427 protein-coding genes, 1 other RNA gene and 4 pseudogenes (2 of these 432 cut by a window edge) are annotated in these 455,761 nt (G+C 60.7%); 199 read left to right on the top strand and 233 right to left on the bottom strand.

From position 1 onward, the window contains the following. Positions 1–76, top strand: partial view of a Cd(II)/Pb(II)-responsive transcriptional regulator gene (cadR, locus tag AB4O08_RS14125; protein ID WP_010207294.1) — the final stretch only. It extends 365 nt beyond the left edge of the window; 76 of the gene's 441 nt are visible here — the last part of the coding sequence; its start codon lies beyond the left edge, outside the window; it ends in the stop codon at positions 74–76. 144 nt (positions 77–220) lie between these two features. Here the strand turns inward: cadR and AB4O08_RS14120 are convergent, their stop codons facing one another. The 3 genes from AB4O08_RS14120 to AB4O08_RS14110 form a co-directional block, all read right to left on the bottom strand. Further along, positions 221–1,054, bottom strand: a complete 834-nt coding sequence (locus AB4O08_RS14120) for a thymidylate synthase (RefSeq protein WP_010207295.1) — start codon at positions 1,052–1,054, stop codon at positions 221–223. 51 nt (positions 1,055–1,105) lie between these two features. Continuing rightward, complete coding sequence (gene lgt / locus AB4O08_RS14115) at positions 1,106–1,918, bottom strand: prolipoprotein diacylglyceryl transferase (RefSeq protein WP_010207296.1); 813 nt, start codon at positions 1,916–1,918, stop codon at positions 1,106–1,108. A 78-nt stretch (positions 1,919–1,996) separates the two neighbouring features. Then, the gene (locus tag AB4O08_RS14110) at positions 1,997–2,779 is read right to left on the bottom strand and encodes a sulfite exporter TauE/SafE family protein (protein WP_010207297.1); all 783 of its coding nucleotides are present in this window, start codon (positions 2,777–2,779) and stop codon (positions 1,997–1,999) included. 120 nt (positions 2,780–2,899) lie between these two features. Between AB4O08_RS14110 and AB4O08_RS14105 the strand changes: the two genes are divergently transcribed. After that, positions 2,900–3,646, top strand: coding sequence for an NRDE family protein (locus AB4O08_RS14105; RefSeq protein WP_010207298.1), 747 nt, complete (start codon positions 2,900–2,902; stop codon positions 3,644–3,646). 104 nt (positions 3,647–3,750) lie between these two features. On the opposite strand, the gene ptsP is transcribed toward AB4O08_RS14105, so the two are convergent. Together ptsP and AB4O08_RS14095 are read right to left on the bottom strand one after the other, a co-directional pair. Continuing rightward, positions 3,751–6,030: a phosphoenolpyruvate--protein phosphotransferase gene (gene ptsP, locus AB4O08_RS14100; protein ID WP_010207299.1), complete on the bottom strand. Its 2,280-nt coding sequence runs from the start codon at positions 6,028–6,030 to the stop codon at positions 3,751–3,753. A 22-nt stretch (positions 6,031–6,052) separates the two neighbouring features. Beyond that, a complete protein-coding gene (locus tag AB4O08_RS14095) occupies positions 6,053–6,532 on the bottom strand; it encodes an RNA pyrophosphohydrolase (RefSeq protein ID WP_003176750.1) in 480 nt (159 codons plus the stop codon). A 143-nt stretch (positions 6,533–6,675) separates the two neighbouring features. Between AB4O08_RS14095 and AB4O08_RS14090 the strand changes: the two genes are divergently transcribed. Then, on the top strand, positions 6,676–7,332 hold the full coding sequence (locus tag AB4O08_RS14090; RefSeq protein ID WP_460114187.1) for a histidinol-phosphatase: 657 nt from the start codon (positions 6,676–6,678) through the stop codon (positions 7,330–7,332). A 112-nt stretch (positions 7,333–7,444) separates the two neighbouring features. On the opposite strand, the gene AB4O08_RS14085 is transcribed toward AB4O08_RS14090, so the two are convergent. Genes AB4O08_RS14085 through ilvA form a run of 3 tightly spaced genes read right to left on the bottom strand, consistent with a single transcriptional unit; the run spans position 7,445 to position 9,882 of the window. Beyond that, the gene (locus AB4O08_RS14085) at positions 7,445–7,912 is read right to left on the bottom strand and encodes a DUF2269 family protein (RefSeq protein WP_010207302.1); all 468 of its coding nucleotides are present in this window, start codon (positions 7,910–7,912) and stop codon (positions 7,445–7,447) included. After that, positions 7,913–8,326: a DUF2269 family protein gene (locus AB4O08_RS14080; RefSeq protein ID WP_021492649.1), complete on the bottom strand. Its 414-nt coding sequence runs from the start codon at positions 8,324–8,326 to the stop codon at positions 7,913–7,915. A 41-nt stretch (positions 8,327–8,367) separates the two neighbouring features. Then, positions 8,368–9,882, bottom strand: coding sequence for a threonine ammonia-lyase, biosynthetic (ilvA, locus tag AB4O08_RS14075; RefSeq protein ID WP_010207306.1), 1,515 nt, complete (start codon positions 9,880–9,882; stop codon positions 8,368–8,370). Positions 9,883–10,019: 137 nt separating this feature from the next. Here ilvA and rpiA point away from each other — a divergent pair, with 137 nt between their 5' ends. After that, complete coding sequence (gene rpiA / locus AB4O08_RS14070; RefSeq protein ID WP_010207308.1) at positions 10,020–10,691, top strand: ribose-5-phosphate isomerase RpiA; 672 nt, start codon at positions 10,020–10,022, stop codon at positions 10,689–10,691. A gap of 33 nt (positions 10,692–10,724) precedes the next feature. On the opposite strand, the gene AB4O08_RS14065 is transcribed toward rpiA, so the two are convergent. The 4 genes from AB4O08_RS14065 to AB4O08_RS14050 form a co-directional block, all read right to left on the bottom strand. Further along, complete coding sequence (locus AB4O08_RS14065) at positions 10,725–11,639, bottom strand: SdiA-regulated domain-containing protein (protein ID WP_010207309.1); 915 nt, start codon at positions 11,637–11,639, stop codon at positions 10,725–10,727. A gap of 120 nt (positions 11,640–11,759) precedes the next feature. Beyond that, complete coding sequence (locus AB4O08_RS14060; RefSeq protein ID WP_010207310.1) at positions 11,760–12,686, bottom strand: SdiA-regulated domain-containing protein; 927 nt, start codon at positions 12,684–12,686, stop codon at positions 11,760–11,762. A 243-nt stretch (positions 12,687–12,929) separates the two neighbouring features. Next, a complete protein-coding gene (locus AB4O08_RS14055; RefSeq protein ID WP_010207311.1) occupies positions 12,930–13,595 on the bottom strand; it encodes a fumarylacetoacetate hydrolase family protein in 666 nt (221 codons plus the stop codon). Positions 13,596–13,616: 21 nt separating this feature from the next. Beyond that, positions 13,617–15,011, bottom strand: a complete 1,395-nt coding sequence (locus tag AB4O08_RS14050) for an FAD-binding oxidoreductase (protein WP_042571405.1) — start codon at positions 15,009–15,011, stop codon at positions 13,617–13,619. Between the two features lie 205 nt (positions 15,012–15,216). Here AB4O08_RS14050 and serA point away from each other — a divergent pair, with 205 nt between their 5' ends. Further along, positions 15,217–16,446, top strand: a complete 1,230-nt coding sequence (gene serA, locus AB4O08_RS14045) for a phosphoglycerate dehydrogenase (RefSeq protein ID WP_003195214.1) — start codon at positions 15,217–15,219, stop codon at positions 16,444–16,446. Between the two features lie 63 nt (positions 16,447–16,509). On the opposite strand, the gene AB4O08_RS14040 is transcribed toward serA, so the two are convergent. Beyond that, the gene (locus AB4O08_RS14040) at positions 16,510–16,950 is read right to left on the bottom strand and encodes a DUF4399 domain-containing protein (protein ID WP_010207318.1); all 441 of its coding nucleotides are present in this window, start codon (positions 16,948–16,950) and stop codon (positions 16,510–16,512) included. Between the two features lie 134 nt (positions 16,951–17,084). Here AB4O08_RS14040 and AB4O08_RS14035 point away from each other — a divergent pair, with 134 nt between their 5' ends. Further along, positions 17,085–17,579 (top strand): transporter substrate-binding domain-containing protein, encoded by a 495-nt coding sequence (locus tag AB4O08_RS14035; protein WP_010207320.1) that lies wholly within the window; start codon positions 17,085–17,087, stop codon positions 17,577–17,579. Positions 17,580–17,616: 37 nt separating this feature from the next. Here the strand turns inward: AB4O08_RS14035 and AB4O08_RS14030 are convergent, their stop codons facing one another. After that, positions 17,617–18,111 carry a 2-thiouracil desulfurase family protein gene (locus AB4O08_RS14030; RefSeq protein ID WP_021492646.1) on the bottom strand — a complete coding sequence of 165 codons (495 nt, stop codon included), beginning with the start codon at positions 18,109–18,111 and terminating at the stop codon, positions 17,617–17,619. Positions 18,112–18,113: 2 nt separating this feature from the next. Continuing rightward, on the bottom strand, positions 18,114–18,746 hold the full coding sequence (locus tag AB4O08_RS14025; RefSeq protein ID WP_044288034.1) for a 2OG-Fe(II) oxygenase: 633 nt from the start codon (positions 18,744–18,746) through the stop codon (positions 18,114–18,116). A gap of 131 nt (positions 18,747–18,877) precedes the next feature. Here AB4O08_RS14025 and AB4O08_RS14020 point away from each other — a divergent pair, with 131 nt between their 5' ends. Continuing rightward, positions 18,878–19,630, top strand: coding sequence for a DUF2059 domain-containing protein (locus AB4O08_RS14020; RefSeq protein ID WP_021492644.1), 753 nt, complete (start codon positions 18,878–18,880; stop codon positions 19,628–19,630). Between the two features lie 20 nt (positions 19,631–19,650). On the opposite strand, the gene bipL is transcribed toward AB4O08_RS14020, so the two are convergent. Next, entirely contained in the window at positions 19,651–20,577 is a 927-nt protein-coding gene (gene bipL, locus AB4O08_RS14015; RefSeq protein ID WP_010207326.1) for a phospholipase BipL, read from the bottom strand. Between the two features lie 99 nt (positions 20,578–20,676). Between bipL and AB4O08_RS14010 the strand changes: the two genes are divergently transcribed. Both AB4O08_RS14010 and AB4O08_RS14005 read left to right on the top strand, forming a co-directional pair. Next, positions 20,677–21,252, top strand: coding sequence for a DUF6436 domain-containing protein (locus tag AB4O08_RS14010; protein WP_198831510.1), 576 nt, complete (start codon positions 20,677–20,679; stop codon positions 21,250–21,252). Between the two features lie 30 nt (positions 21,253–21,282). Then, a complete protein-coding gene (locus tag AB4O08_RS14005; protein ID WP_460114186.1) occupies positions 21,283–23,637 on the top strand; it encodes a penicillin acylase family protein in 2,355 nt (784 codons plus the stop codon). Here the strand turns inward: AB4O08_RS14005 and AB4O08_RS14000 are convergent. Then, the gene (locus tag AB4O08_RS14000) at positions 23,623–24,531 is read right to left on the bottom strand and encodes an AraC family transcriptional regulator (protein WP_010207329.1); all 909 of its coding nucleotides are present in this window, start codon (positions 24,529–24,531) and stop codon (positions 23,623–23,625) included. The genes AB4O08_RS14005 and AB4O08_RS14000 overlap by 15 nt on opposite strands. Before the next feature lie 100 nt (positions 24,532–24,631). Between AB4O08_RS14000 and AB4O08_RS13995 the strand changes: the two genes are divergently transcribed. Beyond that, positions 24,632–24,985, top strand: a complete 354-nt coding sequence (locus AB4O08_RS13995; RefSeq protein WP_003176771.1) for a carboxymuconolactone decarboxylase family protein — start codon at positions 24,632–24,634, stop codon at positions 24,983–24,985. On the opposite strand, the gene AB4O08_RS13990 is transcribed toward AB4O08_RS13995, so the two are convergent. Further along, positions 24,963–25,928 (bottom strand): GlxA family transcriptional regulator, encoded by a 966-nt coding sequence (locus tag AB4O08_RS13990; protein WP_460114185.1) that lies wholly within the window; start codon positions 25,926–25,928, stop codon positions 24,963–24,965. The genes AB4O08_RS13995 and AB4O08_RS13990 overlap by 23 nt on opposite strands. A 256-nt stretch (positions 25,929–26,184) precedes the next feature. Here AB4O08_RS13990 and AB4O08_RS13985 point away from each other — a divergent pair, with 256 nt between their 5' ends. After that, positions 26,185–26,826 carry an HD domain-containing protein gene (locus AB4O08_RS13985; RefSeq protein ID WP_010207332.1) on the top strand — a complete coding sequence of 214 codons (642 nt, stop codon included), beginning with the start codon at positions 26,185–26,187 and terminating at the stop codon, positions 26,824–26,826. A 123-nt stretch (positions 26,827–26,949) separates the two neighbouring features. On the opposite strand, the gene AB4O08_RS13980 is transcribed toward AB4O08_RS13985, so the two are convergent. The 7 genes from AB4O08_RS13980 to AB4O08_RS13950 all read right to left on the bottom strand — a co-directional run bounded on the left by AB4O08_RS13980 (position 26,950) and on the right by AB4O08_RS13950 (position 35,280). Further along, positions 26,950–27,834 (bottom strand): ABC transporter permease subunit, encoded by an 885-nt coding sequence (locus AB4O08_RS13980; protein ID WP_010207334.1) that lies wholly within the window; start codon positions 27,832–27,834, stop codon positions 26,950–26,952. Continuing rightward, positions 27,831–28,751, bottom strand: coding sequence for an ABC transporter permease subunit (locus AB4O08_RS13975; protein WP_010207335.1), 921 nt, complete (start codon positions 28,749–28,751; stop codon positions 27,831–27,833). The genes AB4O08_RS13980 and AB4O08_RS13975 overlap by 4 nt, the downstream gene beginning before the upstream one ends. After that, positions 28,748–29,890 (bottom strand): ABC transporter ATP-binding protein, encoded by a 1,143-nt coding sequence (locus tag AB4O08_RS13970; protein ID WP_010207336.1) that lies wholly within the window; start codon positions 29,888–29,890, stop codon positions 28,748–28,750. The genes AB4O08_RS13975 and AB4O08_RS13970 overlap by 4 nt, the downstream gene beginning before the upstream one ends. 67 nt (positions 29,891–29,957) lie before the next feature. Beyond that, entirely contained in the window at positions 29,958–31,052 is a 1,095-nt protein-coding gene (locus AB4O08_RS13965; RefSeq protein ID WP_010207338.1) for a polyamine ABC transporter substrate-binding protein, read from the bottom strand. Between the two features lie 153 nt (positions 31,053–31,205). After that, positions 31,206–32,300: a polyamine ABC transporter substrate-binding protein gene (locus AB4O08_RS13960; RefSeq protein ID WP_010207339.1), complete on the bottom strand. Its 1,095-nt coding sequence runs from the start codon at positions 32,298–32,300 to the stop codon at positions 31,206–31,208. A 198-nt stretch (positions 32,301–32,498) separates the two neighbouring features. After that, positions 32,499–33,863 (bottom strand): aspartate aminotransferase family protein, encoded by a 1,365-nt coding sequence (locus AB4O08_RS13955; protein WP_010207340.1) that lies wholly within the window; start codon positions 33,861–33,863, stop codon positions 32,499–32,501. Between the two features lie 58 nt (positions 33,864–33,921). Beyond that, the gene (locus AB4O08_RS13950) at positions 33,922–35,280 is read right to left on the bottom strand and encodes a glutamine synthetase family protein (protein ID WP_003176780.1); all 1,359 of its coding nucleotides are present in this window, start codon (positions 35,278–35,280) and stop codon (positions 33,922–33,924) included. A gap of 597 nt (positions 35,281–35,877) precedes the next feature. On the opposite strand from AB4O08_RS13950, the gene AB4O08_RS13945 reads away from it, so the two are divergent. Then, a complete protein-coding gene (locus tag AB4O08_RS13945) occupies positions 35,878–37,254 on the top strand; it encodes a glutamine synthetase family protein (protein ID WP_010207341.1) in 1,377 nt (458 codons plus the stop codon). Positions 37,255–37,472: 218 nt separating this feature from the next. Beyond that, a complete protein-coding gene (locus AB4O08_RS13940) occupies positions 37,473–38,114 on the top strand; it encodes a TetR/AcrR family transcriptional regulator (RefSeq protein WP_010207342.1) in 642 nt (213 codons plus the stop codon). A gap of 109 nt (positions 38,115–38,223) precedes the next feature. On the opposite strand, the gene AB4O08_RS13935 is transcribed toward AB4O08_RS13940, so the two are convergent. The 6 genes from AB4O08_RS13935 to ssuE form a co-directional block, all read right to left on the bottom strand. After that, positions 38,224–38,439: a TOBE domain-containing protein gene (locus tag AB4O08_RS13935; RefSeq protein WP_003213899.1), complete on the bottom strand. Its 216-nt coding sequence runs from the start codon at positions 38,437–38,439 to the stop codon at positions 38,224–38,226. 28 nt (positions 38,440–38,467) lie between these two features. Further along, positions 38,468–39,274 carry an aliphatic sulfonates ABC transporter ATP-binding protein gene (ssuB, locus tag AB4O08_RS13930; protein WP_010207344.1) on the bottom strand — a complete coding sequence of 269 codons (807 nt, stop codon included), beginning with the start codon at positions 39,272–39,274 and terminating at the stop codon, positions 38,468–38,470. Continuing rightward, positions 39,271–40,059 (bottom strand): aliphatic sulfonate ABC transporter permease SsuC, encoded by a 789-nt coding sequence (gene ssuC, locus AB4O08_RS13925; RefSeq protein WP_010207345.1) that lies wholly within the window; start codon positions 40,057–40,059, stop codon positions 39,271–39,273. Before ssuC ends, ssuB begins: the two co-directional genes overlap by 4 nt. Positions 40,060–40,068: 9 nt before the next feature. Next, on the bottom strand, positions 40,069–41,217 hold the full coding sequence (ssuD, locus tag AB4O08_RS13920) for an FMNH2-dependent alkanesulfonate monooxygenase (protein WP_010207346.1): 1,149 nt from the start codon (positions 41,215–41,217) through the stop codon (positions 40,069–40,071). A gap of 25 nt (positions 41,218–41,242) precedes the next feature. Beyond that, positions 41,243–42,211 (bottom strand): sulfonate ABC transporter substrate-binding protein, encoded by a 969-nt coding sequence (locus AB4O08_RS13915; RefSeq protein WP_010207347.1) that lies wholly within the window; start codon positions 42,209–42,211, stop codon positions 41,243–41,245. Positions 42,212–42,318: 107 nt separating this feature from the next. Next, a complete protein-coding gene (gene ssuE, locus AB4O08_RS13910) occupies positions 42,319–42,912 on the bottom strand; it encodes an NADPH-dependent FMN reductase (protein ID WP_010207349.1) in 594 nt (197 codons plus the stop codon). On the opposite strand from ssuE, the gene AB4O08_RS13905 reads away from it, so the two are divergent. Continuing rightward, the gene (locus tag AB4O08_RS13905; RefSeq protein ID WP_137205802.1) at positions 42,911–43,108 is read left to right on the top strand and encodes a hypothetical protein; all 198 of its coding nucleotides are present in this window, start codon (positions 42,911–42,913) and stop codon (positions 43,106–43,108) included. The two genes, ssuE and AB4O08_RS13905, sit on opposite strands and share 2 nt — an antisense overlap. A 120-nt stretch (positions 43,109–43,228) precedes the next feature. Here the strand turns inward: AB4O08_RS13905 and AB4O08_RS13900 are convergent, their stop codons facing one another. Both AB4O08_RS13900 and AB4O08_RS13895 read right to left on the bottom strand, forming a co-directional pair. Then, positions 43,229–43,867 carry a peroxiredoxin gene (locus AB4O08_RS13900; RefSeq protein WP_010207351.1) on the bottom strand — a complete coding sequence of 213 codons (639 nt, stop codon included), beginning with the start codon at positions 43,865–43,867 and terminating at the stop codon, positions 43,229–43,231. Positions 43,868–44,140: 273 nt separating this feature from the next. Continuing rightward, on the bottom strand, positions 44,141–45,505 hold the full coding sequence (locus AB4O08_RS13895; RefSeq protein WP_010207352.1) for an OprD family porin: 1,365 nt from the start codon (positions 45,503–45,505) through the stop codon (positions 44,141–44,143). Positions 45,506–45,875: 370 nt separating this feature from the next. On the opposite strand from AB4O08_RS13895, the gene tauA reads away from it, so the two are divergent. Then, a complete protein-coding gene (gene tauA / locus AB4O08_RS13890; protein ID WP_176331950.1) occupies positions 45,876–46,862 on the top strand; it encodes a taurine ABC transporter substrate-binding protein in 987 nt (328 codons plus the stop codon). A 110-nt stretch (positions 46,863–46,972) separates the two neighbouring features. Here tauA and argA read toward each other — a convergent pair whose 3' ends face one another. Next, positions 46,973–48,274, bottom strand: a complete 1,302-nt coding sequence (gene argA, locus AB4O08_RS13885) for an amino-acid N-acetyltransferase (protein WP_010207355.1) — start codon at positions 48,272–48,274, stop codon at positions 46,973–46,975. A gap of 135 nt (positions 48,275–48,409) precedes the next feature. Next, positions 48,410–49,558 (bottom strand): acetylornithine deacetylase, encoded by a 1,149-nt coding sequence (gene argE / locus AB4O08_RS13880; protein ID WP_176331949.1) that lies wholly within the window; start codon positions 49,556–49,558, stop codon positions 48,410–48,412. Positions 49,559–49,716: 158 nt separating this feature from the next. Here argE and AB4O08_RS13875 point away from each other — a divergent pair, with 158 nt between their 5' ends. Beyond that, positions 49,717–51,084 carry a CYTH domain-containing protein gene (locus AB4O08_RS13875; protein WP_010207357.1) on the top strand — a complete coding sequence of 456 codons (1,368 nt, stop codon included), beginning with the start codon at positions 49,717–49,719 and terminating at the stop codon, positions 51,082–51,084. 104 nt (positions 51,085–51,188) lie between these two features. Here AB4O08_RS13875 and AB4O08_RS13870 read toward each other — a convergent pair whose 3' ends face one another. Continuing rightward, on the bottom strand, positions 51,189–51,659 hold the full coding sequence (locus AB4O08_RS13870; RefSeq protein ID WP_047542487.1) for an Lrp/AsnC family transcriptional regulator: 471 nt from the start codon (positions 51,657–51,659) through the stop codon (positions 51,189–51,191). A gap of 127 nt (positions 51,660–51,786) precedes the next feature. On the opposite strand from AB4O08_RS13870, the gene AB4O08_RS13865 reads away from it, so the two are divergent. From AB4O08_RS13865 to AB4O08_RS13835, 7 genes and pseudogenes are all read left to right on the top strand, one after another. Continuing rightward, positions 51,787–52,125, top strand: coding sequence for a hypothetical protein (locus tag AB4O08_RS13865; protein WP_047542485.1), 339 nt, complete (start codon positions 51,787–51,789; stop codon positions 52,123–52,125). 84 nt (positions 52,126–52,209) lie between these two features. Continuing rightward, complete coding sequence (locus AB4O08_RS13860; protein ID WP_010207361.1) at positions 52,210–53,889, top strand: GspE/PulE family protein; 1,680 nt, start codon at positions 52,210–52,212, stop codon at positions 53,887–53,889. A 77-nt stretch (positions 53,890–53,966) separates the two neighbouring features. Continuing rightward, positions 53,967–54,887 carry an SPFH domain-containing protein gene (locus AB4O08_RS13855; protein WP_010207363.1) on the top strand — a complete coding sequence of 307 codons (921 nt, stop codon included), beginning with the start codon at positions 53,967–53,969 and terminating at the stop codon, positions 54,885–54,887. 10 nt (positions 54,888–54,897) lie between these two features. Beyond that, the gene (locus tag AB4O08_RS13850; protein ID WP_010207365.1) at positions 54,898–55,344 is read left to right on the top strand and encodes an NfeD family protein; all 447 of its coding nucleotides are present in this window, start codon (positions 54,898–54,900) and stop codon (positions 55,342–55,344) included. Positions 55,345–55,413: 69 nt separating this feature from the next. Then, on the top strand, positions 55,414–55,728 hold the full coding sequence (locus AB4O08_RS13845; protein ID WP_003176799.1) for a DUF2388 domain-containing protein: 315 nt from the start codon (positions 55,414–55,416) through the stop codon (positions 55,726–55,728). Between the two features lie 188 nt (positions 55,729–55,916). Then, positions 55,917–56,582: pseudogene (locus AB4O08_RS13840) on the top strand (outer membrane protein). Between the two features lie 159 nt (positions 56,583–56,741). After that, the gene (locus tag AB4O08_RS13835; protein WP_042570918.1) at positions 56,742–57,884 is read left to right on the top strand and encodes a DegT/DnrJ/EryC1/StrS family aminotransferase; all 1,143 of its coding nucleotides are present in this window, start codon (positions 56,742–56,744) and stop codon (positions 57,882–57,884) included. Between the two features lie 127 nt (positions 57,885–58,011). On the opposite strand, the gene gcvH is transcribed toward AB4O08_RS13835, so the two are convergent. From gcvH to AB4O08_RS13790, 9 genes are all read right to left on the bottom strand, one after another. Beyond that, on the bottom strand, positions 58,012–58,395 hold the full coding sequence (gene gcvH, locus AB4O08_RS13830; RefSeq protein WP_460114184.1) for a glycine cleavage system protein GcvH: 384 nt from the start codon (positions 58,393–58,395) through the stop codon (positions 58,012–58,014). 53 nt (positions 58,396–58,448) lie between these two features. Beyond that, positions 58,449–59,531, bottom strand: coding sequence for a glycine cleavage system aminomethyltransferase GcvT (gene gcvT / locus AB4O08_RS13825; RefSeq protein WP_198831515.1), 1,083 nt, complete (start codon positions 59,529–59,531; stop codon positions 58,449–58,451). A 155-nt stretch (positions 59,532–59,686) separates the two neighbouring features. Then, positions 59,687–61,303, bottom strand: a complete 1,617-nt coding sequence (locus AB4O08_RS13820) for an ABC transporter permease (protein WP_154847765.1) — start codon at positions 61,301–61,303, stop codon at positions 59,687–59,689. A gap of 163 nt (positions 61,304–61,466) precedes the next feature. Then, the gene (locus AB4O08_RS13815) at positions 61,467–62,471 is read right to left on the bottom strand and encodes an extracellular solute-binding protein (RefSeq protein ID WP_010207376.1); all 1,005 of its coding nucleotides are present in this window, start codon (positions 62,469–62,471) and stop codon (positions 61,467–61,469) included. Between the two features lie 161 nt (positions 62,472–62,632). Beyond that, the gene (locus AB4O08_RS13810) at positions 62,633–63,850 is read right to left on the bottom strand and encodes a 2-octaprenyl-3-methyl-6-methoxy-1,4-benzoquinol hydroxylase (protein WP_460114866.1); all 1,218 of its coding nucleotides are present in this window, start codon (positions 63,848–63,850) and stop codon (positions 62,633–62,635) included. A gap of 9 nt (positions 63,851–63,859) precedes the next feature. After that, on the bottom strand, positions 63,860–64,345 hold the full coding sequence (locus tag AB4O08_RS13805; protein WP_010207379.1) for a DUF4442 domain-containing protein: 486 nt from the start codon (positions 64,343–64,345) through the stop codon (positions 63,860–63,862). After that, complete coding sequence (gene ubiH, locus AB4O08_RS13800) at positions 64,338–65,525, bottom strand: 2-octaprenyl-6-methoxyphenyl hydroxylase (protein ID WP_010207380.1); 1,188 nt, start codon at positions 65,523–65,525, stop codon at positions 64,338–64,340. Before ubiH ends, AB4O08_RS13805 begins: the two co-directional genes overlap by 8 nt. Then, the gene (gene pepP, locus AB4O08_RS13795) at positions 65,522–66,844 is read right to left on the bottom strand and encodes a Xaa-Pro aminopeptidase (protein WP_021492631.1); all 1,323 of its coding nucleotides are present in this window, start codon (positions 66,842–66,844) and stop codon (positions 65,522–65,524) included. Before pepP ends, ubiH begins: the two co-directional genes overlap by 4 nt. A 19-nt stretch (positions 66,845–66,863) precedes the next feature. Then, on the bottom strand, positions 66,864–67,421 hold the full coding sequence (locus AB4O08_RS13790; protein ID WP_021492630.1) for a YecA/YgfB family protein: 558 nt from the start codon (positions 67,419–67,421) through the stop codon (positions 66,864–66,866). A gap of 138 nt (positions 67,422–67,559) precedes the next feature. Between AB4O08_RS13790 and AB4O08_RS13785 the strand changes: the two genes are divergently transcribed. The 4 genes from AB4O08_RS13785 (at position 67,560) to AB4O08_RS13770 (ending at position 68,978) form a co-directional block, all read left to right on the top strand. Next, positions 67,560–67,769: a TIGR02449 family protein gene (locus AB4O08_RS13785; RefSeq protein WP_007982902.1), complete on the top strand. Its 210-nt coding sequence runs from the start codon at positions 67,560–67,562 to the stop codon at positions 67,767–67,769. After that, complete coding sequence (locus tag AB4O08_RS13780) at positions 67,766–68,083, top strand: cell division protein ZapA (RefSeq protein ID WP_010207385.1); 318 nt, start codon at positions 67,766–67,768, stop codon at positions 68,081–68,083. The genes AB4O08_RS13785 and AB4O08_RS13780 overlap by 4 nt, the downstream gene beginning before the upstream one ends. Before the next feature lie 30 nt (positions 68,084–68,113). Beyond that, positions 68,114–68,292: non-coding RNA, 6S RNA (gene ssrS / locus AB4O08_RS13775), on the top strand. A 56-nt stretch (positions 68,293–68,348) separates the two neighbouring features. Beyond that, positions 68,349–68,978 carry a 5-formyltetrahydrofolate cyclo-ligase gene (locus tag AB4O08_RS13770; RefSeq protein ID WP_010207386.1) on the top strand — a complete coding sequence of 210 codons (630 nt, stop codon included), beginning with the start codon at positions 68,349–68,351 and terminating at the stop codon, positions 68,976–68,978. An 8-nt stretch (positions 68,979–68,986) separates the two neighbouring features. On the opposite strand, the gene AB4O08_RS13765 is transcribed toward AB4O08_RS13770, so the two are convergent. After that, positions 68,987–69,136: a hypothetical protein gene (locus AB4O08_RS13765; RefSeq protein WP_010207387.1), complete on the bottom strand. Its 150-nt coding sequence runs from the start codon at positions 69,134–69,136 to the stop codon at positions 68,987–68,989. A gap of 195 nt (positions 69,137–69,331) precedes the next feature. Here AB4O08_RS13765 and AB4O08_RS13760 point away from each other — a divergent pair, with 195 nt between their 5' ends. From AB4O08_RS13760 to AB4O08_RS13745, 4 genes are all read left to right on the top strand, one after another. Continuing rightward, the gene (locus AB4O08_RS13760) at positions 69,332–69,781 is read left to right on the top strand and encodes an EVE domain-containing protein (RefSeq protein ID WP_021492628.1); all 450 of its coding nucleotides are present in this window, start codon (positions 69,332–69,334) and stop codon (positions 69,779–69,781) included. A 69-nt stretch (positions 69,782–69,850) separates the two neighbouring features. After that, on the top strand, positions 69,851–70,816 hold the full coding sequence (locus AB4O08_RS13755; protein WP_021492627.1) for an HlyD family secretion protein: 966 nt from the start codon (positions 69,851–69,853) through the stop codon (positions 70,814–70,816). Then, the gene (gene rbbA, locus AB4O08_RS13750) at positions 70,813–73,530 is read left to right on the top strand and encodes a ribosome-associated ATPase/putative transporter RbbA (RefSeq protein ID WP_236266738.1); all 2,718 of its coding nucleotides are present in this window, start codon (positions 70,813–70,815) and stop codon (positions 73,528–73,530) included. Before AB4O08_RS13755 ends, rbbA begins: the two co-directional genes overlap by 4 nt. Then, the gene (locus tag AB4O08_RS13745; protein WP_460114183.1) at positions 73,530–74,645 is read left to right on the top strand and encodes an ABC transporter permease; all 1,116 of its coding nucleotides are present in this window, start codon (positions 73,530–73,532) and stop codon (positions 74,643–74,645) included. Before rbbA ends, AB4O08_RS13745 begins: the two co-directional genes overlap by 1 nt. Positions 74,646–74,697: 52 nt before the next feature. Here the strand turns inward: AB4O08_RS13745 and AB4O08_RS13740 are convergent, their stop codons facing one another. Continuing rightward, a complete protein-coding gene (locus AB4O08_RS13740; RefSeq protein ID WP_010207395.1) occupies positions 74,698–75,105 on the bottom strand; it encodes a flagellar basal body-associated protein FliL in 408 nt (135 codons plus the stop codon). A gap of 150 nt (positions 75,106–75,255) precedes the next feature. On the opposite strand from AB4O08_RS13740, the gene AB4O08_RS13735 reads away from it, so the two are divergent. Together AB4O08_RS13735 and glpT are read left to right on the top strand one after the other, a co-directional pair. Next, complete coding sequence (locus AB4O08_RS13735) at positions 75,256–76,242, top strand: NADPH:quinone oxidoreductase family protein (RefSeq protein ID WP_042570922.1); 987 nt, start codon at positions 75,256–75,258, stop codon at positions 76,240–76,242. A 283-nt stretch (positions 76,243–76,525) separates the two neighbouring features. Beyond that, positions 76,526–77,863, top strand: coding sequence for a glycerol-3-phosphate transporter (gene glpT, locus AB4O08_RS13730; protein WP_010207397.1), 1,338 nt, complete (start codon positions 76,526–76,528; stop codon positions 77,861–77,863). On the opposite strand, the gene AB4O08_RS13725 is transcribed toward glpT, so the two are convergent. Beyond that, entirely contained in the window at positions 77,860–78,513 is a 654-nt protein-coding gene (locus AB4O08_RS13725; RefSeq protein ID WP_021492624.1) for a gamma-glutamylcyclotransferase, read from the bottom strand. The two genes, glpT and AB4O08_RS13725, sit on opposite strands and share 4 nt — an antisense overlap. 297 nt (positions 78,514–78,810) lie before the next feature. Here AB4O08_RS13725 and AB4O08_RS13720 point away from each other — a divergent pair, with 297 nt between their 5' ends. Further along, positions 78,811–79,293, top strand: coding sequence for a hypothetical protein (locus tag AB4O08_RS13720; RefSeq protein ID WP_010207399.1), 483 nt, complete (start codon positions 78,811–78,813; stop codon positions 79,291–79,293). Between the two features lie 147 nt (positions 79,294–79,440). Here AB4O08_RS13720 and AB4O08_RS13715 read toward each other — a convergent pair whose 3' ends face one another. The 5 genes from AB4O08_RS13715 to AB4O08_RS13695 all read right to left on the bottom strand — a co-directional run bounded on the left by AB4O08_RS13715 (position 79,441) and on the right by AB4O08_RS13695 (position 84,673). Beyond that, positions 79,441–80,409 (bottom strand): CDP-6-deoxy-delta-3,4-glucoseen reductase, encoded by a 969-nt coding sequence (locus AB4O08_RS13715; protein ID WP_010207400.1) that lies wholly within the window; start codon positions 80,407–80,409, stop codon positions 79,441–79,443. Next, complete coding sequence (gene ubiD, locus AB4O08_RS13710) at positions 80,409–81,875, bottom strand: 4-hydroxy-3-polyprenylbenzoate decarboxylase (protein WP_003176824.1); 1,467 nt, start codon at positions 81,873–81,875, stop codon at positions 80,409–80,411. Before ubiD ends, AB4O08_RS13715 begins: the two co-directional genes overlap by 1 nt. Before the next feature lie 156 nt (positions 81,876–82,031). After that, positions 82,032–83,291, bottom strand: a complete 1,260-nt coding sequence (gene rho / locus AB4O08_RS13705) for a transcription termination factor Rho (protein ID WP_003176825.1) — start codon at positions 83,289–83,291, stop codon at positions 82,032–82,034. 235 nt (positions 83,292–83,526) lie between these two features. Further along, on the bottom strand, positions 83,527–83,856 hold the full coding sequence (gene trxA, locus AB4O08_RS13700) for a thioredoxin TrxA (RefSeq protein ID WP_010207403.1): 330 nt from the start codon (positions 83,854–83,856) through the stop codon (positions 83,527–83,529). A 121-nt stretch (positions 83,857–83,977) separates the two neighbouring features. Then, positions 83,978–84,673 (bottom strand): FadR/GntR family transcriptional regulator, encoded by a 696-nt coding sequence (locus AB4O08_RS13695; protein ID WP_010207405.1) that lies wholly within the window; start codon positions 84,671–84,673, stop codon positions 83,978–83,980. A gap of 255 nt (positions 84,674–84,928) precedes the next feature. Between AB4O08_RS13695 and AB4O08_RS13690 the strand changes: the two genes are divergently transcribed. The 4 genes from AB4O08_RS13690 to AB4O08_RS13675 are packed head-to-tail and all read left to right on the top strand — an operon-like array spanning position 84,929 to position 87,771. Continuing rightward, the gene (locus AB4O08_RS13690; RefSeq protein WP_010207406.1) at positions 84,929–85,714 is read left to right on the top strand and encodes a transporter substrate-binding domain-containing protein; all 786 of its coding nucleotides are present in this window, start codon (positions 84,929–84,931) and stop codon (positions 85,712–85,714) included. 17 nt (positions 85,715–85,731) lie between these two features. After that, on the top strand, positions 85,732–86,400 hold the full coding sequence (locus AB4O08_RS13685) for an amino acid ABC transporter permease (protein ID WP_010207407.1): 669 nt from the start codon (positions 85,732–85,734) through the stop codon (positions 86,398–86,400). Continuing rightward, positions 86,397–87,047 carry an amino acid ABC transporter permease gene (locus AB4O08_RS13680; RefSeq protein ID WP_010207408.1) on the top strand — a complete coding sequence of 217 codons (651 nt, stop codon included), beginning with the start codon at positions 86,397–86,399 and terminating at the stop codon, positions 87,045–87,047. The genes AB4O08_RS13685 and AB4O08_RS13680 overlap by 4 nt, the downstream gene beginning before the upstream one ends. Next, positions 87,034–87,771, top strand: a complete 738-nt coding sequence (locus tag AB4O08_RS13675; RefSeq protein ID WP_010207409.1) for an amino acid ABC transporter ATP-binding protein — start codon at positions 87,034–87,036, stop codon at positions 87,769–87,771. Before AB4O08_RS13680 ends, AB4O08_RS13675 begins: the two co-directional genes overlap by 14 nt. Here AB4O08_RS13675 and AB4O08_RS13670 read toward each other — a convergent pair. The 4 genes from AB4O08_RS13670 to AB4O08_RS13655 all read right to left on the bottom strand — a co-directional run bounded on the left by AB4O08_RS13670 (position 87,743) and on the right by AB4O08_RS13655 (position 92,278). Continuing rightward, positions 87,743–88,282, bottom strand: coding sequence for a DUF1120 domain-containing protein (locus AB4O08_RS13670; RefSeq protein ID WP_187516864.1), 540 nt, complete (start codon positions 88,280–88,282; stop codon positions 87,743–87,745). The two genes, AB4O08_RS13675 and AB4O08_RS13670, sit on opposite strands and share 29 nt — an antisense overlap. Then, on the bottom strand, positions 88,272–90,788 hold the full coding sequence (locus tag AB4O08_RS13665; protein WP_305375399.1) for a fimbria/pilus outer membrane usher protein: 2,517 nt from the start codon (positions 90,786–90,788) through the stop codon (positions 88,272–88,274). The genes AB4O08_RS13670 and AB4O08_RS13665 overlap by 11 nt, the downstream gene beginning before the upstream one ends. A 7-nt stretch (positions 90,789–90,795) precedes the next feature. Then, complete coding sequence (locus tag AB4O08_RS13660; RefSeq protein WP_231501120.1) at positions 90,796–91,443, bottom strand: fimbria/pilus chaperone family protein; 648 nt, start codon at positions 91,441–91,443, stop codon at positions 90,796–90,798. 184 nt (positions 91,444–91,627) lie between these two features. Beyond that, on the bottom strand, positions 91,628–92,278 hold the full coding sequence (locus AB4O08_RS13655; RefSeq protein WP_029529026.1) for a DUF1120 domain-containing protein: 651 nt from the start codon (positions 92,276–92,278) through the stop codon (positions 91,628–91,630). Positions 92,279–92,722: 444 nt separating this feature from the next. On the opposite strand from AB4O08_RS13655, the gene ppx reads away from it, so the two are divergent. Together ppx and AB4O08_RS13645 are read left to right on the top strand one after the other, a co-directional pair. Further along, positions 92,723–94,225 carry an exopolyphosphatase gene (gene ppx, locus AB4O08_RS13650; protein WP_010207414.1) on the top strand — a complete coding sequence of 501 codons (1,503 nt, stop codon included), beginning with the start codon at positions 92,723–92,725 and terminating at the stop codon, positions 94,223–94,225. A gap of 289 nt (positions 94,226–94,514) precedes the next feature. Continuing rightward, positions 94,515–95,750, top strand: a complete 1,236-nt coding sequence (locus tag AB4O08_RS13645) for a hypothetical protein (protein WP_305436700.1) — start codon at positions 94,515–94,517, stop codon at positions 95,748–95,750. Positions 95,751–96,262: 512 nt separating this feature from the next. Here the strand turns inward: AB4O08_RS13645 and ppk1 are convergent. Together ppk1 and hemB are read right to left on the bottom strand one after the other, a co-directional pair. After that, entirely contained in the window at positions 96,263–98,485 is a 2,223-nt protein-coding gene (gene ppk1 / locus AB4O08_RS13640; RefSeq protein WP_010207416.1) for a polyphosphate kinase 1, read from the bottom strand. A gap of 18 nt (positions 98,486–98,503) precedes the next feature. Further along, positions 98,504–99,517, bottom strand: coding sequence for a porphobilinogen synthase (gene hemB / locus AB4O08_RS13635; RefSeq protein WP_069672952.1), 1,014 nt, complete (start codon positions 99,515–99,517; stop codon positions 98,504–98,506). 208 nt (positions 99,518–99,725) lie between these two features. On the opposite strand from hemB, the gene AB4O08_RS13630 reads away from it, so the two are divergent. After that, complete coding sequence (locus AB4O08_RS13630; protein WP_010207418.1) at positions 99,726–100,355, top strand: DedA family protein; 630 nt, start codon at positions 99,726–99,728, stop codon at positions 100,353–100,355. On the opposite strand, the gene AB4O08_RS13625 is transcribed toward AB4O08_RS13630, so the two are convergent. Beyond that, on the bottom strand, positions 100,336–101,571 hold the full coding sequence (locus AB4O08_RS13625; RefSeq protein ID WP_021492617.1) for a sterol desaturase family protein: 1,236 nt from the start codon (positions 101,569–101,571) through the stop codon (positions 100,336–100,338). The two genes, AB4O08_RS13630 and AB4O08_RS13625, sit on opposite strands and share 20 nt — an antisense overlap. Positions 101,572–101,687: 116 nt before the next feature. Between AB4O08_RS13625 and elbB the strand changes: the two genes are divergently transcribed. Beyond that, complete coding sequence (gene elbB / locus AB4O08_RS13620) at positions 101,688–102,353, top strand: isoprenoid biosynthesis glyoxalase ElbB (protein ID WP_460114182.1); 666 nt, start codon at positions 101,688–101,690, stop codon at positions 102,351–102,353. 47 nt (positions 102,354–102,400) lie between these two features. Here elbB and AB4O08_RS13615 read toward each other — a convergent pair whose 3' ends face one another. The 5 genes from AB4O08_RS13615 to AB4O08_RS13595 all read right to left on the bottom strand — a co-directional run bounded on the left by AB4O08_RS13615 (position 102,401) and on the right by AB4O08_RS13595 (position 108,227). Beyond that, the gene (locus AB4O08_RS13615) at positions 102,401–102,856 is read right to left on the bottom strand and encodes a YaiI/YqxD family protein (RefSeq protein WP_021492616.1); all 456 of its coding nucleotides are present in this window, start codon (positions 102,854–102,856) and stop codon (positions 102,401–102,403) included. Position 102,857: 1 nt separating this feature from the next. Beyond that, on the bottom strand, positions 102,858–104,753 hold the full coding sequence (locus AB4O08_RS13610) for an FTR1 family protein (RefSeq protein WP_010207422.1): 1,896 nt from the start codon (positions 104,751–104,753) through the stop codon (positions 102,858–102,860). A gap of 270 nt (positions 104,754–105,023) precedes the next feature. Further along, the gene (locus tag AB4O08_RS13605; protein WP_010207423.1) at positions 105,024–105,656 is read right to left on the bottom strand and encodes a LysE family transporter; all 633 of its coding nucleotides are present in this window, start codon (positions 105,654–105,656) and stop codon (positions 105,024–105,026) included. Positions 105,657–105,744: 88 nt separating this feature from the next. Then, positions 105,745–106,317 (bottom strand): mechanosensitive ion channel family protein, encoded by a 573-nt coding sequence (locus tag AB4O08_RS13600; protein WP_010207425.1) that lies wholly within the window; start codon positions 106,315–106,317, stop codon positions 105,745–105,747. Further along, a complete protein-coding gene (locus AB4O08_RS13595) occupies positions 106,317–108,227 on the bottom strand; it encodes an ATP-binding cassette domain-containing protein (RefSeq protein ID WP_010207427.1) in 1,911 nt (636 codons plus the stop codon). The genes AB4O08_RS13600 and AB4O08_RS13595 overlap by 1 nt, the downstream gene beginning before the upstream one ends. Before the next feature lie 50 nt (positions 108,228–108,277). Here AB4O08_RS13595 and AB4O08_RS13590 point away from each other — a divergent pair, with 50 nt between their 5' ends. Beyond that, the gene (locus AB4O08_RS13590) at positions 108,278–108,745 is read left to right on the top strand and encodes a TIGR02444 family protein (protein WP_021492614.1); all 468 of its coding nucleotides are present in this window, start codon (positions 108,278–108,280) and stop codon (positions 108,743–108,745) included. On the opposite strand, the gene AB4O08_RS13585 is transcribed toward AB4O08_RS13590, so the two are convergent. Then, positions 108,742–109,929 (bottom strand): AlgP family protein, encoded by a 1,188-nt coding sequence (locus AB4O08_RS13585; protein ID WP_137205812.1) that lies wholly within the window; start codon positions 109,927–109,929, stop codon positions 108,742–108,744. The two genes, AB4O08_RS13590 and AB4O08_RS13585, sit on opposite strands and share 4 nt — an antisense overlap. A 192-nt stretch (positions 109,930–110,121) precedes the next feature. On the opposite strand from AB4O08_RS13585, the gene AB4O08_RS13580 reads away from it, so the two are divergent. Then, on the top strand, positions 110,122–110,799 hold the full coding sequence (locus AB4O08_RS13580; protein ID WP_010207431.1) for an FKBP-type peptidyl-prolyl cis-trans isomerase: 678 nt from the start codon (positions 110,122–110,124) through the stop codon (positions 110,797–110,799). Positions 110,800–110,852: 53 nt separating this feature from the next. On the opposite strand, the gene AB4O08_RS13575 is transcribed toward AB4O08_RS13580, so the two are convergent. The 7 genes from AB4O08_RS13575 to AB4O08_RS13545 form a co-directional block, all read right to left on the bottom strand. Then, complete coding sequence (locus tag AB4O08_RS13575) at positions 110,853–111,311, bottom strand: Rsd/AlgQ family anti-sigma factor (RefSeq protein WP_010207432.1); 459 nt, start codon at positions 111,309–111,311, stop codon at positions 110,853–110,855. Positions 111,312–111,520: 209 nt separating this feature from the next. Further along, on the bottom strand, positions 111,521–112,042 hold the full coding sequence (locus tag AB4O08_RS13570) for a disulfide bond formation protein B (protein ID WP_010207433.1): 522 nt from the start codon (positions 112,040–112,042) through the stop codon (positions 111,521–111,523). Positions 112,043–112,278: 236 nt separating this feature from the next. Next, a complete protein-coding gene (locus AB4O08_RS13565) occupies positions 112,279–113,520 on the bottom strand; it encodes a heme biosynthesis protein HemY (protein WP_010207434.1) in 1,242 nt (413 codons plus the stop codon). Positions 113,521–113,525: 5 nt separating this feature from the next. Then, positions 113,526–114,638: a uroporphyrinogen-III C-methyltransferase gene (locus AB4O08_RS13560; RefSeq protein ID WP_010207435.1), complete on the bottom strand. Its 1,113-nt coding sequence runs from the start codon at positions 114,636–114,638 to the stop codon at positions 113,526–113,528. Positions 114,639–114,656: 18 nt separating this feature from the next. Next, a complete protein-coding gene (locus tag AB4O08_RS13555) occupies positions 114,657–115,415 on the bottom strand; it encodes a uroporphyrinogen-III synthase (protein ID WP_010207436.1) in 759 nt (252 codons plus the stop codon). Further along, the gene (hemC, locus tag AB4O08_RS13550; protein WP_010207437.1) at positions 115,412–116,353 is read right to left on the bottom strand and encodes a hydroxymethylbilane synthase; all 942 of its coding nucleotides are present in this window, start codon (positions 116,351–116,353) and stop codon (positions 115,412–115,414) included. The genes AB4O08_RS13555 and hemC overlap by 4 nt, the downstream gene beginning before the upstream one ends. 138 nt (positions 116,354–116,491) lie before the next feature. Continuing rightward, the gene (locus AB4O08_RS13545) at positions 116,492–117,238 is read right to left on the bottom strand and encodes a LytR/AlgR family response regulator transcription factor (protein ID WP_010207438.1); all 747 of its coding nucleotides are present in this window, start codon (positions 117,236–117,238) and stop codon (positions 116,492–116,494) included. A gap of 505 nt (positions 117,239–117,743) precedes the next feature. Between AB4O08_RS13545 and argH the strand changes: the two genes are divergently transcribed. Beyond that, on the top strand, positions 117,744–119,138 hold the full coding sequence (gene argH, locus AB4O08_RS13540) for an argininosuccinate lyase (protein ID WP_010207439.1): 1,395 nt from the start codon (positions 117,744–117,746) through the stop codon (positions 119,136–119,138). A 142-nt stretch (positions 119,139–119,280) separates the two neighbouring features. Here argH and AB4O08_RS13535 read toward each other — a convergent pair whose 3' ends face one another. Next, positions 119,281–119,940, bottom strand: a complete 660-nt coding sequence (locus AB4O08_RS13535) for a glutathione S-transferase family protein (RefSeq protein ID WP_010207440.1) — start codon at positions 119,938–119,940, stop codon at positions 119,281–119,283. 125 nt (positions 119,941–120,065) lie between these two features. On the opposite strand from AB4O08_RS13535, the gene AB4O08_RS13530 reads away from it, so the two are divergent. The 3 genes from AB4O08_RS13530 (at position 120,066) to AB4O08_RS13520 (ending at position 123,710) form a co-directional block, all read left to right on the top strand. Next, positions 120,066–120,350 carry a hypothetical protein gene (locus AB4O08_RS13530; protein ID WP_010207441.1) on the top strand — a complete coding sequence of 95 codons (285 nt, stop codon included), beginning with the start codon at positions 120,066–120,068 and terminating at the stop codon, positions 120,348–120,350. Positions 120,351–120,446: 96 nt separating this feature from the next. Further along, positions 120,447–120,701 carry a TIGR02647 family protein gene (locus AB4O08_RS13525; RefSeq protein ID WP_010207442.1) on the top strand — a complete coding sequence of 85 codons (255 nt, stop codon included), beginning with the start codon at positions 120,447–120,449 and terminating at the stop codon, positions 120,699–120,701. 168 nt (positions 120,702–120,869) lie between these two features. After that, a complete protein-coding gene (locus AB4O08_RS13520; RefSeq protein WP_460114181.1) occupies positions 120,870–123,710 on the top strand; it encodes a class I adenylate cyclase in 2,841 nt (946 codons plus the stop codon). Here AB4O08_RS13520 and rnk read toward each other — a convergent pair. The 3 genes from rnk to cyaY form a co-directional block, all read right to left on the bottom strand. Beyond that, positions 123,707–124,120, bottom strand: a complete 414-nt coding sequence (gene rnk, locus AB4O08_RS13515; RefSeq protein WP_010207444.1) for a nucleoside diphosphate kinase regulator — start codon at positions 124,118–124,120, stop codon at positions 123,707–123,709. The genes AB4O08_RS13520 and rnk overlap by 4 nt on opposite strands. A gap of 131 nt (positions 124,121–124,251) precedes the next feature. Next, positions 124,252–124,470: a DUF1289 domain-containing protein gene (locus AB4O08_RS13510; protein WP_010207446.1), complete on the bottom strand. Its 219-nt coding sequence runs from the start codon at positions 124,468–124,470 to the stop codon at positions 124,252–124,254. Positions 124,471–124,472: 2 nt separating this feature from the next. Next, a complete protein-coding gene (gene cyaY / locus AB4O08_RS13505) occupies positions 124,473–124,805 on the bottom strand; it encodes an iron donor protein CyaY (protein WP_010207448.1) in 333 nt (110 codons plus the stop codon). Positions 124,806–125,043: 238 nt separating this feature from the next. Between cyaY and lptM the strand changes: the two genes are divergently transcribed. The 6 genes from lptM to AB4O08_RS13475 are packed head-to-tail and all read left to right on the top strand — an operon-like array spanning position 125,044 to position 129,629. Next, the gene (gene lptM / locus AB4O08_RS13500; protein ID WP_010207449.1) at positions 125,044–125,214 is read left to right on the top strand and encodes an LPS translocon maturation chaperone LptM; all 171 of its coding nucleotides are present in this window, start codon (positions 125,044–125,046) and stop codon (positions 125,212–125,214) included. Positions 125,215–125,223: 9 nt separating this feature from the next. Then, a complete protein-coding gene (gene lysA / locus AB4O08_RS13495) occupies positions 125,224–126,471 on the top strand; it encodes a diaminopimelate decarboxylase (RefSeq protein ID WP_010207450.1) in 1,248 nt (415 codons plus the stop codon). A gap of 3 nt (positions 126,472–126,474) precedes the next feature. Beyond that, entirely contained in the window at positions 126,475–127,305 is an 831-nt protein-coding gene (gene dapF, locus AB4O08_RS13490; protein ID WP_010207451.1) for a diaminopimelate epimerase, read from the top strand. 13 nt (positions 127,306–127,318) lie between these two features. Then, the gene (locus AB4O08_RS13485; protein ID WP_010207452.1) at positions 127,319–128,035 is read left to right on the top strand and encodes a DUF484 family protein; all 717 of its coding nucleotides are present in this window, start codon (positions 127,319–127,321) and stop codon (positions 128,033–128,035) included. Positions 128,036–128,037: 2 nt separating this feature from the next. After that, the gene (xerC, locus tag AB4O08_RS13480) at positions 128,038–128,937 is read left to right on the top strand and encodes a tyrosine recombinase XerC (protein ID WP_010207453.1); all 900 of its coding nucleotides are present in this window, start codon (positions 128,038–128,040) and stop codon (positions 128,935–128,937) included. Beyond that, complete coding sequence (locus AB4O08_RS13475) at positions 128,934–129,629, top strand: HAD family hydrolase (RefSeq protein ID WP_010207455.1); 696 nt, start codon at positions 128,934–128,936, stop codon at positions 129,627–129,629. The genes xerC and AB4O08_RS13475 overlap by 4 nt, the downstream gene beginning before the upstream one ends. A gap of 58 nt (positions 129,630–129,687) precedes the next feature. On the opposite strand, the gene sutA is transcribed toward AB4O08_RS13475, so the two are convergent. The 4 genes from sutA to glnK all read right to left on the bottom strand — a co-directional run bounded on the left by sutA (position 129,688) and on the right by glnK (position 132,465). Then, positions 129,688–130,014 carry a transcriptional regulator SutA gene (sutA, locus tag AB4O08_RS13470; protein ID WP_010207457.1) on the bottom strand — a complete coding sequence of 109 codons (327 nt, stop codon included), beginning with the start codon at positions 130,012–130,014 and terminating at the stop codon, positions 129,688–129,690. 103 nt (positions 130,015–130,117) lie between these two features. Then, positions 130,118–130,543, bottom strand: a complete 426-nt coding sequence (locus AB4O08_RS13465) for a secondary thiamine-phosphate synthase enzyme YjbQ (RefSeq protein ID WP_010207458.1) — start codon at positions 130,541–130,543, stop codon at positions 130,118–130,120. Between the two features lie 211 nt (positions 130,544–130,754). Beyond that, entirely contained in the window at positions 130,755–132,092 is a 1,338-nt protein-coding gene (locus tag AB4O08_RS13460) for an ammonium transporter (protein WP_010207459.1), read from the bottom strand. 34 nt (positions 132,093–132,126) lie between these two features. Then, positions 132,127–132,465: a P-II family nitrogen regulator gene (gene glnK / locus AB4O08_RS13455; RefSeq protein WP_002555808.1), complete on the bottom strand. Its 339-nt coding sequence runs from the start codon at positions 132,463–132,465 to the stop codon at positions 132,127–132,129. A gap of 422 nt (positions 132,466–132,887) precedes the next feature. Between glnK and AB4O08_RS13450 the strand changes: the two genes are divergently transcribed. From AB4O08_RS13450 to AB4O08_RS13440, 3 genes are all read left to right on the top strand, one after another. Beyond that, positions 132,888–133,148 carry an accessory factor UbiK family protein gene (locus AB4O08_RS13450; RefSeq protein ID WP_010207460.1) on the top strand — a complete coding sequence of 87 codons (261 nt, stop codon included), beginning with the start codon at positions 132,888–132,890 and terminating at the stop codon, positions 133,146–133,148. Positions 133,149–133,174: 26 nt separating this feature from the next. Next, positions 133,175–134,446 (top strand): MFS transporter, encoded by a 1,272-nt coding sequence (locus AB4O08_RS13445; protein WP_460114180.1) that lies wholly within the window; start codon positions 133,175–133,177, stop codon positions 134,444–134,446. 94 nt (positions 134,447–134,540) lie between these two features. Then, complete coding sequence (locus AB4O08_RS13440) at positions 134,541–136,037, top strand: YifB family Mg chelatase-like AAA ATPase (RefSeq protein WP_042570933.1); 1,497 nt, start codon at positions 134,541–134,543, stop codon at positions 136,035–136,037. Here the strand turns inward: AB4O08_RS13440 and AB4O08_RS13435 are convergent. After that, positions 136,034–136,617 (bottom strand): annotated as a pseudogene (locus tag AB4O08_RS13435) (TetR/AcrR family transcriptional regulator). The gene AB4O08_RS13440 and the pseudogene AB4O08_RS13435 overlap by 4 nt on opposite strands. Before the next feature lie 111 nt (positions 136,618–136,728). Here AB4O08_RS13435 and AB4O08_RS13430 point away from each other — a divergent pair. Next, entirely contained in the window at positions 136,729–137,643 is a 915-nt protein-coding gene (locus tag AB4O08_RS13430; protein WP_176331943.1) for an ABC transporter six-transmembrane domain-containing protein, read from the top strand. 3 nt (positions 137,644–137,646) lie between these two features. Here the strand turns inward: AB4O08_RS13430 and AB4O08_RS13425 are convergent, their stop codons facing one another. Then, positions 137,647–139,623 (bottom strand): methyl-accepting chemotaxis protein, encoded by a 1,977-nt coding sequence (locus AB4O08_RS13425; protein WP_010207466.1) that lies wholly within the window; start codon positions 139,621–139,623, stop codon positions 137,647–137,649. A gap of 177 nt (positions 139,624–139,800) precedes the next feature. Further along, positions 139,801–140,721 carry a LysR substrate-binding domain-containing protein gene (locus AB4O08_RS13420; protein ID WP_010207468.1) on the bottom strand — a complete coding sequence of 307 codons (921 nt, stop codon included), beginning with the start codon at positions 140,719–140,721 and terminating at the stop codon, positions 139,801–139,803. Positions 140,722–140,870: 149 nt separating this feature from the next. Here AB4O08_RS13420 and AB4O08_RS13415 point away from each other — a divergent pair, with 149 nt between their 5' ends. Beyond that, positions 140,871–142,274, top strand: coding sequence for a NorM family multidrug efflux MATE transporter (locus AB4O08_RS13415; protein WP_010207471.1), 1,404 nt, complete (start codon positions 140,871–140,873; stop codon positions 142,272–142,274). A 66-nt stretch (positions 142,275–142,340) separates the two neighbouring features. Here the strand turns inward: AB4O08_RS13415 and AB4O08_RS13410 are convergent, their stop codons facing one another. Continuing rightward, positions 142,341–144,005, bottom strand: coding sequence for a putative bifunctional diguanylate cyclase/phosphodiesterase (locus AB4O08_RS13410; RefSeq protein ID WP_010207472.1), 1,665 nt, complete (start codon positions 144,003–144,005; stop codon positions 142,341–142,343). Between the two features lie 255 nt (positions 144,006–144,260). Here AB4O08_RS13410 and rep point away from each other — a divergent pair, with 255 nt between their 5' ends. Further along, positions 144,261–146,270 carry a DNA helicase Rep gene (rep, locus tag AB4O08_RS13405; protein ID WP_010207473.1) on the top strand — a complete coding sequence of 670 codons (2,010 nt, stop codon included), beginning with the start codon at positions 144,261–144,263 and terminating at the stop codon, positions 146,268–146,270. Positions 146,271–146,328: 58 nt separating this feature from the next. Continuing rightward, positions 146,329–146,901, top strand: coding sequence for a xanthine phosphoribosyltransferase (locus tag AB4O08_RS13400; RefSeq protein ID WP_010207474.1), 573 nt, complete (start codon positions 146,329–146,331; stop codon positions 146,899–146,901). Positions 146,902–147,035: 134 nt separating this feature from the next. Here the strand turns inward: AB4O08_RS13400 and AB4O08_RS13395 are convergent, their stop codons facing one another. The 6 genes from AB4O08_RS13395 to dadA form a co-directional block, all read right to left on the bottom strand. Continuing rightward, on the bottom strand, positions 147,036–148,958 hold the full coding sequence (locus tag AB4O08_RS13395) for an acetyl-CoA hydrolase/transferase C-terminal domain-containing protein (protein ID WP_460114179.1): 1,923 nt from the start codon (positions 148,956–148,958) through the stop codon (positions 147,036–147,038). Between the two features lie 133 nt (positions 148,959–149,091). Then, the gene (locus AB4O08_RS13390; RefSeq protein WP_010207476.1) at positions 149,092–149,505 is read right to left on the bottom strand and encodes a c-type cytochrome; all 414 of its coding nucleotides are present in this window, start codon (positions 149,503–149,505) and stop codon (positions 149,092–149,094) included. A 181-nt stretch (positions 149,506–149,686) separates the two neighbouring features. Beyond that, positions 149,687–150,235, bottom strand: a complete 549-nt coding sequence (locus AB4O08_RS13385) for a cupin domain-containing protein (protein ID WP_003176893.1) — start codon at positions 150,233–150,235, stop codon at positions 149,687–149,689. Between the two features lie 116 nt (positions 150,236–150,351). Further along, a complete protein-coding gene (gene alr, locus AB4O08_RS13380; protein WP_010207477.1) occupies positions 150,352–151,425 on the bottom strand; it encodes an alanine racemase in 1,074 nt (357 codons plus the stop codon). A gap of 79 nt (positions 151,426–151,504) precedes the next feature. Further along, positions 151,505–151,858: a RidA family protein gene (locus AB4O08_RS13375; RefSeq protein WP_460114178.1), complete on the bottom strand. Its 354-nt coding sequence runs from the start codon at positions 151,856–151,858 to the stop codon at positions 151,505–151,507. After that, entirely contained in the window at positions 151,830–153,131 is a 1,302-nt protein-coding gene (gene dadA, locus AB4O08_RS13370) for a D-amino acid dehydrogenase (RefSeq protein WP_010207481.1), read from the bottom strand. Before dadA ends, AB4O08_RS13375 begins: the two co-directional genes overlap by 29 nt. A gap of 156 nt (positions 153,132–153,287) precedes the next feature. On the opposite strand from dadA, the gene AB4O08_RS13365 reads away from it, so the two are divergent. Beyond that, positions 153,288–153,776 carry an Lrp/AsnC ligand binding domain-containing protein gene (locus AB4O08_RS13365; RefSeq protein ID WP_003176896.1) on the top strand — a complete coding sequence of 163 codons (489 nt, stop codon included), beginning with the start codon at positions 153,288–153,290 and terminating at the stop codon, positions 153,774–153,776. Positions 153,777–153,794: 18 nt separating this feature from the next. Here AB4O08_RS13365 and AB4O08_RS13360 read toward each other — a convergent pair whose 3' ends face one another. Next, on the bottom strand, positions 153,795–154,148 hold the full coding sequence (locus tag AB4O08_RS13360; RefSeq protein ID WP_010207483.1) for a YkgJ family cysteine cluster protein: 354 nt from the start codon (positions 154,146–154,148) through the stop codon (positions 153,795–153,797). Between the two features lie 115 nt (positions 154,149–154,263). On the opposite strand from AB4O08_RS13360, the gene AB4O08_RS13355 reads away from it, so the two are divergent. Continuing rightward, positions 154,264–155,556 carry an NAD(P)/FAD-dependent oxidoreductase gene (locus AB4O08_RS13355; protein WP_460114177.1) on the top strand — a complete coding sequence of 431 codons (1,293 nt, stop codon included), beginning with the start codon at positions 154,264–154,266 and terminating at the stop codon, positions 155,554–155,556. A 1-nt stretch (position 155,557) separates the two neighbouring features. Here AB4O08_RS13355 and AB4O08_RS13350 read toward each other — a convergent pair whose 3' ends face one another. Beyond that, complete coding sequence (locus AB4O08_RS13350) at positions 155,558–155,782, bottom strand: DUF1127 domain-containing protein (RefSeq protein WP_010207487.1); 225 nt, start codon at positions 155,780–155,782, stop codon at positions 155,558–155,560. A gap of 167 nt (positions 155,783–155,949) precedes the next feature. On the opposite strand from AB4O08_RS13350, the gene AB4O08_RS13345 reads away from it, so the two are divergent. Together AB4O08_RS13345 and AB4O08_RS13340 are read left to right on the top strand one after the other, a co-directional pair. Further along, positions 155,950–157,374 (top strand): aminotransferase-like domain-containing protein, encoded by a 1,425-nt coding sequence (locus AB4O08_RS13345; RefSeq protein ID WP_010207488.1) that lies wholly within the window; start codon positions 155,950–155,952, stop codon positions 157,372–157,374. Between the two features lie 62 nt (positions 157,375–157,436). Further along, a complete protein-coding gene (locus AB4O08_RS13340) occupies positions 157,437–159,005 on the top strand; it encodes a phospholipase D family protein (protein WP_031291069.1) in 1,569 nt (522 codons plus the stop codon). 90 nt (positions 159,006–159,095) lie between these two features. Here AB4O08_RS13340 and AB4O08_RS13335 read toward each other — a convergent pair whose 3' ends face one another. Both AB4O08_RS13335 and AB4O08_RS13330 read right to left on the bottom strand, forming a co-directional pair. Next, complete coding sequence (locus AB4O08_RS13335; protein WP_460114176.1) at positions 159,096–160,238, bottom strand: MFS transporter; 1,143 nt, start codon at positions 160,236–160,238, stop codon at positions 159,096–159,098. A 150-nt stretch (positions 160,239–160,388) separates the two neighbouring features. Beyond that, complete coding sequence (locus AB4O08_RS13330; protein ID WP_021492598.1) at positions 160,389–161,882, bottom strand: aldehyde dehydrogenase; 1,494 nt, start codon at positions 161,880–161,882, stop codon at positions 160,389–160,391. Positions 161,883–162,112: 230 nt separating this feature from the next. Between AB4O08_RS13330 and AB4O08_RS13325 the strand changes: the two genes are divergently transcribed. Further along, positions 162,113–162,475 carry a cupin domain-containing protein gene (locus AB4O08_RS13325; protein ID WP_010207492.1) on the top strand — a complete coding sequence of 121 codons (363 nt, stop codon included), beginning with the start codon at positions 162,113–162,115 and terminating at the stop codon, positions 162,473–162,475. Between the two features lie 71 nt (positions 162,476–162,546). Here the strand turns inward: AB4O08_RS13325 and rpmG are convergent, their stop codons facing one another. Then, positions 162,547–162,702 carry a 50S ribosomal protein L33 gene (rpmG, locus tag AB4O08_RS13320; protein WP_003176906.1) on the bottom strand — a complete coding sequence of 52 codons (156 nt, stop codon included), beginning with the start codon at positions 162,700–162,702 and terminating at the stop codon, positions 162,547–162,549. An 11-nt stretch (positions 162,703–162,713) separates the two neighbouring features. Beyond that, positions 162,714–162,947, bottom strand: coding sequence for a 50S ribosomal protein L28 (rpmB, locus tag AB4O08_RS13315; RefSeq protein WP_010207494.1), 234 nt, complete (start codon positions 162,945–162,947; stop codon positions 162,714–162,716). A gap of 458 nt (positions 162,948–163,405) precedes the next feature. Between rpmB and AB4O08_RS13310 the strand changes: the two genes are divergently transcribed. Next, positions 163,406–164,998 (top strand): ABC transporter substrate-binding protein, encoded by a 1,593-nt coding sequence (locus AB4O08_RS13310; protein ID WP_042570938.1) that lies wholly within the window; start codon positions 163,406–163,408, stop codon positions 164,996–164,998. Between the two features lie 27 nt (positions 164,999–165,025). Here the strand turns inward: AB4O08_RS13310 and radC are convergent, their stop codons facing one another. Next, positions 165,026–165,700, bottom strand: a complete 675-nt coding sequence (gene radC / locus AB4O08_RS13305) for a RadC family protein (protein WP_010207497.1) — start codon at positions 165,698–165,700, stop codon at positions 165,026–165,028. A 141-nt stretch (positions 165,701–165,841) separates the two neighbouring features. Between radC and coaBC the strand changes: the two genes are divergently transcribed. The 4 genes and pseudogenes from coaBC (at position 165,842) to argB (ending at position 170,098) form a co-directional block, all read left to right on the top strand. Beyond that, complete coding sequence (coaBC, locus tag AB4O08_RS13300; RefSeq protein WP_106119382.1) at positions 165,842–167,050, top strand: bifunctional phosphopantothenoylcysteine decarboxylase/phosphopantothenate--cysteine ligase CoaBC; 1,209 nt, start codon at positions 165,842–165,844, stop codon at positions 167,048–167,050. Positions 167,051–167,055: 5 nt separating this feature from the next. Then, positions 167,056–167,511 carry a dUTP diphosphatase gene (dut, locus tag AB4O08_RS13295; RefSeq protein WP_010207501.1) on the top strand — a complete coding sequence of 152 codons (456 nt, stop codon included), beginning with the start codon at positions 167,056–167,058 and terminating at the stop codon, positions 167,509–167,511. 240 nt (positions 167,512–167,751) lie between these two features. Beyond that, a pseudogene (locus tag AB4O08_RS13290) lies at positions 167,752–169,173 on the top strand (phosphomannomutase/phosphoglucomutase); the annotation flags it as partial. Between the two features lie 19 nt (positions 169,174–169,192). Further along, entirely contained in the window at positions 169,193–170,098 is a 906-nt protein-coding gene (gene argB, locus AB4O08_RS13285) for an acetylglutamate kinase (RefSeq protein ID WP_010207505.1), read from the top strand. Between the two features lie 201 nt (positions 170,099–170,299). On the opposite strand, the gene pyrE is transcribed toward argB, so the two are convergent. Next, positions 170,300–170,944, bottom strand: a complete 645-nt coding sequence (gene pyrE / locus AB4O08_RS13280; protein ID WP_021492595.1) for an orotate phosphoribosyltransferase — start codon at positions 170,942–170,944, stop codon at positions 170,300–170,302. A gap of 82 nt (positions 170,945–171,026) precedes the next feature. Between pyrE and AB4O08_RS13275 the strand changes: the two genes are divergently transcribed. Further along, entirely contained in the window at positions 171,027–171,806 is a 780-nt protein-coding gene (locus AB4O08_RS13275; protein WP_003195493.1) for an exodeoxyribonuclease III, read from the top strand. Positions 171,807–171,864: 58 nt separating this feature from the next. Here the strand turns inward: AB4O08_RS13275 and AB4O08_RS13270 are convergent, their stop codons facing one another. Next, positions 171,865–172,236 (bottom strand): DUF4870 domain-containing protein, encoded by a 372-nt coding sequence (locus AB4O08_RS13270; protein ID WP_044288063.1) that lies wholly within the window; start codon positions 172,234–172,236, stop codon positions 171,865–171,867. A gap of 22 nt (positions 172,237–172,258) precedes the next feature. After that, positions 172,259–172,981 (bottom strand): ribonuclease PH, encoded by a 723-nt coding sequence (gene rph, locus AB4O08_RS13265; protein ID WP_010207511.1) that lies wholly within the window; start codon positions 172,979–172,981, stop codon positions 172,259–172,261. Between the two features lie 185 nt (positions 172,982–173,166). On the opposite strand from rph, the gene AB4O08_RS13260 reads away from it, so the two are divergent. From AB4O08_RS13260 to AB4O08_RS13235, 6 genes are all read left to right on the top strand, one after another. Further along, entirely contained in the window at positions 173,167–174,030 is an 864-nt protein-coding gene (locus AB4O08_RS13260; protein ID WP_010207512.1) for a YicC/YloC family endoribonuclease, read from the top strand. 10 nt (positions 174,031–174,040) lie between these two features. Then, complete coding sequence (gene gmk, locus AB4O08_RS13255; protein ID WP_010207513.1) at positions 174,041–174,661, top strand: guanylate kinase; 621 nt, start codon at positions 174,041–174,043, stop codon at positions 174,659–174,661. Positions 174,662–174,828: 167 nt separating this feature from the next. Beyond that, complete coding sequence (gene rpoZ, locus AB4O08_RS13250) at positions 174,829–175,092, top strand: DNA-directed RNA polymerase subunit omega (protein ID WP_003176920.1); 264 nt, start codon at positions 174,829–174,831, stop codon at positions 175,090–175,092. Between the two features lie 60 nt (positions 175,093–175,152). Continuing rightward, positions 175,153–177,258, top strand: coding sequence for a bifunctional GTP diphosphokinase/guanosine-3',5'-bis pyrophosphate 3'-pyrophosphohydrolase (gene spoT, locus AB4O08_RS13245; protein WP_016975931.1), 2,106 nt, complete (start codon positions 175,153–175,155; stop codon positions 177,256–177,258). Positions 177,259–177,282: 24 nt separating this feature from the next. Beyond that, positions 177,283–177,663 (top strand): RidA family protein, encoded by a 381-nt coding sequence (locus AB4O08_RS13240; RefSeq protein ID WP_003176922.1) that lies wholly within the window; start codon positions 177,283–177,285, stop codon positions 177,661–177,663. A gap of 56 nt (positions 177,664–177,719) precedes the next feature. After that, on the top strand, positions 177,720–178,463 hold the full coding sequence (locus AB4O08_RS13235; protein WP_010207518.1) for a hypothetical protein: 744 nt from the start codon (positions 177,720–177,722) through the stop codon (positions 178,461–178,463). 124 nt (positions 178,464–178,587) lie between these two features. Here AB4O08_RS13235 and AB4O08_RS13230 read toward each other — a convergent pair whose 3' ends face one another. Continuing rightward, the gene (locus AB4O08_RS13230) at positions 178,588–179,439 is read right to left on the bottom strand and encodes an SDR family oxidoreductase (protein ID WP_021492593.1); all 852 of its coding nucleotides are present in this window, start codon (positions 179,437–179,439) and stop codon (positions 178,588–178,590) included. 189 nt (positions 179,440–179,628) lie between these two features. Between AB4O08_RS13230 and exbB the strand changes: the two genes are divergently transcribed. From exbB to AB4O08_RS13200, 6 genes are all read left to right on the top strand, one after another. Then, positions 179,629–180,609 carry a tonB-system energizer ExbB gene (gene exbB, locus AB4O08_RS13225; RefSeq protein WP_010207521.1) on the top strand — a complete coding sequence of 327 codons (981 nt, stop codon included), beginning with the start codon at positions 179,629–179,631 and terminating at the stop codon, positions 180,607–180,609. 6 nt (positions 180,610–180,615) lie between these two features. Next, entirely contained in the window at positions 180,616–181,041 is a 426-nt protein-coding gene (gene exbD, locus AB4O08_RS13220; RefSeq protein ID WP_003195519.1) for a TonB system transport protein ExbD, read from the top strand. Further along, positions 181,038–181,787 carry a TonB family protein gene (locus AB4O08_RS13215; RefSeq protein WP_010207522.1) on the top strand — a complete coding sequence of 250 codons (750 nt, stop codon included), beginning with the start codon at positions 181,038–181,040 and terminating at the stop codon, positions 181,785–181,787. Before exbD ends, AB4O08_RS13215 begins: the two co-directional genes overlap by 4 nt. Before the next feature lie 221 nt (positions 181,788–182,008). Next, a complete protein-coding gene (locus AB4O08_RS13210) occupies positions 182,009–182,929 on the top strand; it encodes a hydrogen peroxide-inducible genes activator (RefSeq protein WP_010207523.1) in 921 nt (306 codons plus the stop codon). An 8-nt stretch (positions 182,930–182,937) separates the two neighbouring features. Continuing rightward, complete coding sequence (gene recG, locus AB4O08_RS13205; RefSeq protein ID WP_042570952.1) at positions 182,938–185,013, top strand: ATP-dependent DNA helicase RecG; 2,076 nt, start codon at positions 182,938–182,940, stop codon at positions 185,011–185,013. A gap of 127 nt (positions 185,014–185,140) precedes the next feature. Next, positions 185,141–186,541: an aminoacyl-tRNA deacylase and HDOD domain-containing protein gene (locus AB4O08_RS13200; RefSeq protein WP_010207526.1), complete on the top strand. Its 1,401-nt coding sequence runs from the start codon at positions 185,141–185,143 to the stop codon at positions 186,539–186,541. Positions 186,542–186,658: 117 nt separating this feature from the next. Here the strand turns inward: AB4O08_RS13200 and AB4O08_RS13195 are convergent, their stop codons facing one another. The 13 genes from AB4O08_RS13195 to tagH form a co-directional block, all read right to left on the bottom strand. Continuing rightward, positions 186,659–187,033 carry a hypothetical protein gene (locus tag AB4O08_RS13195; RefSeq protein ID WP_010207528.1) on the bottom strand — a complete coding sequence of 125 codons (375 nt, stop codon included), beginning with the start codon at positions 187,031–187,033 and terminating at the stop codon, positions 186,659–186,661. 124 nt (positions 187,034–187,157) lie between these two features. Beyond that, positions 187,158–188,078 (bottom strand): type VI secretion system-associated lipoprotein TagQ, encoded by a 921-nt coding sequence (gene tagQ / locus AB4O08_RS13190; protein WP_010207530.1) that lies wholly within the window; start codon positions 188,076–188,078, stop codon positions 187,158–187,160. A gap of 84 nt (positions 188,079–188,162) precedes the next feature. Further along, positions 188,163–189,872 (bottom strand): formylglycine-generating enzyme family protein, encoded by a 1,710-nt coding sequence (locus AB4O08_RS13185; protein WP_460114175.1) that lies wholly within the window; start codon positions 189,870–189,872, stop codon positions 188,163–188,165. Then, positions 189,865–191,049 carry an ABC transporter permease family protein gene (locus AB4O08_RS13180; protein ID WP_010207532.1) on the bottom strand — a complete coding sequence of 395 codons (1,185 nt, stop codon included), beginning with the start codon at positions 191,047–191,049 and terminating at the stop codon, positions 189,865–189,867. Before AB4O08_RS13180 ends, AB4O08_RS13185 begins: the two co-directional genes overlap by 8 nt. After that, positions 191,049–191,753, bottom strand: a complete 705-nt coding sequence (locus tag AB4O08_RS13175) for an ABC transporter ATP-binding protein (RefSeq protein WP_187516847.1) — start codon at positions 191,751–191,753, stop codon at positions 191,049–191,051. Before AB4O08_RS13175 ends, AB4O08_RS13180 begins: the two co-directional genes overlap by 1 nt. Then, positions 191,753–194,707 carry a serine/threonine-protein kinase gene (locus tag AB4O08_RS13170; RefSeq protein ID WP_460114174.1) on the bottom strand — a complete coding sequence of 985 codons (2,955 nt, stop codon included), beginning with the start codon at positions 194,705–194,707 and terminating at the stop codon, positions 191,753–191,755. The genes AB4O08_RS13175 and AB4O08_RS13170 overlap by 1 nt, the downstream gene beginning before the upstream one ends. Then, complete coding sequence (locus AB4O08_RS13165) at positions 194,704–195,423, bottom strand: PP2C family protein-serine/threonine phosphatase (protein WP_010207536.1); 720 nt, start codon at positions 195,421–195,423, stop codon at positions 194,704–194,706. Before AB4O08_RS13165 ends, AB4O08_RS13170 begins: the two co-directional genes overlap by 4 nt. Next, a complete protein-coding gene (gene tagF, locus AB4O08_RS13160; protein WP_010207537.1) occupies positions 195,424–196,077 on the bottom strand; it encodes a type VI secretion system-associated protein TagF in 654 nt (217 codons plus the stop codon). It abuts the gene before it with no gap. Next, positions 196,074–199,574 carry a type VI secretion system membrane subunit TssM gene (gene tssM / locus AB4O08_RS13155; protein ID WP_010207538.1) on the bottom strand — a complete coding sequence of 1,167 codons (3,501 nt, stop codon included), beginning with the start codon at positions 199,572–199,574 and terminating at the stop codon, positions 196,074–196,076. The genes tagF and tssM overlap by 4 nt, the downstream gene beginning before the upstream one ends. Next, positions 199,571–200,860 (bottom strand): DotU family type VI secretion system protein, encoded by a 1,290-nt coding sequence (locus tag AB4O08_RS13150; protein ID WP_460114173.1) that lies wholly within the window; start codon positions 200,858–200,860, stop codon positions 199,571–199,573. The genes tssM and AB4O08_RS13150 overlap by 4 nt, the downstream gene beginning before the upstream one ends. A gap of 6 nt (positions 200,861–200,866) precedes the next feature. Continuing rightward, positions 200,867–202,201, bottom strand: coding sequence for a type VI secretion system baseplate subunit TssK (gene tssK, locus AB4O08_RS13145; protein ID WP_021492588.1), 1,335 nt, complete (start codon positions 202,199–202,201; stop codon positions 200,867–200,869). Between the two features lie 18 nt (positions 202,202–202,219). Further along, positions 202,220–202,729: a type VI secretion system lipoprotein TssJ gene (gene tssJ, locus AB4O08_RS13140; protein ID WP_021492587.1), complete on the bottom strand. Its 510-nt coding sequence runs from the start codon at positions 202,727–202,729 to the stop codon at positions 202,220–202,222. A 57-nt stretch (positions 202,730–202,786) separates the two neighbouring features. Continuing rightward, positions 202,787–204,121, bottom strand: coding sequence for a type VI secretion system-associated FHA domain protein TagH (gene tagH / locus AB4O08_RS13135; RefSeq protein WP_460114172.1), 1,335 nt, complete (start codon positions 204,119–204,121; stop codon positions 202,787–202,789). Positions 204,122–204,515: 394 nt separating this feature from the next. Here tagH and tssA point away from each other — a divergent pair, with 394 nt between their 5' ends. The 12 genes from tssA (at position 204,516) to AB4O08_RS13075 (ending at position 221,804) form a co-directional block, all read left to right on the top strand. After that, positions 204,516–205,535, top strand: coding sequence for a type VI secretion system protein TssA (gene tssA / locus AB4O08_RS13130; RefSeq protein WP_021492585.1), 1,020 nt, complete (start codon positions 204,516–204,518; stop codon positions 205,533–205,535). 54 nt (positions 205,536–205,589) lie between these two features. Continuing rightward, positions 205,590–206,096, top strand: coding sequence for a type VI secretion system contractile sheath small subunit (gene tssB, locus AB4O08_RS13125; RefSeq protein ID WP_010207547.1), 507 nt, complete (start codon positions 205,590–205,592; stop codon positions 206,094–206,096). Positions 206,097–206,098: 2 nt separating this feature from the next. Further along, positions 206,099–207,595 carry a type VI secretion system contractile sheath large subunit gene (tssC, locus tag AB4O08_RS13120; protein WP_010207548.1) on the top strand — a complete coding sequence of 499 codons (1,497 nt, stop codon included), beginning with the start codon at positions 206,099–206,101 and terminating at the stop codon, positions 207,593–207,595. A 172-nt stretch (positions 207,596–207,767) separates the two neighbouring features. Continuing rightward, complete coding sequence (locus AB4O08_RS13115) at positions 207,768–208,256, top strand: Hcp family type VI secretion system effector (RefSeq protein WP_005792512.1); 489 nt, start codon at positions 207,768–207,770, stop codon at positions 208,254–208,256. A gap of 90 nt (positions 208,257–208,346) precedes the next feature. Beyond that, on the top strand, positions 208,347–208,862 hold the full coding sequence (gene tssE, locus AB4O08_RS13110; protein WP_005792513.1) for a type VI secretion system baseplate subunit TssE: 516 nt from the start codon (positions 208,347–208,349) through the stop codon (positions 208,860–208,862). Next, positions 208,859–210,718, top strand: a complete 1,860-nt coding sequence (gene tssF / locus AB4O08_RS13105) for a type VI secretion system baseplate subunit TssF (protein WP_021492583.1) — start codon at positions 208,859–208,861, stop codon at positions 210,716–210,718. The genes tssE and tssF overlap by 4 nt, the downstream gene beginning before the upstream one ends. Continuing rightward, a complete protein-coding gene (gene tssG, locus AB4O08_RS13100; protein WP_010207554.1) occupies positions 210,682–211,725 on the top strand; it encodes a type VI secretion system baseplate subunit TssG in 1,044 nt (347 codons plus the stop codon). The genes tssF and tssG overlap by 37 nt, the downstream gene beginning before the upstream one ends. After that, entirely contained in the window at positions 211,718–214,396 is a 2,679-nt protein-coding gene (tssH, locus tag AB4O08_RS13095; protein ID WP_010207555.1) for a type VI secretion system ATPase TssH, read from the top strand. The genes tssG and tssH overlap by 8 nt, the downstream gene beginning before the upstream one ends. Before the next feature lie 156 nt (positions 214,397–214,552). Continuing rightward, the gene (locus tag AB4O08_RS13090; RefSeq protein WP_010207556.1) at positions 214,553–216,493 is read left to right on the top strand and encodes a type VI secretion system Vgr family protein; all 1,941 of its coding nucleotides are present in this window, start codon (positions 214,553–214,555) and stop codon (positions 216,491–216,493) included. 14 nt (positions 216,494–216,507) lie between these two features. Continuing rightward, a complete protein-coding gene (locus AB4O08_RS13085; protein WP_010207557.1) occupies positions 216,508–216,942 on the top strand; it encodes a DcrB-related protein in 435 nt (144 codons plus the stop codon). A gap of 12 nt (positions 216,943–216,954) precedes the next feature. Continuing rightward, on the top strand, positions 216,955–221,349 hold the full coding sequence (locus AB4O08_RS13080; RefSeq protein WP_460114171.1) for an RHS repeat-associated core domain-containing protein: 4,395 nt from the start codon (positions 216,955–216,957) through the stop codon (positions 221,347–221,349). 5 nt (positions 221,350–221,354) lie between these two features. Then, positions 221,355–221,804, top strand: coding sequence for a hypothetical protein (locus AB4O08_RS13075; RefSeq protein ID WP_042571079.1), 450 nt, complete (start codon positions 221,355–221,357; stop codon positions 221,802–221,804). Positions 221,805–221,942: 138 nt separating this feature from the next. On the opposite strand, the gene AB4O08_RS13070 is transcribed toward AB4O08_RS13075, so the two are convergent. The 3 genes from AB4O08_RS13070 to AB4O08_RS13060 all read right to left on the bottom strand — a co-directional run bounded on the left by AB4O08_RS13070 (position 221,943) and on the right by AB4O08_RS13060 (position 223,762). Further along, a complete protein-coding gene (locus AB4O08_RS13070; RefSeq protein WP_003176958.1) occupies positions 221,943–222,218 on the bottom strand; it encodes an HU family DNA-binding protein in 276 nt (91 codons plus the stop codon). 191 nt (positions 222,219–222,409) lie between these two features. After that, positions 222,410–223,558, bottom strand: coding sequence for an NAD(P)/FAD-dependent oxidoreductase (locus AB4O08_RS13065; RefSeq protein WP_183702461.1), 1,149 nt, complete (start codon positions 223,556–223,558; stop codon positions 222,410–222,412). 36 nt (positions 223,559–223,594) lie between these two features. After that, on the bottom strand, positions 223,595–223,762 hold the full coding sequence (locus AB4O08_RS13060) for a rubredoxin (RefSeq protein WP_003213373.1): 168 nt from the start codon (positions 223,760–223,762) through the stop codon (positions 223,595–223,597). Between the two features lie 196 nt (positions 223,763–223,958). Here AB4O08_RS13060 and AB4O08_RS13055 point away from each other — a divergent pair, with 196 nt between their 5' ends. Then, positions 223,959–224,522: a chorismate--pyruvate lyase family protein gene (locus AB4O08_RS13055; RefSeq protein ID WP_029529030.1), complete on the top strand. Its 564-nt coding sequence runs from the start codon at positions 223,959–223,961 to the stop codon at positions 224,520–224,522. Further along, entirely contained in the window at positions 224,522–225,412 is an 891-nt protein-coding gene (gene ubiA, locus AB4O08_RS13050; protein ID WP_010207568.1) for a 4-hydroxybenzoate octaprenyltransferase, read from the top strand. Before AB4O08_RS13055 ends, ubiA begins: the two co-directional genes overlap by 1 nt. Positions 225,413–225,523: 111 nt before the next feature. Here ubiA and AB4O08_RS13045 read toward each other — a convergent pair whose 3' ends face one another. After that, positions 225,524–225,901 (bottom strand): COG4315 family predicted lipoprotein, encoded by a 378-nt coding sequence (locus AB4O08_RS13045; RefSeq protein ID WP_010207569.1) that lies wholly within the window; start codon positions 225,899–225,901, stop codon positions 225,524–225,526. A gap of 155 nt (positions 225,902–226,056) precedes the next feature. Here AB4O08_RS13045 and phoB point away from each other — a divergent pair, with 155 nt between their 5' ends. From phoB to AB4O08_RS13030, 3 genes are all read left to right on the top strand, one after another. Then, entirely contained in the window at positions 226,057–226,746 is a 690-nt protein-coding gene (gene phoB / locus AB4O08_RS13040; protein ID WP_010207570.1) for a phosphate regulon transcriptional regulator PhoB, read from the top strand. Positions 226,747–226,827: 81 nt separating this feature from the next. Continuing rightward, on the top strand, positions 226,828–228,114 hold the full coding sequence (gene phoR, locus AB4O08_RS13035) for a phosphate regulon sensor histidine kinase PhoR (RefSeq protein ID WP_197999134.1): 1,287 nt from the start codon (positions 226,828–226,830) through the stop codon (positions 228,112–228,114). 270 nt (positions 228,115–228,384) lie between these two features. Next, entirely contained in the window at positions 228,385–229,725 is a 1,341-nt protein-coding gene (locus tag AB4O08_RS13030; protein WP_010207573.1) for a hemolysin family protein, read from the top strand. Positions 229,726–229,728: 3 nt separating this feature from the next. Here AB4O08_RS13030 and AB4O08_RS13025 read toward each other — a convergent pair whose 3' ends face one another. The 8 genes from AB4O08_RS13025 to AB4O08_RS12990 all read right to left on the bottom strand — a co-directional run bounded on the left by AB4O08_RS13025 (position 229,729) and on the right by AB4O08_RS12990 (position 240,044). Further along, complete coding sequence (locus AB4O08_RS13025; protein WP_010207576.1) at positions 229,729–230,391, bottom strand: M23 family metallopeptidase; 663 nt, start codon at positions 230,389–230,391, stop codon at positions 229,729–229,731. Between the two features lie 145 nt (positions 230,392–230,536). Next, a complete protein-coding gene (locus AB4O08_RS13020; RefSeq protein ID WP_042571081.1) occupies positions 230,537–231,445 on the bottom strand; it encodes a response regulator in 909 nt (302 codons plus the stop codon). Positions 231,446–231,613: 168 nt separating this feature from the next. Further along, positions 231,614–232,375, bottom strand: coding sequence for a phosphate signaling complex protein PhoU (gene phoU / locus AB4O08_RS13015; protein ID WP_010207581.1), 762 nt, complete (start codon positions 232,373–232,375; stop codon positions 231,614–231,616). Positions 232,376–232,445: 70 nt separating this feature from the next. Continuing rightward, positions 232,446–233,279: a phosphate ABC transporter ATP-binding protein PstB gene (gene pstB / locus AB4O08_RS13010; RefSeq protein ID WP_460114170.1), complete on the bottom strand. Its 834-nt coding sequence runs from the start codon at positions 233,277–233,279 to the stop codon at positions 232,446–232,448. Between the two features lie 205 nt (positions 233,280–233,484). Next, positions 233,485–235,155 carry a phosphate ABC transporter permease PstA gene (pstA, locus tag AB4O08_RS13005; RefSeq protein WP_021492577.1) on the bottom strand — a complete coding sequence of 557 codons (1,671 nt, stop codon included), beginning with the start codon at positions 235,153–235,155 and terminating at the stop codon, positions 233,485–233,487. Between the two features lie 15 nt (positions 235,156–235,170). Beyond that, complete coding sequence (locus AB4O08_RS13000) at positions 235,171–237,204, bottom strand: ABC transporter permease subunit (RefSeq protein ID WP_175439659.1); 2,034 nt, start codon at positions 237,202–237,204, stop codon at positions 235,171–235,173. Positions 237,205–237,588: 384 nt separating this feature from the next. Continuing rightward, on the bottom strand, positions 237,589–238,575 hold the full coding sequence (locus AB4O08_RS12995) for a phosphate ABC transporter substrate-binding protein PstS (RefSeq protein ID WP_010207586.1): 987 nt from the start codon (positions 238,573–238,575) through the stop codon (positions 237,589–237,591). Positions 238,576–238,754: 179 nt separating this feature from the next. Then, positions 238,755–240,044, bottom strand: a complete 1,290-nt coding sequence (locus AB4O08_RS12990) for an MFS transporter (protein WP_010207587.1) — start codon at positions 240,042–240,044, stop codon at positions 238,755–238,757. A gap of 454 nt (positions 240,045–240,498) precedes the next feature. On the opposite strand from AB4O08_RS12990, the gene AB4O08_RS12985 reads away from it, so the two are divergent. After that, positions 240,499–240,903, top strand: coding sequence for an acyl-CoA thioesterase (locus AB4O08_RS12985; RefSeq protein ID WP_003176975.1), 405 nt, complete (start codon positions 240,499–240,501; stop codon positions 240,901–240,903). A 58-nt stretch (positions 240,904–240,961) separates the two neighbouring features. Further along, the gene (locus AB4O08_RS12980; protein WP_010207589.1) at positions 240,962–241,861 is read left to right on the top strand and encodes a D-hexose-6-phosphate mutarotase; all 900 of its coding nucleotides are present in this window, start codon (positions 240,962–240,964) and stop codon (positions 241,859–241,861) included. Positions 241,862–241,927: 66 nt separating this feature from the next. Here the strand turns inward: AB4O08_RS12980 and AB4O08_RS12975 are convergent, their stop codons facing one another. From AB4O08_RS12975 to AB4O08_RS12955, 5 genes are all read right to left on the bottom strand, one after another. Next, positions 241,928–242,464, bottom strand: coding sequence for a DUF3299 domain-containing protein (locus AB4O08_RS12975; RefSeq protein ID WP_010207590.1), 537 nt, complete (start codon positions 242,462–242,464; stop codon positions 241,928–241,930). Between the two features lie 77 nt (positions 242,465–242,541). Next, positions 242,542–242,787, bottom strand: a complete 246-nt coding sequence (locus AB4O08_RS12970) for a GlsB/YeaQ/YmgE family stress response membrane protein (RefSeq protein ID WP_005792540.1) — start codon at positions 242,785–242,787, stop codon at positions 242,542–242,544. 104 nt (positions 242,788–242,891) lie between these two features. Then, positions 242,892–243,977 (bottom strand): 5-(carboxyamino)imidazole ribonucleotide synthase, encoded by a 1,086-nt coding sequence (locus tag AB4O08_RS12965; protein ID WP_010207591.1) that lies wholly within the window; start codon positions 243,975–243,977, stop codon positions 242,892–242,894. Positions 243,978–243,988: 11 nt separating this feature from the next. Then, positions 243,989–244,480: a 5-(carboxyamino)imidazole ribonucleotide mutase gene (gene purE, locus AB4O08_RS12960; protein ID WP_003195648.1), complete on the bottom strand. Its 492-nt coding sequence runs from the start codon at positions 244,478–244,480 to the stop codon at positions 243,989–243,991. 333 nt (positions 244,481–244,813) lie between these two features. Further along, a complete protein-coding gene (locus tag AB4O08_RS12955) occupies positions 244,814–245,722 on the bottom strand; it encodes a LysR substrate-binding domain-containing protein (RefSeq protein WP_010207593.1) in 909 nt (302 codons plus the stop codon). 182 nt (positions 245,723–245,904) lie between these two features. Between AB4O08_RS12955 and aspA the strand changes: the two genes are divergently transcribed. From aspA to AB4O08_RS12920, 7 genes are all read left to right on the top strand, one after another. Beyond that, positions 245,905–247,329, top strand: a complete 1,425-nt coding sequence (aspA, locus tag AB4O08_RS12950; protein WP_010207594.1) for an aspartate ammonia-lyase — start codon at positions 245,905–245,907, stop codon at positions 247,327–247,329. 392 nt (positions 247,330–247,721) lie between these two features. Further along, a complete protein-coding gene (locus tag AB4O08_RS12945; RefSeq protein WP_010207595.1) occupies positions 247,722–249,167 on the top strand; it encodes an alanine/glycine:cation symporter family protein in 1,446 nt (481 codons plus the stop codon). 77 nt (positions 249,168–249,244) lie between these two features. Then, positions 249,245–250,222, top strand: coding sequence for an asparaginase (locus tag AB4O08_RS12940; RefSeq protein WP_021492576.1), 978 nt, complete (start codon positions 249,245–249,247; stop codon positions 250,220–250,222). Positions 250,223–250,272: 50 nt separating this feature from the next. Next, a complete protein-coding gene (locus AB4O08_RS12935) occupies positions 250,273–251,265 on the top strand; it encodes an AraC family transcriptional regulator (RefSeq protein WP_010207597.1) in 993 nt (330 codons plus the stop codon). A 153-nt stretch (positions 251,266–251,418) separates the two neighbouring features. After that, positions 251,419–252,453, top strand: coding sequence for a histone deacetylase family protein (locus AB4O08_RS12930; RefSeq protein WP_460114169.1), 1,035 nt, complete (start codon positions 251,419–251,421; stop codon positions 252,451–252,453). Beyond that, positions 252,450–253,541 carry a polyamine ABC transporter substrate-binding protein gene (locus AB4O08_RS12925; RefSeq protein ID WP_010207600.1) on the top strand — a complete coding sequence of 364 codons (1,092 nt, stop codon included), beginning with the start codon at positions 252,450–252,452 and terminating at the stop codon, positions 253,539–253,541. Before AB4O08_RS12930 ends, AB4O08_RS12925 begins: the two co-directional genes overlap by 4 nt. Positions 253,542–253,633: 92 nt before the next feature. Continuing rightward, the gene (locus tag AB4O08_RS12920; RefSeq protein ID WP_460114168.1) at positions 253,634–258,205 is read left to right on the top strand and encodes a dermonecrotic toxin domain-containing protein; all 4,572 of its coding nucleotides are present in this window, start codon (positions 253,634–253,636) and stop codon (positions 258,203–258,205) included. Here the strand turns inward: AB4O08_RS12920 and pdxR are convergent. Then, a complete protein-coding gene (gene pdxR / locus AB4O08_RS12915) occupies positions 258,202–259,740 on the bottom strand; it encodes a MocR-like pyridoxine biosynthesis transcription factor PdxR (RefSeq protein ID WP_047542430.1) in 1,539 nt (512 codons plus the stop codon). The genes AB4O08_RS12920 and pdxR overlap by 4 nt on opposite strands. A gap of 87 nt (positions 259,741–259,827) precedes the next feature. Between pdxR and AB4O08_RS12910 the strand changes: the two genes are divergently transcribed. From AB4O08_RS12910 to AB4O08_RS12900, 3 genes are read left to right on the top strand one after another with little or no spacing between them, the layout of a single operon-like run. After that, on the top strand, positions 259,828–260,466 hold the full coding sequence (locus AB4O08_RS12910) for an FMN-binding negative transcriptional regulator (RefSeq protein ID WP_044288076.1): 639 nt from the start codon (positions 259,828–259,830) through the stop codon (positions 260,464–260,466). After that, positions 260,463–260,909 carry a GNAT family N-acetyltransferase gene (locus AB4O08_RS12905; RefSeq protein WP_069672968.1) on the top strand — a complete coding sequence of 149 codons (447 nt, stop codon included), beginning with the start codon at positions 260,463–260,465 and terminating at the stop codon, positions 260,907–260,909. Before AB4O08_RS12910 ends, AB4O08_RS12905 begins: the two co-directional genes overlap by 4 nt. A 10-nt stretch (positions 260,910–260,919) precedes the next feature. Then, positions 260,920–261,591 (top strand): GNAT family N-acetyltransferase, encoded by a 672-nt coding sequence (locus AB4O08_RS12900; RefSeq protein WP_021492574.1) that lies wholly within the window; start codon positions 260,920–260,922, stop codon positions 261,589–261,591. A 135-nt stretch (positions 261,592–261,726) separates the two neighbouring features. Here the strand turns inward: AB4O08_RS12900 and AB4O08_RS12895 are convergent, their stop codons facing one another. Next, complete coding sequence (locus tag AB4O08_RS12895; protein ID WP_021492573.1) at positions 261,727–262,623, bottom strand: homocysteine S-methyltransferase family protein; 897 nt, start codon at positions 262,621–262,623, stop codon at positions 261,727–261,729. 112 nt (positions 262,624–262,735) lie between these two features. On the opposite strand from AB4O08_RS12895, the gene AB4O08_RS12890 reads away from it, so the two are divergent. Together AB4O08_RS12890 and AB4O08_RS12885 are read left to right on the top strand one after the other, a co-directional pair. Next, complete coding sequence (locus tag AB4O08_RS12890) at positions 262,736–263,557, top strand: ABC transporter substrate-binding protein (protein ID WP_021492572.1); 822 nt, start codon at positions 262,736–262,738, stop codon at positions 263,555–263,557. After that, entirely contained in the window at positions 263,554–264,384 is an 831-nt protein-coding gene (locus AB4O08_RS12885) for an amino acid ABC transporter permease (RefSeq protein ID WP_010207614.1), read from the top strand. Before AB4O08_RS12890 ends, AB4O08_RS12885 begins: the two co-directional genes overlap by 4 nt. A gap of 3 nt (positions 264,385–264,387) precedes the next feature. Here the strand turns inward: AB4O08_RS12885 and AB4O08_RS12880 are convergent, their stop codons facing one another. Next, the gene (locus AB4O08_RS12880) at positions 264,388–264,633 is read right to left on the bottom strand and encodes a hypothetical protein (RefSeq protein WP_137205824.1); all 246 of its coding nucleotides are present in this window, start codon (positions 264,631–264,633) and stop codon (positions 264,388–264,390) included. Between AB4O08_RS12880 and AB4O08_RS12875 the strand changes: the two genes are divergently transcribed. Continuing rightward, on the top strand, positions 264,632–265,924 hold the full coding sequence (locus tag AB4O08_RS12875; RefSeq protein ID WP_042571084.1) for an autotransporter outer membrane beta-barrel domain-containing protein: 1,293 nt from the start codon (positions 264,632–264,634) through the stop codon (positions 265,922–265,924). The two genes, AB4O08_RS12880 and AB4O08_RS12875, sit on opposite strands and share 2 nt — an antisense overlap. Before the next feature lie 76 nt (positions 265,925–266,000). Here the strand turns inward: AB4O08_RS12875 and oadA are convergent, their stop codons facing one another. Then, positions 266,001–267,809, bottom strand: a complete 1,809-nt coding sequence (oadA, locus tag AB4O08_RS12870) for a sodium-extruding oxaloacetate decarboxylase subunit alpha (protein ID WP_010207617.1) — start codon at positions 267,807–267,809, stop codon at positions 266,001–266,003. 11 nt (positions 267,810–267,820) lie between these two features. Then, positions 267,821–269,236 carry an acetyl-CoA carboxylase biotin carboxylase subunit gene (locus AB4O08_RS12865; RefSeq protein ID WP_003195732.1) on the bottom strand — a complete coding sequence of 472 codons (1,416 nt, stop codon included), beginning with the start codon at positions 269,234–269,236 and terminating at the stop codon, positions 267,821–267,823. Positions 269,237–269,432: 196 nt separating this feature from the next. Between AB4O08_RS12865 and AB4O08_RS12860 the strand changes: the two genes are divergently transcribed. Further along, positions 269,433–270,407, top strand: coding sequence for a LysR family transcriptional regulator (locus tag AB4O08_RS12860; RefSeq protein ID WP_236266749.1), 975 nt, complete (start codon positions 269,433–269,435; stop codon positions 270,405–270,407). Here the strand turns inward: AB4O08_RS12860 and AB4O08_RS12855 are convergent. The 3 genes from AB4O08_RS12855 to AB4O08_RS12845 form a co-directional block, all read right to left on the bottom strand. Further along, positions 270,337–270,534 carry a PA3496 family putative envelope integrity protein gene (locus AB4O08_RS12855; RefSeq protein ID WP_021492569.1) on the bottom strand — a complete coding sequence of 66 codons (198 nt, stop codon included), beginning with the start codon at positions 270,532–270,534 and terminating at the stop codon, positions 270,337–270,339. The genes AB4O08_RS12860 and AB4O08_RS12855 overlap by 71 nt on opposite strands. Positions 270,535–270,695: 161 nt before the next feature. Beyond that, positions 270,696–271,562: a transcriptional regulator HexR gene (hexR, locus tag AB4O08_RS12850; protein WP_003177007.1), complete on the bottom strand. Its 867-nt coding sequence runs from the start codon at positions 271,560–271,562 to the stop codon at positions 270,696–270,698. A gap of 161 nt (positions 271,563–271,723) precedes the next feature. Then, positions 271,724–274,597 (bottom strand): EAL domain-containing protein, encoded by a 2,874-nt coding sequence (locus AB4O08_RS12845; protein ID WP_010207621.1) that lies wholly within the window; start codon positions 274,595–274,597, stop codon positions 271,724–271,726. A 247-nt stretch (positions 274,598–274,844) separates the two neighbouring features. Here AB4O08_RS12845 and uvrD point away from each other — a divergent pair, with 247 nt between their 5' ends. The 3 genes from uvrD to AB4O08_RS12830 all read left to right on the top strand — a co-directional run bounded on the left by uvrD (position 274,845) and on the right by AB4O08_RS12830 (position 278,657). Further along, a complete protein-coding gene (uvrD, locus tag AB4O08_RS12840) occupies positions 274,845–277,028 on the top strand; it encodes a DNA helicase II (protein WP_010207622.1) in 2,184 nt (727 codons plus the stop codon). 213 nt (positions 277,029–277,241) lie between these two features. Further along, complete coding sequence (locus AB4O08_RS12835) at positions 277,242–278,114, top strand: Tim44 domain-containing protein (RefSeq protein WP_460114167.1); 873 nt, start codon at positions 277,242–277,244, stop codon at positions 278,112–278,114. A 135-nt stretch (positions 278,115–278,249) separates the two neighbouring features. Next, positions 278,250–278,657 (top strand): SMI1/KNR4 family protein, encoded by a 408-nt coding sequence (locus AB4O08_RS12830; RefSeq protein WP_010207624.1) that lies wholly within the window; start codon positions 278,250–278,252, stop codon positions 278,655–278,657. 16 nt (positions 278,658–278,673) lie between these two features. Here AB4O08_RS12830 and AB4O08_RS12825 read toward each other — a convergent pair whose 3' ends face one another. Further along, positions 278,674–280,437 carry a cation:proton antiporter gene (locus tag AB4O08_RS12825; RefSeq protein ID WP_010207625.1) on the bottom strand — a complete coding sequence of 588 codons (1,764 nt, stop codon included), beginning with the start codon at positions 280,435–280,437 and terminating at the stop codon, positions 278,674–278,676. A gap of 294 nt (positions 280,438–280,731) precedes the next feature. Between AB4O08_RS12825 and AB4O08_RS12820 the strand changes: the two genes are divergently transcribed. Beyond that, positions 280,732–281,208, top strand: coding sequence for an acyl-CoA thioesterase (locus AB4O08_RS12820; RefSeq protein ID WP_010207626.1), 477 nt, complete (start codon positions 280,732–280,734; stop codon positions 281,206–281,208). Positions 281,209–281,333: 125 nt separating this feature from the next. Here AB4O08_RS12820 and pdxY read toward each other — a convergent pair whose 3' ends face one another. After that, positions 281,334–282,206, bottom strand: a complete 873-nt coding sequence (pdxY, locus tag AB4O08_RS12815) for a pyridoxal kinase PdxY (RefSeq protein WP_460114166.1) — start codon at positions 282,204–282,206, stop codon at positions 281,334–281,336. Between the two features lie 117 nt (positions 282,207–282,323). On the opposite strand from pdxY, the gene AB4O08_RS12810 reads away from it, so the two are divergent. Continuing rightward, positions 282,324–282,719 (top strand): DUF3301 domain-containing protein, encoded by a 396-nt coding sequence (locus AB4O08_RS12810; RefSeq protein WP_198831536.1) that lies wholly within the window; start codon positions 282,324–282,326, stop codon positions 282,717–282,719. Here AB4O08_RS12810 and AB4O08_RS12805 read toward each other — a convergent pair. From AB4O08_RS12805 to dksA, 4 genes are read right to left on the bottom strand one after another with little or no spacing between them, the layout of a single operon-like run. Next, the gene (locus tag AB4O08_RS12805) at positions 282,713–283,675 is read right to left on the bottom strand and encodes a CobW family GTP-binding protein (protein ID WP_010207630.1); all 963 of its coding nucleotides are present in this window, start codon (positions 283,673–283,675) and stop codon (positions 282,713–282,715) included. The genes AB4O08_RS12810 and AB4O08_RS12805 overlap by 7 nt on opposite strands. 44 nt (positions 283,676–283,719) lie before the next feature. Beyond that, the gene (locus AB4O08_RS12800) at positions 283,720–284,364 is read right to left on the bottom strand and encodes a DUF1826 domain-containing protein (RefSeq protein WP_137205827.1); all 645 of its coding nucleotides are present in this window, start codon (positions 284,362–284,364) and stop codon (positions 283,720–283,722) included. Next, entirely contained in the window at positions 284,364–285,572 is a 1,209-nt protein-coding gene (zigA, locus tag AB4O08_RS12795) for a zinc metallochaperone GTPase ZigA (RefSeq protein ID WP_010207635.1), read from the bottom strand. Before zigA ends, AB4O08_RS12800 begins: the two co-directional genes overlap by 1 nt. Before the next feature lie 27 nt (positions 285,573–285,599). Next, the gene (gene dksA, locus AB4O08_RS12790; RefSeq protein ID WP_010207636.1) at positions 285,600–286,004 is read right to left on the bottom strand and encodes an RNA polymerase-binding protein DksA; all 405 of its coding nucleotides are present in this window, start codon (positions 286,002–286,004) and stop codon (positions 285,600–285,602) included. A gap of 126 nt (positions 286,005–286,130) precedes the next feature. Between dksA and AB4O08_RS12785 the strand changes: the two genes are divergently transcribed. Beyond that, on the top strand, positions 286,131–286,499 hold the full coding sequence (locus AB4O08_RS12785) for a hypothetical protein (RefSeq protein WP_010207637.1): 369 nt from the start codon (positions 286,131–286,133) through the stop codon (positions 286,497–286,499). Here the strand turns inward: AB4O08_RS12785 and AB4O08_RS12780 are convergent. Next, the gene (locus AB4O08_RS12780; RefSeq protein WP_042571090.1) at positions 286,496–287,698 is read right to left on the bottom strand and encodes an N-acetylmuramoyl-L-alanine amidase; all 1,203 of its coding nucleotides are present in this window, start codon (positions 287,696–287,698) and stop codon (positions 286,496–286,498) included. The genes AB4O08_RS12785 and AB4O08_RS12780 overlap by 4 nt on opposite strands. A gap of 128 nt (positions 287,699–287,826) precedes the next feature. Here AB4O08_RS12780 and folE2 point away from each other — a divergent pair, with 128 nt between their 5' ends. Genes folE2 through AB4O08_RS12745 form a run of 7 tightly spaced genes read left to right on the top strand, consistent with a single transcriptional unit; the run spans position 287,827 to position 293,455 of the window. Beyond that, on the top strand, positions 287,827–288,723 hold the full coding sequence (folE2, locus tag AB4O08_RS12775; protein ID WP_042571091.1) for a GTP cyclohydrolase FolE2: 897 nt from the start codon (positions 287,827–287,829) through the stop codon (positions 288,721–288,723). Further along, on the top strand, positions 288,720–289,391 hold the full coding sequence (locus tag AB4O08_RS12770) for a metal ABC transporter ATP-binding protein (RefSeq protein WP_010207640.1): 672 nt from the start codon (positions 288,720–288,722) through the stop codon (positions 289,389–289,391). Before folE2 ends, AB4O08_RS12770 begins: the two co-directional genes overlap by 4 nt. Next, positions 289,391–290,257 (top strand): metal ABC transporter permease, encoded by an 867-nt coding sequence (locus AB4O08_RS12765; RefSeq protein WP_010207641.1) that lies wholly within the window; start codon positions 289,391–289,393, stop codon positions 290,255–290,257. The genes AB4O08_RS12770 and AB4O08_RS12765 overlap by 1 nt, the downstream gene beginning before the upstream one ends. 11 nt (positions 290,258–290,268) lie before the next feature. Further along, positions 290,269–291,147, top strand: a complete 879-nt coding sequence (locus AB4O08_RS12760) for a metal ABC transporter substrate-binding protein (protein WP_021491456.1) — start codon at positions 290,269–290,271, stop codon at positions 291,145–291,147. Continuing rightward, on the top strand, positions 291,144–291,557 hold the full coding sequence (hisI, locus tag AB4O08_RS12755; protein WP_044288079.1) for a phosphoribosyl-AMP cyclohydrolase: 414 nt from the start codon (positions 291,144–291,146) through the stop codon (positions 291,555–291,557). Before AB4O08_RS12760 ends, hisI begins: the two co-directional genes overlap by 4 nt. After that, positions 291,554–292,114, top strand: a complete 561-nt coding sequence (locus tag AB4O08_RS12750; protein ID WP_010207647.1) for a gamma carbonic anhydrase family protein — start codon at positions 291,554–291,556, stop codon at positions 292,112–292,114. The genes hisI and AB4O08_RS12750 overlap by 4 nt, the downstream gene beginning before the upstream one ends. Before the next feature lie 3 nt (positions 292,115–292,117). After that, positions 292,118–293,455 carry a dihydroorotase gene (locus tag AB4O08_RS12745; protein ID WP_069672974.1) on the top strand — a complete coding sequence of 446 codons (1,338 nt, stop codon included), beginning with the start codon at positions 292,118–292,120 and terminating at the stop codon, positions 293,453–293,455. Positions 293,456–293,502: 47 nt separating this feature from the next. On the opposite strand, the gene AB4O08_RS12740 is transcribed toward AB4O08_RS12745, so the two are convergent. Further along, positions 293,503–294,024: a DUF3617 domain-containing protein gene (locus tag AB4O08_RS12740; RefSeq protein ID WP_010207650.1), complete on the bottom strand. Its 522-nt coding sequence runs from the start codon at positions 294,022–294,024 to the stop codon at positions 293,503–293,505. 131 nt (positions 294,025–294,155) lie between these two features. On the opposite strand from AB4O08_RS12740, the gene cls reads away from it, so the two are divergent. Further along, positions 294,156–295,595 carry a cardiolipin synthase gene (gene cls, locus AB4O08_RS12735; protein ID WP_044288081.1) on the top strand — a complete coding sequence of 480 codons (1,440 nt, stop codon included), beginning with the start codon at positions 294,156–294,158 and terminating at the stop codon, positions 295,593–295,595. A gap of 5 nt (positions 295,596–295,600) precedes the next feature. On the opposite strand, the gene cfaB is transcribed toward cls, so the two are convergent. From cfaB to hflK (AB4O08_RS12695), 8 genes are all read right to left on the bottom strand, one after another. Beyond that, entirely contained in the window at positions 295,601–296,785 is a 1,185-nt protein-coding gene (gene cfaB, locus AB4O08_RS12730; protein ID WP_021491451.1) for a C17 cyclopropane fatty acid synthase CfaB, read from the bottom strand. Positions 296,786–296,872: 87 nt separating this feature from the next. Further along, entirely contained in the window at positions 296,873–297,661 is a 789-nt protein-coding gene (locus tag AB4O08_RS12725; protein WP_460114165.1) for an HvfC/BufC family peptide modification chaperone, read from the bottom strand. Then, positions 297,652–298,497, bottom strand: a complete 846-nt coding sequence (gene bufB / locus AB4O08_RS12720) for an MNIO family bufferin maturase (RefSeq protein WP_010207655.1) — start codon at positions 298,495–298,497, stop codon at positions 297,652–297,654. The genes AB4O08_RS12725 and bufB overlap by 10 nt, the downstream gene beginning before the upstream one ends. Positions 298,498–298,562: 65 nt before the next feature. Further along, positions 298,563–298,817 carry a BufA2 family periplasmic bufferin-type metallophore gene (bufA2, locus tag AB4O08_RS12715; RefSeq protein WP_010207657.1) on the bottom strand — a complete coding sequence of 85 codons (255 nt, stop codon included), beginning with the start codon at positions 298,815–298,817 and terminating at the stop codon, positions 298,563–298,565. Between the two features lie 115 nt (positions 298,818–298,932). Next, positions 298,933–300,819 carry a cation-translocating P-type ATPase gene (locus AB4O08_RS12710; protein WP_021491450.1) on the bottom strand — a complete coding sequence of 629 codons (1,887 nt, stop codon included), beginning with the start codon at positions 300,817–300,819 and terminating at the stop codon, positions 298,933–298,935. Next, positions 300,816–301,850, bottom strand: a complete 1,035-nt coding sequence (hflK, locus tag AB4O08_RS12705; RefSeq protein ID WP_021491449.1) for a protease modulator HflK — start codon at positions 301,848–301,850, stop codon at positions 300,816–300,818. Before hflK (AB4O08_RS12705) ends, AB4O08_RS12710 begins: the two co-directional genes overlap by 4 nt. After that, positions 301,847–302,836, bottom strand: coding sequence for a protease modulator HflC (hflC, locus tag AB4O08_RS12700; protein ID WP_031290624.1), 990 nt, complete (start codon positions 302,834–302,836; stop codon positions 301,847–301,849). The genes hflK (AB4O08_RS12705) and hflC overlap by 4 nt, the downstream gene beginning before the upstream one ends. A 12-nt stretch (positions 302,837–302,848) precedes the next feature. Then, a complete protein-coding gene (gene hflK, locus AB4O08_RS12695; protein WP_021491447.1) occupies positions 302,849–304,753 on the bottom strand; it encodes a protease modulator HflK in 1,905 nt (634 codons plus the stop codon). Positions 304,754–304,938: 185 nt separating this feature from the next. On the opposite strand from hflK (AB4O08_RS12695), the gene AB4O08_RS12690 reads away from it, so the two are divergent. Genes AB4O08_RS12690 through AB4O08_RS12665 form a run of 6 tightly spaced genes read left to right on the top strand, consistent with a single transcriptional unit; the run spans position 304,939 to position 310,619 of the window. Continuing rightward, positions 304,939–305,562, top strand: coding sequence for a CDP-alcohol phosphatidyltransferase family protein (locus AB4O08_RS12690; protein ID WP_045791479.1), 624 nt, complete (start codon positions 304,939–304,941; stop codon positions 305,560–305,562). Between the two features lie 10 nt (positions 305,563–305,572). After that, complete coding sequence (locus tag AB4O08_RS12685) at positions 305,573–307,321, top strand: bifunctional alpha/beta hydrolase/class I SAM-dependent methyltransferase (RefSeq protein ID WP_252959566.1); 1,749 nt, start codon at positions 305,573–305,575, stop codon at positions 307,319–307,321. 2 nt (positions 307,322–307,323) lie between these two features. Further along, positions 307,324–308,622 (top strand): phosphatase PAP2/dual specificity phosphatase family protein, encoded by a 1,299-nt coding sequence (locus AB4O08_RS12680; protein ID WP_045791477.1) that lies wholly within the window; start codon positions 307,324–307,326, stop codon positions 308,620–308,622. Next, positions 308,612–309,055: a hypothetical protein gene (locus AB4O08_RS12675; RefSeq protein ID WP_021491444.1), complete on the top strand. Its 444-nt coding sequence runs from the start codon at positions 308,612–308,614 to the stop codon at positions 309,053–309,055. The genes AB4O08_RS12680 and AB4O08_RS12675 overlap by 11 nt, the downstream gene beginning before the upstream one ends. 9 nt (positions 309,056–309,064) lie before the next feature. Beyond that, positions 309,065–309,685, top strand: coding sequence for a lysophospholipid acyltransferase family protein (locus AB4O08_RS12670; RefSeq protein WP_021491443.1), 621 nt, complete (start codon positions 309,065–309,067; stop codon positions 309,683–309,685). A 1-nt stretch (position 309,686) separates the two neighbouring features. After that, positions 309,687–310,619 (top strand): phosphatidate cytidylyltransferase, encoded by a 933-nt coding sequence (locus AB4O08_RS12665; protein ID WP_010207670.1) that lies wholly within the window; start codon positions 309,687–309,689, stop codon positions 310,617–310,619. Positions 310,620–310,641: 22 nt separating this feature from the next. On the opposite strand, the gene AB4O08_RS12660 is transcribed toward AB4O08_RS12665, so the two are convergent. After that, positions 310,642–311,115 (bottom strand): Lrp/AsnC family transcriptional regulator, encoded by a 474-nt coding sequence (locus AB4O08_RS12660; protein WP_029529034.1) that lies wholly within the window; start codon positions 311,113–311,115, stop codon positions 310,642–310,644. Between the two features lie 150 nt (positions 311,116–311,265). On the opposite strand from AB4O08_RS12660, the gene AB4O08_RS12655 reads away from it, so the two are divergent. From AB4O08_RS12655 to pbpC, 3 genes are all read left to right on the top strand, one after another. After that, positions 311,266–311,895: a LysE family translocator gene (locus tag AB4O08_RS12655; protein ID WP_044288172.1), complete on the top strand. Its 630-nt coding sequence runs from the start codon at positions 311,266–311,268 to the stop codon at positions 311,893–311,895. A 77-nt stretch (positions 311,896–311,972) separates the two neighbouring features. Beyond that, a complete protein-coding gene (locus AB4O08_RS12650; protein WP_460114164.1) occupies positions 311,973–317,777 on the top strand; it encodes an MG2 domain-containing protein in 5,805 nt (1,934 codons plus the stop codon). After that, positions 317,758–320,055, top strand: coding sequence for a penicillin-binding protein 1C (gene pbpC / locus AB4O08_RS12645; RefSeq protein WP_460114163.1), 2,298 nt, complete (start codon positions 317,758–317,760; stop codon positions 320,053–320,055). The genes AB4O08_RS12650 and pbpC overlap by 20 nt, the downstream gene beginning before the upstream one ends. A 36-nt stretch (positions 320,056–320,091) precedes the next feature. On the opposite strand, the gene AB4O08_RS12640 is transcribed toward pbpC, so the two are convergent. The 17 genes from AB4O08_RS12640 to mnmG form a co-directional block, all read right to left on the bottom strand. Beyond that, on the bottom strand, positions 320,092–320,457 hold the full coding sequence (locus AB4O08_RS12640; protein ID WP_021491439.1) for a hypothetical protein: 366 nt from the start codon (positions 320,455–320,457) through the stop codon (positions 320,092–320,094). Positions 320,458–320,517: 60 nt separating this feature from the next. Continuing rightward, the gene (glmS, locus tag AB4O08_RS12635) at positions 320,518–322,350 is read right to left on the bottom strand and encodes a glutamine--fructose-6-phosphate transaminase (isomerizing) (RefSeq protein WP_010207680.1); all 1,833 of its coding nucleotides are present in this window, start codon (positions 322,348–322,350) and stop codon (positions 320,518–320,520) included. Positions 322,351–322,360: 10 nt separating this feature from the next. Then, positions 322,361–323,128, bottom strand: a complete 768-nt coding sequence (locus AB4O08_RS12630; RefSeq protein WP_010207681.1) for a DeoR/GlpR family DNA-binding transcription regulator — start codon at positions 323,126–323,128, stop codon at positions 322,361–322,363. Positions 323,129–323,356: 228 nt separating this feature from the next. Then, positions 323,357–324,724 carry a bifunctional UDP-N-acetylglucosamine diphosphorylase/glucosamine-1-phosphate N-acetyltransferase GlmU gene (glmU, locus tag AB4O08_RS12625; protein ID WP_042571103.1) on the bottom strand — a complete coding sequence of 456 codons (1,368 nt, stop codon included), beginning with the start codon at positions 324,722–324,724 and terminating at the stop codon, positions 323,357–323,359. A gap of 123 nt (positions 324,725–324,847) precedes the next feature. Continuing rightward, on the bottom strand, positions 324,848–325,264 hold the full coding sequence (locus tag AB4O08_RS12620) for a F0F1 ATP synthase subunit epsilon (protein ID WP_003177061.1): 417 nt from the start codon (positions 325,262–325,264) through the stop codon (positions 324,848–324,850). A 44-nt stretch (positions 325,265–325,308) separates the two neighbouring features. Beyond that, positions 325,309–326,685: a F0F1 ATP synthase subunit beta gene (gene atpD / locus AB4O08_RS12615; RefSeq protein WP_010207684.1), complete on the bottom strand. Its 1,377-nt coding sequence runs from the start codon at positions 326,683–326,685 to the stop codon at positions 325,309–325,311. A gap of 27 nt (positions 326,686–326,712) precedes the next feature. Then, positions 326,713–327,573 carry a F0F1 ATP synthase subunit gamma gene (gene atpG / locus AB4O08_RS12610; RefSeq protein WP_010207685.1) on the bottom strand — a complete coding sequence of 287 codons (861 nt, stop codon included), beginning with the start codon at positions 327,571–327,573 and terminating at the stop codon, positions 326,713–326,715. 50 nt (positions 327,574–327,623) lie between these two features. Then, the gene (gene atpA, locus AB4O08_RS12605; protein WP_010207686.1) at positions 327,624–329,168 is read right to left on the bottom strand and encodes a F0F1 ATP synthase subunit alpha; all 1,545 of its coding nucleotides are present in this window, start codon (positions 329,166–329,168) and stop codon (positions 327,624–327,626) included. A 21-nt stretch (positions 329,169–329,189) separates the two neighbouring features. Then, complete coding sequence (locus AB4O08_RS12600; protein ID WP_010207689.1) at positions 329,190–329,726, bottom strand: F0F1 ATP synthase subunit delta; 537 nt, start codon at positions 329,724–329,726, stop codon at positions 329,190–329,192. 12 nt (positions 329,727–329,738) lie between these two features. Then, positions 329,739–330,209 carry a F0F1 ATP synthase subunit B gene (locus tag AB4O08_RS12595; protein ID WP_008439543.1) on the bottom strand — a complete coding sequence of 157 codons (471 nt, stop codon included), beginning with the start codon at positions 330,207–330,209 and terminating at the stop codon, positions 329,739–329,741. Between the two features lie 56 nt (positions 330,210–330,265). Next, the gene (atpE, locus tag AB4O08_RS12590; RefSeq protein WP_002555987.1) at positions 330,266–330,523 is read right to left on the bottom strand and encodes a F0F1 ATP synthase subunit C; all 258 of its coding nucleotides are present in this window, start codon (positions 330,521–330,523) and stop codon (positions 330,266–330,268) included. A 133-nt stretch (positions 330,524–330,656) separates the two neighbouring features. Next, positions 330,657–331,526, bottom strand: coding sequence for a F0F1 ATP synthase subunit A (gene atpB / locus AB4O08_RS12585; RefSeq protein WP_010207690.1), 870 nt, complete (start codon positions 331,524–331,526; stop codon positions 330,657–330,659). A 16-nt stretch (positions 331,527–331,542) separates the two neighbouring features. Next, a complete protein-coding gene (locus tag AB4O08_RS12580; protein WP_460114162.1) occupies positions 331,543–331,950 on the bottom strand; it encodes a F0F1 ATP synthase subunit I in 408 nt (135 codons plus the stop codon). 160 nt (positions 331,951–332,110) lie between these two features. Further along, positions 332,111–332,983 (bottom strand): ParB/RepB/Spo0J family partition protein, encoded by an 873-nt coding sequence (locus tag AB4O08_RS12575; RefSeq protein WP_010207694.1) that lies wholly within the window; start codon positions 332,981–332,983, stop codon positions 332,111–332,113. Positions 332,984–332,992: 9 nt separating this feature from the next. Further along, a complete protein-coding gene (locus AB4O08_RS12570; RefSeq protein ID WP_010207696.1) occupies positions 332,993–333,790 on the bottom strand; it encodes a ParA family protein in 798 nt (265 codons plus the stop codon). A gap of 18 nt (positions 333,791–333,808) precedes the next feature. Continuing rightward, positions 333,809–334,453 carry a 16S rRNA (guanine(527)-N(7))-methyltransferase RsmG gene (rsmG, locus tag AB4O08_RS12565; protein WP_038454092.1) on the bottom strand — a complete coding sequence of 215 codons (645 nt, stop codon included), beginning with the start codon at positions 334,451–334,453 and terminating at the stop codon, positions 333,809–333,811. After that, positions 334,450–336,342 carry a tRNA uridine-5-carboxymethylaminomethyl(34) synthesis enzyme MnmG gene (gene mnmG / locus AB4O08_RS12560; protein ID WP_010207706.1) on the bottom strand — a complete coding sequence of 631 codons (1,893 nt, stop codon included), beginning with the start codon at positions 336,340–336,342 and terminating at the stop codon, positions 334,450–334,452. Before mnmG ends, rsmG begins: the two co-directional genes overlap by 4 nt. A 566-nt stretch (positions 336,343–336,908) precedes the next feature. On the opposite strand from mnmG, the gene AB4O08_RS12555 reads away from it, so the two are divergent. The 3 genes from AB4O08_RS12555 (at position 336,909) to AB4O08_RS12545 (ending at position 340,889) form a co-directional block, all read left to right on the top strand. Next, positions 336,909–337,415 carry a sigma-70 family RNA polymerase sigma factor gene (locus AB4O08_RS12555; RefSeq protein ID WP_034110486.1) on the top strand — a complete coding sequence of 169 codons (507 nt, stop codon included), beginning with the start codon at positions 336,909–336,911 and terminating at the stop codon, positions 337,413–337,415. Next, positions 337,415–338,359 (top strand): FecR domain-containing protein, encoded by a 945-nt coding sequence (locus AB4O08_RS12550; RefSeq protein WP_431480272.1) that lies wholly within the window; start codon positions 337,415–337,417, stop codon positions 338,357–338,359. The genes AB4O08_RS12555 and AB4O08_RS12550 overlap by 1 nt, the downstream gene beginning before the upstream one ends. A 91-nt stretch (positions 338,360–338,450) precedes the next feature. Beyond that, positions 338,451–340,889, top strand: coding sequence for a TonB-dependent siderophore receptor (locus AB4O08_RS12545; RefSeq protein ID WP_236266759.1), 2,439 nt, complete (start codon positions 338,451–338,453; stop codon positions 340,887–340,889). Between the two features lie 70 nt (positions 340,890–340,959). Here AB4O08_RS12545 and mnmE read toward each other — a convergent pair whose 3' ends face one another. The 5 genes from mnmE to rpmH form a co-directional block, all read right to left on the bottom strand. Continuing rightward, a complete protein-coding gene (mnmE, locus tag AB4O08_RS12540) occupies positions 340,960–342,330 on the bottom strand; it encodes a tRNA uridine-5-carboxymethylaminomethyl(34) synthesis GTPase MnmE (RefSeq protein ID WP_042571104.1) in 1,371 nt (456 codons plus the stop codon). A 79-nt stretch (positions 342,331–342,409) separates the two neighbouring features. Continuing rightward, on the bottom strand, positions 342,410–344,092 hold the full coding sequence (yidC, locus tag AB4O08_RS12535) for a membrane protein insertase YidC (protein WP_021491434.1): 1,683 nt from the start codon (positions 344,090–344,092) through the stop codon (positions 342,410–342,412). Between the two features lie 2 nt (positions 344,093–344,094). Next, positions 344,095–344,340: a membrane protein insertion efficiency factor YidD gene (gene yidD / locus AB4O08_RS12530; RefSeq protein WP_010207715.1), complete on the bottom strand. Its 246-nt coding sequence runs from the start codon at positions 344,338–344,340 to the stop codon at positions 344,095–344,097. After that, the gene (gene rnpA, locus AB4O08_RS12525; RefSeq protein ID WP_029529038.1) at positions 344,333–344,737 is read right to left on the bottom strand and encodes a ribonuclease P protein component; all 405 of its coding nucleotides are present in this window, start codon (positions 344,735–344,737) and stop codon (positions 344,333–344,335) included. Before rnpA ends, yidD begins: the two co-directional genes overlap by 8 nt. A 16-nt stretch (positions 344,738–344,753) precedes the next feature. Continuing rightward, positions 344,754–344,888, bottom strand: a complete 135-nt coding sequence (gene rpmH / locus AB4O08_RS12520) for a 50S ribosomal protein L34 (RefSeq protein WP_003213577.1) — start codon at positions 344,886–344,888, stop codon at positions 344,754–344,756. Between the two features lie 585 nt (positions 344,889–345,473). Between rpmH and dnaA the strand changes: the two genes are divergently transcribed. The 4 genes from dnaA to gyrB are packed head-to-tail and all read left to right on the top strand — an operon-like array spanning position 345,474 to position 351,679. Beyond that, the gene (gene dnaA, locus AB4O08_RS12515; protein ID WP_010207718.1) at positions 345,474–346,991 is read left to right on the top strand and encodes a chromosomal replication initiator protein DnaA; all 1,518 of its coding nucleotides are present in this window, start codon (positions 345,474–345,476) and stop codon (positions 346,989–346,991) included. 38 nt (positions 346,992–347,029) lie between these two features. Then, positions 347,030–348,133 carry a DNA polymerase III subunit beta gene (gene dnaN, locus AB4O08_RS12510; RefSeq protein ID WP_010207719.1) on the top strand — a complete coding sequence of 368 codons (1,104 nt, stop codon included), beginning with the start codon at positions 347,030–347,032 and terminating at the stop codon, positions 348,131–348,133. Positions 348,134–348,153: 20 nt separating this feature from the next. Next, on the top strand, positions 348,154–349,257 hold the full coding sequence (gene recF, locus AB4O08_RS12505) for a DNA replication/repair protein RecF (protein ID WP_021491432.1): 1,104 nt from the start codon (positions 348,154–348,156) through the stop codon (positions 349,255–349,257). 4 nt (positions 349,258–349,261) lie between these two features. Next, complete coding sequence (gyrB, locus tag AB4O08_RS12500; protein WP_010207722.1) at positions 349,262–351,679, top strand: DNA topoisomerase (ATP-hydrolyzing) subunit B; 2,418 nt, start codon at positions 349,262–349,264, stop codon at positions 351,677–351,679. Between the two features lie 106 nt (positions 351,680–351,785). On the opposite strand, the gene AB4O08_RS12495 is transcribed toward gyrB, so the two are convergent. Continuing rightward, positions 351,786–352,508: a response regulator transcription factor gene (locus tag AB4O08_RS12495; protein WP_010207724.1), complete on the bottom strand. Its 723-nt coding sequence runs from the start codon at positions 352,506–352,508 to the stop codon at positions 351,786–351,788. 315 nt (positions 352,509–352,823) lie between these two features. On the opposite strand from AB4O08_RS12495, the gene AB4O08_RS12490 reads away from it, so the two are divergent. Beyond that, on the top strand, positions 352,824–353,681 hold the full coding sequence (locus AB4O08_RS12490) for a FecR family protein (protein WP_226994566.1): 858 nt from the start codon (positions 352,824–352,826) through the stop codon (positions 353,679–353,681). A gap of 3 nt (positions 353,682–353,684) precedes the next feature. Beyond that, a complete protein-coding gene (locus AB4O08_RS12485) occupies positions 353,685–355,964 on the top strand; it encodes a CHASE2 domain-containing protein (protein WP_460114161.1) in 2,280 nt (759 codons plus the stop codon). Positions 355,965–356,145: 181 nt separating this feature from the next. Here AB4O08_RS12485 and AB4O08_RS12480 read toward each other — a convergent pair whose 3' ends face one another. From AB4O08_RS12480 to glyQ, 4 genes are all read right to left on the bottom strand, one after another. After that, entirely contained in the window at positions 356,146–356,916 is a 771-nt protein-coding gene (locus AB4O08_RS12480) for a lysophospholipid acyltransferase family protein (RefSeq protein WP_021491429.1), read from the bottom strand. 82 nt (positions 356,917–356,998) lie between these two features. Then, complete coding sequence (gene gmhB, locus AB4O08_RS12475; protein ID WP_021491428.1) at positions 356,999–357,535, bottom strand: D-glycero-beta-D-manno-heptose 1,7-bisphosphate 7-phosphatase; 537 nt, start codon at positions 357,533–357,535, stop codon at positions 356,999–357,001. Positions 357,536–357,537: 2 nt separating this feature from the next. Then, the gene (gene glyS / locus AB4O08_RS12470) at positions 357,538–359,592 is read right to left on the bottom strand and encodes a glycine--tRNA ligase subunit beta (protein WP_460114160.1); all 2,055 of its coding nucleotides are present in this window, start codon (positions 359,590–359,592) and stop codon (positions 357,538–357,540) included. Continuing rightward, positions 359,589–360,542 carry a glycine--tRNA ligase subunit alpha gene (gene glyQ / locus AB4O08_RS12465; protein WP_003187265.1) on the bottom strand — a complete coding sequence of 318 codons (954 nt, stop codon included), beginning with the start codon at positions 360,540–360,542 and terminating at the stop codon, positions 359,589–359,591. Before glyQ ends, glyS begins: the two co-directional genes overlap by 4 nt. A gap of 81 nt (positions 360,543–360,623) precedes the next feature. Here glyQ and AB4O08_RS12460 point away from each other — a divergent pair, with 81 nt between their 5' ends. Together AB4O08_RS12460 and AB4O08_RS12455 are read left to right on the top strand one after the other, a co-directional pair. After that, positions 360,624–361,181: a DNA-3-methyladenine glycosylase I gene (locus AB4O08_RS12460; RefSeq protein ID WP_010207732.1), complete on the top strand. Its 558-nt coding sequence runs from the start codon at positions 360,624–360,626 to the stop codon at positions 361,179–361,181. A 40-nt stretch (positions 361,182–361,221) separates the two neighbouring features. Further along, the gene (locus tag AB4O08_RS12455) at positions 361,222–362,109 is read left to right on the top strand and encodes a lysophospholipid acyltransferase (RefSeq protein WP_010207733.1); all 888 of its coding nucleotides are present in this window, start codon (positions 361,222–361,224) and stop codon (positions 362,107–362,109) included. A 136-nt stretch (positions 362,110–362,245) separates the two neighbouring features. On the opposite strand, the gene AB4O08_RS12450 is transcribed toward AB4O08_RS12455, so the two are convergent. The 5 genes from AB4O08_RS12450 to def all read right to left on the bottom strand — a co-directional run bounded on the left by AB4O08_RS12450 (position 362,246) and on the right by def (position 366,806). Beyond that, positions 362,246–362,557, bottom strand: a complete 312-nt coding sequence (locus tag AB4O08_RS12450) for a hypothetical protein (RefSeq protein WP_010207734.1) — start codon at positions 362,555–362,557, stop codon at positions 362,246–362,248. A gap of 17 nt (positions 362,558–362,574) precedes the next feature. Further along, positions 362,575–363,948 carry a Trk system potassium transporter TrkA gene (gene trkA, locus AB4O08_RS12445; RefSeq protein ID WP_010207735.1) on the bottom strand — a complete coding sequence of 458 codons (1,374 nt, stop codon included), beginning with the start codon at positions 363,946–363,948 and terminating at the stop codon, positions 362,575–362,577. Positions 363,949–363,969: 21 nt separating this feature from the next. After that, positions 363,970–365,280, bottom strand: coding sequence for a 16S rRNA (cytosine(967)-C(5))-methyltransferase RsmB (gene rsmB, locus AB4O08_RS12440; RefSeq protein ID WP_460114159.1), 1,311 nt, complete (start codon positions 365,278–365,280; stop codon positions 363,970–363,972). Next, positions 365,277–366,230, bottom strand: a complete 954-nt coding sequence (gene fmt / locus AB4O08_RS12435; protein ID WP_010207737.1) for a methionyl-tRNA formyltransferase — start codon at positions 366,228–366,230, stop codon at positions 365,277–365,279. Before fmt ends, rsmB begins: the two co-directional genes overlap by 4 nt. A gap of 69 nt (positions 366,231–366,299) precedes the next feature. Further along, complete coding sequence (gene def / locus AB4O08_RS12430) at positions 366,300–366,806, bottom strand: peptide deformylase (protein WP_010207739.1); 507 nt, start codon at positions 366,804–366,806, stop codon at positions 366,300–366,302. 135 nt (positions 366,807–366,941) lie between these two features. On the opposite strand from def, the gene AB4O08_RS12425 reads away from it, so the two are divergent. The 3 genes from AB4O08_RS12425 (at position 366,942) to AB4O08_RS12415 (ending at position 369,488) form a co-directional block, all read left to right on the top strand. Next, positions 366,942–367,718 carry a peptidoglycan-binding protein gene (locus tag AB4O08_RS12425; protein ID WP_460114158.1) on the top strand — a complete coding sequence of 259 codons (777 nt, stop codon included), beginning with the start codon at positions 366,942–366,944 and terminating at the stop codon, positions 367,716–367,718. Positions 367,719–367,781: 63 nt separating this feature from the next. Beyond that, positions 367,782–368,876, top strand: a complete 1,095-nt coding sequence (gene dprA / locus AB4O08_RS12420; RefSeq protein WP_021491424.1) for a DNA-processing protein DprA — start codon at positions 367,782–367,784, stop codon at positions 368,874–368,876. 54 nt (positions 368,877–368,930) lie between these two features. Continuing rightward, a complete protein-coding gene (locus AB4O08_RS12415) occupies positions 368,931–369,488 on the top strand; it encodes an L-threonylcarbamoyladenylate synthase type 1 TsaC (protein WP_010207742.1) in 558 nt (185 codons plus the stop codon). 130 nt (positions 369,489–369,618) lie between these two features. On the opposite strand, the gene AB4O08_RS12410 is transcribed toward AB4O08_RS12415, so the two are convergent. Then, positions 369,619–370,596 (bottom strand): quinone oxidoreductase family protein, encoded by a 978-nt coding sequence (locus tag AB4O08_RS12410; RefSeq protein WP_021491423.1) that lies wholly within the window; start codon positions 370,594–370,596, stop codon positions 369,619–369,621. 159 nt (positions 370,597–370,755) lie between these two features. On the opposite strand from AB4O08_RS12410, the gene hemF reads away from it, so the two are divergent. Both hemF and aroE read left to right on the top strand, forming a co-directional pair. Then, positions 370,756–371,688, top strand: a complete 933-nt coding sequence (gene hemF, locus AB4O08_RS12405; RefSeq protein ID WP_010207746.1) for an oxygen-dependent coproporphyrinogen oxidase — start codon at positions 370,756–370,758, stop codon at positions 371,686–371,688. Then, on the top strand, positions 371,688–372,506 hold the full coding sequence (gene aroE / locus AB4O08_RS12400; RefSeq protein WP_010207747.1) for a shikimate dehydrogenase: 819 nt from the start codon (positions 371,688–371,690) through the stop codon (positions 372,504–372,506). Before hemF ends, aroE begins: the two co-directional genes overlap by 1 nt. 36 nt (positions 372,507–372,542) lie before the next feature. Here aroE and AB4O08_RS12395 read toward each other — a convergent pair whose 3' ends face one another. The 3 genes from AB4O08_RS12395 to betC form a co-directional block, all read right to left on the bottom strand. Continuing rightward, entirely contained in the window at positions 372,543–374,135 is a 1,593-nt protein-coding gene (locus tag AB4O08_RS12395) for a SulP family inorganic anion transporter (protein WP_021491421.1), read from the bottom strand. A 133-nt stretch (positions 374,136–374,268) separates the two neighbouring features. Further along, positions 374,269–375,183, bottom strand: coding sequence for a choline ABC transporter substrate-binding protein (gene choX / locus AB4O08_RS12390; protein WP_010207749.1), 915 nt, complete (start codon positions 375,181–375,183; stop codon positions 374,269–374,271). Between the two features lie 15 nt (positions 375,184–375,198). Next, positions 375,199–376,713 (bottom strand): choline-sulfatase, encoded by a 1,515-nt coding sequence (betC, locus tag AB4O08_RS12385; protein ID WP_045791470.1) that lies wholly within the window; start codon positions 376,711–376,713, stop codon positions 375,199–375,201. Between the two features lie 103 nt (positions 376,714–376,816). Between betC and AB4O08_RS12380 the strand changes: the two genes are divergently transcribed. The 6 genes from AB4O08_RS12380 (at position 376,817) to AB4O08_RS12355 (ending at position 382,494) form a co-directional block, all read left to right on the top strand. Then, positions 376,817–377,767, top strand: a complete 951-nt coding sequence (locus tag AB4O08_RS12380) for a choline sulfate utilization transcriptional regulator (protein WP_010207751.1) — start codon at positions 376,817–376,819, stop codon at positions 377,765–377,767. A 31-nt stretch (positions 377,768–377,798) separates the two neighbouring features. Further along, a complete protein-coding gene (locus AB4O08_RS12375; RefSeq protein ID WP_010207752.1) occupies positions 377,799–378,128 on the top strand; it encodes a DOPA 4,5-dioxygenase family protein in 330 nt (109 codons plus the stop codon). A gap of 96 nt (positions 378,129–378,224) precedes the next feature. Further along, the gene (locus tag AB4O08_RS12370; RefSeq protein WP_010207753.1) at positions 378,225–379,184 is read left to right on the top strand and encodes a 2-dehydro-3-deoxygalactonokinase; all 960 of its coding nucleotides are present in this window, start codon (positions 378,225–378,227) and stop codon (positions 379,182–379,184) included. Position 379,185: 1 nt separating this feature from the next. Continuing rightward, positions 379,186–379,806, top strand: coding sequence for a 2-dehydro-3-deoxy-6-phosphogalactonate aldolase (locus AB4O08_RS12365; protein WP_010207755.1), 621 nt, complete (start codon positions 379,186–379,188; stop codon positions 379,804–379,806). Between the two features lie 48 nt (positions 379,807–379,854). Further along, positions 379,855–381,003 carry a galactonate dehydratase gene (dgoD, locus tag AB4O08_RS12360; RefSeq protein WP_003170741.1) on the top strand — a complete coding sequence of 383 codons (1,149 nt, stop codon included), beginning with the start codon at positions 379,855–379,857 and terminating at the stop codon, positions 381,001–381,003. A gap of 183 nt (positions 381,004–381,186) precedes the next feature. Further along, complete coding sequence (locus tag AB4O08_RS12355; RefSeq protein WP_460114157.1) at positions 381,187–382,494, top strand: MFS transporter; 1,308 nt, start codon at positions 381,187–381,189, stop codon at positions 382,492–382,494. Positions 382,495–382,559: 65 nt separating this feature from the next. Here AB4O08_RS12355 and AB4O08_RS12350 read toward each other — a convergent pair whose 3' ends face one another. The 3 genes from AB4O08_RS12350 to trpB form a co-directional block, all read right to left on the bottom strand. Beyond that, complete coding sequence (locus AB4O08_RS12350; RefSeq protein ID WP_183702503.1) at positions 382,560–383,000, bottom strand: RcnB family protein; 441 nt, start codon at positions 382,998–383,000, stop codon at positions 382,560–382,562. Positions 383,001–383,136: 136 nt separating this feature from the next. Then, positions 383,137–383,946 (bottom strand): tryptophan synthase subunit alpha, encoded by an 810-nt coding sequence (trpA, locus tag AB4O08_RS12345; RefSeq protein ID WP_010207762.1) that lies wholly within the window; start codon positions 383,944–383,946, stop codon positions 383,137–383,139. Continuing rightward, on the bottom strand, positions 383,946–385,187 hold the full coding sequence (trpB, locus tag AB4O08_RS12340; protein ID WP_042571112.1) for a tryptophan synthase subunit beta: 1,242 nt from the start codon (positions 385,185–385,187) through the stop codon (positions 383,946–383,948). The genes trpA and trpB overlap by 1 nt, the downstream gene beginning before the upstream one ends. A 110-nt stretch (positions 385,188–385,297) precedes the next feature. Here trpB and AB4O08_RS12335 point away from each other — a divergent pair, with 110 nt between their 5' ends. Continuing rightward, positions 385,298–386,194, top strand: coding sequence for a LysR family transcriptional regulator (locus AB4O08_RS12335; protein WP_021491417.1), 897 nt, complete (start codon positions 385,298–385,300; stop codon positions 386,192–386,194). Here AB4O08_RS12335 and AB4O08_RS12330 read toward each other — a convergent pair. Further along, positions 386,191–386,517, bottom strand: a complete 327-nt coding sequence (locus AB4O08_RS12330; RefSeq protein WP_003170746.1) for an ElaB/YgaM/YqjD family protein — start codon at positions 386,515–386,517, stop codon at positions 386,191–386,193. The two genes, AB4O08_RS12335 and AB4O08_RS12330, sit on opposite strands and share 4 nt — an antisense overlap. A gap of 156 nt (positions 386,518–386,673) precedes the next feature. Between AB4O08_RS12330 and AB4O08_RS12325 the strand changes: the two genes are divergently transcribed. Together AB4O08_RS12325 and AB4O08_RS12320 are read left to right on the top strand one after the other, a co-directional pair. Continuing rightward, positions 386,674–386,889: a dodecin gene (locus tag AB4O08_RS12325; RefSeq protein WP_007953919.1), complete on the top strand. Its 216-nt coding sequence runs from the start codon at positions 386,674–386,676 to the stop codon at positions 386,887–386,889. 115 nt (positions 386,890–387,004) lie between these two features. Then, positions 387,005–387,232 (top strand): DUF1161 domain-containing protein, encoded by a 228-nt coding sequence (locus AB4O08_RS12320; RefSeq protein ID WP_010207766.1) that lies wholly within the window; start codon positions 387,005–387,007, stop codon positions 387,230–387,232. 59 nt (positions 387,233–387,291) lie between these two features. Here AB4O08_RS12320 and AB4O08_RS12315 read toward each other — a convergent pair whose 3' ends face one another. Further along, complete coding sequence (locus AB4O08_RS12315) at positions 387,292–388,293, bottom strand: LLM class flavin-dependent oxidoreductase (RefSeq protein ID WP_460114156.1); 1,002 nt, start codon at positions 388,291–388,293, stop codon at positions 387,292–387,294. Between the two features lie 217 nt (positions 388,294–388,510). On the opposite strand from AB4O08_RS12315, the gene AB4O08_RS12310 reads away from it, so the two are divergent. Continuing rightward, positions 388,511–388,942 carry an OsmC family protein gene (locus AB4O08_RS12310; RefSeq protein ID WP_010207768.1) on the top strand — a complete coding sequence of 144 codons (432 nt, stop codon included), beginning with the start codon at positions 388,511–388,513 and terminating at the stop codon, positions 388,940–388,942. A 235-nt stretch (positions 388,943–389,177) separates the two neighbouring features. Next, a complete protein-coding gene (locus AB4O08_RS12305; RefSeq protein WP_010207769.1) occupies positions 389,178–389,417 on the top strand; it encodes a DUF1161 domain-containing protein in 240 nt (79 codons plus the stop codon). On the opposite strand, the gene AB4O08_RS12300 is transcribed toward AB4O08_RS12305, so the two are convergent. After that, positions 389,418–389,840, bottom strand: coding sequence for a PA0061/PA0062 family lipoprotein (locus tag AB4O08_RS12300; protein WP_010207770.1), 423 nt, complete (start codon positions 389,838–389,840; stop codon positions 389,418–389,420). Between the two features lie 142 nt (positions 389,841–389,982). On the opposite strand from AB4O08_RS12300, the gene AB4O08_RS12295 reads away from it, so the two are divergent. Continuing rightward, positions 389,983–391,026 carry an aminopeptidase gene (locus tag AB4O08_RS12295; protein WP_460114154.1) on the top strand — a complete coding sequence of 348 codons (1,044 nt, stop codon included), beginning with the start codon at positions 389,983–389,985 and terminating at the stop codon, positions 391,024–391,026. A gap of 86 nt (positions 391,027–391,112) precedes the next feature. Here AB4O08_RS12295 and AB4O08_RS12290 read toward each other — a convergent pair whose 3' ends face one another. Together AB4O08_RS12290 and AB4O08_RS12285 are read right to left on the bottom strand one after the other, a co-directional pair. Continuing rightward, positions 391,113–391,772 carry an HAD family hydrolase gene (locus AB4O08_RS12290; RefSeq protein ID WP_460114153.1) on the bottom strand — a complete coding sequence of 220 codons (660 nt, stop codon included), beginning with the start codon at positions 391,770–391,772 and terminating at the stop codon, positions 391,113–391,115. Next, complete coding sequence (locus AB4O08_RS12285; RefSeq protein WP_010207773.1) at positions 391,769–392,311, bottom strand: gamma carbonic anhydrase family protein; 543 nt, start codon at positions 392,309–392,311, stop codon at positions 391,769–391,771. Before AB4O08_RS12285 ends, AB4O08_RS12290 begins: the two co-directional genes overlap by 4 nt. Before the next feature lie 102 nt (positions 392,312–392,413). Here AB4O08_RS12285 and prlC point away from each other — a divergent pair, with 102 nt between their 5' ends. Continuing rightward, entirely contained in the window at positions 392,414–394,465 is a 2,052-nt protein-coding gene (gene prlC / locus AB4O08_RS12280) for an oligopeptidase A (protein ID WP_010207774.1), read from the top strand. Beyond that, positions 394,462–394,737: a YheV family putative zinc ribbon protein gene (locus tag AB4O08_RS12275; protein ID WP_010207776.1), complete on the top strand. Its 276-nt coding sequence runs from the start codon at positions 394,462–394,464 to the stop codon at positions 394,735–394,737. Before prlC ends, AB4O08_RS12275 begins: the two co-directional genes overlap by 4 nt. 35 nt (positions 394,738–394,772) lie before the next feature. On the opposite strand, the pseudogene AB4O08_RS12270 reads toward AB4O08_RS12275, so the two are convergent. Then, positions 394,773–394,949: pseudogene (locus AB4O08_RS12270) on the bottom strand (protein tyrosine phosphatase); the annotation flags it as partial. A 221-nt stretch (positions 394,950–395,170) separates the two neighbouring features. Between AB4O08_RS12270 and AB4O08_RS12265 the strand changes: the two are divergent. Genes AB4O08_RS12265 through AB4O08_RS12255 form a run of 3 tightly spaced genes read left to right on the top strand, consistent with a single transcriptional unit; the run spans position 395,171 to position 398,985 of the window. Continuing rightward, the gene (locus AB4O08_RS12265) at positions 395,171–395,923 is read left to right on the top strand and encodes a gluconate 2-dehydrogenase subunit 3 family protein (protein ID WP_010207780.1); all 753 of its coding nucleotides are present in this window, start codon (positions 395,171–395,173) and stop codon (positions 395,921–395,923) included. A 2-nt stretch (positions 395,924–395,925) separates the two neighbouring features. Continuing rightward, positions 395,926–397,710 carry a GMC family oxidoreductase gene (locus AB4O08_RS12260; RefSeq protein ID WP_010207781.1) on the top strand — a complete coding sequence of 595 codons (1,785 nt, stop codon included), beginning with the start codon at positions 395,926–395,928 and terminating at the stop codon, positions 397,708–397,710. Positions 397,711–397,722: 12 nt separating this feature from the next. After that, positions 397,723–398,985: a cytochrome c gene (locus tag AB4O08_RS12255; protein WP_044286402.1), complete on the top strand. Its 1,263-nt coding sequence runs from the start codon at positions 397,723–397,725 to the stop codon at positions 398,983–398,985. 77 nt (positions 398,986–399,062) lie between these two features. Here AB4O08_RS12255 and AB4O08_RS12250 read toward each other — a convergent pair whose 3' ends face one another. Then, on the bottom strand, positions 399,063–399,320 hold the full coding sequence (locus tag AB4O08_RS12250; RefSeq protein ID WP_021491408.1) for a hypothetical protein: 258 nt from the start codon (positions 399,318–399,320) through the stop codon (positions 399,063–399,065). Between the two features lie 223 nt (positions 399,321–399,543). Between AB4O08_RS12250 and AB4O08_RS12245 the strand changes: the two genes are divergently transcribed. The 3 genes from AB4O08_RS12245 to AB4O08_RS12235 all read left to right on the top strand — a co-directional run bounded on the left by AB4O08_RS12245 (position 399,544) and on the right by AB4O08_RS12235 (position 403,194). Continuing rightward, positions 399,544–400,602: a PA0069 family radical SAM protein gene (locus AB4O08_RS12245; RefSeq protein ID WP_198729810.1), complete on the top strand. Its 1,059-nt coding sequence runs from the start codon at positions 399,544–399,546 to the stop codon at positions 400,600–400,602. Between the two features lie 227 nt (positions 400,603–400,829). After that, entirely contained in the window at positions 400,830–401,561 is a 732-nt protein-coding gene (locus AB4O08_RS12240; protein WP_010207792.1) for a carbonic anhydrase, read from the top strand. 85 nt (positions 401,562–401,646) lie between these two features. Continuing rightward, positions 401,647–403,194: a SulP family inorganic anion transporter gene (locus tag AB4O08_RS12235; protein ID WP_305375425.1), complete on the top strand. Its 1,548-nt coding sequence runs from the start codon at positions 401,647–401,649 to the stop codon at positions 403,192–403,194. 131 nt (positions 403,195–403,325) lie between these two features. On the opposite strand, the gene AB4O08_RS12230 is transcribed toward AB4O08_RS12235, so the two are convergent. After that, positions 403,326–403,973 (bottom strand): hypothetical protein, encoded by a 648-nt coding sequence (locus AB4O08_RS12230; protein WP_021491407.1) that lies wholly within the window; start codon positions 403,971–403,973, stop codon positions 403,326–403,328. Between the two features lie 367 nt (positions 403,974–404,340). On the opposite strand from AB4O08_RS12230, the gene coxB reads away from it, so the two are divergent. Genes coxB through AB4O08_RS12210 form a run of 4 tightly spaced genes read left to right on the top strand, consistent with a single transcriptional unit; the run spans position 404,341 to position 408,609 of the window. Further along, the gene (gene coxB, locus AB4O08_RS12225; protein WP_010207796.1) at positions 404,341–405,468 is read left to right on the top strand and encodes a cytochrome c oxidase subunit II; all 1,128 of its coding nucleotides are present in this window, start codon (positions 404,341–404,343) and stop codon (positions 405,466–405,468) included. A gap of 58 nt (positions 405,469–405,526) precedes the next feature. Continuing rightward, entirely contained in the window at positions 405,527–407,113 is a 1,587-nt protein-coding gene (ctaD, locus tag AB4O08_RS12220; RefSeq protein WP_010207801.1) for a cytochrome c oxidase subunit I, read from the top strand. A gap of 21 nt (positions 407,114–407,134) precedes the next feature. After that, a complete protein-coding gene (locus tag AB4O08_RS12215) occupies positions 407,135–407,686 on the top strand; it encodes a cytochrome c oxidase assembly protein (RefSeq protein WP_010207802.1) in 552 nt (183 codons plus the stop codon). 35 nt (positions 407,687–407,721) lie between these two features. Continuing rightward, positions 407,722–408,609, top strand: coding sequence for a cytochrome c oxidase subunit 3 (locus AB4O08_RS12210; RefSeq protein WP_010207803.1), 888 nt, complete (start codon positions 407,722–407,724; stop codon positions 408,607–408,609). A 6-nt stretch (positions 408,610–408,615) separates the two neighbouring features. Here AB4O08_RS12210 and AB4O08_RS12205 read toward each other — a convergent pair whose 3' ends face one another. Further along, a complete protein-coding gene (locus tag AB4O08_RS12205) occupies positions 408,616–408,819 on the bottom strand; it encodes a twin transmembrane helix small protein (RefSeq protein ID WP_016978774.1) in 204 nt (67 codons plus the stop codon). A gap of 28 nt (positions 408,820–408,847) precedes the next feature. Between AB4O08_RS12205 and AB4O08_RS12200 the strand changes: the two genes are divergently transcribed. Genes AB4O08_RS12200 through AB4O08_RS12180 form a run of 5 tightly spaced genes read left to right on the top strand, consistent with a single transcriptional unit; the run spans position 408,848 to position 412,771 of the window. Continuing rightward, the gene (locus tag AB4O08_RS12200; protein ID WP_305375426.1) at positions 408,848–409,612 is read left to right on the top strand and encodes an SURF1 family protein; all 765 of its coding nucleotides are present in this window, start codon (positions 408,848–408,850) and stop codon (positions 409,610–409,612) included. Next, positions 409,578–410,162: a hypothetical protein gene (locus AB4O08_RS12195; protein ID WP_047542368.1), complete on the top strand. Its 585-nt coding sequence runs from the start codon at positions 409,578–409,580 to the stop codon at positions 410,160–410,162. The genes AB4O08_RS12200 and AB4O08_RS12195 overlap by 35 nt, the downstream gene beginning before the upstream one ends. A 10-nt stretch (positions 410,163–410,172) precedes the next feature. After that, positions 410,173–411,252 carry a COX15/CtaA family protein gene (locus AB4O08_RS12190; RefSeq protein ID WP_010207809.1) on the top strand — a complete coding sequence of 360 codons (1,080 nt, stop codon included), beginning with the start codon at positions 410,173–410,175 and terminating at the stop codon, positions 411,250–411,252. After that, the gene (gene cyoE / locus AB4O08_RS12185; RefSeq protein ID WP_460114152.1) at positions 411,240–412,139 is read left to right on the top strand and encodes a heme o synthase; all 900 of its coding nucleotides are present in this window, start codon (positions 411,240–411,242) and stop codon (positions 412,137–412,139) included. The genes AB4O08_RS12190 and cyoE overlap by 13 nt, the downstream gene beginning before the upstream one ends. After that, positions 412,136–412,771, top strand: a complete 636-nt coding sequence (locus AB4O08_RS12180; RefSeq protein WP_010207811.1) for an SCO family protein — start codon at positions 412,136–412,138, stop codon at positions 412,769–412,771. The genes cyoE and AB4O08_RS12180 overlap by 4 nt, the downstream gene beginning before the upstream one ends. A 161-nt stretch (positions 412,772–412,932) precedes the next feature. On the opposite strand, the gene AB4O08_RS12175 is transcribed toward AB4O08_RS12180, so the two are convergent. From AB4O08_RS12175 to AB4O08_RS12165, 3 genes are read right to left on the bottom strand one after another with little or no spacing between them, the layout of a single operon-like run. Beyond that, complete coding sequence (locus AB4O08_RS12175) at positions 412,933–413,703, bottom strand: MetQ/NlpA family ABC transporter substrate-binding protein (RefSeq protein WP_010207813.1); 771 nt, start codon at positions 413,701–413,703, stop codon at positions 412,933–412,935. A gap of 51 nt (positions 413,704–413,754) precedes the next feature. Next, complete coding sequence (locus AB4O08_RS12170) at positions 413,755–414,429, bottom strand: methionine ABC transporter permease (protein WP_010207814.1); 675 nt, start codon at positions 414,427–414,429, stop codon at positions 413,755–413,757. Continuing rightward, entirely contained in the window at positions 414,429–415,436 is a 1,008-nt protein-coding gene (locus tag AB4O08_RS12165) for a methionine ABC transporter ATP-binding protein (RefSeq protein WP_010207815.1), read from the bottom strand. Before AB4O08_RS12165 ends, AB4O08_RS12170 begins: the two co-directional genes overlap by 1 nt. A 265-nt stretch (positions 415,437–415,701) precedes the next feature. Between AB4O08_RS12165 and katE the strand changes: the two genes are divergently transcribed. After that, positions 415,702–417,843: a catalase HPII gene (gene katE, locus AB4O08_RS12160; protein ID WP_010207817.1), complete on the top strand. Its 2,142-nt coding sequence runs from the start codon at positions 415,702–415,704 to the stop codon at positions 417,841–417,843. Between the two features lie 98 nt (positions 417,844–417,941). Here katE and AB4O08_RS12155 read toward each other — a convergent pair whose 3' ends face one another. Genes AB4O08_RS12155 through AB4O08_RS12140 form a run of 4 tightly spaced genes read right to left on the bottom strand, consistent with a single transcriptional unit; the run spans position 417,942 to position 420,747 of the window. Beyond that, complete coding sequence (locus AB4O08_RS12155) at positions 417,942–418,661, bottom strand: PA5502 family lipoprotein (protein WP_038452470.1); 720 nt, start codon at positions 418,659–418,661, stop codon at positions 417,942–417,944. A gap of 37 nt (positions 418,662–418,698) precedes the next feature. Then, positions 418,699–419,487, bottom strand: a complete 789-nt coding sequence (gene znuB, locus AB4O08_RS12150) for a zinc ABC transporter permease subunit ZnuB (protein WP_010207821.1) — start codon at positions 419,485–419,487, stop codon at positions 418,699–418,701. Continuing rightward, on the bottom strand, positions 419,480–420,265 hold the full coding sequence (znuC, locus tag AB4O08_RS12145) for a zinc ABC transporter ATP-binding protein ZnuC (protein ID WP_010207823.1): 786 nt from the start codon (positions 420,263–420,265) through the stop codon (positions 419,480–419,482). Before znuC ends, znuB begins: the two co-directional genes overlap by 8 nt. Then, positions 420,265–420,747, bottom strand: coding sequence for a Fur family transcriptional regulator (locus tag AB4O08_RS12140; protein ID WP_010207825.1), 483 nt, complete (start codon positions 420,745–420,747; stop codon positions 420,265–420,267). Before AB4O08_RS12140 ends, znuC begins: the two co-directional genes overlap by 1 nt. A 58-nt stretch (positions 420,748–420,805) precedes the next feature. Here AB4O08_RS12140 and AB4O08_RS12135 point away from each other — a divergent pair, with 58 nt between their 5' ends. Further along, the gene (locus AB4O08_RS12135) at positions 420,806–421,735 is read left to right on the top strand and encodes a zinc ABC transporter substrate-binding protein ZnuA (protein WP_021491401.1); all 930 of its coding nucleotides are present in this window, start codon (positions 420,806–420,808) and stop codon (positions 421,733–421,735) included. Between the two features lie 102 nt (positions 421,736–421,837). Here AB4O08_RS12135 and AB4O08_RS12130 read toward each other — a convergent pair whose 3' ends face one another. Together AB4O08_RS12130 and AB4O08_RS12125 are read right to left on the bottom strand one after the other, a co-directional pair. After that, a complete protein-coding gene (locus AB4O08_RS12130) occupies positions 421,838–422,791 on the bottom strand; it encodes a homoserine kinase (protein WP_010207829.1) in 954 nt (317 codons plus the stop codon). A 56-nt stretch (positions 422,792–422,847) separates the two neighbouring features. Beyond that, positions 422,848–423,138 carry a DUF2782 domain-containing protein gene (locus AB4O08_RS12125; RefSeq protein ID WP_010207830.1) on the bottom strand — a complete coding sequence of 97 codons (291 nt, stop codon included), beginning with the start codon at positions 423,136–423,138 and terminating at the stop codon, positions 422,848–422,850. A gap of 74 nt (positions 423,139–423,212) precedes the next feature. Between AB4O08_RS12125 and polA the strand changes: the two genes are divergently transcribed. Then, positions 423,213–425,990 carry a DNA polymerase I gene (gene polA, locus AB4O08_RS12120; protein ID WP_021491399.1) on the top strand — a complete coding sequence of 926 codons (2,778 nt, stop codon included), beginning with the start codon at positions 423,213–423,215 and terminating at the stop codon, positions 425,988–425,990. Positions 425,991–426,259: 269 nt separating this feature from the next. Here polA and yihA read toward each other — a convergent pair whose 3' ends face one another. Next, positions 426,260–426,901, bottom strand: a complete 642-nt coding sequence (gene yihA, locus AB4O08_RS12115) for a ribosome biogenesis GTP-binding protein YihA/YsxC (protein ID WP_010207832.1) — start codon at positions 426,899–426,901, stop codon at positions 426,260–426,262. A gap of 192 nt (positions 426,902–427,093) precedes the next feature. Here yihA and AB4O08_RS12110 point away from each other — a divergent pair, with 192 nt between their 5' ends. From AB4O08_RS12110 to AB4O08_RS12085, 6 genes are all read left to right on the top strand, one after another. Then, complete coding sequence (locus AB4O08_RS12110; protein WP_021491398.1) at positions 427,094–427,396, top strand: c-type cytochrome; 303 nt, start codon at positions 427,094–427,096, stop codon at positions 427,394–427,396. A gap of 34 nt (positions 427,397–427,430) precedes the next feature. Next, complete coding sequence (locus AB4O08_RS12105) at positions 427,431–428,057, top strand: c-type cytochrome (protein WP_010207834.1); 627 nt, start codon at positions 427,431–427,433, stop codon at positions 428,055–428,057. Positions 428,058–428,225: 168 nt separating this feature from the next. Beyond that, positions 428,226–428,861: a thiol:disulfide interchange protein DsbA gene (gene dsbA / locus AB4O08_RS12100; RefSeq protein ID WP_010207835.1), complete on the top strand. Its 636-nt coding sequence runs from the start codon at positions 428,226–428,228 to the stop codon at positions 428,859–428,861. 10 nt (positions 428,862–428,871) lie between these two features. Then, positions 428,872–429,750, top strand: a complete 879-nt coding sequence (locus tag AB4O08_RS12095; protein WP_010207836.1) for an endonuclease/exonuclease/phosphatase family protein — start codon at positions 428,872–428,874, stop codon at positions 429,748–429,750. Beyond that, positions 429,747–431,801 carry a GGDEF domain-containing protein gene (locus AB4O08_RS12090; RefSeq protein ID WP_042571121.1) on the top strand — a complete coding sequence of 685 codons (2,055 nt, stop codon included), beginning with the start codon at positions 429,747–429,749 and terminating at the stop codon, positions 431,799–431,801. The genes AB4O08_RS12095 and AB4O08_RS12090 overlap by 4 nt, the downstream gene beginning before the upstream one ends. Positions 431,802–431,889: 88 nt before the next feature. Further along, entirely contained in the window at positions 431,890–432,666 is a 777-nt protein-coding gene (locus AB4O08_RS12085) for an N-acetylmuramoyl-L-alanine amidase (RefSeq protein ID WP_010207840.1), read from the top strand. Here AB4O08_RS12085 and AB4O08_RS12080 read toward each other — a convergent pair. Together AB4O08_RS12080 and algB are read right to left on the bottom strand one after the other, a co-directional pair. Next, positions 432,663–434,450 carry an ATP-binding protein gene (locus AB4O08_RS12080; protein WP_010207841.1) on the bottom strand — a complete coding sequence of 596 codons (1,788 nt, stop codon included), beginning with the start codon at positions 434,448–434,450 and terminating at the stop codon, positions 432,663–432,665. The genes AB4O08_RS12085 and AB4O08_RS12080 overlap by 4 nt on opposite strands. Positions 434,451–434,460: 10 nt before the next feature. Next, positions 434,461–435,807: a sigma-54-dependent response regulator transcription factor AlgB gene (algB, locus tag AB4O08_RS12075; RefSeq protein ID WP_047542363.1), complete on the bottom strand. Its 1,347-nt coding sequence runs from the start codon at positions 435,805–435,807 to the stop codon at positions 434,461–434,463. 376 nt (positions 435,808–436,183) lie between these two features. On the opposite strand from algB, the gene AB4O08_RS12070 reads away from it, so the two are divergent. From AB4O08_RS12070 to AB4O08_RS12050, 5 genes are all read left to right on the top strand, one after another. Further along, the gene (locus AB4O08_RS12070; RefSeq protein WP_029529043.1) at positions 436,184–436,468 is read left to right on the top strand and encodes a hypothetical protein; all 285 of its coding nucleotides are present in this window, start codon (positions 436,184–436,186) and stop codon (positions 436,466–436,468) included. A gap of 79 nt (positions 436,469–436,547) precedes the next feature. Continuing rightward, positions 436,548–436,712, top strand: a complete 165-nt coding sequence (locus AB4O08_RS12065; RefSeq protein WP_003170804.1) for a DUF1328 domain-containing protein — start codon at positions 436,548–436,550, stop codon at positions 436,710–436,712. Between the two features lie 2 nt (positions 436,713–436,714). Further along, entirely contained in the window at positions 436,715–437,182 is a 468-nt protein-coding gene (locus tag AB4O08_RS12060) for an inhibitor of vertebrate lysozyme family protein (protein WP_010207846.1), read from the top strand. 728 nt (positions 437,183–437,910) lie between these two features. Then, positions 437,911–439,242 carry a glutamate/aspartate:proton symporter GltP gene (gltP, locus tag AB4O08_RS12055; RefSeq protein ID WP_010207848.1) on the top strand — a complete coding sequence of 444 codons (1,332 nt, stop codon included), beginning with the start codon at positions 437,911–437,913 and terminating at the stop codon, positions 439,240–439,242. A gap of 98 nt (positions 439,243–439,340) precedes the next feature. Beyond that, positions 439,341–440,570 (top strand): nucleoside recognition domain-containing protein, encoded by a 1,230-nt coding sequence (locus AB4O08_RS12050; protein ID WP_010207849.1) that lies wholly within the window; start codon positions 439,341–439,343, stop codon positions 440,568–440,570. A 103-nt stretch (positions 440,571–440,673) separates the two neighbouring features. Here the strand turns inward: AB4O08_RS12050 and AB4O08_RS12045 are convergent, their stop codons facing one another. From AB4O08_RS12045 to AB4O08_RS11970, 16 genes are all read right to left on the bottom strand, one after another. After that, complete coding sequence (locus AB4O08_RS12045) at positions 440,674–441,285, bottom strand: ABC-type transport auxiliary lipoprotein family protein (protein WP_460114151.1); 612 nt, start codon at positions 441,283–441,285, stop codon at positions 440,674–440,676. Beyond that, complete coding sequence (locus AB4O08_RS12040) at positions 441,282–442,220, bottom strand: MlaD family protein (protein ID WP_010207852.1); 939 nt, start codon at positions 442,218–442,220, stop codon at positions 441,282–441,284. Before AB4O08_RS12040 ends, AB4O08_RS12045 begins: the two co-directional genes overlap by 4 nt. A gap of 1 nt (position 442,221) precedes the next feature. Next, a complete protein-coding gene (locus AB4O08_RS12035) occupies positions 442,222–443,025 on the bottom strand; it encodes an ABC transporter ATP-binding protein (RefSeq protein WP_460114150.1) in 804 nt (267 codons plus the stop codon). After that, a complete protein-coding gene (locus tag AB4O08_RS12030; RefSeq protein WP_010207856.1) occupies positions 443,022–444,170 on the bottom strand; it encodes an ABC transporter permease in 1,149 nt (382 codons plus the stop codon). Before AB4O08_RS12030 ends, AB4O08_RS12035 begins: the two co-directional genes overlap by 4 nt. A gap of 54 nt (positions 444,171–444,224) precedes the next feature. Further along, a complete protein-coding gene (locus AB4O08_RS12025) occupies positions 444,225–445,256 on the bottom strand; it encodes a DUF5924 family protein (protein ID WP_010207857.1) in 1,032 nt (343 codons plus the stop codon). Positions 445,257–445,328: 72 nt separating this feature from the next. Then, a complete protein-coding gene (locus tag AB4O08_RS12020; protein WP_010207858.1) occupies positions 445,329–446,711 on the bottom strand; it encodes a M16 family metallopeptidase in 1,383 nt (460 codons plus the stop codon). 57 nt (positions 446,712–446,768) lie between these two features. Continuing rightward, a complete protein-coding gene (locus tag AB4O08_RS12015) occupies positions 446,769–448,427 on the bottom strand; it encodes a Na/Pi cotransporter family protein (RefSeq protein WP_021491392.1) in 1,659 nt (552 codons plus the stop codon). Between the two features lie 211 nt (positions 448,428–448,638). After that, complete coding sequence (locus AB4O08_RS12010) at positions 448,639–449,406, bottom strand: TerC family protein (RefSeq protein WP_010207863.1); 768 nt, start codon at positions 449,404–449,406, stop codon at positions 448,639–448,641. A gap of 68 nt (positions 449,407–449,474) precedes the next feature. Continuing rightward, positions 449,475–450,782, bottom strand: a complete 1,308-nt coding sequence (locus AB4O08_RS12005) for a CitMHS family transporter (protein ID WP_010207864.1) — start codon at positions 450,780–450,782, stop codon at positions 449,475–449,477. A 376-nt stretch (positions 450,783–451,158) separates the two neighbouring features. Continuing rightward, positions 451,159–453,120 (bottom strand): DUF7844 domain-containing protein, encoded by a 1,962-nt coding sequence (locus tag AB4O08_RS12000; RefSeq protein ID WP_460114149.1) that lies wholly within the window; start codon positions 453,118–453,120, stop codon positions 451,159–451,161. Continuing rightward, on the bottom strand, positions 453,117–453,437 hold the full coding sequence (locus AB4O08_RS11995) for a DUF2388 domain-containing protein (RefSeq protein WP_047542360.1): 321 nt from the start codon (positions 453,435–453,437) through the stop codon (positions 453,117–453,119). Before AB4O08_RS11995 ends, AB4O08_RS12000 begins: the two co-directional genes overlap by 4 nt. Before the next feature lie 26 nt (positions 453,438–453,463). Then, positions 453,464–453,772: a DUF2388 domain-containing protein gene (locus AB4O08_RS11990; protein ID WP_106119450.1), complete on the bottom strand. Its 309-nt coding sequence runs from the start codon at positions 453,770–453,772 to the stop codon at positions 453,464–453,466. 80 nt (positions 453,773–453,852) lie between these two features. Then, entirely contained in the window at positions 453,853–454,173 is a 321-nt protein-coding gene (locus AB4O08_RS11985) for a DUF2388 domain-containing protein (protein WP_042571129.1), read from the bottom strand. 136 nt (positions 454,174–454,309) lie between these two features. After that, positions 454,310–454,495: a DUF1127 domain-containing protein gene (locus AB4O08_RS11980; RefSeq protein WP_010207870.1), complete on the bottom strand. Its 186-nt coding sequence runs from the start codon at positions 454,493–454,495 to the stop codon at positions 454,310–454,312. A 263-nt stretch (positions 454,496–454,758) separates the two neighbouring features. Continuing rightward, positions 454,759–454,974 (bottom strand): DUF1127 domain-containing protein, encoded by a 216-nt coding sequence (locus AB4O08_RS11975; protein ID WP_010168694.1) that lies wholly within the window; start codon positions 454,972–454,974, stop codon positions 454,759–454,761. Positions 454,975–455,292: 318 nt separating this feature from the next. Continuing rightward, positions 455,293–455,761, bottom strand: the 3' portion of a protein-coding gene (locus AB4O08_RS11970; RefSeq protein ID WP_305436785.1) for an acetyl-CoA hydrolase/transferase family protein. 1,025 nt of this gene lie beyond the right edge of the window; the window shows 469 of its 1,494 coding nt (coding positions 1,026–1,494); its start codon lies beyond the right edge, outside the window; it ends in the stop codon at positions 455,293–455,295.

Here is a 455,761-nt window from a genome sequence, read left to right as displayed (position 1 = left end):
GCGGCTGGAGGTCAGTGGGAGCGTGCAGGCCAGCGAGGCGGAGCCTTCACATGTGGGCAGGAGCCACGGCCACTAACTCAAGTGAGCACCGACCAACTGTGGGAGCTGGCTTGTCGGATCGCCGCATCGCTGCGATAGCGGAGTGTCAGCACCTGATTAGGTGACTGAAGTACCGCTATCGCAGGCAAGCCAGCTCCCACAGTTTAGACCGAGGCAGTTTTTAGATCGCGACGTCAGCCTTGATGCTTGGGTCGGCGTCGTAGCCCACGATCTCGAAGTCTTCGAACTTGTAGTCGTAGATCGATGCAGGTTTGCGCTTGATCACCAGTTCCGGCAGTTTCTTCGGCGTGCGCGCCAGCTGGGTGCGGATCTGTTCCATGTGATTGCTGTAGGCGTGGGTATCGCCGGTGGTGACGATGATCTCGTGGGGGATCAAGTCGCACTGCTGGGCCAGCATATGAGTGAGCAATGCCAGCGCGGCGGTGTTGTACGGCAGGCCGAGGAAGACATCGGAGCTGCGGATGTACAACTGCATCGACAGGTGGCCGTCGTGCACGAACGCTTGGTACAGCAGGTGGCACGGCGGCAACGCTTGCTTGCCGTTGCGCGCGTTTTCCTGGGGGCTCTTGGTCTCGTCGGGCAGGTACTCGACGTTCCAGCCGTGGAACAGGATACGGCGGCTGTTGGGGTTGGTCTTGAGCGTGTGGACCATGTAGTCGATCTGGTTGATCGTGCCGCCGTCCTTGGTCGGCCAGGCGGTCCACTGTTCGCCGTACACCGGGCCCAGGTCGCCGTCTTCGGTGGCCCATTCGTCCCAGATGCGCACGCCGTTCTCATTCAGCCACTTGATGTTGGTGTTGCCACTCAACATCCAGATCAGCTCGTTGGCGATACTTTTGAAGTGAAGCTTCTTGGTGGTCAGCAGCGGGAAGCCGTCGGCCAAGTTATGCCGATACTGACGGGCAAACACGGCCTTGGTGCCGGTGCCGGTGCGATCGCCCTTGGTCAATCCATTGGTCACGACGTCGTTCAGTAGTTCGAGATATTGCTTCATTTGGGTACCCGTATCGTTGAAGCCCGGACCCTACGGCCCGGGCATTCGAATTTAAAGCGCGGTGTTCTTCAAAGGTTGCGGGCGATTGTACGCCCACCACAGCAAGCCCAGGCCGCCAAGGATCATCGGCAGGCTGAGGATCTGGCCCATGGTCACCCAACCGAACGCCAGGTAGCCCAGCTGCGCATCCGGCACGCGCACGAACTCGACGATAAAGCGGAAGATCCCGTAGAACAACGCGAACATGCCCGACACCGCCATGGTGGGGCGCGGTTTGCGCGAGAAGATGTACAGGATAAGGAACAGCGCCACGCCTTCCAACGCGAACTGATACAGCTGCGACGGGTGGCGTGGCAGTTGCGCGGGGTCGCTGAACGGCGGGAACACCATGGCCCACGGCACGTCGGTCGGCTTACCCCACAGCTCGGCGTTGATGAAGTTACCGATACGCCCGGCGCCCAGGCCGATCGGCACCATTGGCGCAACGAAGTCCATCAGTTGGAAGAACGACTTGCCATTACGACGGCCGAACCACCAGGCGGCAATCATCACGCCGATAAAACCGCCGTGGAATGCCATGCCGCCTTTCCACACTTCAAAGATCAGCGTCGGATTGGCGATGTACGCCGAGAGATCGTAGAACAGCACATAGCCCAGGCGCCCGCCGACAATGACCCCCATCGACAGCCAGAAAATCAGGTCGGAGAGCTTCTCCTTGGTCCAGGTCGGATCGAAACGGTTCAGGCGTCGAGAGGCCAGAAACCAGGCACCGCCGATGCCGATCAGGTACATCAACCCGTACCAGTGGATTTTCAGCGGACCAATGGCCAGGGCCACCGGGTCGATCTGCGGGTAAGGCAGCATTGCGACTCCTCGTTAAATCATTCGTTATGGCGTCCGGACCATGCCCGGGCGCGATTAAGACTGCATTACTCAAGTTTTTCAAAACAAAAAATTTATGCCGACACAGAACAACAGCCCGGCGAACAACCGCTTGAGCAGACGCGGCGACAATCGATGCGCCAAGCGTGCGCCGAAGCGGGCAAACACCATGCTGGTCAGGGCAATGCCCAGCAGTGCCGGCAAATACACGAACCCTAGACTATGCGCGGGCAACAGCGGGTCATGCCAGCCCAGAATCATGAAACTTAACGCACTGGCCAGCGCAATCGGCAGGCCACAGGCGGATGAAGTGGCCACCGCCTGCTGCATCGGCACACTGCGCCAGGTCAGGAACGGCACGGTCAGCGAGCCGCCGCCAATGCCGAAAATCGCCGAGGCCCAGCCGATAAACGTACCGGCGACGGTCAGGCCGAGTTTGCCCGGCACCGTGCGGCTGGCCTTGGGCTTAACGTCCAGTGCAAGTTGAACGGCCACCAGCAAGGCGAACACGCCGATGATCTTTTGCAGGTGAGGGCCGGAAATCGCCTCGGCCGTCAGTGCGCCAAAACCGGCGCCGATCAGGATACCCACGGTCATCCACACAAAGATCGGCCAACGCACCGCACCCCGCCGGTGATGCTCGCGTACGGCATTCACCGAGGTAAAGATGATGGTCGCAAGGGACGTGCCCACAGCCAAGTGGGTCAGCACCTGCGGGTCGAAGCCCTGCAAGGTGAAGCTGAACACCAGCACCGGCACGATGATGATCCCGCCGCCCACGCCAAACAGCCCGGCGAGTACACCCGCACAGGCGCCAAGCAGCAAATACAGCAGAAATTCCATGGGAGCCCCCGAACCAAGTCCGGCATGTTAACGGATGGAAGGCATGCGACCCAACTGGATACGATGGAACGCCTGTGCTTGAGTGGGTAGAGTGGCAAAAAACACAAAAGGGATCGCCTGATGTGCCTGATTGTTTTCGCTTGGCGACCGGGCCACGCCCAGCCGCTGATCGTCGCGGCCAACCGCGATGAGTTCTACGCCCGCCCCAGCCTGCCGTTGGCCCAGTGGGAGGATGCACCCACTGTCTATGCCGGCCGCGATCAGGAAGCAGGCGGCACCTGGCTGGGGGTGAACGCCGAGGGGCGCTTTGCCGCGCTGACCAATATCCGCGATCCGCACCAACCGCCGGCCCGCAAGTCCCGTGGCGAGCTGGTCGCGCGCTTTCTCAACGGTTCACTGCCGGTTGAGCAGTATTTGGCCGACGTTAACGGCCGTTCGATTGAATACGCCGGGTTCAACCTGCTGGTGGGCACACCGGGTGAGCTGTGGCATTACAACGCTAATCACACAGAGCCGACGCAGTTGAAAGCGGGCGTGTATGGGTTATCCAATGCAGGGCTGGATACACCTTGGCCGAAACTGCTTAAGGCCAAAGCCGCGCTGAGTGAGTTGCTGAACGATCCCCAGCCCGAAGCGCTACTGGAGATTCTGAGCGATCCGCAGATTGCACCTTTTGCCGAGCTGCCGGATACCGGCGTGGGGTTGGCGACGGAGAGTTTGCTGTCGAGTGTGTTTATCGCCAGCCCGAGTTATGGGACACGGGCGAGCACGGCGTTGATTGTGAACGCCGATGGCACGCGGCGGATGGTGGAGCGAAGCTTTGGACCCCATGGTGGGCGGTTGGGCGAGGTAGACATCAACCTGTAGGAGCGAGGGGGACGCCTAGTTCTTGCTCGCGAAAAACCTGAGAACGCCGCGGGTAATCAGGCACCCCGCGTTATCGTTGACGTTCTTCGCGAGCAAGCTCGCGCCTACAAGGTTTTGGCGGAAGCCGGATTGATCATCCTTGTCAGCCCCAGGTTCTTCAGCGCCAACTGCAGCGAGCTGTGGATAACTTGCGGGTTGTCGATGGTCATCAACTCCGCCAGCAGGTCCTTGGCCATGCTCAACTCAACCTGGCGCAGCATCCACTTCACCTTCGGCAAGTTGGTGGCGTTCATCGACAAGCTATCGAAGCCCATCGCCATCAACAGCACCGCCGCCGCCGGATCGCCGGCCATTTCACCGCAGATGCTCACCGGCTTGCCTTCGGCATGAGCGTCGCGCACCACGTGTTGCAGGGCTTGCAGCACCGCCGGGTGCAGGTAGTCGTAGAGGTCGGCCACCCGCGGGTTGTTACGGTCCACGGCCAACAGGTATTGGGTCAGGTCGTTGGAGCCCACCGACAGGAAGTCCACCTGCCGCGCCAGCTCCTTGGCCTGGTACACCGCTGCCGGGATTTCAATCATCACGCCAATCGGCGGCATCGGTACGTCGGCGCCTTCGTCGCGCACTTCGCCCCACGCACGGTGGATCAGGTGCAGCGCCTCTTCCAGCTCGTGGGTGCCGGAGATCATCGGCAGCAGGATACGCAGGTTGTTCAGGCCCTCGCTGGCCTTGAGCATGGCGCGGGTCTGTACGAGGAAAATTTCAGGGTGGTCGAGGGTCACGCGGATGCCGCGCCAGCCAAGGAAGGGGTTGTCTTCCTTGATCGGGAAATAGGACAGTGACTTGTCGCCGCCGATATCCAGGCTGCGCATAGTCACCGGCAACGGGTGGAAGGCCTGCAGTTGCTCGCGATAAATCGCCAGCTGCTCCTTCTCGCTCGGGAAACGCTGGTTGATCATGAACGGCACTTCAGTGCGGTACAGCCCCACGCCTTCAGCGCCGCGCTGTTGCGCCCGGGCCACGTCGGCCAGCAGGCCGGTGTTAACCAGCAACGGCACACGGTGACCATCGGTGGTCACGCACGGCAGTTCGCGCAAGGAATCGAGGCCCAGCGCCAGTTGTTTCTCTTCTTCAACCACTTCGGCGTATTGCTTGCGCAGTACTTCGCTGGGGTTGGTGAACACTTCACCGCGATGGCCATCGACGATCATGCCAATGCCGTCGACCTTGGCATACGGCAGGTCTACCAGGCCCATCACCGTCGGGATGCCCATGGCACGCGCCAGGATCGCGACGTGGGAGTTGCCCGAACCGAGTACCGAAACCAGCCCCACCAACTTGCCCTCAGGCACTTCGCCGAGCATGGTGGCGGTCAGTTCCTCACTGACCAGGATGGTGTTGTCGGGGTAAACCAGGTTGGTGGTGCGGTCTTCCTGCAGCTTGGCCAGCAGACGGCGACCCAGGTCGCGCACATCCGAGGCCCGCTCACGCAGGTAGTCGTCATCCATCATTTCGAAACGGTTGACGTGATCGGTGACCACCTGGCGCAGTGCGCCCTGGGCCCACTGGCCGGTCTTGATCACGGTCTTGACTTCGTTACCCAGGGACGCGTCATCGAGCATCATCTGGTAAACGTCGAACAATGCGCGCTCTTCGGGGCGCAACTGGGTGGCCAGCTTGTTCGACAGGTTGCGCATGTCGGCGCGCACGCCTTCCAAGGCAGTCTTGAACAGTTTGATTTCAGCGTCGATGTCGCTGACGGTCTTGTCCGGCACCACATCCAGATCCGCCGGCGGCAACATGACCACCGCCGTACCGACCGCAGCGCCCGGTGAACCCGGCACGCCCACGAATTTGGCTTCCTGGATGCCCTTGCCCTCACGGCCCAGGCCGCGAATCGAACCGGTGGCTTCGGCGTGAGCGATAACCCCGGCGAGCTGCGCGCTCATGGTCACGAGGAAGGCTTCTTCACCTTCGTCGAACTGGCGGCGTTCTTTTTGCTGGATGACCAACACGCCGACAACGCGGCGGTGGTGAATAATCGGGGCGCCGAGGAACGAGGCGTAACGCTCTTCGCCGGTTTCGGCAAAGTAGCGATAACGCGGGTGATCGGCCGCGTTTTCAAGGTTCAGGGGTTCTTCACGCGTCCCCACCAGGCCCACCAGACCTTCATTGGGCGCCATGCTGACCTTGCCGATCGAGCGCTTGTTCAAGCCCTCGGTGGCCATCAGCACAAAACGGTTGGTCTCGGGGTCCAGCAGGTAAACCGAGCAGACCTGGCTGCCCATGGCTTCCTTGACGCGCAACACAATAATCCCCAACGCCGCCTTGAGATCCTTGGCGGAGTTAACTTCCTGGACGATCTTGCGCAGCGTATTGAGCATGGCTCGGGGTCGAACTCCGTCGTCAGTCGCGCGCTAAAAGGCGCGGGGCAAGCTCTTTGAGAGCGCGACGATAAACTTCGCGCTTGAATGTCACCACCTGGCCCAACGGATACCAATAGCTGACCCAGCGCCAACCATCGAACTCCGGTTTACCGGTCAAATCCATCCGCACCCGCTGCTCATTGGAGATCAGGCGCAGGAGAAACCACTTCTGCTTCTGGCCGATGCACAGCGGTTGGCTGTGGGTACGCACCAGGCGTTGCGGCAAACGATAGCGCAACCAGCCACGGGTACAGGCCAGAATTTGTACATCTTCGCGCTCAAGGCCGACTTCTTCGTTCAACTCACGGTACAAGGCGTCCTCAGGGGTTTCGTCGGGGTTGATTCCACCTTGAGGAAACTGCCAGGCATCTTGGTTGATTCGGCGAGCCCATAGCACCTGTCCGGCATCATTCGTAAGAATGATCCCGACATTAGGACGGAAACCATCGGGGTCGATCACGGCAACAACCTCGCAAACGCATGTCGCCGCATTGTTCCACAAAGGTTGATGAAGCGGCAACGAGGCTTCTTACCTTATGTGCACTCTTGTGAAAAGACCGTATTCTGGACGCCTTTTTACAGACTTTTCAGCGAGTAACTGCAATGCGCCTGGCTTTATTCGACTTGGACAACACCCTCCTCGGCGGTGACAGCGACCACGCCTGGGGCGATTACCTCTGTGAACGCGGGATTCTCGACCCGGTTGCCTACAAGGCCCGCAACGACGAGTTCTACCAGGATTACCTGGCCGGCAAGCTGGACAACGCTGCCTACCTGAACTTTTGCCTGGAAATCCTCGGCCGCACCGAGATGGCCCAGTTGGAAGAGTGGCACAACGACTATATGCGTGACTGCATCGAGCCGATCCTGCTGCCGCTGGCCACTGAACTGCTGGCCAAACACCGCGCCGCCGGTGACAAGCTGGTGATCATCACCGCCACCAACCGTTTCGTCACCGCGCCGATTGCCGCACGCTTGGGCGTGGAAACCCTGATCGCCACCGAATGCGAGATGGAAAACGGCCGCTACACTGGCCGCAGCACTGACGTGCCGTGCTTTCGCGAGGGCAAGGTGACGCGCTTGAATCGTTGGCTGGAAGAAACCGGGTACAGCCTGGAAGGCAGCTACTTCTACAGTGACTCGATGAATGATTTACCGCTGCTGGAGCAAGTGACTCATCCAGTGGCAGTGGATCCGGATCCGAATTTGCGGGCTGAGGCCGAGAAGCGTGGCTGGCCGGTGATTACCCTGCGCAGCTGATGACGCCTTCGCGAGCAAGCCCGCGCCCACATTTTGACCGCATTCTCATGCTGGAACTCGGTCAAGTGTGGGAGCTGGCTTGCCTGCGATGAAGTCGACACGGTCCCAAGCCCTACATAGGCTTGGCGACCATCAAGTAGAAAATCGCCACAAACGCGAGAAACGCCGGCCACCCCAGGCCAAACCACCAGCGCATGTACGTCGCGGCCTTGATCGGCATTGCCGTACCCTCCCGCAACGCCTGCTCCGCCATCTTGTGTACGCGAATCTGCAACCACACCACCGGCAGCCAGCAGATCCCCGCCAACCCATACAAGCCGAACGTCCATTGCAGCCAGCTCTGCTGCAGCGACCAGCCCGCCAGGTACATCAAGCCGATGCCACTCAACGGCTGGAACACCGCCGTGGTCGCGGTAAACGCCCAGTCGGCGAATACCAGGTGCTTGAAGGTCACGGCGATCACTTCCACGTTGCCAGTGCGCCAAGCGCGCAACGCGTAGTAAGCCGAGCCCGCGCCCAGCCCGAACAGGATCGTCGACGATAGGATATGCAGGGTTTTCAGCAGCAGGTAAGCGCTCATCTAAACGGGTTTGGCGCCCATCAACCCGGCAATCGCCACGAACCCCACCAGGCTGACCACCGCCAGCACCAGCGTGAAGTTCAAGCTACCACCCTCGCCTTTGCGCAGGCGATTGAGCCGCGCCACCAGCCAGAACCAGGCCAGCGCCGCCACGCTGTAGAGGATGCTGGAGCCCAGAATCCAGGTCTGCCCCAGCGGCCAACCGATCAGGTGCACCAGCCACCAGCCGGTAAACGGCATGCTCACCACACACACGCCCATCAACAACCAGACGAACGCCCAGGGGCGCTGCACGGTCACTGCCGGGCCGGCGCTGCGTTTGCGCCAGGCGAGCAATGCCAGGCCCAGGCCGCTGAGCAGCAGCAATACCGTGGCCGCGATGTGGATAACTTTCAGGGTGGTCAGCGTTTCCATGTCTCGTCTTCCTTAAAGGCCGCCCCAATCAGCGTAGTCGCTCAACCGAGGAACAGTGTGTAGGCCGGGTTATCGCTCTCATCCCAGTACGGATAGCCGATGGCTTCCAGGGCCGCCGGCACCAGGTGACGCTCGTCCGCCGGCACTTGCAGCCCAGCGACCACACGACCGTCGGCCGCGCCGTGGTTGCGATAGTGGAACATCGAGATGTTCCAGCGCCCGCCCAATTTGTTAAGAAAGTTGAACAAGGCCCCCGGACGCTCCGGGAATTCGAAGCGAAACACCACTTCATTGCTGACGTGGGCTGCATGGCCACCGACCATATGGCGGATGTGCAACTTGGCCAGCTCGTTCTCGGTCAGGTCCAGCACGGGGAAACCCTGGCGGGTGAGACTGGCGATCAGCGCGCTGCGCGGGTCGTTTTCCGGGTGGGTCTGCACGCCGACAAAGATGTGTGCTTCGCTGCCGGAGTGAAAGCGGTAGTTGAATTCGGTGATCTGGCGCTTGCCCACGGCCTCGCAGAACGCCTTGAAGCTACCGGGCCTCTCGGGAATGGTCACGGCGATGATGGCTTCGCGGCCCTCACCCAGCTCCGCGCGCTCGGCCACATGGCGCAAGCGGTCGAAGTTGACGTTGGCGCCGGAATCGATCGCCACCAGGGTCTGCCCGGTGACGCCACGGGTCTCGACGTACTTCTTGATCCCGGCCACGCCCAATGCCCCTGCCGGCTCGGTGATCGAACGGGTGTCATCGTAGATGTCCTTGATCGCCGCACAGATTTCATCGGTGCTCACGGTGATCACTTCATCCACATAGTCCTTGCAGATGTCGAAGGTGTGCTGGCCGATCTGCGCCACCGCCACGCCATCGGCAAAGATGCCGACGGTCGGCAACACCACGCGCTCGCCCGCCGCCAGGGCGGCTTGCAGGCAATTGGAATCGTCTGGCTCCACGCCGATGATCTTGATATCCGGGCGCAGGTACTTCACATACGCCGCAATACCGGCGATCAGCCCACCACCGCCCACCGGGACGAAAATCGCGTCCAAAGGCCCTGGATGCTGGCGCAGGATTTCCATCGCCACGGTGCCCTGCCCGGCAATGGTGTGTGGATCGTCGTAGGGGTGGATGTAGACGTAGCCTTTTTCGTCGACCAGTTTCAGCGAGTAGGCCAGGGCTTCCGGGAAGGAATCACCATGCAGCACCACTTTGCCGCCACGCGAACGCACGCCTTCGACCTTGATCTCAGGCGTGGTCTTGGGCATCACGATGGTGGCCTTGACCCCCAGCACCTTGGCGGCCAGGGCCAGGCCCTGGGCATGGTTGCCGGCCGACGCCGTGACCACGCCGCGCGCACGCTCTTCAGCGGTCAATTGGGTCAGCTTGTTATAGGCGCCGCGAATCTTGAACGAGAACACCGGCTGCAAGTCTTCACGCTTGAGCCAGACCTGGTTGCCCAGCCGCTCGGAGAGCTGACGGGCGGTCTGCAACGGGGTTTCTACGGCAACGTCGTAAACGCGCGAGGTGAGGATCTTTTTGACGTACTGTTCAAGCATCGGCGGATATCACTGGGCGGGTTGGGCAGGGCCAAGGAGTCTAACCCAGCGTTTGGGCGGGCGACCACACGAATCCAGAGGTTTTGTTGGGTTATACTCGCGCCCCTCGATAACTCCCCGCCCGTTCCGGAGCCCGCATGACCCAGGATCAACTCAAACAGGCAGTGGCCCAGGCCGCTGTCGATTTAATCCTTCCTAAACTCGACGACAAGAGCATCGTCGGTGTCGGCACCGGCTCCACCGCCAACTGCTTTATCGATGCGCTGGCCCAGCACAAGGGCGCATTCGACGGCGCCGTGGCCAGCTCCGAAGCCACCGCCGCACGCCTGAAGGGCCATGGCATTCCGGTGTACGAGCTCAACACCGTGAGCGACCTGGAGTTCTACATCGACGGCGCCGATGAAAGCGACGAACACCTGAACCTGATCAAGGGCGGCGGCGCGGCCCTGACCCGCGAGAAGATCGTCGCAGCCGTGGCCAAGACCTTTATCTGCATCGCCGATGCCAGCAAGCTGGTGCCGGTGCTCGGCGCGTTCCCGCTGCCGGTGGAAGTGATTCCGATGGCCCGCAGCCACGTGGCCCGCGAGCTGGTGAAACTGGGCGGCGACCCGGTGTACCGCGAAGGTGTCTTGACCGACAACGGCAACATCATCCTCGACGTGTTCAACATGCAGATCACCAACCCGGTCGAGCTGGAAACTCAGATCAACGCGATCGTCGGCGTGGTCACCAACGGCTTGTTCGCGGCGCGCCCGGCCGATGTATTGCTGCTGGGCACCCCCGAAGGCGTGAAAACCCTCAAGGCCTAAGCAAACCGGCTCCACATTGGTTCAGCCGTGTGTTCAGGAACTCGGTTTTTTGAACACATAGAACAGGTTCGGCTCGCTGACGAGGTACAACGCGCCCTCGTCATCCATGGCGATCCCTTCGGCCTGCGGAACCCGCTTCTTCAGGCCATGGCGCCCGTTCAGCAGTGACAGACTGCTCAACGGGCGACCGTCGATATCCAGTTCCAGCACCAGAAACGACTCATCCGACAGCGCCAGCAAATGGCCGCTGCGCTCGTCATATTGCAGGCTCGACAGGTCGCGCACAAACAGTCCGGCGTCACGCTTGGGGTTGTTGATCACGTGTACCGAGTAGGTTTTTTCCGGTTTGAAGTGGGGAAAGCCGTGAACCTCGTAGATCAACATTGGGTCGCGCTCCTTGGCCACGAACAGGCGCTTGCCCACCGAATCGTAGGCCAGGCCTTCAAAGCCCTTGTTGCCACCGACGTGCACGCCCAGGGTCATTTGCTCGGCATCGGCGGCGTCGAGGAACTGAGTGTCGTCGTTCACATGCACCTTGATCAGCCGCTGCTGGCGTTCATCACTGATGACATAAATGTTGTCGCTGATGAACTCCACGGCTTCGGCATCGCCAAACCCCACCAAGGGAATACGCCGCAGAATCTTGCCCTCCAAGGACAGCTCGATCAGCTCGGCGTTTTTGTTAGTGACGGTGAACAGGCTTTTGCGTACCGGATCGTAGGTCAGGGCCGACACATCGTCATCAAGGCCCTCGATTACCTGAGCCTCCAGCGCCACCCGGTAATCCGCCAGGCCGATGGAACGCTCATTGGTCGGCTGGCGCCACGCCTGCCAGTTGAACCAGGCGCGCTCGAACAGGCGAAAATGCTGTGCAACGACCCCGGCGCTGACCAGGGCGATCAATGCAAGCGTAAAGAACAGGGGTTTGGGGCGGGCTAGTCGTCGCATCGGGCGGGCTCAAAGTCAAAAGTGGCGAATGAATATCACGCCCGTCTGAATTTAAACTTAAACACGCCCTGATGTCTGGCGAATGCCGTTCACAGAGAAACATCCGACGTAATTGATCCGCTATTTCTGCTTTTCGAAGCGATAGAACAGATTGGGCTCACTGACCATGTACAGCGTGCCGTCCTCGTCCATGGTCACCCCTTCGGCACGCGGAATCGTGTCTTTCAGGCCATTGAAGCCACCAAGCAACGTCATGAAACTGACTTGCTCGCCCTTCTCGTCCAGCTCCAGCAACAGATGGGAGTCGGCCGACAACGCCAGCAGATGCCCGGTGCGCGGGTCGACAGCGAGTGCGGAGAGGTTACGCATGTCCAGCTCGCTGGTGACCTGTTTCACCTTGTTGCCCGTCAGGGTCTGGCTGCCGTCGCTTTTCCAGGTAAACAATGCCGGTGGACGCTCTTCACCCAGCACCAACTGCTGGTTGCGCTTGTCCCAAGTGATGGCTTCAAAGGCTTTGTTCTGGTCCTTGGACGGGCCCAGGTCATAGCTCTGGAAGTCGGCCTTGTTCAGTGCCGTGGTAGCGGCGTCGACCTTGACGATGGTCAGGCTGTGCTGGCGCTCATCGACCACGGCCATCAGGCCGTTTTCCAGCACCGTCAGCCCTTCGGGGTTGTTCCAGCCATTGAGCGGCATCTTGCGCAGCACATCGCCTTGCAGGGTCAGCTCGACCAGGAACGGATTTTTGCCCATGACGGAGAACAGGGTCTTGGTCTGGGGGTTGTAGGCCAGGTCCGAGGCTTCGTCCTTCTCCATGCCCGGCAGCAACTTGGCGTCGATGACCGCGTGATAGTCCGGCAGCCATACGCTTTCCTGGCGTTCGGCCGGCGTTTCAAAACGCTCCAGCATCCACAGCACGCCGCGATCATCCCAGTGCATGGCCCAGGCGATGCCATACACAATGGCCCCGGCGAGAAACAGCCATGAATACCAGCGCAGGGCAAAACGGGAACGCAACTTGGGGGTGACGGTAGGCAGGGGCACGGCCATTGGGCACTTTATCCGGGAAATCAGCGTTAGGTGATAGCACAGGTTCAGCGGAACCGCGCGCTCAAGCCTGAAGGATTATCCGGATGGCGTGTGAAAAAAATGCAAAAGCACGCAATGGGCGGCTGCACATAAACCCTGTGGGCGTCGAGCTTGCCCGCGATGCAGACGACGCCGCGTGTCAGTGACACCCCGCCGATACTATCGCAGGCAAGCCAGCTCCCACAGTTGAGCGGTGTGCTGCGTTTAACGCACGCTGCTTTCGAAGCGGTTCACACCTGACAACTCCAACACCAGCTCATCGCCCACATTCAGCGGGCCCACACCGGCCGGGGTGCCCGTGAGGATCACATCGCCTGCCTGCAGAGAGAAGCAGCCGGCCATGTGCTGGATCATCGGGACGATCGGGTTGAGCATCTGCGCGCTGTTGCCATCCTGGCGCACTTCGCCATTGATGCTCAGGCGGATGCCGATGTCGGTCACGTCCGGGAAGGTGCTGCCCACCACGAACGGTGCGATAACGGCCGCACCGTCAAAGGACTTGGCGATTTCCCACGGTAGGCCCTTGGCTTTCAGCTCGGCCTGCTTGTCGCGCAGGGTCAGGTCCAAGGCTGGAGCGAAGCCGGAGATGGCGTCGAGCACTTCCTCGCGGCTGGGCTTGGTCGACAGTGGCTTGCCGATCAATACCGCGATTTCCGCTTCGTAATGCACCGAACCGCGTTCGGTCGGGATGCTGAAACCGCCTTCCAGCGGCACCACGCAGCTGCCTGGCTTGATGAACAGCAGCGGCTCGGTCGGGACCGGGTTGTCCAGTTCCTTGGCATGTTCGGCGTAGTTACGCCCGATACACACCACTTTGCCGACTGGAAAGTGGATGTTGGTGCCGTCGACATACTTGTGCTGGTAGTTCATGGAACGACTCCTTCAAGGCGATTAAACAGCGAAGATCTTGCCAGGGTTCATGATTCCGTTCGGGTCGAACACGGCTTTCACTGCCTTCATGTATTCGATTTCAACCGGCGAGCGGCTGTAAGTCAGGTAGTCACGTTTGGTCATGCCCACACCATGTTCGGCGGAGATCGAACCGTTGTACTTTTCGACGGTTTCAAAAACCCACTTGTTCACGGTGGCGCATTTGGCGAAGAACTCATCCTTGCTCAGGTTTTCCGGCTTGAGGATGTTCAAGTGCAGGTTGCCGTCGCCGATGTGGCCAAACCAGACGATTTCGAAGTCGGGGTAGTGTTCACCGACGATCGCGTCAATTTCCTTCAAAAACGCCGGCACTTTGGAGACAGTCACCGAGATATCGTTCTTGTACGGGGTCCAGTGGGAAATGGTCTCGGAGATGTACTCGCGCAGTTTCCACAGGTTGTGCAGTTGGGTTTCGCTCTGGCTCATCACGCCGTCCAGCACCCAGCCCTGCTCCACGCAATGTTCGAAGGTTTCCAGCGCGTGGTTGGCGACTTCTTCGGTGGTGGCTTCGAATTCCAGCAGCGCGTAGAACGGGCACTCGGTTTCGAACGGCGCCGGCACGTCGCCACGGCCCATGACCTTGGCCAAGGCCTTGTCGGAGAAGAATTCGAAGGCGGTCAGGTCCAGCTTGCTCTGAAAGGCGTGCAACACCGGCATGATCGAGTCGAAGTCGGTCGTGCCCAGCACCATCGCGGTGAGGTTTTTCGGCGCGCGGTCCAGGCGCATAGTGGCTTCGACCACAAAGCCCAGGGTGCCTTCCGCGCCGATGAACAGCTGGCGCATGTCGTAGCCGGTGGCGTTCTTGATCAGGTCGCGGTTCAACTCCAGCACGTCGCCCTTGCCGGTGACGACTTTCATGCCGGCTACCCAGTTGCGGGTCATGCCGTAGCGAATCACCTTGATCCCGCCGGCATTGGTGCCGATATTGCCGCCAATCTGGCTGGAACCGGACGACGCGAAGTCCACCGGGTAGTACAGGCCGTTTTCTTCAGCGACGTTCTGCAATTGCTTGGTAACCACCCCCGGCTGGCACACGGCGGTGCGGTCGGTAAGGTTCACGTCGAGGATCTGGTTCATATAGTCGAACGACACGACCACCTCGCCATTGGCCGCCACAGCAGCGGCCGACAAGCCGGTACGCCCGCCCGATGGCACCAGCGCCACCTTGTGGGCATTGGCCCAACGCACGATGGCCTGGACCTGCTCAGTGGTCTTGGGAAACACGATGGCGGTCGGCGCGGGTGCGAAGTGCTTGGTCCAATCCTTGCCGTAAGCCTCCAGGGAGTCAGCATCGGTCAGCACTTTGCCGGGCTCAACCAGGGTCTTTAGCTCATCAATCAGGGCAGGATGGGTCATCGACAGAACTCTCGAACAATTCATGGTCATCCTGAGAACGCTTCACGTCGCAGGAATAGGTGTTTAGCGGGGCGCGTATGCTAGCATACCGCCCCCGCAGGACAGAGCCCAAGGGCGTTTCTGCGGTGACGGCTTTCCTGCCGTCCGGGTCAGCTTGTGCTGCTCGATTCCCTGCCATTTTTCTCCGGGATACAGGTTTACGCAGATGAGCAAGACTTCTCTCGATAAGAGCAAGATCAAGTTCCTTCTTCTGGAAGGCGTCCACCCATCGGCTGTCGACGTTCTGAAAGCCGCCGGGTACACCAGCATTGAGTACATCACCAGTTCTCTGCCGGAAGCCCAACTCAAGGAAAAGATCGCCGACGCGCACTTTATCGGCATTCGCTCCCGCACTCAGCTGACCGAAGAGATCTTCGATCACGCCAAGAAACTCGTGGCGGTCGGCTGTTTCTGCATCGGCACCAACCAGGTCGACCTCAACGCAGCGCGCGAGCGCGGCATCGCGGTGTTCAACGCACCGTACTCCAACACCCGTTCCGTTGCGGAGCTGGTATTGGCCGAGGCCATCCTGCTGTTGCGCGGCATTCCTGAGAAGAACGCTTCCTGCCACCGTGGCGGCTGGATCAAAAGCGCAGCCAACTCCTTCGAAATCCGCGGCAAGAAGCTGGGTATCGTCGGTTACGGCTCGATCGGTACTCAGCTGTCGGTCCTGGCTGAAGGCCTCGGCATGCAGGTGTTCTTCTACGACACCCTGACCAAGCTGCCATTGGGCAACGCCACTCAAGTGGCCAGCCTGACCGAGCTGCTGGGCATGTCCGACATCGTGACCCTGCACGTTCCGGAAACCGCTGAGACCCAGTGGATGATCGGCGAGAAGGAAATCCGCGCCATCAAGAAAGGCGGCATCCTGATCAACGCTGCCCGTGGCACCGTGGTCGAGCTGGACGCCCTGGCCGACGCGATCAAGGACAAGCACCTGATCGGCGCCGCTATCGACGTGTTCCCGGTGGAGCCTCGCTCCAACGACGACATCTTCGAAAGCCCGCTGCGTGGCCTGGACAACGTGATCCTGACCCCGCACATCGGCGGCTCCACCGCTGAAGCCCAGGCCAACATCGGCCTGGAAGTGTCGGAGAAGCTGGTCAAGTACAGCGACAACGGTACCTCGGTGTCGTCCGTGAACTTCCCGGAAGTGGCCCTGCCGGCTCACCCTGGTAAGCACCGTCTGCTGCACATCCACCAGAACATCCCTGGCGTGATGATGGAGATCAACAAGGTCTTCGCGGAAAACGGCATCAACATCTCCGGTCAGTTCCTGCAGACCAACGAGAAGGTCGGCTACGTGGTGATCGACGTCGATGCCGAGTACTCGGACTTGGCGCAAGAGAAACTGCAGCACATCAACGGCACCATCCGTAGCCGCGTGTTGTTCTAACGCTTCAACCGCACCACGAAAAAGGGAGCCCCTCGGGCTCCCTTTTTTGCATCTGAACAAATCTTACTTAACGTTAACCGTGATCACTTTCGAGGCTACAGTCGGGTTGAACTGCATGTGCAGTTTGTCGCCGGCGACCAGCTGCAAGGTGTGTTTGCCTGGGGTGAGGGTCAGTTCGGTTTCAGTCTGGGCCTTGCCGTAGTGGATCACGGTGTCGGTGGCCGGGATCGGCACGCTGGCGTCAGGCAGGGCTTTCTGGTCGACCAGCAGGTGGTGATGACCGGTGCCGGGTTCCTGGTCAGTGGCCGGGGCCAGTTTCAGGCCTTCCATGCCGAATTTGACAGTGAAGGTCTTGTCGACGGTGGCGCCGTCTTTTGGCGACACGATAAATACTTTGGCGCCTTCAGGTGGCGCGCTGCGCGGGATACCGTCGGCGGCTGTGGCCAGCATGGAAGCACCCAACAGCAGGGAGGTCAGGGTTGCACGGGACAAAAGGGCTTTCATTCGCTTCTCCAGTTTTTCTGTGAAATCTGTAGGGTTATGACAACTTCGCGACAAATTGCTGTCCAAGGCACTCAACACCATAGCAAAGCGATGCTGAACGGCGCCTCGCACATTAAAAATCTCTAGGAGTGACCATGCGCTTTTCGCCTGGCCTGTTACTGCTGCTGCCCCTTCTGAGCCCCTTGGCTCATGCCGAACTGATCGATGATGTATTCGACCGTGGCGAACTGCGCATTGCCCTTGAAGCCAACACCCCGCCGTTCAACTTCAAGGAAGGCGACAAACTCACCGGCTTCGAAGTGGAGTTGGGTGAACAACTGGCTAAAGAGATGGACGTGCGCCCGTCATTTATTACCACCGATGACGCTGACCTGCTGCCGGGCGTGGAAACCGGCAAGTACGACGTGGCCATCAACCATATCGCTATGACTGCCGAGTTGCAGGATCGGTTCGATTTCAGTGAGCCTTACAGCGAGAAGCCTGAGCTGGCGATTCCGTTCCAGAAGGGCAATCCGGCGTTCAAGGCGAGTTTGGATAAGGCGCTGGGGCGTGTGAAGGCCGATGGCCGATTGAAGGCGTTGGCGCAGAAGTGGTTTGAAGACGAGAAGCCCGTCGCCAAGGCGCAGTGATTTTTCGGATTTGACTCGGTCAGCTCCCACATTTGATCTATACAGGTTTCGTTAGCTGCGTCAGAGCCGCTGCCGCCTCGGGCAACTCCAACTCACTGAACACCTGCACACCATGCTGCTTGAGCAACGCCGCCGTCACGCCCTCGCCTGTCACCTTCACGCCGCTGAACGTGCCGTCGTAGGTGTGCAGGTTGCCGCACGACGGGCTATTGGCCTTGAGCACGGCGATGCGGATGTTGTGGCACTGCACCAGCGCCAGGGCCTGGCGAGCACCGTCAAGGAACGCGGCGCTGAAATCTTCGCCCTCGGCGGTCAGCACCTGGGCGCGGCCCTCCCAGACATCCACACCTTGCCCGCCGGGTATTTCGGCAGCGGGTCGGGGCGTCGGCAAACCACCTGATACTTCCGGGCAGATCGCAACCACACGCCCCTCGGCCTGCCACGCGGCCAACGGATCGAACGGCCCGCTGGCCCCGCCGTCGTAGCGAACCTTGTGCCCCAGCAGGCAACGGCTGACCAGAATCTTTTCCATGTTTAAAACGGCTCGTTGCCCCGCCGACGAAACCACCCTGTCAGGGACAGGCGTTCGCGCGTGGCGGGCATGACTTCATGGGGCACCTCGCCCGACAGGAACACCACCAGGCAACCGCCGGTGGGCACCACATCGTATTCGACGCCGTCCTTGAGGTACATGCGCAATTGGCCGCCATGTTCGGGCAGCCAGGCGTCGTTCAAGTAAATCACCGCCGAGACCATGCGTCGGTCATCGTCGCGGAAGCGGTCCAGGTGCTTGAGGTAAAACGCCCCTGGCGGGTACATCGCGAAGTGGCTTTCGAAATCTTCCAGGCCCAGGAAAAGGCTGCGGTTCATCGCCAGGCGCAGGCTGTCCATCAGCGCCATATAGGTGTCGCAGACCGCCGCGTCACCGTCCTCCAGCCACTGGATATGATCACCGCGAATACCTTCGCGAATCTCCTGGGCCGGGCCACGCCCCACCGCCGCCGGGGCCAGCTCACCCTCTGCCGCACGTTTACGGCACTCAGCCGCCAGTTCCAGTGTCAGAGCCTGGGGCAGGAAGCCGTTCTGCCGGGACCAGCCCTTCTCGGCCAGGTCGTCGACAATACGTTGCAGCAAGGGGTGATCGAGGGGTATTTGCATGGCGCGCATAGTATCCATACGCCTGTGAATCCGACAGAGCCGCCGGGCGTCTGAATACACTTTAGTCAGGTGACTGATAGGACTTCTCGACAAATCCTACGCCCGACACGGACAATAGTGGCCGACTGACAGGAGTCCATATGCGTCGTTTGTTTTTTTCCTTGCTGATGTTCTGCGTTTTGCCCGCCTGGGCAGACGGCCATGACCAGTTGTACAAGGTCGCCGGCTGGGCCGAACAACGTGCGCATTTTAATGACGCTCTCAATGCTGCCCAGCAACGCTACCGCAACAGCCTGCCGCCAGCGGTGTACCAGGCGCTGGTGGACAACAGCAATAAACGCTTCGCCGCCCAGGCCGTGGACCAGCGCGCTGAAGCGCAATTGCGCAAGAACCTCGCAGACCCCAAGCCTGCCCTGGCGTTTTTTCAATCGCCCCTGGGCCGCAAGATTGTCGCCGCCGAGCTGCTCGCCACCCGTCGCGACCAACTGGCGAAGAACGCCCAGGGCCTGCCGAAAATCGAAGCCGACGCTACTCGCAGCCTGATCATCGGTCATCTGGCCCAGGCCCTGCCGGCCCGTGAAGCAGGCGCGGAAGTCAGTCTGGCGATTGCCGGTGTGGCGGCCGATAGCCTGAGCCAGATGATTCCCGGCCTGTTGGGGGGTGGACAAGCCCAAGGCATGCTGAACGGCCAGCGCGAGCGGTTGATGCAGCAGATCGACAAGGATCTGAACAACACGCTGCTGTATGTCTACCGGGATTTGTCCGACCCAGAGCTGGAAGAGTTCGCGACGTTTGCCGAGTCCCCGGAGGGCAAAGCGTATTACCAAGCCGCCCTTGCAGCCATTCGCGCCGGCTTGGCGGTCGGCCAGAGCACCTCAAGCCTGACGCCGTAGCCCGTTCCCGCATTTACACCTTATGACGTCAGGTGATCCGTCAGGTACTTAAAGTACTCATCGCGAATCTGCGGGATCTCATTCGCCAAATGATGCCTGCCACGCGGCAGCATCAACACCTCGGGCTGGTCGAACTTGCCGCGCAACACTTGCAGGTTGTGCTGCCAGTCTACCGTCATGTCTTCCTCACCCTGAACGATCACCGGCCGCCGGGCACTGCGCGGTGCGGCTTCGATGCGTTTGATCCAGCGCGCCAGGGCGCCCACCCAGGCGGTAGGCAATTGGCGCGGCTGCAGCGGGTCGGCTTCCAGGAACGGCTTGAACGCCGGGTCGTTAGTGTTTTCGCTGAATCGCCGTGCGATGCCTTTGACGAACGGACGCAGCAGGTAGTAGCTGACCTGCGACCATCCCCAGGCACGTGGCCGCACCAGGGGTGACAGCAGGAAGGTCTTGCCCTGGGCGGGGCTGTCGGCGCCATGGTTGAGCAGATGATCCACCACCACCGCACCGCCGGTACTTTGCCCGAACAGGTGCCAGGGTTGCGGCAGTTGCAGGGCTTGCGCCTGGGCAAACAGCGCCTGCAACACCTGTTGATACACCGCAAAATCATCGATGCTGGCACGCACGCCACTGGACAGACCGTGCCCCGGCAAATCGCAGGCGATCACCACGAAGCCTTGGTCAAGCGCCCACTTCAGCACATGGCGATACAGCCCCATGTGGTCGTAGAAACCGTGGAACATGAACATCGTCGCCACCGGCGTGGGCGGCCACCACACTTGCGCCACCACCTCAAATCCATCCACCTCGAAGCGCCCCAGGCGGCTCACGGCCTGGTCGAGCCCGTAGAAACGCTGATAGACCCGCGCCTCGGCTGAAAGCGGTTGCGCATCCACCAGGGGTCGCAAGCTTTCGCGCAGATGATCAGGGTCAAAGGTAACGGGCATAAAGGCTTCCAGACTTGCGGCAAAGATGAATATCGAGCTGCGATATTCATCTGTCAGGACAAGCATGGCAAGCTACGCGACCTTCGAGGATACATCTGAATGCGACAGCCCTACCGCACCGCCTTATTTGCCAGCCTGATCCTGATTATCTGCGCCGGCATGCTGTGGGCGGCGTATGACTGGTTCCAGGGCCGCTACCTGCGTGCCTTCAGCGAGCACACGGCGGTGTTTTCCGGCGACCGATTGAAGTTGCCTGCCAACCTCGCCGGCCCCGGCCCGATCCGCCTGGTGCACTTCTGGGACCCGGCCTGCCCGTGCAACGTCGGTAACCAGCAGCACCTGGGCGAATTGATCGAGCAATACGCGCCCCAGGGGGTCGAGTTCTACGCCCTGCAAAAACCCGGCAGCCACGGCCAATTGCCCGACAACCTGCGCACGATGAAAACCCTCACCGCCCTGCCCGGCGCCGAGCAGGTGCCGGCCAGCCCGGCCGTAGGCATCTGGGATCGCAGCGGCAAGCTCGCGTATTTCGGGCCCTACAGCGAAGGCCTCACGTGTAATTCCAGCAACAGTTTTATTGAGCCGATCTTGAAGGCCCTTGAAACAGGACGTGAGGTAAATGCCACGCACACCCTGGCGGTGGGCTGCTATTGTTCGTGGCCAAAAGGCTCTTAAATCGCCCCCCACTCTTGGTAAGGAATGTTCATGAAGCGCGTCTTGCGGGTTCTCGCGGTTCTTGTCGTGCTGGTCGCCCTCGGTGCCGGTTGGTACGTGTACAGCAAGCAGCCCACCCGCCAGGGCACGGTCACACTGGCCAACCTGCAAGGCTCGGTCACGGTGCGTTACGACGACCGTGGCGTGCCGCACATTCAAGCCGAGAACGAGACCGACCTGTACCGCGCCCTGGGCTATGTGCACGCCCAGGACCGGCTGTTCCAGATGGAGATCATGCGGCGCCTGGCCCGTGGCGAGCTGGCCGAGGTGCTGGGGCCCAAGGTGCTGGACACCGACAAGCTGTTCCGCAGCCTGCGCATTCGCGACCGCGCGGCCACTTATGTAGCGCAACTTGACCATGAGTCGGCGCACTGGAAGGCCCTGCAAGCCTATCTGGACGGGATCAACCAATATCAGGACAGCCACGCCCGCCCCATGGAGTTCGACGTGCTAGGCATCCCCAAGCGGCCGTTTACCGCTGAGGACACCATCAGCGTCGCCGGGTATATGGCCTACAGCTTTGCCGCAGCGTTTCGTACCGAGCCGGTGCTGACTTACATCCGCGACCAACTGGGCAGCGATTACCTGAAAGTCTTCGACCTGGACTGGCAGCCCAAGGGCGCCCTCAACCTCGCCGCCAGCGATTGGCAGACCCTCGGCGCCATTGCCTCCCTGAGCGAACAGGCCCTGGCCGACAACGGCCTGCCGCAGTTCGAAGGCAGCAACGCCTGGGCCATCAGCGGCAACCGCACCAAAAGCGGCAAACCGTTGCTGGCGGGTGACCCGCACATCCGTTTCTCGGTGCCGTCGGTGTGGTACGAGGCGCAGCTGTCGGCGCCGGGTTTCGAGCTGTATGGCTATCACAACGCACTGGTGCCGGTGGCGTTCCTGGGGCACAACCTGGATTTCGGCTGGAGCCTGACCATGTTCCAGAACGATGACCTCGACCTGATCGCCGAGAAGGTCAACCCCGATGACCCCAACCAAGTCTGGTACCACGACCAGTGGGTCGACATGACCCGCACCGAACAACAGATCGCCGTGAAGGGCCAGGCGCCGGTGACGCTGATCCTGCGCCAGTCACCCCACGGCCCGATCATCAATGACGTGCTGGGCGAGAACGCCGGCAAGACACCGATTGCCATATGGTGGGCATTCCTCGATACCCAGAACCCGATCCTTGAAGGTTTCTACCAGCTCAACCGCGCCGACACCCTGGTGAAGGCCCGTGCGGCGGCAGCCAAGGTGTCTGCGCCGGGGCTGAACATCGTGTGGGCCAATACCAAGGGCGATATCGGCTGGTGGGCGGCGGGGCAGTTGCCGATTCGTCCAGCCGGGGTCAACGCCGGTTTTATACTCGACGGCAGCACCGCCCAGGCCGACAAGCTGGGCTTCTACCCCTTCAGCGCCAACCCCCAGGAAGAAAACCCGGTACGCGGTTACGTGGTGTCGGCCAACGCCCAGCCCGTCTCGCCGACTGGCCTGGAGATCCCCGGTTACTACAACCTCGCCGACCGTGGTCAGCAGTTGAACGCGCAATTGAGCGACAAGAGCGTGAAGTGGGATGTAAACAACAGCCAGGCCTTGCAGCTCGGCACCACCACCGCCTTCGGCCCGCGCCTGCTGGCGCCGCTGTTGCCGGTGCTGCGCGAGGCGGTCAAGGACCCGGCGCAACTTAAACTGGTGGAGCAGCTTGCAAGCTGGAAGGGTGACTATCCGCTGGACTCCACCAGCGCCACCCTGTTCAACCAGTTCCTGTTCAACCTGGCCGACGCTGCCTTCCACCCGAAGCTCGGCGACAATCTGTTCAAGACCCTGCTAGGCACCCGCGTGATCGACGCCGCCCTCCCACGCCTGGCCGCCGCGCCGGATTCACCATGGTGGGACGGCAAGCGCGCCGAAACCATCAAGCTTGCCTGGGACAACAGCCTCGCGCACCTAAAGGCCACCTTCGGCGATGACCCGAGCCAATGGCAGTGGGGCAAGGCCCATACCCTGACCCACGGCCACCCACTGGGCTCGCAGAAACCGTTGGACCTGATCGTCAATGTTGGCCCGTTCCCGGCGCCAGGCACCCACGAAGTGCCGAACAACCAATCGGCCAATATCGGTCCGGCACCGTGGCCCGTTACCTACGGGCCTTCGACTCGCCGCCTGATCGATTTCGCCGATGTAGCACACGCATTGACCATCAACCCGGTCGGCCAAAGCGGCGTGCCATTTGACCGACACTATGGCGACCAGGCGGAAACCTACATCGAGGGCGGCTACGAACAGGCGCACTTCACCGATGAGGAAGTGACCGCCAACACCCGTGGCATCCTCAAGCTGCTACCCGCCCGATGAACGCAGGCGCCCCGGCGCCTCGCCATAGGTCTCCTTGAATTTCTTGCTGAACGCTGCCTGGGACTGGTAGCCCACCTGGGTGGCGATATCCAGCAGGCTCAGGTGCGACTGGCGCAACAGGTTGAAGGCCAGCTCCATGCGCAACTGCGTCAACAGCCCCCACGGCGACACGCCCGCCACCTTCACGAACGCCCGCATGAAGGTGGCGCGTGACATCGTCGCGGCAGCCGCCAGGCTGTCGATGGTCCACTCATGCCCCGGATCGGCCAGCATGGCTTGCCAGGCCTTGCTCAGGCGCTTGTCGACGAGCAACGCGAAGGTGCCGGCAACAGGTGTCTGGCGGGCCAGCCAGGTGCGCAGGATCAGGGTGAACAGCGCCGATGACAACGCATCGATAAAGGAGCGCGCGCCCAGTTGCTGGCCGTCCGCCTCGCTGCGCAATAACGCGATCAACGCCGCCAGTTGGCCGTCACCCTGCCACTCTCGGCTGGACACCACCAGGTACTCCGGCAACGCGCCGAGCAGCAGTGACTGGCGGTTGTAGTGGAAGCTGCCACACAGCATGTCCAAGTCCGGTCGGTCACCGCCCAGGCGGTGCACTTTGAGTACGCCGCCTTCAATCACCTTGGGTTGTACCGGCCGAATCCGCGCGCCCTGACTGCGCAACAAGTGAGTGGCACCGCCAGGCATCAGCAGGATGTCACCCTCCTCCAGCGTCACGTGCTGCCCGCCGGACAACTCGGCACGACAGGTGCCGCTGAGCACGATGTGGTAAGGCGCCACGCCGAGGCTCTCCGGCGGGTGGTCCAGCGCCCATTCCCCTTGAAACTGACACCGTAAATCCAGACTGCCGCGCAGGTTGGCCAGCGCGATGAGCGTGTCGATCGAATTCATTTGCGAGCATCGGTCAAAAAGATGAGCGGATTGAACAATAACGCCGCCCCCGAACGGAAGAGACTGGTTCCACACCAACCCTCGTTCAGGAGTTACCGCAATGTTCAATAACTGGTCCGACTTGCTGCCTACCGTGAAGAAAGCCTTTGGCGCGCTGGGCAAGAGCAACCCGAAGATGGTCAAAGCCTACATGGCGCTGGGCGAGGCTGCCGAGGAAAACAACGTGCTCGACGCCAAGACCCGTGAACTGATTTCCATCGCCGTGGCCATCACCACTCGCTGCGATGGCTGCATCGGTGTGCATGCGGATGCTGCGATCAAGGCCGGTGCCACCCGTGAAGAAGTCGCCGCAACACTGGCCACCGCCATCTCGCTGAATGCGGGTGCGGCATATATCTACTCGTTGCGCGCGCTGGAAGCCTACGACACGCTCAAACCAGCGCCGCAAAATTAAGCCGGAACTGTTGCGGCGTGACGCCCAGCCTGCGGTTGAACACACTGCGCATGTGCTGGGCGTCGCGAAAGCCGCATTGATAGGCGACGGTCTTGAGCGGCGCGCGGCTGCTTTCGAGCATGACCCGCGCCGCGTCAACCCGCGCCCGTTCGACAAATTCCGCCGGTGTGATCCGCGCCTCACGGGCAAACACCCGAGAGAAATTGCGCGCGCTCATATTGGCCGCCTTGGCCAGGTCGGCAATGGTCAAATCCCCGGTGAGGTTCGCCAACACGTACAGCTGCACCAGCGCCACTGCCGAGGTGGTTTCGGCGTGGGGCGTGAGAAACGGGCTGAACTGCGACTGCCCGCCCGACCGCTGGGTAAACACCACCAGGCGCTTGGCCACGCTCAGTGCGACTTCCGGGCCGTGGTCCTGAGCCAGCAGATACAGCGACAGATCGATGCCCGCCGTGACCCCGGCCGATGTGTAGAGGTTGCCGTCCTGCACGTAGAGGCGGTCGGCGTCGACCTGGGCCGTGGGGCACAGGCGCGCCAGATCGGCCGCGTCATTCCAATGGGTGGTGACGGTTTTGCCATCCAACAGCCCGGCGCGCGCCAGCATGAAGGCGCCGTTGCAGATCGAGCCGAAGCGTTGCGCGCGAGCAGTGGCGCTGCGCAGCCAGTCATCAAATTCGGCACCGAAGTCTTCGAACGGCAACTGCGGGCCGCCGGCGACCAGCAATAGGTCATAGGCTTGCAAGGCCTCGCTGTAATGCCGATGGGCCTGCAATGACAGGCCGTTGGAGGCCGCCATGCTGCCGTGGCCCAGACCGATGACGTCCAGTTGGTAATGATCCTGCGGCGACAGAAAACGATTGGCCTCGCAGAACACATCCAGGGGGCCGGTCACGTCCAGCGACTGGACGCCAGGAAAGATCAGAATGGCGACGGTTTTATGCATGGGTAAACCTTTATATCCGGGCGGACGCAAACCCTGTGGGAGCCGGGCTTGCCCGCGATGCTGGCGACTCGGTCCATCAGGTATACCGAGGTGACGCTATCGCAGCAATGCGGCGATCCGACAAGCCAGCTCCCACATGTGAGCGTGCCTGGCGCTGGCACGATGTGACGGCACATTGGCCGACATCGCTCCCTCGCCGCGATAGCCCCCTGACTGGCGCGCGACCAGACTGGGGACTTTACAGAGGAGAACACCCATGAGCACCACCATCGCCGGCATCCAGATCCCGGACAGCGCCCTGGCCAAAGCCACCACCGAATACATCCGCGACGTCGAATCGGACCTGCTCTACCACCACTCCCGCCGGGTCTTTCTGTTCGGCGCCTTGAGCGGCGAACGCAAGCAACTCGCCTACAACCCGGAGTTGCTCTACGTCGGCGCGATGTTCCACGACCTGGGCCTGGTCGAAGGTCATCGCAGTGACAACGAGCGCTTCGAAGTCGACGGTGCCAACGCCGCCGCTGCCTTCCTCAAGCCTTACGGGCTGAGCGATGACGATATCGAACAGGTGTGGCTATCCATCGCCCTGCACACCACGCCGGGCGTGCCGCAGCATCTGCGCCCGACCGTGGCGCTGGTGACGGCCGGTGTGGAAATGGACGTGCTGGGCATGGACTACGCCGCGTTTTCAACCGTGCAGCGCGAAGCCGTGGTGCATGCGCACCCACGCGGTGAAGGGTTCAAGGAGTGCATTATCTGCGCCTTTGCCGACGGCTTGCGCCATCGCCCGCAGACCACGTTTGGCAACGTGAAGACGGATGTCTTGGTGGATCAGGAGCCGGGGTTCAAGCCGATGAATTTTGTCGAGGTCATCCGCACATCCCCCTGGACGGCTTAATCAGCCTGAAACGCAATCAAATGTGGGAGCGGGCTTGCTCGCGAATGCGTTGGATCAGTCGATACATCTGGTGACTGATACACCGTATTCGCGAGCAAGCCCGCTCCCACAGTTTGATCCGGATCAGACCGGTGCAGGCGCCCGGCGCTTGTCCGGCTGTTTCCAGCCATCTGCCGCCGCTTCTTCAATCGCTTGCTGGATGGCTTTCTTGCGGTGTTCTTCGGCACGACGGCTGAAGAACCACACCAGGAAGGTCACCAGCGACACTGCCAACAGAATCAGGCTGGCCACGGCGTTGATCTCAGGCTTAACCCCAAGGCGCACCGCCGAGAACACTTCCATCGGCAGGGTGGTCGACCCCGGACCCGACACGAAACTCGCCAGCACTAGGTCATCCAGGGACAGTGCGAACGACATCATGCCGCCCGCCGCCAACGATGGCGCGATCATCGGGATGGTGATCAGGAAGAACACCTTCCACGGCCGCGCCCCCAGGTCCATCGCCGCCTCTTCGATCGACAGGTCCAGCTCACGCAGGCGCGCCGACACCACCACCGCCACATACGCCGCACAGAACGTGGTGTGGGCGATCCAGATGGTGACGATGCCACGCTCCTGGGGCCAACCGATCATCTGTGCCATGGCCACGAACAGCAGCAACAGCGACAGACCGGTGATCACTTCCGGCATTACCAACGGCGCGGTCACCAGGCCGCCGAACAGCGTGCGGCCCTTGAACTGGCTGATGCGCGTCAGCACGAAGGCCGCCAACGTACCCAACGCCACTGCGGCCACCGCCGTGTAGCAGGCAATTTCCAGGGAGCGCGCCACCGAGCCCATCAACTGGGTATTGTCCAGCAGGCCTACGTACCACTTGATCGACCAACCGCCCCACACCGTCACCAGCTTGGATTCGTTGAACGAGTAGATCACCAGGATCAGCATCGGCAGGTAGATAAACAACAACCCCGCCACCAGCATGAAACTCGAGAAACTGAAGCGCTTCATATCTTGCCCTCCATCTCTTTGGCTTGGCTGCGGTTGAACAGGATGATCGGCACGATCAGGATCGCCAGCATCACCACCGCCAGGGCAGAGGCCACCGGCCAGTCACGGTTGTTGAAGAATTCTTGCCACAACACTTTACCGATCATCAGGGTTTCCGGGCCGCCCAGCAGTTCCGGGATCACGAACTCGCCCACCACCGGGATGAACACCAGCATGCAGCCGGCGATGATGCCATTCTTGGACAGCGGCACGGTGATCTTCCAGAAGCTGTTGAAGGTGCTCGAACCCAGGTCGGATGCGGCTTCCAACAGGCTCTGATCGTGCTTCACCAGGTTGGCGTACAGCGGCAGGATCATGAACGGCAGGTACGAATAGACCACGCCGATGTACACCGCGATGTTGGTGTTGAGGATCTGCAGCGGTTCGTTGATCAACCCCATGGACATCAGGAAGCCATTGAGCAGGCCGTTATTGCTGAGAATGCCCATCCACGCATACACGCGGATCAGGATCGCGGTCCAGGTCGGCATCATGATCAGCAGCACCAGCACGGTCTGCATCTCTTTGCGCGCACTGGCAATGGCGTAGGCCATCGGGTAACCGATCAGCAGGCACAGCAGCGTGCTGAAGAACGCCATTTTCAGCGAGCCCAGGTACGCGGCGATGTACAACTCGTCGTCGCCGAGCATCGCGTAGTTGCCCAGGTTGAGCACCAACTGCAGTTTCTGCTCAACGAACGTGTAGATCTCGGTGTACGGCGGAATCGCGACGTCGGCTTCGGCAAAACTGATCTTCAGGACGATGAAGAACGGCAGCATGAAGAACAGGAACAGCCACAGGAAGGGAATGCCAATGACCGCATGACGGCCACTGGGCGTTATTCGTTGCAGGCGGCGCTTGAGCTTCTTCATGTTCATGAGCGAAGTACCACGCCGCTGTCGTCTTCCCACCACACGTAAACCTGGTCACCCCAGGTCGGCCGCTGCCCACGACGCTCGGCGTTGGCAACGAAGGACTGCACCAGTTTGCCGCTCGGCAGCTCCACGTAGAACACCGAGTGGCCGCCCAGGTAGGCGATGTCGTGCACCTTGCCGCTGGACCAGTTGTGCTCGCAGGTCGGCATTTCGGTGGTGACCAGCAGTTTTTCCGGGCGAATCGCGTAGGTCACCGACTTGTCTTCCACCGAAGTGGCGATGCCGTAGCCCACGTAGATGTCGCGGTCCAGGTCCGGGCACTTGAGCACCGCGTGGCCTTCGGCGTCATCGACCACTTGGGTGTCGAAGATGTTGACGTTGCCGATGAACTCGCACACCAGACGGCTGGTTGGCGTTTCGTAGATGTCGATCGGGCTGCCGATCTGGGCGATCCAGCCCAGGTGCATGATCGCAATGCGCTCGGCCATGGTCATGGCCTCTTCCTGGTCGTGGGTCACCATCACGCAGGTCACGCCGACGCGCTCGATGATTTCCACCAGTTCCAGCTGCATCTGCGAACGCAGCTTCTTGTCGAGAGCGCCCATGGGCTCATCGAGCAGCAACAGTTTCGGGCGCTTGGCCAGGGAACGGGCCAGGGCCACACGCTGACGCTGACCGCCGGACAACTGGTGCGGCTTGCGCTTGGCGTACTGGCTCATCTGCACCAGCTTGAGCATCTCGGCCACGCGGGCGTCGATCTCGGCCTTGGGGATCTTGTCCTGTTGCAGGCCGAAGGCGATGTTCTGAGCCACGGTCATATGTGGGAACAAGGCGTAGGACTGGAACATCATGTTGATCGGCCGCTCGTAGGGCGGCATGTCTGTGATGTCTTCGCCGTCGAGGTAGATACGGCCCTCAGTCGGGCGCTCGAAACCGGCGAGCATGCGCAGCAAGGTGGACTTGCCCGAACCCGAACCGCCGAGCAGGGCGAAGATCTCGCCTTTCTTGATTTCCAGGGACACATCGTCCACGGCAATCGTCTCGTCGAACTTCTTCGTGACCCGGTCGATTTTGACCAGCACCTTCTTCGGTGTCTGGTCCCCTTCGAGGGCTTTCTTATAGGCGCCGGAGGCAACTGCCATTTACGAAACTCCCAGAAAAAAAGAGTGCAGAACGTCCAATACGGACGAACCTTGGATAGGTTGAGCCTTACTTGCCCGTCTTGACCTTGGTCCAGCTACGGGTCATCAAACGTTGCACTTTCGGGGGTAGCTCGAAGTTGACGAATGTCCTGTCGAGTACCGCCTGCGGTGGGTAAACCGCCTCGTCCGTGCGTATCGATTGCTCCATCAGCTTGTCCGCCCCTGGGTTAGGGTTGGCGTAACCGACGTAATCACTGACCTGGGCGATCACCTCAGGTTGCAGCAAATAGTTGATGAAGGCGTGGGCCTCTTTGACGTTGGTGGCATCCTTGGGGATGGCCAGCACGTCGAACCACAGGTTGCCGCCTTCTTTCGGAATCGTGTAGGCGATGTTCACGCCCTTGCCGGCCTCCGCCGCGCGGGCCTTGGCCTGGAACACATCGCCGGAGAAACCTGCCGCCACGCAGATGTTGCCGTTGGCCAGGTCCGAAATGTATTTGGAAGAATGGAAGTAGGTCACGTACGGCCGCACTTTCAGCAGCTTCTCTTCGGCCTTCTTGTAATCGTCCGGGTTCGTACTGTTAGGGTTCAGGCCCATGTAATTGAGCACCGCCGGCAGCATTTCATCCGCCGAGTCCATGAACGACACGCCGCAGGTCGCCAGCTTCTTCATGTTCTCCGGCTCGAACAGCACGGCCCAGGAATCGATATGGTCGACGCCCAGCACTTCCTTCACTTTATCGACGTTGTAGCCGATGCCATTGGTGCCCCACAGGTACGGCACGGCGTACTGGTTGCCGGGGTCATTCTTTTCCAGGCGTTTGAGCAGCGCCGGGTCGAGGTTGGCGTAATTCGTCAGCAATGACTTGTCGAGTTTCTGGAACGCCCCGGCCTTGATCTGCTTGCCCAGGAAGTGGTTGGACGGCACCACCACGTCGTAACCGGTACGCCCGGCCAGCAGCTTGCCTTCCAGGGTTTCGTTGGAATCAAACACGTCATACACAGGCTTGATGCCGCTGGCCTTTTCGAAGTTGGCCAGGGTGTCGGTGCCGATGTAATCCGACCAGTTATAAATATGCACAGTCGGTGCGGCCTGCACGCTCAACGTCAGCGTGATACCTGCACCCACCAGCATGGCTTTGCGAAATAAAGAAATTGGCAAGTGGAGGTCCTCTTAAATAGTTGGGCCCAAAGTTGTTGCCCGGCAACAAAACCGGCGCGCAACTTACCCTCGATAAACCGATCCGGCAAAACTTTCTGTCATTTAATTGTTTCGATAACCACCGCGCCAGGCGCGGTGGTTAGCAAAGACCGGTTATTTACCGGACTTGATCTTGGTCCAGCTGCGTGTCATTTCACGCTGGGTCGCAGCCGGCAGGTCAGCAATGGCGTAGAGCTTGGCCTGTACGTCCGCTGGCGGGTAGATGCCCGGGTCGCTGGTGATTTCCTTGTCGACCAGTGCGGTGGCTTTCTCGTTACCGTTCGGGAAATGCACGCTGTTGGTGATTTCAGCCATGACTTGCGGCTTGAGCAGGTAGTTCATGAACTTGTAGGCGGCGTCGACGTTCTCGGCATCTTTGGGGATGGCGACCATGTCGAAGAAGCTGCCAGCACCTTCTTTCGGAATGTCGTAGGCCACTTTGACCTTGCCACCGGCTTCAGCCGCACGGGACTTGGCCTGTTCGATGTCACCCGAGTAACCCACGGCCACGCAGATATTGCCGTTGGCCAGGTCGGAGATGTACTTGGACGAGTGGAAGTAGCCGATCGAAGGACGGATTTTCAGGAACAGGTCTTCGGCCTGTTTCAGATCAGCTTTCTTCTGCGTGTCGGTTGGCAGGCCCAGGTAATGCAGTGCCACCGGCAGCATTTCGGTCGGCGAATCGAGGAAGCTCACGCCGCAGCTTTTCAGCTTGGCGATGTTCTCTGGCTTGAGCAGCACGTCCCACGAATCGATCTTGTCCACGCCCAGCGCGGCCTTGACCTTCTCCGGGTTGTAGCCGATGCCGATCGAGCCCCACATGTACGGGAAGGCGTGCTTGTTGTCCGGGTCGCTGACCGACACGGCTTTAAGCAGGGACTTGTTCAGGTTGTCGTAGTTGGACAGCTTGGACTTGTCCAGCTCCTGGTAGACACCGGCCTTGATCTGCTTGGCGAGGAAGTTGTTCGACGGTACGACGATGTCGTAACCGGACTTGCCTGCCAGCAACTTGGCCTCCAGGGTTTCGTTGCTGTCGAACACGTCGTACACCACTTTGATGCCGGACTCTTTTTCAAAGTTGGCGATGGTGTCCGGTGCAATGTAGTCGGACCAGTTGTAGACGTGCAGCACTTTGTCGTCTGCCTGGGCCGCGCCCGCCATTGCGCCCATCAGGGACAACGCGAGGAGGGTCTTGCCAGCGTTCTTCAAACCTAATGCCTTCATTTGGTGATGCTCCAATTTTTTCTTTTTTGGGCCACAAGCTTCATATGTTTCGAGGCCCAGCCAAAGGGCAACAAAACAGGGCGACAGTCTGGCAAGTTCAAGGGCCGGCTTTCAACCAAGGCCCTCATATTTCTGACTGCTCAGACGCAGCGCCCGAAAGCCGCTGCGTCCTGAGCCTAGCACTTAGCCCTGCAGTGCCGCCAAAGTCAGGTCCAGGCACTGACGAGCCTTGGTCACCAACTCGTCGATTTCTGCCTTGCTGATCACCAGCGGTGGCGAAATGATCATGGTGTCGCCCACGGCGCGCATGATCAGGCCATTTTCAAAGCAGAACGTACGGCAAATCATGCCAACGCCCTTGCCTTCGTAACGCTTGCGCGTGGCTTTGTCCTGTACCAGTTCAATGGCACCGAGCATACCCACACCACGCACTTCGCCCACCAGCGGATGATCCGCCAATTCCCTCAGACGTTTCTGCAAATACGGTGCCGTTTCGTCGTGCACACGATTAACGATTTTTTCATCACGCATGATGCGGATGTTTTCCAGCGCCACTGCCGCCGCAACCGGGTGACCGGAGTAAGTGAAGCCGTGGTTGAAATCACCGCCCTCGTTGAGGACTTCCACCACTTCATCGCGAACGATCAGGCCGCCCATCGGGATGTAACCCGACGTCAGGCCCTTGGCGATGGTCATCATGTGCGGCTTGAGGTCGTAGAAATCGCTACCGAACCACTCACCGGTGCGGCCGAAACCGCAGATCACTTCGTCGGCAATGAACAGGATGTCGTACTTGGCGAGGATTTCCTTGATGCGCGGCCAGTAGGTCGCAGGCGGCACGATCACGCCACCGGCGCCCTGGATCGGCTCGGCAATAAAGGCACCGACGTTGTCCACGCCCAATTCCAGAATCTTTTCTTCCAACTGGTTGGCGGCCCATACACCGAACTCTTCGGGGCTCATGTCGCCGCCTTCGCCAAACCAGTACGGCTGTGCGATGTGGGTGATGCCCGGGATCGGCAAGTCGCCCTGCTCATGCATATAGGTCATGCCGCCGAGGCTGGCGCCGGCCACCGTGGAGCCGTGGTAGCCATTCTTGCGGCTGATGATGGTTTTCTTGTTTGGCTGGCCCTTGATCGCCCAGTAGTGGCGGACCATACGCAACATGGTGTCGTTGCCTTCGGAGCCGGAACCGGTGAAAAACACGTGGTTCATGCCGGCCGGCGCGATGTCGGAAATGGCTTTTGCCAGCTCCAGCACCGGCGGGTGAGCGGTCTGGAAGAACAGGTTGTAGTACGGCAGTTCTTTCATCTGCTTGGCGGCGGCGTCTGCCAGTTCATCGCGACCGTAACCGATCGCCACGCACCACAGGCCGGCCATGCCGTCGAGGATCTTGTTGCCTTCGCTGTCCCACAGGTAGACGCCGTGGGCTTTGGTGATGATGCGCGGGCCTTTCTCTTTCAACTGCTTGAAGTCGCTGAACGGCGCCAGGTGGTGATCACTGCTCAAGGCTTGCCATTCACGGGTTTGCGGGTTGTTGCTGGACATACCAATCTCCTAGACTTTTCAGGTGAGGGCGCGCCGTGTGAAGGACGCGCCCGGCGCATCAGACGGCGAAGAGCAGGAATTCCCGCTCCCACGAACTGATCACGCGCTTGAAGTTTTCATGCTCGGCCCGCTTGACCGCGACGTAGCCCGTGATGAATTTTTGACCCAGGTATTTTTCGATGGTCTTGCTGTTTTCCATGCGCTCCAAGGCGTCTTCGATGGTCAACGGCAGGCGCAGGTTGCGCCGTTCGTAACCACGACCCACCACCGGCGCGCTCGGGTTATGGCCTTCGACCATGCCGATGTAGCCGCACAACAGGCTGGCGGCGATCGCCAGGTACGGGTTGGCGTCAGCGCCCGGCAGGCGGTTTTCCACGCGACGGTTCTGTGGGCCGGCATCCGGAACACGCAGGCCGACGGTGCGGTTTTCTTCGCCCCACTCCACGTTCACCGGCGCCGAGGTGTCCGGCAGGAAGCGGCGGAACGAGTTCACGTTGGGGGCGAACAGCGGCAGCAATTCAGGGATGAATTTCTGCAGGCCGCCAATGTGGTTGAGGAACAGCTGGCTCATGGTCCCGTCTTCATTGGAGAAGACGTTCTTGCCAGTAGCGATGTCGATGATGCTCTGGTGCAGGTGCATCGCGCTGCCCGGCTCGCCAGTCATCGGCTTGGCCATGAAAGTGGCGGCCACGTCGTGCTTGAGCGCGGCTTCTCGCATGGTGCGCTTGAACACCAGGATCTGGTCGGCCAGGGACAGGGCATCGCCGTGACGGAAATTGATTTCCATCTGCGCGGTGCCGTCTTCGTGGATCAGGGTGTCGAGGTCCAGCTCCTGCAGCTCGCACCAGTCGTAGACGTCTTCGAACAATGGGTCGAATTCGTTGGCGGCTTCTATAGAGAAAGACTGCCGGCCGGTTTCCGGACGGCCGGAACGACCAATCGGCGGTTGCAGCGGGAAGTCCGGGTCTTCACAGCGCTTGGTCAGGTAGAACTCCATCTCCGGCGCCACAATGGGCTGCCAGCCTTTGTCGGCGTAGAGCTTGAGGACTTTCTTGAGCACGTTGCGCGGCGACAGCTCGATCGGGTTGCCTTGCTTGTCGTAGGTGTCGTGGATCACCTGGGCGGTGGGCTCGATGGCCCAGGGCACCAGGAACACCGCGTTCTGGTCGGGGCGGCAGATCATGTCGATGTCGGCCGGGTCGAGCAATTCGTAATAGATGTCGTCTTCGACATAGTCGCCGGTCACGGTCTGCAACAGCACGCTCTCGGGCAGGCGCATGCCTTTTTCGGCGATGAACTTGTTGGTCGGCGAGATCTTGCCCCGGGTGATACCGGTGAGGTCGCCAATCATGCATTCGACTTCTGTGATCTTGTGGTCTTTCAACCAATCGGTGAGCTGGTCGAGGTTGTTACTCATAAATGCCTCTGGGCTGGGTTTCCTGGCATCCATTAAAGGCCAGGCGTTGGTTGACGCAGCATCCGCGTCGTTTTTTCATTCAGGGTAGGAGCTTACCTGCCATTTGCTGCTGCGTTGCATTCCTCACGCCAAAGTTGTGCGCAATCTTGAGCAGCAGGCGAGGCGCATGCCGTTCTGTGGCAAATGAGGAGGCAAGAAAGAGGTCGGGCCGGGCGTCAAGAATATTGGCCGGTGCGCGGGCGTTCACGCGGGAGGATTGGACGGGTGACACAGCCTGACTGAAGCAGGCCAAGACGCCGTTGGGCGGCAGGTGACACATGAAGCACCCCGGTATTATTGCTGTTATGGGTTTGAATCGAGCTTAGCCTTGTTCATTTTTTTACACAACACCCCCGTAAAAAATACAACACGGCCCGCTCAAGCCTGCGAGTCCCAAGCCCTTCAAACCCAAAAAACCGCCCCAAAAAGCCCCAAAAAAGCCTTCGTGGCGCTTTTTTAGGGCAAAAAAGGCCTCGCTTGACTTCGGCATGCCGTTCGGGTTGACTGAAACCAGAAAAGATCAATGATTGATATTTTTAACAACAAAGGTGTTGCATCATGTCGGTACCCCCGCGTGCCGTTCAGCTTAACGAAGCGAACGCGTTCCTTAAGGATCATCCTGAGGTTCTGTACGTAGACCTTCTAATTGCGGATATGAATGGTGTGGTGCGCGGCAAGCGCATCGAACGCACCAGCCTCCACAAGGTTTACGAGAAGGGCATTAACCTGCCTGCCTCTTTATTTGCCCTGGATATCAACGGCTCTACGGTGGAAAGCACCGGCCTGGGCCTGGACATCGGTGATGCTGACCGAATCTGTTATCCAATCCCCGACACCCTGTGCAATGAACCTTGGCAAAAGCGCCCTACCGCGCAATTGTTGATGACCATGCACGAACTTGAAGGTGAACCTTTCTTCGCCGATCCGCGCGAAGTGCTCCGCCAAGTTGTAAGCAAATTTGACGACCTCGGTCTGACCATCTGCGCCGCCTTCGAGCTTGAGTTCTACCTGATCGACCAGGAGAACGTGAACGGCCGCCCACAACCGCCCCGCTCGCCTATCTCCGGCAAACGCCCGCACTCGACACAGGTCTACCTGATCGACGACCTCGACGAATACGTCGACTGCCTCCAGGACATTCTGGAAGGTGCAAAAGAGCAAGGCATCCCGGCCGACGCCATCGTCAAGGAAAGTGCCCCGGCGCAGTTCGAAGTGAACCTGCACCACGTGGCCGACCCGATCAAGGCTTGCGACTACGCGGTGCTGCTCAAGCGCCTGATCAAGAACATCGCCTACGACCATGAGATGGACACTACCTTCATGGCCAAGCCTTACCCAGGCCAGGCAGGCAACGGTTTGCACGTGCACATTTCGATCCTGGACAAAGACGGCAAGAACATCTTTGCCAGCGAGGATCCCGAGCAGAACGCCGCATTGCGTCACGCGATCGGCGGTGTGCTGGAGACCCTACCCGCCCAAATGGCGTTCCTGTGCCCCAACGTCAACTCCTACCGTCGTTTCGGCGCACAATTCTACGTGCCGAACTCGCCGTGCTGGGGCCTGGACAACCGTACCGTGGCGATCCGCGTACCGACCGGCTCGTCCGACGCGGTGCGTATCGAACACCGCGTGGCCGGCGCCGACGCCAACCCTTACCTGCTGATGGCTTCGGTCCTGGCAGGCGTGCACCACGGCCTGACCAACAAGATCGAGCCGAACGCACCGGTGGAAGGCAACAGCTACGAGCAGAACGAACAGAGCCTGCCGAACAACCTGCGCGATGCCCTGCGTGAGTTGGACGACAGCGAGGTGATGGCCAAGTACATCGATCCTAAGTACATCGATATCTTCGTCGCCTGTAAGGAAAGTGAGCTGGAGGAGTTCGAACACTCCATCTCCGACCTTGAGTACAACTGGTACCTGCATACCGTTTAAACGGTTGCTGAAAAAAAACGCCGCAGACCTTAGGGGTTTGCGGCTTTTTTTGTGTTTTTTTCAGTTAGATCGAGTTGGCTTCATCGCAGGCAAGCCAGCTCCCACATTCGAATGTATTCACAGATCAAAATGTGGGAGCTGGCTTGCCTGCGATGGCGGCCTGGCAGACAACACACCTTCCTGCTCATACAATGCCCGCTGCCTTGTAGGAGACTTCCATGACCACCCGCCCCGCCGCCCCTCGCAAACCCCGCGCTCGCAGCCAGGCCCGGATCGACGCGATCCTCGACGCTGCCCGCACTTTGCTGGCTGCCGAAGGCGTGGCGGGTTTGTCGATCTACAGCGTGGCCGAGCGGGCGCAGATCCCACCGTCGTCGGTGTATCACTTCTTCGCCAGCGTGCCCGCATTGCTGGAGGCGTTGACCGCTGACGTGCACGCCGCTTTCCGGGCAGCCATCCAGGCGCCCATCGAGCATGACTCACTCAAACACTGGCGCGACCTGTCCTACATCGTCGAGCAGCGCATGCTCACTATCTATGATCATGACGCCGCCGCGCGCCAGTTGATCCTGGCGCAGCACGGGCTTACCGAAGTGACCCAGGCCGACCGTCAGCATGACCTGGAACTGGGTGACTTGATGCTCACCGTGTTCAACCGTCACTTTGAAGTGCCGACATTGCCCAGCGATGTGGACGTGTTTGCCTTGGCGCTGGAGTTGAGCGACCGCGTGTATGCGCGCTCGGTGCATCAGCATGGGCTGATTACGCCACGCATGGCGGATGAAGGGATGCGGGTGTTTGATGCGTATGTGGGGCTTTATTTACCGGCGTATTTGCCTAAGCGGCCGGCTGCGCACTAAGTCTTGTACCGATTGGGGCGGCCTCTTCGCGAGCAAGCCCGTTCACACATCAAAATGTGGGAGCGGGCTTGCTCGCGAAGGCGATCTCGAAAGCGACAACGATCCTCGATCACAACTTGGCGATCGACACCTCGGTGGACTTCACAAAGGCAATCACTTCGCTGCCAATCACCAGCTCCAGCTCTTTGACCGAACGGGTGGTGATCACGGAAGTGACGATGCCGGAAGCGGTCTGCACGTCGATCTCCGACAGCACGTCGCCTTCGACGATTTCTTTGATGGTGCCTTTGAACTGGTTACGCACGTTGATAGCTTTAATAGTCATGTCGTTCTCTCTTCATGGGACAAGCGAGTTATTGAGCCCAGCGCAATTGCGTAGGCAGCGGTGAAACAGGTTCGGGTTCCGGCGGTGAGCCCGGCAGGGACAACACACGGTTGAGCACTTCGGCTTCCAGCGCGGCCAGGCGATGTGAGCCCCGGGCACGTGGGCGTGGCAGGTCGACGATAAGGTCCAAACCGATTTCACCGTCTTCGATCAGGATCACCCGGTCGGCAATCGCCACGGCTTCACTGACATCGTGGGTGACCAGCAACACGGTGAAACCGTGCTTCTGCCACAGGTTTTCGATCAGTTGCTGCATCTCGATACGGGTCAAGGCATCCAGCGCGCCCAACGGCTCATCCAACAGCAACAAACGCGGTTGATGGATGAGCGCGCGGGCCAGGGCCACGCGTTGCTTCTGCCCGCCGGACAGCGCCGCCGGCCATTCATTGGCACGTTCAGCCAGGCCGACCGCTTCCAAGGCTTCCAGCGCTTTGGGGCGCCAGTCGCCTTTAAGCCCCAGCCCCACGTTGTCGATGATCTTCTTCCACGGCAGCAGCCGTGCTTCCTGGAACATTAGCCGCGTGTCTTCAATCGCTTCGCTCAATGGCGCGGAACCGGCCAGCAGCTCGCCGCCGCTGGCCTTATCCAGACCGGCCAGCAGGCGCAGCAAGGTACTTTTGCCGCAACCGCTGCGCCCGACCACCGCCACGAATTGGCCGGCCGGAATATGCAGGTCGATGTCCTTGAGCACTTCGCGCGCGCCAAAGGCCTTGCGCAACTTGCGTACCGCCAGGGGAATGCCCTTCAGCAGGCGCGGGGGTTGTTGAGCTGTCATGCCACACCGCCTTTGTTCACTTGATACGCCGGGTGCCAACGCAGCCACACACGCTCCAGGCCACGAGCCGCCAGGTCCGCGAGTTTGCCGAGGATGGCGTACATGACGATGGCCAGTACCACCACATCGGTTTGCAGGAATTCACGGGCGTTCATCGCCAGATAACCGATACCGGCACTGGCCGAGATGGTTTCCGCCACGATCAGCGTCAGCCACATGAAGCCCAGGGCAAAGCGCACGCCCACCAGGATCGACGGCAGCGCGCCCGGCAGGATCACCTGGCGGAACAGGCTGAACCCGGACAAGCCATAGCTGCGCGACATTTCCACCAGTGCCGGATCAACGTTGCGGATGCCGTGATAGGTGTTGAGGTAGATCGGGAACAGCGTGCCGAGGGCGACCAGGAAAATCTTCGCCGTCTCGTCAATGCCGAACCACAGGATCACCAGCGGGATCAGTGCCAGGTGCGGCACGTTACGGATCATCTGCACCGAGCTGTCCAGCAGGCGTTCGCCCCACTTCGACAGGCCGGTGATGAAGCCCAGGGCCAGGCCGATGCTGCCACCGATCAGGAAACCCAGGCCGGCACGCCAGCCACTGATGGCCAGGTGGGTCCAGATTTCGCCGCTGGCGACCAGGTTGATACCGGCTTCAATCACTGCGCTGGGGGCCGGCAGGATACGGGTCGACAACCAGCCCGCCGATACCGACAACTGCCACACCACCAGCAATAGAACCGGCAGTACCCAGGGCGCCACACGGTGGCTCAATTTTTCATAGTTCATGGCGCTGCCTTAGCTCTGTGACGCAGCTTTGGGAAGGATGTCGTTGGCGACCATCTCGCCAAACGGGCTCACGTAGCCGGCGCTTTTCGGCAGCTCGGGACGCTCGATATCCAGGTGGGGAAACAGCAGCTCCGCGACGCGATACGACTCTTCCAGGTGTGGATAACCGGAGAAGATAAAGGTGTCGATGCCCAGCGCTGCGTACTCCTTCACGCGTGCCGCCACCGTTGGGCCATCGCCCACCAGCGCGGTGCCCGCACCGCCACGGACCAGGCCGACGCCGGCCCACAGGTTGGGGCTGACTTCGAGGTTGTCGCGGTTACCACCATGCAAGGCGGCCATGCGCTGCTGGCCGACGGAATCGAAACGCGCCAGGGAGGCCTGGGCACGGGCGATGGTGTCGTCGTCCAGATGGGAGATCAGTTTGTCGGCGGCTTTCCACGCTTCATCGTTGGTTTCACGCACGATCACATGCAGGCGAATACCGAAGCGCACGGTGCGTCCGAGTTTTGCGGCCTTGGCCCGCACCTGTTCGATTTTTTCCGCGACGGCCGCCGGCGGCTCGCCCCAGGTCAGCACCATTTCCACCTGCTCGGCTGCCAGGTCCTGGGCCGCTTCGGAAGAACCACCGAAGTACAGCGGCGGGCGCGGTTGCTGGATCGGCGGGTAAAGCAGCTTGGCGCCTTTGACGCGGATGTGCTCGCCGTCGTAATCCACGGTTTCGCCTTCCAGCACACGGCGCCAGATACGGGTGAATTCCACCGAGGCCTGGTAGCGCTCTTCGTGGCTGAGGAACAAGCCGTCACCGGCCAGTTCTTCCGGATCACCGCCGGTGACCAGATTAAACAACGCACGGCCACCGGACAGACGATCCAGGGTTGCTGCCTGACGCGCCGCTACCGTCGGGGAAATGATCCCGGGGCGCAGTGCGACAAGGAATTTCAGACGCTGGGTCACCGGGATCAGCGAGGCGGCCACCAGCCACGAGTCTTCGCAGGAGCGCCCGGTAGGGATCAGCACCCCGCCGAAACCCAGGCGATCAGCGGCCTGGGCCACTTGCTGCAGGTAACCGTGGTCAACGGCGCGAGCGCCTTCGGCAGTGCCAAGGTAATGGCCGTCGCCGTGGGTAGGCAGGAACCAGAAAATAGTGAGGCTCATGGAGTTGTCTCCTGAAGAAGTCGCATTACGGCGCTGTGGCCACGGCGGCGGGTGGCGTCCAGATCACGTCCTTGATGTTCAAGGGCTTGGGGATCAGTTTGAGTTGGTAGAAGCTGTCGGCGATCTTCTGCTGGGCCGCCACCACTTCAGGGGTCAGGAACAGTGCACCGTAGCCTTGGCGTTTCACCGAGGTCAGGGTGATGTCAGCCGGCAGGCCAAGCAGCGGCGCCACTTGTTCAGTCACTTCCTGTGGGTTGGCCTTGGACCATTCGCCCACGGCGCGTACCTCCTCCACCAGCGCCTTGATCACTTCGGGGTGCTGTTGGGCGTATGGCTTTGTCGCCAGGTAGAACTGGTGATTGTCGGCGATGCCGGTGCCATCACGCAGGGTGCGGGCTTGCAGTTGTTTTTCGGCGGCGGCCTGGTACGGGTCCCAGATGACCCAGGCGTCCACGCTGCCACGCTCGAAGGCGGCACGGGCATCGGCGGGCGGCAGGAACACGGCCTGCACGTCGGTGTATTTCAAGCCGGCATCTTCCAAGGCACGTACCAACAGGTAATGCACGTTGGAGCCTTTGTTGAGCACGACTTTCTTGCCCTTGAGCTCAGCCACGGATTTGATCGGTGAATCTTTCGGCACCAGGATCGCTTCGCTGGTCGGTGCAGGCGGCTCGTAGGCCACGTAGAGCAAGTCGGCACCGGCTGCCTGGGCGAAGACCGGTGGGGTTTCGCCGGTCACGCCGAAGTCGATGGAGCCGACGTTCAAGCCTTCCAGCAATTGCGGGCCGCCAGGGAACTCAGTCCACTGCACGTTCACGCCTTGGGCAGCCAAACGTTTTTCCAACGTGCCCTTGGCCTTGAGCAGCACCAGCGTGCCGTACTTCTGATAACCGATCCGCAAGGTCTCGGCGGCTTGAGCTTGAACAATGGCGCCGAAGGACACAGCCGCAGCAAACAGTGCGACCAGACCACGACGCAAGATGACAGTGCGCATGGCGCTCTCTCCAAATAATGCGTTTAGGGGGTTGGCTGCACCTGCTTGGCCGTTGGCGGCTGAGTAAGGTGAGTTTTTTACATTTCGGTTTTACATTTCGGTGTGGCTTAAATGCTCCAGCGAGCACTCAACAAACGTTCATTCAACACGTGAGGGTCCAGCGGTTTCGGGCGACGGGCCATGGCGTCGTACAGCGTCTCCAGTGCCTCGTGCAAACGGTGTTCGAGTACCGGCACCAGTTGTGCCTGGGCACTGCCTTCGCCGTAAGCGATCTGACTGTCCTCGGCAAAGATACCGTGGAGCAACTCCTGTGCCTTCAGCGCCGACAGCACCGGCTTCAAGGCATAGTCCACGGCCAGCATGTGGGCGATGCTGCCACCCGTGGCCATCGGCAACACGACCTTGTGGGCCAGGGCGCGCTCGGGCAGCAGGTCCAACACGGTTTTCAGCGCGCCGGAGAACGAAGCCTTGTACACCGGCGTGGCGATCACCAGGCCATCTGCATTAGCCACTTGTTGCAGCAGGTCGATGACCTTGGGACTGTCGAAGCGCGCATGCAGCAGGTCTTCAGCCGGGAAATCCCGTATCTGGTAACTCACCACTTCGACGCCTTTTTCTTGCAACCACTGACGGGTTTTATCCAGCAGCACCCCTGAGCGGGAGCGCTGGCTGGGACTGCCTCCAAGTGTTACGACCAACATGCAGGAATTCCTTGCGCAGGTGTCAGCGGTTCGCTGTGTGGCGATAGCGCCAAGATGGAACAGACCTTATCAGCTGATTTATATATCTATAAATCTTATTTTTTCATTTGTTTATTCCTTAAAGAAATATGCAGATGATGAATCACCGGACGAAAAAAAAGGCCGTAAAAACGGCCTGAAAACCCCTGCTGTGTGAGCCTTGAAATGCGATTTACATGTGGGAGCGGGCTTGCTCGCGAAAGTGGTGTGTCATTAAAGGATGCATCGACTGACAGCCTGCCTTCGCGAGCAAGCTCGCGCCCACATTGGGCCTGCGTTAACGATTCGGCTGAGGGGTAAGCCGCAGATACGGCTTCACCGCCCGGTAACCCTTCGGAAAGCGCTGCTTGATCTCGTCCTCATCCTTGAGTGACGGCACGATCACCACCTCATCACCGTCCTGCCAGTTGGCGGGCGTGGCGACCTTGTGGTTGTCGGTCAGTTGCAGCGAGTCGATGACGCGCAGGATTTCGTGGAAGTTGCGGCCGGTGCTGGCCGGGTAGGTGATGGTCAGGCGGATCTTCTTGTTCGGGTCGATCACGAACAAGGAACGCACGGTGAGGGTGTCACTGGCGTTGGGGTGGATCAGGTCGTACAGGTCGGACACTTTACGGTCGGCGTCGGCCAGGATCGGAAAGTTGACGACCGTGTTCTGGGTTTCGTTGATGTCTTCGATCCACTTGTGGTGCGAGTCCACCGGGTCAACCGACAGGGCGATAGCCTTGACGCCGCGCTTGGCGAATTCGTCCTTGAGCTTGGCGGTGAAACCCAGCTCGGTGGTGCACACCGGGGTAAAGTCCGCCGGGTGGGAAAACAACACACCCCAGCTATCGCCCAGCCACTCGTGGAAACGAATTTTGCCGGCGCTGGAATCCTGTTCGAAGTCGGGGGCGATATCGCCCAGTCTTAGGCTCATGGTGTGGCTCCTGATGAGTGCTTATGGAACCCACTGTGCATGGTTTGCGGATTATTTAAAAAGAATAAATATCGATTTATCTAGACGATAAAGGAATATTAAAAATCTGTTCATTGGACGTAGGCAAAGGCGAAGAGCAACATCGTTTCCAAGGTTCGAGAAGGCCTTGAGACGCTGTACAAAGAGGGGTTCAGGAAGGGCTTGCGGGGGTTTAGCCCGACTTGAACGGCAAGACACCCTGCCCGGCGTTGCGCCGGGCAAGGTTTTACAGGCTTACAACAGCGGGATCGAGTAGCTGACGATCAGACGGTTTTCGTCTTGATCACGCGCGCCAGCGATGTCGGTGCGCCACATAGCGTTCTTCCACGCCACGCCGAGGTTTTTCAGCGGACCTTCTGGAATCACGTAGGCAACGGTGATGTCACGTTCCCATTCGGACTGACCGTTGAACTGTGTACGAGAAGCGGTGTTAGCTACGGTGTCGATGTCGCTGCCTTTGAGGTAGACAACACCGGCGGTCAGACCAGGAACGCCAACCTTGGCGAAGTCATAAGCGTAGCGAGCTTGCCAGGTACGTTCGCCGGCACGGGCAAACTTCTGGATCTGCATGTCAGTGGTCAGGTAAGCCGACGAACCGTCGCCCTGGTTCAACCAAGGGAAGTCGCTGCTGCCGTTGCTGACTTGATAACCACCACCGAAGGTGTGACCGGCAACGGTGTACAGGAACAGGCCGCTGTACAGATTGTTGTCGACCTTGCCCTTACCGGCGCGGAAGCCTTGGTAGTTGCCAGTGGTGAAGTAAGCGGATTCGTTACCGTTGGCGCCATCATCGGAGCTGTTGAAGTAACGCAGATCAGACTTCAAAACACCCGGGCCGATAGCCCAGTTGTGGGTCAGACCCAGGAAGTGCTGCTTGTAGAAGTCTTCCAGATTGCCGTAGTAATACTGGGCAGTCAGGTCTTTGGTGATCTTGTAGTCACCACCGGCGTAGATGAATTTGTTGCTGTCACGCCAGGTAGCGCCACGGCTGTTAGCACCCGACAACGACAGGTTTTCGTTGCTGCTGGAGTTACGGCCCTTGGCTTTTTCGATCTGACCGCCGACCAGCGTCAGGTCCTTGATATCGTTGGTAGTGATCTGGCCACCCTGGAACGTCTGTGGCAACAGACGACCATCGTTGGTGATGATCACAGGCAACTTAGGCTGCAAGGTACCCAGCTTCAGTTCGGTCTGAGAGATCTTGGCTTTGGCCGTCAAACCCAGGCTGGAGTAGTCATTAACGGCCTTGCCGTTATGCTCGCTAGGGAAGATGGTGCCGCCGTAGGAGCCTGGGTTGGCGCCGCTTGGCTTGGTGGCGCCGTTGGTGCCGCCGCCCGAATCCAGGCGAACACCCAGCAGGCCAATAGCGTCAACACCGAAGCCAACAGTGCCTTGGGTATAACCGGAGATGAAACGCAGATCGAAGCCTTGACCCCATTCTTCGTTCTTGTTCGCGCCGGTACCGTTACGGTTGTCGGTATTGATGTAAAAGTTACGCAGACCCAGTGTTGCTTTACTGTCTTCAACGAAACCGGCAGCGCCTGCTTGCTGAGCGATTGCGCCCAGGGCTACAGCCAGTGCCAAGGTGGACTTCTTCATGTACCGCTCCTCTCATTTCTAATTTTTGTATTTCTTTGGTCTCGGGTCTGACGCCCTCGATCCACAGATGCGCGATTAGCGCCAGATAGTGACTACCAAGTCAATCGTAACCTTGTATGTCTACTACCTTCGTCTAATCGCAGTTGATTTGGTCCCTGCAGGGTAATGAGTTTTTCATACACCCAAAAAGAATTATTTCATTCTTTTTCATACGATTTGGGAATAAGCCTTTCCATGATGCTGGCCTGTCAGGTTAGACGAACCGCTCCATAAGCTAATTCCTAAAGGGTATTTGTTAGCACTTTTTTAGATCGATTAGTGTGGCCGTACAGTTGCATACGTCACCCACGATCAAAAAGGCGACGCCATCATGGCCAAACGCACATCCTCCCGTCAATTTGTTACAGTTTTTGTGTCACTAATACTTTCTTTTGGTGTCAAAGCGGCCGATTTAACCATCGGCTACCAAACCGGCATCGATCCCAGCAAAGTCCCACAGGCCGACGGCCTCTATGAGAAGGCCATCGGCGAGAAAATCGCCTGGCGCCGTTTCAACAGTGGGCCGGAAGTCGTAACCGCTATTGCCTCAGGCGATGTGCAGATTGGCAATCTCGGTTCCAGCCCCCTCGCGGCAGCGGCTTCTCGCAATCTACCCATCGTCGCGTTCATCGTATCGGCCCAGATCAATACTTCTGAAGCATTGGTAGTGCGTAACGGCAGCCACATTGACGCACCCAAGGATCTGATCGGCAAAACCATCGCTACGCCATTTGTTTCAACCTCGCATTACAGCCTGCTCGGCGCACTGAAGCACTGGGGCCTGGACACCAGGCAAGTCAAGGTGGTGAACCTGCAACCGGCCGAAATTGCCGCCGCGTGGAAACGCGGCGATATCGACGGTGCATTCGTGTGGTCGCCGGCCCTGGGCGAAATCCGCAAGACCGGCAAGACCCTGACAGACGCGGCCCAGGTGGGTCAGTGGGGCGCGCCGACGTTTGAAGTGTGGGTGGCGCGCAAGGATTTTGCGGAAAAACATCCTGACATAGTGGCCAAGTTCGCCAAGGTTACGCTGGATTCATTTGCCGAGTATGCGGCCCATAAGGACGGCTGGACCGTGGATTCCGAGCCGGTCCAGAAAATCGCGAAACTGACAGGCTCAAATGCTGTGGACATTCCTGAACTGCTCGCCGGGACGACGTTCCCAGACGCGCAAGCACAGCAAACCGATGCGCTGCTTAAAGGCGGGACAGCAAAGGCGATTGGGGAGACGGCGAAGTTCTTGAAGGAACAAGGGAAGGTTGAAACGGTATTGCCGGATTACTCGGCCTTCGTGACCGACACATTTATCTCGAAATAAATGCGCTCCCTGTGGGAGCTGGCTTGCCTGCGATGCAAGCGCCTCGGTTGAACCGAGGTGATGCTATCGCTGGCAAGCCAGCTCCCACACAAGCCAGCCCCAGCTTTTGGTTACAGCGCCTTTTCGAAAATCTTCGAATTGCGCTGATAGTTGTACAGCGAAGCCCGCGCCGACGGCAGACGGTCCACGCTGCTCGGCTCAAACCCCCGCTCACGGAACCAGTGGGCGGTGCGGGTGGTGAGGACAAACAAGGTCTTCAACCCCTGGGCTCGGGCACGGGATTCGATACGCTCCAGCAATACATCTCCGCGCGCGCCGTGGCGATATTCCGGGTTCACCGCCAGGCACGCCAGCTCCCCCGCATTCGAATCCGCGATCTGATACAGCGCCGCGCAGGCGATGATCATGCCTTCGCGCTCCACCACGCTGAATTGCTCGATCTCGCGCTCCAGCACTTCCCGCGAACGGCGCACCAGGATGCCCTGCTCTTCCAACGGGCTGATCAGGTCGAGCAAGCCACCGACATCTTCAATCGCCGCTTCGCGCACCAGTTCGAATTGCTCCTGGGCCACCAGCGTACCGCCGCCGTCGCGGGTGAACAGTTCGGTGAGCAACGCGCCGTCTTCGGCGTAGCTGACAATATGACTGCGCCCTACTCCGCCACGGCAGGCCTCCGCGGCCGCATCCAACAGCTCGGCCTGGTAGTTGCTGCTGCCCAGGCGCTGCAGGTGTGCGGGCACTTGTTGCGGACGCAGTTCGCGCACCAAACGACCGTTTTCATCGATCAGGCCCATGTCTGCGCCAAACAGCAGCAGCTTGTCGGCACCCAGGTCGATGGCGGCGCGGGTAGCGACGTCCTCGCAGGCCAGGTTGAAGATCTCACCGGTAGGCGAGTACCCCAATGGCGACAGCAGCACGATGGAACGCTCGTCCAACAGGCGATTGATACCCTTGCGATCGACGCGGCGCACTTCGCCGGTGTGGTGGTAGTCCACACCTTCCAATACTCCGATAGGACGCGCGGTGACCAGGTTGCCGCTGGCTACCCGCAGGCGCGAACCCTGCATTGGCGACGACGCCATGTCCATGGACAGGCGCGCTTCAATGGCGATACGCAGTTGGCCAACCGCGTCGATCACACACTCCAGCGTTGCCGCATCAGTGATGCGCAAGCCTTCGTGGTAAGCCGGGGTCAGGCCACGGGCTTCAAGGCGCGCTTCGATCTGTGGGCGCGAGCCGTGGACCAATACCAGGCGCACGCCGAGGCTGTGGAGCAACACCAGGTCGTGGACGATGTTGCCGAAGTTGGGATGTTCCACACCGTCGCCGGGCAGCATGACCACAAAGGTGCAGTCGCGGTGCGCGTTGATGTAAGGGGAAGCGTGACGAAGCCAATTTACGTAGTCGGGCATGGAACCTGGGCCTGTAATAAAAAGCAGCCGAAAAAGGATGAGTCGTGAAAACGCACAGCGGGCTGATGGTTATCGTCGGAACAGGCTTGGCGACACGCTCACTCTCCTTCTATGTACGAACAATCAGGGGTTAATTTATGCAGGCTTCAGGCAGTAATGTTCGATCAGTTCCCGCAATAGACGCACTGTAGGCGTCAAGCGTGACATTTCGAGGTACTCGCCCGGCTGGTGGGCGCACGCGATGTCGCCGGGGCCGAGCACCAGGGTTTCACAACCAAGGCGCTGAAGATAAGGCGCTTCGGTGCCGAACGCTACTGCTTCGGCACGATGGCCGGTCAATCGTTCCGCCACCCGCACCAGTTCGGTGTCTTCCGGTTGCTCGAAGGGAGGGACCGCGGGGAACAGTGGCGCGTAGTCGATCTTGACCTGATGGCGCTCGGCGAGCGGTTCAAGCTTCTGCCGGATCGCGGCGCGTAGCACCTCGGGATCCATGCCCGGCAAAGGTCGCAGATCAAACTCCAGGGAACACTGGCCGCAGATGCGGTTGGGGTTATCGCCGCCGTGGATGCAGCCGAAGTTCATGGTCGGCTGCGGCACGCTGAACTGTGGGTTGCGATACTCGCGCTGCCAGCCCAGGCGTAGGCCACGCAGTTCGCCGATGGCGTCGTGCATGGCTTCGAGGGCGCTGTGGCCCAGGCTGGGATCCGACGAATGGCCGCTTTGACCGAGAATGTCGATGCGTTCCATCATCACGCCTTTGTGCAAGCGGATCGGCTTGAGCCCGGTCGGCTCGCCAATCACCGCTGCACGGCCCAGCGGACGCCCTGCCTCGGCCAATGCACGGGCACCGGACATGGAGCTTTCTTCATCGCAGGTGGCGAGGATCAGCAGCGGCTGCTTGAACGGCTGGTCCAGCAGGGGCAGCACTGCTTCGATGGCCAGGGCGAAAAAGCCTTTCATGTCGCAACTGCCCAGTCCCACCCAGCGGCCGTCGACTTCCGTCAGCTTGAGCGGATCGGTCTTCCACAGTGCGGCGTCATAGGGGACCGTGTCGCTATGCCCCGCCAGCACCAGGCCACCGGGACCACTGCCCAAGCTGGCCAGCAGGTTGAACTTGCCAGGGCTGACTTGCTGGATGTCGATGGCGAACCCCAGGTCCCCCAGCCAACTGGCAAGCAAATCGATCACCGGGCGGTTGGTCTGGTCGAGAGATGCCTGGGTGCAACTCACAGAAGGCGCTGCAATCAATGCGGCGAACTGCTCTTTCATGGACGGTAACGGCATGCGCGGTCTCTCAGCTTCCCGGATGAACCTCACTATAGAGCCATCTGCACGACACAATAAACCGTTGCGGCACGTTGCCGGGCTCACTCCTGTACACTGCACGACCTTGGCAGCCACTCTTTTCCCCGGCTGCGCTCCCGATCCTGGATGTACCGGCCATGCAAAAAGAAACTGAAATCAAACTCCGCGTCAGCCGCGAGACCCTCGCGGCGCTGCGTGAGCACCCGCTCCTGAAAAAACGCAACAAAAGTGGCTGGGAACGCCGTGAGTTGATGAACCAGTATTTCGACACCCCCGAGCGCGATCTGGCCCAGGCCAAAGTCGCCCTGCGCCTGCGCAAGGACGGTGACGACATCATCCAGACCCTCAAGACCCGCGGCCAAAGCGTCGCCGGCTTGTCGGAACGCAACGAATACAACTGGGACCTGCCCAAAGCCAAGCTCGACGTGAAAAAACTCGACGGCGAATGCTGGCCCGAGCAATTGGCCGAGTTGGACAAAAAGACCCTCAAGCCGATCTTCACCACCGACTTCGTGCGCGAACGCGCCGAAATCGCCTGGGGCCGCGGCAAGGCCAAGGTAGTCATCGAAGCCGCCCTGGACCTGGGCCACGTGGTCGTCGGCAAGCAGAAAGAAGAGATCTGTGAGCTGGAACTGGAACTGCGCGAAGGCGAACCGGCTGCATTGCTGGAGCTGGCCGCCGAACTGGCCGCCACCCTGGCACTGATGCCATGCGATATCAGCAAGGCCGAGCGCGGCTACCGCCTGTACGACGCCAGCAGCTATTCCCTGAGCCTGCCGGCGCCACAGCTGCACGCCGAAATGCCATTGGACGACGCCTTCGCCGCGATCATGTGGCACCTGCTGGGCAGCAGCCAGCGCCTGGCCGAGCAGTACCGCTTCAATGGCCACTGGCGCCTGCTGCAAGACTGGGTCGACAACCTCGGCGAACTGCGCGCCCTGGTCGGCAGCCTCGGCCAGGCCGCACCGCGTCAATCCACCAGCGAACTGCGCAGCGCACTGGATGCCCTGCTGGAAGACTGGCGCCCACTGGTTCAAGCCGGTGACGACGACGAAGACATCCGCAAAGCCGCGCCGGAACAGTTCACCGAAGAACTGGAAGACGTGCGCTGGGGCCTGTTTTCCCTGAACGCCTCGCGCTGGCTGCTCGCCCGTACCTGGACCGCAGACCGCAACGTGCGTGGCAACCGCCAGGGTGCTGCGCAACTCACCAACTGGCTGCCGCGCCTGCTCGCCGAGGACGCCGTCGCCCTGCAACTGCCGCGCTACCAGCAACAGCCGGAAGACCTGGCCGAGCAACTGCCGCGTATCGAACGCATCCAGGCCTGGCTGCACCATGCGCGTCAGGTGGTGGACATTCCGGAGCTGGACCGTTTGTACGGTGAGCTGAACAAGTTGGCCCAACTGGCCAACCAGCCGATCACCGATGAGTCGCTGGATGCGCGGATGCATCAGGCGATTGCGGTGTATCAGAACCGGGCCTGGAAGACTTTGTTGCGTCTGTAACGATGTCATCGCGGGCAAGCCCGGCTCCCACGCTGATTGTGTTCACAGACAAGTAGCTGTGAACTCAATCCACTGTGGACTTGCCCGCGATGAGGCCGGCCCTGTCAGCGCAACACTGGCAGGCTGGTGGTGGACTTGATCTCCGACAACGCCACAATCGAATTGACCTCCTGAATCCCCGGCACCATCGACAACTTCTCGAAGAAAAACCGCTCATAGGCCTCAATGTCCGAGGTAACGATGCGCAGCAGAAAATCCACCGCCCCCATCAGCACATAACACTCCAGCACTTCCGGAAACCCGCGAATCGCGTCGGTGAACTCGGTGAAGTTGGAGCGCCCGTGGGCGTTGAGTTTGACCTCGGCGAAGATCTGCGTATTGAGGCCGATCTTCTTGCGATCCAGCAAAGTCACCTGGCCGCGAATCACGCCCTCTTCCTTGAGACGTTGAATACGCCGCCAGCAAGGTGACTGAGAAAGGCCCACCTGTTCGGCGATCTGTGCGCTGGACAGCGAGGCGTCCTCTTGCAGCAGGGCCAGGATACGGCGGTCGTAGGCGTCCAAATCGCTGTGCATATAATTACCTTCAATAGTGCCTATCTTGAATTGATCAATTCGATTATTCCTAAAACAGGCTCATCTTAGATAAGAAATCTCCGCTGGCGAATGTAAAAATTTCTCCAGTCGAATCTGGAGCTTTCCCATGCACGCCGTCGAAACCAACCACCCCGCTACCCGCGTCGACGCGTGGGCCGTCAACAGCGTTCATTGCCAAGCGCATTACCGAATCGTCGCCGAGGCGGAGCCCGACCTGTTGTGCCGGGTCCTCAACTATTTCGCCCTGCAATTCCTCACGCCGCGACAGGTCATGGTGAACCGCGAAGAGGACCTGCTGAACATCGACATCGTGATGGACGGCCTGAGCTGGCACCGGGCCCAGGTGATCGGTGAAAAGATTCGAAACCTGATCAGCGTGTGCACTCTGGATATGTGGTCGGCTGATTCCGTAGGGCCTCAAGCGGTGGTGGCGGTCGCCCAGTAAAAGCCTGCAATACACACTGGGAGGAAGATGTTCAGCGGCTGTCTAGCCTGGGACTTACGCCCTCAGCCACCCAGGAAAACCTTCATGCCGGTTGATCAACGATTGGAACTGCATCAACTGTTGCCGGCTTTGGTCGAAGGGCGGCTGATCACGCCAGAAATCGCCCAACGCTTGTCGGCGCTGCCGGCCAGCAACACCCTGCACCCATTGGAGAGCATCGCAGCCCAAGGCCTGTGCCTGGAAACCCTGACCGAATGGCTCGCCCAACGGGCCGGGCAACCTTATCTGCGCATCGACCCATTGAAAATCGACGTGGCGACGGTAGTGCCACTGATGTCCCACGCGTTCGCCCAACGCCACGCCATCCTCGCGGTGGCGGTGGATGCCCAAACCGTCACCGTCGCCAGCGCCCAGCCCCATGTCACCAGTTGGGAAGCCGGGCTTTCGCAGGTGCTCAAGCGTTCGATCAAACGCGTGGTCGCCAATCCCCAGGACATTACGCGCTGTATCGGTGAGTTCTACCGGCTGGCGAAGTCCGTCAGCGGAGCCGATCAAAAGGTGGTGGCAGCTGGCAACGTCGATCTGCTCAACCTCGGCGCCCGCGAACAGGAACCGGATGCCAATGACGCACACATCGTCAATATCGTCGACTGGCTGCTGCAGTACGCTTTCGCCCAGCGCGCCAGTGATATCCACATTGAACCGTGCCGTGAACAGGGACGTGTGCGCTTTCGTATCGACGGGCTGCTGCATGATGTCTACCAGTTTCCGCCCCAGGTAACGATGGCGGTAGTCAGCCGCCTGAAAAGCCTAGGCCGCATGAACGTGGCAGAAAAACGCAGGCCCCAGGACGGCCGGGTCAAAACCAAAAGCCCGACGGGCGCTGAGGTTGAGCTACGCCTTTCCACCTTGCCCACGGCATTTGGCGAGAAGTTGGTGCTGCGGATTTTCGACCCGCAGGTGTTGCTCAAGGGCTTTGACCAGCTTGGCCTGTCGGCGGATGACCAGCGACGCTGGCAATCCATGACGCGCCAGACTCACGGCATCATCCTGGTGACCGGCCCGACCGGGTCGGGCAAGACCAGCACGCTCTACACCACACTCAGGCAACTGGCGACCCGGGAGGTCAACCTGTGCACCGTGGAAGACCCGATCGAGATGGTCGAGCCCACGTTCAACCAAATGCAGGTGCAGCACAACATCGACCTGACCTTCGCCAGCGGCATCCGCGCCCTGCTGCGCCAGGACCCGGACATCATCATGATTGGCGAGATCCGCGACCAAGAGACCGCCGAAATGGCGATCCAGGCCGCGTTGACTGGGCACCTGGTGCTGTCGACCCTGCACACCAACGACGCCCCCAGCGCCATCAGCCGTTTGCAGGAACTGGGCATTGCTCATTATTTGATCAAGGCCACCTTGCTGGGGGTGATGGCGCAGCGGCTGGTGCGGGTGTTGTGCCCTCATTGCAAGCGGACGCTGGGTGACGCCCATGAAGCGGTCGGATGCGGGGAGTGTCGACAGAGCGGTTATCGGGGGCGAGCCGGTGTTTACGAAATCATGGTGCTGAATGAAGCACTCAAAACCCTGATCACACCCGGCGCCGATCTACACGCCCTGCGCCAGAAAGCGATTGCCCAAGGTATGTGCAGCCTGCGCATGGCCGGCGTGAAAAAGGTCGAGGCGGGGCTGACCACGATGGCAGAAGTATTACGAGTAACGCCTGGGGATTCGGTAACAAATCCTTTGTTTGATAAGCAGTGAAACCGTTCTTATCGGTGACAACACCGTTACAATCGGCTCAACGTCGTTTCACTGAAACATTCAGATAGGGAATCGCTATGCAGATCGGAACCGTACTGCTTCTTTTCGTAGGATTGGCCATTGCCATCCTATTCATGGGTTTCAAGGTGGTCCCACAGGGGTACCAGTGGACGGTCGAGCGTTTCGGCCGCTACACCAACACCCTCAAACCTGGCCTGAACATCATCATCCCGGTCATGGACCGCATTGGTCGCAAGATCAACGTGATGGAAAGCGTGCTGGATATCCCACCCCAGGAAGTCATCACCGCCGACAACGCCACTGTGCAGATCGACGCCGTGTGTTTCTTCCAGGTGGTCAACACCGCCCAGGCCGCGTACGAGGTCAACAACCTCGAACACGCCATCCGCAACCTGCTGCAAACCAACATCCGTACCGTACTCGGGTCCATGGAGCTGGATGCCATGCTCAGCCAGCGTGATGGCATCAACGAAAAACTGCTGAAGACCGTAGACGAAGCCACCGCGCCGTGGGGCATCAAGATCACCCGTATCGAGATCAAGGACATCAGCCCGCCCGCCGACCTGATGGCCGCCATGTCGGGCCAGATGAAAGCCGAGCGAATCAAGCGTGCACAGATCCTTGAAGCGGAAGGGCTGCGAGCATCGGCAATCCTGACCGCCGAAGGCAAGAAACAGGCGCAGATTCTTGAGGCCGAAGGTAGCCGGCAGGCGGCGTTCCTGGAGTCTGAAGCCCGCGAACGTCAGGCCGAAGCAGAAGCCCGCGCGACGCAAGTCGTGTCGGAAGCAATCGCGTCGGGCAATGTGCAAGCGGTGAACTACTTTGTCGCACAAAAATACATTGATGCACTGGGCAAGCTGGCATCGGCCAACAACAGCAAGGTCATCCTGATGCCGCTGGAAGCCAGCCAGGTGATCGGTGCAGTCGGTGGTATCGGCGAGATCGTCAAGGCAACGTTCGACAACAAGAAAGGCTGAGGCCAGCGCCATGTGGGATTTCCTGCAGCATCTGTCGTTTTGGGATTGGCTGGCACTGGGTACGGTGCTGTTGATCCTTGAGGTATTCGGTGCCGGTGGTTACCTGCTGTGGATGGGCATCGCGGCGGCGGCCGTGGGTGTGATCAAGTTCCTGGTGCCACCTTTGGGGCTGGAGTGGCAACTCCTACTGTTTGCCGTGTTGTCGATCCTGACCGCGGTGTATTGGTGGAGGCGCCAGCGCAGCAGTGCCAAGGCCAGCGACCAGCCGGGACTGAACGAGCGTGGCTCGGAGCTGATCGGCCGCACCTTCGTGGTGCATCAGGCAATTGTGGATGGGCGAGGCAAGATAAAGGTCGGTGACGGCGTATGGATGGTCACCGGCCCGGACAGCGCTGCAGGTGCTCAAGTCCGGGTGATTGGCCAAGAAGGCGTGGTGTTAAGGGTTGAAACTGTTTAGTCAGTGAGGGAACTCGGTCGGGATAACTACAATCATAATGTACAGATAACCCACCCGGAGTCACCCATCATGCGTCTCAAATATGCTGTCGCAACCCTCGCTGTGCTTTCCCTCCCTGTCGGTTCAGCCATGGCCGACAGTTTCTGGCGCAATGTCATCTCGTCGGGCGCCACCACTGGCTCGACGTACCTGACCTTCAAGGACCACAAGCTGGTGGTCGCCGCCCAGGATGACGCAGGCAGCTTTGTTGCCAGCGACGGCGGCATCCGCGGCCCGTACCTGGAAGCAGCCATGCAGAAAGTCCGCGCCGACAACCCTGGCCTGCAAGCCACGGATATGGAACTGGCCAACGCCATTCTCGCGAAAAACGCAGTTACCGAATAACTCGGGTTCGATAAAAAATGCCGCTTTAAACAGCGGCATTTTTTTGTCTTCAGCTCCTACAGTCATCGCACCTGAGCGCTACATAAACGTTCCTGCTTTCACAGCTGAATACAGACAAGTCCTGTGGAGCCTCTTCCTGCCGGGCAACAAGCTAAGGGTTCCTTTTTGAATAAAGCGAATCACTGCCCATGCACAAGATTGCCTACGCTCTGCTGCTCTCTGCATTTGCTACCGCCTACGCCTAGGCAGAAAGCTGGTACGGATCAGCCAAATTCAACAATGCCCGCCAGAACCTCTCCAGTTCGTTGCTCACCAGCCCTCGCGTGACTGAACGGGTGGACGCCCCGGATAGCAGCAAGTCATTCGTGGCCTCTTTCGCCGCTGGCTATAGCTTTGACAATGGCTGGCGACTGGAAGGGGAATACACGCTGCCGAACAACTCGACATTCAAATCCTACTGGGCCCCCTTTAATGCCAACGTCAACAGTTTGCAGGTCCAGAGCCAACGCTTGATGCTCAACGGCTATAAAGATATCCCTATCAACCAGTGGTTGTCGTTTTACGGTATGGCAGGTGTCGGCGTCGCACGCATTGAAGCCGAAGGCTATCAAACCAATGAAAGCCGCCGTTTCGCCAACAACCGCCAACACAACCTCGCCTATAGCGTAGGCATGGGTCTGGAAGCGAAGGTTAGCCAGCAACTGAGTCTGGGAGCGGGCTATCGTTACATCGCCATGGGTGACGTGGAAACCGGCTACAACACCTTCGCAAACCGTGTGAACGCTCGTGATGAACAACTCAAAGGCAAGCTCAAAGAGCAGAACGTGTTCCTGGAAGCGCGGTACACCTTCTGAGCCCCATTAGAGAATGCCGCTTTTGAAGCGGCATTTTTTTGCCCAACCGACGACGATTCATTCACAGGCGACAGGCTATATTCAGTCAAGCCGTGCAACCATGCCGGTACTGCTACCTCGCCCACTCAACGCCACTCTGAAACGGATGCCTTCGTCGTCATGAGCCAACAGCCCTTCCTGCCGTTCTCCAAACCCACCATCGATGAAGCCACCATCTCGGCGGTCGGCGATGTACTGCGCTCAGGCTGGATCACCAGTGGGCCGAAAGTGCAGGCGTTCGAGGCTCAGTTGTCGGAATACTTTGGCGGCCGGCCGGTGCGCACCTTCAACTCCGGGACGTGCACCATGGAGATTGCCTTGCGCATTGCCGGGATTGGGCCGGGCGATGAAGTGATTACCACGCCGATCTCCTGGGTTGCCACGGCCAACGTGATCCTGGAAGTGGGCGCCACGCCGGTGTTTGCCGATATCGACCCGGTCACCCGCAACATCGACCTGGCCCAAGTGGAGGCCGCGATTACCCCGCGCACCAAGGCGATCATCCCGGTTTACCTGGCCGGCCTGCCCCTGGACATGCCGATGCTGTATGCGCTGGCAAACAAGTACAACCTGCGCATCGTCGAGGATGCTGCTCAGGCGCTGGGTTCCAGCTGGGATGGCGAGCGTATCGGCGCCACCGGTGATTTCGTGTCTTTCAGCTTCCAGGCCAACAAGAACATCACGTCTTCCGAGGGCGGTTGCCTGGTCTTGAACAACGCCGAGGAAGCGCGGCTGGCGGAAAAATATCGGCTGCAGGGCGTTACCCGCACCGGCTTCGATGGTTTGGATGTGGATGTGCTGGGCGGCAAATTCAATATGACCGACATCGCCGCCGCCATTGGCCTGGGGCAGTTTGCCCATATCGAGCAGATCACCACGCATCGTCAGAACCTGGCGCGGCACTATTTCAAATGCTTTGGCAGTGATTTTGAAGAGCAATACGGCGCACAACTGCCACCGGCCGACTTCGAAAACAGCAACTGGCACCTGTTCCAACTGGTGTTGCCGGAACGCCAGGACGACCTGCCGGCCCGCGCCACCTTCATGGAGCAGATGCAGGCCCACGGCGTCGGCATTGGCTATCACTACCCACCGATCCACCTGCTGAGTCTTTATCGCGCGCAGGGGTTCAAGGAAGGTATGTTCCCGGTGGCAGAAAAGGTAGGTCGTTTGATCGTGTCGTTGCCGATGTTCACAGCAATGACAGAAGCGGATGTGGAACGGTCGGTGGCAGCAGTGAAGGCGGTCCTGAAAGCCGGCTAGCCATAATCAGCTGTGGGAGCTGGCTAGCCTGCGAGTGCATCACCTGGGTATCACTGATACACCGAGGTGCCCGCATCGCAGGTTAGCCAGCTCCCACATTGTTTTGAGCCGGTCCAGCTATTGGCGTTTACTCGCCGATGGCGGCTTTGTAGCCAGCAGCATCCAGCAGTTTTTCCAGATCAGCCGGGTCGTTTGGCTTGAGCTTGAAGATCCACGCGCCGTACGGGTCGGAGTTCAACAGCTCTGGCTCGTCGCTCAAGGCCTCGTTCACCGCGATCACTTCGCCAGCTACCGGCGAGTAGATATCCGAAGCGGCCTTCACCGACTCCACCACACCCGCCTGGGCCGCCGCATCAAACACGCTGCCGACTTCGGTCAGCTCAACGAACACCACGTCACCCAACGCTGCCTGTGCATGGTCGGAAATACCGACGGTCACGGTGCCGTCGGCTTCCAGGCGTGCCCATTCGTGGCTTTCGGCAAAACGCAGGTCGGCAGGGATATCGCTCATAATCTGTGTCCTCAAGAGGTAATGTCAGCGGCCATTGGCCTGCCGAAAATAGGTTAGATCAAGGTTTTGCCATGGCGCACGAAGGTCGGTTTGACCACTCGAACCGGGTACCACTTGCCGCGGATTTCCACTTCGGCCCGATCGGCAGTGGCCGTCGGTACACGCGCCAGGGCAATGGATTTGCTCAGCGTAGGAGAGAAACTACCACTGGTGATCTCCCCTTCGCCAATATTGGCGATACGAACCACCTGATGAGCACGTAAAACCCCGCGCTCTTCCAGTACCAGGCCGACCAGTTTGAACTGGACACCCGTCGCTTTTTCCGCTTCCAGCGCAGCACGACCAATGAAGTTACGCTCGGCGGGCTCCCAGGCAATGCTCCAGGCCATGTTCGACGCCAGGGGCGAAATATCCTGGTGAATGTCCTGACCGTAGAGGTTCATGCCTGCTTCCAGGCGCAGGGTATCGCGGGCGCCAAGGCCGATGGGTGAAATACCGGCACCTACCAGGTCGTTGAAAAAGCCCGGTGCCTGATCGGCCGGCAGGACAATCTCCAGGCCGTCTTCACCGGTGTAACCCGTGCGCGCGATAAACCAATCGCCATCGGCCTGGCCTTCGAAGGGCTTGAGCTGGTGAATCAGCGTGCTGCGAGACTGGGTAACCAGCTCGGCAATCTTCTGCCGGGCGTGAGGGCCTTGGATAGCGAGCAAGGCCAGCTCAGGGCGTTCATGCAGCTGCACCTGGTAATTGCCCAGCTGCGCGTGCATCCACGCCATGTCCTGGTCGCGCGTGGAGGCATTGACCACCAGGCGATAAGCGGACTCGGTGCGGTAGACAATCATGTCATCCACCACGCCGCCCTTTTCGTTAAGCATGGCGCTGTACAACGCACGACCGCAGTCGTGCAGACGTTCGACATCATTGGCCAGCAGGTACTGGAGCCATTCCTTGGCCTGGGGGCCGGTGACATCGATCACGGTCATATGAGATACATCGAACACCCCGCAGTCGCGTCGCACCTGATGGTGTTCTTCAACTTGCGAGCCGTAGTGCAGAGGCATATCCCAACCGCCAAAATCGACCATTTTCGCGCCGAGGGCGAGATGCAGGTCATACAGAGGCGTACGCTGTCCCATGGGTTTCTCCTTCCGGGCGTGGCGAAGGTGCGCGGAGCTACTGTTCGTGCCGAACACCTTGAATTACAAGGTCTGCAGCACGTTCAGCGACCCGCTCCGAAAGACGAAGCGCACCGAATGCCGCGCATTGTAGCCGCAAGCTGTAGGACTGGCACCTAACCGATTTGGCGGGCAGAGCGCCGAATCAGCCCGATCACCGGCAACAGGCCTACCAGCACCAGTGTCAACGCGGGCAAAGAAGCCCGCGCCCATTCGCCTTCACTGGTCATTTCAAAGATCCGCACGGCCAGGGTGTCCCAGCCGAACGGGCGCATCAGCAGGGTCGCGGGCATTTCCTTGAGCACATCGACAAAGACCAGCAGCGCTGCGCTCAAGGTCCCCGGCAGCAGCAACGGCAGATACACTTTGCAAAACAGTCGTGGACCGCATACGCCAAGACTGCGCGCGGCTTCCGGCAAGGAGGGCCGGATGCGCGCCAGGCTGTTTTCCAAGGGTCCATAGGCCACCGCCAGGAATCGCACCAGATACGCCAGCACCAGTGCCGACAGGCTGCCCAACAGCAATGGCTTGCCCGCGCCGCCGAACCAGCCGGACAACGGCACCACCAGTTCACGGTCCAGATAGCTGAACGCCAACATGATCGATACCGCCAGCACCGAACCCGGCAAGGCATAACCGACATTGGCCAGGCTGATGCCGGAGCGGATCGCCCGCGTTGGCGCCAGCCGGTTGGCAAAGGCCAGCACCAGCGCCACGCTGACCGTGATCAAGGCGGCGATCCCGCCCAGGTAAAGGGTGTGGATGATCAGGCCCGAATAACGCTCATCCAGATCGAAGCGACCACGCTGCCAGAACCAGACGACCAGTTGCAGCATCGGGATGACAAACGCACAGGCGAACACCAGCCCGCACCAGCCACTGGCCGCCGCCGCCTTGACCCCCCGCAGACGGTACAGCGCCTTGCCCCGTGGTCGCTCGTTGCTCGGTCGGCTGGCACCCCGAGCGCGACGCTCGCCATACAGCACCAGCATCACCACCAACAGCAACAGGCTGGCCAACTGGGCAGCGCTGGAAAGGCTGAAAAAGCCGTACCACGTCTTGTAGATGGCGGTGGTGAACGTGTCGAAGTTGAACACCGAAACCGCACCGAAATCCGCCAGGGTCTCCATCAACGCCAGCGCGACCCCGGCGCCAATCGCCGGCCGCGCCATAGGCAAGGCCACGTGCCAGAACGCTCGCCATGGCGATTGCCCCAGCACCCGTGCAGCCTCCATCAAGCCTTTGCCCTGGGCCAGGAATGCAGTGCGCGCCAGCAGGTAGACGTAGGGGTAGAACACCAGCACCAGGACGATGATCACACCGCCGGTGGAGCGCACCCGTGGCAGGCGCAGCCCGGTGCCGAACCATTCGCGCAGCAGGGTTTGCACAGGCCCGGAGAAGTCCAGCAGCCCCACAAACACGAACGCCAGAACATACGCAGGGATGGCGAAGGGCAGCATCAACGCCCAGTCAAGCCAGCGCCGGCCGGGGAATTCGCAGAGGCTGGTCAGCCACGCCAGGCTGACACCCAGCACGGTTACGCCGACACCGACTCCCGACACCAGGGTCAGTGTGTTGCCCAGCAGGCGCGGCATCTGGGTTTCCCAGAGGTGCGACCAGATTTGTGCGTCGATACTTTGCCAGGACAGCAGCAGTACGCTCAGCGGCAGCAGCACCAGGGCGGCAACGGTGAAGACCGGCAGGTACCAGCGGCGTTGGGCGGGGTGGGCCAAGGAAAAGCTCTCAGGCAAATGAAGATTTTGAAGTCACCGCTAACCCATGTGGGAGCTGGCTTGCCTGCGATGCAGGCACCTCGGTGTATCAGTGATACCCAGGTGATGCTATCGCAGGCAAGCCAGCTCCCACATTTGATCGGCGGTGCAGTTGAGGCCGAGCTTAGTTCCAGCCAGCTCGATCCATCAACCGGATCGCCTCGGCCTGGCGCTTGCCCGCCACTTCCACCGGCAAGGTGTCCGCCACGAACTTGCCCCAGCTCGCCACTTCCGCCGACGGCGCCACGGCCGGGTTGGCCGGGAACTCCTGGTTCACGTCGGCAAAGATCTTCTGCGCCTCAGGCGTGGTCATCCACTCCACCAGCGCCTTGGCGGCTTCCGGGTGCGGCGCGTGCTGGGTCAGACCGATGCCCGACAGGTTCACATGCACGCCACGGTCGCCCTGGTTCGGCCAGAACAGTTTTACCGCCAGGTCCGGCTTCTGCTTGTGCAGGCGGCCGTAGTAGTAGGTGTTGACGATGCCTACGTCGCACTGCCCGGCGTTGATCGCTTCCAGCACGGCGATGTCATCGGAGAACACGTCGGTGGACAGGTTGTTCACCCAGCCCTTGACGATTTCTTCGGTCTTGGCCGCACCGTGGGTTTCGATCAAGGTGGCGGTCAGCGACTGGTTGTAGACCTTTTTCGCCGTGCGCAGGCACAGGCGGCCCTCCCACTGCTTGTCGGCCAAGGCTTCGTAGGTGGTGAGGTCGCCCGGTTTTACCCGGTCGGTGGAATAGGCGATGGTCCGCGCGCGCAGGCTCAAGCCGGTCCAGGTATGTTTTGAAGAGCGATATTGCAGGGGGATGTTCTTGTCGATCACCGGGGAGGTGAACGGTTGCAGAATGCCCATCTGCTCGGCCTGCCAGAGGTTGCCGGCGTCGACGGTAAGCAGCAGGTCGGCGGTGGCGTTTTCGCCCTCGGCCTTGATACGCTGCATCAGCGGGGCTTCCTTGTCGGTGATGAACTTCACCTGCACGCCGGTTTTCTGGGTGTAGGCATCGAACACCGGCTTGATCAGTTCATCGATGCGCGAGGAGTAGACCACCACTTCGTCGGCGGCCTGCACGGTGGTGCTGCCGATCAAGGTGAGTGCCAGAGCAGTCAGGAGGCGCTTGGGTGCCAACATGGGGGCAGTCTCTCATTTGCAAAAAGAGGGCAAATGATAAGGACTCACATTTGGTAGCGCTTGGTGGAGGCGTTACCAGATGTTGCATAGCCAGCATTTTGCGGTGGAACTGATGGCCTCTTCGCGGGCAAGCCCGCTCCCACAGGGACCGGGCTTCAATGTCAGGGTTTGGCCAGGTCAGGGAGATCGCCGGTCAGGCCCAGCGCCTGGCGTACAAACACGGCCTTGGCTTCGGGCATCTGGTCGACCAGCTTCAAACCGGCATTACGCAACCAGCGCAGCGGTAGTTGGTCAGCCTGGAACAGCCGCTCGAAACCTTCCATCGCCGCCATCAGCGCCAGATTGTGCGGCATGCGTCGGCGTTCGTAGCGGCTCAGCACCTTCACATCTGCCAGGCGCTCGCCGCGCTCGGTCGCCGACAGCAGCACTTCGGCCAGTGTCGCGGCGTCAAGAAAGCCCAGGTTCACGCCCTGCCCTGCCAATGGGTGGATGACGTGGGCCGCGTCGCCGATCAATGCCAGGCCTTCGGCCACGTAGCGTTTGGCGTGACACTGGCGCAACGGCACGCAGACGCGCGGGTCGGCGCTCAGCACCGTACCGAGACGACCTTCAAAAGCCCGCTCCAGTTCGCGGCAGAAGCTTTCATCATCCAGCGCCATCAAGCGCTCGGACTCGGCCGGCGTCGTCGACCAGACGATCGAACACCAATCCTCCTGCCCGTCCCGCACAAGCGGCAGGAACGCCAGCGGGCCGGTGTCGGTAAAGCGTTGCCACGCCGTGCGCTGGTGCGGCTCGCTGCTGCGCACGCTGGTGACGATGGCGTTATGCAGGTAGTCCCATTCGCGGGTCGCGGTGCCGGTCAGGCGGCGCACGGCGGAGTTGGCACCATCGGCAGCCACCACCAGCGGCGCGCGCAACGTGCGGCCGTCGGCCAGGGTCAGCAACCAGTCATCGCCGGAGCGGCGCATCTGTTCCAGGCGTGCATTGGCCAGCAGGCCCAGGTCGCAGTCATGCAGGCGGTCGAGCAAGGCATCCTGCACAACGCGGTTCTCGACGATGTGCCCGAGCACCTCGGCATGCACGCTGGCCGCCGAGAAGTGGATCTGCCCGGTGCCGCTGCCGTCCCACACCTGCATCTCGCCGTAAGGACTGGCGCGCCGAGACACGATGCCATCCCACACGCCCAGGCGCTCGAGGATGCGCTGGCTGGCGGCCGACAAGGCGCTCACCCGTGGCTCGAAGGCCGCGTCACGGTCGAACGGCTTGACGCTCAGCGGGCTGCCGTCAAGCAGCAGCACCTGCAGGCCACTGCCCTGCAACGCCAGCGCCAGGGCGCTTCCGACCATTCCGGCCCCGACAATCAGCACATCTGCGCGCATGTCCATGCTTTAAGCCTGTCTCACTGGCGGCTTGCGCCGCACGTAAAGGGTTTTGTCGACCCGCGCCACCAGGGTGCCGGAGCCGTCATGAATCTGCACCTTGAGGTGGGGCAGGTACTTCTCGCCACCTTCGGTGTGTCGACGAATCTCGTCCAGCAAGGCTTCGTCGATGGAAAATTCGGCATACACCGGGCCTTTGCCCGGCGAGACAAAGTCGATGCTCGCGGCCTTGTCCCACACGATGTAGTCGCGGCCCAGGTTCTCCATCAGCATCAGCATGTAGAACGGATCAACCATCGAATACAGGCTGCCGCCGAATTGCGTGCCGACATAGTTGCGGTTGTACCAGCCCAGGCCCATGCGCACTTTAACCTGACGAAAATCGGCGCTCATATGCCGCACGCTGACCCCCGCGCCCAGGTACGGTGGATACAGGGTCATGATCCAACGCAACAACCGCGCCTTGCCGAGGCGTTCGATCAACCACTTACGCATCGGGGCGCGTGCCCAGGCCCATGGCCTGACGGGCGAACCAGCGCTTGGCCGGCGGCAACAGATCCAGGCCCAGCAGGCCCATGTTGCGACCCAGCGCGACCAACGGCTGGGCGCTGCCGAACAGGCGCGTGACCTGGTCGGAGAAGCCCACGGTGAGTTTCTGGTCGAGGCGCTGTCGGTCCCGATAGCCCTGCAAGGTGGCCAGGTCACCCGGCACTTGCGGCCCGGCCAGCAAAGCATCGGCCAACGCATTCGCATCACGCAGGGACAGGTTGAAGCCCTGTCCGGCAATCGGGTGCAGGCTGTGGGCGGCATTGCCAAGGACCGCCAGGTGCGAGCGCACTTGTTCCTCGGCTTCAACCAACGTCAGCGGGTACAGATGACGAGCGCCCACTTGCTTCAGCGTGCCCAGGCGGTAGCCGAACACGCCCTGCAATTCACTCAGGAAGCTGCGTTCGTCGAGATTGGCCAGGCGTTGCGCGTCCATGCCGATGCGGGTCCACACCAGCGCGCAGCGGTTGTCCGGCAGTGGTAGCAAGGCCATCGGGCCTTCATCGGTGAAACGCTCGAACGCTTCGCCGTTATGGGATTCGCTGGGGGTGATGTTGGCGATCAGCGCGCTCTGGTTGTACGGGCGGGTTTTCACGCCAATACCCAATTGCTCGCGCAGGCCGGAGCGGCCACCGTCAGCCAGTACGGCGAGGTCGCATTCCAGGACGGTTTCATCGTTGAGCGTCAGGCGGTAGCCATCGGGCAGCGGCTCCATGCGCGTGACTTCCGCCGGACAACGCCAGCTGACCACGTCTTTATCCAGGCCTTGCCACAGGCATTGGCCCAGCCAAGCGTTTTCCACCACATAACCGAGCGCCGGCACGCCCTCTTCCATGGCAGACAGCCGCGCGGTAGAGAAGCGTCCACGGTCGGACACGTGGATCTGTTTGATCGGCTCGGCGCGACGGGCGATGTCCTGCCACAGGCCCAGGCGCTGATAGATCTGCCGCGCGCCGTAGGACAAGGCGGAAGAGCGCGCATCGTAGCTTGGCTGGTAGTGGTCGCCCGGCGCGAAGGGTTCGATCAGCACGATCTTCCAGCCCCGCGCCTTGGCCCCGGCCTGCAACGCCAACGCCAGGCTGGCGCCTACCAGGCCGCCGCCGATGATTGCCAGATTGACCCGGCTCATCGGGCAGCCGCCATCAGCGCTTCGATGTCGGCCACGGTTTTGGGCACACCGCCGGTCAGGATTTCACAGCCTTGCTTGGTCACTACCACGTCGTCCTCGATGCGTACGCCAATGCCACGCCATTTCTTTGCCACAGTCTGGTTGTCCGGCGAAATATAGATGCCCGGCTCCACGGTCAACGCCATGCCGACTTCCAGCACCCGCCATTCACCGCCCACTTTGTACTCGCCCACGTCATGCACATCCATGCCCAGCCAGTGGCCGGCGCGGTGCATGTAGAAGGCTTTATACGCTTCGTTGGCGATCAGCTCGTCAACGTCACCTTGCAACAATCCCAGCTTCACCAGCCCGGCGGTGATGACCTGCACCGTCGCCTCGTGGGCCTGGTTCCAATGCTTGTCCGGAGCGATCTCGGCAAACGCGGCTTCCTGGGAAGCCAGTACTATTTCGTAGATCGCCTTCTGTTCCGGCGAAAACTTGCCATTGACCGGCCAGGTGCGGGTGATGTCACTGGCGTAGCAGTCGATCTCACAACCGGCGTCGATCAGCACCAGGTCGCCGTCCTTGAGCACCGCGTCATTCTGCTGGTAATGCAGGATGCAGCTGTTGCGCCCGGCGGCGACGATGGAGCCATAGGCTGGCATCTTCGCGCCGCCTTTGCGAAATTCATAATCCAGCTCGGCTTCCAGGCTGAACTCATGCAAGCCGGCCCGGCTGGCCTGCATCGCCTTCACGTGGGCCGCGCAGGAGATTCGCGCGGCCTCGCGCATCACCTTCACTTCTGCCGCCGATTTATACAGGCGCATGTCGTGGAGCAGATGATCCAGGGCAACGAATTCGTTCGGCGGTTGGGCGCCCAGATGGGCTTTGGAGCGGATCACATTGATCCAGTCCATCAGGTGCCGATCGAACTCGGCGTTGCTGCCCATGGCCGAATACACCCGGTCGCGGCCTTCGATAAGGCCGGGCAGGATGTCGTCGATATCGGTGATGGGGAACGCGTCGTCCGCGCCAAAGTCACGGATCGCGCCTTCGGTGCCGGCGCGCAGGCCGTCCCACAGTTCGCGTTCGGCATTGCGCTCACGGCAGAACAGCACGTACTCGCCGTGCTGGCGACCCGGCATCAGCACGATCACCGCTTCCGGCTCGGGGAAGCCACTCAGGTACTGGAAGTCACTGTCCTGGCGGTACACGTGCTCGACATCACGGTTGCGGATCGCCACGGCAGCGGCCGGCAGGATCGCGATGCTGTTGGGTTCCATCTGCGCCATGAGCGCCTTGCGGCGCCGGGTGTATTCCGCTCGGGGGATATGGATCATGGGCAGATGGGCTTCCTTTTTAGTGCAGCGACGGCTTGGGTGCAGCAGGCTCAGCGGACTTCTTGGTCTCGGTGAACAGCAGCAACGGCGCGACGCGCAGGTATTCCATGACTTCCATGTAGTCGCCTTCACCGTCTTCGGATTCTTCCAGGGCATCTTGCACCTGGGAGATGGCGGCCAGGTCCTGCAACACTTCCTTGGCGTCGGTGCTCAGTTCCAGGCCGCCGGCGTTGACGCCGAAACCGTGGAGGAAGCCTTGGCACCATTGGCCCAGGGCGGCGGCGCGCTCGGCGAGCGGCGCGTCGTCGGTCGGCAGCAGCAGGACCACGGTGACGTCATCACCGGTCAGCTCGCCCTTGACCATCTCTTGCAGGCCGATCAGCGCGTTGCGCACGTTGTCGGTCGGTTCGGTTTCCAGCAGCTCGGCCACGTCTGCCAGCCAGTTGTCGGCATCAAAGCCAACGCCGGTGCAACTGCGGCCCAGCAACACGCCGTGCAGTTCGGCAGGCGAGCATGGGTGGCCGCTGGTGCTCAGCAGTTTGGAAAAAGCGTCGTACGGGGAGTTCTGAATAGGCATGGTGAGCTAGGCGCCAGACGGCGCAATGTCTAGAATGGAGCGCTGTATCCTAGCACCGGCAGACGTACCAAGACTATCAAGGGCGTCAGATCGTTTATCCTGCAGTTGCCATTCATCAGACAAATCCAGTGGAACCCAATGGAAGACACCGACCTGCAAGCGCTGATGGCCAGACTCGAATTGCTAATTACTCGGGTCGAGCAACTTAAGAGTCAAAACGGACTCCTATTAGCTCAGGAAAAGACCTGGCGCGAGGAACGCGCTCACCTCATTGAAAAAAACGAAATCGCCCGGCGTAAGGTCGAATCGATGATTTCGCGCCTGAAGGCCCTGGAGCAAGACTCATGAGTTCAAGCAATAGCGTCACCGTGCAGATCCTCGACAAAGAGTATTCGATCATTTGCCCCCAGGAGGAGCGCAGCAACCTGGTGAGCGCCGCCCGCTACCTGGATGGCAAGATGCGTGAGATCCGCAGCAGCGGCAAAGTCATCGGCGCCGACCGCATCGCCGTGATGGCCGCCCTGAATATCACCCACGATTTACTGCATAAGCAGGAACGCCCTGACGTGCAGGCCAGCGGCTCGACGCGTGAGCAGGTGCGTGACCTGCTGGAGCGTGTCGATCTGGTGCTTTCCAGCGATTCAGACGCACCCAAGGGCTGATTGCGGCGACTGTTTAAGGTATACTCGCCCCACTCCCTGGCGTGTTTGCCAGTCGGCGATGTCCCTGAGCCGATTCGCACTACCCTGGAAGTTGCACGTTGGGCTGGTGTGCATGTCCGCTAGACGGAAAGCCTTAAAGCCTACTGCATCTTCCACCTTGAACTTTCGGGTTCAAGGGCTAAGTCGACAGCGGCTCTGTCGGGGAGCCTGAATTCCCAAACTCAATGCCAGTCCTCGGACTGGCATTGTTTTATGAGCCGAAACCATGACCGAACCTGCGCCGCTTTCCCGTCCGCAACTTCGACGCATGTTGCGCAAAGCCCGCCGCGCCCTCACGCCGAGCGAGCAGCGCAAGGCCGCCCACGGCCTGTATCGGCAACTCGCACAGCACCCGCTGTTTCGTCGGGCCAAACATATTTCCTTGTATCTACCGACGGACGGTGAAATTGATCCGCGCCTGCTGTTGCGTGCAGCCCAGCGCCGGGGCAAGGCCACCTACCTGCCGGTGCTCAGCGCCTGGCCACGGACCAAGATGGTGTTCCAGCGCGTAAGGCCCGGGGAAAAGCTGCTGCCCAATCGCTTTCGTATCCTGGAACCACGGGTGAATATCAGCCGCCAACGCAAGGTCTGGGCGCTGGACCTGGTGCTGCTGCCGTTGGTGGGTTTCGATGATGCAGGAGGACGCCTGGGCATGGGCGGCGGGTTCTACGATCGCAGCCTGGCCTACCTGGCGCGCCGTCAGAGCTGGCGCAAGCCGACGCTGCTGGGCCTGGCCCACGAATGTCAGAAGGTCGATCGATTGGCACAGGCAAGCTGGGATGTGCCGCTGGCGGGCACCGTAACCGATAAGCGTTGGTATATTGCGAAGACGCCACTGGAGTCAGCGGCGCCTTAGAAGAGGGGTCAGCGTTTGAACGGTTGCGGCTGCTGCTGAGCCAGTTCAACGGGTGCATCGGTCTTGTTCGACCATAAGCTTTGGGCATACCCGGTGGTCACGACGCCCAGACCAAACAAAATCACCAAAATCCATAGTAAATCCGGTTTACGTTGCATCGATTGCCCCCCTGCAGGCACCTCGTACACGATGACAACAACGTTCCAAAGTAGTCCGTTGCAGCTGCGTCAAGCTTTAAAAGCCGGCATTCTGCGGTAACGTGAACCAACACGCAAACCTTGACGCCAACCGACTGTCGGTTTGTCATCAAATTGCCTGACAACTTGCCCACTGCTTTTTTCAGGAGCCCAAAAATGGCCTATTGGCTGATGAAATCCGAGCCCGACGAACTCTCTATCAAAGGCCTGGAAAAGCTCGGCGAAGCCCGCTGGGACGGGGTGCGCAACTACCAGGCGCGCAACTTCCTGCGTGCCATGGCGGTGGGTGACCTGTTTTTCTTCTACCACTCCAGCTGCCCGGAGCCCGGCATTGCCGGCATCGGTAAAATCGTTGAAGCGGCCTACCCGGACCCGACCGCGCTGGAGCCCGAAAGCCACTACTTCGACGCCAAAGCCACCCCGGAAAAAAATCCGTGGAGCGCGATCACCGTCGCCCATGTCCAGACTTTTCCCAAAGTGCTGGGCCTTGGTTACCTGAAGCAGCAAACCGCCCTGGCCGAACTGCCCCTGGTACAAAAAGGCAGCCGGTTGTCGGTGATGGCCGTCACGCCCGAGCAATGGGCTGCCGTGATCAATTTGCTTTAACTGATCGGTATCAAGGCCCCGCCGGGGCAAACCGTTCAAACTAGGACGCTAATGCCGCAGGAAGCAGCCATGTCGACGAATCACCACACCTCCCGTCTTTTCGCCATCGCCCTCATCGCCCTGTTGTTGGGTGCCGGTGGCTTCGGCTACTGGCGCTCCACTCAGGACCGCCTGCCCGAGGGCCTGAGCATGGGCAATGGCCGCCTGGAATCCACCGAAGTGCAGATTGCCGCCAAGATCCCCGGGCGCCTCGCCGAAGTGCGGGTGGACGAAGGCGACAAGGTGCTCAAGGGCCAGCTACTTGCACGCATGGACACCCGCACGCTGGAAGCCCAACGCGCACAGGCCGAAGCCGAAGTACTGCGCGCCAAGGAAAACTTCGCCGCTGCCGAAGCCAATGTGCAACTGCGACAAAGCGAACAACTGCTGGCGAACCAGGAACTCAGGCGCACCCAAGAGTTGTACAAGCGCGGCTTCGCCAGCAGCCAACTGATCGACCAGCAGCAAGCGCGTCAGAACACCGGCAATGCGGCGGTGGTTGCCGCACAAGCCCAGGTAGCCTCGGTGAAAGCCGCCATCGGCGCAGCCCAAGCCCAGGTGGCCCAACTCACCAGCGAGATCGATGACAGCAGCCTGCGCGCGCCCATCGACGGGATTATCCAATTGCGTCTGGCCGAGCCTGGCGAAGTGCTGGGCGCGGGAGGACGCGTACTGTTGCTGATCGATCCCAACGACCAATACATGAACCTCTACCTGCCCGCCTCCGTCACCGGCCGCCTCACCGTTGGCAGCGACGCACGCATCCTGCTCGATGCCCTGCCCGACCAACCACTGCCGGCCAAGATCAGCTTTGTAGCCGCCAAATCCCAGTTCACGCCCAAAGAAGTGGAAACCCGCGACGAACGCCAGAAACTGGTGTTTCGCGTCAAACTGCGCCTGACCCAACCCAGCGCCGTGCCGCAAGCCAAACCCGGCATGCCCGGCGCAGGCTACGTGCGCACGGCTGACATCGACTGGCCGGCCAACCTGCGATGAGCGCCCTGGCGCTGCAGGCGACGGGGATCAACCACCGCTACGGCCAGCAACAGGCCCTGGTCGACATCACTTTCAACCTGCCGGCCGGTACGCGCTGCGGGTTGATCGGCCCGGATGGCGCGGGCAAGTCGAGCCTGCTGGGCTTGATCGCCGGGGTTAAAAAGCTTCAGGACGGTCAGTTGAACGTGCTTGGCGGTGCGATTGAAGATCGCCGCCACCGCAATAGCCTGTACCCGCGCATCGCCTTCATGCCTCAAGGGCTGGGCGGCAACTTGTATCCCGAGTTGTCCATCAGCGAAAACATCCGTTTCTTTGCCACACTGTTTGGCCTGTCGAAAGCCGACTGCGAACAGCGCATGCACAACCTGCTGCTGTCCACCGACCTTGCGCGCTTCGCCGACCGCCCGGCCGGCAAACTCTCCGGAGGAATGAAACAAAAGCTCGGCCTGTGTTGCGCGCTGATCCACGACCCGGACTTGTTGATCCTCGACGAGCCCACCACCGGCGTCGACCCGCTTTCACGCAGACGCTTCTGGGAGCTAGTCGAAAGCGTACGCGGCGAACGCCCGCAACTGACACTGCTGGTGGCCACGGCCTACATGGAGGAAGCCGAGCAATTCGAACATTGCCTGATGCTCGATCGCGGCAAGCTGATTGCGGACGGGCTGAGCAGTGAATTGGCTGACGCAACACCCAGCGGCAAACTGGACGAGGCCTTCACCCACTTCCAGGGCAACAGCGCCCACAGCAACCAGCCGCTGCTGATCCCACCGCGAGAAAGCGACACCACCGACATCGCCATCGAAGCCCACGACCTGACCCTGCGTTTCGGCGATTTCACGGCGGTAAACAAGGTCAGCTTCGCCATCGGCCGAGGCGAGATCTTCGGCTTCCTCGGCTCCAACGGCTGCGGCAAGACCACCACCATGAAGGTGCTCACCGGGCTGATGCCCGCCACCGAAGGCAGCGCGACCCTGCTGGGCAACCCGGTCAACGCCAAGGACCTGGCGACCCGCAAGCGCGTGGGTTTCATGTCGCAAAGCTTCTCACTGTATGGCGAGCTCAGCGTGCGCCAGAACCTGGTGCTGCATGCGCAACTGTTCGACTTACCCAAGGCCGAGAGTGGCCCGCGCATTGATGAGCTGATCCAGCGCTTCGATCTCGGTGACGTCGCCGAACAACCGTCCGGTGAACTGCCCCTCGGCCTGCGCCAGCGCTTGTCATTGGCGGTGGCGGTGCTGCATCGCCCGGAAGTGCTGATCCTCGACGAACCCACGTCGGGCGTCGACCCGGCCGCACGGGATGACTTCTGGCGGTTGCTGATCGAGCTGTCCCGCGAACAAGGTGTGACCATCTTCCTGTCCACCCACTTTATGAACGAAGCCCAGCGCTGCGACCGCATCTCCCTGATGCACGCGGGCGAGGTGCTGGCCTGCGATACGCCGGATGCGCTGCAACGGCAATTCCACGGCGATACGCTGGAAGCAGCGTTCGTCACCTGCCTGGAACAGGCTCAAGGCGAAGCCAAATCCGATGCCCCCACCGCAACCGTCAGCGAAACCGGCGCGCCGCCCGTGAGCAAACGCGGTTTCAGCCTGGCTCGCCTGTTAGCCGTGGCCAGCCGCGAAGGCAAGGAACTGCTGCGCGACAAAGTACGCATGGCCTTCGCGCTGCTGGGCGCGATGTTCATGATGGTGATCTTCGGCTACGGCATTTCCCTGGATGTGGAAAACCTCGCCTTCGCCGTCTACGACCAGGACCAGACGCCGCAAAGCCGTGCCTACCTGGAGGGGTTTCGCAGTTCACGCTATTTCGCCGAGCAGACGCCCATCCGGGACTCGAATGAACTGCACCGGCGCCTGCAACGCTCGGAAATCAAACTGGCCCTGGAGATCCCTCCCGGTTTTGGTCGCGACCTCTACGCCGGTCGCCAGCCCAGCGTAGCCGCATGGCTCGATGGCGGCATGCCGTTTCGCGCGGAAACCAGCCGTAACTATGTAGAGGCCGTGCACCAGGAGAACCTGCAGCAACTGGCCGAACTGAGCAGCCTGCCCCGCAACCACCCAGCGGCCGCCAAGCTGGAAACGCGCTTTCGCTATAACCAGGACGTGGTCAGCGTCAACGCCATCGGCCCCGGTGTGATGGCGCTGATCCTGGCGTTCATCCCGGCGATGCTCACCGCCCTCGGCATCGTGCGCGAGAAGGAGTTGGGCTCTATCACCAACTTCTACGCCACGCCGCTGACCCGTCTGGAATTCCTGCTCGGCAAACAAACGCCGTACCTGGCCGTGAGCCTGGTCAACCTGGCGGTATTGGTGGCAATGAACCGCTGGCTGTTCGGCGTGCCGTTCAAGGGCAGCGGCCTGACGCTGGCGTTTGGCGGCCTGCTCTACGTGCTGGCGACCACCAGCATGGGCCTGCTGATTTCTGCGTTCACCCGTACGCAGATCGCGGCGATCCTCGGCACCATGATCATCACCAGTCTGCCGACCATCCAGTTCTCCGGGCTGATCGTGCCGCGCTCGTCCCTGGAAGGTGCGGCGGCATTGATGGGCATGCTGTTCCCGGCAGGGCATTTCCTGGATATCGCCGTGGGCACGTTCACCAAGGCCCTGGACCTGCGCCAGTTGTGGCCACAGTGCTTGGCGCTGTTCGGGTTTTTCGTCGGGTTCACCGGACTGAGCCTGATCATGCTCAAGAAGCAGGAGGCCTGATGCATAAGTTCGCGCACATCCTGCGTCTGGGCATAAAGGAACTGACCAGCCTGCGCCACGACGGCGTGTTGCTGCTGTTTCTGTTCTACGCCTTCACCGTCGCCATCTATATGCCCGCCGCCGGTTCAGTGATCGGCGTGCACAATGCCAGCGTGGCATTTGTCGATGAAGACCACAGCTCGCTCTCCCGCCAGATGGCCGAGGCGCTGCAGCCGCCCGAGTTTCAAGCGCCCATTCCTTTGGCCTATGACCAGTTGGACAAGGTCATGGACAGCGGCGAATACACCTTCGTGATCAATGTGCCGGCGAACTTCCAGGCAGACCTGCTGGCAGGGCGCCAACCGGGCGTGCAGGTGAATGTCGACGCCACGGCGATGAGCCAAGCGTTCATGGGCGCGGGCTATATCGGGCGGATTTTCCAGCGGGAACTGCTGACCTATAGCGGGCAAGCCGCCGCCAACCAGGCGCCCGCCCTGATCACTACCCGCGCGCTGTTCAACACCAACCTGGAAGGCGGCTGGTTCCTGGCGGTGATCCAGATCGTCAACAACATCACTATTCTCGCCATTATCCTGACCGGCACCGCGCTGCTGCGCGAACGCGAGCACGGTACCCTCGACCATTTGCTGGTGCTGCCGCTGACGGCGCTGGAGATCATGTTGGCAAAAATCTGGAGCAATATGCTGGTGGTGGTGCTGTGCACCTGGCTGTCGCTGGAAGTGGTGGTCAAAGGACTGCTTGGCGTGCCGCTGGCCGGGTCGCTGGGGCTGTTCCTGTTCGTGACGGCGCTGTACCTGTTTGCCAGTACGGCGCTGGGGATTTTCCTCGCGACGCTTGCCCGCTCGACACCGCAGTTCGGCCTGCTGGCGATTCCAGTCATTATTCCAATGCTACTGCTCTCAGGCGGCAGCACGCCGCTGGACAGCATGCCCGAGTGGTTGCAGTGGGTGATGCAGGGCTCGCCATCGACGCACTTTGTGAGTTTAAGCGCGGCGATTCTGTTTCGCGATGCAGGCGTGAGCGTGGTGTGGCCGGACGTGCTGGCGCTGGCGGGGATTGGGTTGCTGTTTTTTGCAGTGGCGTTGGCGAGGTTCCGCAAGAGCCTCGCGTCGTAGCCTGCCGGAGCCTGCTCACAATAGAAGCCAGGCCCCGTGGGGCTTAGGTGGATTACTGGATGATCAGGTTGTTGAACAACAGGTCTTCCACCACCGGCTTGCCCGTCTCGTCGCTCATCACTTGTTGGGTTTGCTTGAGCGCTTCCTGGCGCAGCTTTTCCTTGCCTTCGACGGTGCTCATGGCCTCGTTGGTCTGCTGGGTGAACAGCGCTACCAGCTGGTTGCGGATCAATGGATCATTGGCTTTCACCAGTGCCGCCGCTTCGGCGCCCGTCACGCGCAAAGCGATGTCGGCCTTGAATACCTTGAGTTTCGCCGTGCCATCCAGGCCATAGTTACCCACGAACGGCGGGCTCAGGCTGATATAGCTGACCTTCGGCGCCTCGCCTTCTTTGGCTTCTTCGGCCTGGGCTGCCATCGGCAAGGTCAGGGCCAGCATCAACAGGATCCACGCTTTCACAGTTCATTCCTCAAATTCGGTTGCCGGGTAGCATAACGCTAGCAAGGCTGAGCACAAGCTTATGGCGGCTTATCAGGCCGGGGCATGCTTGTTGACCCACGCGCCTGCCCTCCTACACTTATCGGCCACGACGCCAAAAGGAATAGTCCGATGAAAGCTGTGCTGTGCAAAGCCTTCGGCCCTGCCGAAACCCTGGTGCTGGAAGATGTCGCAAGCCCAACGATCAAGAAGAACGAGATCCTGTTGGACGTGCATGCCGCCGGGGTCAATTTCCCGGACACGCTGATCATCGAGGGCAAGTACCAGTTCAAACCGCCCTTCCCGTTTTCGCCGGGTGGCGAAGCGGCGGGCGTGGTCAGTGAAGTGGGAGAAAAGGTCAGCCACTTGAACGTCGGTGACCGCGTCATGGCGCTGACGGGCTGGGGCAGCTTTGCCGAGCAAGTCGCAGTGCCCAGCTACAACGTGCTGCCGATCCCACCGAGCATGGACTTCAACACTGCAGCGGCTTTCAGCATGACCTACGGCACGTCCATGCACGCGCTGAAACAACGGGCCAACCTGCAACCCGGCGAAACCCTGTTGGTACTCGGCGCCTCCGGTGGCGTGGGCCTGGCCGCCGTGGAAATCGGCAAAGCCATGGGCGCACGGGTGATCGCTGCTGCCAGTAGCGCCGATAAACTCGAAGTGGCCAAGGCCGCCGGCGCCGATGAGCTGATCAACTACAGCGAAGCCAGCCTGAAAGACGAAATCAAGCGCCTCACCGACGGCAACGGCGCCGATGTGATCTACGACCCGGTGGGTGGCGACCTATTTGATCAGGCGATCCGCGCCATTGCCTGGAACGGCCGTTTGCTGGTGGTGGGGTTTGCCAGCGGGCGCATTCCGGAGCTGCCGGTGAACCTGGCGCTGCTCAAGGGCGCGGCGGTGGTTGGGGTGTTCTGGGGCTCGTTTGCCCAGCGCCAGCCGCAGGACAATGCGGCGAATTTCCAACAGCTGTTCACGTGGTATGCCGAGGGCAAGTTGAAGCCGTTGGTGTCCCAGGTGTATCCGCTGGAACAGGCCGCCCAGGCAATTAATGATTTGGGACAGCGCAAGGCGGTGGGCAAGGTAGTCGTGCAAACTCGCTCAACGATGTGAAATGCGGTCAATGTGGGAGCGGGCTTGCTCGCGAATGCGGTGGTTCAGTGACACATGCACTGGCTGACCCACCGCTTTCGCGAGCAAGCCCGCTCCTACCTTTGGATCTCCAGCGTCTCACAAACTCAATCACGACCAGCACTTATCTAATCGCGACATGTTCATAAGAGAACATGCAATTGCTCTCATTTCCTGTGTTTGCAGATAAGAGGCGATGCTATTTTCGGTAACGAAACTGTAACATTCGCATCCGCAGTCAAAACAAGAAATTTGGAGCTCTTGAATGTTTGCTTTCTTTCGTCCTGCCGCACATCAGGCGCCCCTGCCTGAAGAAAAAATAGACAGTACCTACCGACGCCTGCGCTGGCAGATCTTCGCCGGCATTTTCTTCGGGTACGCCGGGTACTACCTGCTGCGCAAGAACTTCTCCCTGGCTATGCCCTACCTGATCGACGAGGGTTATACCCGAGGCGAACTCGGCCTGGCGATGTCGGCTATTGCGATTGCCTACGGCCTGTCCAAGTTCCTCATGGGCCTGGTGTCCGACCGCTCCAACCCACGCTACTTCCTGCCCTTCGGCCTGCTGGTTTCCGCCGGGGTGATGTTCATTTTCGGTTTCGCACCTTGGGCGACGTCCAGCGTGACCATGATGTTCATTTTGCTGTTCATCAACGGTTGGGCCCAAGGCATGGGCTGGCCGCCAAGTGGGCGCACCATGGTGCACTGGTGGTCGCAGAAAGAACGTGGCGGCGTGGTTTCCGTATGGAACGTGGCGCATAACGTCGGCGGCGGCCTGATCGGTCCGCTGTTCCTGCTGGGCATGGCTTGGTTCAACGACTGGCATGCGGCGTTCTACGTGCCGGCCACCGTGGCATTGCTGGTGGCGGCGTTTGCCTTCATTACCATGCGCGACACCCCGCAATCGGTAGGCCTGCCGCCTATCGAGAAATACAAGAACGACTACCCGGAAGGTTACGACGCCAGCCACGAAGACGAATTCAGCGCCAAGGAAATCTTCGTCAAATACGTGCTGCGTAACAAAATGCTGTGGTACATCGCCTTCGCCAACGTATTCGTCTACCTGCTGCGCTACGGCGTGCTGGACTGGGCGCCGACCTACTTGAAAGAAGCCAAGCACTTCACGGTCGACAAGTCGTCGTGGGCGTACTTCTTCTACGAGTGGGCCGGTATTCCGGGCACCCTGCTGTGCGGCTGGATGTCGGACAAGATCTTCCGTGGCAACCGTGGCCTCACCGGCATTGTGTTCATGGCACTGGTGACCGTGGCGACCCTGGTGTACTGGCTCAACCCGCCGGGCAACCCGATGGTCGACATGATCGCGCTGTTCTCCATTGGCTTCCTGATCTATGGCCCGGTGATGCTGATCGGCCTACAGGCGCTGGAACTGGCACCGAAGAAAGCCGCCGGCACCGCCGCGGGTTTCACCGGTCTGTTCGGTTATCTGGGGGGTTCGGTGGCGGCCAGTGCGGCCATGGGCTACACCGTGGACCATTTCGGCTGGGACGGTGGTTTCGTGCTGCTGATCGGCGCGTGTCTATTGGCCATCGCCTTCTTGATCCCAACGCTGTGGCACACCAACAGCGTCAGCTCGGCGCGCTAACCGCCTGAGCAACTCTTTGCACAACGCTTGAGCCGCGCCTCCAGGTTCTTATCTGGCATGGCGTGGCTACGCAGGGCGTTGACGGTCTGCTCGACATAATCGCGAGTCGTGCCGTAACGCCCGCAAGCGCTCTGCAACACATGGTTCAGCACAACGTCGGGCAAGTTGCCGGCATAGCTGGGCAAGTGCCGCTCCAAGACAAATCCCAACGCCTGCACCGTACTGCCATCTTCGAGACGGCAACTGAGCCAATGCGGTCGGTAGGAGGGATAAGGCATCTCGCGCTGCCACAAAGCGTAAAGCGAGGCCTCCAGCTGATCTTCCGGCAAGCGGTAGGCAAACCCGCTGCAGGAGCCGCCGCGATCCAGCCCAAAGACCAACCCCGGAATTTCCGGTGTTCCCCGATGCTCATGGGACCACAGGTACAGGCCCCGGTGATAACCATGAACCCGTGCCCGCATCCGCTCGGTCGACGAGCATTCAGGGCGCCAGATCAGCGAACCATAAGCGAAAAGCCAGACCGGCCCACCCTTATGCAGGGCCATGGTGGCCTGCATCGAGCTCATTAACTGTTCGTGAGTGAGTTGCGGCCCAAGATCGAGCCGCGGAGGGTAAGCCAATTGCAAAAGATCAGTTTCAATGGCGGTCATGACGAAGAGCGTTACGCCTCCTATGTATTACCAGTTGTAAGCAACTTTACCGTAATAAAACCTGCAGCAATAAGCCGCCTGTCTCAGATATAGCTTAAGGACATTTGTATAAGACACTAAATACCGTAAGTGAATAAGTACGGATATATGCCCGACAGCCATTCGTCAGCATTACGCGTGCCAATTCCGTCACTTTCAGCCCCGGTTCAGCCTGGGAGCGCACCAAACCGTCAAAATAGTGCACACCCATCACGACCCACCTAGCCGTCCATCACACCGACTATCGAGGTCGTACCCATGAAAAGATTCCGACTGCCTGGCCTGCTGTTCCTGGCCCAGGCCACCACCGCACTGGCGGGCGAAATACCCGCAACCGATGACGACAAAGGCTTCTGGTACGCACAGACGAGCGTCTACACCCGGCATTTTGCGCCCGACCCCGAGCACAACAACAACCAGGACCTGATCGGCCTGGAACGCAATGAAGCGTCAGGCTTTGTGTATGGCGGGGCGACGTTTCGCAACTCGTTCCGGCAGCGCTCGTACTATGCGTACGCAGGCAAGCGCTACGATATGGCCGACTACCCGGTGTATGTGAAGCTGACGGGCGGGGCGATCCAGGGCTATCGCGGCAAGTACCGCGACAAGATCCCGTTGAACCGTTTTGGCGTAGCGCCGGTGATCATTCCGTCGGTGGGCACCCATTACGGGCCAGTGGCGGCGGAATTAGTGTTGCTGGGGTTCAATGCCGCGATGGTGACCACAGGCGTGCGCTTCTGACACAAACACGACGCAGTCCACTGTGGGAGCGGGCTTGCTCGCGAATGCGGTGGTTCAGTGACACATGCACTGACTGACCCACCGCTTTCGCGAGCAAGCCCGCTCCCACAGTTTGATCAGCGTACATCCGTGATGCAGGTGATCGCTTCAGGGCCGAGGGGCGTAAGCAAACACGTCCGCACGCATCTGGTGCGCGTCCATACCGGCATCCACCAGCGCATCCAGGGTGCCGTATATCATCGCCGGTGAACCGCTGGCGTAGACGTGCACCGACTTGAGGTCGGCAATGTCTTCGCACACCGCTTCATGCAACAGCCCGCAGCGCCCTTCCCAACCGCACAGGTCGCTGACGACTTTGTGCAGGAACAGGTTGGGCAGTTGCAGCCACTGGTCCCAGTGTTCGATCTGATAGAAATCTTCCGGACGGCGCACGCCCCAGTACAGGTGGACAGGGTGCTTGAAGCCGGAGGCGCGGCAATGCTCGATCAGGCTGTGCATCTGCGCCATGCCGGTGCCAGCGGCGATCAACACCAGCGGCCCGTCCGGCAGCTCGGCCAGGTGAGTATCCCCAAAAGGCAGCTCTACGCGAGCCATTTGGTTGCGTTGCAGTTGCGCAAGCAAGGTGCGCGCGCTGTCCTCGCGGGCCAGCACATGCAGCTCCAGCTCGCGCCCGGCATGGGGTGCCGAGGCCAGGGAGAACGCGGACTGCTCACCGTTCTCGCGCTCGATCATCAGGTATTGCCCGGCGTGGTAACGCACCGCCTTGCCGGCCGGCGCACGCAGGCGCACGCGCCACACATCGCCACCCACCTCGACGCATTCACTCAATTGGCACGACAACTTGCGCAACGGCAACTCTCCCGGCGCCAGCACGCCATCCCACAACACAATGCAATCTTCCAGCGGCTCGGCGATACAGGTGTAGAACTCGCCGTGATCACGCACTTCACCGGCCTGCTGCACCCGGCCTTCCACCAAGAGCGCGGCGCACACATGGCACACGCCGTTGCGGCAGGCCTGGGGGCATTCGTAGCCCAGGCGGCGCGCGCCTTCGAGGATTCGCTCGCCAGGGACCAGCTCCAGCACGGCGCCGGAAGGTTGCAGGGTTACTCGCATCAATCTATTCCCAATTCTTTCCAGATCGCATCGACACGGGCGGTGACGGCTTCATCCTTGACGATCACCCGGCCCCACTCGCGGGTGGTTTCACCCGGCCACTTGTGGGTGGCGTCCAGGCCCATCTTCGAACCCAGGCCCGACACCGGCGAGGCGAAGTCGAGGTAGTCGATCGGCGTGTTGTCGATCATCACCGTGTCGCGCTTGGGGTCCATACGCGTGGTGATGGCCCAGATCACGTCGTTCCAGTCGCGGGCATTGATGTCGTCATCGGTGACAATAACGAACTTGGTGTACATGAACTGTCGCAAAAACGACCACACACCGAGCATTACCCGCTTGGCGTGGCCTGGGTACGACTTCTTCATGGTCACGATGGCCATGCGGTACGAGCAGCCTTCCGGCGGCAGGTAGAAGTCGGTGATCTCCGGGAATTGCTTCTGCAGGATCGGCACGAACACTTCGTTGAGCGCCACGCCCAGGATAGCCGGCTCATCCGGCGGACGGCCGGTGTAGGTGCTGTGGTAGATCGGCTTGATCCGGTGGGTGATGCGCTCGACGGTGAACACCGGGAAGCTGTCGACTTCGTTGTAGTAGCCGGTGTGGTCGCCGTACGGGCCTTCATCGGCCATTTCACCCGGATGAATCACGCCTTCCAGGATGATTTCGGCAGTGGCCGGTACTTGCAGGTCGTTGCCGCGGCACTTCACCAGTTCGGTGCGGTTACCGCGCAACAGGCCGGCGAAGGCATATTCGGACAGACTGTCGGGCACCGGGGTCACGGCGCCGAGGATGGTGGCCGGGTCGGCACCCAGTGCCACGGAGACCGGGAACGGCTTGCCGGGGTGTTTTTCGCACCATTCGCGGAAGTCCAACGCGCCGCCACGGTGGCTCAACCAACGCATGATCACCTTATTGCGGCCGATCACTTGCTGGCGGTAGATACCGAGGTTCTGGCGATCCTTGTTCGGACCTTTGGTGACGGTCAGGCCCCAGGTGATCAGCGGGCCGACGTCGCCAGGCCAGCAGGTTTGCACCGGGAGCATGGCCAGGTCGACATCATCGCCTTCGATGACTACTTCCTGGCACACCGCGTCCTTGACCACTTTGGGGGCCATGGCAATGATCTTGCGGAAGATCGGCAGCTTCGACCAGGCATCCTTGAGCCCCTTGGGCGGCTCGGGCTCCTTGAGGAAGGCCAGCAACTTGCCAATCTCGCGCAATTCGCTGACTGACTCGGCGCCCATGCCAAAGGCCACGCGTTCGGGCGTACCGAACAGGTTGCCGAGCACCGGGATATCAAAGCCGGTCGGGTTCTCGAACAGCAGCGCCGGGCCCTTGTTACGCAAGGTACGGTCGCAAATCTCAGTCATTTCCAGCACCGGGGAAATCGGCATCTGGATACGTTTCAACTCTCCGCGCTGCTCAAGTTGCTGCACGAAATCCCGAAGATCCTTGAATTTCATTAACCATGCCACCCGTAAAATAGGCGTACATCCTACCTGCTATGGCGGCGGCTGGCAGCTTATCGCGATGTATTTGGTTACGGAGAATGCTTAAAAAACGGCACAAAAAAAATGGCACCCCTGAGGGCGCCATTCTTTCGGACCTGAAACGTCGTATTACTTACGCTTCATCGACAGGAAGAACTCGTCGTTGGTCTTGGTGGTTTTCAGCTTGTCGATCAGGAACTCGATGGCAGCCACTTCATCCATCGGGTGCAGCAGCTTGCGCAGAATCCACATGCGCTGCAGTTCGTCGTCGGCGGTCAGCAACTCTTCGCGGCGGGTGCCGGAGCGGTTGATGTTGATCGCCGGGAACACGCGTTTTTCCGCGATGCGACGGTCCAGGGGCAGTTCCATGTTACCGGTACCCTTGAACTCTTCGTAGATCACTTCGTCCATCTTCGAACCGGTTTCAACCAATGCGGTGGCGATAATGGTCAGCGAGCCGCCTTCTTCGATGTTCCGCGCGGCGCCGAAGAAACGCTTCGGTTTCTCCAGGGCGTGGGCATCGACACCACCGGTCAATACCTTGCCGGAGCTCGGGATCACGGTGTTGTAGGCACGGGCCAGACGGGTGATGGAGTCGAGCAGGATCACCACGTCCTTCTTGTGTTCGACCAGGCGCTTGGCCTTCTCGATCACCATTTCGGCAACCTGTACGTGACGGGTTGGCGGTTCATCGAACGTGGAGGCAACCACTTCGCCGCGCACGGTGCGCTGCATTTCGGTCACTTCTTCCGGACGCTCATCGATCAACAGCACGATCAGGTGAACTTCAGGATTGTTACGCGCGATGTTCGCTGCAATGTTCTGCAGCATGATGGTCTTACCGGCTTTCGGCGGTGCAACGATCAGACCACGCTGGCCTTTGCCGATCGGGGCGCACAGGTCGATCACACGACCGGTCAAGTCTTCGGTGGAACCGTTACCGGCTTCCATCTTCATGCGCACGGTCGGGAACAGCGGGGTCAGGTTCTCGAAGAGAATCTTGTTCTTCGCGTTCTCGGGACGATCGAAGTTGATCGTGTCGACCTTGAGCAGGGCGAAGTAACGCTCGCCTTCCTTCGGAGGGCGGATCTTGCCAACGATGGTGTCACCGGTGCGCAAGTTGAAGCGACGGATCTGGCTCGGCGAGACGTAGATATCGTCTGGGCCGGCAAGATAGGAGGCGTCAGCAGAGCGGAGGAAGCCGAAGCCGTCCTGGAGAATCTCCAGCACGCCATCACCGGAGATTTCCTCGCCGCTTTTCGCGTGCTTTTTCAGCAGGGAGAAAATCACGTCCTGCTTGCGCGAACGGGCCATATTTTCTATGCCCATTTCTTCGGCCAGCTGGAGCAGGTCGGTAATCGGCTTTTGCTTGAGTTCAGTCAGATTCATATAGGAATGACGTAATCATTTATGGAGGGGGGAAATTAAGCTTTTGGCTTAATGAGGCCGCGCCGCAGAGAAGGCGACAGGATCGCGTACTAATCGAAAAGGAGTGCGTCGGCGACGGCATGCAGGGGGCAGTGGAGAAACCAGTGCGGGGCCGAATGTACCACCTGAGTTTCGGAGCGTCTAGCCCTGTTTCACGAAAAAGCCCCGCTATTTTGCGGGGCCTTTTTGACGACTCTTAGATGTTCGCGTCAAGGAACGCTTGCAACTGAGACTTCGACAGCGCGCCTACTTTGGTCGCTTCGACGTTACCGTCCTTGAACAGCATCAGGGTCGGGATACCACGCACGCCGTGCTTGGCCGGGGTTTCCTGGTTGTCGTCGATGTTCAGCTTGGCAATGGTCAGCTTGCCTTCGTAGGTGGTCGCAATGTCGTCCAGGACTGGAGCGATCATTTTGCAAGGGCCGCACCATTCAGCCCAGTAGTCAACCAGCACCGGGCCTTGAGCCTTGAGTACTTCGGCCTCAAAGGTCGCGTCGGTGACGTGCTTGATAAGATCGTTGCTCATGGATGTCTCCGGATTGTAAGCAAAAAAAACGTGGCCCATCATAGCCGCCCTTCCACCGTTCAGGAAGCCGCCTCTGATTGAGTCTTGCTATGGCGGTGCATGAGTTTGGGTATAGCCCAACTCACGGCGTGACGGGAGTCACGAAGGCAATGCCCGTGCGCAACGCCGCATTGCGCACGTGTTCCTGCATGCTTTTCTGCGCCGCCGCACTGGCGCGCCGGGCCAGGGCGCGCAGGATCCTGCGATGTTCCTGCCAGGTTTCCATGGCCCGCTCCGGCCGGATGAACGGTAGCTTCTGGCTCTCCAGGAACACCTCGGCGCTGGCACTCAGGATGCTCACCATCGCCTGATTACCGCTGGCCAGCAGGACGCGCTGGTGGAATTCGAAGTCCAGCCGGGCAGCGGCTTCAAAGTCGCCGGCCTTGAGCACCTTGCGCATGGCCTCAACGTTATCTTCCAGGCTGTCCAGCTCATCGACAGTCAGCGTCACCGCCGCCAACCCCGCCGCAAACCCTTCCAGCGCATAGCGCAACTGGAAGATATCCAGCGGCGTGGCCTGAGCCGCAAAGGGCCAGGTAAACCCCGGCGACTCCTCGGCCGCCTGCACGAACACACCCTTGCCAGGCTGAACACTGACCACACCCAGGGCACTCAAGGACGACAACGCCTCGCGCAACGACGCTCGGCTCACCCCCAATTGCACTGCCAGATCCCGTTGCGACGGCAAGGCATCGCCCGGCCCGAAGCCCTGGTCCTTGATCAGTTTGCGAATGGCCTGCAGGGCCGCTTCCGGTACGGCTTGGGCGATGGAATTCATAGAAAACTCAAGGTTCCAGTCAACTGAGCGGCTAGTTGTAAAGCTATTCGCCGTCGGCGGCAAGCCACGCCCCAAAGGGGCTCGCGAGGTTTTGCCGACGCTCGAAAAGGGTGCGAAAAACCCGCGAACTGTTCAGACCAGTCCGACCATCGCAACGCAATAAATCCCTGGCTTGCAGGCTTTATTGAGAGTGATGGCATGGGCTGTGCACTGAGCAAATCCAGAAAATTCCTTCGCCCTTCTCGGAGAGTTGCCATGACCAAGCGCTACAGCGCCCTGCTTACTGCCCTGTTTGCCAGCCTGATGCTGAGCCAGGCACCCGCCCAGGCCAACGGTCTGGACGACATCGTCGCCCGTGGCACCCTCAAGGTCGCCGTGCCCCAGGACTTCCCGCCCTTCGGCTCGGTCGGCCCTGACATGAAGCCCCGCGGCCTGGACATCGACACCGCCAAGCTGCTGGCTGACCAACTCAAGGTCAAGCTGGAACTCACCCCGGTCAACAGCACCAACCGTATTCCCTTCCTCACCACGGGCAAGGTCGACCTGGTGATCTCCAGCCTGGGCAAGAACGCCGAGCGGGAAAAGGTCATTGACTTCTCCAAGGCTTACGCACCGTTCTACCTGGCCGTGTTCGGCCCGCCTGAAGCGGCCATCAGCAGCACCGACGACCTCAAGGGCAAGACCATCAGCGTGACCCGTGGCGCCATTGAAGACATCGAGCTGACCGCCGTGGCACCCAAGGAGGCCACCATCAAGCGCTTCGAAGACAACAACTCCACCATCGCCGCCTACCTCGCCGGCCAAGTCGACCTGATCGCCAGCGGCAACGTAGTGATGGTGGCTATCAGCGAGCGCAGCCCGAAACGCGTGCCCGCGCTGAAAGTGAAACTCAAGGACTCGCCGGTGTACGTGGGCGTGAACAAGAACGAGCCGGCGCTGCTGGAGAAGGTAAACCAGATCCTGGTCGCGGCCAAAGCCGACGGCAGCCTGGAAAAGAACGCTATGCAATGGCTGAAAGAGCCACTGCCCGCCGATCTCTAAAGCGACGGAGCTGACTCATGGCGTATCAATTTGACTTCGTGCCAGTGCTGGCCAATACCGATCTGCTGTTGCGTGGCGCGCTGTTTACCCTTGAGCTGACGGCCATCGGCGCCATCCTCGGTGTAGCCCTGGGCACCGTCGGCGCCGTGGTGCGGGCGTGGAAGATCCAGCCGTTTGCGTGGTGCTTCGGCGTGTATGTCGAGTTGATCCGCAACACGCCGTTCCTGGTGCAGTTGTTCTTCATCTTCTTCGGCCTGCCGTCCCTGGGGCTGAAGATCACCGAGTGGCAAGCCGCCGTGCTGGCAATGGTGATCAACCTGGGCGCCTATTCCACGGAAATCATCCGCGCCGGTATTCAGGCTATTCCGCGCGGACAACTTGAAGCCGCCGCCGCACTGGCCATGACACGCTTCGAAGCTTTCCGCCACGTCGTGCTGCTGCCGGCGCTGGGCAAAGTGTGGCCGGCCCTGAGCAGCCAAATCATCATCGTGATGCTCGGCTCGGCGGTGTGCTCCCAGATCGCTACTGAAGAACTGAGTTTTGCCGCCAACTTTATCCAGTCGCGCAACTTCCGCGCCTTTGAAACCTATGCCCTGACCACGCTGGTGTATCTGTGTATGGCGTTGATGATTCGCCAGTTGCTCAACTGGATCGGCCGCCGCTTCGTGATGAGGAACAGCCGATGAGTGATTTTTCCTTCTGGGACATCGTGCGCAACCTGGCCACGGGCCTGCAATGGACCTTGCTGCTGTCATTGGTGGCCTTTGTCGGCGGCGGTGTGATCGGTTTGCTGGTGATGACGATGCGCATCAGCCGCAAAGCCTTCCCGCGCAACCTTGCACGCACCTATATCGAACTGTTCCAGGGCACGCCGCTGTTGATGCAACTGTTCCTGGTGTTTTTCGGTATCGCCCTGCTCGGTGTGGATATCTCGCCCTGGCTGGCGGCGGCGATTGCCCTGACATTGTTCACCAGCGCCTATCTCGCCGAAATCTGGCGTGGCTGCGTCGACTCCATCGCCCACGGGCAATGGGAAGCCTCGGCCAGCCTGGCGCTTAACCCGCTGGAGCAACTGCGCTACGTAATCCTGCCCCAGGCGCTGCGGATTGCCGTCGCGCCTACCGTGGGGTTTTCGGTGCAGGTGGTCAAAGGCACCGCCGTCACCTCGATCATCGGCTTCACGGAACTGACCAAGACCGGCGGCATGCTCGCCAACGCTACCTTCGAACCCTTCATGGTCTACGGCCTGGTGGCCCTTGGTTACTTTTTGCTCTGTTACCCCTTGTCCCTCAGTGCGCGCTACCTGGAAAGGAGACTGCATGCCTCTGCTTAGAATTTCCGCCCTGCATAAGTATTACGGCGATCACCATGTACTCAAGGGCATCGACCTGACCGTCGAAGAAGGCCAGGTGGTGGCGATCATCGGCCGCAGCGGTTCGGGCAAATCCACCTTGCTGCGCACCCTCAATGGCTTGGAGTCGATCAACGACGGGGTGATCGAAGTCGATGGCGAATACCTCGACGCCGCCCGCGCCGACCTGCGCAGCCTGCGGCAGAAAGTCGGCATGGTGTTCCAGCAATTCAACCTGTTCCCGCACCTGACCGTCGGCGAAAACGTGATGCTTGCGCCGCAAGTGGTGCAGAAAGTGCCGAAGGCCAAGGCGGCCCAATTAGCCAAGCAAATGCTGGAGCGCGTCGGACTGGGCGAAAAGTTCGACGCCTTCCCCGATCGCCTGTCCGGCGGCCAGCAACAACGCGTGGCGATTGCGCGCGCCCTGGCCATGTCGCCCAAGGTGCTGCTGTGCGACGAAATCACCTCGGCCCTCGACCCGGAACTGGTCAACGAAGTGCTCAGCGTGGTGCGCCAACTGGCCAAGGACGGCATGACCCTGATCATGGTGACCCACGAAATGCGCTTCGCCCGTGAAGTCGGCGACAAGCTGGTGTTCATGCACCAGGGCAAGGTGCATGAAGTAGGCGACCCCAAAGTGTTGTTCGCCAGCCCGCAAACCGCCGAGCTGGCCAACTTCATTGGTTCGACGGAACAGTCGCACTGACCCGTTCGAACTGGCCATGCCCCTCCAGCAGCACCTCTCGACGGACCGAGAGGGCATTGGCCGGCAATTGAACCGCTATTTCCACCTGCGCCGTCAACCGACGGCCCGTCACCGGCGCACCGCCTGCGCTCGCATACAACGCACGACCCGGTAACAGCTGCCCGTTGCCGGCTTCATCGGGCTGCCACGATACCGGCCTGCCGTCGACCTGAGCCTGCCTCAGGCTCAAGGTAAAACGCCCTTGCCGCCCGAACTGAAAGCCTTGGGCATCGGCGGCGACACCGCTGAAACGCAGCGCCATCGTCGAAGCATTCGTGCAAAGCACGCTCAGGTGCAGCGTACGTGGCGTGTCCAGCGTCACTGTCGCCCGGCCGGAGGTCGCTTGCGAAGGACGAATCACCCCATAATCGACCCGGGGCTCGCTCAAGGTCATCCGGCAGTTGTCGGCTTGCGCCTGGCTCGCCACAAGGACCACCCACACCAGCCACAGGCTCCTGCGCTTAGCGAACATGGCAGACCACCGGTGCGGTTTCGTAGAGTGTGTCATCGTCAGGCTCTTGCTCAGGATTGACTTGCAGCCGGCAGGATTTGGCGTCCGGCAGTGAAACCGTCAGGGTTTGCGGCCCATCGATATTGCTCAGGAACACCATGCCCTCGCCCACTACGCTGGTCACAAAGTTGTTGTCTTCACCGAACACCGCGGCACCTTGAGGCAGTGGTCGGCCCTCTTCGTCCTGGGCTTCAAGCAATAGACGACGGACTTTCACCACGTCAAAGTTGAGAATATTGACTGAGCCCCGACCGGCAGCGAGCACCTTGGTCCCGTTCTTCAAGTCGACGCGCTTGGGCAGCGACTGGGTCTGCACCTGCAGATGGTTGTTGCTGTAGGCCTGCAGCCCGGGGATCACTGCCTGGCCGCTGAAATCGGTCCATACCGGCCCTTGGGGTGTCGAAACCTTGGCCGCTCCGATATCGCCCACCGAGACAATGCCAAACGTGTCCTGCACCGCATACGGCGAGAAGGTCACGCCGTGCTCATGGGCCACGATGCCGCCTTGCAGCTGGCCGGAATAATGGGTGTTCGACGGATCACGGTCGACGCCCAAGCTCACGCGGGTATACAGCGGCAAGACGTCCACACGGCCGCGCACGCTTTGCTCTCGCTCTTTCATGTCCCGATCGACACCGACCTCGTAGTTCACATAGTCGTTGACCCGCTCGCTGAGGGCGGTGCCGGCATCCAGCCGGTCACCTCGACGACTGACGTAAGTGCTCATACTCCGATCAGTCCCGAGGGGCACCGTGACCTGCAGCCTGACAGACATGCCCTCGTCCAGCCGATCGTTGCGGCGGCCGCCCCGAATCGGCTCCAGGCTCCGAGGCGCGGTCGCGTCTACCTGAGCGTCGGCGATCAGTGCGACACCCACGCCGTTGAACGTGTTGTTCCACGAGGCAAAGAGGTGATCGTTGGATTGCCCGTCAAATTGCGAGCTACGGGTGAAACCGAGGGAGAAACCACCCAGGGACGGGTCCGCCCAGCTCAAACCGGCCGTGTACTGGCGCTTAAAACGCGCATCGAGGTCGTACCCCCTCGACGCCTGGCCGGCGTCCAGTACCTCCCGGTAACCACGGCTCTGTGCCGAGGCACTCAGGTTGATATCAAGGTTGGCAAATAACGGAATCCCCAAAGACAGCGTGCTCCGCGCACCTCCCACCTCATCTTGAGCATCACGGGACAGGTTATGGCGCACGCCCACGGTCACCTGATGGAAAAACACACTGCTCAGGGATCCGCCTGCCGACTGATATTCGTCGGTACTCAGCAAACCGAAACCCAACGACGAGCGCTGGCCCAACCCCCAGGTGCCGCTGCCCATGGCAACCACAGGGGATTGCTGGTTGTCGAGGGTCGTCTCACGCACCTTACCGAGGGAAAAATAGTACCCCGGCTCCACCGGAGCCCCACCAAGAAAGGACGCAGCGGGCACCACGAAGCTGCGCTTTGCCCCACGCACGTCAATCACGCTCACGTCGAGGTCGCTGGTGCTGTTCAGCAACGGTAAACCGGTCAGCCTGAACGGACCTTCCGGCACCAGGGTGGAGTGGATCAATGCGCCCGACTGACGGACTTCGACGCGTGACTGGCTTTGAGCCAGCCCTTCAACGACGACATTGCTGTCGCCCGCACCGGAGCGCTGCTGGCCATCCGGGAAGAACTGCAAGCCCGTCAGTTGTACGCCGCCGAATATAGGGTTGTTGGTGGAAATCTGCCCCACCTGGAAGGTCGACTGCAACGCCGCGATATCGCGCTGGGCATAGGCATTCACCTGTTCGGTGCGCGTCTTGCCATTGTCGGACACATAAAACTGGCGGCTGCGTACAATCCAATTACCCAGGTTGAATCCCGCCTCGGTATAGGCCGACACGAAACGACTTGACCCACTGCGCGCGTGGGTATCGAAACCCAATACGTCGTAGTTGAAGAGCGCGGCCGCGCCACCCTCGGAAAAACTCCCGCCCTCCCACTCCGGCGCACGCAGGGACTGGGTCGGCACCACCAGTGTGACCTCGTCGCTGCTGGGGCGCAGTCGCACCATGGTCGCCGGATATTCCCCAACGAAATCATGGCAGGCCTGATCAGGGGTGATGCCCTCGCGCAGAACCTTGGACGGGGTAACCAGACCGGCTTTTGCCAGCAATGCAGGGGTGAAGCACAACTGCCCCTGGTAATCGAAACGGGCGTCAACCAACCCCAGCGGCGTGCCATTGACTCGCAGTCCGACCACATGAACACCTTCGCGAAAGCGCGCTGCGCTACGGAAGTATTCAGACACCTGCGGATCAATCCCAAGGGAGGTCAGCGCGGCCAGATCAAAACCTTCCCCCAACCCAACCGCTGCGCTGCTACCTGGCAGACTCCACAGCGTCGCAAGCCCCAGCAGAATTCTGGAGCGAGCCTGGGAAATAGTGCTCGGCACGCTATTGGCAGAGCGACGGGTATGCCTGATTTTTTTCATAGGCCCGTCAATCCGCCTCAGCCGTAACGGGCGCGCGGTAACTGTCCACCGTAAACCCGTAGACCGTGGCCGGTTGAATCCCCACGGCCACCACGCCCGCCACCGAGTCTTCCGACGCGAGCGTCAGCACTTCGCCCGGCAGGATGTACGTTCGCGGCAACGTTGCAACGCTTGCCTGCGGATGCAGTTGTACTTCCATCCCCAGGCGCACGACGTAAGGGCTGTTGTTGTGGACCCGCAACTGATCCCCTTCACGCTTCCATGTCAGCAACTGCCAGGGCGCGTCATGCCTGGCCAAGCCTTTGGGGTGCAGGATCAATGGCAGGCTCTGGCGCAGGGTGATACCAATGGTCGCACCGCCAGGCGCACGTGCCTCGGGGATGCCTTCAAAGGAAACTCGTTTCAGGCGTTGGGTCTTGAGCGGTTTCTTCGTGGTACTGATGAAGCGAACCAGTTGAGTGTCGCCCGCCTCCACCCGCGTAATCGGAGGCGTCACGATCAACAAGGGTTCGAGGTCTTCCGGTATGTTTTGTATGACTGAATGAAGTAACGCAGGGCGGGGGTCCGTGTTTTTAACATTAAGTGTCGCCTCACCTTCTTCTTCATTCAGTATGACAACGGTTGTCTCGGGCTGCATTCCGTCCGCGACTGCCATACCGCACAAAAAAAGGCAAAAGCTTATATAGCGCAGCAACGACGTCACGATTATTGATAGAACATTCACCGATTTTCCCCACAGCCATAAAGTTGAACACCCACAAACGCACACGCTAAAACAGCCGACACTTAACAAAGGCAAGTAAGTGCCTTTGCGTTTATGTCGGCTATCAATGACGTACTTAGATGTAATCCACTGACAGACTGGTGCGACCATCCAGCGTTACATCACGGGTCAGGTCCAAATCCTGCGTGCGATTGATAACGGCTTTCACTTCAAGCGTGCCTGTAAGACTGTTAACGAATGCCGGCACCACAGTGGTGCCGCTACGCCATGAATACTGGGAAGGCGATTGGGCGACTTTACCGTCACTGTTCTGCCAGGCCGCCCCCTGACTGCTGCGCATGATAGGGGTCAGGGTCCCGCTGGAAGATTGCAGGTTTTTGAGAGTCACGGAGTACCCACCGGTACGCTTGCTATTGGCAAGGCCCAGGCCATAGTTCTGAGCCTCGGTGAACCCGGCACCGAGGATGCCTGTCACCTTGCTGGCGGATTGCAGGTCGCTCAGCATCACTCGAAACTGCGCCGGTGCTTGGCCGCAACTGATGTTCAAGCCCACGGTTTTTGCTGCAAGAGGCGTGAACTGTGTCGGCGACAAGCTTGAGGCGGGAATTGTCTGGTAATCGACGATGCCGCCACCGGCGAGGCTAAGGTTGCACGCCACCGGTTTGATAGTCCCTCGTACAATCAGTTCAGCAACATTCGTTGCATGAGCCCCGATACTGGCGGCCAAGCAAAGAGCACCCACTGTCACACCAAGCATTTTTTTCATATTCAACCTGTCATCTGTAATGAGTAGGCGCATTTACGACGGCCGAAAATTCCGAGCCTAAATAAATAACACCACGGCGTAATTGCCGGATGACAGTCTGTCGTTTTTGTACCTGACTAAAGAATCAGATTAGGCATCAGTCATTGTGGGAACTGTAAAAACAAATAGTGAGCCAAGCCGAACGACTAAGTAGGCGCAAATACAAAACCAATAAGCTATTAATCGCTTCCTTGTAGGCAAAATCACAAACAGTATAAAAACAACAAAATGTTAATAACTCCTACAAAGATAAATCCCCGTTCTCTTTAAACTTAGAAAACCGCCCTACATTTCCCACAAGAATTCCTCACAGACACCTGCAGGAAAATTACCGAAGCGGTACGCGTTGGCACCAAAGGTCGATCGTGGCACGATGGCTGGGTTATCGACCGAGACCCCCTTACCATGCCGCAATCCCAAGCCAAGAATCTGTCCCTGATCGCCGCCATCGACCTGGGCTCCAACAGCTTTCACATGGTCGTGGCCAAGGCCCAGAACGGCGAAATCCGCATCCTTGAGCGGCTCGGCGAGAAAGTGCAACTGGCTGCCGGCATCGACGACGAGCGTCAGCTCAACGAAGAATCCATGCAGCGCGGGCTCGACTGCCTCAAGCGATTTGCCCAGTTGATCAACGGCATGCCCTTGGGTGCCGTGCGAATCGTCGGCACCAACGCGTTGCGTGAAGCCCGCAACCGTGGCGATTTCATCCGCCGCGCCGAGGAGATCCTTGGGCATCCGGTCGAAGTCATCTCCGGCCGAGAAGAGGCGCGTCTCATCTATCTAGGCGTGTCCCATACCTTGGCCGACACCCCCGGCAAACGCCTGGTCGCCGACATCGGCGGCGGCAGTACCGAATTCATCATTGGCCAACGCTTCGAACCGTTGCTGCGCGAAAGCCTGCAAATGGGGTGCGTCAGCTACACCCAGCGCTATTTCAAGGACGGCAAGATTACCCCGGCGCGCTATGCCCAGGCCTATACGGCGGCGCGGCTGGAGATCATGAGCATCGAGCACGCCTTGCACCGCCTGACCTGGGATGAAGCCATCGGCTCGTCCGGCACCATCCGCGCGATCGGCCTGGCCCTGAAAGCCGGCGGCCACGGCACTGGCGAAGTGAATGCCGAAGGCCTGGCGTGGCTCAAGCGCAAGCTGTTCAAGCTGGGGGATGCCGAGAAAATCGACTTTGACGGCATCAAGCCCGATCGTCGCACCATCTTCCCGGCCGGCCTGGCGATTCTCGAAGCGATCTTCGACGCCCTTGAGCTGCAACGCATGGACCACTGTGACGGCGCCCTGCGCGAAGGTGTGCTCTATGATCTGCTAGGCCGCCACCACCATGAAGACGTGCGTGAGCGCACGCTCACTTCGTTGATGGAGCGTTATCACGTCGACCTGCAACAGGCCGCCCGTGTGGAGCGCAAAGCCCTGCACGCCTTCGACCAGGTGGCCGAAGACTGGGACCTGGAAGACGGCGTATGGCGCGAGCTGCTGGGCTGGGCCGCCAAGGTGCATGAAGTGGGCCTGGATATCGCCCACTACCATTACCACAAGCACGGCGCTTACCTGATCGAGCACTCGGACCTGGCCGGCTTCTCCCGCGAAGACCAGCAAATGCTCGCCCTGCTGGTGCGCGGCCATCGCCGTAACATCCCCAAGGACAAATTCGCTGAATTCGGTGACGAAGGCATCAAGCTGATCCGCCTGTGCGTGCTGCTGCGCTTTGCGATCCTGTTCCACCATATTCGTGGTACCCAGGAAATGCCCCAAGTGACCCTGCGTGCCAACGGCGACAGCCTGGACGTGGTGTTCCCGAAAGGCTGGCTGGATGAAAACCAACTGACCCAGGCGGATTTTGGTCAGGAAGCCGAGTGGCTGACGCGGGTGGGGTTCAACCTGAACCTGCGCTGACCCGATCCAGACAACACCATACAACCAATGTGGAAGGGGGCTTGCTCCCGATTACGGTGGTTCAGTCAACGTATCCAGTGACTGACATACCGCAATCGGGAGCAGGCCCCTTCACACATTGGCCCGCGCAAAAACACCTTGCCCCTCCCGTTAGCCACTCATGCAGACCTGTCAGATATGACAGTTGTGCATATCTGCTGATCAATCTTTACTCCCGCTCACCCCTCTCGCGTAACAGGCAGTAACGCAGAGCACCCGTAGACCGCATCACCCCAAGGAAGGACTCACTATGAAATTATCGGCTATCACCCTTCTGGGCTTAGGCCTCTATGCGACAGGCCTGAGTGTCGCCCATGCAGCCACATGGACGCCTTTCGCCGTAACCGCAGGTGCGCAATGCGCGCCGATCGACATCAATGATAGCGGCATCACCGTGGGCAACTGCACGCCGGCCAGCACTACCGCCAACGATATTCCGTGGGTGGCCGTCGGTAGCGGCTCCCAGATCGCGCTCCCGCCCCTGGCGACCGGCCAACCGTGCCGCGTTTGGGCAGTGTCCAACACCGGGAAAGTAGTGGGCGATTGCAGGGACGCCAGCAACTCGCATTTCGGGACGACCTGGGAAGCCACGTCCCCCAGTACCGCGCCCACCAAACTGAATCCGCTGCCTTCCACGTGGTTAATTCCGCTGCTACGCCCCCAAGATGTCGCCACCGAAGGCGTTGCGATCAATGACCAAGGCGACGTGGCGGGGTCAAGCTATAACGCCGATAGCCGGGGTACCGTGGTGTTTTATGCGACCGGTAGCAGCACCCCGGAACGCGTGTCCGACTGGGGCGATAATTGCACCGTCGCGGACCTCAACCTGCCCACCACCGGCACCCCGAAAATCGCGCTCAATTGCCCGAACAATGCCGGCAACACCACTGCGCGAGTCGCGGAAAAAACCGGATCGTTCTATACCCTGACCGACCTGCCCCTGCCCCCTGGCGCCACTAACTGCATAGTCAACAGTGCCACTAAGGCCTCAAGCTTCGTCGGCACATGCCTCTATCCAAACTCGGCGGTGAATGTGGCGAAAAGTGCATTCTGGAGCAGCAAAACTGCCACCCCCTTGGTGCTGACCTTATCCTCGGGGTCTAAGAACATGGTTATCAATATCAACGAGATAGGCCAGGTATTGGTCTCCCAGAACACCGCCGATGGACGAAACCAGTACATGACCTGGCTACCCTCAACACTTCCCATCCCGATCATCACATTCATTCTTTTTCCGAGTGGAAGCGTATGGGGCGAAGCCGGTGCAATCGTCGGCGGTAATGTCGTTGGGCTGAATATCCTCACCAACGACCAATACTCACTGGGTTGCACCTGGACGCAGACGACGGGAAGCGTGTGTCTGCCGTCGATTGGCGGAGGCAAAAACAACCGGGTGACGGCTATCTCCAAAAACGGCGCGCATATGGCCGGTGTGGTCATGGATGCCACGCAAACCGCTATTGCTGTAACGGCGACGCTTCCGTGAAAAGCGGGGGATGCATGGCGTGTAAAGACTGAACAGGGTTAGCGCTATGACGCCAGCACTGCTGCGTATTGGCGGCAGTCCGTGAAAACTGGCCTGGGTAATGGTTATGCCGCTGCTTGTACTAAGGAAGGAGTTGCACTCATGAAATTCAAAATGGTTGTCAGTGGGTTCCTGTGTATGTGGGCCGTTAGCCAAGTAATGATGCCAAAACCCGCTGAGGCTGGAACTTGGGTAAACGGAACTTATTACCTAGGAGGTTCATATCCAAATAATTGGAGACTTTTGGAAGAGTTATTCGAACGCAAAGAAAAACCCACCGAGCGAACAGGAGCCGGGTCCCCTGCAGAGAAAAATGCCCCTAATCCTGCCGTTTGCAAAGGTGGCTACCGATGGGGGCGCGTGAGTCCTGGCGATGTAATAACAAAGATTTATTGCTAATGCCTTAACCGAAACACATCGAAAACCAATGTGGGAGCAAACCCCCTCCCACATTTTTTTGACCGCGTTGGGTTTTAATTCACGGTGAGAATCGGGCTACCCAACTTCTCCAACAACGTCGCCTGCGCACTGCGCGGGTTCTGGTTGCCGGTCGGCGTGTTGCGCACATAGCGGCCGTCCGACTGCAGGCTCCAGCTGTGGGTGTTGTCGGTGAGGTAGCTTTCCAGCTCTTTCTTGACCCGCATGATCAGCTTCTTGCCTTCCACCGGGAAGCACGTCTCGACACGCTTATCGAGGTTGCGCTCCATCCAGTCGGCACTGGAGAGGAACATCTGCTCTTCACCGCCGTTGAGGAAGTAGAACACCCGCGTGTGCTCCAGGAAGCGACCGATGATCGAGCGCACATGAATGTTGTGCGACACCCCGACAATGCCAGGGCGCAGGCAACACATGCCACGCACCACCAGGTCGATGCGCACACCGGACTGGCTGGCCTTGTACAGCGCGCGGATGATCTTCGGATCCGTCAGCGAGTTGAACTTGGCGATAATGTGCGCCGGCTTGCCGTCGAGGGCGAACTGGGTCTCGCGGGCAATCATGTCGAGCATGCCCTTCTTGAGGGTGAACGGCGCGTGCAGCAGCTTCTTCATGCGCAAGGTCTTGCCCATGCCGATCAACTGGCTGAACAGTTTGCCGACGTCTTCGCACAAGGCATCGTCGGAGGTCAGCAGGCTGTAGTCGGTGTAGAGCTTGGCGTTGCCGGCGTGGTAGTTACCGGTGCCCAAGTGGGCGTAGCGCACGATCTCACCGGCCTCACGGCGCAGGATCAGCATCATCTTGGCGTGGGTCTTGAAGCCCACCACGCCGTAGATCACCACCGCACCCGCCGCTTGCAGACGACTGGCCAGCTGCAGGTTGGATTCCTCATCGAAGCGCGCACGCAGCTCAATCACCGCCGTGACTTCCTTGCCGTTACGCGCGGCGTCGACCAGGGCATCGACGATTTCCGAGTTGGCGCCGGAGCGGTACAGGGTCTGGCGTACGGCCAGGACGTGCGGGTCCTTGGCGGCCTGCCGCAGCAGGTCGACCACCGGCGTAAAGGACTCGAACGGGTGCAGCAACAGGATGTCCTGCTTGCTCACCACACTGAAAATGTTCTCGCTGTTCTGCAGCAGTTTCGGGATCTGCGGGGTGAACGGCGTGTATTGCAGCTCCGGGTGGCTGTCCAGGCCGGTGATGCTGAACAGGCGCGTCAGGTTGACCGGACCATTGACCTGGTACAGCTCGGATTCGGCCAGGTTGAACTGTTTGAGCAGGTAGTCCGACAGGTGTTTCGGGCAGGTATCCGCTACTTCAAGCCGCACCGCATCACCGTAGCGCCGCGAGAACAACTCGCCGCGCAGGGCACGGGCCAAGTCTTCGACATCTTCGGAGTCCAGTGCCAGGTCGGCGTTACGGGTCAGGCGGAACTGGTAGCAGCCCTTGACCTTCATGCCCTGGAACAGGTCATCGGCGTGGGCATGGATCATCGACGAGAGGAATACATAGTTATCGCCAGCCCCCCCCACCTCTTCCGGTACCTTGATGATGCGTGGCAACAGGCGTGGGGCCGGGATGATGGCAAGGCCAGAATCGCGACCGAAGGCGTCGATACCTTCCAGCTCGACGATGAAGTTGAGGCTCTTGTTCACCAGCAATGGGAACGGGTGCGTCGGGTCGAGGCCGATCGGGGTGATGATCGGCGAGATCTCGTCACGGAAGTAACGGCGCACCCAGGTCTTGATCTTGGTGGTCCAGTGACGACGACGGATGAAGCGGACCTGATGTTTTTCCAGTTCCGGCAATAGGATATCGTTGAGGATCGCATATTGGCGGTCCACATGACCGTGCACCAACTCGCTGATACGTGCCAGGGCCTGATGCGGCTGCAGGCCGTCGGCGCCGGCTTGCTCGCGGGCGAAGGTGATCTGCTTCTTGAGGCCGGCGACACGGATTTCGAAGAATTCATCCAGGTTGCTGGAGAAGATCAGCAGGAATTTGAGCCGCTCCAGCAGCGGATAGGACTCGTCCAGCGCCTGCTCCAGCACGCGGATGTTGAATTGCAGTTGTGACAGCTCACGGTGGATGTACAGGCTGCTGTCATCCAGGTTGGTCACGGCGACCACCGGGGCCGGCACGGGCGGTTCGGCCACCACGGCAGGCGCGGCGGGCTCATGCTCCGGCGGGGTCTCGGTGACTTGTTCAACCACCGGGTGAGCGTCTTTTACGGCAACTTCTGAGAGTCCTTCGGTATTCATCGAATGTTCCTGTGAGGGCTATTGTTGCTCTCTAAGCAATTGGGCGGCGCGGGCGGCGAAGTAGGTCAGAATGCCATCAGCCCCGGCGCGTTTAAAGGCTGTCAGGGATTCAAGGATCACCCCTTCACTCAGCCATCCATTCTGTATTGCAGCCATGTGCATCGCGTACTCGCCGCTGACCTGATAGACAAACGTCGGCACCTTGAATTCTTCTTTGACCCGATAAAGGATGTCCAGGTACGGCATCCCCGGCTTGACCATCACCATGTCAGCGCCTTCGGCCAGGTCGACCGCTACTTCGTGCAGGGCTTCATGGCTGTTGGCCGGGTCCATCTGGTACGAAGCCTTGTTGGCCTTGCCCAGGTTCAGCGCCGAACCCACCGCGTCGCGGAACGGGCCGTAATAGGCGCTGGCGTACTTGGCCGAGTAGGCCATGATCCGCACATTGACGTGACCCGCCAGCTCCAGGGCTTCGCGAATCGCCTGGATGCGACCGTCCATCATGTCCGACGGCGCAACCACCTGGGCACCTGCCGCTGCGTGGGACAAGGCCTGCTTGACCAGTGCATCGACGGTGATGTCGTTCTGAACATAGCCGTCTTCGTCAAGAATGCCATCCTGACCGTGGGTGGTGAACGGGTCCAGCGCCACGTCAGTGATCACCCCAAGCTCCGGGAAACGCTCGCGCAAGGCGCGGGTGGCACGCTGGGCGATCCCTTCCGGGTTCCAGGCTTCGGCAGCATCCAGGGACTTGAGTTCAGAAGGCGTGACCGGGAACAGCGCCAATGCAGGAATTCCCAGCTCAACCCAACCGGCGGCCTCTTCAAGCAGCAGATCAATGGTCAAACGCTCCACACCGGGCATCGATGCCACCGCTTCCCGACGATTTTCTCCGTCCAGTACAAAGACCGGCAGGATCAGATCGTTGCTCGTCAGTACGTTTTCCCGCACCAGGCGGCGAGAGAAATCATCACGACGATTGCGACGCAGACGGGTGGCGGGGAACAGGCGATTGGCAGGGGTAAAGCTCACGACAGACTCCTGAGCCCGGGTTTACGGGCGAGCGTTGCAGTTATAAGCGGCCATTATGACGAAGGTATGACAGTTGTGCTTAAGGATGCGACCTGAAGTCGCATTCGTCACTTCTGTAGGAATTGTTCACTTCGTGACACATCTCGATACTTTCATGAATCTTCGTGAAGGCGTAGGCTGCGCGTTCATTTCGCCAGCACCCCAGACCATGCTTCAACAATTTCTGCATGACTTCGGCTACTTTGCGCTCTTCCTGGGCACCTTCTTTGAAGGCGAGACCATTCTGGTTCTCGCGGGCTTCCTGGCGTTCCGTGGCTACATGGATATCAACCTGGTGGTGGTCGTTGCCTTTTTCGGCAGCTATGCCGGCGATCAGCTTTGGTATTACATGGGCCGCAAGCACGGCCGTAAGCTGTTGGCGCGCAAGCCGCGCTGGCAATTAATGGGTGACAAGGCTCTGGAGCACATCCGCCGGCACCCGGATATCTGGGTGTTGAGCTTCCGCTTCGTCTACGGATTGCGCACGGTCATGCCGGTGGCGATCGGCCTTTCTGGCTATCCGCCATTGCGCTACCTGATCCTCAACGGTATTGGCGCCGCGATCTGGGCTTTGGCCTTAGGCGCTGCGGCCTATCACTTCGGGGCAGTGCTGGAAGGCATGCTGGGCAGCATCAAGAAATACGAGCTGTGGGTATTGGGCGCGTTGCTGCTACTGGGCTTCGGCCTGTGGCTGCGCCGCCGTATCAAGAATGCGCGCATTGCCCGCGAGGCCTGTGCCAAGGCCCGGCTCGCCGCCGAGCCGGTCCCGGTCGAAACGCCTAAGACACCAGTCGAGTAAACCGGCTTCTGCAGCAGTAGAGGCCAATCACGCTGAGCAGGCTGTAGCTCAGCAGGCCCAGCCAGCCCAGGTGGCTGGCTGGCCATAGCCCGACCAGCGGCGCCAGCCAAACCAGCGGCACATTCAGCACCAGCCGTAAAAGCTCGGCCTTCAGCGCCCATGGGCGATTCTCCAGGGCCACACCCAAGGTAAACAACCCCAGCGCCATGGCACTCCAGCCCAGGACCAGCGCCGCCGTGGGCAGCCCTTCGCCGACGTTCATCAAATAGCTGCCAAAGCCCACATACGCCGCAAATTGCAGGGCGATATAGATCTGCTGACGTACATCCAGCGGCACCTCGAATTTACGGAACTGCGTCAGGTCATGCTTGGCCAACGGGTACTTGGCCTTCACGTCCGCCGGGCGCCAGCCAGTGCGCATGAACCAGATACGCAACTTGTCCCACCCACGCTCGGTACGCCGCGCATCACTCCACAACTGCGCATAAAACTGCAGGTTGGCCCACAGTGGATTCCAGCTGGCCAAGGGCGTGGTCACGCCGAAGATCACCGGTTCGTTGTCGTCTTCTTCCTGGAAGGTGCCGAACAGCCGGTCCCAAAAAATGAACACCCCGCCGTAGTTGCGATCCATGTAGAGAGCGTTCTGTGCATGGTGGGCCCGATGATTGGACGGCGTGACGAAAAACCACTCATACCAGCCGAGCTTCGGCACATGCCGGGTGTGTACCCAGAATTGATAGAGCAAATTGAGCGATGCCACGCTGATAAACACCACCAATGGCACGCCGAGTACGGCCAGGGGCAGGTAGAAGACCCAGCTCAGCAGGAAACCGGTGCTGGTCTGGCGCAGGGCGGTGCTGAGGTTGTAGTCCTCGCTCTGGTGATGCACCGAGTGCGCGGCCCACAGGATGTTGCGTTCGTGGCCCATGCGATGCAGCCAGTAGTAGCAGAAGTCGTAGAACACGAAGGCGAACACCCAGGTCCAGACACTCTGGGCCGGCAGATCGATCACGGCGAGGTGCTTGAGGGCGAACGCGTAGGTCAACAGCCCCACGCCCTTGGTCAGCAGCCCCGTGGTGGTCGAGAGCACGCCGGTGCTGAGGCTATTGATGGCATCCGCCACCCGGTAGTTGCGCTCGCCGCGCCAGCGGTCGGCAAGCAGCTCTACCACGATCAAGGCGATGAAAAACGGTACCGCGTAAGGCACGAAGTCCATGGTCTGGTCCGGTCTATTTTTGTTACATCAAGATTAGGTGCAGCGACGCGAGATCCCATTGGCAACAGATGACAAATTAGTAGACATTTAACGCCAAGACCCCAGGAGAAATGCCCATGAGCAAAAAGATTGCAGTGATCCTTTCCGGCTGCGGCGTGTATGACGGCGCAGAGATCCAAGAAAGCGTGATCACCTTGCTGCGCCTGGACCAGCGCGGCGCTCAAGTCCAATGTTTTGCCCCGAACATCGCGCAACTGCACGTGATCAACCACCTCACCGGCGAAGAAATGCCCGAGTCACGCAACGTACTGGTGGAGTCGGCCCGAATTGCCCGCGGTGATGTGAAAGACATCCGCGAAGCCAATGCCGAAGACTTCGACGCGCTGATCGTGCCCGGCGGGTTTGGCGCGGCGAAGAACCTGTCGAACTTTGCCGTGGAAGGCGCCGGCTGCAGCGTCAACCCGCAGGTGTTGGAGCTGGCCGAGGCCTTTGCCGAAGGCGGCAAGCCTGTGGGGCTGATCTGTATCTCACCGGCCCTGGCGGCGAAGATCTATGGCCCGGGCGTGACCTGCACCATCGGCAACTGTGCCGACACGGCTGCCGCACTGGACAAAATGGGCGCCACCCACCAGGAGTGCACGGTGGAAGATATCGTCGAGGACAAGGCGCGCAAGCTGGTGAGCACGCCGGCTTATATGCTCGGCAAAAACATCAGTGAGGTCGCTTCGGGGATCAACAAGCTGGTGGACCGGGTGTTGGAACTCACCCACGAAAACGACTGACGAGCAGCCAATCATTCAACCGTGGTGCGCGGGCTCCCCTACCGAGGTCAACCGGGACGCATCAACTTAGTGAGAATGCGGTCCAGAGCATTGGCAAAGGCCTGCTTTTCCTTCTCGCCATGGGGCGGTGGACCACCGCCCATTTGGCCCTGTTCACGCAGGTCAGTGAACAGGTTACGCACCGCCAGGCGTTCGCTCATGTTCGCCGGGCTGAACTCCTTGCCCCGTGGATCGAGGGCGGTGACGCCCTTTTTCACCAGGCGGTCGGCCAGCGGCACGTCGCTGCAGATCACCAACTCGCCAGGCACCGCGTGCTCTACGAGGTAGTCATCCGCTGCATCCGGGCCGCTGGGCACCACGATCAGCTTCACACACGAAAAGCTCGGCTTGATCTGGCTCTGACCGGCCACCAGCACGACCTCGAACTGGCGCTTGAGGGCGAACTTCACCACCTGGTCCTTGGCTGCACGAGGGCAGGCATCGGCATCGATCCACACCCGCATGTCAGGCCGCCACTCGGCGCTTCTCGGCCACTCGGCTGCGGCCATACAACACCACGATCGCCAGGATCGCCACAGCCTGCGCACTCAGCGAGTATGCATCGGCGTGGATGCCCAGCCAGTCGAAGTCAAAGAACGCCACCGGGCGAGTACCGAAGATGCCGGCTTCCTGCAACGCCTTCACGCCATGCCCCGCAAATACTACCGACAGCGCGCACAGCAACGCCGCGTTGATGCCGAAGAACAGCGCCAGCGGCAACTTCGCCGAACCACGCAGGATCACCCACGCCAGGCCCACCAACAGCACCAGCGCCGTCGCACCACCCGCCAGCACGGCGTTGTGTCCAGCCGGGCCGGCTTGCAGCCACAGGGTTTCGTAGAACAGGATCACTTCGAACAGCTCGCGGTACACCGAGAAGAACGCCAGCATCGCGAAGCCGAAACGCCCGCCGCCGCCTACCAGGCTGCTCTTGATGTAGTCCTGCCAGGCGGCGGCGTGGCGGCGGTCGTGCATCCACACGCCGAGCCACAACACCATCACACTGGCAAACAGCGCCGTGCAGCCTTCAAGCAACTCGCGCTGGGCGCCACTCACGTCAATCACATATGCGGCCAATGCCCAGGTCGCCAGACCCGCCAACAGCGCCAGCCCCCAACCCACGTTGACGCTGCGCACCGCCGACTGCTGGCCGGTGTTACGCAGGAACGCGAGGATCGCCGCCAGCACCAGAATGGCTTCCAGGCCTTCGCGCAGCAGGATCAGCAAGCCGGAGATGTAGCTCAGCGACCAACTCAGGCCATCACTGCCCAGCAAGCCGGCGGACTCGGTGAGTTTGCCCTTGGCCACATCCAGGCGTTGCTGCACCTGCTCCACCGGCAAACCGTCCTGCAACGACTGCCGGTAGGCCATCAGCGCCTTCTCGGTGTCCTTGCGCACGTTGGCGTCGACGTTATCCAGCGAGCTTTCCACCAGCTCAAAGCCTTCCAGGTACGCGGCTACCGACAGGTCGTAGGCTTGTTCGTGGTCGCCGTTGCGGAATGCGGCCAGGCTCTTGTCCAGGGTGGTGGCGGTGTAATCGAGCAACTGCGCCGGGCCACGCTTGACCTGCGGCGGTTGCGCACGCTGGGCGCGGAACGTCGCGGCAGCAGCAGGGCCACTGGCGGCCAGTACTTCATTGGGGGTCTGGCGTGCCAGGTCCGCAAGGTTGAACGGTTGCTCGCTTTTCGCGGCGGCCGGGTCTGCGGTGAAGCCGGCGATATACGTGGCCAGGTCCCAGCGCTGGCGGTCGTCCAGTTGGTCGGAGAAGGACGGCATGTCGGTGCCTTCAACGCCCAGACCGAGGGTGTTGTAGACCGCATAGAGGCTCAGGCGGTCCAGGCGCACAGGGTCACGCAGATTGGCTGGTGGCGGCGTCATACCGACGCTGGCCGGGCCATCACCGGCCCCCGTCGTGCCGTGGCACACCGAGCAATGCTGGGCGTAGAGCGGCTCGCCGCGCGTTGGATCAGGGGTGATCGCCGGGGCTTGGCTGACCTCATAAGCCACGGCCAGTTGAGCGCCCAATTGACGGGCTTGCCGGGCGACTGTCGCACCGTCCTGACGGGCAGTGACAGCCGCTAACAGTTCATCGACGCCTTTGACCAACGCAGCGCGCTCCGGCCGCTGAGGGAGTTCTGCCACCAGGCCTTGCAGCACCCCGAGAAACTCAAGCTGTTCGCGGTATTCGGATTCATCGATCACCTTGCCCGCCTCCACCGTCGGTGGATAGTCAGCGCCAATGTAGTCCAGCAAATGCAGGGCTTGTGGGGCGCCCTCGGCAGTCGCGGCCAACAGGTTGAAGCTGCACGACATCAACGCCGGCAACAGTAGCCAGACGAGAAAACGGAAGGGGGCAGTCATGAACGAATCTCAAATGGAAATACGAAGTAACACATTGTTAGGCTTTAACGGGTTTGACTCAAGGCGTAAGTGATTTGGCGTTTTTAGAGATGGGCACTATCACATCGAGTGGCAGGCGACAGGAGATGATCTCGGCGTTTACCGCACGCAACACAAATCAAATGTGGGCGCTGGCTCGCCTGCGATGCAGACACCCCCGTGTTTCAGAAACACCGAGGTGATGCTATCGCCGGCAAGCCAGCGCCCACATGTTTGATCCGGTTTCGTCAGTTATGCCGTTGCGCGGTGCAGGCTGGCGAGAAAGCCCGCCGCCCCCACAAACAACCCCGCAAACGTACGGTTCAGACGTTTCTGTTGCTTAGGCGTACGCAGCAGGCGCAACACCTTCGACGCCAACCCCGTATAACCCGCCATCACCACCATATCGACGCAGATCATCGTCGCCCCCAGGATCAGGTACTGGATCAGCAGCGGCGCCTGCGGGTTCACGAACTGCGGCAGTACCGCCAGCATGAACACCAGGGCCTTGGGGTTGCTGGCATTCACCAGAAAGCCGCGGAACATCATCGCCATCGGCTTGCCGATCGGGCGCACGGCCGCTTCATCGGTCATGTCCATGGGCAAAGCGCGCCATTGCTTGATGGCCAAGTACACCAGGTACGCCACGCCAAACCATTTGATCGCATAGAAGGCGGTGGAAGACGTCGCCAGAATGGCACCCAGGCCGCAAGCAACGACGGCAATCTGCATCGCCAGGCCCAGTTGCAGGCCGATGGCGTTCCAGTAACCACGCAGGAAACCGTATTGCAGGCCGCTGGACATCGAGGCGATGGCGCCAGCGCCAGGAGAAAGGGAGATGATCCAACTGGCCAGGAAAAAGGCCAGCCACGTATCGAGTGCCATTGCACACCTCGGAAGGGAGTTCGCTGTTGTGCCTTAAGCTAACTCCGCCGACCAAAGGCTGGCTATAGATTTTTACAAGATGTGAATGCTAGCGGTCGCCCGGAAACACGTGGGTACCTGGCCACCGCCGAACAGAACGCTGGAAAAACAGACTGTTGGGCACTTGCACCATCGCGCTGTCAGTACCCGCCTCTGCCACTTCGATCAACGTGGTGTAGAGCAGATTGATCGCCACGACACGACCCTTCACCCCCGGTTTGTCGACGGTATCCACCAATTCGACGATATCGCCCAGGCGAAACGGCCCGACAGTGAAGATCAGAATGGCGCACAGCAGGTTGGACAGTACCGACCACATGGCGAAGAACGCCACCGCGGCGACCGCGACAAACCCCGACAGCGCCGTCCACAACACCGTGGCAGACACACCCAGGCGGCCCAGCACAAAAATCAACGCACTGCCCATGATCAGCCAGCGCAGGCCCCCGCGCAGCGGCATCAGCAGTTGCGGCGGAAACGGGTAGCGCTCACCCAAGCGAGTGAGGCCCTTGGCGACAAAGCGCTGGGCGAGGTAGCCGGCCAGCAGGATCAGCAGGATTTGCACGCCGACCCAGACGGGTTCGACCCACTGCGTCGGTATTGGCAGTTGCAACGCTTCCATCAGGACAGCGCCTCCAGCTCCGCTTGCAGGGTTTCGAGCAGTTCGAGGGCTTCCATCCAGGTTTCCTCCAATTGCCCTTCGCGTACCTTGAGCTTGGCCTGTTCAGCCAGCAGGTCGCGCAACTCGTCCTTGCGGGCAGCCTCGTAGACGGCGCTGTCGCCCAGGCTGGTCTCGATCTTGGCCAGGCGCTCGTGCACCTTGCCCAACTCGGCTTCCAGCTTGTCGGCTTCACGCTTGTGCGGCGCCAATTGTTGGCGTAACGCAGCGGCAGCCTGACGTTGGGCTTTCTTGTCGGTCTTGTCGGGGTTGACCGGGGTATTGCTGACCGGCGCGTTGCGCAGGCGGTAATCCGTCAGCCAGCGCGCGTAGTCGTCCAGGTCACCGTCGAACTCTTCGACTTTACCGTCCGCCACCAGCAGGAAGTTGTCCGTGGTGCTCTTGAGCAAGTGGCGATCGTGAGACACCACCAATACCGCACCGCTGAATTCCTGGAGGGCCATGGTCAGCGCCAGGCGCATTTCCAGGTCCAGGTGGTTGGTCGGTTCGTCGAGCAGCAACAGGTTCGGACGGTCCCAGGCGATCAATGCCAGGGCCAGGCGGGCTTTTTCACCGCCGGAGAAGTTCAGCACTGGCTCGTCGATGCGCGCACCACGGAAGTCGAACCCCCCGAGGAAATCGCGCAGGGTCTGCTCGCGCTCGGTCGGCGCCAGACGCTGCAGGTGCAGCAACGGGCTAGCCTTGGAATCGAGAGAATCCAGCTGATGCTGGGCGAAGTAGCCCACCACCGTATTCTCGCCACGGGTCAGGCGGCCGGCCAGAGGCGAAAGCTCGCCCGACAGGTTCTTGATCAGTGTCGATTTACCCGCACCGTTGGGGCCGAGCAAACCGATGCGCGCACCCGGCGTGAGCTGCAGCTTCACTTTTTCCAGGATGGTTTTGTCGCCATAACCCAGGCGTGCATCGGAAAGATCCAGCAGCGGGCTGGAGATCTTCACCGACTCGCGGAACACGAAGTCGAACGGCGAATCGACGTGCGCCGCCGACAGTTCCTCCATGCGCTCCAGGGCCTTGATCCGGCTCTGGGCCTGGCGGGCCTTGGTGGCCTGGGCCTTGAAGCGGGCGATGTAGCTTTCCATGTGCGCGCGCTGCGCCTGCTGCTTCTCGTAGGCCTGTTGTTGCTGGGCCAAGCGTTCGGCGCGAGCACGTTCGAACGCGGTGTAGCCGCCACGGTAGAGCGTGATTTTCTTCTGTTCGACGTGGGCAATGTTGTCGACCACGGCGTCGAGAAAATCCCGGTCGTGGGAGATCAGCAGCAAGGTGCCCTGATAATTCTTGAGGAAGTCTTCCAGCCACAGGATCGCATCGAGGTCCAAGTGGTTGGTCGGTTCGTCGAGCAGCAACAGGTCCGAAGGGCACATCAGCGCCTGTGCAAGGTTCAAGCGCATGCGCCAGCCGCCAGAGAAGTCGGCGACCGGGCGGTCCATCTGTTCGTTGGTAAAACCAAGGCCGGCGAGCATCTTGCGGGCGCGGGCGTCGGCGGTGTAGCCGTCGGCGCTGTCCAACTCGGAATGCAGGCGAGCCTGGGCGGCGCCGTCCTGGGCTTTCTCGGCCTCGGCCAGGTCGTGTTGCACCTGGCGCAGGCGCAGGTCGCCATCGAGCACGTAGTCGATCGCGATGCGGTCCAGGGTGTCGATCTCCTGGCGCATATGGGCGATGCGCCAGTCGGCGGGCAGCAAGCAGTCCCCGGAATCCGGGGTCAGCTCACCCAGCAGCAGGGCGAACAACGTGGATTTGCCGGCGCCGTTGGCACCGATCAGGCCGGCTTTGTGACCGGCGTGCAGGGTCAGCTCGGCGTCTTCGAGAAGACGTTGCGGGCCACGCTGTAATGTTAGGCTTTGAAGTCGGATCATAATGGCGGCGGAGTCTACCAGCTTCGTTGGCCGCTGGCTTGGGTGTGAATATGAACGCTGACCTGTGGAGCTTTGCCCTCACGACCTACGCCCGTCCGGGTGTCGAAGCCGCATGCCTGCGTTTGCAGGAGCAAGGCGCAGATGTGTGCCTGTTGCTGTGTGGTGCGTGGTTGGAGCAGCGCGCTGTGGCAGTAACCACCGAGCGTCTGCAAGCGCTGAGACAGATTGCCAGGCCGTGGCGGACACAAGTGATCGAACCGTTACGTCGAGTACGCACACAATGGCGTGGCATGGCGCAGCAGGATGAAGATCTGGCGGGGTTACGCGAGCGGGTAAAGGCCCTGGAGCTGGACGCCGAACGGCAGTTGCTGGCGCGACTGGAAGCACTGGCACAATCGTGGCCGGCAGGCGATGCGATGGACCCGCAACTGTGGCTGGAAGGACTGGCGGCTGAGGATGCCGCCAACCTTGACCACGGCGCGCTGCATCAGCTGCGCCCCGTGGCCACCAGCACTTAGGAAGCGCTGGTTGGGTTGGTGCTTGGCGCTACCGGAGCAGGGGTGCTGCTGGCCGGTGCAGTTGGGGCGGTGGATGCTACCGGGGCAGCAGCAGGTGTTGCTGGCTTGGCCGCTGCTGGTTTTGCGGCAGCTGGCTTGGCAACGGCTGGCTTTGCAGCGGGTTTTGCCGCAGCAGGTTTAGCGGCTGGCTTGGCGGCTGGTTTGGCAGCAGCAGGTTTGGCAGCTGGCTTGGCGGCCGGTTTGGCAGCAGCGGGTTTGGCAGCTGGCTTGGCGGCCGGTTTTGCAGCAGCGGTTTTAGCAGCTGGCTTGGCGGCTGGTTTTGCAGCAGCAGGTTTGGCAGCTGGCTTGGCGGCTGGTTTCGCAGCAGCAGGTTTAGCAGCTGGCTTGGCGGCTGGTTTTGCAGCAGCGGTTTTGGCAGCTGGCTTGGCGGCTGGTTTCGCAGCAGCGGTTTTAGCAACTGGCTTGGCGGCTGGTTTTGCAGCAGCAGTTTTGGCAGCTGGCTTGGCGGCTGGTTTCGCAGCAGCAGTTTTTGCAACTGGCTTGGCGGCTGGTTTCGCAGCAGCGGTTTTGGCAGCTGGCTTGGCGGCTGGTTTTGCAGCAGCGGTTTTGGCAACTGGCTTGGCGGCTGGTTTTGCAGCAGCAGTTTTGGCAGCTGGCTTGGCGGCTGGTTTTGCAGCAGCGGTTTTGGCAGCAGGTTTTGCGGTGGCTTTAACCGGTGCCTTGGCAGCAACAGCTTTGCTCGCCGGCTTTTTCGCCGAGCTCGCAGCAACAACTTTTGCAGGGGTACGAGCGCCCAGCACTTTAGCCACAGCTTCTTTCACACGACCAACGCCCTGGGCCAGTTTCAGGCTTTCCTGAGCATCTTTTTTGAGTTGGGAAATGTAGGCGCGGGTTTCAGCTTGGCGATCCTTGAGGGCGTCCAGCAGATCCTCAAGTTCTTTGACAGCGTCTTTGGCTTTGGCTTGAGCCTTGGCCTTGCCGGCAGTCGCGGCGTCTTGCAGTTTGGTGCGGGATTTGTGCAGCTTTTCTTGCGCTTTACCGCGTTGTTTTTCCAGCTTGGCGAGCAGTTTTTCTGCATCGGCCAACGCTTGGGAACAGGCGCTTTCCAGATGTTCGAGCAAGCTGCCCGAAAGTTGTTGGAGTAAATGCAACGGGGTATTAACAGGCTTCTGTTTGGCCGACATGGTTTACCTCCTGGCTGACGTGGGTGCGGCTCATACTAGCCCTCTGCTCTTACCGCCGCTAGGGCATGTTGACAGTATCGTTTGACTTGCGTTGCACCGTGCGGAAATTCTTATCGATATAACGAAAATACACGGCTCTTTTTACCCGTTCACACTGGCATAATCCGTCGCACTTTCGGCGGGAGAATCCCCATGTCGCGTTATCTTTTCCTTGTGCTTGGCTTGGCGATATCAGGGGCCAATGCGAGCGAGCAATCGCCCGCAAAAACCACTGAACCAAACCAGCACGACCTCGCCTACAGCCTTGGCGCAAGCCTCGGCGAACGCTTGCGCCAGGAGGTTCCCGACCTGCAGCTGCAGGCGTTGATCGACGGTCTAAAGCAAGCGTATCAAGGCAAGCCGTTGGCACTGGACAACGCACGCATCGAGCAGATTCTTGCCCAGCACGAAGCACAGACCGAAACCGACTCGCAGGCATCGCAAAGCGAAAAAGCACTCGCGGCCGAACACCAATTCCTGAACAAGGAAAAAGCCGTAAAAGGCGTGCGCGAATTAGCGGATGGAATCTTGCTCACCGAGCTCACCCCCGGCACTGGCGACAAGCCAACGGCCAGCGATCAAGTTCAAGTGAAGTACGTGGGGCGGTTACCCGATGGGACGGTGTTCGACCAAAGCACGCAACCCCAGTGGTTTCGCCTGGACAGCGTGATCAACGGCTGGAGCAGTGCATTGCAACAGATGCCGGTGGGTGCGAAATGGCGCCTGGTGATCCCATCAGCCCAGGCCTATGGCGCTGACGGTGCCGGCGAATTGATTCCGCCCTATTCCCCCCTGGTGTTCGAGATCGAGTTACTCGGCACCCGACACTGAGGCCATAAAAAACGGTGCGTCATGCGCACCGTTTTTTGTAGGGCTGTCGAGGGTCAAGCCTGGGTAGCAGGCTCTTCCTTATGAGCGTTGTGCAGCACTTCGATCAAGCAATCTTCCAGCTCGAATCGCTCATGCAACAGTGCGCCCAATTCTTTGAATTTTGCAGCAACACAGTTTCCGGCATCACACAGGTCGGTGAAGGCCAATAGCTTTTCGGTGATGACATCGATGCGTGGGTAAATGGTCTCAGCCAATTCCAAGCCACGCTGATCGTCGAAGGCTTCCGCCTCCTTGGTCAGCTGTTCGTAGACGCCGAAATGGCCGGCTGACACGTAGTCCACCAACACACCGCAGAAATCCTGCAACGGTTCACGGTTCTCCGCCAGTGCCTCGGGCTTGGCGCCGAGTGCATCAAAGGCCCGAACCAGTTCGTGACGTGCCTTCAGCCAGCTGTCGATCAGCTTGTGCACCCCACCCCAGCGTTCCTGAGCATTCTGACAACTTTCCAGCATGGTGATCTCTCTTCCCTATAGGGGCGCTGCCGCCTGGTGCCCGCGCAACACTTCAAGGATAAAGCAACAGCGGGACAAGGCCGCATCTGACAAACGGTTTCAATGACACGTGCGGGCCAGATTATGCCCGCATGACTGTGGCTTCAAGGTACGCAGGAGAGAAAGTTCATACAAGTGTTTAATCCCGTCTTACGAACTGTGAGTGGCCTTCAGCGTCTCGCCGGGCGCAAACGATGGCTTGAAAGCAGCGGTGAAAACTGTATGGCACCCAGGATCAACATCCCGACGAAGAACAACAAGCTCCACTCCGGCAGGCTCAAGTCAAACAGCGTCCAACTGATATCCATGCAGTCGACGGTGCCTTTGACCGTCAATTGCAGGGCCTGCCAAACCGACAGGTTTTCGATCATGTAGTGCAGGCTGGGCCAGCAATCAGCCGCCTGGTCCGGTGCGGCGTTTTGTAGCAACACCTGGCGCACGGCGGTAATGGCGCCGAGCAACGCGAAGACCATGCCTGCCAGCCCATACAGGCAACTCACCAGACGCCTGGGGTTATGGATCGCGGCGACCAGATTGATCAATGTGAAAGCCGCCAGGAACCCCCTTTGCATCTGACACAGGAAGCAAGGGCGCAGGGAGACGCCGAACTCGAGGTAAAAGGACGCGCCCAATGTCAGCGCACCTGCCAGGAACGCAAGGAAAAACAAGGAGCGTGAAGGGGCCAAAGACATGCTTTATCCGCACAGCGAAAGATAGGTCGCTACGGTAGAGGAAAGGCCTGACCCCTTTCAATACGTGCCAGAGCAGACGATTCCGCGAGAGGGTAAGGACTTACCGCCAGAAGATGGAGGACGTTGGATTGTTCAGCGTCGGACGCTGCCCACAAACGCTCTACAAACAGTTTTTCAAGGTCGAAAGGGGTTGGCCGCCAGACATGTCCGAGCCAACCCTCATCTACCTTCCTACATCAGGCCCGAACTGGGACAGGCAGCGGGGACGCCAGCAAACGGTTATCCAGGAGCCCCAGCCCTTCTTGGAACAACTGGTTGCTGCGGTCGGTGTCACCCAGTTGCGCCAACAAACGCGCCAATTCGGCACAGGCCTCGGGATTGCGCTGCACCTGAAGGCTGCTTTCCAGATAATCCCGCGCTTTGCCCCACAGGCTGTTTTGCAGGCACAGGCGGCCCAGCGTCAGCAGCAGGCTGGCATCCCCTGGATGGTCCTTGAGCCAACCTTCGGCAAACTTCAATTGCTTGGCCGGGTCACCGCCGCGCAGCAAGCCGTAGAGTCGAATCAAATGACTGTCGTAGCCACGCTTGATTGCGCCGCGCAGTGCTTCTTCGGCCTTGGCATCGGCGCCCAATTGGCGCAGTTGCTCGGCATAAGCCAGGACCAGTTGCGGCTCCTGGCGCTGGGCGGACGTGAGTTGCTGCCAGGCCCGCTCAAGGGACTGCAAACCGGCCTCGCCCTGCTCTTCACGCTGGGCCGCGAGGCTCAGGTTCTCGCCCCACGCCCGTCGCTCAAGCTCGGCCAGTTCACTGGCGGGCAGCACTTTATCCTTGCGCAGCTCAGGCAAAAGACGGATCACCGAAGACCAATCGCCCCGCTGCTGATGCAAGCGCTGCAGTTGACGCAGGACTTGGGCGTTATGAGGATGACGTTCATGCATGGTCTGCAAAGTGGTCAGTGCGCCGTCAGTATCACCGCGGTCAAGCTGCAGTTGCGCATGGCTCAAGGCAACCGCCAGCTCGGCCTGGGGCTGACGCTCCAGGGCGCGTTCCAGCAAGCCGTCGGACTCTTCGTAACGTCCCTGCTCATTCGCGGCACGGGCTGCGCCGAGGTAATACAGCAGCGGCTGACGCTCGGCTTCGGCGGCACGGTGCAAGTGGCGCTCAGCGCTGGCCCAGCGGCCCTCGGCGAGGTCCATCTGACCTTGCTCGATTGCAATCTGTACGCGACGGCTGCGGTTACGCCGCGACCAGGGGTTGACCACGCCACCGGAAGTGGTGACCAGGCTCAACAACACACGGATCAGGTAGATCGCCAGGCCGATGGCAAATACCGCAACCAAGGTTGCCCAGAGGCTCGACTCGTAATGCAGCACATGAGGATAAGTAATCAGCACGTAGCCGGTGTGTTTCGAAATGCCCACTGCCAGTGCCAGCGCGATTGCAATCGCCAGAACCAGGATCACATAGAAACGTTTCATCGGCTCTACTCCTGCTTCGCCGGCGTGGCCGCCGCCTTGGCTTCGTCGGCAGACAAGTGACGACGCTCAAGGTATGCCTGCACGGCAGCGAGGCTCGCGGCCAGGTCCGGCGTCACCACCGACACCGCCTTGGGCTCAAGCTCGGCGATGCGCGCCAGCATCGCCTGGCTTTGCGGGTTGTCCTGGTTGAAATTATCTTGCAACACGCTGCGCGCCTCGCCCAGGGAGCGGCTGTAGACCGCCGACTCACCGTTGAGCGCTGCCCATTGCGCCTGCTCCAGCGCCAGGCTCAGGGCCAGGCGCACCTGATTCAAGCCTTGCCCAGCCAGCAGCGGACGGATGTTGTCATCCGGGTTGAAGTCAATGCGGAAGTAACGGGAAATCTGCTCCCACCACTGGCTCCAGCGGCTTTCCGTATCGGTAGTCGGGCGTCCATCGGAAGCAGGTTCGGTGAGCTGATACTCAGGGGCAATGGCGGCCAGTTGCACGACCTGGTCGCGCAAGGCCGCCAATTGCAGGTATAGCCCGGTGCGGTCCGGCTGCTCGGTGCTGCGCAGCGCGGCAAGGCTCTTGGCCAATTGCTCGCGAGCAGCGTAGGCGCCAGGATCGCTTTGCTCGCGAAGAATCTCGTCGGCCCCCTGGACCAACGCCTGGGCGCTGTTGATGTCTTGCAGGGCAGAAAGGCGCAGGCTCGCCAGGCGAATCAGGTGTTCCGCCTCAGCCAGGCGCCAGTCTTTACGACTGGACCCCAGCACGGTTTCCAGGCGCTGACTCAAACGCTGTTGGTCACCCTGCAACTGGGCCACCAGGCGACGGCGCTCCTCCAGCTCATCAGCACCCGGCAACTGCGCCAGCCGCGCAGCCAGTTGTTGCTGGCTTTGCTTGAGGGACTGGGATTGGTCATCGAGGGTCTGCACCTGGCCCAGCTGCTGCTGGCTGCTGGCTTGCAGCGCGCGGACCTGCCAGACGCCCCAACCGCCGGCGGCAACACCCGCTACGCCGAGCAGCAGGGCGACGATTGCCAGGCCATTGCCGCGACGCGGCGCGGTAACCGGTGACTCAACCGGCGCATCAAGTGCGGGTTGGGTTTCATCTTTAGGCAAGGCTGTTTCGCTCACGTATCCGTCCTTTGCGTTTCAGAGAGTGGGAACGGGATAACTCCGTATCGCCACTAACAAAGCCGCGGCACTCGCACCGCGACAATCCACAACTTTTTCTGCGCCAGCGACCCGCGCCATCTCTTGGACACGGGGGCTTGGCACGAACAACGGCAGCTGGGCCACCTGGGGCCAATCGGCTCCGGCCAGGGCTTGCAGGTGTAAAAAACCCTGCCCACTGCTGACCACCAGGCCGTTCAAGCGTTCCAACTGGATGCGTTGTATCAATGCCCCGGCCTTGTAGGCCGGTAGGAAACGGCGATACAACTCCAGATAGTCGACACTAGCACCTTGTTCGCGCAAGCGCTCCGCCAGCAGCTCCCGACCGCCCTCGCCGCGCAGGATCAACACCCGGGCATCCGGGCGGGCGATAGCCTCGCGCAACGCAGGCAATTGAAGCAAGGCCTCACTGTCGTCGCCAGTAGGCGGATACTTAACATTCAGCCCCTGTGCGGCCAATACCTGCGCGGTGGCAGCGCCGACACTGAACCATGGCAACTGCGGCCATGTTCGATCCAGCTGCGCAACTGCAAGGCGCGCTGCAGGCTTGCTGACCACGATCACCGCACAGTAGCGACCCAGGTCATGGAAGACGGCTTGCTGTTCAGGCGTAACGGGGAGCGGCTCGATATCCAGTAAAGGCAGGCTGCTGCTGAAAATACCGGCGTCGGCCAACGAGGCCGCCAGCGCCCTCGACTCCTCGGCAGGCCGCGTCAGCAGCACGCGCCATTCGGTCACTGCGCGCCAGCCTCGCCGTAGACCTTTTGCAGGATGGCACCCGCACCCTTGTCCAACAGCTCCTCGGCCACCTGGATACCCAAGGCCGTGGCGTCACGCTGTGGTCCACGCGCCTCGGCGGTCAGCAGTGTGCCGCCTTCCGGGTCGCCCACCAGGCCACGCAACCACAAGTGTTCACCTTCGAGTACGGCGTAGCAGGCGATCGGCACCTGGCAGCCACCGTTGAGGTGCTTGTTCAAGGCTCGTTCAGCCGTCACGCGTATTTCGGTGTCGGGGTGATCCAGGGGTTTGAGCAGGGCGTGGATTTCACTGTCGGCGGTGCGGCATTCAATGCCAACGGCGCCCTGCCCTCCGGCTGGCAGGCTGTCCTCGACGCTGATGGCCGAAGTGATGCGGTCTTCGAAACCCAGGCGAATCAGGCCGGCCGCTGCGAGGATGATCGCGTCATATTCACCGGCATCCAGCTTGGCCAGGCGAGTGTTGACGTTGCCGCGTAGAAAGCGGATCTGCAAGTCCGGCCGGCGAGTCAGCAGCTGAGCCTGGCGACGCAGGCTCGACGTACCGACGATACTGCCCAAAGGCAACGCGTCCAAGGAGGCGTAGGTGTTGGAAACAAAGGCATCACGCGGGTCTTCGCGCTCGCAGATGCAAAACAGGCCCAGGCCTTCAGGGAAGTCCATGGGCACGTCTTTCATCGAATGCACAGCGATGTCGGCTTCGTTTTCCAACAGCGCGGTTTCCAGCTCCTTGACGAACAAACCCTTGCCGCCGATCTTCGACAGTGGCGAGTCGAGCAGCTTGTCGCCGCGACTGACCATAGGCACCAGGGACACCTTGAGACCAGGGTGAGCCTGTTCCAGGCGAGCTTTGACGTATTCGGCCTGCCACAAGGCCAAGGCGCTTTTACGGGTGGCGATGCGGATTTCGCGAGAGGACATGGATCAATCCGTACTGAATAGATACGGCAGATAATAACAGCTCAGGCAAATACGCTTTGATTTGAATCAGCAAGTGCGGGGCCTCCCTGGCCGCGTCGCACCGGGATATGGGTTACAGGCCTGGCCACAGCCCTCGGGCTAAAGCTGCTGCATCATCTTGCGCACACCGGCCACATGCCGTCGGCTGACGATCAGCGCGTCGCCATTAAGGCCTTTGAGGAACAGCTGAAAGTGCCCAAGCGGCGTGCGTTGGAGGCGTTCGATCCGCTCGCGAGCCACCAGCGCATTGCGGTGGATACGCACGAAGCGGTCGCCAAATTCATCCTCAAGCGCCTTGAGCGGTTCATCGAGCAGCACTTCGCCGCCCTGGTGGCGCAGGGTCACATACTTGTGATCGGCGATAAAATAGACCACCTCGCCCAAGGGGATCAGCTCGATACCTTTGCGGGTACGGGCGCTGATATGGCTGCGCGGCCCATTACCACTCTGGGCAGCAGGCTGAGTCAGGGCAGCGAGTTGGACGCGGGTTGGGCGCTCAGCCTTTTTCAACGCCTTGAGCAACGCTTCGCCAGCCACCGGTTTGGTGAGGAAGCTGACTCCGCTGGCTTCCAGCGTCTCCGCAGAAAACTCATCGCCTGCTGCGCAAAATACCAAGGCGGGTGGCGACTCTCGCTCGCTCAGCCGGGCGGCCACTTGCAGGCCATCGAGGCCCGGCATACGGATATCGAGCAACACCACATCCGGCTTGAGGCTGTCGATCAGCGTCAACGCCTCTTCGCCCGTGGTGGCGCTCGGCTCTAGTACTGCATAACCCTCGAGATCACTGACCAAACGGCTCAGTCGCTCGCGGGCTTGGGGTTCGTCATCAACGATCAGGACATTCATATTGCGCTGGATTCCTGCGTGAGTCTCGCACAAGGATAGCGTAGACAGGTGCGGTGACTTGCGTCACAGCGATCCACGCTAAGACTAGCGCGAGCGGCAAAAAGTGCCCTGAGAGTGGCACCCATATTTACCCGGACCTGTTCAATAGCGCCCAAGACCTGCTGCCTTCGGGCATCGTCGTAGGGTTTGCTGATACACAATCCGAATACCCCCCTTTTTAAATGGATAGTCTGGGCTCTGACCGCATCACCCGACTTTGGTGCATTCACACACTATCAGTCCAACTGTAGACGCTCACTGAGACGACATTGCTCAATCGTCAAATATCGTTTCAACAAGTACCTGTACCCAGTCTCGTCCTGGACGCGTTCGGCGGCAAGGCACTTAGCCATCCTTTGCACAAATAAAAATGCCGACAACCCGCAGCACCGCGTCCACGGGCAACCCTGTTATTATCGCTGGCACACTTCCATGCCTCTTTACTAAGCAGATCACGAGCGAATCCATGAGCACCGACAAGACCAACCAGTCCTGGGGCGGCCGCTTCAGTGAACCCGTCGACGCCTTCGTCGCCCGCTTCACCGCCTCCGTCACCTTCGACCAGCGCCTGTACCGCCACGACATCATGGGCTCCATCGCCCACGCGACGATGCTGGCCAAGGTCGGCGTGCTGACCGACGCCGAGCGCGACAGCATCATCGACGGCCTGACCACCATTCGTGGCGAGATCGAAGCCGGCACGTTCGACTGGCGCGTCGACCTGGAAGATGTGCACATGAACATTGAGGCCCGCCTCACCGACCGCATCGGTGTGACCGGCAAGAAGTTGCACACCGGCCGTAGCCGTAACGACCAGGTGGCCACGGATATCCGCCTGTGGCTGCGTGATGAAATCGACCTGATACTGGGCGAAATTACCCGCCTGCAAAAAGGCCTACTGGAACAGGCCGAGCGTGAATCCGACACCATCATGCCGGGCTTCACTCACCTGCAGACCGCGCAGCCTGTGACCTTCGGCCACCACCTGCTGGCCTGGTTCGAAATGCTCAGCCGCGATTACGAGCGCCTGGTCGATTGCCGCAAGCGCGCCAACCGCATGCCATTGGGCAGCGCCGCGCTGGCCGGCACCACTTACCCGATCGACCGCGAATACACCGCGCAGTTGCTGGGCTTCGACGCCGTGGGCGGCAACTCCCTGGATGGCGTGTCGGACCGTGACTTCGCTATCGAGTTCTGCGCCGCTGCCAGCATCGCGATGATGCACCTGTCGCGCTTCTCCGAAGAGCTGGTGCTGTGGACCAGCGCACAATTCCAGTTCATCGACCTGCCAGACCGTTTCTGCACCGGCAGCTCGATCATGCCGCAAAAGAAAAACCCCGACGTACCCGAGCTGGTGCGTGGCAAGAGCGGCCGCGTGTTCGGCGCCTTGATGGGCCTGCTGACCCTGATGAAAGGCCAACCCCTGGCCTACAACAAGGACAATCAGGAAGACAAGGAACCGCTGTTCGACGCCGCTGACACCCTGCGCGACTCACTGCGCGCCTTTGCCGACATGATTCCGGCGATCAAGCCCAAGCACGCGATCATGCGTGAAGCGGCGCTGCGCGGGTTCTCTACTGCGACTGACCTGGCGGACTACCTGGTACGCCGTGGCCTGCCGTTCCGCGACTGCCACGAAATCGTCGGCCACGCAGTTAAGTACGGCGTGGACACTGGCAAGGACCTGGCGGAAATGAGCCTGGAAGAACTGCGCCAGTTCAGCGACCAGATCGAACAGGACGTGTTTGCCGTGCTGACCCTGGAAGGCTCGGTGAATGCCCGTAACCACGTGGGCGGTACTGCGCCGGCGCAGGTGAAGGCAGCCGTCGCGCGCGGCCAGGCCCTGCTCGCCAGCCGCTAGACCGCGGTTTCTGCTGCAACGCGGTCAACCCTGCGGGAGCGGGCTTGCTCGCGAAGGCGGTGGACTAGTCATCAATGTGTTGACTGATCCACCGCCTTCGCGAGCAAGCCCGCTCCCACATTTTGAGCGGCGCTCGTCGTGATTATTTTTTTGCCGCTAGCATCGCCATAAAGGCCGGCATCGCCGCCTCCCTGTCCGCCGCCACTTTCTGAGCGTTGGGCATGGCGTGCAACCTTTCCAGCAACGCCTTGGCCGCCGGCATTTCAGCCAGTAGATCCAGGCCAAACAGCTTCTCGCCCACTGCGCAGGCGAGATTCACGCTGTACATGAAATACAGATCGGCAATGGTGAAACTCTCACCCGCCACATAGGGTGCGAACTTGCCGTGCCTGCCCAACGACCCGAAACCCAACAGCAACTCGGCCTTGGACTTCTCTTTGATCGCATCCGGCACCGGCATGCCAAAAAATGCCTCGGCGAAACAGGCGCGAGCAGGCAGTTCGATGTACAGCTCGATTTCCCGGCACAACGCCAATACCTGAGCACGCTGGAACGGCTCGGCCGGCAGCAGTGCGGGCCCTTCCTGGGTATGCTCGATGTACTCGAGGATCACGCTGGTTTCGTTGATAAAACCCTGCTTGACGCCCAGCACCGGCACCTTGCCTCGCGGGCTCACGGCCAGGGCTTCAGGGGTTTGGCCGGCGTAAAAAGGCACCTCTTCGAAAGGCAGCCCTTTTTCCAACAGCGCCAGCTTGACCATGTTGTAGTAGTTACTGACCGAGAATCCGTAGAGCTTGAGCATGTCTGTGCCTCCAGGCCGGGAAAGGGGTTGGCTGCAACTGTTATAGATCCCGGCGCCCGCCCTGACCAGCAGCATCACCTGCCTGAATGGGGGTAGACTGACGCCCTTTCCTTGAGGAGCCTGCCATGAGCGAGCCGACCGATATCGACAACGACGAAGAAGAATTCGCCGAAACCACCCTGATCGAAGCGATCGAGAACCAGATCGAAAGCGAAAACCCACCGGCTGCCAAGGCCACCTTCAACAAGCTGACCCTGGTCGGTTACGAGCGTGAAGAGATCCTCCAGCTGATGGCCCACGTGCTGGCTGTCGAGATCGATGCGCTGCTGGAAGAAGACCGCGCCTTCAATACCGAATGGTATGAAACTGCACTGCGCGCCCTGCCGGAGTTGCCACCCGAAAAGCAATAAATCCAACACGCGGCAACACACTGGACAGTTCGGCAAAGTGCGTTCACCTTATGGCCTGCTAGCCTCTAATAAATTCTTAGAAAGTCTGGAGTCCTTATGTCGTATACCCCTGAGTTGGTTGCCGAACTGGAAATCCTTGTACTCTTCCCATTGGACAGCACCAAAGAAGGTCTGAAAGTCCACCAGACCGCCGCGCCTACCGCCATCGCCGCTGCCAAGCGCCTCCACGCGAAAGGGCTGATCGACCAGCCGGACGGAGGCTACCTGACCAGCCTTGGCCGGGACGCCGCAGAGCAGGCCCAGACCCTGCTGACGATCTTGACCACTGCCACGACCAAAGAAGCCGCCTGATACCGGATACCGCCCATGGAGTCCGCTATGTGCGGATTCCGAGGGCGTTGCTGTGCAAGTGCGAAAATTCTGACGTCAAAATCCATTTCCCTCTAAACCTCCTACGCTACTGGCTGTAAACTCCTACACGGCCGCCCACGTCGGGCCCTGCGAGCCACCGAGTTCGACATGACCCGCACCCATGAAATCCGCCCCGACCTGGACGAAGGCATCGACCGCAAGGTGCTGGCCCAGCTGCGCGCGCGGTTCATGGCCCTCAATGAAGGCCGCATGGCCCGGGCCATCGAGGGGCTGACGCCGCGCCAGCAAAGCGTGCTGAACCTGTTGCCGCTGTTTTTCCACGTTAACCATCCGCTGCTGCCTGGCTATGTGTCGGGCAGTACGCCGGCAGGCCTGTCGAATTACGAACCGGACGCCCAAGCCCTCACCGAAGCCCAGCGCCTGACCCGCTCGTTCTCCTACAAGCCACGCCATGGCAACCCGCCGCGACCGATCCTCGGCCTGTTCCTGATGGGCAGCCTGGGTACCCTGGCCCAGGCCGACCAGAGCGACATGGACGTGTGGGTGTGTCACGCCGCGGACCTGAGCGAGACTGAACTGGCCGAACTGCGCAAGAAATGCCAGTTGCTGGAAGCCTGGGCCCTGACCATGGGCGCCGAGGCACACTTCTTTCTGATCGAGCCGACGCGCTTTGTCCTCGGTGAGCGCGACACGCAGCTGAGCTCCGACGACTGCGGCACCACCCAGCATTACCTGTTGCTGGATGAGTTCTACCGCACCGCCATCTGGCTGGCCGGGCGCACGCCGATCTGGTGGCTGGTACCGGTGTATGAAGAGACCCGGTATGCCGAGTTCACCCACACGCTGATTTCCAAACGTTTCATCCGCGCCGATGAAACCCTCGACCTCGGCCACCTGGCGCGCATCCCCCCAGGCGAATTCATCGGCGCCGGGCTGTGGCAGCTGTTCAAGGGCATCGAGTCGCCTTACAAATCCGTGCTCAAGCTGCTGCTGACCGAGGTCTACGCCAGCGAACACCCGAACGTGCATTGCTTGAGCCTGCGCTTCAAGCGTGCAGTGTTCGCCAACCAAATGGACCTGGATGAGCTGGACCCGTACATCGTGGTGTACCGCCGCATCGAGGAATACCTCAAGGCCCGCAACGAACCCGAGCGCCTGGAGCTGGTGCGGCGCGCGCTGTACCTGAAGGTCAACCGCAAGCTCAGCGCCAGCCAGCGCACCACCAGCTGGCAACGGCTGCTGCTGGAGCGCCTGGCCCACGAATGGGGCTGGGACCAGCGCCAATTGGCGCTGCTGGACAGTCGCAGCCAATGGAAGGTACGCCAGGTCGCTTCCGAGCGGCGGGCGCTGGTCAGCGAGCTCAATTACAGTTATCGCTTCCTGACCCAGTTCGCCCGCACCGAACAGACCGTTAGCCTGATCAACAAGCGCGACCTCAACGTACTGGGGCGGCGCTTGTACGCCGCGTTCGAGCGCAAGGCCGGCAAAGTCGAGTTCATCAACCCCGGCATCGCCCCGGACCTGGCCGAAGACACCCTGACCCTGGTGCAATCGCCCAACCGCAAGGAGCCGGGCCAGCATCATTGGGGCCTGTACAACGGTAACCTGACGGCCCTGGAATGGGAGCACTTCGCGCCGATCAAGCGCAGTCGCGACCTGCTGGAGATGCTCACCTGGTGCCATCGCAACGGCGTGATCGACAGCAGCACGCGCCTGGCCTTGCACCCTGGCACCAGTGACATGACTGAATTCGAGCTGTTCAACCTGCTGGGCAGCCTACAACAGACCATCGACCTGCCCTTGACCAGCGTGGATGAACAACGCCTGCTGCGCTCGGCAGTGCCCGAAGAAGTGTTGTTGCTGATCAACGTCGGCGTCGACCCGCTCAAGCACCATCGCGACCTGAATATCCTGATGACCACCGAGCGCACCGACTCCCTGAGTTATGCCGGCGTGCGCGACAACCTGGTGCTGACCCTGGACCAGGTCACGCTCAACAGCTGGAACGAGGTGATGGTCAGCCGCTACGACGGCCCTCACGCGTTGCTCGACTGCTTGCGCGACTACCTCAACCAGTTGCCTCCCGACCATCTGCCACGCCTGCGAGTGCGCTGCTTATGTCACAACCGCGCGCAATTCATTGCCCGGCGCGTGGAAGAGATCTTCGACACCGCGCAGAACCTGCTGCTCAGCCAGGGTAATCACCGCTATGTGCTCCAGGTGCAGCAGCACTATCACGTCATGGAGCTGATGCCGGGCCAAGCCAACCATGTATCACTGGCGACCCAGGATGCGCTGGTCGCCTACCTCAGCGAAGAACTGGCCAGCTACAGCCCTTTGCACCTGGACGCCATGGCCTTGGAAGACCACGATCTGGCAGTGTTGCTGCCGATGGGCATGGCCGATTGCGTGCAGGTGTTCTACCGCGTCAACGAGGGTTTTGCCGAGCTGTATGTGCTGGATGAATTCAACGCGCTTTGGCAGCAGCGCTTGCCGTTTCACGATGAACAGAGTCTGTTGGCGCCGTTGCAGCGTTTCTTGCAGTCGATCATTTATCGCCGGGACGCATTGTCCCCGCTGGATCCGCAAGAGCCGCTGGGCGCGGTACAGGTCTTGTATTACCAGCTATTGCCGTCGGTCAGTGGTCGCGCACGCGGCATCGAACCTCGGCCAGCGCCGTTGAACCCGACGAACAAACCGTTTTATGACGTGCAGGCAATTATCGGCAAGGCAGCGCAGGGCCAGGTAGGTATCACGCTGTACTGCAATCAGCGGGAGTTTTCCGAACTGGAATTTGGCGACCAGCTGTTTGCAGTGGTCGCCCAGGAAATCGTCGGGCAACGCCGGGAGACCGAGCGTTACCGCTGCTACATAACGGACCTGGATCTGTCCGGCCTGCTCGGCGATGTGCAAAGCCCAAGCAACCTGTACCTGCGTTACAAGGCCGAACTTGAGCTGTCGCTCAACGAGGCACTGAGCCAGATTTAGAGAGGGAAGGCGCCGCCGTCTTTAGGCTGCCCTTCAACACTGAGCAATTCCAGCTTGAGGGTCTTGCCACCCGGTGCCGGCCAGTCGATGTGCTGGCCAACTTGCAGGCCGAGCAACGCGCTGCCCACGGGTGCCAGGATCGAAATCTTGCCTTCGTCGGCGTTCGCGTCTTTCGGGTAGACCAGGGTCAGGTGGTAGTCCTTGCCGCTGCCTTGCTCACGGCAATGCACGCTGGAGTTCATGGTCACGACACCCGCAGGCACTTCATCGTGACCAACCACGTCTTCGGCGCGGTCGAGTTCGGCTTGCAACGCTTCGACGCCGGGAGATTCGTCGCCCAGGCGGTCGATCAGTTGCTCCAGACGCTGCACGTCAAGACGGGTGAGGATGATGGACGGTGCGGTGGTCATGATTCAGGCAGACTCCTTTTTTCTGCACAAAAAAGCAAAACCCCGCCAGGAAAAGGCGGGGTTCTCACGGGCCTCGATGAGTTGAGGCGTACCCGGACACTACCACAGCGTCACAAATAAACAAGACGGCCTCAGGCGCGCGCCCTGCGCTGCTCGGCTTCCGCGCAGATCAGTCGGCGCCGCGCGTCGTCGGCAGAGCGCCATTCGCGGATATCTTCCACGTGCCGGAAGCACCCGAGGCAGACTTTCTGCTCGTCCAGACGACACAAACTGATACAAGGTGACGGCACCGCCGGGCTGACATTACTGAACAACGGTTTCGGCGGGCGGACAGGTGCAGGCTGGGTCACGGTCAGATCTCGTCAAAATCCAGCTCGGCGCCGGCTTGTTCCAGAACCAGCCGCGCGAGCATTTCACTGAGCAGCTCATCGCTGGTATCGCACTGCCAATTGTTGTCTTCTTCGTTGTAATCGAAGTGAAAACCACCGGAACGTGCAGCCAGCCACAGCTGACGCAAAGGCTCCTGGCGACTGAAGATCAGTTGAGTGCCATTCTCGAACTTGACGGTCAGCACGCCGGCCGAGTTTTCCAGGTCCACGTCCAGGCCGCTGTCGTCGAAAATATCCTCCAACGCCTGCTGGGTCGAATCCACCAGGTCGTGAAAACGGGCTTCGGTCAAACTCATTGTGGCAACCTCAAAAGTGTCTGGTTTTGCTCAAGCGCCGCACGATACGGGCGAGCCCCGCCGATTGCAAAGGATACCGATTTCAACACGATTGACGGTGTGAAAAATCCTCAAGCAGCGTAGTCCGCTTCCTGACTCTCTCGGCAAACCCCCGCCGGACGGGTATTCCAGCGCATAGGCAAGCTGGCGGGTGGTCGGTATACTCGGGCGCAATTAATGCATATTCAAGGATTTCGCCATGAAGCGCCTGATCTCTTCCCTTGCTGCGCTCGTCGCGGTCGCTTGCCTCGTTAGTGCCTGTGGTCAAAAAGGCCCGCTGTACCTGCCCGATGACAGCAAAGACCCGAATGAACAGGCGCAATCGTCGCAAAAACCATCCAAAGCGCATAAGCACGACACCTACGAATAAGGGTACTCCATGGACGCTTTTAACTACCGGGACGGCGAGCTGTTCGCGGAAGGCGTGGCGTTGTCCGCGATAGCCCAGCGCTTTGGCACCCCGACCTATGTGTATTCGCGTGCGCATATCGAAGCCCAGTACCGCTCGTTCACCGACGCCCTCGACGGCGTGTCGCACCTGGTGTGCTACGCGGTCAAGGCCAACTCCAACCTCGGCGTACTGAATGTCCTGGCGCGATTGGGCGCTGGTTTCGACATCGTCTCCCGTGGCGAGCTGGAACGTGTGCTGGCCGCTGGCGGCAAGGCTGAAAAGATCGTGTTCTCCGGCGTCGGCAAGACCCGCGAAGACATGCGTCGCGCCCTGGAAGTCGGCGTGCACTGCTTCAATATCGAATCCACCGACGAGCTGGAGCGCCTGCAGGTCGTGGCCGCCGAGATGGGCGTGCGTGCGCCGATCTCCCTGCGCGTCAATCCGGACGTCGATGCCGGGACCCACCCATACATCTCCACCGGTCTCAAAGAGAACAAGTTCGGCATCGCTATTGCCGACGCCGAGGATGTGTACATCCGCGCCGCCCAACTGCCGAACCTGGAAGTACTGGGCGTCGACTGCCATATCGGCTCGCAACTGACCACGCTGCCGCCATTCCTGGATGCGCTCGATCGCCTGCTGGCGCTGATCGACCGTCTCGGCGAATGCGGCATCTACCTGCACCACATCGACCTCGGTGGCGGCGTGGGCGTGCGTTATCGCGATGAAGAGCCGCCGCTGATTGCCGACTACATCAAGGCTGTGCGCGAGCGTATCGAAGGCCGCGACCTGACGCTGATGTTCGAGCCTGGCCGCTACATCGTCGCCAACGCTGGCGTGCTGCTGACCCAGGTCGAGTACCTCAAGCACACCGAGCACAAGGATTTCGCCATCGTCGATGCGGCGATGAACGACCTGATCCGCCCGGCGCTGTACCAGGCCTGGATGAATGTCACCGCCGTGACGCCTCGTGCAAGCGAAGCCCGCGCCTATGACATCGTCGGCCCGATCTGCGAGACCGGTGACTTCCTGGCCAAGGATCGTCAGCTCGCGCTGGAGGAAGGCGATCTGCTGGCCATTCATTCGGCCGGTGCCTACGGGTTTGTCATGAGTTCCAACTACAACACCCGCGGGCGTACCGCCGAGGTGCTGGTGGACGGTGATCAAGCGTTTGAAGTGCGTCGCCGCGAGACGGTAGCCGAGTTGTATGCTGGCGAAAGCCTGCTGCCGGAGTAAGCCATGCTGCTGCGTTTTACCAAGATGCACGGGCTGGGCAATGATTTCATGGTCCTCGACCTGGTCAGCCAGCACGCGCACATCCTGCCCAAGCACGCCAAACAGTGGGGCGACCGTCACACCGGCATTGGTTTCGACCAGTTACTGATCGTCGAGGCTCCCAGCAACCCGGAGGTGGATTTCCGTTACCGGATCTTCAACGCCGACGGTTCCGAAGTGGAACAGTGCGGTAACGGTGCGCGCTGCTTCGCGCGCTTTGTGCTGGACAAGCGCCTGACCGCCAAGCGGCAGATCCGTGTCGAGACCAAGAGCGGCGTGATCGAACTGGATATCCGCAGTGACGGCCAGATCAGCGTCAACATGGGTGCGCCACGCCTGGTGCCGGCGGACATTCCGTTCCAGGCCCCCGAGCAAGCTGCCAGCTATGCACTGGATGTTGACGGCAAGACCGTCGAGATCGCCGCCGTGTCCATGGGCAACCCCCATGCCGTGCTGCGGGTCAACGACATCAACAACGCGCCCGTGCATGAATTGGGGCCGAAGATCGAACACCACCCGCGCTTTCCGGCACGGGTCAACGTGGGCTTCCTGCAGGTGATCGACCGTACCCGCGCGCAATTGCGTGTGTGGGAACGCGGCGCCGGCGAAACCCAGGCCTGCGGCACCGGTGCTTGCGCCGCTGCCGTGGCCGCGATCAGCCAGGGGTGGATGGATTCGCCGCTGCTGATCGACCTGCCCGGTGGACGCTTGTCCATTGAGTGGGCAGGCCCTGGCCACCCGGTGATGATGACCGGGCCGGCCTCGCGCGTATACGAAGGACAGGTCCGTCTATGAGTGAGCCAATCTAATGACCGATAAGCCTCAAGTACCCGCACACGCTACCCCGAGCGACAGTCTGGAGGCCGCTGCCGTCGCGGCGTACCTTGAGGCTAATCCGGACTTCTTCGTCGAGCACGAAGAACTGCTGCCGGCGCTGCGCATCCCCCACCAACGCGGCGATACTGTGTCGCTGGTGGAGCGGCAGATGAAGATCCTGCGCGAGCGCAATATCGAAATGCGCCACAAGCTCTCGCACTTGATGGACGTCGCACGCGACAACGACCGCCTGTTCGAAAAAACCCGTCGCCTGATCCTGACCCTGATGGATGCGACCAGCCTGGAAGAAACGGTGATCGCCGTCGAAGACAGCCTTCGCCAGGACTTCCAGGTGCCCTTTGTCAGCTTGATCCTATTCAGCGACAACCCGATGCCGGTGGGTCGCTGGGTCAGCGGCAGCGACGCACAAACAGCCATCGGCGGCCTGTTGTCCGAAGGCAAGACCATCAGCGGCACCTTGCGCGAGCATGAGCTGGACTTCCTGTTTGGTGCCGAGCAGCGCAAGCAGATCGGTTCCACTGCGGTGGTCGCTCTCAGCCATCAAGGCCTGCACGGTGTACTGGCCATCGCCAGCCGCGATCCCCAGCACTACAAGAGCTCAGTGGGCACGCTGTTCCTGACCTACATTGCCGAAGTACTGGGCCGCGTCCTGCCGCGCTTCACCACCGCCCTGCGCGCGGTGCGCTAACCATGGAACGGCAACTGGACGCTTACTGCGCTCACCTGCGCAACGAGCGCCAGGTGTCGCCCCATACGCTGGAAGCCTACCGGCGGGACTTGAACAAGGTCTTGGCCTACTGTGAGAAACAACAGATCAGCAGCTGGAAGGCTCTGGATATCCAGAGCCTGCGCAGCCTGATCGCGCGCCTGCACCAGGCGGGTCAATCCTCGCGCAGCCTGTCGCGCCTGCTCTCGGCGGTACGCGGGCTCTATCACTATTTGAACCGCGAAGGCCTGTGCGATCACGACCCGGCCAACGGCCTGTCGCCGCCCAAGGGCGAACGACGTCTGCCCAAAACCCTGGACACCGACCGCGCCCTGCAATTGCTGGATGGCGCCGTCGAGGATGACTTCCTGGCCCATCGCGACCAGGCCATCCTGGAGCTGTTCTATTCATCTGGCCTGCGTCTGTCGGAGCTGACTGGCCTGAATCTCGACCAATTGGACCTGGCGGACGGCCTGGTGCAAGTACTCGGCAAGGGCAGCAAGACCCGCGTGCTACCGGTGGGCCGCAAAGCCCGGGAAGCCTTGCAACTGTGGCTACCGCTGCGCCTGCTGACCAATCCCGCGGATGACGCGGTGTTTGTCAGCCAGCAAGGCCGGCGCCTGGGGCCACGGGCGATTCAAGTGCGGGTCAAGGCCGCCGGTGAGCGCGAGCTGGGTCAGAACCTGCACCCACACATGCTGCGACACTCCTTTGCCAGCCATATGCTGGAATCGTCCCAGGACCTGCGCGCGGTTCAAGAGCTGCTCGGCCACTCCGACATCAAGACCACGCAGATCTACACCCATCTGGATTTCCAACACCTGGCAACGGTGTACGACAGCGCCCATCCACGGGCCAAACGCATCAAGGGCGGCGACTCATGAGTATCAAGCTGATCACTTTCGACCTGGACGACACGCTCTGGGACAACGTACCCGTCATCATCAGCGCCGAAGCGTCGATGCGCGAATGGCTGACGGTCAACGCTGCGAAGGTCGGCGATTTGCCGCTGGAGCACTTCGCCAGTCTTCGCCAACAGGTGCTGGAGCGCCATCCCGAGCTGAAACACCGGATCAGCCTTTTGCGTCACAGGGTGTTGATGCATGCGTTTGAAGAGGCTGGTTATCCACAGCCTGAGGCCACGGAAATGGCGGATGTATGCTTCGAGGCGTTCATACACGCGCGCCACCAACTCGCCCCCTTCCCCGAAGCGGAGCCCATGCTCAAAGCCTTGCGCCAGCACTTCTTGCTGGGGGTGATCACCAACGGCAATGCCGACGTGCAGCGCGTGGGCCTGGCGGACTACTTTCACTTTGCCCTGCGCGCTGAAGACATCGGCATCGCCAAGCCGGATGCGCGACTGTTTCAAGAAGCGTTGCAACGCGGTGGCGTGGATGCCAGCGCAGCGGTGCATATTGGCGATCATCCAGGGGATGACATTGCCGGGGCGCAGCAGGCGGGGCTTCGGGCGGTGTGGTTCAACCCGACGGGTAAGGTTTGGGAAGCCGATAAGCGCCCGGATGCAGAGGTTCGCAGCTTGGCCGAATTAGCGCCTTTGCTGGCTGGCTGGAAATAACGCCCATGAAAAAGCCCGCAGCGACGGCGGGCTTTTCCCTACAAGCTGGTGACTGACCTCAGATAGGTCGGCTGCCGTACTTGTTATCAGGCTTCTTCGGTGGATCTGCCACCACGTTGGCCTCGACTTCCTGCACTTTGCCGCCTTTAGCGAGGAATTCTTCCATCGCACGGGCAAGGGCATCACGCTCTTTGTTCTTGGCTTCAACGCTCGGCAATTCATCTACCGACACAGCAGCCTTGGCTTTGCCCTTGGCAGCCGGGGCAGGTGCGTCATCGCCACCGTCGTCGTCAGCCACGTCTTCCGCCGCCGCTTCCAGACCTTCTTCGGTGTCGTCGTCGTCACCTACTTCCAGGTCGTCGTTTTCCAGATCATCGTCGCTCATGTTCTACCTCATGACTTGCGAAAAGCAGATTAGTTATAGCCCAGCTTCACCTTCTGTCGACGGCTGCCGGAAAAAAATCAACATCCACGGGATAACCAGTGGCTTATGCCCCATCACCCTGCAAGGTGGCGAGGACTTTACGAGCACCGCCATGATCACGGTGCTCGCCCAGATAAACACCTTGCCAGGTCCCCATCGCCAAGCGGCCGGCCTTCACCGGCAAACTCAGCTGGCAGCCCAGGAGACTGGCCTTGAAGTGCGCCGGCAGGTCATCCGGACCTTCGTCGTTGTGTTCAAACCCGGCAAGGCCTTGCGGCACCAGCGCGTTGAAATAACGTTCGAAGTCACGGAGAACCGCCGGGTCGGCATTCTCGTTCACGGTCAACGAGGCCGAAGTGTGTTGCAACCACAGATGCAACAAGCCCACGCGACAGGCCTTCAACTCAGGCAAGCCGGCCAGCAACTCATCGGTCACCAGGTGAAAGCCCCGGGGCTTGGCCCGCAGGGTAATCAAGGTCTGTTGCCACATACAGTTCTCCGCCCATCGGCGCGCATTCTAGCGCGCTCTGGGAAAAAACAAAGTGCCGAATACGCCTACATGCCTGTAAGACATTGGCACGCGGAAAAGTGCCGGGTGAACCTCATCACAAACTCGACGAAAAAACCGACACAGCGTGTTATGACTGACAAACGCCAGGCAAAAAAATGCCCGGCAAGCCGGGCATCTTTTTTACGCGTACTTACAAGTTGTAGCCGCGCTCGTTGTGTTGCGCCAGGTCGAGGCCGACGGCCTCCTCTTCTTCGGTCACCCGCAGGCCCATGACCATGTCCAGCACCTTGAGGATGACGTAGGTCACGATCGCCGTGTAGATCACAGTGAAGCCAACGCCTTTGCACTGGATCCAAACCTGCGCGGCAACGTCAGTCACGGTGCCGAAGCCGCCCAGCGCAGGGGCTGCGAACACACCGGTGAGAATCGCACCGACGATACCGCCGATACCGTGCACGCCGAACGCGTCCAGGGAGTCGTCGTAGCCCAGCTTGCGCTTGAGGCTGGTGGCGCAGAAGAAGCAGATCACACCGGCAACCAGGCCGATCACCAGGGCGCCCATCGGGCCCACGGTGCCAGCGGCTGGGGTGATGGCTACCAGGCCCGCCACCACACCCGAGGCGATGCCGAGTGCGCTTGGCTTACCGTGGGTGATCCACTCGGCGAACATCCAGCCCAGCGCTGCAGCAGCGGTAGCGATCTGGGTAACCAGCATCGCCATGCCGGCAGTGCCGTTGGCCGCAGCCGCGGAACCAGCGTTGAAGCCGAACCAGCCGATCCACAGCATGGCTGCGCCGATCAGGGTGTAACCCAGGTTGTGCGGAGCCATTGGAGTAGTCGGGAAGCCTTTACGCTTGCCGAGCACGATGCACGCCACCAGGCCAGCCACACCCGCGTTGATATGCACCACGGTGCCGCCGGCGAAGTCCAGCACGCCCCAGTCCCACATCAGGCCACCGTTGCCGCTCCAGACCATGTGCGCGATCGGCGCATAGACCAGGGTGAACCAGATAGCCATGAAGATCAGCATCGCGGAGAACTTCATACGCTCAGCGAAGGCACCGACGATCAGCGCCGGGGTGATGATCGCGAAGGTCATCTGGAAGGTGATGAACACCGCTTCCGGGAACAGCGCTGCAGGGCCGGTGATGCTGGCCGGGGTCACGCCCGCCAGGAACGCCTTGCCCATGCCGCCGAAGAAGGAGTTGAAGTTGACCACACCCTGTTCCATACCGGTGGTATCGAACGCGATGCTGTAGCCGTATACGACCCAGAGGATGCTGATGAGGCCGGTGATCGCGAAACACTGCATCATCACCGACAGAATATTCTTGGAGCGGACCATGCCGCCGTAGAACAGCGCCAGGCCAGGGATGGTCATGAACAGCACCAAAGCGGTGGCGGTCAACATCCAGGCGGTGTCGCCGGAATTGAGGACTGGAGCAGCCACTTCGTCTGCCGCCATGGCCAGGCTTGGCATTACGATGGACAACAGGGCTCCGAGCCCTGCGAATTTACGCAGAGTCATATTGTTTTCTCCTGGGGCGTTGGGGTTTGGCGGCTTAGATTGCGTCGGTATCGGTTTCGCCGGTACGGATGCGAATAGCCTGTTCCAGATTGACCACGAAGATCTTGCCGTCACCGATCTTGCCGGTGTTGGCGGCCTTGGTTATCGCCTCGATAACCCGGTCAAGATCCTTGTCGTCAATGGCGACATCAATCTTCACCTTCGGCAGGAAATCGACCACGTATTCCGCGCCGCGATACAGCTCGGTATGACCCTTCTGCCGACCGAAGCCTTTGACCTCAGTAACGGTAATGCCCTGCACGCCGATCTCGGACAACGACTCGCGTACATCGTCCAACTTGAACGGCTTGATGATGGCAGTGACTAGCTTCATGAAAACTCTCTCCCGAATTGGTGGACTTGCCCCAGGAAAACAAACCCGTCTCAAGTCTAAGCGCAGTGCCTGGCTTTGTAACGCGTCGTCGCCTCGGCATTTGCCTTTGCGACGCCAGCGAACCACTGGTGACGAAACCTGTACCCCTGATCCGTCGGCGCACTGCATTCGTCACAGCGACTGCATCAGTGCATGGGTCATGTTCGTCTAAGCAGAAACCTTGCCAGCTCCGTAAAAATCACTGAAATCAGTCCTTTGCCCACTTATCCCCACCTGCGAAGCTTTTGGGCGACGGCAATGCGCACAAAAACAGTGCGTAGCCGCCCGACCCTCTGCGCGAAAAGCGTGCGCCCGCCGTCGTGAAAAAGACTATAGACGCTGCGTGATACACTGCCGGCCAACAGTTTTCCGGAATATTTCCCATGCTCGCGCCCAAAGACCTCCTCGACGCCCTGAGCGGCCACGCCTCTCGCCTGTTCAGCGGTGACACCCCATTGCCCCGCAATGAAATCGAAAGCCAATTCAAGGCCTTGCTGCAAAGTGGTTTCAGCAAGCTCGACTTGGTGAGCCGCGAAGAATTTGATAGCCAGATGGTGGTACTTGCCCGCACGCGTGCGCGGCTGGAGAGCCTGGAGGCAAAAGTCGCCGAACTGGAAGCGCGATTGACGCCAGCGGGCGAATAACCGGCATCAACCGGTCCCTGTGGGGCTTGCCGGCCCTCGACCGGCGCCTGCTGAAAATACAATTCAGCTTTTTACTGGTGGTGCTCGGTGGCCGCTGCAACCAACTCGCCGTGGCGTGGTGGGCCTTGCAGGAAACCGGTTCCGCCGTCGTCTTCGCCAACATGATCGCCTGCTCCATCGCGGCGCAGGTGCTGGCCCGCCCTCTGCTGGGATGGCTGGGCGACAAGTACAACAAGATCCTGATCCTCAGGCTGGTTTCCCTGACCAGCGTGTTGACCGCGCTGTTGATGTTTCTTCTATCTGCGACGCAGCTGTTCAACCCCTGGAGCGTCGGCGCCCTGATGCTCGTCAGCAGTGCCGTCGCCGGTGTGCGCGAGCCGCTGCAGTCGTCGATCATTCCATTGTTTGCGCGTGACGATCAGGTCTCACTGGCCGTGCGCACCAAAAGCATGCTGTCGTCCATTTCCAACCTGCTCGGGCCAGCCATGGCCAGCGCGTTGATTTTCAGCTTCGGTACCCCGCTGGCGTTTGCCGTCGACTTCATTGCGATGCTTGGCGCGGCAGTGTTGATCGCATCCATTCCACTCCACCTCGGCGCCAGCGCCCCAGATGAACCTGAACCGACCTCCAGCGGCTGGCGCATGATTTACTCGGGTTTCAAGGCGGTCTATGGGGTGAAGGTCGAGTTCTACCTGGCTCTTGTGGCGATGCTCGTCAACTTTGCCCTGTTTCCATTTTTTACCATCCTGCTGCCGCTGTACGTGAAGACAGTTATCCACTACCCGATCACCTACCTCGGCCTGCTGGATGCGTGCTTCGGCCTGGGCATCCTGGCGGGCAGCTACACGATCACCGGCTGGTTGACCCAACGGGTACCCCGCGACCTGTGTGTCGCGGCAGGCTTTGCACTGTTGGGGGGCAATATGTGGCTGGCCGGCGCGCTCTCATCGATAGTCGTCGTGCCCCTGGCGTTCTTCTGTGGCGGGGTGGGCCTGATGCTGATCAACATTCCGACCTCTGCCGTGAGATTACTGGCGACCCCCAAGCAGCACCGCAACCGGATCTTCGCCACCGTGTCCTTTCTGTCCGCGGCAGCCAGCCCGCTGGGCAGTTTCGCCATGAATGGCCTGATCGCCAACCTCGGTGTCACCCTGACCATCACGTCGCTGGGGGCGATGGTGCTGGGGTTGTCACTGCTGGTGTTCCTGATCCCCGATTTCCGCACCTTCATGCGTGCCCCGGACCCCCAACTCAACGGCGCCTATCTGGATAAGTATCCCAACGCCTTTGCACGTTGATACGTCCTGTAAAAGTCTGATTCGTTGCCCATGCGTTCCCTCGACTACCTTTGAGAAACCGCAGGAAGCGGCCTCAATTCTTCAAGGAACGAGCATGTCCCTCGCCATCGTCCACAGCCGTGCCCAAATTGGCGTCGAAGCTCCCGCCGTCACCGTCGAGGTGCACATGGCCAATGGTCTGCCGTCCCTGACACTGGTGGGTTTGCCGGAAACGGCGGTCAAGGAAAGCAAGGACCGGGTGCGCAGCGCCATTCTCAATTCTGCCCTGCAATACCCGGCCCGCCGCATCACCCTGAACCTGGCGCCCGCCGACCTGCCCAAGGACGGCGGGCGTTTTGACCTGGCGATTGCCTTGGGAATCCTCGCGGCCAGCGTGCAGGTGCCGGCGTCGATGCTCGACGAGGTGGAATGCCTGGGAGAATTGGCCCTGTCCGGCGAAGTGCGGGCAGTGAAAGGCGTGTTGCCGGCAGCATTGGCGGCGCGCAAGGCGGGGCGCACCGTAATCGTGCCGCGGGCGAATGCGGAAGAAGCCTGCCTGGCGTCGGGGTTGAAAGTGCTCGCCGTGGATCATTTGCTGCAGGTGGTAGCGCACCTGAATGGGCATCAGCCCATCGAGCCCTACAAATCCGACGGATTGCTGTATCTGAACAAACCTTACCCGGACCTGAGCGAAGTACAGGGCCAGCTCGCCGCCAAGCGCGCACTGCTGATCGCGGCGGCGGGGGCGCATAACCTGCTGTTAAGCGGCCCGCCCGGCACCGGCAAGACATTGCTCGCCAGTCGCCTGCCGGGGTTGTTGCCACCGCTGAGTGAGCAGGAAGCCCTGGAAGTGGCGGCGATTCAATCGGTCGTCAGCGTGGCGCCACTCAGTCATTGGCCCCACCGACCGTTTCGCCAGCCGCATCATTCGGCGTCGGGCCCGGCGCTGGTGGGAGGCGGGTCAAAGCCGCAACCGGGAGAAATCACCCTGGCCCATCACGGCGTGCTGTTTCTGGATGAGCTGCCGGAGTTCGACCGCAAAGTATTGGAGGTGCTGCGCGAGCCACTGGAATCAGGGCACATCGTGATTTCCCGTGCCCGCGACCGCGTGAGCTTCCCGGCCCGTTTCCAACTGGTCGCCGCCATGAACCCCTGCCCTTGCGGGTACCTCGGCGAACCCAGCGGACGTTGTCGCTGTACGCCGGAGCAGATCCAGCGCTATCGCAACAAGCTCTCCGGGCCGCTGCTGGACCGCATCGACTTGCACCTCACTGTGGCGCGAGAAACCACTGCGTTGAATCCTACCCAGCAGGCAGGCGATAACACAGCCGAGGCGTCGGCACGGGTCGCCCAGGCCCGCGATCGCCAACAGCAACGCCAAGGCTGTGCGAATGCTTTCCTTGATCTGCCGGAGCTACGCAAGCACTGCAAGCTGGCGAAGGTCGACGAATGCTGGCTGGAAAACGCCTGTGAACGGCTGACGCTTTCCCTGCGCGCAGCCCATCGACTGCTCAAAGTGGCACGCACCCTAGCCGACCTTGAGCACACCGATAGCATCAACCGGGCGCATCTGGCGGAAGCGTTGCAGTATCGGCCCGCGGCTGTTGGCTAGGGTGACTGTGGAAAGTCCAGCAGCAACCGCGCCACTTCCATCACTTCATCCAAGGCCGCTTCGGCCGACTCCGTGGAGGGCTGGAGCATCAGGTCGTCGGCGTAGCCCATCGCCACTGCAAAGATTTGGCGGGCAGCGCGTTGTGGCGAGTCACAACGCAGGACATTGGCAGCGACACCTCGCTCGATCACTTCGGCGAGCATGCCTTGCCATTGAGCATTGATCACCAGGTAAGCCTGGGCCATTTGCGGGTCTTGCATCGCTTCGTCCCAGGCATCCAGCCACAGCGCCCAGCCTGCATCGGCGGTGCTCGGAAGGCAGTCACGCAAAAAACCCACAAAGGCATCCAGCGGGGGGCTTCTGCCAGAGGCGCCCGTACTTCGTCCAACTGCTCATTGGCAAACCGCACGAAGGCTTCGCGGCGCAGCTCCTTCCAATCACTGAAGTAGTGATAAACGTGGCTACGGGACAGCCCGGCATGTTCGGCCAGGTCGCGGGTGGACACATCGGCAAACCCCTTGCTGCGAAACAACTCCAGGGCGGCGGCGATGATCTGGTCTTTACGGTCGATACGCGACATGGCAATTCCTTTCGGCACCGGCAGATAAGCGGCGCTTGCTTTTTGAGCGATCGCTCAAGGATACTTGAGCAGTCGCTCAATAATAGCGTCTATCATCCCTTTGGTGCATCCATGACATCCGTCACGCCTCAAATCCTGATCGAAGAAAGCAAGAAAATCGGCCAGCAATCCGCCGGCCAGACCCTCAAAGCGATCGCCAAAGCCTATCCCGGCAAGCTGTTCGGCACGCTGTCATTGGTTGCATTGGAAAATGCCCTGCTGCTGGCATACCCGTTGTTTGCCGGGTTTGCGGTGGATGCAATCATTCGGGGCGATGCCAGCAACGCTCTGTTCTACGCCGCCGTGGTCCTGGCGTTCTGGGTCGTCGGCGCGGCACGCCGGGCGCTGGACACCCGAACCTTCACCCGGATCTACGCCGACCTGGCGGTGCCGGTGATTCTGAACCAGCGCCTGCAGAATCACAGCACCTCCAAGTCAGCGGCACGGGTGGTGCTCGCACGAGAGTTCGTCGACTTCTTTGAGAAACACGTGCCGATCATCGCCACGGCGCTGGTATCGATTATTGGTGCGGCGGTGATGCTGATCGTGATCGAGCCCTGGGTCGGTCTCGCGTGCCTGGGCGCACTGGTGCTGTGTATCACGCTGTTGCCGCGCTTTGCCCAACGTAACCAAGCGCTGCATGAGCGCCTGAATAATCGCTTGGAAAAGGAAATCGGCCTGGTGGAAAAAGTCGGTGCGCCGACCCTGCGACGCCACTACCAGGTGCTGTCTCGCCTGCGGATCTGGCTGTCAGACCGCGAGGCCGCTGCGTACCTGTTTCTCGGCACACTGGCTGCCTTGCTCTTCGTGGTCGCCATCAGCCAGTTGGCCTTGTCCCCCGCAGTCAAGGCCGGTCATGTGTATGCGGTCATGACCTACCTGTGGACCTTCGTCACCAGCATGGACGAAGCCCCTGGCATGGTCGACCAACTGGCGCGCCTCAAAGACATCGGCAAGCGCGTGGACCCAGGGCTGGGCGACCGCTAGGTCTCAACGAAACCGATCCACTTCATGCCGCAGGCCCGCCGCCAGGGTCTCCAGTTCCTTGGCCGTGATCGCCAGGTTCGACACCACCTCGCGCTGCTCGCTGTTGGCCAGCGCAATGCTCTGCAGGTTGCTGCTGAGCAAAGTCGCGGTGCTGCTCTGTTCCTGGGTGGCGGTGGTGATCGCAGCGAACTGCTGACCGGCCGAGCGGCTTTGCTCGTCGATACGCGCCAGGGCCGACGCCACATCGGCGTTGCGCGACAGGCCTTCCTGCATCAATACGTTGCCGCGCTCCATGGTGCTGATGGCGTTGCCGGTTTCCTGCTGGATGCTCTGGATCATCCCGGAAATTTCGTCGGTGGCCTCACGGGTACGCGACGCCAGGTTACGCACCTCATCAGCGACCACGGCAAACCCACGACCCTGCTCACCCGCCCGTGCGGCTTCGATGGCGGCGTTGAGTGCCAGCAGGTTGGTTTGTTCGGCGATCGAGGTGATCACGCCGACGATCCCGCCAATTTCCTGGGAACGCTGGCCCAGGGTGTTGATCACCGTAGCCGTGCTGTTGAGCGCGGCGGCGATGTGTTCCAGGGACGACGACGCTTCTTGCATCGAGTTGCGCCCGATACGGGTTTGCTGGGCGTTTTCCTGGGCGAGGCGTTCGGTGCTGCCCATGTTATCGGCGATGTTCAGCGACGTGGCGCTGAACTCTTCCACTGCACCAGCCATGCTAGTGATCTCACCGGACTGCTGCTCCATGCCCTCATAAGCACCACCGGATAACCCAGACAACGCCTGGGCACGGCTGTTGACCTCTTCGGCTGCCTTGCGGATATGCGAGACCATGGTCGACAGCGCTTCACCCATCTGGTTGAAGCTGCGCGCCAACTGGCCGATTTCGTCATGGCTGGACACATTCAGGCGTACGCTCAAGTCCCCCGCACCCAGGGCTTCGGCCTGGCGCACCAGGTCGCCCAACGGCGCCAACTTGCTACGCAGCAACCAGACCGTTGCGCCGACCGCCAGCAGCATGGCAAGCACGCTGCCGATCACCAGGCGGATGCCGACGTCCCAGGTCACCGAGCGAATCTCGGCCTTGGGCATGCTCGCGACAACTGCCCACGGCCCGCCGTCGAAGGGTACAGAGACGCTGTAGAATTCTTCGTTCTTGTCCGCCCAGAAGCGACCTTTGCCTGGTGTTTTGGCCAGGTCCAACATCACTGGAACCGCCTGGTCCAGCGCCTGCACGCCAGCCGGGGGCACCAGCCAGCGCTTCTGCTCGTCCAGCAGGGCCAGGGAGCCGGTCTGGCCGATACGGAAGCGCTTGAGATTCTCGAACTGGGCATTCTGCGCATCGGTGTAGTCAAAACCGATGAACAGCACGGCGATGACCTGGCCGCTGCTATCACGCACGGGGCTGTATTGGGTCATGTAGGAGCGGTCGAACAATACCGCCCGGCCGATGTAGGTCTGCCCGCTGAGCACACGCTGATAAGCCGGGCCTTGGCGATCCAGGACCGTACCGATGGCGCGGTTACCATCCTGTTTGGTCAACGACGTGCTGATGCGGATGAAGTCTTCGCCGCTGCGTACAAACACCGTGGCCACGCCGCCGGACATCTGCTTGAACTCATCCACATCCTCGAAGTTGTTGTTCAACACCTCGCTGCCCAGATACAGGCTCGGGGTCTGCACACCGGCCACGGTCACTGGTTGGTCTGCACGCACACTCAAACCGGCACCAAAACGCTTTTCGAACAGCCCGCTCAATCGCTGGGTACTCTCGCGCAAGGTGCCGTGGAAGGTGTTGAGTTGATCGGCAAGCAAGCGCGCCTCGCTGGCCAGGTGTTCCTCGCGGGTGGCGAGGTTGGCGGAGTCGAGGGAACGCAGAGCAAACACAGTACTGCCGCTGATGACGACAGCCAGAATCACGGCGAGTGCGAGGCCTAGCTGTGAGGCTATCCGAGCGCGAGGTTGAGTCATGAAGGCTCCTGGCCGAGGCCAGGATCATCCTGATCTCATAGCGTTGCTCGGCAAATTATCTGGTGGGAAACGTTGGTGCACGATTGTTCCAACACACCTTCTTCGGCTGGGCGAAGCAATACTTGAGCGAATCACAGGGGTATCACGCAAACGATTGCACGAACGCTCTGCAACCACTCAATCGAGACGTTCGACTGAAGGCAACGCCATCGCCTTGACCTCCGCCTGGAGAAACTCCGCCAAGCGCCGCAGCCGCTCACCGCCGGGGCGGGTCTTCGGCCACACCAGGTAATAACTTTCACCACTGGCTACGGCTGTTGGCCAGGGCAGGCTCAATCGGCCCTGGGCCACGTCTTCGGCCACCATCAGCAGGTCACCCATGGATACGCCGTAACCCCGCGCAGCGGCGATCATGCCCAGTTCGAGGGTATCGAACACCTGCCCGCCCTTGAGCGACACCTGGGATGACAAGCCCATGCGCTCCAGCCAGTTGCGCCAATCACGACGGTCAGGCGTGGGGTGCAGCAACTCGGCGGTGGCCAGGCGCTCGACATCCCAGGGTCCATCCTCCAGCAGGTTGGGGGCGCCCACCGGAATCAGCAATTCCGGGAATAGATAACTGGCCTCCCAATCCGCCGGAAAATGGCCGTAGCTCAGCAGCACGGCGCAGTCGAAGGGTTCCTGGTTGAAGTCCACCTCGTCCACACTCATCCAGGCGCTGGTCAGTTGCACCTCATTGCCGGGCTGCAACGCACGGAACCGGCTGAGCCGCGCCAACAGCCAGCGCATGGTCAGGGTGGACGGTGCCTTCATGCGCAGGATGTCGTCTTCGGCATTCAAGGTATGGCAGGCCCGCTCCAGCGCGGCGAAACCTTCGCGCACACCAGGCAACAACAGACGCGCCGCCTCGGTGAGCTGCAAGGTGCGGCCGCTGCGCTGGAACAAGCGGCAGGCGAAGTGCTCTTCCAATGTGCGGATGTGTCGGCTCACCGCACTTTGCGTAATAGACAGTTCCTCCGCCGCACGGGTGAAGGAATTGTGCCGCGATGCCGCCTCAAACGCGCGAAGGGCATAAAGGGGAGGAAGGCGACGTGACATTTGGCAAGCTCCTACAAGCAATTCCGTAACGTACCAGATTCATCAGGCATGAGTTTTAGTCATGTGAACGATCGCATTTATCCCTTTGTGCAATGCGCTGAGAGCGCCGAGAATCAACCCTCCCTCAACCCTTCGACTATTCGAGCGTGATGATCATGCAGCATCCGGCACGTACCGAACTCTGGGCCATTCTGCGGCTGTCAGGGCCGTTGATTGCCTCACAGTTGGCGCACATGCTGATGGTGCTGACCGACACCCTGATGATGGCGCGCCTGAGCCCCGAAGCCCTGGCCGGTGGCGGCCTGGGCGCGGCAAGCTATTCGTTCGTGTCGATTTTCTGCATCGGCGTGATTGCCGCCGTGGGCACCTTGGTGGCAATCCGTCACGGCGCGGGGGATATCGAAGGCGCCACCCGCCTGACCCAGGCCGGACTGTGGCTCGCCTGGCTGATGGCCTTGGCGGCCGGCTTGCTGTTGTGGAACCTCAAGCCGCTGCTGCTGCTGTTCGGCCAGACCGAGACCAACGTGCACTCGGCGGGGCAATTCCTGACGATCCTGCCGTTCGCCCTCCCGGGTTTCCTGAGCTTCATGGCCTTGCGCGGCTTCACCAGCGCGATTGGCAAGGCCCAGCCGGTGATGGTGATCAGCCTCGGTGGCGCGGTGGCCAACTACCTGCTCAACCATGCGTTGATCGAAGGCATGTTCGGCCTGCCGAAACTGGGCCTGATGGGCATCGGACTGGTCACGGCCGTCGTCGCCAATGGCATGGCGTTGGCGCTGATGTGGTACATCCACCGCAACCGTACCTATGCGGCGTACCCGTTGAGCACCGGCCTGCTGCGCCTCAATACCCAGTACCTGCGCGAGCTGTGGCGCCTGGGCCTGCCGATTGGCGGCACTTATGCGGTGGAAGTCGGGTTGTTCGCGTTTGCGGCGCTGTGCATGGGCACCATGGGCAGCACGCAGTTGGCGGCGCACCAGATCGCGCTGCAAATTGTCTCGGTGGCGTTCATGGTGCCGGCGGGGATGTCTTACGCGGTGACCATGCGTATCGGCCAACATTACGGCGCTGGGCAGTTGTTGCAGGCACGCCTGGCCGGGCGCGTCGGCATCGGATTTGGCGCAGCGGTGATGTTGGGATTTGCCGCCGTGCTGTGGCTTTATTCCGATCCTTTGATCGGATTGCTTATCGACCATAACGACCCGGCCTTCCATGACGTGATCGTCCTGGCCGTCAGCCTGCTCGCTGTCGCCGCCTGGTTCGAGCTGTTCGACGGTGTGCAAACCATCGCCATGGGCTGCATTCGCGGGCTCAAGGACGCCAAGACCACCTTCCTGATCGGCGCGGGTTGCTATTGGTTGATCGGGGCACCGTCGGCCTGGCTGATGGCCTTCACCCTGGGCTGGGGACCGACCGGCGTATGGTGGGGCTTGGCGCTGGGCCTGGCGTGCGCGGCAGTCAGCCTGACTTGGGCATTTGAAGCGAAGATGAAGCGCATGATTCGGCGAGAGCCTGAAACCTACAGCACGTTGCAAGCAGCTCAGCCGGATTGAAGGCTGTAATCGGTCAGTGTGGGAGCTGGCTTGCCTGCTCCCACAGTTGATTGGGTGGGCACCCAATCAACCCAGCAAGGCCTGCTGGCTTTTCCCGAAGGTCAGGTACTCCACAAGCTCCGCCAACGGCAGCGGCTTGCTGATCAGGTAACCCTGGGCCTGGTCGCAGCCAAACAAGCGCAACAGTGCAAGTTGCTCCGGCGTTTCCACGCCTTCGGCGACCACTTCAAGGTTGAGATTGTGGGCCAGGTTGATCATGGCGTGCACCAGTTTGCGGTTCTCTTCGCGCTCTTCCATACCGCCGACAAAACTCTTGTCGATCTTCAACAAGGCGATCGGCAGGCTGTTGAGGTGCACGAACGATGAAAAGCCCGTGCCGAAATCGTCCAGGGAGAACCGAACACCGAGGCGGCCGAGGGCGTCCATGGTCTGCTTGACCAGGTCACTGCGGCGCATCACGGCGGTTTCGGTGAGTTCGAACTCCAGCCACTGTGCCTCAACGCCCCGCTCGGCAATCAGCCGGCTGAGGGTGGAGAGCAACTGGCTGTCCTGGAACTGACGGAATGACAGGTTGACCGCCATGTGCAGCGGCGGCAGGCCGCGTTCGCGCAGGTCCTGCATGTCGCGCAGCGCGCGGGAGATCACCCAGTAACCCAACGGCACGATCAGGCCGCTTTGTTCGGCCAGGGGCACGAACTCACTCGGCGGCAACAGGCCACGCTCGTCGTGGCGCCAGCGCACCAAGGCTTCAAGGCCGACGATATGCCCGTCGTCGAGGTCCAGGCGCGGTTGGTAGTGCAGCTCCAGTTCGTCACGACGCAAGGCGCGGCGCAGCTCACTTTCCAGGTCGGCCAGGCTGCGCGCGTTGCGGTTGATGCGTTCGTTGAAGATATGAAAGGTGCAGCCTTGGGTGCTTTTGGCCTGCTGCATGGCGATATGGGCGTGCCACATCAGCGGGTCGGCGCCGGCGCGGGCACGGGCATGGGCCACCCCCAGGCTGCAGCCGATCAGCAGGCTTTCGCCATCCACCCAGTACGGTTCGGCCATGACTTCGGTGATGCGCTCGGCCATCCACTCGGCACGCTGGGGCGCGCGGCGGGTGTCGATCAAGAGGGCAAACTCGTCACTGCCCAGGCGCGCCAGTTGGTCCCCGACCTCAAGTTGGCTCTTGAGCCGCGAGACCACTTGCAGGATCAGCCGGTCGCCGGCCTGGTGGCCGAGGGCGTCGTTGGCGTGGCGGAAATTGTCGAGGTCCAGGTGGCCGAGGGCCAGGCCACGGCCTTCATTCTCGACCAGTCGTGCGGCGAGCAAGGTCTGGAAGCCCTGGCGGTTGGCAATACCGGTGAGCGGGTCCTGTTCGGCCAGGCGCTGCAGGGTGTTTTCCAGTACGCCACGCTCGCGGACGTGGCGCAGGCAGCGGCGCACTGTATCGGCATCCAATACATCGCGCACCAGCCAATCGCTGACGCCCAGCGGCGAAACCAGCGGTTCCTGCTCCAGCAGCAATACGCACGGCAGGCTGCAGCGGCCAGGGCCGGGCTGCAAGCTGGGCGTGGTCAACAGCACGGCGCTGTGGTCGTCATCGAACAGACGGCTCACGGACTCCCAGTTTGGTGCGCTGATCAGCACAGCCCCATCGCCCATCGGCGCCAGGCACTCGCGCAACAACGCTGCCCACGCGGGCTCGTCGGCCAGCAGCAGCAAACGCAAGGGTTCGACAGGCGTAGACAAGCTAGCTCCCTAGACTCTGCAAAATTTCGTGACAGCGGGCATTATGACGTGCGGCCAGATGATCACCAATGATAGGGGTTACCAAACACGCGAACTGTAAAGATTAGTCGCAAATAACCCCGACATCCTGCGGCAAAGTATCAAAACCGGCAAATTTAGATCGAGTGGTACGTCACACTGTCGTTCTGACAGAGCAGAATCCTGCGAGCCTGTTAAAATGCCCGCCCTTTTGAACAACGACTCCCTGAATTCTGTATGTCCCGACTCAATCCCCGGCAGCAAGAAGCCGTGAACTACGTCGGCGGCCCTCTATTGGTGCTCGCCGGTGCAGGCTCCGGCAAGACCAGCGTGATCACCCGCAAGATCGCGCACCTGATCCAGCAGTGCGGCATCCGCGCCCAGTACATCGTCGCCATGACCTTTACCAACAAGGCGGCGCGGGAAATGAAAGAGCGTGTCGGCACCCTGCTCAAGGGTGGCGAGGGCCGTGGCCTCACCGTGTGCACCTTCCACAACCTGGGCTTGAACATCATCCGCAAGGAGCATGCGCGGCTGGGCTACAAGCCGGGCTTCTCGATCTTCGACGAGACCGACGTGAAGTCGCTGATGACCGACATCATGCAAAAGGAGTACGCAGGCGACGACGGCGTGGACGAGATCAAGAACATGATCGGCGCCTGGAAAAACGACCTGATCCTGCCCGCCCAGGCCCTGGAAAACGCACGCAACCCCAAGGAACAGACCGCCGCCATCGTCTACACCCACTACCAGCGCACGCTCAAGGCGTTCAACGCAGTGGACTTCGATGACCTGATCCTGCTGCCGGTGAAGCTGTTCGAGGAACACGCCGACATCCTCGAAAAATGGCAGAACAAGGTGCGCTACCTGCTGGTAGATGAATACCAAGACACCAACGCCAGCCAATACCTGCTGGTGAAAATGCTGATCGGCAAGCGCAACCAGTTCACCGTGGTAGGCGACGACGACCAGTCCATCTACGCCTGGCGCGGCGCGCGCCCGGAAAACCTGATGTTGCTCAAGGACGACTACCCGTCCCTGAAAGTGGTGATGCTGGAGCAGAACTATCGCTCCACCAGCCGCATCCTGCGTTGCGCCAACGTGCTGATCTCGAACAACCCCCACGAGTTTGAAAAACAACTGTGGAGTGAGATGGGCCACGGCGACGAAATACGCGTGATCCGCTGCCGTAACGAAGACGCCGAAGCCGAGCGCGTGGCCGTGGAAATCCTCAGCCTGCACTTGCGCACCGACCGGCCCTACAGCGATTTCGCAATCCTGTACCGCGGCAACTACCAGGCCAAGCTGATCGAGCTGAAATTGCAGCATCACCAGGTGCCGTATCGCCTGTCGGGCGGCAACAGCTTTTTCGGACGCCAGGAAGTCAAAGACCTGATGGCCTACTTCCGGCTGATCGTGAACCCGGACGACGACAACGCCTTCCTGCGCGTGATCAATGTGCCGCGCCGCGAGATCGGCTCCACCACCCTGGAAAAACTCGGCAACTACGCCACTGAACGCAAGATCTCGATGTACGCCGCCACCGACGAAATCGGCCTGGGCGAGCACCTGGACTCGCGCTTCACCGATCGACTGGCGCGCTTCAAGCGCTTCATGGACAAGGTCCGCGAGCAGTGCGCCGGCGAAGACCCGATCAGCGCCCTGCGCAGCATGGTCATGGACATCGACTACGAGAACTGGCTGCGCACCAACAGCTCCAGCGACAAGGCCGCGGATTACCGCATGAGCAATGTCTGGTTCCTGATCGAAGCGCTGAAGAACACCCTGGAAAAAGACGAAGACGGCGAGATGACCGTCGAAGACGCCATCGGCAAGCTGGTACTGCGCGACATGCTTGAGCGCCAACAGGAAGAGGAAGACGGCGCCGAGGGTGTGCAGATGATGACCTTGCATGCGTCCAAGGGCCTGGAATTCCCCTACGTGTTCATCATGGGCATGGAAGAGGAAATCCTCCCGCACCGCTCCAGCATCGAAGCCGACACCATCGAAGAAGAACGGCGCCTGGCCTACGTGGGTATTACCCGCGCGCGTCAGACTTTGGCCTTCACCTTTGCCGCCAAGCGCAAGCAATACGGCGAAATCATCGATTGTGCCCCCAGCCGGTTCCTGGACGAACTGCCGCCGGACGACCTGGCCTGGGAAGGCAATGACGACACCCCGACCGAGGTAAAGGCCGTTCGCGGCAACACCGCCTTGGCGGACATACGCGCGATGTTAAAGCGCTAGAATCGACTACTTTTTAATCTACTTTCGGCGCGCACCGCGCCATTAGAGGAAGCTTTCCGTGGAAGCACTGCACAAGAAAATTCGCGAAGAAGGCATCGTGCTTTCCGATCAGGTACTCAAGGTCGACGCCTTTCTGAACCACCAGATCGACCCGGCACTGATGAAGCTGATCGGCGACGAATTCGCCGCATTGTTCAAGGATTCGGGCATCACCAAGATCGTCACCATCGAAGCCTCGGGCATCGCCCCGGCGATCATGACCGGCCTGAACCTCGGCGTACCGGTGATCTTCGCCCGCAAGCAACAGTCCCTGACCCTGACGGAAAACCTGCTGTCGGCGACGGTGTATTCCTTCACCAAGAAAGTCGAAAGCACTGTGGCGATCTCCCCGCGCCACCTGACCAGCAGCGACCGCGTGCTGGTGATCGATGACTTTTTGGCCAACGGCAAGGCGTCCCAGGCGCTGATCTCGATCATCAAGCAGGCCGGCGCGACCGTCGCCGGTTTGGGGATCGTGATCGAGAAGTCGTTCCAGGGTGGTCGTGCCGAGCTGGATGCGCAGGGTTATCGGGTTGAGTCGCTGGCACGGGTGAAGTCGCTGGCGGGTGGCGTGGTCACTTTCATCGAGTAATCGCTGCCTGAATGCCGTTAACCCTGTGGGAGCGGGCTTGCTCGCGAATGCGCTGTGACAGTCAATGTAGACGTCGACTGATACACCACTTTCGCGAGCAAGCCCGCTCCCACATTCGGTTTTGCGTTGGGCTGTCAGTGCACGGTGGCCTGCAGGCCGGCGAGCAATAAACGTTGATACAAATCCTCTTTCAGCCCCTCCGGGTTATCCAACCGCATCCGTTTCAAATGCTCGGGATACGCCTCCGGCTCCGGCGCATCCAACGCCGCCTTACCCAGCTCCAGAATCTCCGTCAGCTTGAATTTGCTCTTGAGCCAGTTCAACGCCCGCAACAGATCCCGCTCTTCATCCGTAAAATCGCTGCCCAGCGGATACTCCGGGAACAACCGGCGATGCCGCGCCTGAATACCTTGGAGCCGCTCCGGCGTGTTATCGGCAAAGCGCGGATCCAACTGGAAATCCTTCGGCAACTTGCCGGCCTTCTGCGCCTTTTCGATCAAGTCATTCTGAAAGCGCGAGTCGGTTACGTTGAGCAGCGCTTCGATCACCTTGGCATCCGTCTGGCCGCGCAAATCGGCGATTCCATACTCAGTGATGACGATATCCCTCAGGTGCCGGGGAATCGTGCAGTGGCCATAGTCCCAGACGATATTGGAACTGACCTCCCCCGCCGATTCGCGCCAGCTGCGCAGGATCAAAATCGAGCGCGCGCCCTCCAGCGCATGACCCTGGGCAACGAAGTTGTACTGCCCGCCCACGCCGCTGAGCACGCGCCCGTCTTCCAACTGGTCCGCTACCCCCGCGCCCAACAAGGTCACCATGATCGCACTGTTGATAAAGCGAGCATCCCGCCGTTGCAGTCGTTTGAGTTCTTCCTGGCCGTACAGCTCATTGATGTAACTGATGCGGGTCATGTTGAATTCGAGGCGCTTGGCGTGGGTCATTTCCTGCAGGCGCTGGTAAAAACTTCGCGGGCCGAGGAAGAATCCGCCGTGGATCGAGATCCCGTCGGGCTGCGCGGCGTCGTCGAGCGTGCCAGCGTTAGCCTGCTCCTGCGTCGCCACATCCGGGTAGACCTTGCGGCGGATAATCCCCGCGTCCGCCAGCACCAGCAGCCCGTTGACGAACATTTCGCTACACCCGTAGAGGCCATGCGCGAACGGATCGACACCGCCTTCGTGGCTGATCAACGGCGCCCACTGATAGACGTCCAGGTCAGTCAGCAGCAATCGGTAGGCCTCATTGTCCGCCTGGCGCGCCAGCAGCGCGGCAGTCAGCGCATCCCCCATGGAGCCGATGCCGATCTGCAGAGTGCCACCATCGCGCACCAAGGTGCTGGCATGCAGGCCGATAAAGTGGTCCTGGAAGCCCACCGGCATGTTCGGTGTGGAGAACAACGTGGTGCTGTCTTTTTCATCGATCAGGTAATCGAAGGCGTCCATGCCCAGCTCCGCATCACCCGGCATGTAGGGTAAATCGCTGTGGACCTGGCCGACGATCAGCACGGTTTCACCGGCATCACGGCGCTTGGCGATCATTGGTAACAGGTCGAGGGTGATATCCGGGTTGCAGCTCAGGCTCAGACGATCAGGGTGTTCGCTGCTGCTGGCAACCAGTTGAGCGACCAGGTTCAGGCCGGCGGCGTTGATGTCGCGGGCGGCGTGGCTGTAATTGCTGCTGACGTAATCCTGCTGGGCCGACTCGCTGTGGAGCAAGCTGCCGGGCTGCATGAAGAACTGCTGCACGTGGATATTTTTCGGGAGGTTGTCCTTGTGCAGGGCGGCGAGGAAATCCAGTTCGGGATAATCGCCAAACACTCGCTCGATAAAGGGTTCGAGAAAGCGTTTCTGCAAACCATCGCCCAGTGTTGGCCGGCCCAGGCTCAAGGCGGTATAGATCGTCAGCGACCGCTCCGGCAATTTGGCAATGCGCCGGTACAGCGCGTTGGCAAACAGGTTCGGCTTGCCCAGGCCAAGCGGCATGCCCATGTGGATATGCGCCGGCAACCGCTCCAGCACATCGTCAACTGCTTGCTCGATTGAACACAACTGCACCATCCGACCCTCCTGAACATTCCATGATTAGGGGTTGGACCGAGCTTGCCGGGTCTTTGCTGCAAAGAACAGCGCTGAAACACAAATCACGGATACAAAAAAGCCGCTTGTAAGCGGCTTTTTGGCGAAGATCGGTTTATTTCAAACCGGACATCTTCTCGATCGCACCTTTGAGGTCATCATCCGAGCAATCGGCGCAGGTGCCCTTTGGCGGCATGGCATTGATACCGGTAATGGCCTTGGCGAGGATGCCATCCAGGCCGCCCTGGTGGTCAGCGCGTTCTTTCCAGGCAGCGGTGTCACCGATTTTCGGCGCGCCCAACAGGCCAGTGCCGTGGCAAGCGTTGCAATGCTTGGCAATGATTTCATCCGGCGTCTTCGCAGCGCCGCCGCCTGCGGCGACCGCCACTTCCATGCCTTTGCATTCCTGGCCCTGGACGCAAACCTGGCCGACAGGCTCCAGGCGCTTGGCAATGTCATCATTGGTCGCAGCTTGAGCGCTGACAGCCCATAGGGCCAGTACGGTTGCTGGTGCAGCCAGCATTTTCATAATTAGGTTCACGCGTTCACCCTCAATGGTGGCTATTCACGCCTGCGGCCACGGTTTCGCAGGCGGCGAAAGTATAACGGTTAGCCCGCCCTGCCGAAACAACCCTATTAAATAAAGGGAGATTCAGCTTCACGGATACAGCTACGGGAGTCTCTGCCACGCAGGCAGGACGCCTCTTTTCTTAAAAGTTCGCGGGTGTGGCTGCGCTGATTAGTCGCGCCGGCACGTCGAACGGATTGCGAAAACGATGAGGCTTGGTGCTTTCAAAGTAGTAGCTATCGCCCGCTTCGAGCACAAAAGTTTCAAGACCGACCACCAACTCCAGACGACCTTCCACCAGAATCCCGGTTTCTTCGCCTTCGTGGGTGAGCATTTCTTCGCCCGTGTCGGCGCCCGGCGGGTAGATTTCGTTGAGAAACGCAATCGCCCGGCTGGGGTGAGCCCGGCCTACCAGTTTCATGGTGACGGCGCCGTCAGAGATATCAATGAGCTCATTGGCTTTATAGACGATCTGCGTCGGTATTTCCTGGAGGATCTCCTCGGAAAAGAACTCGACCATGGACATAGGGATGCCGCCCAGCACCTTGCGCAAGGAGCTGATCGAGGGGCTGACGCTGTTTTTTTCGATCATCGAAATGGTGCTGTTGGTGACACCCGCGCGCTTGGCGAGCTCGCGCTGGGAAAGACCCTTCAGTTTACGGATGGATTGCAGTCGTTCGCCGACGTCCAATGCAGGAGCCTCCTAGGATTCAGGCTTTGTTGTAATTGAGCGTTATCATGGCGACAGCGTTCAGTATTTACAACACTTGGGCCTAAATCCCGGGCGCTTGTGTTCGTGACTGGCGGTCAAGCCTCGGAATAGAGCCTTGGCACGCGGCGCAGGTTGCAGAACAGTTGGTAAGGAATGGTCTCGGCGGCGACCGCCACATCACTGGCCAGGATGTTTTTGCCCCACAACTCCACCGTGGAACCGAGCCCGGCCTGAGGCAGGTCAGTCAGGTCGATGCACAGCATGTCCATGGACACACGGCCCAGCAACTGGCTGCGCTGCCCGGCCACCAGTACCGGCGTACCGGTCGGCGCGTGGCGCGGATAGCCATCGGCATATCCCATGGCAACCACGCCGATACGCATGGGTTTCGGCGTAATGAACTTGGCGCCGTAGCCCACCGGCTCCCCGGCCGGCAGCTCACGTACGCAGATAACCTTGGACTCCAGGGTCATTACTGGCTGCAAGCGCGAGGCTATGGCCTGGTCTTCGCCAAAAGGCGTCGCACCGTAGAGCATGATGCCGGGACGGACCCAATCGCTGGACACATTCGGCCAGCCTATCACCGATGGCGAGTTGCGCAGGCTCACCTCGGCCGACAAGCCCTGGCGCGCCGCGTCAAACACCGCCACCTGTTCATCACTGCGTACGCAGTCGAGTTCATCGGCGCGGGCAAAGTGGCTCATCAGTACGATCTTGGCCACCTTGCCGCTGGCCAGCAAGCGCTGATAAGCCTCGTGATAATCCTTGGGGTGCAAGCCAACACGGTGCATGCCGGAATCGAGCTTGAGCCAGATAGTCAGCGGTTTGCTCAGCTTGGCCTGTTCGATGGCCTCCAACTGCCACAGCGAATGCACCACGCACCAGAAATCATGCTCGATGATCAGGGGCAGCTCATCAGCCTCGAAGAAACCTTCCAGCAGCAGCACCGGCGCACGAATCCCGGCCGCGCGCAGCTCCAACGCCTCTTCGATACAGGCGACGGCGAACCCATCGGCCTCGGCTTGCAACGCCTGGGCCACACGCACGGCGCCATGTCCGTAGGCATCGGCCTTGATCACGGCAAGGGCCTTGGCCCCCGTGACTTCACGGGCCAATTGGTAGTTGTGGCGCAGGGCTTGGAGGTCAATCAGGGCACGGGCAGGACGCATGGCGGCAGACTTCTAGGCGGCAGAGTGAAGAAAAACCGGCACCGACAGGCAACCTCGGCACCGGGAGAGGGATCGTTGTTTAAGGCAGGGCAGCCACGACGGACAGCTCTACCAGGATTTCCGGTTCGCACAGCTTGGCTTCAACCGTGGCACGGGCCGGCGCAACACCTTTGGGCAGCCACTTGTCCCATACCGCGTTCATGCCGGCGAAATCCGCGTCGATGTCTTTCAGGTAGATCGTCACCGACAGCAACTTGGTCTTGTCAGTGCCGGCCAGGTCCAGCAAACGCTCGATGTTGACCAGGGTTTCACGGGTCTGCTGTTCAATTCCGGCATTCATGTCGTCGCCGACTTGCCCGGCCAGGTACACGGTACCGTTGTGGACAACGATCTGGCTCATGCGCTCATTGGTGAGCTGGCGCTGGATTGACATGTTGTGCGGACTCCTGGTGGTTGCCGTAACGGGAAATATCGAGGCCTTCCGCACTGATCTGCGGCGTTTTCTTGGCCATCAGGTCGGCCAGCAAGCGACCGGAGCCACAAGCCATGGTCCAACCGAGGGTGCCGTGGCCGGTATTCAGGAACAGGTTCTTGAACGGGGTAGCACCGACAATCGGCGTGCCGTCGGGGGTGGTCGGGCGCAGGCCGGTCCAGAACGTGGCTTCGGTCAAATCGCCGCCCTGAGGATAAAGGTCGTTGACGATCATCTCCAGGGTTTCGCGCCGACGCGGGTTAAGCGACAGGTCAAAACCGGCTATTTCAGCCATGCCGCCGACGCGGATGCGGTTGTCGAAACGGGTGATCGCGACCTTGTAGGTCTCGTCGAGAATGGTCGAAGTCGGCGCCATCGCCGGGTTGGTGATCGGCACGGTCAGCGAGTAGCCCTTGAGCGGGTACACCGGCGCCTTGATCCCCAGCGGCTTGAGCAATTTCGGCGAGTAGCTGCCGAGGGCCAGCACGTAGCGGTCGGCGGTTTCCAGCTTGCCGTCGACCCACACGCCGTTGATACGGTCACCGGCGTAATCGAGGCGCTGGATGTCTTGCTCGAAGCGGAATTCCACGCCGAGCTGCTTGCACATGTCGACCAGGCGGGTGGTGAACATCTGGCAGTCACCGGTCTGGTCGTTAGGCAGGCGCAAGGCGCCGGCGAGGATATCGGTGACGCTCGCCAGGGCCGGCTCGACGCGGGCAATGCCGGCGCGGTCGAGCACTTCGAACGGCACGCCGGACTCTTTCAACACGGCGATGTCCTTGGCTGCGCCATCCAGCTGCGCCTGGGTGCGGAACAGTTGGGTAGTCCCCAGGCTACGGCCTTCGTAGGCAATGCCGGTTTCCGCGCGCAGTTCGTCGAGGCAGTCGCGGCTGTACTCGGACAGGCGCACCATGCGCTCCTTGTTCACCGCATAACGGCTCGCGGTGCAGTTGCGCAGCATCTGCGCCATCCACAGGTATTGGTCGATATCGGCGGTGGCCTTGATCGCCAGCGGCGCGTGGCGTTGCAGCAGCCACTTGATGGCCTTGAGTGGCACACCCGGTGCGGCCCAGGGCGATGCATAGCCTGGCGACACCTGGCCGGCGTTGGCGAAACTGGTTTCCATGGCAGCAGCAGGCTGACGGTCGACGACAACCACTTCAAAGCCGGCCCGCGCCAAATAGTAGGCACTGGTCACACCAATGACGCCGCTACCCAAGACCAGAACGCGCATTTTTATATCCTCATCGCGGGCATGGCCGCTGACGTGTGTTATTCGAGCAATGATGAGCGCAGTGTAAAAAACAATTGCCAGTGCATTTCACTATATAACTGCCTATATTTGGCGACAATTCTCGGCAAAAACCCTTTTCACAGAGGCGTATCCCCTATGCGTACCAACACCCAGACCAAGCGGGAGCTGGACAAGATCGACCGCAACATCCTGCGCATCCTGCAAACCGACGGGCGTATTTCGTTTACGGAGCTGGGGGAAAAGGTCGGGCTGTCGACCACGCCCTGTACCGAGCGCGTGCGCCGGCTAGAGCGTGAAGGGATCATCATGGGCTACAACGCGCGGCTCAACCCGCAGCATTTGAAAGGCAGTTTGCTGGTATTTGTCGAGATCAGCCTCGATTACAAGTCCGGCGACACCTTTGAGGAGTTCCGCCGCGCCGTGTTGAAACTGCCCCATGTGCTGGAGTGCCACTTGGTGTCGGGCGACTTCGACTACCTGGTGAAGGCGCGAATTTCCGAGATGGCGTCGTACCGCAAACTGCTGGGCGATATCCTGCTCAAGTTGCCCCATGTGCGGGAGTCAAAGAGCTATATCGTGATGGAAGAAGTGAAGGAGAGCCTGAACCTTCCGATCCCGGACTGACACAACACAGTAACCGAGTTAAACCAGTACCTGCCGGGTACTCGCCATGTATTCGTGGATCTGTTTTTCCACCCGCGGGTGAATCAGCTCCACCGGCCTGCGCCCGTTGGGGCACGGCAACGTCTTGGTCGTGCCGAACAGCCGGCAGATCAACGGTCGCTCGTCGTACACCGTGCAGCCGTGGGGGCCCAGGTGCACGCAGTTCAGTTCATCCATGGCCGCGTCCTGCTCGGCGGCGGTCTTGCGCGGCAGGCGCGACATTTCCTCCGGCGAGGTGGTCACCGGCCCACAGCAGTCGTGGCAACCGGGAACGCACTCGAACGAAGGAATCTGCCGACGCAGCGCGCTGATTTTCTGACTGTTGCAACTCATCGAAACACATACCGAACGGCGAATAGACGTGGATTCTGACGCAAAACGCCCTGCGCAGACAGTTTTGTCCGACCGCTGTATCCTGCGTCAAATTTTCCAAACAGGGATGCTCCCCATGACTGCCAGCGCCCGGCACACTCCGTCCTATTATGCAGCCAGCAGTGTGGCGCAACCCGATTACCCGGTGTTGACGGGCGACATGACGGCCGATGTATGCGTGGTCGGCGGGGGCTTTTCCGGGCTGAACACGGCGCTGGAGCTGGCCGAGCGGGGTTTCAGCGTGGTGTTGCTGGAGGCACGCAAGATCGCCTGGGGCGCCAGCGGACGCAACGGCGGCCAATTGATTCGTGGCGTCGGGCATGGCTTGGACCAGTTCGCCAACGTGATCGGCACCGAAGGCGTGCGCCAGATGAAGCTGATGGGCCTGGAAGCGGTGGAGATCGTGCGTGAGCGCGTCGAACGCTTCCAGATCCCCTGCGACTTGACGTGGGGCTACTGCGACCTGGCCAACGAGTCCCGCGACCTGCAAGGCCTGGCCGAAGACGCCGAAGAGCTCCGCGGCCTCGGCTATCGCCATGAAGTGCGCCTGCTGCACGCTGACCAAATGAGCAGCGTGATCGGCTCGGACCGTTATGTAGGCGGCATGATTGACATGGGGTCCGGCCACTTGCACCCGCTGAACCTGGCCCTTGGTGAGGCCGCCGCCGCGCAGCAGCTGGGCGTGAAGCTGTTCGAGCAGTCCGAAGTCACGCGCATCGACTACGGCCCCGAAGTCAACGTACACACCGCCCAGGGCAACGTACGCGCCAAAACCCTGGTGCTGGCCTGCAATGCCTACCTCAATGGCCTCAACCCACGCCTGAGCGGCAAAGTGTTGCCCGCCGGCAGCTACATTATCGCCACCGAACCGTTGAGCGAAGCCCAAGCTGTCGATTTGCTGCCGCAGAACATGGCGGTGTGCGACCAGCGTGTCACGGTGGATTACTTCCGGCTGTCCGCCGACCGTCGCCTGCTGTTCGGCGGCGCCTGCCATTACTCCGGTCGCGATCCCAAGGACATCGGCGCCTACATGCGCCCGAAAATGCTGCAGGTGTTCCCGCAATTGGCCGACGTGAAAATCGATTATCAATGGGGTGGCATGATCGGTATCGGTGCCAACCGCTTGCCGCAGATTGGCCGCCTGACCGACCAACCCAACGTGTATTACGCCCAGGCCTACGCCGGCCATGGCCTCAACGCCACCCACCTGGCGGGCAAGTTGCTGGCCGAAGCCATCAGTGGCCAGCAACAGGGGCGCTTTGACCTGTTCGCCCAGGTGCCGCACATCACCTTCCCCGGCGGCAAGCACCTGCGCTCGCCGCTGCTGGCATTGGGGATGCTCTGGCACCGCCTCAAAGAGCGGATGTGATTCAATCGCGCCAGAAGGATTTCAGACCTTCCTGGCGCGCTTGTTCGGCGGTCAATCCGACATCGCGCAGCTGTTCGCTCGTCAGATGCAGCAGAGCCTTGCGCGTGTGACGACGGTGCCAGAACAGACTCCAGCGGCCGATGTCGCGCGGCGCCGTAGCCCGCTCCTGCTCTGCCTCCAGTTCCTGACTGTGTAACGCCAGCCGCACATCGCTCATGCCGTTCATTTTGCTGCCCCTCATTTGCATTGTTGCCTTGAGTGACAAGCATGGGCGTACGGCAGAAACCATTACAGATTCAACCCACCTTTATTAAATACATACAGATACTGCCTATGGTTGGCTGAATCCTGTATTTTCTGCCTATCTGTAATGGTTTATCGGGAGCAAACGCCATGACCCTGTACATGAACCTCGCCGAGTTGCTGGGCACCCGCATCGAACAGGGCTTCTATCGCCCTGGTGATCGTTTGCCTTCTGTACGGGCCTTGAGCGTGGAACATGGGGTCAGCCTGAGCACCGTGCAGCAGGCCTATCGATTGCTGGAAGACAACGGCCTGGCGATGCCCAAGCCAAAATCCGGCTATTTCGTGCCGGTCAGTCGCGAGCTGCCGGCCCTGCCCGAGGTTGGCCGTCCGGCACAGCGGCCCGTGGAAATCTCCCAGTGGGATCAGGTACTGGAGTTGATTCGCGCAGTTCCGCGCAAGGATGTCATACAGATGGGCCGAGGCATGCCGGATGTATTGTCGCCGACCATCAAGCCCCTGCTGCGCAGCCTGGCCCGCGTGAGTCGCCGCCAGGATCTACCGGGCCTGTATTACGACAACATCCTCGGCTGTGTGGAATTGCGCGAGCAAATCGCCCGTCTCTCCTTGGATTCCGGCTGCCAGCTGACGGCCGAGGACATCGTGATCACCACCGGTTGCCATGAGGCACTGTCCGCCAGCATCCATGCGATCTGCGAGCCAGGCGACATTGTCGCGGTGGATTCGCCGAGCTTTCACGGCGCCATGCAGACCCTCAAGGGCCTGGGCATGAAAGCCCTGGAAATCCCCACCGACCCGATCACCGGCATCAGCCTTGAAGCCCTGGAATTGGCGCTGGAACAGTGGCCGATCAAGGTCATCCAGCTGACCCCCAACTGCAACAACCCCTTGGGCTACATCATGCCCGAGGCGCGCAAAAAGGCGCTGCTGACCCTGGCGCAGCGCTTTGACGTGGCGATCATCGAAGACGATGTGTATGGCGAGCTGGCCTACAGCTACCCGCGTCCGCGCACCATCAAGTCCTTCGACGAAGACGGCCGTGTATTGCTGTGCAGTTCATTCTCGAAAACCCTGGCGCCGGGTTTGCGCATCGGTTGGGTCGCACCGGGCCGATACCTGGAACGGGTGCTGCACATGAAATACATCAGCACCGGCTGCACCGCAACGCAACCGCAGATCGCGATTGCCGAATTCCTGAAAGGTGGTCACTTCGAACCGCATTTGCGGCGGATGCGTACCCAATACCAGCGTAATCGTGACTTGATGATCGACTGGGTCAGCCGCTACTTCCCTACCGGCACCCGCGCCAGCAGGCCCCAGGGTAGTTTCATGCTCTGGATCGAGCTGCCGGAAGGCTTTGATACGCTCAAGCTCAACCGTGTGTTGGTAGAGCAAGGCGTGCAGGTGGCCGTCGGCAGCATCTTTTCGGCGTCGGGCAAATACCGGAACTGCCTGCGCATGAACTACGCTGCCAAGCCAACGCCGCAGATTGAAGAAGCCGTACGCAAGGTGGGTGCTGCCGCAATCAAGATGCTGGCCGAGGCGGCTGACTGACCTTTTGCAGGAATTTGCCGTCACATGCCGACAACCGCCCTGATCTGGAAGCAACTCCCTTGATGATTCAACGGCTATTACCGTTTTTCCTGCTGGGAGCCCTGGCCCTGGGCGGCTGCGCAACGGTGAGCACACCGCGCATCCCCAGCGACGCCCTGCCCGCCGCACAATCATCGTTCGGCCGCTCGATCCAAGCGCAGGCGGCGCCGTATCAAGGCCGCTCCGGCTTTCGCCTGCTGCCCAATAGCAGCGAGGCTTTCATGGCCCGCGCCGAACTGATCCGCAACGCCCAGATCAGCCTCGATCTGCAGTACTACATTGTGCATGACGGCATCAGTACGCGCATGTTGGTGGACGAACTGCTCAAGGCTGCTGACCGTGGCGTGCGCGTGCGCATCCTGCTGGACGACACCACCAGCGACGGCCTCGACCAGATCATCGCCACCCTCGCCGCCCATCCCAAGATCGAGATCCGCCTGTTCAACCCCTTGCACCTGGGCCGCAGCACGGGTGCCACACGGGCCATGGGACGGCTGTTCAACCTGTCGCTGCAGCATCGGCGCATGCACAACAAGCTGTGGCTGGCGGACAACAGCGTGGCGATCGTCGGCGGACGCAATCTGGGGGATGAGTATTTCGACGCTGAGCCCAACCTGAACTTCACCGATATCGACATGCTCAGCGTGGGGCCCGTCGCCGAGCAGCTTGGTCATAGTTTCGACCAATACTGGAACAGCGCCCTGAGCAAGCCGATCGATGACTTTGTCGCCAATATGCCCTCCAAAAGCGACCTGGCCGCCGCGCGTGTGCGCCTGGAAGCGTCCCTGGCCGAATCGCGCCAGCAGAACCACGCGTTGTACAACCGCTTGCGCACCTACCAGACCCAACCGCGCATGGACACCTGGCGCCGCGAGCTGATCTGGGCCTGGAACCAGGCATTGTGGGACGCGCCGAGCAAGGTGCTGGCCAAGGCCGACCCGGATCCTCGGTTGTTGCTCACCACCCAACTGGCACCGGAGCTGGAAGGGGTCAATCATGAGCTGATAATGATCTCGGCGTATTTCGTGCCAGGGCAACCCGGCCTGGTGTACCTGACCGGGCGCGCCGATGCCGGTGTGTCGGTGAGCCTGCTGACCAACTCCCTGGAAGCCACCGACGTGCCTGCCGTGCACGGCGGTTATGCGCCCTATCGCAAGGCGCTGCTGGAGCACGGCGTGAAACTCTACGAGCTGCGCCGCCAACCGGGCGACCCCAGTGGCGGCAGCGGCCCACACCTGTTTCGCCGAGGCACCTTCAGGGGCTCCGATTCGAGCCTGCACAGCAAGGCGATGATCTTTGATCGCGAGAAGTCGTTTATTGGTTCATTCAACTTCGACCCGCGCTCGGTGCTGTGGAATACCGAAGTGGGTGTGCTGGTCGACAGCCCTGAGCTGGCAGAACATGTGCGCAACCTGGCGCTGCAAGGCATGGCGCCGCCCTTGAGCTACGAGGCGAAGCTGCAGGACGGCCAAGTCGTGTGGGTGACCGAAGATAACGGCCAACTGCACACCTTGACCCGCGAGCCTGGCAGTTGGTGGCGACGGTTCAATGCCTGGTTTGCCACCTCAGTAGGCCTGGAACGCTTGCTGTAGGAGCGAGCTTGCTCGCGAAAAACGTTAACGATAACGCGTGCCGCCTGGTTTAACGCGGCGTCCTTGAGTTCTTCGCGAGCAAACTCGCTCCTACACCGGTTGTGCCGCTCCGAATGCGCCTTGGCGCAGCAACAACAGCACCAGGCCCAGCGCACCGGCCGCCATCAGCAACGGCAACGCATGCCCGCTGATCCACTGGCTGCCAGCGCCGGCCACCAGCGGACCGATCAGGCAACCGATCCCCCACAACTGCGCCACATGGGCATTGGCGCGTACCAGTGCATCGTCACGGTAGCGCTCGCCGATCAGGATCAACGACAGGGTGAACAACCCTCCGGCACTCGCGCCGAACACCACCCAGACCGGCCAGATCAGCGGCGTGTGCATCAGCAGTGGAATCGCCAGGCTCGACACCAGTAACAGCACCGCACAACTCAGGAACAGCGTACGTCGCGGCAGGTAGTCGGCCAATGCGCCAATAGGCAATTGCAGCAGCGCATCGCCGACCACTACGGTGCTGACCATGGCCAGGGCCATCTCGGCGGTGAAGCCCTGCTGCAGGCAATACACCGGCAACAGCGTCAGAATCATCGCCTCGAACGCGGCGAACAACGCCACCGCCCAGGCAATCGCGGGCAGGCTCAGGCAGAAGCGCCAGAGGTCGGCGAAGGTCACGCTGAAGGACTCGGCGGTGGGCGCGCCGGAGCGGCCCAGCAACAGGAATGGCGCCACTACCAACAAGCCCACGCCGACCCAGAAGCCGTAGTCATGGCCTGTGCCGATCAGGCCCAGCAGCAACGGACCCGACAGCTGGCTCAAGGCATAGCTGCAGCCATACAGCGCCACCAGCCGTCCGCGCCACTGCTCCACCACCAACTGGTTGATCCAGCTTTCGCCCAAGATGAATACGATGGTCAGGATCACGCCGATCATCAGGCGCAATACCAACCACACCGGGTAGCTGGGCAGGATCGCCAGCAAGCCGATGGACAGCGCGCCCGCCCACAGGCACAGGCGCATGAGGTTGGCGGTGCCGAACCATGAGGCCATGCGACTGGAGACCTTCGCGCCCAGCAGTACGCCAAAGGCCGGCATCGCTGCCATCACGCCGATTGCGAAACTGCCGTAGCCCCAGCTTTCGAGGCGCAGGGACACCAGCGGCATGCTGACGCCCAGGGCCAGGCCGACACTGAGCACCGAAGCCAGGACTGCGAAATAAGTCGCCCAACGCATTTCCACGCTCCTGTGGATAATTCTTGAGGTCATGCAAAACAGTGTGGGAGCGGGCTTGCTCGCGAAAACGGTTGCACATTCAACATTGATGTCGACTGTCATACCGCTTTCGCGAGCAAGCCCGCTCCCACATTTGGACTGCGGTGTTGCTTAGAGCTTGATCCAGGTCGCCTTCAGCTCGGTGTACTTGTCGAACGCATGCAACGACTTGTCGCGACCGTTGCCCGATTGCTTGAAGCCACCGAACGGCGCGGTCATGTCGCCGCCGTCATACTGGTTGACCCACACACTACCGGCGCGCAGGGCCTTGGCGGTGAGGTGCGCCTTGGAGATATCGGCTGTCCACACGGCTGCGGCCAGGCCGTAGATGGTGTCGTTGGCGATGGCGACAGCTTCTTCGGCGCTGTCGAAGGTGATCACCGACAGGACGGGGCCAAAAATCTCTTCCTTGGCAATCTTCATGGCGTTGGTCACACCATCGAAAATCGTCGGTTCGACATAAGTGCCACCGGTTTCTTCCAGGGTGCGCTTGCCACCGGCGACCAACTTGGCGCCATCGGCATGGCCGGCTTCGATGTACGAGAGCACGGTGTTCATTTGCTGGGTGTCCACCAGCGCGCCCACATTGGTTGCCGGGTCCAGTGGGTTGCCGGGCTTCCAGCCCTTGAGGGCCTCGATCACCAATGGCAGGAATTTATCCTTGATGGAGCGTTCCACCAGCAGGCGGGAACCTGCGGTGCAGACCTCGCCCTGGTTGAAGGCAATGGCACCGGCGGCGGATTCGGCGGCGGCTTGCAGGTCAGGCGCGTCGGCAAACACGATGTTCGGGCTCTTGCCGCCAGCTTCCAGCCACACACGCTTCATGTTCGATTCACCGGAGCGGATCAACAGTTGCTTGGCGATCTTGGTGGAACCGGTGAACACCAGGGTGTCGACGTCCATGTGCAGCGCCAGCGCGTTGCCGACGGTGTGACCGTAGCCCGGCAGCACGTTGAACACGCCTTTTGGAATACCGGCTTCAACGGCCAGGGCCGCGATACGGATGGCCGTCAGCGGGGATTTTTCGGACGGCTTGAGGATCACCGAGTTACCAGTGGACAGCGACGGGCCGAGTTTCCAGCAGGCCATCATCAACGGGAAGTTCCACGGCACGATGGCGCCAACCACGCCAACGGGTTCGCGGGTCACGAGGCCCAATTGGTCGTGTGGGGTCGCGGCGACTTCGTCGTAGATCTTGTCGATGGCCTCTCCGCTCCAGCTCAGGGCATTGGCCGCTCCGGGTACGTCGATGTTCAGGGAGTCGCTGATCGGCTTGCCCATGTCCAGGGTTTCGAGCAGCGCCAGCTCTTCGGCATTGGCCTTGAGCAACGCGGCGAAACGGAGCATGGCGGACTTGCGTTTGGCCGGCGCCAGGCGCGACCACACACCGGAATTGAAAGTGGCGCGGGCGTTTTCCACGGCGCGCTGGGCGTCGGCCGCGTCACAGCTGGCAACAGTGGCCAGCAGGCGGCCATCGACCGGGCTGATACATTCGAAGGTGTCACCGGATACGGCGGCGGTGTACTCGCCATTGATATAGGCACGGCCCTCGATCTTCAGATCCTTGGCGCGTTGTTCCCAGTCGGCACGGGTCAGGGTGGTCATGCGAGTGTCCTCCTCTTATTGAATACAAGGGCCGGGCGGTGTCCCCCGGCAGCCTCAAAGAATTCTTGCCCGGCCAGCCTGCTGTTCGGCTCAAGGCAGCTGCCACCCTAAACCAGCGGCTGGGGATGTTTCAATATATTTGACATAACCCCGGCAAACGCCCTTGCGATGTTCATTTTAATAAACATAGACTTTGGGTTCTCCAACCGCAGGCCAGACGGGACACGCACATGAGCATCCAGGACATCGTCGACTTCAGCCAAGCCAGCACCGCCCCAGAACGCTACCGCCCCGCTGCCGAAAAAATCCTCAAGGGCGATCCCGAGCAAACGATCTATAACCACTACAACAGCCCGTGCGGACAGATGAGTGCCGGCGTGTGGGAAGGTGAAGTCGGGCAGTGGAAGGTCAACTACACCGAACACGAATACTGCGAGATTGTGCAGGGCGTGTCCGTGCTACGTGATGCCGACGGCAATGCCAAGACCTTGCGCGCCGGCGACCGTTTCGTGATCCCCGCCGGCTTCAGCGGTACCTGGGAAGTGCTGGAGCCTTGCCGCAAGATCTACGTGGTGTTCGAACAGAAAGCCTGACCGGCAAATCGCAGGCAAAAAAAAGCCCGAATCGTGAGATACGGGCTTTTTTTCACAAGGAGGAAAATCAATTACTTGATTTTGCCTTCTTTGTAGATCACGTGCTTGCGAACGCGCGGGTCGAACATTTTCTTTTCGAGCTTGTCCGGGGTAGTACGCTTGTTCTTGTCGGTAGTGTAGAAGTGACCAGTACCGGCGCTAGAGATCATTCGAATCAATTCACGCATGATATAGCTCCTTAGATTGTGCCAGCGCGGCGCAATTCAGCCAGCACGACAGTGATGCCACGCTTGTCGATGATGCGCATGCCTTTAGCAGATACGCGCAGACGGACGAAACGTTTCTCTTCTTCAACCCAGAAGCGGTGATGCTGCAGGTTCGGCAGGAAACGACGACGGGTTTTGTTATTTGCGTGGGAAATGTTATTCCCAGTCACCGGACCCTTACCGGTAACTTGACAGACTCTCGACATGCCTCAGCCCTCTAAAACCACATGCCCAACCCGGCATGGGTTGGCCGCTTAATCTCTCAGTCATTTGGCGCCAGGCGCCGCGTTTCTTTAGGGTCTTACCGGCTACACCTACAAGCGAAGGAACCGGGCCCCTAGAAAAGAGCGCTGCTTTATACCAGAAAGACCCCAGTGCAACAACAGCCCGAGTGTTTTTACTGGCGTAAATCTTGGCGGCAGACGCCTGAACCGTTGCCAGGAGGGGCCGCTGTCACAGCCGACCGCTCGTCGCACAGAATGATTTACAGCGCTCGCGGGCACGGTGAAGTGCACGACAAAACGCGCTGAGGTGCCATCAAAACAGTATTTGGGGCAAAAGCACAGGCAAAAATGGGCTAGTCATTTACCAATCAGACCACTACGGTAGGACTTTTCCAGACTGCACTCGCAGATGGGCCTTCGATCTGCAAAGGAAACCGAACATGCGCCTCGCTGCCCTACCGCTATTGCTCGCCCCTCTCTTTATCGCGCCGCTGGCCTCTGCCGCCAGCAACTTGAGCGTCTGCACCGAGGCCAGCCCCGAAGGGTTCGATGTGGTGCAATACAACTCGCTGACCACCACCAACGCCTCGGCCGACGTGCTGATGAACCGCCTGGTGGACTACGATGCGGCGAGCGGCAAACTGGTGCCCAGCCTGGCGGACAGCTGGGAAGTTTCGCCGGATGGCCTGACCTATACCTTCAAGCTGCACCCGGATGTGAAATTCCATCGCACCGAGTACTTCACACCAAGCCGCACCCTGACCGCCGAAGATGTGCGCTTCAGCTTCGAGCGCATGCTCGACCCCGCGAACCCATGGCACAAGATCGCCCAGAGCGGCTTCCCCCACGCGCAGTCGCTGCAACTGCCGACGCTGGTCAAGAAAATCGACGCCCTCGACCCGCTGACCGTGCGCTTCACTTTGGATCACGCCGACTCCACCTTCCTCGCCGCCCTGAGCATGGGCTTTGCCTCGATCTACCCGGCGGAATACGCCGACAAACTGCTCAAGGCCGGCACGCCGGAGAAGCTCAACAGCCAGCCGATCGGCACCGGGCCGTTCATCTTCAGCCGCTTCCAGAAAGATGCCGTGGTGCGCTACAAGGCCAACCCGAACTACTTCGCCGGCAAACCGCCTGTGGATAACTTGATCTTCGCCATCACCCCGGACGCCAATGTGCGCCTGCAGAAACTGCATCGCGACGAATGCCAGATCGCCCTGTCACCCAAGCCGCTGGATGTGGGCGAAGCCGAAAAAGACCCGGCGCTCAAGGTGGAGAAAACGGCGGCCTTCATGACCGCCTTCTTGGCCATCAACAGCCAGCACCCGCCTCTCGACAAGCCAGAAGTGCGCCAGGCGATCAACCTGGCGTTCGACAAGGGCAGCTACCTCAAGGCCGTATTTGAAGGCACCGCCGAAGCCGCCAACGGCCCCTACCCGCCCAACACCTGGAGCTACGCCAAGGATCTGCCCGGTTATCCACAGGACCTCGCCAAAGCCAAGGCACTGCTGGACCGCGCCGGGCTCAAGGACGGTTTCAAGACCACCATCTGGACCCGCCCTACCGGTAGCCTGCTGAACCCCAACCCAAACCTTGGCGCACAGCTGCTGCAGGCTGACCTGGCCAAGGTCGGCATCCAGGCCGAGATCCGCGTGATCGAATGGGGCGAGCTGATTCGTCGCGCCAAGGCCGGCGAACACGACCTGCTGTTCATGGGCTGGGCCGGCGACAACGGCGACCCGGATAACTTCCTGACCCCGCAGTTTTCCTGCGCAGCGGTAAAATCCGGCACTAACTTCGCGCGCTACTGCGACCCTGCGCTGGACAAACTGATCAGCGCCGGCAAGACCACCAGCGAGCAAGGCGTACGCAGTAAGCTGTACCAGCAGGCCCAGGCGCAGATCCAGCAACAGGCGCTGTGGTTGCCGCTCGCGCACCCGACGGCGTTTGCCCTGGCTCGCAAGAATGTTGAGGGCTACCAGGTGAGTCCGTTCGGTCGCCAGGATTTCTCGAACGTCAGCGTCAAGCCCTGAGCACCAGGCCCGTCCCGATGGGGCGGGCTAAATCCACCCATATTCCGCCATCGACAACGGATCGCCATCCCCCACGATGATGTGATCCAGCACCCGCACATCCACCACTTCCAGGGCTTTCTGCAGCAACCTGGTCAATTTTCGATCAGCTGCGCTCGGCTCAAGGCTGCCGGAAGGATGGTTATGGCACAGGATCAACGCCGCCGCGTTGTAGGCCAAAGCGCGCTTGACCACCTGCCGGGGATACACCATCGCCGCGTCGATGGTGCCTTGGGACAACGCCTCGAAGCCCAGCACCCTGTGCCTTGAATCAAGGAACAGGCAGCCGAAGATCTCATGAGGCTCATGGCGCAGCATGGCCTTCAGGTAGTCCCGCACGGCCACGGGGCTTTCCAGCACCGATTCGCTTCGCAGGCGCTCGGCCATGTGCCGCTTGGCCATTTCAAGCACCGCCTGCAACTGGGCAAACTTCGCCGGCCCCAGGCCCAGTTGCTGGTTGAACAACGTCTGGCTGGCCTCCAGCAGTGGGCGCAAGCCACCGAATTGCGCCAACAGATGGCGCGCCAGATCCACCGCGCTCCTGCCGGAAACCCCGGTACGCAGGAAGATCGCCAACAGTTCGGCATCCGACAGACTCGCCGCGCCCCACTCCAAAAGCTTTTCCCGGGGCCGTTCTGCCACCGGCCAATCACGAATACTCATCCCACCTCCCTGCGCGTACGCCGCTGTTGCCTCGCGGACGCTGTGTTATCGTAGGCCCTCTTTTTTGCATGTGATTTCCCCTGGGGAGGGGGCATCGCAGGCGTCACTGAACTGGCATCACTGAACTGGAAAGGCAAACCAATGCAGCGTCTGTATCGGAAACGCATCGTTCTCGGCGTTGGCGGCGGCATTGCCGCCTACAAGAGCGCAGAACTGGTTCGCAGGCTCCTGGACCAAGGCGCCGAAGTGCGCGTGGTCATGACCCGCGGTGGCAGTGAGTTCATTACCCCACTGACCATGCAAGCGCTGTCCGGCCACCCGGTTCACCTGGACCTGCTCGACCCGGCAGCTGAAGCCGCCATGGGCCATATCGAGCTGGCCAAATGGGCCGACCTAGTGCTGATCGCGCCGGCCACCGCCGACCTGATCGCACGCCTGGCCCAGGGCATCGCCGATGACCTGCTGACCACCCTGGTACTGGCCACCGACGCCACCGTCGCCATCGCCCCGGCCATGAACCAGGCCATGTGGCGCGACCCGGCCACCCTGGCCAACACTCAACTCCTGCAAAGCCGTGGCCTCAAAGTGTTCGGCCCGGCCTCCGGCAGCCAGGCCTGTGGCGACGTCGGCATGGGCCGCATGCTTGAAGCAACCGACCTGGCGCTGTGCGCCGCCGAGTGTTTCCAGCACCTGGCCCTGACCGGCAAGCACGTACTGATCACGGCAGGGCCGACCCAGGAAAACATCGACCCGGTGCGCTACATCACCAACCATAGCTCAGGAAAAATGGGCTTTGCCTTGGCTGAAGCGGCGGTCGAGGCAGGCGCACGCGTCACTTTGATCACCGGCCCGGTGCATTTGCCAACCCCTGACCGGGTCACGCGAATCGACGTAGTCAGCGCCCGCGACATGCTGGCGGCCTGTGAGGCAGCCATTCCGTGCGACCTGTTCATCGCCTCGGCGGCGGTGGCGGACTACCGCCCGGAAGTCGTCGCCCCGCAAAAACTGAAGAAAGACCCTACAAGCGGTGACGGCCTGCTCCTGCAAATGGTGCGCAACCCGGACATCCTGGCGACCATCGCCACCCGTGCGGACCGTCCGTTCAGTGTCGGCTTTGCCGCCGAGACCGAACACCTGCTGGACTACGCAGCACGCAAATTGAAAGACAAAAACCTCGATCTGATCGTTGCCAACGATGTCGCCAACCCGAGCATCGGCTTCAACAGCGAGGAAAATGCCATCAGCGTGATCGACCGCGAGTTGCACGCCACCGTTTTCGCCCAGACCAGCAAGGGCAAGATTGCCCGCCAACTGATCTCTTTTATCGCCCAACGGCTGAACCAGGTTTAATGTCCATGCACGCTTTGCAAGCCAAGATCCTCGACCCACGCATCGGTAACGAATTCCCACTGCCGGCCTACGCCACTCCAGGCTCCGCCGGCCTCGACCTGCGCGCCATGCTCAAGGAGGACACCGTCCTTGAGCCGGGCCAGACCCTCCTGATTCCCACCGGCCTGTCGATCTACGTCGGCGACCCTGGCCTGGCGGCGCTGATCCTGCCCCGCTCCGGCCTGGGCCACAAACACGGCATCGTACTGGGCAACCTGGTGGGCCTGATCGACTCGGACTACCAGGGCGAGCTGATGGTGTCGTGCTGGAACCGTGGCCAGACCGCGTTCAACATCGCCGTCGGCGAGCGCATTGCCCAGTTGGTACTGGTGCCGGTGGTGCAGGCGCACTTCGAGCTGGTCGAGGAGTTCGATGAAACCCAACGCGGCGCAGGCGGTTTTGGGCATTCCGGAAGTCACTGACTAAGCTGAATCTGGCCGGGCGCCATTGCCCGGCCAGACGCCACCGCAAGGCTTTTCAGGACGAAGAATGCGCGGACCTTATCAGCGAGATTTCTCCATAGAAATCAACGAATTACGCGACAATCCAGACGAAACCAGCGCTCCGATGGCATTTTTGCACCACGAACTCTCTGCCGAAAACACCGTCATACCCTTCAGTTTGAGCCTGCCGGTCAGCCACATTAAGGCCAGCCTTGCCCCCTTCAGATGGAGTTCCCCCCCGCGATGAGTACCGCAGCCCGAGTAGTCCCGACATTCCCCGACAGCATCTTTCGCGCCTATGACATTCGTGGCGTGGTGCCCAAGACCCTGACAGCCGAAACCGCCTACTGGATTGGCCGCGCCATCGGCTCCCAGAGCCTGGCCCAGGATGAGCCTAATGTTTCGGTCGGCCGTGACGGTCGCCTGTCCGGCCCGGAACTGGTGGAGCAACTGATCCAGGGCCTGGCCGACAGCGGTTGCCATGTGAGTGACGTTGGCCTGGTGCCAACACCTGCGCTGTACTACGCAGCCAACGTACTGGCCGGCAAATCCGGAGTGATGCTCACCGGCAGCCATAACCCGTCGGACTACAACGGCTTCAAGATCGTCATCGCTGGCGACACCCTGGCCAACGAACAGATCCAGGCGCTGCACGACCGCCTGAAAAACAACGACCTGACCAGCGGCAGGGGCACCGTCACCAAAGTTGACATCCTGCAACGCTACTCTGATGAAATCACCCGTGACGTCAAACTCGCGCGCCGCCTCAAAGTGGTGGTGGATTGCGGTAATGGCGCGGCCGGCGTGATCGCCCCGCAGCTGCTCGAAGCGCTGAACTGCGAAGTGATCCCGTTGTTCTGCGAGGTCGACGGCAACTTCCCCAACCACCACCCGGACCCAGGCAAGCCTGAAAACCTGGTGGACCTGATCGCCAAGGTCAAGGAAACCGGGGCTGACGTCGGCCTGGCCTTTGACGGTGACGGCGACCGTGTGGGCGTGGTGACTGAAACCGGCGAAATCGTATTCCCGGATCGCCTGCTGATGCTGTTTGCCCGCGATGTGGTAGCGCGCAACGCCAACGCCGAGATCATCTTTGACGTGAAGTGCACCCGCCGCCTCACTCCGCTGATCAAGGAATATGGCGGCCGCCCGCTAATGTGGAAGACCGGTCACTCGTTGATCAAAAAGAAAATGAAGGAAACCGGCGCGCTGTTGGCCGGCGAAATGAGCGGCCACGTGTTCTTCAAGGAGCGCTGGTTCGGCTTTGATGACGGTATTTACAGCGCCGCACGCCTGCTGGAGATCCTCAGCAAGGAAAAATCCACCGCCGAAGAGCTGTTCCAGACCTTCCCGAACGATATTTCTACGCCAGAGATCAATATCCATGTGACCGAGGAGAGCAAATTCAGCATCATTGACGCACTGCACGATGCGCAATGGGGCGAAGGCGCCAACCTGACCACCATTGATGGTGTGCGAGTCGATTACGCCAAAGGCTGGGGCCTGGTTCGCGCGTCCAACACCACACCGGTGCTGGTCCTGCGTTTCGAGGCGGATACCGAGGCTGAGTTGCAGCGCATCAAGGACGTGTTCCACGCCCAGTTGAAACGTGTTGCCCCTGATCTCCAATTACCGTTCTGATTTTTTACCGGAGCCCTGAATGACCCTCGAACGCGAAGCCGCTGCCAACACTGCCAAGGTCCTGTCCGAAGCGTTGCCGTACATCCGACGCTACGTCGGCAAGACGCTGGTGATCAAGTACGGCGGCAATGCCATGGAAAGCGACGAGCTGAAAACCGGCTTTGCCCGCGACATCGTGTTGATGAAAGCCGTGGGGATCAACCCGGTGGTGGTCCACGGTGGCGGCCCGCAAATCGGCGACCTGCTCAAGCGCTTGTCGATCGAGAGTCACTTCATTGATGGCATGCGCGTCACTGACGCGCAGACCATGGACGTGGTGGAGATGGTCCTCGGTGGCCAGGTCAACAAGGACATCGTCAACCTGATCAACCGTCACGGCGGCAGTGCCATCGGCCTGACCGGCAAGGACGCGGAGCTGATCCGGGCGAAAAAACTGACCGTGACCCGTCAGACGCCGGAAATGACCCAGCCGGAAATCATCGACATCGGCCAAGTGGGCGAAGTGATCGGCATCAACACCGACCTGCTGAACCTGCTGGTCAAGGGCGACTTCATTCCGGTGATCGCGCCGATCGGTGTGGGTGCCAATGGCGAGTCCTACAACATCAACGCCGACCTGGTGGCCGGCAAGGTGGCCGAAGCACTGAAAGCTGAAAAGCTGATGCTGCTGACCAACATCGCCGGCCTGATGGACAAGCAAGGCAAAGTGCTGACCGGCCTGACCACCCAACAGGTGGACGACCTGATCGCCGACGGCACCATCTACGGCGGCATGCTGCCGAAGATCCGTTGCGCGCTGGAAGCGGTGCAAGGCGGCGTCGGCAGCTCGCTGATCATCGATGGCCGGGTACCGAATGCGGTACTGCTGGAGATCTTCACGGATACCGGCATGGGCACGCTGATCAGTAACCGCAAGCGTCCTTAAACGCCAAAAACTAAAAAGCCCCGCTCAATCCGATTGAGCGGGGCTTTTTTATGGACGCTGATTTTGCAGCAGTGCGGAGATCCCCTGTGGGAGCGGGCTTGCTCGCGAAAGCGGTGGATCAGTCAGCACCTGTATCACTGAAAGACCGCCTTCGCGAGCAAGCCCGCTCCCACGCAAGCCCACTCCACAGGTTTTACTGTGTCAGACGCCGAATTGCTCGCGGTACGCACGCACCGCCGGCAGGTGCTGCTTGAGCTGCGGATCATCCTCCAGGAACTGCAACACCTGGTTCAACGACACGATGCTCACCACGGGAATGCCAAAATCACGCTCCACTTCCTGGATCGCCGACAACTCACCGTTGCCACGCTCCTGGCGGTTCAGCGCGATCAGCACACCGGCGGCCTTGGCGCCGTCCTGGGACGCGATGATCTGCATCACTTCACGGATAGCCGTACCGGCCGTGATCACGTCATCGATGATCAATACATCGCCGGTCAGCGGCGCACCCACCAGGCTGCCGCCTTCGCCATGAGCCTTGGCTTCCTTGCGGTTGAAGCACCACGGCAGATCGCGCCCATGATGTTCCGCCAGGGCCACGGCCGTTGCAGCTGCCAGGGGGATACCCTTGTAGGCCGGGCCAAACAGCACGTCGAAGGAAATACCGCTTTCAACAATGGCTGCCGCGTAGAAACGCCCCAACTGAGCCAGGGCCGAACCCGAGTTGAACAAGCCCGCATTGAAGAAGTACGGGCTGGTGCGCCCGGACTTGAGGGTGAACTCACCGAAGCGCAAAACCCCGCGATCGATGGCAAAACGAATGAAATCGCGTTGATACGCCTGCATGAAAAAAGCCTCAGATACCACGGATTTAGCTAATTAGGTAGACGGCGTGTATCATACACGCACGCGATTTTTGGGGCCATTTATGCGGATCATCAGTGTGAACGTTAATGGTATTCAGGCTGCAGTCGAGCGTGGTTTGCTCAGTTGGCTGCAAGCCCAGAATGCCGACGTCATCTGCCTGCAGGATACCCGCGCCTCCGCCTTTGAACTGGACGACCCAGCCTTCCAACTGGATGGCTACTTCCTTTATGCCTGCGATGCCGAAGTGCCCACCCAAGGTGGCGTGGCTTTGTATTCGCGGTTGCAACCCAAGGCGGTCATCAGCGGCCTCGGCTTCGAGACAGCCGACCGCTACGGGCGCTACCTGCAAGCCGATTTCGACAAGGTCAGCATCGCGACCTTGCTGCTCCCTTCGGGGCAGAACGGCGATGAAGACTTGAACCAGAAGTTCAAGCTAATGGACGATTTCGCCCGTTACCTGGATAAACAGCGACGCAAGCGTCGCGAGTACATTTATTGTGGCTCGCTGTACGTGGCGCAACAGAAGCTGGATATCAAGAACTGGCGCGACAGCCAGCAATCCCCGGGCTTCCTGGCGCCGGAACGTGCCTGGATGGACGAGATTGTCGGCAACATGGGCTATGTGGATGCCCTGCGCGAAGTCAGCCGCGAAGGCGACCAGTACAGCTGGTGGCCGGATAACGAACAGGCTGAGATGCTCAACCTGGGCTGGCGTTTCGACTACCAGTTGCTGACCCCAGGTCTGCGCCGGTTCGTCCGCAGTGCACGCCTGCCACGCCAGCCACGCTTCTCGCAGCATGCGCCGCTGATCGTGGACTACGACTGGACACTGACCATCTGAGGTCTTTTTCCAGCCACAAAAAAACCGACATCGCTGTCGGTTTTTTTGTGGGCGCTCATTATTTGATCACACGCCAGGTCAACGGGTAGCGATAGGGAATCCCTTTGTTGGCCTTGATGCTGCCGATGATGGTCAGCACGATCGTGGCGACCGCCAGGGCAAACATCAGGAAAAACCCAACCACCGCGAAGGCCAGCACGATGCAAGCCATCCAGGCGATGGCCACGGTGATCTGGAAGTTCAAGGCTTCCTTGCCTTGATCATCAATGAACGCATCCTTTTCCTTCTTCATCTGCCAAAGGATCAATGGCCCCACGACACTGCCGAAGGGGAACACAAACCCCAGAAACGCCGCGAGATGGCACAACATTGCCCCCTGGCGCACTTCGTAGGAAGGCGTCGGCACCGGCACTTGGCTGTTGTCATTCATGGCGTTTCTCCTTGAGGCGGGCTCAGTCAGCCAGGGCGGCGTTCTGCAACTCGAAGATTTCGGTCATGCCTTTCTGGGCCAGGGCCAGCATGGCATTCAGGTCGGCCGGCTGGAATGGCGCGCCTTCGGCGGTGCCCTGCACTTCGATGAAACCACCGGTGCTGGTCATGACCACGTTCAGGTCGGTTTCGGCGGCCGAGTCTTCCAGGTAGTCCAGGTCCAGCACGGGCTCGCCCTGATACATGCCTACCGACACAGCGGCGATCATTTGCTTGAGCGGGTCGCCCGCCTTCAGGCCGCCGCGCTTCTTGATCACTTTCAGTGCGTCAACCAGGGCCACCATGGCGCCGGTGATGGACGCGGTACGGGTGCCGCCGTCGGCCTGGATCACGTCGCAGTCGACGTACAGGGTCACGTCGCCCAGCTTGGACATGTCCAGGGCTGCGCGCAGGGAGCGGCCGATCAGGCGCTGGATTTCCAGGGTACGACCGCCCTGCTTGCCACGGCTGGCCTCACGCTGGTTACGCTCGCCGGTGGCGCGCGGCAGCATGCCGTACTCGGCGGTCAGCCAACCCTGGCCCTGGCCTTTAAGGAAGCGCGGCACGCCGTTTTCAACGCTGACGGTGCAGATGACCTTGGTATCGCCAAACTCGACCAGTACAGACCCCTCGGCGTGTTTGGTGTAGTTGCGGGTGATGCGGATCGAGCGGAGCTGATCGGCAGCGCGACCACTTGGACGTTTCATAGGGAGACACCTGTACTGAGGACGAAAAACTGCCGAGCATTATAGAGCCGCGAGCCGATTCGGGGCACTGCTAAAAAATTCGGTTACGAATGCTCGGGTTTGGGCGTGTCCGCCCCACTGCGCTACAATCCTGCGCCTTCTTAATCATCAGCCCGTGTTTTCGGGCTGCAACGCGAGGTACCTCCATGGTGCACAGCATGACCGCCTTCGCGCGCGTCGAGAAAGCCGGCGTCCAAGGCACCCTGAGCTGGGAGCTGCGCTCGGTCAACAGCCGTTACCTGGAGCCGCACCTGCGCCTGCCGGAATCGTTCCGCGACCTCGAAGGCGCCGTGCGTGAAGCGCTGCGCCAGGGTATTTCCCGTGGCAAGCTGGAATGCACCCTGCGTTTCACCGAAGAAACCACCGGCAAAGCCTTGCAGATTGACCGCGACCGTGCCGCGCAACTGGTCGCCGCCGCCGAAACCATCGCCGGACTGATCAAGCAGCCCGCCGCGCTCAACCCGCTGGAAGTGCTGGCCTGGCCCGGCGTGCTGGTGGCCGACGCCACCGACCCGCAAGCCCTCAACGCTGAAGCCCTCGCCCTGTTTAACCAGGGTTTGAAGGAGCTGAAAGCCGGCCGCGAGCGCGAAGGTGCCGAACTGGCCCGCTTGATCAACGAGCGCCTGACCTCCATCGAAGAAGATGTTGTCACCTTGCGCGAACTGGTGCCGCAAATGCTCGCCACCCAGCGCCAGAAGGTGCTCGACCGCTTCACCGACATGAAGGCCGACCTCGACCCGACGCGACTGGAACAGGAAATGGTCCTGCTTGCGCAAAAGAGCGATGTCGCCGAAGAGCTGGATCGCCTGAGCACCCACATCCTCGAAGTGCGCCGAGTGCTCAAGTCCGGCGGTGCCGCCGGTCGGCGCCTGGACTTCCTGATGCAGGAACTCAACCGCGAAGCCAATACACTGGGCTCCAAGGCATTCGATCCGCGCAGCACCACCGCGGCGGTCAACCTCAAAGTGTTGATCGAGCAGATGCGCGAACAAGTACAGAATATTGAGTAAGGCAACCTCCATGACCCACAGCACCGGCACCCTTTACATCATTTCCGCCCCGTCGGGCGCGGGCAAAAGCAGCCTGGTCAAGGCCTTGACCGACGCTGACGAGCAGATCCGCATCTCGGTCTCCCACACCACCCGCGCCATGCGCCCAGGTGAGGTGAACGGCGTGCACTATCACTTCGTCGAGCGCACCGAGTTCGTCAAGATGATCGAACACGGCGACTTCCTGGAACGCGCCGAAGTGTTCGGCAATCTCTACGGCACCTCGCAGAGCCACTTGCAGCAGACCCTGGACGAAGGCCACGACCTGATCCTGGAAATCGACTGGCAAGGCGCCGAACAAGTGCGCCGGCTGATGCCCCAGGCGCGCTCGATCTTCATCTTGCCGCCGTCGCTGGAAGCCTTGCACCAGCGCCTGACCAATCGTGGCCAGGACAGTGACGAGATCATCGAAGGCCGCATGCGCGAAGCCGTCAGTGAAATGAGCCACTACGTCGACTACGACTACCTGATCATCAACGACGATTTTGCCCACGCACTGGATGATTTGAAGGCGATTTTCCGCACCAATCAACTCCAGCAAAAGCGTCAGCAACAGCGTTTCGGCAAATTACTGGCCGAACTGCTCGGTTGATTGGCTCTTCCCAAAACCGCTGCAAGGGCTTTACATTGGCACTTGTAGCGGTTTTGCGAGGGCCTGCGAGAAATCAGCGCTTCCCTAAACGCTGGTGATTTTTTAAACTGTTCAGTCCGCTCGCCCAACCGGGCAGCGCGCATCTTGCATTCGCTCCGAGGAATACCATGGCCCGCGTAACCGTTGAAGACTGCCTAGAACACGTGGATAACCGCTTTGAGCTGGTCATGCTCTCTACCAAGCGTGCCCGTCAACTGGCCACTGGCGGCAAAGAGCCCCTGGTCCAGTGGGAAAACGACAAGCCTACTGTTGTAGCCCTGCGTGAAATCGCTGAAGGCCTGATGAGCTACGAGTTCATCGCCAACGCTGAAATCGTTGAAGACGAACCGCTGTTTGCAGCGTTCGAGGACGAGTCCAACGAGGCCGTCTAAGCCTATGCCTGGTCGACGTAGCACGGCGCGGGGTCACAGCCAACGGCAGGAGTTCACACTTTGCCGAGCATAGACGCCCTCGCCGATCGCTTATCGGCCTACCTCGGCCCAGACCAGGTCAACCTGGTCCGCCGAGCGTATTTCTACGCCGAACAAGCCCACGACGGTCAGCGCCGCCGCAGTGGCGAGGCGTATGTCACCCATCCTCTTGCGGTGGCAAATATTCTTGCCGATATGCACATGGACCATCAGAGCCTGATGGCTGCGATGCTGCATGACGTGATCGAAGACACCGGTATTGCCAAGGAAGCGCTCAGCGCGCAATTTGGCGAAACCGTGGCCGAACTGGTCGACGGGGTCAGCAAACTGACCCAGATGAACTTCGAAACCAAAGCCGAAGCCCAGGCGGAAAACTTCCAGAAGATGGCCATGGCCATGGCCCGCGATATCCGGGTGATCCTGGTCAAGTTGGCCGACCGGCTGCACAACATGCGCACGCTGGAAGTGCTGTCCGGCGAAAAACGCCGGCGCATCGCTAAAGAAACCCTGGAAATCTACGCCCCCATCGCCAACCGGCTGGGCATGCACGCCATTCGTATCGAATTCGAAGACCTCGGTTTCAAGGCCATGCACCCGATGCGTTCGGCGCGCATCTACCAGGCGGTCAAGCGCGCGCGTGGCAACCGCAAGGAAATCGTCAACAAGATCGAAGAGTCGCTGAGCCACTGCCTGGCGATCGACGAGATCGAGGGCGAGGTCAGCGGGCGGCAGAAGCATATCTACGGCATCTATAAAAAGATGCGCGGCAAGCGCCGGGCCTTCAACGAGATCATGGACGTGTATGCGTTCCGGATCATCGTTGACAAGGTGGACACCTGTTATCGCGTGCTGGGCGCTGTACATAATTTGTACAAACCTTTGCCAGGCCGCTTCAAGGATTACATCGCGATCCCCAAGGCCAACGGCTATCAGTCGCTGCACACCACGTTGTTCGGCATGCACGGGGTGCCGATCGAGATCCAGATCCGCACCCGCGAAATGGAAGAGATGGCCAACAACGGCATTGCTGCCCATTGGCTCTACAAATCCAGCGGCGACGAGCAGCCCAAAGGCACCCATGCCCGCGCCCGCCAGTGGGTCAAGGGCGTGCTGGAAATGCAGCAACGGGCCGGCAACTCCCTGGAATTTATCGAAAGCGTGAAGATCGACCTGTTCCCGGACGAGGTCTACGTATTCACACCCAAAGGCCGGATCATGGAGCTGCCCAAAGGCTCCACGGCGGTCGACTTTGCCTACGCCGTGCACACCGATGTGGGTAACAGCTGCATCGCCTGTCGGATCAATCGTCGTCTCGCGCCGCTGTCCGAACCGCTGCAGAGTGGCTCCACGGTCGAGATCGTCAGCGCCCCGGGCGCACGCCCGAACCCGGCCTGGCTGAACTTCGTGGTCACCGGCAAGGCCCGCACGCACATCCGTCACGCGCTCAAATTGCAACGCCGCTCCGAGTCCATCAGCCTGGGCGAACGCCTGCTGAACAAAGTCCTCAACGGTTTCGACAGCGCCTTGGACAAGATTCCTACAGAGCGCGTGCAAGCGATGCTCCACGAGTACCGCCAGGAAACCATCGAAGACCTGCTGGAAGATATTGGCCTGGGCAACCGCATGGCCTATGTAGTCGCCCGCCGCCTGCTCGGCGAAGGCGAACAGCTGCCCAGCCCCGAAGGTCCGCTGGCGATTCGTGGTACCGAGGGCCTGGTGCTCAGCTACGCCAAATGCTGCACACCGATCCCCGGCGACCCGATTGTCGGCCACTTGTCGGCCGGTAAAGGCATGGTGGTGCACCTGGACAACTGCCGCAACATCACCGAAATCCGCCACAACCCGGAAAAATGCATCCAGCTCTCATGGGCCAAGGATGTCACCGGCGAATTCAACGTCGAGCTGCGGGTGGAGCTGGAACACCAGCGCGGCCTGATCGCCCTGCTCGCCAGCAGCGTCAACGCGGCCGACGGCAACATCGAGAAGATCAGCATGGACGAACGCGATGGCCGCATCAGCGTGGTTCAACTGGTGGTCAGCGTGCACGACCGCGTGCACCTGGCCCGTGTGATCAAGAAACTGCGCGCCTTGACCGGGGTCATCCGCATCACCCGTATGCGTGCATAACCGCTCTACTACAAGGAGTCATTCATGACCAAGACTGTTATCACCAGTGACAAGGCCCCAGCCGCGATCGGCACCTACTCCCAGGCGATCAAGGCGGGCAACACCGTCTACATGTCCGGCCAGATCCCGCTGGACCCAAAGACCATGGAACTGGTGGAAGGCTTCGAAGCACAGACCGTACAGGTCTTCGAAAACCTCAAGTCGGTCGCCGAGGCTGCCGGCGGCTCGTTCAAAGACATCGTCAAGCTGAACATCTTCCTCACCGACCTGAGCCACTTCGCCAAGGTCAACGAGATCATGGGCAAGTACTTCGAACAGCCGTACCCAGCCCGCGCCGCCATCGGCGTTGCCGCCCTGCCAAAGGGTGCGCAGGTTGAGATGGACGCGATTCTGGTCATCGAGTAAAACACCCGGCGCAGCCCCCATAGGCTGCGCCGATTTCGTTTCAGAAGGATTTCATGATGCGCAAAGCGCTTGTAGCCTCATCACTGCTCGCCCTGTTGCTTGGCGGCTGCGCCAGCAACCCTGCCGACCGGGATGCGGGCGGCACCTGGATCAACCAGGTCGCCATCGATGCGGCAGCCAAAGGCGGCCCTTTGCGTGAAGCCCTGCAAAGCTTCGGCCCGAACCTCGAATGGGAGGTCAATACCAAGGCCTCGCAGGCACGCTACTACAACGGTTTTGAAGTAGCGGAAGGCAAGTTGCTGAGTGAAAAATCCGGCGCCTGGAGCGTGGACTTCTACGGCAGCTCCGCCACCGAACTCAAGCGCAAAGGCAAGCAACTGCTGCAAGTGGCTAATGATAACGAGCCTGAACAGTTGTTCGCCCGCCCCAAAGAGCCTGCGCCGGACGGTGCGCCCATCGGCGCCAACTTTGAGCGTGCGTTGTATGCAGCCTACATGGGCGGCGACTGGAAGATCAGCGACGGCTTCGGCAGCGGCGCCATCGTACAGTTCCAGGCTAACGGCAAGGTCGCCGGCCTGCCGAATGTCGATCAGTACTCGCTGTGCCTGGCGGGCGATTGCGCGTCCATGAGCGGCGGCTACGACAGCATCTGGCTGCAACTGAATGGCCAGGGCAATCCGTGGATCTTTATCCGCAAGGGTAAACAACTGGAGATCTTCCAGGCGGTCAACACCGCGCAGGCGGATGAAGTGCCTTCGTTTACGCCAGGCCCACGCCAGTGGTTGCTTGAAAAGCAATAAGTAGCCGAACGCAGACCCAAATGTGGGAGCGGGCTTGCTCGCGAAAGCGGTGTATCAGCAACACATTCAGTGCCTGACACTGCGCCTTCGCGAACAAGCCGGCGCCCACATTTTTCACCGCATTTCAGCCTTTGAGGATCGCCGCGTAGCCTTCCCGGTAAGTTGGGTACGTCGGCACCCAACCCAGCGCCTTGATACGCGCATTGCTGCATTGCTTGCTGCCGGCGCGCCGCACACTGGCGTCATCGGCCCATTCGGTCACACCCAGGTACTCGCGCAACCAGTCCACCACTTCGGCCAGTGGCGCGGGCGCATCGTCGACGCCGATGTAGACCTTGTCCAGCGAACCGCCCTTTTCTACATGCCGCAACAAAAAGGCCAGCAAACCCGCAGCGTCTTCCGCGTGAATGCGGTTGCCATATAAAGGTGGGTCGATTGCGACGCGGTAGCCTTGGCGAACCTGAGTCAGCAGCCATTCGCGACCGGGGCCATAAATGCCCGTCAGGCGCACGATACTGGCCGGGATGCCGCTGTTGAGCGCCACCTGCTCAGCCTCCAACATGACTTGCCCGGAATATCCCTTCGCCTGGGTTTCCGACGTTTCGTCGACCCACTCACCCTTCTGCTGTCCGTAGACACTGCTGCTGGATACAAACAGCAGGTGCTTCGGCTCCTGGCCGTAGTCGCCCAGCCACTCCAGCACATGTTTCAGCCCTTGTACGTAAGCGGCGCGATAGCCAGCCTCGTCGTGATCCGTCGCAGCGGCGCAGTACACCAGGTAATCCACCCCGCCGATCGGCCAGGTGTCAGGGCACTCCTTCTTGAACAAGTCCCCGGCAATACCGATCACGCCATCAGGCAGCCGCGAAATATCGCGGCGCAGGCCATGGACCTCCCATTCCGAGGCCAGCAACTGGCTGGCCAGCCGACTACCTACATCGCCACAACCGGCTATCACAACAGAAGGCGCTGCCATCACAAAAAACTCCGTACTGAAAGGTCTAGGTTAGCCTTCGCAGATGACCGTCGGCCAGAAAAAGGACAAATAAAGTAACTGTATTACTTTTGTTAACAAGAATTACTTGCAATAATAACCGCCCATTTGTCCTCGACCCCATGGGTCTGGAAGGACGATCACTCATTTTTTTACTCAGGTCCGGCCAGCATGACACGTAATACAACCCCCGCTTCGCCAACCAAGCTTCACAGCCCATCCCGCGCCTGGCGTGCGATTGCTGCGCTGCTGTTCAGCGTACTGCTGGCACCGACCGCTGCCTTCGCTGACGCCACCGCGCCAGCCACCCCGGCTGCAGCCGAGCAAAACGCCGCGGCACCGGCCGCTCCCGCCGCAGCGCCCGCTGCTACCGACCCGGCCCAGGCTGCTGACCCAGCCTCCGCCGACGAGACCGGGGTGGTTCTGGAAGGAGACAACACCCTGGGCATGGCCCACGACCTGTCGCCATGGGGCATGTATCAGAACGCTGACGTGGTAGTGAAAGCCGTCATGATCGGCCTGGCCATCGCCTCGATCATCACCTGGACCATCTGGATTGCCAAAGGCTTCGAGTTGCTGGGCGCCAAACGTCGCCTGCGCAACGAAATCGTCCACCTGAAAAAGGCCACCACCCTCAAGGAAGCCAGCGAAAGCGCGACCAAGAAAGGCACCCTGGCCAACACCCTGGTGCACGACGCGCTGGAAGAAATGCGCCTGTCGGCCAACACCCGCGAAAAAGAAGGCATCAAGGAACGTGTGGCCTTCCGCCTGGAGCGCCTGGTGGCGGCCTGCGGTCGTAACATGAGCAGCGGCACCGGCGTGCTGGCGACCATTGGTTCGACCGCGCCCTTCGTCGGTCTGTTCGGTACCGTGTGGGGCATCATGAACAGCTTCATCGGCATCGCCAAAACCCAGACCACCAACCTTGCCGTCGTTGCCCCAGGCATCGCCGAAGCCCTGCTGGCTACCGCCCTGGGCCTGGTTGCCGCGATTCCTGCGGTGGTGATCTACAACGTCTTCGCCCGTTCGATTGCCGGCTACAAGGCTCAGGTATCGGACGCGTCGGCAGAAGTCCTGCTGCTGGTCAGCCGCGATCTCGATCACCTGCCTACCGAGCGCAGCTCGCAACCGCACATGGTGAAAGTGGGGTAATCGGCCATGGGCCTGCATTTGAATCAAGGCGACGACGAACTCGTCGAGAACCACGAAATCAACGTCACGCCGTTTATCGACGTGATGCTGGTGCTGCTGATCATCTTCATGGTGGCGGCACCGTTGGCGACCGTGGACATCAAGGTTGACCTGCCCGCGTCCAGCGCCAAGCCGGCGCCGCGGCCGGAGAAGCCGATCTTCCTCAGCGTCAAGGCGGACCAACGCCTGTTCCTGGGTGAAGAAGAAGTCAAGGCTGAAACCCTGGGGCCGGTGCTCGACGCCAAGACCCAAGGCAAGAAAGACACGACGATCTTCTTCCAGGCTGACAAGGGCGTGGACTACGGCGACCTGATGAGCGTGATGGATGCCCTGCGGGCAGCCGGCTACCTCAAGGTAGGCTTGGTCGGACTTGAGACGGCAGCCAAGAAATGATCACGACGCGCCACAAACTGACGCGTTATGGCACCAGCCTCGCCGTCGTACTGGGCGTGCATGCCGTCGCGATCGCTATCGCGCTTCATTGGTCAGCGCCGCGTACGGTGCAGTTGCCGCCGGCGGCCATGGTCATCGACCTGGCACCGATGCCCGCACCGCCACCGCCAGCGCCGCCCAAGGTGGTGACGCCGCCGCAGCCGCCTGCACCGGTGGAAGAGCTGCCCCTGCCGAAACTGGCCGAGGCACCCAAGCCAACGATCCAGGTGCCCAAGCCGGTCAAACCCAAGCCCAAACCACAGCCGCCGAAGCCAGTGGAGAAGAAGATCGAGCCGCCCAAGGAGAAACCCTCCGAGGATCCGCCGAGCGACGCTCCACCAACCCAGGCACCGGCTGAGAAATCGGCCCAGCCTGTACCAGGCCCCTCTCCGCAGCAAATCGCAGCGAAGGCATCCTGGGAAGGCACCCTGCTGGCTCACCTGCAGAAGTACAAGAAGTACCCCCCAGGCGCCCAGGCCCGTGGCAAGGAAGGCCTGAACCGCCTGAAGTTCGTGGTCGATGCCGACGGCAACGTGCTGTCCTACGAGTTGGTGGGCCGCTCCGGCAACGCCGACCTGGACCGCGCCACCCTGGATATGATCCGCCGTGCCCAGCCGTTGCCCAAGCCACCGGCAGACATGCTCAGAGGCGGCAGTATCGAGATCGTTGCACCGTTCGTGTACAACATCGAGAAACGCCGCCGCTAAGGGTTGCAGGCATCAGCTTGTGTAGGAGCTGGCTTGCCTGCGATAGCATCACCTCGGTGCAATTGATAGACCGAGGTGCCTGCATCGCGGGCAGCCCAGATGGGTTTATCGCATCAGCAAAATCACCGATATTCCCCGCTCAATCCCCAGCAAAGTTCTGATAACGTGCGTCTATCGATTGCAGCCGGTATGCTTGGCCCGCAACCTCATGGACGCCCGCTATGACTCTTACAGAATTACGCTACATCGTTACCCTCGCCCAAGAGCAGCACTTCGGCCACGCGGCCGAGCGTTGCCATGTCAGCCAGCCGACGCTGTCGGTGGGCGTGAAAAAGCTTGAAGACGAACTCGGTGTGCTGATTTTCGAGCGCAGCAAGAGCGCCGTGCGCCTTACGCCGGTGGGTGAAGGCATTGTTGCCCAGGCCCAGAAGGTGCTGGAGCAAGCGCAGAGCATTCGCGAACTGGCCCAGGCCGGCAAGAACCAGCTGACCGCACCGCTGAAAGTCGGCGCCATCTACACGGTCGGCCCGTACCTGTTCCCGCACCTGATCCCGCAACTGCACCGCGTCGCACCGCAGATGCCGTTGTATATCGAAGAAAACTTCACCCACGTGCTGCGCGACAAACTGCGCAACGGCGAGCTGGACGCGATCATCATCGCCCTGCCGTTCAACGAAGCCGACGTGCTGACCCTGCCGCTCTACGACGAGCCGTTCCAGGTGCTGATGCCGGCCGACCATCCGTGGACCAAAAAAGACACCATCGACGCCGCCTTGCTCAACGACAAGAGCCTGCTGCTGCTCGGCGAAGGCCACTGCTTCCGCGACCAGGTCCTGGAAGCCTGCCCGACCCTGACCAAGGGCAACGACGGCGCCAAGCACACCACCGTGGAATCCAGCTCCCTGGAAACCATCCGCCACATGGTCGCGTCCGGTCTGGGTATTTCGATCCTGCCGCTGTCAGCAGTGGACAGCCATCACTACGCCCCCGGCGTGATCGAAGTGCGCCCACTCACGCCGCCGGTGCCGTTCCGTACCGTGGCGATCGCTTGGCGCGCCAGCTTCCCACGGCCGAAAGCGATTGAGATCCTCGCCGATTCGATCCGCCTGTGCTCGGTGGCCAAGCCGACAGCTGCGAGCTAAGCAACGGTATGACTGAGCTGTCGCAGGTTTCGGTGACGGCACTCAAGGGTGTCGGTGAAGCCATGGCCGAGAAGTTGGCCAAGGTCGGCCTGGAAAACCTCCAGGACGTCTTGTTCCATTTGCCCCTGCGCTATCAGGACCGGACCCGCGTCGTGCCCATCGGCCAGTTGCGCCCTGGGCAGGATGCCGTGATCGAAGGCACCGTCAGCGGCGCCGACGTGGTGATGGGCAAGCGTCGCAGCCTGGTCGTGCGCCTGCAGGACGGCACCGGTGGCCTGAGCCTGCGCTTCTACCATTTCAGCAACGCGCAGAAGGAAGGGCTCAAGCGCGGCACCCGCGTGCGCTGTTACGGCGAAGCACGGCCCGGGGCATCGGGCCTGGAGATCTATCACCCGGAATACCGCGCGATCACCGGCGACGAGCCGCCGCCGGTCGACACCACACTCACCCCCATCTACCCGCTCACCGAAGGCCTGACCCAGCAACGCCTCCGCCAACTGTGCATGCAGACGCTGACGATGCTCGGCCCGAAAAGCCTGCCCGACTGGTTGCCGTTGGAGCTGGCCCGCGATTATCAATTGGCGTCGCTGGACGATGCGATCCGCTACCTGCATCACCCGCCCGCCGATGCCGATGTCGACGAACTGGCACTGGGTCATCACTGGGCCCAGCACCGCCTGGCCTTCGAAGAGCTGCTGACCCACCAACTGTCCCAGCAACGCCTGCGCGAAAGCATGCGTTCGCTACGTGCGCCGGCGATGCCCAAAGCCACCCGCTTGCCCGCGCAGTACCTGGCCAACCTCGGCTTCGCACCGACCGGTGCCCAACAGCGCGTCGGGAATGAAATCGCTTACGACCTCAGCCAGCAGGAGCCCATGCTGCGCCTGATCCAGGGCGATGTGGGCGCGGGCAAGACCGTGGTCGCCGCCCTCGCTGCCCTGCAAGCGCTGGAAGCCGGTTATCAAGTGGCGTTGATGGCACCGACCGAGATCCTCGCCGAGCAACACTTCATCACCTTCAAGCGCTGGCTCGAACCCCTGGGCCTGGAAGTCGCGTGGCTGGCCGGCAAGCTCAAGGGCAAGAACCGCGCGGCAGCCCTGGAACAGATTGCCGGCGGCGCACAGATGGTGGTGGGCACCCACGCGCTGTTCCAGGACGAAGTGCAGTTCAAGAACCTCGCGCTGGTGATCATCGACGAACAGCACCGCTTTGGCGTGCAACAACGCCTGGCCCTGCGTCAGAAGGGCGTGGGCGGACGTATGAACCCACACCAACTGATCATGACCGCCACGCCGATCCCGCGCACCCTGGCCATGAGCGCCTACGCCGACCTCGACACCTCGATCCTCGATGAACTGCCGCCCGGCCGGACTCCGGTCAACACCGTATTGGTCACTGACACCCGGCGTGTCGAAGTGATCGAGCGCGTGCGCGGCGCCTGTGCCGAAGGGCGCCAGGCGTACTGGGTGTGCACGCTGATTGAAGAGTCCGAGGAGCTGACCTGCCAGGCTGCCGAGACCACTTATGAAGACCTCACCAGCGCTCTGGGTGAACTCAAAGTCGGCCTGATCCACGGGCGCATGAAGCCCGCTGAAAAAGCCGCGGTGATGGCCGAATTCAAGGCCGGCAACCTGCAACTGCTGGTGGCCACCACGGTGATTGAAGTGGGTGTGGACGTACCCAATGCCAGCCTGATGATCATTGAAAACCCCGAACGCCTGGGCCTGGCGCAGCTGCACCAGTTACGCGGCCGGGTCGGCCGGGGCAGCGCCGCCAGCCATTGCGTGTTGCTCTACCACCCGCCGCTGTCGCAGATCGGTCGTCAGCGCCTGGGCATCATGCGCGAAACCAACGACGGTTTTGTCATTGCCGAAAAAGACCTGGAGCTGCGCGGCCCTGGGGAAATGCTCGGCACTCGCCAGACCGGCCTGCTGCAATTCAAGGTCGCCGACCTGATGCGCGACGCCGACCTACTGCCGGCCGTGCGCGATGCGGCGCAAGCGTTGCTCGAACGCTGGCCGGATCATGTCAGCCCGTTGCTGGATCGCTGGCTGCGCCATGGGCAGCAATACGGCCAAGTGTGACCTGAGGCTTTGTAGGCGCGGGCCAGCCCGCGCCTACAAATGAACCGCGTCACAAACCTCAGTTAGTCGACCAACAGTTGTATCAAGCTGGTTATACTTCGTTGACTGTAAGAAATTGGATCAGGCCATGTCAGAAGTTGCCCTCGCCACAGCCCCACTGACCGCCCCGCCGGTCATTCGGGCTCTGCTCGCAAAACTCGCCATCCCCTACACGGAAGTCGCCGATCTACCGGGCCTGAATCCTGCGCAAAAAATCCAGGCAGTATTGCTGGAAGACGCGGTGGGCGCACTGATGGTGCTGTTCCCGCAGAACCAGTTGCTTGACCTCAACCGCCTCGCCGAACTCACCGGTCGCCGCCTCACGGCCGTGTCGCCGGATCGCGTCGAGCGCATGCTGGGCAAACACGAACTGACCCTGCTGCCGGGCCTGCCACCGCTCACCAGTTCACCTTGCCTGTACGAAGGCAGCCTGCTCGACGAACCCAGCCTGCTGGTGCATTCGGGTGAAGCAGGCCTGTTGCTGGAGATCTCCAGAGACGCCTTCAAGACGATGCTCACCAAGGCCAGCGCCGGCCACTTCGGCGAGCCGTTGAGCAATATCCGCCCCAACCTCGACCGCCCCAATGATGACCGTGAGGAAATCACCCAGGCGATGCAGGCGTTCACCGCCCGCCGTATCCAGCAACGCCTGGAAGCGACTATCGAGATTCCACCGCTGGCCGATACCGCGCAGAAGATCATCAAGCTGCGCGTCGACCCGAACGCCACCATTGATGACATCACCGGCGTGGTCGAGACCGACCCGGCGCTGGCCGCACAAGTGGTGAGCTGGGCCGCGTCGCCGTACTACGCCTCGCCGGGCAAGATCCGCTCCGTGGAAGACGCCATCGTGCGCGTGCTGGGCTTTGACCTGGTGATCAACCTGGCGCTGGGCCTGGCACTGGGCAAGACGTTGAGCCTGCCCAAAGACCATCCGCACCAGTCCACGCCGTACTGGCACCAGTCAATCTACACCGCCGCCGTGATCGAAGGCCTGACCCGCGCCATGCCGCGCGCCCAGCGCCCGGAAGCCGGCCTGACCTACTTGGCCGGCCTGCTGCACAACTTCGGTTACCTGCTGCTGGCCCACGTGTTCCCGCCCCACTTCTCGCTGATCTGCCGTCACTTGGAGGTCAACCCGCACCTGTGCCACAGCTATGTCGAGCAACACCTGCTGGGCATCAGCCGCGAGCAGATCGGTGCCTGGTTGATGCGCTACTGGGACATGCCGGATGAGTTATCCACCGCCCTGCGCTTCCAGCATGATCCGACCTACGATGGTCAATACGCCGAATATCCGAACCTGGTGTGCCTGGCCGTGCGCCTGCTGCGCAGCCGCGGCATCGGGTCCGGGCCGGATGAAACCATCCCCGACGAGTTGCTTGAGCGCCTGGGGCTGAGCCGGGACAAGGCGGATGAAGTGGTGAGTAAGGTGCTGGATGCCGAAGTGTTGTTGCGCGAGCTGGCTTCGCAGTTCAGCCAGGGCTGAGCGACCCACACCCTGTAGGAGCGAGCTTGCTCGCGAAAAACCTGAGAACACCGCGGGGCTCCAGACACCCCGCGTCATCGTTCACGACCTTCGCGAGCAAGCTCGCTCCTACGGTAGTTACTTCTTTTTCTTCGGCTTCAAATACTTGGTCAACCCCTGGAACCAGATCACCAGCGCCGGGTTGCCCTTGATCTGGATCGACTTGTCCTGAATCCCCGTCATGAATGCCAATTGCTTGTTCTTCGCCTGCATCGTAGCGAAGCCGTAGGCGGCATCTTTAAAGGCGATGGCGAACGCCGGCGACGGGTGAACACCCGAGCGACTGGTGATGCGCTGGTCTTTGACGATGAAATGACGAGCAACCTTGCCGTCGAGGGTCTGCAGCTGGAAGGCCAGGTCTTTGTCACCCAGTTGCTGCTGGAAGGCGGGATTGGTGCGGCTGGCTTTGCCCATCATCAGGCCCAGCACCCACAGGAGAAGACGAAATTTCATGCACACGGCCTCGGTGTAATTATTGAGTGGCCGCAGCAGTTTAACGATTTGCTAAAGGAACGCCACCGATCTTGCGCATTAGCGGAAGATCGGCTGGCGTTTGACGCTTATAGCAGCATGTTGTTTAAACGTTAGGGCAAGGTACCGGTGCCCAGTCGGCCAGGTTCGGATCGCGGCAGCTGCCTTCGAGTTGTGCCTTGCCGGCGCTGGCAACCTGCTTGCTTTCAGCTTGCTTGGCCTGCACGGTCTGGATGCTCTTCTCGGTGGTGACTGCTTCTTTTGGCACAACCGGCAGCTTCTTCGCGACTTTCGGTGGCGTCTTGCCTTTCTTGGCGGGTACCGGTGGCGGCGTCACGTCGGCTTGGGCCACGGTGACTACGTCGTTACGCTGCACACCCACTTGCTGCAGGTCTTTTTCGTAGGCCTGGGTGTAGTTGTTCAGGTCTTCGCTGGCCTTGCCGTTGACGGCAACGATCAGGTCATTGGACTCCTTCAAACCCGCAACGATTTCCGCCAGGCGCTTGCGGCCTTCGGTGTCGTTGACGGTCTTGGCTTTGCGGTCGGCCACCAGCTTGGTGAACGCGCTCTGGTAGCACTGCTGCGAGGCTTTGGCGTAGGCGGTGCTGCGGTCGATATCCGATGCGCTTTTATTGAAGTCTGTGGAGTAAGAGGCAATGCGCTGGTTGTCATCGCTGATCTGCTTCTGACGCTCGGTGTAGTAACCCGCCGCGCCGCCGGCCAGGGCGCCGCCAGCGGCACCGATGGCAGCGTTACGGCCGCGCTTGTCGGAGTCGCCGGTCAGGGCGCCCAGCAGTGCACCACCGGCAGCGCCGATGGCTGCACCGGTCACAACCGACTTGGTCATGTCCGAATCGGTCGCGCGCAGGTGTTGCACCGGCTCGTAGCAGTTGGGGTAGTACTCGACCTTGGTGCTGGACGCGACCTTGGAGGCCGGCGACGTGGCGCAACCGGTCAGCACAGTACTGAAACCGGCCGCGATCAGCAGCAAGTGACGCTTGGAAACCGCCTTACGGGAAAAAAGCATAGGTGTGTTCTCGTTTAAGTTTGACTTGCCCAGCACGGCCCACCGCCGCCTGAGTCCCTTCCAAGCTCGCCATACAGCCAGCGCTCATCGCTGACCGCTCGCTGCGAGCAGTTCCTTCAAGATCGTTGCCGGGTCGGCCCGCTGTTGCTTGCGGTAGTTGCCAACATGGCGAACGAACAGTGTTGCGCGCGTCACCAGGCTCTTGCCGAGCACCGGCTTGCGATCCAACTCCTCCTTGATCCGTTGAAACTGCGCCTGGATCACCGCATCGGTGTAACGCGTGCCGGTGGCCAGGTTGTCGATATAAATCGCCACCGCGCCATCGAGCGCGCTGCGGCCATTGGTGATGGCCATGTCAAACAGCTGCGCGCTGGCCTCGTCCTTGTTGTCCTGGGCCTGCTGGCGACTCTTCTGCAGGTTGGCCAGGCGGATGTTGTAGTTGGCGATGGTTTCGGCCACCAACGCGGCCGACTGGATCAGGTTGCCCGCCGCCTCTTCGCGTTGCTGGGCGATCAGCGAGACGTTGCGCTTGAGCTCTTCATTGACCAACCCCAGCTCGGCTTGCAGCTTGGGGTCGACGCTGGCGGCGATGATGCTGTCCAGGCGCTTGGTCGGGTCCTGGGCGTCGTCGATGGCGTCGGTCAGCGAGGCGAGGCGACCTTCTTTCTGCCACTGGGCGAACAGTTCCTTGTAGCGCGAACGCGGTGCCGACAGTGCGCCGATCGCCACGCGAAAACCGGTGGTCTCGTTGCTTTGCTCGGTGCCGTCGGCGGCGAACAGTGGGTACTCACGGCGCATGCCGGTAAACAGCGTGCCCTCGCCTTCGAGGTAGTTGCCGCCCTTGACCACAAAGCCGCCATAAGCGCCCTGGCGACGTCCGGCGTGCACCAGCTGGAAGGACTCCTGGACCATTTCGGCCGCATTGCCGATCACATCAAACAGGCCAATCGGGTTGGGCAATTTGGTGCCGATAGGCATCAGGCGCGCGGCTTGGCCGGTGCCGCCGGCCACCTGGTTGAACACAGCGTAATCGCCGAGCGGGCCGTCGCTGTCACTGCCGTCGACACGACGGGGGAACAGGCGCCCTTCCAAGTTCTGGCGGCTGACCGCATGGCCGCCGCGTGCGGCGAATTCCCACTCCACTTCGGTGGGCAGGCGCACAAAACCGAGGCCACCGTCATCCGCCGAAGAGCCGCGACCACTCACCGGCAGTAGCTCACGGTGGTATTTCATCAGCCAGGCGCTGTACACCGCCGAGAAACGCTCGGCCTCAAAGCGCGACAGCTTCACCTTGGGCAAGCGCGCGGCCATGCCAGTGGGCGCATCGCACGCAGGCGCGGGTTCACCGCTGGCCAGCGACTGGGCCTGGGACATCACCTGGGCGTACTGGCGTGCGGTCACTTCGTACTTGCCGATGAAGTACAACATGGGCTTGAGCGGGGTCTTGGCGTCGGTCTTCGGCATCAACGGCGCGATGACTTTGTTCCAGTCTTTCGGGAGATCCTTGAGGGTGAACTGGCCATTGATGAAGTCGCGGCGGTAGCCGGAAATAAACGACTGCTGATAGCCCGCCTCGCCTTCGGCAAAGGGGTAGCCGAGGTTGATTTCGCGGTCGTCCAGGGAGCCCTGGGCCAGCACATAGGCATAGCGGAACACCATGTTGCCTTCGCACGGCAGCGGCAGGCTGACGTCGCCTTCCAACGGCTTGGGGTTGTCGAGCTTGTCGCTTGCCTCGTCGGCCCAGGCCATTGAGGCCAGGCTCAGCGCCACACAGGCGCCCAGTAACTTAAACATCTCTGATTCCTTCAGAAGCCTGGATCCGCGCCACTCGCCAACCACCACAGGCCGCCGCCACGGCGCTGACGCCCATGACTGCAATCAGGGCCAGGCCGTAATGACGCGCCAACAGGTGGCTGGCGTATTCGCCCGGCACCTGCACAAAAAGCTTATTCAACGCCGCCTCGGCCACGCCATACAGCCCAGCACCGAGCACGGCAGCAAACCCTGCGCTGTACAGCGCCTGCACCACCACGAACAACAGCAGCCCGCCCGTGGAAAACCCCAGCAGGCGCAGCACCGACAATTCCCGCCGCTTGCGCGCGACGGCGGCCAGGGCCCCGGCAAAGATCGCCGCAAACGCCCCCGCCAACGCCAAGCCGCAGATCACCCAGAACACGATCGACAGGTTGCGGCTCAACGACTGCACCTGCGCGATGGTCTGTGCCTGGGTCGACACTAATAAATTCTGCCCCGCGAAGTACACCCGCAGCGGCTCCACATCAGTGAGGTTACGGGCATACAAGCGAAACGCCGGGTAAACCCGCTGCTCATTGGTCCCCACCGCCTCACCGCTCCAACCCAACGCGGGCACTGCACGACCGTCGCGGTAGTCTTCCGCCCCTTCCAGCAGTTTCAGATCGGCAAACAAGCCGTCACGGGCAAAGGCTTCCAACGGCAATACCGCCAGCACCTGCAGGCGCGTGCGTTGGGCTTCCACGCGTCCCGCCACTTGCCGTGCAAAGCTGGTTTCCAGCCAATCCCCTGGCCGCGCCGCAAGCTTCTCGGCGGCGGTGTGGCTCAGCACGATCTGACCCAGGCCCTGCGGCACCGGCAGGCCGGCCAGCAACGGGTCACCCGAGGCGGTCGGTAGCATCTCCAGGACCAGCGTGCCCACCTGCGCGGTCGCCGCAATCTGCCGCGTACGCGGCAGCGCGAATGCCACATCGTTGCGCTGACCGAGCTGCTCGATAAAGGCGCTGCTGAATCGACCACCGCCCAGCGGAATAATTTCACGGGTGGCGGGGTCGGTCTGCAAACGTTCGGTCAAACTGCTAACCAGTCCAAATTTCAGGCCGAATAACACCAACAACGGTGCGATGACGGCGACCAGCGCCAGCACCGAACAGGCGGACAGCCAGGCATCGTTGCGATAGTCCTGCCAGGCCAGCGACGCCACCAGACCGATGCGCATCAGCACACCTCCCCGAGGGTCGCCGTAACGCCGCCATCGGCGTCGCGACGGCAACTGATGCGCCGCACCTGCAAGCCACTGGCGCGGGCCAGGGGTTCGTCATGGGTAGCGATCACACACGCCGCATGGTGTTCGCGAGCCTGGGCCAGCAACGCCTGCATCACGCGCTCGGCATTCAAGGGGTCGAGGGACGCCGTCGGTTCATCCGCCAGCACCAGTTGTGGCGCATGGGCCAGGGCGCGGGCACAGCTGACGCGTTGGCGTTGGCCCACCGAAAGCGCCGTCGGCTTCTTGGTCAACTGGTCGCTGATCTCCAACTGCTCGGCCAGGCGCGCCACGCTGCCATCGTCCTTCAAACCCAACAGTTGCCGGGACAACGCGATATTGCCGCGCACATCGAGAAACCCCAGCAGACCGCCGGTTTGCAGCACATACCCCAGATGCTGGCTACGCAGCGCGGCCAGGGTGGATTGCTGATCGCCGTGCCACAGCCCGGCTATGTCCTGCTGATGGAATTCGAACTGCCCGACCTGATCCGGCGCCAATACCAGCGCCAGCAAATCCAGCAAGGTGCTCTTGCCGCAACCACTGGGCCCGACAATCGCCAGTTGCTCACCCGCACGCAGCGCCAGCGCCGGGATCACCAGGCTATAGCGCTGGCTACCGACGCCTCGGCTCTTGTGCACCGCGCTCAGGTTCAGCATTACGGCAACGTCGACAACGGCACGCGGTACAACGCATCGCCCGGCTCGGCATCGCCGAAACGGACCCAGTTGGCCAGGTCATTGTGGAAGGTTTCGTAGAGGCGGATCTTCGAGTCCAGCTCATCGATGAAGTCTTCCTGCTCGGCCACGCTCAACGACAACCACAGGTCCTGGGTCATGTTCAGCGACTTGCTGCGGTACGGCAGGCCTTCCAGGTATTCGCCGAGAATGCCGCCGTCGGCCAGGTTGCCGCCCTTGCGCAAGGCCTGCGGGTCGCGACTCATGTAGGCCGAAGCGCTGGCGATTTCCTGAAAGAAGTCCTTGGGCGAGGTCTGCGTCTTGCGCGCCGCGTCGACGATCAACTTCAGCGACTGCTGCAGATCGTTGAGCTGCAGCTTGGTCAGCATCACGCACACCTGGAACGCCGGCAGTGCCGGGTTGGTCAGGTCGCGGTCGGCGGTCCAGGCGCTGACCAGTTGCGGCGCCTGGCTTGCGGTTTTGCGACCGAGGAAATCCATGTGCATGGCATAACCGACGGCGGCGGATTTGTCCGCCAGGCTCGGTGCGCTGTTCAGCAACGGCACCGGCTGCGGCGTGTTGCTGCGCACCTGGTGCACCAGGTTGGCGAACACCGTACCGATCTCATCCACGCGCTCACCGAGTTTGCGCACGTCGCCCCCAGGCACCGCGGTGTAGAGGTCGCCGATCTGCGGGTTGGCGTCGGCGGTGAGGATGCGGTACTGGCTCTCGGCGCCAGCATGGGTTTTCTTGCCGGCGTCGGTGCGCAAGTGCAGGGCGTAGATCTTGATCTGCTTGCCCAACGCGGCCTGGCGCACTTCGGCTTCGTTCATCTGGGTGGCGGCAAAGGGATCGTTCTTGCGCAGCGCACCCGCATCGGTGACCAGCAGAATGATGCGCCCGCCATAGCCGGACCAATCCATACCATCCACCGCCTGCATCACCCCGGCGAACGCGTCTTCGTTGAACGAGTGGCTGGACACAGTGGACGCCTTGACCTGGCGCGCCATGTCGAGGAAACGCTGCGGGTCGCGGCCCTGGTCGAGGGTGATCAGGGTCTTGGCGACGTATTCCAGGCCAGGGGTTTTCTTGATGCTGCTGCGAAAGCCCACCATGCCGAAGCTCACGCTGTCCAACTCGCCCCGCTCGCCGATACGGGTTTGCAGCTCATGCACGACGTCGCGGATCTGGTCGATGTAGGGCTGCATGGAAACGGTGGTATCGACCACGAGAACCACCGCCGTGCGAAAGGCGTCGGCATTGGCGCTGATCACCGGTGTAGCCGGTTTGGCGGCGCTGGTGCCTGGGTCGATGGAGGCCACATTGAGCAACTGCACCGGCTGGCCGTTTTCGTCGAAGCTCTCTTTGGCGTCGAAGATCGGCAGCAGGTAGAACTGGTTTTGCGGCACGGCGCTGGCGGCCGGCTCCAGCGCCAGGATCTGGCTGTTGTCTTCGCTGTTTTTCTGCGCCTTGGCCAGTACGCCTTTGGCGGCGGCCGGGTCAGCCAGCAGCTTTTCCACTTCAGCGGATTGGCGCAGGAACATCACCGGCGCCCGCCCCGAACGCTCGGTGAATTTGAGCACCAGGCTCTGCTTCCAGTCGCTGACCTGGGACGCAGGCAACCAACCGTCACTGCGACCATCGGTGGCGGCGCCGACACGTACCCACGGGCTGCCGTCAACGTCCTTGCGTTGGTAGACGTAGAGCACGGAGAACGCCGGCAGGGCTTTGCCCGGCGCGCTGCCGGCGTCAGCGGACAGCTTGGCGCCCGGCTTGCTGAGCACGCGCTGGAACAGCGTCTTCTTGCCTGCCATGAGCAACGGACGTTGACCGCCATCCGCTTCGGCCACAGGCGAAGCCACCGTAGGCACTGCCGCAGCGGGCGGTTTGGCCACAGGCTCATCGCCGCCACTCAACCACCAATAGCTCGCGCCACCAATGGCCAACGCAACCGCCACCGCAACAGCGGCCAGTGCCAACACCGGACCACGGCGCTGCTCGCTGTGCTGGATCGGCGGCACCACCGGTTGGCGCACCGGCTGGGGTTTTTCGGTAGGGATTTCGATGGATTCCGGGGTGATGCCGGCTAAATCAAAACTCATCGGGATCGGCAGCGGCCGCACTAACGTGGCTTCCGGCGACTCCGACGGCAGGTTATCCAATGCTTGTAACAACGCTGCCGCATCCGGAAAGCGCTCCGCCGGATCCTTGGCCAACAGCTTGCGTAGCACGTCCTGATAACGGCCGTGGTGCACCGGTAATTCGGGCAGCGGTTCGGTCAGGTGCGCCAGCGCCGTCGACAGTGCATCCGTGCCGGTGTACGGCAGCTTGCCGACGAGAATCTCGTACAGCACCACGCCCAGCGCGTACAGGTCCGCCCGACCATCAATCTCTTGGCCCCGCGCCTGCTCCGGGCTCATATAGCTCGGCGTGCCCACGGCAAAACCGGCCTGGGTGAACTGGGTGCGATCATCCAGCGACTTGGCGATACCAAAGTCGGACAACACTGCCGTGCCATCCGCGCGGAACAGAATGTTCGCCGGTTTCACATCGCGGTGTACCAGGCCCTGAGCATGGGCATAGCCCAGTGCCGAGGCGATCTGGCGGATCAGCGTCACCCCCTGCTCCGGCGTCATGCCGGCGGCGATGCGCTCTTTGAGCGTGCCGTTGGGCAGGTATTCCATGGCCATGTAGTACAGCTCACCGACATTGCCGATGTCATGGATGGTCACCGTGTGCGGATGCGACAAGCGCGCCAGGGTCTTGCCCTCGCGCAGGAAGCGCTCGCAGAAGCTGGGGTCGGCCGCCAATGCCGCCGCCATCACCTTCAAGGCCACTTTGCGCTCCAGGGAACGCTGGGTCGCCAGGTACACGCTGGCCATGGCGCCTTCGCCAATTTCGCCTTCGATGTCATAACCCGGGATGACGATGTTCATGGTGATACCTTCACGACGATGGCAGTGATGTTGTCCGGCGCACCCCGGCTGAGCCCCAGATGCACCAGGCTGCGCACGATTTCATCCGGCGTGTCGTGGCCCAGGACTTCGCGGATTTCATGGTCTTCAACGGTCTTGTTCAGGCCGTCGCTGCACAACAGGTAGCTGTCACCGGGGGCGATCAGCAGGTCGACCACCGCCAATTCCAGGTACGCCTCTACGCCAATCGCTCGGGTGACGATGTTGGCGCGTGGATGCGTACGCGCATCAGCTTCGCTGAGCAGACCGCTGTCTTGCAGGTCTTGCACGTAACTGTGGTCGCGGGAGATCCCTTCGAGCACGCCATCGCGCAGGCGGTACAAGCGACTGTCACCAGCCCACAAGCACACGCCGCGCAAGCCACGCGCGGCCAACAGCACCACGGTGCTGCCCATCATGGTTACGCCACGGTGGGCGGTTTCTTCGCGCACGGCGGCATTGATGCGCAGCAGGTCATTGCGCAGCGCTGCGGTGTATTCATCCAGGGAACGCCCTACCGGCACGCTGCGCAGGCTGTCGACGATCAGGCTGCTCACATAGTCCCCCGCCGCATGCCCGCCCATGCCGTCGGCCACCACCCACAGGCGGTTTTCCGGCAGGTCCAGGCAGGCGTCTTCGTTGACCTGGCGGACCATGCCCACATGGCTTTTGCTCGCGGATTTGTACGTCGACCCCATCTACACCACACCTTCTTGTCCGAGCAAAAACTGCGCAAAATCGCCAGCGGCAGGCAGGCCCTGACACCGCAACAAACCAGGGGAAATACGTTGTGACCCACGGCCCCACCACAGGCTCGCGCCGTCGCAGGCCTGTTCGGCGAGGGCGGTCATACGCTGGTGCGGTTCGGTGGCGGCCACCCGTTGCAGGCCGGCGAAACGGCTGTCTACCGCGCGCGACTCAGTCGACGGGAGGCCCAGGGCATCGAGGCCTTCATTGAAGCTTTCGAAGGTAGCCCCGGCATCCAAGGTGCTGAGCAACAGCGCTTCGGTCTGCTCGAACCAGCTGTCCGGGCCACCTACCAGGGAGGCAGGATTGGTGTCGTGATCGAGCAACGCCACCACCGCCAGCGGGAAGTAGCGACCGACCCGATCGATGCTCGGCATCACCACGCCTGCTGCCGCGTCCGGCCCGCACACCCCGGGCGCCAGCACAAAACGCCACAACGGGCTGACCAGGTACGTGTTGAGCCAGTCACCGCCGAGGCTGTTTTGACTGGCAAGCAAACCTGCTGCCAGCCAACTGTCCCATGGACCGATGAAACTCTGGGGCAAGGCGCGGCTGACAAAGTCACCGCGGCTGGCCAACTTGCCGTAGAAACCCACAGTCGTCATAACCGCTCCGGCAGGCTGAAGCCACTGAGCACGCGGCTCTTGAACGGGTTGAAGGCGCTGTTGGCGCGCAATTCGTAGGCGATGCTTGCGCCATCGACGCGCAGGCGCAGGTTGAAACGGTCCGGCGAGTTACCGGCGGTGAGGTCTGACTGCTCCAGCAAGCGGAACCAGGCCCAGGGCCCGTCCAGGGTCACGCCGGAACGGCCACTGGCCGACGGCGGCATGATGGAGATACGCACCACGCCAATGCTGCCGGGGTTTGGCCATTGCATCGCTACCGGGCGGCTCGGGCCGTGATCGTAGCTCAGTTGTTGGCCGTCGAGGTCCAACAGGAACTGAGTGATGGTCGGGTCCATCGACACCGGCTTGAGTTCGAAACGCACAATCGGCTGGGTGCCACCGGCGCGGAAGAACGCATCGCGAATGGTCGCGGCACGCTGGAAGGTTTGCAGCACACCCGGCGCAATCCCAAGCTTCTGCGCCGCGCCCGGCTGCCAGCGCCAGGTCTGCGCGGACGTGTCGACGTAAGGCTGCAGGTACTTGCGGAAGTAGTTGTCCATCACCCCGCCCACGCCAAAGAACTGCCCGAAGTCATCCAGGGTCGCGTCACGCGCGCTGCCCGGCGACATCGGGTAACGCCCGGCCAGCGACTGGCGATACACGTTGACCACTTCGCTGACCCAGGCCGCGTTCAGTTGATTGCGCACTCCGCCCATCATGCTATTGGTGGTGGAATTGACCACCGACTTGACCATGCCCTGCACCAGCGGTGGCTGGCGCTCGGCATTCAGGCTGACGCGCGTGGCCGCAGCCGCCGCTTGGTTTTTCGCCTCACCGAGCAACGCGTCGCCGCTGGCGCCGACCATGGCGCTGACCTGCACATACAGCGCATTCATGTCCGTGAGCAGGCCATCGATGGCCGCCGGCTCGCCTTCGTTCTTGCTGACGATGCTGTTGAGTTCGGCAAAGTGCGCGGTCACAGGATCATCCGCCGCCGCTGGCGCATTCGCAGCCGGCTGCTCTTGGCCGAGCAGGCTGCCCAGGCGCTCCTTGAGCTTGTCGACACCCCCTTCCACCGGCACGCCTTTGGCGGCCAACTGGCGTTCTTCGGCTTGCAGATCGGTTTCCTTGGCCACGGCCACCAGCAGCTTTTTCAGCGGCGAGGTCGGGCCGGAAATCACCCGCAGCACGTCGGCCGCCTGGGCCACGCTGGTGATCGGCACGAAGTCGATGTCCGCCAGCAACGCATCCCACTGGCGCTGGTAATCCTGGAAATACAGGCGCCGCACATCGGCAGCCAGGCTCACCACGTTCTGCTGGTCGGCCTGTTCGTGCCCCAACACCCATTGTTCTTCAGCGAGGGTGCCGGTCTGGTTCAGGCTGCTCAGCAGAAACGCCTGGCGATAGCCCTTGGCGGTGAAGAACCCACTCAACGGCTCGCCCAATGGCTTGCCACTTTTGCGGCTGAACACCAGCGCAGCGTCACGCCCGGCAGCTTCGTTGAGGCGAAAGTCCGGGATGCCTTCAGGCAGTTTCTGGCGCTTGACCCGGTCATACACACGTTGGGCCACCGGCAGTTGTTGCAACTGGCGACGCAGGTCGTCGATCAGCCGGGGATCCAGGCGCGCAGTGGGCGGATGGCGTTCGAACAGCGACTGCAAGTGCCCGGCCAGCGCCTGGCGCTGATCCGCCGGCAGGTCGCGTGGCAGGTTGCGGTCCCAGTCGAGGGCGATCCAGGCCTTGATGAAGTCCGGGTCGTAATGCTCGGAATCGGCGAGCATCAGGTAGGCCTTGAGGCCTTCGTAAAGGAAGTCGGAATTGCCGCCGCCGTGCAGTTGTTCTTCGATACGCGTCACCAGGCGTGGTGCGAACACCGCGATCAACAACTTGCGGTAGACGCTGGCAGACTCGGCTTCAAGCATGTCGCCCTGGTACAGCCCCAACCCTTCGGACCAGCTTGGAGAGTCGCCCGCCAGGTTCTTCACAGCGTTGAGCAATGGCAGCACAGCGAGGATGTCACGCTGCGCCGGGCTCAGGTTCTGCACAGTCTGGCCCAGCGGCGCGACCTTCTGGTCGACCTGGGCGATATACGCCTGGTTGGCGCGGTAACTCACCCACCACAAACTGCTGACCACCACGACCAACGCAACGGTGGCGGCGAGCACACCGCGCGCAATCCACTTGCGTCGACGCTCGACCTTGGGGTTCACACCCACTAGACCACGCTCGGCAAACGCCACGGCGGTGAAGAGTTTTTCGATGAAGTAACTGCGCCCTGTGCCGCTCTGACGCGCCAGGTGCTGGCGGTCCAGGTTCATGCTCTGCGCCATCGCACCGATCAAGCGATCAATCGGACTGCCTTCTTGGGTGCCGCTGGTGAAATACACACCGCGCAGCAGCACACGCTCTTCAAAGGCATTGGGCTTGAACACACCTTCGAGGAAGCTTTGCAGGCAATCCTTCAACGCACCGAACTGCTGCGGGAAGCCGTAGATCAGGTCGCGCCGCGCCGGGTCACGCTCCTGTTGCAGGCGTTCGACCAGGCGTTCGTTGAGGCGCTGTTCCAGGCCGGCGAACTCGCTTTGCAGGTGCGCCAGCGGGCTGTCAGTGTTTTTGCCGTCGTCCAGGGCAAAGGTCATGCCCCACACCTGGGCGCGCTCTTCCTTGCTCAGGTTGTCGAAGAACTCCATGAACCCTGGCACCAGGTCGAGTTTGGTGAGCATCAGGTAGATCGGGAAACGCACACCCAGCTGGGTGTACAGCTCCTGGATACGCAGGCGGATAGCGGCGGCATGGGCGGCGCGCTCGGCGTCGGTGCCGAGCAACAGGTCCGACAGGCTGATGGCAATGAAGGCACCATCGATGGGGCGGCGCGAGCGCTGCTTTTTCAGCAGGTCGAGAAAGCCCAGCCACGCGGCTTTGTCCACCGTGGAGTTGCTGTCCTGGGTGGTGTAGCGGCCGGCGGTGTCGAGCAACACCGCTTGATCGGTAAACCACCAGTCGCAGTTGCGCGTACCGCCGACGCCGCGCACGGCACCGGCGCCCAACTGGGCAGCCAACGGGAAGTGCAAGCCGGAGTTGACCAACGCAGTGGTCTTGCCCGAACCCGGAGGGCCGATGATCACGTACCACGGCAGCTCGTAGAGGTTGCGGCGTTCGTCGCCGCCCAACTTGGCCTTTTTCAGCAGCGCCAGGGCCTCGTCCATGCGCTGACGCAGGGTGGTGAGCTCTTCGGCAGTAGCAACGCTGTTGGGGTCGGCCGGGGTTTCGGCCGCCAGGCTGCGCATCACTTCGGCCGCTTGGCGCCGCGCCTGGATGATGCGAAACACGCGGTAGGCGATCCACACCGCGAACACCAGGATAATCAGCGCCCAGCGCCGGCCTTCCGGCACCAGCACGTCGAGCAACGGCCCCACAAACCAGATGATCAGGCTCAGCGCGATCAGGCCCAGCACGGGGATCACCCAGCGAATCATGAAACTGAAAAACGCCTTCACTCGACGCCCTCCGCCAATACGGTGATTTCAACCCGACGATTGCGGGCACGGCCTTCGGCGGTGGCGTTGGTCGCCACCGGCTCGGTGTCGCTGCGACCCTCGGCGCTGAAGCGATCCGCCTGGCCCGTCTTGGCCGCCAGGATCTCCAGCACCGACTTGGCCCGCGCTTCGGACAGCGCCCAGTTGGACGGGAAGCGCAGCGTGGCAATCGGGCGATTGTCGCTGTGTCCGGTGACGCGCACCTGGCCCTTGACCTTGCGGATGGCGTCGGCGATGCGCAGCATCAGTGGCTGGTAGTCATCGACGATGCTCGAGCTGGCGGACGCAAACAGTTCATCGCCACGGATGGTCACCACGGAACGGTCGACTGCATCTTCAACGGCAACGCGCCCGGCCTTGATATCTTCCACCAGGAAGCCAGCCAGGCGCGGGCGTTCGATGACTTTGGGCTGCGCCACCGGGCGGTCGATGGCCTGCACCGGTATCTCGCCCAGGGCATGGATATTCTTGAACACCGGCTCGGCATCCGACGCCAGCTTGAGGCGCAAGCCGAACAGCAGCGCCAGCAGCAGCGCGACACCGATGGCCACGGCGATCCACGGTGGCATGAATTGCGCCAGGCGATCACGGGCCACGGTCACGCCACGCCAGTGCGGCGACAGTTCACGCTCGTGTTCGCCACGCGCACTGCGAATGGCCGCAGCGGTACGTTCACGCAGGGTTTCCAACTGGCTGCGACCGTCGTTCATCACGCGGTAGCGGCCTTCAAAACCCAGGCACATGCACAGGTACAACAGCTCCAGCAGATACAGGCGTTCCCGTGGGCTTTGCAGGCAGTGATCGAGCAACTGGAAGACCTTTTCGCCACCCCAGGCTTCGTTATGCACGGTGATCAACAGGCTCTGTTTACCCCAGTCACTGGTGCTGCCCCAGGGTGTGCTCAACACCGCTTCATCCAGCGCGGTGCACAGCGCATAACGGGCCAGCAGCACTTCGTTGCGGGCGATACCGGCCGCTTCGGCGCGCTCTTCGAACTGGCGCAGGTAGGCCAGCAACCGCGCGCGCAGGCTGGCCGGCGCTGGATGGGCGATGGTGTTGCGCAGGCGCGTCAGCAATGCCAACAGCGGGCCAGCGGCGCTTTCCAGCGGGTTGAGGCCCTGGCTCTTGCCGGTAAGCATCGGCGCGGCCGGCATGGCCAAAGGCGCAGGTTCGGCACGCGCAGGTTCCGGCGCCCGGCCACCCGGACGCGGCATGAACTGGGTGCGGTCATCATCATTGGGATGCATCGCGGATTATCCTCGGATCGCCCAGAAGGCCAGGTTCAAGCCCGGGAACTGCCCGGCGATGTGGAAGGCGAAGCCGCCGGAGTTGCCCAGCTGTTGCCAGGCTTCGCTGCCGCGATCCAGCTCGTAATAGGTGGAACCTGCGTGGTACGGCAATTGGCGCGGCGCCACGGGCAGAGGCAACAGGGTGATGCCCGGCAGTTGCAGGTTGACCAGGTCGCGGATGTGCTCTACCGAGCCGACCTTGCTCTGCTGGCCGAAGCGCGCACGCAGGGTCTCGCCGGGGACATCGGCACGCACCACCAGAATGAAGCTGGCGCTATCGAGCAGGGTCTTGTCGGCCAGCATCGCCACGTGGACACCGTAGGCTTTCTCGACAATCGGGATCGGCGTGGCCTTGCTGTCGATCAGCATCGACAGCGCTTCACGCAGGGCGGCCATCACTGGGGCAAAGCTCAGGGCCAGGTCGTCGTGCTGATACTGCGGGTATTCCTGGGGGCGTCGGCCCGAGGTCGAGAATGTCGAGAACTCACCCGCCAGGCTCACCAGTTCGCTGAAGAAACGCTCCGGGTGCAGCGGGCTCAGTTGGTTCAAATGCTGGATCAGCGGTTGGGCACGGTTGACCAGTTGCAGCAGCATGAAGTCGGCAATCTCCGATGCGCCACCGGCGCCCGAGGCGACCACGCGTCCCGCCAGGGCTTCGCCGCGTTGGTGCAGCAGGCCAAGCAGTTCGCTGCGAAATGCCGTCAGCGGCTTGCTCGCGGCCACGTCCAACACCGGCGGGATGTAGGTGTCGTCGAGTACCAGTGCGCGGTCGGCGCGCTTTTCCTTGATGCGCACCAGGCCGATGGCGGCGTAATCGCTGATGCCATCCTGGGCGGTCAGCAGGCGCAGGGCCCGGGCGCCCACGGCCACCGGAGCGCGGTTTTCGAACGGTGCGTTGTCGTCGCGCACTTCGCGCACCTGGCTCACGTAACGCGCGGCTTCCAGGGCTTCGCCTTCATCCACCGTATCGCGAGCACCGGCACGCTTGAGCGGCAGCGCCAGGTACACCAGACCATCGCGCAGGTTGTCATCGATGTTCAACGGGCTCGGCGACAGGTCGTCCTGGGGAATGTTGAACGGCGTGCCGTCGGGCAACAGACCGCGCGCCGAAACAATCGCCAGCTTGCCCTGGGCCAGCAGGCCCTGGTCGATCAGCAATTCGGAAAAACCCCAACTGCCTGCGGACAGCGGGCGGCTACGGGCGTCGATCAGGTTTTCCAGGTAACGGTCATGCTGCTGGAAGTGCTGCGTTCCGATGAACATGCCTTCCGACCAGACCACGCGATTGTTCCAGGACATGGGGGCTCCGATTGCTTCTTATTGGGCAGGGCTGGATGGGGTGACCACGACGTCGGCGCGCACGGCACGCACATCGAGGCTGATCTGGTATTCGGTGTATTGGCGCGCAGGCACATTGATCACCGTGCGCCACTGCGCGCGGTCCAACTCGCGATAGCCCACGAGCAAACCGATCTGGCGCGTGGACGGGTCGAGATCGCGCTGGATGGTCAGTTGCTCGCCGGGTTGCACCATCACTTCATCCTGGTCCAGCAGGTCCAGGCCAAGGGTGGATTGGGCGCGGTCGGCCAATGCGAAGTAATCGGAGCGGGCGAAGGTGGCGGCGTTTTTCAGTTCGAAGATGCGCACCCGCACCGGGGCGGCCTGGCCGTTGGCGCCGGGGTTGAGCCCGCTGATCGCGTGAAAGTGCAGCTCGACGGCAGCCGTATCCGCTTCGGCCTCGGCGGTGGTTTCGGGTTTGGCGGCGTCTTTGGCACACGCCGTCAGCAGCAGCAAGGTGGCGGCTGCGAGTAAAAACCTGGGAATCATCCTGCGTCCTCAATGACGTACTTAGCTATCCGTTAATCCATGTGTTGCGGCGCGGTTTTACCGACGCTGTCGTGCGCTGTGCTCTTCGTAGGCCCGGCTGAATTCACGGCCGAACAGGTCCTGGAAGTCTTCCTGGGCCTCGCGGGAAATATTGCTGTAGAGCTCGGTGAACTGTTGCCAGTACTGCGCCTGGCGCGAGCCATTGAAAAGGCTCGACAGCCCGCCAGGCTTGCCCATGCGTTCTTCCAATTGCGCCGGTTCGAATCGGCTGAGCAAGTGCTTGATGGCCGCTTCCACGCCGGCCATCACCGCCAACTGGTGGGCACGCAAGTCGTTGAAACTGTCGCGCACGGCGAGGTCCGGTGCCATAAACGCTTGGTTACCGTGACGCAGCAAAAGCAGCAACGCTTCATCAGCATTGGGGGCAAATTTCAACGGATTGTTTTCCGCAGGCTGAATCATCGTCTGCTGCATGCGGAACTCGCCCTTGAGGCTTGCGCGGGCACGCAACACGTCGATCAGGCCTTCGACCATCAGGCGGTAGCTGCGGCCGATGCTTTCCATCTGGGCCTCGGCCTGGGCTTTGTCCAGGCGCAATTGGTCCAGGCCAGCGCCGCGCAGGAAGGCTTGCAGGAGGTCGGGTTGTTGGCTGTCTGCCACGGGGAGCATGGGCTCGACCACGTGTGGCGGCGGGGTGACTGGCTGTGGCGTCGGCAGTGGTGGAGCACTGACGACAGGCGCAGGCGCATCGCCAAACAGGTCCCAGTCTTCGGGGATCACCGCGCCCGATACCACAGGCGGCTCGGCCACAGGCATCGCGACCGGCGTCGGCGGGCGGAAGTCGTGTTGCTCGGAAGGCACGTGGTCCGGCACCGTCGGTGGCGGCACGGCAGTGGGGCTGAGGAAATCAAACAGGTCCGGCAGCGTGTCCATCGAGGACGCTCCCTGGAACTGCGGCGCAATCACCGGCGTGGCGACGGGCGCGGGCGTGTTCACCACAGCGCCCATCAGCGCTTCAAAACTGTTCGGTGCATCGCCGGTAAACGGCTGACTGTCGATGGATTGCACGTTGAAGTCGATGCGCGCCTGGATCTCGTAATCGCCGATGCGGATCAGTTCACCATCTTGCAACAGTTCACTATTACCCCGGCGCATACGAATACCGGCTTTAACCAACTCCACACCATTTGTGCTGTTATCGGTTAAATAATAGCGGCCATCTTTGTATTGAATAACGCAATGTTGCGAGGACACCAGGCGCTCTGGATCAGGCAATACCCAGTCATTATCCGAGCTGCGGCCGATAGCCATCGCGCCCTGATTCATGGACTTTTCGGAGCACTGCCCAGGGGTAATCTTGTGATAACTAGTGATAGTCAAGCACAGCGACATCTTGCCTCCTTGCTGATACTTCGCGCGCGGTCGATTCCCGGAACAGCGCTTCCCGGGGTATCCCCATCAGGTCGAGCAATCGACCGTACAAAACCTGCCAATACCAGCATGATCGCTGATCTTAACTGGGCTCTATGACAAAAATCCTGTCCCGGTGCGTCGTTCGACCCACCAGTCGCGCAGGTTGTTAAGCACCGCACATCTGTCACAGAGGGCGAATAGCTTACCTTGACAAGCCCTAAGTACTACACCAAAAATGCACAACTTCTTGAATACCAGTGATGGCACATTAGTGGCATCTTGCTTATATGACCAAGAAAACATGCAAAGTTCCTCGCGCAACTAATGCATGAATTGCCCGCCATCTAACGGGCTGATAGGGAGATCAAATTCAGTGGATGTGCCGTTGCTGCTCACCGCCGTTTCCGCGACTTCGCCTTGTGGCGAAGACATGGAATATGACGCGCAATTTCTGCAATTGGAGCGTGATGCCAAGGGCCAACCCGAGCGCAGCATGGGCGACGCCATCCTGCCCGCTGAACCGCCGGAATGGCGCAGCATCCAGCAGCAAAGCCTCGACTTGCTCGCGCGCAGCAAAGACCTGCGCATCACTCATTTCCTGTTGCAAAGCGCCCTCGCCCTCCAGGGCGTGGCCGGCCTGGCCGAAGCCCTGACGCTGATCGACGCCCTGCTGCGCGACTACTGGGCCGACCTGCACCCGCGCCTGGACGCCGACGACGATAACGACCCCACCGTGCGCATCAACGCCCTCACCGGCCTGACCTGCGACACCAACATCCGCCTGCTGCGCGAAAGCATCCTCACGCGCTCGCGCACCTTCGGCCCCGTGACCCTTCGCGCGGCGCTCAACGCCAGCGGCCTGTTGAACTTCCCCGATGAACAACTCGGCGCCCAGCAACTCAACGCCGCGTTCCTCGACAGCGACCCCGAGCAACTGCAGGCCACCCGCGACGCCCTGATTGCAGCGCGTGCGGCGTGCGAAGCCATCGAACAACAGGTCAACGATCAGGTCGGTTCCGCCCAAGGCGTGGACCTCAGTGCCTTGAAGCAACCGCTCAAGCAGGCGTTGCAGATACTCAACCAAGCGGTGCCCGGCACCGCTGGCAGCAGCGAACCCGAGGCCGTCAGTGACGACAATGCCCCCTCGGTCGACTTCGCCGCCGCCCCCGCAGCACCTCGCCCCGCTGGCGATATCGCCAGCCGCGACGATGTGCTGCGCAGCCTCGACAAGATCCTTGCGTACTACACCCGGCACGAGCCTTCGAGCCCGCTGCCGGTGCTGTTGAACCGGGCCAAGAATCTGGTGCATGCCGACTTTGCGGCCATCGTGCGCAATCTGATTCCCGACGGCATGTCCCAATTTGAAAACCTGCGTGGCCCGGACGGCGAGTAAGCCGCCCGACTGTGCAGTAACAACACCGTCGCTCAAGCGACCAGGAGCAGCAACGTGGCGAAGCAAAGTTCTCAGAAATTCATCGCGCGCAACCGCGCGCCTCGAGTGCAGATCGAGTACGACGTCGAGCTTTACGGCGCCGAAAAAAAGGTCCAGCTGCCCTTCGTGATGGGTGTGATGGCCGACCTCGCCGGCAAGCCCGCCGAGCCTCTGGCGCCAGTGGCCGACCGCAAGTTTCTTGAGGTGGACGTCGACAACTTCGACTCACGCCTCAAGGCCATGCAGCCGCGCGTGGCGTTCCACGTACCGAACGAACTGACCGGCGAAGGCAACCTGAGCCTGGACATCACCTTCGAAAGCATGGACGACTTCAGCCCGGCCGCCGTGGCCCGCAAGGTCGACTCGCTGAACCAACTGCTCGAAGCCCGCACCCAGCTGGCCAACCTGCTGACCTACATGGACGGCAAGACTGGCGCTGAAGAAATCATCATGAAGGCGATCAAGGACCCGGCACTGCTTCAGGCACTTGCCAGCGCGCCCAAGCCTGCAGGGGATCAGTAATCATGACCGACAATACCGCCCGCGAAGGCAGCCAGATCCTGGGTGCCACCGAAGAAGCCAGCGAGTTCGCCAACCTGCTGCTGCAAGAGTTCAAGCCCAAGACCGAGCGTGCCCGCGAAGCCGTGGAAACCGCCGTGCGCACCTTGGCCGAACAGGCTTTGGCACAAACCGACCTGGTGTCCAATGACGCGATCAAGTCGATCGAATCGATCATTGCCGCCATCGACGCCAAGCTGACCGCCCAGGTCAACCAGATCATCCACCACCAGGATTTCCAGCAGTTGGAAAGCGCCTGGCGCGGCCTGCACTATCTGGTCAACAACACCGAGAGCGATGAGCAGCTGAAGATTCGCGTGCTCAACATCTCCAAGCCGGACCTGCACAAGACCCTGAAGAAATTCAAGGGCACCGCATGGGACCAGAGCCCGATCTTCAAGAAGATGTACGAAGAAGAATACGGTCAGTTCGGCGGCGAGCCATACGGCTGCCTGGTGGGCGACTACTACTTCGACCAGTCGCCACCGGATGTGGAACTGCTGGGCGAACTGTCGAAAGTCTGCGCCGCCATGCACTCCCCGTTTATCGCTGCCGCTTCGCCGACCGTGATGGGCATGGGCTCGTGGCAGGAACTGTCAAACCCGCGCGACCTGACCAAGATCTTCACCACCCCGGAATACGCTGGTTGGCGCTCGCTGCGTGAATCGGAAGACTCGCGCTACATCGGCCTGACCATGCCGCGTTTCCTGGCACGCCTGCCGTACGGCGCCAAGACCGACCCGGTGGAAGCCTTCGCCTTCGAAGAAAACACCGACGGTGCCGACAGCTCCAAGTACACCTGGGCCAACGCCGCGTACGCGATGGCAGTGAACATCAACCGTTCGTTCAAGCACTACGGCTGGTGCTCGCGCATCCGTGGCATCGAGTCTGGCGGTGAAGTGGAAAACCTGCCGGCGCACACGTTCCCTACCGATGACGGTGGCGTGGACATGAAGTGCCCGACCGAAATCGCCATCAGCGACCGCCGTGAAGCGGAGCTGGCGAAGAACGGTTTCATGCCGCTGCTGCACAAGAAAAACACTGACTTCGCCGCGTTCATTGGCGCCCAGTCGTTGCAGAAGCCGGCCGAATACGATGACCCGGACGCCACCGCCAACGCCAACCTGGCCGCGCGCCTGCCGTACCTGTTCGCCACCTGCCGCTTCGCCCACTACTTGAAGTGCATCGTGCGCGACAAGATCGGCTCCTTCAAAGAGAAGGACGAGATGCAGCGCTGGTTGCAGGACTGGATCCTCAACTACGTTGACGGTGACCCTGCGCACTCCACCGAAACCACCAAGGCCCAGCACCCATTGGCGGCCGCCGAAGTGATCGTGGAAGAAGTGGAAGGCAACCCGGGGTACTACAACTCCAAGTTCTACCTGCGCCCGCACTACCAGCTCGAAGGGCTGACCGTGTCGCTGCGCCTGGTATCGAAGCTGCCTTCTGCCAAGAGCGCATAAGTAACGGTTGAACCGGTTCTTCTGTGGGAGCCGGGCTTGCCCGCGATGCAGGCGACGCGGTCTGCCAGCCAGACCGCGGTGATGCTATCGCAGGCAAGCCAGCTCCCACAGAAAAGCACTGCCCCATTGGCGGTAACCCAATATCGTGGCTGAGACCACACAGGGAGAAAACATGGCTGTTGATATTTTCATCAAGATCGGCGACATCAAGGGCGAGTCCATGGACAAGGCCCACAAGGACGAAATCGACGTGCTGAACTGGAGCTGGGGCATGGCCCAGTCCGGCAACATGCATGTCGGCGGTGGCGGCGGCGCGGGCAAGGTGAATATCCAGGACCTGTCGCTGACCAAGTACGTCGACAAGGCTTCGCCGAACCTGATGATGCACTGCGCCAGCGGCAAGCACATCGACAAGGTCAAGCTGACCGTGCGCAAGGCCGGTGGCGAAAGCCAGGTCGAGTACATGGTGATCAACCTGGAAGAAGTGCTGGTGACTTCCCTGAGCACGGGCGGTTCGGGCACCGATGACCGCCTGACCGAAAACGTCACCCTGAACTTTGCCCAAGTGATGGTCGACTACCAGCCGCAGAAAGCCGACGGCACCAAAGACGGCGGTGCGATCAAGTTTGGCTGGAACATCCGCTCCAACACCAAGCGCTGATAGCTCTGGTGGCCGTGGCTGCGCGCCACGGCCCCAGGCCTCCCCGCTCACCCACCGTCCCCCTCACAACCCGTCCGTGGAGCTGCTTTGGTGGTAACTGAAATCGCTTCCCGCGACCGTCTGCAACCGTCCCTGCTGGACCGGCTGACCGACGACGACCCGACCAATCCCAAGGAAAGCGCCGACAAACGCGTGCTGTCCCTGACCCAATTAAAAGCCTCGGTGCTGCGTGACCTGGCGTGGCTGCTCAACACCACGTCGTTGCTCGATGCCGATGCCACGCTGCACACCCCGGCCGGCACATCGGTGGTTAATTACGGCCTGCCGGCGCTGGCGGGCAACAGTGTTTCCAGTGTCGACATCAAGGCCCTGGAAGCCCTGATCTACCAGGCCATCGCAACCTTTGAACCGCGCATCCTGCGCCACACCCTGCGGGTCAAAGCCCGCGTCGGCCATGGCGAGATGAACCATAACGCCCTGAGTTTCGAGATTGAAGGCGACCTGTGGGCCCAGCCGGTGCCATTGCGCCTGCTGCTGCAAACTGACCTCGACCTGGAATCAGGCCACGTGCGCGTGGTGAATGCCGACCAGCGGAGACGCCCATGAATCCGCGCCTGCTAGAGCTGTACAACCAGGAACTGCACCACGTGCGCGAAAGCGCCGCCGAGTTCGCCAAGGAATACCCGAAGATCGCCAGTCGGCTGACCCTGTCCGGCATGGACTGCGCCGACCCGTACGTCGAACGCCTGCTCGAAGGTTTTGCCTACCTCACCGCCCGCGTGCAGCTCAAGCTTGATGCCGAGTACCCGACCTTCACCCACAACCTGCTGGAAATCGCCTACCCGCACTACTTGGCGCCCACGCCGTCGATGACCGTGGTGCAATTGCAGACCGACCCGGACGAGGGCTCCCTGGCCAGTGGTTTCCCACTGCCCCGCGACACTGTCCTGCGCGCCGCATTAGGTCGTGAAACCCAGACCTGTTGCGAGTACCGCACTGCTCATCCAGTGACGTTATGGCCGTTGCAAGTGAGCAACGCCGAGTACTTCGGCAACCCCGCCGCCGTGTTGGGCCGTTTGGCCGCCAGCGAGCCGAAAGCCAAGGCCGGCCTGCGCCTGACCCTGCGCACCGGCGCCGAATTTCCCTTCAACAGCCTCGACCTGGATAACCTGCCGCTGTACCTCAGCGGTGCTGACGAACAACCGTTCCGCCTTTACGAGCAACTGCTGGGCAACGCCTGCGCGGTGTTTGCACGCAAGCCGGGGGGCGATTGGGTCGAGCGCCTGCCACAAGACGCACTGCGCTCGCGGGGTTTCGATGACGCCGACGCCGCCATGCCGGTTGTTGCGCGTGCGTTCCAGGGCTATCGCCTGTTGCAGGAATACTTTGCCCTGCCCCACCGCTTCCTGTTCGTCGAGTTCGCTGAGCTGAGCCGCGCGGTCAAACGCTGCGACGGCCAGGAACTGGAACTGATCGTGCTGTTCGACCGCCATGAGCCGAGTTTGGAAGGCAGCGTCGGCGCGGCGCAGTTCCTGCCGTTCTGCACCCCGGCGATCAACTTGTTCCCCAAGCGCGTGGACCGCATCCACTTGTCTGACCGGGTCAACGAACACCATGTGATCGCCGACCGTACGCGCCCGATGGATTTCGAGATTCATTCGTTGAGTGGCATCACAGGACACGGCACTGGGCCGGAGCAGCCATTTTTGCCGTTCTATGCAGTGCGTGATCCCTCCCGCTACGGCCGGGACCAGGCGTACTACACGGTGCGCCGCGAGCCGCGCGTGTTGTCCAGCGACCAACGCCGCAACGGTCCGCGCTCCACTTATGTCGGCAGCGAAACCTTCGTCAGCCTGGTGGACAGCCGGCAGTCACCGTACCGCCACGACCTGCGCCAACTCGGCGTGACCGCGCTGTGCACCAACCGCGATCTGCCACTGTTCATGAGCATCGGCAACGGCAAGACCGACTTCACCCTGGCCGACAGCGCCCCGGTGCTGTCCGTACGTTGCGTGGCAGGCCCCAGTCGTCCGCGCGCCAGCCATGCCCATGACGCCAAGGCCTGGCGCCTGATAAGCCAGTTGTCGCTCAACTATCTGTCGTTGAGCGAACAGGGCCAGGGCGCCGCGGCCTTGCGCGAACTGTTGCGCCTGTATGGCGACAGCAACGACGCCGCCCTGCAATTGCAGATCGAAGGCCTGCGCGACGTCAGCAGCAAAGCGGTGACCCGCCGCCTGCCGATGCCCGGCCCGATCGTATTTGGGCGCGGGCTGGAGATCACCCTGGAATTCGATGAAAACGCGTTTCGCGGCACCGGCGTGTTCCTGCTCGGTGCGGTGCTGGAACGCTTCCTGGCACGCTACGTGTCGATCAACAGTTTTACCGAGACGGTGATCCGTACCACCGAACGCGGCGAGATCATGCGATGGAAAGCCAAGCCCGGACGTCGTCCGACCCTGTGAGTACCCTGGATGCGATGCATCAGGAGCCCTGGGAATACGATTTCTTCCAGGCGCTGCGGCGTATCGAGTGCGAATCGCCGGACCTGCCGCGCCTGGGCCATTCCCTGCGCCTGGCGGATGATCCGCTGCGCCTGGGGCAACAGGCCGACTGCACCTTCGCGCCGGCCACACTGGCCTCGGTCGATCCCGGTGGCGACGGCAAGCCGGCGCGACTCGAGCAGTTCTTCTTCGGCCTTGGCGGGCCCAATGGCCCGCTGCCGCTGCATATCACCGAATATGTGCGCGAGCGCCAGCGCAACAACGCCGACAGCACCAGCAAGCAGTTTTTGGATGTGTTCCACCATCGCCTGCTCAGCCTGTTTTACCGGGCCTGGGCAGAGGCCCGGCCGACGGTCAGCCACGACCGCCCGGACGATGATTACTGGTCCGCGCGCCTCGCTGCGTTGAGTGGACGGGGCATGCCGAGCCTGCTGAATCAGGGACTCATCCCGGACACCGCGAAGCTGCATTACAGCGGCCATCTGTCCGCGCAAACCCGCTATCCCGACGGCCTGAAAGCCATTCTCGGCGAGTACTTCGGGCTGCCTGTGGAGATTGAAGAGTACGTCGGCCAATGGTTGGAGTTGCCCGAACGCAGCCGCGTCAGCGTGAGCGCCAACCGCCTGGGCGTGGACTTTTGCCTGGGCAGCTTCGTATGGGACCGCCAGCACAAATTCCGTATCCGCCTGGGCCCGCTCACGCTGGAGGACTACATGGGCATGCTGCCCGGCCAACAGCCGTTCAACGAGCTGGTGGCGTGGGTGGCCGAGTACCTGGGCCACGAACTGGACTGGGACCTCAACCTGGTTTTGCAACAACCCGAAGTGCCGGCACTGCAACTCAACGGCCAGTTCCGCCTGGGCTTCAACACCTGGCTCGGTAGCCCTGCGCACGACGCCAACGACCTAATCCTGGCCCGGCATTACGCCGATCAGGCCACCACCTCAAGGAATCCAGAGCATGGGTGAAATCAGTCGCGCCGCACTGTTCGGCAAACTCAACAGCGTGGCCTACAAGGCCATCGAAGCCGCCACCGTGTTCTGCAAGCTGCGGGGCAACCCGTATGTGGAACTGGCTCACTGGTTTCACCAGTTGCTGCAACTGCAGGACTCGGACCTGCACCGCATCATCCGTCAGTTCAACGTGGAGCCGGCGCGCCTGGCCCGTGACCTCACCGAAGCGCTGGATCGTTTGCCGCGTGGCTCGACCTCGATCACCGACCTGTCCTCGCATGTGGAAGAAGCGGTTGAGCGCGGCTGGGTCTACGGCAGCCTGATGTTCGGTGAAAGCCAAGTGCGCACCGGTTACTTGGTGCTCGGTATCTTGAAGACACCCAGCCTGCGTCATGCGTTGCTGGGCTTGTCGTCGGAATTCGACAAGATCAAGGCCGAAGCCCTGAGCGAGCGCTTTGACGAATACGTCGGCGATTCGCCGGAAAATGCCCTGAGCGCAAGCGACGGTTTCAACGCCGGCGCCGTTCCGGGCGAAGCCAGCGGTGCGATGGCGCCGAGTGCGATGGGCAAGCAGGAAGCCCTCAAGCGTTTCACGGTCGACCTGACCGAACAGGCGCGCAGCGGCAAACTCGACCCGATTGTTGGCCGTGATGAAGAAATCCGCCAACTCGTCGACATCCTCATGCGCCGCCGCCAGAACAACCCGATCCTCACCGGTGAAGCCGGGGTGGGCAAGACCGCGGTGGTCGAAGGTTTCGCCCTGCGTATCGTCGCCGGTGACGTGCCGCCAGCATTGAAAGACGTGGAACTGCGCAGCCTTGATGTGGGCCTGCTGCAAGCCGGCGCCAGCATGAAAGGCGAATTCGAACAGCGCCTGCGCCAGGTTATAGAAGACGTGCAGGCCTCGCCCAAGCCGATCATTCTGTTTATCGACGAAGCCCACACACTGGTGGGTGCCGGTGGTGCCGCCGGCACCGGTGATGCAGCCAACCTGCTCAAGCCGGCGTTGGCACGTGGCACCTTGCGCACCGTGGCTGCGACCACCTGGGCCGAGTACAAGAAGCACATCGAGAAGGACCCGGCGCTGACCCGGCGTTTCCAGGTGGTGCAAGTCGCCGAGCCGTCGGAGGACAAGGCGCTGCTGATGATGCGCGGCGTGGCGTCGACCATGGAAAAACACCACCAGGTGCAGATCCTCGATGAGGCGCTGGAAGCCTCGGTGAAGCTATCTCATCGCTACATTCCAGCGCGCCAGTTGCCGGACAAGTCCGTGAGCCTGCTGGACACCGCCTGCGCTCGCGTCGCCATCAGCCTGCACGCGGTTCCGGCCGAAGTGGACGACAGCCGCCGTCGCATCGAAGCCCTGGAAACCGAGTTGCAGATCATCGCCCGCGAACACGCCATCGGCATTGCAATTGGTGCGCGCCAGACCAACACCGAGACGCTGTTGAGCGCTGAGCGTGAGCGTCTTGAAACCTTGGAAAGCCGTTGGGCTGAAGAGAAAGCGCTGGTAGATGAGCTGCTCGCCACCCGGGCAACGTTGCGCGAAAAAGTCGGTGTCGTGGACAGCCCTGCCGGGAACAACGAGAGCGATGAATTGCGCGCCCAGCTGGTCGACCTGCAACAACGCCTGACCGCGCTGCAAGGCGAAACCCCACTGATCCTGCCCACCGTGGATTACCAGGCCGTGGCCTCGGTGGTCGCCGACTGGACCGGCATCCCGGTCGGCCGCATGGCGCGCAACGAGCTGGAAACGGTGCTCAACCTCGACCAGCACCTGAAGAAACGCATCATCGGCCAGGACCACGCCCTGCAGATGATCGCCAAGCGCATCCAGACATCCCGCGCCGGCCTCGACAACCCGAGCAAGCCGATTGGCGTGTTCATGCTGGCCGGCACCTCCGGCGTGGGCAAGACCGAAACCGCCCTGGCCCTGGCCGAAGCCATGTACGGCGGCGAGCAGAACGTCATCACCATTAACATGAGCGAATTCCAGGAAGCCCATACGGTGTCGACCCTCAAGGGCGCACCTCCGGGCTATATCGGCTACGGCGAAGGCGGCGTGCTGACCGAAGCGGTACGGCGCAAACCCTACAGCGTGGTGCTGCTGGATGAGGTGGAAAAAGCCCACCCGGACGTGCATGAAATCTTCTTCCAGGTGTTCGACAAGGGCGTGATGGAGGACGGCGAAGGCCGGGTGATCGACTTCAAGAACACCCTGATCCTGCTGACGACCAACGCCGGCACCGAGCTGATTTCCCAGGTGTGCAAAGACCCGGCGAACGTGCCGGAGCCGGAGGAAATCGCCAAGGCCCTGCGCCAGCCGCTGCTGGAGATTTTCCCGCCTGCGCTGCTCGGCCGCCTGGTAACCATCCCTTACTACCCGCTGAGCGACGAGATGCTCAAGGCAATCACCCGCCTGCAACTCAACCGCATCAAGAAGCGTGTGGAGACGACGCACAAAGTGGCCTTCGATTACGACGACGCGGTGGTCGACCTGATCGTCTCGCGTTGCACCGAGACCGAAAGCGGCGGGCGCATGATCGACACCATTCTCACCAACAGCCTGCTGCCGGACATGAGCCGTGAGTTCCTCACGCGCATGCTCGAAGGCAAGGCGTTGGCGGGGGTACGGATCAGCAGCCGGGATAATGAATTGCACTACGACTTCAGCGACGCAGATTGACCTGACGGAACACGGTCAAAATGTGGGAGCTGGCTTGCCTGCGATAGCGGTGTATCAGTCAACATCAATGTTGAATGTTCAATTGCTATCGCAGGCAAGCCAGCTCCCACATTGGATTCGGTTCCTTCAGTAATCAAGACCTTTACAGGACGCCCAATGCTATTCAACCAAGCCTCACGCCTGGCCAAGATCACCAGCCCCCTCGGGCCGGATGTGCTGCTGCTCAATGAAATGGGCGGCGGTGAAGAGCTGGGCAGGCTGTTCAACTATGAGCTGCAACTGACGTCCCTGGACGCCAACATCGACCTCAACCAGTTGCTCGGCAAGCCCATGAGCGTGGGCCTGCAACTGGCGGACGGAGGTGAGCGGCACTTTCACGGCATCGTCGCGCGGTGCAGCCAGAACATCGACCAGGGCCAGTTCGCCAGTTACCAGGTGACGCTGCGTCCTTGGTTGTGGCTGCTCAGCCGCACGTCCGACTGCCGGATTTTCCAGAACCTGAGCATTCCGCAGATCATCAAGCAGGTGTTCCGCGACCTGGGGTTTTCCGACTTCGAGGACGCTCTGAGCCGGCCGTACCGCGAGTGGGAATACTGCGTGCAGTACCGCGAGACCAGCTTTGATTTCGTCAGCCGTTTGATGGAACAGGAAGGTATCTACTACTTCTTCCGCCACGAGCAGGACCGCCATGTGCTGGTGCTGGCCGACGCCTACGGCGCCCACACCACCGTGCCCGGCTACGCGTCGATCCCGTACTACCCCAAGGACGAGCAGCAGCGCGAACGCGACCACATGCACAACTGGCACCTGGCGCACGAGGTGCAGCCGGGCTCGATGGAGCTCAACGACTACGACTTCCAACGCCCCAGCGCCAGCATCGACGTGCGCTCGGCCATGCCGCGCCCGCACACCGCCGGCGACTATCCGCTGTACGACTACCCCGGCACCTACGTGCAAAGCGAAGACGGCGAGCACTATGCGCGCACCCGCATCGAAGCCCTGCAAACCCTGCATGAACAGATCGAGTTCAACGGCAACGCCCGTGGCCTGGGTTCGGGGCATTTGTTCAGCCTGACCGGCTTCAGTCGCCAGGACCAGAACCGCGAATACCTGATCGTCGGCTGCCGCTACTACATCGTCCAGGAAAGCCTGGAAAGCGGCGGCGGCTCAGGTTCGGCGCAGTTCGAAAGCAGCCTCACCTGCATCGACGCCCAGCAGAGTTTCCGCCCGCTGGCCAACACCCATCGGCCCATCGTCAAAGGCCCGCAGACCGCGCTGGTGGTCGGCCCCAAGGGCGAGGAAATCTGGACTGACCAGTACGGCCGCGTAAAAGTGCACTTCTACTGGGACCGTCACGACCAATCCAACGAGAACAGCTCATGCTGGATTCGTGTATCGCAATCCTGGGCCGGCAAGAACTGGGGTTCGATGCAGATCCCACGGATCGGCCAGGAAGTGATTGTGAGCTTTCTGGAAGGCGACCCCGACCGGCCGATCATCACCGGCCGCGTGTACAACGCCGAGCAGACAGTGCCCTACGACCTGCCGGAGAACGCTACCCAGAGCGGCATGAAAAGCCGCTCCAGCAAGGGCGGCAGCCCAGCCAACTTCAATGAAATCCGCATGGAGGACAAGAAGGGGTTGGAGCAGTTGTATATCCACGCCGAGCGCAATCAGGACATCGTGGTGGAGGTGGATGAGAGCCATTCGGTGGGGCATGACCGTAACAAAAGCATCGGGCATAACGAGACGGTGACCATCGGCAACAACCGCCTGCGCATCGTCAAGCAGGAAGACATCCTCTCAGTAGGCCAGAAGAAGACCGACAGCATCAGCCAGAGCTACGTCATCGAAGTGGGCGAAAACCTGCGCCTGGTCTGCGGCGAAAGCATTTTGGAGTTGAACGCCAGTGGGCAGATCAACCTCACCGGCGTGCAGATCAGCTTCTATGCCAGCGGCGACGCAGAGTTCAACACCGGCGGCGTCCTGCACCTGAACAACGGCGGCGGCCCCGGCGCCACGCCGGATGGCCAGGGCCAGAAAGGCGCCATCGACGCCAATATCAAAGCCGCGTTCCCCGCGCCTAAAAGTTCCTGACGAGACCTGTTTTCATGACGTATCGAATCAACGAATTCCAGTTTCAACTGCCCGCCAGTGAGTTGCAGGACGCGACAATCAATATCCTCAAGTTCCCTGAATTGGGAACATCCCTGATTGTCAGCCGCAGCCTGCTCGCCGAGGGTGAAACCCTGCACAGCAACTTCAACGACCAGCTCCAGCGCCTGGAAAAACAGGTGCAGGATTTGCGCTACCAACCCGGTGTGGACGTGCGTTTGGGCGCAGCCCAAGAAGTGGAAGGCATCGAACTGCGCAGCCAGTTCAACAAGGGCAATGACAAAGTTTTCCAGTACCAGTTGGCGCTGGTGCTACCGGGAACGCGCAAGATGCTCGCCTTGAGTTACGTGAAGGCCGACAAGCTCGGGGATGCCGAGGCGGCGCATTGGGCGTTGATTAAAAATTCGCTGTCGTTCGACGCCATTTCTTGATGAGCTGCTTGTATGTCTGACGCTCTATGGGCTGCCCGGATGGGCGATGCGCTGACCCACACCTCCATGATGGCCGACATCCTCGGCGGTGTGCTGGAGGTGGCGGCCAACGTGGCGATTACTGCGCTGGCGACTGCTGCTGTCGCGGCGGCCGTGGGGGTGACGATTGCTACCGCCGGTATCGGCGGCTGCATCCTCGGCGCGGTGGTGGGCATTGTCGTCGGCATGGCCATGAGCAAGACGGGGGCCGACAAGGGCCTCAGCAAGATGTGCGAGAGCTTCGCCAACGCGCTGTTCCCGCCCGTGGTGGAAGCCACGATTGCGGTGGGTTCGACCGACACTTTCGTCAACAGCATTCCGGCTGCACGGGCCGCAGGCTCCATTCCTTCGCACGTGGCACCCGCTGGCACAGAGCTTGAGCAAGTGCCGCCGGAGCCCGATCCCGAGCCACGACCCGAGCCCGGCTTTCTGGACATGGCCGAGGGTTTCTTCTCCCAACTATGGCGCCCCACTGTCGCCACGCCTGCACCGGGCGTGGTACCGGCCCTCACCGACATGGTCCTGTGTGCCCGCCATCCGCCGATGCCACCACAGCTTCTGGCCGAAGGGTCTGACAAAGTCACCATCAACGGCCAGCCCGCCGTGCGCAGTGGCGACCGCAGCATGTGCGATGCGACGGTGGTGTCGTCGGGGCTGATCTCGCCAAACGTCACCATTGGTGGTGGGACGGTGGTGGTGCAGGAGATTCGCAGCGGGAAAACCCCTGGGGTGGGGTTGGCAATTGAAGCGCTGATGATGCTGAAAGGTGCCAAAGGCAAGACGCTGAGTAATTTGCCGTGCATGTTGCTCGCGGGGGTAACTTCTTATGCCGTCAGCCAAGCGATGGGCGCTGCAGCCAATGCGACGATGGGGTCACCTAACCCGGTGCATGCGGCAACTGGGGCCAAGGTATTGGGTGGCGAGACTGAGCTGGATTTTGTATTGCCCGGCATCCTGCCAATCGATTGGCAACGTTTTTATAACTCGCGAGATGAGCGCCGCACCGGGATGTTTGGTGCAGGCTGGAGTGTCCCGTACGAGATCAGCGTAGAGATACTGCTACACCCTGACGGCGGTGAAGAATTGCTCTACACCGACGAGCAAGGCAGGCGAATCAACCTTGGCGGTATATCACTTGGCAGCGCGATGTTCAGTCCGGGAGAGGGTTTGAGCATTCGGCGACATCGCAATGGTCAGCTGCTGATCGAAAGCGCCGACGGTATATATCGCTTGTTCGAATCCACTCCGGCAAACGTATCACTGCTACGCCTTACTCAGCTTGGTGACCGCAACGACCATCGCATCCACCTCAACTACGACGCCGCCGGGCGTTTGGTGCAGTTGCACGACAACCTTGATCTGGTGCAGGTTGAATTAATCCGCGACCAGGGTCACGTGTCCAAGATTGAGCGTGTTTACCCTGATCAGCGTCGTGAAGTGCTCGTGAGTTACAGTTACAACGCAACTGGCGATCTGACAGAGGTGCGCGATGCCACCGGTCAGATACAACGACGCTTCAGTTACGACGCAGGCAGGCGGATGGTAGAGCACCAACTGCCTGCCGGACTGCGCTGTTTTTATGAGTGGGCCTTGGTTGAGGACGTGGAATGGCGCGTATCACACCATTGGACCGATGAAGGCGATGCTTACCATTTCGAGTACGACCTGAGTGCCGGTATCACGCGCATCACCGACGGCATGCAGCGCATCAGCATTCGTCATTGGAACAACCAGCACCAAATCACCAAGTACAGCGACAATCTTGGCCAGACCTGGCTGTTCGACTGGAACGATGAGCGCCAATTGCTCGGTGCTACCGATCCTCAGGGCGGGCGCTTTGAATATAGCTACGACGAAACCGGTAACCTCATCAGTGAAATCGACCCGCTGGGCCGTCGCGATTCGACGATGTGGCTCGAACACTGGGCATTACCTCTGGTTGAGACCAACCCCGCTAACCACAGCTGGCGCTATCAATACGATCAGCGCGGTAACTGCATCGCCGCCACCGACCCGATGGGCCACATTACCCGTTATCGCTACGACAGCCACGGCCACCCCGTGGAAATCATCGACGCTACCGGCAAAAGCAAAAAGCTGCGCTGGAGTCCGTTTGGGCAATTGGTCGAACACATCGATTGCTCGGGTTATTCGACGCGATTTGGTTACGACGAGCGGGGATTTTTACAGTTCATCACTGATGCGCTCGGAGAACGTACTCAGTTCAGCCATGACGCCCGTGGGCGGCTGATCAGCAGCCAATTGCCTGACGGGCGAACCGAACAGTACACACGTGATACCAGTGGCCTATTGCTGGGTTACACCGACCCGGCAGGGCACACCACGTTGTATCAACACAATAGGCGTGGCCAGGTGTGTCAGCGAACGGATGCCTATGGCCGACGGGTGAAGTTCGCTTATGACAGCTATGGACGGCTGAAAGCCCTGATCAACGAGAATGAAGAAAGCTACCAGTTTGTCTGGGACGCCGGGGATCGCTTGACCGAACAGCGAGACCTCGATGGCAGCGCCAAGCGCTACACCTATGATCTGCTGAACCACATGACTGCAATGACGGCCGTTCCCGCGCCTTTCGACAATACTCTGGTCAACGCTGCCGAGACGCCGTCACCTATCGTTCACCGGATGGAACGCGACGCTGTTGGCCGACTGATTGCAAAAATGACCGATGATGGCCGCACCGAATACGTTTACGATTCGCTGGACCAGCTCTGCGCCGTCACCTTTACCGATCTGTCGGGCGATACCCAAGTCCTGAGTTTCGCATACGCTCCTCTCGGCCGGTTATTGACCGAACAAAGCCCTATGGGCACCTTGCAACATCACTATGACGAACTCGGCAATCTAACCCAGACCCAACTGCCTGACGGCCGCTGGCTTAATCGGCTGTATTACGGCAGCGGCCACTTGCATCAGATCAATCTGGACGGAGAAGTTATCAGCGACTTCGAGCGCGACCGCCTTCATCGTGAAGTGCTACGTACTCAAGGCCAGCTCAGCACACGTAGCGAATACGACCGGAGCGGTCGCCTGCGTTCACGCCATTGCCGTCATAGCCACCAGCCCATGCTGACGCCGGCGGCAATGCAACAGCACTTCGAATACGACCCCGCTGACAATTTGACCGGCAAACTCGATCAGCAACCAACGACCCAGCAGCGCCAGCTGTTGCACTACGACGCTACCGGCCGCATCACTGCCAGCCAGGATAACCTGCTGGGCCAGCGCGAAACCTTTACTTACGACGCCGCCGCCAACCTGCTGGACAGTCCGCACCCCGGAGCGGGCCTAGTAGTACATAACAAGCTGATGACCTATCAGGACAAGCGCTACCGTTATGACGGCTTCGGACGCATGATCGAAAAACGCAGCACCTCCCGAGGCGTACAACGATTTGCCTACGATGCAGAAAGCCGACTGATTGAAGTCCGCAATGAAAACGGCAACGTGGTGAAAATGCACTATGACCCACTGGGCCGACGCATCAAAAAAACGGAACACGGTATTGATGGTTACCCACTGAGTGAAACTCGTTTTTCCTGGGACGGCTTGCGTCTCTTGCAGGAACACAAATACAGCCAGACCAGCCTATACGTGTACGAAAATGAGGGCTATGAACCCCTGGCCCGCGTAGATGGCATTGGACAACTGCAGAAATTGCGTTATTACCATAACGATCTCAACGGCCTTCCGGCACAACTCAGCGAAGCTGACGGCCACATCGTCTGGCAGGCAACGTACCGGGTGTGGGGCAACACGCTGGAGGAAGTGCGAGAACCTCATTACATTGAAGAACAGAACCTGCGATTCCAGGGGCAGTATCTGGATCGAGAAACAGGGCTGCACTACAACACTTTCAGATTCTACGATCCGGATATAGGGCGCTTTACATCCCCTGACCCGATCAGCTTGATGGGAGGACTGAATCTCTACTTATACGGCTTCAACCCTTTCAGCTGGGTTGACCCGCTTGGCCTGGAAGGCATTGAGCTGGGCCCAGGTGAGCAATTAGGAAACCCGAAGGACATCAACTTTGCCCAGCGAACCATCAATAGCGCGTTCGATACTCCCGAAGGAAAAAAACCTATCCAATCTGTCGTCAACCAAGTTAAAAAGGGCAAACTGAAAGTTACCGATTTCCCACCAATTGAAGTGGTGAATGTCAAAGGCCAGCTTGTCGCACGGGATGGCAACAGCCGCCTGGCGATTGCTGTGCTGGGCAAGGCAAAACAAATTAAGTACAAGGTCATTACCGACCCTACCCTGCTACGCGACTTTAATACCCGACTCAGGAATAATGGCTTGCCAAATAGCGGTACGTCCAAAGTACCAACATGCAAAGGATAACGGCTATGACAGTACCTACAAGTAAAGATCGGGCATTCGCTATTGAGTTGCCAGTATGGCAGGCGCCGAATGACAACGTTCGCATCACCCTTGAGCGAGATGATGTAAGAGCCGAGTTTCCTACTTGGACCAAAAACGCAAACTACTCCAAATATATCGGCATTCTGGATTTCTCTAATGTATGGGCCCTCAGGCTGGAGCGTAATAAACACCTGCACTATTACGAAAACCGCGAGGACGATGAGTTCAAGTCCTCCTATTGGGTAATCCCTGAGTCCTCTTGGCTTGAAGGTCTGACAAAAGAAAGGGATATCACTTCACCCAACTGGAGAGCCTATGACAAGAACAAATACACACACTATATTATCCAAAGCCATGATTATTACATTGAAATTATTGCGGGTGACGTGCGCTTTTCAAAAAGAATTGGCAGGTCCAATGATGACTCTAAATAAGAGGACGGCGCGTCTACACCCGTGAGCTTGCTGGTTGGCCTGCAGACTCTGTAACACCAAGGACAAAAAATGGGCACCCGACCCAGTCGGCGTGCCCATTTTTCCTACCACCCCGCCCCGTTCGAGACGGTAACGCCATTACGCGTTAACAGTGTCTTTCAGCGATTTACCCGGTTTGAACGCAACGGTGTTGCTCGCCTTGATTTTCACCGGCTCACCGGTTTGTGGGTTTTTGCCGGTGCGGGCGCCGCGATGGCGTTGCAGGAAGGTGCCGAAGCCAACCAGGGTGACGCTGTCCTTGCGGTGCAGGGCGCCGGTGATTTCTTCGAGAACAGCGTTAAGGACGCGGTTAGCCTGTTCTTTGGTGAGATCCGCTTTTTCAGCGATGGCGGCTGCGAGTTCTGGTTTACGCATAAGTGAAGCCTCTTTGACGGTTTTTTGTTGTTATGTCCGTGCTGCTCTCTTCTGGAGCAGCGCCCAAAGCGCCGCAGGCTCTACTCTGCGGCAGACGGGAGTGAGGATGGCATGCCCTCGCACGCTCCGCCAGTCTCGCGGCGACCTTTCTAGGGTGAAAAACGCGGTTATTCCGACAGAACGACCGCTATTTACGCCAGCAACGGTGGAAGTTCTTTATTGAGCGCGAGTTTTTCCATCACGGCGCTGCCGGTCAGTGCGTAGCCCAGCAGGCGGCCGCTGGCGTCGCGGCACAAGGCCTTGATGTCGGCGCCCTCGCCTTCAACGCTCCAGACGCCTTCGGTGCCGCGAGGCGGTGGCGAGACCACCAGCGGGCAGACCGGCGTCTTGACGGTCACCGGCATCGGGCCGTAGCTGACTGCGGTGGCGTTGCCCGCCAGGGTCTGGGCCAGGGCGCGGGCGCAGCTCATCAGCGGCATCACGTACAGCAGGTTCAGGCCGTCGACCTCGGCGCAGTCGCCCAGGGCGTAGATATTGGCGTGGGAGCTCTTGAGGTGGCGATCCACCATGATCCCGCGGTTGGTCTGCAGGCCGGCGGCGGCGGCCAGGTCCACGCGTGGACGCAGACCGATGGCCGAGACCACCAGGTCGCAGGCGATCACTTCACCGTCCGACAGATGGGCTTCCAAGCCGTCAGCGGTGCGCTGTAGGCGATTGAGGACAGGACCCAGGTGGAAGCGCGCGCCAAGGCTTTCCAGGCCGGCCTGTACCGCTGCGGCGGCGGCCGGGTGCAGCAGGGTCGGCATGACTTGCTCGCACGGTGCCACCAGGTCGATTTCATAACCGCCAAGGATCAGGTCATTGGCAAATTCACAGCCAATCAGGCCGGCGCCGAGCAGCAGCACACGGCGTTTGCCGGCAGCGGCGGCACGAAAGCGTGCGTAATCTTCGAGATCGTTGATAGGGAAAATCAGTTCAGCCGCATCGCCTTCCACCGGCACACGCACGGTTTCTGCGCCCCAGGCCAGGATCAGGTCGCGGTACGCCACCGCTTCCTCGCCGATCCACAGGCGCTTGTGGCCGGGGTCGATGCCGCTGACGCGGGTGTGAGTGCGCACTTCGGCCTTGAGTTGCTCGGCCATGGCGCCGGGTTCAGCCATGCTCAGGCCATCGGCTTCCTTGTTCTTGCCAAAGCCGGTGGAGAGCATGGGCTTGGAGTAGGAGCGCCCGTCATCCGCGGTGATCAGCAGCAATGGGGTCTCGCTGTCGAGCTTGCGAAACTCCCGGGCCACGTTGTAACCGGCCAATCCTGTGCCGATGATCACGACAGGTGCGTTCATTCCTTTCTCCTTGTAGTACTTATCTGAAAGCTGAAATTAGCCGATTTCGATCATTTCGAAATCCATTTTGCCCACGCCGCAGTCAGGGCACAGCCAGTCTTCCGGTACATCTTGCCACAGGGTTCCCGGAGCGATTCCGTCATCCGGCCAGCCGTCTTTTTCGTCATAGATCAGGCCGCAGACTACACATTGCCACTTCTTCATTACTTACTTCCTCAGGGTCCAGGCAGTTTGGCCGACGGTCGATGGATCCAGCGTTGCCGTGCGGCTCAGGGCGTTTTGTACTGATCGGGGCGGGCAGATGCAAGCACGATCGACGCAAACAGCCAGTTCGGTCCGGCAAAAACCAGGGACGCCATGGTAAGCTCGCCGCCTCTTTTGCTGCCAATACTGACTCACCGTGCCGCACTCAATCGACTCTTCCGATGCTTGCCAATGGCTGACCCAGAGCCTTCTGCACCCTGCGCCTGCGCCTTTGACCCTCAATTGGCTGTTCAACGAAGACTCACTGACACGGCGGCTGACGTGGCTGTCCAGCGACGGTTTCAGCGTGACGCCACTGTTCGAAGGGTGGCAGCCACTGCGCGATGATGAATGCGCTGCCCTGGCACTGGCCCCGGCCACTATCGGCTGGGTGCGTGAAGTGTATTTGCGTGGGCAGGGCCAGCCTTGGGTGTTCGCGCGCAGTGTGGCGGCGCGCAGTGCCTTGCAGGGCGACGGCTTGCATATGGATGAGTTGGGCAGCCGTTCACTGGGTGAATTGCTGTTTTGCGACCAGGCATTCACCCGCCAGGCCATTGAGGTGTGCCATTACCCGCGACAATGGCTGCCCACGACGGTCCAGACCGACGGGCTGTGGGCGCGCCGCTCACGCTTCGATCGCGGTTCGCTGAGCGTGCTGGTGGCGGAGATCTTTTTGCCGAGCTTCTGGCACGCGCTGCATGCCCATCCGGAGAACTGCTGATGTATCAACGCCTGCTCAAATCCCTGAACCGCCTGAACCCGAGGGCCTGGGATTTCATTCAGTTGACCCGGATGGACAAACCCATCGGCATTTACTTGCTGCTGTGGCCGACGCTGTGGGCACTGTGGATTGCAGGCAAAGGTTCGCCGTCCCTGATCAATATTGTGATTTTCGTGCTGGGCGTGGTGCTGACCCGGGCGGGCGGCTGCGTGATCAATGATTGGGCCGACCGCAAGGTCGACGGCCATGTGAAGCGCACCGAGCAGCGCCCACTGGTGAGCGGCAAGATCAGCTCCAAGGAAGCGCTGGTGTTTTTTGCGGTGCTGATGGGCATCAGTTTCCTGCTGGTGCTGTTGACCAACGCCACCACTGTCCTGTTGTCCCTCGGTGGTTTGGCTTTGGCGGCGAGCTACCCGTTCATGAAGCGTTACACCTATTACCCTCAAGTGGTGCTGGGCGCGGCGTTTTCCTGGGGTATGCCGATGGCGTTTACCGCCGAGACCGGCAGCCTGCCCGCCGCCGCGTGGCTGCTGTATATCGCCAACCTGCTGTGGACGGTGGGCTACGACACTTATTACGCGATGACCGATCGCGATGACGATTTGAAAATCGGCGTGAAATCCACCGCCATTTTGTTTGGTGAAGCTGATCGCGTGATCATCCTGACCCTGCAAGGCCTTTCGCTGGCGTGCCTGCTGCTGGCGGGCGCACGGTTCGAGCTGGGCGGCTGGTTCCACCTGGGCTTGCTGGCGGCGGCGGGCTGTTTTGCCTGGGAGTTCTGGTACACCCGCGACAAGGACCGGATGAAGTGCTTCAAGGCGTTTCTGCACAACCACTGGGCCGGGCTGGCGATATTTGTCGGGATTGTGGCGGACTACGCATTTCGCTGAATGCTGTAGGAGCGAGCTTGCTCGCGAAAAACCTGAGAGCGCTGTTGTGTGTCAGGCACCCAGCGTTATCGTTAACGCCCTTCGCGAGCAAGCTGGCTCCTACAGGGGTGATCAGGGCTTGATCACATGCCACGCCCCACCCTTGCCATCACCCGTCTTGTCACCCGCCTTGTGGTCATCCTTGTAGGTGTAGACAGGCTTACCGTCATAGGCCCACTGGCTGGTCTGGTCGTCGCGAGTGATCACCGTCCATTTGCCCGTCGACGTATCGGTGGACTCAGCCTTGAGCGGCGGCCAGTTGGTCGCGCACTGGTCCTTGCACACTGACTTGCCGTCGGCATCCTTGTCGAAGGTGTAGAGCGTCATGCCCTTGTGGTCCACCAGCATCCCGTCTTTCGTCATCGCGGGTTCCGCCGCGAACGCCAGGGTCGGTAGCGTCAACGCTGCCGTTACCAGCAGGGCTTTCCAGGAAATCGTGCTGTAAGTCATCGGAACCTTCCTTTTTTGGTTGTCAGGATTCGGACCCAAAGCGTAGTCCAGAGAGGCGGGAATTGCCCGAGCGACTAAATTACTGTCACACGACTGCAATAATTCCGTTATCTAATGCGGCGCAAGACAGTTAAATGACAAGAGGATTTTTGAGCATGGTTGGCAGGAGCATTCTGATTGTTGACGACGAAGCGCCCATCCGCGAGATGATCGCCGTTGCGTTGGAAATGGCCGGCTACGACTGCCTGGAGGCGGAGAACTCCCAGCAGGCCCATGCCATTATCGTCGACCGCAAGCCGGACCTGATCCTGCTGGACTGGATGCTGCCCGGCACCTCCGGCATCGAACTCGCCCGCCGTCTCAAGCGTGACGAGCTGACCGGGGACATCCCGATCATCATGCTCACCGCCAAGGGCGAAGAGGACAACAAGATCCAGGGCCTGGAAGTCGGTGCCGATGACTACATCACCAAGCCGTTTTCCCCACGCGAACTGGTCGCACGCCTGAAAGCCGTGCTGCGCCGCGCCGGCCCGACCGATGGCGAAGCACCGATTGAAGTCGGTGGCCTGTTGCTGGACCCGATCAGTCACCGCGTGACCATCGACGGCACGCCGGCCGAGATGGGCCCTACCGAATATCGCCTGCTGCAGTTCTTCATGACCCACCAGGAACGCGCCTACACCCGTGGCCAACTGCTCGACCAAGTGTGGGGCGGCAACGTCTATGTGGAGGAGCGCACCGTGGATGTGCATATCCGCCGCCTGCGCAAAGCCTTGGGCGAGGCCTACGAGAATCTGGTACAAACCGTGCGCGGCACTGGCTACCGCTTCTCCACCAAAGGCTGAGCCCGTCCCTTTTTTCCTTAACAGCTGACAAGGACGCATGTTTAAGTGAACCAAAACTGGCATGGCACCCTGATCCGCCACATGCTTTTGCTGATCACCGGCTGCCTGTTGGTGGGCCTGGTCAGTGGCTACTACGGCTGGAGCCTGGCAGTCGGCATTGCCTTGTACCTGGGTTGGACCCTCAAGCAACTGCTGCGCCTGCACGAATGGCTGCGCCAGCACAAACCCGACGAAGCACCGCCCGATGGCTACGGCCTGTGGGGCGAAGTGTTCGACAGCATTTACCACCTGCAACGACGCGACCAACGGGTGCGCGGGCGCCTGCAAGCGGTGATTGACCGGGTGCAGGAGTCCACCGCCGCGCTCAAGGATGCGGTGATCATGCTCGACAGCGACGGCAACCTGGAATGGTGGAACCGCGCCGCCGAAACCCTGCTGGGCCTCAAAACGCCCCAGGACAGCGGCCAGCCGGTGACCAACCTGGTGCGCCATCCGCGCTTCAAGGAGTACTTCGAGCAGGAAAACTACGAAGAAGCCCTGGAAATTCCCTCACCCACCAATGACCGCGTACGCATCCAGCTGTACCTGACGCGCTACGGCAACAATGAACACCTGATGCTGGTGCGCGACGTCACCCGCATCCACCAGCTGGAACAGATGCGCAAAGACTTCGTCGCCAACGTCTCACATGAGCTGCGTACGCCTCTGACCGTGATCTGTGGGTACCTGGAGACGCTGCTGGACAACGTCGACGAGATCAATCCGCGCTGGAGCCGAGCCCTGCAGCAGATGCAGCAGCAAGGTTCACGCATGCAGACGCTGCTCAACGACCTGCTGTTGCTGGCCAAGCTTGAGGCGACCGATTATCCCTCGGATAACCACCCCGTCGCCGTACAAAGCCTGCTGCAAACCATCAAGAACGACGCCCTGGCCCTCTCCGGCCAACGTGGGCAACAGATCACCCTGGAAGCCGACCCGAACGTGCTGCTCAAAGGCAGCGAAGGTGAGTTGCGCAGTGCGTTTTCCAACCTGGTGTTCAACGCCGTGAAGTACACCCCGGACAAAGGCAATATCCGCATCCGCTGGTGGACCGACGAACAGGGCGCGCACCTGAGCGTGCAAGACTCCGGCATCGGCATCGACGCCAAGCACCTGCCGCGTCTGACCGAGCGTTTCTACCGCGTCGACTCCAGCCGCAACTCCAATACCGGCGGTACCGGGCTCGGCCTGGCGATTGTCAAGCATGTGCTCTTGCGCCACCGTGCGCGCCTGGAAATCAGCAGCGTGCTGGGGCATGGCAGTACGTTTACCTGCCATTTTCCGCCGACGCAGATGACCCGTTCGCGGGGGGGCACTGCCGATGAATAACCTGAGAACGACCCAAACCTGAAAGGTGAAGGCGGGCGTGCTCACGAATGCGGTGGGTCAGCCATGAAGGTGTTGACTGACCCACCGCATTCGCGAGCAAGCCCGCTCCCACATTAGATTTCCAGCGTGTCGAAGTGCGTATTCCACGCCCCGCCCGGCAGTGGGCACTAGGCAAGCGCCCCGTCAGCCGCTACATTGGCCGACTTGCGCCTGCCCTTCAGGCCCACCTGCCACCCCTTATTGAAAACACGGAACCTGCAAAACCCCATCATGGACCCTTCCCCTGGTATCACCCTCGCTACACTCTTCGCCGACTTCGGCATGATTCTTTTTGCACTGATCCTGGTACTGCTCAACGGTTTCTTCGTTGCGGCGGAATTTGCCATGGTCAAACTGCGCGCCACCCGGGTCGAGGCGATCGCCCACAAAAACGGCTGGCGCGGGCAAATCCTGCGTACCGTGCACAGCCAGCTTGATGCCTACCTGTCGGCCTGCCAGCTGGGCATTACCCTCGCCTCCCTGGGCCTGGGTTGGGTCGGTGAGCCCGCCTTCGCGCACATCCTCGAACCGCTGCTGGGCGCCGTGGGCGTCGAGTCGCCGGAAGTGATCAAGGGCGTGTCGTTCTTTGCCGCCTTCTTCGTGATTTCCTACCTGCACATTGTGGTCGGTGAGCTGGCGCCCAAGTCCTGGGCGATTCGCAAGCCCGAGCTGCTGTCGCTGTGGACGGCGGTGCCGCTGTACCTGTTCTACTGGGCCATGTACCCGGCGATCTACCTGCTCAATGCCAGCGCCAACGCCATCCTGCGCATTGCCGGCCAAGGCGAGCCTGGCCCGCACCATGAACACCATTACAGCCGCGAAGAACTCAAGCTGATCCTGCACTCCAGCCGTGGCCAGGACCCAAGCGACCAAGGCATGCGTGTACTGGCTTCCGCCGTGGAAATGGGCGAGCTGGAAGTGGTGGACTGGGCCAATTCCCGGGAAGACCTGGTCACCTTGGACTTTAATGCGCCGCTCAAGGAAATCCTCGCGCTGTTCCGTCGCCACAAATTCAGCCGCTACCCGGTGTATGACGCGGTGCGCAACGAGTTTGTCGGCCTCTTGCACATCAAGGACCTGCTGCTGGAACTGGCAGCCCTGGACCACATTCCCGAGTCGTTCAACCTGGCTGAGCTGACCCGCCCGCTGGAGCGTGTGTCGCGACACATGCCGTTGTCGCAGCTGCTGGAGCAGTTCCGCAAAGGCGGCGCGCATTTCGCCCTGGTGGAAGAGGCCGACGGCAAGATCATCGGCTACCTGACCATGGAGGACGTGCTGGAAGTGCTGGTGGGCGATATCCAGGACGAACACCGCAAGGCCGAACGCGGCATCCTGGCTTATCAGCCGGGCAAGCTGCTGGTGCGCGGTGACACCCCGCTGTTCAAGGTCGAACGCCTGCTGGGTGTCGACCTGGACCACATCGAGGCCGAAACCCTGGCCGGCCTGATCTACGACACCCTCAAGCGCGTGCCGGAAGAGGAAGAAGTGCTGGAGGTGGAAGGTTTGCGGATCATCATCAAGAAGATGAAAGGGCCGAAGATCGTGTTGGCCAAGGTACTTCTGCTGGATTGACCCTCAATTGCCCAACGCAAAGTTGGGCAATGCACCCACCGGCTGGTTGAACTCATACGGGATCGACACCAGCCCCGCCTCGGTGGCGCGCTGCACCACAAAGTGCAGGTGCGGCCCGCTGCTGTTGCCGGTATTACCCGACAACGCCAGCGGGCTCCCCACCGCCACACGCTGCCCAGCCCGGACACTGACCGAACCTTGCTTGAGGTGCAGGTAAACGCCCTCGGTGCCATCATCGTGGCGCACCCTCACGAAATTCCCCGACGCATCACTGCCCCGCCCGGCCTGCTCGTTTTCGGTCTTCACCACCACACCGCTGCGTGCCGCAATGATCGGCGTACCTTCGGGCATGGCGATGTCCATGGCGTACCGGCTTTTGGCGTCTGTATGGCTGAACGTGCCGTTGGGGCCTTGGGTCATACGAAACGGCCCGCCACGCCAGGGCAAGGGATAGCGGTGCGCCTGAGGTGGGTAACGGGAAGGCGGCCTGTCAAGTATCGGCCGTTCGAGCTTGCGCTCCTGCATCACGAATGCCTGGGCACCCGGCGTATAGCGATCGCTGAAAAACACCACGCCATTGGCATCGATGGATTTGTAGAGGGTCATGGCCTGGGTCGACACGGTGACCGTGGCCAGCCCGCAGCACAGCAAAAAGCGCATGAGCATGGCGTGAACCTGCCGGGATAACGGAACGGCAGGCTAACAAGGGATCATGACAACTTTAGACTGGCAGCCCGCTGAAACAAATATCCACGTTCATTTAGGCAGACGCCGACAGTCAGATAATCGGTCAATTTCCGGTATCAAGAGGTCAGGCACCCGGCACAAAGTGCTTCTGCGCCGTACCCCGTGCGATCAGGCGAGAGATGTAGTCGAGCTTCTGCGCGTCCTGGTCGATAAACCGGAAGGTCAGCTGCAACCAATCGCTGTCAGGCTTGGGTTCGAAGGCGACGATGGCGTGCAGGTAGCCGTTGAGACGGGCCACTTCGGCATTCTCACCCTGCTCCAGGTCGAGCACGGCGCTTTCCAGTACCTGAGGCAACACTTCGCCACGGCGCACCACCAGCAGCGCTTCCTTGATGCTCAGCGCCTTGATCACGCATTGCTGGCTGCCGCTGGACAGGCGCAGTTGGCCCTGGCCACGACCGCCGGCCGGCGCCGCTGAAGGTGCCTGTACCGGTGGGTTGTTGAGCAGGCCTTTGTTGGGCACAGGCGCCGCAGCAGCAACCGGCGCTGCGCGTGCGGCTTCCGGTTTGCCACCGGTCAGCGCGCTGAGTGAATCGTTGCCGAAAGCCGAGTTCATTTTGGTCGGTGCACTGGCGACCAGCGCGTCGAGGCGACCGATCTTGTGCAGGGCTTGCTTGACCTTGTTCAGCAACTGCTCGTTGGTGAACGGCTTGCTGACATAGCCCGAAACGCCGGCCTGGATGGCCTGGACCACGTTTTCCTTGTCGCCACGGCTGGTCACCATCACGAACGGCATGGCCTTGAGGTGAGGCTGCTCGCGGCACCAGGTCAGCAGTTCAAGGCCAGACATCTCCGGCATTTCCCAGTCGCACAGCACCAGGTCGAAGCTCTCGCGCATCAGGATGGCCTGGGCCTTTTTGCCGTTCACCGCGTCTTCAAGCTTGATCCCGGGGAAGTAGTTGCGCAGGCACTTCTTCACCAGGTCGCGGATAAACGAGGCGTCATCCACCACCAACACACTGACTTTACTCATCGACCCTTCATCCTATTAACACTTCGGCACGCAACACGCCTGACTGGTGGCATTTTGCCAAAACTCTGTAGTCACGTTGGGAATTTATCTCACTCAACGTGCAAAAAATTCAGTGGCCGCAAACAAAAACGCCCGACCAAAGGCCGGGCGTTAATTTCTCGGGCAACCTTACTTATCGTCAGATTCGCCCGGAACATTAGGGATAAGATCCGCCGAACCTTCAACTTCGGCCTTCATGCGCTTGAGGCCCATGTGCCGAACGTCGGTCCCGCGCACCAGGTAAATCACCAGTTCCGAGATATTGCGTGCGTGGTCGCCGATGCGCTCCAGAGAACGCAGTACCCAGATAATGCTCAAGACCCGCGAGATAGAGCGTGGGTCTTCCATCATGTAAGTCGCGAGTTCACGCAGCGCGGTCTTGTATTCGCGGTCGATGATCTTGTCGTACTGCGCCACCGAGAGTGCCAGCTCAGCATCGAAGCGGGCAAAGGCGTCAAGGGCATCGCGCACCATGTTGCGCACCTGATCGCCGATGTGGCGCACTTCCACGTAACCGCGTGGCGCTTCGCCTTCTTCGCAGAGCTGGATGGCGCGGCGGGCGATCTTGGTGGCCTCATCGCCGATGCGCTCCAGGTCGATCACCGACTTGGAGATGCTGATGATCAAACGCAGGTCGGACGCCGCCGGCTGGCGACGGGCCAGAATGCGCAGGCATTCTTCGTCGATGTTGCGTTCCATCTGGTTGATCTGGTCATCGATCTCACGCACTTGCTGGGCCAGGCCCGAGTCGGCCTCGATCAGCGCAGTCACGGCGTCGTTGACTTGCTTCTCCACCAGCCCGCCCATCGCCAGGAGGTGACTGCGCACTTCCTCAAGCTCGGCGTTGAACTGCGCGGAGATGTGGTGGGTAAGGCCTTCTTTGCTAATCATGTTGGCGTCCTTGGAGCGTCCGGTAAGGTGCGGAGAACCGCAGCGTCAGTGCGATGAGAACCACAGCTCTCTAGCCGTATCGACCGGTGATGTAGTCTTCGGTCTGCTTCTTCGCCGGATTAGTGAACAGGGTATCGGTATCGCCGAATTCCACCAGTTTGCCCATGTACATGAACGCGGTGTAGTCGGAAACCCGCGCCGCCTGTTGCATGTTGTGGGTCACGATGACGATAGTGAACTTGGACTTGAGCTCGTAGATCAGCTCTTCGACTTTCAGCGTCGAGATCGGGTCGAGTGCCGAGCACGGTTCGTCGAGCAGCAGCACTTCCGGCTCAACGGCGATGGTCCGCGCGATCACCAGACGCTGCTGTTGGCCGCCGGACAGGCCGAGGGCTGACTCGTGCAGACGGTCTTTGACTTCGTCCCACAGCGCCGCGCCTTTCAAGGCCCATTCGACTGCTTCGTCGAGGATGCGTTTCTTGTTGATGCCCTGGATGCGCAGGCCGTAGACCACGTTTTCGTAGATGGTCTTGGGGAACGGGTTGGGCTTCTGAAACACCATGCCCACGCGGCGACGCAGCTCGGCCACGTCTTCGCCCTTGCGGTAGATGTTGATGCCGTAGAGGTTGATCGCACCGTCTACGCGGCAGCCGTCCACCAGGTCATTCATGCGGTTGAAGGTCCGCAGCAGTGTGGACTTGCCGCAGCCCGACGGGCCGATGAAGGCGGTCACGCGCTGCTTGGGGATGTTCATGCTGACGTCGAACAGTGCCTGTTTTTCACCGTAGTACAGGCTCAGGCCCGGCACTTCGATGGCCACGGTTTCCTGGGCCAGGCTCAGGCTCTGCTTGTCGCGCCCCAGGGCAGACATGTTGATGCCGTGGGTGTGGGTGTCTTGTTGCATGGGATGCTCCCTGTGCTACCAATTCGTTTCATTGAACCGCAGGCTTCTGGATCGGGCTGGCGGCTTACTAAAAAGCTGTGTCTGGCGCAGTTCGGTGTGGGAGCGGGCTTGCTCGCGAAAGCGGTGTGTCAGTCAGCACATGTGTTTCCGATACACCGCTTTCGCGAGCAAGCCCGCTCCCCCATTCAGTCCGCGCTCACTTCAATTAGCTGTCCAACGCTTTATATTTTTCGCGCAGGTGGTTACGGATCCACACCGCCGACAAGTTGAGCGTGGCAATCACCAGCACCAGCAGCAACGCGGTGGCGTACACCAGCGGTCGTGCGGCTTCAACGTTGGGGCTCTGGAAGCCGACGTCATAGATATGGAAGCCCAGGTGCATGATCTTCTGGTCCAGGTGCAGGTACGGGTAGTTGCCGTCCAGCGGCAGCGACGGCGCCAGTTTCACCACACCGACCAGCATCAGCGGCGCCACTTCACCGGCGGCGCGGGCCACGGCGAGGATCATGCCGGTCATCATCGCCGGGCTGGCCATCGGCAGCACGATCTTCCACAGCGTCTCCGCCTTGGTCGCGCCCAGGGCCAGGGAGCCTTCACGTACGGTGCGAGGAATCCGCGCCAGGCCTTCTTCAGTGGCTACGATCACCACCGGCACCGCCAGCAGTGCCAGGGTCAGCGAGGCCCACAACAGACCCGGCGTACCGAAGGTCGGCGCCGGCAGGGCTTCGGCGAAGAACAGGCGGTCGACCGAGCCGCCCAAGACATACACGAAGAAGCCCAGGCCGAACACGCCGTAGACGATGGCCGGCACACCAGCCAGGTTGTTCACGGCGATACGGATGACGCGGGTCAGGGTGTTCTGCTTGGCGTATTCACGCAGGTACACCGCCGCCAGCACGCCGAACGGGGTGACGATCATCGCCATGATCAGGGTCATCATCACGGTGCCGAAGATGGCCGGGAAAATCCCGCCTTCGGTGTTGGCTTCCCGTGGGTCGTCGCTGAGGAATTCCCAGACCTTGCTGAAGTAGAAACCGACCTTGGTGATCGTGCCCATCGCGTTCGGCTGGTAGGCGTGCACCACTTTGCCGATGCCGATTTCGACTTCCTTGCCGTTGCCGTCACGGGCGGTCAGGGCGTCGCGGTTGAACTGGGCATGCAGGTCGGCAAGACGCGCTTCGATGTCCTGGTAGCGGGCATTCAGCTCGGCGCGGTCGGCGTCCATGTCGGCCTGGGCGGCAGCGTCGAGCTTGCCTTCCAGTTCCAGTTTGCGGCCGTGCAGACGGATGCGTTCAAGCCCGGCGTTGATCGCGCCAATGTCGGACTTCTCCAGGGTCTTGAGTTGGGCGGCCAGCTTGTTGACGCGCTCGACACGGGCTTGCAGTTCCGGCCACGCGGCTTCGCCTTCGGCGACGACCTTGCCATCCTGCTTGACGTTGACCAGCGTGCCGTAGAAGTTGCCCCACTCACGGCGCTCGATGGTCATCAGGTTCGCAGGCGTGGTCTGGTCCTTGAGCCACTCGCCGACGATCCAGGTGAAGTCGTTGCCGTTCAGGTCGCGGTTGCCGACCTTGATCAGCTCGCGGGTCATGAATTCCGGACCTTGCTCCGGCACAGGCAGGCCAGCGCTTTTCAGGCGCTCACGCGGTACTTCTTCTTTCTGCACCACTTCGCCGATGACGATATGGTTGGCCTGGCCCGGTACGGTGTAGTTGGCCTGGATCAGGTCGGCTGGCCAGAAGTGGCCCAAACCACGTACCGCAATCACGGCCAACAAACCAATGGTCATGATGACCGCGATGGACACCGCGCCACCGCTGATCCAGACGCCGGGGGCGCCGCTCTTGAACCATCCATTCAGGGAGTTCTGTTTCACAGACTTCTACCTTTCTTAAAGCGACGAGTATTTCTTGCGCAGACGCTGACGGATCAGCTCGGCGAGGGTGTTCATGATGAAGGTGAACAGCAGCAGCACCAGCGCCGAGAGGAACAGCACGCGGTAGTGACTGCCGCCCACTTCCGACTCGGGCATTTCCACCGCGACGTTGGCCGCCAAGGTGCGCAGGCCTTCGAACAGGTTCATCTCCATCACCGGGGTGTTACCGGTGGCCATCAACACGATCATGGTCTCGCCGACAGCACGCCCCATGCCGATCATCAGCGCCGAGAAGATGCCCGGGCTGGCGGTCAGGATCACCACGCGCGTCATGGTCTGCCACGGCGTGGCGCCCAGGGCCAGCGAGCCCAGGGTCAGCCCGCGAGGCACACTGAATACGGCGTCTTCGGCGATGGAATAGATGTTCGGGATCACCGCGAAACCCATGGCCAGGCCGACGACCAGGGCGTTGCGCTGGTCGTAGGTAATGCCCAGGTCATGGGAGATCCACATGCGCATGTCGCCGCCAAAGAACCAGGTTTCCAGGTACGGGCTCATGTACAGCGAGAGCCAGCCCATGAACAGGATCACCGGGATCAGGATCGCGCTTTCCCAACCATCGGGCACCCGCAGGCGGATCGACTCAGGCAGGCGGCTGAACACGAAACCGGCGACCAGGATGCCAATCGGCAACAGCATCAACAGACTGAAGATGCCCGGTAGATGCCCTTCCACATACGGCGCCAGGAACAGGCCGGCGAAGAAGCCGAGGATCACCGTCGGCATTGCTTCCATCAGTTCGATCACCGGCTTGACCTTGCGGCGCAAACTCGGGGCCATGAAGTAGGCGGTGTAGATCGCCGCGGCAACGGCCAGTGGCGCCGCCAGCAGCATGGCGTAGAACGCGGCCTTCAGGGTGCCGAAAGTCAGCGGGGCCAGGCTCATCTTGGGTTCGAAGTCGGTGTTGGCGGCGGTCGATTGCCAGACGTATTTAGGCTCGTCGTAGTTCTCGTACCAGACCTTGCTCCACAACGCGCTCCACGACACTTCCGGGTGCGGGTTATCGAGCATCAACGGTTGCAGCTTGCCGCCGGCTTCGACGATCACCCGGTTGGCCCGTGGCGACATGCCGTACACGCCTTGGCCATCGACTACAGGGTCGACCAACAGGGTGCGGTGCGCGGTGCTGTGAAACACGCCGAACTGGCCGGAAGCGTCGAGGGCGGTGAAGCCTTTGCGGCGCTCTTCGGCGGAAATTTCTACGATAGGCGTGGTGCCCATCTGGAAGGTGCGGATCTGTTTGAAGCGCTGCTCGCCATCCGGATCGCGGGCCATGAACCATTGGGCCAGGCCGCCCTTGGAGTTACCGATGATCAGCGAGATACCGCCCACCAGCTGCGTGCTGGCGGTCACCTCGGCATTGCCGTCTTCGAGCAATTTGTAACGACCATTGAGGCTCTTGTCGCGCAAGCTGAACACGTCGGCCAGGGCGCGACCGTTGATCACGTACAACCATTGCTGGCGTGGGTCGATGAAGATCGCCTTCACTGGCTCGGTCATCTGCGGCAGTTCGATGCGCTTTTGCTCGCTGGTGACTTCGCCGGTCATCATGTTTTCTTCGCGGCTCAGGGACAGCACGTTCAAATGCGAACCGGCGGAACCTGCAACCACCAAGGTGGAATCAGTGGCATTAAGGGCGACGTGCTCCAGCGGGCGACCGGCGTCATCCAGCACGATCGGCGTTTCACCGTAGGGGTATTCGATCGCAGGCGTGATGGTTTTCTTGCCGTCCGGGTAGGACACCTTATACGTGTGGCGGAACACCATGGACTGGCCATTGGACAGACCCAGGATCACCAACGGGCTACCGGGCTGGTCTTCACCGATAGAGGCAACGCTGGTGCCAGCGGGCAGTGGCAGGTCGACGCGCTTGAGTTCAGCGCCGGTTTCCACATTAAAGAACAACGCCTGGCCCTTGTCGGAAACCCGCATGGCGACTTGGTTCTGTTCTTCGAGGGAGATCATCAGCGGCTTGCCCGCGTCCTGGATCCAGGCCGGGGTCAATGCATCTTCCTTGGTCAAGGAGGCGCCTTGGAACAGCGGCGCGACGACATAGGCCAGGAAGAAGAAAATCAGGGTAATGGCGCCGAGGACGGCGAGGCCGCCGACCAGCACATACCAACGGGTCAGGCGATCCTTGAGCGCGCGAATGCGGCGCTTGCGTTGCAACTCAGGCGTATTGAAGTCAATGCGCTTGGGGGGAGAAGTCGTCGTCATGGTGGAATTGGCCAGATCATTCATGCGCACACCCTAGCGATCCTGTATGACAGAAAGATGACAGTGCAGTGACGCAACAAAGCCGCCGCGAAGCAAGGCTGGCAGCGGACTAGAAAATTCGGATGCGGGGCCGGTACTCCGGCCCCGCAGAGGCAATCAGTTGCCTTCTTTCAGACCCAGTTCAGCCAGGGCCTTGGCGGCGACTTTGGCTGGCAGTGGGATGTAGCCGTCTTTCACCACAACTTCCTGGCCCTGTTTGGACAGAACCAGCTTCACGAACTCAGCTTCCAGCGGGGCCAGAGGCTTGTTCGGGGCTTTGTTGACGTAAACGTAGAGGAAGCGCGACAGCGGGTATTTGCCGTTCAGGGCGTTTTCTTCACTGTCTTCGATGAAATCCGTGCTGCCTTTCTTGGCCAGGGCCACGGTTTTCACGCTGGCGGTCTTGTAGCCAATGCCCGAGTAACCGATGCCGTTCAGCGAGGAGCTGATCGACTGCACGACCGAAGCCGAGCCAGGTTGTTCGTTCACGTTTGGCTTGTAGTCGCCTTTGCACAGGGCTTCTTCTTTGAAGTAGCCGTAGGTGCCGGAAACCGAGTTACGACCGAACAGTTGTACTGGCTTGTTGGCCAGGTCGCCGGTCACACCCAGGTCACCCCAGGTTTTCACGTCGGCTTTGCCACCGCACAGACGCGTCGAGGAGAAGATCGCGTCGACTTGTTCCATGGTCAGGTGCTGGATCGGGTTGTCCTTGTGCACGAACACAGCCAGGGCATCCACGGCAACCGGGATAGCGGTTGGCTTGTAGCCGTACTTCTGCTCAAAGGCCGCCAGTTCGGTGTCCTTCATCTTGCGGCTCATCGGGCCCAGGTTGGAGGTGCCTTCAGTCAGCGCAGGTGGCGCGGTAGCGGAGCCGGCAGCTTGAATCTGGATGTTGACGTTCGGGTATTCCTTTTTGTAACCCTCGGCCCACAGGGTCATCAGGTTAGCCAGGGTATCGGAACCAACGCTGGACAAGTTGCCCGACACACCAGTGGTCTTAACATAAGCCGGAATTGCCGGATCAACACCAGCGGCCACCGCGTTGGCGGTCGCAACGCCAGCAGCGACAAAAGTCATTGCCGCCATCAAACGTTTCAGTTTCATGCCTTGCTCCTAGCAGATAGGGATAGTTGGATCGGGGCCAAGTATCGGGAGGCCGTGTGAACACTCTATGTCTGGAATGTGACAGTTAGATGAAAGGCCACTATTGGCAAGGAGAAGGGGCATAGCGAGGCGTTGCCATCGCTCCCACGCAGGGCGCGGGAGCGGTCATTGTCAAAGCGTCAGCGCGAACGCTTCCACAGATACCCACCCACCACCATCCCCATCAAGCACAGGGCGGCAACGTAATAGGCCGGGCCCATCGGGCTTTCCTTCATCAGCAGCGACACTGCCAGCGGCGTCAGCCCGCCGAACACGGCATAGGCCACGTTGTAGGAAAACGACAAGCCGCTGAAACGCACCACGGGCGGGAAGGCTTTGACCATCACGTACGGCACCACGCCGATGGTGCCTACGAACAGGCCGGTCAGGGCGTACAGCGGGAACAACCAATCCGGGTGGGCCATGAGGCTGTGATACAGCGTCCAGGACGTTGCCAACAACAGCGCACAACCGGTAACCAGCACGCGGCCGGCACCGAAGCGGTCAGCCAATGCGCCCGAGGCTATGCAGCCCAGGCTCAGGGTGACGATGGCCAGGCTATTGGCCTGCAGCGCCACGGTCGGGCTGAAGTGGTAGACGGTCTGCAGCACGGTCGGGGTCATCAGGATGACCACCACCACGCCAGCTGACAGCAGCCAGGTCAGCAGCATCGACAACACGATAGCGCCGCGGTGATCACGCAGTACCGCGCGCAATGGCAGCTCGGCGGCCAGGGTCTTGCGCTGCTGCATCTCGGCGAAGATCGGCGTTTCATGCAGCCAGCGACGCAGGTACACCGACAACAGGCCGAACACGCCGCCGAGCAGGAACGGGATCCGCCAGGCGAAATCCGAGACCTGCTCCGGGCTATAGAGCGTGTTGATCGCAGTGGCCACCAGCGAACCCAGCAAAATACCGGCAGTGAGGCCGCTGGTCAGGGTGCCACAGGCGTAGCCGATGTGACGCGGCGGTACGTGTTCGGAGACGAACACCCAGGCGCCAGGCACTTCACCACCAATCGCGGCGCCCTGGATGATGCGCATCAGCAGCAACAGCACCGGTGCCCACAGACCGATCTGCGCGTAGGTTGGCAGCAGGCCCATGATCAGGGTCGGCACGGCCATCATGAAGATGCTCAGGGTGAACATCTTCTTGCGACCCAACAGGTCACCGAAGTGCGCCATGATGATGCCGCCCAGGGGGCGTGCCAGGTAGCCGGCGGCGAAGATGCCGAAGGTCTGCATCATGCGCAGCCATTCAGGCATGTCCACGGGGAAGAAGAGTTTTCCGACCACGGTGGCGAAAAACACGAAAATGATGAAATCATAAAACTCCAGCGCCCCGCCCAAGGCAGACAGCGACAGGGTTTTGTAGTCGTTGCGGGTCAGCGGGCGCGACGGTTGCGCACTGCTTGCGGGCACGGAGGACATAGCAAGGCTTCTCTTATAGTAATCAGGATGGCAAGCGGGACTTGCGGCAGGTTTGGCAAGATAGCAAATCGCTAGAAAAAGCACAGCGTTGAGCGAATAACCATTTATAGGGGCGCAATATTCCCCTTTCCTGCTGTTTATTTGCGCCGATAAGCACAGTTGCCGGAAAAAGCCGCGATACAGCCGCTAAATGCCGACCAAATGAACGCCCAGAGGTCGTCGTGGCGCCAGGGTCTCGATATACTCGGCCCTTGCAAGCGCAAGAACCGCAGTCTTGAGGGGCTGCTGTGCCAAAACGTCGTTGGGCGCCATCCAGCCGATTTGGCAGAGTTTCCCTTTAGTACGCCTTACGAGAAACGCATCACGCGGTGTATGTTGGTGCTGAAACGTTTTTTTCGAAGACGGCTATCCACTTGAAATACCCATGAAGCGTTACGGGTCAGAGGCCCTCGGCATGATCGAACTCGAACAAGAAGATCCTATCCCGCAAGGCGACCTCGCCCTGCAAATCACCGCGCTCCCGCGTGAAACCAACGGTTTTGGCGACATCTTCGGCGGCTGGCTGGTCGCGCAGATGGACTTGGCCGGCACCGCCATGGCCAGCAAGGTGGCAGGCGGGCGTGTCGCCACTGTGGCCATTGATCGCATGGCGTTCCTGGTGCCGGTCGCGGTGGGCGCACAGCTCTCCTTTTATACCCAGGCCCTGGAAATCGGCCGCAGCTCGATCCAGATGATGGTCGAAGTGTGGAGCGACGACCCGCTGTCCAGCGAATGGCGCAAGGTGACCGAGGCGGTATTTGTATTCGTCGCCATCGACGGCAGCGGCCGCACGCGCTCGGTTCCATCGCGCGCACGTTAAACCTCGCCGGGTTTTGACGGTCAATTGCCCCATTGCCTGCCATGAAGAGTGCTTTGTTATGCCGACGCCCCACGTTGAAACCGTGAAAATCGACGAGCTGGATTGCTGGCGCATCCGCCACAACGGTGCCGAACTGATAGTGGCCCAACAGGGCGCGCATCTCTTCAGTTATGGGCGCGACGGCGAACAGCCACTGATCTGGCCGAATCCTGAAGCGGTGTTCAAAAAGGGCAAGGGCATTCGCACCGGCGTACCGGTGTGCTGGCCGTGGTTTGGCGTATTTGACCGCAACCCGCAGAGCGTGAAAGCGATGCGTCAGAGCGAGCAGCCCGCTGGCGCCCACGGTTTCGTGCGCACAGCGTTGTGGGAATTGGCCGCGACCGAGCTTGAAGGTGAAGCGCTACGCGTGGATCTGGTACTGCCGGTGCCGGCAGGCGGCTTTCCTGGTTGGCCCCATCAGGTCGACCTGACACTGAGCCTGCTGCTGGATGAGCAACTGCATATCCGCCTGACCAGCCACAACCGTGGTACCGACACCGTGACCCTCAGCCAGGCGCTGCACACCTACTTCGCCGTAAGCGATGTACGCAATGCGCAGGTCGAAGGGCTGGACGGGCGCGCCTATATCGATACCGCCGACGGCTGGACCGAAAAGACACAATCCGGCCTGCTGCACTTCACCGCCGAGACCGATCGCATCTACCTCGATACGCCGTCACAGTTGACTATCGTCGACAAAGACTGGCAACGCCGTATCCAGCTCACCAGCGAAGGCTCAAAGTCGACCGTGATCTGGAACCCGTGGACCGAACGCGCCAAGGCATTTGACGACATGGCCGATGATGGCTGGACAGGCATGCTGTGCATCGAGACGGCGAATGTGCTGGATGACGTGGTGAGCCTGGCACCGGGTGAAAGCCATACGCTGGGCGTGAGCATCGCCGCTATAGCCCTGTAAGCCCAATCGAAATGTGGGAGCGGCGGTGAGACTTGCTCGCTCCCACATTGGGTCATGTGCCGCGCCTTATAAATCCGACTCCTTCACCACCCGTACTTTCCCCGCATCCAGCGCATACGCCGCATCGGCCAGGTCATTGTTGACCTTCTCCACCTTCAGCGTGCCCGTGACCCACAGCGGCGTGTAGATATCATCCAGCTTCAGCCCCTTGGGATAGCGCACCAGCACCAGCTGATTGGGCGGCGGCGGCGGCACGTGGATACAGGCGCCCGGATACGGTACAAGGAAGAACAAAGTACTTCGGCCCTTGGCGTCGGTTTCCAACGGCACCGGGTAGCCGCCGATGCGGATGTTCTTGCCGTTCATGGCGGCCACGGTCTTGGTGGAATACATCACCGCCGGCAAGCCTTTGCTTTGCTTGAGGCCACCTTTGTCGGTGAAGGTGCCCTGGGCTTCGGGGGAGTTGTGATCGATCTCGGGCATGGCTTCGAGGGCTTTCTGGTCGGAAAGCGGCATCAGGTCGAGCCAGTCGGTTTCCGGCAGTTCACCGGCGTGCGCCAGGCCAGGGCCCAGCAAAAGGAGAGTCAACAGAAGACGGCGCATGGAGAAGCTCGGCAAGTACAAGTGCCGAGCATTCTAGCCCCCTGCGCCTGCGCAGCGCAGAGGACTTTGTCGGCTGATTACTTCTTTTTGATCAGGCCGTAGATCACCAGCAACACAATGGCACCCACCAGCGCGCCGATGAAACCTGCACCTTGACCGGCCTGGTAGATACCCAGTGCCTGACCACCGTAGGTCGCGGCCAGAGAGCCAGCGATACCCAACAGGATGGTCATGATCCACCCCATGCTGTCGTCGCCTGGTTTCAGGAAACGCGCCAGCAGGCCGACGATCAAGCCGATAAAAATGGTTCCGATGATACCCATGGCATTTCCCTCTGATTGAAGTGAGCTATGCCAAAGCCTAGTCAGGCTTTGGCATCCTGCAATCAGAGAGACGACGGTCACCAATGGTTCCCGTCGGGCTCACCTTATTGCTCGGCGATCAGCGCTTCAACCTTGAGGATCTGCGCTTCCAGCGTTGCGCGGTCCTTGCAGCGCAGGTTGGCGTGGCCGACCTTGCGCCCGGCCTTGAAGGCCTTGCCGTAGTGGTGCAGGTGGCAGTCGTCGATGGCGATGACTTTTTCCACCGCAGGCACGGTGCCGATGAAGTTGAGCATGGCGCTCTCGCCGACTTTGGCCGTGGAGCCCAATGGCAAGCCCGCAACCGCCCGCAGGTGGTTTTCGAACTGGCTGCACTCGGCGCCTTCGGTGGTCCAGTGCCCGGAATTGTGCACGCGTGGGGCGATTTCGTTGGCCTTGAGGCCACCGTCGACTTCAAAGAACTCGAACGCCATCACGCCTACATAATCCAGTTGCTTGAGCACACGGCTGGAATAATCTTCCGCCAAAGCCTGCAACGGGTGGTCGGTGCTGGCCACTGACAGCTTGAGGATGCCGCTGTCGTGGGTGTTGTGCACCAGCGGGTAGAAACGGGTTTCGCCATCACGGGCACGCACGGCGATCAGCGAGACTTCGCCGGTGAACGGTACGAAGCCTTCCAGCAGGCAGGCGACGCTGCCCAGTTCGGCGAAGGTGCCGACCACATCAGCTTCAGTGCGCAGGACTTTCTGGCCCTTGCCGTCATAACCCAGGGTGCGGGTTTTCAGCACGGCCGGCAGGCCGATGCTGGCGACTGCAGCGTCCAGGTCTGCCTGGGACTGGATATCGGCGAAGGCCGGGGTCGGAATGCCCAGGTCCTTGAACATGCTCTTCTCGAACCAGCGGTCACGGGCAATGCGCAAGGCTTCGGCGCTGGGGTACACCGGGACGAACTGCGACAGGAACGCAACGGTTTCGGCCGGGACGCTTTCGAACTCGAAGGTCACCAAGTCGACTTCGTCGGCCAGTTGGCGCAAGTGGTCCGGGTCGCTGTAGTCAGCGCGCAGGTGTTCACCCAAGGCGGCCGCGCAGGCGTCCGGCGCCGGGTCCAGGAAAGCGAAGTTCATCCCCAGCGGGGTTCCCGCCAGAGCCAGCATGCGACCCAGTTGGCCGCCACCGATTACACCGATTTTCATCGTCAACAACCTCAGGCGATGCGTGGGTCTGGATTGTCCAGCACGCTGTCTGTCTGCTCAGCACGGAATTTCTTCAGCACCGCGTGGAACTGCGGGTGCTTGGCGCCCAGGATGCTGGCGGACAGCAACGCGGCGTTGATCGCACCGGCCTTGCCGATCGCCAGGGTCGCCACCGGGATACCGGCCGGCATCTGCACGATGGACAACAGCGAATCCACACCCGAGAGCATCGACGACTGCACCGGCACACCGAGCACCGGCAGGTGGGTCTTGGCCGCACACATGCCTGGCAGGTGCGCCGCACCGCCGGCACCGGCGATGATCACCTCAATGCCACGGGATTCTGCTTCATCGGCATACTGGAACAGCAAATCCGGGGTGCGGTGGGCAGAGACCACCTTCACTTCATACGGAATGCCGAGTTTTTCCAGCATATCGGCGGTGTGGCTAAGGGTGGACCAATCGGACTTGGAGCCCATGATCACGCCAACCAATGCACTCATCGTCGTGCCTCTTCTCTCTGGGCGCCCGCAGGCGCGTCAAAAAACAACAAGCCACGCGGGAAATCCGGCGTGGCTTGTTGTACGAATTAAGGCCGGTTGGACCGGCCGAAGGCCGCGCAGTATACCGTAATAATCAAGATAAACAGCCCCTGGAATGACCATCTGTCCAGTGGCGCAAACCGGCGGTTTTATTGACTCAAGAGTCAGCCAGGGACGCTGTAAAACCCTGTGGGAGTAGGCTTGCTGGCGAATGCGCTGGGGCAGTCAAAATAGCGGTGTCTGATACACCGTCTTCGCGAGCAAGCCCGCTCCCACAGTTGATCTGCATCGCGCTCAGGCGCTTTGGGCCGCGCCACCTTCCAACTTGCGCCACAACAACCGCACGTTCGCCTTGCGCACCAACGCACAGCGATACAGGCGGATCTCCAGCGGCACATGCCATTGCGGGCCGCCGCACACCACCAGTTCGCCACGGGCCAACTCCGCGCGTACGCTAAGTTGCGGTACCCAGGCGATGCCCAGGCCTTCCAGGGCCATGCTCTTGAGGCTGTCCGCCATGGCGGTTTCGTACACGGTGGTAAAACGCAGCGCACGCTGGCGCAGCAGCAAATGCACCGAACGCCCGAGGAACGCGCCGGCGCTGTAGGCAAGCAGCGGCACACTGCCCTCGCCTTCCAGATCGAACAACGGCTTGCCGTCGGCATCAGCGGCGCACACCGGGAGCATTTCGGTGTTGCCCAGGTGCAGCGACGGGAAGATCTCGGCGTCCATCTGCATGGCGGCGTCCGGATCGTAGAACGCCAGCATCAGGTCACAGCCGCCTTCGCGCAGCGCGTGTACCGCGTCACCGACGTTGGTGGCGACCAGGCGCGTGGCGATGTTCAAGCCTTCGTTACGCAATTGTGCGATCCAGCGCGGGAAGAACCCCAGGGCCAGGGAGTGGGCGGCTGCCACTTGCATGACTTCGCCCTGCCCGCCTTCCAGGTGATGCAAATGGCGCAGAACCTCGCCGAGCTGTTCAACCACCGTGCGCGCAGTCACCAGGAACAACTGCCCCGCTGCCGTCAATTCCACCGGTGTGCGCGAGCGGTTGACCAGGGTCAGGCCCAACGCTGCCTCCAGGCTACGGATACGTCGGCTGAACGCCGGCTGGGTCACAAAGCGTCGCTCTGCCGCCTGGGAAAAGCTGCGGGTGGCCGCCAAGGCGCTGAAGTCTTCCAGCCATTTGCTCTCAAGGTTCATCACTTCCTCCCACGGGTATGCACCATTTTGGCACACACGCCCGTCATGATAACCGGGTCACACCTGCATTATGCCGTTTGTGCATAGGCCAGTGTTTAACAGCATTGGCCCAAAAAGTTCTACAAGCCTAGCATTCGCAGCGTTCCGGCCAGTTCCGGGTCCATATCGAGATGATTTCCGTCATGTCCTCCGCTGCATCTTTCCGTACCGAAAAAGACCTGCTTGGCGTACTCGAAGTACCTGCTCAAGCGTATTACGGCATCCAGACCCTGCGAGCGGTGAACAACTTCCGCCTCTCGGGCGTTCCGATTTCGCATTACCCGAAATTGGTGGTCGGTCTGGCAATGGTCAAGCAAGCGGCGGCTGACGCCAACCGCGAACTGGGCCAGCTCAGCGAAGCCAAGCACGCTGCCATCAGCGAAGCCTGTGCCCGCCTGATCCGCGGCGATTTCCACGAAGAGTTCGTGGTGGACATGATTCAAGGCGGCGCTGGCACTTCAACTAACATGAATGCCAACGAAGTCATCGCCAACATCGCGTTGGAGGCCATGGGCCACAACAAGGGCGAATACCAGTACCTGCACCCCAACAACGACGTGAACATGGCGCAGTCGACCAACGACGCCTACCCGACCGCGATCCGCCTGGGTCTGCTGCTGGGCCATGACGCGCTGCTCGCCAGCCTCGACAGCCTGATCCAGGCCTTCGCCGCCAAGGGCGAAGAGTTCAGCCACGTGCTGAAAATGGGTCGCACCCAGTTGCAAGACGCCGTGCCGATGACCCTCGGTCAGGAATTCCGCGCCTTCGCCACCACCTTGGGCGAAGACCTGGCGCGCCTGAAGACCCTCGCGCCCGAGCTGCTGACCGAAGTCAACCTGGGCGGCACCGCCATCGGTACCGGCATCAACGCCGACCCGCGTTACCAGGCCCTGGCTGTACAACGCCTGGCCGTTATCAGCGGCCAACCGGTTGTTCCAGCCGCCGACCTGATCGAAGCCACCTCCGACATGGGCGCCTTTGTACTGTTCTCCGGCATGCTCAAGCGCACGGCGGTGAAGCTGTCGAAGATCTGCAACGACCTGCGCCTGCTGTCCAGCGGCCCACGCACCGGCATCAACGAGATCAACCTGCCAGCGCGTCAGCCAGGCAGCTCGATCATGCCCGGCAAGGTCAACCCGGTGATTCCGGAAGCCGTGAACCAGGTAGCGTTCCAGGTCATCGGTAACGACCTGGCCCTGACCATGGCGGCCGAAGGTGGCCAACTGCAACTGAACGTGATGGAGCCGCTGATCGCTTTCAAGATCTTCGACTCGATCCGCCTGCTGCAACGCGCCATGGACATGCTGCGCGAACACTGCATCGTCGGCATCACCGCCAACGAAGCGCGCTGCCGCGAACTGGTGGAGCACTCCATCGGCCTGGTCACCGCGCTGAACCCGTACATCGGCTATGAAAACGCCACCCGCATCGCGCGTATCGCCCTCGAAAGCGGCCGCGGCGTGCTGGAACTGGTGCGCGAAGAAGGCTTGCTCGACGACGCCATGCTCGACGACATCCTGCGCCCCGAAAACATGATTGCTCCACGCTTGGTTCCCCTGAAGGCCTAAGCGTTTGTTGCACCGCTCACCAGGTTGAGGGACTAGACACCTCTCACCTTTTGAGGGCCTGAAGGCTCGTTCTTCAGGCCCTTTTTTTTGCCTCAAGGTTGTGAAATGACGCCCATAAAAAATCCAATATCGCCCTGCAAACCCTTCTTGCCCGACTCGAGCATGCTGAAACCTTTAATCGGCCTGTGCAGACGGATCACGCTCGCCTAGGTATAGTGCCGCCCCTCTTCGCGTCAGAGATCGTCGTTATCGAGGTCCTGGACAGCGCGAAACCGCATGAATAACAACACCCGCAAAAGGATTGGGGTCCAAGCGTCGTGCACTGCCTGGTGCCGAGCGATGCATTGAACCGTCCTGCGTTTGCCATTAGAAAAATCAGCGAGGAACACTCCATGCTCGAAGTCATCAACGACTTCCTCTCAGGGAAAGTACTGATCGTGCTCATTGTCGGGCTCGGCGGTTATTTCACGATTCGCTCGCGTTTCGTTCAGTTGCGCCACTTTTTCCACATGTTCTCGGTGTTTAAAGACAGCCTCAAAAGCAGCGCCGGCCAGCTCAGCTCCTTCCAGGCGCTGATGCTCAGCCTGGCCGGCCGCGTGGGTGCCGGTAACATCGCGGGTGTCGGCATTGCCGTGACCCTGGGTGGTCCCGGTGCCGTGTTCTGGATGTGGGTCACCGCGTTGGTCGGCATGTCGTCGAGCTTCATCGAGTGCTCCCTCGGCCAGTTGTACAAGCGCACCGACGCCGAAGGCACCTACCGTGGCGGTCCGGCCTACTACATCCAGCACGGCCTGCAGAAGCGCTGGCTGGGTATGGTCATGGCATTCCTGCTGCTGGTGACCTTCGGTTTTGCGTTCAACGGCCTGCAAGCCCATGCCGTGACTCACTCGCTGAACAACGCCTTTGGCCTGGACACCACCTACACCGGCCTGGCCCTGGCCGTATTGCTGGGCCTGGTGTTCATCGGTGGGATCAAGCGCATCGCCTCGATTGCCGACCTGCTGGTACCGGTCAAGACCCTGGTCTACATCGCGGTAACCCTGTACGTGATCGTGCTGCAATTCGACCACGTACCCGCCATGCTCGCGACCATCGTCAAGAGCGCTTTCGGCCTCGACCAAGCCTTCGGCGGCCTGGTGGGCAGCGCGATCATCATGGGTGTGAAGCGCGGCGTGTTCGCCAACGAAGCCGGTTTGGGCAGTGCGCCTAACGTGGCAGCCGTGGCGTCGGTAGAGCATCCGATCGCCCAAGGCGTGGTGCAGGCGTTCAGCGTGTTCCTCGACACCTTCGTGATCTGCACCTGTACCGCGTTGCTGATCCTGCTTTCCGGCTTCTACACCCCAGGCTTCGAAGGCGACGGCATTGCCCTGACCCAGAACTCCCTGGCGGCCGTGGTCGGCGACTGGGGTCGCATGTTTATCTCGGTGGCCCTGGCGTTGTTCGTGTTCACCTCGATCATGTACAACTACTACCTCGGCGAGAGCAACCTGCGCTTCCTGGTCGGCAACAACCGCAAGGTGTTGATGGGCTACCGCGCGCTGGTGCTGGTGCTGATTTTCTGGGGTTCCATCGAGAACCTGAGCACCGTGTTTGCCTTCGCCGACATCACCATGACGATGCTGGCGTTCGTCAACCTGTTCGCCCTGGCGTTCCTGTTCAAGATCGCCATGCGCATCCTGAACGACTACGACAACCAGCGCGCGGCGGGTATCAAGACGCCGGTGTTCGACTCCAGTCAGTTTCCTGATCTGGACCTGGACCGTAAGGCGTGGCCGGCGAACCCGGTAAAACCTGAAGCAGCAACGTCGGCTGAGCTGAACGCTCAAGTGCAACGCTAAGCGTAGATAGATGACACGCCGCACGACCTTGGGCATGCTCAAGGCCGTGCGGCGTTTTTCGTTCAGGAGAATTATCGATGTCCTCATCCAGTAACGTCATGGTGCTCTACACCGGCGGCACCATCGGCATGCAGGCCAGCACCCATGGCCTGGCTCCCGCATCCGGCTTCGAAGCACGCATGCGCGAACAGCTGGCACACCTGCCAGCGCCTGCCTGGCGCTTCCAGGAAATGGCCCCATTGATCGACAGCGCCAACATGACCCCCGCTTACTGGCAGCGCCTGCGCACCGCCGTGGTTGAGGCCGTGGACGACGGCTGCGATGCCGTGCTGATCCTGCACGGCACCGACACCCTGGCCTACAGCGCGGCGGCCATGAGCTTTCAACTGCTCGGCCTGCCTGCACCGGTGGTGTTTACCGGCTCGATGCTGCCAGCCGGCGTGCCCGACAGCGATGCCTGGGAAAACGTCAGCGGCGCCCTGGCGGCGCTGGGCAAAGGCATCGCGCCGGGTGTTCACCTGTACTTCCACGGCGCGCTGATGGCACCGACCCGTTGCGCGAAAATTCGCAGCTTCGGTCGCAATCCATTCGCGGCGCTGAATCGCCAGGGCGGTGCTGCGCGTGCAGAGTCCATTCCCCAGGCCTTGGACTATCGCCAGCCCAAAGCCTTGGCCAGCGTCGGCGTGCTGCCTCTGGTGCCGGGCATCGGTGCGGCGCAGTTGGACGCGGTGATTGGCAGCGGCATTCAAGCGCTGATCCTGGAATGTTTCGGCAGCGGCACCGGGCCCAGCGATAACCCCGAGTTCCTCGCCAGCCTTCAGCGTGCCCAGGATCAAGGTGTAGTCGTGGTCGCGATCACCCAATGCCATGAAGGCGGCGTGGAACTGGACGTCTACGAAGCCGGCAGTCGTTTGCGTGGCGTGGGCGTGTTGTCCGGTGGCGGCATGACCCGTGAAGCCGCGTTCGGCAAGCTCAACGCGCTGATCGGCGCCGGGCTCGATACCCAGGAGGTCCGCCGTCTGGTAGAGCTGGACCTGTGCGGCGAGCTGCGCTGAGCGGCATATAATTTGCTCCACTTCCAGCCATCCCCTGGCTGGAAGCCCCTATGTTGCACTCCCACCTCACGACCCTCAACGCCGTCTCGCTGGTCATTAACGCGTTCAAGGCCGAAGGCTTGCCGGCTGAAACGTTGCTCGCGGGCAGCGGTATCTGCGCCGCCGACTTGAGCCGCGCCGACGCCTGCATCACCACCAACCAGGAGATGCGTGTGTGTACCAACGCAGTCGCGCTGCGGCGGGATATTGGCCTCGAATTGGGCCGCAAGATGCATGTGTCGTCCTACGGCATGCTCGGTTATGCCCTGCTCACCTGTGCCACCTTCGGTGACGCGTTGCGCCTGGCGCTACGCTACCCGGCGCTGTTGGGAACACTTTTCGAGCTGAGCCTGGAAAACGACGGCGAACGTATCTGGCTGACCGCCGCCGATTACCGGGAAACGCCCGCGCTGGAAATGTTCAACGTCGAATTCTGCCTGGTTTCGCTGAAAATCATCTGCGACGACCTGCTGGGCCAGCCGCTGCCGTTACTCGGTGCACGTTTCGAATACAGCGCGCCGGACTATCACGCGCGCTACCACGAGTGCTTCGCGTGCTCGCTGCATTTTGAAGCCAGCGCCAACGCCTTCGCGTTTGACAAGCGCTGGCTCGACCAGCCGCTGCCACTGGCCGACGCCGTCACCCATCAAGCCATGACCGATCGCTGTCGCAAGCAGAACTTGGAGTTTACCGGGCGCCAGGCCTGGCTGGGTCGGATCCGCCATTTGCTCGCCGCCCAGCTCCACGCCGCGCCCGGCATTGAAGGCTTGGCTGCGCAGATGAACTGTTCCGCGCGAACCTTACGTCGGCATTTGCATGACTTGGGCAGCAGCTACCAGGAACTGCTCGATGAGCTGCGCTTCGAGCGCGCCAAGCAGTTGCTGGGGCAGGACGAACTGCCGATCTACCGAATCGCGGAACAGCTCGGTTTCAGTGAAACCGCCAGCTTTCGCCACGCATTTGTACGCTGGAGCGGCGTGGCACCCAGTCAATTTCGCCCCTGACGCCTCGCAATGACGGGTCGATGCGCGCTAGCGGGGCGAATTGCGGTCACACAATTTGGCCGTATTTATCCCCTTTTGGCCGCTCTTGCCGTTTTCTTAAAACCGTCCCGCCGCAAGACTGCATCCACTGATACAGCCTGCGGAGAACAAAAAATGCTGACGATCTACTCAGACGATCATCACCTGCATCACGGTCGGTGCGAATTGATGGACGGGCAACTGATGCCCTGTTTCGAAATGCCCTCGCGCGCGGACCACGTGCTGCAACGGGTCAAGGACCGCGAACTGGGCCCGGTGCAAGCGCCGCAGGATTTTGGCGTGGCGCCGCTGCAACGCATCCACAGCCGCGACTACCTGGAATTTTTCAAAGGCGCCTGGGCGCGCTGGACTGAATTCGCCACGGATGGCGACCTGCTGCCCTATACCTGGCCCGCCCGTACCTTGCGCAGGGTATTGCCCACCAGCCTGCACGGCCAGCTGGGTTACTACAGCTTCGACGGTGGCGCGCCGATTACCGCCGGCACTTGGCAAGCGGCGTACAGCGCAGCGCAAGTCGCGCTCACCGCGCAACAGGCGATCCAGCAAGGCGCCCACAGTGCCTTCGCCCTGTGCCGACCACCGGGACATCACGCCGCCAGCGACTTGATGGGCGGTTATTGCTACCTCAACAACGCCGCCATTGCCGCCCAAGCCTTTCTTGATCAGGGCCACAAAAAGGTCGCGATCCTGGATGTGGACTACCACCACGGCAACGGCACCCAATCGATTTTTTACGCGCGCCGCGACGTGCTGTTCACGTCGATCCACGGCCACCCCGAGGCGGAGTTTCCGTTTTTCCTGGGCTATGCCGACGAATTGGGTGAAGGCCCAGGCGAAGGCTTCAATTTCAACTACCCGCTGCCTGCAGGATCCGGCTGGCAGCGCTGGAGTGCAGCGCTTGAGGAAGCCTGTAAAGAGATCGAGCGCTATGGCGCCGACATCATCATCGTGTCCCTGGGTGTGGACACGTTCAAGGACGACCCCATCTCACAGTTCAAACTCGACAGCCCGGACTACCTGGCAATGGGCGCACGCATCGCCGACCTGGGCAAACCCACGCTGTTCGTGATGGAAGGCGGCTATGCCGTGGAAGAAATCGGCATCAATGCCGTCAACGTTCTTGAAGGATTTGAAGGGGCAGCCCAATGAACATGCTCAAGTCACTCGTCCTCTGCGCTGCCGTTATCAGCGGTATGGCCCACGCCGAAGAGAAAACCCTGCGGGTCTACAACTGGTTCGACTACATCACGCCCAAGGCACTGGAAGACTTCAAGGCGCAGAACCCCACGATCAAACTGGTGTATGACATCTTCGACACCAACGAAGCCCTGGAAGCCAAGCTGCTCACCGGCAACGCCGGGTATGACGTGGTGGTGCCATCCAATGTGTTCCTGGCCAAGCAGATCGAGGCCGGAGTTTTCCAACCTCTGGACCGCAGCCAGTTACAGAACTGGAAGCACCTCGACCCCAAGCTGATGAAGCTGATCGAAGCCAATGACCCAGGCAATAAATTTGCCGTGCCGTACATGTACGGCACCATTCTCATCGGTTTCAACCCCGACAAGGTCAAGGCCGCGCTGGGCGTCAATGCGCCGGTGGACAGTTGGGACCTGATCTTCAAAGAAGAAAACATCAGTAAGCTCAAGCAATGCGGTGTGGCCCTGCTCGATTCCCCGTCGGAAATCCTGCCCCTGGCCCTGCAACACCTGGGTCTGGACCCCAACAGCAGCAACCCCAAGGACTATGCAAAGGCCGAAGCGCTGCTGTTGAAGATCCGCCCCTACGTCACTTACTTTCACTCCTCCAAGTACATGGCCGATATCGCCAATGGCGACATCTGCGTGGCCGTCGGTTACTCCGGCAGCTTCTCCCAGGCCGCCAACCGCGCCAGGGACGCCAAAAATGGCGTGACCGTAGATATGCGCCTGCCCAAGGAAGGCGCGCCGATCTGGTTCGACATGCTTGCCATCCCAAAAGGCGCGAAAAACCCGCAGGACGCCTACACCTTCATCAACTACCTGTTGCAACCGCAGGTGATCGCGCCGATCAGCGATTTCGTCGGCTACCCCAACCCGAACAAAGACGCCACCGAACAGGTTGACCCCTCGATTCGCAACAACCCCAACCTGTACCCCACCGAGGCGGCGATGGCCACGCTGTATACCCTTAAACCTTTGGGCCGTGACGCGGAGCGCGCCAGGACCCGAGCCTGGAGCAAGATCAAGTCGGGTATCTGAATACCACCTCCTGACAGACCTGCGCTTTAGCGTGATTGAGGTCTTGAGCTGCATTCGGCAGCCCTCATCACCTTGCCTGTCAGGAGCCCCTCTTGCCCACATTCCCCTCCAGCGCCAAAGATTTACTGACCCAACTGACCACCGGCCCTTCATTACGCGAAGTAGCCGCGGCCACCCTGCGTTCGAGCTTACGCGAGTTGTATCCCGACCTCGACATTGACCCCGACCTGGCGCTTCTGATCACACCCGGCTGGCAAATCACTGCAGAGGTGATCCTGCCCGGTACGCCGCACGCCCAATCGCTTACCGGGGCGCTGTCCCGGTGCGTGATGTCCAACACCACAGTGACCTGGATCGACGGCGAGCATTACCTGATCTATCAAACCACCCTCGGGCCGAACGTGCATCTGCCGGTCAAGGTGGACACTGTCGGCAGCCTGATCAATGAGCTGGCACCGCTGCTGCCCGTCGCGTACCAAGAGCAGCAACTTCTGTTCTGGAACCAGAGCCCGCAAGAGAACGGCCCGCGCTGGCAGAGCTTTGCCAATGCCTTGCGCAGAATCTGGAATATCGAAAGCGTCGAGGGCTGGGATGAAGATGAGTGCAACGTCGCCAGGAACGTTTTTCTCTATCCCGACTACGCCGACCGCCAGCTCCACGACAAGTACAACACCAAGGCCTACCTGATTGATATCGACGTGCAGCAAGCCACGCAGGTCAGCCACTCCAACCTGGCAGCGTTGGCGGTGCTGATCGGGCGCCTCGGGGAGCGTGAAATTATCCTCAGCTATTCGATTGGCACTGGCTACGCCGCCTTCAACAGCCAGAAGGAGTTTGGCGAATCCTTGAGCACTCACGGTGCCATTGCACGGTCTTCCTCGATGCACTGGCGCCTGTTCGAGCCGGCCGGCAATTTTTTCGAGCAACAGGCCTGCACGTTTATAGCCTTGCAAATTCAAGCGATCGGCGCGGTCACCTTCGAAAACGGCGAAGTGGTAGCCACCGTGGCCCAAGCCGCCCCCAGCAACACGGTTGACTTGCTGTCACTGATAGCCCCATCCAGGCTCGACGCGGTTCATCATGCACTGCCCACCTGGTTGCTCGACGCGTCTCCCACCGATCAATCAGCCTATGGGCGATACTCGATGGATGTGGCGGCCCAGCACTTTCAGGACGCGGGTAAAGCCTTTGATGATGGCATCAAGTCCATCGATGAATTCGCCCTGGATGCCATTCATACGCTCATGCTCACTGAGCACCCAGAGGTTGCCCGCGCAACACTCAACAATGTACGGATCACCATTACCAGCGTGCAGGCCTGGGGCACCTTGATTGTGCCGGGCAATACCCAGATCCAAACCCTGACGCTGGCGCAACTGGCCCTGGAAAACCTGATAGCCCTGCCTTTGGGCAACAAAACCGTCAGCTATAAAAACGGCAGCGATGTGCCTGCCTGGATGACGGCTGCCTACCTGGAAGCGTTGATTACCCAGGCGAATGTCGGTGAGCGCTATCCGGCCTTGGTCAAGCGCACACTCCTAGACGACCCTGTCGAATCCCTGCGTCGGCAACAGCTCTACATCGCTCACCTACGCCTGCAATTACCGTTGCTGGCGCTGCAGTGCAAAGTTCAGCGCGTCTTCGGGGTGAGTGAACAAGGCTATCGCTACGTTTGTGCCGCCTTGAGTCCTGACAGCGCGGCCCGTGAAGTCGACGGCGCGGCCATCGTCATTCGCCCGCTGTCCCTGCGCCCCAAGTTGCGCCTGACCGCCTCAGTCGACGTGGTCAGCAACATGTTCATCATTGGTCCTCAAGACCCGAAGAAGGGGCCTTGCCTGCTCTATCGTCCGCTGTCCGATGTACAGTTGATGGAGTTCCCATCGCCCTCCAACCTGCTGTACGCGATCAAGCAAGACACCCCATTGCGCCAATCGGTGCTGGCTTGGCTGCCTGACAATGTGCGCACGGCTTACGCACAGTTTGTCTTTCCCGGCAGCCTGCCCTCGCCCTGGGTGCTCACCAGCCTGGTGAACGACCCGCTGAACGCATTAGTGATGACCGGGCCCATCGACTTGGGGCAGGAGGTACTGCGCGGTGATTACTTCGCAACACTGTTCAAGGCCAACGCCGCTGCAATGGTTACGCTGGCCGATCGCCAATCGCTGTCCAACGCCGAGGCGCGCTGGCAAAGCCTCAAGAACGCCGGGTGGCTGATCTTTAACACCGTGCTGCCGTTTATGGGCCGCTCAGTGGGCGCCGCGACCTGGATCTGGCAACTGATGGATGACTTGCAACAGATGGTCGACGCCAAAGAAATCGACGACCGTACAACCGGCATTTCGGCCCTGGTGGATATCTTCCTGACGCTGGGCATGGTGCTGGCAACGCACGTAGCCACACGGCATGGGCCTGGGCCGGCCATCGAGAAGCCTGGCGTACTGCCAAAGTTGCCACCCCCTGCGGCCAAGCCAGAACTCATACAAAAACCTACGGTGGACGGCGTAGGGCCCCCCATCGGCCACGAGCACACCTTGCATATCAGTGGAGCCATAACCCGCAACTCGCCAAGCCTGGGGACTTTCCTGGACAGTTTCACGTTACCCAAGCCCGATAAATTAGGCGAACAACATACGGTCGCCGGGCCCTACCTGAATCTCTATGCCAAAGACCAACACTGGTACGCCCCGGTGGGTGAGCGATGGTTTGAAGTGATCGTCGATGAAAACGACGCAGTATTGATCGTCGATCCGCAACAACCGGGCCGGCACGGTCCGCTGCTAATCGGTAACCAACTGGGCCAATGGTTTGTCGATACACGCTTGCGTCTTCGTGGCGCAGGCCTGCGCAGTCGGCGCAAAAAAGGTGAAGCCCTCAGGCCACCGAAAATCGCTGACTTACGTCAAAAACTGGAGCTATTTGAAAACACGCGAGCCGAGCGCACTGCCAGTCTTGAAAAACTGCGCAGCGCCATCGACAGTGCTGCGGATGACGCAAAGGAGTTGGCCAGGGCCACCTTTCTCGAACAGATCGATACGCGCCTCAAAGAGATAGACGTGCCGATTTCACAGCTTAAATCCTTGAAGATCATCGACACGGTTCCCAACTACCAGGACGGCATGGCGAGTTACCTGAAACACCAGCTATTGCTGGCGCGTTCAGCCATCTATGAACAAGGAATTCCATTTCGCAAACAGTTGCAAGCCTCACAGGGCCACTTCGATATCGAGAATATTCAAGAAGATACCTGGCCTACGGCTCACTATCGCGACTTGTATACCGCGACACAGGCCATGATCGATCGATTGGCATATGTACAAGAGCGCCGCGAACAGGCCCTCGACCTGGGTCCGTCGGGAGCAGAGCTGGTCCAAAGCGATGATAGGTTCGCGTCAGGGCATGATATTGATGACCTCAAGGCGCTCAAGGTCAGCTTGAGCCACTTCTTATGCGTAACAGAAGGCGAGTCGCCATCGCGCGTCGATGCCAGGGAGGCCTTACGCCGCATCGTCGACGCGGCGGAGCTGACGGTGCAAAGCTTCAGGGAGGCCGTGCAACCCGTCAATGTGGCCCCCCTGGAGCAATTGATCGAAACACTGGATAGCCTGACGGACCAGTTCTCCAGGGTTGATCAGAACCTCGTGGACCTGCCGGCGGAGTTTCCCACCGACCTCAACAGGCCCGAGCTCGAAAACCTGCGCACGCAAGTGGATGAGTTTGCCCAACGCGCAAAGAAACAACTGACGGCCCTGCTTCGCGAGCGCAAAACACTTGAACCCACCCCAGGCCCGTCCAACGCCACCTCCAGAGTGAAGCGTAAGTACATCAAGACGCGCTCCAAGGGGATAGTGGTCGGCGAACAGCGAGAAACTCCCGCTGAAGACGGCAAAGCGCTGGTCGATGTGAAGGAGCCGATGACGGGCAAGGTTATTGCCACCTTCCACGAGAAAGAGCCCGGGGTCTGGGTGGAACAGGAACATGTGCTCAAGCCCGTTCCACGCACCCGGGTCCGCGATCTGCAAATTGCCATCAATTCGGGCCTGGATCTGATCGATGGCGTCGACGCATTTATCACCCGTAAGGAAGCCTGGGCTAAAAAAACCGCACAGCTGCCAGTGGAAATCGAAGAAAGCTTTCATCGGCACGCCAAAAAATTGGAACAGGCCAGCCTGGACATCGAAGACGCATTGACCGCCAGCAACCTGACAGGAATCGACTCGCCGTCAGCCGCGCTGGCCAGCCGCAACCTGGATGAGGCAGGCAAAAAACTGTACCGAGAAGGCAAACGCGTCAAGATCGACGTGCTCAAGCGCCGCCCACCGGAGGCCGCACATATCGAAATACTGTTGCATGAGGGCGCCGTGACGGTCGATCCACCGGTTGGCGAGCGCATTAAACTCAGGGGGCGCGACAAGGGCTATCTACGGGAATACACGGTGGTGGACGCCACAACCAAACTCCCGCTGTGGTATGCACACTTTCACTACCCCACCCCAACCGGTCCGAACGAGGCCTACACCGCGGCCCACCTGAAAACCCACAAGCAGCGAAAGATGGGTGGCCAACGCGAATCGTTGAGCGACATCGCCGTGTACCGTAGAGAAATCGGTCCACAGTTGGCGCGCTCGCTGTTCCTCAAGGCTAAACCACCTCAGCCTGTCGCCTAACCTGTCCAGGCCTTGCGCAACCGGCCCAGCGCCTGCCTGATCGCCGCCTCGGGCACCGCGGCAAACCCCAGCACCAGCCCGGCGCGTTGATCGGGGGGTGTGCTGGAGTCGGGCAACCAGTAGTTGCTCAGGGCACTGATCTCCACCTCAACCGAGCGCGCTTGCGCCAGCAGTTGCTGTTCGCGAGCGAGGCTGTCCACCCGTACTGTAAGGTGCAGGCCCGCAGCGGCATTGGGCAGACTGCCGACGCCCGCCAGCTCGCCCGACCAGGCGTTCAGCAGCGCGTTACGCCGACTGAGTGCAGCACGGCGCATGCGTCGGATATGCCGTTGAAAATGCCCCGTGGCCATGAACTCCGCCATCACCGCCTGGGTGCTGACCTCCGAATGCCGTACATCCACCGCGCGGCGCTGGGCGAACGCCTCCACCAGCGTCGGCGGCAACACCAGGTAACCCAGGCGCAATGCGGGGAATGCGACTTTGCCGAAGGTGCCCACATAAAGCACGCGCCCGCTGCGATCCAAGGCCGCCAGCGGGGCCAACGGGGCGCCGCTGTAGCGATATTCGCCGTCGTAGTCGTCCTCGATGATCCACCCCCCGCTACGCTCGGCCCAGGCCAACAACTCCAGACGCCGGGCCAGGCTCATGACTACGCCCAACGGGTACTGATGAGACGGGGTGACATAGGCCAGGCGGCAATCGCTCAAGGTGTTCAACACGTTGCAATCAATGCCCTCTGCATCCACCGCCACGCCGCGCAGCTGTGCGCCAGCCAACGCGAAGGCATGGCCGGCCGCACGGTAGCCAGGGTTTTCAATCGCCACACCATCGCCAGGCGCCACCAGCAACTGTGCACAAAGGCTAATTGCCTGTTGCGCTCCACTGGTGATCACAATTTGCTCAGCCGAGCACTGCATGCCCCGCGAGCTGCGTAGATACGCGGCGATCAGCCCGCGCAATCGCGGGTCGCCTGCGGGGTTGCCGTAACACAGTTGTTCCAAGTCCGGTTTGCGCCAAAAAGCCGCATTCAGCTTGGCCCAAACGTCAAAGGGGAACAGATCAAACGCCGGCACACCCACGCGAAAAGCGCGCGGTGGCCCCGTGGGCGGCAGGGGCAAATGGTTGTTTTCCAAGCGCCCCAGCGCTGCGCTGTGGATAACTTTTACCGGCGCAGCTTGAGGGTTTTGAGAGGGATTTGTGGATAACCCTGGGGATAAGCCTGTTGATAACCCTGTGGACAGGTTTGTGGACAGCTTTTTTGCAGTGGGCAGTTTCGCCACATAAGTTCCGTCACCCACGCGGCTCTCCGTGAAACCCTCGGCATACAGCTGATCGTAGGCACGCACCACGCTGTTGCGGGAGATCGACAGCGCGGCCGCCAAGTCACGGGTAGCAGGCAAGCGCGTGCCACTGACCAGCCGCCCGTCCAGTACTCGTTGGCGCAAGGCGTCATACAGTTGGCGAGTCAGGCCCTGACGGCGATCCAACTCAATACCGGCGGGGTTGAATGACAGGGGTGGCGAGACAGGCGACATATTGGACCTATGAAATTGGTTCCAGATGGCTCTTACAACGAGCCATTAGCCTGCCTACGATGCACGCATTCGCCAAGGAAAATTTGCATGTACACACCACGCTCATTCGCCCTCGATGATTTGCCCGAACTGCATCAGCTGATCCAACACACTCGCCTGGCGCAAGTGGTGACGTTTGGTGAGCACGGCCTGCTGGCCAGTCACTTGCCACTGCTGCTCAACCCGGATGAGGGCCCGAACGGCACGCTCTACGGGCACCTGGCCAAGGCCAATCCACAATGGCAAGACCTGCACAACGGCAGCGAAACCCTGGTGATCTTTGCCGGTGCCGAGGCCTACATCAGCCCGGCGTTTTACCCGGCCAAGGCCGAGCACGGCAAAGTGGTACCCACCTGGAATTACATCGCCGTGCACGCTTACGGCAAGGCCGAGGTGTTCACCGACGCCCAGCGCCTGCTCGCCGTGGTCACGGCATTGACCGATCGCCACGAAGGCAGTCGCGCGCAGCCGTGGAAAGTCAGCGACGCCCCGGCCGACTACATTGACGGCATGCTCAAAGCCATCGTCGGCTTCGCCCTGCCGATCGAGCGCCTGATCGGTAAACGCAAACTCAGCCAGAACCGCAGCTCGGCGGATATTGCCGGTGTACGCGAAGGCCTTGCCGCCAGCATCGATGTGCGTGACCAGACCCTCGCACGCTTCATTCCCCAAGGAGCCACAGAATGAGCCAGATCGACATCCGCCCAGTCACCGCCGCCGACCACGCCGCTTGGCTGCCGCTGTGGCAAGCGTATCTGACGTTCTACAACACCGAACTGCCCGACGCCGTCACCCAAAGCACCTGGCAGCGCCTGATCGACGCCAGCGAGCCTACCCACTCGGCCCTGGCCTGGCAGGACGGCAAGGCGGTGGGCATGGTCAACTTCATCTACCACCGCTCCAACTGGAGCATCGAGAACTCCTGCTACCTGCAGGACCTGCTGGTGGTCCCGACCGAACGCGGCACCGGCGTGGGCCGCAAGCTGATCGAATTCGTCTACGCCACCGCCAAAGCTGACGGTTGCTGCAAGGTCCACTGGCTGACCCACGAGACCAACGCCACCGCGATCCAACTCTACGAACGCATCGCCGAACGCCCTGGCTTCATCCAATTTCGCAAAGGCCTTTAAGGAGCGCAGCATAATGACCTCTCTCGCCAACTGGAAAGGCGTCCCGGCGCCCACAGCTCAACTGCTGGAAGGACGCTTCATCCGCCTGGAAAAACTCGATCCGGCCCGCCATGGCGACGACTTGTTCCACGCCCTCCATGGCCCAGGCGCGGATCCAAAACTGTGGGACTACTTGCCCTATGGGCCGTTTCCCGAGCGCAGCACATTCGATGCCTGGCTGAACAATCACGCCGCCAACAGTGATCCGTACTTTTTCAGCGTGATCGACCGCGCGACCGGTCAGGTACAGGGCATCCTCAGCTTGATGTCCATCGTGCCGGCGCAAGGTCGTATTGAAATTGGTCACGTCACCTTCGGTGCGCCGATGCAGCGCTCGCCCAAAAGCACCGAGGCGGTGTACTTGCTGGGCAAGTATGCATTTGAGCAGGGCTATCGCCGACTGGAATGGAAATGCAACAACGGCAATGCCCGTTCCAAATATGCGGCCGAGCGCTTGGGATTCAGTTTTGAAGGGGTATTCCGCCAGCACATGGTGGTGAAGGGGCAGAACCGAGATACCGCGTGGTACTCGATCCTCGATTCGGAATGGCCGGCGATTGAGGCGGGGTTTGAGCGCTGGTTGTCGGAGGCGAATCAAACATCCTCAGGCCAGCTCAACACACTGGCAGAGTGCCGAGCCTAGCTCCCACGGTCACCACAACATGAATGTGGGAGCGGGCTCGCTCACGAAGGTGGTGTTTCAGCCAACGACGATGTCGCCTGACCCACCGCTTTCGCGAGCAAGCCCGCTCCCACATTTGGGCCTGTGTGGGTTCAATTAACCCAGCTTCTGCGCCAACACGGCGATATGCTCCGGCCCAATCCCGCAGCACCCGCCCAAATGGCTGGCGCCACGTGCCTGCCAATCCGCAGCCCAGTGCAGATAGCCCGGCGGGTCAAGGTCGTCACGCAGTGGGTCCAGACCATCGTTGGCCGTGGCTTCCTTGGGTTGCGGCGGGAAGGCGTTGGCGTAGGCCCCTATTTCAATGTGCACGCCGAGCCGCTCGAAGGTTTGGCGCGCGGCATCAATCGCATCGCCGATCACTTCCGGCTGGCTGCAGTTGAACAACAACACCTGCACACCCAACTGCGCCGCCGCTTCGGCCGCGTCCGCCACTGGCTCGCCGGAGCGCAGACACGGCACGTCGTCGGTGTCTTCGTCCTTGAGGGTAAACGACAGCCAGAACGGCTTGCCGTCCTGCGGCAGCCCGGCCTGGATCGCACGCGCTTCAGCGATGGAGCTCTGGGTTTCCGCCAGCCACAGGTCAACGTAGGGCGCCAGGCCCTGCACCAGTGGCGTCAGCAACTCGGCCACGCGCTGCGGCTCGAACAGATCGGGGCGATATGAGCCAAACAACGGCGGCAACGAACCCGCTACTCGCACGGCCTGACCGGAAGCTTCCACAGCACGTCGTGCCAGCGTACCGGCCAGGGCCGCCAGGGCCTGGCCCTCGGCGGCAAACCGCTCCTCGCCAATGTGAAACGGCACCACCGCGTAGCTGTTGCTGGTGATGACATTGGCACCGCTCTGGATATAAGCCGCATGCACCGCTTCAACCGCCTGCGGTGCTTCGCTCAACGCCAGTGCTGACCACTCCGGCTGCCGAAACGGCGCGCCGCGGCGCTGCAGTTCACGGCCCATGCCGCCATCGAGAATTACTGTTGCTGTGGCCATATGCTTTTTACTCATAAGCTTATGAAAATAACTCACTATGAGAGTCGTTCTTATAACTATTTAATACGCTCCATTCGGTACATAACAACTCTTTTTTCTAACGGTGTCCTTCATGAAACTTCAACCGTTGCTGGCCCTGGGCCTGACCCTGCTGGCTGCCTCGACTCAAGCCTTCGGCGGTGCGACGCTGGATCGCGTCGAGAAGAACAAAGAACTGGTGGGCGTGCTGATGGAAAGCTATCCACCGTTCTCGTTCTTGAACGAGCAAAACCAGCTGGATGGCTTCGACGTTGACGTGGCCAAGGCCGTGGCGCAGAAACTCGGTGTGAAGTTGCGTCTTGAGACCCCGTCCTGGGACGTGATCGCCGCCGGGCGCTGGAGCGGGCGCTACGACATCTGCATCTGCTCCATGACTCCGAGCAAGGCTCGCGCCGAAGTGTTCGACTTCCCCGTGGAGTATTACGCGTCGCCGGCGGTGATCGTGGTCAACGCCAAGGATGATCGCATCCACAGCGCCAAGGACCTGAGCGGCAAGAAAGTCGGCCTCACCAGCGCCTCCAGCTACGAGAGCTACCTGAATAAAAACCTGGTGATTGAAGGCGCCGAGGACACCCAACTGCAATATCCATTCGAGGATGTGCAGATCGCCCCGTATGACACCGACAACGTGGCCTTCCAGGACCTGGGCCTGGGCGCCGGCGTGCGTCTGGATGCGATCCTCACCAACCTGGTCACCGCCCAACCGCGCCTGACCCAGGACAAGCGTTTCAAGCTGGCCGGCGAGCCGCTGTATTCCGAGCCCAATTCGGTGGCCATCGAAAAAGGCGACCCGCAGTGGGACAGCAAAGTGCGTGAAGTCTTCGCGCAGCTGAAACAGGACGGCACCTTGAGCAAGCTGTCGCAAAAATGGATCGGCGCTGACATCAGCCAATGACAGCATTTCCAACGCCTCCCAAGCCGCCGGTCAATGCATCGCGGCTTCAGCGCCTGCTGGGTTTCCGCACGCGGCTGTACCTGACCTGGGCCGCGCTGTTTTGCCTGTTTGCGAGTTTTTTCCTGAGCTTTGACCTGAAGTTCTCGATCATTCTCGACAAACTGCCCAACCTGGTGGGCCTGCACCTGGCGCCTAACGGTTTTCTGCAAGGCGCGGCGCTGACAGTGTTCCTGTGCCTGTGCGCAATCGTGGCCTCGTCGATACTGGGCTTTGTCACCGCGCTGGGACGCCTGTCCAAAAGCGCCGTGGCCTTTGGCATTGCCAGCTTTTACGCGTCGTTCTTTCGCGGTACGCCGCTGCTGATCCAGATCCTCCTGATCTACCTTGGCCTGCCCCAACTGGGCCTGGTGCCAGGCGCCATCGTCGCAGGGATCATCGCGTTGTCGCTGAACTACGGCGCCTACCTGAGCGAAATTTTTCGCGCCGGCATCCTCGGCGTGCCTCACGGCCAACGCGAAGCGGCCCTGGCGTTGGGCATGCGTGACAGTGTGATCTTCTGGCACGTGACCCTGCCCCAGGCCATGCGCACCATCATCCCGCCCGCCACCAACCAGTTCATCTCGATGCTCAAGGACTCGTCCCTGATCTCAGTGATGGGCGTGTGGGAAGTGATGTTCCTGGCGCAGTCCTATGGACGCTCAAGCTATCGCTACATCGAGATGCTCACCACCGCAGCAATCATCTACTGGGTGATGTCCCTCGGCCTGGAACTGATCCAGGCACGGATGGAGCGGCATTACGGCAAGGGCTACGTACGGCGCGGGTGAGGGTCAGTCGCTCCATTTACGACGGACCTTGACCACGCCCATCTGCAAGCCGAAGGGGCGGAACACCGCGTTCAGCGATTTCAGGGTCTGATTGCCTTCGCCGTGTTCGATACGCGGCCACAGCAGATGCGTTTTTAATCGCGCCGGACTAGAGACAACTCCCGCAAACCAGGGGTAGTTGGCCTGACAGTTATCACCCCGCGATCTCGCTAAATTCCCGGCCTCATTCATCAGAGGTTGGGATTTCATGTCCTTTACACAACACCGACTCGCACTTGTCATTGCCCTTGCCCTCAGCGCCGCCAGCCTTCAAACCGCGCAGGCGCGAGGCGATATCGAATACCTGCCGTATCCGTTTCAACCCGACGATGCGCTGCCCGACGCGTGGCCTTACGAGCCCGAAGCCAACGCGGAGCCCCTCGACGGTTATCTCACTCAGAAAGCGACCTCCCACAATGGCTTGCAGGTGGCCAAGGTGCTGGAGCCCGCGTTGATTCGGTTACTGGAGTCCGGAGAACTGAACTCCGAGCAAATCAAAGCCCTGGAAAAATTCGGCGATGCACTGGGCAAACAACCCGGAGGGATCGGCGCAAGCCTTGAGCAGTTGGCCGGCAGCCAGAACGCCAACCTTGCCACGGCAACGCACAACACCACGCAGCACCTGAGCAACCAATTGCTCTCGACCCTGCGCTCGTTGCCCACCGACGACGAAGGCCACGTCTGGGTGCAAGGCTTGGGCAACGGCGGCAGCCTCGACAAACAAGGCGGCAGCGCCGGGATGAAATACGAAAGCCAAGGCCTGTTGCTGGGTGCCGACTGGGCACTGGATGACGCGTGGAGAGTCGGTGTCATCGCCGCGAAATCCACCAGCAACCTCGATGCCCAACGTTTCTCCGCCAACTTGGACAGCTGGCACCTGGGGGGTTATGCCGTGCGCCAGGACGGACCGCTGGCCCTGCGCCTGGGTGCGATCTACAGCGACCATGCTGGCCAGAACAAGCGCAACGTCAACCTGCTTGATTACAAGGAGCAGCTAAAGGGCAAATACAACGCTCAAAGCCAAACCCTGTTCTCTGAAATGGGCTATCAATTGGGCGTCGCGGATCTGAGCATCGAACCCTTCGCAGGCCTCGGCTTCCAGCGCTACCACCGCGACAGTTTCAAGGAAACGGGAGGTCTGACCGCGCTGAACGTCGGCGCACAAACCCAGCAAAACCTGAGCAGCACTTTTGGCCTGCGCTTGGCAACGCTGTATCGATTCGATAACCAGATCAGCCTCACACCTCACCTCAGCACAAGCTGGAAACACCTCTACGGCGACGTCGACAGCCAGGTCCGCCAGTCCTATCGAGCCCTGCCGGCCATGGCAGACGGTTTCACCATCAATGGCACCTCGCTGGACCGCAATAGCCTGGACCTGCACGCTGGCCTGGACCTCGCGTTGTCGACACAGCACACCGTAGGCCTGACCTACAGCGTCCAAGCCGGTACAAACAGCCGTAACCAAGGCTTGATGGGCCAATGGAAGATGAGCTTCTAAACCTGCCAGATTTCGGGCAAAAAAAAGGGGGGGCACCTGCCCCCCCGAGGATTAAACGGTAGTTTCGAAGGCTGGATCAGCCTTCGATTTCAATCAGGATTTCGCCAGGGTTGACCCGGTCGCCCTTGGCCACATGAACCGCGGTCACCTTGCCGGCAATAGCGGCCTGCACTTCGGTTTCCATCTTCATGGCTTCGGTAATCAGCACGGCCTGGCCGGCCTTGACCACGTCGCCTTCCTTGACCAGCACGTCGACGATATTGCCCGGCATTGCGGTGCTGACATGACCCGGCGCCGTAGCGTGCTTGCGGTTGCTGCTGCCACCGCTGACAAACTCGTTGAGCGGTTCGAACACCACTTCTTCCGGCATGCCATCGATGGAAAGGTAGAAATGGCGCTTGCCTTCAGCCTTCACGCCCACACCGGTGATGTCCACGCGGTAACTTTCACCGTGCACGTCGATCACAAATTCAGTCGGTACGCCCTCGCCACCGACGCGCGCCACGCCGCCGGCTTCAGGGATCGGCAACAGCACTTCAGGCGCCAGGGTGCCGGCGTCGCGTTCTTCGAGGAACTTGCGCCCGATGTCCGGGAACATGGCATAGGTCAGCACGTCTTCTTCAGACTTGGCCAACGCGCCGATCTCGCCGCGCAGCTTGGTCATTTCCGGCTTGAGCAGGTCGGCCGGGCGTACGTCGATCACCTCTTCGCTGCCGATGGCCTGGCGACGCAGTTTCTCGTTCACAATGCCTGGCGCCTTGCCGTAGCCGCCTTGCAGGTAGAGCTTCACTTCGTTGGTGATGGTTTTGTAGCGCTCGCCAGCCAACACGTTGAAGAACGCCTGGGTGCCGACGATCTGCGAGGTCGGAGTGACCAGCGGCGGGAAGCCGAGGTCTTCACGCACACGCGGGATTTCCGCCAGCACTTCGTTCATGCGGTTGAGCGCACCCTGCTCTTTCAACTGGTTGGCCAGGTTGGAAATCATCCCACCGGGCACCTGGTTGACTTGAACGCGGGTATCGACCGCGGTGAATTCGCTTTCGAACTGGTGGTATTTCTTACGCACGGCGTAGAAATACAGGCCGATTTCCTGCAGCAGTTCCAGGCTCAGGCCAGTGTCGAATTCGCTGCCTTTAAGGGCGGCGACCATCGACTCGGTGCCTGGGTGGCTGGTGCCCCAGGCGAAGCTGGAGATGGCGGTATCGATGTGGTCGGCACCGTTTTCGATGGCCTTGAGCTGGCACATCGCAGCCAGGCCGGCGGTGTCGTGGGAGTGGATGAAGATCGGCAGGCTTTGCTCGGCCTTCAACGCCTTGACCAGTTCGCCGGTGGCGTACGGCGTCAGCAGGCCGGCCATGTCCTTGATCGCAATCGAGTCGCAACCCATGGATTCCAGCTGCTTGGCCTGGGCCACAAAAGCTTCGACGGTGTGCACCGGGCTGGTGGTGTAGGCGATGGTGCCTTGGGCGTGTTTGCCGGCGGCTTTCACCGCTTCGATCGCCACGCGCAGGTTACGCACGTCGTTCATGGCGTCGAAAATGCGGAATACGTCGATGCCATTTACGGCAGCCTTGGCGACGAAGGCTTTGACCACGTCGTCGCTGTAGTGGCGGTAGCCCAGCAGGTTCTGGCCGCGCAGCAGCATCTGCAGGCGAGTGTTGGGCAACGCGGCGCGCAGTTTGCGCAGGCGCTCCCACGGGTCTTCCTTGAGGAAGCGCACACAGGCGTCGAAGGTCGCGCCGCCCCAGACTTCCAGGGACCAGTAGCCGACTTTGTCGAGCTTGTCGCAGATCGGCAGCATGTCGTCGGTACGCATGCGGGTCGCCAGCAACGATTGGTGGGCGTCGCGCAGGATGGTGTCGGTTACGAAGATTTTCTTGCTCATTCTTATATTCCTCACAGGCCTGCGTGGGCGGCGATGGCGGCGGCGATGGCCAGGGCCAGCTCTTCGGGTTTGCGCTTGATCGAGTAGTTGGTCAGCTCAGGGTGGCTTTCCACAAAGCTTGTATTAAATTGGCCGCTGCGGAATTCCGGATTGCGCAGGATTTCCTGGTAGTAGGCGGCGGTGGTCTTCACACCTTGCAGGCGCATGTCGTCCAGGGCTCGCAGGCCGCGGTCCATGGCTTCTTCCCAGGTCAACGCCCACACCACCAGTTTCAGGCACATGGAGTCGTAGAACGGCGGGATGGTGTAACCGGTGTAGATCGCCGTGTCGGTACGCACGCCAGGGCCGCCGGGGGCGTAGTAACGGGTGATCTTGCCAAAGCTGGGCAGGAAGTTGTTCTTCGGGTCTTCAGCGTTGATGCGGAACTGCAACGCGAAACCACGGTGCTGGATGTCTTCCTGTTTCACCGACAGCGGCAGGCCGGAGGCGATGCGAATCTGTTCGCGGACGATATCAATACCGGTGATTTCTTCGGTGATGGTGTGTTCCACCTGCACCCGGGTGTTCATCTCCATGAAGTACACCTCGCCCTCGGCGAGCAGGAACTCCACGGTGCCGGCGTTTTCGTAACCCACGGCCTTGGCCGCACGCACCGACAGGTCGCCGATGTAGGCGCGCTGTTCTGGGGTCAGCTGGGGGCTGGGGGCAATCTCGATAAGCTTCTGGTTGCGGCGCTGGATCGAGCAATCGCGCTCGAACAGGTGCACCACGTTGCCAAAACTGTCACCGAGGATCTGCGCTTCGATGTGCTTGGGATTGACGATGCACTTTTCCAGGAACACTTCCGCCGAACCGAAGGCCTTGGTGGCTTCGGAGATCACGCGAGGGAAGGCTTGTTCAAGTTCTTCACGGCTGTTGCAGCGACGGATACCACGGCCACCGCCACCGGAAGTGGCCTTGAGCATCACCGGATAACCGATGCGGTCGCCTTCGGTCAGGGCTTCGTGGATATCCGCAACGTTGCCTTCGGTGCCCGGCGTGACCGGTACACCGGCCTTGATCATGCTGCGGCGCGCTTCGGTCTTGTCGCCCATGCGGCGAATCACTTCTGCCGACGGGCCAATGAATTTGATGCCGCGTTCGGCGCAAATGTCTGCCAGTTCGGCGTTTTCCGACAGGAAGCCGTAACCAGGGTGCAGCGCATCACAACCGGTTTCCACCGCCAGGTTCACCAGCTTGCGCGGGTTCAGATAGCCGGCCAGGGGCTCGGCACCAATGCTGTGGGCTTCGTCGGCACGCTTGACGTGCAACGCGTGGCGGTCGGCGTCGGAATAGACCGCGACCGAGCGAATGCCCATCTCGGCGCAGGCACGCACGATTCGTACGGCGATTTCACCACGGTTGGCGATCAGGATCTTTTTTATCACTTGGAAATTCCCTTGAGCCGATTGCTGCGTTCTTCGACCCGCTAGACCCGGGTCGGCGCGTGACCAAATGTTTCATGACAGTCGCGAGACACACACTAAGCCTGCAGAGGGATTAACAAAAATCAATAATTATTGGGTCGTGCATAAGTAAAGACTTATAGTTGGCCGGACGGCCTGGGGCGAAAGGATTGAAATAATGCGTAAATCATTGATGCGTATGACATTGCGTCAATTGCAGATCTTCAATGAAGTCTGCGATTTGCGCTCCTACAGCCGCGCAGCCGAGGAAATGTCCCTCACTCAACCGGCCGTGAGTCTGCAAATCCGCCAGCTGGAAGAGCTGATCGGCCAGCCGTTGTTCGATTATGTCGGCAAAAAGCTCTACATGACCGAGGCCGCCGAAGCCTTGCAACGCGCCAGTCGCGACATTTTCGGGCGCCTGGAAAACCTCGATATGCAGCTGTCGGATATGCAGGGTTCGCTGCAAGGCCAGCTCAAGCTGGCGATTGAGTCCAGCGCCAAGTACTTCGTGCCGCACCTGTTTGCCGCCTTCAAGCGCCAGCATCCGGAAGTGCAGTTGCACCTCACGGTAGTCAACCGCGCCCAGGTGATCCGAAGGCTCTCGGACAACCGCGATGACTTGGTGATCATGTCCATGGTGCCCCAGGACATGGGCCTGGAATTCCTGCCGTTCCTCAACAATCCGATCGTCGCCGTGGCGCCACACGATCACCCGCTAAGCCTGCAAGGGCCGCTGCGCCTGCAGGATCTGGAACCCTACACACTGTTGCTGCGCGAGCCAGGCTCCGGCACGCGACTGGCCTGCGAGGAGTATTTCAAGGAAAAACGCGTGCACTTCACCCAGGCGGTGGAAGTGGCCTCGGCCGAGGCGCAGCGTGAATGTGTATGCGCGGGGTTGGGCGTGGCCCTGCTGACGCGTCACGCAGTCAACATGGAACTGGCCACCGGCGGGCTCAAGGAGCTGCCGGTGGAAGAACTGCCGCTGTACCGCAGTTGGTGCCTGGTGCAAGCCAAAGCCAAGCGCCTGTCACCGGTGGCCCATGCGTTCCTGGGCTTTATCCGCAGCGAGCGGGTGCAGATCAGCGCACTGGCTGAGCGTTTCGCTGGGCACCCGCGGGCGCCTGCCAATGGAGTTCCGGGTAGTCACTGATGCTCTGGAGCAGTTGGCGCTCCTCGCAACGGTCTTCGATTGCGCGACGGAACGCCATGCGGCGCTGGTCTTCCTGCTGACGACGGGTTTTGACGGAGCTGTTGCTGTCTTCGTAGGGCCGGGCCATTTGGAGTCTCCCAATGCGAGTACGGGGAGTTCAGGATGGCCCTGGGCGATGACGGTTTGGCGGCGCGGGGGTTACAGGACGATGAATCTTCTAAAGCTGACGCAGATCCACTGTGGGAGCTGGCTTGCCTGCTCCCACATTTGACCGTGTGTGACTTTGAATCAATCGTCGAGGGCTTTGACCGACTTGGGCGACAGGCGAAGACTGCGCAAGCTGCGCTTCACGCTCTTGAGGTGGTTGACCAGGCTCGGCCCGCGCGCCATGGCCACGCCCATCGCCAACACGTCGATTACCACCAGATGGGCAATACGCGAGGTCAGCGGCGTATAGATTTCAGTGTCTTCATGCACATCAATCGCCAGGTTGACCGTGGACAGTTCCGCCAACGGCGTCTGGCTCGGGCACAGGGTGATCAGCGATGCACCGCTTTCACGCACCAGGTTGGCGGTGATCAGCAGGTCTTTGGAACGGCCCGACTGGGAAATGCAGATGGCTACGTCCGTAGGCTTCAAGGTCACCGCCGACATCGCCTGCATGTGCGGGTCGCTGTAGGCCGCTGCGGTGAGCAGCAAGCGGAAGAATTTGTGCTGGGCATCGGCAGCCACCGCGCCAGAAGCACCAAAGCCATAGAACTCGACACGCTGGGCCTGGGACATGGCGGTCACGGCCTTTTGCAACTCCACCGGGTCCAGCTTCTCCCGCACTTCCATCAAGGTGTGCAGGGTGGTGTCGAAGATTTTCAGGCTGTAGTCGGCGACGGAGTCGTCTTCATGGATCGCGAATTGGCCAAAGCTGGCACCCGCGGCCAGGCTTTGCGCTAGCTTGAGCTTCAAGTCCTGGAACCCGGAGCAACCGATGGCGCGGCAGAAACGCACGATGGTCGGCTCGCTGATGCCCACGCTGTGCGCCAGGTCGGCCATGGAACTGTGCATCACAGCCGCAGGGTCAAGCAGCACGTGATCGGCAACCTTGAGTTCCGATTTGCGTAACAGGTGGCGCGACTGGGCGATATGTTGCAACAGGTTCAAAGGGCAGGACTCTTGTTATGGGCAGGGCCAGGGATGTAGCAAGCTTGTAGTTATACTACAAGAATTGTCGTTTTGCCCGTCCGGCGCATCACTAAATCGCCCTGCCCCCCTTTGAATCTAAGGGCGGCCAAGTTGTAGCAACAGGGCGGCCCCAAGCATCACTAGGGAAAATCCGCATTTTTCCGTAACAAATCTGCCAGCCCTTTGGCCTCCATCGGCCGACTGATCAAATAGCCCTGCACCTCGTCACAACGTTCACCGCGCAGGAAATCCAGCTGCTGTTGATCTTCCACGCCTTCGGCCACCACTTTGAGCGCCAGCCCGTGGGCCATGGCGATGATGGCGCGGGTGATGGCCGCGTCTTCACGCCCCTGGCCCAGCCCACGGATGAAGGTCTGGTCGATCTTCACATAGTCCACGGGAATGCGTTTGAGATAGCTCAGGGACGAATAACCCGTGCCGAAATCGTCGATCGCCAGTTTCACGCCCAGGTCCCGCAGTTGCTGGAAGGTGGCGATGATGTGTTCGACGCTGTCGAGCAATTGGCTTTCGGTCAGCTCCAGCTCCAGGTATTGCGGGTCCAGGCCGGTTTCTTCGAGCACCTGGCGCACCAGGCTGACCAGCTTGCCTTGGCGCAGTTGATGCACCGACAGGTTCACCGACACCCGGATCGGCGCCAGCCCCTGGCGCTGCCATTCACAAGCCTGCCAGCAGGCTTCGCGCAGCACGAACTCGCCCAATGGCACGATCAGACCCGTCTCTTCGGCCAGGCCGATAAAGTCCCCCGGCGGCACCATGCCCCACTGCGGATGCTCCCAGCGGATCAACGCCTCGGCAGCATTCAGCTTGCCGGTGGCCAGGCAGAGTTTCGGCTGATAGAACACCGTGAGCTGGCCCTCCTCAATGGCTTTGCGCAAGTGGTTTTCCAGCTGCAAGCGCTCCAGGGTGCTGGCTTGCAGGCTGTCGGTGTAGAACTGGAAGTTATTACCGCCCAGGTGTTTGGCATGTTGCATGGCCATGTTGGATTGGCTGACCAGTGCGGAAATTTCCCGCGCATTGTCCGGCAACAGGCTGACACCCATCGAGGCACTCACTACCAGCTCATGCCCCTCCACCGTCACGGGCACCCGCAGTTTGGCCAGTAACCGCGTGGCCACTCGCGCAAGACTGGAGAGGTTGCCGTAGGCGTCGAACAGCACAGCGAATTCGTCCCCGGACAGACGCGCGATGGTGTCAGCCTCAGGTAAAGCGTTGATCAGGCGGCGCGCCATTTTCTGCAGCAGTTGGTCGGCAACTTCATGGCCGAGGCTGTCATTGAGCAATTTGAAGCGGTCGAGGTTGATGTGCAGCAACGCCAGGTTGCGCCCGCCCTGGCGTACGCGCTGGTGAGCCTCGCGCAGCCGTTCGCGGAACAGCGAGCGGTTGGCCAGGCCGGTCAATTCGTCGTAATGGGTCAGGTAGCGCATGCGCTCTTCGGACTCGCGCCGCGCCGAGAGATCGGCGAAGAAGCCCACAATGTGGCTGACTTTTCCTCGGACATCGCGCACCACATTCAATTGCAGCCACTGCGGATACAGCTCGCCGTTCTTGCGCGTCTCCACCAGTTCACCCTGCCAGGTACCGTGGCTGAGCAACGCCTGGCGGATCACTGGGAAGTGGCGGCGGGCATCGCGGCTGCTGGGCAGTTCGACCACATTGCGACCGATCATGTCGTCGGTTTCAAAACCCGTGACACGGCTGAACGCCTGGTTCACGGCGATCAGCTTGTAGTCCGGGTCAAGGATAACGATGCCTTCGCTGGCGGCCTCGAATACTGTCGACGCCAAACGCTGCTGTTCTTCCAGGGCCTTGCCCGCAGTGATATCGCGACGCGTACCCAGCATGCGCGTCACCCGCCCACTGGGCGCACGCTCCACGGCGCGGCCACGGTCTTCGATCCACACCCAGTGCCCATCGCCGTGGCGCACGCGGTATTCCACCTGGTAGTCCTCGCTGCGGCCCTTGAGGTGTTCCACCAAGGCACGCTTGAGCAGCGGCAGGTCATCAGGGTGCAAGCGCGGCTTGAGGTGGCTGAGCATGGCCGTGACGTATTCCGGCTCCAGGCCGAACAACTCCTTGAGTTGGGTGTGATGGACTTCGTCGGTTTGCAGGTTCCAGTCCCACAGGCCCAACTCACTGGCTTGCAGCGCCATGGCCAGGCGCGCTTCGCTTTTATTCAGGGCCAGATGGGTGGCGTCCAGCTCCTGACTGCGTTGCGCCACGCGGTCCTGCAGGCCGACCTGGGCTTCGCGCAGTTCGTGCTCGACCTGACGACGTTGTTCAACTTCGCGCACCAGCTCCTGATTGAGTTGCTCGCTGCGCTGTTGTGCCTGTTGCAGATGTTCGATCAGTGCCTGATTCTGAAACCGCCGCAGCAGCCCACGCTGGATCAGGCGATTGACCTGCCACGCCACCAGGCTCAAGGATGCCAGCAGGATCAGGCCCAGCACACCCCAACCGCGTTGCTGCGGGTCGCCGGTCCAGAACAGGTACAGGATCGCCGGCACCAGACACGGCAAGGCGAACGACAAGAACGCCGGCAGGCTCACGGCATAGGCCACACTGGCGGACAGCGTCGCCGCGCCGATCAGGCCGAACACCCAGGCCTGTTGCATGAAGCTATCGACCGGCACCAGCGCGATGGCGGCCGTGGCCAAGGTCAGACCGCTGACGGCCGAACCCAGCATGAACATACGCCGCCACACCGGCTGAGCCTGGCGGCTGGGCATGGCCGAGTCGAACGCCGCCACTTGGATCACACGCATCGCCACCAGGGCCAGCAGCCAGACCAGCCAGATACTGTCCAGCAGGTATTGCTTGGGGTTCCACAACAGCCAGGCGCAGACCAGGCCATTCACCAGCATCAACAGGGTCGGCAACAGCGAACCCTGATACAGCAGGCGCGTGCGCTCGACCGCCATCTCCGTGGCGTAGTGTTTGCGAAGAACCTGCGCGGGCGCCGCTGAGGGGCCGAGCAGATCAGTGCTGAAGGTCATAGGCAGTGTTCTTATAATGGTGAGCCCGAAACGTCGACGGAGCATACACAAGCAAGCGCCTGGGCCAAACTGCTCTACGTCATAAAATCTGCACGGTCTTGCGGCGCAAACTTCGGTGCCAGAGGGCTCGAGCGAGACGCCCCGCGGGCTGCGGCCATTGACCGACCGGTCATCACCCGGGCGGTTTTCCGTCGACCACCCGGCATTGGTATTTGCCCCACTTCCCCGGGGGCCATAGAATGCGCCGATGCGCGATGATCTCTCCCTTTTGCTGAACTCCCTCAACGATGCCCAACGCCAGGCCGTAGCGGCCCCTGTTGGCCGTCAGTTGGTCCTGGCCGGTGCTGGCTCCGGTAAAACCCGAGTGCTGGTGCACCGTATCGCCTGGTTGATCCAGGTCGAAAACGCGTCCCCGCATTCCATCCTGTCGGTGACCTTCACCAACAAGGCCGCTGCCGAGATGCGTCATCGCATCGAGCAGTTGATGGGCATCAGCCCGGCCGGTATGTGGGTGGGCACCTTCCACGGCCTGGCACACCGCCTGTTGCGGGCACACTGGCAGGAGGCGGGCCTGGCCCAGACCTTCCAGATCCTCGACAGCGATGACCAGCAACGCCTGGTCAAGCGGGTCATCCGCGAGCTGGGCCTCGACGAGCAGCGTTGGCCGGCGCGTCAGGCGCAATGGTTCATCAACGGCCAGAAAGACGAAGGCCTGCGCCCACAACATATCCAGGCCAGCGGTGATTTGTTCCTGGCCACCATGCGCAGCATTTATGAAGCCTACGAGGCCGCCTGCGTACGCGCCGGGGTTATCGATTTCTCCGAGCTGCTGTTGCGCGCCCTCGACCTGTGGCGTGACAACCCAGGCCTGCTGGCCCATTACCAGAAGCGCTTCCGTCACATTCTGGTGGACGAGTTCCAGGACACCAACGCCGTGCAGTACGCCTGGTTGCGCCTGCTGGCCAAGGGTGGCGACAGCCTGATGGTGGTGGGCGACGACGACCAGTCGATCTACGGCTGGCGTGGCGCGAAAATCGAGAACATCTACCAGTATTCCGAAGACTTCCCAGACGCGGTGACCATCCGCCTGGAGCAGAACTACCGCTCCACCGCCGGCATCCTCAAGGCCGCCAACGCCTTGATCGCCAACAACACCGGGCGCCTGGGCAAAGAGCTGTGGACCGACGGCGGCGAAGGCGAGGCCATCAACCTGTACGCCGCGTTCAACGAGCACGATGAAGCGCGCTACGTGGTGGAAACCATCGAAAGCGCGCTGAAGACCGGCCTGGCGCGCAGCGACATCGCGATCCTTTACCGTTCCAACGCCCAATCGCGGGTCTTGGAAGAAGCCTTGCTGCGCGAACGCATCCCGTACCGCATCTATGGCGGCCAGCGCTTCTTTGAGCGCGCCGAAATCAAGAACGCGATGGCCTACCTGCGCTTGCTGGAAGGTCGCGGCAACGATGCGGCGCTGGAGCGGGTGATCAATATCCCGGCGCGCGGCATCGGCGAAAAAACCGTCGAGGCCATCCGCGATCACGCACGCCATGCCGATGTGTCGATGTGGGAAGCCATGCGCTTGCTCATCGTCAATAAAGGCCTGACTGGCCGCGCAGCCGGTGCGTTGGGGGTGTTTGTCGAGCTGATCGAGAACCTGGCGGCCAAGTGCGCGCAAATGCCCCTGCATTTGATGACCCAGACGGTAATCGAACAGTCCGGGCTGATCGCCTATCACGAAGCGGAAAAAGGCGAGAAAGGCCAGGCCCGGGTAGAAAACCTTGAGGAACTGGTAAGCGCCGCCCGTGCCTTCGAAAACACCGAGGAAGACGAAGAGCTGACGCCGCTGGCTGCGTTCCTCGGCCACGCGTCGCTGGAAGCCGGTGATACCCAGGCCGATGAGCATGAAGACAGCATCCAGCTGATGACCTTGCACAGCGCCAAGGGCCTGGAATTTCCGTATGTGTTCCTGGTGGGCATGGAAGAAGGCCTGTTCCCGCACAAGATGAGCCTGGAAGAACCCGGCCGCCTTGAGGAAGAACGCCGCCTGGCATACGTGGGCATCACCCGCGCCATGCAGAACCTGGTGATGACCTACGCCGAGACCCGACGCCTGTATGGCAGCGAGACCTACAACAAGGTGTCACGCTTCGTACGTGAAGTGCCGAAGGGTCTGATCCAGGAAGTGCGCCTGTCCAACAGCGTCAGCCGCCCATTCGGCGGAGGCCAGCAGCAGAACTCCAGCAGCCTGTTTGCCGGCTCCGAAATCCCGGAAACCCAGTTCAGCCTTGGCCAGCAGGTCAGGCATTCAGTGTTCGGTGAAGGCGTGATCCTCAACTTCGAAGGCGCGGGTGCCCAGGCACGGGTGCAGGTGAACTTCGCCGAAGGCAGCAAGTGGCTGATGATGGGTTACGCGAAACTCGAAGCCCTCTGAGGTCTTCCCCGCTGTCAGAGCTGAAACATTTGCCTACATGAAGGTTATTGGCCCGCCCTTGTATTTAACGAGCGCGGGCCAATATCTGTAATAAGTCCTACAGACCATTCTGAATCGGTCCTACGCAAAAGCCCGAAACATTATGTCGCTAGCCAGTGTCACTACACCTGTGCAACATGGCGCGCGTGCAATCCACAAATGGGAATTCCCTTTATGAAACGTTTTCTTAGCATCGCCATGGCGTTGTGCATCGGCCTGACGATGAGCCTCGACGCCAACGCCAAACGCTTCGGTGGCGGCAAAAGTTCCGGTGCGGCACCGACTCACCAGACCAGCCAAATGGCTCCATCCGCCGGCGCCACGGGCGGTGCAGCCGCGACCGCAGGCGCAGCCGGTGCTGCCGGCGCCGCGGCCAAGGCCGGCGGTGCTTCGCGCTGGTTGGGCCCTCTGGCCGGTATCGCCGCCGGTGGCCTGCTCGCGTCCATGTTCATGGGCGGCGGCTTCCAGGGCATGCAGATCTTCGACATCCTGATCCTGGCGGTCATCGCCTTTGTGATCTTCCGCTTTATCGCCGCCCGTCGCCGCAAGCAGCAGGAGCACCTGGCTCCAGCCGGCGCGCCGATGCAGCGTGAAGTGTTCGAGCAAAAACCAGCCATGGGCTCGATCTTCGGTGGTTCTGCAGCCTCTGCTGCAGCCCGTCCGGTGATCAACGCGCCGGCTTGGTTCAACGAAGAGCGTTTCGTCGAAGCGGCCCGTAGCCACTTCCAGTCCCTGCAGCAACACTGGGACGCCAACGAAATGGACAAGATCTCCGAGTTCGTGACCCCACAGCTGCTGGAGTTCCTCAAGCGCGAACGCGCCGACCTGGGCGACGGCTTCCAGTCGACCTACATCGACGACCTGCGCGTCCAGCTGGAAGGTGTGGATGATCGCGCCGACAAGACCATCGCCACCCTGACCTTCAGCGGTGTGTCGAAGACCTCGCGTTTCGATCAGGGCGAAGTGTTCAGCGAAAGCTGGAACATGGAACGTGCCCAGGGCGACAACCAGCCTTGGCTGGTGGCCGGTATTCGCCAGAACGGCTGATCCCTGCACGCTTAGCACGCAGATACAAAAAACCCCGGACCTGTCCGGGGTTTTCTATTTCACGGTTGCACTTATAGCGAGCTACTGTATAAAACGCCCCTATAAACCGCGCCATCTAGCAAGAGGATCCCGGCCGTGGAAGAAATCATCGAACAATTGCGTGAAGCCAACGAACCGGTCCCGGTTCCTTTGGAGCTGCCTGACGAAGACCTGCTGGTGGAAATCGAGGAACAACTGTTCATCGACATCCCGTTTGTCTTCCGAGAGTTTCTGCTGACCGTCAGCGACGTGGTGTACGGCAGCCTGGAGCCGGTGACCGTCACCGACCCGCAATCCCACACCTACCTGCCAGACGTTGCCGCCAACGCCTGGGACGCCGGTGTTGATCGTAGCCTGATCCCGATCTGCCAGGACGGCGACGACTACTACTGCGTCGAAGAAGACGGCACTGTAGTGCTGTGGTCCGGCGAAGAAGAAATCGTCACCGAGGAAACCTGGGAATCGGTGTGGCACTGGGCGCGGGACGTCTGGCTGGAAAGCTGACCCCACCCCCAGGCGCTTAGTGCTCCGGCGTATCCTTGTGATTATCCAGCGTCTCCAACAAGGCGACCTGCATCCGCGTATGCACGCGGATGAACCACCGCCAGAGCACGGCCGCCACTGCCGCCGTGACCACGGCGATCAGCACCAGCAACTTGTTGGTCGGCAGAATACTGGCCGACAAGGCTGCCAATAGCAGGAAGATCACCAGCAGCGAGAGGATCGGGATCAGCTCCGCGATCACCCTCCGCACGCGCTGGGTATGCCGCCCGGCCATTTCCGGCTTCACACTCATCTCCGCCAGCAGCATCGACAGCGCCTTGAGCTTACGGTACGCCGCAATCAGGAAGGGCAGCGACAGCAACAACGCCCCACCCCAGATCAGCGCCTTCTGCCAGCTGGGATCACTGATCCAGCCTTCCAGATACCCTCCGATTCGCACAGCAAAAAAGCTGCCGGCAAAGAAGATCGCCACCACCAGCGCCAGGTTCACCCCTACTTGCAGGATGATTTTGCGGATCATCGACGCCAGCATCGCGCCCTCGCCCTGAGGCTGAATGCTGCGCAGCCATTCGCCATACATGCCGAACACCCGGCTCAAACGCTTGGGCATTACCGACGCGATCTTCAATGACAGCGGGTCGGCGCCACGGATCAGGTACGGCGTGAGCAGTGTGGTAATCGCCGAAACCGCCACCGCTACGGGATAGAGGAAATCACTGGTCACCTGCAACGTCATCCCCAACGCCGCGATGATGAAGGAAAACTCACCAATTTGTGACAGCCCCATGCCCACGCGCAGTGAGGTACGGCCATCATTGCCGGCGATAAACGCACCCAGGCCGCAGGACAACATCTTGCCCAGCACCACCGCCACGGTAATCACTGCAATCGGCCAGGCATATTGCAGCAGGATCTGTGGGTCGATCATCAAGCCAATTGCCACAAAGAAGATGGCGCTGAACATGTCGCGAACCGGTTCGATCAGACGTTCGATCTTAATCAACTGGCGGGATTCGGCCATGATCGCGCCGATCAGGAACGCGCCCAGCACCATGCTGTATTCCAGCTTTACCACCAGCAGGCAGAAGCCGAAACACAGGCCCAGCACGGTGATCAGCAGCATCTCGTTGCTTTCGAACTTGGCCACGTAGGCCAGCAAACGCGGCACCAGCAAAATGCCGATAACCAGCGCGACAATCATGAACAGCGAGAGCTTGCCGACCGTTGAGAACACCTCGCCGGAGCTGACCGTGCCGCTGACGGCAATGCTCGACAGCAAGGCGATGATGCCGATGCCGAGGATGTCTTCCACGATCAACACGCCAAAGATCAGCTGGGCGAAGCGCTGGTTCTTCATCTTCAGGTCATTGAGCGCCTTGACGATGATGGTGGTCGAGGAGATCGCCAGGATCGCGCCGAGGAACAGCGAGTCCATCGTGCTCCAGTCAAACCAGCGGCCGATCTCGTAGCCAATCCAGATCATCAGGATGATTTCCAGGAAGGCCGCGATAAACGCCGTGGCACCGACCTTGAACAGTTTGCGCAGACTGAACTCCAGGCCCAGGCAGAACATCAGGAAGATCACACCCAGCTCGGCCAGGGTTTTGATGGTGTCTTCGTCGTGGATCAGGCCGAACGGAGGGGTATGGGGGCCGATGATGAACCCGGCGACGATGTAGCCCAGCACCACCGGCTGCTTGAGGCGGTGAAACAGGATGGTGACAACCCCTGCCACCAACATGATCACGGCCAAGTCCTGGATAAAGCTGATGGCGTGCATGGCGAGGGGCTCCTTGAGGGTACAGACACTTTTCCCACTTCCGTCCACGCCGTTGAACTGTCGCAAAGTGCGGAAGGAAAAGTTTGCCTTGATCGTAAGAAATGCCCTGAGACGGGCTTTTGAAGGTTAACACCGCGACTTCCGGCAGAAAGCCGGTGCAATATATGGAAACAGATCGGTGCATGCGTGACGGCAAGCCGCCCACTGGCGTCCCGTTATGGATGGCGCTGCAAAGATTCCAGCACCCGCAGAGGTGCCCCCCCCAAACCAATGCCTACAACCCGTGAGTGTGCTATGGAACCCGGAAACGCCCAGCTGTCGATGACGGTATTGATGACCCCTGATATGGCCAACTTCTCAGGTAATGTCCACGGCGGCACCCTGCTCAAGTACCTCGACGAAGTGGCCTATGCCTGCGCAAGCCGCTATGCCGGGCGCTATGTCGTGACGCTGTCGGTGGACCAGGTGATTTTCCGCGAGCCGATTCATGTCGGCGAGCTGGTGACGTTCCTCGCGTCGGTTAACTACACCGGTAACACCTCGATGGAGGTGGGCATCAAGGTGGTGACCGAGAACATCCGCGAACGCTCGGTGCGCCATACCAACAGCTGCTTCTTCACCATGGTGGCCGTAGACGACCAGCGTAAACCAGCCCCCGTGCCGCCGCTGCAACCGCACAACAGCGAAGACAAGCGCCGGTTCGTCCAGGCCCAGCAGCGCCGTCAGATCCGTCAGGAGCTGGAAAAGCGCTACCAGGAAATCAAAGGCTGACAGCGGCGAACACGATTCAAATGTGGGAGCGGGCTTGCTCGCGAATGCGGTGTGTCAGTAAATGCATCTTTGACTGATCCACCGCATTCGCGAGCAAGCCCGCTCCCACACTGGGTTCTGGGTATTTATAGACCGATCGACGTGGCTTCAAAGCGCACACGCGGATGGGCGATGCGATCCTGGGCACGTACCAGTTCCAGTTCCCAACTGGCACAGGCTTGGGTTTCCAGCAGCACTTCGTGCACCGCAGCGGCGGTGAATTCAAAGGCGGCCAGCAGGCTGTCGCCCAACAGTACCCGCGCCAGGAACAACCCCGAGGTCAGGTCGCCCACGCCCACTGGCTGACGCGGAAACGCCAGCAGCGGCCGGCGCAGGTGCCAACTGCCTTCGGCGGTCACCAGCAGCATCTCGAAACCGTCCGGCAGCTTGCCGGGGTAATCCAAGTGCTTAACCAACACGGCCTTTGGCCCGCGCGCCAGCAACGCCTTGGCCATGGCCAGGCAATCGAATAGCGACTGCGGCTTGCGCCCGGCAAAGCTGTCCAGCTCCAACTGGTTAGGGCACAGGAAGTCGGCCATGGCTGCGGCTTCGTCCAGTAGGAAATCGCTGACTTCCTGGGGCACGATGCAGCCTTTTTCCGGGTGGCCCATCACCGGATCGCAGAGGTACAGCGCCTTGGGATTGATGGCCTTGATACGCGCCACACCGCTGAGAATCGACCGGCCCTGGTCCGCACTGCCCAGGTAGCCGGACAGCACAGCGTCGCAGTTGCCCAGTTCGCCAATCGCGGCGATACCTTCCACCAGCGCCGGAATCTGCTGCGGCGCCAACACTTCGCCCGCCCATTGGCCATACTGGGTATGGTTGGAGAACTGCACCGTGTTCAACGGCCAGACGTTCACCCCGACTCGCTGCATGGGGAATACGGCGGCGCTGTTTCCGGCGTGGCCAAAGACCACATGAGACTGGATCGCAAGCAGATGAGGTGTGCGTTTCATGCGCGGGATTTCCGTAAAGCCATTGAAATTCTGGCCGCGCAGTATGCGACTAAACGCAGCCTGTACGACAGACCGGCGACACAGTTAAGCTGCTCTCACTTTGTTGGAGTCTTTCGCATGCTGACCCTGGGAAACATCTTCGTGTTGATGCTGCTGGCGACCGGTGCCGCCTGGGTGTGGCACAACCACGGCCTGCGCGAGCGGGCGCTGGAGCGGGTCAAGCAGCATTGCGCCAAGCTCGACATCGAACTGCTGGACGGCGCCGTAGCGCTCAAGCGCATAGGGTTTGTGAGGGATGCCAACGGGCGGCGGCGCCTGGCGCGCATCTACAACTTTGAATTCACCGTGACCGGCGAAACCCGCCATCCGGGAACCATCACCCAATTTGGCGCCCACAGTGCGCAGATCGAACTGGCGCCCTACCCGTTCGAGATCAAGACGCCGTTGCCCAGCGCCGAAGTGATCGAGCTAAGCCAGTGGCGTCAGGACCACGGCACCAAGAACCGTCAGTGACGGCAGGCGTTTAACGCGACCTGCAAGGCGGCCACGTCCTGTGGCTCGCTGAAAATCAACTCGATACGTGAATCGCGGCGCCACTCGCTGGCCTGCCAAGTGAGCTCGCTGTTATCCACCGCGTTGGTCGAAACCCAGCCTTCGGCGCTGTGGATAACCAATTTGGCGCGGCGCCATTCAAGGCTTGTCAGCCACTGGTGAAGACGGCGGGTGTCGAATTGCTGGCTTGGGTGCCAGCGCCAGCCGACACTCCAACCGCCTTCCTGGGCCTGGCTCAGGCAGATCGGTTGCGTGGGATCGCCCCAGATAGCCGGCATTTGGGCAAGGCCTTCGGGCACTTCAACCTTATCCACAGCGGCTGAGGCCTGCGCGTTCAGGCCTGGTAACTGGTCCAAGGGTAATTGCGCTTGGCGGGTCCAGTAGAGCGGGCATTCGGGCAACTGCCGTTCGATCGCACGGCGCTGTCCCGCGTCCAACCCTTCATCCTTGTTCAATACCAGCAACCCAGCACTCGCCAGCGCCGCCTGCTGTGAGGGTGGCAACGGTTTACCCGCTGCCAGCGCCTGGGCATCCAACACCACCACACAGGGCTGGACTGACAACACGTCCTGCCATGGCGCCTGTCGCAGCTGCTTGAGCAACTGCGCCGGATGGCCCAGACCTGACGGTTCGATCAGCAGCCGGTCGGGCTTGGCCTTACGCAACAGACGACCCAGTCCTACCTGAAAAGGCGCACCATTCACGCAACACAGGCAGCCTCCGGCAACTTCGCCCAGGGCAATGCCGTCGTCATCCTGGGTGAGCAAGGCGGCGTCCAGGCCGATCTGCCCGAACTCGTTGATCAACACAGCCCAGCGCTCGTTGGCCGGACGCTGGGCGAGCAGATGCTTGATGAGGCTGGTCTTGCCGGCGCCCAAGGGCCCGGCAATCACGTGGGTGGGAATGTTCTGTAGCATGAGGGGCATCGTTCGGACCGTGTAGAGCGTTTGATCCTACGCGGTTATGCGAGCCAATCCAGTGTCAGGATCAAGCGACGTTCGTCAGCCTTGAGTGCGGGCGAACGGTGAATCAGTCCATAACCTTCATTGCCATGCCATTTGGTGCCCTTCAACAGAGCGACTTCGCCGCAATGGATCTGCTCGATACACCCGGTGGGCTCGGCATCCGGCTGGCTCAGCTGGCGGCGATCCATCACGCCTTCGCGCAACCACTGGCTGCCGACTCCGGCATAGGTGGTGATCAGCCGCACCGGCACATGATCGACGTGAAAACGTGGGCACATCGCCTTATCCAGCAACCTCAATCGCACGCCGATACGTTTGGCACCCAGCAGGCAGGCAAACGCGCTGACCAGCCACGACACATCGGCGATAAAGCCTTCGTAGCCCTCAAGGTCACGGCAACTGGACGCCAAACCCTGCAGGTTGGGCACGGCGTCTTCATTGTTGAGCTCGATCACCAGGGAATCGGCCAACGGCTCATTGAGCGCCACCAGCAAGGCGCCGAACTCGGCGATGTGCAACGGCAACTGCCGCTCCCACACGGCCAGGTTGACGCCATCTTCCAGAATGTCGGACAGCGCCAGCGGGGTGTCACCGCGTGTCTGGCGAATCACGGGGCGCAAGGAAATAGCCGGGGCCAGCATCAGGCGACGGCCTCCTCATACCAAGGGCCAAAGGGATCGACCAGCAGGCGCCAACCTTCGACGCCCAGGGCCATTTCTTCATCGGTGAGCAGGCATGCGTCCAGCTCGGCACGCAGTTGGGTGAAGTCGAGGTTTTGCCCGATAAACACCAGTTCCTGGCGGCAATCACCTGTGCTCAGTTGCCAGTTGCCCATGATCGCCGCGATGCTTTCTTCGTCCTGAGGCCACTGACTTTTAGGCACAAAGCGCCACCAGCGTCCGGCAAAACCATGGCGCATCAAACCGCCGGCCTGGGACCAGCTGCCCGCCTCCTTATGCTTGCTGGCCAACCAGAAAAAACCTTTGGAGCGCAGCAGTTTGCCGTTGACCCACGGACGGTCGATGAAGTCGAAGAAACGCTGGGGATGGAACGGCCGGCGCGCACGGTAGGCTGTGGAAGCGATGCCGTATTCCTCGGTTTCCGGCACATGTTCACCGCGCAGTTCCTGCAACCAGCCCGGGGCCTGAGCGGCGCGTTCAAAGTCGAAACGGCCGGTGTTGAGGATTTTGTTCAGCGGCACTTCGCCCATGACCATCGGAATGATTTCCGCTTGGGCGTTGAGGCGCTCAAGGATCGCCATCAACTCTTCGCGTTCGCGGCTGCTGATCAGGTCGATCTTGCTGATGAGGATCACGTCGGCGAATTCGATCTGCTCAATCAGCAGGTCAGTGATGGAGCGCTCGTCATCTTCACCGAGGGTTTCACCGCGCGAGGCCAGGCTCTCGGCAGCCTGATAGTCGAGTAGGAAATTCATGCCGTCGACCACGGTGACCATGGTATCCAGGCGCGCGATATCGGCCAGACTTTGCTCATTTTCGTCGCGAAAGGTGAAAGTTTCGGCCACGGGCAAGGGTTCTGAAATACCGGTGGACTCGATCAGCAAGTAATCGAAGCGACCTTCCTTGGCGAGTTTTCCGACTTCTTCCAGCAAGTCTTCCCGCAAGGTGCAGCAGATGCAGCCGTTGCTCATCTCCACCAGTTTTTCTTCGGCGCGGTTGAGCGTGACGTCGCGTTGGACTTCACTGCCGTCGATGTTGATTTCGCTCATGTCATTGACGATCACCGCCACTCGCAGGTTTTCGCGGTTGCGCAGGACGTAATTGAGCAGCGTGCTTTTACCGGCACCGAGAAAACCGGACAACACGGTAACGGGGAGACGATTGGGCATCAGGTATTCCTCATCAAGGTTGGCCGGTCAACTCGCCCGTCTATGGCGTTCGCGCAGCTCTTCACGTTCTTTGGCTTCGATACACAGGGTGGCGGTAGGACGCAGCAACAAGCGCTGTAGGCCGATGGGCTCGCCGGTTTCGCGGCACCAGCCGTATTCGCCGCGGGCCAGCAATTCCAGGGCGTCGTCGATCTTGTCCAGCAGCTTCTTTTCCCGTTCCAGCAGGCGCAGTTGCCATTGCCGCTGTTCTTCGGCGCTGCCAACATCGGCTGGATCACTGTTGGTTTCCTGCTCGCGCAGTACCAGGAACTCAGCGTCGATGCGTGCTTGCAATTCAGTGCGTTGGCTCAGCAGCAACTCACGGAAGAAACCTTGCTGGGCTTCATTCATGTAGTCGGCGCAAGACTGGGCCAGGAGGTCTTGTTCGGTCATGGGAGCGGTTCACGGGTCAGGCTGTTTTTCAATGTTATAGTATAACAATGCAAATAAGCCAATCCCCTCTTGCTCGCCACGACGAAGGGCGCAATGCTTCAACACTCTCCAGCCTTGAGAAACCCGATGAGATACTTGGTGTGCGCCCTGTTATTGATTGCCGCAGGACCTGCCTGCGCCCAGGCGCCAAGCCTGTTGGCCCACTGCACGCGCAGCGCCAACCTGCTCGCGTGTGTCGACCCCTTGGGCAATGCCTACAGTGTGGCGACGGTCGGCAGCACCACGTACTTGCGCGGCTACGAGGTGATCGGCAAACGCTATTGGGCACAGACCAACAGCCGCTACGGGCAACTGACGTTCTTTACCGGGTTGGCATCGGATGGGGAAGCGTGGGTCGGCTACACACGGCGTGTGGGCTGGACCACCCTCAACCGGTTTTCCAGTTCGGGTGGCGCCAGCGCCAAATTCACCTGCAGCCGTATGACCGGCTGTTAGACCTGACCGTTCTTCTGTTCCTGTACCCACGCCATGTAGCTGTTCATGGGTGGGTTCTTCTGGAAGTATTTTTTCAGACCTTCGAACAGGCCATCGGCAACCGCCTGTTGATGACGCGCGGTGACCAGCCGCGCACTGTCCCGCGCGTTGGAAATAAACCCGGTTTCCACCAGGATCGACGGCACGTCAGGTGACTTGAGCACCGCGAAACCCGCCTGCTCCACACGCCTCTGATGCAGGCTGGTGATGCCTTCCAGGCTGCCCAGGATCGAGTTGCCCAGTTGCAGGCTGGAAGCGATAGTGGCGTTCATCGACATATCCAGGATCACCCCGGCGAGCATCGGGTCCTTGTCCTTCAGATTAAGCAGGCGGGTGGCACCGAGCAGATCGGCGCCGTTTTCCCGTTGTGCCATGAACCGCGCCGTGGCTGATGTCGCGCCCCCTTCCGACAAGGCATACACCGAAGCGCCCGACGCAGTGACCCGCGGCGCCGCATCCGCATGCACCGAGATAAACATATCGGCATTGTGCTTGTGGGCGATTTCCACGCGTTTGCGCAGCGGTACGAAGAAGTCGTCGTTGCGCACCAATTTCACGTCGAAGCCTTTCTCGCGTTTCAACCGTTTAGCCAGCAACTGAGCGATGGACAGCACTACATCTTTCTCGCGCTGCCCCTTGGAGCCGACCGCGCCCGGGTCCTTGCCGCCGTGGCCGGGGTCAACCACCACAATGATGTCGCGCTTGGGGTGGGCCTTGTCCACCAGTGGCTTGGGCTCGGCCGCCATTTGGCGCGGCGCCTGGGTGGCGCTGGTCAGGTCCAGTACCAGGCGATGCCCCTGGCCATCCTGGGGCGGCAACAGAAAGCTGTTGAGCTGCATCGGCGCTGCGAGGTCCAGCACGATGCGCGTGTCGCCTTTGCCGAAATGCCCGGAGCGAATCGAGGTGATCCCGCTGTTCTTCAGTGCCAACTGAGAGAAGTCACCACTGAGCCCGGCGCCGCTGAGGTCGATGATCAAGCGTTCCGGCGCGCTCAGGGTGAAGGTCTTGTATTGCACCGGTCCGCTGAGATCGAACACCAGCCGCAACTTTTCGTCCGAACGCCACAGGCGTGCATTGCTGATCTGCGTGGCGTGGGCGGCGAACGGTAACGTGAACAGAGGGCTGGCCAGAAGCAGGTTTAGGAGCTGACGTCTGTGCATGAAAAATACCGCAAATAAAGGAGCGTCCGTACTCGACATGACTGAAAAAAGGCTGGAGCAGAAAAACCATCGTCGACACAATCGTTATACTATAACATGTCTTTTTATTTCCAATGATGGACCTGCTCATGAATGCGCTGACTCTGCCGGATATCGCCGCGCAGGCTTCACGCCAAGCCTTGCCACTCGACTGGGTAGGCATGTGTGGCATCGCCCTGCCCATTCTCATCGACGGACAACGCCTGACTGCCACCGCGGATGCCGGCGTGAGTCTGGACGATGGCGCCGCCCGTGGCATTCATATGTCACGCCTGTACCTGGCATTGGAGATGCTCGACCAACAGCCTCTTACGCCTGCACTTCTGCGTAATGTACTGCAGCGTTTTCTCGACAGTCATGAAGGTTTATCTAACAACGCCTACCTGCGTATCCACACCGATTTGCTGCTGAAACGCCCAGCGCTGGTGAGCCCCCTGGCCGGCTGGAAAGGCTACCCGGTGAGCATCGAGGCGCGTCTGGAAAACCAGATGTTCCACGTGGAACTAAAAATTGACGTTACTTATTCCTCAACCTGTCCTTGCTCCGCTGCCCTCGCCAGGCAGTTGATTCAGCAGCAATTTCTTGAAGACTTCGCCAACACGCCTTTACAGCATGAAGACGTATTGAGCTGGCTTGGCTCCGCCAACGGCATCGTCGCCACACCCCACAGCCAGCGCAGCAGCGCGCAACTACTGATTGCATTGGATAGCGAACACCCCAGCCTGCCCATCACCGAGCTGATCGATAACGTCGAAGCTGCCCTCGGCACCGCCGTACAAACCGCCGTAAAACGGGCGGACGAACAAGCCTTCGCACTGGCCAATGGGCAGAACCTGATGTTCTGCGAAGACGCCGCCCGCCGCCTGAACCTCGCCTTGAAACGCTCGGATGCCGTCAAAGCCTTCCACCTGAAAGTGATCCACGCCGAAAGCCTGCACGCGCACGATGCCGTGGCTGAAAGCCGCTGGACGAGACACCCTGCATGATCACCTGTACCGCTTTACGCTGGGGCGCACCCGGCCAACCGCTGACGCCCGCCATCGACCTCACGCTGGAAAAAGGCAGCCTCACCGGCATCATCGGCGCCAACGGCACCGGCAAGAGCAGCCTGCTCAAAGTTATCGCCGGCCTGCAAAAACCGCTGGCGGGCAAAGTGACGGTGGACGTTCCACGCCGTGGCGGCCTGTCGTTCCTGCCCCAGCAGCAACACTTGGACCGACAGTTCCCCATTAGCCTGCAAGAGCTGGTCGCCGCCGGTTTCTGGGGCACGCAACAACGGTCACCGCAACAACGCAGCCAGCGCCTGGAAGCGGTACTCGAAGAGTGGTGCCTGAGCGGCCTGGAAAACCGTCCGTTGATGGCCTTGTCCGGAGGTGAATTGCAGCGCGCTCTGCTCGCCCGCATGAGCTTGGCGGAGGCTCCGGTTCTGCTGCTCGATGAGCCCCACGCCGCCCTCGATGAAGAAGGCCAGTCGCTGTGCTGGAAACACATCCACGCCTGGCACGACGCCGGTCGCACGCTGATCGTGGTCTGTCATGATCTCGCCGCAGTACGCCACCACACCCCGCACGTGGTGCAGATCAAAAGCACCGGCTGCGTATTCGGCCCAAGCAAAGAGCTGATCCGTCCGCAGCCACAGATGCAGGTGGCCTGATGCACTTCGCCGCCCACCTGTGGATGCCCTTCGTCGACTTCGTCTTCATGCGCCGCGCCCTCATCGGTGGACTGGTGCTCGCCTGCAGCACCGCGCCACTGGGGGTATTCCTGATCCTGCGGCGCATGAGCCTGATCGGTGACGCCGTCGCCCACGGCATTCTGCCCGGCGCCGCCCTCGGCTTCTGGTTCGCCGGCCTCAGCCTGCCCGCCCTGACCATCGGCGGCCTCGGCGCGGGCCTAAGCATGGCCGGCTTGTCCGCCTGGATCACCCGCCGCACCGGCCTGCGCGAAGACGCCAGCCTCGCCGCTATCTACCCCATCTCCCTTGCCGCCGGCGTGCTGATCCTCGGCCTCGCCGGCAAACGCCTGGACCTGCTGCACCTGCTGTTTGGCTCCGCCCTGGCCGTGGACGGAACCACCCTCACCGGCATGCTTTGGGTTTCCAGCTTCAGCCTGATCGCCATGGCCGTGATCTACAAACCCCTGCTGCTGGACACCCTGGACCCGCTGTTCCTGCAGACCGTCAGCCGCCTTGGCCCGTTGGCCCATGGCTTGTTCCTGACCTTGGTGGTGCTGAACCTGGTGATTGGCTTCCAGGCCATCGGCGCCTTGATGGTGGTGGGCTTGATGATGTTACCGGCCATCGCTTCACGCTTCTGGAGCCGGCGCCTGCCGGTGTTGATCGCGGTATCGGCAGTGCTGGGATGCCTGTCGGTGTGGTTGGGTTTGCTGCTGTCGTTCTACTACTCGTTGCCCAGCGGCCCGGCCATCGTGCTGGTGGCTGGCGCCGGGTACCTGCTGTCCGTGGTCTTCGGTCCGGTGCACGGTTTGCTGCGCCGCCCACCCTTGCTGTCATCCCAATGAGGTGTTTCCCGATGCGCGCCCTACTCGTGCTGTTCAGTCTCGTCCTGTCGTTGTCGACGGCCCAGGCCGCAGACAAGCTTCAGGTGGTTACCAGCTTCAGTATCCTTGATGACATCACCCACCAGATCGGTGGCGATCACATCCAGATCAGCAACATGGTCGGCCCTGACGCCGACGCTCATACCTACGAACCCACCCCCGACGATGCCAAGGCGTTGCTCAAGGCCAAGGTGATCATCAAGAATGGCTTGGGCTTCGAACCCTGGCTGGACCGCCTGGTGACCAGCACCGAAACCAAAGCCACGGTGGTAACCGCCAGCAAGGGCGTGATCTCCCACACCATGGAAGAGGACGGCGAGACCATCCCTGACCCGCACGCCTGGCACAACCTGGCCAACGCCGAAATCTACGTGAACAACATCACCAAGGCGCTGATCGCTGCTGACCCGGCCAACAAAGCCGACTACCAACAGAACAGCCAAACCTACCTGAAAGAAATCTATCGCCTGCTGGCCGAAGCCAAGACCAAGTTCGGCGCACTGCCCGCCGGCAACCGACGCATCGTCACCTCCCACGACGCCTTCGGTTACCTGGGCCAAGCCTACGGCATCGAGTTCCTGGCGCCCCAGGGCCTGTCCACCGAGCGCGAGCCGTCCGCTGCCGAAGTGGCTGCGCTGATCACCCAGATCCGTAAAGACAAAGTCAAAGCCGTGTTCATGGAAAACATCAAGGATTCGCGCTTGCTCAAGCAGATCGCTGACGAAAGCGGCGCGCAGATCGGCGGCACGCTGTACTCCGATGCCCTCGCCGCAGAAGGCCCGGCCAGCACCTTTACCGGTCTGTTCGAATACAACCTCAACACTCTGTGCACGGCCCTGAGCAAACCATGACTTTGAGCATGCTCGACCTGGAAGGGGCTGCCGTCGGTAGCCGCTTTCCACTCGAACCCGTGCTCGATGCCTTGCCGTGGAACAGCGATGGCCTGATCGCCGCCATCGCCCAGCAACACGGCAGTGGCGAGGTATTGATGCTGGCCTGGATGAACCGCCAGGCCCTCAAGGAAACCTTGGACACCGGGCAAGTCTGCTACTGGTCGCGCTCACGCCAGCAGTTGTGGCGCAAGGGCGAAAGCTCCGGGCACTGGCAACAGTTGGTGGAAGCACGCCTGGATTGCGACGGCGACGCGGTGCTGCTGATCGTCGACCAGCAAGGCCCGGCGTGCCACACCGGACGGCCCACCTGCTTCTACAACGCCATCGACGGCGACTACGTTCACATCATTACGGAGCCCCTCGCATGATCCGCAAAAATCCGTCCGGCGATCTGCCCGTGATTGCCGAATCGGCCTACGTCGACAAGACCGCCATCATCTGCGGAAAAGTCATCATTGGCGAAAACGTTTTCGTCGGGCCCTACGCTGTGATCCGTGCCGACGAAGTCGACGCCAGCGGTGGTATGGACCCGATCGTCATCGGCGCCAACTCCAATATCCAGGACGGCGTGGTCATCCACTCCAAGTCCGGCGCGGCGGTGACGATCGGCGAGTTCACGTCCATTGCGCACCGTTCCATCGTCCACGGCCCCTGCACCGTCGGCGACCGTGTGTTTATCGGTTTCAACAGCGTGTTGTTCAACTGCGCCGTGGGCGACGGCTGCGTGGTGCGCCACAACTCGGTGGTCGACGGCCGCGACTTGCCCGCCGCGTTCTATGTGCCCTCCACGACCCGCATCGGGCCCCACACCGACCTCTCGCAGTTCCCCCCCGTGAGCGTCAGCGCCTCGGAATTTTCCGAAGACGTGGCACGCACCAACGTTGATCTGGTGCGCGGGTACAAAGCCCTGCAAAACGAGTTCTGAACCATGAGCCGCCTGCTGATCCGCAACGCCCGCCTGGTGAACGAAGGCCAGGAATTCGACGCCGATGTGCTGGTCGCCAATGGCCGTATCGAGAAAATTGCCAGCAGCCTGCAAGGCTACAACGAGCCCGTGGAAATCGACGCTCAAGGCCAATGGCTGCTACCCGGAATGATCGATGACCAAGTGCACTTTCGCGAACCTGGCGCGCCGGAAAAAGGCAGTTTCTACAGCGAATCCAGGGCAGCGGTAGCCGGTGGTATCACCAGCTTCATGGACATGCCCAACACCCATCCCGCCACCCTTGACCTGGATGCCCTGACCGACAAGAAACGCCGCGCCGCCCTGCACTCGGTAGCCAACTATGGTTTTCACTTCGGCGTAAGCAACGACAACCTCGACACCGTCGCCGCCCTCGACCCGCGCGAGGTGGCCGGGGTCAAAGTGTTCATGGGCGCTTCGACCGGCAATATGTTGGTCGACGATCCGCGGATCCTGGAACGCCTGTTTGCCGAGGTTCCCACGATTCTGCTGGCCCATTGCGAACACACACCAAGCATCCAGGCCAATGAAGCGCGGCTGCGTGAGCGTTTCGGCGAGCATATCCCCGCCGTCGCGCACCCGCTGATCCGCGATGCCGAGGCATGCTTCCGCTCTTCATCCTTTGCGGTGGAATTGGCCAAGCGCCACGGCACCCGCCTGCATGTGCTGCACCTGACCAGCGCACGCGAGCTGGCGCTGTTCGAAGACAAACCCTTGAGCAAAAAACGCATCACCGCCGAAGTCTGCCTGCACCACTTGATGTTCGATGATCGCGATTACCACCGCCTCGGCCATCAGATCAAATGCAACCCGGCGATCAAGACCCGCGCCGACCGCGACGCCTTGCGCCAAGCCTTGTTGAGTGATCGTCTGGACGTGATTGGCAGTGATCATGCGCCGCATACGTGGGCACAAAAACAGTTGCGTTATCGCGAGGCGCCGTCGGGATTACCCCTGGTGCAGCACGCGCTGCCGGCGTTGTTGGAGTTGGTGGCCGACGAGCTGCTGCCGCTGACCACCCTGGTGGCGAAAACCAGTCACCGTGTGGCCGACTTGTTCGCCATCCCGGATCGCGGCTACCTACGTGAGGGTTATTGGGCCGACCTGGTGTTAATCAAACCGGAGCCCGAAGGCAAACCCGTCAGCAGCCAGCCGATCCTGGCCCGCTGCGGTTGGACGCCCTTCGCCGAACGCAGCTTTCGCCACAGCGTCAGCACCACCCTGGTTTCCGGCCACTTGGCCTGGCACAACGGTCAGGTCGTCGACAGTTGCCAGGGTCTGCCTCTGCACTTTGAGCGCTGACCCCACGCACACCTGTAGGCGCAAGCTCGCGCCTACAGAGGGGGAAGTCAGGCGCGAGGCTTGACCGTTCCGCAATCGTTGCCCAGCCACTGGGCATGGCTGTCCAGGCTGCCCTTCTGCTGAATGCCAGTGGCATTGAAGGTGCCGTTGACGGTGGTGCTGAATTCTTTCTGGCTTTGGAAGGTAGCGACGCCAGTGCCCTGGGCTTTCGGGCAACTGAAGCGGAATTTCCACTGATTGCCGGTCTTGTCGGTCACTTCCTGTTTGCAGCCCGATTGTGGGTCGGTCAGCGGGATCGAATCGGAGGCGACTTGAGCTGGGGTCAGGCACACCTGCACGCCTTTACCGGCCATGGTGATGCCTTGTTTTTCCAGCATGGCGCGCTGTTCCGGGGTCATCTGTTGCTTAAGCTGACCGAGGATCAGCGACAGGTCCGGCAGGTCCTGGTTATCGACTTTCATATTGCTGGTGGTCAGTTCCCACAAGCCCGGCGCCAGCATCTGCGCCTGCGCCGCCACCGGCAGCGACAAACCAATCATCATGGCCAAAGACAGCAGACGAGCATTCATCGGGTAACTCCTGGGTAATGTTGGGCGTTAGACGCCGCAAAGGTGCCAGGGTTGCACGGCAAATAAAATAGCGACATTCCTGACCAGACATGGTCTGTTAGGCACTTGGATTGCCTGGAGTAACGTCGTCCATGGATTTTTTTGGCCCGCACCTGCTCGCCTACTTCATCGCCACGCTGCATTTTCTCGGGACCCTCGCCGCGATTCACGCGGTGCTGACCGTCAGGACCGCCCAAGGCTCGATCGCCTGGGCATTGTCGCTGATGTTCATGCCCTACCTCACGCTGATCCCGTACCTGATCTTCGGCCGGAGCACGTTCGACGCCTACATCCAGGCCCGTCGCCAGGCCAACCAGGAAATGCACACCGCCATTGCCGAGCTGAACTGGCGCCCATGGGTCGAAGAAGCCCTGGCCGCCCGTAACTCCAGCGCCTATGCCTCGCTGCGCGCCATGCCCAAGCTGGGCCGCATGCCGTGCCTGGCCAACAACGAAGTGCGTTTGCTGATCAATGGCGACGCCACCTTCGGCGCGATCTTCGAGGCGATTCGCAACGCCAGGACGGCGGTGTTGTTCCAGTTTTTCATCATTCATGACGACGACCTTGGCCGACAGTTGCACGTCCTATTGAAGGAAAAGGCCGCAGAGGGTGTCGCCATTTACGTGCTGTATGACCGTATCGGCAGCCACGCCCTGCCCCATCGTTATGTGCAATCCCTGCGCGACGCCGGAGTCAACGTGAAAGCCTTCGCCACCCGCAGCGGCTGGCTCAATCGCTTTCAGGTCAACTTCCGCAACCACCGCAAGATCGTGGTGGTGGATGGCATCACCGGGTTTGTCGGCGGGCATAACGTCGGCGATGAATACCTGGGCAAGCAACCACCGCTGGCACCGTGGCGCGATACCCATGTGCAGGTGATCGGCCCGGTGGTGGCGTGCTTGCAGGAATCGTTTGCCGAAGACTGGTTCTGGGCTGCGCGAGAACTGCCGCCACTGATATTGCCGGACGCCTACCCCGAAGACGGCGTGCTCTGCCAATTGCTCGCCAGCGGTCCAGCCGACCCCTATGAAACCTGCTCACTGTTTTTCGTCGAAGCCATCCATGCAGCGACTGAGCGCGTATGGATCACCAGCCCCTACTTCATCCCCGACGAAGCGGTGTTTTCCGCCCTGCGCCTGGCAGTGCTGCGGGGTGTCGATGTGCGCCTTCTGCTGCCCTCACGGCCTGATCACCGCATCGTCTACGCCGCGTCCAGCCTTTACGCGATCGAAGCTGTGCGAGCTGGCGTGCGGGTGTTCCGCTATACCCCAGGCTTCCTGCATCAGAAGGTGGTGTTGGTTGACAACGAAATCAGCGCCATCGGCAGTGCGAACATGGACAACCGTTCGTTCAGGCTGAATTTCGAAGTGATGTTGCTGACGGTCGACGAGGCCTTCGCCAAGGAAGTCGAACACATGCTGCTGGACGACTTCTCCCTGGCCCATGAAGTCAGCCAGGCAGAAAGCCGCGAAACCCGCCGCCTTCAACAACTGGGCATGCGGGTTGCGCGGCTGATTTCACCGATTTTGTAACCCACTCAACGGTAGATATCTTCCCGTGTCCAAGGCAGGTCATGGCTGCCATCGGCATGGGGTTTCACCGCCAGAATCTGGTGCAGGTTGATCCAGCCCCGCGCAAACGCATACGCACAACCCGCCAGGTACAGCCGCCAGATGCGCAACGCTTGCTCCGGCACCATTTTCGCCGCCGCTTCAAGGTTGTCTTCCAGGCGCTCGCTCCAATGGTCCAAGGTTCGCGCGTAGTGCAGGCGCAGGCTTTCGACGTCGACCACTTCCAGCCCGACTTCGCTGATCTCGGCCGTCATCATCGCCAAATGCGGCAGTTCGCCGTTGGGGAACACGTAACGCTCGATGAACTCCCCGGCGCCGCGCCCTACAGGACGACCGTCGGTGTGCTTGGCGGTAATGCCGTGGTTCATCACCAGGCCGCCTTCGCGCACCGCGCCGAACAGGATCTTGCAGTACTCCGCCAGGTTGGCGTGGCCGACGTGTTCGAACATACCCACGCTGACCACTTTGTCGAAACGGCCGTCTTGCGGCAGGTCACGGTAGTCGAGCAATTGCAGGTCCACCTGGCCTTCCAGGCCTTCGGCTTTGACCCGTTCCCGCGCCAGCGCCAACTGCTCCCGGCTCAGGGTGATGCCAAACACCTTGACCCCGAATTCCCGCGCAGCAAACCGCGCCAGCCCGCCCCAGCCACAGCCGACATCGAGCAGGTACTCACCTGGCTGCAACCGCAACTTGCGGCACAGGTGGCGGAATTTGTCTTGTTGGGCCTGATCGATGGATTCGCTGCCGGTTTCGAAATAACCGCAGGAGTACGCCATGTCCTGGTCCAGCCACAGCTGGTAGAACTCATTGGACAGGTCGTAATGGTAGGAAATAGCCGCTGCGTCAGTGGCCTTGTCGTGGATCGAGCGCACCGGACGACTCCCCTCGTCGTCTGCGATCAGGGCGTGACTCAATTCATCACAAACCCGGATGACCTCGGAGATGGAGCCTTCCAGCTCCAACTTTCCCTCGACGAAGGCTTCGCCCAGCGAATCGAGCGTTGGATGGGACAGCTGGGTCACGACCGTGGGGTCCTTCACCACGATGGTCACACTGGGCTCGGGGCCCAAGTTGAATTCATGGCCGTCCCAGAGTCGAAGACGCAGCGGTAGCTGAAGATTCTGTAAGGCCGGTGGAAGTTGCGCGAGCATGGATGATCCCCCCTTGTTTCAGACGTCTGCTGAGAGGTTAGACCATCCGAAGACAAAGTAGGAGGCTATCGATTTGATAGCGCTCTACTATGGGGCTCGGCGCTCGAGCAACCCGTCCTGGACCCATTGCTTCAGCCATGTGACGGCCTGCAGTGGCGCACCCTCTGCATGAGTGACTGCCAACTCGGCGCACAGTTCGGCAAAGCTCCAACCGGTGGTCGCCATTCCTGTCAAGGCAGAGGCTTCGGCGGGCTCCAGGCTACGGTAATGGCAGACATTCTGATGGCGCCACACCAGGCACATCTGCGCCGGGGCTAGCGTATGGCTGTCGGGGAAGTCGGATTCGTCCTTGCTGGCACGCCAGATGGCTACGCTGTTGAACCGGCACAGCAGCGGTTGCACCGAGGGCGCCAGGGAGACCTGCAACACCGGCCACGCGTCGGGCGACAACGACGCCATGTCGTTCAGCGTCAGCGGTTCACCCTGCGGCGCATCAAATGCCAGGGTAAACGCCCATTCCAAGCGCGCCAGCTCCGCCAATGGCGCACTCTGCTCCACCCTCCAATGCTCAAGGATAAACGCCGGGAAACGCTCGCCCAGCCAGCGCAGGCTGTAATGAGCCGAGGGGTAGCGACGCAGGTAAGCCTCGGTCAACGCGGCAAACTCGTCATCGCCCAACCAATAAAGGAGGGCGCTGAAGTCATGCCGCAAGACTTCCTGCAACCGTGAGAGGTAGGCGTTGTGGTAAATCGCCAGGCCCGTGTCCACATCCAGCGTCGGCCCGCCGAGCAACGTGGCGGCGAAGTCACTGCGGGCAGTCGAGGTTTCCGTCAGCAGGTGCTGTTCGAAGGCCAACTGCCAATCGGTCAGGCGCATAACGGCCTCCTGGCCAGTGCCGTCGCGCCCAGTTCACGGGCCTTGTTCAGTTCGGTGAGCAGCTCTTCAAAGGGTGGGAAATGGTCGTCCCGCTCCAGCAGCGTCGACACGGGTCCCAGATGTTCAAGCGTCTGTTGGTAAAGCGCCCACACCGGGTCACACACCGGATGGTCATGGGTGTCGACCACGTAGTCGCCATAATCCATATGCCCCGCCAGATGCAGTTGGCGGATACTCTCCGGTGGCAGGTTGCGGATAAACGTCCAGGCGTCGAAGCCATGATTGCGCGAGCTGACGTACACATTGTTGACGTCCAGCAACAGCTGGCAGCCCGACAGGTGGGCCAAGGCATTGAGGAATTCCCATTCGGTGAATTCGTCCGCTTTCGAACGCACATAACTGGAGACGTTTTCCAGCACCAACGGGCGTTGCAGCACGTCCTGCACCTGGAGCACACGGGCGGCCACGTGGTAGAGGCTTTCTTCGGTGTAGGGCAGCGGCAGCAGGTCATGCAACTGGTGGGCGCTGCCGCGGCTCCAGCACAGGTGATCGGACACCCACGCCGGCTGGATACGCTCAGCGAGCTGTTTGATCTGCTGCAGGTAATCGGTATCGAGGGGATGGGGCCCGCCGATGGACAGGGACACACCGTGCATCACCAGGGGATAGCGCTCGGCTATCGCATCCAGGTAATACAAGGCTTTACCGCCCTGGACCAGGTAATTCTCGGAGATCACTTCGAACCAATCCACAGGTGGCGATTGTTCAAGGATCTGCTGGTAGTACTCGCTGCGTAAACCCAGGCCGTAACCGAGGCTCGGAAGAGAGGTAGGCATAAGACACTCCTGGGAAAGTGTCCGCAGCGGTGGGGGCGACCGCTGCGGGTGCACTGAGCTGTCGGTTATTCGCCGACTTTGCCGCCAGCCTTGGTGCAGGCATCGGCACTGGCCATCGCCTTGAAGCCCTGGCCTTTGCAAGAACCCTGGCCTTTACAGGCGTGGTCCTTGGTTTTGCAATCGTTCTGGCCTTTGCACGCGTTGATGCCGTAGCAGTGAACGGCGGTGTCGGCGGCTTGAGCCTGAGTGACAACACCGGCGAACAGGGTAGCGGCGGCCATTGCGAGAGCGGCACCGGCAGCAGCGGATTTGATGTTCATTGTTGTATTCCTCATGATCGTAGGGGTGTCGGTCCGAACGGGTTGTTCAGTCTCGACACACCACTAGAGTGAGGCCCCTCATCGGCGTTACAGCGGTGTGCAAATATTTCTGAAATTACTCTTCAAGCTTCAAAAGCGGTTCCTGAAAGCGCAGTAACCGCCCCGCGTTTCCCAGTACCAGCAAAGTGCTGAGGTTATGCAACACCGCTGCAATCATGGCGCCCGCCGCACCCAACCAGCCGAAAGCGGCGAACACGACAATGGCCAAGGTCCAGCCCAGGCCGATGATCACGTTGACCTGCAAAGTCTGCCGACACTGGCGACTCAAGCGCACACACGTGCCCAGGCGTCGCAAGTCGCTGCCGATCAGCACCACGTCCGCAGACGCCAGGGCAATATCCGCCCCACCCGCGCCCATGGCCACGCCAACCACACCGGCCTTGAGCGCCAGGGAGTCGTTGATGCCGTCGCCCACCACCATCGGGCGGAAGCCGTTGCTGATCTCACCCAACACGCGGTTGAGCTTGTCTTCGGGCAAGGCCTGGGCTTCGACATCGCTGATGCCTACCTCCAGCGCCAGGCTGTTGGCCACGCTTTGGCGATCGCCGGTGAGCAGCAGTTGGCGACCGAGGCCAAGGTCACGCAACTCTTGCAGAGCCTGGCGTGCCTCCGGCTTGACGCTGTCGGCCAGCAGCAACCAGGCGAGAAACTGCCCGTTCAGCGCCAGCCCGGCGATGGGGCCATCGTGATTCGGCACGGCGGTGGTGGTGATACCCAGTTGCTCAAACAATTCCGGCCGACCCAAGGCCGCTTCACCCCGATCAGTCTGCGCCACTACCCCCAAGCCCTGACGCTCACGAATATCCGTCAACACCAACAGCTGTTCCTGTGTTGCCAAACCCGCCAACGCCCGACTGACCGGATGGCTGCTGGCGGAGCCGAGACTGGCCGCCAGGTTGAGCAGCACCTGCCGATCCGGCGCAGTGGTTTCGATGGAGTGCAGGCGCAAGGTGCCGAAGGTCAGCGTCCCGGTCTTATCGACCACCAATGAGGTCAGGTCCGCCAGTTCCTCCAGGAACGCGGAGCTGCGAATCAGGATTCCATGCCGCGCCGCGACGGCTATCCCGGCGATCGCGGTGGCTGGTGCCGACAGCACCAACGCGCACGGGCACGCCGCCACCAACACGGCGAGCATCGCCTGGGCGTCGTTGGTCACGAACCAGGTCACCGCCGCCAGTAGCAACACCAGCACCATATAGCTGCCGGCATAGCGTTCCAGCAGCCGCGTAATCGGTGGCTTGGACCGCTCGGCGTTCTGCATCAACGCGATGACTTTGCCCAACGTGGACTCATTACCCGTGCGGGTCACTTGCAGGCGCAGCAGGCCGTCGAGATTGATCGCCCCACCAAACACCTGCACGCCCACACTGGCTTCCAACGGCACCGACTCACCGGTAATCGGCGCCGTATCCAGGCTCGCCTGGCCCGACAGCACCACGCCATCTGCCGGCACCCGATCACCGGCCCGCACTTCGACGACATCGCCGGTGTTCAGCGTGCCGTTATCCACTTCGACAATGCTGCCATCCGCCTGTACCAACCGCGCATGGCTGCGAGTCAGCTTGCCCAACGCGTGGATCGCTTCCTGGGAGCCGATCACGCTGCGCTCCTCCAGTACGTGACCGAAGATCATGATGATCGGCAACAACGCGGCAGTCAGCAGATCGCCCGTCGCCCAGGCGCCGAGCATGGCCAGGGCGATCAGTTGGTCGGTGATGCCATGCAGGCTGGGAAACCGCAGGCTGTACCAGGCCGAACGCATCACCGGCACGGCCACCAGCAACGACGCGACGCCCAGCAGGAGTTGGCTCACGCCGGATTGGTCCGGCGCCAGCCAGCGCCATGCCAGGCCCAGTACCAGCAAACCCAGGGCCAGCATCGCCAGGGTCAATTGCCGGGCAGCGCTGCGCTGCTCGGCGGAGGTCAGCATGGGTGCGCTCATTGTTCGGCTCCCTGAATGATCAAGCGGGAGTCGTCTTTCGGATCCACCGTGGTCACGGCACCGGCCTGGCCGAGAATCTTCGGCAAGCGCTCGCGGTACAGGCGCAGCAACAGGCCCGGGTCTTTCACTTGGGCCAGGCTAACAACGGTCGCGGTTTGCGCCTGGGCATTGGCCAGACGTTCGCTGGCCTGGGCGTGGGCGACTTGCACCAGGCGGTCGGCCTGCTGGGTCGCTGTCTGGGTGAGTTTTTCCGCGTCGGTGCGCGCATTGGCCACGGCCTTGTCGGCTTGCTGGCTGGCAGTCAGCACGGCGTTGAACGCATTCACCGCCGGGCCCGGCAGGCTCGATTGCACGTCGACACGGGTCACTTCGATGCCCAGCCCCAAACCAGTGGACGCCAACTCCGTAAGGCGTTTATTGATGCCTTGCACCAAGTCGCCGCGCAACCGCTCACGGCGTTCAGCGGCGCCGTTGTCGGTGCCGATCAACTCGGGGCGCGCGACCAAAATAGTATCCAAGTCCCGCGCCGCTGTGAGGGCTACCGCGCTGCGCGTCACCACCCGATCCAGGGCCGGCAGCACATGATCGCCCTGCAACACAAACGCATAGGGCTCGGTGACCTTGTAGAACACCCGCACATCCAGTTGCACCACACCGGCATCGCCCGTCAGCAGGTAACCGGAACCGGCCAACGCATCACTCAATGGCGTCGCGAAACTGGCCACACGGTCGGCCTGGATCGCTGCGTCGGAGCGCAGCAGGTTCTCCACGCGGCGTTCGATCACGCGGTCAGCAGCCGGCAGCAGTACCACTTGCTCGAACGGCTGCGGCCACGCCACCAACAACCCGGCATTCTGGATACGGTCGAGCGCGCCGAAATGCAGGACTACCGCGCGGTTCTGCGGGTCAATCTGACGCACATTGGAAAACGCCCAGGCCAGCGCCGCCAATACAGTCACCGCGTACAACGCCAGGAAGGCCAGGCGCCCGGCCTGGATCCATGGGCTGTCCGGGGTGTCACGCTCGGTCATGGCTGGACATCCTTTGGCCCGTCCACCAAGGCGCGAAACGGTGCGGCGTCGGTGCGCAGGATGATCTTGGTGCCCGGTGTGACAACCGTGCCCAAGGTGTCCAGGGACCGCAGCAGGTTGTAAAGCTGCGGATTACCGGCGTAAGCGCGAGCATAAATCTGCGCCGCTTCGACCCGCGACTGGGCCTCGATATCGGCGGCCTTCACCGTGGCATCGGCCTGCACAATCCGCGCATCACGCTCGGCGGCGGAGCGGATCTGCGCAGCTTCACGCTTGCCCACGGCGGTGCGTTCGGTGGCAATGGTTTCACGCTCGGCACGCATGCGGTCGACGGTGGCGGTGAGGGTCACCGACGGCAGGGTCAGGCGTTCAATGCCGACCTGGGCCACGCGCACACCGTAGGTAGTGAGCAATTGTTGATCAATCTGCTGGCGCAACTGTGCTTCGAAATCAGCGATACGCACCTGGCTGGCGTCGGTGTTGATCAAGCTGGACAGGTCGAAGCTCGCCGCCGTGGTTTCCAGCGCCGAACCCACGAAGGTACGAATCTGCCGCGCCGCTTCATCCGGCTGGTTCTGCACCGCACGCATGAAGCGCTGCACGTTGTCCGCGTCGCCCTGTACCTGCCACGCCACGTACGCCTGCACGATGATGCGCAGGCCGTCGCGGGTGCCCACATCCTGCAAGCCGCTGGAAGTGGTGCGCAGGCGCAAATCGACCGGGATCGCCGCTTCGAACGGCGCCGGCCAGCGCCAGCCCAGGCCAGGTTCCAGCAGCACCCGCGATGGGTTGCCGAAACGCGTGATCACCGTAGCTTCGCCGGATCGCACTTGCACCAGGCTGGCGGCGGCGACTGCAAACAGCACCAGCAACAGCGCCCAGGTCATACGCCGCCAGGGGAACGGGCCGGCAGCCTGTTCATCACCGTGATGATGGTGGTGGTGATGGCCGTGATGATGACCGTGATCGTGAGAATGAGCGCTCAACAGACCGACTCCTTATTGAACGGCTTTACGCGGCACCGAAGGATCGGCCGGCAAGGTAAAAGAACGTAGATCGATCGTCGGCGCGCCGTCGGCACCCAGGCGATGATCCAGAATAAGCAGCTTGGCGTGGGCCAGGCCCTGGCTGAGTTGGCCCAGGTACTGTTCCAGCACGAACGCCTGCCCCGCCGTGGCGTAGGCCTTTTGTTCGGCGGCGAAGCGCAGGTTGGCCGCTTGCGCGCCCGCGTTCACTTCGCGGGCTGTGGCCGTGGCCTGGTCGCGGGCGGTGCTGGCTTGCAGCAACGCCTGGTTGGTTTGTTCGCTGGCCGCGCCGCGTTCGCGGGAGATCAGGGCCTGGGCGCCGATCTGTGCAGCCTGCACACCGTGGTAAGCGTTGGCGGCACCGGCCGGAGGGTGGATCGCCTCCACCACCGTGGCGAGGATTTCCACGCCGCTGTCGAGTTTTTGCAGATCGGCCTGTACGGCGCGGCCGATTTCGTCAGCCAGGCGGGTGCGTTGTTCACCGAGCAATTCGTCGAGGGTGCGCGAGGCAAAGTCATGCACGAGGATGCGGCTGGCGGTGCTGCGGAGCAGGGTTGTTACGTCCGCGCTGTTATAGGTGGCGGCGAGCGCGGCCTGATCGGTAAGGCCGATGCGGTAGACGAAACGCACATCCATATTGACGATCTGGAAGCTCTGTTTGTCGCCGCTGCTGCTGGCGATCACCTGAGACTTGTCATTCACATGGCTGGCGTCCCACAAACGGTTGGCAATCAACGGCGCCGGGCCTTCGGCAGGGGCCAGTTCCGGCGTGGCCGCTTCACTGACACTGGTGGCCAGTTCATGCACTACGCCGTTTTCCACGTTGATGACGCGGCCCAATGGCCACGGCAATCCCGCATGCAGGCCTGGGCCGAAGACCTGTACCGGCTTGCCAAAACGTTCATAGATCCCACGGCCTTGCAGGGGCACTTCGTGCACGCCGGTCAGCGTCCAGCCTACCGCCAACACCACCAGCAACACCGGCAGGAACGCCCGACGCATGTAAGTAAACGCCCAGATCTGGCGCAGGTCGATGCCAAAGCGGTTGTGCAATTCATGCTGCAGCGCGAGCAAGGGTTGCGGCGGCCAGCGCAGCAGCCCGGCGATAAAGCTTTGCGCCATCAGCCGGGGCTCGAGGCGTGGCTCGCGCGGGCTGAACAGGGACAGCACCGCTCTTAATAGAAACTCCAGCGAGACCAGTGCTGGCAGCAAGCCGATCCCTACGGCCAACCTTAGGGGCCAGACGGCGTTCGCACCGGCAAAGAGCAGGCACACCGCACTGACCACCAGGCAAATAATCGCTACCCGGCTCAATTGCGCCAGTTGCGACGCTTCCGGCCATTGCGCGGCGGTCTCCTGGGCCAGGCGGCGTTCAAACACCAGCAAACCAAACGCCAATCCCAACGCGAGCGCGGCTCCAACGCTTGCCGATTGACCGACCGGTGCGGCGGGCAAGGCCAGGTTCCAGAACTCGACAATGCTGACCAGCGCCAGCAACGACCACCCCCCCAGCCACAACACTGGCGTGCCAATCTGTTGGCCAAAGCGCTCCACAAGACGCGCGTAACGGCTCGCGTCTTCAACCGGTAGCTGAACCAACGGTTCTTCCAACGCCTGGGCGCGCCAATCCGCCACCCACCACGCCGATTGCAATCCGGCCACCAGCAGCAGCAACGCCGACGCGCAGTTAATCAATACCACCGGCCAGATCGACAGCGGCGCAAACAACGCGACAAACAACGCCAGCACCCAGCCGGCAATGGCCAGCACCGTCAGGCTGATACCGGCCTGGCGCACTCGGCGCGCATGGAACAGCCCCTGTTGAAAACGCGGAAGGCCTTGCGCTGAAGCGCCGTCAGCTTCCAGATCCACTCGCATCCACTTACGTCCGCTTGTACACAATTAGTTACGATATAACACACGGCGTGAAATTTTTGTTTGCTTAAGAGCAGACCGTGACTAAACCCCCAGAAACACGCGCCATCACTGGTGCAGGCCACGATTAATCGGCACACTCCAGAACAGTTTTTCGCGGGTCCACGGACAAGGAAGCGTCACCTCCCATGATTTCGATCTATCAGCTCAAGCCGCGTTTTCAAAACCTGCTGCGCCCTCTTGTGCAGCGCCTCTATGACAATGGCACCACCGCCAACCAGATCACCGTGCTGGCCGGCGTGATTTCCTTGCTGGTCGGCCTGCTGATCGCCGGCTTCGCCCAACACCTGTGGCTGTTTGCCCTGATCCCGCTGTGGATGATCCTGCGCATGGCTCTCAACGCCATCGACGGCATGCTCGCCCGGGAATTCGGCCAGCAGTCGCGCCTGGGTGCCTACCTGAATGAACTGTGTGATGTGATCGCCGACAGTGCGCTGATCCTGCCGTTCGCGCTGATCCCCGGCGTGAGCCTGGCGCCGGTGCTGCTGGTGGCGTTGTTGGCGGTGTTCAGCGAATACGCCGGCGTGCTGGGGCCGATGGTGGGCGCATCACGGCGCTATGACGGGCCGATGGGCAAAAGCGATCGCGCGTTCGTACTCGGCGTACTGGCCACCGGCGTGGCGCTGGGCTGGCTGGGCGCGGGCTGGGTCGACACGGTGATGTGGCTGGTGGCCGCCCTGCTCGCTTACACCATGGTCAATCGGGTGCGTCAGGGCCTCAGAGAACAACCAGAAACCTCCCCTTCTGCATAAGGACTTTGCAATGCGCGAACAGCAACAGCACACCTTCAGCACCCATGACGGCGTCGAGCTTTTCTACCGGCACTGGCCGGCCACGCAGAGCGACGGGCCGCGCCAGGCTATCGTGCTGTTCCATCGCGGCCATGAGCATTCGGGGCGTATCGCCCACCTGGTGGATGAACTGAACCTGCCGCACTTCGACTTTTTCGCGTGGGACGCCCGTGGCCACGGCCAGTCCCCCGGCGAACGCGGTGACAGCCCCAGCTTCGCCACCAGCGCCCGTGATGTGCAGACCTTCTGTGACCACATCGGCGCCACCTATGGCATCGAGGAAGAGAACTTCGCGGTCATCGCGCAAAGCGTTGGCGCGGTGATTGCCGCGACTTGGGTGCACGATTACGCGCCGAAAATCCGCGCGCTGGTGCTCGCTTCCCCCGCTTTCAAGGTCAAGCTCTACGTGCCTTTTGCGCGGCCAGGCCTGGCGTTGATGCGCAAGTTCCGTGGCAACTTTTTCGTCAATAGTTACGTCAAGGCCAAGTTCCTCAGCCATGACCCGGAGCGGGTCGCGTCCTATGACAGCGACCCGCTGATCACCAAGGCGATATCGGTCAATGTGCTGCTCGGCCTCTACGAAGCGGCCGACCGGGTTGTCGCCGATGCCCAGGCGATCCAGGTGCCGACGCAGCTGCTGATCTCGGGTTCGGACTTTGTGGTGCACCGCAAACCCCAGCAGCAATTTTTCGACCGCCTTGGGAGCCTGAAAAAAGAGCTGCACATCCTCCCCGGTTTCTTCCACGACACCCTGGGCGAACGCGACCGCGCCACCGCCGTGAACAGCGCCCGGCGTTTCATCCTGCAAAATTTCGAACACCCGCTGGACCGTGCATCACTGTTGGATGCCGACAAGCTGGGCGCCACCTGTGCCGAGTCCGAAGCCCTCGCCGCCCCCCTGCCGCGCAACTCCTTGCGCGACCTGTACTGGCGCATGACCCGCGCCAGCATGGGCCTGGGCAAGAGCCTGTCGGACGGCGTAAAGCTGGGCTTCGACACCGGCTTCGACTCCGGCAGCACCCTGGACTACGTGTACCGCAATACACCTACCGGCAAGGGCGGGCTGGGGCGGATGATCGACACCAACTACCTCAACTCCATCGGCTGGCGTGGCATTCGCCAACGCAAGTTGAACGTCGAAGAGCTCCTGCGCCTGGCAATGGCGAAGTTGCGTGGGGAGGGTCGCGAAATCCGTATCGTGGATATCGCCGCCGGTCATGGCCGCTACATTCTGGAAGCCTTGCAGGGCGTGTCGCCGCTGCCGGAATCGATCCTGCTGCGCGACTACAGCGACATCAACGTGCGCGACGGTGGCGCGCTGATTCGCGAGAAAGGCCTGGGGGACATTGCGCAGTTCGTCAAAGGCGATGCATTCGACCGTTTGGATCTGGCGGCGCTGGAACCCAAGCCGACGCTGGCGGTGGTGTCCGGACTGTATGAGTTGTTTGCCGATAACGGCATGGTTGGCAATTCACTGGCGGGCCTCGCTGAAGCCGTGGAACCTGGTGGCTATCTGGTCTACACCGGCCAGCCATGGCACCCGCAACTGGAGCTGATCGCCCGTGCGCTGACCAGCCACCGCCAGGGGCAGGCCTGGGTCATGCGCCGCCGTAGCCAAGCGGAAATGGATCAGTTGGTGGAAGCTGCCGGTTTCCGCAAGATCGCCCAGCGTGTGGATGAATGGGGCATTTTCACCGTGTCCCTGGCACAGAAGATCTGAGCATGCGCGAACCCGGTTTGTTGAAACCCGCGGTCCTGTGGCTGCTGCTGTTGGCGCCACTGTTCTTCAGCACTTACGGCTTTGCCACGTGGGTGACCAGCCAACGCAGCGACGTCGGCACGCTGGTGTTCGGCTGGGAAACCCATATGCCGTTCTGGGCCTGGACCATCGTGCCCTATTGGTCCATCGACCTGCTCTACGGGTTTTCCCTGCTGCTGCCCAACACCCGGCATGAGTTGAAACAGCATGCGCTGCGCTTGCTGAGTGCCCAGGTGATCGCCGTGAGTTGCTTCCTGATCTGGCCGCTGCGCTTCACCTTCGAGCGGCCGGAACTGGATGGCGTGTTCGGCTGGCTGTTTGCCGTGCTGGCGGGGTTCGACAAACCGTTCAACCAGGCGCCTTCGTTGCATATCGCGCTGCTGGTGATCCTGTGGGTCATGTATCAGCGCCACACCCAAGGGTTATGGCGCTGGCTGGTGCATGGCTGGTTCGCCTTGATCGGCATTTCGGTGCTGACCACTTATCAACATCACTTTATCGACTTACCCACAGGCGCTCTCGCCGGTTGGCTGTGTGTGTGGTTGTGGCCGGTGGAACATCCAAGCCCATTGCTGAATGCACGGCTTACCCGGGATTCGAAGCGCTGGCGCTTGGGTCTGCGCTACGGCCTGGGGGCGTTGGCACTGGCAGTACTCGCATTTTCCCTGGGCGGCGGCTGGTTATGGCTGCTCTGGCCGGCGGTGTCCCTGGGCCTGATCAAGGTGAATTACCTAGTGCTCGGCGCGTCGGGCTTTCAGAAACGCACCGATGGCCGGCTCACACCCGCGGCGCGTTGGCTGTATGCACCTTACCTGGCCGGGGCGTGGATAAATTCGCGCCTGTGGACACGCAAACACCCACAGCCGGACCTGATTGTGGATAACGTGTGGCTTGGACGGATTCCCAGTGCGAAAGAGCAGGATTCATTCAACGCCATCGTCGACCTCTGTGCCGAGTTGCCAATTAATCCACAGGGTCGCGCGTATCAAAGCATCCCCGTGCTTGACCTGATCGCTCCGACACCCACCGAATGCCAGCAAGCCGCCGAGGCCATCGAGCGTCTGCGTTCAAGCGGCCCGGTGCTGGTGTGCTGCGCCCTTGGCTACTCACGCAGCGCCACCGCGGTCGCCGCCTGGCTGCTGCACAGCGGGCGCGCCGCCACGGTGGACCAGGCGCTGGCTATTATTCGTACAGCGCGGGCCCATGTGGTCCTGCATCCTGCTCATCGTCAAGCGTTGGAGGGTTTGCCCCATGCCCGCTGATATGGAACTCCAGGTGGTCGCCAGCCTGCTGCGCCGTGGCCGTTCACTGGATCAGTTATCCACAGGCCTGACCGTGGCCGGTGTGTTATTTGGCCTCGCCCAGTTGCTGATGGCGAGTATTTCAACCATCTGCCTGCTGCTCAGCCTGTGGATGATTATTCTGGGGCTGCTGCAAAAATACTGGGCGTTGCGCGTGGCCTTCGACGCCGACCTGTTCGCCCTGCTGGCCCGCGACATCGACCGCACCCCGGACCTTGACCAGGCCCTGCAAACCCTTGGCCTGCAATCGGCCAAGCGCATTGGCCGGCCCTGGACCGAACGCCGTCGCGGCGCCCTTAAACTGTTGCGCAAACAAGCCTGGCTGCTGGGCGCGCAAGCGCTGCTGACCCTGGGCGTGATCCTCGCCAGCCCTTGGCTGCCTTTCGCCGGATAAGGAATTCCCATGTTCGAACCCGTGGTCGCCACGCTGATTACCTCCATGGCCCGCACTGTCACCGGTGCCCGCAGCCTGTGGCTGGGGTGCGCGCCGGTGCCGGTGCAACGCATCTACTTCGCCAACCACAGCAGCCACGGTGATTTCGTGTTGCTGTGGGCCTCGTTGCCGCAGAACCTGCGCAAATTCACGCGCCCGGTGGCCGGCAGCGATTACTGGAATAAAAGCGCCTTGCGTCGCTACATCATCAACCGGGTGTTCAACGGCGTGCTGATCGACCGCGAACGCAAGGACCCTGTGGATAACCCACTGCAGCCCATGCTGTCCGCGCTCGAAGGCGGCGACTCCTTGATCATCTTCCCGGAAGGCACGCGCAACCTCGAAGACGGTTTGCTGCCGTTCAAAAGTGGCTTGTATCACTTGGCGAAAAGTTACCCACAGGCCGAATTGATCCCCGTGTGGATCGCCAACCTAAATCGGGTCATGCCCAAGGGCCGCGTACTGCCGCTGCCCCTGCTGTGCACCACCAGCTTCGGCGCGCCGCTGCAATTGGAAGAAGGCGAAGAAAAAACGCTGTTCCTCGCCCGCACCCGCGACGCCCTGCTCGCCCTTGCCCCGGAGCATGTCTGACATGGATAGCCAAACCCTGATGTTGTTCGGCGGCATCGGCGCGATCCTGGTGCTCGCCTCGCTGATCGGCCTGATCCTCAAGCTACGCACCCGTGGCAGCCCAAACGCCGTCATCGACAACCTCAACGCCCGCATCAACGCCTGGTGGGTCATGGTGGTAGTCATCGGCATCGCCTTCTGGCTCGGCACCGGCGCGGTGATCCTGCTGTTCTACGCGGTGTCCTTCTACGCCCTGCGTGAATTCCTCACCCTTACGCCCACCCGCCGCAGCGACTACCCGGCGCTGGTCGCCGCGTTCTACCTGGCGCTGCCGCTGCAATACCTGCTGATCTATTCAGACTGGTACGGGCTGTTCTCGATCTTCATCCCGGTGTACGTGTTCCTGCTGCTGCCGATCCTCGCTTCGCTGGGTGGCGACAGCACGCACTTCCTGGAACGCGCGTCGAAGGTGCAATGGGGCCTGATGATCGCGGTGTTCTGCGTGTCTTTCGTACCCGCCCTGCTCACCCTCGACATTCCCGGCTACGAAGGCCGCAACCTGCTGCTGATTGCCTACCTGGTGATCGTGGTGCAACTGTCGGACGTATTGCAGTACGTGTGTGGGAAGTTGTTCGGCAAACACAAGATCGCGCCCAACCTGTCGCCGTCGAAAACCGTGGAAGGCTTTGTCGGCGGGATCCTGTTGTCGTCCCTGATCGGCGCGGCACTGTGGTGGACTACGCCATTCAACCCGTGGCAGTCGTTCTTGATTGCGCTGCTGATCAACCTGCTCGGCTTTGCCGGCGGCATCGTGATGTCAGCGATCAAACGCGACCGGGGCGTGAAAGACTGGGGCCATATGATCGAAGGGCACGGCGGGATGTTGGATCGGTTGGATTCGGTGTGCTTCGCCGCCCCCATCTTCTTCCACCTCGTGCGCTACTGGTGGACCTGACGCTCCTACAGGGGCTCAGACATCAACCTGGCAAATGCCCCAGCGGCAAAGCGCCTGGGGTTTTCACGGTCTGGATCGCGAAGTTGCTGCGGATGTCCCTCACCCCCGGCAGTTTCAACAGGCTGCCCGTGACAAATCGTTCGTAGCCGCGCAGATCCGGCACCACCACCTGCAACAGAAAGTCCGATTCCCCCGACACCAGGAACGCCGAGATCACCTCGGGCAAGGCCATCACCGCTTCGCGAAAGGCGTTGGCCTCGGTGTCGTTGTGCCGCTCCACCTTCACGCCAACGAACACCATCATACCCAGGCCCACTTCGTCACGGTCCAGCGTGGCCTGGTAACCCCGAATCACACCGGCTTCTTCCAGCAGACGCACGCGCCGCAGGCAGGGTGAGGCAGACAGGCCGATCTCATCCGCCAGTTGCACATTGCTCAGGCGGCCGTCGCGTTGCAGGGCTTCGAGAATCTTGCGGTCAAACGCATCGAGTTTCAGGTTTGGCATAAGTGAATGGCCGATCAGGTTATCAGTGGCAGAGAATGCCAAGACTAGACGCTTTTGTGGCTGACTACGCAAGCACCTGCCCCACCCTTCAGCCCTAGAATTGGCCAACACACTAGGGGGTGAGACATGGCGGAACTTTACATGGCGGAACTTTGGTTGTTTTTGGTGGCGCTGTCGGTGGCGTACCTGTTGCCCGGGCCGGACATGATCCTGCTGCTGCAGACCGGAGCCCGCCAGGGCAAAGCCCTGGCGCTGACCACGGCGATTGGCTTGGGACTGGCCCGCGCCTGCCATGTGGCCTTGGCGGGCATGGGGCTGGCGACCTTGTTCAAGGTGGCGCCGTGGACCTTTGATGTCGTGCGCCTGGGTGGCGCGGCCTATCTGTTGTGGCTTGGTATTCAATGCCTGCGCGCGTCTATGCTGCCGCCTCTGGAAATGGCAAACACCCCGCTGGCAGCCCATGCTTGGCGTGCAGCGTTTCAACGCGGCTTGCTGACCAACCTGCTCAACCCCAAGGCGCTGCTGTTCTGCTCGGTACTGCTGCCGCAATTCATCAACCCCCAAGCCGGCCCGGTGGCGGCGCAGTTTGCGTTACTGGGCGTGATCCTGGTGGCCGTCGGTTTCGTGTTCGACTGTTGCTACGCACTGACCGGCGCGCGCATCGGCCAGTGGCTGGCGCGCAATCGCTCGGCGCAGCGTATGCAGCAGTGGTTATTCGGCAGTCTTTTGATCGGTTTTGCGGTGCGTCTCACTTTTGTACAACACGCCTAGCGGCGCAGCGTATCGGCGTCATCTTTTGTGTCAAAGAGGCGTGTAAGATACGCCGCACTTAGCCAGGGATGCTCACCATGTTCGATTCGTTCAAAGCGATCAGCCGCCGTGTTGTCGGTGCGTTATTGACTGTGGTGGGGGCCGTCTTTGGTCAATGGCATCCGCCGTTCTGGTTGCGTGCCATCGGCCGTGGGCTGGCGAACCTGGGCAACAAGGCGCGCGCTTATCCGCGCCAAACCGGTGCCGGCTTATTGGGTCTGGTGTTGCTGGCGGCCGCCGGCTTCTACGGCTGGCACTGGTATTCCAACCTGCCGCAGCCGCATACCGCGAGCTATTCGCTGCACAAACCGAACCTCACCGACTACACCCAGCAAACCCCGCTTGTGGATAACTTGCAGGTGCGCTTCAGCGAATCCGTGGCGCCGCTGTCGGCCATCGGCAAGCCGGTTACCGAGGGCATCACCCTCAAACCAGCGGTTGCGGGCACCTGGCGCTGGGCAGATGACCGCAGCCTGTTGTTCGTACCGGAAAAAGACTGGCCCATCGACGCCCATTACACCTTGGACATGGCGAAGAAAGACCTGTTGGCCGATGGCGTGTTACTGGACCAATACAGCACGCAGTTTTCCACCCAACCGTTTCGCGCCACCCTGGCACAAAACGAGTTGTACCAGGACCCGTCCAACCCGACGCTGAAACAGCTGGTGGCGACCTTCCATTTTTCCCACCCGGTGGATGAAGACAACCTACGCAAGCGCGTCACGGTAACCCTCGGCAAAGGCCTGGCCTACCGCGACGCCCAATTGCCCAACCGCCCGGAAATCACCTTCGACGAGAAAAAACTCAACGCCTACGTACGCTCCGCCGCCCTGGCCACGCCACTTGAAAGCACGCCGGTCAGCGCCAAGCTCGACGAAGGTATCAAGGCCCGCGACGGTGGCAACGCCAGCACCGCGCCGCTGGTGGCGGAAGTCACCGTGCCCGGTCGCTATCGCCTGACCTTTACCGGCGCCGACGTGAGTTTTGTCGACAACGCGCGTGGTGAACCAGAGCCGGTGTTGATGTTCAGCAGCTCCAACGCTGTAGCCGACGACACCATCGCCGGTAAGGTCCAGGCCTGGCTGTTGCCGGAAAAAGCCCAGGACGACACGCGCCCCTACAGCAGCAACGACATCGACGACGCCCTGCTCGCCCGCAGCAGCAAGGTCAACCTGACCCACGTGCCGAGCGTCGAACCGCTGAATACCCTGCACGCCTTCAAATTCAAGGCCCCGGCCGGTCGCGCCGTGTATGTACGCGTACCCGCCAACCTGGAAGCCATCGGCGGCTACCTGGCGAAGAATCCTACGGCGTCGCTGATCAGCATGCCCGCGTACCCGCGCACCCTGCAGTTCCTGTCTGAAGGCGCCTTGCTCAGCCTCAACGGTGAAAAACGCCTGGGCTTTATGGCCCGTGGTGTGCCTGGCGCCCATGTGGAAATCGCCCGCCTGCTGCCCAACCAGTTGCAACACTTGGTGGACCAGAGCAGCGGCAGCTTTGCCCGGCCGAACTTCGGCAACGAATACTTCGACCGCATGGTTGAGCGTCAATCGCTGGACATCCCGCTGTCGTCCAATGACCCCGCGAAAACCGTCTACGACAATGTGGACCTCAGCCACTACCTCACGGCCAATGGCGGGCGCCGCGGCATTTTCGTGCTCAAGCTGAGCCCCCAGGATGATCCGGCCCAGCGCACCTTCGAATACGACCGCAGCAGCACCAGCGACCTGCGTTTTATCGTGGTGACGGACCTGGGCATCATCGCCAAGCGCTCCAGCGATGGCAGCCACGATGTGTATGTGCAGTCCATCGGCAATGGTTCGCCCGTCGCCGACGCGCAAGTCGACATCATCGGCCGCAACGGTTTGCCGGTGAGCAGCGGCCACACTGACGGCGAAGGCCACGCGCATTTCGCCAAGCTGGATGAACTGCGCCGTGAGAAAACGCCGCTGATGTATGTAGTCACTCGCGGCAATGACCAGTCGTTCCTGCCGATCGCCCGTCAGTCCCAGCAACTGGATCTGTCGCGATTCGATGTAGGCGGTTTGGAAGAAGACGGTGCGATCGATCGCCTCAGCGCCTACCTGTTTACCGACCGCGGCCTTTACCGGCCTGGGGAAACCGCGCATCTGGGCATGATCGTGCGCAGCGGCAATTGGAAAGGCGCCCTGCAAGGCTTGCCGGTGGAACTGCAAATCACCGACCCGCGCGGACTGGAAGTGATTCGCCAGCCGTTGAAGCTGTCCGCCAGCGGTTTTGAAACCTTTGATTTCCCCAGCAGCGAAGTCGCCCCCGCCGGGGAATACACCGCGACCTTGCAGTTGATCGGCCAAAAGCAGACCCGCACCGACCTGGGCAGCGTGAGCTTCAAGGTCCGCGACTTCGAGCCGGACCGCATGAAGGTCAGCCTGAGCCTGCATGACACACCTGTTCAGGGTTGGATTCCACCGGACCAGGTGGTGGCCAAGGTCACCGCCATGCACCTGTTCGGCGCTCCGGCATCAGGGCGTCGTGTCACCGCGAAGATGTCCCTGAGCCCGACGCTCGCGGCGTTTGACCGTTACCCGGATTACCGTTTCCGCCTCAACGACTCCCTGGAAGACGCCACCACTGAAGACCTGGCGGAAACCACCGTCGACGACAACGGCCAGGCCGTGCTCGACCTCAACCTGCAACGCTTCGCCAACAGCACCTACCGCCTGCAGGTAATGAGCCAGGTGTTCGAAGCCGAAGGCGGCCGTAATGTGGCGGCGCAAAGTGCCTTGCTGGTGTCGTCCGCACCTTATCTGGTCGGTGTGAAAAGTCAGGACTCGCTGTCGTACGTCGCCAAGGATGCGCCGCGCCAGGTTCAATGGCTGGCCGTCGCGCCGGACCTTTCGCCACTGGCGGTGGACGGCCTGACCAGCGAAGTGGTCGAGCACCGTTATGTGTCGGTGCTGGTGAAACAGTCCAACGGCGCCTACAAGTACGAGTCGCGCATCAAGAACATCAGCCAACCCGCCTCACCGCTGGTGATGACGAAAGAAGGCGCCAAGCAAACGTTAAACACGTCAACGCCGGGCGATTTCACCCTGCAGTTAAAGGACGCCAACGGCAACCTGCTCAACCAGGTCGACTACAGCGTGGCCGGGCACGGCAACACATCGCGCTCCCTGGAACGCAACGCCGAGCTGCAACTGCGTCTGGATAAACCCAGCTACGCCACCGGTGATGAGATCGCCATCAGCATTCGTGCCCCGTATACCGGTGCCGGCTTGATCACCATCGAACGCGACAAGGTCTACACCCAGCAGTGGTTCAAGGCCGACAGCACCAACAGCGTGCAACACATCCGCGTACCGGCAGGGCTTGAGGGCAATGCCTACGTCAACGTGCAGTTTGTGCGCGACATGGGCTCGGCCGAGGTGTACATGAGCCCGCTGTCCTACGGCGTGGTGCCGTTCAGCATCAACCTGGATGCGCGGCGCATGGCACTGAAGGTTGAAGGCCCGGCGAAGATCGAGCCGGGGCAGACGCTGGATATCAAGGTTAACGCTGACCGTCCGGGCCGCGCAGTGGTTTACGCGGTAGACGAAGGCATTCTGCAAGTGGCGCGTTACCAGACGCCGGACCCGTTGGGCTTCTTCTTCCAGAAGCGTGCGCTGGAGGTAGGCACCAGTCAGATCCTTGACCTGATCCTGCCGGAATTCAGCCGTCTGCTCAGTGGGGCAGCGCCCGGTGGCGATACGGAAGGCGCCCTGGCCAATCACCTCAACCCGTTCAAACGCAAACATCAGCCGCCGGTGGCTTGGTGGTCTGGACTGGTCGATCTACCCGCCGGAGAAACCGTGCTGCATTACCAGGTGCCGGACAGCTTCAACGGTAAGTTGCACCTGTTTGCGGTGGCGGTGGACACCGACAGTGTGGGTGTCAGCGAAACCAATACCGAAGTACGCGGCCCGATCGTGATCACGCCAAACGTGCCTGCCTTTGTGGCACCGGGGGATGTGTTCAACGTCAGCGCCGGGGTGTTCAGCAACCTCGACACCACGGCGGATGTGAAGTTTGAACTGCAGGCCAGCGATGGCCTGAAGGTACAGGGTGACAAGGGCAGCACCCTGTCCCTGCAACCGCGCAAGGAAGGCACCGCCGAGTTCAAGATCAAGGTCGGCGAAACCCTGGGTTCGGCGGACTTGCGTTTTGTCGCAGTGTTGCCGGACGGCAAACGTATCCAGGTGGCCGAAACCACCTCGATTCGCCCACTGAGCGAGCATCGCGTCGCCCTGAGCCTGGGCCGCTTCGACAGCGCCAGCAAAGAGCTCAAGCCCACCCGCGAGCTGTTCAGCCAACTGCGTGACGTACAACTGGGCGTGGCGGCGTCGCCGCTGGTGTGGGCCAACGGCCTTAAGCATTACCTGGACGACTACGGCTACGCCTGCACCGAGCAGCTGGTGTCCAAGGCCATGCCGGCGTTGATCTGGGGCGGTAACGCGCCGGAAGCCGAACAAGCCTTCGGCAGTGCGGTACGCATGCTGCGCCAGCGCCAGAACCAGGCCGGTGGCTTCGGCTTATGGGCGGCAAACCCGGACGTGGCGCCGTACGCCAGCCTGTACGCCACCGACTTCCTGATCGAAGCCAGGGAGCGCGGTTTGCCGGTGCCGGAAGATCTGCTGGTGCGCTCCAATGCCTATCTGACGGACCTGGCCAATGGCCCGAGCGAAGGCCTGTCGGAATTGCGCAACCGCGCCTACGCCAGTTACCTGCTGAGCCGTCAGGGGATTCTGGTAAGCGGCGCATTGAGCGATATCCGCGAGCGCTACGAAAACTACTTCAAGGACAGTTGGCAGAACGACTTGGGCGCCGCCTACCTGGCGGCCAGCTATAAACTGCTCAAACAGGATCGCCAGGCTGACACGCTGTTCCGCAAAATCCCTTGGCGCTCACTTGTGGATAAGTGGGACAGCGATGGCCTCTACTACGACCCACTGGTGCACGATGCCGAACACTTGCACCTGCTGGCGCGGCATTTCCCAGAGCTGATGGACTATGTACCTACAGCGCTGCTGGATAAACTCGGTAAGCGCCTCAACGAGCAGCGTTACAACTCGCTGTCGGCGGCCCTGCTGCTGCGCGCCCTGGACAATTACGGCCAACGTGCGCAAAGCGACATGACCCTCAAGGCCACGGCCTGGCTGGGGGACAAACAGCAGCAATTGCTGGAGATGGCCGGGCAACCGCCGCGCGCCGCTGTGCCGGGCGCTACGCAGAAGCTGGTGATGGAAAAATCCGACGGCCCGGCAGCGTTCTACATGCTCAGCGAAGCCGGTTTCGACAAGGGCGCCAAGCTCAAGCCGATCAACAATGGCCTGGAAATCATCCACGAATACCTCGACCTCAAGGGCGAGCCGGTGAGCACAGTCGCGGTAGGCGATGAGTTCCTGGTGCGCCTGCGTCTGCGCGCGACCGACCGTGACCAGGTGCAACAAGTGGCCGTGGTCGACTTGCTCCCCGGTGGCGTCGAGCCTGTGTATAACTTGCCGCCGGAGCCAGAAGCCGCCAGCAGCGAGGACGGTGAAGGCGAAGCGTCCGAGTACGTGGAAGAGGACAGCCAGGAAGAAGAAAGCTGGCAAGCACCTATCGGCGAAACCGAGCTGAGCAACTGGCAGCCGGAGTACGTGGACGTACGTGATGATCGAGTGGTGTTGTACGGCACCGCACTGCGCGATGTAGGCACCTTCGTCTACCGCGTGCGTGCCACCAACGCCGGCACCTTCAACACGCCACCGGCCTACGCCGAAGGCATGTACGAAACCACCCTGCAAGGGCGCGGTAAAGTAGGCCAGCTTGAAATCACCCAGCCTTAAGCGCCTGACGCCGCTGCTCGCAGCGGCGGTGATGCTGGCGGGGTTGCGGCTGTGGCCCCATGTCCCGCTGGAGCAAGCAGTCACGTCATCACGCGTGGTGTTGGCCGATGACGGCTCGCTGCTGCGCATGACGTTGGCCGATGACGGGCAATACCGACTTTGGCTACCGCTGGAGCGGATATCGCCTTCACTGGTCGAAGCCTTGCTGCTCAAGGAAGACCGCAACTTCTACTGGCACCCGGGGATCAACCCCCCGGCATTGGTGCGCGCGGCTATGGCCACCTACAGCGGTGGCCAGCGCCAGGGCGGCTCGACCTTGAGCATGCAACTGGCACGGCGCCTGTGGGACTTGAACACCCGACAGGTGCCGGGCAAGTTGCAGCAGATGGCCTTGGCGCTGTGGCTGGAGGCGCGCTACAGCAAGCACGACATCCTTGAGGCCTACCTGAACCTCGCGCCCATGGGCGGCAATATCGAAGGCGCCGAGGCGGCCAGCCGGATCTACTTCGGCAAGTCGGCGGCGCAGCTGTCGCTGTCCGAAGCACTGGCGCTGGCGGTGATTCCGCAGCAGCCGGGGCGACGCGCGCGCTTCGGGCCGTCGCTGCAACATGCGCGGCAGCGCTTGATGGCCGACTGGCGCGAGACGTATCCACAAGACCCACGTAACGACAGTTTGCTGGACTTGCCTCTGGAGGCGCGCAACCGCCAGCAGATTCCGTTCCTGGCGCCGCATTTGAGTGAACAACTGCTGGCGTCCCAGCCTGGCAATGAGCTGAACAGCACCCTCAATCTACCGCTGCAACACTTGCTTGAACGCCTGATCAGCGGCTTCATCGCCGAGCGTCGCAGCACGGGTGTGGAAAACGCCACGGCGATCCTGATCGACAGCCGCGACCAGAGCGTCAAGGCGCTGGTGGGATCCGCGGATTACTTATCCACACGCCTTCACGGCCAGGTCAATGGCGTGCTGTCGCGGCGCTCGCCGGGCTCGACACTCAAGCCGTTCCTGTATGGGCTGGCGCTGGACCAAGGGGTGATTCACCCCATGAGTATCCTCAAGGACCTGCCGAGTAACTTCGGCTACTTCCAGCCGGAAAATTTCGACGGCAGTTTTGTCGGGCCGCTGACCGCACGGGATGCCCTGATCCGTAGTCGCAACATCCCGGCGGTGTGGCTTGCCAGCCAAGTCAAGTCGCCTTCCTTGTATGGATTGCTGCAACGCGCCGGGATAAAAGGCCTGCGTGACGAAAGCCATTACGGCCTGGCCCTGGCCCTCGGTGGGGGTGAAATGACCCCGGAGGAACTGGCGCGACTGTATGTGATGCTGGCCGGTGACGGGCACCTGCGGCCATTGCGCTATCTGCAGGAACAACCGCAATCCACCGGCGCGCAACTGCTCACGCCCCAGGCGGCGTTCATGGTGCGCGACATGCTGCGCCGAAACCCACGCCCGGATGGCCTGCCCGGCCGCCATTGGCGCACCGCCTGGAAAACCGGCACGTCCTGGGGGTTTCACGATGCGTGGAGTACGGGATTGGTGGGTCCCTACGTGCTGGTGGTGTGGGTGGGCAACTTCGATGGCCGGCCGAACCCTGCATTCATCGGCGCCAAGACCGCCGCGCCGTTGTTCTTCCGCATCGCCGACGCCCTGCCCCTGGCGTTGCCCAACGTGGTGATCAAAGCCGACAAACCGCCTGCCGGCTTAGTGCGCATCGACATCTGCGCCGCGTCCGGGGAGTTGCCCAACCGCTGGTGCCCGCAAACCCGCAAGACCTGGTACATCCCCGGCGTGTCGCCGATTCGCGTGTCCAACCTGCACCGCCCCGTGCTGATCGACACCCGCACCGGCAAGGCCGCCTGCCCACCGTTCGACGCACACTACACGCGCGAAGAAGTCTTCGAGTTCTGGCCCAGTGACGTGCAACGCTTGTACCGCGCCGCCGGCCTGCCGCGACGTACCCCGCCAAACGTAATGAAAAACTGCCAGCCCAACCGCCTCAGTGACCAGAGCGAAGCCCCGCAGATTCGTTCACCGCTGACCCAGGTGAGCTATCAATTGCGCCTGTCCCAGCCCCAGGAAAGCATCCCGCTGAATGCCAACGCCGCCAGCGACGCTGCCACACTGTACTGGTTTGCCGATCAAACTTTGATCGGCCAGGGTCCGCCGCACACCACGCTGAACTGGCGCCCGGGAAAGTCGGGGGAGTATCGGTTGCGAGTCAGTGATGATCAGGGGCGCAGCGCGAGTCGCGGGTTGAAGGTGGAGTTTGTGCCCTGATCAGGCTGCTTATTGCGCAGCACCGACAAGCGCTGGTTAACGGGAAACACACTCCACGTAACCAGACTCTCCACCGCCCATGGCCCCCGACAACCAGCCCCATTCAAAAGCCAGCGTCGTCAGACCCGCGTGATCAATGCCTACCGTGCCACGCGACCAACCGGACAGCAGCTCACCCTCCAGGGTCAGGCACTGAAACAGCAATTCGATAGTGTCCGGGCCTGTCACTCGTCCCACTTGCGTGCCCAGGCGAATCCGCCCGCCCTGGTAAGTGCCAGAGATGGCATCACCCTCGACAAGGTAATGAAATACCGTGCCCGAACCGGACAGCCCCTGGGCATTGTTGGCGACGGTGAACCGGCGGTTGTTCAAACGCTGGTGGATCTGGGAGGGGGGTTGCATCGAGGGCGCGTCCTTTCGCGGGAGCCTGGAGACCCGGGCGGGCCTCCAGGAGGGGGCGTGTTACTCCACCGTCACCGACTTAGCCAGGTTGCGCGGCTGGTCGACGTCAGTGCCTTTCAACACAGCGACGTAGTACGACAGCAACTGCAGCGGAATGGTGTAGAGGATCGGCGACAGGGTGTCGTTGATATGCGGCATGTTGATGACGTGAGTGCCTTCACCATTGGTCATGCCGGCTTTTTCATCGGCGAACACCACCAGTTGGCCGCCACGGGCGCGGACTTCCTGCAAGTTGGACTTGAGCTTTTCCAGCAGTTCGTTGTTCGGCGCCACGGTGACCACCGGCATGTCGTCATCCACCAGGGCCAGTGGGCCGTGCTTGAGTTCGCCGGCCGGGTAGGCTTCGGCGTGGATGTACGAGATTTCCTTGAGCTTGAGCGAACCTTCCATGGCCACCGGGTATTGCGCGCCACGACCGAGGAACAGGGTGTGGTTCTTGTCGGCGAACAGCTCGGCGACTTTTTCCACGGTGCTGTCCATGGCCAAGGCTTCACCGAGACGGGCTGGCAGGCGGCGCAGTTCTTCGACCAGCGTGGCTTCGACGCCTTCGGCCAGGGTGCCACGCACTTGACCCAGAGACAGGGTCAGCAGCAACAGGCCAACCAACTGGGTGGTGAAGGCTTTGGTGGACGCCACGCCGATTTCGCGACCGGCCTGGGTCAGCAGGGTCAGGTCGGATTCACGCACCAGGGAGCTGATGCTGACGTTACAGATCGCCAGGCTGGCCAGGAACCCCAACTCCTTGGCATTGCGCAGGGCGGCCAGGGTGTCGGCGGTTTCGCCGGACTGCGAGATGGTCACGAACAGGGTGTCGGGCTGCACCACCACCTTGCGGTAGCGGAACTCGCTGGCGACTTCCACCTGGCAAGGGATGCCGGCGAGTTCTTCCAGCCAATAACGGGCAACCATGCCGGCGTGGTAACTGGTGCCACAGGCAACGATCTGCACGTTGCGCACTTTGGCGAACAGCTCGGCGGCTTGTGGACCAAAGGCGTTGACCAGCACTTGGTTCTGGCTCAGGCGACCTTCCAGGGTGCGTTGCACCACGGACGGTTGCTCGTGGATTTCCTTGAGCATGAAGTGGCGGAACTCGCCCTTATCGGCAGCTTCGGCGCCGTCGCGGTATTGCACGGCTTCGCGCTCGACGGACTGGCCGTTTACATCCCAGATCTGCACGCTTTCACGGCGGATGTCGGCGATATCGCCTTCTTCCAGGTACATGAAGCGGTCGGTGACCTGGCGCAGGGCCAGTTGGTCGGAGGCGAGGAAGTTTTCGCCCAGCCCCAGGCCGATCACCAGCGGGCTGCCACTGCGAGCAGCAACCACGCGGTCCGGTTGGCTGGCGCTGACCACGGCCAGGCCGTAGGCGCCGTGTAGCTCTTTAACGGTGGCCTTGAGGGCGACGGTCAGGTCGCCCAGGTCCTTGAGCTTGTGGTTGAGCAGGTGGGCGATGACTTCGGTGTCGGTGTCCGAGGTGAACACGTAGCCCTGGCCCTTGAGTTGTTCACGCAACACTTCGTGGTTTTCAATGATGCCGTTGTGGACCACCGCCAGGTCGCCCGAGAAATGCGGGTGGGCGTTGCGTTCGCAGGGTGCACCGTGGGTCGCCCAACGGGTGTGGGCGATGCCCAGACGGCCGACCAGCGGCTCACCGTTCAAGGCTTGCTCCAACTCGCTGACCTTGCCCGGACGGCGCATGCGCTCCAGCTTGCCGGCGTTGGTGAAGACCGCCACACCGGCGCTGTCATAGCCGCGGTATTCCAGGCGCTTGAGGCCTTCGATCAAAATCGGGGTAATGTTGCGTTCAGCGACTGCGCCTACGATGCCACACATGGTGTTTCTCCTAGATGATTGCCGCGCATATCAGCGTAATGCCGCGGGCTTGGATCTGGTCGCGGGCCTCAAGCGGCAGGCGATCATCGGTGATAAGGGTATGGACGCTGCTCCACGGCAGTTCCAGGTTGGGAATCTTGCGGCCGATCTTGTCGGATTCGACCATCACCACCACTTCACGAGCGACCTCGGCCATGACGCGGCTCAGGCCCAGCAATTCGTTGAAGGTGGTGGTACCCCGTTGCAGATCGATGCCGTCGGCGCCGATAAACAGCTGGTCAAAGTCATAGGAACGCAGCACTTGCTCGGCGACCTGGCCCTGGAACGAGTCCGAATGCGGGTCCCAGGTGCCACCGGTCATCAACAGCACTGGCTCATGCTCCAGTTCGCTTAACGCGCGGGCGACGTGGAGGGAGTTGGTCATCACCACCAGGCCGGGCTGGTGGCCCAACTCGGGGATCATAGCGGCGGTGGTGCTGCCGCTGTCGATGATGATGCGCGCGTGTTCGCGCAGGCGCATGACGGCAGCACGGGCAATGGCGCGCTTGTACACCGAGATGGGCTGGGTGGCGTCGCCCACCAGTTCCTGGGGCATGGTGATCGCGCCACCGTAGCGGCGCAGCAACAGGCCATTGCTTTCGAGGGCGGCCAGGTCCTTGCGGATCGTGACTTCCGAAGTTTCGAAACGCTTGGCCAACTCGTCCACGCTGACTTCGCCCTGTTCATTGAGCAAGGTCAGGATGTTGTGGCGTCGCTGGGGGGTATTTCGTTTCGACATGGTGACGGTAAGTTTCGTTTCGAAAGATAACGAAGGCAATCAAAACCTATTGTCGAAAGGTCGTCAAGGGGGCGAGGACATTTTTTATTTACCCGCACACGAATGTGGGAGCGGGCTTGCTTGCGAATGCGCGGGTCCAGTCGCCACTTCCGGTGACTGGCACTTCGCATTCGCAAGCAAGCCCGCTCCCACAGGGGGTTACTTGTCGCTGTCGAGAATGTGGATAAGTCAGGTCTTCTTGATTTTGACCGGGCGTTTCCAGCCGTCGATGTTGCGTTGACGGGCGCGGGCTACTGCCAGTTGGGACTTATCCACATCCTGGTTGATGGTTGAGCCTGCGGCGGTGCTGGCGCCATCGTCGAGGGTAACCGGGGCGACCAGCGAATTATTGGAACCGATAAACACGTCCGCACCAATGGTGGTCTGGTGTTTATTGGCGCCATCGTAGTTGCACGTGATGGTGCCGGCGCCGATGTTGGTTCGCGCGCCGACGGTAGCATCACCCAGGTAGGTCAGGTGACCGACTTTGGCTTCGGCATCCAACTTGGCGTTTTTCAGTTCAACAAAGTTACCCACATGGGCCTTGGCTCCCAGCACGCTACCTGGACGCAGCCGCGCAAAAGGGCCGGCGTCGCTGCCCTCGCCCATCACCGCACCGTCTATGTGGCTGTTGGCCTTGATCACCACGCCCTTACGCAGGGTACTGTCCTTGATCACGCAGTTAGGACCAATCACCACGTCGTCTTCGATGACCACACGGCCTTCGAGGATCACGTTGATATCGATCAGCACGTCGCGGCCGACGGTCACTTCCCCGCGCACATCGAAACGCGCCGGGTCACGCAGGGTCACACCCTGGGCCATCAGGCGGCGGCCTTCGCGCAGTTGATAGTGACGCTCCAGCTCGGCCAGTTGCTTGCGGTCGTTGGCGCCCTGCACTTCCATCGGGTCGTGGGGCTGTTCGGTCGCAACCAGCAGGCCATCGCTTACGGCCATTTCGATGACGTCGGTGAGGTAGTACTCGCCCTGGGCGTTGTTGTTGGACAGGCGGCTCATCCAGTCGCCGAGCTTATCGGCTGGGACAGCCAGGATCCCGGTGTTGCCCTCGGTGATCGCACGCTGGGCTTCGCTAGCGTCTTTGTGCTCAACGATGGCGGCTACCTTGCCATCGGCGTTGCGCACGATACGTCCGTAGCCGGTGGGATCATCCAGTTCAACGGTCAGCAGGCCCATCTGGCCAGGCACTACGTGCTTGAGCAGGCGTTGCAGGGTTTCCACTTCAATCAGCGGCACGTCGCCGTAGAGGATCAGCACGGTGTCGGCGGTGATGAACGGCACGGCTTGGGCGGTGGCGTGGCCGGTGCCCAGCTGCTTGTCCTGCAATACGAAATTCAGATCGTCCGCGGCGAGGCGTTCACGCACCGCATCGGCACCGTGCCCGATTACGACGTGAATGCGCTGTGGGTCGAGCTGCCGGGCACTGTGGATAACATGGCCCAGCATGGAATTACCGGCAACCGGGTGCAGCACCTTTGGCAAGGCCGAACGCATACGGGTGCCCTGGCCTGCGGCGAGAATGACGATTTCAAGAGACATGAGTGGCTACCAATCCTAGGCGGTCCGGCTTCAGACCAAAGAAGTGTTTTGCAAAAAAAGAAAAAGGGTAGCCGAGGCTACCCTTTTTAATCAATCGCGCTTGAAGCATGACGGCATGGCCGCTTACTTCTTGCGGATCTGCTGGAGCGTGCGCAGCTGAGCTGCAGCCTCGGCCAGACGTACAGCAGCAGCGCTGTAGTCGAAGTCCGCACCCTTTTCGTTCAGGGCCTTCTCAGCAGCCTTGACGGCTTCCTGAGCGGAGGCTTCATCCAGGTCGCCAGCACGTTGCACGGTGTCGGCAAGTACCTTGACCATGTTCGGCTGAACCTCGAGGAAACCACCGGAGATGTAAAACACCTCCTTTTCCCCGCCTTGCTTGGTCAGAGTGATCGGACCTGGCTTCAAGCTGGTGATCAACGGCGCGTGACCCATGGCAATACCAAGGTCACCGAGTTCGCCGTGTGCAATCACCATCTCTACCAGACCGGAGAAGATTTCCCCTTCCGCGCTGACGATATCGCAATGGACTGTCATAGCCATCTGATTGCCTCAACCTGATGAGCGCCCGTTTCCGGGCGCCTGGATTACAGTTTCTTGGCTTTCTCGATCGCTTCTTCGATGCCGCCGACCATGTAGAACGCTTGTTCTGGCAGGTGGTCGTAGTCACCGTTGAGGATGCCTTTGAAGCCAGCAATGGTGTCTTTCAGGGAAACGTATTTACCCGAGGCACCGGTGAAGACTTCAGCCACGAAGAACGGCTGCGACAAGAAACGCTGGATCTTACGAGCACGGTTTACCAACTGCTTGTCGGCTTCCGACAGCTCGTCCATACCCAGGATCGCAATGATGTCCTTCAGTTCTTTGTAACGCTGCAGCACGTACTGAACGCCGCGAGCGGTGTCGTAGTGCTCCTGGCCGATCACGTTCGGGTCCAGCTGGCGCGAAGTCGAGTCGAGTGGATCGACCGCTGGGTAGATACCCAGGGAAGCGATGTCACGGGACAGAACGACGGTGGCGTCCAAGTGGGCGAAGGTGGTCGCTGGCGACGGGTCGGTCAAGTCATCCGCAGGTACGTATACCGCTTGGATCGAAGTGATCGAACCTTCCTTGGTCGAAGTGATACGTTCTTGCAGAACGCCCATCTCTTCAGCCAGGGTCGGCTGGTAACCTACTGCGGAAGGCATACGGCCCAGCAGTGCGGATACTTCAGTACCGGCCAGGGTGTAACGATAGATGTTGTCGACGAACAGCAGAACGTCGTTACCTTCGTCACGGAACTTCTCGGCCATGGTCAGGCCAGTCAGTGCTACGCGCAGACGGTTACCCGGCGGCTCGTTCATCTGACCGTAAACCAGTGCCACTTTGTCCAGAACGTTGGAGTCCTTCATCTCGTGGTAGAAGTCGTTACCCTCACGGGTACGCTCACCCACACCGGCGAACACGGAATAACCGCTGTGCTCGATGGCGATGTTACGGATCAGTTCCATCATGTTTACGGTCTTGCCTACACCGGCACCACCGAACAGACCGACTTTACCGCCTTTGGCGAACGGGCAAACCAGGTCGATAACCTTGATGCCGGTTTCCAGCAGGTCGTTGCCGCCAGCTTGTTCCGCGAACGAAGGTGCTGGACGGTGAATGCCCCAACGCTCTTCGGTGTCGATCGGACCAGCTTCGTCAATCGGGTTGCCCAGTACGTCCATGATCCGGCCCAGGGTCGCTTTACCGACCGGTACGGAGATGGCTGCGCCAGAGTCGACAACGTCCAGACCGCGCTTCAAGCCTTCGGTGGAACCCATCGCAATGGTACGAACTACGCCGTCGCCCAGCTGCTGCTGAACTTCCAGAGTAGTGTCCGCGCCTTGTACTTTCAGCGCGTTGTAGATGCTCGGTACGCTGTCGCGTGGAAATTCCACGTCGATAACGGCGCCGATGATTTGAACGATACGTCCGCTACTCATAGCTGGATCCTCTGAATATTTGAACCGTTAAACCGCGGCAGCGCCGCCGACGATTTCCGAGATCTCTTGGGTGATCGCAGCCTGACGCGCCTTGTTGTAGATCAGCTGCAAATCGCTGATCAGATCACCGGCGTTATCGGTAGCGTTTTTCATCGCGATCATCCGCGCCGCTTGTTCAGCTGCGTTGTTCTCGACCACCGCCTGGTACACCTGCGACTCCACGTAGCGCACCATCAAGCCGTCAAGCAGCTCTTTGGCGTCTGGTTCGTAGAGGTAGTCCCAGTGGTGCTTGAGTTCCTGATCCGGAGTCGCCACCAGTGGAATCAATTGCTCCACGGTTGGCTGCTGGGTCATGGTGTTGATGAACTTGTTGGATACCACGGAGAGGCGATCAATCCGGCCTTCCAGGTACGCATCCAGCATCACCTTCACGCTGCCGATCAAATCATTGATCGACGGCTCTTCACCCAGGTGGCTGATAGCTGCTACGACGTTACCGCCGAAGTTGCGGAAAAAGGCCGCACCCTTGCTACCAACAACACACAGATCGATCTCGACGCCTTTTTCGCGGTTTACCGCCATGTCCTTGACCAGGGCCTTGAACAGGTTGGTATTCAAACCACCGCACAAACCACGGTCACTGCTCACAACCACATAACCCACACGCTTAACTTCGCGGTCGATCATGAATGGGTGGCGGTATTCCGGGTTGGCGTTGGCCAGATGCCCAATTACCTGGCGGATACGCTCCGCATAAGGACGGCTAGCAGCCATGCGCATTTGTGCCTTGCGCATTTTGCTGACCGCCACTTTTTCCATGGCGCTGGTAATTTTTTGCGTGCTTTTGATGCTCGCAATCTTACTGCGAATCTCTTTTGCGCCTGCCATGTAACACCTATCAGGTTAGCAAGCGGGAGCCTTGCGGCTCCCGCTGCGGCTTACCAGGTTTGGGTGGCCTTGAACTTCTCGATACCGGCTTTCAGGCCAGCGTCGATTTCGTCATTGAAGTCACCCTTCACGTTGATCTTGGCCAACAAGTCGGCGTGATCGCGGTTGAAGTAAGCAATCAGCGCTTGTTCAAAGCTGCCGACCTTGGCGATTTCGACGTCAGTCAGGAACCCACGCTCAGCGGCATACAGCGACAACGCCATGTCAGCGATCGACATTGGGGCGTATTGCTTCTGCTTCATCAGCTCGGTAACGCGCTGACCATGCTCAAGTTGCTTACGGGTCGCTTCGTCCAGGTCAGAAGCGAACTGGGCGAATGCCGCCAGTTCACGGTACTGAGCCAGAGCGGTACGGATACCACCGGAGAGCTTCTTGATGATCTTGGTCTGAGCGGCACCACCCACACGGGATACCGAAACACCGGCGTTCACTGCAGGGCGGATGCCCGAGTTGAACATGGCCGATTCCAGGAAGATCTGACCGTCGGTGATGGAAATCACGTTGGTCGGAACGAACGCGGAAACGTCGCCAGCCTGGGTTTCGATGATCGGCAGTGCGGTCAGGGAACCGGTTTTGCCGGTCACTGCGCCGTTGGTGAACTTCTCTACGTACTCTTCCGAAACGCGGGATGCGCGCTCCAGCAGACGGGAGTGGAGATAGAACACGTCGCCTGGGTAAGCTTCACGGCCTGGTGGACGGCGCAGCAGCAGGGAAATCTGGCGGTAAGCCACTGCTTGCTTGGACAGATCGTCATAAACGATCAGCGCGTCTTCACCGCGGTCGCGGAAGAATTCACCCATGGTGCAACCGGCATACGGTGCCAGGTATTGCAGTGCAGGCGATTCCGAAGCACTGGCAGCCACGATGATCGTGTTTTTCAGTGCGCCGTTCTCTTCCAGCTTGCGAACCACGTTGGCGATGGTCGATTGCTTCTGACCGATGGCTACGTAGACGCAGAAAATGCCGCTGTCTTTCTGGTTGATGATCGCGTCGATCGCCAGAGCGGTTTTACCGATCTGACGGTCACCGATGATCAGCTCACGCTGGCCACGGCCGACAGGGATCATGGCATCGACAGCCTTGTAGCCAGTCTGTACAGGCTGGTCTACCGACTTACGCCAGATCACGCCTGGAGCAACTTTCTCGACCGCGTCGGTCTCGGTGTTGCCCAGTGGACCTTTGCCGTCAACAGGGTTACCCAGTGCGTCGACTACGCGACCCAGCAGTTCCTTACCAACCGGAACCTCCAGGATGCGGCCGGTGCACTTGGCGCTCATGCCTTCAGCCAGAGACTGGTAAGCGCCCAGGATAACGGCACCTACGGAGTCTTGCTCCAGGTTGAGGGCCATACCGAAGACGCCGCCCGGAAACTCGATCATCTCGCCGGACATTACGTCGGCCAGACCGTGAATCCGCACAATACCGTCAGATACGCTGACGACAGTGCCTTCGTTACGGGCTTGGGAGGTCACATCGAGCTTGTCGATGCGGCCCTTGATAATTTCACTTATTTCGGAAGGATTGAGTTGCTGCATTGCTCTGCTGCCCCTTCAAACTCAAGATTTCAATGCTTCGGCAAGATTCGCGAGTTTGCCGCGAATCGAGCCATCGATAACCAGGTCGCCGGCGCGAATGACAATGCCCCCAATGAGGGACTTGTCTTCCGCAACTTGCAGGCGCACTTCCCGGTCGAGTCGTGCACTGAGAACCTTGGCGAGTTTGTCTTGCTGTTCTTGGTTCAATGCAAAAGCACTGGTCACTTCAACGTCTACCGACTTCTCTTGCTCGGCCTTGTACAGGTCGAACAGAGCGGCAATCTCCGGCAGAAGCAGGAGACGGTCGTTTTCGGCAACGACGTGGATGAAGTTCTGCACTTTCACATCAAACTTGTCGCCGCACACTTCAATAAAAGTGGCGGCCTTGTCTGCGCTCGTCAGTCGCGGGGCCTTGAGCACGCGCTGCATTGTGTCGTCTTGCGACACTGCTGCAGCCAGGCCGAGCATGGCTGACCAAGAGGCCAGCTGCTGGTGGGCCTGGGCGTGCTCGAAGGCTGCCTTAGCGTAAGGTCGGGCCAACGTGGTCAATTCTGCCATGATCGCCCTCGCTTAAATTTCAGCAGCCAGTTTGTTTACCAGCTCCGCGTGCGCGTTTTGATCGATTGTGGCACCCAGGATCTTCTCAGCACCGCCGACGGCCAGAGCACCCAGTTGGGCACGCAGCGCATCTTTGACACCGTTCAGTTCCTGCTCGATCTCGGCCTGAGCCTGAACCTTCACACGGTCAGCGTCGATACGGGCTTTTTCAACAGCCTCTTCAACAATCTGGTTACCGCGTTTCTTGGCTTGCTCAATGATTTCGGCTGCTTGAGCTTTCGCTTCGCGCAGTTGTTGACCCGCTTTATCTTGGGCCAACTCCAGGTCGCGAGCTGCTCGTGCTGCAGCGTCCAGCCCATCCGCGATCTTCTTCTGACGTTCGTGCAGAGCTGCGATGACCGGAGGCCATACGAACTTCATGCAGAAAACGACAAAAATCAAGAACGCTAAGGACTGACCAATAATGGTTGCATTAATGTTCACGCCAATACCTCGCTCATTCGTTGCACAACACACCAATCACTCGAAAAAACGAGTGATTAACCGGCGAGTTGACCAACGAAAGGGTTCGCGAAGGTGAAGAACAGAGCGATACCAACACCGATCATGGTCACGGCGTCGAGCAGGCCGGCGACGATGAACATTTTAACTTGCAGCATTGGAACCATTTCTGGCTGACGCGCTGCGCCTTCCAGGAACTTGCCGCCCAGCAGGCCGAAACCAATGGCAGTACCCAGGGCGCCCAGGCCGATCAACAGTGCAACAGCGATAGCGGTTAGACCAACTACAGTTTCCATCTTTCCTCCCGACTTTTACGTCGTATGGTTTAGGTTTTTTAGATTTTAAAGCGGTAAAACAAATCGTTTCATAGCCCTGGTGGGCCACCTTCCCGTTTGACCGGGAAGGACATCAGACTAGTCGAGACTGGTCTTAATGGTTCTCTTCGTGCGCCATCGACAGGTAGACGATGGTCAGCATCATGAAGATGAAGGCCTGCAGGGTGATGATCAGGATGTGGAACACAGCCCACGCCCACTGCAGAACAATGCCCAGGCCGCTAAGCCAGAGCAGGCCGCTGCCGAACATCACAGCGATCAGAATGAACACCAACTCGCCGGCATACATGTTGCCGAACAGTCGCAGGGCCAGGGAAATCGGCTTGGCGACCAGGGTCACGAATTCCAGCAGGAAGTTCACCGGGATCAGCAGGGCTTGAACGAAAATGTTCTTGCTGCCGAACGGGTGCAGGGTCAGTTCGCCAATAAAACCGCCGATGCCCTTGATCTTGATGCTGTAGAAAATGATCAACGCGAATACCGACAGGGCCATGCCCAGGGTAGCGTTAGGGTCAGTGGTCGATACGGCACGGAATGGAATGTGTGGGTCGCCGCTGATCGCCATGGCCAACTGAGGAATCCAGTCAACCGGGATCAGGTCGACGGCGTTCATCAGGAACACCCAGACGAAGATGGTCAGTGCCAGCGGTGCGATCACCGGGCTACGGCCATGGAAGCTGTCTTTCACGCTGCCATCGACGAATTCGACCAGTACTTCAACGAAGTTCTGCAAAGCACCTGGCTGACCGGAAGTCGCCTTCTTTGCCGCCATGCGGAAAATGAAGACGAAAATCAGACCCAATGCGACCGACCAGCCCAGAGTATCCAGGTGGAAAGCCCAGAAGCCCATTTCTTTGGCCTCTGCTGCGGAGTGGGCAAAGCCCCAGCCGCCATTAGGAAGCTGACCGAAGGTCAGGTTCTGCAAGTGGTGCTGGATATAGCCCGAAGCGGTTGTTTCTGCCATGGTTGCCTCAAACGCCCTAAGGTTTCGAAAGTCTTGTTTTCATTAGCAGGGGAGCGAACCAGCTGACCAGTTGGGTCAACACGAAGACGCCGAATACAGCCAGCGGCGCCAATGGCTTCACACCTGCAAAGGTCAGTGCAAACAGCACTGCCGTCAAAATCAGTTTCCCCGCCTCGCCGGCATAAAATGACCGGACGATAGCCTGGGCTGCTCGGGCGCCGGAAAACCGAAAGGCCCTGTGAGCAAAATACATATTGGGCAGCAAGGCTATCAGGCCCCCGCAGAGTCCTGAATATCCGGCAACGACTCCATGCCCGTACCAAAGCGCCAATGCGGCGATCAGCAAAATGACAAATTGAGCCAATAAAACCGGAAAAACGGCCAAGCGACGGAACGGCAACGTGTTTGGCGTGCGGTTTTCCATCACTCTTGCTCCTCAATGGTCGGCTGCCGGATATCAATAACTTGGCATAATTTGTGCCGACAAAATGCGCGCAGAGTATAGGGGCGGTTCTGCCCCTATTCAACTGTCGGGTAGTGATTTCCGATCACGCGCTACATGAGCAAATGTTTCAGTGAATGTTTCAACGGATGTGGGCAAGGACGCCTTGAAGCTCGTCGAGGGAGTTATATCCGATGACCAATTGCCCTTTGCCTTTCTTACCGTGGCGAATTTGCACCGCAGAGCCCAGGCGCTCGGCCAGGCGCTGCTCGAGACGAGCGATATCCGGATCAGGTTTAACCGTTTCGACCGGTGCAGGTTTACCGCTGAGCCACTGGCGAACCAGCGCCTCGGTCTGGCGAACGGTGAGCCCTCGTGCGACAACGTGTCGCGCCCCTTCAACCTGTTGATTTTCCGGTAAACCGAGCAAAGCACGGGCGTGACCCATCTCCAGGTCGCCGTGGGACAACATGGTCTTGATGACTTCCGGCAACGCGATCAGGCGCAACAAGTTGGACACGGTCACGCGGGATTTACCCACCGCCTCGGCCACTTGTTGCTGGGTCAGCTGGAACTCTTGCTGCAAACGCTGCAGAGCGATCGCTTCTTCGATCGGGTTGAGGTCTTCGCGCTGGATGTTCTCGATCAGCGCCATGGCGATGGCGGTTTCATCCGGCACATCGCGCACCATCGCCGGAATGGTTTCCTTGCCAGCCTGCTGGCTCGCACGCCAGCGGCGCTCGCCGGCGATGATTTCAAAGCGGCCGCCACCAATCGGGCGCACCACGATCGGCTGCATCACACCCTGGGCCTTGATCGAATTGGCCAGTTCTTCCAGTGCCTGGGGGTCCATGTCGCGGCGCGGCTGATATTTGCCGCGCTGGATCAGGTCCAACGGCAGGTGTTGCAGCTCGCGCTCGTCGGCCTGCACCGCTTGTTCTTCAAGCGATGTGACGGTCGGACCACTCAACAGTGCATCCAGTCCACGTCCGAGACCTCGTTTCTTGACGGCCATGGGGATTCCTTAAGTTGGCTGGGCTGCAGCGGTGCGTGAGTTGCGGCGTTGGCGACGAACCATCTCGCCGGCCAGCGCCAGGTAGGCAATGGCGCCACGGGATTGCTTGTCGTAGGCCAGGGCCGGCATGCCGTAGCTCGGGGCTTCGGCCAAACGGATGTTGCGCGGGATCACCGTGTCGTACAACTGATCACCGAAGTGTTCCTTGAGTTGCGCCGACACATCGTTCATCAGGCTCAGGCGTGGGTCGAACATGGTCCGCAACAGGCCTTCGATCTGCAAGTTCGGGTTGAGCAACTCGGCGATGCGCTTGATGTTATCCACAAGGTCGCTCAGACCTTCCAGCGCGTAGTACTCGCACTGCATGGGGATAATCACACCATCGGCGGCCACCAACGCGTTCAAGGTCAGCATCGACAGTGACGGCGGGCAGTCGATCAAAATGTAGTCGTAATTCTCACGGATTGGCGCCAAGGCGCTGCGCAGACGGCTTTCTTTCATCTGCATTTCCAGCAGCACCACTTCCGCCGCGGTCAAATCGCGGTTGGCCGGCAGCAGTTGATAACCACCGTGTTCGGAATAGTGCATGGCCTGGGCCAGGTCGCACTCGCCAATCAGCAAGTCGTAGACCGAGTTTTCCAGGCCGTGTTTATCCACACCGCTACCCATGGTGGCGTTGCCCTGTGGATCGAGATCGATCAACAGCACCCGGCGCTTGGTCGCGACCAGGGATGCTGCGAGGTTGATGCAGGTGGTGGTTTTGCCCACGCCACCTTTCTGGTTCGCTATCGCGAATACCTTAGCCATTCTTGCTTGTGTTCCCAATCATGCCGTGCGGCGCAGTATCAGCAGATGGCGTTGGCCTTGGCAACCGGGTACAGCCAAGGCGTGTTCGCTATCGAGGTGGAAGTCTGCCGGCAATGCTAACAGCTCATCGCTTGGATGGACGCCCTTCATTGCCAGCCAGCGGGTGTCGCGGTCGCCAAGATGGCGAGTCCAGTTGCTGAAGTTCTCCATGCTGCTGAATGCCCTGGAAACAATTCCGGTGAAAGGCTGTTCAGGCGTGAAGGCTTCGACACGACTGTGGATAACCTGCAGGTTATCCAGCTTGAGTTCGAGTTTGACCTGAGTCAGGAAGCGGGTTTTCTTGCCGTTGCTGTCCAGGCAGGTCACTTGGGAGCCGGGAAACAGGATGGCCAACGGAATGCCAGGCATGCCGCCGCCACTGCCAACGTCCAACCAACGGCCGTTTTCGATGAATGGCATCACGCTCAAGCTGTCGAGCAAGTGACGGGACACCATTTCGTCGGGATCACGCACCGCTGTCAGGTTGTAAGCCTTGTTCCATTTGATCAACAGGGCCAGATAGCCCAGTAGCAATTCATGCTGGGCCGGGGTCAGGTCGACGCCCAACTGGCGTGCACCTGTGGATAACTCTTCGGCGTGTTGCGAGGTGACCAACGAACTCAAGCGCTTTGCTCCAACTGACGGCCCGCGCCGCGTTTTTTCAAATGAATCATCAGCAGCGATATCGCCGCCGGGGTGACGCCTGGGATACGTGAAGCCTGCCCCAGGGTTTCCGGCCGAGTTATCCCCAGCTTGCTTTGGATTTCTTTCGACAGCCCGGAAATCCCGGTGTAATCGATGTCCGCAGGCAGCTTGGTGTCTTCACTGGCGCGCAGGCGAGCGATCTCGTCCTGTTGGCGGTCAATGTAACCGGCGTATTTGGTCTTGATTTCGACCTGCTCGGCGACCTGTGGATCTTCTGCGCCCTGGCCGGTCACTTCGACCAGACCAGCGTAGTCGATTTCCGGACGTGACAGCAGGTTGAGCAAGTTGTACTCGTGGGTCAGCGGCGTGCCGAATTTTTCAGCGATCGCATCGCCTTGTTCAGTCCCCGGGCGAACCCAGGTGCTTTTCAGGCGCTGCTCTTCCAATGCAATGCTTTCACGTTTTTTGCAGAAGGCTTCCCAACGCACATCATCGACCAGCCCAAGTTCACGACCTTTTTCGGTCAGGCGCAGGTCGGCGTTGTCTTCGCGCAGGATCAAACGGTATTCCGCCCGGGAAGTGAACATCCGGTACGGTTCCTGGGTGCCCAGGGTAATCAGGTCATCGACCAATACACCGATGTACGCTTCGTCGCGACGCGGGCACCAGCTGTCTTTGCCTTGCGCACGCAGCGCAGCGTTGGTTCCGGCCAGCAAACCTTGGGCGCCGGCTTCTTCGTAACCGGTGGTGCCGTTGATTTGCCCGGCGAAGAACAGACCGCCAATGACTTTGGTTTCCAGGCTGTACTTCAGGTCGCGGGGGTCGAAGTAGTCGTATTCGATGGCGTAGCCCGGACGCACGATGTGCGCGTTTTCCATGCCGCGGATCGACTGCACGATCTGGATCTGCACGTCGAACGGCAAGGACGTGGATATTCCGTTCGGGTACAGCTCGTGAGTGGTCAAGCCTTCGGGCTCGATGAAGACCTGGTGGCTTTCCTTGTCGGCAAAGCGGTGGATCTTGTCTTCGATCGACGGGCAATAACGCGGGCCGATGCCTTCGATTACCCCGGAATACATCGGCGAACGGTCGAGGTTCGCGGCAATGATCTCGTGGGTGCGGGCATTGGTGTGGGTAATCCAGCAACTCACCTGTTTCGGGTGCTGCGCTTTGGACCCCATGAACGACATGACCGGGATCGGCGTATCGCCGGCCTGTTCGGTCATCACCGAGAAATCCACGGAACGCCCATCGATTCGCGGCGGGGTCCCGGTTTTCAGGCGGCCGACACGCAGTGGCAATTCACGCAGGCGTTTTGCCAGGGCAATCGACGGCGGGTCACCGGCGCGACCGCCGGAATAGTTCTGCATACCAATGTGGATAAGTCCGCCGAGGAACGTACCGGTGGTCAACACCACGGATTCTGCGAAGAACCGCAGGCCCATTTGGGTGACAACACCGCGTACCTGGTCTTGTTCGACGATCAGGTCATCCGCTGCTTGTTGAAATATCCACAGGTTCGGCTGGTTTTCCAGGGTTTCGCGCACGGCAGCCTTGTACAGGATGCGGTCTGCTTGAGCACGGGTAGCACGTACGGCCGGGCCTTTGCGACTGTTGAGCACACGAAATTGAATACCACCCTTATCGGTAGCCATGGCCATCACGCCGCCAAGGGCATCGATTTCCTTGACCAGGTGACTTTTGCCGATCCCACCGATGGCAGGGTTGCAACTCATTGCTCCGAGGGTTTCCACGTTGTGCGTCAACAACAGGGTTTTTACGCCCATGCGTGCTGACGCCAGTGCTGCCTCGGTACCGGCATGACCGCCGCCGATGACGATCACTTCAAAACGGGAAGGGAAATCCACCACGCACCTCGTGCCTGCTTATGTAGGTAATCAGGAATTGTCTGTTGAAAGAGTTTTAGAGCTTTGGCGGCAAGTATAGGGACTTAGCCCTTCCTAAAGAACCCTTTGCACAAAATTTAACCAGCTGTGGATGAATCACAGACAATAGAAATTAAAAGAGAGAAATTTATTAAATCTTTGTTTTTATGTTTATTTATACTGAGCAACCTTTCTGTGGATAGATCTCTACAGGCCCCTATTTCCTTCGTGTACAGAGACTCAAAAGTCTGTGGTCATGTGCCAATGAGGCCCTTGGATAAGTGCTTTAAGCCTGTGGATTAAAGCGATGGTTATCCACAGAGGGGTTTTTACTCAGGTTTCAGGGCCTGTTATCAACTGGGCACAGAGGCGGTTATTCACAGGGCTTAATCCACATAAATCGCCACACCCCTGGGTATTTCGTCCACGACGAAGCCATCCGAAATCTCCCACCCGGTAGTAAGCACAGCCAAAAAAGAGATCTATTGTGAGAAAACAGCGGGGCAGTTAATAATAGCGATTATCATTAACCCACTTTGTCATGCCCTATGTCCCCTTCTTCACACACGGCTGCGGTCCAGAACATCTACGAGCAGCACCATTCCTGGTTGCATGGGTGGCTCAAAGGCAAGTTGCATAACGCCTGCGATGCGGCCGACGTGGCGCACGATACGTTCGTGCGTATCTTGGGTGGGCGACATGCGGCGCAGATCCTTGAACCACGTGACTACCTGGCGACCATCGCCAGGGGCCTGGTGATTGATCGTTACCGTCGGCATGCCATCGAGCAGGCCTACAAGCAAACCTTGGCCGAACGGCCTGACGCCACGGCCATCAGTGAAGAAGACAAAGCCATCATCATCGAGACACTGGTGGCCGTGGATAAAGCCTTGGCCGGGCTCGGCGAGCGAGCTCGGCGGATCTTCATGCTGTCGCAGATCGAGGGCCTGACTTATCAACAGATCGCGGATGAACTGCAGGTGTCATTGACCACGGTGAAGAAGCACATGATCCGTGCATTGACTGAATGCTCACTGATCATGGCCAGCCTGTAATGGCGAACCCCGATCGCAAGACCTTTGAGGCCGCTGCCACTTGGTATGTACAGTTTCAATCCCAAGTGCCTACCGCTGCCGAACGCTTGGCCTGGCAACAATGGCTCAACGGCGATCCGTCCCATCAGGCCGCGTGGAACCAGATGGAACAACTGCAGCGCAGCCTTGGCGCACTGCCGCAGGACTTCACCCGCCGCGCATTGTCGACCTCCCAGCAACGTCGCCAGGTACTGAAGTGGATGCTGGTGCTCGGCGGTACTGGGTACCTCGGCTGGAATCTCCAGCAGCACACGCCCCTGGGCAATGTGTGGGCTGACTACCGTACGTCTGTGGGGGAACGCCGGCGCATCGAACTGGCCGATGGCACGCGGATTGATCTTAATACCCGCACAGCGATTGACGTGGTGTTCGACGGGCGCCAGCGATTGGTGCGCCTGCGCGAAGGTGAAGTACTTATCCACACTGGGAAATTGGGTGGGCAGACACCGTTTTATGTCGAGACCCGCCAAGGCCGAGTCCAAGCGTTGGGCACCACGTTCACTGTGCGCCAGTTGCCAGACGCCACGCGCGTCGGCGTCCTGGAGGATCGGGTGAGCGTGTCGCCAGGGGACCAACCTAACCACGCACGACTGCTTGGGGCCGGGGAAAGCGCTGACTTTGATCGCCAAAACGTGGGACTGGACCGTGTGTATAGCGGGTCACAGGCGGCCTGGGTTGATGGCCAACTGATCGTCTTGGACGCTCGCCTCGGAGATGTGATCGAAGACCTCGCCCGCTACCGTACGGGTGTCCTGCAATGCGACTTGGCTTCGGCACGTCTACGTGTTTCCGGGACCTTCCGCCTGGATTCTACCGACGCAGTACTGGCCAACCTGCAGGCAACCCTGCCGATCCAGGTGAAGTACTTCACTCGTTATTGGGTTTCGGTGAAACGAATCGGTTGATCGCAAAAAAAATCGCACAAGGGGTTATCTTTTTTTTACCTGGAACGGCCCTACAGGTAATCACGACGCCACCTTCAGGGCTTATCCACCTATGCGCCTTCCTCCCAAGCTCCGCCAGCGACTTTCCTACCACGGTATGACCTGCAGCCTCCTGCTCGGCACGGCAGCCACCGCTGGGGTTGTGCTCTCTACTGATGCCATGGCCGCCAGCGCGGTGCAGCATTACATCATTGCCGCGGGTCCCCTGGACAATGCCTTGAGCCAGTTTGCCGCCAGGGCGAATGTGATCTTGTCGTTCTCGCCCCAGCAAACTGCGCGTTTGAACACGACTGGGCTGGAAGGTGACTATTCGGTGGAGCAAGGCTTTGCCCTGTTGTTGCAGAACACGGGGTTGCAAGCCGTCACCCAGGCGCCTGGCAGTTATGTCCTGCAGGCTATTCCCGCAGGGCAACTCACGCTCGCGCCTACCACCGTCAGCACTTATCAACAGGCGGGTTTCAATCAAGAGATTGCCGGGGATGTGGGCTACAAGGCGCAAAATAGCCGTATTGGTACCAAGACCAGCACACCTCTGTCGGAAACACCGCGTTCGGTATCGGTCGTGACCGGCCAGCGCATCAAGGACCAGAAGTCGCAGACCCTGACCGAAGTATTGGGTTACGTGCCAGGTATCTTCGCGCCACCTTTTGCTGCCGGCGATGGTCTGGCGGGTGATTTATTCTTCATTCGCGGTTTCAATGCCACGGATTACGGCTACGGTCTGCTGCGAGATGGCCTGCGCGTACAAGGCAATCGGTACGACACCACCAGTGAGCCCTATGGCCTGGAACGGGTCGAAATCTTCCGTGGCCCCTCTTCCCTGCTCTACGGCGAAAACGCGCCCGGTGGTTTGGTGAATCTGGTGAGCAAACACCCTACTGCGACGCCGCAAGGTGAAGTGCAGCTGGGTTATGGCTCGAATAATCGCCGTCAATTGGGTGTGGATATCTCGGGGCCGCTCAACGACAGCGACAACATTCTTGGTCGCGTTGTAATGCTCGGGCGTAAGTCCGACACGCAGACTGACCATGTGCCCGATGATCGCCTGTATATCGCCCCCTCACTGACCCTGAATTTCGACGATTACAACACCCTCACGCTGTTGGCCAATTACCAGAAGGACCACACCAACCTCGAACTTGGCCTACCGGCCGCTGGCACCTTGCTTACAAATCCCAATGGCAAGCTGTCCAAGCACACCATGCTCGGCGATCCGGATTGGAATACGTTCGAACGTGAAGCCTGGAGCACCGGCTACGAATTCAGCCATAGCTTCAACGATGATTGGCAGTTCCGTCAGAACTCGCGCTATATGCAGTCGCGCATCAACCGCCATGAGACCTGGCCCAGCACGCTGAACAACCGCGGTTTCGGTACTCAACTGAACATGACCGCCTACGACCGCTATAACAAGTCGATGGTCTATTCCCTGGATAACCAGTTGGAAGGCAAATTCCAGGTCGGTGCCCTGGAAAATACAGTGCTGTTCGGTGCCAGTTACGACCGCACCTCTTTCAACCAGGATTGGGACGCAGGCTTCGCCGGCACCATCAATGTGTATAACCCCGTGTACCTGCGCGATCCGCTTACCCCAGTGGCCGTGCAAAACACCTTGCTCGAACAGCAAATGAAGGGCGTTTATGCACAGGTCCAAAGCAAGTATGACCATTGGTTGTTCCTGCTGGGTGGCCGTCAGGATTGGGTCGACAGCGATTTCCGCGACAAGGTCAACAAAGCCAGCAACACCCGCTCGGAAGACCGCAAGTTCACTTACCAAGGCGGGGTGATGTACCAGTTCGACAATGGCCTCACGCCGTATGTCAGCTACTCCACCGCATTCGTGCCTGTGCAGCAGATCTCCAACGCGGGTTCACCGTTAAAGCCGATTACCAGCAGCCAGTACGAAGTGGGTGTGAAATACGAACCGATCGGCTGGGATACGGCGATGACCCTGTCGGTGTATGACTTGCGCAAGGAAGACGACACCTACCTGGACGCCACCACCAACAGCTACCGCCAGGTGGGCGAGAGCCGCGCCAAAGGTGCGGAAGTCGAGGTGAACAGCAACATCACACCCAACCTGAATGTGACAGCGGCCTACACCTACACTGACGCTCGGATTACCAAGGACTCGGCGACATCGCTGGTCGAGGGCCGCCAAATGACGGGGGTTCCACGCAACCAGGCCTCAGTGTGGGGCAAATACCGTTTCCTCGATGGTCAGCTCAAAGGCTTGTCCCTGGGCGGCGGCGTGCGGTATTTCGACAGCACGTTCTCCTACACGGCACCAACGCTTTACGGGAAGCTGGACGCAGGAAGCGTCACCCTGGTGGACGCAGCCGTTGGTTATCAGATCGACAAACACTGGTCTGTGGACGTGAACGCCAAGAACCTGTTCGACAAGGAATATGTATCTGGTTGCAACGATGCGGGCCGCTGCTATTGGGGCGACAGCCGTACGCTGCTTGGGACGGTTTCGTACAACTGGTGATGGATAACGGCCTGAAGAATCCAGATGTTCTTCAGGCCGCCAGTGCCCACAGAGACTGTGGATAACTTGGCTATTTGCCGATGCAAAAGCTGGAAAAGATCCGCCCTAACAAATCATCGGAGCTGAATGCACCGGTGATTTCACCCAACAGCTGCTGTGCCTGACGCAGATCCTCAGCCAGCAGCTCCCCTGCCCCCGCCAGCGTCAGCTGGGCCCGGCCGTGCTCCAACGCCGCGCTCGCATGGCGCAACGCCTCCAGGTGCCTGCGGCGCGCGCTGAAGCTGCTTTCCGAGGTTTGCTCGTAGCCCATGCAGGCCTTGAGGTGCTCGCGCAGCAATTCCAGGCCTTCTCCCGCCGCCTTGGCGCTGAGGCTGATGGTGACATGGCCATCCGCGCTGGTTTCCATCGCAATGGCTTCGCCCGTCAGGTCGGCTTTGTTGCGAATCAAGGTGACTTTCGCCGGGTCCGGACGTTGCTCGAGGAATTCCGGCCACAATGCAAAAGGATCCATCGCTTCGGGCGCCGTGGCATCGACCACCAGCAGCACCCTGTCCGCTTCGCCGATGGCTTTGAGCGCGCGTTCCACCCCGATCTTTTCCACCTGGTCTTCGGTATCGCGCAAGCCGGCGGTATCGACCACGTGCAGTGGCATGCCGTCGATGTGGATATGTTCACGCAGGATATCCCGAGTGGTGCCGGCAATCTCGGTAACGATAGCGGCTTCACGCCCCGCCAGCGCATTGAGCAAGCTGGATTTGCCGGCGTTAGGTCGCCCAGCGATCACCACCGTCATGCCGTCACGTAGCAGTGCGCCCTGCCCAGCTTCGCGCAGCACTGTGGATAACTCTTCGCGCACTTTATCCAGCATGGCCAACACGTGGCCATCGGCGAGAAAGTCAATTTCCTCCTCCGGGAAATCAATCGCTGCCTCGACGTAGATGCGCAGGCTGATCAACTGCTCGGTCAAGTTATGCACACGCAGGGAAAAAGCGCCCTGCAGCGAGCGCAGTGCATTGCGTGCCGCCTGTGCCGAACTGGCTTCGATCAAATCAGCGATGGCTTCGGCCTGGGCCAGGTCGAGTTTGTCGTTCAGGAAGGCGCGCTCACTGAATTCCCCTGGACGCGCCAAGCGGCAGCCCAATTGCAGGCAGCGCTGCAACAACATATCCAGTACAACCGGGCCGCCGTGCCCCTGTAATTCCAGGACATCTTCGCCTGTGAATGAGTTCGGCCCCGGGAAATAGATAGCCAGGCCTTCATCCAGCACACTGTCGTCAGCATCCAGGAACTGGCCGTAATGGGCGTAGCGCGGCTTCAGCTCACGGCCACTGATGGCCTTGGCTGCCACACTCGCAAGCGGTCCAGAGATACGAACGATACCGACACCGCCGCGACCCTGAGCGGTAGCGACAGCAGCGATGGTTTCACGGGGAGCGCTCATCAGCAGGTTCCAGAATTAAAGTGACGGAAAGCAAAACGCCCCACTAGGGGGCGTCTTGAGTGGTTATCCACAGAGTAAATTACGCAGAGGCTTTCGCGGTAGCCGCTTCGATTTTACGTGTGATGTACCACTGTTGAGAGATCGACAACACGTTGTTGACCACCCAGTACAGCACCAGACCAGCAGGGAACCACAGGAAGAAGAAGGTGAAGATGATTGGCATCATTTTCATTACCTTGGCCTGCATCGGATCCGGCGGAGTCGGGTTCAGACGCTGCTGGATAAACATGGTCGCGCCCATGATGATCGGCAGGATAAAGAACGGGTCTTTGATCGACAGGTCAGTTATCCACAGCATGAACGGTGCCTGACGCATTTCCACGCTTTCCAGCAGTACCCAGTACAGCGACAGGAATACCGGCATCTGCACCAGAATCGGCAAGCATCCACCCAGCGGGTTGATCTTCTCTTTCTTGTACAGCTCCATCATGGCCTGCGACATTTTCTGCCGGTCGTCGCCATGTTGTTCTTTCAGCGCCGCCAGTTTCGGAGCCACGGCACGCATGCGCGCCATCGACTTGTAGCTGGCTGCCGACAGAGGGAAGAAGATCCCCTTGATCAGCATGGTGAGGAAGATGATCGAGAAGCCCCAGTTACCCACAATGCTGTGGATATGTTGCAGCAACCAGAAAATCGGCTGAGCAATGAACCACAGGAAGCCGTAATCCACAGTCAGTTCCAGACCTGGGGACAACTCTTTCAGTACGGCCTGGCTTTTCGGACCGGCGTACAGAGTGGCACTGGTTTCAGCCTTGGCACCTGGCGCGACGGTCAACGCCGGGCCAGTAAAACCAATGATGTAGTTACCTTGGCTGTCCTTGCGGGTTTGAACCAGGTTGGCTTCACCTTTGCTCGGGATCCAGGCAGTCACGAAGTAGTGTTGCAGCCAAGCTACCCAACCACCTTGGACAGTTTCTTTCAGCGAGCCCTTGTCGATATCTTTCATCGACACTTTTTTGTACGGCTCGCTACTTGTCCACAGGGCGGCGCCCAGGTAAGTCGCGGTGCCGGTGGCAGTGCTGGAAGAAGGATCGGAGCTGGCATCACGCTTGAGCTGGGCAAACAGGTTGCCGCTCCATGGCTTGTCGCTTTCGTTGTCGATCAGGTAAGTGACCTTCAAGTCGTACAGACCACGGGTAAAGCTGAAGCGCTTGATGTAGTTGACGCCGTCGAGGCTGAATTTCAGGTCGACGTTCAACTGGTTCTGGCCATCAGCCAGTTGATAAGTCTTCTGTTCGGTCGAATAAACCGGACGACCGGTAGCACGAGCATCCGGACCGTTGGTGCCGGTCAGGCCGCTTTGCGCCAGATAAGTACGTTCACCACCGTTATCGAACAGTTGGAACGGAACATCCGGATGGTCTTGGCGACGTGGATACAGCGGCAGTTTCAACTGCGCGATATCACCACCTTGTGGGTCGATAGCCAGGTCGAGCACATCCGTTTTGACGTGGATGAGGTCTTTATTGGTGACCACTGGCGTCTCTAAAGGGGCGCTTGTCTCGCCATTCGCGCTGGGAACATCGGCACTCGCGGACGCATTGTTACCCAGCGGGGTGTCCGGAATAGCCGGCGCAGCCTGATTGGTAGCAACATTCTGAGTCGGCAGGGCAGCTTGGCCGTAGTCCTGGTTCCACTTAAGAACCATGACGTAGGACACGATTGCCAGGGCGACGATCAGGATCGTGCGTTTAATATCCATGATTACTCGGCCATCGAAGAAGAACGGGAGGTAGGGATAGGCGGAACCGGGTCATAACCACCGGGATTCCACGGATGACAGCGACCTAAACGACGAAAGGTCAGCCAGCCACCGCGCAGAAGACCATGATTTTCTATGGCCTCTAACGCGTAGCAGGAACAACTGGGGTAGAAACGACAGTGGCTGGCCATCAGAGGACTAATGGCATAGCGATAAAACTGGATCGGAACGAGGGCCAGTTTACGCATCAGTGCTGTCTACCCCTACAGTTTCGGCGTTGGCCGCTGGAGCTGGTTTGTTGGTACGCGCCAGACGTTTCCAGAGCTTGCCGAAATGCTGAATCAATTCGGGGTTTTCTACATCACCCAAGCCTTTGCGCGCGACGATAACAATATCCCAACCAACCAGAGTGTCCTGGTGGAGGCGAAACGATTCGCGCATCAGACGCTTGAGGCGATTGCGCTCAACGGAGAGCTTTACGCTCTTCTTGCCGATCACCAACCCGAGACGGGGGTGATCAAGATCGTTGTTACGCGCAAGGAGCAGGAGATTTTTCCCCGGAACCTTGCCGGTGGGGGAGTCAAAGACTGCCTTGAAATGCCGGGGGGTTAGCAGACGCTTTTCCCGACTGAAGTCCTGACTCACCACCAGTACCGGATTATCAAACTGCCAGACGCGCACGACCTTTGGCGCGGCGACGCGACAGGACAGCACGGCCGTTCTTGGTGGCCATGCGAGCACGGAAGCCGTGGGTACGGGCGCGTTTGATGGTGCTTGGTTGGAAAGTACGTTTCATGGCGTTGTTACCTGGTTCGTCCACAACGGGCCGGAATGGCCCCCGTTTTAAGAGACCGGCGATTCTAGAGAAAGCAAGCCTCTAGGTCAATTTCCAACCAGCTTTTCCTTTAATTAGATATCTACCGGTCATTTACCTTTTTCTGTCCGCTTGGCTTTCTTGGCTCGTGGCATAGATATAAAAATAAAGAAGGAAGTTATTTAAAGCTTTTCTGTAAAGCTTATAAAAGCTAGGCAGGCAATCATCTGTGGATAACTGCATTGAGGCCTTGTTCCACCTGATGTACAGAGAATGACAACACGGGGGAGAAACGGTGCTCTGCCTGTGCTGCGCTGTCGGATAAGCTGTGTGTGGAATGGCGAGTTATCCACAGGCCAGTTACCCACAGACTTTTGACCCCACTTGTACAACGACCTCAAGGGCGCTTATCCACAGAGCTTATGCACAGACCATTGGTCGCCTTTATTGCTGTTAAGACGTTGATTTTGGCTGGCCTGTGATCAACCTACATGTGGATAAGTGGGCGGCTCGCCGCTACAATGGCGGCTGTTTTTGCCTCACCGGCTTTCAACTTAGGGGATATCCGTGTCAGTGGAACTTTGGCAGCAGTGCGTGGAGCTTTTGCGCGAAGAGCTGCCTGCCCAGCAATTCAACACCTGGATCCGTCCGCTACAGGTCGAAGCCGAAGGCGACGAGTTGCGTGTCTACGCGCCCAATCGGTTTGTTCTTGACTGGGTCAACGAGAAGTACCTGAGCCGCGTTCTCGAATTGCTCGATGAACATGGCAACGGCCTCGCGCCCGTGCTCTCCTTATTAATAGGCAGCAAACGTAGCTCGGCGCCTCGTGCTGCGCCGAATGCGCCTCTGGCGGCGGCTGCGTCGCAAGCCCAGGCGGCAGCGGCACCGGCTGTCAGTGCGCCGTCTCCTGCTCCTGCGCCCTCCAAGTCGTCTGCGCAAAAAAATGCACCAGAGAATGAAGAGCCGTCCCGCGACAGCTTTGATCCGATGGCAGGCGCGGCCTCCCAGCAAGCTCCGGTACGCGCCGAACAGCGCACCGTGCAGGTCGAAGGCGCGCTCAAGCACACCAGCTACCTGAACCGCACCTTTACCTTTGAGAACTTCGTCGAAGGTAAATCCAACCAGCTGGCCCGTGCTGCCGCCTGGCAGGTAGCCGATAACCCCAAGCATGGTTACAACCCACTCTTCCTTTATGGTGGCGTTGGCTTGGGTAAGACCCACTTGATGCACGCTGTGGGTAACCACCTATTAAAGAAGAATCCGAATGCCAAGGTCGTGTACCTGCATTCGGAGCGCTTCGTGGCTGACATGGTCAAGGCGTTGCAGCTCAACGCAATCAACGAGTTCAAGCGGTTCTACCGCTCGGTTGATGCGTTGCTGATCGACGACATTCAATTTTTTGCCCGCAAAGAGCGCTCCCAGGAAGAGTTCTTCCACACCTTCAACGCCCTGCTCGAAGGTGGCCAGCAGGTCATCTTGACCAGTGACCGTTATCCAAAAGAAATCGAAGGCCTGGAAGAACGCTTGAAATCGCGCTTCGGCTGGGGCTTGACCGTTGCGGTAGAGCCGCCGGAGCTGGAAACCCGCGTCGCGATCCTGATGAAAAAAGCCGACCAGGCCAAGGTCGACCTGCCCCACGATGCGGCGTTCTTCATCGCTCAACGCATTCGCTCCAACGTGCGTGAGCTGGAAGGTGCACTCAAGCGGGTCATCGCTCACTCTCACTTCATGGGCCGCGATATCACCATCGAGCTGATTCGCGAATCCCTGAAGGACTTGCTGGCACTGCAGGACAAACTGGTGAGTGTGGATAACATCCAGCGCACCGTGGCCGAGTACTACAAGATCAAGATTTCCGACCTGCTGTCCAAGCGCCGCTCGCGCTCGGTGGCACGCCCCCGTCAGGTGGCCATGGCCCTCTCCAAGGAGTTGACCAACCACAGCCTGCCGGAAATCGGTGATGTGTTTGGCGGACGCGACCACACCACGGTCTTGCACGCGTGCCGCAAGATCAATGAACTTAAGGAATCCGACGCGGATATTCGCGAGGACTACAAGAACCTGCTGCGTACACTGACAACGTGATGACACCAGCGCAGCTTATTAAGGCAAGGGACTAGACCATGCATTTCACCATTCAACGCGAAGCCCTGTTGAAACCCCTGCAACTGGTCGCAGGCGTCGTCGAGCGCCGACAGACCTTGCCGGTGCTTTCCAACGTATTGCTGGTAGTCGAAGGCCAGCAATTGTCCTTGACCGGTACTGACCTGGAAGTCGAGCTGGTGGGTCGTGTGCAGCTGGAAGAGCCCGCCGAACCGGGCGAGATCACCGTACCCGCGCGCAAGCTGATGGACATCTGCAAAAGCCTGCCTAACGACGCGCTGATCGACATCAAGGTTGATGAGGCGAAGTTGGTGGTCAAGGCGGGTCGCAGCCGCTTCACCCTGTCCACCCTGCCGGCCAATGATTTCCCGACAGTGGAAGAAGGCCCAGGCTCGCTGACCTGCAGCCTGGAGCAGAGCAAGCTGCGTCGTTTGATCGAGCGCACAAGCTTCGCCATGGCTCAGCAAGACGTGCGTTACTACCTCAACGGCATGCTGCTGGAAGTCTCGGAAGGCATCATTCGCGCCGTGGCAACCGACGGTCACCGTCTGGCTATGTGCTCTATGCGCGCCGATATCGGTCAGCCGGACCGTCACCAGGTGATCGTGCCGCGCAAAGGTATTCTTGAGCTGGCGCGCCTGCTTACCGAGCCGGAAGGCAACGTCAGCATTGTGTTGGGTCAACACCACATTCGCGCGACCACCGGCGAGTTCACCTTCACCTCCAAGCTGGTTGATGGCAAGTTCCCGGATTACGAGCGTGTGCTGCCCAAAGGTGGCGACAAGTTGGTGCTGGGGGATCGTCAAGCGCTGCGTGAAGCGTTCAGCCGTACCGCGATTCTGTCCAACGAGAAGTACCGGGGTATCCGTCTGCAACTGGCCAACGGTCAGCTGAAAATCCAGGCGAACAACCCGGAGCAGGAAGAAGCGGAAGAAGAAGTGGGCGTCGACTACAACGGCGGTTCCCTGGAAATCGGCTTCAACGTGAGCTACCTGCTGGACGTACTGGGTGTGATGACCACCGAACAGGTTCGCCTGATTCTGTCGGACTCCAACAGCAGCGCGCTGGTACAGGAATCCGACAATGACGACTCGGCGTATGTTGTCATGCCGATGCGCCTGTAATCATGCTCAGCAGAAGCTAGATGTCCCTCAGTCGCGTCTCGGTCACCGCGGTGCGCAATCTGCACCCGGTGACCTTCTCCCCCTCTCCCCGCATCAATATCCTCCACGGCGCCAACGGCAGTGGCAAAACCAGCGTGCTGGAAGCCATTCACCTGCTGGGGCTCGCTCGTTCCTTCCGCAGCGCTCGCTTGTTACCGGTTATCCAGTACGAGCAGTTGGCGTGCACAGTGTTTGGCCAAGTCGAACTCGCTGAAGGTGGGCACAGCAGCCTGGGGATATCCCGTGATCGCGGCGGAGAGTTCCAGATTCGCATTGACGGGCAAAACGCGCGCAGTGCTGCGCAGCTGGCAGAGATCCTGCCGCTGCAATTGATCAACCCCGACAGTTTCCGCCTATTGGAAGGCGCGCCAAAAATCCGCAGGCAGTTCCTCGATTGGGGAGTGTTCCACGTGGAACCGCGATTCATGGCCACTTGGCAGCGCCTGCAGAAGGCCCTGCGGCAGCGGAACTCATGGCTGCGGCATGGTACACTTGACGCCGCTTCGCAAGCGGCCTGGGACCGGGAACTGTGCCTGGCCAGCGACGAAATAGATGAATACCGCCGTGCTTATATCAAAGCCTTGAAACCAGTCTTTGAGCAGACCTTGAGTGAGTTGCTGGAACTCGAAGGGCTGACGCTGAGTTACTACCGTGGCTGGGACAAAGAACGTGAGCTGAGTGCAGTGCTCGCGACGTCCTTGCAGCGGGATCAGCAAATTGGCCATACCCAGGCCGGACCCCAACGGGCTGATTTGCGTCTTAGACTAGGCGCTCACAATGCCGCGGATATTTTGTCCCGTGGTCAGCAGAAGTTGGTGGTGTGTGCATTGCGCATCGCCCAGGGCCATCTGGTTAGCCAGGCCCGGCGCGGTCAGTGTATTTATCTGGTGGATGACTTGCCGTCGGAGCTCGATGAACAACACCGCCGCGCGTTATGTCGCTTGTTGGAAGAATTACGCTGCCAGGTGTTTATCACCTGTGTAGACCACGAATTATTGAGGGAAGGCTGGCAGACGGAAACGCCAGTCGCTTTGTTCCACGTGGAACAAGGCCGTATCACCCAGACCCACGACCATCGGGAGTGAAGGCATGAGCGAAGAAAACACGTACGACTCGACCAGCATTAAAGTGCTGAAAGGTTTGGATGCCGTACGCAAACGTCCCGGTATGTACATTGGCGACACTGATGACGGTAGCGGTCTGCACCACATGGTGTTCGAGGTGGTCGACAACTCCATCGACGAAGCTCTGGCCGGTCACTGCGACGACATCAGCATCATCATCCACCCGGATGAGTCTATTACCGTGCGCGACAATGGTCGCGGCATTCCGGTAGACGTACACAAAGAAGAAGGCGTTTCGGCAGCAGAGGTCATCATGACCGTGCTCCACGCCGGCGGTAAGTTCGACGACAACTCCTATAAAGTTTCCGGCGGTCTGCACGGTGTGGGCGTTTCGGTAGTGAACGCTCTTTCTGAAGAGTTGATCCTGACTGTTCGCCGCAGTGGCAAGATCTGGGAACAGACCTACGTTCACGGTGTTCCAAAAGAACCGATGAAAATCGTCGGTGACAGTGAAACCACCGGTACGCAGATCCACTTCAAGCCATCGGCTGAGACCTTCAAGAATATCCACTTTAGCTGGGACATCCTGGCCAAGCGTATTCGTGAACTGTCCTTCCTGAACTCCGGTGTGGGTATTGTCCTCAAGGATGAGCGCAGCGGTAAGGAAGAGCTGTTCAAGTATGAAGGTGGCCTGCGCGCATTCGTTGAATACCTGAACACCAACAAGACCGCGGTCAACCAGGTGTTCCACTTCAACATTCAGCGTGAAGACGGCATCGGCGTGGAAATCGCTCTGCAGTGGAACGACAGCTTCAACGAGAACCTGTTGTGCTTCACCAACAACATTCCTCAGCGCGACGGTGGTACTCACCTGGTGGGATTCCGTTCCGCACTGACGCGTAACCTGAACACCTACATTGAAGCCGAAGGCCTGGCCAAAAAGCACAAAGTCGCCACCACCGGTGACGATGCCCGTGAAGGCCTGACCGCGATTATCTCGGTAAAAGTACCTGATCCGAAGTTCAGCTCTCAGACCAAAGACAAGCTGGTGTCTTCCGAAGTGAAGACTGCGGTGGAACAGGAGATGGGCAAGTACTTCTCCGACTTCCTGCTGGAGAACCCGAACGAAGCCAAGCTGGTTGTCGGCAAGATGATCGACGCCGCGCGTGCTCGTGAAGCGGCGCGTAAAGCCCGTGAGATGACTCGTCGCAAAGGCGCGCTGGATATCGCAGGCTTGCCAGGCAAACTGGCTGACTGCCAAGAGAAGGACCCTGCCCTCTCCGAACTGTACCTGGTGGAAGGTGACTCTGCTGGCGGTTCCGCCAAGCAGGGTCGTAACCGTCGCACCCAAGCCATCCTGCCGTTGAAAGGCAAGATCCTCAACGTCGAGAAGGCTCGCTTCGACAAGATGATTTCCTCCCAGGAAGTCGGCACCTTGATCACGGCGTTGGGCTGCGGTATCGGCCGCGACGAGTACAACATCGACAAGTTGCGCTATCACAACATCATCATCATGACCGATGCTGACGTCGACGGTTCGCACATTCGTACGCTGCTGCTGACGTTCTTCTTCCGTCAGTTGCCGGAGTTGATCGAGCGTGGCTACATCTACATCGCTCAGCCGCCGTTGTACAAAGTGAAAAAAGGCAAGCAAGAGCAATACATCAAAGACGACGACGCCATGGAAGAGTACATGACGCAGTCGGCTCTGGAAGATGCCAGCCTGCACTTGAACGACGAAGCGCCGGGCATTTCCGGTGAGTCGCTGGAACGTCTGGTAAACGACTTCCGCATGGTGATGAAGACCCTCAAGCGCCTGTCGCGTCTGTACCCTCAGGAATTGACCGAGCACTTCATCTACCTGCCGGCTGTCAGCCTTGAGCAATTGGGCGATCACGCAGCGATGCAAGATTGGCTGGCTCAGTACGAGGTGCGCCTGCGTACCGTCGAGAAGTCTGGTCTGGTGTACAAGGCCAGCCTGCGAGAAGACCGTGAACGTAACGTGTGGCTGCCTGAGGTCGAACTGATCTCCCACGGTCTGTCGAACTACGTCACGTTCAACCGTGACTTCTTCGGCAGCAATGACTATAAGACCGTGGTAACGCTGGGCGCTCAACTGAGCACCCTGTTGGACGACGGCGCTTATATTCAGCGTGGCGAACGCAAGAAGCAGGTCAAGGAATTCAAGGAAGCCCTCGACTGGCTGATGGCGGAAAGCACCAAACGTCACACCATCCAGCGATACAAAGGTCTGGGTGAAATGAACCCGGATCAGCTGTGGGAAACCACCATGGACCCTGCTCAGCGTCGCATGTTGCGTGTGACCATCGAAGACGCCATTGGCGCAGACCAGATCTTCAACACCCTCATGGGTGATGCGGTCGAGCCTCGTCGTGACTTCATCGAGAGCAATGCCCTGGCGGTTTCCAACCTGGACTTCTGATCCCGGTAAGCCCGTCAAACTAAAAAGGCCAACGCTTAAACGTTGGCCTTTTTTATTGGGTAAAACACGTTGATTTTTAAAATGCTCCACGTGGAACATCAGCACACTAACTTTGAGAAGCGGCCGCCACACTCTCCAATCGATAACCATACCCATAGATGGTCAGTAACTGCCAACCTCGGTCCGCCGTCAGCCCGAGTTTGTTTCTTAACCGGTAGATATGTGTATCCAGCGGCCGTGAAGACACCATTTCTTCATGGGTCCAGAATCGCTCGTAGAGGTACTCGCGAGACAGCGGTCGCGCCAGGTTGGCAAACAGACAGCTAGCCAAGCGATACTCCCGTTCTGTGAGGTTGATGGGTTTTCCCGCTCGGGTCACCGTCAATTCGGCATCGTCAAAGGTCAAGTCGTTGAAGCTTTGCACTTCATGGCTAGCAGACTTCTGCAGGCCATGCCGACGCAGCACCGCCGTAACCCGTGCTTTCAGTTCATTGGGGCGAAACGGTTTGCTGACGTAATCATCCGCGCCACTGTTGAGCGCGGTGACGATGTCGCTCTCGGCATCACGGCTGGTGAGCATGATGACAGCAGGCGGGGATTCCATGTGTTCGCGGGTCCAGCGGAGCAATGCGATGCCGGTGATATCCGGCAGTTGCCAGTCGAGTATCAACAGGTCGAAGGTTTCCCGGCGCAATTGACGAAGCAGGTCTTCACCACGTTCGAAGCAATGCAGCGTCCAGGGCTGTTCGGCGGTGCTGGGGATTTGTCGCAGTGTCTGTTCCACCCGGCGCAGTTCCGCGGGTTCGTCATCCAGTATTGCGACACGCATGGGTGGGTCCTTTCATTTGAAGAGTGCGGCAGCCGTCCGGCCGGTCTTTGAATCTGAAGAATTGTGCGCAGATTCATCGAGCCCTCGGATCTCTCTATACGCTGGGAACAATGGGCGGTTAACCCATTGAAAGTCCTCGATACCAATGTGGGAAAGATACCGGCTCCTGACCATAAGGAAAAGGATCAGCCGACGCATGCGCTGCCGTAAACTCCTGTGTCTGATGTCAGATGCCTTCTGGAACCCCCGACCTTGATGAGCGCCATGTTTGTTCTTCTCAATTACTTGCGCCGCGCCCTTCCCTCTCTGTTGATCATGGTGGTGGGTTCGGCGGGCGCTGCCACAAAGGTTCGAGCGCCTTACATCGACGATGAGTTTCTGTGCCGGGTCCAGCCTCTGCCTGCGGTGGTCCAGCATCTCACTGGAGAGGCCTGGAAACTCGATACCAAGGGCAAGGCGACGCCTTTGCTGGAAGGCATGACTGTTGATGAACAGGAAGGTGTGAAGACTTCGGCCTCGGCGTTTGTCAGTCTGTTGCTCGGTGATGGATCCCGCGTGGTGTTGCCTTCTGACTCCCAGGTGCGGTTGCGCTTGGAGAAGAAACTGTCGATTCCCCAGGTGGTGCTCGAACAAGGCCAGGCCGAGGCGTACGTGATCAAGCGCGCCAGCGATCATGATCGCTTCCAGATCGTGACGCCGGTCGGTGTGCTGGGCGTGCGGGGCACGCATTTTCGGGTGCGCAATGACGCTGAGCGATCGCTTGTGGAAGTGTTGGACGGCCAGGTCGCCGTCAATCGCGATCGCACAAGCGAGATCAAAGTGGCCGCTCGCCAAGGTCTGCTCTTCAGGAAACTGGGCGACCTCAATCCTGTGGAGCTGCTTGCGGCGCCGAAGCTTATCGGCCAAGACGGCCAGAAAGGTGACGCGCCAGTCTGGAGTTTGTACCTTCGCCCGTTGCCCGGCGCCCAGCGATACCGTGCCCAGGTCGCCACCGACAAAGCCTTTATGAATATCAAGCAGGAAAACTTCTCCAGCATGCCGAAAATGAGCTTCACTGGGCTCAAAGCCTCGTTCTATCACGTGCGCTTGTCGGCTTACGACGAACACGGCCTTGAGGGAGAAACCGGGGTCTATGACATCTTCTATTACCCACCCACTGTTCAGGTGCGTTGACCGATGATGCTCTGGAGCAAGGCCGAAAAACGTCAACCTACCCATGCTCAGCGGCTGTTCCACGGCCTGGTGCGTGAGTGGTTGTGGATTGGTTTATTGCTGTTGCCTATCACCGCCTACCTGTCGTTGAGCCCCGGCTTGGCCTTGAACAATCCGTTATACGACAGTTTGCGTCGCCTCAGCCCGCTGCCGGTCGACCCACGCATCCTGCTGGTGACGATCGATGACGCCAGTTTGAAAAAACTTGGCCGATGGCCTTGGCCACGCGGCTTGCACGCCGACCTGATCGATCGCTTGAGCGCCGCGCAACCGGCGGGCATTTTGTTCGATGTGATCTTCAGTGAGCCCGGTGACCCGGCCAATGACAAACGCCTGGCCGAGTCGGTCTGCAACGCTGGCAATGTCTTGCTGCCTCTGGTGCGTGAAGGTGCTGCGAACTACAGCCAACCGGACGCACAGATGATGCCGCTGCTCAAATGTGCCAAAGGCGTGGGCCACATCAATGTTGAAGCAGACAGCGATGGCGTGGTCCGCAGCCTCTATCTGCGTGAAGGCCCGCCTGATGCCAAGGCGCCGCAATTGGCCTGGTTGGCCTATGAGATGAGTGGCGAGCTGTCTGAGATGCCGGGCGAGCCTCAGCAATCGGTCACCCAGCAATGGCATCGCGAACATGCCATCCGTATCCCCTTCATCGCACCTCATACGCGCTTTCCCAGTGTGTCCTACGTCAGCGTCCTACACGGTGAAGTCGCGCCTGAGCGACTACGTAACCGCCTGATCCTCGTCGGCTCGACGGCTTCCGGCATGGGCGATCGTTTCGTCACGCCTCTTTCCTCCACGGTGGGCACCACAGCGGGTTTGGAGATACAGGCCAACGTGCTCAATGGTTTGCTCCAAGGCCGCAGCATCGTTGATCTACCGGGCTGGCTCGCCGCATTGATCGCTACCGCATGGGTGGCGTTACTGCTGGGGTTGCTGCTCTACCGGCCGCGCTATGCGCTGTGGATGACCCTGGGCTGCATGGCTGTCGCTTTGCTCGTGTCCTTGGCCTTGTTGCGCCTGGGCCACTGGTGGTCGCCTGCGGCCTGCCTGATTGGTTTGCTGCTCAGTTATCTGATCTGGAACTGGCGCCGCCTCAGCGTGATCCTCGCCTATTTCGGTTGGGAGCTGGCACGCCTGGACAATGAACCCAAAGTCCTGCCCGAACGGCGCCGTGCACCCGCCAGCAAAGGCGATGTACTGCAGGCGCGTATCTTCGCCCTGGAGCAAGCCGTCAGCCGTACGCGTGACACACGACGCTTTATGGCCGATGGCCTGGAATGCCTGCCGGTGGCGACGCTGATTACCGATCCCATGGGCAATATCCTGCTGGCCAACCGCATTGCCCGCGAGGTGTTCGGTAATGAGCTGGTCACGCAGAACCTGCTGGAGCAGTTGGCCGACTTGGGCTACCCGCCGCTGCACAATGGCGTGCGCCCTGCCCTATCAGCGCTGGAGCTTGTAGAGTTCCGGGACATCCACCAACGCAGCCTGCGCATGGAGCTTGCGCCCTTGCTGCCGGCTGAAGGCGATGTCGCCCTCGGTTGGCTGCTGAGCCTGACGGATTTGAGTAAGGAGCGCGACGCCCAGCAACACCGCGAGACCATGTTGCGGTTCCTCTCTCACGACCTGCGTGCGCCCCATTCAGCGATCCTCGCGTTGCTGGATGTGCATAACGGTGAATCCCCGGTCTTTGCCCAGATCGAACAGCAGGTTCGCCGCGCCTTGGGCCTCACCGAATCCTTCGTGCAACTGGCGAAGGCCGAGGCTGACGGTTATCAGTTCCAACCGACGTTGTTCGCTATGTTGGTCATGGATGCCTTTGATCAAGTAGCGCTGATCGCCCAACTTAAAGGTATTCACCTGGTCCACGATTTGGATGAGGCCGATGAAGGCATGGTCTCTGCCGACCAGTCACTGCTCACACGGGCGTTGTTCAACGTGCTGGAGAATGCCATCAAGTATTCGCCTTCCGGGACGACCGTGAGGTTGAGGCACAGTAGCGAGCAGGGTTGGTTGGAGTGCCGTATCAGCGACCAGGGCCCGGGGATTGCTGCAGAGGACCTGCCGGAGTTGTTCAACCAATACCGTCGTTTCGATTCGTCCCAAGGCAGTGAAGGACTGGGCTTGGGGCTGACGATGGTCAAGGCCGTGGTAGAGCGCCACGGTGGACGCATCAGCTGCGAAAGTGAGGTGGGGAAAGGCACCACATTCAGCCTTCGACTGCCGCTGCTGGACGACTGAAAAACGTACTTTTCAGTTGTGCATAAAAAACCGGTCGCAAGGACCGGTTTTTTTATGCGGAAAAAACTTATGCACCTTTTTCGTGATTTTATTATTTTGGGAAATATGTAATAAAATCAGATTCTTACAAGACGAAAAAGGCGATTCGCCAACAAACCGTGCACAGGTTATCCACAGATACTTAGATAACGGGCGTGTCGACTACAACCGGCTCCGGCGGCAGCGAACCCATGGCCCTCTGCTGTGCTTCATTCCAGGCCTGGGCACGGTCATTCAGCGCTGCAATGGCGCGGGGTCCTTCACCTTCGGCGTACATCGGTTTACCGATGACCACCGTGATGGTGCCTTCGCGCTTGGCCCAGCCCATCTTCGGCCAGAACTTACCGGCGTTATGCGCAATCGGTAGCACTGGCAGATGCGCATTGACCGCCAATGCCGTACCACCGCGTGAGAACTTGCCTACCGTGCCGAAGGGCACACGCGTGCCTTCCGGGAATATCAGCACCCAAACACCATCCTTGAGCAACTCGTCGCCCTTCTTGGCCACATGCTTGAGCGCAGCCTTGGGGTTGTCACGGTCGATGGCGATCGGACGCAACATGGCCATGGCCCAGCCGAAGAACGGCACATACAGCAATTCACGCTTGAGCACTTGGCTCAACGGCGAGAAGTACGCCGAGAGAAAGAACGTCTCCCAGGTGCTCTGGTGGTTCGACAGAATCACACAGGGCTGGTCCGGAACGTTTTCCGCACCCTTGACCTCAAAACGAATGTTCAGGAACACCTTGGTCAGCCACAACGCGCAGCGGCACCAATAAACGTTGATAAAGCGATAGCGCGCCTTGAACGGCAAAAAGGGCGCAATAAAAAAGCTCAGGGTGCACCAGAGAAACGAACTGGTGCCCAGCAGCAGGTAAAAGAAAAAGGTTCTGATGGCCTGCAAAATCGACATGGCGGCATTTACCGTTGCGGGACACGGCCCGCCTGCTAAAAGCGCACTCCCGAACACTCCTTGGTCAGGAAGTCGAGGGCGGCTAGTTGTTGATAAGTTCTGCGGCAACGGCCGCCAGATCGTCAAAAATCAAGGTGCCTACCGGCAGGTTTTTCGCCTGGGTCTTGTCGCCTTTCCCGGTCTTAACCAAAACTGGCTGAGAGTCGACGGCTTTAGCCGCCTCCAGGTCACCGAGGCTGTCCCCGACGAACCATATCCCAGCTAACGGCACGTTGTAATGTTCTGCAATGGTTTTCAACATGCCAGGCTTGGGTTTGCGGCAATCGCAGCCCTCATCCGGCCCGTGGGGGCAGTACACCACCAGCCCCACCTCACCGCCCTGCTCCGCCACCAACGTGCGCAAGCGCGTGTGCATGGCGTCCAGGGTGGCGATGTCGTAGTAGCCACGGGCGATGCCCGACTGGTTGGTGGCGATCGCCACCGTCCAGCCGGCTTTGCTCAACTGCGCAATGGCCTCGATCGAGCCAGGCAAAGGAATCCACTCCGCCACCGACTTGATGTAAGCGTCGGAGTCGTAGTTGATCACCCCGTCCCGATCGAGAATCAGCAGTTTCAACATGGTCAGCTCAGCGTCGAAATGTCAGCGATGTTGACGAACAAGCCACGCAGACGCGCCAGCATGGCGTAGCGGTTTTTCCGCACGCCGGCATCTTCGGCATTGATCATCACCGCCTCAAAGAACGCATCCACTGGCTCACGCAAGGTCGCCAGGCGAGCCAATGCTTCGGCGTAGTTGCGTTCAGCGATCAGCGGCTTCACGGCGTTTTCAGCCTTGGCGATGGCCGAGTTCAGCGAGAACTCCTTGGCATCCGCGAACAGGCCAGGGTCGACGTCGGCATTGCCCAGGCCTTCGGCCTTGCTCAGCAGGTTCGACACACGCTTGTTCACGGCGGCCAGGGCATCGGCTTCCGGCAGTTTGCGGAAGGCCTGCACGGCCTGTACGCGCTGGTCGAAGTCCAGCGCCGAACCCGGCTGCAGGGCACGCACCGACAGGTACACCGACACGTCCACGCCTTCGTCTTCATAACGCGCACGCAGGCGGTCGAACACGAACTCCAGCACTTGCTCGGCCAGGCCGGCCTGCTTGACCTTGGCGCCGAACTGGCCGACGGCAAACACCATGGCCTGGGTCAGGTCGAGGTCCAGCTTCTTGTCGATCAGGATGCGGAGTACGCCCAGGGCCGCACGACGCAAGGCATAGGGGTCTTTGCTGCCGGTTGGCAACATGCCGATACCGAAGATACCCACGAGGGTGTCCAGCTTGTCGGCGATCGCCACGGCTGCACCGGTCAGGGTGGTCGGCAGTTCAGCGCCGGCACCGCGCGGCATGTACTGCTCGTTCAGCGCAAGGGCCACATCGTCCGGCTCGCCGTCGTTGAGGGCGTAGTAGTAGCCGGCAACGCCTTGCATCTCCGGGAACTCGCCGACCATCTCAGTGGCCAGGTCGCATTTGGACAGCAGGCCTGCGCGCGCAGCCCAGGCGGAATCACCGCCAATGCGTGGCGCAATGTAGGCGGCCAGCTTGGAAACCCGTACGGCCTTGTCGTAGACGCTACCGAGTTTTTCCTGGAACACCACGTTTTGCAGGCGCTGGTTGAAGTCTTCCAGCTTCTGCTTCTTGTCTTGCTTGAAGAAGAACTCGGCGTCGGTCAGGCGCGGGCGAACGACTTTCTCGTTACCGGCGATGATCTGCTGCGGATCCTTGCTTTCGATGTTGGCCACGGTGATGAAACGCGGCAGCAACTTACCGTCCACGTCCAGCAGGCAGAAGTACTTCTGGTTGTCCTGCATGGTGGTGATCAACGCTTCCTGCGGTACGTCGAGGAAACGTTCCTCGAACGAACACACCAGCGGCACCGGCCATTCAACCAACGCCGTCACTTCGTCGAGCAGGTTTGGCGGCACGATGGCGGTGCCTTCCTGCAGACGGGCCAGCTCTTCGGTACGCTTGCTGATCAACTCGCGACGCTCGTTGGCGTCAGCCAGCACGTAGGCAGCACGCAGGTCGGCGGCGTAGTTGGCCGGCGAGGTGATGCGTACGGCTTCAGGGTGATGGAAGCGGTGGCCACGGGAATCACGACCGGCTTTCTGGGCGAGGAGGGTGCAGTCGATGACTTGGTCACCGAGCAGCATCACCAGCCACTGGGTCGGACGTACGAATTCTTCCTTGCGAGCACCCCAGCGCATGCGCTTCGGGATCGGCAGGTCGTTCAACGAGTCTTCAACGATGGTCGGCAACAGGCTGGCGGTCGGCTTGCCGGTGATGACCTGGCTGAAACGCAGTTTCGGTCCGCTCTGGTCGATCTCGCTCAGCTCGACGCCACACTTCTTGGCAAAACCAAGGGCGGCCTGGGTCGGGTTGCCTTCGGCATCGAAAGCCGCCTGGCGCGGCGGGCCGTCGAGGTTGATGCTGCGGTCCGGCTGCTGGGTTTCCAGCGCGGTCAGCAACACCGCGAGGCGACGCGGTGCGGCGTAGACTTTCTTCGTTTCGAACTTCAGGCCAGCGGTCTGCAGGCCTTTTTCGATACCGGCCAGGAAGGCGTCGGCCAAGGTGTTCAGTGCCTTGGGTGGCAGCTCTTCGGTGCCCAGTTCAACCAGGAAATCTTGAGCACTCATTGTGCAGCCTCCAGCTTAGCCAACACTTCATCACGCAGGTCCGGGGTTGCCATCGGGAAGCCCAGCTTGGCGCGAGCCAGCAGATAGGCTTGGGCGACGGAACGCGCCAGGGTGCGTACACGCAGGATGTATTGCTGGCGCGCGGTTACCGAGATGGCACGGCGGGCGTCCAGCAGGTTGAAGGTATGGGAGGCCTTCAACACCATTTCATAGCTCGGCAATGGCAGCGGCTGGTCGAGTTCGATCAGGCGCTTGGCTTCGCTTTCATAGAAGTCGAACAGTTCGAACAGCTTGTCGACGTTGGCGTGTTCGAAGTTATAGGTGGACTGCTCCACCTCGTTCTGGTGGAACACGTCGCCGTAGGTGACTTTGCCGAAGGGGCCGTCAGCCCACACCAGGTCGTAGACCGAGTCCACGCCTTGCAGGTACATGGCCAGGCGCTCAAGACCGTAAGTGATTTCGCCGGTCACCGGGTAGCACTCGATGCCGCCCGCTTGCTGGAAGTACGTGAACTGCGTCACTTCCATGCCATTGAGCCAGACTTCCCAGCCCAAGCCCCAGGCGCCCAGGGTCGGCGACTCCCAGTTGTCTTCGACGAAACGGATGTCGTGGACCAGTGGGTCCAGGCCCACGTGCTTGAGCGAGCCCAGGTACAGTTCCTGGAAATTGTCCGGGTTCGGCTTCAGTACCACCTGGAACTGGTAGTAGTGCTGCAGACGGTTCGGGTTTTCGCCGTAGCGGCCGTCAGTCGGGCGACGACTGGGCTGCACATAAGCGGCGTTCCAGGTTTCCGGGCCAATGGCCCGCAGGAATGTTGCGGTGTGGAAAGTGCCGGCGCCTACTTCCATATCGTAGGGCTGAAGTACCACACAACCTTGCTCGGCCCAGTATTGCTGGAGGGCGAGGATCAAGTCTTGGAAGGTACGCACGGCTGGCGTAGGCTGGCTCACAAAATTCACCTGTTACTTGGGCTGCGATTTAAAGAGCGGGAGTATACCCGATTCGGCCCTGCCACCACTCCCTGGAGCCTTATGCCACGCTGCTTTTGGTGTTCTGAAGATCCGCTGTACATGGCTTATCACGATCAGGAGTGGGGAACGCCGCTGCGCGATGCGCAGGGTTTGTTCGAGTTGCTTTTGCTCGAAGGGTTCCAGGCGGGCCTTTCCTGGATCACCGTTTTACGCAAACGCGAGCATTATCGAAAGGTCTTGTTCGGTTTTGATGCGCAGCGTCTGGCCCAACTGAGCGACGCCGAGATCGAAGCGCTGATGCTCGATCCGGGTATCGTGCGTAACCGCCTTAAACTCAATGCCACCCGCCGCAATGCCGCCGCCTGGCTGGCGCTGGAGGACCCGGTGGGGTTGCTCTGGTCCTTCGTCGGCGGCAAACCCAAGGTCAATCACTTCAAGGACCGCAGCGAAGTACCGGCGATTACACAGGAAGCTGAAGCCATGAGCAAAGCCCTGAAAAAAGCCGGTTTCACCTTCGTCGGCCCGACCATTTGCTACGCGTTCATGCAGGCCTCGGGCATGGTCATGGACCACACTCAGGACTGCGACCGTTACGCGGACCTGGCCAACGCCGGTTAGAATGCCGGCTTTGCGCACCACACACGATCAGGAGTGACCTGTGGAAAAGTTGAAAGGCGCCTTGCTGGTAGGCGCTCTCCGGTTATTTGCCCTGCTGCCCTGGCGCGCCGTTCAGGCCGTCGGCACCGCGATTGGCTGGATCATGTGGAAAACCCCCAACCGTTCCCGTGACACGGTGCGGATCAACCTGTCCAAGTGCTTCCCGGACATGGACCCCGCGGAGCGCGAAGCGCTGGTCGGCCGCAGCCTGATGGACATCGGCAAGTCCCTGACCGAAAGCGCCTGCGCCTGGATCTGGCCGGCCCAGCGTTCCATCGACCTGGTGCGTGAAGTCGAAGGCCTGGAAGTGCTGCACGAAGCCCTCGCCTCAGGCAAAGGCGTGGTTGGCATCACCAGCCACCTGGGTAACTGGGAAGTGCTGAACCACTTCTATTGCAGCCAGTGCAAACCGATCATTTTCTACCGCCCACCCAAGCTCAAGGCGGTGGATGAGTTACTGCGAAAACAGCGCGTGCAGTTGGGCAACCGCGTGGCCGCGTCGACCAAGGAAGGCATCCTCAGTGTGATCAAGGAAGTGCGCAAAGGCGGCCAGGTGGGAATCCCGGCCGATCCCGAGCCGGCGGAATCCGCGGGGATCTTCGTGCCGTTCTTCGCCACCCAGGCGCTGACCAGCAAGTTCGTGCCGAACATGCTCGCCGGCCACAAGGCGGTGGGCGTGTTCCTGCATGCGCTGCGGCTGCCGGACGGTTCGGGTTACAAGGTGATTTTGGAAGCGGCGCCGGAAGACATGTACAGCACCGACACCGCCACGTCCTGCGCCGCGATGAGCAAGGTGGTGGAGCGTTATGTCGGCGCTTATCCGAGCCAGTACATGTGGAGCATGAAGCGCTTCAAGAAACGCCCGCCGGGTGAGGCGCGGTGGTATTGATTCCATACTGACTCCGGTTCGCCGCGAAACCCATGTGGGAGCGGGCTTGCTCGCGAAAGCGGTATGTCAGTCACTGAATGTGACGCTGATACACCGCTTTCGCGAGCAAGCCCGCTCCCCCATTGTTGATCGCCATTCACCCCTGGCGGTCGAGTTTTTTCAGGAACACGGTCATCTCTTTTTCGGCCTGTTTGTCGCCATGGGCCTGGGCGGCTTCTATGCCCTTCTGCCACGCCAGCCGCGCCGCAGCACTATCCCCCAGTCCCTGATGCGCCTTGCCCAGCAGCTTCCACGCCGCTGAATACTTCGGGTCGAACTCGACGCACTTGTGCAGATGCTCCGCTGCCTTGGCGTTGTCTTTCAGGTCCAGATAACCCTTGCCCAAACCAAAGCGCAGCAGGGAATTATCCGCACCTTTGGCGAGCATTTTTTCCAGGGACTCCAGCATCGGTTCTCTCCGTTCGATCAGAAAAAGCTCAGGCCCACGTGGAACAGTTTCTCCACATCGCGGATATGTTTCTTGTCCACCAGGAACAGGATCACATGGTCCCCGGTTTCGATCACTGTATCGTCGTGGGCAATGATCACTTCTTCGTCACGAATGATCGCGCCAATGGTGGTGCCCGGCGGCAAGCCGATATCGCGGATGGCCTTGCCGATCACTTTGCTCGACTTTGAGTCACCATGGGCAATCGCCTCGATGGCTTCCGCCGCACCCCGGCGCAGGGAGTGCACGCTGACGATATCGCCACGGCGCACGTGGGCCAGCAAGGTGCCGATGGTGGCCAACTGGGGGCTGATGGCGATGTCGATATCGCCGCCCTGGATCAGGTCCACATAAGCCGGGTTGTTGATGATGGTCATCACCTTCTTCGCCCCCAGCCGCTTGGCCAGCAGGGAAGACATAATGTTGGCTTCGTCATCATTGGTGAGGGCCAGGAAAATGTCGGCGTCGGCGATATTCTCTTCCATCAGCAGGTCGCGGTCCGAGGCACTGCCCTGGAGTACGACCGTGCTGTCGAGGGTGTCGGACAAATGCCGGCAGCGTGCCGGGCTCATCTCGATGATCTTCACCTGGTAGCGGCTTTCGATGGCTTCGGCCAAACGCTCGCCGATTTGCCCGCCGCCGGCGATGACGATGCGTTTGTAGGTCTCGTCGAGGCGGCGCATTTCGCTCATGACTGCACGAATATTCGCTTTGGCAGCGATGAAAAACACTTCGTCGTCGGCCTCGATCACCGTATCGCCCTGGGGCAGGATCGGACGGTCACGCCGGAAAATCGCCGCTACGCGGGTTTCCACATTCGGCATGTGCTCACGCAACTGGCGCAGCTGCTGGCCCACCAGCGGGCCGCCGTAATAGGCCTTCACCGCGACCAGCTGCGCCTTGCCGCCGGCGAAGTCGATCACCTGCAGGGCGCCCGGAATTTCGATCAAGCGCTTGATGTAGTGGGTGACCACTTGTTCCGGGCTGATCAGCACGTCGACGGGAATCGCGTCGTTGTCGAACAGCCCGGCGCGGGTCAGGTAGGCCGCTTCGCGCACACGGGCGATTTTGGTCGGGGTGTGGAACAGAGTATGGGCAACCTGGCAGGCGACCATGTTGGTTTCGTCGCTGTTGGTCACGGCCACCAGCATGTCTGCGTCGTCGGCACCGGCCTGGCGCAGCACTGTCGGGAACGACGCGCGGCCTTGTACGGTGCGGATGTCGAGGCGGTCGCCAAGGTTGCGCAGACGCTCGCTGTCAGTGTCGACCACGGTGATGTCGTTGGCTTCGCTGGCCAAATGTTCAGCCAGCGTGCCGCCGACCTGCCCTGCCCCAAGGATGATGATTTTCATCCGGTCACTCCCTTAAATCATTCAGCCGCGCGCGGCGGCGATCTTGATCAGTTTGGCGTAGTAGAAGCCATCGTGTCCGCCTTCTTGCGCAAGCAATTGGCGGCCGTGGGGCTGCCTGATGCCGGCCGTGGTGGCGAGGTTCAGCTCCCGCGCGCCGCTGGTGCGGGCGAGGAAGGCTTCGATCACCTCGGTGTTCTCTGTCGGCAAGGTCGAACAGGTGGCGTAGAGCAGGATGCCGCCGACTTCCAGGGTGGGCCACAGGGCGTCGAGCAACTCGCCCTGCAGCACGGCCAAGGCGGCGATGTCGTCGGGTTGGCGGGTGAGCTTGATGTCCGGGTGGCGGCGGATCACGCCTGTGGCGGAGCACGGCGCATCGAGCAGGATGCGCTGGAACGGTTTGCCGTCCCACCACGTGGCGGTGTCACGACCGTCGGCCGCGATCAGCTCGGCGCTGAGGCCCAGGCGAGCCAGGTTCTCGCGCACGCGCACCAGGCGCTTGGCTTCCAGGTCGACGGCAACTACACCGGCCAGGTCTTTTTCGACTTCCAGGATGTGACACGTCTTACCGCCCGGCGCGCAGCAGGCGTCGAGTACGCGTTGGCCCGGTGCAAGGTCGAGCAGGTCGGCAGCCAGTTGCGCGGCTTCGTCCTGCACGCTGATCCAGCCCTCGGCAAATCCCGGCAGGCTGCGCACATCAGTGGCGGCTTCGAGCACGATGCCGTCGACGCTGTACACGCACGGCGTGGCGCCGATACCTGCGTCGGTGAGCAATTGCAGGTAGGCGTCACGGCTGTGATGACGACGGTTGACCCGCAGGATCATCGGCGGGTGCGCATTGTTCGCTGCGCAAATGGCTTCCCATTGCTCCGGCCAGAACGCCTTCAGGGACTTTTGCAGCCAGCGCGGGTGGGCGGTGCGCACCACCGGGTCGTGCTCCAGTTCAGCCAGCAGTGCTTCGCTTTCGCGCTGGGCGCGGCGCAGCACGGCGTTGAGCAGGGCCTTGGCCCAGGGTTTTTTCAGCTTGTCGGCGCAACCGACCGTTTCGCCGATAGCGGCGTGGGCGGGCACGCGGGTGTAGAGCAGTTGATAGAGGCCGACCAGCAGCAGCGCCTCGACATCCGCGTCGGCCGCCTTGAACGGCTTCTGCAGCAACGTGGCTGCCAGCGCCGACAAGCGTGGTTGCCAGCGCGCTGTGCCAAAGGCCAGGTCCTGGGTAAAACCGCGATCGCGGTCTTCGACCTTGTCCAGTTGGGTGGGCAACGAACTGTTCAACGACGCCTTGCCGCTGAGGACGGCGGCGAGAGCCTTGGCGGCGGCCAGACGTGGGTTCATTGGGCTACCACCCCAAGGACCGTGCCCAAGGCAAATTTCTCACGGCGGCTGTTGAACAAATCGCTGAAATTGAGCGCCTTGCCACCGGGTAATTGCAGACGGGTCAGACACAACGCCTGTTCACCGCAGGCGACCACTAGGCCGTCCTTGCTGGCGCCGATGATTTCACCGGGCGCGCCTTTGCCTTCGGCCAGGGTCGCGGCCAGCACTTTCAAGGCTTCGCCGTTGAGCGTGCTGTGGCAGATCGGCCATGGGTTGAAGGCGCGCACCAGGCGTTCAAGCTCCACGGCCGGGCGGCGCCAGTCGATGCGCGCTTCGTCTTTGTTCAGTTTGTGGGCGTAGGTGGCCAGGCTGTCGTCCTGCACGTCGCCTTGCAGGGTGCCAGCAGCCAGACCGGCGATGGCCTGGATTACAGCCGGTGGGCCCAGCTCGGCAAGGCGGTCGTGCAGGCTGCCGCCGGTGTCTTGGGCGGTGATCGGGGTGGTGACTTTCAGCAGCATCGGGCCGGTGTCCAGGCCTGCTTCCATGCGCATCACGGTCACGCCGCTTTCGCTGTCGCCGGCTTCCACGGCGCGCTGGATCGGCGCCGCACCGCGCCAGCGAGGCAGCAGCGAGGCGTGGCTGTTGATGCAGCCCAGACGGGGGATATCCAGCACGACTTGCGGCAGGATCAAGCCATAGGCCACTACTACCAACAGGTCCGGCTTCAGCGCCGCCAGTTCTGCCTGGGCTTCGGCGTTGCGTAGGGTCGGCGGTTGCAGCACAGGGATGTCGTGTTCCAGCGCCAGCTGTTTGACCGGGCTCGGCATCAGTTTTTGCCCACGACCGGCCGGGCGATCCGGCTGGGTGTATACCGCGACGATGTCATAAGGGCTGGCAAGCAGGGCCTTGAGGTGTTCGGCGGCAAATTCAGGAGTGCCGGCAAAAACTATGCGCAGTGGCTCGGTCATGGGAGGTCTCGGTTAAAAGCAGTCACAAAAGAAAAAGGCTTGCCGCAGCAAGCCTTTGGAAGGAGGGCATCAAGCTTGCTGGCGATGCTTTTTTTCCAGCTTCTTCTTGATCCGGTCGCGCTTGAGCGTGGACAGGTAATCGACAAACAGCTTGCCGTTGAGGTGGTCGCATTCGTGCTGGATGCACACCGCCAGCAGGCCTTCGGCAATCAGCTCGAACGGCTTGCCGTCGCGGTCCAGGGCCTTGATCTTCACGCGCAGCGGGCGCTCGACGTTCTCGTAGAACTCCGGCACAGAAAGGCAGCCTTCCTGGTATTCGCCCATCTCGTCGGTCAGCGGTTCGAACTCCGGGTTGATGTACACCTTCGGTTCGCTGCGATCTTCCGACAGGTCCATGACCACGACGCGCAGGTGCACGTTGACCTGGGTCGCGGCGAGGCCGATACCCGGGGCTTCATACATTGTTTCAAACATGTCATCGACCAACTGACGAACCTTGTCGTCAACTACGGCCACCGGTTTGGCGATCGTGCGCAGGCGCGAGTCGGGGAATTCGAGGATGTTCAAAATAGCCATAAGCGTAATTGCTGCACATGTGAGGTAGAGGCAAATCGGCGTTGGGATGGACCCACACGACCGGTGTGAAACCCTTAAAAGCCGCTAAGGCCCAGGCATTTCACGCGAACGCACATAATAAAGGAGATTCACCCTATGAGGAAATCGCTACTCGTCTTGCTACTGTGGGCCCCGTTTTCCATGGCCCTGCTACCCCAGCCCATCCAGCGTCTGGACCCACCGACACAACACGCTATCCAGCGCTTCCTGCTGCATAACCGCATTCTCGATACACCCCAGGACCTGGACAACGCGCCCTACATCGTCGCTGCCGATGCTGGCCGCGTGCTCGGCGCCAATGGCGAGCGGGTCCACGCCAGGGGCGACCTGGAGCCTTCCCAGCCGAATTACGGCATATTCCGACGTGGCAAGGTCTACACCGACCCGCAGACCCGAGAGCTATTGGGGATCAACGCCGACGACATTGGCACCGCCCGTTTCGTCACGGCGGGCGACCTCACCACCCTCGTTGTGCAGCGTGTCACCCAGGAGGTGCGTCCCGGTGACCGCTTGCTGCGTGCGCAAACACCCGTCGACCCGGCAGCGTTTGCCGTCACGCCAGCAGCGCGCTTTATCAAAGGGCAGATCATCGATATCCCCAAGGGCGTGACCCAGATCGGCGTGCTGGATGCCGTAACCCTGAATAAAGGCCGTCGTGACGGCCTGGTCGAAGGCCAGCTGCTCAGCGTAATCAAGGCTGGCGCCACGGTACGCGACAGTCTGACGGGCACGTCGACCCAACTCCCTGATGAACGCGCGGGCACCCTGCTGGTCTTTCGCACCTACGAAAAACTCAGTTACGGCCTGGTCCTCAATGCCTCACGGCCCCTGGCCGTAATGGACCGTTTCGAGACTGCCCATCAAACACAATAAATAGCCTGCTAAATAAGTTACCAACAGAGTTATCCACAGCTTGTTCCGGTCAAGGATGATCAGATGTATCCGACAAAAAACCACGAAATATCCCCCTCAGAACTGGAAGCGCGTCTACGCTTGCACAGGCTGCCGGAACTGGGTCCGAAGCGTTTTCGCTTGTTGATCGAGGCGTTCGGCTCTGCCTCAAAAGCCATCAGTGCGCCTGCCAGTGCCTGGCGTTCGCTCGGGTTGCCTTCCATCAGCGCCGATGCCCGACGCAGTCATGAAATCCGCGACGGTGCGAGCGACGCATTGGCCTGGCTGGCGCGTCCGGCCCAGCAATTGCTGATGTGGGACCAGCCGGACTACCCCGCACTGCTTGCCCAGATCGATGATGCGCCGCCACTGTTATTCGTAGCCGGTGACCCTTCGATCCTGGAAAAACCGCAACTGGCGATAGTCGGCAGTCGTCGTGCATCGCGCCCCGGCATGGACACGGCGGCAGCGTTTTCACGCAGTCTGGCGAGCGCCGGTTTTGTCATCACCAGCGGCCTTGCGCTGGGCATTGACGGTGCAGCCCATCAGGCGGCATTGGATGTGGGCGGCCAGACAATCGGCGTGCTCGGCACGGGGCTTGAAAATTTTTATCCACAGCGCCACCGGCGGCTGGCGGCGGCGATGATTGACCAAGGCAGCGCCGTGGTTTCCGAGTTCCCCCTGGACGCGCCGCCCCAAGCGGGTAACTTCCCCCGACGCAATCGGATCATCAGCGGGCTGTCCCTGGGGGTGTTGGTGGTGGAAGCCAGCATGGCCAGCGGTTCGCTGATTACCGCGAAACTGGCGGCCGAGCAGGGGCGCGAGGTGTATGCGATTCCAGGCTCAATCCATCATCCCGGCGCCAAGGGCTGTCACCAGTTGATCCGCGATGGCGCGGTGCTAGTGGAAACTATCGAGCACATCCTGGAAGGGTTGCGTGGCTGGCAGGCATTGTCTCGTCCGGCGCCGATGCCGGTGGTCCACCCGCTGGTGGCGCTGCTGCACGCGGCGCCCCACACCAGTGAAGCCCTGGCGATTGCCAGCGCAAGGCCGTTGTCCCAAGTGCTGGCGACCCTGACGGAGCTTGAGCTGGAAGGCCAGGTCATCTGCGAGAGCGGGCGCTGGCTTGCGCGCCGCTAGGTTTTGTAAAGAAGATCGGTAAACTGAGCAGAGCTTTAGTCTGGAGAGTGAACAATGGTCAACCGGTGGCGTGTGCTGGAAACCGCACGAGAAATTCGCGCAGGCGCGGTGATTGCCTATCCAACCGAAGCGGTTTGGGGCTTGGGCTGCGACCCGTGGAACGAAGAAGCAGTGGACCGTTTGCTCGCCATCAAGAACCGTTCGGTGGACAAGGGCCTGATCCTGGTGGCGGACAACATCCGTCAGTTCGACTTTCTGTTCGAAGATTTCCCACAGGACTGGATCGACCGCATGGCCAGTACCTGGCCAGGGCCGAATACTTGGTTGGTGCCCCATCAGGACTTGTTGCCGGAATGGGTCACGGGGGTGCACGACACCGTGGCGCTGCGGGTGACTGACCATCCGCTGGTGCGGGACCTGTGTTCGCTGGTAGGGCCGCTGATTTCCACATCGGCCAACCCGCAGGGCCGTCCGGCGGCGCGCTCGCGGATTCGCGTGGAGCAATACTTCCGTGGCCAGGTGGACCTGGTGTTGGGTGGCGCCCTGGGTGGGCGCAAGAACCCGAGCCTGATTCGTGATCTGGTGACGGGTGAGGTGGTGCGGCCCTCCTGAGACCGAGTCGTGGCCTTCGCGAGCAAGCCCGCTCCCCCGTTCGATCGAGTTCCTCCAGTGGGAATCCGATCAACATCTGGGAGCGGGCTTGCTCGCGAAGAGGCCTCACTGACCCCGGAGAGCTGTAGCCTTATGGCAGGAGAATGGTCGAACCGGTAGTCCGCCGCCCCGACAACTCGGTCTGCGCTTTGGCCGCATCCGCCAGCGCATACCGCTGGTTGATATCAATGCGCACCTTGCCGCTCTTGATCATCGAGAACAAGTCATCCGCCATCGCCTGCAGGTTCTGTGGGTTGTTGGCGTAGGTCGCCAGGGTCGGCCGAGTGACGTAGAGCGAGCCCTTGGCTGACAGAATCCCCAGGTTCACCCCATCCACCGCGCCCGACGCATTACCGAAACTTACCACCAGCCCACGCGGCGCCACGCTGTCCAACGAGGTCAACCAGGTGTCCTTGCCGACGCCGTCATACACCACCGGTACCTTTTTACCGTCGGTCAATTCCAGCACGCGCTGTGCGACGTTTTCCTTGCTGTAGTCGATGGTTTCCCAGGCGCCGAGGGATTTGGCCAGGGCGGCTTTTTCCGGCGAGCTCACGGTACCGATCAACTTCACACCCAGGGCCTTGGCCCATTGGCAGGCCAGCGAGCCCACACCACCGGCAGCGGCGTGGAACAGGATGGTTTCACCGGCCTTCACTGCATAGGTCTGGCGCAGCAGGTACTGCACGGTCAGGCCCTTGAGCATGGCGCCGGCAGCTTGTTCGAAGCTGATCTCGTCCGGCAGATGCACCAGATTGGCGGCGGGCAGCACGTGCAGTTGGCTGTAGGCACCCAATGGACCACTGCCGTAGGCCACACGGTCGCCAACCTTGAATTGGGTGACTTCGCTGCCGACCGCATCGACCACGCCCGCGCCTTCTGCGCCCAAGCCCGATGGCAGGGCTGGCGGCGCGTACAGACCGCTGCGGAAATAGGTGTCGATGAAGTTCAGGCCGATCGCCTCGTTACGCACGCGCACTTGCTGCGGGCCAGGCTCCGCTGGGGTGTAGTCCACATACTCAAGCACTTCGGGGCCGCCATGGGCGCTGAACTGGATACGTTTTGCCATCTGCCTTCTCCTTGGGTCGAACTCGCGTAGCCGCCTATCGAACTCCTAAGCTTGATCTTCGTCAACTGCGGCGCAACCGGGTGCAGTGGTATCCTGTGCGCCCATTTGCCGCCGACGCCCAATGGCCTCGCGTAGCTTTGCCCGATTCAAGGTGATGCCATGACTACCCGCACCGAGGCTGTAAAGGCCTACCTGCTTGACCTGCAAGACCGCATTTGCAGCGCCCTGGAAACCTTCGAGACGGACACTCGCTTTATCGAAGACGCCTGGACCCGGCCTGCCGGCGGCGGCGGTCGCACCCGTGTGATCGAAAACGGTTCGGTGATCGAAAAAGGCGGCGTCAACTTTTCCCACGTGTTTGGCAGCGGTCTGCCACCGTCCGCCAGCGCGCATCGGCCTGAGCTGGCCGGTCGTGGCTTTGAGGCCCTGGGTGTGTCGCTGGTGATCCACCCGCACAACCCCCACGTACCGACGTCCCACGCCAACGTGCGCTTTTTCATCGCTGAAAAAGAAGGCGAAGAACCGGTGTGGTGGTTCGGCGGCGGCTTCGACCTGACGCCTTACTACGGCAACGAAGACGATTGCATCCACTGGCACCGCGTGGCCGAACAGGCCTGTGCGCCGTTCGGGCCGGACGTGTATTCGCGCTACAAAGCCTGGTGCGACACCTACTTCCACATCAAGCACCGCAACGAACCGCGCGGTATTGGCGGCCTGTTCTTTGACGACCTGAACGAGTGGGACTTTGACACCTGCTTCGCCTTCATCCGCGCCATCGGTGACGCCTACATCGACGCCTACCTGCCGATCGTGCAGCGCCGCAAGTCCACCGCGTACACTGAGCAGCAGCGCGAATTCCAGGAATTCCGCCGCGGCCGCTACGTTGAATTCAACCTGGTCTACGACCGTGGCACCTTGTTCGGCCTGCAATCGGGCGGGCGCACCGAGTCGATCCTGATGTCGCTGCCGCCGCAAGTGCGCTGGAGCTACGACTGGAAGGCCGAAGCCGGCAGCGAAGAAGCGCGTCTCACCGACTACTTCCTGCAAGACCGTGACTGGCTGGGCCTTGCCGCGCCCAAGGCGGCTGTCTGATGGACCGCTATGTCGTGTTCGGCAACCCCATCGGCCACAGCAAGTCGCCGCTGATCCACCGGATGTTCGCCGAGCAGACGGGCGAGCAACTGGACTACAGCACCCTGCTGGCGCCATTGGAGGATTTCTCCGGCTGTGCTCGTGAGTTTTTTCAACAGGGTCGTGGCGCCAACGTCACTGTGCCGTTCAAGGAAGACGCTTACCGCCTGGCCAACAGCCTCACCGAACGCGCTCAACGTGCGGGTGCGGTGAACACCCTGAGCAAGCTGGCCGACGGCAGCCTGCTGGGCGATAACACTGACGGCGCCGGCCTGGTGCGCGACCTCACGGTCAATGCCGGCCTGAACCTGCAAGGCAAGCGCATCCTGTTGCTGGGCGCCGGCGGCGCGGTGCGCGGCGCATTGGAACCGTTGCTGGCCGAACAGCCTGCTTCGCTGATCATCGCCAACCGCACCGTGGAAAAGGCCGAAATGCTCGCCGAGTTGTTCGACGATCTGGGCCCGGTGTCCGCCAGTGGTTTCGACTGGCTGCGTGAGCCGGTGGATGTGATCATCAACGCCACGTCCGCCAGCCTGTCAGGCGATGTACCGCCGATTGCCAGCAGCCTGATCGAACCGGGCAAGACGTTTTGCTACGACATGATGTACGCCAAGGAACCGACCGCGTTCTGCCGCTGGGCCACTGAGCATGGCGCATCCGTGGCGATGGATGGCCTGGGCATGCTGGTGGAGCAGGCGGCGGAAGCCTTCTACTTGTGGCGCGGTGTGCGTCCGGATTCTGCGCCGGTGCTGGCTGAGCTGCGCCGGCAGTTGGCTTGACGCTATTTGAGGTGGGCACGTCCAGCTCCCACAGCGTTAAGGGTGTTCAGTCTTGGCAATGGATGCTTGGAAATGGATGGGGCAATTGTCGGCCCCTTCCAGCTTCCTCAACTCCTCCACCACCTGCGGCCTGGCCCGGCGCAGCGTCAGACTGCGTCCCAACCCACGCAAGCGCCGCGCCTCCTGGTGCAGCATCTCCACCCCGGAATAGTCGATAAAGTTGATCTGCTGCGCCTCGATCACCACCCGTTTGCCCTGCAGGCTTTGCAGGCGCACTTGCAGGTAGTGGCTGGCGCCGAAAAAGATCGAACCGCCCACGCGCAGCACGTCCTCATCGCCATCGCGCCATTGCTGGACACGTGGCTGCGAAGTGCGCTTGAGGTAGAAAAACAGTGACGCCAGCACCCCGGCGTAAATCGCTGTTTGCAGCTCCAGCAGCAAGGTGGCGACGCAGGTCAGGCTCATCACCACAAACTCGGCGCGACTGACGCGGAATAACGCCCGAATACCGCGACGGTCCACCAGCCCCCAACTGATAAGCAAGATGCTCGCCGCCATGCTCGGGATCGGAATATGGGCGATCAGCGCCGCGCCAAACAGTGCAAACAGCGCCACCCATAAGGCAGAAAACACGCCAGCCAACGGCGAACAGGCGCCCGCCTCATAACTGAGGCCGGAGCGGGTAAAGGAGCCGGCTGACAGATACCCGGAGAAAAATCCGCCCACGATGTTGGAAAAACCCTGCGCACGGATTTCCTGGTTGGCATCGAGCAATTGCTGCGAGCGCGCTGACAGTGAACGGGCAATCGACAGGCTGGTGACCAGCCCCAGCATGCCCACCGCCACGGCGCTCGGCAGCAGACGCAGGATCACGTCCAGGTCCATTGGCAACGGGCTGAACGGCGGCAGCTTGCCGATAAAGGAACTGACCAGCGCCACATGCCCGAACATTGCCGGCCACAACCAGGTGACCAGGCTGCCCAGCGTCAGGGCGATCAACAGGGTCGGCCAGCGCGGTACGAGGTATTTGAGCAACGCACCCACCAGCAAGGTACCGAGCCCGAGAATGACGGACGCAGGGTCCCATTCGCCGCTGTGATGGATCAGTGTCAGCAGGTTGTTGATCGCCGTGGCCTGGCTCGGCAAATCCAGCCCCAGCAGATTGGGCAGTTGCCCGAGCGCAATCACCACAGCGGCTCCCAGGGTGAACCCGAGCACCACTGAATGGGAGACAAAATTCACCAGCGCACCAAAGCGCAGCATGCCCAGCAGCCACTGGAAAACACCGGCGAGAAAGGTGAGCAACAGGATCAGGGTGATGTAGTCCTGCGACCCCGGCACGGCCAGCGGGCTGACGCTGGCATAGAGCACAATGGAAATCGCCGCTGTGGGGCCGCAGATCAAATGCCAGGAGGAACCCCAGAGGCAGGCGATCAGCACCGGGATGATCGCGGCGTACAGGCCGTATTCGGGTGGGAGGCCGGCGATCAGCGCGTAGGCAATAGACTGTGGCAAGGCGAGCACTGCGCCGCTGAGGCCCACCATCGCATCTCGGCCGACGCTGGCGCGGGTCTGGCGCGGGAGCCAGGCGAGGAAGGGGAAAAGTGTATGGCGGTTGGGCCAGGGCATCGGACTGCTCTAAATACTGTAGGAGCTGGCTTGCCAGCGAAGGTGGGTAACGATAACGCGGGTTGTGTGAAAAAACGCGGCGTTTTCGAGGGCTTCGCCAGCGAGCCGGCTCCTACAAGGGGTTGTGTATCGTTCAGAGTTTGGCTTTTACAGCGGCCAGCGCGTCCTTGCCATCCACGGTCTTCACGCCCTCCAGCCATTTATCCAACACCGCCGGATTAGCTTTGATCCAAGCTTTCGCCGCATCGGCATTGCTGACCTTGTTGTTGGCCACCTCGGCCATGATGCTGTTTTCCATTTCCTGGGTAAAACTCAGGTTGGTCAGCAGTTTTCCAACATTCGGGCAGGCCTGTGCGTAGCCCTTGCGGGTCAAGGTATACACGCTGCCGGTGTCACCAAAATATTTCTCGCCGCCTTTGAGGTAGCGCATTTTCAACTGCACGTTCATCGGATGCGGCGTCCAGCCGAGGAAGGTCACGAATTTCTGCTTCTTAACGGCCCGCGATACTTCGGCGAGCATCGCCTGTTCACTGGACTCCACCAGTTTCCACTGGCCCAGCTCGAAGTCGTTCTTCTTGATGATTTCCTGCAGGGAGATATTCGCCGGCGCGCCGGAGCCGATGCCGTAGATCTTCTTGTCGAACTTGTCGGCATAGTGGTTCAAGTCGGCAAAGTCATGCACCCCGGCATCCCATACGTAGTCGGGCACGGCGAGGGTGAACTCGGTGCCGTCGAGGTTTTTCGCCAGTTGAACCACGTCGCCATTGGCCACGAACTTGTCATAGAAGCCCTGCTGCGCCGGCATCCAGTTGCCCAGGAACACATCCACCTGGCCGTCCTTGAGCCCGCCAAAGGTGATCGGCACCGCCAGGGTGTCGACTTTGGGTTTGTAGCCCATGCCCGTCAGCAGAAAACCGGTGATGGCATTGGTGGCCGCGATATCGCTCCAGCCCGGATCGGCCATCTTTACCGTTTCACAACTGGCGTCGGCGTAAACATTGGCGCTTCCCAGCGCCAAGAGCCCCAGCATCACAGTTAACTTTTGCATGGCCTTCCCTCAGTGTTATTGGTTTTGGCAGGGTTGTGGATAACGTGCCTTGCGCTCCAGGTCGTCGAGGTCGATATGGTTGCGCATGTATTGCTGACTGGCGTCCACCAGTGGCTGGTGATCCCAGCTCTTCAGCTTGCCCTGGGTCAGTGCTTCAAACACCAGACGGCGGCGGCGTTGGCTGGCGAGCACCTGTTGGTGGATCGCCGGGATGTCCCATTTGGCCCGCGCCTCGTCCAGGAAGGCTGCAAACAGCGCCTGATGGTGTGGCGACTGGCTGAGGTCTTCCTGCTCCCGTGGGTCGTTGTGTACATCGAACAGTAGGCAAGGGTCGTCTTCGCTGTAGATGAATTTGTAGGCGCCCCGGCGAATCATCATCAGCGGGCTGATGGTGCCTTCGGCCATGTACTCGCCAAATACTTCGTCATGGCCGCCCTGCCCCTGCAAGTGCGGGACCAGTGAACGGCCGTCCAGCGGCAGGCGCGGATCCAACTCGCCGCCGGCCAGTTCCACCAGCGTTGGCAGCAGGTCGGCGGTGGACACGGCTTTGCTCACGCGGCCTGCTGCGAACTGCCCCGGCGCGCTGACCAGCAGCGGTACGCGGGCGGCCATTTCAAACCAGTGCATTTTGTACCAGAGGCCGCGCTCGCCGAGCATATCGCCGTGGTCGCCTGAGAACACGATGATGGTGTCGTCGGCCAGGCCGGTGTCTTCCAGGGTTTGCAGCAGCTTGCCGACGTTGCTGTCGATGTAACTGCAGGCGCCGAAGTAGGCACGGCGTGCATCGCGGATTTTGTCCACAGGCAGCGGCTTGTCCCACAGGTCGTAGACCTTGAGCAGGCGCTGGGAATGCGGATCGAGATCGCCTTGCGCAGGTGTTGTAGGCAAAGGTATATCGGCGTTGTCGTAGAGGTCCCAGAACGGTTTGGGAATGGTGTACGGGTCGTGGGGATGAGTCATCGACACCGTCAGGCAGAACGGCTGGTCGCCGTCCTCACGGATATGGTCGAACAGGTATTGCTGGGCCTTGAACACCACCTCTTCGTCGAAATCCAGCTGGTTGGTGCGCACGCACGGCCCGGCTTGCAGCACCGACGACATGTTGTGATACCAAGTGGGGCGGACGTCCGGCTCATCCCAGTTCACCGCCCAGCCATAGTCGGCGGGGTAGATGTCGCTGGTCAGGCGCTCTTCATAGCCATGCAACTGATCGGGGCCGCAGAAATGCATCTTGCCCGACAGCGCTGTGCGATAGCCCAGGCGGCGCAGGTAGTGGGCATAGGTCGGCACATCGGCGGGGAAATCGGCGGCATTGTCGTAGGCGCCGATCTTGCTCGGCAGTTGGCCACTGACCAGGGTGAAGCGCGACGGCGCACACAACGGGCTGTTGCAATAGGCGGCATCGAACACCACGCCTTGCTCGGCGAGGCGACTCAGGTTGGGCAATTTGATAGGCGAAGAACCGTAGAACGGAAGCAACGGTGCGGCCATTTGATCGGCCATGATGAAAAGAATGTTCTTGCGCTTCATGATCTATCGGCATTCCATAGGCGGTGTTTATGCGAATGAGCATGCAGCCCATGAAAAGTGGGGTAAAGCCCATGAGAAGCAATGTCTAGGATAAGCACAGCTTATGTATGAAGCCCTCGGTGACCTGTCCCTCGATTTGCTGCGTGCCTTCGAAGCCGCCGCACGTCATCGCAGCTTTACCGCCGCCGCGATGGAATTGGGCACCACCCAACCGGCCATCAGCCAGCAGATCAAGCGCCTGGAAGAACAGTTGGCGATCCGCCTGTTTGACCGCATCTACCGAGGCATCGAATTGACCGACGCCGGCGCCCTGCTGTTCGAGCACGTGCAAGGCGGGTTGCAGGGGATCAACCAGGGCCTGAGCCTCATCACCCAGCAGGACCAGCATGAAGTGCTGCAAGTCGCCACCGACTTCGCCTTCGCCGCCTATTGGCTGATGCCGCGCCTGCATCGCTTTCATAAGGCCAACCCGCAGGTCGATGTAAGCCTGGTGACCAGCGAGCGCAACCACGCCACCCTGCGTAGCGATATTGACGTGGCGGTGTTGTTTGGTGACGGCCGTTTCAAGCAGGGCGACAGCCTGTGGCTGTTCAACGAGGAGGTGTTCCCGGTGTGCAGTCCACAATGGCTCAAGGACCAGACCACGCCGCTGACTGTGCAAAATTTGCACGATTTCCCACTGTTGCACCTGCGCCAGGAAAACAACAGCCAGTGGTTCGACTGGAGCGGCGTGTTTCGCGAACTGGGCATCGCCAGTGCGCCGACGCCGGGCCAACTGCGTTTTGACAACTACACCCTGCTGATCCAAGCCGCGATTGCCGGCCAGGGCGTGGCCATCGGCTGGCGCCACTTGGTGGATAACCTGCTGGAGCAGGGTTGGTTGTGCCGACCGCTGAGCGACACCGTGATCTCGCGCTTCGGCTATTACGTGGTGCAACCCCAGCGCAAACGCAGGGGGCAGTTGGTCGAGCGCTTCGTCGAATGGTTGGTGGCGGAACAAGCCAGCAGCGCACAGTCGCTGACCGGGCTGGCCCTGCCGTCCATTGCGGTCTAGCATCTGGCGCATAGGGGATCCGGAGTCCGTCATGCAACGTATCAAGGGCTATCACGCCCATATCTACTTCGACGCGAGCACTATCGACCAAGCGCGCAGCCTGTGTGAAGACGCCGCCAAACTCTTCCCGCTGCGCATGGGCCGTGTGCACGAACGGCCGGTGGGACCGCACCCGGATTGGAGCTGCCAGCTGGCGTTCGATCCTGAATACATCGGTGTGGTGTTGCCGTGGTTGGTGATTCATCGCAACGGGCTGGTGGTTTTTTTGCACCCCGAAACCGGTGATGACCTAAAGGACCACACTGACTATGCCGTCTGGATGGGGGCGATGCGGGAGCTGAACCTGTCAGCCTTTTCTTAAATATTGTCCCTAAATATGGGATTGATATTTATATATTGAGACTTCCGCTCGCGTAGGTTTATATTCGCTGCATCCGCTCAGAACTCAGGTGAAGCGATGCAGGCGCAATTGATCGCGCTCGATTGGGGGACCAGCTCCCTTCGTGCTTATAAACTCGGCCTCGCAGGCGTGGTGCTGGAACAGCGCGCGCTGGCGTGGGGCATCATGCATTTGCCCAGCGAGCCCCGGGACATCGCCGGTGTGCGTTGCGGCAACGGCTTCGAGTTGGCGTTCGATGCGGCGTGCGGGGATTGGCTCGACGCCGAGCCGGGTTTGCCGGTGATCGCCTGTGGCATGGTCGGCAGCGCCCAGGGCTGGAGCGAAGCGGCCTACCGCCCTACCCCCGTCGATGTCGCCAGCCTCGGCCAAGCGCTGCATAAGGTGCGCAGCCTGCGTGGTGTGGACGTGCACATCGTGCCGGGCGTGATCGAGCAGGTCGGCTTGCCCAACGTGATGCGCGGCGAAGAAACCCAAGTGCTGGGTGTGCTGCAAGGGCTGGGCGCCGACATGTTGATCGGCCTGCCCGGCAGCCATTCCAAGTGGGTCGAGGTGGTCGAGGGCCGTATCACGCACTTCGATACCTTCATGACCGGCGAGGTGTTTGCGGTGTTGAGCAAGCACAGCATCCTCGGGCGTACCCAGCAACCCAGCGAACGATTCCAGGCCGAAGCCTTCGACCGCGGCGTACACGTGGCGCGCTCCAATGACGGTCAGCGCGGCGTGCTGTCCACCTTGTTCAGCGCCCGCACCCTTGGGCTCACCGGCGAACTCGCCCCAGACCAGCAGCCCGACTACCTGTCCGGCTTGCTCATCGGACATGAACTCGCCGGCCTGCCCGACAGCGCCAAACACAAGCCGATCATCCTGGTCGGCGCCGCTCCTCTCTGCGCCCGTTATCAACGCGCCCTCGCCCTCTGCGGCTTTGCCCACGTCAGCCTGGCGCAGGAAGCTGCCGAGCGCGGCCTGTGGCAACTGGCCGTGGCGGCAGGGCTCACTCAACCTGTATTGGAGGCCTGACATGCTCAAGCAAGCACTCGCGCAAAACGGTTTGATCGCCATCCTGCGAGGCATTCGCCCGGACGAAGCCGAGGCTGTCGGCCAGGTGCTGTACCAGGCCGGGTTTCGTGTGATCGAAGTCCCGCTGAATTCCCCCGACCCTTACACCAGCATCCGCACCCTGCGCGACAGCCTGCCCGCCGACTGCTTGATCGGTGCCGGCACGGTGTTGCTGCCTGAGCAGGTCGAGCAGGTGAAGGCGGCTGGTGGTCAGGTGGTCGTGATGCCCCACAGCGATGCCAAGGTGTTGCGTGCCGCGAAAGCCGCAGGCCTGTTCCTGTCGCCGGGTGTGGCCACGCCTACCGAAGCGTTCGCCGCCCTGGCTGAAGGCGCCGACGTGCTGAAGCTGTTCCCCGCCGAGCAAATGGGCCCTTCGGTGATCAAGGCGTGGTTGGCGGTGTTGCCGGCCGGCACCTTGTTGCTGCCGGTGGGCGGCATCACCCCGGACAATATGCAGGTGTTCATCGACGCCGGCGCCAAAGGCTTCGGGCTGGGTTCCGGGTTGTTCAAACCGGGTATGACAGTGGATCAGGTAGCGAGCCGCGCCCAGGCTTATGTCGCCGCCTGGAAAGCCCTGAACTGACTTCAAGTCTTGCGCCCCCAGGCGCCGCATCTATAAGAGAGATAACAGATGAAAATCACCAAACTGACGACCTTTATCGTTCCGCCGCGCTGGTGCTTCCTCAAGGTCGAGACCGACCAGGGCGTGACCGGCTGGGGTGAGCCCGTGGTCGAGGGCCGCGCCCACACCGTGGCGGCTGCCGTCGAAGAATTGTCCGACTACCTGATCGGCAAAGACCCACGCAATATCGAAGACATCTGGACCGTGCTCTATCGCGGTGGCTTCTACCGGGGCGGCGCCGTGCACATGAGCGCACTCGCCGGTATCGACCAGGCGCTGTGGGACATCAAGGGCAAGGCCCTGGGTGTGTCGGTCAGCGACCTGCTCGGCGGTCAGGTGCGTGACAAGATCCGCGTGTATTCGTGGATCGGCGGCGACCGCCCGGCCGACACTGCCCGCGCCGCCAAAGAAGCCGTGGCCCGAGGTTTTACCGCCGTAAAAATGAACGGCACCGAAGAACTGCAGTTCGTCGACAGCTTTGAAAAAGTCGACCTGGCCCTGGCCAACGTCGCCGCCGTACGTGATGCGGTAGGCCCGAACGTCGGCATCGGCGTCGACTTCCATGGCCGGGTGCACAAGCCCATGGCCAAAGTGCTGATGAAAGAGCTGGACCCGTACAAGCTGATGTTTATCGAAGAGCCGGTCCTCAGCGAAAACTACGAAGCGCTCAAGGAGCTGGCGCCGCTGACCAGCACCCCGATTGCCTTGGGCGAGCGTCTGTTCTCGCGCTGGGACTTCAAGCGCGTGCTCAGCGAAGGCTACGTCGACATCATCCAGCCGGACGCCTCCCACGCCGGCGGCATCACCGAGACCCGCAAGATCGCCAACATGGCCGAAGCCTACGACGTGGCCCTGGCCCTGCACTGCCCGCTGGGCCCGATTGCCCTGGCGGCGTGCCTGCAACTGGACGCGGTCTGCTACAACGCGTTTATCCAGGAGCAAAGCCTGGGCATTCACTATAACGAGAGCAATGACCTGCTCGATTATGTGCGCGATCCGGGCGTGTTCGACTATGACCAAGGCTTCGTGAAGATCCCCAACGGGCCGGGCCTGGGCATCGAGATCAATGAGGAATACGTGATCGAACGCGCGGCCATCGGCCATCGCTGGCGCAACCCGATCTGGCGGCATGCCGACGGCAGCTTCGCCGAGTGGTGATTCCTGACTGACGGAGGGCGATCAGAAATGTGGGAGCGGGCTTGCTCGCGAATGCAGTGTGTCAATCAACACATCTGGGGCTGAACTAGCGCATTCGCGAGCAAGCCCGCTCCCACATGATTGATCCGGTTGCTTCAGTCAGATCCATTTCAGACCTCAATAAGCATAAGAAGAGGCACCCCCATGCACCCTGAATCCTTCACCGGGCAGGCTTCTTTAGTCACGCCTACCAGAAAGCGTTTTTTCATCATGGTGCTGCTGTTCATCACCGTGGTGATCAACTACCTCGACCGCAGCAACCTGTCGATTGCCGCCCCGGCGTTGACCAGCGAACTGGGCATCGATCCGGTGCACGTCGGGCTGATTTTCTCCGCGTTCGGTTGGACCTACGCCGCCATGCAAATCCCTGGTGGCTGTCTGGTGGACCGTGTGCCCCCACGCATTCTGTACACCGCTGCGTTGCTGCTGTGGTCCATCGCCACCGTCATGCTCGGCTTTGCCGCCAGCTTTATCGCGCTGTTTGTTTTGCGCATGGCGGTGGGTGCGCTTGAAGCCCCGGCGTATCCGATCAACAGCCGCGTGGTCACCACCTGGTTTCCCGAACGCGAGCGCGCCACAGCGATTGGCGTCTACACCTCCGGCCAGTTTGTCGGCCTGGCATTCCTCACACCGGTACTGGCCTGGCTGCAGCATGCATTCGGCTGGCACATGGTGTTTGTCGCGACCGGTGGCGTGGGGATTGTGTGGGCGATGATCTGGTACGCGGTGTACCGCGAACCGAAGGATTTCAAAGGCGCGAACACCGCTGAAATCGACCTGATCCGTGAAGGTGGCGGGTTGGTGGACATGCAGGAAAAAGCCGCCAAGGCACCCTTCAGTTGGGTCGATTTGGGCATCGTGTTGAGCAAGCGCAAGCTCTGGGGCATCTACCTGGGGCAGTTCTGCCTGAACTCCACGCTGTGGTTCTTCCTGACGTGGTTCCCGACTTACCTGGTGAAATACCGCGGCATGGACTTCATCAAGTCCGGCCTGCTGGCGTCACTGCCGTTCCTTGCAGCGTTTGTCGGCGTGCTGTGCTCCGGGATTTTTTCCGACTGGCTGATTCGTCGCGGCGCGTCGGTGGGCTTTGCGCGCAAGTTGCCGATCATTGGCGGGCTGCTGATCTCCACGGCGATCATTGGCGCCAACTATGTGGACTCGACGGCGTGGGTAATTGCGTTCCTGGCGGTGGCGTTCTTTGGTAATGGGTTGGCGTCGATTACCTGGTCGCTGGTGTCGACCCTGGCACCGGCGCGCCTGTTAGGGCTGACCGGTGGGGTGTTCAACTTCATCGGCAACCTGTCGGCGATTGCCACGCCGATCGTGATCGGCTTTCTGGCCAGTGGCGACTCGTTTGCGCCGGCCATTACCTATATCGCGGTGCTGGCGTTGCTCGGAGCGCTGTCCTACGTATTGCTCGTAGGCAAAGTCGAACGCATCGAACTCAAATAACCACAGCCCTTTAGGAGCCGGCTTACCGCCATCGCCGGCAAGCCGGCTCCTACAGTGGGTGGGTTTCAGTTGAGGACGCCATCGAGGATCTCGTAGACGATGCCCGTACCCACGGCGATCAACACTACATCCGGCCCCGAACGGCGCCATTCATAACCGGGATACACCGGCAGGCGCGCCAGGGCGCGATTGTCGAGGCGTTCGCCGTAGTAGCCACGGGGCAGCGGCTGGCCACGCACCAGGCGCACATTCGGTGGTGGCGGTGCGCCACGGGCGAACTGGCCGTGGTTGTCGTGGATGATCTGCCGTACCGGGCCGAAGTCCTGAGGCGGGCCGCCGCGACGGTTGTCCTGCGGGCCGCGTGGGTCGTCGCGATGTTGTTCGTGCTGGCCCTGTGGGCCGCCACGGTCAGGGCCGCCTTGGTCAAAAGGCGCGGCCTGCACCAGGGCGCTGGCGCCAAGCACCAGCACGCCAAGGCCGGCAATCACGGAGTTGGGCATTTTCATTGGGTATTCCTCAGGGCACGCAAACAAAAAAGGGATTTCGAACGAGGTTCGAAATCCCTTGGTCTTGCTGTTTAGGCCGTGCCTGGGCGGGTTGATTCCTCTGTATCAGGAACTTTACCCACTGCTTACGGGGCCTTTACTTACGAGCGTTACGCACGCCTTCCGACAGCGCCGCACACAGGGTCAACACGCCATCGATGGCTTGCTGGTCATTCTTGGCATTGGCGATGTGATCAATCAGTGCCGAACCTACCACCACACCGTCAGCCAAGCGCGCGATGGCCGCCGCTTGTTCCGGGGTGCGGATACCAAAACCGATGCTGATCGGCAGGTCGGTATGGCGACGCAGGCGGGTCACGGCTTCTTCGACGTGCTCCAGGGTCGCGGCGCCGGCACCGGTCACGCCGGCCACCGACACGTAGTACACAAAGCCGGAGCTGCCGTTGAGCACGGTCGGCAGACGCACATCGTCGGTGGTGGGCGTGGTCAGGCGGATGAAATCAATGCCAGCGGCCTGGGCCGGGTCGCACAGTTCGCCGTTATGTTCGGGCGGCATGTCGACCACAATCAGGCCGTCCACGCCGGCTTCCTTGGCGTCGGCGATGAACTGCGGCACGCCGTATTTGTGGATCGGGTTGAAATAGCCCATCAACACCAGCGGCGTGTCGTTGTTGTCTTTGCGGAACTCGCGGACCATCTGCAGGGTTTTTGCCAGGTTCTGCTTGGCTTCCAGCGCGCGGATGTTGGCCAGCTGGATCGCCGGGCCGTCCGCCATTGGGTCGGTGAAGGGCATGCCCAACTCGATCACATCGGCGCCGGCGGCTGGCAAGCCCTTGAGGATGGCCAGCGAGGTGTCATAGCCAGGGTCGCCGGCGGTGACGAAGGTCACCAGGGCGGCGCGGTTTTGTTCTTTAAGCTGTGCGAAGCGGGTTTGCAGGCGGCTCATCAGTGTTTCTCCTGCTGCGTTTTCTCTTTTAGAGAGAGTTCCATGTGGTGCATCACGGTTTGCATGTCTTTATCGCCACGGCCCGACAGGTTGACCACCATCAGATGATCCTTCGGCAGGGTGGGGGCGCGTTTGAACACTTCGGCCAGGGCGTGGGCGCTTTCCAGGGCAGGAATGATCCCTTCCAGGCGGCAGCATTTGTGGAAGGCGTCGAGGGCTTCGTCGTCCGTCACCGAGGTGTACTGAACGCGGCCGATATCATGCAACCACGCATGTTCCGGGCCGATGCCGGGATAATCCAGGCCTGCGGAGATCGAGTGGGCGTCGATGATCTGGCCGTCGTCGTCCTGCAATAGGAAGGTGCGATTGCCGTGCAGTACGCCGGGTACGCCGCCGTTGAGGCTGGCGGCGTGCTTGCCGGTTTCGATACCGTGGCCGGCGGCTTCAACACCGATGATTTCCACGCTCTGGTCATCGAGGAACGGGTGGAACAGGCCCATGGCGTTGGAACCGCCGCCGATGCACGCTACCAGGCTGTCTGGCAGGCGGCCTTCCTGAGCTTGCAGCTGGTCGCGGGTTTCCTTGCCGATCACGGCCTGGAAGTCGCGCACCATCGCCGGGTACGGGTGCGGACCGGCCACAGTGCCGATCAGATAGAAGGTGCTGTCGACATTGGTCACCCAGTCACGCAGGGCTTCGTTCATGGCATCTTTGAGCGTGCCGGTGCCGGCGACCACCGGGATCACTTCAGCGCCCAGCAGCTTCATGCGGAACACGTTGGCCTGTTGACGCTCAATGTCAGTGGTGCCCATGTAGATCACGCATTGCAGGCCGAAGCGCGCCGCCACGGTGGCAGTGGCCACGCCGTGCATGCCGGCGCCGGTTTCGGCGATGATGCGTTTCTTGCCCATGCGCCGTGCCAGCAGGATCTGGCCGATGCAGTTGTTGATCTTGTGCGCGCCGGTATGGTTCAGCTCTTCACGCTTGAGGTAGATCTTGGCGCCGCCGCAGAATTCGGTCAGGCGTTCGGCGAAATACAGCGGGCTTGGGCGGCCGACGTAGTCGCGCTGAAAGTAGGCCAATTCTTCCTTGAATGCAGGATCTTCCTTGGCCGCTTCGTATTCGCGGGCCAGGTCGAGGATCAACGGCATCAGGGTTTCAGCGACGTAACGGCCGCCGAACGCGCCAAAGAGGCCGTTGGCGTCTGGGCCGTGGCGTAGATCGGTCTGGGACTGAGTCATAGGAGGCTCCAGGAAAGAAAGGATGTAGGAAGCAATGAGGGCCACTCTACCCCTGACGCTCTGCGCTGAAAACCGATAAGATCGCCGTAACCTGTCAGGAAAACTCACAGATGACCCGAGACCTTCCGCCCCTCAATGCCTTGCGTGCCTTTGAGGCGACTGCGCGCTTGAACAGCGTCAGCCAGGCCGCCGAGCAATTGCATGTGACCCACGGCGCTGTCAGTCGGCAGTTGAAGGTGCTGGAAGAGCATCTGGGGATCAGCTTGTTCGTCAAGGATGGGCGCGGCCTTAAACTCACAGATGCGGGCGTTCGCCTGCGGGATGCCAGCGCCGAAGCCTTTGAGCGGCTGCGCGATGTGTGCGCCGAGTTGACCCAGGCCAGCGCCGATGCGCCTTTCGTGCTCGGGTGTTCGGGCAGCCTGCTGGCGCGCTGGTTGATCCCGCGCCTGGGCCGCTTGAACGCTGACCTGCCGGATCTGCGCCTGCATTTGTCGGCGGGGGATGGTGATCTGGACCCTCGCCGCCCGGGCCTGGACGCGCTGCTGGTATTCGCTGAACCGCCTTGGCCGGCGGACATGCAGGTGTATGAGCTGGCGAGTGAACGCATCGGCCCGGTGATGAGCCCGCGCTTTGCCGGCTATGCACACTTGCGCGATGCACCTGCTGAGGCTTTGTGTGGTGAAAAGCTGTTGCACACCACGTCACGGCCGCAAGCCTGGCCCAGTTGGGCAGCGCAGCACGGCATTGAGCCCGGCGCGCTGAAGCACGGCCAGGGGTTTGAGCATTTGTATTATTTGCTGGAGGCGGCCGTGGCAGGGCTGGGCGTGGCGATTGCCCCGCAGCCGCTGGTGGCCGAGGACGTGCGGGCGGGTCGCCTTGTGGCGCCGTGGGGTTTCAGCGAAACCCCGGCGCACCTGGCGCTGTGGCTGCCCAAACGCGCCGCAGATGGGCGCGCCGGGCAACTGGCGCAGTGGCTCAAGGCTGAGCTACAGCGCGAACCTATTTAATCGCCGCGTTTGCACAGCAGATAAGCCGCGAGCAGACCCAGTGCACCGACGGCAACGCCGGCCGTTGTCCATGGGTGCTCTTGTGCGTAGTCCCGGGTTGCAACACCGGTTTCGCGGATTTTGACTTTGCTTTCTTCGTAGGCGTCGCTGATCAGGTGGCGGGAGTGCTTGAGGGCATTCTCCGCATTGCTCTTCAGCGCCTTCAAGGTTTTGCGCGACTCGTCGGATGCATCGTCCTTGAGACTTTCCAGAGACTTGAGCAGGCTCGAAATCTCGGCTTCCATGCTTTCCAGCGACGCTTTGCGTAAAGAAGTGTTGGCCATGTGGACTCTCCTGAAGTGATTGAGTGGCGTGTGTAGATACCGACTGCGGCCGTTTCAGAAAGTGCAGTAAATATGAACTTTCAGGTAGAAACGGCCGCCAGAAGCAGTACGCACATTGACTGCTACGCTTGCTTTACGACCCCTAGGAGAGTTGCCATGAGTGATCATCACACCTACAAGAAAGTCGAACTGGTGGGCTCGTCCACCTCCAGCATCGAAGACGCCATCAATAATGCGCTGGCCGAGGCCAACAAGAGCATCAAGCATTTGGAATGGTTCGAGGTGACCGAAACCCGCGGGCACATCAAAGACGGCAAGGCCGCGCACTTTCAGGTCACCCTCAAGGTGGGGTTCCGAATTGCCAGTAGTTGATCGCACCGGTTGAACTTGCTGACTGGCCGATTGCCATAACCTGCGCTACAACCAATGGGTGCCGATGCCACAAGCGTCGGCACGCTCTTTTAGATCAGCGCAAGGAAAGTAACGGATGAAGAAGTTCCTGTTAGCGGTAGGTTTGTTGAGCATTGCAGGCACGGCCCTGGCGGCGGGCAAGCCTTGTGAAGAGCTCAAAAGCGAGATTGCGGCGAAAATCGACGCCAAGGGCGCTTCGGGTTATTCGTTGGAAGTGGTGGATAAAGGTGCTGCGCCGAGCGACCACACAGTGGTCGGCACCTGCGAAGCTGGCACCAAGGAAATCGCCTACAAGCGCGGTTAACCCTGTGTTGCGGACATAAAAAACCGACGCGATGCGTCGGTTTTTTTTGCCTGAGGGTTTTAGCCCTTCATTAACTGCGCCAGCAACTCGTAGGAATGAATCCGGTCGGCGTGCTCGTACAGGTCGCAGGTAAAAATCAGCTCATCAGCACCGGTTTGCTCGATCAGCACCTCCAGTTTGGCGCGGATCTTCGCAGGGCTGCCCACCATTGCCAGGCCGAGGAAGCTGCCGACGGCGTCTTTTTCGTGGGGCAGCCACAGGCCGTCCATGGTTTTCACCGGGGGGCGCTGCACCAGGCTTTGCCGACGCATGAGGGCGAGGATGCGCTGGTAGACCGAGGTTGCCAGGTAGTCGGCCTGTTCATCGGTGTCCGCCGCCACCAACGGAATACCGAGCATCACGTAGGGTTTGTCCAGCACGGCAGAAGGCTTGAAGTGATTGCGGTACACGCGAATCGCTTCATGCATCAGGCGCGGTGCGAAATGCGAGGCAAAGGCGTAGGGCAAACCGCGTTCGCCCGCCAACTGTGCGCTGAATAGACTGGAACCCAGTAGCCACACCGGCACGTTGGTGCCGGTGCCGGGAACGGCGATCACCCGTTGGTCGGGCGTGCGCGGGCCCAGGTAGGCCATCAGCTCCGCCACGTCTTCCGGGAAATCGTCGGCACTGCCGGAGCGCTCACGGCGCAGGGCGCGGGCGGTCATCTGATCGGAGCCGGGCGCGCGGCCCAGGCCCAGGTCGATGCGGCCGGGGTAGAGGCTTTCCAGGGTGCCGAACTGTTCGGCGATCACCAGAGGCGCGTGGTTGGGCAGCATCACACCGCCGGAACCGACACGAATCGTCGAGGTGCCGCCGGCCAGGTAACCGAGCAACACCGAGGTGGCTGAACTGGCGATGCCATCCATATTGTGGTGTTCAGCCACCCAGAAACGGTTGTAGCCAAACTTTTCCACATGCTGGGCCAGGTCCAGGGAATTGCGCAGCGACTGCGCCGGACTGCCGTTGGCCCGCACGGGCACCAGGTCGAGGGTCGAGAACTTTACGTCGGACAGCGATTTCATAAGCCTGCTTCTCCAAGGGGGCCGCAGGCTTTTTAGACGAACCAAAACCTGCCGCTTCATGTGCATACCCATGCAATGAGGGCATATACCCGAGATTCAATATTGGGACCGGAAATTTCCTACTGAATCACTCGGTTTCTCCGACAAGATGAACTTTGCCACGCCGTCTATCCTCAGAACCCTTACTGACGCAAAACCACCGTTCGAGGAGACCGCTATGAGTATCGTTAAAAAAGCATCCGCGCATTGGGAAGGTGACCTGAAGACGGGCCTGGGTTCTATTTCCACGGAAACCGGTGTGCTACGTGAAGCGCCTTACGGCTTCAAGGCACGTTTCGAGGGTGGCAAGGGCACCAACCCGGAAGAACTGATCGGTGCAGCCCACGCGGGCTGTTTCTCCATGGCCTTTTCCATGATTCTCGGCGATGCCGGGCTCAAGGCTGACAGCATCGACACCCAGGCCGAAGTAACCCTCGACCAGGTCGACGGTGGCTTCGCGATCACCGCCGTGCACCTGATCCTCAAGGCCAAGATCCCTGGCGCGAGCCAGGCGCAGTTCGACGAGTTGAGCAAGAAAGCCAAGGAAGGGTGCCCGGTGTCCAAGGTACTGAATGCGAAAATCAGCCTGGATGCCACGCTCGTAAACTGACGCCCCTGTAGCGATAGGCGCCGGCTTTTGTCGGAGCTGGCTTGCCTGCGAACGCATCACCTCGACGTCATTGCGAAACCGAGGCGACGCACCGCGGGCAAGTCCTGCTCCCACAGAGGTGTCTTCAGACATTTAGTTATGCGTTAAATCAGAACTCGTATTTCACCGATGTGGTCCTATAGCCTATGCAGTCTAGGCGCACATCCGTGCGCAGTGCATTCAGGGAGCTTCACACATGAAACGTTTTGCCTTGGCGATCATCTGCGGTGTATTGGCCACTTCGGCCGTGGCCGCTCCAAAAGATTGTGAAGAGCTCAGGAAAGAGATCGAGGTCAAGATCCAGGCGAATGCGGTTCCTTCGTACACCCTGGAAATCGTCAGCAAGGAAGAAGCCGACAAACACGACAGCGCCATGGTCGTCGGCAGCTGTGAGAACGGCACCAAGGCCATCGTCTACCAGAAGAACAACGACTGATCAGATGCAGTTGACGCTGCGTTCTTCCGCGAGCAACTGACGCGCCGAGTCGTACAGCCGGATATTCGGCGTGAAGGCCAGCGAGCGGCCTTCCAGCACATAGCGCTGGCCGGCCTGGAAGTGATCGTATTCCAGGGTCATGAAGCAAGTGCGGTACATCATCTGGCTCAGCCCACCCAGCCCGCCGCCTGCCGGGACTTCAAAGTCGAAACGCACCATCAGTTCGTGATGGCCGGGCGGGAATTGGAAGAAACGTCCGTCAGCCAGGTTCTTGCCGTCCAGACGCTGCGCCATGACCAGCTTGGAGCCCGGTGTCGGCGTGGTGAAATCGACCCAGGCTTGCTGCGGGTCCACCGGTGGTACGGGCGTTGTGGTGCAGGCACCGAGAAACAGGGCGGCGACGGGAAGCAAGAGCTGGCGCATGGCAGGCACTCAATGGGAAGGAAGTATTGAGCCTGGCGCCGACGGCAACAGACTCCCTATGAGTATAAACACGTCATGCCATGGAAAAATTCCACACAGGCGCGATAGTCTGGCGAGCAAATTACCCAGGAGCGGTCGGGGCATGGTCAGGCGTTTTCTTCCAGGGTTGTTGGTTGTGCTGCTCAGCGGCTGCTCCAGTGTCAGTTATTACGGTCAGTTGGCCAGCGGTCAGTGGCAATTGCTGCGGGCTCGTGAGCCGGTGGCGCAGGTGATTGCCGACCCCACACGCCCTGCGTTATTGCGCGAGCACCTGGTGCAATCTCAGCGGGCGCGCACGTTCGCCAGTGAACATCTGCACCTGCCCGACAACCAGAGTTACAAGTTGTACGCCGATATCGGCCGGCCCTATGTGGTCTGGAATGTCTTCGCCACGCAGGAGTTTTCCCTGTCCCCCGAAGCCCATTGCTTCCCCATTGCCGGTTGTGTGGCCTATCGCGGCTACTACAACCAGGGCGCGGCGCGTGGCGAGGCAGCGTTGTTGAAGCAGCGGGGTATGGACGTGTCGATAGGTGGCGTCGAGGCTTACTCCACCTTGGGCTGGTTCAATGACCCGATCATGAATTCGATGATGAACTGGGGCGATGAGCGCCTGGCCACGCTGATCTTCCATGAGCTGGCGCACCAGCGTTTCTATGTGAAGGACGACACCGAATTCAACGAGTCGTTTGCCAATTTCGTTGAGCAGGAAGGTACACGCCAATGGCGCGCTGCGCGGGGGCTGGCGCCAGATAGCCTGTCGACGTCCAAGCAACGTGATCAGTTTATCCAACTGGTCCTCGATACCCGTCGACGCTTGGAAACGCTCTACGCCCAGCCGTTGGCTAAGGATGCGATGCGTCAGGCCAAGGCGGCTCAGTTCGAGCGTTTGCGCGCCGATTATCGACACCTGCGTGATAACCAATGGGGCGGGGATAAGCGTTATGACGCCTGGATAAACCAGCCCATGAACAATGCGCGGTTGTTACCGTTTGGGTTGTATGACCAGTGGGTACCGGCGTTTGCGGCGTTGTTTGCGCAGGAAGGTGGGGATTGGGTGCGGTTTTATGCGGCGGTGGAGAAGCTGGGCGGGTTGCCGGTGGAGCAGCGCAAGGCGGCGTTGAAACAGTTGGAAGGTGCCGGGCTTTAGGGCCTCATCGCAGACAAGCCAGCTCCCACATTGGTCCTGGGTACACCGGTCAAAATGTAGGGGCTGGCGTGTCTGCGAAAGCTATCTCAAGAACGCTGCATAAACGCCTGGTGCATCTCGGCCAATGTTTCAAAATGCCAGGTTGGCGCCTCGGCATTCAACTCTTCAAAACTGCCAAAACCGTACCCCACCGCTGCCGAATCCAGCCCATTGCTGTGCGCACCGATCAGGTCATGCTTGCGGTCACCAATCATCAGGGTGGTGGCCGGGTCCAGGCCTTCCTCGCTCACCAGGTGGGCGATCAGTTCGACTTTGTTGGTGCGCGTGCCGTCCAGTTCGCTGCCGTAGATGACCTTAAAGTGCTTGGCGAAATCGAAGTGCCGGGCGATCTCGCGAGCGAACACCCAAGGCTTGGATGTCGCGACGTAGAGCTGGCGTCCCTGGCCGCTCAAGTCCTCCAGCAACGGCATCACGCCTTCGAACACGCGGTTCTCATACAGGCCGGTCACTTTGAAACGCTCGCGGTAGAAATTCACCGCCTCCCACGCCTTGGCTTCATCAAAACCGTAGAACTGCATGAACGCTTGCAGCAACGGCGGGCCGATGAAATGTTCCAGCTGGGTCAAGTCCGGCTCGTCGATCCCCAGTTTGCCGAGGGCATATTGGATCGAACGGGTAATGCCCTCGCGCGGGTCAGTGAGGGTACCGTCCAGGTCGAACAGCACGGTTTGGTAATGCAGAGTCATCGGTCGAATCCTTCAGCCAGGTGCAGGTCTTTGAGCTTCACGTAGTTCGCGGCGCTGTAGGTGAAAAAGGCGCGTTCCTTGTCAGTCAGCGGGCGGATTTGTTTAACCGGGCTGCCTACATACAAGAAGCCGCTTTCGAGTTTCTTGCCGGGCGGCACCAGGCTGCCGGCGCCGATGATCACGTCGTCTTCCACCACCGCCCCGTCCATCACGGTGCTGCCCATGCCGATCAGGATGCGATTGCCCACAGTGCAGCCATGCAGCATGACCTTGTGGGCGATGGTCACATCGTCGCCGATCAGCAGTGGGAAGCCATCCGGATTGAAGGGGCCCGCGTGGGTGATGTGCAGCACGCAGCCATCCTGCACGCTGGTGCGTGCACCGATGCGGATGCGGTGCATGTCGCCGCGAATCACGGTCAGCGGCCAGACCGAGCTGTCGGCGCCGATTTCGACATCGCCGATCACCACCGCCGAAATATCGACAAAAGCCCCGGCGCCCAGGGTTGGCGTATGGTTTTGGTAGGTGCGAAGGGTCACGATAGCCTCTCTCTCTTCTGCTGATAGCTGCGGTGGGCGTTGATTGTAATTAAGATGGCCCCATCTTTGTTCTTACCTATTTCTTCAGCCAAGGTGCCAACCGTGAGCGCGAACAACCCGCTTCTGCAGTCCTACGACCTGCCGCCGTTCTCGGCGATCCGTGCCGAGCACGTCCAGCCAGCCATCGAACAGATCCTCGCCGACAACCGTGTCGCCATCGAAGGCATCCTGCAAAGCCAGGGTAAACATCCGACGTGGGCCGGGCTGGTCCTGGCGATGGATGAACTGAATGACCGCCTGGGTGCCGCCTGGAGCCCGGTCAGCCACCTCAATGCCGTGTGCAACAGCGCCGAACTGCGCGAAGCCTACGAAGGCTGCCTGCCGGCGTTGAGTGCTTACTCCACCGAGATGGGCCAGAACCGCGAATTGTTCCAGGCTTTCGAAGCCTTGGCCAACAGCCCGGAAGCCGCCGGTTTCGACGTGGCGCAAAAAACCATCCTGGAACACGCCCTGCGTGATTTCCGCCTGTCGGGTATCGATTTGCCGCCGGAGCAGCAAAAGCGTTACGCCGAAGTGCAGAGCAAACTGTCCGAGTTGGGCAGCAAATTTTCCAACCAGTTGCTGGATGCCACCCAGGCCTGGACCAAACACGTCACCGACGAAGCCACCCTCGCCGGCCTGACCGATTCGGCCAAGGCGCAAATGGCGGCCGCCGCACAGGCCAAAGGCCTCGACGGCTGGCTGATCACCCTGGAATTCCCCAGCTACTACGCGGTGATGACCTACGCCCAGGATCGCGCCCTGCGTGAAGAAGTCTACGCGGCCTACTGTACCCGTGCGTCGGACCAAGGCCCGAATGCCGGTCAGAATGATAATGGTCCGGTCATGGAACAGATCCTCGACCTGCGTCAGGAACTGGCCAAGCTGCTGGGGTATGCGTCGTTCTCCGAACTGAGCCTGGCCACCAAAATGGCCGAGTCCAGCGATCAGGTGCTGAACTTCCTGCGCGACCTGGCCAAGCGCAGCAAGCCGTTTGCCGCCCAGGACCTGCAACAGCTCAAGGCCTATGCCGCCGAACAAGGCTGCGCCGACCTGCAAAGCTGGGACAGCGGTTTCTACGGCGAAAAACTTCGTGAGCAACGCTACAGCGTTTCCCAGGAGGCCCTGCGCGCCTACTTCCCCATCGACAAAGTATTGGGCGGCCTGTTTGCCATCGTGCAGCGCCTGTACGGCATCGAAATCGCCGAGCAGAAAGGCTTCGACACCTGGCACCCGGATGTCCGCCTGTTTGAAATCAAGGAAAACGGCCAGCACGTCGGCCGCTTCTTCTTCGACCTCTATGCCCGCGCCAACAAGCGTGGCGGTGCCTGGATGGACGGCGCCCGCGATCGTCGTCGCACGATCGATGGCGTGCTGCAAAGCCCGGTGGCCAACCTGGTGTGCAACTTCACCCCGGCCGACAGTGGCAAGCCTGCCCTGCTGACCCACGATGAAGTCACCACGCTGTTCCACGAGTTCGGCCACGGCCTGCACCACCTGTTGACCCGTGTTGAACATGCTGGCGTGTCGGGCATCAATGGCGTGGCCTGGGATGCGGTCGAATTGCCGAGCCAGTTTATGGAGAACTGGTGCTGGGAGCCGGAAGGCCTGGCGCTGATCTCCGGTCACTACGAAACCGGCGAGCCACTGCCCCAGGACTTGTTGGAAAAAATGCTCGCGGCGAAAAACTTCCAGTCTGGCTTGATGATGGTGCGTCAGCTGGAGTTCTCGCTGTTCGACTTTGAACTGCACGCCACCCACGGTGATGGCCGCAGCGTGGCGCAAGTGCTGGAAGGCGTGCGCGATGAGGTGTCGGTGATGCGTCCGCCGGCCTACAACCGTTTTCCGAACAGCTTCGCGCACATCTTCGCCGGTGGTTACGCCGCGGGTTACTACAGCTATAAGTGGGCCGAAGTGCTGTCGGCGGATGCCTTCTCCAAGTTTGAAGAAGAGGGCGTGCTCAACGCTGAGACTGGCCGCGCCTTCCGTGAGGCAATCCTGGCGCGTGGCGGTTCTCAGGAGCCGATGGTGCTGTTCGTCGACTTCCGCGGACGTGCGCCGTCGATTGACGCACTCTTGCGCCACAGCGGCCTGAGTGAGGACGCGGCAGCATGAGTGAAGGGCCTGTGATTACTAAAAAGCAATTTATCGCCGGGGCGGTCTGCCCGGCGTGCAGCGAGCCGGACAAGTTGAAGATGTGGACCGAGGACAACGTGCCGCATCGCGAGTGCGTGGCCTGCGGTTACACCGACACGCTGAATGACCAAGGGTTGTCGGTCCCCAAGGAATTGGGCACACGGGTGAACACGTCGGCGTTGAAGGCGCCTGCGGACCCCAAGGTGCAGGCGGTGCAGTTCTTTCCTAACCCGAAGCTGAAAAAAGACTAACAGATGGCCCACTGCAGGAGCCGGCAAGCCGGCTCCTACTGTTGTTTCTCTTCTTTTCCCGTTGTCGTGATCCAGTCCTTCATCGAGCACAACGCAAACGCGCGGGTGCTGTAATCGCCATTCCCCAAAGCCGTGCGCAATTTGTCGACATCGGCTCCCATCATGTAGCGAACACCGTCCTTGAAGCCATTGCTGGGGCCGAAGACCGGCAGCCATTGATTCTTGAGCATTGTTGACATGACCGAGCAGGAGGTCGGTGAATGGCACTCAGGTTGGGGCCCGTCAAAGGACTGTGAATACTCAGTCTTTAGTCGCTGAAACGCTTTTCCTGATACATAGCCTGCTATCATTTGTAACTATTGATTTCTTAAAAAGCCAAATCGCTCACTAGAAGCCGGCTGATAAACCCGTGACCACATGATGAGGTGCCACCATGTCTGATCAAGATCAAGACAACCCCCGGCGTGACTTTCTGCGCAAATCCTTGACCTTGATCCCGGTGGTCACGGTTGCCAGCACCGGCCTTGGCGGCTCGATGCTGATGGCGACGCCTGAGCCGGCCCAGGCCGCGCCCGTCCAGCCTGCAGCCAGCGAAAAGGCCTACGAGCCAACTTATTTCACGGCTGAGGAGTGGACGTTTATCAATGCCGCCGTCGCGCAATTGATCCCCGCCGATGCCCAAGGCCCAGGCGCTCTGGAAGCGGGTGCGCCGGAATACATCGACCGCCAGATGAACACGCCTTACGCCAGCGGAGCCCTGTGGTTCATGCAAGGCCCATTCAACGCCGATGCGCCGCCGGAGATGGGGTGGCAGAGCAAATTGGTGCCCAAGGAGATCTATCGCCTGGGCATTGCCGCGACGGATGCATGGTCGAAAGCGTTCAACGGCAAAGTTTTTGCTGCGCAAGACAGCGCTACCCGAGACGACATGTTACGTCGTCTGGAGGCGGGCGGCAGTGAGGTGACGGCGCATTTCGAGGCGGTGCCACCAAAGCTGTTCTTCAACCTGTTGCTGCAAAACACCAAGGAAGGCTTCTTCTGCGACCCGATCCACGGCGGCAACAAAGGCATGGTCGGCTGGACCATGATCGGTTTTCCCGGCGCCCGCGCCGATTTCATGGACTGGGTTGAACGCAACGAGCAATACCCCTTCCCGGCAGTTTCCATCCGCGGCGAGAGGGCATAAACGTGGCGACCATTATGAAGAAAGTGGATGCAGTGATCGTAGGCTTCGGCTGGACCGGCGCGATCATGGCCAAGGAGCTGACAGAAGCAGGCCTCAACGTGGTAGCGCTGGAGCGCGGTCCTATGCAGGACACTTACCCCGACGGCAACTATCCCCAGGTCATCGACGAATTGACCTACAGCGTGCGTAAAAAACTCTTCCAGGACATCTCCAAGGAGACAGTGACCATTCGCCATAGCGTGAATGACGTTGCCCTGCCCAACCGTCAGCTGGGCGCATTTCTGCCGGGCAATGGTGTGGGCGGAGCGGGCCTGCACTGGTCCGGCGTGCATTTCCGTGTCGACCCGATCGAGTTGCGCATGCGCAGCCACTATGAAGAACGCTACGGCAAACACTTCATTCCCAAGGACATGACCATCCAGGACTTCGGCGTGAGCTACGAAGAGCTGGAGCCGTTTTTCGACTACGCGGAAAAAGTCTTCGGCACCTCTGGACAGGCTTGGACCGTAAAAGGGCAATTGGTAGGCGAAGGCCGTGGCGGTAACCCGTATGCGCCGGATCGCTCCAACCCTTTCCCGCTGGAGTCGCAGAAAAACACCGTCTCCGCACAACTGTTTCAGAAAGCGGCTGCCGAGGTGGGTTACAAACCCTACAACCTGCCCTCAGCCAACACCTCGGGGCCTTACACCAATCCCTATGGCGCCCAGATGGGGCCGTGCAATTTTTGTGGTTTTTGCAGCGGCTACGTCTGCTACATGTATTCCAAGGCATCGCCGAACGTGAACATCCTGCCGGCGTTGCGCCAGGTGCCGAACTTTGAACTGCGGCCCAATTCCCACGTGCTCAAGGTCAACCTCGACAGCACCAAGAGCAAGGCCACTGGCGTGACTTACATCGACGCCCAGGGCCGGGAATGCGAGCAACCAGCGGAGTTGGTGATCCTCGGCGCATTCCAGTTCCACAATGTGCGCTTGATGCTGCTCTCCGGTATCGGCAAGCCCTACGACCCGATCACCAACGAGGGCGTGGTGGGCAGAAACTTCGCCTACCAGAACATGGCCACCATCAAGGCGTTCTTCGACAAGGACACCCACACCAACAACTTCATCGGCGCCGGCGGCAATGGCGTGGCCATCGATGATTTCAACGCCGACAACTTCGACCACGGGCCTCATGGCTTTGTGGGCGGTTCGCCGATGTGGGTCAACCAGGCCGGCAGTCGACCGATTGCCGGTACGTCCAACCCGCCGGGCACCCCGGCGTGGGGCAGCGCCTGGAAGCGCGCCACCGCCGATTACTACACCCACCAGGTGTCGATGGATGCCCACGGTGCCCATCAATCCTACCGGGGTAACTACCTGGATCTGGACCCGGTGTACCGCGATGCCTACGGCCAGCCGTTGCTGCGGATGACGTTCGATTGGCAGGAAAACGACATCAAGATGAACCGCTTCATGGTCGAGAAAATGGGCAAGGTCGCTGAAGCGATGAACCCCAAGGCAATTGCCGTGCTCGGCAAAAAAGTCGGCGAACACTTCAACACGGCGTCGTACCAGACCACCCACCTCAACGGTGGCGCGATCATGGGCACCGACCCGAAAACCAGTGCATTGAATCGCTACCTGCAGTGCTGGGATGTGCACAACGTGTTTGTCCCAGGTGCATCCGCTTTCCCACAAGGCTTGGGCTACAACCCTACAGGCCTGGTGGCGGCGTTGACCTACTGGTCGGCGCGGGCGATCCGCGAGCAGTACCTGAAAAACCCCGGCCCACTGGTTCAGGCATAAGGAGCGATGACCATGAAAGCACTTGTTATCGCGACCTTCGCGTTTTTCAGCAGTTGCTCTGTCAGCGCCGCTGAAACTGACTTGATCAAGCAAGGTGAATACCTGGCCCGCGCGGGTGACTGCGTGGCCTGCCACACCGCCAAGGGCGGAAAACCGTTTGCCGGTGGCCTGCCAATGGAAACCCCCATTGGCGTGATCTATTCCACCAACATCACCCCGGACAAGAGCGGCCTGGGCGACTACAGCTTCGAAGACTTCGACAAGGCTGTGCGCCATGGCGTCGCCAAGAGCGGTAGTACGCTCTACCCGGCGATGCCCTACCCGTCTTACGCACGTGTCAGCGACAGCGATATGCAGGCGTTGTACGCGTACTTCATGAAGGGGGTGGAACCCGTCGCTCAAGAGAACAAGGACAGTGACATTCCGTGGCCCTTGAGCATGCGCTGGCCGTTGGCGGCATGGCGCTGGATGTTTGCGCCTGCCGTCGAGGAGCATCAGGCGCAAGCCGTCGTCGACCCGGTGATCAGCCGGGGTGCCTACCTGGTGGAGGGCCTTGGCCATTGCGGTGCGTGCCATACGCCACGGGCGTTGACCATGCAGGAAAAAGCCCTGAGTGCCACTGATGGCAACGCCTTCCTGGCCGGCAGCGCGCCGCTCGAAGGCTGGATCGCGAAAAGCCTGCGTGGCGATCACAAGGACGGCCTCGGTAGCTGGAGCGAGGAGCAACTGGTGCAGTTCCTCAAGACCGGCCGCAGTGACCGCAGCGCAGTATTTGGTGGCATGAGCGACGTTGTCGTCCACAGCATGCAGTACATGTCGGAAAATGACCTGACGGCTATCGCCCGTTACCTCAAGAGTTTACCGGCGGTGGACCCCAAGGACTCACCGCACACGTATGACAAGCAAGTGGCCGAGGCCTTGTGGAAAGGCGACGACAGCCAGCGGGGCGCCTCGGTGTATATCGACAACTGCGCGGCCTGCCACCGTACCGACGGCCATGGCTACACACGGGTGTTCCCAGCGCTGGCGGGCAACCCGGTGTTGCAGACGGCGGATGCCACATCATTGATCAATATCGTGTTGAACGGTGGTACCTTGCCGGCCACTCACACGGCACCGTCCACGTTCACCATGCCGGCATTCGCTTGGCGCCTGTCGGATCAGGAAGTGGCTGATGTTGTCAGTTTTGTCCGGGGCAGCTGGGGTAATACAGGTGGCGCAATCAGTGCTGCTCAAGTTGCAGACATACGTAAAAAATCGGGCGATAAGAATTAACTAAAGTTAGAGTGGGAAGCCCAACTTATAGGTTATTGATATAAGTTGGGCGGCTGTAGTTAGTCGGTGTAATTAGTTTAATTCCGAGTTTTCTGGCAGGTCATTGCAAACGCGTTGGCCATGGTCAGAAAAATTGCCTTGTCCTCGTCGTCAAAGTCGCCGTCATTGTCCAGGTCCGTTGGCGATGATGTGGTGTCGTAGTGGCCGTCTTTCCTGGATGAAGAGGCGTACATGGCGTACGAAAGAACCCCATTGTTAAAACGTTCGAGCAACACTTCAGGGCTGTTATCTTTTTCAAAATCTTCACACGTTAAGCGCAGTTCGTCCTGAGACATATAGAGGTCCTTCTGGTTGGTTACTAAGTTGAGACTGGATCATAGTTGCAGAACAAAAGTTTAATCCACGACTCAAGTGTGGCGATTTATGTCGTGAAAGTTCGTATGTAATACGGTGCGTTTTCAGCTGTCAGGAGATGGCCTCGAAACTTCCCGCTCGACGGTGCTGGCGCGAAATGCCAGGTTCAAATACTGTATGTGGATACAGTATAGAGGTATGCCCATGAGTTCTCTCCTGCCGCCCCGTGGCCGAGGCACGGCCACCAACCTGCATAACCGCTTTGCGCCTACGGTGAGCGTGGCCGAGGACGATGGTTGGTTTCAGGAAGTGCCACCGACTCAGGGCACTGAAGTGCGTATCGAGACGGCCAAGAGCATCATCACCCGCAACAACTCGCCGGACCTGCCGTTTGATCGTTCGATCAACCCCTACCGTGGCTGCGAGCATGGCTGCATCTACTGCTATGCGCGGCCCAGCCATGCTTATTGGGACATGTCACCGGGGTTGGATTTCGAAACCAAACTGATCGCCAAGACCAACGCCGCCGATGTGTTGGAGCAGCAACTGTCGAAGCCGGGTTATGTGTGCGCGCCGATCAATCTGGGGTCCAATACCGACCCGTACCAGCCGATCGAGCGCGAGTACAAGATCACCCGGCAAATCCTGGAAGTGCTGCTGCGCTATCGCCACCCGGTGACCATTATCACCAAGGGATCGCTGATTTTGCGCGATCTGGACCTGCTCACTGAGTTGGCGCGCCAGCGGCTGGTGGCCGTGATGATCAGCCTCACCAGCCTGGACGACGAACTCAAGCGCATCCTGGAGCCACGCACGGCGGCGCCCAAGGCACGGTTGCGGGCGATTCGGGTGATGCGTGAGGCGGGGATTCCGGTGGGCGTGTTGTGTTCGCCGATGATCCCGATGATCAACGACAGTGAATTGGAGAGTCTGCTGACCGAAGCCCATGCCGCTGGCGCGCAAAGTGCCGCGTACATGATGCTGCGCCTGCCGCTGGAGGTGGCGCCGCTGTTCGAAGAGTGGCTGGCGGCGCATTACCCGCAGCGCGCGACCCATGTGATGAGCCTGGTGCGCCAGGTGCGTGGTGGTGAGGTGTATGACAGCCGCTTCGGCGTGCGCATGCGGGGTGAAGGGCCGTTTGCCGATTTGCTGGCTCAACGCTTCAGTAAAGCGATCAAGCGTCTTGGTCTTGATCGGCGGGAAGGTTTTAATCTGGATTGCACGGCCTTTTGCCCTCCGGGCAGACAGATGGCTTTGTTGTAAACTGAAGAGGTGAAACGCGAAACTCCTGTAGGAATGGTCGCGTTTTGATATCACTGAAACCCGCGATCTAGAGCGGTTCATTCAGTTTGAGTTAAGTTTCGACGGTTACCTTGTTCAGCGAGTGACTGATGAGTCGGCGCTCTGGCCTCTGGCGTATTACAACTTTTCCATTGGCTAAGCGTCGAACTGACCTGAAAACTCCCCTGCATTAATCAAGAGGATGAATCATGAGTGACAAGGATAAACAGCCGTTGGCTGCGTCGGCTTCTGCCTCTTCGGTGGCTGAAACCGCCGATGCAGCGCTAAAGCATATCGTTGACGGCTTTTTGCATTTCCATCACGACGTCTTCCCCCAGCAGGAAGAGCTCTTCAAAAAACTTGCCACGGCTCAGAGCCCACGGGCGATGTTCATTACCTGTGCCGACTCGCGCATCGTGCCCGAGCTGATCACCCAAAGTTCGCCTGGCGACCTGTTCGTGACGCGTAACGTCGGCAACGTGGTGCCGCCTTACGGCCAGATGAACGGCGGTGTGTCCACGGCCATCGAGTACGCGGTACTGGCCTTGGGCGTACAGCACATCATCGTCTGCGGGCACTCCGATTGCGGCGCCATGCGCGCGGTACTCAACCCCGACAGCCTGGAGAAGATGCCGACGGTCAAAGCCTGGTTGCGGCATGCCGAGGTCGCCAAGACCATGGTCCATGACAATTGCGACTGCGCCAACGAAGGCGAGAGCATGAAGGTGCTGACCGAAGAAAACGTCATCGCCCAGCTGCAACATTTGCGCACCCACCCCTCCGTGGCTTCGCGCATGGCCAACGGTCATTTATTTATTCATGGTTGGATCTACAACATCGAGACCAGTGAAATCCGGGCCTACGATGCGGACCAGTCTGCGTTCCGCCCATTGAGCGGCGACGGGCCGATTCCTTCCGCGACGCCTAAAGCGCGCTTCTAAAACACTTCCCTGCCGGGTAAAGCGGTGGCTGCCATGGACGCAGCCAGGCTTTGCCGCGCCCGGTAAATGCCTCGGGAGAGTCATCATGCGTGCTGCTCAATTGAAAGCTGTACTGCCACGGGAGCTGCTCGCCTCTGTGGTTGTGTTTCTGGTCGCCCTGCCGCTGTGCATGGGGATCGCGATTGCCTCAGGCATGCCCCCGGCCAAGGGCTTGATCACCGGAATCATCGGTGGCCTGGTGGTGGGTTGGTTGGCAGGCTCGCCGCTGCAGGTCAGTGGCCCGGCGGCGGGCCTGGCGGTGTTGGTGTTCGAGCTGGTGCGCCAGCACGGCATGCTGATGCTCGGGCCGATCCTGTTGTTGGCGGGTTTCCTGCAACTGGTGGCCGGGCGTTTGCGCCTGGGCTGCTGGTTCCGCGTCACGGCGCCGGCGGTGGTGTACGGTATGCTGGCGGGGATTGGCGTATTGATTGTGTTATCCCAGATTCACGTGATGCTCGACGGCGCGCCCAAGCCTTCTGGGCTGGATAACCTGACGGGGTTCCCAGCGGCGTTGGCCGAGGCGATTCCTATCCTGGGCGGCGGCCTGGGTTGGCAGGCGGGATTGCTCGGTTTGTCGACGATGCTGGTGATGTACGCCTGGGACAAATTACGCCCGCAACGCCTGCGCTTTGTGCCGGGTGCCTTGTTGGGTGTAGGCCTGACCACGGTGGTCAGCCTGGTGCTGGCGTTGCAGGTCAAACGCGTGGAAGTCCCGGAAAACCTCGCCGACGCTATCGACTGGCTGCGTCCCAGCGACCTGCTCAACCTCGCTGACCCCCAGTTGCTGATTGCCGCCTTCGCCGTGGCGTTTATCGCGAGCGCCGAAACCCTGCTCTCCGCCGCGGCGGTCGACCGCATGCACAGTGGTCAGCGTTCTGATTTCGATAAGGAGTTGTCCGCCCAGGGTGTCGGTAACATGCTCTGTGGTCTGCTTGGTGCCTTGCCGATGACTGGAGTGATCGTGCGCAGCTCGGCCAACGTGCAGGCCGGTGCGACCACGCGTTTGTCGGCGATGTTCCACGGGCTGTGGCTGCTGGCGTTCGTGCTGTTGCTGTCGAGTGTGCTGCAAAGCATCCCGGTGGCGAGCCTGGCGGGTGTGTTGGTGTACACCGGGATCAAGCTGGTGGACATCAAGGCGTTCAAGGCACTGGGGCGCTATGGGCGGATGCCGATGTTTACCTACGCAGCCACGGCGTTGGCGATCATCTTTACCGACCTGCTGACCGGCGTACTGGTGGGCTTTGGGTTGACGTTGGTCAAGCTGGCGTTCAAGGCTTCGCGGCTCAAGGTCAGCTTGATCGACTTGCCCCAGGAAGGAGAGATGGAGCTGCGTCTGACGGGGGCGGCGACCTTCCTGAAGGTGCCGGCGTTGACTCAGGTGCTCTCGACGGTACCTGCGGGCAGCACCGTGCACGTGCCGTTGAGCAACTTGAGTTACATCGACCATTCCTGCCTGGAGCTACTGGAAGAATGGGGGCGGGCCAATGCGGCCAAGGGCTCGACGCTGGTGATCGAAGCGCGCGGGTTGAAGCGCCGGTTGGAAGGTCGGGTGCGGACGACGACGGGGATAGGTTCGGCGCCGTCTGTGGGCTGACGAAACCGGATCAAAAATGTGGGAGCGGGCTTGCTCGCGAATGCAGGGTGTCAGTCACCGGAAATGTTGACTGAGCCACCGCATTCGCGAGCAAGCCCGCTCCCACATGGGTTTTGTATTAGATCGAAGATCTAGGCGGGCTGATCCAACGCCAACTCAACCCCCAACTGCCGCGACAGGCACGGCCAGCGTTTCCACGCCGCTTCTGTGTCCGGGCTCTTCAGCTGTTCGCGATAGGCTTCGACCGACTCCAGCGCAAAGCTGTCTTCGTTGAGCATTTCATCCACGGCGTGGTGTACCGCCTCATCCAACTGGTTGGCGAAGGCTTCGCCGATCAGTTGGTGGGCGATGACATTAGCGACAGTCGTGTCGGCCGGAATCAATGGCTGGCCAAAATGCTTGATATAGAGATCGTTCACCTCTTCCACCAATCGATGCGCCAGGTAGGCCTCGTCCAGCAGGCCGTCGAGCCCTTCGTGGCCGGCGAGGATGGCGGGCGGTTGCAGGAAGAAATGCTCGGCGATCTTCAGCACCGGCTTGATCTGGCTTTCGATACCCGCTTCGCGGGCCACGTCGTTGGCGGCGTCGAGTAAATCGGGGACGAGATCGATGTAGGCGGTGACAAAGCGGGTCATGACAATGTGGCGATCACCGTCAGCCAGGGAGATGGCCGAATGCAGGTGCGGCAATTGTTTTTCCAGTTGCTGGGCAAGCTGGCCTGTGCTGGCTTCGTGTTGATGGGCACGGGAAATCTGCTCGCGCAATGCGGCGGTGTTCATGAAAGCTCCAGTGATGCAGGTGTAGGAAAAGGGAGAGGATAAGGTAGCTCGTTTATACGAGCGTCTAAGACGCATTTGTCATAATTATTTCATGGTTATGCGCCCCCGTTATATCGAATTGCCATCGTTCGTCGGATAAACGATTCCGCTCCCGGTTTTATTGGCTATTTCCGGTCATTTCTACTCATTTGCCCCTACGCATTGCAGGGTTGCAGAGCGTGTCTATACTCGGGTTTGTACGCGATTAGCTGATGACGCCAGACTGCATAAGCAGGCAAGGCCAGGCGGTTGTAAGCAGTATGGAAGCCGCTCCCTTCGACGCAGGTGCAAACCGGCGGGATAACAAGAACGATAAGGGGAACCCGCAATGATGCGACATCCACACGTTTGGATGGGCCTCCTGTTGTGGTCGGTATTCGGCCAGGCACATGCCGCCTGGACAACGAATATGGCGCCAGGGGCGACAGAAGTCAGTCACGCTGTGTTCGACCTGCACATGACCATTTTCTGGATCTGTGTGGTGATCGGCATCATCGTGTTTGGCGCGATGTTCTGGTCGATGATCCTTCATCGCCGGTCCACGGGCCAGGTCGCGGCCAAGTTCCACGAGAGCACCACCGTGGAAATCCTCTGGACCGTCGTGCCCTTGTTGATCCTGATCGCGATGGCCATTCCTGCGACCAAGACCTTGATCAATATCTACGACAGCAGTGAGTCGGATATCGATATCCAGGTCACCGGCTATCAGTGGAAGTGGCATTACAAATACCTGGGCCAGGACGTGGAGTTCTTCAGCAACCTGGCCACGCCTGCCGAGCAGATCCACAACCAGGCGACCAAAGGTGAACACTACCTGCTGGAAGTCGACCAGCCCCTGGTATTGCCAGTGGGCGCCAAGGTGCGCTTTCTGGTGACGGCCGCCGACGTGATCCACTCCTGGTGGGTGCCGGCCTTTGCGGTCAAGCGCGACGCCATTCCCGGTTTCGTCAATGAGGCCTGGACCCGCGTTGAGAAACCCGGCATCTACCGTGGCCAGTGCGCCGAACTGTGCGGCAAGGACCACGGCTTCATGCCCATTGTGGTCGAGGTCAAGTCCAAGGCCGATTACGAGACCTGGCTTGGCGAGCGCAAGGCAGAGGCGGCCAAGCTCAAAGAGCTGACCTCTAAAGAGTGGACGTTGGAAGAGCTGGTGGCCCGTGGCGACAAGGTCTACCACACCACCTGCGTGGCCTGTCACCAGGCCGAAGGCCAGGGCCTGCCGCCGATGTTTCCGGCGCTCAAGGGCTCGAAGATCGCCACCGGCCCCGCAGCTGATCACCTGAGCATTGTCTATCACGGCAAGCCCGGCACCGCGATGGCGGCCTTTGGCAAACAGCTCTCGGAAGTGGATATCGCTGCCGTAGTGACCTACGAGCGCAATGCCTGGGGCAACAACAAAGGCGACATGGTCACGCCTAAAGACGTGCTGGCCATCAAGCAGGCGGAAAGCAAATGACTTACCTCAAGGCGTCTACCTCGACCCGCCCCGCCCACTCGCTTGCAGGAGAACGGCCATGAGCGCTGTGATTGATGACCATGGTCACGCCGACCATGCCCACGGCCCCGCCAAGGGGTTGATGCGCTGGGTGCTGACCACCAACCACAAAGACATCGGCACCCTGTACCTGTGGTTCGCTTTTGCCATGTTCCTGCTCGGCGGCTCATTTGCCATGGTGATCCGGGCCGAGTTGTTCCAGCCAGGCCTGCAGATTGTGCAGCCGGCGTTCTTCAACCAGATGACCACCATGCACGGGCTGATCATGGTGTTCGGCGCGGTGATGCCAGCGTTTGTAGGCCTGGCCAACTGGATGATCCCGTTGATGATCGGCGCGCCCGATATGGCCCTGCCGCGCATGAACAACTTCAGCTTCTGGCTGTTACCGGCGGCGTTCCTGCTGTTGGTCTCAACGCTGTTCACGCCGGGCGGTGGGCCGAACTTCGGCTGGACCTTCTACGCCCCGCTCTCGACCACCTATGCGCCGGAAAGCGTGACGTTCTTTATCTTCGCGATCCACCTGATGGGCATCAGCTCGATCATGGGCGCGATCAATGTGGTCGCCACCATTCTCAACCTGCGCGCCCCCGGCATGACGTTGATGAAAATGCCGCTGTTTGTCTGGACCTGGCTGATCACCGCGTTCCTGCTGATTGCGGTCATGCCGGTGCTGGCCGGTTGCGTGACCATGATGCTGATGGATATCCACTTCGGCACCAGCTTCTTCAGTGCCGCTGGCGGCGGTGACCCGGTGCTGTTCCAGCACGTGTTCTGGTTCTTCGGCCATCCCGAGGTGTACATCATGATCCTGCCGGCCTTTGGCGCCGTCAGCTCGATCATCCCGACCTTCTCGCGCAAGCCGCTGTTCGGCTACACCTCGATGGTCTACGCCACGGCGAGTATCGCGTTCCTCTCGTTCATCGTGTGGGCGCACCACATGTTTGTGGTGGGCATCCCGCTGGTGGGCGAGCTGTTCTTCATGTACGCCACGTTGCTGATCGCCGTGCCCACGGGGGTGAAGGTGTTCAACTGGGTCAGCACCATGTGGCAAGGCTCGCTGACCTTCGAGACGCCGATGCTGTTTGCCGTGGCCTTTGTGATCCTGTTCACCATCGGTGGGTTCTCCGGGCTGATGCTGGCGATTGCTCCGGCGGACTTCCAGTACCACGACACCTATTTCGTGGTGGCGCATTTCCATTACGTACTGGTGCCCGGTGCGATCTTCGGCATCTTCGCTTCGGCCTACTACTGGCTGCCGAAATGGACTGGCCACATGTACGACGAAACCCTGGGCAAGCTGCACTTCTGGCTGTCTTTCGTGGGCATGAACATGGCGTTTTTCCCGATGCACTTCGTCGGGCTGGCGGGTATGCCGCGGCGGGTGCCGGACTACAACCTGCAGTTCGCCGACTTCAACATGGTCTCGTCGGTCGGCGCGTTCATGTTCGGCGCCACGCAGATCTTCTTCCTGTTCATTGTGATCAAGTGCATCCGTGGCGGTACACCCGCGCCGGCCAAGCCTTGGGATGGCGCTGAAGGCCTGGAGTGGAGCATCCCTTCGCCTGCGCCGTACCACACGTTCACCACGCCACCGGAGGTCAAATGAACAGGACGATGGGAGGCTGCCATGGCTGAGTCCTTGCCCACCAAGCGCCTGGTCACGCGGCTGCTGATCCTGGTGGTGGCGATGTTCGCCTTCGGCTTTGCACTGGTGCCGATCTACGACGTGATGTGCAAGGCATTCGGCATCAACGGCAAGACGGCCGGGCAGTACGAGGGCGAGCAGATCGTCGATTCCTCGCGCCAGGTGCGAGTGCAGTTTTTGTCCACCAACGCCATCGACATGGTCTGGGATTTTTATGCCAAGGCTGACGAGGTAGTCGTTAACCCGGGCGCGGTGACCGAGATGCTGTTCGTGGCGCACAACCCTACCGATAAGCCAATGACTGCCCAGGCCGTCCCCAGTATTTCCCCGGCCGAAGCGGCGATGTACTTCCACAAGACCGAGTGCTTTTGCTTCACCCAGCAAGTGCTGCAACCGGGCCAACGCATCGAGATGCCGGTGCGTTTTATCGTCGACCGCGACATGCCCAAGGATGTGAAGCATCTGACCCTGGCGTACACGCTGTTCGACATCACTGCGCGCCAACCGCCGGTGGCTGTCCACAGCGGCGGCTAGCTACTGTTTGCCCCCTCAATCAGGAGAGCGAATACATGTCGTCTCATGATACGTACTACGTACCAGCACAAAGCAAATGGCCAATAATTGCCACGTTTGGCCTGTTGATCACGGTGTACGGGTTGGGTCTGTGGTTCAACGACCTCAAGGCCGCGCGCGCGGAATCCCACGGCCCGTGGATCTTTTTCGTCGGCGGGCTGTTGCTGGCTTACATGCTGTTCGGCTGGTTCGGCGCGGTGATCAAGGAAAGCCGTGCCGGTTTGTACAGTTCGCAGATGGACCGCTCGTTCCGCTGGGGCATGACCTGGTTCATCTTTTCCGAGGTGATGTTCTTTATCGCATTCTTCGGTGCGCTTTTTTATGTACGGCACATGTCCGGTCCGTGGCTGGGTGGCGAGGGCCACAAGGGCATTGCGCACATGCTGTGGCCGAACTTCGAATTTGCCTGGCCGTTGCTGAACAACCCCGATCCGAAGATGTACCCGGCACCGGAAGGCACCATCAGCCCCTGGGGCCTGCCGCTGGTGAACACCATCCTGCTGGTGAGCTCCAGCGTGACCATCACCATTGCCCACCATGCGCTGCGCAAAGGTCATCGCGGCGCGCTGAAAATCTGGTTGGCGATCACCGTGCTGTTGGGCCTGGCATTCCTCGGGTTCCAGGCTGAGGAATACATCCACGCCTACAAAGAGCTGGGCCTGACCTTGGGCTCTGGCGTGTACGGCGCGACGTTCTTCATGCTCACCGGCTTCCACGGCGCCCACGTCACCATTGGCACCGTTATTTTGTTCGTGATGCTGATGCGCATCCTCAAGGGGCATTTCAATGCCGAGCACCAGTTCGGTTTCGAGGCGGCCAGTTGGTATTGGCACTTTGTGGATGTGGTGTGGATCGGGCTGTTTTTCTTCGTCTATGTGCTGTGAGGCGCCCTACCACGGCGCATGAGAAACCAGTTGGCCGCTGAAAAAGCCCCAGGCGATCAGCGCCACGGTGATCACGGCCAGCACGACACGTACGGTCAAGGCAGTGACGAGGCGGTTGGAGTTGCCCTCGTCCTTGACCAGGAAGAACAAGCCACTGAACAGGCTCACAACGGTCGCGATCAGCATCAGGGCAATAGCGGCTTTGAGCATGGTCTGGCTCCAATGGGATGGGCGGGCAATGAAAACAAGTATAGCCAGCGCCATAAAATGCTTTCGTCCAGGCGTCGCACCCACTGTGGTGGTGTTGGTGCTGCTGCCGTTGATGGTGGGTCTGGGGTTTTGGCAGCTGTCTCGCGGCCATGAAAAGCAGTTGCTGGTGGACAGTTATGCCGACCGGCGCGCGGCTGACCCGATCAGCAGCGCGCAGCTCAACGACAAGGCTGACCCCGCCTTTCGCCGCGTGCGGTTGCGCGGTCAATTCGACGCTGAGCACAGCGTGTTTCTCGACAATCGCCTGCGCGACGGCAAAGCCGGCGTAGAGCTGTTGCAACCCTTCCACGACCAGGCCAGCGGCCTGTGGCTGTTGCTCAATCGCGGTTGGCTGCCCTGGCCGGATCGGCGCACGCCGCCCATCTTCACCACGCCGGATCAGCCTGTGAATCTTGACGCCTGGGTGTACATCGCGCCTGGCGAAACCTTCCAGTTGCGCGCGGACCCCACGACCGCGCAATGGCCGCGTCTGCTGACGGCCTTGCACCCTGCCGCGCTCTGGTCCGAGCTGGGCCGCAACGGATTCGCCTACGAACTGCGGGCCGAAGCCGGCCCCGGCACCTACGAAACCACCTGGCCAATCGTCGCCATGGGCCCGGAAAAACACGTGGCGTATGCCGTGCAGTGGTTCGCCATGTCGCTGGCGTTGCTGGCGCTTTATCTCTACCTCGGATGGCACAACAAAAAGGAGAAGCCCCATGGGAGCGGCCACCAATCCACTCAACATGTCTGAAACGTCCGATCGGCGCAAAGGCCGTTGGCAGTTGATCCTGATTCTGATGATGGTGATCGGCCCGATGGCGCTGGCCACCTTCATGTACAAGCTGCAGTTTTGGGTACCGCAGAGCCGCAGCTACCACGGAGAGATGATCGGTAATGGCCAGACCCGCGCTGATATAGGCGTACAGGCCGATGAGCAGCGCTGGCAACTGCTGGTAACCGCGCCCACCGCCTGTGCAGCCGATTGCCAGCAATTGGTGTACCTCGCACGCCAACTGCAAATCAGCCTGGGCCGTGATGCCTCCCGTGCCAGCCATGCCCTGGCCAGTGCGCAACCGGTGAGCGCGGAGTACGAGGCCAAGCTGAAAGTGGAATATCCACAGTTGCAACGCTACTCGCTGGACTTGTCGACCTTCACCAAGCACGCCGCCGCGCCGGGTGACGCGCAGCTGTGGATTGTCGATCCCCACGGCAACCTGGTGCTGCGCTATGACGCCAAGGTCAAGGGCAAGGACTTGCTCAACGACCTGCGCCTTCTGCTGAAACTGTCGAACATCGGATAAGGGCATCGTCATGGCCAAGCCTGGATTTCGCCTCGCGTTGTTTGCCACCCTGCTGGCACTGATCGTCGTGCTGCTCGGCGCCTATACGCGCCTGACCCACGCCGGTCTGGGTTGCCCGGATTGGCCGGGCTGCTATGGCTTCATCAGCGTGCCGAAGACCGAAGCCCAGTTGGCCCATGCCGAGCTGCATTTCCCTGATACGCCGGTCGAGGCGGACAAGGGCTGGGCCGAGATGACCCATCGCTACTTCGCCGGCACCCTGGGCTTGCTGATCGTGCTGCTGGCCGCGCGTTCGTGGAGCCATCGGCGCGATCCAGGCCAGCCGGTGAAGTTGCCGCTCTTTGTGCTGGCGGTGGTATTCGCGCAGGCCGCGTTTGGCATGTGGACGGTGACGCTGAAGCTGTGGCCGCAGGTGGTCACCGGGCATTTGTTAGGCGGTTTTGCGACCTTGAGCCTGCTGTTTCTGCTGACCCTGCGCTTGTCCGGCGTATTGCCCGCCTTGATTGTGCCCAGGCGCCTGCAATATTGGGCGACGGCGGGCCTGGTGCTGGTGATCGGCCAGATCGCGCTGGGGGGGTGGGTCAGTTCCAACTACGCGGCGGTGGCCTGTATCGATTTGCCGACGTGCCATGGCGAATGGTGGCCGGCAGCGGATTTTGCCAACGGTTTTCATCTTACCCAGCACATCGGGCCCAACTACCTGGGCGGGCAGCTGGACAGTGAGGCACGCACCGCCATCCACCTGACCCATCGCATTGGCGCCGTCATCGTCAGCCTGGTGCTGCTCGGCCTGGCCTGGCAACTGCGTGCAGTGGGTATGACACGCTTGGCGGGCTTGCTGCTGATCGCCCTGGTGGCGCAAATCTGCCTGGGCCTGAGCAATGTGTATTTCCACCTGCCGCTGCCGGTTGCGGTCGGGCATAACGCGGGTGGTGCGGCCTTGTTGCTGACGCTGGTTCTGGTCAACTACCACGCCCGCACCAGCCTGGTCCGGGTGCGCAACCAGTTGCCGTTCGGTTGGCGTTTCATTCCGCGTAAACACGTATCGGGCCTCATCACCCTTAAAGGAGAAATGCCATGGCGACCTTGATCGGCGCGCGTCAGGGGCCGGCGATCTGGCGTGATTACCTGGAGCTGACCAAGCCGAAGGTGGTGGTGCTGATGCTCATCACCTCGCTGGTGGGGATGTTCCTGGCGACCCGTGCCGGCGTGCCGTGGACGGTACTGGTATTTGGCAACCTGGGGATTGCCCTGTGCGCGGGCGGTGCGGCGGCGGTCAATCATGTGGTGGATCGGCGTATCGATGCGGTGATGGCGCGCACTCACAAGCGGCCGCTGGCGGAGGGGCGGGTATCGCCGCTGGCGGCGTTGGCGTTTGCATTGTTTCTGGCTGTTGCAGGATTGGCGCTGTTGCTGGCGTTCACCAATCCGCTGGCGGCTTGGCTGACGCTGGCCTCGCTGCTCGGTTATGCGGTGATCTACACCGGCTTTCTCAAGCGTGCGACGCCGCAGAATATCGTCATCGGTGGCCTGGCCGGTGCTGCGCCGCCACTGCTGGGCTGGGTCGCGGTCACCGGGCATGTCAGCGCCGAGCCCCTGCTGTTGATGCTGATCATCTTCGCCTGGACGCCGCCGCACTTCTGGGCCCTGGCCATTCACCGCAAGGAGGAATACGCCAAGGCGGATATCCCGATGCTGCCGGTGACCCACGGCGAGCACTACACCAAGGTGCATATCCTGCTCTACACCTGCGCCTTGCTGGCGGTGAGCCTGATGCCCTATGTGATCCACATGAGCGGCCCCTTGTACCTTGCGTGTGCACTGCTGTTGGGCGGGCGCTTTCTGCAATGGGCCTGGGTGTTGTACCGTGGCGGTCGGCCGCACGCGGCGATCAACACCTTCAAGTACTCTATCTGGTACTTGCTGCTGCTGTTTATCGCGCTGCTCCTTGACCACTACCTACTGTTGAACCTATGACTCGAACTCAAAAAACTGTCTTCATCCTGGTGGCCCTGGTGGCATTGATCATGGGCCTGACCGTTAACAAAGTGCTCTCGGGCAAAGGCCAGGGTGACCCTACCGCCTTGATTGACGCTGGCATCATCCTGTTGCCGCAAAGCCGTCAGTTGCCGCCGGTGACCATGACCAACCAGGACGGCCAGCCAGTGGTGGTCAACGAATTGAAAGGCAAGTGGAGCCTGCTGTTCTTCGGCTACACCTTCTGCCCGGATATCTGCCCGACCACCCTCGCCCAGCTGCGCCAGATCAAGAGCGAACTGCCCAAGGACGTTGTGGATAAGTTGCAGGTGATCCTGGTCAGCGTCGACCCGAACCGCGACACGCCGACTCAGCTCAAGCAGTACCTGGGCTACTTCGACCCGCAGTTCCAGGGCCTGACCGGCGCAAACGTGGAGGAGGTGCAGAAGGTGTCGAATGCGGTGAGCATTCCGTTCATTCCGGCCGATACCAGCAAGCCCAACTACACCGTCGACCACAGTGGCAACCTGGCGCTGATCGGACCGGATGGGACCCAGCGTGGGTTTATCCGGGCGCCGTTGAACAATCAGAAGCTGGTAGCGCAATTGCCCGGCTTGCTACTGCGTAAATAAGTCGGACGCCAACCCTGCCAACAACACAAAGCAGATGTGGGAGCTGGCTTGCCTGCGATTGCGGGGGGCCAGCCAACATCTTCGTCGACTGACACTCCGCATTCGCGAGCAAGCCCGCTCCCACATTTTTTGATCTCCAGTGTTTGGGAGATCGAGTCAGATCAGAACGCTGGCTTGATCGCGCCTTTGTACTTCTCTTCGATGAATTTCTTCACTTCAGGCGTGTGCAGGGCAGCAACCAGCTTCTTCACAGCGTCCGAGTCTTTGTTGTCTTCGCGCGTCACCAGGATGTTCACGTAAGGCGAGTCGCTGCCTTCGATGACCAATGCGTCCTTGGACGGATCCAGCTTGGCTTCCAGCGCGTAGTTGGTGTTGATCAGCGCCAGGTCGACCTGGGTCAGCACGCGCGGCAGGGTGGCGGCTTCCAGTTCGCGGAACTTCAGGTTCTTTTCGTTCTGGGTGATGTCCTTGATGGTCGACAGGATGTTGGTCGGGTCCTTCAAGGTGATCAGGCCATTCTTGGCCAGCAGCAACAGCGCGCGGCCGCCGTTGGTGGCGTCGTTCGGGATCACGACGTTTGCGCCGCTAGGCAGCTCGTCCAGCTTCTTGTACTTGCTGGAGTAGGCGCCCAGGGGTTCCAGGTGCACGGCGCCGACGCTCACCAGGTGAGTGCCCTTGGCCTTGTTGAACTCATCCAGGTACGGCTGGTGCTGGAAGAAGTTGGCGTCCAGGCGCTTTTCAGCGACTTGTACGTTCGGCTGCACGTAGTCGGTGAAGACTTTGACCTGCAGGTCTACGCCTTCTTTGGCGAGCGCAGGTTTCACGAATTCCAGGATTTCCGCATGAGGCACCGGCGAAGCAGCGACCGTAATGGTCTCGGCGTGGGCGGAAAACGCGGCAACGGCGGCGAAAGCAACCAGTAGTTTTTTCATCCAACAAGCTCCTTGTTCGGGCATGTACCGGCTTGCGGCCGGCAATGGCCGTTATTTTCGAGAAAAGTGCACCACCAGCTTGTCGCCGACGGTTTGCAGAATTTGCACCAGGATCAACAGCATCACCACGGTGACCACCATCACATCGGTCTGGAAACGCTGGTACCCGAAACGGATCGCCAGGTCACCCAAGCCACCGGCACCGACGACACCGGCCATCGCCGTGTAGGACACCAGTGTAATCGCCGTCACCGTAATCGCTGCGAAAATGCCGGGACGGGCTTCGGGCAGCAAGGCGTTGGTGATGATCTGGCGCGTGCTGGCGCCCATGGATTGGGTGGCTTCGATGATGCCGCGGTCCACTTCACGCAGGGCGGTTTCCACCAGCCGCGCGAAGAACGGCGTTGCGCCCACGACCAGCGGTGGAATCGCCCCCGCCACACCCAGCGAAGTGCCGGTGATCAGTACGGTGAACGGGATCATCACGATTAACAGAATAATGAACGGCAGCGAACGCAGGATATTCACGATCAGCGACAGCAGCGCGTACAGGCCTTTCTGTTCGAACAGTTGGCGCGGGCTGGTCAGGAACAACAGCACGCCCAGCGGCAGACCGAGCACTACGGTGAAGAACAGTGAGCCGAACAGCATGGTCATGGTGTCGCCGGTGGCGAGCCAGATTTCGGACCAGTCGATATTGGCGAAGAAACTCAACAGGACGTCCATTAGCGCAGGATCTCCATGTGGACGTCAGCGGCGGTGAAGCGCGCAAACGCGGCTTCCATGTCGCCACCGGTGACGGCGAGGGTCAATTGCCCGTAAGGGATGTCTTTGATGCGGTCGATACGGCCGGCGAGGATGCTGTAGTCCACACCCGTTTCGCGGGCGACGGTGCCCAGCAGTGGCGCGTAAGTCGCTTCACCCTGAAACGTCAGGCGCACGATGCGGCCGGGTACGTGGGCGAAGTCGTCGCGTTGCTCGTTTTCGTCGACCTGCTCGGACTCTTGCACGAAGCGTTTGGTGGTCGGGTGCTTGGGGTGCAGGAACACGTCGGCCACCGAGCCTTGCTCGACGATCACGCCGGCGTCCATCACGGCCACCTGGTCGCACACGCGGCGGATCACGTCCATTTCATGGGTGATCAGCACGATGGTCAGCTTCAACTCGCGGTTGATCTCGGCCAGCAGCTGCAGCACCGAGGCGGTGGTCTGTGGGTCGAGGGCGCTGGTGGCTTCGTCGCACAGCAAAATCTTTGGCTTGGTCGCCAGGGCGCGGGCGATGCCGACGCGCTGCTTCTGGCCACCGGACAACTGCGCCGGGTACTTCTTGGCGTGGTCCGACAGGCCGACACGAGCGAGCAACTCTGCAACGCGCTGGTCGATCTCCTTGCGCGACAACTCGCCGGCCAGGGTCAGCGGCAGCGCCACGTTGTCGGCGACGGTCTTGGACGCCAGGAGGTTGAAGTGCTGGAAGATCATCCCGACCTGCTGGCGGAAACGGCGCAGGCCGTTGGCGTCCAGCGCGGTGACTTCTTCGCCGTCGACCGTGATCTTCCCGCCACTCGGTTCTTCGAGGCGGTTGATCAGACGCAGCAGGGTGCTTTTACCCGCACCAGAGTGGCCGATCAGGCCGAACACCTGGCCGTTTTCGACACTCAAGCTGGTGGAGTGCAGCGCGGGAATATCCTTACCGGCGACGCGGTAAGTTTTATGGACGTTTTGAAACTCGATCACGTAGCGAACCTTGTGGGGCGCATGGAAAAGGGATCAGCGGTTAGCCGGGCGCGCATTTTAGCCTGTCCGTATAGTGTTTCTTAGCATTTATTTCGCATTCAACCAGCGATTTGGCAATAACGCGATCAAAGGTCATAAAAAAGGAACGGCCCAAAACCCCATCAGTCACTACTTAAGCAACTCGATTTCCCAGGTGCCGTGCCTGGGGTTTTGCTCAAACGAGCCGGGGACCGCTCTGGCCACTTTGAATAAGGAGTTTTGTCTGATGAGTACCAAGAAGCCAGCCACCCCGCTGAAGAGTGAACTCGCGGGTACCGATACCCTGGACCGTGGCAACACCAACGCCAAGCTGCAGGCCCTGGAAGAATTCCGCTCCGATGCGACCGGCCAGGCCCTGCGCACCAACCAAGGCGTGAAGATCTCCGACAACCAGAACACCTTGAAAGTCGGTTCCCGTGGCCCATCGCTGCTGGAAGACTTCATCATGCGTGAAAAAATCACGCACTTTGACCATGAACGCATCCCGGAGCGCATCGTGCATGCCCGTGGCACCGGCGCCCATGGTTATTTCCAGACGTATGAGAACCATTCGGCGCTGACCAAGGCTGGGTTCCTGCGTGATCCTGGGCATAAAACCCCGGTGTTCACGCGCTTTTCCACCGTGCAGGGTCCACGTGGCTCGGGTGATACGGTGCGTGACGTGCGCGGTTTTGCGGTTAAGTTCTTCACCGAAGAAGGCAACTTCGACCTGGTGGGCAACAACATGCCGGTATTTTTCATTCAGGACGCGATCAAGTTTCCTGACTTCGTGCACGCCGTAAAGCCTGAACCACACAATGAAATTCCTACCGGCGGATCGGCGCACGATACCTTCTGGGATTTCGTTTCGCTGCAGCCCGAATCCGCTCACATGGTGATCTGGGCGATGTCTGACCGCGCCATTCCAAAGAGCCTACGCAGCATGCAAGGCTTTGGCGTGCATACCTTCCGCCTGGTGAATGCCGAGGGTCAATCCAACTTCGTCAAATTCCATTGGCGCCCTACCGCAGGCACCTGCTCGCTGGTGTGGGACGAGGCGCAAAAGCTGGCCGGTAAAGATACCGACTACCACCGTCGTGATCTCTGGGAAGCCATTGAGATGGGCGACTACCCCGAGTGGGAATTGGGCGTGCAGGTTATTCCCGAGGATAAGGAACATGCATTCGACTTCGATATTCTCGACCCGACCAAGCTGATTCCGGAAGAGCTGGTGCCGATCACGCCGCTGGGCAAGATGGTGCTGAACCGTAACCCGGATAACTTCTTTGCAGAAGTCGAGCAGGTCGCGTTCTGCCCTGGCCATATCGTGCCGGGTATCGACTTCTCCAATGACCCCCTGCTGCAAGGCCGGCTGTTTTCCTACACCGATACACAGATCAGCCGACTGGGCGGCCCGAACTTTCACCAGTTGCCGATCAACCAGCCCGTGACGCCGTTGCATAACAATCAGCGTGATGCCATGCACCGCAGCACCATCGACAAAGGCCGTGCGTCCTACGAGCCGAATTCGATTGATGGCGGCTGGCCTAAGGAAACCCCGCCGGCGGCACAGGATGGTGGCTTCGAGACTTATCCGGAGCGTATCGATGCCCACAAGATCCGTGAGCGCAGCGAGTCGTTCGGCGATCACTTCTCCCAGGCGCGCCTGTTCTTCCGCAGCATGAGCAAGCACGAGCAAGAGCACATCATCGCCGCTTATAGCTTTGAGTTGGGCAAGGTGGAGCGTGAGTTCATTCGCGCGCGTCAGGTCAACGAGATCCTGGCCAATATCGACCTGGAACTGGCCAAGCGCGTGGCACAGAACCTCGGGCTGCCAGCGCCGACTAAAGGCACCGTGCCGGAGCGTCAAACCAAGCCGGAACGTTCGCCGGCATTGAGCCAGGCGAACCTGCTGCCGGGCGATATCAAGACCCGCAAGGTCGCGATCCTGGCAGCCAATGGCGTGGACGGCGTAGCGATTGCCGCGCTGAAAAAGGCACTGGAAGCAGAGGGTGCGCACGCCAAGTTGCTGGGGCCCACCTCGGCGCCGGTGAAAACGGCCGATGGCAAGAGCCTGCCAGTGGATGCGTCGATGGAAGGTATGCCGTCCATTGCGTTTGATGCGGTGTTTGTCCCTGGCGGAAAGGACTCGGTGAAAGCCTTGAGCGGTGATGGGGTGGCGTTGCACTTCCTGTTGGAGGCGTACAAGCACCTGAAGGCGATTACCGTTGCCAGTGACGCCAAGCCATTGTTGGACCTGCTGAAGCTTGAGGTGGATGCGGGGCTGATCGTGGGGTCGGATGCCAAGGCGTTCAAGGCGTTTTTTGCCGCCATCGGCCAGCATCGGGTTTGGGATCGTGAGCCTAAGGCTAAGGCGATTCCGGCTTAAATCATTAGCTGTTTGTTAGAGCGTCATCGCAGGCAAGCCAGCTCCCACACTTGAATGTGTTCACACTTCAAATGGGAAATGGCTTGCCTGCGATGCTTTTATTCCGCCTTGCGCGGAATCAGCACAACTTGCGCAGGAATATTCTTCAGAATCTGACGGTGAATCTTCAGGTCATAGTCCGAATCGATACGCTTCACCCGTTTGGTCAGCAACGTGGCCAGCCACGGGTAATCCTCTGTGCGCGGCGCCTGGATGCTCACGTCGCACTGGTAATTCACCACGTCGGTGGCAATTGCATCCAGCTGGTGTCGCAGTTCTTCGATATGGGTCAGGTTCAGCGCCACGGTGGTGCTGGGGGCTGCCGGGTCGATGACTTTGGCCGCGGGTTTGGCTTCGGCGGCTTTCAGGGCGGCCTCGGCTTGGTCCAGCTCGGCTTTGCGGGCGTGAGTGATGGCGCTGTTTACGCCACCGGTCAGCGCCGGGGCCTTGGGCATCAGGGCGCGGGCACGGCTCAGTGCGGTGGCGGCGGCGTTTACGTCACCTTTTTGCAGCACGATCTGGCTGCGCTGCAGATAGGCTTCGGCCAATTGCCGCTGGTAGGCCTCCAGCGCCGGGTCGTTTGGCGACTGGGTCTGCAGTGCTGCCAGTTGATCTTCAGCGGTGGCCAACTCGCTGCTGGCCAGGTTTTGTTCCAGCTGCGCGATGGCCGCAGCGCGAGCGTCCGGGGCCTCGGGGGCGGCGGGCGGTGTGCTTTGACAGGCGCCCAGCAGCAGGGAAAATGCGGCAAGGAGCAGATAACGGGAGGTGAACGGCTTCATTCCTGCGACTCTCTATTTGCGCAAAAAGCGAGCAAGTCTACACCCCTCGACGGGGCAGGACAAAACTCAGCAAAAACAGGGCGGCGGCCGTGACCACAATCGATGGCCCGGCCGGCGTGTCCTTGAACCAGGACAGCGCCAAGCCCCCGCACACTGCAAGCATCCCCAGCAGGCTCGCGCCGATCGCCATCTGCTCCGGCGAACGGGCATGGCGCTGGGCGGCGGCTGCGGGAATGATCAACAGCGACGTGATCAACAATACGCCGACAATCTTCATCGCGACAGCAATCACCACGGCGATCAACAACATCAGGGCCATGCGCAGACTCGGCACAGGCAGGCCTTCGACCGTGGCCAGCTCTTCGTGCACGGTAATCGCCAGCAATGGGCGCCATAGCGCGACCAGCAACACCAGCACGGCGGCGCTGCCGCCGAGGATCCAGGCCAGGTCGGTGGTGCTAATGGCCAGCAGGTCGCCGAACAGGTAGGCCATCAGGTCGATGCGCACTTCGTGCATGAAGCTCAGCACCACCAGGCCCAGGGACAGGGTGCTCGGTGCCAGGATGCCCAGCAAGGTGTCGGAGGCCAGCGGCTGGCGCTGTTGCAGGGTCACCAGCAGCACCGCCAGCAACAGGCAGCCCACGGTCACGGCGATGGTCGGGCTCACATCCAGCAAGAAGCCCATGGCCACGCCCAGCAGCGCCGCGTGGGACAGGGTGTCGCCGAAATAAGCCATGCGCCGCCAGACCACGAACGAGCCCAGTGGGCCCGCCACCAGTGCCAAAGCCAAGCCTGCCAGCAGGGCGTAGAGCAGAAAATCAGCCATGCTTGCAGCTATCTCCATGAACGTGGGTGTGAGGGGCGGCGGGATCGTCGACCACGGCGCCATGCAAATCGTGGGCGTGGTCGTGATGGTGGTGGTAAATCGCCAAGCTTTGGGCGTTCTTACCGAACAGCTCGACGAACGCCGGGTCGCCGCTGACCTGCTCCGGGTGTCCGGAGCAGCACACGTGACGGTTGAGGCATACCACTTGGTCGGTGGTGCTCATCACCAGGTGCAAATCGTGGGAGACCATCAGTACGCCGCAACCATGACGGTCGCGCAGGCGGGTGATCAGGCTATACAGCTCGGCCTGGCCGGCGACGTCGACACCTTGCACCGGCTCATCCAGCACCAGCAGTTCCGGCTCGCGCAACAAGGCTCGGGCCAGCAGTACGCGCTGCATTTCGCCGCCGGAGATGCTTTGCACCGGGCTGTCGATCACCTGTTCGGCGCCGACTTCCTTTAGCGCAGCCTGGGCGCGGGCGCGGTCCACGCCCGGCACCAGGCGCAGAAAGCGCAGCACGGACAGTGGCAGGGTCGGGTCGACGTGCAGCTTCTGCGGCATGTAGCCGACGCGCAGCTTGGGTTTGCGCCACACGCTGCCGGTGTCGGGCTTGAGCAGGCCGAGTACGGCGCGTACCAGGGTGGTCTTGCCGGCGCCGTTGGGACCGATCAGGGTGACGATCTGCCCAGGTTCCACGCTCAGTGCGATGTTATCCAGCACGTGTTGCCCGGCGAACGTGACCCCGACCTGTTCCAGGCGGATTAACGCGTTGCTCATCAAACCCCCTGGCAACCCGAGCACAGGCCGACCACTTCGACCGTTTGCCCTTCGACCTGAAAGCCGACGTCGGCAGAGCTCTTGATGATGGCATCGCTGATGCTTTTTTGTTCAAGCTCGATGGCGGCGTGGCACTCGCGGCAAATCAGGAACTGGCCCTGGTGTGCGTGTTCCGGGTGGCTGCAGCCGACAAAGGCGTTCAATGAGGAGATGCGGTGCACCAGGCCGTTTTCCAGCAGGAAATCCAGGGCACGGTACACGGTCGGCGGTGCGGCGCGGCGGCCATCTTGCTCGCTGAGCACGCCGAGAATGTCGTAGGCGCCCAGCGGCTTGTGGCTCTGCCACACCAGTTCCAGCACGCGGCGACGCAGGGCGGTCAGGCGCAGACCCTTCTGTGTGCACAGGGTCTCGGCCTCCGACAGCGCGGTATGCACGCAGTGAGAGTGGTCGTGGGGACGGCTGGCAAGCGGTGTTTTAGGCATGAGCGGCGACAGATATTTGATAGAGACGTTATTATGTTACCCGTTCCTACGCCATTGAGTGGTCATCGTGTCCCGACTTTTTCCCGTTTTTGTCGTATTTGTCACCAGTTTGTTCATCACTGGCGCCGCTCAGGCCGAGGTCAAGGTACTGACCAGCATCAAACCGTTGCAGTTGATTGCCGCGGCTGTGCAGGATGGCGTGGCCGTTCCCGAGGTGTTATTGCCGCCGGGTGCATCGCCGCATAACTATGCGCTGCGTCCATCCGACGTACGGCGTGTGCAGTCGGTGGACCTGCTGTACTGGATCGGCCCGGATATGGAGAGTTTCCTGCCGCGCGTGCTGAAAGGTCGTACGGCTACGACAGTGGCAGTGCAGGATCTGCCAGGCATGAAGTTGCGTCGTTTCGCTGAAGATAACCACTCCCATGCCGATGATGCCGACGAACACGACCACGATCACCGCCCAGGCAGCCTGGATGCGCACTTGTGGCTGTCGACCGTCAACGCTCGGGTGATCGCTGCGCGCATGGCTGCTGACCTGGCTGCCGCCGATCCGGCCAATGCCGCGCGTTACCAGAGCAACGCTAAAGCCTTCGACGAGCGCCTGGATGCTCTGGATGCTCGCCTGAAAGCCCGCTTGGCGCCGATCGATGGCAAGCCTTATTTCGTGTTCCACGAAGCCTTCGATTACTTCGAAGAGGCTTACGGGCTTAAGCATGCCGGCGTGTTCAGCGTGGCTGCTGAGGTACAACCCGGCGCCCAGCATGTGGCGGCGATGCGTACGCGTTTGCAGGAAGTCGGCAAGACATGCGTGTTCAGCGAGCCGCCATTGCGTCCGCGTCTGGCGGAAACGCTGGTCTCCGGTCTGCCGGTGAAGCTGGCGGAGTTGGATGCGTTGGGCGGTTATACCCCGGCTACCGCTCAGGGCTATGAGCAGGTGCTGGAGAAGTTAGGCAATGATTTGGCGGGTTGCCTGGAGTCGCTCTGACCTGTGGGAGCTGGCTTGCCTGCGATAGCGTTAGGTCAGCCAGCATCTCCGTTGCAGACCCGCCGCTTTCGCAGGCAAGCCAGCTCCCACATTGATCGAGTTTTATAGGGCGAACGGCAGTTGGATAGTCACTTGCTGACGCTGCACCAGCCGATGCTCGAACTCCGCCGGGTCATGGATCAACACGTCCTGCCCGGCGAACGACTCAGCCGCGATCAGGCGTGACAACCAGAATCGCACACACGCCACGCGCAGCATCGTCGGCCATAACTCGGCTTCCTTGGCGGTAAACGGCCGCAGGCTCGCATAAGCCCCCAGCAATGCCCGGGCGCGTTGCCCATCGATCACGCCATCCGCGTCCGAACACCAGTCATTCAAGGCAATCGCCACGTCGTACAGCATCGGGCCGGAGCAGGCGTTATAAAAGTCGATCAGGCCGGTGAGGTGCGTGCCTTCGAACATCGCGTTATCGCGGAACAGGTCGGCGTGCACATTGGCGCGTGGCAGGGCAAGGATCCCAGCCTTGTGGGCTTCGATCTCGCTCAGTGCGTCCTGCAGCAGGCGCTGCTGTGCATCGTTCAGATGCGAAATCAGCTGCGCGCCTTCGCTGAGCATCCAGTCCAGGCCGCGATCGGTCTTGCGTTCCAGCACCTTTTCGCCCTGTGTTGCCAGGTGCAGATGGCCTAGCAGCTCACCGACCTGGGCGCAGTGTTGGGCGTTGGCCTCCTTGATGTGCTTGCCGGCCAGGCGCGGTTGCAACAGCGCCGGCTTGCCTTTCAGCTCGCGCAGGGCCACGCCATCGGTAGTGCGCAGCGCGTAGGGCACTGGCAGGTCGGCGTCGTGGAGCACGTCGAGCAGTTCGATGAAGAACGGCATTTCCGCGACCGGACCGCGTTCAACCAGGGTCAGGACGAACTCGCCCTGCTCCAGGCTGATAAAGAAATTGGTGTTTTCGCTACCGGCGGCAATCCCCTGGAAGTCGATCAGGCGGCCGAGCCCGTAAGGGGCGAGAAAGGTTTCCAGCTCGGGCCGAGCCAGGGGGGTGAACACAGACATGGTTAAAACTGCCAGTACGGGCGCCGCGGTGTGCGGCGCCAATTGAAGTTAAGAAATCATTTCCATTCGAAGATCTTCCATGACGGGATCAGCATATCCGGCTGGTCAGAGCGGATGAAGTTCGCGTCGGTTCCGTCCGCGCGCACCAGGAAATACGGGGGCGCACCCTTCGGGGTGACCTTGATTGCGTACAGAAAGCCGTTCTGGCGGTACTCCTGGATAGTCTTGTCACCTTCCGTGCGAATGGTCACTTCCGGATCACCCCCAGGCGCATCGTCTGCCGCCATGGCAGCCATCGGGGCGAGTGCGATCAAGCCGGTCAACAGCAGGCGTTTGAATGTACGCATGATAACCTTGTCCCTTTGTCGTCATTGGTCCGGCTATTCTAGCGCCTGACCCGCCGAAAAGGTTGATTCTGCTCATGAGCCAAGCACCCCTCGTCCTGGTGGACGGTTCTTCCTATCTGTACCGCGCGTTCCACGCGTTGCCACCGCTGACCACCTCCAAAGGCCTGCCCACCGGCGCGGTCAAGGGCGTGTTGAACATGCTCAAAAGCCTGCGCAAGCAGTACCCGAACAGTCCGTTCGCGGTGGTGTTCGACGCCAAGGGTGGGACCTTTCGCGATGAAATGTACGCCGAATACAAGGCCAACCGCCCAAGCATGCCCGATGACATGCGCCTGCAGATCGAGCCACTGCACCAGAGCGTGATCGCCCTGGGCTTCCCGTTGCTGTGCGTCGAGGGGGTCGAAGCCGATGACGTGATCGGCACCCTGGCCCGCAGCAGTGCGGCCGCTGACCGCCCGGTGGTGATTTCCACCGGGGACAAGGACATGGCACAGCTGGTCGACGGGCACATTACCTTGGTCAACACCATGACCGGTAGCGCGATGGACATCGAGGGCGTGAAGGAGAAATTCGGTGTCGCTCCCGAGCAGATCATCGACTATCTGGCGTTGATGGGCGATTCATCCGACAACATTCCAGGCGTTCCGGGCATTGGTCCGAAAACCGCGTCCGGCTTACTTGTCGGCGTGAATGGCGGCATCAAAGAGCTTTATGAGCAGTTGGACATCGTACCGTCCCTGCCTATTCGTGGCGCCAAAACGCTGCCCGCCAAGCTGGAAGAGCATCGGGAGATGGCGTTTCTTTCCTACCAGTTGGCGACGATCAAGTGTGATGTGCCATTGGATGTCGGCCTGGATGACTTGCACCTGATCGAGCCGGATCGCGAGAAGCTGCTGGAGCTGTACACGCTGCTGGAGTTCAAGAGCTGGTTTGATGAAATCCAGCGCGACGCCAAGCGCGTAGAGCTCAAGGCGGCCCCTGCAGTTGAAGCCGTTGTTGAAACAGTGGCGCCAACAGAGGCGAGCTACACCACCATCCTCGACCAGGCGACCTTCGATATCTGGCTGAAAAAGCTCAACGAAGCGACGTTGTTTGCTTTCGATACCGAAACCACCGGTATCGACGCCCAACAGGCGCAGTTGGTGGGTGTTTCCTTCGCCGTCCAGCCCCATGAGGCGGCCTACATTCCGCTGACCCATTCCTACATAGGCGCGCCGCAGCAGTTGGATCGCGACACCGTGCTCCTGGCCCTCAAGCCACTGTTGGAAGACCCGACCAAGCTCAAGGTCGGCCAACATGCCAAGTTCGACATGAATATCCTGGCCAACTGCGCCATCGGCGGCGACCCGGCACACGGCATTATCGTGCGCGGCATCGCCTTTGACACCATGCTCGAATCCTATGTGTTGAACTCCACCGCAACACGGCATGACATGGACAGTCTGGCCAAGAAGTACCTGGACTACGACACCGTCGCTTTCCAGGACATCGCCGGCAAGGGCGCCAAGCAGCTGACGTTCGACCAGATCGCGTTGGAGCAGGCTGGCCCGTATGCGGCGGAAGACGCCGATATCACCTTGCGCCTGCACCAGGAGCTGTATGCACAACTCAGCGCGATCCCGAGCCTGGCGAGTGTGCTCACGGATATCGAAATCCCGTTGGTGCCGGTGCTGGCCCGTATCGAGCGTCAGGGCGCACTGGTCGACAAGGATCTGCTGGGCATCCAGAGCATCGAGCTGGGCAACAAGATGGTCGAACTGGAGCGACAGGCGTTCGAGATCGCTGGCGAGGAGTTCAACCTGGGCTCGCCCAAGCAACTTGGCGCGATCCTTTACGAAAAGCTCGGCCTGCCGGTACTGAAAAAAACCGGCAAGGGCCAAGCCTCTACGGCTGAAGAGGTGCTAGCCAAGCTGGCCGAGGATGATTACCCGCTGCCAAAGGTGCTGATGCAGTACCGCAGCATGAGCAAGCTCAAAAGCACCTACACCGACCGGCTGCCGGAGCAGATCAACCCGCGCACCGGGCGCATCCACACCTCTTATCACCAGGCGGTGGCGGCGACCGGGCGGTTGTCCTCCAGTGATCCGAACCTGCAGAACATTCCGGTGCGTACCGCCGAAGGGCGGCGGATCCGTCAGGCGTTCGTCGCGCCCAAGGGCTACAAGCTACTGGCGGCGGACTACTCGCAGATCGAGCTGCGGATCATGGCGCACCTGTCCAAGGACGAAGGCTTGATGAATGCCTTCCGCGACAACCTGGACGTGCACACCGCTACGGCGGCCGAGGTGTTCAAGGTTGAATTGGGCGACGTCACTTCGGATCAGCGTCGCAGTGCCAAGGCGATCAACTTTGGCCTGATCTACGGCATGGGGGCGCAGAAGCTGGGCAAGGACATTGGCGTCGATACCAAGACGGCCAAGGCGTATATCGATGTGTATTTCGCCCGTTATCCTGGCGTTCGCGAATACATGGAGCGCACGCGTGCCCAGGCGGCTGATCAAGGTTATGTCGAAACGTTCTTCGGTCGTCGCCTGTACTTGCCGGATATCAACTCCAACAAGCCCCAGGAGCGCGCAGCGGCAGAGCGTACCGCGATCAACGCGCCGATGCAGGGTACGGCGGCGGATATCATCAAGAAGGCCATGGTGCGGGTGGACAATTGGCTGACCGAATCCGGGCTGGATGCCAAAGTGATCCTGCAGGTGCACGATGAACTGGTGGTTGAGGTGCGTGAGGACCTGGTGGCGCAAGTCAGCGAGAAAATCCGCGAGCACATGAGTGCTGCTGCGCAGTTGGACGTGCCGCTGCTGGTGGAAGTGGGCGTGGGCAACAACTGGGACGAAGCGCACTGATTGCCGGGCTCTGCCATCACCTTGCGTGGTGGCAGAGTGCTTTAGTCCGAAAGTCGCCGTCGGTTATTTCAAATAGATTTTCGAACCTGCCGGAACTTAACCCGTGAATTGCTACTCAGAGTTACTGAATGGGTGGTGAAGCCCTTCAATGCTCCTATGTTGTGTTAAGTGTTGGCAGATATCTGGACCCCGCCCTAGCGGTCCGGAACTTGAACCCCGAACTTCCCCTCCCCATACGAAGTCCGGGGTTTTTTTTGCCTGCAGAAAAATTACTCGGCCAATTCCGCGCCCTTGTCGGCCAATTCCATCCAGCCTGCCAACACGGTGTAGGCCTCTTCCAGGCCCATGCGTTTTGGCGCCGAGAACAGCTGGATAGTGATCGCATCACCCCAACCTTTACGGATTTCGGACTGCACTTTGAGCAGGGTGTTCTTGGCCGCGCCGTAGGTCAGCTTGTCGGCCTTGGTCAGCAGGATGTGCATCGGCATGCCGCTGGCGACGGCCCAATCGAGCATCAACAGGTCGAAGTCGGTCATCGGATGGCGGATGTCCATCATCAGAATCAAACCCTTCAAACTCTCGCGGCCGCCCAGATAAGCTTCCAGGTGACGCTGCCAGTGCAGCTTCAGCGGGATAGGTACTTTTGCGTATCCGTAGCCCGGCAGGTCGACCAGACGCCGATCATCGTCTAGCTTGAAGAAATTGAGGAGTTGCGTGCGGCCTGGGGTTTTTGAGGTGCGTGCCAGGCTGGCGTGGGTCAGGGTGTTCAGCGCGCTGGATTTGCCAGCGTTGGAACGACCGGCAAAGGCGACTTCAAAGCCTTCGTCATCGGGGCATTGGTCAACTTTGGCGGCGCTGAGCATGAACGTGGACTGTTGGCACAGACCGAGGATGGGATTCTTGAGTTGCATGAGATTTCCGATGTGGGCGGTGCCGAAAAAGGGTGCGGCAAGCGGTGTCGTTTCCGTTTCAGTAGCGCCAGTATATAATGCCGCAGATTTTGTGTGTGCTTTGTCCCAGCGAAGGATGAAGTTCACGGGAGCGATAGACCTTTATTGCGCATTAGAACGCAAAACGCTCTCAAACCCTGAAATGGTCGACGTATGACCAAGTGGTTGCTCGCTATCGGTGTCCTGGTCCCGCTTTACAGCGCTCAGGCTACACAGGATCCGGAAGCGGTGTACAACCGAGTTTGCGTGGCTTGCCATGCCGGCCAGTTGCCCAGCGCCCCCAGACGGGGTGACCAGGCAGCCTGGGCGCCAAGACTGGCGCAGGGCATGGACACGCTGGTGCAACACGTGACCCAGGGTTTCAAGGCAATGCCGCCGCGTGGTTTGTGCATGGACTGCAGTACTGAGGATTACCAGGCCATCATTGAATTGATGGTGAGTAAACCCGGTAGATAACTCTTAAACCCCTTAGCCGTAGTTGGATTAGCTGATGAACAAACTGATCGTGAGTCTGCTGTTGACCTTGGGCATCACAGGCGCTGCCGTCGCTGCAGAGGGCCCCCTCAAAGGTGATGCCACTGCCGGTCAAGCGAAAGCCGCCGTATGTGGTGCTTGCCATGGACCGGATGGTAACAGCCCGGCGCCGAACTTCCCCAAACTGGCCGGCCAGGGTGAGCGTTACCTGACCAAGCAACTGCACGACATCAAGGATGGCAAGCGTACGGTCCTGGAAATGACCGGCTTGCTGACCAACCTCAGCGATCAGGACCTGGCAGACCTCGCGGCTTATTTTGCCAGCCAGAAAGGCAGTGTGGGAGCTGCTGATCCGAAACTGGTGGCCCGTGGTGAGAAACTGTTCCGCGGCGGTGACCTGGAGAAAGGCCTGCCTGCCTGCACCGGTTGCCACTCGCCCAATGGCGCGGGCATAGCGGCCGCCGGCTTCCCGCACCTGAGCGGCCAGCACGCTACCTACATCGCCAAGCAGCTGACCGATTTCCGCAAGGAAGAGGCAGGGCGAGCCAATGATGGCGACACGGCAATCATGCGCACCATCGCTCGCAAACTGAGTGATGAAGACATTGCGGCGGTCTCCAGCTACATCCAGGGCCTGCACTAAGGTGCATGTAACGTTAACACTCGATTAATCCCGCGATGCAAGCATAAAAAGGGTGGCCCAGGCCGCCCTTTTTTGTGGCCGGTGCCGTTACACTAACGAACTCATGCCCGCGTAGACCTGTCACAACAAAGGTCGCGTGAGGCGACTTTATTTGTCCAGGAGTAAAGCATGCGTAATCTGATCCTCAGCGCCGCTCTCGTCACTGCCAGCCTCTTCGGCATGACCGCACAAGCTGCCGACGTGCCGCTTGAAGCCGGTAAAACCTACGTTGAATTGGCTAACCCGGTTCCGGTTTCGGAACCTGGCAAGATCGAAGTGGTGGAGCTGTTCTGGTACGGCTGCCCGCATTGCTACGCCTTTGAGCCGACCATCAACCCATGGGTTGAGAAACTGCCCAAGGACGTGAACTTCCGGCGCATCCCGGCTATGTTCGGCGGCCCATGGGATGCCCACGGCCAGTTGTTCCTGACCCTGGAAGCCATGGGTGTGGAACACAAGGTCCACAACGCGGTATTCGATGCGATCCAGAAGCAGGGCAAGCGCCTGACCAAGCCGGACGAAATGGCTGACTTCGTCGCCACCCAAGGTGTAGACAAGGACAAGTTCCTGGCCACCTTCAACTCCTTCGCCATCCAGGGCCAGATCAAACAGGCTAAAGAACTGGCGCAGAAGTACGGCGTGCAGGGCGTACCGACCATGATCGTCAATGGCAAATACCGGTTTGACCTGGGCACCTCCGGTGGTCCTGAGCAGACCCTCAATGTTGCCGACCAACTGATCGCCAAAGAGCGCGCAGCCAAGTAAGGGGCCCGTCATGCGCCGCTGGGGTACCGAACGTGTGGTTGGCCTGCATGATCCGCAGGTCAACGAACATCACCTGGAATCCACGGGCCTGCCGGCAGACAGCCGCCTGCGCCTGCTGAGCTTCAATATCCAGGTAGGCATCAGTACCGAAAAGTACCGGCATTACCTCACCCGTGGCTGGCAGCACCTGCTGCCCCACAACGGGCGTGCCGGCAACCTGCAAAAGATCGGCAAGCTGTTGAACGATTTCGACCTGGTTGCCTTGCAGGAAGCCGACGGCGGCAGCATGCGCTCCGGTTACATCAACCAGGTGGAGCACTTGGCCCAGCTCGGTGCCTTCCCTTACTGGTACCAGCAACTCAATCGCAACCTCGGGCGTCTGGCGCAGCACAGCAATGGCGTGCTGAGTCGCTTGAAGCCCTCGGCTATCGAAGATCACCCGCTGCCAGGCCCCAAGGGCCGGGGTGCGATCCTCGTACGGTTTGGCGAAGGCCCGGAAGCCTTGGTGGTGGTGATGATGCATCTGGCGCTGGGGGCTCGCACCCGCACCATGCAACTGGCCTACATCCGAGAGCTGATTGGCAATTACAAACACCAGGTGCTGATGGGGGACATGAACACCCACGCCAGCGACCTGCTGCAGAATTCTCCGTTGCGCGACCTCGGGCTGCTGGCGCCGCAAGCCGAAGCCACGTTCCCCAGCTGGCGTCCGCAACGCTGTCTTGATCATATCCTGCTCAGTCCTACCCTCACACTTGAGAGTGTGCAGGTGCTGGCGCAGCCCATCTCCGATCACCTGCCGGTCGCGGTAGAGATTCGTCTGCCGGGTTCGCTCACGGCTGATGCATTGCCCGCGTTGAGCCCCGGCCCTCGCGGACCCCTTGCATGAGCGACGACGCCCAGCGCTGGAAAGAAAAATACCTTAAAAGCATCGAGCAACAAGAAAAGCTCGAACGCCGTTGGGCCGCCCGCCTCGACCTGCTGCGCCGTGGGCTGGTGCGCAGCACCCTGGCCGCTGAAGGCACCGACCGCGCGGTTGACCAATGCATGAAGGAAATGCGTGACGTTGTCCGCACTGATGATATGGACGCCGCCCTCGCCGCCTTGCTGCCGCGCCTGGAAAAGGCGGTGCTGGATTCAGAGCAGCGCCGCGAAACCCGAGTCGACCAGATCAGTACCGCGCTGACGGCCTTGGTCACCCAGCTGCAAAAACTGCCATTACCGCGTGAAGTGGCCCGGCCACTGAAAACGTTCGCCAAGCAGTTGGACGGTCGGGTCAGCCAGGCACGTGAGATCCCTTTGCTGCTCAGCGAGTTGAGCGGCCTGCAAGGCCAGGCGCTCAACAACCTGGAGCCGGATGGCGATACCGCGCGTTCGGGGCCGGGGCTTTTACAGCGCCTGTTTGGTTCCAAGGACGTCGCGAATGAGGTGGTGGCAAACGAACCGACACCTCGCCCGGCCCCGCAGCCTGCGCCGACCAAACCAGCCGCTGCCGAGGCACAGCCGCCCGAGCAATCCGAGGAACTGAAGCAAGCGTTGCGCGCCTTTACGCCACAGCCTCAAGAAACGGTCGCCCCTGTCATTGAGCACGCCGCGCCCATCAAGGTGGCTGACGCCTCCAGCGAAACGTTCGTCTACGAAGCCCCGCCTCGCTCCGCACCCATTGAAACACCCGTAGCGCGTGTCGAGCCCGAGCCCGAGCCTCAAGTCGAAGCGCCTGCAACGGAAAGCGCCCTCGCCGCCTTCATCGAAACACCTGAAATTCAGGTCGAAACCCCGGATGAGACTGCCATTGGCAGTCTGTCGCTCCCTCCGGTGCTGGAGGTCGAGGAGCCTGATCCCGACGAGCTGCAAGCGGACGGCACCTATGCCTTGCCCGACTCGCCGGAGCCGTCCTACAGCTCCGTGGCCAAACACATCGAGGACACCCTGCTCGGCCTGCTGGAAGAGCTCTCGCTGCCCGAACGCCACCGGCCGCAGGCCGAAGCGATGCGCGAACGCCTGGCCCATGGCCTGAACTGGTACGAGCTGCTGCCTATCCTTGATGACTTGGCGGTGTTGATGCTGGCGATCACCGACAGCGGCCAGCATGAGTTCGAGGCTTACCTCAAGCAGCTTAACGAGCGCCTAGAAGCATTCCAGGGGCACCTGCAGGTTGCCAGCGATGGCCACGCCGATAGTCGCTCCGCGGCCCGCGAGCTGGACACGCAGATCCGCGAACAGGTCGATGGCCTGCAAAGCAGCGTGCAGGGCGCGGCCGACCTGGACAGCCTCAAGCACGTACTGGAGAGCCATCTCGAAGGCCTGCTCGGGACGATGGACGAGCACCAACAGCAGCGTGACCAGCGCGAGCAGGAAACGGCAGCGCGTTTGAAAGGCTTGGCCGAGCGCGTTGCCAATATGGAGCAGGAGGCTCAGGGCTATCGCGAGCATCTGGAGGTCCAACGCCAGAAAGCCTTGATCGATCCGCTCACTGGGCTGCCCAACCGCGCAGCCTGGAGCGAGCGCCTCGATCAGGAGGTCAACACTTGGCACCAGCGTGGCAACAGCCTCTCGCTGGCGATGCTGGACCTGGATCACTTCAAGCGCATCAACGATGGCTATGGTCACTTGGCGGGTGACAAAGTGCTGAAAATCATCGCCAACGTACTGCGCAAGCGTCTGCGTTCGACCGACTTTATCGCGCGCTTTGGTGGGGAGGAGTTTGTATTGCTAATGCCGGACTCATCCCTGACGGATGCGCTGGCGGCGGGCGAAGTATTGCGCGCAGCGATTGAAGCGTGCCCGTTTCACTTCAAGGGCGAGCCGGTGACGATCACCGTTTCAATGGGTGTGGCGCAGTTCCAGCCGGGAGAGCGCAGTGACCTGGCGCTCAAACGTGCTGATGAGGCGTTGTATCGGGCCAAGGCGGCGGGAAGGAATCGGGTGCAGCCTGCCTAAAAGATGTTCCATTTTGTAATTTGACGGTCGGGTCACAAAGGGTACGTTACACTGTTGCATTATCGTCTTCAGTGTACTGTCTTCCGCCATGAAATCCTTGTACTTCGCCTTTGTGTTTCTTCTGCTTGCAGGTTGTGCCAGCGGCCCGCGCATGGACACCAGCCATCCTTCGGTGAATCACGACAATCGCGTGCAGTTCGTGATTGTCCACTACACCTCCACCAACCTTGAACGCTCCCTGGCATTGCTCACCCACGGCCAAGTCAGCAGCCATTACCTGATCGGCGACGACGCCTCCGGCACCATCTACAAGCTCGTTGATGAGAGTCAGCGCGCCTGGCATGCCGGCGAAAGCGAATGGATGGGTCGCACCTGGCTCAACTCCAGCTCCATCGGCATCGAGATCGTCAATCCTGGCTACAAAGACACCCCGACCGGTCGCGTGTGGTACCCGTACTCGGAGGCGCAGGTTAAATCCCTGGTGGTGCTGCTCAAGGACATCAGCAAGCGCAACGGCATCGACCCCAAGAACATCATTGGCCACAGTGACATCGCGCCGTTGCGCAAACTGGACCCGGGCCCTTTGTTTCCCTGGAAGCGCCTGGCCGATGAAGGGTTGGGCGTGTGGCCGAATGCCCAGGCTGTTGCGCGGTTCCAAGTGCAATATGCCGCTGAGCTGCCGAGCATCACCTGGTTCCAGGAAGAATTGGCACGCCTGGGCTACCAGACGCCCCAGACCGGCGAGCTGGATGTCGCCACGCGTCATGTCATTGCGGCGTTTCAGATGCGTTTCCGGCCGTCACTCTTCGACGGCACACCGGATGCGGAAAGCGCCGCAATCCTGCGTGCGTTGAACCGAAATTAAAGCGGCAACGCCATATAGAATTGAGTGCCCTGTCCCGGCCGCGAATACACGCCCATGCGGCCGCCGTGCAGTTGCACGATTTCCTTGCACAGCGCCAGGCCCAGGCCGGCGCCACCTTTCTTGCGGCCCACCTGGACGAACGGCTCGAAGATTCGTCCCTGTTGCCCATAAGCGATGCCTTCGCCGTTGTCCTCGACGCTGACAATCACTCGCTCGCCATGACGGCGCGCCTGCAGGCGAATCTGCCCACCGGCCGCCGTGTGGCGCAGGGCGTTGCCCAGCAGGTTGTCGAGTACCCGTTCCAGTTGTGCCTGGTCCGCATACAAGCGGGGCAGGTCGGATTGGGCTTCTACCAGCAGTTCGATGTTTTGCGCATTGGCCGGCTCGACGAAGCGCGCACGGGCGTGTTCCAGCAGGTCAGTCACATCGCATGGCCCCAAGGTGAGTTTCTGCAGGCCGTTCTGGTAGCGCGAGAAGTTGAGCAGGTCATTGATCAACTGCATCAGGCGTTGCATTTCTTCATTGACCGTATCCAGCAAATCCGCTTCACGGGACTCCGCCGGAAACTTCGCACGCTCGCGGAACAGCCCGAAGGCCATGTGCATTCCGGTCACCGGCGTACGCAGCTCATGGGAAGCGCGTAGTACAAACTCGCTGCGTACCCGTTCGAAGGCGCGTTGTTCGGTGACGTCATGCAGCACCATCACCGCACCGAGAATATGCCCCTGGGTATGACTGACGGGGGTCAGGCTGTAGGTCAGCAGGCGCAATTCACCTTCGACCTCCACCTCCAAATCCTCCGGCGCTCGCTCCAGGCTGCCGCCACGCAGTACCAGTTGCAGCTGCTCATCCAACTCGGGGCGTACCAGTGCTTCGCCAAGGCCTTGACCGAGGCGTTCCTCATCCCAGCCCAATTGGCGCTGGGCTACGGGGTTGAGGTGTTCCAGACGGCCCTGACGGTCGATCATCAGCAGGCCATCGTCGATGCTGTCGAGTACAGCTTGCAGGCGCTGTTGGCCGGCCAGCAGTTCATCGACATTGGTCGCCTGATGCTGGCGCAACGCTTCGGCCATGATGCCGAACCGGCGGGTCAGTTGGTTCATTTCTGCTGCGGACGAAATCGGCAGCGTCACTTCGAAATCGCCCTGGCCGATCTTGTCGGCAGCTTTGGCCAACGCTTCGATCGGGCCGCCGAAACGCCGAGCAATACCGTGGGCTGTGACAAATCCAATGATTAACACCGCAAGCCCCACCAACCCCAGCAAACCGGCGATCAGCAAAGCGCGCTCGCGCGACTTGTGTTCGCTGTTGCTGATGTTTTCCAGTGCCTGCTTGTGCTCGTTGATCAGGCCATTGCGCAAGGCATTGAAGGTTTCAGTGAGCTTTTCCTTGGCGCCTGGAGGGGGCGTCGGTTGCTGGGATTCGTCAAACGCATCCAACAGGTCCTGATACTGGCTTCGGGCCAGGCTGAATCCACTCCCACGATTGTCGCGCTGTTCATGGGCAATGCCTTGGTCCAGCAGGTCGAAGTAATGTTGCTTGGAGGCTTTCAGTGCCTCGGGGTCGGGCCGGTCCTCCAGCATCATGATCAATTGATCGCCCAGGCTCTGGCGCAGCTTCAGCCCCAGGTCCAGCGTAATGAAGTTGCTGCGAATCAGGGATTCCTGGGTCTTGGCCATTTGCATGACGCTGACCAGGCCCAGGATCAAACCCAACAGGGCGACCGTGATCAACGCTGAGATACTCAGGAACAGCCGAGTGCGCAGCTTCATCGCTAACTTCATAAGGTACAGCTCACAGGTTGTACTGTTTGCGTTTGCGGTACAGGGTCGACGCGTCGATGCCCAAGGTGCGGGCGGCCTGGTCCAGGGTGTCGCTGGTGGCAAGTACGGCGCCGATATGGGCTTTTTCCAGCTGGTCCAGGCTCAGCGCCGCGCCAATGCGTGGGGCGTTGTTGCCCGGTTGCTCGGCCATCCCCAGGTGGGTGATTTCCACCTTCTCTTGCGGGCAAATGATGCTGGCGCGCTCCACCACGTTACGCAGCTCGCGGATATTGCCCGGCCAGCGGTAGTTGAGCAGTGCTTCACGCGCTTCATCACTGAAACCGCGCGCGGGGCGAGCATATTCCTTGACGAAGCGTGCCAGGAAGCGGTCGGCCAGGGTCAGGATGTCTTCACTACGCTCGCGCAGCGGCGGCAGGTGCAAGGTGATCACGTTGAGGCGGTACAGCAAGTCTTCACGGAAGCGGCCGTCGCGGACCATGTCTTCCAGGTTCAGGTTGGTGGCTGCAAGGATGCGCACATCGGCGCGGCGGGTGACCGGGTCGCCGACGCGTTCGTATTCCTTGTCCTGAATAAATCGCAGTAATTTGGGTTGCAATGTGAGGGGAAAGTCGCCGATTTCGTCGAGAAACAGCGTGCCGCCGTCAGCCTGGTTGACGCGGCCCAAGGTGCTTTCACTCGCGCCGGTAAATGCACCGCGGCTATGACCAAACAATTCACTTTCCATCAACTCTGCCGTCAGCGACGGGCAGTTGATGGTGACGCAGGATTTTTTCGAACGCTTGCTCCAGCCGTGAATAGCGCGGGCCAACTCGCCTTTACCGGTGCCGGATTCGCCCAGGATCAGAATGTTGGCATCTGTGCCGGCCACTTGGCGCGCGGTTTCCAGCACCACCATCATCGACGGGCTGTGGGAGTCGAGGCCGTCTTTCGGCTGGCGTACTTCGCCCTCAAGGGCTTCGAGGCGCGCGGAGAGCTGACGCACTTCCAACTGCTTGGCGGTGGCCAGGCGCAACTGATCGGGGCTGCAAGGCTTGACCAGATAGTCGGCAGCACCGGCCTGGATGGCATCAACGGCGGTATCGACTGCCGAATGGGCGGTGACAATCACTACGCGCATCCATGGCGCCTGGATTCGCATCTGCGCCAGCACATCCAGGCCGTTGTCTTCGCCCAGCCGCAGGTCGAGGAAACAAAGGTCGAAGACCTGCCGCTGCATCAGGGTATCGGCCTGGGCCGCGCTGTTCGCAGTGGCAACGGTGTAGCCTTCATCTTCCAGGCAATAGCGGAAGGTGCGGAGGATCGCGGACTCGTCATCCACTAAAAGAATGCGGCCTTGAAGGTCCTTGGCTGATTCCATCTGTCCCGCGCTCCTTAAACTATGAATGATGGTGGTTAGTCCCGTAATAATCGGGCAAGTTGCATGGTTTATTCTGATCGATAAAAGGCCGCGTCGCGCAGATATCTGCATCCCTTCCTACAAAGCCCCGCCTGATGGCGTTTCATACCGTCTTGCTACTTCGGCAACTCGCTTTGCCGGTTCTATCCCTCGATCCGACCGCTGGACATCGTGCATTTCGCACGGCCTCCGAGAGGGCATCGTGCAGGATGCTGTGCTGTGGTTGGATTGAGAATATTTAACTTATTGATTTTATTGAGTTTTATTTTGTAAAAAAGCTGGCATGCGCTCTGCAATAGCTCTCCCAACGAATAATCAAATGCGGGAGAACAGCAGCATGACTCGCCAAAGCCTCAACCAACTGCGTGTATCGCCACTGCGCTTGCAGCAAGGTCTGTTTGCCAGCCTGGCCCTGATGGTCACGTTGATTGGCGGCCAGCAGCTGCAACATTGGCAGCAGAGTCAGCAGCAGATTCCCCAGTTTGAACGTCCAGTCATGACCCAGACCCATTTCCGTTCCGTTGGCAGCGTAGCTGCCGATGCAACAGCCCCGCAATTGCGGATGGTTGACCAGGGCTCTTCCCTGAGTGAGCTGCCATCCCAAGACCGTTGGGTGTTCTAGGCACCAAATGGCCACTCGTGTTGAGTGGCCGCACGGCACTACCGCTGTTACCTCTTAAAGAAGCATAAGGAGAATCACCATGTTGAGTTGGGCAATCACATTTCTGATCATCGCCATTGTGGCTGCAGTCCTGGGCTTCGGTGGTATCGCGGGCACCGCCACGGGTATCGCAAAAATTCTGTTTGTGGTCTTCCTGGTGATGTTCATCGCTTCCTTCTTCTTTGGTCGTCGCGGCCGAGGCTGAAAATGACCACTTTGTCCTTCAAAGCCATTACTGCCGCCCTGCTTCTGGGCGGTAGCGGCTTGGCAATGGCCGCCAACGACGGTCAGTCCCGAGCCAACGAATTGCTCAGCGCGGATCCGCAATACCGTGAGACCTGGCAAGGCGTGGTGAAGAAAGAAGAGCGTCTGCCGGAATGGGTCATGAACCTGTCAGGCACCGCCGAGCAGATGAATGCCGTGGAAGAAGACGGCGACAAGTACTTGGTCGGGCCGCTCTGCGAAACTGCGGACACCTGCCTGAACAAGCGTCTGATCGTTGCCTTCAGCCTCGACAAGGAAGATGCCTACGCCATGTTGGTGGAAGTCCCTGCCGGCCTGCCGGCGGATAAATCCCCGACGCGGCATGCCGATTACCGGTTTATCGGTAAGCCGGATGAAGGCATGCAGAAGTTGCTCATGGAGCAGCTGAAGAAAGATCCTAATTGGTACTAGGTTCCGTCTGACGCGAGTGTCGTCTACGGGGCCAGCGTCCATAGAAAGAAGCCCCACGCTTCTTTCTGTCTGCACCGCCTGAAAAGAGGGGGTGCATGACCAGGGGGCCGGGTTGCTCTGATCAATTGCGATCGGCGTGACCTACGGGTACAGGGAGTGCCTGCGCAAGGGCCGGGTCAGGCGAAAAGCTGCGGCGCAGGTTCACAAGCTCATGGCTTGCTGAACCTGCGACGGGCTTATCAGGCTCATTGCCGCTTCTTATGTCCCTCATAGCCGCAAAATTCCTTTCTGCACTTTCCCAACCATTACTTAGTGTGTCGGGTCGACCATCTATCGATAAAATTTGGCCAGGCCCATCGGACATTTCCGACGCTAAGCAGCGGTAATCCCAGGCATTTCTGCCAACGCTCCAGAGACGTCCTGATTCTCTGCGCGAGCCGGGTTTGGCAGGTTCACGGCATGTTTGCTGGACAAAATGTCACATTTGAACTGACCGTTCGGACAGTTATTATTAAAAAAAGCCATGCCGATTCGGCATAGGGTAGGCGTTTACGGCATTAGACGTCGCCCCCTTGCATGGGAATAGTTGCGCCTTTTTTCGCCTGCCAGTAAGCCATTTCGGCCACGCTGCGGTGACCTTCCATGGAGGCAGATGCACACACTTTTTCGCTCTCGAGCGTTGCAGCTGGCGCATTTGCCTTAAGTTCACTTGAAGTAAGGGTAATGACATGAAGAAGGCAAAGCTAAGCCTCGCCTGGCAGATCCTCATCGGTTTGGTGCTGGGGATCGCAATCGGTGCAGTGCTCAACCATTTCAGTGCTGAAAAGGCCTGGTGGATCAGCAATGTGTTGCAGCCAGCGGGCGATATCTTTATCCGCCTGATCAAGATGATCGTGATCCCGATTGTGATTTCCTCGCTGATCGTCGGCATTGCCGGTGTCGGTGATGCGAAGAAGCTCGGGCGTATCGGCGTCAAAACCATCCTTTACTTCGAAATCGTCACCACCATCGCCATCGTGGTCGGACTGTTGCTGGCCAACCTGTTCCACCCGGGCGCAGGCATCGACATGAGTACCCTGGGTACCGTCGACATCTCCAAGTACACCGCCACTGCCGCCGAAGTGCAGCATGAGCATGCGTTCATCGAGACCATCCTCAACCTGATCCCGTCGAATATCTTCGCTGCTGTTGCCCGTGGCGAGATGTTGCCGATCATCTTCTTCTCCGTGCTGTTCGGCCTCGGCTTGTCGAGCCTCAAGCCTGAGCTGCGCGAGCCGCTGGTGACAATGTTCCAGGGCGTGTCCGAGAGCATGTTCAAAGTCACCCACATGATCATGAAGTACGCCCCGATCGGCGTATTCGCACTGATCGCCGTGACCGTCGCCAACTTCGGCTTCGCCTCCTTGCTGCCGCTGGCCAAGCTGGTGATCCTGGTTTACGTCGCTATCCTGTTCTTCGCCTTCGTGATCCTCGGCCTGATTGCCCGCCTGTTCGGCTTTTCGGTGGTCAAGCTGATGCGCATCTTCAAGGATGAATTGGTCCTGGCCTACTCCACCGCCAGCTCTGAAACCGTGCTGCCGCGCGTAATTGAGAAGATGGAAGCCTACGGCGCGCCGAAAGCCATTTGCAGCTTCGTGGTGCCGACCGGTTACTCGTTCAACCTCGACGGTTCGACCCTGTACCAGAGCATCGCGGCCATCTTCATTGCCCAGTTGTATGGCATCGACCTGTCGGTCGGCCAGCAATTGATGCTGGTTCTGACCCTGATGGTCACTTCCAAAGGTATCGCCGGTGTCCCGGGCGTGTCGTTCGTGGTGCTGCTGGCCACCTTGGGCAGCGTGGGTATTCCGCTGGAAGGCCTGGCGTTTATCGCCGGTGTCGACCGCATCATGGACATGGCGCGTACCGCCTTGAACGTGATCGGCAACGCCCTGGCCGTGTTGGTCATCTCCCGTTGGGAAGGCATGTACGACGACGCCAAGGGCGAGCGCTACTGGAACTCGCTGCCGCACTGGCGCAGCAAGGACGCCGCGCCGGTTGCTCAAGCAACCCGCAGCTGATAGGCCGACAGCGCTAAGACAAACCCCGGACAATTCCGGGGTTTGTCGTTTCTGCCAGCCCCGCTATCATTCGCTCCATTCTTCGGGGGATTCAACTGATGCTCAATGGCCTGTGGCTTGGCTTCTTTGTCGTGGCAATGGTGTCGGCACTGGCGCAATGGCTGGTCGGCGGTAACGCCGGGATTTTCGCGGCAATGGTCGAAAGCATTTTCGCCATGGCCAAGCTGTCCGTGGAAGTGATGGTGCTGCTGTTCGGCACCCTGACCTTGTGGCTGGGTTTCCTGCGCATCGCCGAGAAGGCCGGGATCGTCGATTGGCTGGCCAAGGCCCTCGGCCCGCTGTTCCGCCGTCTGATGCCGGAAGTGCCAGCCGGCCACCCCGCCATAGGCTTGATCACCCTCAACTTCGCCGCCAACGGCCTGGGCCTGGATAACGCGGCAACGCCCATCGGTTTAAAAGCGATGAAGGCGCTGCAGGAGCTCAACCCAATCCCCAACACCGCGAGCAACGCACAGATCCTGTTTCTGGTGCTCAACGCGTCGTCGCTGACGCTGTTGCCGGTGACCATCTTCATGTACCGCGCCCAGCAAGGCGCGGCGGATCCGACGCTGGTGTTCCTGCCGATCCTGCTGGCGACCAGCGCCTCAACCCTTGTCGGCCTGCTTTCGGTGGCGATCATGCAGCGCCTGCGACTATGGGACCCGGTGGTGCTGGCCTATCTGATTCCGGGCGCACTGGTCTTGGGCGGCTTCATGGCGTTGCTGGCGACACTTTCCGCGACTGCGCTGGCGGGCTTGTCGTCGATCCTCGGCAACCTCACGCTGTTCGGCTTGATCATGTTGTTCCTGGTGATCGGCGCATTGCGCAAGGTGAAGGTCTACGAGGCCTTCGTCGAAGGGGCTAAAGAAGGCTTCGACGTTGCGAAGAACCTGCTGCCGTACCTGGTGGCGATGCTGTGCGCCGTCGGCGTGTTGCGCGCTTCCGGCGCACTGGATTTCGGCCTGGAAGGCATTCGCCATGTGGTCGCCTGGACCGGCATGGACACGCGCTTTGTCGATGCCTTGCCGACTGCGATGGTCAAGCCGTTCTCCGGCAGTGCCGCGCGGGCGATGCTGATCGAGACCATGCAGACCCAGGGCGTGGACAGCTTCCCGGCGCTGGTGGCGGCGACGATTCAGGGCAGTACGGAAACCACCTTTTATGTGTTGGCGGTGTACTTTGGTTCGGTGGGGATTCAGCGCGCCAGGCATGCGGTGGGATGTGCGTTGCTGGCAGAGTTTGCCGGCGTCGTGGCGGCGATTGCGGTGTGCTACTGGTTCTTTGGCTGAGGCTTGTACCGCTTTCGCGAGCAAGCCCGCTCCCACATTAGCCCGTGTTCATCCTGACGAAACGCGGTCGATTGTGGGAGCGGGCTTGCTCGCGAAGAGGCTCTCAGTGTTTCGCTGATGCATTGCCCTGCGTAACCACCCAATCCACCACCTGCTTGTTCAATTGATCCCCCGCCAACCCAAACCCGGCCACCACCGCCGGCACCTGGGTGTCGTTCACCGGCTGCCTCACCTCAAAGCGTCGGCTGGCGATAATCCGCTGATCACGCCCACGCACCAACCTCGCATCCAGGCGAATCACCACCTCCACCGTACTGCCGTGGTACTCACTCTGGAACGCCTGCAATTGCCCACCCAGCTCATAGTCGGCCTGCAGATTGGTATCGTCGGTGCTCAGCAGCGTCACCCGGCCATCGCGCTGGAAGCCATCCATAAAGCGGTTGCGCAGCAACACCGGCGACGGGTCGCTCCAGCGCGAGTTGGCATAACTGCTGATCAGGTCGCCATTGGGCACCACGGCAATGCGCGGGCTGTCGAGAAACTCGCTGGTCTGCGGCTTGTTCACACGCAGTGACCAACTGACCGGCGTGGCCTGGCTGGTGGTCTGCGCGGTGGCCAGGCGATACACATCCGAAGGGTCGGCCTTGGGCAGGATCGAGCACGCGCTCACCAGCGCCAAGGCTACAGGGGCGATTATTTGGTAAGCACGCTTCATGGCGTGAACTCCTTGTTCTTGTCGCTGCCCAGCAGGTAACCGCTGGGGTTGGCTTCCAGGCGGCGGGAGATGGCGCGCAGCGAACCGAGGGTTTCGCGCAGTTCGCGCACGGCCGGCGCCAGTTCGTTGAGGCCTTGCATGCCGCTGTTCACCGAGTCCTTGTTGTTGGTCAGCAAGGTGTTGAGGGTCGCGGTGCTTTGTTCAAGGGATTTCATGGCCTGCTCGGCACTGCCGAAGGCCTGCTTGCCTTGTTCATTGAGCAAGCCGTTGGCGTTGCGCATCAGCACGGTGGTCTGTTCCAGGGCGGCGCTGGCTTGTTTGCTCACCTGCATCAGTTGTTGCATCACCACCTTGATATCGCCGCGTTGGTCGGCGATGGCACCGGTGGTTTGCTGCAGATTGTCCAGGGTGTTGCTCAGGCGTTCGACGTTCTCGCGGGAGAACATGTGGTTGGCGTTGTGCAGCAACAGGTTGATGCTGGTCATCAGGTCGTTGCTGTTGTTCAGCAAGCGCGCGATGGGCGATGGTGACGCAATGATCTGCGGCAGCTCACCGTTCTTGCCCTTGAGCTCGGCACTTTGCGGAGTACCGCCGCTGAGCTGGATGATCGAGGTGCCGGTGATGCCGGTCAGCGCCAGTTTGGCCTGGGTGTCTTCCTTGATCGGTGTCTGTCCGGCTAGGCGGATGCGTGCCAAAACGCGGCGCGGGTCTTTAGGGTCCAGGCGCAGGCTGGTGACGTCGCCCACCTTGATCCCGCTGTACTGCACCGCGCTGCCCTGGGAAAGGCCGCTGACCGCCTCGTTGAAGATCACTTCGTAGTCCTGGAAGGCGCTGTCGACGCTGGACTTGGCCAGCCACAGGCCGAACAGCATCGCGCCGACCACCACGATCACGCTGAACAGACCGATCATCACATGATGGGCTCGGGTTTCCATGTCATACCTCGTCTAGCGATTGAGCGGCATCCAATGCCGCGCGGCCACGGGGGCCGTGGAAATATTCGTGAATCCACGCGTCGTCGGTTTCCGAAACGATATCGATGGCATCGGCCACCAGCACTTTCTTCTGTGCCAGCACCGCCACGCGGTCGGTGATGGCGTACAGCGTGTCCAGGTCGTGGGTGACCAGGAACACACTCAAGCCCAACGCATCGCGCAGGGTCAGGATCAGTTGGTCGAATTGCGCCGCACCAATCGGGTCGAGGCCGGCGGTGGGTTCGTCGAGAAACAATATATCCGGGTCCAGCGCCAGCGCGCGGGCCAGGGCGGCGCGCTTGATCATGCCGCCGGACAGCGACGATGGGTACTTGTCGGCTGCCGACAGCGGCAGCCCGGCCAGGGCCAGTTTCACCGCGGCCAGATGCTCGGCGTCACGGCGGCTGAGGCCCGCGTGTTCGATCAACGGCAGTGCAACGTTCTCGGTGACAGTCAGCGAGGAAAACAGCGCGCCCTTCTGGAACAACACGCCGAAGCGCCGTTCCACCAGTGAGCGCTCATGTTCCGGCAGGCTCGGCAGGTTCTTGCCGAACACCCGCACCTCACCTTCACTGGGGCGACGCAGGCCGACGATGCTACGCAGCAGCACCGACTTGCCGCTGCCGGAGCCGCCGACCACTGCGAGGATCTCGCCTTTGTACAAGTCCAGGTCGAGGTTCTCGTGCACGCTCTGGCTGCCAAAGCGATTGCACAGGCCGCGCACTTCAATCACCGCCTCGGCGGGCGCTCGGTGTAGGCGACTCACCAGTCCATCTCCATGAAGAACAGCGCGGCCAACGCATCCAGCACGATCACCACGAAGATCGATTGCACCACGCTGGAGGTGGTGTGGGCGCCGACGGACTCAGCACTGCCGCTGACCTTGAAGCCTTCCAGGCAGCCGATGGCCGCGATCAGGAAAGCGAAGATCGGCGCTTTCACCATGCCCACCAGAAAATGCTGCACACCAATGTCAGATTGCAGCAGCGAGAGAAACATCGCTGGCGAAATATCCAGCGCTACAGCGCACACCACACCACCGCCGACTATCCCTGAGAGCATTGCCAGGAAGGTCAGCATCGGCAAGGACACCAGCAACGCCAGCACGCGCGGCAATACCAACAGTTCCATTGGGTCCAAGCCCAGCGTGCGGATAGCGTCGATTTCTTCGTTGGCCTTCATCGAGCCGATCTGCGCGGTAAACGCACTGGCCGTACGACCGGCGATCAGGATCGCGGTGAGCAGTACGCCAAACTCGCGCAGAAAAGAGAACGCCACCAGGTCCACGGTAAAAATCGTCGCGCCGAAGCTCTTGAGCACCGTGGCCCCGAGGAACGCCACCACCGCGCCCACCAGAAAGGTCAGCAAGGCCACGATAGGCGCAGCATCGAGGCCGGTCTGTTCGATATGCGCGACCATCGGCGTGATGCGCCAGCGCTTGGGTCGGAAAATGCCACGGGCGAAGGTTTCGAGAATCAGGCCGATAAAGCCCAGCAGTTTCTTGCTGTCCTGCCAGACAGTGTCCACGGCTCGACCGATGCGGGCCAGCACCTGAATGCCGGCAGCTTCTTCCGGTGCCTTGTCCGGCACGCAAAAATCATTCAGGGAACGGTAGACGGTCTTGAGCAGTGCGCGGTCGGCGGCAGACAAACTGCAATCGGTCTGCTCCGCAGATTGCTCGATGCGGGTCGGCCCCAGCAACTCCACCAGCAGCGAGGCGCCGGCGGTATCCAGGGCACCTAGGCCGTTAAGGTCGATGCGCGCGCCAGCGTCGTATTGGCCGTCGAGCTTGTCTGACAGCTTCTTCAGATTGGCATAGTGGGCAAGCGTCCAGTCCCCCGTAATCCTCAGCTGTGGTGGGGTGGTGGACGTATCGAGGTGGGCTGCACCGGCCGTCGTAGGGGGGGTCATAAGCTCCGAGCTTGTTTGGCTATCCGCAATTCTTACGTAATAGCATGAACCTGCCTACTTTGGGTTGTCCGTTTGTGCTGAGTCCGTCACTTTGAAGCGCAGCACGCCGATCACCTGCCCGTCTTCGGTCAGCACCCGTACCTGCCAGCGGCCTACGGCGTCGCCGGGGAAGTTCTGCTTGTGGGTCCAGGCGCGATAGCCCTCTTTGCGCCCGCCGTGAATATCCAGGGCGATACGGTCGACCTCTTTACCGTTGAATTGCCACACGTGATAGATCCGCTCGTCCAACCCGCGCGGCGCGTTGATCGCGGTGTAGGCGTACAGCCCGCCGCTGCGCAGTTGGGCGGCGGTGACTTCCTTGAGATCGTCGCCTGGCGTGCGGTCTTGCAACTCGGTGCTGATGGCCACTTCGGTCATCCACAAGGTGGCCGGTGGCACCCAACTGCGCAGGAACCACCCGGCGCAACCAATCGCAGCCGTGACCCCGAGCAACATCGCCCAGCCTTTGATACTGCGCAGCGGCAAGCTCACTGCCAGGCTTGGAATCGACAATGCCATGGCCACGCCCAAGGCGAGTTTGTAACTCTCGGCAGTGGTCAGGTGCAGAATGATCGGCAACGCGGTGAGCAGCGCGGCGAACAGGGTGAAGGTGTGCAGCGCGAGAAACAGTGAGCGTTTGGGCGCCAGCCATTTGTAGTACAGCGGGTCGACGATCGACACCAGCGCCGCCGCGCCGAGAAGGCCGGTGAAAATCGATTGGCCGCTGTTCCACGCTGTGGTGATGAAAAAGAACGGCAACACAAAAAACAGACTTTCCTGGTGGATCATCTGGGTCGCGTAGCGCAGCAGCGGTTCGGGGATTTCGCGCTTGAAGACCTGGGCGAACAGCTGGGTGAAGCTGTTTTCCAACATCAGCCACAGCCAGCTCACCAGCATGATCACCGCGATCCAACTGGCCATGCCCTGCTGGCGATCCACCAGGATGAAGCTGCCCACACCCGAGATGAAGCCGCCGAGTGCAATCACCCCTGGGTAACGCTTCATCAGTTCGAGGATGCGGGTGATCAAGCGGGTCAGGGTTTGCATTCGACAGTTCGCAGTCTTTGTAGGAAAAAATCCCAGACAGAATAGCGTCTTAGCCTGGCGTTCGGTGCCTCATTACGCGATCCGTTTGCGATAACTCCGTAGCCCGATCAATACAATAGCGATGAAGCCGAGCAGCCCGGCGCCGATCCAGCTCAGAGCATCGTAGCTCAGCAGCGGTTTTTCGATGCGCCAGTAGCCCGGCTGCTTGAACACGTCGCGCATGGCCTGGTTGGTCTGGTCCAGGCTCACGGCTTTGATGCGTTTGACCGGGTCGCTGAAGTGACCTTTGTTGTAATCGCCGGATGCGCTCCAGTAGTAATCGGCCAACGCGCTGTTGCCCTGCACCGCCCAGGCCTGACGGGCGATGGCGGCTTGTTGCAGGCGGGCGAATACCGCCGGGTCGAGACCGTCCTTGAGCAGGTGTGCCTTGAGGTCCTGGAGTACCTGTTCGGCTTCGGGAAGATTTTCCCGCTCAAGGTCGGCATTCAGGCTGAGGAAACCAACGCCGCCGAGTACTTCGCGCTCGCTCCACGGGCCGTAGGACAAACCATGCTTGAGGCGCAGTTGGCGGTACAACGCCCAGTCGAGGTAGTCCTTGAGCAGGTCGTAGGTTTCGTCATGCCCGTCGTCCAGCACAGGTTCAGGGAACAGCCAGTGCAGCTTGGCACCGTCGCCGACCCAGCCGTGGATGAGTTCACGATGGCTGGCGGCGGCGTGCTGGATCTCAGGCAGCGCCAAATGTTCGCTGGGCTCGACCGGTTCGAGTTGGCCGTAGGTGCGTTCCAGATAGGCCGGCAGCAGTTTGTCGAGGTCGCCGACGATGATCAGGGTCATGTTGTTGGGCGCGTACCAGTGTTTGCGCAGGTTCTCCAACTGGTCGCGGGTCAGGTGGTCGACCTGGGCGCGTTCGGCGCACTTGAGCCCCAGTTCAACGGCCAGCTGGTTGCTGGCCGTGTGGCCCAAGTCCTGACGGTCCAGCAGGCGTTGCAGGTGTGAGTAGTGGCCGCCGTCTTCGCGTTCGACCACGCGCTTGGCGGCGTTGATATTGGCGTCGGTCAGTTCGGTGCGAGTGATGATCGCCAGCAGCAGGTCCAGCACCTTGCGCTGGTTCTGCGCGGGCGCCTCGATCACGAAGGTGGTATCGGCGTTGCTGGTGTAGGCGTTCCACTCGCCGCCCAGGGCCTGCATGCGGTCTTCCAGCTCGCCTTCGCCGCCACCGTCGATGCCGCTGAACAGCAAGTGTTCCAGCAGGTGTGGCAATTCCTTGTCTTCGCAGCCGAAGTCATCCAGGCCCACGCCCACCACCAGGCGGATCGCCACATGCCCGCGCTCGGTGCCCGGTTTGAGCAACAATTGCAGGCCATTGGGCAAGGTGTAGCCCTCGACTTGCAGACGGTCAAAGGCAAAGGCGTGGGCAGAACCCATGAGTAGGCAAGCGAACAACAGGCGACGCATAACAAGCTTCCTGGCGTGTGAGGTCAATGTTAACTGACTTCACGGGCCATCATCCGTTCAGGGCGAATGTGTGATGTCGGCAATATCTTCGGCGGAAAGCGCGCCGGTGTCGGACGTTTCCAACACTACATAAGCACTGCTGCAAAACAACGAGTTGAGGCGTTTCATGTCCGCAATCAGTTCCAGGTGCAGGGAACTGGTCTCCAGACTCTGTACGATTTTTCGCTGCAAGCGGCTCACGTGGGCATGGGCCAGGCGGCGTTCCTGGGCGCGGAAGCGGCGTTTTTCGCGCAGCAATTGGCGAGCGCTTTCCGGGTCGGCGCTGAGGAACACCGACAGGCCCAGGCGCAGGTTGGCGATCAATTGGCTGTGCAGGCCGGTGAGTTCTTCCAGGCCGACTTCGGAAAACTGGCGACGCTGGGAGGTTTTCTGCTGCTGGACTTTGCGCAGCATGCGTTCGATCAGGTCGCCGGCCAGTTTCAGGTTGATCGACAGCTCGATGATTTCAGCCCAGCGCCGGCTGTCTTGCTCGCTGAGGTCTTCGCGGGGCATTTGCGCCAGGTAGAGTTTGATCGCGCTGTACAGCGATTCGACGTCGTCGCTGAGGCTGCGCATTTCCTGGGTGATGGCCGTCTGTTTGCCGCGCAGTACTTCCTGCATGGCGGTGAGCATGTTGTCGATCAGGTCGCCCAGGCGCAGTGTTTCCCGAGCAGCGTTGGCCAATGCCAGGCTCGGCGTGGCGAGCGCGGCCAGGTCCAGATGACGGGGTTTGGCCTTGCCATTGGTTTCTTCGCGCTCGGGCAGCAGCCAGGCACACAGCCGTGCCATCGGCCCGATGGTGGGCAGCAGAATGAGGCAACGCGTGACGTTGTAGAGCAGGTGGAAGGTGATGACCATACCTTGGGCGCTGTAGTCCAGGCCGTCCATCCACAGCACCAGCGGGTCGAGTACTGGAATGATCAGCAACAGGCCGATCAATTTGTACAACAGGCTGCCCAGCGCGACTTGGCGACCGGCGGCGTTCTGCATGCTGGTGCTGAGGAAGGCCAGCACGCCGCTGCCGATATTGGCGCCGATCACCAGGCCGATGGCTACGTGCAAGCCGATCACACCGGCGCCGGCCAGGGTGGCGGTCAGTAGGACGGCGGCCAGGCTGGAGTAGGAGATCATCGCGAATAAGGCGCCGACCAAGGCGTCGAGCAGGATGTCGCCGGTCAAGGAAGCGAACAGCACCTTGACGCCCTGGGCATGGGTGATAGGCCCAGCGGCTTCGACGATGAGTTGCAGCGCGAGAATGATCAGCCCGAGGCCGATCCCCACGCGTCCCAACTGCCCTGCCCGCGTCTGTTTGCGCGACAGGAAGAAAATCACCCCGAGAAAGATCAGCAGTGGCGATAGCCAGGACAAGTCAAACGTCAGCACCCTCGCCATCAGCGCCGTACCGACGTCGGCGCCGAGCATCGTCGCCAGGGCGGGCATCAGCCCCATCAAGCCCTGGCCGACAAAGGACGTCACCAGCATCGCCGTGGCGTTGCTGCTCTGCACCATGGCAGTCACCAGGATACCGGCGATAAACGCCAGCCAGCGCTTGGACATGTTCTGCCCGATGACTTGGCGCAAGTTGGAACCGTAGACCCGCAGGATGCCGGTACGGACGATGTGCGTGCCCCAGATAAGCAGGGTCACGGCGGAAAGCAGATTGAGCAAGGTCAGCATGCTCGGCCCCCCGTGTGGGTGTGCGCCAATCGACGCAAATGAGAATTGCCGCTGCCGTTCTACGTCTAGTGATTAAGCTGTAGTTGGCGAATGGGTTCTGCGCCAGCATCGCATAGCTAAACTGGGGATTGAAACAAAACTGTCATGAAATCAGCTTTTTGCAGACGAAAAAAAGGGGCTCGAAAGCCCCTTTTTCAGCAGCGAGTCAGTGTTATTGACCCGGGATATCTTTGCGCAGTTTCACAGGATCCTGCTGTTTCTTCTTTTTCGCGATGGCAGTGCGCATCTTGATGTTCACCGCTTCCACCGCCAGCGAGAACGCCATGGCGAAGTAGACGTAGCCTTTTGGCACGTGCACATCGAAGGATTCGGCGATCAGCACGGTACCGACGACCAGCAGGAACGACAGCGCCAGCATCTTCAGTGAAGGGTGCTTGTCGATGAACTCGCTGATGGTGCCGGCAGCCAGCATCATCACCAGTACCGCCACGACGATCGCTGCGACCATCACCGGTACGTGCGAGACCATGCCCACCGCGGTGATCACCGAGTCCAGGGAGAACACGATGTCGATGATCGCGATCTGAATGATGGTGTAGATGAACTTGCCACCGGCGCCCTTCGGCTCGTCGTGGGTTTCGTCTTCACCTTCCAGCGCGTGGTACATCTCCTGGGAGCTTTTCCACAGCAGGAACAGGCCACCGAAGAACAGGATCAGGTCGCGACCGGAGATGCCCTGGCCGAACACCACGAACAGGTCGTTGGTCAGTTGCATCACCCAGGTGATCGACAGCAGCAACAGGATGCGCGTGACCATCGCCAGCGCCAGGCCGAAGATCCGAGTACGCGCCTGCATATGCTTGGGCATGCGGCTGACCAGGATCGAAATCATGATGATGTTATCGATGCCCAGGACGATCTCGAGGGCCGTCAGGGTGAAGAAGGCAATCCAGATTTCCGGATTGGTCAGCCATTCCATGTTTATTCCTTTGAGCAAGTGTTAAACCGCGCAAGCTGCAGCGCCGCGCGGTGGGTGAGTCGGTACGATTATAGAGTGCTGAACAGCGGAAAAATCCCCATCAGCAATGCGGCGAACATTATGCACAGGCACACGAGCACTGCCCACTTCAGGGTGAAGCGCTGGTGATCGCCAAATTCGATACCGGCCAGGGCCACCAGCAGGTAAGTCGAAGGGACCAGAGGGCTGAGCAAGTGTACCGGCTGGCCAACGATGGAGGCGCGAGCCATTTCCACGGCAGTGATGCCGTAGTGGCTGGCAGCTTCGGCCAGTACGGGCAGCACGCCGTAGTAGAACGCGTCGTTGGACATGAAGAAGGTGAACGGCATGCTCACCAGCGCGGTGATCACGGCCAGGTACGGGCCCATGGCTTCCGGGATGACCGCCAGCAGGCTCTTGGACATGGCATCGACCATGCCGGTACCGGACAGGATGCCGGTGAAGATACCTGCGGCGAAGATCAGCCCGACTACCGCCAGTACGCTGCCGGCGTGGGCGGCGACGCGGTCTTTCTGCTGTTGCAGGCACGGGTAGTTGACGATCATCGCGATGCTGAACGCCACCATGAACAGCACCGGCAGCGGCAACAGGCCGGCGATCAGTGTGCACATCAGTGCCAGGGTGAGCGCGCCGTTGAACCAGATCAGCTTCGGACGGCGGGCATCCGGGAATTGCGACACGCTGATTTCACTGTGGTCGATCTCGTCACCTTGCAGGTGCAGTTCACCCAAGCGCGCACGCTCACGCTTGCCGTACCAGTAGGCGATCACCAGGATCGCGACCACGCCGGCGGCCATGGCCGGGATCATCGGAACGAAAATATCCGATGGGTCCACATGCAGCGCACTGGCGGCTCGGGCGGTCGGGCCGCCCCAAGGGGTCATGTTCATCACGCCACCGGCGAGAATGATCAAGCCGGCCATGATCCGCGGGCTCATGCCGATGCGCTGGTACAGCGGCAACATGGCGGCCACGCAGATCATGTAGGTGGTCGCGCCGTCACCGTCGAGGGACACGACCAGGGCCAGCACTGCGGTGCCGACGGAGACTTTGAGCGGATCACCTTTGACCATCTTGAGGATCTTGCGCACGGCCGGGTCGAACAGGCCAGAGTCGATCATCAGGGCAAAGTAGAGGATGGCAAACATCAGCATCACGCCGGTCGGCGCGAGCTTGGTGATGCCTTCGAGCATCATCGGGCCGATCTTCGGTGCGAAACCACCGAACAGCGCGAACAGGATCGGCACGATGATCAAGGCGATCAGCGCGGACAGGCGCTTGGTCATGATCAGGAACATGAACGTGATGACCATGGCAAAGCCAAGGAAAGTCAGCATAGGAATACTCCAGGCGTAGCGCGGCTAGGGAAAGGCGGACCGGGTGGAGGTCAGCGCAGAACGAAAGGCACGAGGCGTACGGGTGGAGTTGGGGCAAACAGGCGGGTACGGGCGGACATCGGGAATCACCATTGTTGTTGTTAACAGCCGGTCTGTTGCCGGCAGTGGGGGCGATCCTAGACGGGTAAGCTTTCAGCCAGCTTTCGCTGGAAAAACAGGTGATGAAGGCCAGACATACGGTCTTCAGGTTTACACAGTTCAACTGTGGGAGCTGGCTTGCCTGCGATGCAGACACCTCGGTCGTTCAGTTGAACAGAGGTGATGCGATCGCAGGCAAGCCAGTTCCCACATTCGAATGGTGTTTGGCGTGAGACTCTTACGGGAGCTCCAGGCCGCCCGCCGCTTTATGCAATGCCCGCAAGTGCTCGCCCACCTGCTTGATGTTGGCTTCGCAAGCGGCAATCTCGGCGGAACGGGAGGGATCCAGCAACGCCCTCACCTCTTTATCGAGTTCGCCCGTAAGGGATTGCAGCTGCTTCTGACGCTCGGCGCTTTCCGATTCCAGGCGCTCGGCCTCCGACGGTTGCGGCAGGCCATAGCCGCCACTGCCCAGCAGTTCTGCCGGGCGGCTGAGGAAGCCACTGTTGGCGAGGATTTGTTGCAGCGTGGCGTTGGCCTTCTCCATGCCGCCGTTTTTCAGCTCACGGGCGCCGAGGTAGCGTTGTTTGACTTCGTCCTGGGCCAGCATCAACTGTTTGCGAAAGCTCGCCTGCTCAAGCAGCAACAATGCGGCGCTGGTGCGCAGATCAGCCTGGCCTAACCACTGGCGACGCTCCTCGGCACTGAGGGACAGCCAGTCTTCGACTTGGGTCTGTTTGATCGGCAAGTGTTTGCGCAGCACATCGAACATCGCCTGATAACGCTCGCGGAAGGAATCGAAGTGATAGCCCAGGCGCAATGCCCTGCGTTTGTCGTCCAGCACACTGGTGTCGGCCAGGCCACGGGCACTCAATACCTCAAGCAAGCCGTTGGGGGTGATGTTGTCCAGGCCGGTCAGTTGCGGGTTGGCGCTGCCGCTGCGCAACAGTTTCAGGCTCTCTACTGCACAGTTGTTGGAAATAAAGAAGTAGTTGCCGTCGTAGCTCCAGTGCATCTCGGCGGCATGTTCGACGGTGTCGTTGATTTCCTGGCGGGTCAGTTTCAGCGGCACGGAGGCCAGGCCGCGCAACTCGGTCTTGGTGTACTCGTCGATCACTTGCGCCAGCGGTAGCACAAACAGGCGAGACGGGTATTTGCCGACCAGTCCGTCCCAGCTCGACAGCTGTACGTCGCCGACGAACGCGCGGTAGGACAACACCAGATGCTGGTCCAGATCCAGCCGACAATCCGGCCCACGCGGACGACCTGGCGCGCAGATCACCAGGCGCAACATGCTGTGGCCCCAGCGGCTCACCAGGTTCTGGTTGGCTTCGGCCAGCAGGTAGTCGATTTCGTAGACGCGCTCCGGGTCCACGTGGCCCAGTGGCGTCTTGGCGAAGTCGTTGCCGGCGTTTAGGAATGCGTAGGTGTTGGCGCAGGCGCTTTGATTCGGCGGCGCCCAGCCAAAGTGTTCTTTGTAGTAACGGAACAGCGAGGGACGGCGGCAGGCGTAGCTCGGGTCAAGCAGGAAATACTCCATATTGACCGCCACGAACTCCAACGGGCTGGTGGTTTCGTAGATGTCCGGGCTGCGGGCAACCTGATGGTTGTTTTGTTCACGCTCACCGCGGCGGCCGACGTATTGCGGCCAGCCGGCAAGGTCCAGCAGACGTGGGTCATCGCTGAGGGTAAAGCGTCGGTCATTCTGGCCGCGGCATTGATCAGGCAGGCCGATCAAGCCAGTGATGCTGTTCTGGCGGCTGCAGCGGTTGATCAGTGCGCGGTCTGCTTTGGACCACAAGCGTGCACGGTCATAAATGTGGGTCAATTCATGCAGCACGGTGGCGAGCATTTCCCGGCGCACGGTACCGTGGGGGCGATTGGTTTTCTGGGTGGCGGCGCTGCCGTCGGTCAGGCTGGCGAGCAGGTTGCGGTTGAGGTCCAGCTCGGACACCAGGGAGGCTTGCCCATAGGCGTTCTCGGGCATCTTGTCGGTCCAGCCGACATCGATGCGTCGGTCCAACTGCTCGATGAAGCGCGGCGGCAAAGCGCGCAGCGCTTCGTCGAGCAACGCCCGGCTGGCCTGTTGTTCAGCCGGGCTCAAGCCATCGGTCTTGAGCCGCAGTTGCAGGTCGGCCTGGGCTGCACTGGCACACAGCAGCACAACCCCGGCCAGGAGCCAGGCGGCAATTCGCCTCACAGTGCGAGGATAGCTTCGGCGAGGGTCTGGTCACTGGCGTCGCGGGCTTCCGGCAAACGGGTGCGCAGGGTGTCGAAGGCGGCTTCCAGCTGCGCGCCACGGATCTCGCCTTTGGTAGCCACGAAGCTGGCAGCGTCGTCGTGGGCATCGCGCACGACTTTGGAGTCGCGGATGGAGGTGGTGGTGTCCGAGGTGAAATCAATCGTGCGGCCAGAGGCGCGAACAATGATGTTACTGGTGGCCACCAGGGTCTGTGCCTGGGCAACGTCGGCCAACAACAGTAGGCCAAGGGTGGCGGCAATCAGCGGGCTACGCATGAGATGACTCCGGAATACAAAGATGATTATTGGACGAGAATTGCTTGCGCCAGTTCAAGGTCGCTGGCGTTAAGTTTTGGTTGGCTGCGGCGCAGATAATCCAGCGCCGACTCCAGCCGTGCCCCTCGCCGTTGGCCGTCAGTGGCGATAAACGCGGCAGCGTCATCCTGAGCAGCCATTATCACTTTTCTGTCGAAAGGCGCGGAAGTCACCTTGCTGGTGGCATACGCGCTGACGACGGTGCTTTGGGTGCTCAGGTCGAAGGCGAACGCCACTGGCGCCCAAGCCGTGCAAAGCAATACGGGAACTCGTAAAAGGCGGTATGAAAAAGCCATGGGACTCGACAACTGAAAACGAGCGCCAAGGCTAGCTTAATGCCCGGGCTAGAACCAGCGCCCAGGCATCAACCCTGCATTCAGATAGCCAGGATCGCCTGCGCCAGCTGTGCGTCTGTCGCGCTGTTCAGTTGTGGTGCTTGTTGGCGGATCTGTGCCAGTGCGCTTTCCAGTTTCACGCCACGGATGGCGCCTTCGCTGGCAACAAAGCTGGCAGCGTCGTCGCGGGCGGCACGCACGACTTTGTTGTCCCGCAGGGACGACGTGGCATCGGAACTGGCGTCGGAGGTGGCCTTCAACGCGCCGACGATGGAGTCGGTGGTCACGATGAAGCTGGTCGCGTTGGCGTTGGCAGCCATGGCCAACAGGGCAGCGGCACTCAGCAGGCGAAGACGGGACATGGGATGACTCCTGTAGATGAACGAATAAGGCGGCGCAGGGCAGCCATTGGGGATCAGACGCCTGTACTACGTGGTTCGCCACGTGGTGACTGGATATTAAGCCGCCGCTTATCCGTTCGGGAAGCGTCTTGACTGCCTAGTCACGCCAGAACGGTTTGGACAGCTCTGCCATCCGGTCGCCGTGGCTGATGCCCAAATCGGACAGTTCCCGGCTATCAAGCTGCGACAGTTGGCGGCGTTCATAGGCCAGGCGCAGCCACTTGGCGAGCGTGGAGGCCGTATGGCGTAACAACCGTTTATAACGGAGGGGTGGCGTATCCATGGCGTGCACCTTTCATGAGGTCTTGGAACACCATGTTGAGCGAGGGGACGTGACCGATACAGATACACTCGGGTTGAATTGTACTGCTTAACTGTTGTGTTTTTTAAACTGTACTTGTCGCCGATTGAAGCCACTGTTTTCCCGTTGAAAACCTTCACCTCGGAAACAACAAAGCCCGCCTCCAGTATCCCGGGGCGGGCTTTGCTTTGACAAATCTGGGTGCTGGCGGTGGACCCGTTAGGTCAGGGCCAGCGGGCGCTAAATCAGCGCCAGAACGGCTTGCTCAGCTCTTCGTAGCGTTGAGCTTCGCTGATGCCTGCGTCAGCCAGCAGACGCGAATCCAGGCGAGCCAGTTGGTGGCGGCTGGAGATGCGGCGCTGCCACAACATCAGGTTGGCGATAACGCGCAGAGGCAGGGAAGCCTGGGTGTTTACAGCTTTTTCTTCAAAGAACAGATCGGAACTGAGTGTACGTTCCATGATGACATCCTTCCGCTTGTGGCGGGATTAGGTAGTGGTTTAACTGATGCCAATGATCCTCTTCCGGCGCAAGACTCTCTAGATACAGTTCACCTGTATTGTGAGGGGCCAGTTAACTGTTTATAGGCGCTGTACTGTACGGAAATGGGGCAACTGTACCTGTCCGCACTGAAATAGTGCGAAATTGGCTTTTTAGAGGAGGTATGTGGGAGATTTCGGTAGGAAATGACCGGTACAGCAGTACAGTTTTTTCAAGAAGTGGCAGGGAAAGCGTCGAGCTGATGAAACTGTGTTTGCATCAGCACGACTCTGTATCAATCACGCCTTGAGCATGTGCCCGCTTTCTTCCAGGTTGATGTGCCAGCTCAGTGCTTCGCGCAGGATATGCGGCGTGTGCCCGCCGATGGCGCAGGCAGCGTTAAAGTAACTGTTCAAGGCATCCCGGTAGGCGGGGTGAACACAGTTATCGATGATCACCCGGGCGCGCTCCCGTGGCGCCAAGCCACGCAGGTCGGCAAGCCCAACCTCGGTGACCAGGATATCGACGTCATGCTCGGTGTGGTCCACATGGCTGACCATCGGTACCACGCTGGAAATCGCCCCGCCCTTGGCAATGGATTTGGTAACAAAGATCGCCAGGTGTGCGTTGCGCGCAAAATCCCCGGATCCGCCAATGCCGTTCATCATCCGCGTACCGCAGACGTGGGTGGAGTTGACGTTGCCGTAGATGTCGAACTCCAGCGCGGTGTTGATGCCGATGATGCCTAGGCGACGCACCACTTCAGGG

The sequence above is a fragment of the Pseudomonas sp. H3_E07 genome (assembly GCF_054668895.1).
This window is presented reverse-complemented; position numbering and strand designations above follow the sequence as displayed.

Bases quoted from the DNA above. Each gene is read 5' to 3' on its own strand.
- AB4O08_RS12425 (WP_460114158.1), top strand. From the start codon at position 366,942: ATGAGGAAATCGCTACTCGTCTTGCTACTGTGGGCCCCGTTTTCCATG.
- AB4O08_RS13975 (WP_010207335.1), bottom strand. From the start codon at position 28,751: ATGAACATGAAGAAGCTCAAGCGCCGCCTGCAACGAATAACGCCCAGT.
- AB4O08_RS12490 (WP_226994566.1), top strand. From the start codon at position 352,824: ATGGTGGTGGGTTCGGCGGGCGCTGCCACAAAGGTTCGAGCGCCTTAC.
- AB4O08_RS12305 (WP_010207769.1), top strand. From the start codon at position 389,178: ATGAAACGTTTTGCCTTGGCGATCATCTGCGGTGTATTGGCCACTTCG.
- AB4O08_RS12485 (WP_460114161.1), top strand. From the start codon at position 353,685: ATGATGCTCTGGAGCAAGGCCGAAAAACGTCAACCTACCCATGCTCAG.
- AB4O08_RS13895 (WP_010207352.1), bottom strand. From the start codon at position 45,505: ATGAAGAAGTCCACCTTGGCACTGGCTGTAGCCCTGGGCGCAATCGCT.
- coaBC (WP_106119382.1), top strand. From the start codon at position 165,842: ATGCAGCGTCTGTATCGGAAACGCATCGTTCTCGGCGTTGGCGGCGGC.
- ctaD (WP_010207801.1), top strand. From the start codon at position 405,527: ATGAGCGCTGTGATTGATGACCATGGTCACGCCGACCATGCCCACGGC.
- AB4O08_RS13870 (WP_047542487.1), bottom strand. From the start codon at position 51,659: ATGCACAGCGATTTGGACGCCTACGACCGCCGTATCCTGGCCCTGCTG.
- AB4O08_RS13810 (WP_460114866.1), bottom strand. From the start codon at position 63,850: ATGCGCGCAGATGTGCTGATTGTCGGGGCCGGAATGGTCGGAAGCGCC.
- AB4O08_RS13765 (WP_010207387.1), bottom strand. From the start codon at position 69,136: ATGCAACGTAAACCGGATTTACTATGGATTTTGGTGATTTTGTTTGGT.
- AB4O08_RS13215 (WP_010207522.1), top strand. From the start codon at position 181,038: ATGATCACGACGCGCCACAAACTGACGCGTTATGGCACCAGCCTCGCC.
- rph (WP_010207511.1), bottom strand. From the start codon at position 172,981: ATGAAACGTCCAAGTGGTCGCGCTGCCGATCAGCTCCGCTCGATCCGC.
- AB4O08_RS13570 (WP_010207433.1), bottom strand. From the start codon at position 112,042: ATGTCTTTGGCCCCTTCACGCTCCTTGTTTTTCCTTGCGTTCCTGGCA.
- AB4O08_RS12580 (WP_460114162.1), bottom strand. From the start codon at position 331,950: ATGGAAAACCGCACGCCAAACACGTTGCCGTTCCGTCGCTTGGCCGTT.
- AB4O08_RS12770 (WP_010207640.1), top strand. From the start codon at position 288,720: ATGATCACCTGTACCGCTTTACGCTGGGGCGCACCCGGCCAACCGCTG.
- hisI (WP_044288079.1), top strand. From the start codon at position 291,144: ATGACTTTGAGCATGCTCGACCTGGAAGGGGCTGCCGTCGGTAGCCGC.
- AB4O08_RS12620 (WP_003177061.1), bottom strand. From the start codon at position 325,264: ATGGCTATGACAGTCCATTGCGATATCGTCAGCGCGGAAGGGGAAATC.
- AB4O08_RS14005 (WP_460114186.1), top strand. From the start codon at position 21,283: ATGAAGCGCGTCTTGCGGGTTCTCGCGGTTCTTGTCGTGCTGGTCGCC.
- AB4O08_RS12845 (WP_010207621.1), bottom strand. From the start codon at position 274,597: ATGACCTTCAGCACTGATCTGCTCGGCCCCTCAGCGGCGCCCGCGCAG.
- cyoE (WP_460114152.1), top strand. From the start codon at position 411,240: ATGGCGACCTTGATCGGCGCGCGTCAGGGGCCGGCGATCTGGCGTGAT.
- gcvH (WP_460114184.1), bottom strand. From the start codon at position 58,395: ATGAGCGATATCCCTGCCGACCTGCGTTTTGCCGAAAGCCACGAATGG.
- AB4O08_RS13630 (WP_010207418.1), top strand. From the start codon at position 99,726: ATGCTTCAACAATTTCTGCATGACTTCGGCTACTTTGCGCTCTTCCTG.
- AB4O08_RS13785 (WP_007982902.1), top strand. From the start codon at position 67,560: ATGGAAGACACCGACCTGCAAGCGCTGATGGCCAGACTCGAATTGCTA.
- AB4O08_RS13625 (WP_021492617.1), bottom strand. From the start codon at position 101,571: ATGGACTTCGTGCCTTACGCGGTACCGTTTTTCATCGCCTTGATCGTG.
- sutA (WP_010207457.1), bottom strand. From the start codon at position 130,014: ATGAGCGACGATGATCTGGAAAACGACGACCTGGAAGTAGGTGACGAC.
- AB4O08_RS13715 (WP_010207400.1), bottom strand. From the start codon at position 80,409: ATGCGAGTAACCCTGCAACCTTCCGGCGCCGTGCTGGAGCTGGTCCCT.
- AB4O08_RS13545 (WP_010207438.1), bottom strand. From the start codon at position 117,238: ATGAATGTCCTGATCGTTGATGACGAACCCCAAGCCCGCGAGCGACTG.
- AB4O08_RS12655 (WP_044288172.1), top strand. From the start codon at position 311,266: ATGGCGGAACTTTGGTTGTTTTTGGTGGCGCTGTCGGTGGCGTACCTG.
- oadA (WP_010207617.1), bottom strand. From the start codon at position 267,809: ATGAGCAAGAAAATCTTCGTAACCGACACCATCCTGCGCGACGCCCAC.
- AB4O08_RS12065 (WP_003170804.1), top strand. From the start codon at position 436,548: ATGTTGAGTTGGGCAATCACATTTCTGATCATCGCCATTGTGGCTGCA.
- AB4O08_RS13565 (WP_010207434.1), bottom strand. From the start codon at position 113,520: ATGAAACGTTTCTATGTGATCCTGGTTCTGGCGATTGCAATCGCGCTG.
- def (WP_010207739.1), bottom strand. From the start codon at position 366,806: ATGGCTATTTTGAACATCCTCGAATTCCCCGACTCGCGCCTGCGCACG.
- zigA (WP_010207635.1), bottom strand. From the start codon at position 285,572: ATGCCCAATCGTCTCCCCGTTACCGTGTTGTCCGGTTTTCTCGGTGCC.
- AB4O08_RS13665 (WP_305375399.1), bottom strand. From the start codon at position 90,788: ATGAAAAAAATCAGGCATACCCGTCGCTCTGCCAATAGCGTGCCGAGC.
- AB4O08_RS12290 (WP_460114153.1), bottom strand. From the start codon at position 391,772: ATGACTCTGCATTACCAAACCGTGCTGTTCGACCTGGACGGTACCCTC.
- AB4O08_RS12015 (WP_021491392.1), bottom strand. From the start codon at position 448,427: ATGCTGACCTTGCTCAATCTGCTTTCCGCCGTGACCCTGCTTATCTGG.
- tssK (WP_021492588.1), bottom strand. From the start codon at position 202,201: ATGTCCTGGAACAATCGCGTGGTCTGGTCGGAAGGCATGTTCATCGGA.
- ilvA (WP_010207306.1), bottom strand. From the start codon at position 9,882: ATGCTTGAACAGTACGTCAAAAAGATCCTCACCTCGCGCGTTTACGAC.
- rnk (WP_010207444.1), bottom strand. From the start codon at position 124,120: ATGACCACCGCACCGTCCATCATCCTCACCCGTCTTGACGTGCAGCGT.
- rep (WP_010207473.1), top strand. From the start codon at position 144,261: ATGTCCCGACTCAATCCCCGGCAGCAAGAAGCCGTGAACTACGTCGGC.
- AB4O08_RS13590 (WP_021492614.1), top strand. From the start codon at position 108,278: ATGAACGCTGACCTGTGGAGCTTTGCCCTCACGACCTACGCCCGTCCG.
- AB4O08_RS13855 (WP_010207363.1), top strand. From the start codon at position 53,967: ATGCAGATCGGAACCGTACTGCTTCTTTTCGTAGGATTGGCCATTGCC.
- radC (WP_010207497.1), bottom strand. From the start codon at position 165,700: ATGAGTATTCGTGATTGGCCGGTGGCAGAACGGCCCCGGGAAAAGCTT.
- AB4O08_RS13450 (WP_010207460.1), top strand. From the start codon at position 132,888: ATGCTCGCGCCCAAAGACCTCCTCGACGCCCTGAGCGGCCACGCCTCT.
- AB4O08_RS13200 (WP_010207526.1), top strand. From the start codon at position 185,141: ATGTCAGAAGTTGCCCTCGCCACAGCCCCACTGACCGCCCCGCCGGTC.
- AB4O08_RS13350 (WP_010207487.1), bottom strand. From the start codon at position 155,782: ATGAACGGCATGAGCGATGTGCGGCTGGCGTTACACAGTCAGGAACTG.
- AB4O08_RS13580 (WP_010207431.1), top strand. From the start codon at position 110,122: ATGTCGCGTTATCTTTTCCTTGTGCTTGGCTTGGCGATATCAGGGGCC.
- AB4O08_RS13530 (WP_010207441.1), top strand. From the start codon at position 120,066: ATGAGCGAGCCGACCGATATCGACAACGACGAAGAAGAATTCGCCGAA.
- AB4O08_RS12105 (WP_010207834.1), top strand. From the start codon at position 427,431: ATGAACAAACTGATCGTGAGTCTGCTGTTGACCTTGGGCATCACAGGC.
- AB4O08_RS12180 (WP_010207811.1), top strand. From the start codon at position 412,136: ATGACTCGAACTCAAAAAACTGTCTTCATCCTGGTGGCCCTGGTGGCA.
- AB4O08_RS12200 (WP_305375426.1), top strand. From the start codon at position 408,848: ATGAAAACAAGTATAGCCAGCGCCATAAAATGCTTTCGTCCAGGCGTC.
- rsmB (WP_460114159.1), bottom strand. From the start codon at position 365,280: ATGAACCCACGTCTGGCCGCCGCCAAGGCTCTCGCCGCCGTCCTCAGC.
- pyrE (WP_021492595.1), bottom strand. From the start codon at position 170,944: ATGCAGGCGTATCAACGCGATTTCATTCGTTTTGCCATCGATCGCGGG.
- AB4O08_RS14025 (WP_044288034.1), bottom strand. From the start codon at position 18,746: ATGCGCGCCATGCAAATACCCCTCGATCACCCCTTGCTGCAACGTATT.
- AB4O08_RS12070 (WP_029529043.1), top strand. From the start codon at position 436,184: ATGACTCGCCAAAGCCTCAACCAACTGCGTGTATCGCCACTGCGCTTG.
- AB4O08_RS12935 (WP_010207597.1), top strand. From the start codon at position 250,273: ATGTTGCACTCCCACCTCACGACCCTCAACGCCGTCTCGCTGGTCATT.
- AB4O08_RS14020 (WP_021492644.1), top strand. From the start codon at position 18,878: ATGCGTCGTTTGTTTTTTTCCTTGCTGATGTTCTGCGTTTTGCCCGCC.
- AB4O08_RS14040 (WP_010207318.1), bottom strand. From the start codon at position 16,950: ATGAAAGCCCTTTTGTCCCGTGCAACCCTGACCTCCCTGCTGTTGGGT.
- AB4O08_RS12820 (WP_010207626.1), top strand. From the start codon at position 280,732: ATGGAACCCGGAAACGCCCAGCTGTCGATGACGGTATTGATGACCCCT.
- AB4O08_RS13475 (WP_010207455.1), top strand. From the start codon at position 128,934: ATGAGTATCAAGCTGATCACTTTCGACCTGGACGACACGCTCTGGGAC.
- AB4O08_RS12060 (WP_010207846.1), top strand. From the start codon at position 436,715: ATGACCACTTTGTCCTTCAAAGCCATTACTGCCGCCCTGCTTCTGGGC.
- AB4O08_RS11990 (WP_106119450.1), bottom strand. From the start codon at position 453,772: ATGGCTTTTTCATACCGCCTTTTACGAGTTCCCGTATTGCTTTGCACG.
- AB4O08_RS12650 (WP_460114164.1), top strand. From the start codon at position 311,973: ATGTTCGATTCGTTCAAAGCGATCAGCCGCCGTGTTGTCGGTGCGTTA.
- ssuE (WP_010207349.1), bottom strand. From the start codon at position 42,912: ATGTTGGTCGTAACACTTGGAGGCAGTCCCAGCCAGCGCTCCCGCTCA.
- AB4O08_RS13575 (WP_010207432.1), bottom strand. From the start codon at position 111,311: ATGCTGGAAAGTTGTCAGAATGCTCAGGAACGCTGGGGTGGGGTGCAC.
- AB4O08_RS13030 (WP_010207573.1), top strand. From the start codon at position 228,385: ATGGACCCTTCCCCTGGTATCACCCTCGCTACACTCTTCGCCGACTTC.
- AB4O08_RS13990 (WP_460114185.1), bottom strand. From the start codon at position 25,928: ATGCATAAAACCGTCGCCATTCTGATCTTTCCTGGCGTCCAGTCGCTG.
- AB4O08_RS12110 (WP_021491398.1), top strand. From the start codon at position 427,094: ATGACCAAGTGGTTGCTCGCTATCGGTGTCCTGGTCCCGCTTTACAGC.
- tagF (WP_010207537.1), bottom strand. From the start codon at position 196,077: ATGACGACTGTGGGTTTCTACGGCAAGTTGGCCAGCCGCGGTGACTTT.
- cyaY (WP_010207448.1), bottom strand. From the start codon at position 124,805: ATGAGTTTGACCGAAGCCCGTTTTCACGACCTGGTGGATTCGACCCAG.
- rbbA (WP_236266738.1), top strand. From the start codon at position 70,813: ATGAGCGCCCTGGCGCTGCAGGCGACGGGGATCAACCACCGCTACGGC.
- AB4O08_RS12680 (WP_045791477.1), top strand. From the start codon at position 307,324: ATGCGCGAACCCGGTTTGTTGAAACCCGCGGTCCTGTGGCTGCTGCTG.
- exbD (WP_003195519.1), top strand. From the start codon at position 180,616: ATGGGCCTGCATTTGAATCAAGGCGACGACGAACTCGTCGAGAACCAC.
- AB4O08_RS12300 (WP_010207770.1), bottom strand. From the start codon at position 389,840: ATGCGCCAGCTCTTGCTTCCCGTCGCCGCCCTGTTTCTCGGTGCCTGC.
- AB4O08_RS12940 (WP_021492576.1), top strand. From the start codon at position 249,245: ATGTCCTCATCCAGTAACGTCATGGTGCTCTACACCGGCGGCACCATC.
- AB4O08_RS13980 (WP_010207334.1), bottom strand. From the start codon at position 27,834: ATGAAGCGCTTCAGTTTCTCGAGTTTCATGCTGGTGGCGGGGTTGTTG.
- AB4O08_RS13915 (WP_010207347.1), bottom strand. From the start codon at position 42,211: ATGCGCACTGTCATCTTGCGTCGTGGTCTGGTCGCACTGTTTGCTGCG.
- lgt (WP_010207296.1), bottom strand. From the start codon at position 1,918: ATGCTGCCTTACCCGCAGATCGACCCGGTGGCCCTGGCCATTGGTCCG.
- AB4O08_RS13815 (WP_010207376.1), bottom strand. From the start codon at position 62,471: ATGTTGGCACCCAAGCGCCTCCTGACTGCTCTGGCACTCACCTTGATC.
- gcvT (WP_198831515.1), bottom strand. From the start codon at position 59,531: ATGGGACAGCGTACGCCTCTGTATGACCTGCATCTCGCCCTCGGCGCG.
- recF (WP_021491432.1), top strand. From the start codon at position 348,154: ATGTCCCTCAGTCGCGTCTCGGTCACCGCGGTGCGCAATCTGCACCCG.
- trxA (WP_010207403.1), bottom strand. From the start codon at position 83,856: ATGAGCAACGATCTTATCAAGCACGTCACCGACGCGACCTTTGAGGCC.
- AB4O08_RS14120 (WP_010207295.1), bottom strand. From the start codon at position 1,054: ATGAAGCAATATCTCGAACTACTGAACGACGTCGTGACCAATGGATTG.
- AB4O08_RS13230 (WP_021492593.1), bottom strand. From the start codon at position 179,439: ATGGCAGCGCCTTCTGTTGTGATAGCCGGTTGTGGCGATGTAGGTAGT.
- AB4O08_RS12265 (WP_010207780.1), top strand. From the start codon at position 395,171: ATGTCTGATCAAGATCAAGACAACCCCCGGCGTGACTTTCTGCGCAAA.
- AB4O08_RS13685 (WP_010207407.1), top strand. From the start codon at position 85,732: ATGGCGTATCAATTTGACTTCGTGCCAGTGCTGGCCAATACCGATCTG.
- AB4O08_RS12990 (WP_010207587.1), bottom strand. From the start codon at position 240,044: ATGTCCTCCGTGCCCGCAAGCAGTGCGCAACCGTCGCGCCCGCTGACC.
- AB4O08_RS12570 (WP_010207696.1), bottom strand. From the start codon at position 333,790: ATGGCTAAGGTATTCGCGATAGCGAACCAGAAAGGTGGCGTGGGCAAA.
- AB4O08_RS13900 (WP_010207351.1), bottom strand. From the start codon at position 43,867: ATGAGCCTAAGACTGGGCGATATCGCCCCCGACTTCGAACAGGATTCC.
- AB4O08_RS12765 (WP_010207641.1), top strand. From the start codon at position 289,391: ATGCACTTCGCCGCCCACCTGTGGATGCCCTTCGTCGACTTCGTCTTC.
- AB4O08_RS12740 (WP_010207650.1), bottom strand. From the start codon at position 294,024: ATGAATGCTCGTCTGCTGTCTTTGGCCATGATGATTGGTTTGTCGCTG.
- znuC (WP_010207823.1), bottom strand. From the start codon at position 420,265: ATGAGCAACGCGTTAATCCGCCTGGAACAGGTCGGGGTCACGTTCGCC.
- AB4O08_RS13240 (WP_003176922.1), top strand. From the start codon at position 177,283: ATGACCAAGACTGTTATCACCAGTGACAAGGCCCCAGCCGCGATCGGC.
- rpmG (WP_003176906.1), bottom strand. From the start codon at position 162,702: ATGCGTGAATTGATTCGAATGATCTCTAGCGCCGGTACTGGTCACTTC.
- AB4O08_RS12330 (WP_003170746.1), bottom strand. From the start codon at position 386,517: ATGGCCAACACTTCTTTACGCAAAGCGTCGCTGGAAAGCATGGAAGCC.
- betC (WP_045791470.1), bottom strand. From the start codon at position 376,713: ATGAAGCGCAAGAACATTCTTTTCATCATGGCCGATCAAATGGCCGCA.
- AB4O08_RS12760 (WP_021491456.1), top strand. From the start codon at position 290,269: ATGCGCGCCCTACTCGTGCTGTTCAGTCTCGTCCTGTCGTTGTCGACG.
- AB4O08_RS12350 (WP_183702503.1), bottom strand. From the start codon at position 383,000: ATGAAAATGCCCAACTCCGTGATTGCCGGCCTTGGCGTGCTGGTGCTT.
- AB4O08_RS13525 (WP_010207442.1), top strand. From the start codon at position 120,447: ATGTCGTATACCCCTGAGTTGGTTGCCGAACTGGAAATCCTTGTACTC.
- tagQ (WP_010207530.1), bottom strand. From the start codon at position 188,078: ATGCTTTTTTCCCGTAAGGCGGTTTCCAAGCGTCACTTGCTGCTGATC.
- AB4O08_RS13180 (WP_010207532.1), bottom strand. From the start codon at position 191,049: ATGCGCATCGGTCTGGTGGCGTCGCTGGCCTGGCAGGACTATCGCAAC.
- AB4O08_RS12890 (WP_021492572.1), top strand. From the start codon at position 262,736: ATGAAACTTCAACCGTTGCTGGCCCTGGGCCTGACCCTGCTGGCTGCC.
- AB4O08_RS13725 (WP_021492624.1), bottom strand. From the start codon at position 78,513: ATGACCGCCATTGAAACTGATCTTTTGCAATTGGCTTACCCTCCGCGG.
- AB4O08_RS13875 (WP_010207357.1), top strand. From the start codon at position 49,717: ATGCAAAAAGAAACTGAAATCAAACTCCGCGTCAGCCGCGAGACCCTC.
- AB4O08_RS12970 (WP_005792540.1), bottom strand. From the start codon at position 242,787: ATGGGTATCATCGGAACCATTTTTATCGGCTTGATCGTCGGCCTGCTG.
- AB4O08_RS13310 (WP_042570938.1), top strand. From the start codon at position 163,406: ATGCGCCTCGCTGCCCTACCGCTATTGCTCGCCCCTCTCTTTATCGCG.
- AB4O08_RS12805 (WP_010207630.1), bottom strand. From the start codon at position 283,675: ATGCTACAGAACATTCCCACCCACGTGATTGCCGGGCCCTTGGGCGCC.
- AB4O08_RS12875 (WP_042571084.1), top strand. From the start codon at position 264,632: ATGTCCTTTACACAACACCGACTCGCACTTGTCATTGCCCTTGCCCTC.
- rpoZ (WP_003176920.1), top strand. From the start codon at position 174,829: ATGGCCCGCGTAACCGTTGAAGACTGCCTAGAACACGTGGATAACCGC.
- dksA (WP_010207636.1), bottom strand. From the start codon at position 286,004: ATGACCGAACAAGACCTCCTGGCCCAGTCTTGCGCCGACTACATGAAT.
- atpD (WP_010207684.1), bottom strand. From the start codon at position 326,685: ATGAGTAGCGGACGTATCGTTCAAATCATCGGCGCCGTTATCGACGTG.
- choX (WP_010207749.1), bottom strand. From the start codon at position 375,183: ATGCAAAAGTTAACTGTGATGCTGGGGCTCTTGGCGCTGGGAAGCGCC.
- cls (WP_044288081.1), top strand. From the start codon at position 294,156: ATGGATTTTTTTGGCCCGCACCTGCTCGCCTACTTCATCGCCACGCTG.
- AB4O08_RS12095 (WP_010207836.1), top strand. From the start codon at position 428,872: ATGCGCCGCTGGGGTACCGAACGTGTGGTTGGCCTGCATGATCCGCAG.
- AB4O08_RS13175 (WP_187516847.1), bottom strand. From the start codon at position 191,753: ATGCTGAACCTGAGCGCGGTGCACAAGAGCCGAGGCGTCGGTAGCCAG.
- atpE (WP_002555987.1), bottom strand. From the start codon at position 330,523: ATGGAAACTGTAGTTGGTCTAACCGCTATCGCTGTTGCACTGTTGATC.
- AB4O08_RS13375 (WP_460114178.1), bottom strand. From the start codon at position 151,858: ATGTCAATCCAGCGCCAGCTCACCAATGAGCGCATGAGCCAGATCGTT.
- AB4O08_RS12600 (WP_010207689.1), bottom strand. From the start codon at position 329,726: ATGGCAGAATTGACCACGTTGGCCCGACCTTACGCTAAGGCAGCCTTC.
- dsbA (WP_010207835.1), top strand. From the start codon at position 428,226: ATGCGTAATCTGATCCTCAGCGCCGCTCTCGTCACTGCCAGCCTCTTC.
- AB4O08_RS13695 (WP_010207405.1), bottom strand. From the start codon at position 84,673: ATGAATTCCATCGCCCAAGCCGTACCGGAAGCGGCCCTGCAGGCCATT.
- AB4O08_RS13995 (WP_003176771.1), top strand. From the start codon at position 24,632: ATGTTCAATAACTGGTCCGACTTGCTGCCTACCGTGAAGAAAGCCTTT.
- ssuC (WP_010207345.1), bottom strand. From the start codon at position 40,059: ATGAACTATGAAAAATTGAGCCACCGTGTGGCGCCCTGGGTACTGCCG.
- purE (WP_003195648.1), bottom strand. From the start codon at position 244,480: ATGAGTGCATTGGTTGGCGTGATCATGGGCTCCAAGTCCGATTGGTCC.
- AB4O08_RS13390 (WP_010207476.1), bottom strand. From the start codon at position 149,505: ATGAAAATGCTGGCTGCACCAGCAACCGTACTGGCCCTATGGGCTGTC.
- AB4O08_RS12860 (WP_236266749.1), top strand. From the start codon at position 269,433: ATGCGTAAATCATTGATGCGTATGACATTGCGTCAATTGCAGATCTTC.
- AB4O08_RS13425 (WP_010207466.1), bottom strand. From the start codon at position 139,623: ATGACTCAACCTCGCGCTCGGATAGCCTCACAGCTAGGCCTCGCACTC.
- glnK (WP_002555808.1), bottom strand. From the start codon at position 132,465: ATGAAGCTAGTCACTGCCATCATCAAGCCGTTCAAGTTGGACGATGTA.
- AB4O08_RS14065 (WP_010207309.1), bottom strand. From the start codon at position 11,639: ATGCGACGACTAGCCCGCCCCAAACCCCTGTTCTTTACGCTTGCATTG.
- serA (WP_003195214.1), top strand. From the start codon at position 15,217: ATGAGCAAGACTTCTCTCGATAAGAGCAAGATCAAGTTCCTTCTTCTG.
- AB4O08_RS12315 (WP_460114156.1), bottom strand. From the start codon at position 388,293: ATGAAATCGCTGTCCGACGTAAAGTTCTCGACCCTCGACCTGGTGCCC.
- AB4O08_RS12080 (WP_010207841.1), bottom strand. From the start codon at position 434,450: ATGAAGTTAGCGATGAAGCTGCGCACTCGGCTGTTCCTGAGTATCTCA.
- pdxR (WP_047542430.1), bottom strand. From the start codon at position 259,740: ATGTCGCCTGTCTCGCCACCCCTGTCATTCAACCCCGCCGGTATTGAG.
- AB4O08_RS12005 (WP_010207864.1), bottom strand. From the start codon at position 450,782: ATGCTGACTTTCCTTGGCTTTGCCATGGTCATCACGTTCATGTTCCTG.
- AB4O08_RS12995 (WP_010207586.1), bottom strand. From the start codon at position 238,575: ATGAAACTGAAACGTTTGATGGCGGCAATGACTTTTGTCGCTGCTGGC.
- AB4O08_RS13845 (WP_003176799.1), top strand. From the start codon at position 55,414: ATGCGTCTCAAATATGCTGTCGCAACCCTCGCTGTGCTTTCCCTCCCT.
- AB4O08_RS12930 (WP_460114169.1), top strand. From the start codon at position 251,419: ATGCTGACGATCTACTCAGACGATCATCACCTGCATCACGGTCGGTGC.
- dadA (WP_010207481.1), bottom strand. From the start codon at position 153,131: ATGCGCGTTCTGGTCTTGGGTAGCGGCGTCATTGGTGTGACCAGTGCC.
- AB4O08_RS13605 (WP_010207423.1), bottom strand. From the start codon at position 105,656: ATGGCACTCGATACGTGGCTGGCCTTTTTCCTGGCCAGTTGGATCATC.
- dapF (WP_010207451.1), top strand. From the start codon at position 126,475: ATGCTGCTGCGTTTTACCAAGATGCACGGGCTGGGCAATGATTTCATG.
- AB4O08_RS12335 (WP_021491417.1), top strand. From the start codon at position 385,298: ATGACCCGAGACCTTCCGCCCCTCAATGCCTTGCGTGCCTTTGAGGCG.
- rpiA (WP_010207308.1), top strand. From the start codon at position 10,020: ATGACCCAGGATCAACTCAAACAGGCAGTGGCCCAGGCCGCTGTCGAT.
- AB4O08_RS13770 (WP_010207386.1), top strand. From the start codon at position 68,349: ATGACCGAACCTGCGCCGCTTTCCCGTCCGCAACTTCGACGCATGTTG.
- yihA (WP_010207832.1), bottom strand. From the start codon at position 426,901: ATGCAACTCAAGAATCCCATCCTCGGTCTGTGCCAACAGTCCACGTTC.
- gmhB (WP_021491428.1), bottom strand. From the start codon at position 357,535: ATGTTGAAACTGCTGATTCTCGATCGGGACGGGGTGATCAACTACGAC.
- znuB (WP_010207821.1), bottom strand. From the start codon at position 419,487: ATGGCTGATTTTCTGCTCTACGCCCTGCTGGCAGGCTTGGCTTTGGCA.
- AB4O08_RS12235 (WP_305375425.1), top strand. From the start codon at position 401,647: ATGCGTGCTGCTCAATTGAAAGCTGTACTGCCACGGGAGCTGCTCGCC.
- AB4O08_RS12690 (WP_045791479.1), top strand. From the start codon at position 304,939: ATGATTTCGATCTATCAGCTCAAGCCGCGTTTTCAAAACCTGCTGCGC.
- xerC (WP_010207453.1), top strand. From the start codon at position 128,038: ATGGAACGGCAACTGGACGCTTACTGCGCTCACCTGCGCAACGAGCGC.
- AB4O08_RS12085 (WP_010207840.1), top strand. From the start codon at position 431,890: ATGAAATCCTTGTACTTCGCCTTTGTGTTTCTTCTGCTTGCAGGTTGT.
- AB4O08_RS13905 (WP_137205802.1), top strand. From the start codon at position 42,911: ATGCAGGAATTCCTTGCGCAGGTGTCAGCGGTTCGCTGTGTGGCGATA.
- argH (WP_010207439.1), top strand. From the start codon at position 117,744: ATGAGCACCGACAAGACCAACCAGTCCTGGGGCGGCCGCTTCAGTGAA.
- AB4O08_RS13835 (WP_042570918.1), top strand. From the start codon at position 56,742: ATGAGCCAACAGCCCTTCCTGCCGTTCTCCAAACCCACCATCGATGAA.
- pstB (WP_460114170.1), bottom strand. From the start codon at position 233,279: ATGCAACAAGACACCCACACCCACGGCATCAACATGTCTGCCCTGGGG.
- AB4O08_RS13720 (WP_010207399.1), top strand. From the start codon at position 78,811: ATGAAAAGATTCCGACTGCCTGGCCTGCTGTTCCTGGCCCAGGCCACC.
- AB4O08_RS12785 (WP_010207637.1), top strand. From the start codon at position 286,131: ATGAGATACTTGGTGTGCGCCCTGTTATTGATTGCCGCAGGACCTGCC.
- AB4O08_RS13065 (WP_183702461.1), bottom strand. From the start codon at position 223,558: ATGAACGCACCTGTCGTGATCATCGGCACAGGATTGGCCGGTTACAAC.
- AB4O08_RS13170 (WP_460114174.1), bottom strand. From the start codon at position 194,707: ATGAACATCGTCATCCCGGGTTATGACATCGAAGGCGAAATTGGCGAA.
- AB4O08_RS13080 (WP_460114171.1), top strand. From the start codon at position 216,955: ATGTCTGACGCTCTATGGGCTGCCCGGATGGGCGATGCGCTGACCCAC.
- AB4O08_RS13805 (WP_010207379.1), bottom strand. From the start codon at position 64,345: ATGCGTAAGTGGTTGATCGAACGCCTCGGCAAGGCGCGGTTGTTGCGT.
- AB4O08_RS12980 (WP_010207589.1), top strand. From the start codon at position 240,962: ATGCCGACGCCCCACGTTGAAACCGTGAAAATCGACGAGCTGGATTGC.
- AB4O08_RS13940 (WP_010207342.1), top strand. From the start codon at position 37,473: ATGACCACCCGCCCCGCCGCCCCTCGCAAACCCCGCGCTCGCAGCCAG.
- AB4O08_RS12480 (WP_021491429.1), bottom strand. From the start codon at position 356,916: ATGTCGATTTTGCAGGCCATCAGAACCTTTTTCTTTTACCTGCTGCTG.
- lptM (WP_010207449.1), top strand. From the start codon at position 125,044: ATGAAGCGCCTGATCTCTTCCCTTGCTGCGCTCGTCGCGGTCGCTTGC.
- AB4O08_RS14105 (WP_010207298.1), top strand. From the start codon at position 2,900: ATGTGCCTGATTGTTTTCGCTTGGCGACCGGGCCACGCCCAGCCGCTG.
- AB4O08_RS13070 (WP_003176958.1), bottom strand. From the start codon at position 222,218: ATGCGTAAACCAGAACTCGCAGCCGCCATCGCTGAAAAAGCGGATCTC.
- AB4O08_RS13595 (WP_010207427.1), bottom strand. From the start codon at position 108,227: ATGATCCGACTTCAAAGCCTAACATTACAGCGTGGCCCGCAACGTCTT.
- AB4O08_RS13235 (WP_010207518.1), top strand. From the start codon at position 177,720: ATGCGCAAAGCGCTTGTAGCCTCATCACTGCTCGCCCTGTTGCTTGGC.
- AB4O08_RS14085 (WP_010207302.1), bottom strand. From the start codon at position 7,912: ATGAGCGCTTACCTGCTGCTGAAAACCCTGCATATCCTATCGTCGACG.
- AB4O08_RS12410 (WP_021491423.1), bottom strand. From the start codon at position 370,596: ATGGCAAAACGTATCCAGTTCAGCGCCCATGGCGGCCCCGAAGTGCTT.
- AB4O08_RS13465 (WP_010207458.1), bottom strand. From the start codon at position 130,543: ATGTGGCAACAGACCTTGATTACCCTGCGGGCCAAGCCCCGGGGCTTT.
- fmt (WP_010207737.1), bottom strand. From the start codon at position 366,230: ATGACCGAGCCACTGCGCATAGTTTTTGCCGGCACTCCTGAATTTGCC.
- AB4O08_RS12355 (WP_460114157.1), top strand. From the start codon at position 381,187: ATGCACCCTGAATCCTTCACCGGGCAGGCTTCTTTAGTCACGCCTACC.
- AB4O08_RS12365 (WP_010207755.1), top strand. From the start codon at position 379,186: ATGCTCAAGCAAGCACTCGCGCAAAACGGTTTGATCGCCATCCTGCGA.
- hemC (WP_010207437.1), bottom strand. From the start codon at position 116,353: ATGTCCTCTCGCGAAATCCGCATCGCCACCCGTAAAAGCGCCTTGGCC.
- tssG (WP_010207554.1), top strand. From the start codon at position 210,682: ATGGAAAGCCAAGCCCGGACGTCGTCCGACCCTGTGAGTACCCTGGAT.
- yidD (WP_010207715.1), bottom strand. From the start codon at position 344,340: ATGCGTAAACTGGCCCTCGTTCCGATCCAGTTTTATCGCTATGCCATT.
- AB4O08_RS12010 (WP_010207863.1), bottom strand. From the start codon at position 449,406: ATGGAATGGCTGACCAATCCGGAAATCTGGATTGCCTTCTTCACCCTG.
- AB4O08_RS13440 (WP_042570933.1), top strand. From the start codon at position 134,541: ATGTCCCTCGCCATCGTCCACAGCCGTGCCCAAATTGGCGTCGAAGCT.
- uvrD (WP_010207622.1), top strand. From the start codon at position 274,845: ATGCGCGATGATCTCTCCCTTTTGCTGAACTCCCTCAACGATGCCCAA.
- AB4O08_RS11995 (WP_047542360.1), bottom strand. From the start codon at position 453,437: ATGCGTAGCCCGCTGATTGCCGCCACCCTTGGCCTACTGTTGTTGGCC.
- AB4O08_RS13025 (WP_010207576.1), bottom strand. From the start codon at position 230,391: ATGCTCATGCGCTTTTTGCTGTGCTGCGGGCTGGCCACGGTCACCGTG.
- AB4O08_RS12670 (WP_021491443.1), top strand. From the start codon at position 309,065: ATGTTCGAACCCGTGGTCGCCACGCTGATTACCTCCATGGCCCGCACT.
- AB4O08_RS12975 (WP_010207590.1), bottom strand. From the start codon at position 242,464: ATGCGCCGTCTTCTGTTGACTCTCCTTTTGCTGGGCCCTGGCCTGGCG.
- AB4O08_RS12215 (WP_010207802.1), top strand. From the start codon at position 407,135: ATGGCTGAGTCCTTGCCCACCAAGCGCCTGGTCACGCGGCTGCTGATC.
- aroE (WP_010207747.1), top strand. From the start codon at position 371,688: ATGGACCGCTATGTCGTGTTCGGCAACCCCATCGGCCACAGCAAGTCG.
- AB4O08_RS13690 (WP_010207406.1), top strand. From the start codon at position 84,929: ATGACCAAGCGCTACAGCGCCCTGCTTACTGCCCTGTTTGCCAGCCTG.
- AB4O08_RS14030 (WP_021492646.1), bottom strand. From the start codon at position 18,111: ATGGAAAAGATTCTGGTCAGCCGTTGCCTGCTGGGGCACAAGGTTCGC.
- AB4O08_RS13745 (WP_460114183.1), top strand. From the start codon at position 73,530: ATGCATAAGTTCGCGCACATCCTGCGTCTGGGCATAAAGGAACTGACC.
- phoU (WP_010207581.1), bottom strand. From the start codon at position 232,375: ATGATTAGCAAAGAAGGCCTTACCCACCACATCTCCGCGCAGTTCAAC.
- alr (WP_010207477.1), bottom strand. From the start codon at position 151,425: ATGCGTCCTGCCCGTGCCCTGATTGACCTCCAAGCCCTGCGCCACAAC.
- AB4O08_RS12550 (WP_431480272.1), top strand. From the start codon at position 337,415: ATGGCGAACCCCGATCGCAAGACCTTTGAGGCCGCTGCCACTTGGTAT.
- folE2 (WP_042571091.1), top strand. From the start codon at position 287,827: ATGAATGCGCTGACTCTGCCGGATATCGCCGCGCAGGCTTCACGCCAA.
- ppk1 (WP_010207416.1), bottom strand. From the start codon at position 98,485: ATGAATACCGAAGGACTCTCAGAAGTTGCCGTAAAAGACGCTCACCCG.
- dgoD (WP_003170741.1), top strand. From the start codon at position 379,855: ATGAAAATCACCAAACTGACGACCTTTATCGTTCCGCCGCGCTGGTGC.
- AB4O08_RS13600 (WP_010207425.1), bottom strand. From the start codon at position 106,317: ATGGAAGCGTTGCAACTGCCAATACCGACGCAGTGGGTCGAACCCGTC.
- AB4O08_RS12045 (WP_460114151.1), bottom strand. From the start codon at position 441,285: ATGAAGCGTGCTTACCAAATAATCGCCCCTGTAGCCTTGGCGCTGGTG.
- AB4O08_RS13165 (WP_010207536.1), bottom strand. From the start codon at position 195,423: ATGGGGTCGACGTACAAATCCGCGAGCAAAAGCCATGTGGGCATGGTC.
- tssC (WP_010207548.1), top strand. From the start codon at position 206,099: ATGACCGACAATACCGCCCGCGAAGGCAGCCAGATCCTGGGTGCCACC.
- ubiD (WP_003176824.1), bottom strand. From the start codon at position 81,875: ATGAAATTCAAGGATCTTCGGGATTTCGTGCAGCAACTTGAGCAGCGC.
- AB4O08_RS14000 (WP_010207329.1), bottom strand. From the start codon at position 24,531: ATGAATTCGATCGACACGCTCATCGCGCTGGCCAACCTGCGCGGCAGT.
- dprA (WP_021491424.1), top strand. From the start codon at position 367,782: ATGTATCCGACAAAAAACCACGAAATATCCCCCTCAGAACTGGAAGCG.
- atpB (WP_010207690.1), bottom strand. From the start codon at position 331,526: ATGGCAGAAACAACCGCTTCGGGCTATATCCAGCACCACTTGCAGAAC.
- AB4O08_RS13755 (WP_021492627.1), top strand. From the start codon at position 69,851: ATGTCGACGAATCACCACACCTCCCGTCTTTTCGCCATCGCCCTCATC.
- AB4O08_RS12460 (WP_010207732.1), top strand. From the start codon at position 360,624: ATGCCACGCTGCTTTTGGTGTTCTGAAGATCCGCTGTACATGGCTTAT.
- AB4O08_RS13610 (WP_010207422.1), bottom strand. From the start codon at position 104,753: ATGACTGCCCCCTTCCGTTTTCTCGTCTGGCTACTGTTGCCGGCGTTG.
- AB4O08_RS12025 (WP_010207857.1), bottom strand. From the start codon at position 445,256: ATGCAAACCCTGACCCGCTTGATCACCCGCATCCTCGAACTGATGAAG.
- AB4O08_RS12945 (WP_010207595.1), top strand. From the start codon at position 247,722: ATGCTCGAAGTCATCAACGACTTCCTCTCAGGGAAAGTACTGATCGTG.
- AB4O08_RS12965 (WP_010207591.1), bottom strand. From the start codon at position 243,977: ATGAAAATCGGTGTAATCGGTGGCGGCCAACTGGGTCGCATGCTGGCT.
- AB4O08_RS13865 (WP_047542485.1), top strand. From the start codon at position 51,787: ATGCACGCCGTCGAAACCAACCACCCCGCTACCCGCGTCGACGCGTGG.
- AB4O08_RS12190 (WP_010207809.1), top strand. From the start codon at position 410,173: ATGGCCAAGCCTGGATTTCGCCTCGCGTTGTTTGCCACCCTGCTGGCA.
- AB4O08_RS12250 (WP_021491408.1), bottom strand. From the start codon at position 399,320: ATGTCTCAGGACGAACTGCGCTTAACGTGTGAAGATTTTGAAAAAGAT.
- ssuB (WP_010207344.1), bottom strand. From the start codon at position 39,274: ATGACAGCTCAACAACCCCCGCGCCTGCTGAAGGGCATTCCCCTGGCG.
- AB4O08_RS12555 (WP_034110486.1), top strand. From the start codon at position 336,909: ATGTCCCCTTCTTCACACACGGCTGCGGTCCAGAACATCTACGAGCAG.
- recG (WP_042570952.1), top strand. From the start codon at position 182,938: ATGACTGAGCTGTCGCAGGTTTCGGTGACGGCACTCAAGGGTGTCGGT.
- AB4O08_RS12925 (WP_010207600.1), top strand. From the start codon at position 252,450: ATGAACATGCTCAAGTCACTCGTCCTCTGCGCTGCCGTTATCAGCGGT.
- AB4O08_RS12170 (WP_010207814.1), bottom strand. From the start codon at position 414,429: ATGGACGTCCTGTTGAGTTTCTTCGCCAATATCGACTGGTCCGAAATC.
- AB4O08_RS12810 (WP_198831536.1), top strand. From the start codon at position 282,324: ATGCTGACCCTGGGAAACATCTTCGTGTTGATGCTGCTGGCGACCGGT.
- gmk (WP_010207513.1), top strand. From the start codon at position 174,041: ATGACCCACAGCACCGGCACCCTTTACATCATTTCCGCCCCGTCGGGC.
- atpG (WP_010207685.1), bottom strand. From the start codon at position 327,573: ATGGCAGGCGCAAAAGAGATTCGCAGTAAGATTGCGAGCATCAAAAGC.
- AB4O08_RS12745 (WP_069672974.1), top strand. From the start codon at position 292,118: ATGAGCCGCCTGCTGATCCGCAACGCCCGCCTGGTGAACGAAGGCCAG.
- AB4O08_RS12245 (WP_198729810.1), top strand. From the start codon at position 399,544: ATGAGTTCTCTCCTGCCGCCCCGTGGCCGAGGCACGGCCACCAACCTG.
- AB4O08_RS14055 (WP_010207311.1), bottom strand. From the start codon at position 13,595: ATGAACTACCAGCACAAGTATGTCGACGGCACCAACATCCACTTTCCA.
- AB4O08_RS12905 (WP_069672968.1), top strand. From the start codon at position 260,463: ATGAGCCAGATCGACATCCGCCCAGTCACCGCCGCCGACCACGCCGCT.
- AB4O08_RS12140 (WP_010207825.1), bottom strand. From the start codon at position 420,747: ATGCCTAAAACACCGCTTGCCAGCCGTCCCCACGACCACTCTCACTGC.
- glpT (WP_010207397.1), top strand. From the start codon at position 76,526: ATGTTTGCTTTCTTTCGTCCTGCCGCACATCAGGCGCCCCTGCCTGAA.
- AB4O08_RS13675 (WP_010207409.1), top strand. From the start codon at position 87,034: ATGCCTCTGCTTAGAATTTCCGCCCTGCATAAGTATTACGGCGATCAC.
- AB4O08_RS12155 (WP_038452470.1), bottom strand. From the start codon at position 418,661: ATGAAGCCGTTCACCTCCCGTTATCTGCTCCTTGCCGCATTTTCCCTG.
- AB4O08_RS12240 (WP_010207792.1), top strand. From the start codon at position 400,830: ATGAGTGACAAGGATAAACAGCCGTTGGCTGCGTCGGCTTCTGCCTCT.
- glyS (WP_460114160.1), bottom strand. From the start codon at position 359,592: ATGAGTGCTCAAGATTTCCTGGTTGAACTGGGCACCGAAGAGCTGCCA.
- AB4O08_RS13045 (WP_010207569.1), bottom strand. From the start codon at position 225,901: ATGACTTACAGCACGATTTCCTGGAAAGCCCTGCTGGTAACGGCAGCG.
- AB4O08_RS13660 (WP_231501120.1), bottom strand. From the start codon at position 91,443: ATGGCAGTCGCGGACGGAATGCAGCCCGAGACAACCGTTGTCATACTG.
- AB4O08_RS13335 (WP_460114176.1), bottom strand. From the start codon at position 160,238: ATGCGTTGGGCGACTTATTTCGCAGTCCTGGCTTCGGTGCTCAGTGTC.
- AB4O08_RS14110 (WP_010207297.1), bottom strand. From the start codon at position 2,779: ATGGAATTTCTGCTGTATTTGCTGCTTGGCGCCTGTGCGGGTGTACTC.
- AB4O08_RS12800 (WP_137205827.1), bottom strand. From the start codon at position 284,364: ATGCTGGCCCCGGCTATTTCCTTGCGCCCCGTGATTCGCCAGACACGC.
- AB4O08_RS12895 (WP_021492573.1), bottom strand. From the start codon at position 262,623: ATGGCCACAGCAACAGTAATTCTCGATGGCGGCATGGGCCGTGAACTG.
- AB4O08_RS13535 (WP_010207440.1), bottom strand. From the start codon at position 119,940: ATGCTCAAGCTCTACGGATTCTCGGTCAGTAACTACTACAACATGGTC.
- AB4O08_RS13195 (WP_010207528.1), bottom strand. From the start codon at position 187,033: ATGAAATTTCGTCTTCTCCTGTGGGTGCTGGGCCTGATGATGGGCAAA.
- phoR (WP_197999134.1), top strand. From the start codon at position 226,828: ATGCTTTTGCTGATCACCGGCTGCCTGTTGGTGGGCCTGGTCAGTGGC.
- AB4O08_RS13860 (WP_010207361.1), top strand. From the start codon at position 52,210: ATGCCGGTTGATCAACGATTGGAACTGCATCAACTGTTGCCGGCTTTG.
- pdxY (WP_460114166.1), bottom strand. From the start codon at position 282,206: ATGAAACGCACACCTCATCTGCTTGCGATCCAGTCTCATGTGGTCTTT.
- AB4O08_RS13415 (WP_010207471.1), top strand. From the start codon at position 140,871: ATGATCATGCAGCATCCGGCACGTACCGAACTCTGGGCCATTCTGCGG.
- dnaN (WP_010207719.1), top strand. From the start codon at position 347,030: ATGCATTTCACCATTCAACGCGAAGCCCTGTTGAAACCCCTGCAACTG.
- AB4O08_RS13345 (WP_010207488.1), top strand. From the start codon at position 155,950: ATGACCCTGTACATGAACCTCGCCGAGTTGCTGGGCACCCGCATCGAA.
- hflK (WP_021491449.1), bottom strand. From the start codon at position 301,850: ATGACCGAGCGTGACACCCCGGACAGCCCATGGATCCAGGCCGGGCGC.
- AB4O08_RS13275 (WP_003195493.1), top strand. From the start codon at position 171,027: ATGCGGATCATCAGTGTGAACGTTAATGGTATTCAGGCTGCAGTCGAG.
- AB4O08_RS13985 (WP_010207332.1), top strand. From the start codon at position 26,185: ATGAGCACCACCATCGCCGGCATCCAGATCCCGGACAGCGCCCTGGCC.
- AB4O08_RS12710 (WP_021491450.1), bottom strand. From the start codon at position 300,819: ATGAGCGCACCCATGCTGACCTCCGCCGAGCAGCGCAGCGCTGCCCGG.
- AB4O08_RS12020 (WP_010207858.1), bottom strand. From the start codon at position 446,711: ATGCGTCGCCTGTTGTTCGCTTGCCTACTCATGGGTTCTGCCCACGCC.
- AB4O08_RS14035 (WP_010207320.1), top strand. From the start codon at position 17,085: ATGCGCTTTTCGCCTGGCCTGTTACTGCTGCTGCCCCTTCTGAGCCCC.
- phoB (WP_010207570.1), top strand. From the start codon at position 226,057: ATGGTTGGCAGGAGCATTCTGATTGTTGACGACGAAGCGCCCATCCGC.
- AB4O08_RS13655 (WP_029529026.1), bottom strand. From the start codon at position 92,278: ATGAAAAAAATGCTTGGTGTGACAGTGGGTGCTCTTTGCTTGGCCGCC.
- AB4O08_RS13075 (WP_042571079.1), top strand. From the start codon at position 221,355: ATGACAGTACCTACAAGTAAAGATCGGGCATTCGCTATTGAGTTGCCA.
- AB4O08_RS13935 (WP_003213899.1), bottom strand. From the start codon at position 38,439: ATGACTATTAAAGCTATCAACGTGCGTAACCAGTTCAAAGGCACCATC.
- polA (WP_021491399.1), top strand. From the start codon at position 423,213: ATGAGCCAAGCACCCCTCGTCCTGGTGGACGGTTCTTCCTATCTGTAC.
- AB4O08_RS11975 (WP_010168694.1), bottom strand. From the start codon at position 454,974: ATGGAACGTACACTCAGTTCCGATCTGTTCTTTGAAGAAAAAGCTGTA.
- argB (WP_010207505.1), top strand. From the start codon at position 169,193: ATGACCCTCGAACGCGAAGCCGCTGCCAACACTGCCAAGGTCCTGTCC.
- AB4O08_RS12675 (WP_021491444.1), top strand. From the start codon at position 308,612: ATGCCCGCTGATATGGAACTCCAGGTGGTCGCCAGCCTGCTGCGCCGT.
- trpB (WP_042571112.1), bottom strand. From the start codon at position 385,187: ATGACTCAGTCCCAGACCGATCTACGCCACGGCCCAGACGCCAACGGC.
- mnmE (WP_042571104.1), bottom strand. From the start codon at position 342,330: ATGAGCGCTCCCCGTGAAACCATCGCTGCTGTCGCTACCGCTCAGGGT.
- AB4O08_RS12495 (WP_010207724.1), bottom strand. From the start codon at position 352,508: ATGCGTGTCGCAATACTGGATGACGAACCCGCGGAACTGCGCCGGGTG.
- pepP (WP_021492631.1), bottom strand. From the start codon at position 66,844: ATGATCCATATCCCCCGAGCGGAATACACCCGGCGCCGCAAGGCGCTC.
- AB4O08_RS12040 (WP_010207852.1), bottom strand. From the start codon at position 442,220: ATGGAAACCCGAGCCCATCATGTGATGATCGGTCTGTTCAGCGTGATC.
- atpA (WP_010207686.1), bottom strand. From the start codon at position 329,168: ATGCAGCAACTCAATCCTTCCGAAATAAGTGAAATTATCAAGGGCCGC.
- AB4O08_RS12450 (WP_010207734.1), bottom strand. From the start codon at position 362,557: ATGCTGGAGTCCCTGGAAAAAATGCTCGCCAAAGGTGCGGATAATTCC.
- AB4O08_RS12395 (WP_021491421.1), bottom strand. From the start codon at position 374,135: ATGCCCTGGCCCAACCGCCATACACTTTTCCCCTTCCTCGCCTGGCTC.
- AB4O08_RS12205 (WP_016978774.1), bottom strand. From the start codon at position 408,819: ATGCTCAAAGCCGCTATTGCCCTGATGCTGATCGCGACCGTTGTGAGC.
- ubiH (WP_010207380.1), bottom strand. From the start codon at position 65,525: ATGAGCCGGGTCAATCTGGCAATCATCGGCGGCGGCCTGGTAGGCGCC.
- AB4O08_RS14060 (WP_010207310.1), bottom strand. From the start codon at position 12,686: ATGGCCGTGCCCCTGCCTACCGTCACCCCCAAGTTGCGTTCCCGTTTT.
- AB4O08_RS13645 (WP_305436700.1), top strand. From the start codon at position 94,515: ATGAAATTATCGGCTATCACCCTTCTGGGCTTAGGCCTCTATGCGACA.
- AB4O08_RS13360 (WP_010207483.1), bottom strand. From the start codon at position 154,148: ATGAGTTGCAACAGTCAGAAAATCAGCGCGCTGCGTCGGCAGATTCCT.
- AB4O08_RS12750 (WP_010207647.1), top strand. From the start codon at position 291,554: ATGATCCGCAAAAATCCGTCCGGCGATCTGCCCGTGATTGCCGAATCG.
- rho (WP_003176825.1), bottom strand. From the start codon at position 83,291: ATGAATCTGACTGAACTCAAGCAAAAGCCGATTACCGACCTGCTCCAG.
- algB (WP_047542363.1), bottom strand. From the start codon at position 435,807: ATGGAATCAGCCAAGGACCTTCAAGGCCGCATTCTTTTAGTGGATGAC.
- AB4O08_RS14080 (WP_021492649.1), bottom strand. From the start codon at position 8,326: ATGGAAACGCTGACCACCCTGAAAGTTATCCACATCGCGGCCACGGTA.
- glmU (WP_042571103.1), bottom strand. From the start codon at position 324,724: ATGTCTCTTGAAATCGTCATTCTCGCCGCAGGCCAGGGCACCCGTATG.
- aspA (WP_010207594.1), top strand. From the start codon at position 245,905: ATGTCCTCCGCTGCATCTTTCCGTACCGAAAAAGACCTGCTTGGCGTA.
- exbB (WP_010207521.1), top strand. From the start codon at position 179,629: ATGACACGTAATACAACCCCCGCTTCGCCAACCAAGCTTCACAGCCCA.
- tagH (WP_460114172.1), bottom strand. From the start codon at position 204,121: ATGTCGCTGTGCTTGACTATCACTAGTTATCACAAGATTACCCCTGGG.
- gltP (WP_010207848.1), top strand. From the start codon at position 437,911: ATGAAGAAGGCAAAGCTAAGCCTCGCCTGGCAGATCCTCATCGGTTTG.
- AB4O08_RS13850 (WP_010207365.1), top strand. From the start codon at position 54,898: ATGTGGGATTTCCTGCAGCATCTGTCGTTTTGGGATTGGCTGGCACTG.
- hemF (WP_010207746.1), top strand. From the start codon at position 370,756: ATGACTACCCGCACCGAGGCTGTAAAGGCCTACCTGCTTGACCTGCAA.
- ssuD (WP_010207346.1), bottom strand. From the start codon at position 41,217: ATGAGCCTCACTATTTTCTGGTTCCTGCCTACCCACGGCGACGGCCAT.
- AB4O08_RS13115 (WP_005792512.1), top strand. From the start codon at position 207,768: ATGGCTGTTGATATTTTCATCAAGATCGGCGACATCAAGGGCGAGTCC.
- AB4O08_RS12380 (WP_010207751.1), top strand. From the start codon at position 376,817: ATGTATGAAGCCCTCGGTGACCTGTCCCTCGATTTGCTGCGTGCCTTC.
- tauA (WP_176331950.1), top strand. From the start codon at position 45,876: ATGGCCAAACGCACATCCTCCCGTCAATTTGTTACAGTTTTTGTGTCA.
- tssH (WP_010207555.1), top strand. From the start codon at position 211,718: ATGGGTGAAATCAGTCGCGCCGCACTGTTCGGCAAACTCAACAGCGTG.
- AB4O08_RS12685 (WP_252959566.1), top strand. From the start codon at position 305,573: ATGCGCGAACAGCAACAGCACACCTTCAGCACCCATGACGGCGTCGAG.
- gyrB (WP_010207722.1), top strand. From the start codon at position 349,262: ATGAGCGAAGAAAACACGTACGACTCGACCAGCATTAAAGTGCTGAAA.
- AB4O08_RS12375 (WP_010207752.1), top strand. From the start codon at position 377,799: ATGCAACGTATCAAGGGCTATCACGCCCATATCTACTTCGACGCGAGC.
- AB4O08_RS13420 (WP_010207468.1), bottom strand. From the start codon at position 140,721: ATGTCACGTCGCCTTCCTCCCCTTTATGCCCTTCGCGCGTTTGAGGCG.
- ptsP (WP_010207299.1), bottom strand. From the start codon at position 6,030: ATGCTCAATACGCTGCGCAAGATCGTCCAGGAAGTTAACTCCGCCAAG.
- trpA (WP_010207762.1), bottom strand. From the start codon at position 383,946: ATGAGCCGCCTGCAAACCCGCTTCGCACAGCTTAAAGAACAAAACCGC.
- AB4O08_RS13970 (WP_010207336.1), bottom strand. From the start codon at position 29,890: ATGGCAGTTGCCTCCGGCGCCTATAAGAAAGCCCTCGAAGGGGACCAG.
- tssF (WP_021492583.1), top strand. From the start codon at position 208,859: ATGAATCCGCGCCTGCTAGAGCTGTACAACCAGGAACTGCACCACGTG.
- AB4O08_RS12725 (WP_460114165.1), bottom strand. From the start codon at position 297,661: ATGCGCCTGACCGATTGGCAGTTGGCCTTCGAACAGCACCTGCTGACG.
- AB4O08_RS13060 (WP_003213373.1), bottom strand. From the start codon at position 223,762: ATGAAGAAGTGGCAATGTGTAGTCTGCGGCCTGATCTATGACGAAAAA.
- AB4O08_RS12050 (WP_010207849.1), top strand. From the start codon at position 439,341: ATGCTCAATGGCCTGTGGCTTGGCTTCTTTGTCGTGGCAATGGTGTCG.
- AB4O08_RS13090 (WP_010207556.1), top strand. From the start codon at position 214,553: ATGCTATTCAACCAAGCCTCACGCCTGGCCAAGATCACCAGCCCCCTC.
- AB4O08_RS13670 (WP_187516864.1), bottom strand. From the start codon at position 88,282: ATGTTCGCTAAGCGCAGGAGCCTGTGGCTGGTGTGGGTGGTCCTTGTG.
- AB4O08_RS13460 (WP_010207459.1), bottom strand. From the start codon at position 132,092: ATGACTCTGCGTAAATTCGCAGGGCTCGGAGCCCTGTTGTCCATCGTA.
- coxB (WP_010207796.1), top strand. From the start codon at position 404,341: ATGATGCGACATCCACACGTTTGGATGGGCCTCCTGTTGTGGTCGGTA.
- dut (WP_010207501.1), top strand. From the start codon at position 167,056: ATGCACGCTTTGCAAGCCAAGATCCTCGACCCACGCATCGGTAACGAA.
- AB4O08_RS13340 (WP_031291069.1), top strand. From the start codon at position 157,437: ATGATTCAACGGCTATTACCGTTTTTCCTGCTGGGAGCCCTGGCCCTG.
- AB4O08_RS13210 (WP_010207523.1), top strand. From the start codon at position 182,009: ATGACTCTTACAGAATTACGCTACATCGTTACCCTCGCCCAAGAGCAG.
- AB4O08_RS11980 (WP_010207870.1), bottom strand. From the start codon at position 454,495: ATGGATACGCCACCCCTCCGTTATAAACGGTTGTTACGCCATACGGCC.
- AB4O08_RS13735 (WP_042570922.1), top strand. From the start codon at position 75,256: ATGAAAGCTGTGCTGTGCAAAGCCTTCGGCCCTGCCGAAACCCTGGTG.
- AB4O08_RS12780 (WP_042571090.1), bottom strand. From the start codon at position 287,698: ATGCACAGACGTCAGCTCCTAAACCTGCTTCTGGCCAGCCCTCTGTTC.
- AB4O08_RS14090 (WP_460114187.1), top strand. From the start codon at position 6,676: ATGCGCCTGGCTTTATTCGACTTGGACAACACCCTCCTCGGCGGTGAC.
- AB4O08_RS13270 (WP_044288063.1), bottom strand. From the start codon at position 172,236: ATGAATGACAACAGCCAAGTGCCGGTGCCGACGCCTTCCTACGAAGTG.
- AB4O08_RS12955 (WP_010207593.1), bottom strand. From the start codon at position 245,722: ATGAACCTTGAGAGCAAATGGCTGGAAGACTTCAGCGCCTTGGCGGCC.
- ppx (WP_010207414.1), top strand. From the start codon at position 92,723: ATGCCGCAATCCCAAGCCAAGAATCTGTCCCTGATCGCCGCCATCGAC.
- AB4O08_RS12415 (WP_010207742.1), top strand. From the start codon at position 368,931: ATGGTCAACCGGTGGCGTGTGCTGGAAACCGCACGAGAAATTCGCGCA.
- AB4O08_RS12130 (WP_010207829.1), bottom strand. From the start codon at position 422,791: ATGTCTGTGTTCACCCCCCTGGCTCGGCCCGAGCTGGAAACCTTTCTC.
- AB4O08_RS13150 (WP_460114173.1), bottom strand. From the start codon at position 200,860: ATGCATCCCAATGATGATGACCGCACCCAGTTCATGCCGCGTCCGGGT.
- cfaB (WP_021491451.1), bottom strand. From the start codon at position 296,785: ATGCTCGCGCAACTTCCACCGGCCTTACAGAATCTTCAGCTACCGCTG.
- AB4O08_RS12230 (WP_021491407.1), bottom strand. From the start codon at position 403,973: ATGAACACCGCCGCATTGCGCGAGCAGATTTCCCGTGCCCATCAACAC.
- yidC (WP_021491434.1), bottom strand. From the start codon at position 344,092: ATGGATATTAAACGCACGATCCTGATCGTCGCCCTGGCAATCGTGTCC.
- elbB (WP_460114182.1), top strand. From the start codon at position 101,688: ATGAGCAAAAAGATTGCAGTGATCCTTTCCGGCTGCGGCGTGTATGAC.
- AB4O08_RS12295 (WP_460114154.1), top strand. From the start codon at position 389,983: ATGGTCAGGCGTTTTCTTCCAGGGTTGTTGGTTGTGCTGCTCAGCGGC.
- AB4O08_RS13365 (WP_003176896.1), top strand. From the start codon at position 153,288: ATGCGTACCAACACCCAGACCAAGCGGGAGCTGGACAAGATCGACCGC.
- AB4O08_RS12125 (WP_010207830.1), bottom strand. From the start codon at position 423,138: ATGCGTACATTCAAACGCCTGCTGTTGACCGGCTTGATCGCACTCGCC.
- AB4O08_RS12910 (WP_044288076.1), top strand. From the start codon at position 259,828: ATGTACACACCACGCTCATTCGCCCTCGATGATTTGCCCGAACTGCAT.
- AB4O08_RS13585 (WP_137205812.1), bottom strand. From the start codon at position 109,929: ATGTCGGCCAAACAGAAGCCTGTTAATACCCCGTTGCATTTACTCCAA.
- AB4O08_RS12175 (WP_010207813.1), bottom strand. From the start codon at position 413,703: ATGAAAAAACTACTGGTTGCTTTCGCCGCCGTTGCCGCGTTTTCCGCC.
- AB4O08_RS12640 (WP_021491439.1), bottom strand. From the start codon at position 320,457: ATGCAACCCCCCTCCCAGATCCACCAGCGTTTGAACAACCGCCGGTTC.
- rpmH (WP_003213577.1), bottom strand. From the start codon at position 344,888: ATGAAACGTACTTTCCAACCAAGCACCATCAAACGCGCCCGTACCCAC.
- AB4O08_RS13680 (WP_010207408.1), top strand. From the start codon at position 86,397: ATGAGTGATTTTTCCTTCTGGGACATCGTGCGCAACCTGGCCACGGGC.
- AB4O08_RS12575 (WP_010207694.1), bottom strand. From the start codon at position 332,983: ATGGCCGTCAAGAAACGAGGTCTCGGACGTGGACTGGATGCACTGTTG.
- AB4O08_RS12880 (WP_137205824.1), bottom strand. From the start codon at position 264,633: ATGAAATCCCAACCTCTGATGAATGAGGCCGGGAATTTAGCGAGATCG.
- AB4O08_RS13355 (WP_460114177.1), top strand. From the start codon at position 154,264: ATGACTGCCAGCGCCCGGCACACTCCGTCCTATTATGCAGCCAGCAGT.
- AB4O08_RS13185 (WP_460114175.1), bottom strand. From the start codon at position 189,872: ATGTTTAAGTTACTGGGCGCCTGTGTGGCGCTGAGCCTGGCCTCAATG.
- bipL (WP_010207326.1), bottom strand. From the start codon at position 20,577: ATGCCCGTTACCTTTGACCCTGATCATCTGCGCGAAAGCTTGCGACCC.
- AB4O08_RS12325 (WP_007953919.1), top strand. From the start codon at position 386,674: ATGAGTGATCATCACACCTACAAGAAAGTCGAACTGGTGGGCTCGTCC.
- ubiA (WP_010207568.1), top strand. From the start codon at position 224,522: ATGTATCAACGCCTGCTCAAATCCCTGAACCGCCTGAACCCGAGGGCC.
- AB4O08_RS13615 (WP_021492616.1), bottom strand. From the start codon at position 102,856: ATGCGGGTGTGGATCGATGCCGATGCCTGCCCTCGTGCAGCCAAGGAC.
- AB4O08_RS12320 (WP_010207766.1), top strand. From the start codon at position 387,005: ATGAAGAAGTTCCTGTTAGCGGTAGGTTTGTTGAGCATTGCAGGCACG.
- AB4O08_RS13955 (WP_010207340.1), bottom strand. From the start codon at position 33,863: ATGTCCAGCAACAACCCGCAAACCCGTGAATGGCAAGCCTTGAGCAGT.
- AB4O08_RS13760 (WP_021492628.1), top strand. From the start codon at position 69,332: ATGGCCTATTGGCTGATGAAATCCGAGCCCGACGAACTCTCTATCAAA.
- AB4O08_RS12030 (WP_010207856.1), bottom strand. From the start codon at position 444,170: ATGACCCCCCCTACGACGGCCGGTGCAGCCCACCTCGATACGTCCACC.
- AB4O08_RS13520 (WP_460114181.1), top strand. From the start codon at position 120,870: ATGACCCGCACCCATGAAATCCGCCCCGACCTGGACGAAGGCATCGAC.
- trkA (WP_010207735.1), bottom strand. From the start codon at position 363,948: ATGAAAATCATCATCCTTGGGGCAGGGCAGGTCGGCGGCACGCTGGCT.
- AB4O08_RS12255 (WP_044286402.1), top strand. From the start codon at position 397,723: ATGAAAGCACTTGTTATCGCGACCTTCGCGTTTTTCAGCAGTTGCTCT.
- AB4O08_RS12825 (WP_010207625.1), bottom strand. From the start codon at position 280,437: ATGCACGCCATCAGCTTTATCCAGGACTTGGCCGTGATCATGTTGGTG.
- AB4O08_RS13945 (WP_010207341.1), top strand. From the start codon at position 35,878: ATGTCGGTACCCCCGCGTGCCGTTCAGCTTAACGAAGCGAACGCGTTC.
- AB4O08_RS12090 (WP_042571121.1), top strand. From the start codon at position 429,747: ATGAGCGACGACGCCCAGCGCTGGAAAGAAAAATACCTTAAAAGCATC.
- AB4O08_RS12835 (WP_460114167.1), top strand. From the start codon at position 277,242: ATGAAACGTTTTCTTAGCATCGCCATGGCGTTGTGCATCGGCCTGACG.
- AB4O08_RS12665 (WP_010207670.1), top strand. From the start codon at position 309,687: ATGGATAGCCAAACCCTGATGTTGTTCGGCGGCATCGGCGCGATCCTG.
- AB4O08_RS13430 (WP_176331943.1), top strand. From the start codon at position 136,729: ATGACATCCGTCACGCCTCAAATCCTGATCGAAGAAAGCAAGAAAATC.
- AB4O08_RS12630 (WP_010207681.1), bottom strand. From the start codon at position 323,128: ATGTCGAAACGAAATACCCCCCAGCGACGCCACAACATCCTGACCTTG.
- AB4O08_RS12855 (WP_021492569.1), bottom strand. From the start codon at position 270,534: ATGGCCCGGCCCTACGAAGACAGCAACAGCTCCGTCAAAACCCGTCGT.
- AB4O08_RS13395 (WP_460114179.1), bottom strand. From the start codon at position 148,958: ATGGTGCAGTTGTGTTCAATCGAGCAAGCAGTTGACGATGTGCTGGAG.
- AB4O08_RS13485 (WP_010207452.1), top strand. From the start codon at position 127,319: ATGACCGATAAGCCTCAAGTACCCGCACACGCTACCCCGAGCGACAGT.
- hflK (WP_021491447.1), bottom strand. From the start codon at position 304,753: ATGCGAGTGGATCTGGAAGCTGACGGCGCTTCAGCGCAAGGCCTTCCG.
- AB4O08_RS14010 (WP_198831510.1), top strand. From the start codon at position 20,677: ATGCGACAGCCCTACCGCACCGCCTTATTTGCCAGCCTGATCCTGATT.
- AB4O08_RS13330 (WP_021492598.1), bottom strand. From the start codon at position 161,882: ATGACCACCCTGACCCGTGCCGACTGGGAACAACGCGCCAAGGATCTG.
- AB4O08_RS12885 (WP_010207614.1), top strand. From the start codon at position 263,554: ATGACAGCATTTCCAACGCCTCCCAAGCCGCCGGTCAATGCATCGCGG.
- AB4O08_RS13950 (WP_003176780.1), bottom strand. From the start codon at position 35,280: ATGAGTAACAACCTCGACCAGCTCACCGATTGGTTGAAAGACCACAAG.
- AB4O08_RS12310 (WP_010207768.1), top strand. From the start codon at position 388,511: ATGAGTATCGTTAAAAAAGCATCCGCGCATTGGGAAGGTGACCTGAAG.
- glmS (WP_010207680.1), bottom strand. From the start codon at position 322,350: ATGTGTGGCATCGTAGGCGCAGTCGCTGAACGCAACATTACCCCGATT.
- AB4O08_RS13260 (WP_010207512.1), top strand. From the start codon at position 173,167: ATGGTGCACAGCATGACCGCCTTCGCGCGCGTCGAGAAAGCCGGCGTC.
- AB4O08_RS11985 (WP_042571129.1), bottom strand. From the start codon at position 454,173: ATGTCCCGTCTTCGCCTGCTGAGTGCCGCTGCCCTGTTGGCCATGGCT.
- AB4O08_RS12195 (WP_047542368.1), top strand. From the start codon at position 409,578: ATGGGAGCGGCCACCAATCCACTCAACATGTCTGAAACGTCCGATCGG.
- AB4O08_RS12545 (WP_236266759.1), top strand. From the start codon at position 338,451: ATGCGCCTTCCTCCCAAGCTCCGCCAGCGACTTTCCTACCACGGTATG.
- AB4O08_RS13790 (WP_021492630.1), bottom strand. From the start codon at position 67,421: ATGCCTATTCAGAACTCCCCGTACGACGCTTTTTCCAAACTGCTGAGC.
- AB4O08_RS12275 (WP_010207776.1), top strand. From the start codon at position 394,462: ATGAGTGAAGGGCCTGTGATTACTAAAAAGCAATTTATCGCCGGGGCG.
- rpmB (WP_010207494.1), bottom strand. From the start codon at position 162,947: ATGTCGAGAGTCTGTCAAGTTACCGGTAAGGGTCCGGTGACTGGGAAT.
- katE (WP_010207817.1), top strand. From the start codon at position 415,702: ATGAGTACCAAGAAGCCAGCCACCCCGCTGAAGAGTGAACTCGCGGGT.
- argA (WP_010207355.1), bottom strand. From the start codon at position 48,274: ATGCCCGACTACGTAAATTGGCTTCGTCACGCTTCCCCTTACATCAAC.
- AB4O08_RS12210 (WP_010207803.1), top strand. From the start codon at position 407,722: ATGTCGTCTCATGATACGTACTACGTACCAGCACAAAGCAAATGGCCA.
- argE (WP_176331949.1), bottom strand. From the start codon at position 49,558: ATGCCGTTACCGTCCATGAAAGAGCAGTTCGCCGCATTGATTGCAGCG.
- AB4O08_RS14050 (WP_042571405.1), bottom strand. From the start codon at position 15,011: ATGACCCATCCTGCCCTGATTGATGAGCTAAAGACCCTGGTTGAGCCC.
- AB4O08_RS12370 (WP_010207753.1), top strand. From the start codon at position 378,225: ATGCAGGCGCAATTGATCGCGCTCGATTGGGGGACCAGCTCCCTTCGT.
- AB4O08_RS12985 (WP_003176975.1), top strand. From the start codon at position 240,499: ATGATCGAACTCGAACAAGAAGATCCTATCCCGCAAGGCGACCTCGCC.
- bufB (WP_010207655.1), bottom strand. From the start codon at position 298,497: ATGCCTACCTCTCTTCCGAGCCTCGGTTACGGCCTGGGTTTACGCAGC.
- tssJ (WP_021492587.1), bottom strand. From the start codon at position 202,729: ATGATTCCCAGGTTTTTACTCGCAGCCGCCACCTTGCTGCTGCTGACG.
- AB4O08_RS13780 (WP_010207385.1), top strand. From the start codon at position 67,766: ATGAGTTCAAGCAATAGCGTCACCGTGCAGATCCTCGACAAAGAGTAT.
- AB4O08_RS13325 (WP_010207492.1), top strand. From the start codon at position 162,113: ATGAGCATCCAGGACATCGTCGACTTCAGCCAAGCCAGCACCGCCCCA.
- bufA2 (WP_010207657.1), bottom strand. From the start codon at position 298,817: ATGAACATCAAATCCGCTGCTGCCGGTGCCGCTCTCGCAATGGCCGCC.
- lysA (WP_010207450.1), top strand. From the start codon at position 125,224: ATGGACGCTTTTAACTACCGGGACGGCGAGCTGTTCGCGGAAGGCGTG.
- AB4O08_RS13020 (WP_042571081.1), bottom strand. From the start codon at position 231,445: ATGAGTAAAGTCAGTGTGTTGGTGGTGGATGACGCCTCGTTTATCCGC.
- AB4O08_RS13085 (WP_010207557.1), top strand. From the start codon at position 216,508: ATGACGTATCGAATCAACGAATTCCAGTTTCAACTGCCCGCCAGTGAG.